Genomic DNA, 461,373 nt, shown 5'->3' with positions numbered 1-461,373 from the left:
TGCCGATGCCGAATGCCGTGCTGAGCTGCGCGAAATCCATGTCGGCGAATGGACCGGGCGGCCGATCGAAGCGATCAGGGCTGACGATGTGGCTGGATATCAGGGGTGGCGTGCAGGGACGTATACGCCGCCGGGTGGAGAAAGCTGGAGCGATTTCGTGGCCCGGACGACAGCCTGTGTCACCCAGGCCCTACAAACCAGCGAGAAGCTTCTGGTCGTCTGCCATGGTGGCGTAATCCGGGCGTTGCTTGAAAGCCTTATCGACCTGCCGCCCAAGCGGATTATTCCCGTGGGACCGGCGAGCCTAACGATCCTCGCGGAGCGCCCGGCCGGATCGGGCAATATGCGGCTCGAACTCTTCAACTATTCGCCGCTCGGACCGGTGCTGGACGCACCCGATTGAACGGGGGATTCTCCATCCCTCCGCAGTAGAAGAAATCCATGCCACCGCCGGGCGCCATTTTGGCGCATGCATCCGCGCGCCTGCGTCGCCCGCGCAAAGCCTCCGCCTTACACTGGCTCTACGATCACGCCATGGAGGCATTTGGTGAAAAAGTTTCTTCTCGCATTGGCGCTGGCCGCCACGGCAACACCGGCGGCGGCGCAGCCGACCGACATTTTGAACGTCTCCTACGACATCGCCCGCGAGCTCTATGCGGCGATCAATGAAGCCTTCATTCCCCATTATGCCGAAGAGACCGGCACGACGCTCACCGTCAACCAGTCCCATGCCGGCTCGTCCACCCAGGCGCGCGCCATTCTCGAAGGGCTGCAGGCCGATCTTGTGACCTTCAACCAGGTCACCGACGTCAACGTGCTGGCTCAAAACGGGTTCGTTTCGGAGAACTGGCAGAGCGAATTTCCAAACAACGCTTCGCCCTACTATTCGCCCCCAGCCTTTCTGGTGCGGGCGGGCAATCCCAAAGGGATCGAGGATTGGGACGATCTGGTGCGTGAGGACGTCCAGGTGATTTTCCCCAATCCCAAGACCTCCGGCAATGGGCGCTATACCTATCTCGCGGCCCGAGCCTATGCCAGTGGCGCGTTCGGGGGCGACGAGGCGGAAGTCACCGAGTTTCTCACCACCTTCTTCGGCAACGTGCCGGTCTTTGAGACCGGCGGGCGCGGGGCGACCACTGCCTTTGTCGAGCGGCGGCTGGGCGATGTGCTGATCACCTTCGAGGCCGAAGCGCTGGCGATCGTCAACCAACTGGGCGCCGATCAGTTCGAGGTCGTGGTGCCCAGCGTGAGCATCCTCGCCGAGTTCCCGGTGGCCGTGGTCGACCGGGTAGCCGAGGCGCGCGGATCGGCGGAGATCGCCCAGGCCTATATCGAATTTCTCTATTCGAGCGAAGGCCAGACCATTCTGGCGCAGAACTTCAACCGCGTTCACGATGAGGCCGTGGCGGCCGAGTATGCCGACACGTTCCCCGAGTTGCGCCTAGTGACGATCGAACAGGAATACGGCGGCTGGGATCGGGCGTCGCAGGAGCATTTCGCAGAGGGCGGACTGCTCGATCAGGTTTTCCTCAACCAGTAAGAGCCGAGCAAACCAACGACCATGATGCGGCATGGGAGAGATCCCATGCTGCCATAAGCATCTGAGGACATTCTTGGCTCTCGCTGCGCGTCTTTATCGCAAATCCATTCTGCCCGGCTTCGGCCTTTCGCTGGGGATCGCGCTTACCTATGCGACGATCATCATCGCGCTGCCCATCGCTGCCATGGTGTTCAAATCGGCGAGCCTTGGGTTCGACGAGTTCGTGCGGATCACCACATCGCAGCGGGCGCTTGCGGCCTATTGGATCACCATTTCCTCGGCGGCGCTGGCAACGGTGGTCAATTCCATCCTGGGGCTGCTGCTCGCCTGGGTAATCGTGCGGTATCGCTTTGCTGGAAGGCGGGCGCTCGATGCGCTGGTCGATCTGCCGTTCGCGCTGCCCACCGCCGTGGCCGGGCTAACGCTGGTGACGCTGTTTTCGCCCGACGGGTGGTATGGCTCGGTGCTCGAACCGATGGGGCTTTACGTCAACTACACCCAGGTGGGCATCGTGGTTGCGATGACCTTCACCTCCATCCCCTTCGTGGTGCGAGCGGTGCAGCCGGTGCTCGAACAACTCGAGCCCGAATTCGAGGAGGCGGCAAGGAGCCTGGGGGCCACCGATTTCCAGGTTTTCACTCGCGTGGTGTGGCCGGCCATTCTGCCCGCGTTCCTCACTGGATGCGTACTCTCTTTCGCCCGCTCGCTCGGCGAGTTCGGGGCCGTGGTGTTCATCGCGGGCAACATTCCGGGAATGACCGAGATCGTCTCCCTGCTGATCGTCATCCGGCTCGACGAATACAACTATCCGGCCGCCGCAGCACTCGCCACCGTGCTGCTAGTGGTCTCCTTTATCACCATGCTCTCGACCAATCTGCTGCAGAGCTGGCAATTGCGTTACGCGGAGAAGAGCCGATGAGTGCCCGGCGCCGGTCCCCCGCCGAAACCGTGCTGATCGGGTTGGCGTTCCTCGTCGCCGCGCTGACGCTGGTTGCGCCGCTGGCGCTGATCTTTGCCTATGCGTTCCGGGAGGGCTGGGGCGCGTATCTGACCAACATCATCGAGCCCAACACGCTGCATGCGGTAGGATTGACGGTTCTGACGGCGTTGATCGTCGTGCCCATCAATATCGTCTTCGGCATTGCCGTGGCGTGGTTGGTGACGCGGCATCGCTTCGTGGGGCGGCAGCTCCTGGTGACCATCATCGAGCTGCCGTTTTCGATCAGTCCGATCGTGGCTGGGGTGGCCTATCTGTTTCTCTATGGCGGACAGGGATTGCTCGGCCCTTCGCTGCAAGCGGCGGGAATACCGATCATGTTCACGGTTTTTGCGATTTTCCTTGTAAGTCTGTTCGTCACCGCGCCTTTCGTGGCGCGGGAGTTGATCCCGCTGATGGCGCAGCAGGGAACCGAGGACGAGGAAGCAGCCCTTTCGCTCGGCGCCAGCGGATTTCAGATGCTGCGATTGGTGACGCTGCCTAATATCGGTTGGGCGCTGCTCTATGGAGCGATCCTCACCAATGCGCGGGTGATGGGAGAGTTCGGCGGCGTTTCGGTCGTATCGGGCGCGATCCGGGGGCAGACTAACACGCTGCCCCTGCAGATCTCCCAACTGTTCAATGATTTCAACGTCACCGGCGCCTTTGCCGCCGCAACGCTATTGGCGCTGCTTGCCGTGGTGACGATCGTGCTCAAATCGCTGCTGGAATGGCGGAACGGCGCACATTAAGCATCTCATCTTGCGCGCGTTTCGGCGTTAGACGCCGCCCTCGTCAGCCGGGAACACGCTCCAGCGTCGGGGCCTAAAGGCGATGCGCGATTTGGCGACCGCGGAGTGATCGACGGGGATTTCGATCTCGACCTTTTCGCTGACACCGCCGACTTCGAGTTCGACCTGGCGCACGCCGGCGGTGCGGCGGCTGGTTGCAACTGTGCCCACGATGGCCGTTTCTCCGCTTTCGACCACTTCGACGTCGTGCGGACGGAAAAAGAGCTGGCCGTCCCCATCGGCAACGCCCTTGGCATCGAGACCGAGCGGGCGGTCTGCGAAATAGAGCTGGCCGCGTTCGATGCTGACCGGCAGGCGCGAGGATTGGCCGATAAAGGAATAGACGGTCGGCGAATTTGGGGTGTCGTAGATCTCGTCGGGCACGCCCACCTGTTCGATCCGGCCCTGGCTCATGACGACGACGCGATCTGCGAGTTCGAGCGCTTCCTCCTGGTCGTGGGTCACGAAAACGGTGGTGTGGCCGGTGGAATCGTGGACCTCGCGCAGCCAGCGGCGCAGTTCCTTGCGCACCTGCGCATCCAAAGCACCGAAAGGTTCGTCGAGCAGCAGCACCTTGGGTTCGATGGCCAGGGCGCGGGCAAGCGCCACGCGCTGACGCTGGCCGCCGGAGAGCTGGTTGGGATAACGCTTTTCGAACCCCTTGAGCTGGACAAAGTCCAAAAGCTCGCGCGAGCGGGCTTCGATCTCCTTTTTGGGGCGCTTGTCCTTGCCGGTGCGCACTTTCAAGCCAAACCCGACATTTTCAAGCACCGTCATGTGCCGAAAGAGCGCGTAGTGCTGGAAGACAAAGCCCACATTGCGCTCCTGCACACTCTTTTTCGACGCGTCGCCCTCGCCGAAATAAATGGCGCCCTCGGTTGGAAAATCGAGTCCCGCGATCAAACGCAGCAACGTCGTCTTGCCCGAGCCGGACGGGCCGAGCAACGCGATCAGTTCGCCCGATTGGATATCGAGCGACACGTCGTGGAGCGCGGGGAACTTGTCGAACTCCTTGCGCACGTTTTTGACTTTGACTTCCATAAATACCTTTTCCGATCCGTCGCGGTCGCCCGTCGGCGTGGTCGCGACCTTATACGCTTGGGCGGGGCCTTGAGAACCGGGGCGACCAGCGCCGGCATGCTAAAAGCTCCCGCCTCCGCGGAATTATATTCGCCGGCCAGGTGCCGGCGCAAACCGGCATCAGGTGCAATCGGGTCGGCACGATCGGAGGGGCAGAAGCACTAATGCATTAGTGTTGAAGTTGTGCGCAGGATGCGCTAAACGGGACGGGCCGACGCGCGAGAGGCGCTGCCGAGGAGGAGTCCATGAGCGAAAACGAAACCAAAAACTCCCGCCGGAGCGATCGCTGGTTCGTGCCCGATGATCTGCGTTCGATGGGGCATCGCTCGCGCATGCTGCAGATGGGTTATGACGAAGCCGATTTTCTCGGTAAGCCGGTCATCGGCATTGTCAACACCTGGTCGGACACCAATCCCTGCCATGCCCATTTCAAGGAGCGCGTCGAGGACGTCAAACGCGGCATATTGCAGGCCGGCGGCTTTCCGGTGGAACTGCCCGGGCTATCACTCTCGGAAAGCCAGCTCAAGCCCACCTCCATGCTCTATCGCAACATGTTGGCGATGGAGACCGAGGAGATGCTGCGCGCCCACCCCATAGACGGCGCCGTGCTGATGGGGGGCTGCGACAAGACCACGCCGGGGCTGGTGCTGGGGGCGGTGAGCGCGGGCTATCCGATGATCTTCCTGCCCGCCGGCCCGATGCTGCGCGGCAATTATCGTGGGCAGCCGTTGGGGTCGGGTTCGGATTCGTGGAAATATTGGGACGAACGGCGGGCCGGCGTGATCGGGGAAGCCGAATGGAAGGAAGTGGAGCAGGGCATCGCCCGCTCCTACGGCCATTGCATGACCTTCGGCACGGCGAGCACCATGACCGCGATCGCTGAGGCGCTGGGGCTGACCCTGCCCGGCGCGAGCTCGATTCCGGCCGCCGACACCAACCACAACCGCATGTCGACGCAAACCGGGCGGCGCATCGTTGAGATGGTCGCCGAGGGGCTGACGCCCGACAGGATCCTAACCCGCGATGCCGTGGACAACGCGGTGATCGTCGCGATGGCGACGGGGTGTTCGACAAATGCGGTGGTTCATCTGCTTGCCATGGCACGGCGGGCCGGGATCGACCTCACGCTCGACGATCTCGACGCCGCCAGCCGGGTGACGCCTGTGCTGGCCAATATCCGCCCGTCGGGCAAGACATACCTCATGGAAGATTTCTATTTCGCCGGCGGATTGCGGGCGCTGATGGGGCAGCTCAGGGACCGGCTCAATCTCGATGCGTTGACCGTTTCGGGGCGTACATTGGGGGAGACGCTGGAAGGCGCGGAGATCCACAACACCGACGTTATCCGGCCGCTCGACAACCCGATCTACCACGAGGGCTCGCTGGCTGTGCTGCGGGGGAATCTGGCGCCCGATGGGTGCGTGATCAAACCTTCGGCATGCGAGGCCCGGTTCCTGGTCCATGAGGGGCCGGCTCTGGTTTTCGATTCCTACCCCGAGATGAAAGCGGCGGTGGATGACGAAGACCTTGATGTCACGGCGGACCACATCCTGGTTCTGCGCAATGCCGGTCCGCAGGGTGGGCCGGGGATGCCTGAATGGGGCATGCTGCCCATTCCGCGCAAGTTGCTGCGCCAAGGGGTGCGCGACATGCTGCGCATTTCGGATTCGCGTATGAGCGGGACGAGCTATGGCGCCTGCATCCTGCATGTGGCGCCCGAATCCCATATCGGCGGCCCGCTGGCACTGGTGAAAACCGGCGACATCATCAGGGTGGACGTGCCCAGCCGGCGCATCGACATGCTGGTTTCCGAAGACGAACTCGCCTCACGCCGACGCGCCTGGGTGGCGCCCAAGCCGCGTTACGAGCGCGGCTATGGCTGGATGTACGTCAATCACGTGACGCAGGCCGACAAGGGCTGCGATTTCGACTTCCTCGAAGCCCGTTTCGGCGCCGCCGTCGCCGAACCTGATATTTTCTAAGCCTTGGGAGGACCTACCAATGACCCAACCCACTTTCCGCCCCGAGACGCGCGACAAGCTTAAGCATGTGAGCACCGCCACGCTTGCGACGCTTTTGTTCAAGCGCGGCCTGCGCAACCAGTACATCCAGGACGTGCATCCACTGGGTCGCAAGGCCGAGAACATGGTCGGGCCGGCCTTTACGCTGCGCTATATCCCGGCACGGGAAGACCTCAATGAATTGACGGTCTTTCGCGACCCCGACCATCCGCAGCGCAAGGCAGTGGAAATGGCGCCCGAAGGCGCGGTGATGGTGTTCGACAGCCGCAAGGATGCCCGCGCCGCTTCGGCGGGCTCGATCCTGGTCACACGGCTGATGATGCGGGGCGTGGTGGGAATCGTCACCGATGGCGGGTTCCGCGACAGCCCCGAGATCGCCGAGATGGATATCCACGCCTACCACAACCGGCCTTCGGCGCCGACCAACCTCACCCTGCACCAGGCGCTCGACATCAATGCGCCGATCGGGTGCGGGGATGTTGCCGTGTGGCCGGGAGACATTATGGTGGGGGATGGCGAAGGGGTGATCGTCATTCCGCGCGCCATCGTGGACGAGGTGGCCGACGAGGCGACCGAGATGACGGTGTTCGAGGATTTCGTGCTCGAAAAGGTGCGTGACGGGGCGACGATCATCGGGCTCTATCCCCCGACGCGGGAAGAGAGCCAGCAGGCCTTTGCCGACTGGCGCAAGCAGAACGGCCGTTGAGCCGAAACGAGAGGGACGAGATGACCGACAAGCCGCATATCCTTAAGGCCGCCAAGCTGTCGGAAAAGACGCTTGGAGAACTCGCGGACCGGTTTATCGTCCATGCCCTTCCCGAGGACGCTGGTGAGGCGTCACGACTGCTCGATCAGGTGGGATCGCAGATCCGCGGGCTGGCGGTGCGCAAGACGATCATCGACAAAGCGATGATCGACCGGCTGCCGGCGCTCGAGATCATCGCCAGCTACAGCGCGGGGACCGAGAACATCGACACCGAATATGCACGGGGCAAGGGGATAACGATCGCCAACACCTCCCATATCCTGGCGCTGGAGGTGGCCAATCTGGCCCTGGCGCAAATCCTGGCACTGACCCGCGAGATGATCAATGCCGACCGTTTCGTGCGGGAAGGCAAGTGGCCTACGGATGTCTTCCCCCTCGCCCGCTCCCTCAAGGGGATGCGGGTGGGGATTGTCGGCTTCGGCCATATCGGCAGCGAGATCGCCAAACGGCTGGAGGTGGTGGGGGCGAAGCCCTCGTACACCGGCCCCAACCGCAAACCCACGGAGTTGCCGTTCTATGAAACGCCGCTGGAACTGGCCCGCGCCAACCAGATGCTGGTGATCACCTGTCCGCTGACCCCGCAGACGCGGGGGATGATCGGCGCCGAAGTGCTCGGTGCGCTGGGCCCCGATGGGTATCTGGTCAATATCGCGCGCGGACCGATCGTGGACGAACAGGCGCTGATCGCGCTTCTGGCGCGGGACGGGCTGGCCGGGGCGGCGCTCGACGTGTTCGAGGATGAGCCCGACGTGCCCCAAGCGCTGATCGATGACCGCAGGGTGGTGCTGTCCCCCCATATCGGTTCGGGAACCGTCGAGACACGGCAGTTCATGGGCGATGCCATGGTGGATGCGCTCGTTGGAAAGCTGGGCGGCGAACCTTTCGCGCGCCCGAATTAGATCGTATCGGGCGGGATGGCGCGGCGGGCGCGGCGACCTTCCCAGAAAGCGCTGTAGACGACGCCGGCAAAGATCAGTGCGCCGCCGGCGAGAACCGTCAGCTCTATACTCTCGGCAAAGAGGAAATAACCCAGAATCGCAACGATTGGCAGGCGGATGAAATCGACCGAGATGACCATTGAGGCATCCGCCAATTTTAACGCGCGGGCGATGGAAAGCTGCGCGATCAACCCGCCAACGCCCTGAAGCGCCATCAGCCCCAATGCGGTCGGGCTAGGCCAGACCCAGACGGGAATGGCGATCAGCAGCGCGAAGGGCACGGTCACTACGAGGTTGAACCAAACGATCCGCAGCGGCTCCTCTCGGCCCGAACTCACCTTCATCAGCAACGCGACACCGGCCAGCCCGATGGCCGAACCGAGCGCGAGCATGACGCCGGGGCCGAATTCGATACCTGGCGGCTGGAGGATGATCAACATACCCACCAGCCCGGCGAAAATCGCAAGAATGCGGTGAAAGCCCACCCCTTCGCGCAGGAACAGCATAGATCCCAACGTCACGAACAGGGGCATGGTGAAAGCCAAGGCGGTGACCAGTGCGATGGGCAGCATGGTGATGGCCATGAAATAGGCGACCAGCGCCAACAGCTTGATAATGGCGCGCAGCGAATGGAGTGGCCAAAGACCGTTAGCGTCGAAACTGCGCTGCGCCGGTTTCAAAATTAAGAACAGAGCGAGGAGCGAAAAGAAGTTACGAAAAAACGCGATCTCGAGCGCATGAACCTCGCCGGAGACGAACCGCACGAACACCGTGTCGAGCGCCGCCATGATGGCGTTAAAGCCCATCAGAACGAAGGCCAGGATGACAGGCGGCATGGGAGGAGCTTTCATTGGGCGGATCGAGCGCCGGCCTGTCACGCCGGCGCCGCCGATGGATCAGGCCGCCGTGGCGTTTTCCCATTTTGGCCTGGGCGCGGCTTCGATCAGCTTGCGGGTATAGGGATCGGCCGGATTCTGGAACAGGGCCTCGGTGCGGTTCTGTTCGACCACCTTGCCCGATTTCATCACCAGGATGCGGTCGGCGAAATTGCGCACGATGGGCAGATCGTGGGTGATGAAAATGTAGGAAAGCCCCAGCCGGTCGCGCAGATCGCCCAGAAGGTCGATGATCTGCATCTGGATCGAAACGTCCAGCGCGGAGACGGCCTCATCGCAAACGAGCAGTTCGGGATCGCAGGCGAGCGCCCGGGCGATGGCGATGCGCTGGCGCTGGCCGCCCGAGAACTGATGCGGATAGCGTTTGGCGTGATCGGCATTGAGCCCGACGAGTCCGAGGAGCTCGGCCACCCTGTCACGCCACTGGGCGCGCGCCAGGATATCCTTGTGGATGCGCCAGGGTTCGGAGACGATCGAGAATACGTCCATGCGCGGGTTCATTGAGCTGTAGGGGTCCTGGAACACCATCTGCACGCGGCGCCGGAAGGCCAGGAGCTGCTGGCGATCCATCTTGAGGACATCGTCGCCATGGAACAGGGCGGCTCCGCTGGTCGCATCGGTCAGGCGCAGCAGGATTCGGGCGATGGTGGACTTGCCCGACCCGGACTCTCCCACGATACCCAGCGTTTCGCCTCGCTTTAACGTGAAGGAGACATCATCGACGGCGTTGAGCACGCGCGGGGTACCGAACAGGCCCGGTGAAAGCTGATAGCTCTTGCACAAATGCTCGACGGCAAGGATCGGCTCGGTCCCCGCTGCGCGCTCGGGGGCTTCGATGTGAGCCGGCAAGGCGCCCATCAATTGGCGGGTATAGGCGTGCTCGGGGTGGTCGAACACTTTCCGCGCGTCGCCTTCTTCTACGATGCGGCCGTTTTTCATGACGACGATGCGATCGGCCATGTTGGCGGCGACCTCGAGGTCGTGGGTGATCATGATGATCCCCAGTCCCTCCTCGCGCTGGAGATCCTTGAGAAGATCAAGAATCTGCGCCTGAACGGAGACGTCGAGCGCCGTTGTCGGCTCGTCGGCGATCAGCAGTTCGGGGCCGAGCGCGATCGCCATGCCGATCATGATGCGCTGGCGCTGGCCGCCCGAGAACTGGTGCGGGTACCAGTCGATCCGCGTTTCAGGCTCGGGGATGCCGACGCGGCGCAGGATGTCGATGCTGCGCTGCCGCGCTTCGGCGCTGCCCGCCTTCTTGTGGGCGGTATAGACCTCGGCCATCTGCCAGCCGATGGTATAAACCGGATTGAGGTGGGAAAGCGGATCCTGGAAGATCATGGCGATCTTGCAGCCATTGATCGACCGGCGGGCACCCTCGGAGAGGTGGGTGATTTCCCTGCCGCTATACCGGATGGTGCCCGAGACGATCTCGCCCGGCGGGGTATCGATCAGCCCCATGATGGCGCTGGCGCTCACCGATTTTCCCGAGCCGCTCTCGCCTAGGATCACCAGCGTTTCTCCGGCTTCGACCGAAAAGCTCACCCCTTCGGTGGCGCGGAACGCACCGGTCGCGGAGTGGAAATCAACAGTGAGGTTGTCGACCGAGAGCAAGGACGTGGCTGAATTGCTCATTTGAACTTCCCCCGTTTTGCCAGTTCGAGCCGCCAGCGCTGATGCGGATCGGCATAGGTCCGCCACCAGCTCGAGAGGATGTTGAGCGAAAGGGTGGTGAGAAGGATAGCCAGACCCGGCCAGAAGGCGACCCACCAGGCGGTGGCAAGATAGCCGCGGCCGGTGGCAACCATCGAGCCCCAGGTGAAGGCGGGCGCCTGAATGCCGAGCCCGAGAAAGCTCAGCGAGGATTCGGCGAGAACGACGGTGGCAAAGTCGATGGCGCCGATGGTGAGGATGGTAGGCACCACCATCGGCGCGATGTGACGGAAGACCAGCCGTAGATGGCTGGCGCCGAGCGCCGTCGCGGCGCTGACGAACATGCGCTCGCGCACTTCGAGCACTTCGGCGCGGGTGGTGCGCAGATAGATCGGCACACGGGTGATGGCGAGCACAAGGACGAGATTGGGGATGGAGGGCCCCAGCGCGAACAGCACGATGAGCGCCAGAAGGAGCGAAGGAAAACTCATCACAATATCGGTGGCGCGTATGATCAGATTGCCCACCCAGCCGCGCGAATAGCCCGCGATGAGGCCGAGCGTGCCGCCGATGAGCAGAGAGCAAAGCACTGCGAACGCCGCGATGCCGAGGGTATTGCGCGCGCCAACTGCCAGACGGGCAAGAAGGCTGCGGCCAAGCGTGTCGGCGCCCAGCACATAGGCAAAGCCCTGTTCGAGCGAAAACGGCGCCATATTGCGCGCCCGGAAATTGGGCGATTCGGCGAGATCGCCGATGAGCATGGGGGCAATGATGGCACAGAGCGCCACAAGGATCAGAAAGATCGTCGCCGTTCCGGCCAGGGGATCGCGGAACAGGAGCTTGGCCGGCAAGGGAATGCGGCTCGTGCGCCCTTTGGCGCTTTGGGTTTCCATGGACAGAACACTCATGCTGCTTGGTGCCGGATGCGCGGATCGAGCGCTGCATAGATGAGGTCGATCACGATGTTGAGGACGAAGATCGCAACCGCCGTCACCAGCACTGTGGACTGGATGAGGGCGAAGTCGCGACGCAGGATGGCGTCGATCATCAGCTTGCCGATGCCAGGCCAGCCGAAAATGGTTTCGATGACCACCGCGCCGTTGACGAGCGTGGCGGTGAGATCGCCAGCGACGGTCACGACCGGCAGCATGGCGTTGCGCAGGGCATGGACGAAAAGGATTTTCCGCCCCGAAACACCCTTGGCGCGCGCCGTCTTGACATAGGGTGAAGTTAGAACGCCGAGCATCGAACCGCGTACCACCTGGGTCAAAAGCCCGAAGGGGCGGAGCATCAGCACTGCGATCGGCATGATCCAGTGGAGCGGCGTGCCGGTGCCCGAGGTGGGCAGCAGGCCCAGGGAGACCGAGAAGACCAGAATTGCGACGATCGCCACCCAGAAATCGGGTGCGCTGGCGCCCGCCAGCGAAACCGTCGTCGCGACGCGATCGAAAAAGCCGTTGGGCCGCGCGGCGGCGAGCGCGCCCACCACCAACGCCAGGGCGATGGCGAGGCTCATGGCGATGGCCGCCAGCTTGAGCGTTTCGGGAAAGGCTTCGAGCGTCACTTCCATGGCCGGCCGGTTGCGGCTCAGCGCGGTGCCGAAATCGAGCTGCACGAGATCGACGAGATAACGCCCGAACTGGACATAGAGCGGATCGTTGAAGCCGTTGAGCTCGTTGAAGGCCTGGCGCTGCGCCTCGGTCGAATCGAGCGGCAAGTAGAGATAGGCGGGATCACCCGTGAGCCGGGAGAGAAAAAACACAAGCACCAGCAGGCCGGCGACTGCGATAAGGCTCTGGATCGACCGTCTGAAGACGTATGCGAACATAAAACTCCTCCTTGGCCGCTCGGCCGCCCCCGCCGCCGATGGCGGGGCGGACGCTTGCAGCGTCCGCCCGCTCCGAAATTATTGTGCGAAGCTGATCTCGGAAAGACGGACCTCGCTGTTGGTCTTGAGATCGGGCTGGTACTCGATGCGCTCCCCGACGCGGACATAGCCGATCATGTGATACATCGGGACATCGGCGATGATCTCGTCATGGACCATGGCGAAGGCCTGGGCGAAGAGATCGCAACGCTCCTGCCCGCTCGAGGTCATGGCGTCGAGGATCAGCGCGTCGAGCTCCTCATTCTCGACAGTCGAATACTGGCCTTCGCTCGTATACATGACCGGCACCGTGAACCCTGCGTCGCCCGTGCTGTTGTCGTGTTGCTGCTGAAAGATGGTCGGGTTGCGGCCTTCGGGAAAGGGCTTGTCGAGATAGCGCACCCAATCGGCGGCTTCGAGTTGCTGCACGGTGATGTTGAGGCCCAGATCAGCCCACATGGCCTGCATGGCCTCTACGGATTCGGCTGCGTTGGGGAAGAACCCATTGCGGGCGATGATCGTCAATTCGGTATCGACAGGCACGCCATCGGCGCGGGCTTCCTCGATCAACTGGCGCGCGCGCTCGGGATCGAACTGCCAGGGCTGGATGGCGTCATTGAAGCCGCAATTGCCCGGGGGCACCATCTGGTTGGCACGGAGCACATCTGGCCCGAACAGTGCTTCGCCCATGCCTTCCCAGTCGATGGCGATGTTGAGCGCCTCGCGAACGCGGACGTCGTCAAGCGGGGGCATCTGCATGTCGAGGCGCATGCGGGTGGTTTCGGAGTTGAGATAGGCGAAATCGGTTTCCGGGTTGGTCGCGTCCTGAACGGCGATAGCCGGGGTAAGATCGGCCTCGCCGGTCTGGACCATGGCAGCACGGATCGCCGATTCCGAACGCCATACGAAAGTCGCTTCGGTGACGGCCGGCGCCTCGCCCCAATAATCCTCGTTGCGGGTGAGCAGGATGTGCTCGTTATCGGCCTCGGCAAGCACATAAGGGCCGGTGCCAACCGGTTCGTTGACTTCCGCATCGAAGGGCATATTGGGCGAGACGATCTGCACTGTGCCCATCAGCGTAGGCATGATGGGGATAGCGATGTCGGAAACGACCTCGACGGTATATTCGTCCACAGCCGACGGGGTCAGCGTAACGTCACCGAACTTGGAGCGGCTGTCGCAGGTGAGGGCCGGGTTCATCAGGCGGTTGATGGAGTTGACCACGGCCTCGGCATTGAGCGGAGCGCCGTCCTGGAAGGTGACGCCCTCACGCAGGGTAAAGCGCCAGGTGAGATCGTCGACCTGCTCCCATTCGGTCGCCAGGTGTGGCTCCACCTCACCGGTTTCGACATTGATGTCGGTCAGCGTCTCGGTGATGTTCATGTTGATGACGCGCCCGATATCGGCGCGAATTGAGCGGCAGGGCTCCAGATTGGCGGGCTGTTCAGGCAGAACGACGGTTACCTCCTGAGCCATCCCCGCACCCGACATCAAGCCCACCACAAGTGTGCCCGCTACGCTTGAAAACAGTTTCGTCCTGATCGTCATGGTTCCTCCTCCTCGATCATGGTCCTTTTGGAGTTCCCTAAGGGGAGGCGCAGCCGGACCCCGCCGCACCTCTACCGAACCTCCCTATGCCATCGGCGTGACCGACAATCGCACTAGAGCACTAATGCATTAGTCAGTCAATGTCTCTATACGGCAGGCCGGATGTCTGAGCTTCTCGGCGCTACTTGGCGCAGGTTCGCATCCGCCGAGCTAGGCCGCTTCGGCGCGCCTGCGGGCCGCCGTTTCAGCCACCATCAGCGCTTCGACTTGCGGGCGGATCAGTGCCTTTTGGTCCTCGTCGAGATTGGAAACAAGCGGCATCAGCGGGCCGCAATCAGCAATACCCGAGAGGGTTATCCCATCGTGCAGCACCGAGGTCCCCCCCAGCCTGGCCCGGGTCTTCTCGAAATCAAGGAATGGGGCACTCAGTTTCCGCGCCAGATCCATCTCGCCGGCGCGATAGAGCGCAAGCAGCTCGTTGGCGGCAGCCGGGGCGATACAGACCGCGCCCGAGGTAAAGGTCGCCAAGCGGCGCGCGCCGATATGGTCATGAATCGGCGTCTCGCCCATGCCGGATGCGATGCGGTCGACGCCAACGGCCGCGATCAGCGCGTCGAGATAGGAATCGTCGCTCGGATCATCACGCTCGACTGCATATTTGACGAAGTCGACCGCCCCCTCATCGACCAGGCGCGCCAGCGCTTCGGGATCGATATAGCGGTCGCGCTTGATGTAGAGCACGATACCGAAGCCGAGGCGGTCAGCAAGCCGGCGGGCCCCTTCGGCGACGCCGCTCGGGTCGGACGGAAAGGCCATGGGCAACAGCAGCACATTGCGCACGCCTGCCTTGCGGATATCGCCGGCCTGATCCATCGCCTTGCCGAAATCGGGACCGACGGAAAAAAGGATGCGCAGGGATGGTGGGCAATGGGCAAACAGCACCGCGAGCGCCTCGCGGAAGCTTTCAGCTCCGAAGTGATAGAGATTGGCGTTGCCGCCATAAAGCACTGATGTAATGCCGCCCTCGGCAATGTGACGCATCAGGTCGCGGTTTGCAGTTTCGGCAACCGCGCCCTCGGAGGTCAGGGCAATAGGTGGAACGGCGACCACCGAACGGGTGTAGTCCGAAGGCGTCAACGGGGGCTGGCTCACTATCTGTCCTCCTGCATTAGTGCGCCAGTCGTAGCGACAAGCATCTAGCCTGTCAATAATATTTACAACATCAGGGCGCGATCGTCTTGTCGAGCATGCGGCGGCGCGCCTGAACAATGTGATATTCCATAGCGATACGCGCCGCTACAGCATCCCGCCCTCGAATAGCGTCCACAATATTTGAATGTTCCTGGGCCACCAGCATGCCCCGTTGCGGTGAGCGCGAACTTGTTAACTTAAGTGACACCGTCATGAAGTCGCTCAACCGCACCTCCGGCCCTTCGAGGCTTTCGACGAAAAACTCGTTGCCGGCCGCTTCAGCAATGGCGATGTGGACCTCGCGATCGGACTGCCAGAGGAATTCGCCCTTTTCGATTTCGGCGAGGAATTTGTTGTGTGCCTCCATGATGCGCGAGAGCTGGGCCGCGCTGCGACGCTCGGCAGCCAGGGCGGCCGCGGCACCTTCGACGACGAGCCGAAATTCCTGATAGCGCTGATAGCGGGCGATCTGCGCCATATCGGCGGCGGCCGAGAGGTCTTCCGGCGGGCTGGAAAGCACATAGCTGCCGCTGCCCTTGCGCGATTCGATCAGCCCATCGCGCTGGAGTCGCGATAGCGCATCACGAACGACGGGCCGGGAAACGCCATAACGTTCACCCAAGAGTTTTTCGGACGGCAGCTTGCTGCCCGTAGGGAAAGCTCCGCTGGCGATGCTCGAGAGAATCCGCCCGTAAACCTGGTCGGCAAAGGTCGAAGGACGCTCGGCTTGCTGCTCGGTTTCGACTTTGATCATCTGTCCCTCACGCGGTTCTTGGGCACTGCGGCTGGCCATGCCGCCGCTTAAGTAGTAATGCATTAGCATCAAGATTCACGTCCGACGGCGTCATGTCCACACTTACTTCGAAAAGCCGCATCGCTCTGGACCGGACCCGCCAGGTCGCGCCCCAGATCGTCGAATATCTCCGCGAGCGAATCCTGGCGCTCGAGTTGATCCCCGGCTCGACCATATCGCGCACCGCGCTGCAGCAGCAGTTCGGGCTGAGCCAAACCCCGGTGCGCGATGCGCTGCTCAAGCTCGAGGAAGAGGGGCTGGTCACCGTCTATCCGCAATATGCAACGCTGGTTTCGCGCATCAATATCGACATGGCCCGGCAGGCCCATTTCATGCGTCGGGCCGTCGAGTCCGACGCGGTCCGCGTTCTTGCCGAAACCGGCAACAAGGCGGCGGTGGCCGATATGACAGCCGCCAATGCCCAAGTGCGTGAGCGCGCCCAGCGAAAGGATCATGCAGCATTTCTGATCGCCGACCGGGAGTTCCACCACACCATTTTCCGGCACGCCGATATCCTCGAACTCTGGCCGATCCTGCGCCGCCACAGCGGGCACCTCGACCGCCTGCGGATGCTCAACCTGCCCAATATCGGCATGGAACGGGTGGTCGACCTGCACGACAAGATCATCCAGGGCATTGCTGCAGAGGATCCGGCGGCCGCTGTCGAAGCAATGCGCGAGCATCTCTCCAAGACCCTCTCGATGCTCGATTGGGTCGGCAGCCAGTACCCCGATTATCTCGAACTCTGAAAGCGCGCGGTACTGGCTGCCCGCTGGAGCCGATTGCGGTTGCAAATGAATCTCCCCTTTCGTACCAAGGGAGGAGATCAAATGGAGGAGGTCGCGCAGCGACAGGCCAAGGGCGTGGAGGATCGCCTCTTGGCCGGACGATCTGCGTTCGACACAGAATTTAGTATGCGTGCACTGTTTGCAGCTTACCCCCGCTACACTGCTGCCCATAACCGCTCTCGGCCGGCAAGCTTTTCGGCACTGATCCTGGGACTCGTCCTGATGGCGGCTCCACATGCAGCACCGGCGCAGCAACTAGAAGGTCCGGTCCATATCGGGATCATCCGGCCTCCGATCGAAGGTGCCGATCCGTTGATGGCGCCGGTGGCCCGGTCCGCAGAACAGGGCGCGATCATGGCCGAAGAGGAATTTGCCTTTAACGCCGATATGTTCGGGTTCGATTTCGCGGTCGTGCAAGCAGAGGCGCAAGGCGCCGATGTCGTCGCGGCCGCCGAGGAGCTTCTCGATTCCAGAAATGTCTACGCATTCGCGGGCGGGTTCGACGGGCAGGAGGCCCGGTTGCTCAGCGAACTTGCCGACGAACGGGGCATTCCCTTCATCAATCTTCTGGCTGCCGACGATGCGCTGCGCAACCAGATGTGCAGCGCTTCGACCTTCCATATGTCGCCCAGCGCCGCGATGTATCTCGATGCGCTGGCCGGCTGGTATGTGCGCGCCGGATTCCGCAACTGGTTCACCGTGGTTGGTGATACCGAGCAAGCCCAAGCGCAGCATGAGCGTTTGCTGTGGGGGCTGAACGAGCGTCATTTCGGAGCGCGCGAGGCAGGTTCGGCGACGATGGCCGCCGGTGGCACGCTGGGGGCCGATACCGTCGCAGCAATCGAAAGCGCTGGCGCCGATCTCGTGGTCCTGCTGGTGTCGCCGCAGGACCAGTTGAGTGCGCTGGCCACGCTGGAAGAGGCCGGGCTGGAGCTGATGGTGACCGGGTTTCCCGATCCGGCGGCGCAAACGCGTGAATTTTTCGTCCAATCGAGCCAGGCCGCGCCCGTGCTCGGGGCGGGTATGAGGGCCACGGCCTGGGAGCCCACGCTCGACGCCTATGGCGCGCGCGAACTCAACGCGCGTTACATGCAGCGTTGGGGTGAACCCATGGAGCAGGCCGCCTGGGCGACCTACCAGGCAGTCAAAGCCTTTTTCGAGGCAGCGACGTTTACCGGCTCGACCGAGCCCGAAAGCGTCTTTGCCCATCTTAGCGCGCCCAATTCGGTGTTCGACGTCTGGAAGGGGATCGGCACCTCATTCCGCCCCTGGGACCACCAGATGCGCCAGCCGCTCTATCTGGTTGACATCGATCCCGAAGCGACCGAGCCGCGCCTTGTGGGGCAGTTGGTGGGCGAGTTACCTGCCATCTACATGCCCGGCACCGATCCTGTGGAGCGGCTGGACCAATTGGGCGACCTGGAAGCGCAAAGCAGCTGCCAGTTTTAAGCTTTTCGGCAAGGAGGAGGACCACAATGCATTCGATAACGCGAAGATTGCGCACCATTGCCCTTATGGGCATCGCCGGTATGGCGTTGCCAGCCATGAGCCTTGCTCAGGAGGAAACCTACAGGGTCTACGTCGCCAATGAGTTCAGCGCGGATATTTCGGTGATCGACTCCGCAAGCCAGGAAGTGGTCGATACCATCGTCATCTCCGACCGGGCCGGTGAAGTGCGCCCGCGCGGCATGGCGGTGAGCCCGGATGGCTCGACCATCTATATTTCGGTAAGCGATTTCTATCCCGAGCGGCAGACGCCAGAAGATTCGATCACCATCGTCGATGTCGAGAGCAACGAGATCGTCAACGAGATCGATGCAGGCGGCAATCCCGAGCGTCTCGCCGTCAGCCCCGACGGCTCGCAGATCTGGGCTTCCCTTGAAGCCTTGGCGTTGGGCGCTGGCTATGATGCGCAGACGGGGGAGCAGCTCGGCGAATTCCGTGTCGGAATCGAGGCCGAGGGTGTCGCCGTCAGCCCCGACGGCCGCTGGGCCTATGTGACGGCGGAAGCCACCCACACGGTGACCATCATCGATATCGAGGCGATGGAAACGGTCAAGCACGTCATGGTGGGCAACCGGCCGCGCGTCGTCGAATTTTCGACCGATGGGGCCAAAGCCTATGTGACGGCGGAAATCGGCGGAACGATCTCGGTGATCGACACCGAGCAACAGGTGGTGACCGATACCATCGATCTGGGGCTTGATTCCCGGCCCGTGGAAATCGCCGTGTCGCCAGATGGCAGCCGACTCTATGTCGCTGGTGGCGGCACGAGTTCGGTCTATGTGATCGATACGGCGACCAATGAGGTGATCGAAACCATCAGCGAGCAGATGGGACGGCGGCCCTGGGGCATCGCCATCACTCCCGATGGCAGCCGCGTGTTCACGGCGAACGGGCTTTCCGACAGCGTCTCGGTGATCGATACCGAGAGCCTGACGGTGATCAACAACATAGCGGTGGGCCGTGGCGCTCACTCGGTTGAAATCGGATTGGTGCCGTCCAATGACTAAGCGCTTTCCTCTTTCCATCAGTGCAATCGCACTTTCGCTTGCCCTCGCGCCTGCCACCGGCTTTGCGCAATATTCGGGCGACCCCTTCTTCGAGAATACCGTTGCGCTGAGTCAGGCCTATGGGCTGGAGTCGATCGGGCTGGGGCTCGATCTCGCCTCCGAGTTCGAGGCCCCCTATGACGATGAACTGGTCGAGACCGTCGAAGGGATAACCGGGGCTTCTCTCGAACGTTTCGAGGGTACGCTGGCGACGACCGATGCCGAGCTGGCGCAAAACCTGCGCGCCGCGCTCGAGGCGGTAGCGAAAGCAGCCGAAGCGGGCGAGGACACTTCGGCTTCTGTCGAGGAGGCACGGGCGCTTCTGATCCAGGCCTATGATGTGGTCATTCCCGAAAATCTGCGCGGCACGCCCGCGTTCACCGGCGGGGTGATGATCCAGCTCCTGCTGGCCGAAGGCGGGGTGGCGGAAGGCTATGAAGAAGCCGCCGAAGGGAACGAACCCTGGGAATATCCCAATGGTTGGGTTGCGCTGCAGCGCGTCAAAGCGCTTTGGAGCGAGATCGAGGCCGATGCTTCCGAGCAACAGGTGGCTGACGCCCAGGAGATGTTCGAAACGCTCGACGGGCTCTACCCGCAAGCCCAGCCGCCGGAATCGGTCGCCGGCTGGAACCCGGAAGAGGCCGAAGCACCGGCCCAGCGCCTGGGCGGCATTGTCGAAACGGTGGTGGATGCAAATCTCTATCCCGGGCGGGATGCCGCGCGGCTCGCCGGGCATATTTCCGCTCTTGCGAGCGAGGCTTGCGCCGCTTACGGCGAAAATGAAGCCGTGGCGCGAGAGACGCTCTATGCTCTCTACGACCTCTATGACGGCGAATTGGCCGGCGTTGCCAGCCTGTTCGTACCTGAGGACGAGGAGACGGCATCGGACATGTTCGGTGCCCTGATCGGTACCGGAGATGACGACGATGACGAGGAAGGCGCCGAGGATACCGAAGTCGAAGGGGACGACGATGACGCCGGCCTCTCGGGTGGCGATGCCTGCAGCGCGTTGCAGACGGCGTTGACCAATATCCAGGGTGCGTTCGGCGCCTGATCGGAGCACATTGAAGTGGCCGTCATAGACATATCAGGCGTCGAATACCGCTATGGCGATCACAAGGCTGTCGACGGCGTTTCCTTGACGGTCGAGAAGGGCGAGTTCTTCGCCCTTCTCGGACCCAATGGCGCGGGCAAGACGACGCTCCTCAACATGCTCATGACCGTAACGCACCCCAGCGCCGGCCATATCACCATAGCGGGGCAGGATGCGGTCACCGAAACCGCGCAGGTGCGCCGCTCCCTGGGGGTTGTTTTTCAAGATCCAGCGCTCGACGACCGGCTGACGGCGGCCGAGAATTTGCAGATCCACACCGTGCTCTATTCCCTGCCCCGCTCCGGCCGCGCCCAGGCGGTTGAGCAGGCCCTGCAATGGGCATCGCTTGAGGCAGCGCGCGGCAAGCCGGTGCGCAGCTTTTCGGGCGGCATGAAGCGGCGGCTGGAACTGGCGCGGGCGCTGATGCACGAGCCGCAAATCCTGCTGCTCGACGAACCCACGATCGGGCTTGACCCGCAGGGGCGACGCCATTTGTGGGAGCGGATCGCGAGCCTGCGCCAGCGCGGCATGACGGTGCTGATGACGACGCACAATTTGGCCGAAGCCGAGCTGTGCGACCGGGTGGGGATCATCGATCAGGGCAAGCTTGTAGCCGTCGGGGTGCCACGGGACCTGATTGAAGCGCATGGTGGCGGACCGGGCGCAACGCTCGAGGATGTGTTCATCGCCCTCACCGGCAAGCAGTTGTTCGACGAAAGCGCGACCGGTCGTGACCTCATGGTCGGGTTTGCCAAGCGCGGGGGCGAGCACACCCGGTAAGCCATGGCCAAGTTTTCTCTCGGAATAGATTTCGATGTGATCGCGGTCATGTGGCGGCGCGAGATGCTCCGCTACATGCGCGACCGCTCGCAGATCTTCGGCGGCATCTCGCGCACCGTCCTCTGGCTCGTGATCCTGGGCTTCGGACTGGGCGCGGCCCTGCGCGAGATCGAGGGCTATTCCTATGCCCAGTATATCCTGCCCGGCGTGATTACGCTCAATATCCTGTTTAGTTCCCTCCAATGCGCCGTTTCGCTGGTGTGGGATCGGGAGGTGGGCTTGCTTCGCAGCGTCATCATCTCCCCCGCCCCGATGCTCTCGGTCATCCTGGGCAAGGTCCTAGGCGGCGCTACCATCGCGGTGATCCAGGGCGCGATCCCGCTGCTGTTCATCCCGTTTCTCGATATGCGCGTGACCCCGCACGGGTTCTTTTATGCCCTGGTGATCATGTTCTTCATGGGCATTTCGATCACCGCCGGGGGCGTTGTCATCGCCTCGCGGCTCAAAACCTTCGAAGGGTTCGGCTCGATCTCGAACGGCATCATTCAGCCGCTCTATTTCCTCTCGGGCTCGATTTTCCCCTTGCGCGGGGTGATCGGCGGGGTGGGCTTTCTCGATATTCCCGCTCATCTGCGCGACGAGTTGCGGCAGCTCGGGATCTTTGCGATTGGGGGTGGCTGGATCGTGCAATTGCCGATCTGGATCCAGGCGCTGGTCTATATCAATCCGGTGAGCTATCAGCTCGATCTCTTGCGCTTCGTGCTGCTCGATTTCGAGCAGTTGCCGCTCTGGGCCGACCTCATGGTCACCCTCGGGCTGGCGCCGGTGATGACGATATGGGCTGCCTGGTCTGTCGAGCGGATGCTTCGCAGGCGCCGCTGAGCGCCGCGCCTGCTAGCCTCGCTCACGCTTCCTCCGGTCCATCCCCCAGGACATCGAGCCATTGCGCCACGTCATCTTCCGGCTCGCCCGCCGGCAGGCTGCCGGTATAGCGGGCGACATCGATGCGCGTTGCGAGCTGGAGCTGGCGCCACACCACCTCGTCATCGATCTCGAGAACCGCGAGCGGCTGGCGCAACTGGTGGTCCCAGGGGCGGAACGAAACATCCACGCCCTTGGCCACGTCGAAGGTGGTTTCTGGCTTCTCCAGATGCGCGATGATCGCCTCGGCCTCTGTCGAACCGGTGGCCATCACCGTATCGATCACGATCTTGATGGCGTGGAACGCAGCCCAGGCGGTCGGGTCGGCTGGCTCGGCGTAGCGGGCGCGGATCTGGAGATTGAAATCTTCGGCGCCCGGCCCGGTATTGGTCGTATCCCAAAGCGCCACCCGATGCCGCGGGTTGAGGATGGGCAGGCGGTTGCGCGATGCGGCGATGAAATCCCGCGTCTGCGTGATGCTGTGGGGGAAGCTCAGCGTCGGTGTGGTTATCCCCGATTCCTCCATTTGTATCATGAGGGGGAACTGGTCCTGATAGTCGGCGAGCACGAAAATGACATCGGCGTCGAGCGCCGCGAGCTCTTCGATTTCAGCGAAATAGACCGGCAAGGCGGGAGGCACCATGACCGTGCCGACGATCATGCATCCGGATTTTTCAGCGGCACGTTCGGCCCTGTCAGCGAGGGCTGCACCGCGATCGCCGGTGTCCGACACCACCGCCCAGCGCCTTAGCCCCTGCTCGGCCGCCAGCAAGCCCAGGGCGTCGAGATACATCGCATCGCTGGCCTCGATGTGAAAGAGATAGGGGCTGGCGGCCTCGCGGCGGAAGGCGTCCGAGGTTTCCCCCACGTTGAAGAAGGGGATCTGCGCCCGTGCGGCGATTTCGGCAAGCACCTGGGCCTGGCCTTCGCCGACCCCGCCGACAAGGGCGCAGATGTTTTCAGTCTCAACCAGACGCTCCCCCGCCCTTACCGCCGCCTCGACAGTGGGCGAGGTCGAAAGCAGCACATCGAGCCTTGCGCCTTGCGCTTCGACGCCCGTGCCGAGCTGAGTGTCGGCCAGGAGCGCTCCCATGCGGCCGGCGGTGCCGATAAAGTCATTGACCGACGCCCTTATAAAGGAGGCCCCGGTTCGAGCCGGAAACACCGTGCCGATGCGGATGGGCGAGGGCACCGTGGTGTTGGCGAGAGCGGGCGCGGCGAGCCCGGCGGTGGCAAGCGCCGTCGCGCCGGCGAGAAAATTTCGGCGAGTGATCGTGGTCATTGCGGCTGCTCCGCGATCGAGAGGGAAGGGCGAGGCAGAGGAAGCGTCGGAACGTTGTACTCGGCCAGAACGGTGTAGATATCGTCCCATCGCCGGGCGATGGCCTGATCGAGAAGATCACGCAACTCCTCGTCACCGAGCCGCAGCGCGATGACGATGGAATGGTACATGGGGGTGAAGGGGATATCGAACTCGGGGACGGGCGTAACCCTGAGAGGAGGGTCCTGCAAGCCCGCATAATATCCAGCAACCGGCCCCCAGGGGACCGCGACATCGATATCGCCTCGGGCGACCGATTCGATAAGAGCGGAAAAACGGGCACCGGCATTCGTGCCCGCGAATTCGGAGCTGACGGTTATCCTGTCGAGCAACCCGCGCCGCGCCAAGGCCAGATGGGCACTCGTGCCCTCCGAGGTCGTGCCCAGCTGCAGTTCGGTCAGGATTTCGTCGTCAAAGGTCGCGATGTCGTAGCCCTCTTCTGCGCGATAAACAAAGGCATAGGGACTGCGATAATAGGCGATGGTAGCAATAACGCCGTCGCCACCATCGGGAACGCCGATCATCATGTCGCAATTGCCCTCGCGCAATTGCTCGCTGACCATACTGGGGGCCAAGGTCCACCATTGATAGGTCAACTCGGCGCCGAGCTCGTCGGCGAGGATTTCGGCGATCCTGTTTTCGTATCCCTCCTCGGCACGGTTGGACTGGGGCATATAATCGGGGTCCGCGCAGACCCGCATCTCCCACGCGCCGGCGAGAGGCGCCGTCACCCACTGGCCGGTGATGAGAAGGGCCGCGAAAGCTGCGGCAGAGACCAGGCGTCCCAGGGGATGATGCGAGCAGCGTTGAGTTGGATCGTTCATGGTCTTTTCCCGGCTTTATTCAGGGCGAGAGGAGGCGACCGGCGCCGCATCCGGGCAGCGGTCGAGGCCGAAGATAAAATCGCCCGGCGAGCGGAGCGCGCCGGGCGGGATCTTCTCGCTTCAGACAGCAGGGCTAAAGAGGCCCTGCCCGACCTTAGTCGTTGAGTCTGAAGACATAGAGCGTGCTGCCTTCGCGCTGATAGCGATTGACAGCGTCCGGATCGGCATCGGCTGCCACCTGCACCACGCCGGGGCGGGCGGAGGCGACGAAGGCGATGCGCTGTTCGCCATCGGGGCCGATGAACGTGACAGGAGAGGCCGAGGACTGGTTACCCGTGCGGAACTCCCAAACCGTCTCGCCATCTTCGGCATTGATGGCGCGGAACACGCCCTTGTCGTCACCGCCGACGAACAGCAGGCCGCCGGCCGTGGCCAGGATCGGGTCCTGGGTGGGCTGGACGTAGTCGATGCTCCAGACGGTTTCGCCAGTGACCGGATCGTTGGCCTGCAGCTGGTTCTTGACGTCGGTTTCGTTGCCTTCGCGATCGAGCCAGAACTTTTCACCGGCCCACTCGAACAGCGTGTAGGATTCGGTGGCCGGATAGCTGTATTCACCCTCGGTAACGCGCATCTGGCGGCAACCGAACTGAACCGACGTATAGAGCAGGCCGGTCTGGGGCGAATAAGCATCGTTTTCCCAGTTGCGGGCAGCAATTGTCGGGCAGATCACCGCTTCGGTGCCCGTGGGGCCGTCCACCTCGTCCTCGCCGTAAAGCTCGGCCTCTTCCTCGTTCATCGCGATCTGCTCTTCGGTGAGCGCACCCGATTCGGTGTACTCAAGCCGATCCTCGGCATCGGTGAACAGGATCGCTTCGATGTTGTACATCGGGCTGCCGGTTTCCGTGTCGACGCCCTTGAAGATGTTCTGGTAAACGAAGGGCCAGGGTTCGTTCAGCAGCTCGCCGGTGGCACGATCCCAGACATAGAAATAGCCGTTACGCGCGGCGCGGATGATGGTCTGGCGTTCCTCGCCATCGATTTCGATATTGGCAAGCACCGGAGCGCTGGGTTCATCAAGGTCCCACTGGTCCTGCGGGGTCAGGTTATAAGCCCAGACCAGTTCGCCCGTGGTGGCATCGCGGGCCAGCATCGAGGCGCAGTAGTTGGACCGGTAGGACTGGACGATCCCATTTTCGTCCATGTCGACCTCGCCCCATTCACGACGATAGTCGGCGTTCCACGGGCCGCAGTTGCCGGTGGCGTAGTAGAACAGGTTCAGCTCGGGATCATAGGTGAAATAACCCCAGGTCGAACCGCCGCCCTGCTGCCAGCTATCCTCGAACCAGGATGCTTCGGCCGGATTTTCGATCTGGTCGAATTCGTAGAAGGGCTGGAAGCGATCGGTGATGCCGACCTCCTCGTTGGGGCCCATCGAGTAGAAGCGCCAGGCCTCCTCGCCGGTTTCGATATCGAAGGCGGTGACATAGCCGCGCACGCCGTATTCACCGCCGGCCATACCGGTGATGTAGAGGTTATCGACGATAAGGCCGTTGCCCACCATGGTTTCGGCATTGTCAATGTCGGTGACCTGGACGTCCCAAATCAATTCGCCGGTTTCCGCGTCGAGCGCATAGACGTGGCCACCAAGCGATTGGAAGAAGATCTTTCCTTCAGCGTAATTGGCTCCGCGGGTCTGAGCGCCGCAGCACGCCACCGGAAGAACCTGCTCGAGATTTTCCGCATCGGCGCGGAACTCCCACTTGATGGCCCCCTGTTCGTTGAGGTCGAGCGCGTAGACGCGGTTGGGTTTGGGCGTGATGACATACATGGTGTCACCAACAACCAGCGGGGGCGCCTGCGCCTCGTCGGCAACGCCGAGCTGGAAGGTCCATTCGACGACGAGATCATCGACATTGTCGAGATTGATCTGATCGAGTTCGCTGAAGTTCTGCCCGGAATAGGTGATGTTGGGCATCACGTTGTTGGCCGGATCGGCGGACAACGTCATAACGTCTTCGTTGGCGACGGCAGAGGCTGCCCCCAAGACGACAATTGATGCCAAGGACACGCAGGTCCTCAGCAATCCCAAAGTTCGGATAGCCATTAAGAGTCCTCCCAGGAATCGGCAGTGGCAAAATCTCTTCACGCGACCATGGTGTCTTGTCGGGCACTTGCGTGAGCACGCGAGGGGAATTCGCCTCCCATACCAATCTTGCAGAAGCCCATCACATATTCAAGTATTAGGTGGCATCAAAAATGTTAGTTGCGGAAGTAGCGCGGAGAGATTACGAGAAAAAAAGAGGAGTTGCCGAAAGCATACCGTGCGCGCATCATTGATGCCGAGGACCACCGCTTTGTTGACCATCAAAGTCAACTTAGCAAACCCGGCTAAAGCTTGAGTACTATCGGAGGAGGATTAAATTGAAAAAGCAGATTGGAATCGGATTGGCCGCGATCCTGGCGGCGGGCCTCATGACTGGCTCCGCCTGGACACAGGAATTGGCCAATGACGAGGAATCGCTGGCCCTGCTCATGGAAGAGGGCGAGACGGTTTACGCAAACAACTGTGCCGCTTGCCACGGCGCGGAGGGAGAAGGGGGCGGCGGACCAGCCCTTGTCGGCAGCAACGTTGTCGAAGGGCGCTCGGCAGTGATCTATCAGATCCTGTTCGGGGCTACCGACCACGGCATGCCGGCTTTTGCTCCAATCCTTTCGGATCAGGAGATCGCGGCGGTCGCGACCTATATCCGCAACTCCTGGGAGAACGACTACGGCATCGTCCTGCCCCGTTCGGTCGAAATGCGCCGCAGCGCGCCGCCGGAAGATCCGGCCGAGGACGCCGAGTAAAGACTCAGGCAATCGATCTACAAATCCGGGGATGTCGCTTGGCGCCGACCTCCCCCTCATGACTGCCAGCCCGCAGGGTACATGCTTGGCCGACATTCCTGTCGGCCTCCTCTTTGGCGCGTCCGAGGGCAATTTCATTCTCCGCTGATGCCGCCAACACCTCCAGCGCTTTGCAACCGGGGCGCGAGGCACGCGTTTGATCTCCGAGGTGGGACCAATCAACCCAAGCGGAGGATAAAATGAATAGGCTTTCTGTACTTGCCCTGAGCGTGGCGCTCGCCCTTTCAGTGCCCTTGATCGCATCGGCGCAGGATGCCGGCGATGCGTCCACTTCAATGGACGCCGGAAATGCGAGCGATGCGGGTGCCGGTGCGAACGATGACGCCGAAGGCGGCGCGTTCACCTATGATGATCTGAACGCCGCCTTGCAAAGCATGGCCGAGGCCGATCTTTCAGCGGTGACGGCTGATACCGAGATCGAAATCGTACCGCTTTCCTCGCTGCAGGAAGAGGCCACCGAAACGGCCGACGAATATACGGTGAGCGTGCCGGGCGATCAGGCCGATATCTCCGAGATGCAGGCAGCGATCGCGGCCAACTCCCACATCTCCGCCGCTCTTGAAGAAGCCGGTCACACTGCCGAGGATGTCGCTGCGCTCTGGGTGCAAGGCGATGGCTCATTGACCATCTTCATTGATGACAGCGACGTCGACGCTGCAGGCACCGATGCGGAAGCCGGTGAGAACGAGCCTGCTACAGAAGGCCAAACCGCTCCCGAAGCTCCGGCCGACGACGTCACCGAGGATACTTCCGCGGATCAATAATTCATCGGCTCGTCACACGCTCGTGCGGCGAGCCGAACTGCCCGTCGATGGAAATCACGTGGCACGCGCGTACCGCAATTTGGCGCGTTCGCGCGCCTTGGCAGCGACGATCTCACGGTTCTTGGGCGGCGCTTTGGTATCGAGTGCCGCCAGCAGCTTGTGCACGGATCTCTCGATCTCCTCCACTGCTTCATAAAATGCAGCTTCATTGGCCTGTGACGGTCGCGTGCACCCCGAGATCTTGCGCACGAACTGGAGCGCGGCGTCATGCATCTCGTTCCTGGTGGCCGGCGGCTCAAAATTGAAAAGCGGCTTGATGTTGCGGCACATGAACTTCTCCTCCATCACGGACAGTCCACTGTCGCACCGGATCGATAGCGATGCAACGCAAGGCGAACAGTCCCGCCGAACGCGAAATCTGCGAGCAAGCGATTTCAGTGTCGGCCCCAAAGAATCCTGGGTCGCCTAAGCCTTTGAAATTTCATACCCCTCCAAAAATTCCTGGGTCGACGTTCCAAACCTTTTTGGGTCGATTTGACCAAGTTTCCAAAGAATCTTGGGTCGACTGGGATGTCATCCTGAAATGGCCAAGGCGTAAGCAACACGATCATATTCCCACAGGATCCGGCGGGGCCGGCATCGGCAATACCGCAAGCAGCCTCGCAGGGATGGACGCTGATCCGCACATTCGGTCAAACTGCTTACCGACTTCAGTTGAATTCAGGGCACCTGCCAGGAGTTTCGGAGACACAGGGTTGGGCCTGGTGGGCACCAGCACGACGACATGATTTTCGGCCACAAAGCCACCGTGAGCCGTCACGAACTCCAAAGGGATTTCCGCGGCGGTGATGCGCCGTCTTTGACCTCGAGCTGACGTCCGTTGAATGGCCACGCACGCTTGATCAACGACGTAGCTGGCGTCATGCGGTGCATCGACCCAGCCGTACTTTTTCAAAGTGGCGCCGCGCTCGAAGTCAAAACTACCATCTTGGCCAATGGCTTTGGCCCAAATCAGGGGGACTCGCCCTGGTGCAGGTTCCTGGTGAAGGCGATCTTGCTGCCGATTGGCAACGAGATATCCAATCCGAGGAGCGTATCCCCAGTCAGCCAAGGTGGACGGCAAATCGTTTGTCTCGCCCGGTAGCACCCAAGGTCCATCATTCGCGGGCAAGGAAATCAGGCCCTCGGACGAAACATGCCCAGCCCCGGTCACGAAATTGGAAGCAGCCGTCTCTTCCACCAAGCTGTCAATATCTTCATGACGTCGACGCAGAACAATCACGCAGGTATCTTGGATAACGTCTGTGAAAATAGCGCTCCTACCATCGATCATATCGACGGCAAGCACTTCAGCCATTTGTCTGATACGATAACGGAAGCGCTTGAACTCCGGCCCACCTATGAACGACGCCGGAATGATGTATGCAAGGATGCCACCAGCAGGCAAGGCTTCCAGGCCTCGCCGGACAAACACCGAATAAAGGTTCAGTCGGCCAGAAGCGATGTCGTCGTATAGCGATGCGCCTGGTGGGGCATCCTTTGCAGCAAGACGCAGGAAAGGCGGGTTGCCAATCTCATGGTCTGTCCCTTCATCAGCTTCGATCGAAAGACTGTCACCAGTGGCAATTAATTCGAGCGAATTTGCCAACTCATGATCAATCCCGTATTCGACAGTCAGGCATCGTCTCAGCAGTGTATTTGCAAGGGTAGCCAAGTCAGGATCGATCTCACGACCCATCAGTTGATGGGTCAGCCTTGCTACAATGTCCGCGTCCGACATCGATTCTGCACGCCAGCGACGAACCATCTCGCGAGCAATCGGAACAATAAAGGCGGCGCCACCTGCCGCGGGATCCCGCACACGGTGCTGCGCAAGGTCGACACCAAAATGCTCGGCTCGGCTCAGCAGGTATCGGACCAGGCCTGGCGGGGTGAAGTAAGCCCCAAGTTTCTTCCTTCGCTCGCTTCCCATGAGCGCGGCATATACGCTGGCGGCCGCATAGTCAGACCATTCCGGTTCCAGTCCTTCGAGCAGTTTTATCACGTCATGAGCGCAGTCACGCTGAACAACTGCAAGGCTTGCTGACAGGGCATTCAGCACCTTGTCACGACGGTGCCAGCTCATGATGCGGGTGATGCGCTCCTCGGGAGTAGCTTGATAAAACAGCATCAGGTTGCACTCACCGGAACAGATACACGCTCAACACTTCTAACCAACGCCGAAACAGCACGTGCCGGCTTGCCTTTAACGATGATCCCAAGCTCCATCGAATGCCGGTCGTAAAGTGTCATGTTGGCGCTACCGATATATGCAAGATCACCATCTGCGATGACGATCTTGGCATGAAACGTCTCATAACCATCGCCTGCGCGGATGAAATAATCCAGCACTCGGATGCCTCGTCTCTGCATTTCCGCAACCAATGGACGCACCGCCCGACCCGTCTTTCCGGACAGGCGGGTGATAAGAGTTTTTTGTGGTGCCGGACTTTCATCAAAAGTTCGCATTGCAAATTCCGCGCCATCGCGGTTCACAAACGGGCTCATGATGGTGATCGAGGAGACGGCAGATCTCGCGATCCTGGCCATTTCGTCGCTGGTCTTTTCCATGCTGGCATGAACCGGCCCCTCAGTCGGCAAGACTTCAGCGAGCCGGCTTGGTGCTGCCGGTAATGTAACAACTGCCACGGATTCAGTCTCAGCCAAGGTGATGTTGCGCATAGCCGCAGCTCCCGAAAGGAAGCTTGAAAGTCCTTTTGGGAGATCGACGTCCGTTCGTCGCCACCCAGCCCCATCTCTGACCAACCACCCCCGTTTCTCGAAATCCCTAGAAACTCTATCGATTGCTGCAGCCCCAAATCCCCAATTGGTTGTTGCTCCAGTGAACGAGGTTGCACCCTCTTCCAATCGGCTTGCCAGAGCTGCACCAGCTTCGCAGTCTTGCCCCAAGGCTAGGATCAGCGAGCGGCCAACGCCACTGCCGAGGAAGGGCGTGCCGGCAATCATGGACGTGCGACCGCCAGGTCAAGATAACCCACCAACCGTCCCGGGGAATTGTCGAACCGCGGCTTACCACGGCCCACTAACACCGATCGCGACAACAGTTCATTGCGGGTTACACAGGCATTTTCGGGAATGAGGACGCAGTCTGGGCAAGCACCACCCCTATGATTGCAGACACTTTCTGAACCGCAGCGAAGACTGGACGGATTGAGCATGTGTTCTAGGACGTGGTTACCGACGTCTGGGTCACCCTGATCGCGCCACATTGAGGAGAGGTTCCCCAAATCCATGGTCGTCCCTCGCCGGTAAACAAGGAAGGCAAGGTCAGGAACAAACAGGTGTTCACCAAAGGACCCTAGGTCCAATCCCGACATAGAAGAACAGGTGTCAATGAGGTGATGGGCCATGGTGTGCAACAGTGTATACACAAATGGATAGGCCTGGCGCGACAAGGCACCCTCTCGGCGATACTCGTCGAGGAACCTCGAGAACCGTGTAGCCCGGTCTTGTTCCAGAGCATCAAAATTCTCGATGAGCTGGCCTCCCAGCTTTACGCCAGGTGCCGCACTCGGCAGTGGAATGCTGTTCCTGTCCAGCCATTCACGCACCAACTCCTCGTCCAATTTGACGTAGAAGCCTTCATTTTTCTGAACTGAGCAAAGGATGGGGTGTTTGGCGCCGTCTGAGATCTCCACCTTGTCAAAGAGCCGAAGGCGTACCGGCATTTCGGCGGCGCCGGCCTTCTCGCGAGTGACGAAAGGCGTCGCCGAGGTCCTCGTATAGGCGAAGCTATACTCGCAAATGCCCACCCCGCGCAGAAGGCGCATTTCTGCAATACCCAAGCCCTTCAATTTCGCAGCCGTGGCCGCCTGCTGTTTCAATCGATCCGATTCTGTCAGTTCATCAGGTCGCAGGAACGGATCCAACTGCACGACGTCTACCGATACCTGCTTGCCGTCCGCCATACGGCCACCATGCAGTTTTTCTTCCTGTAGGGTGAGATGCTCAACCACCATCCGCAAGGGATCGTGTTTGCGGACATAGTTCCGTCTGCCTTTACAGGCCCGTTCGACCCCAGCGGGTGCTTGTGCATAATCCTTAAATACCGAGCCGGCCCACCCCTCTTCCAGTTTAATCAATTGATTTCTCTGAGCTGCCACCATCTCGTCGGTAATGCCTGGCTGGCTTTCAAGCACATTGAGGATATCCTTCAATGACTGATACTCGGCCCATTCCGCACCTCGCCCGGCTTCCCGAAGAACTCGCTCGCGTTCGGAATCTGCTAACGTTGCGACCGGATACCCGTATTGCGATGATACTAGGCGCTCCAAGTCACCCGTGTGGGGATCGTTGAGCAAAGCGAGGTGCTTGTCATTCTCGAAGACGAGTAGTCGATCGCTGTGGACGTAGTATGCCGCGGATGCACGGTATGACACCGGCTCCATGTTGATCTCGGCCCAAGTCGCTTGTCCGGCGTCAACCAAGGGCCCAAGAACCTTAAGGCTTGTCCTATCGCGCTGCAGAATCTGCCGTGGCTGCCGACAATTGACGCATTCAAAATACCAGTCGCCAAGTCGACCAGGAGGCCTCTGGAGAAAGAACCTGTTCTCACCACAGTTGTCACAGGTATTGATGGACTGTATTTCCTGGCGATCCGAGTTCCAGTGACGATATTCTGGCGAAATAGGCTCGACCTCTCCCGACCAATGCGTCAGAACGACGTCGAGTTGTTCCCAATCATCGGCACAGTTGCGTGATCCGTGCGGACAGGCTGATTTGAAACCTTCGCCCTCCCGGTCAAGAGCTTTCGGGTCTCGGCTGCTTCTAAAAAGCTTGCATCGTCCGCACGCGAAAGCCAGCGGGAACGGCCTGTACTCAGCCTGATCAGGAATCTGAAACTCGAATGAACCGAGATTCACTCGGACTTCGTTTTCTACCAGCACGTGTTTGTCGACGGCCAGTTCCGGAGGTACAGCATGTGCCAAGTTGTCACCGCGCTGCGCCCGATCGTACCAGGTAGCGAAGTATTCCTGGATCATCTCACCGATTGTTCGCATGGTGACGACGGAAAGGTCGACGCGCGGATTTCGTTTGGTGGGCAAAGCCATACAGGCACCGCGACCACCCTCGAACGTAAAGAGGCTGTGCGGAGCGTAGGCCGTGGCAATCTGACCGCGCGAACGTTGCATTGCTGGTGCTTTGGCCATGGTCAGTCCTCTCTATCCAGTTCGTTACCTGCAGCCCGCTTCGTGCCGCGGTTTCGAACAAAGGCCATCGCTGCCGCGAGGATCTCCCTCTCGGTATACTGCTCAGGCTCAATTTTCCCAGCGGCATCCACGTCACGCAGGCTCGACATTGGCTTTTTCAATCCGGTCAAGCCATTGCCCCAGAACTTGTCCAACTGCCCGTTGAACCGACCAGATGAAGCTTCATTCGTGATTAGTCGAAGCTGTTGGGAAACCAGATCGGCATAGTAGTTTTGGTTCTGTGCACCACCTTCAGGCGCTTCGATTCCAATCGCCTCCCGGATGAAATTGGCACAGTCCCGTAGCTGAGCGGGGTCTGACAGCACACGTTCCAATTGCTCGACACTGTGAGGAAAGGCTACGTTCTGCTTGCCCTGGACTGGGGCGTTGACGAACTTTGTTTGAAAGTAGACGCCAGCAAGCCAAGTCTGCAAAAGCGACGGCACCGTTCGTTCAATGGCACGATCGGCCCAGCGCTCGATAGCGGGCGGTGAAATCATGCGCTCGAGCAGTCGATGGAAGGACTCATGAACCTCCACGACAAATCGGTCTCGCCTCGTCTGGGGGGTCGGCACCAAGAGCGAAAAGCCGACATGGGTTCGACCAACACGCGAAGATGCCTGAATGTATTCAGCAATGTCAGAGGGCATGCCCGCAAAGGCCATGGAGTTGAACGCCTCAACGTCGACGCCATGCGAGATTGCGCTTGTCGCAACGATGATGCGCAAGGCTTCCGAAATATCGTCGGCCATCGGATCGAACGGCGCTTCAGCCGAGCGAATGACACGTTGGATACCCGCAATGTCCACACCACCTGAAATCAGCTCCGTCAGGAATCCGGTTAGGGTATAGTCATTGCCCATAGCCGCGTGGGCCTCATACGCCTCGGCATTGAGTGCTGACAGTATCTGGTCCCCACCCTTTTTGTTGGTCACGTAGGTCAACTCGATGCGATGTAGGTCGATCAAGGCAGCAAGCCGGTCTATGTTGCCACTGCCTGCGGATTGCACCGCCGACCGCCTGGCTGCCGAATAGGGCGCGTCGGAAATACAATCCCTAATCTCATCGACCGCGCGCTGTTGCCTCACTGGATCGGATGATGCCAAATCTCGCTGCCATCGAGTTATGGTTGCAGCATGAGCGGCAAGGACGGAGATGGTGGTAACCGTATGAAGGCGACCGTTCGTCATGATGCTGGCATATAGCCTTGCCCAAGGCGCGGCCTGCTCTCTGTCTCGAGGGTGTGCAGAGATCTCTTCGATGACGCCTGCTCGATCGGAACCGACACCGTCGCCTGCGAAACTGGCAATACCGCTGTAGAACGTGGAATGAAGCGACGGACCCGGATGTGGGAATTGGCACACTTTGCGCTGATAGAGAGCTCGGGCGTGCTTAGCAGCGTCTGATACGGTCGCCGTCGCCCCAATAACGTGGGGAAGGCGCGCTACGTCGGGCGCGCCTGGGACGCGAGCAGAACGGTTGCCCAGCAGTAGTGCGAGCCGCCGAAGCCAGGCAAACAGGCCGGTCTCGAATATGCCACCAAATGTTCCCAGGCTCTCCTCAAGAAGGTGCATCTCGTCCTGGATGATGAGGCTTGGGAAAGGATCCAGAAATAGTTCCTCGCCCCCATTGTAAGCTGGCGAAACACCGTTGATCCCACCATTCCCAACTTGCTCGAGGTCTTGGCCAGTCGCCCTGACCAAAAGCTTGGCACCGCCTTGTTCAACAGCGCGGGCGAGACCAAACATGCCGGCAATGGAGTCAATCGTATAAGTATTCTGGCCGATCAGAGCCAACTTATCGATGGTGCCCAAGAGAATGGAGGGCGCCCTGCGATAGATGTCCATGTCAGTCAGAAGGAAAGGCAATGGAACTGGTCTACCGGAGGTTCGATGCAGGATATTCCAGTCGCAATGCGAGTTTCGGCAAACGATGCCAAGCCGATTATGCTCTTCCGGAAATAACCGCAGGGCTGTCGGCACGTCGGACCGACAGAAGGGACAGGTGGGCAATTTATTCCATGCCGAATGCGCTGCGGGATAGCCCCTAATGCCCGGCGCAGAACCATCAAGGAGCGCCTCCTCATCGCTCGCCCGCGCTGAATTCCAGGCCGGAACCGCAGCGACTTCATCGCTGACTACACCCGGTCTTTTCTCCGTACGATTTGGGGTATTGCCCCCTCCCACCCAGAAACCAATTTCGAAGGGAGCACCCGCAACTCCCTCGCGAGCGCGCACTAGCTCGGCTTGCGCCAACAGCCGGGCGAGGCGCTGCGCCTGCTGAACGGTGAGCAGGCGGAGTGGATAGTGCAGCATGGCTGTAACGCCGCGATGTTTACCTCGCAGCCGGTCGAGGAAAAGACCGAACACTACGGTGCCAAAGAAGGCCTCAGTCTTCCCGCCACCGGTAGACATGTAAAGCAAGCTGACAGCTTCCTCGTCAAAGTCGGCTCGGAAGACGTCATGGAAGTCCGGCAGCCGTGATGACAGTGTCGGCACATGCGCCAGAATGAATGCGAGCTGGAACAACCGCCATCCCGACGGCCTGTCTCCTTTACGAGAAGGGTTTGCTCGATTGAACGTTTCGTTCAACAACAACCAGGCCTTATACGGGATGGCACTGGGGGACTGAGGATCCTGAGACCAGGCGCGCTGCGACCGCTCAAGAGTTTCAATGCCCAACTCCACGCGCCGGGCTTCATAGTTCCATGCATTCAGATCATTCTGAAACTGTTCGCGCTGCCGGCTCTCGTCTATGGCATCTCCTTCATCGGATCGAAGTGTGAGGTCAGTGGTTTGCCTTACGTGTTCTCGCCAAGCATCCATTTCCGCAACGACGCCGCGTAGTTGCCCTACCGGCAATTTGGGGTCCGACAAACGGACATATTCTGTCGGCACAGTCGGGATGTCCCGAGCGAGCATCCTGGGAAGCACGTAGCGGGGCATCCAGGTTGTGCGCAGTGTACGTGTTCCGTCGCTCACACCAACATCATCCACGCCGCCGTTCACACCTATGGCCGGCATATTCATGAAGCCGTTGAGATGATAGCTGCGCTTCACTCGCTCCAATCTCATGGGGGCAAGGGCATCCTCAGGTAGTCGAACGGTCAGACTGACACCGAAGAGGCCACTTTCAAGTTTGGCGTCCGTCTCCAGAAGGTTCTCGAGAGCAAGCCTGAGAGAATGGCATCCGGGTGCGGTCACGTCTTGAAGGGCTTGGACGAGCAGTTTGGCCTGAATCGGCGGGATCAGGTCGGCGGGCACTGGAGGATTGCGACGGATTCGATCTAAGAAGGCATTCCATGCATCGGGCGACCAAAAGTCTTCGGATTCCGGTCTGCCCCGGCGCCACGCCCAAGCTTGGCCTTCGTCTGTAGCGAGGAAGGACACACAAGCCTCTCGAATTGCCAAACCTATCTGCTGGCTATAGGCATCTGCCATGGCTTCCCATGCGCCGACGTTTACCGGCAGTGGCAGCACCAATGCATCCGTGGCGACGTCGACGCGGCGCCATTTTGCTGGCGTCTCATATTTTCGCGACAGCGCATTGGGAATCCTCAACCTGGTGCTTATTGGAACGGTCGAGGGGGCGTCATCCTGACTTTGCTGGGTTCCATCGTCGTCTGGAACGATAACTGCTCCCTCTGGAACCAGGATACCCATGCTTTTATGGACCTGGGCCGCGATTTCCGCCCTGAGTTCGGCGTAAGCCTTGCCTTTCGGTATTGGCCCCCGCTCGGCCATCAGGCGCTTTATCTGCTTATTTACAGTTGCCTTGGCATCGCCGGACAACTCTGCTCTTGGAATCAGTCGGCCTTCTCGTTCGAATAGGTCTTCCGCACTTGGGAGGACCCGAATGTAAACGGATAGTGTGGGCGTGATTTCTAGATTGCCGCTGCTCTCTCGAACGCGCAGATCGAGACCGTGAGACGCAATCCTTATGTCATTAGACTCGTCGTCACCGCCTTGATCATGGCGCGGCAGTATGAAACCGCTGCTGAGCACACGAGATGGTTTCGAGCCAATGACATATCGCCCGCTTTCACCTGCTCCCGACACGACCCTGCGTGTGCGCTCGAGTATGGCGTCGCAAACTGCTTCCTTGAGGATCTGGCGCTCGTCGGGGTCCATGCCACGAAGCGGAAGAGGTTCAACCATGAGCGCCGTTCCCTTTTGCTATTTCCACGCGTTCGACTTCGTCCACGGACTCGTGGAGGGAGAGCCAGAGTTTTCTAAGTCCCGCATCAGTGGGACTACCGCCTTGCGCGCTTTCAGGGTCGAGGATGAACTGGACGACACGCTGGTTAAACTGGAAACCTTCCTGCACCCGGTAGGACCGCGTTGGCACGATGGCGAGGTCCCAGTAGGTCTTGGCCACTAGGGAGGATATACCGTTCGCCTGCATGAAGAGGTTGAAGCGTGTCGCGTCTCGAGCCGCGCGGGGTTGCCGCGCACCATCATTCGACGGGGCTGCAAGATCGGCGGTCAGCCAACGGTGAACATTGTGCACTTCACTGTCCGGAACGCTGGGATCAATTTCCCGCATGTTCTGAACAATTTGCCGGGCTTTATCCATGCCCGTAGCACCGGGCGTCTGTTCTCTGAGAACAGCGATCTGATTATGATAGAGTGCTAGCTGAGCCAAACTTGTGTGGGATGTGGCGAGTGCCGCACGAATCCTGTTCCGTGTCTCTTCGTCCAATACCAGGACGTGATCGCCAGGTTCGATTTCATGAGCCGGCAACTTTTCGAACAGCCTTGCTTCGCTCGAGGAAAAAACGAGCACGTCGCTTGTCGGTCGATATACGATACGGTGACCGGATGTGTGGAGGATAACCCTCTCACCGGTGTAATCGCCACCCTCACGACTGAGATCGATGTCGCGTGACCCCGCTGCTGGCGCAATTTTGAATTCGGCCTCTCTATGATCGATCTTCTCATCCAAGCCGCCACGCTTTAGGGCCGCGAGTAGTCCCGTCGCTCGCTCAGCCACTGCCGAAAATCCAGGCAGTCGCATGAGGGGCCAAAGTTCACCTGCCAGTAGCCCCGCCCCAGCCGCGTCTCCCAGAAGAACAACGTCGGTCGGCGTGCTTTCGCTGATCAACAATGTCCTCAATGCCATGGGGCTCGGCCCTATGACTATCACCCGGTCGAAATATGTGCGGTCCATCGCCGCCCCGAGATCGAAATGGTCGCCGATCGCGCACTTCCAATGCAGAGCTCTATCTGATCCCATTAATACTTCAGAGATGTTTCGATCGGGCACCGAAATCAGTGTCTTGGCACAATTCCAATCATCGCGGGCGAGTAGATCGACTAACTTTGCCGAAACCGGAGTTTCGTCTTGCCACATGGAAACCAATTGCTGGATACGGGCGATGATGGGTCTGGCTCGACCGCCGTCAACGCCAGTGTCCGCCACGGCAGCCAGGTCTGCGAGCGCCATACCCTCCCGGAACATTGAGCGCACTGCGCTGTCCACGTCATCGTCCGCGTCAAATAGCGTATCAGCGGTTCTCAAAGCTTCTGACAAACCCAAAGGAAGGCTCGCGACGCGACGCACGAACGAGAGTGCCTTGCCAGCAGCCCTCATCTCATCGACATTGCCGAATTCCTTGAGCTTGCTCGACAGGGCCAGCAAATCGTCTCGCAAAACAGCGAGAGACGCGTCTTTGATGTCGGCATGGAAGCGGACCTCTGGCAATTGAGTCGGAAGGCTGGGTGATGGTCCCAAGAACCCCCGAGAAGTGAGACAGATACCCACCTCCTCTGGATTCTGTCGCCGAGGTCTCAGCCGGGCATTGTGGGCTCGTAGCGCTCGAGTTGCAGCCTTCAAAGTGAAAGGATCTTCGCAAACTGCGAGGATGGCGGGACGACGCCCAGATATTGCGTCCAGAGCTTCCAATAGGGTGCCAAGCCGCTTTTCCCAATGCTCGCCTAGCTCCTCGCGTGACTGCCGGGTCAGATCGACAACAACGACGTCTATGCGACGATCCGCCAGGAGATGATGATCGAGGTAACGAGTGATACGCTTCGGTGTGCGCTCCCCCGGCAGACCTAGGATTGCGAATGGAGTGGTTTTGGGATCACCAATCGACGCTCTGGCACCATGCAGGCTGCCGCCCTGATCTCCCAAATGCGTGTGATCCCGCACTCGTCGCAAAACCTGATCGGCATCTGGGGAGTAACCAGCTTGAGATGGCGGAAAAACAGCAGTCGTCTCGAGCAATGTCGGATTACGGACCAACATTTCGATCCGCCGTCGTCCCCGAACTATGCGCTGTGGAGCATTCTCAGGAAGCAGGTCGCGGAGACGAAGCTCAACCATGCTCAGTTCATGGTGGGCAAATTCACCAGTGGTAAACCAGTCAGCTCCATTTTGCTGATCATTCACCGCATGCTTTGCGGCTTCGGCGATATCCAGTGGATGCACCAGCACAGAACGTGAGGCGCGAGTCAGCCCCGTCCGCCAAGGCCAAACTGCCACAGTCGCTGACGACAGTCGCCCCGATGCGCGCGCTTCCCGCATAGCCAATGCAGCAAGAGTAAACCCATTTCCTGGTCTTTCCGGCCACGTCAGAAGAACCCGATCTCTGCTGTCCTCGACTGACTCAAGGAAGGCCTCCACCGCAGGTCGACCGGCAGAGAGCGCACTCCATGCGTCGGGATACGCAGTAGTCGAATAGCGGGTTATGGTAGGTGTAGAGATTCCAGGCCGACTTACTCGCGTATCGACAGGCAACGCTTTCCGGCGCTGGCCATCCAAAAGGGTCCGGATCCGTTCGCCCCTTGACTTTTCGCTTTTCTCTCGGCGCTGATTCCAGCTTTTAGCGGACCAGTCGCGCTCCCTGCTTTTGCTCAACTATACTGCCCCCCCAGCCAGCATTGTTGACATCTTCTGACAGAAAAACACACCTATATCGTAGATCATCCCTATCGGAACTCCCCACGAAACATGCGCCGGACATCCTCGACAGAGCCATCGTTCATTGGTCCGGTGAGGAGCAGCTCAGACGTCAACCTTTCAACTTCTGAATGCACTCCCATAACCTCTCACATGAAAACAAACCGGAAAACCAAAGATCTGTGATTAATCCAATGGCTAATTAGAAAAGTCGCCGATCCGGATTAAAAATCCAGACATCTAGCTATCTATCCTGATGGACTTCTGGATTTTTTCAAGCATTAATTTCCATTGCATCCTGTCACCCTTATCCCAGCACCTCCTCCACCTTCTCCCTGTCGTAAACCACGCCACCCTTCATCTGAAAATCATGGGCTGGAAACACGTCCCTTTCCTTGAGCCAGGCGCCGACGAATTCGCTGCTGTTGCCGCTGCGCACTGCGGCTTCGTTGGCGAAAATGAATCGCGAAGCGAAATCGAGCGCTGACTGATAGCCAACGGTATTGCCGTTCATCTCGATCAGCCCAGCTTCCACACAGGCGCCGAGCACATAGTAGTTGGAAATGCCCAACATCAGGATTGCCGACCCGGTGCTAACGCTGTCGATATCGTATCGGGGAAGCTCGAGCTGTTCCCGGCGAATTTGGTCATAGACCTTGTCGACGTCCTTGAGCCAGATGGCGCTCAGGATGTTTTTGGACCGTCGTGTTTTCAGGACCGCGTCGAGCGGTTCAAAGATCATTGCCTCGATAAGCGGCTGCCAGGGGCGCCGGCCGGCCGGAAACATCAACAGGGCATCTGAAAAGCGGACATAGCCCTTGGGCGGCTTCTTGAGGACCAGGTGGTCCTGAAGCCCGTCCGCGAATTCGGTGACATCCCGCTTGGAGTAGAAGTTGCCTTCACCCGCGATTTCCGCGGCGATTCCGCTGTGCTGTGCGAAATACAAACTCTTGCAGTCGCGCACCCCATCTGGCGGCAATCCCAGGAGAACACCCACAGAGGCTTCGCTCATCATATCGAGGTAGCGGACCAGGAGCGGCTCGATCTCGCCTTTCCAGAAATAGAAGGGGGAGAGGGGATCGTTGCCGTGGCGAAAGGTCGTGATATCGGGATGGTCTGCCAGTCTCTTGATGATCTTCTGGCTCACGGGCGTGTGCTTGATGATCTGCCGCGTGCAGACATAGTCACCCACTGGCAGCTCTCGGGTGGACTTACGTGCAAAATGTTCAGCCGGCCGCCGGCTGGTGAACAGGTTGTTGAGTTCGACATCGACCAGTTCGCGAGCTTGCTGTTCCAAGGCGTGGTGCTTGGGCAATTTGCTGAACGCGCCAAATTCCTTGTAGTAACCGAAGGCGAGATCGCGCTTGCCAGCCTTGGCCCCGGCTTCCTCGCACAAGGCATGAAATCCTTTTGGCCAATCCATGAGTGTGCGGCCGGCACGGGCAAGGTCTGACGGCGATAACTCTGTGGGTATCGAGATGACGTGGGGGATCTCACCTTTGGCAAGCTGGCCGTTTCGTTCGAAGTCCAGGGCCGAGGCGATTACCAGGATCAATTCGAACAGTTGGCTCGGTCCAAGGGCCCTGACTTCGTCGGGCAGTCTGGCTAAGCCACGATCGGTATCCACCGGCATTGGGTTGACCAGATCGGTGACGAAATCGAGCGCTTCGACATCGTTCACTTCGACGAGCGGCTGGGGAAAGTCGCGCAGATCAACGGTGGAGGCCGGAAGCCCGAAACTGTCGGCACCGAGGCAGTGCTCACAGAATTCGACACCCCAGGTTCGGGAAAACCCAAGAGAATTACCGCACACCGGACAGGCTGCGATAAGCATTTCCTTGGTGGCCGGGTCGAACGAGAGGGGCCGCACGCTCCACACGGCACGGATATAGGCAGCATTCTGGAGGGCCCGAGGGGACACCCGCCGTTTGCGGGTTTCGCGCAGCACCGATCGCAGCTTTACGCCAAAGAACTCTATCGACCGGTGATCGGCTGGCAGGTAATAAAGCGGGCGCAGCTTGTCGGGCGTCGTGCCGAGAATATCGGCAAGCTGGATCGCCGTTTCGGGGTCGCGGATGGGCAGGGTTTCCGGACGGTAGGCTCCCATCCCGGCGAGCTTGAGCACATCGGTTGCATGGGGATAGACATTGAGGCCGGCGGCTCTGGCGACAAGTCCAGATATATGTTCATCGGGCGCCGGCGTGACCGGACGGACGAGCCTTGCCATCAGGTGACTTTCGAATTGCGCACACCGAGGCGGAACGGGTTGTAAGTGCAATTGTTGTTGGGGATCGCCCGGGTATCGACGGCAAGAGCAAGGTCTTCGAATTCGACCCGTGCGGCATCGCGCTTGAGCGCGTGATATACCGCCTCCTCCAGAATGCGGGAAACGACGCCGATACAGCCACCTGATGCTGCCCAAAGCATGTGGGGAATGCTATCCTCGAGCAGGTCAGTATCTTCCGGCAGAAGTTCCCATTCCTTGATCAGCGCCGCCGCCTCCAGACAATATTCGATGAAGATGGCCTGATCTTCCTCCACGCTCCAGCGCAGGGGCGAAAAGTCGATCTTGGCCATTTCGCGATTGGTGAGTTGAACATCGATTGCCAGGTGCTCTCGCGCCTCGGGAACGCCGACCAGGACCATTGGAACGAGTCCGCGGATCATCATGGTTTTGAGCGTATCGGTGACTTCGGTGCTGGTGATCTTGTGGGACTTTTCAGTCTTGCCATCGGGGCGTTCGACCTTGCTGGCCGAAAGGTGCTGGATTTCGTCAAGGACCAGCAATTCGGTCTGCCGTCCGAAAACTTCCTGAGTGACGGGATCCTTGTAGGTGCCGGAAAGGTATTCATAGACGCGCCGCAAAAGAACCGGCCCGTCGCCTTTATCGTGATTGGGATCACCCAACTGCCGCAGGATATCGGCCGCGAGGGATCGCGTTGAGGCTTTTGGGGAGAGCGTAACGTGAAGAACGACGTTTTGCTTCCGGGCAATTTCTGCGCGATCCATATCGGCTGGAAACAGGCCACGTTCTATGACTTCATCGACGACGACGTCCTCGATATAGGTTTCGATGGCCATGGATTTTCCGGAGTGGCTCGGCGCGAAAAACTCGACATAGCGCTTGGGGCGGTATGGCGTCAGACGTCCGGCTTCTCGCGCATCATTGAGAATGGCATGGGCGCCCGCAAGGCGGGGGTGATGAATCCGCATATCGGCAAACGCTGCGTAGACTATGCCGTTGGAGGGTTTTTTGTAGCTCATGCCTCATCCCCTTTCGGTGGTGATTTTTTCATTTTCCCCCGGACCCGCGCCAGGATGGCGTCGGTATCGACAGACGGCTTTTCCGCCTTCACCGTTTGGGGTGTTGGTTCACCGGCTTTTTTGGCGGCTGCCTTATCCTCAGCCTTCTTTCGGTTTTGAGCTCTGGTCTTGGCTGCCTTTCTGGCACCAGCCTTGCCACCGAATGGCCGTCCCTTCTTGACCTCCGGAGGATATTTGGCGCGCCGGGCTGCGGTGTCGTGGACGATTTCGTCATTGTCGTCGACAGGCACCATTTTCACCGTTTCGCCCGGGGCGAGTTCGGTCATAGGCTCAATGAATCGAGCCCGGCGCCGCGACTCCAACGCCTTGATGTTGGGCATGATATCGAACAGGAAGTCCCGGTGAGCGACGCGCGCCGCGGCCTTTTCGGCATCGGAATGAAAGGCGAGATTGCGCGCTTTTGCGAATTCCTTGATCTTGTCCGCGGCAAACCAGGAGAGCCCGCCGGCAAAGCGCTTGTGCCAGTTGGGCAGAGCGACGCTGGACCGGGTGGTTGGATCCCACACGTGGATTTTTGAGACGTCGCCGGGATCGTAAGACACGCGCACGGGAACGGTTCTGGATGACGAAACCGATCTGCGCTGGCGCCGCTCCTTGCCGAAATACACCAGCCGGTTCATCAACGCGGTCGTCACCGCGCCATCGTGAAAGCGGTGACCGTCTACGGTAACGCCTTCGGCGCTCAACAGGGCTTGTTTGGCTTTGCCGATGAGTTTGTCGAGCATGCTGACGTCGTCGACAGTGGGGCGTTTGTGGGTGGCAATACCGCGCCGCCATTTGAGCGCCGGTGCCATGTCGATGCCGGAATGGGTCTCCACGTGGTAGAGCGTGACCACCGCATTCCAGAAGGAATCTTCGAGCTGGCCGCGGGTATAGACGGCCTCAGCCCGGGGATCGACATCGAGTTCCTGGCGCTGCTGAGGCGTAAGGGGAATTCCGCCGGGAAGCTTGTGCCAGTTGATGTCGTTGAACGTTTTGAACAGGCGTTCGACATAGGGCTTGAACATGGGATTCCGGACCGGTGCCCAGATGACGTCGATGCCGGCCGCCTCGCACGATGACTGGAAGGACGGGCTGACGAATTCCTTGCCGTTGTCGACGATAATGGTCGAGGGCTTACCCCAGCCGTCGGTGGCGCCTTTGTGGGCACCGTATTTCTGGATCAGCATGTCCTTGCGGCGCACGATATGGCGCAGGCAGGCCGAAACCGAGTGCAGGCTTGGCGGTTCATAGCCAAGAACGGCGCCCACCACCATGCGCGAATAGGTGTCGATCGCCAGTGTCAGCCACGGACGGGCGACGAGGATGGGTTCTCCATCTTCATCGGTCAGCACTGCCCAGGCGTCGAGTTGGGTATGGTCGATCATGACGTATTCGAGCGGCCGCGTGCCTTCGATGGCACGACCGCGTCCTGCAAAACGCCGGTTGGCGTTCTTGACGCCATATCGCTTTGCCCAGGTCCACCAGTTTGCCTCCTTCTTGATCCAGAGGCGCATGGTTTCTTCACAAGGAATCGCCACCGAGCATTTGGAAGAGCCGTCTTCGAAGGTCAGGCTGTATTTCTCCCGGATGGCTTCGGTCTCGACTGTGAACTGGTGGATCGCATCGGACAGTGCTGCCCTGGAATCCCCCCAATAGAGTTCGATGGCACGGTCGGCAGCTTCGACAACGTCCTTGTGCCAGCGCTGTGCGCGGTTGTGGATCTGCCGCTCCTTGAAGAAGGCCGTCAGAGGACGTTCGTCAACGGCGCCACAATTGGCAAGTGCACGCTGCAGGGTCGAGGGTGAAGGCTTCCATGCATATCCCTTCTGTCGCGCAATCGGGTAAGTGTCGGCGATAAAATCACGCAGTGCCACACGGCCAAGACCGATGCCTGGGTTCTTATCGTGACGGATGCAGTAAAAACGCAGGGTGCGGGCGCGGTGCAGGCGTTGCTGTTGACGCAACCGAACCTGTCTTTCCCTGGCTGTGATGTTGGGGTCATCCGGGTCGAGCAGGCTCAAGGGATCAAGCTCTGGCACGCCTGTTGGCAGGCCCATGACGTCGGTTGGTATGCGTCGTGCCTCACCAGCACTGCGCATTTTCTCGAAATCGTCGAGTTCAATATAGAGTTCGAGATCGGTGCCTTCGCGAATGAATTTGAGGCGTCCGTCGATCATTTCCTTGGCGAAGCTGACGAGAACCGACGCGTCTTCCCCCAGCTCGAGCGAATAGAGCTGGCCGACCCGGAGATCGAGATCTGCTACCATGGGTATCGGCCCTCCATTTCGAAATTGGCGAGTTCATCCTCGAGCCGCCGAACCGGCGTGTCCGGATCCAGGCCGAGAGTAAGGTCGATCGAGATGATGCGGCGCACATGCAGGGATGCGGCTTTGCCCCGTCCGGTCGCACCTCCACCCAGGGCCCGAATGACATCATCGAGCCGTCCGGCATAGGGGCGCGGCGGAAGCACGTTGCGGACAAGGTCGATGTCGCCGGGTGTAATGGAGACATCGTGGTCGAACATGATGCCATCCACAGCGGTGGACAGCCGCGGCATTTCAACATCGCGCGAGCGCACGACGGTCGTAAATCGCCAGTTGATGTTCTCGTAGACCTTCTTGGCCAGTTCGAGCTTGAGCTGGTATTGAGAGTCGTTATTGCGCCGATCTTCGTCGTTCTTGACCTCGACGATCAGTGCGACCTTGTGGTTGTCCCCCCAGTTGGGGCGCCAGTCGGCCACAGCCTGAGCAAACGGGATATTGTTTGCGATCATGTCGGCGAAGACGGCGTCCACTTCCAGGTGCAGGTCCGGCCGATAGAGCCAGTTCTTGGGCTCACCCGTTACTTTCATTTCCAGAATGTGAGGCTGTGCTGCGATCGCGTGGACGGGAGATGCGACCTCACATAGATGGAACATTGGCCGTTCGGCTCTGAACGACTCCCACACCAGCCCCCGCATTCCAGCCTTGAGGCAGGTGGTCTGCCCCACCGGGTGAGGTTCGCGTCCGGTCACCAGGTCGTAGATCGGCCCGCCATCGCGGCGATAGTGGATGTAGGCGTAGGTATCGAGCGCTTCGAGTTCGAGCTCGCGCTTGATTACCGCATAGTCCTTGGCCATCCCTTTTTCCGTCCGTCTTCTTATCTTTGGTCAAAACGGTATCGCCCCGCCTTCTCGTTGAAGGCAGAATTACAGGGGCAGTTCTTTGCATTTCCTGAGTTGTAACGGCTAACAGTTGGTGAACCGGCGCCGATCAACTCAATTGCGGTCAGCTATAGATACGATCTTCCATCGGACTGAGCTTCCTCATCCAGATAGTCTTGAAGGGCGGGCACGATATCGAGATGTGCCGGTTCGAACTCGAGGTCCATGGCGCCGGCAAAGCCGGCGAAAGCCATGGCACGCATGCGCTGCTGGCCGCGGTCCTCGTGTTCGTTGTGGGGATCGATGCTTTCCAGGCCGTGGGTCATCGCCAGGGCACGTGGATCGACGACGAAAGCACTTGTCAGATGCCCCGCCCGTCCGATTACGACCGTTTCGATGGGTGGTGCTTCGAATGACGCGATCAGGGTGTCTGTATCGGCTTCGGAAAGCTCATGATGGCGTGCATAGGCTGCCAGCATCTGCGGCGTGATCAGGGAAATCTTCGGACCGAGTTTCCCCTCAAACGCCAGCGCATGCTGATCGAAGCGATAGCCGGGATCCACTGTCCGCAAGCTCTCGAGCGCGGCGTCGACGATATCGTCGATGTCGTCGGTGGTGACGAAAAACTCGATGGGCCTGTCATCAACATCGAAATCGGCGTGATTGAAGGTGTGGGTCTCGAGCGCGCAGATCGCAACGTCCCCCATGAGCAGGAGCTGCGGTGCCAGGCCGGCTTCCCGGACGGTATCCAGCACATCGATAATCGGACGCGTGACACGCCCGATCCGCAGGGCCTTGCTCACGCGAACCTGGGTTTCGAGAGTGGCGGTGAGGCGGGCGAACTCGTCCCTGACCCATTCGCGCTCGGTCATAAAATGGTTGTAGATCGCTTCGGTTTCCGGGCTCTGCCGGCCAAGAGAGGTGGACTTCTTGCGCTTGGTAACGGGATCGGGACCGTAGCGGTAGAGATAGCGGTGACCGCCGATCGTCTTCCACTGCATGCCGCCGACCAGATCGCGCTTTTTCTGCAAGACCGGCTCATAGAGGCGCCAGGTCTCCAGCACCTCCGCGAGGTGCCGCTTCTGAGCGAAGCTGAAGGGCTCAAGGACGATCATAACCGCAATCTCTTCAAAATCTTAGTTTTGGTAGTAATGTCGTTGAGACAGGCATATGGTGCACCGTGATCGGCATGCAAGGGCGGCGCAAAAAAAAAATGTTGCCGGCGCGCCGCCACAGGCAACCGGAAACGGTGCTGGTGTCTTGCTAAAGAGTACGCAAACCTTCTGCGTCAACGCGGAGCATCGGCATGTCAGAATGGTTTTACGCAGCACTGGAGGCCACGGCCGGAGATATCGATCCGCGTGAGCTCGAGTCCTATGTCTGGATGGGCATGAGGATGGATCGCCATACGACACGGCATGGCGAAATCACCGTTTCACCCTGCGGACATACGGGAATTACGGTTCTTGCGTATTGGGGCGACAACCGTCTCAACCGTCACTACAAGCTTTCGATCGTCGATAACGAGCTGGTGGTCACGCTGACAGAGTCGATGACCAATGGGAGCATGGGACGCGGCGAGAACTGCGAACTCCATTTTTCCAGGTCGGACAAACGCGCCATTGCAGCGTTCGAAGCCAAAGTTGACTTCAAGAATTATCTCGCCGGCCTGCGCCCAGCCTTTGCCGAGCATTTCGCCAGGGGTGCGATCGAAGATTGGCGCCGGGCAGAGATCGAACACGCCAGGCTCGACACCGAACTTCGCAAACTGAATAAGGACCTGGTACGTCTCCCCGCTGCTCTCAGGTCGATCAAGCCCCACTTCCACGGCCCATACGCCAAGATGGAGCGTGAGCGTTACGCCAGGATAGAGGAATACTACGACACGTCATTGGAAGAGGCTCGCGTCATCTGCAGATCGGCTGACGATGCACGCCATGCTGCAGATCTTGCCAAGGAAGAGATGCTCACCGCCCTGAGGATGGTCGAGAACGTCGCTCCACATCGTGCCCTGCCGGTCGATCTATCGAATGTCGGCGATGGCCCCGAACTGGGGTATGCACCGGGACTCTAAGGCCGGTGCAATGTGCACAACCCGCTATTGAGGCTATACGCATCGCCACCTTTGGTGCACTTTCTGGAAAATTGCTTATCCAGCTATCCGGAAAGTTGATGTCATGCCGTCTGATACCGCGAAACCCAGCCGCGAGCGAGCGGATGGTCGCAAGTCGCTGCTGGTTTATCTCACCCCTGCATTGATCAAGCGCCTCAAGGTTGCCGCTCTGGAAGACGAGCGGCACGTTTATGAGCTTGTCGAAGAAGCCGCTGATGATTGGCTGAAGCGGCGCGCAGGCAAAAGGTAGCGTAACAGCAATATCCCCCTGATTTATCTGCTCGGTACCTATTTCGCATTCTCTGTTTCTTCCTTCGAGGTGCCGGCGGACAGTTTATCGTAACATTGTCGGGGAAATCCATGCCGGAAGCACCACATGTGCGGGGGACTTAACCTTCTGAATGATCGGCTATCCAGATATCTAGAAATTGGTCCGATTATACCTCATACTCTTAAGTAGAGTGCGCATGAATGAGCCGACGGTCGAAAAACCCTTCTGGTCCATCCTGATTCGGTTCTGATCAAAACAGCTCATGATGTTTGCTCTCGACAAAAGGAAAACGTCTATGAACTGGTTGAGCAGACAACCAGACAGTGATTGGATGGCAAGATGCGCACACGAAATCAAATCGTGGCGTCTGGGGGCAATATGAGTGCTGCTGAAATCGACGACTTGATCCGGAGCAAGATTGAAAACCTCCGGCCCAAACTTCTTGACCTGGGTCGTCGCAATCCACTCATAGCTACCAAACTTTCGACCCGGTCCAATTCCCTCGTTCGAGTTGTCGATGGCATACCCGAAGTCATCCGATTCAACCTCAGTAATGGCGTCCCAATGCGGTTCGCTCCATTACCGCCGCTAGAGGAAGACCCCCGGGACGAGGATACGGACGCGTTTCAGGATGCACTCTCGTCAGCACGTTTGAGCGACGACACCTATCGATCTGCGCTTGACGCGATCGACGTCAATCGAGACGACAGTGAAGAAATTGCGCGTCGAGTTGAACGGGATCTCAAGGATCGGGTGCGGCTTGCCATTGGTTTACCGCAGCGGCAACACAAGTCAGACCTTTCGCTTCAAGACCACGCGACAATCAACGGAATTTCCCCGCACTGGGACCTGCCTGCGGTAGACAGCGAGAATGAGGGTGGACGTCATACCGACGACAGCATCCAGACCCTGATGTTACCCAATGACCTTGAACGCAAGCTCAACGCGTTAACGACTAAGTGCAAGACATGGCAGCAGGAAACCGGCATAAACGTGCTCCATGCCGCTTTTGGTTTCATCGAGTGGAAGGAACCCAACAGCACGACCGCAAACTATTCGCCTCTCATTCTTTTGCCCGTCCAGATCGAAAAGAAAAAGACGCGCGATGGTGCAGAATTTTGGATAAGCGCCGAAGGGGACGACGCGGACGCCAATTTCGTCTTTGCAGAAAAGATGCGTCTGCAGTTCAGTATTGACATTCCATCCTACCACGGTGGCTCCGTCGAAGATTACTTCGCCGAAGTCGCTGAAACGGCTCCAAAAACCATGCCCTGGAAAGTCCGGCGTCAGGTTGCTATTGGCGTCTTCCCCTCGGCACGTATGGCGATGTACCGGGACCTGGATACGACGAATCGGGAATTCGAGAACAACAGCGTAATCGCGACGCTCTTCGGTGGATCTGAAGTCGAGAGCTCAACACCGTTTGCCGATGAGTATGATGTCGACGATCCTACGATCGAAGTCAAAGCGCCCTATCTTGTTACCGATGCCGACTCCTCACAATTCAGCACGATTGTTGATGTAACCGATGGGAAAAATTTAGCCGTCGAAGGCCCTCCAGGAACTGGAAAATCCCAGACTATTGTGAACACGATCGCCAATGCGCTGGGCCAAGGCAAGAAGGTCCTGTTCATTGCTGAAAAGATGGCAGCGTTGGAAGTCGTCAAATCGCGGCTCGAGGCTGTCGGGCTAGGTGAATTCGTGCTTCCGCTTCAAGCTGACCGGTCTTCAAGAGAACAAGTTGTCTCCTCCATACGCCGACGCATTGGAATGGAACCCGTAGCGCCGCCGCGTGACTACCAAAATCGCATTGAGCGCTTTCGACACACGCGCAGCGAACTTGCAGCCTACATTGAGGCAATATCGGCGCCATTCGGCAACACCGGAAGGACAGTTCACGACGTTCTTGGCAAAGGCATTGCGACCAGTCATCGCCTGGATGGCCTGCCACGTGAATTCCGGGACCCTCAGATCGCCGGTCTGGAAGAGCTTTCTCCGGTAGATCTGGAGATGATCATGCAGAAGGCCGAGGCGCTTTCGAAGGCCTCTGAGGCCGCGCTCGACACTGAACCATACTGGGACGGACTTGAGGTTGTACACCTCGACAAGTTCCAAGCGGACGACCTCAAAAGGTTGGCAGAAGACGCGAGTGGAGCTTTCGCCCAAGCGGCCGCGTCGCGGTCGAAACTGCCCGAGATGAAGATTGCGAGCGATAACAAGACCAGTGCTCTGCGGAGGCTCTTCGAGAGACTTGATGCACTACAGGTTCATCTCGGCGATGCTGACCATGGCCTCGTCGTCCGCGTTGCAGAAACGGCCACGACTCCAGCCTTGCTTGAGTTTCTTGAACAATGTGGTGCCTACCAGAAACAATCCGCCGAGATTGCTGCTTTAGTGTCGCCAGAAGGTGTTGATCGCGGCGGCGCGCCGCTTCGCGAACTGGCTGGGCTATGCAGCGAGCATGATTTCGACAGCCTTGATGCGGCGGTGTGGGAAAGTGATCTCAATCGCACGGCTGATGAGATCGCTTCGCTCCAGGATGCATTCTCGAAGTTAAAGCAATTTGTCGACTATTTTCCGCAGGCATCGACCTTTCCGCTCGCCACTTTGGCCAAGGCGGGCGAGATTGTGCGCAGCACGGACCATGATGTTCTTGCAGCCCGCTCGGAAGCCACAGCGGATCCGGCTGCGTCTACTATTATTAGTCGCCTTTGTCAGAGTGGCCGCGAGCTTCAAGACCAACAGGAACGCTTGAACGCTACGATATCAACCACAACCGACTTTGGTGTGAGCCAGCTTCGCGAGTACGCTGACACCATCGAGCGGGCTGGTGTGATGCGTCTATTCTCGAGTTCTTTCCATGCCGCGAAAAAGGCTTTTCTGTCGATTTCGAAGGACACCCGTTTCGACAAGGCTTTGGCCGCACACTCTTTGCAGAGCCTGGGGCGCTGGAAAGAAGCTATGCAACGCTACGGCGATGACCATCAGGCCCGCGCACTGTTCGGCCTGCATTTTCGCGGCATCGAGACCGACTTCTACCTTTTTGAATCCCTTTGTGAGTATTACCAGCGGATCGAAGCGGCATTCCCGGGTCCCGCGCATCGAGATATTCGTGCGCTTCTCAAGTCGGGCGATCTCGACCTGATTGCGGCGATTCCCGACATACAGGCAGAAGACAACGACATCACCTTTGAGGCTCTCCAAGCCGAAATCTTGACAAGGTTGGAAAAACACGAAGCTGCCAAGGACGTGTTCAGAAAAGCGACGGCGCTCGTTGCGTCGTTGCGACAGCCGATTGATCTTCGCCCCGCTGATTTAGACAGCCTGGCCGATCAGCTCGACTCCCTTGAAGAACAGAGGCACGCTCTGGATCATCATGTGACCGGCCGAGAGACATTGGGCGAAAGATTCGCCGGGGCCGCGACCAACCCTGAAGACTTCGTGGCTGAGGTCGCTGCCCTTCGCCTGTTGATCGAGGCGGGGGAGGACGCAGGAGAGATAACGCGGCTCATCAGGGACCACACAATTTCGGATGCAAAACAAAGGTGTAAGGAAGTTCTCGACCATGATGCGATGGCCGAGAACGCTTTGGCGATGCTTGCGGATAAGGCCGGCGACACCATTGCCGAGGAAGTCGGCAAGCTTCCCGCCCGCCAAGCAGCAGACTATCTGGCCAAGGCTGCTCAGGACCAAGAGGGAATGCATATTCATTCTCGCTTTGCGACAGCATGCAAGGAGATTGAAGACCTCGGATTTGCTTGGGTTCTGGATGTTTTTGAGGATAACGATCTTGGCTTCACTCAGTTTGCCGAGATTCTCGAAGCAATAGTTTTCCGCGCCAAGACCCGTCTGGCGTTCGAAAGTCACGGCTCCGTCCTTGCAAGTTTTAGCGGAACGAAGCTGGACACGCTTCGGAAAGATCTGGCCCGACTGGATAACGAGATCATTCAACTGACACGGCAGCACCTTCGGTCCACGATCAGCAGAGCCGCGAAACCTCCTTATGGCAACGGGCGAGGGAAACGGTCCACATTTACCCAGTTGGCTCTGCTCGAAAATGAAATCGCCAAGAAACAGAGATTCTTGCCGGTTAGAGAACTCACTCGCCGCGCGGACCGGGCGTTACTCGAAATGAAGCCGTGTTGGATGATGTCGCCGTTGGCGGTCGCACAATACCTGTCACCGAACATGGAGTTCGATCTCTGTATTATTGACGAAGCGTCACAAATGCCACCCGAGGATGCTGTCGGGGCGCTCTACAGGTCGAAGCAGACCATGGTTGTCGGTGATACCAATCAGCTTCCGCCGACGAGCTTTTTCAAGAAGATGCTCGAAGATGACGAGGCCGATGAAGATGAGGTCGTGGAAGACGAGTCCGTATTGGAAATGGCAAATGCCGTCTTCCGTCCAGCTCGTCGACTGCGCTGGCACTATCGTTCAAAGCACTCTGGCCTCATCCAGTTTTCCAACGAGCACGTCTATGACAACAACCTGATCGTTTTCCCATCACCTAGGGAAGCCCATCCGCAGATGGGCGTGTCTCTGGTGCCGGTTGTTGGCAACTACAAATCAGGTGTGAACTCCGAAGAAGCCCGCACGATGATTGACGCGGCACTTCAGTTCATGCGTTCCACGCCCAATCGTTCGCTCGGCCTGGTCACCCTGAACCAAAAGCAGCGTGATCTCCTGCTCGAGGAATGGGATCGCACCTTGAACCGGGACACCACTGCTGCGCGGTATGTAGACGATTGGCTTGAACGTAATGACGGCCTCGAGCAATTTTTTATCAAGAACCTGGAGAACGTGCAGGGCGACGAGAGAGACGCCATCTTCATCAGCACAGTTTATGGGCCTGAGCGGCCCGGCGGGCCTGTAATGCAGCGTTTCGGGCCGATCAGCGGCCTAGCCGGCAAGCGCCGACTCAACGTGCTCTTCTCCCGTGCGAAAGAACAGATCGTCACATTCTCTTCGATGACTGCATCCGATATACGTGCGGATGAGAGCTCCAACCCGGGCGCGTTCATGCTGAAGCGCTGGTTGGAATACTCTGCCACCGGTGTGATCCATGCCGGCGACTATTCGGACCGAGAACCGGACTCGGACTTTGAGATCTTTGTCATGGAACAGCTGCGAGCCATGGGGTGCATTCCGGTGCCGCAGGTCGGCGTGGCGAAATTTCGCATCGACATTGGCGTGAAACATCCCGATTGGCCGCATGGCTTTATCATGGGCGTCGAATGTGACGGAGCAACCTATCATTCGTCGCGATCGGCCCGGGATCGTGATCGCCTTCGTGAAAAGGTGCTGACCGACTTGGGATGGCATCTTCATCGCATCTGGTCGACGGACTGGTTTCTCGATCCCAGGAAAGAGGCCGAAAGAATGCGGGAGGCCGTGGTCGCACGCCTCGCACAACTCAAGGAAACCGCGCCGAGCGCAGCTCCGATTGCAGCGTTTACTCCAGCTTCGGCGACTCAAGAGGAGGAGCCCCCAGTCGCGGCCATGGCTTCACAGGTTGTCGATGAGCCGGAGGTCATCAGCAACCCAGACCGACCCCAGCCGGCGCAAACGCAGTCCGAAACCAACATCGTGGAGGCTGGAGATACGGTACAGGTTCGCTATCTGGACGGTGACAAATCAGTCCGCGAGGTTCAACTCAGCAGCACGTTGAACGATCCTAGTCGGTCGATTGTGCACATTCGAGAGCCTCTCGGTCGGGCACTGCTGGGCGCCGAGATTGATGAAGAAATTGAAGTTCTCATCGGAAATCATGTTCGGCCAGCCGTGGTGGAACGGATAGTGAAACCAAGCTTCAGTGAAACAGGCGAGGGTTCAGGACCGTCGATCATTGAGGATGCTGGCGAAGTCGGCAAGCCCCGCACCAATTCACGTGTAACCGAGGCAGTTGTTCAAGACGCAATACTTCGGCTGTTGAGCGATGGCGAGGTGCGCACGAACGCCAACATCAAGGATTCGCTTCGTAAATCTCTACCTTTGACGGCTGCAGATCGGGAGCGTGCAGCAGTGAGGATTAATGAAGAGCGTTGGGAGGCGTTGGTCAATAACGCCCTCAGCCCCAGCCGTGGCAATTCCCTGACGAGCCGAAACTTGGTGGAGCCTGTTCAATTGGGGCATCACCGCATCACCAGCGAGGGGCGGGCAACTCTGGGCATTGGGAACCCGACATTAAGCGCCTCTCCAGTGCCCTCCTCTTCCGAAACGCCATCCGCAATGCCTCAAACAACGCTTTTCCCCGATCTAAAAAAGCGTCGGATAGCCGATGGGGAACTTCGCCCGGACGAGTTCTATCAACCGCACTACCTCGACACGCTGCGCGTCTTCGCCATCAACATCGTGGACGACGCTGGGCCTATAACCTTCCGCCATCTGAGCGAGATTATTGCGCGAGCGCATGGGTTCCAGCGCACAGGCTCTCAGATTAAACGCCAGGTATGGGCGGCCATATCCAAAGCACGGACCTATTCGGCCGCACCAAACGGCGAAAAGATTTTCTGGGCGGAGAACGTTCATCCCTCATCGGTCGTCAAATTCCGTGGCATGCAGGTGGCCGGGCATGATCGCGAATGGCAACACATTCCCCATCCGGAGAGGTTGGGGTTGGCACTTGAACTGATCGAACGGCGCGTTGGCGGCGATCTCGCCGCAAAAATGGCTGATCGAGTAGGGTTTTCGCGACTTCGTCAAACTACGCGGGAAGAAATGGAAGTCTTGATCGCCGAGGCGAAGGCTGGAGTCCAGAGATCAGCTTAACCTAATTCGCTTCGTCGCCTGACGCGGATAAAGGAATTGGCGGTCGTGGAGGAATTCGAATCCCCGGCCTCCACCTTCGGAGGGTGGCGCTCTCTCCAGCTGAGCTACACGACCAAAGTGTCCGGGTTTGCTGCGGTTTTCGCGCTTCCCGATGTTGGCAGTCCCTGCTGGGCTCGAACCAGCGACAATCGGCTTAGAAGGCCGATGCTCTTCCAACTGAGCTAAGGGACCCGTCTCTGAATTGCCGTTCAAACCGCCAATCGACCCAAGAATTTTTGGAATCGACCCAACTTTGTTTTGGCGCGACATTCAGAAAAGAGAATGGCGCGCCGGTCAGAATAAAAGCGCGAACTCGTATGTGTTCGAGATCAAGAGATAATTTTCCCTCGCGTTTTCCTGGTTTGGTACTTAGTAGATGCCTCTGGCGGCTGGAAGATTTAGGCGGGTCATAGATATAGTCACCTAAAGGAAAGCTTCGCCCGGATGGTCCCGGAAGAGGTTTGCCCTTCGCACATACCTGCGAACGTTTCTGGACTCGACATGTCTGGTGTGATCCATGATACGTTCCAAGCTGACCCCAGCTTCTGCAGCGCTCGTGATAAAGCCTGCTCGTAAGGAATGAGCACCATATAGGGCGGGGTCGCGATTGGCTCTCTTCAAGTAAGCTTTAAGAACACGCGAAACCAGATACGGATCCACCGTTCGGGGCATCACCCTGTTCTTATAGACTGGTCTAAAAACGGGCCCTCTGATTATGTTCGCCGCATGAAGCCAGTCCTTCAAGGCAGACACAGCCTGTAATGAGCGTCCATTGGGCAGAGCAATATGGGCTCCTATCCCTTGAAAGTCCGTCTTCGACTTCCGTATGTGAATAGTCGCACCCTGTTCGGAAAACGCAATGTCCTCCAGCCGTAGTGCGACCAATTCCGACCGCCGCAAGGCACCTGCGAAACACACGGCCAACATTGCCCTGTCTCGACGCCCCTTTAGCGTGTCAGGAATGTATTGAAGAACATCGCGGAATTCTGCGGCCGCTACTGGAAGCTTCTGGTCAACGAGGCTTCCCCGCAATCGCATGGATCCACGCAGGACCGCTCGTACAATGTAGGTGTCTGTTGGGCTGCGGTGGCCAGCTTTCCTGTGCAAGTGGGCAATGGCACAAGCGTGGACCTTAACCGAAGAACCCCGCTTCCCTTCAGCGATGAGCGAAGCAATGTATTCCGCCACTATTTCGGCCTTGGCCGGAAGCGCCTCGTACCTGTGATCACCGCACCACTCACGAAACTTGCGAATTGCATTTCCGTAGGTGCGATGAGTGTTATCGGCCAAACTCGCCTGCATCAAGAACTGCACCCGAGGGGACAGTTTGTCCATCGATACCAATTTCTCATGTCTGCCAGCCATGTGCCCTGCCTCTTGCCCTTGTAGCGATCCGCTAATCTACCGCGACGCAAGCCGACATGGAATGGGTTGGGTCACCTTAATAACTAGCTCTGCAATAAAGCGCCGAACGGCAGCACTTTTACCACTTTTCTGCTCTTTATCTAAAAGCTACTAAGTTCTATAAGACGACGGATGTTTTTCGCGAATGTCGGCCTGCCCCCCCTGAAAAGTGGTCCTCCCTGAAGTAGGCTATTTGGCCGTGTGAGCTGCTACCCGACTTTGGACCACCCGGATGCGGAATTTCCGGGGGTGATGCATCAGGGCGGGCCGGCTGCCCCTGATGCGTTCATGAGCGATATCGGGGGTTTGTTCCCGATGGCGCTATGCGGGCGGACTTCGTTGTAGTCTCTACGCCATTCCTCCATTTTGACACGGGCGTCGTCAAGGCTCATGAACCAGTGGGCGTTCAGGCACTCGGCTCGGAATTTGCCATTGAACGCCTCGATGAAAGCGTTGTCGGTGGGCTTTCCAGGACGAGAGAAGTCGAGAACCACGTTCTTCTGATAGGCCCAGAGATCAAGGTCGCGGGAGATGAACTCCGAGCCTTGGTCGACCCGGATCGTCTTCGGATACCCTATGTTCCTGCAGACCTTTTCGAGCGTTTCAACCATCCTCACCCCCTGTAGCTGAACCGGGGATCCACCGCTGGGGCGTAGCGTGAGAAGGTGTCCACGATGGTCAGGATACGGATCTTGCGGCCAGTGGCCAACTGATCATGCACAAAGTCCATGGCCCACACCTGATTGGTGCTCGTGGCTGCCATTCGGTCATCACGCAGCTTGGCCCTGACGCGACGCTTGGGAGTCTTGTTGCGCAACTGCAGCCCCATCTCTTTGTAAAGCCTGTAGATTCTCTTCGGGTTCACATCCCAGCCCTCCCGTCGCAATAGGATGTGAACCCGACGATAGCCATAGCGGACCCGGGTCTCGCAAATCTCCTTGATCCGAAGCTGAAGATCAGCCTGCTCGCCGCGCCTGGACTTGTAGTGGTAGAGCGACCTGTCGACCTTCAGCGCATCACAGGCCTTGCGGATCGAGACTTTCCAGGCCGCTCTCACCTCATCGACAAGCGAGCGCTTGCGGGCAGGCGTTAGAACTTTTTTGAAAGCACATCCTGAAGCATGGCCTTGTCCAGGCTCAGGTCGGTGACAATCCGCTTGAGCTTGCCATTCTCCTCCTCGAGTTGACGCAGCCGCTTCATCTCCGATGGCATCAAGCCAGCATACCGCTTGCGCCAATTGTAGAACGTCGCTTCGGAAATGCCGGCCTTGCGACAGACCTCACCGACCGCCGTGCCATCTTCGGCCTGCTTGAGCACGAAGGCGATCTGCGCCTCGGTGAACTTGGACTTCTTCATGGGCATTCCCCATCTCCCGGCCTCGGGATCATAATTGGAAAATTCCAGTTCAGAATGGTCCAAATCCAGGGCAGCAGGTCAGTCCAGGGCAGCAGGTCACTGCCCGGCAATGGCTAGCACCGGCATCCGCAATTGAACTGCTAGGATAATGACCACAAGCGCATGGTCCGTTATTTCCTCTAGGTCACGGACTCATAACTTCGCAACCAGATGCGGATTGAAGCGAGTTGGACTGAAGCGAGGAAGTTTTCGTCGCGCTTGTCGTATCGTGTGGCGACGGCCCTGAAGTGTTTGAGTTTGTTGAAGAACCGTTCGACCACGTTTCGCTGGCGGTAGACCCATGCGCTGAACGGGAAGGTTTTGACGCGGTTGGGCATGGCACGGATGTTGGCCCACGCGCCGCGTTCGGCCATTTCGCTGCGCAGTGCATCTCCGTCGTAGGCGCGGTCGGCGAGCAGGATGTGCCCGGCCTCCACCGTTTCGAACATGTCGGCGGCCGAGCGGCCGTCGTGGGCCTGGCCCTCGGTCAGTTTCAGCCGGATCGGACGGCCCTGTGCATCGACAAGCGCATGGATCTTGGTGGTCAGGCCGCCGCGCGAGCGACCCATGCAACGGGATCGCTCGTCTTTTTTTGGCCGTTGGCGGCGTGCTGGTGCACGCGGATCGACGACGAGTCGATCATCTGCACGTCGCCGTCGTAAGCGGCTGATACCGCTTCGAGAATGCGCGCCCAGTGGCCGGCCCTGCGCCACCGGTTGAAGCGGTTCACGCAGGTCGTATGCGGACCGTAGCGGGCCGGAATGTCGGCCCATGGAGCACCCGTGCGCAGCCGCCAGAAGATGCCGTTCAGAACCTTTCGGTCATCGGCGCGCCGCACCCCGCGCACCTTCGTCGGCAAAAGCGGCTGGATCACCGACCACTCGAAATCCGTCAGATCGAAACGCGCCATGACCACCTCCTGCCGATTGCTGGAAGGGAATCACAGACGCGGCCGATTGGGAATCCCCTTTATGGGTATGTCACCTAGGCCCTTTTTTCGGCTTCCTACTTGCGCATTGCTGGTAGTGGTGGGGCTTGGAAGGGCCGGTCCGCTGCCCGTCCTAGTCTTGCGGCAGGGGCTGACGTTGCCCCCAACTTTTATCCAGCGTGACGTAGACTCCGGGGGTTGTTTTGGCCGTGCTGAGCCTGGTGGAAGACGGGGGCTGGCGTGGAGCTGGCCATTGAGCGCAGCGCCAGGTCCCGTCGTGGGGTGAAGGTGGTGGCGTATTCGGTTGGGGTGAGCCAGCCCAGCCGCGAGTGTGGGCGATTGGCGTTGTAGTCAGCCCGCCATTCTCTCAGGGCGATACGGGCATAGGACAGGCTCGGGAACAGGGTCTCGTTGAGCATCTCGTCCCTGAGCCTGCCATTGAACGATTCAATGAACGCGTTATCCGGCATGTTGTCCGCGGTGCCAGCGTTTGTTCGGTCGCCAAGTCGGTTAGGCTTGGCGCATCCGGGCCACGGGGCACCGGGAGCACGCAAGTGCGGGCAGGCCGTCGTATGCAGATGAACTGAGAGTTCGAGCACGTTATCTGGCCGCCCCTACGACTCGCCCGGATGCGCTGCGAGCGCGGATCCGTATTTGTCGTGTTGCCCGCTGGCTCCCTATTCGTGACCAACGATGGAGGGAACCATGCGTATTGTCGGCATGGATATACACCGCGTAGCCGCCGAGATCGTGTCGTTGCTTGATGGCAAGATCGTCAAGCTCGGCCGCGTTCAGATGCTGCGCAACAAACTCGAGGAGTTCGCCAAGAGAGAGCTCACCCATGACGATCATGTCGTGATCGAGGCAACAGGGAATGCCGCGGCCGTCGTCGAAGTGCTGTCGCCTTACGTCGATCGTATCGTGATCGCCAATCCCAAGCAGGTGCACATGATCGCCCACGCGAAGGTGAAAACCGACACGATCGACGCAACGGTCCTGGCCAAGCTCTATGCTTCGGGCTTCCTGCCGGAGGTCTGGGTCCCGGACCCGGAGACACTTGCTCTGCGAAGACAGGTCACGCGGCGGACACAGCTGGTGCGTCAAAGGTCCCGGCTGAAGAATCTGATCCAGTCGATACTTCATGCGCATCTGATCCCGCCGTGTCCGCACGGCAATCTCGTCGGAATCAGCGGGCGCAAATGGCTCGCCAAGCAAATACTGCCTGCCGACGAAAAGGCCGCCGTTGAGCGTCATCTGGCCCTGATTAACCAGATCACGGAGGCGCTGACCGTCGTCGAGGCGGATATCGCTGCGCATGCCCTTCACGATCCGACAATCCGTCGCCTGATGACGTTGCCTGGTATAGACGTCACTGTCGCCGCAAGCGTTGCCGCTGCAATCGGCGACATCCGGCGGTTCAGCGACCCGCAGAGGCTCGTGGCATATCTTGGCCTCAACCCGAGCGTGAGGCAGTCTGGTGAGGGGCCAGCCTATCATGGCCGCATCACGAAGCAGGGGCGTGGCCATGCGCGGGGGATGCTGGTCGAGGCGGCCTGGGCGGCCGCGCGCTCGCCAGGGCCGCTGCGCGCCTTTTACAAGCGGATCGCAGCGCGTCGCGGGAAGCACATCGCGGCTGTCGCCACCGCGCGCAAGCTCGCTATGATTATCTGGCACATGCTGAGCAAGGATGCCGATTACATCTGGAGCAGACCGGCCTTGCTCGCCCGCAAGTTTAGGGCGGCCGAGCTACGCGCCGGTCTGCCGACGAAGCATGCGCGTCGAGGCACGGCTTACGACTACAACATTCCCGCCAAGCGCGCCGAGGAGGGAGCCAGGGTGGAGAAGGCCGAAGCTGCGTATACCGAGCTCACCTCGCGATGGCGAACCCGGCCGAAGGGGAGAAAGGCGGTGGAAAAGCCGGCTATGTGAGCAGAAGGGGCTATTCAACAACATCCGTCTGCATCGGCTTTCCCGGGGCGATATAATGCCAGTCGATCTTGTGCCGATCGGCGAAGCCCAGAATGGCATTGGAGGTGAACTCGGTGCCGTTGTCGCTGACCACCCTCTTTGGCTTGCCCCGTGTGGCCATGAGCGTCTCTAACTCTCGAGCAACCCGCAGCCCTGAGAGGGATGTATCGGCAATGAGCGCCAGGCACTCGCGCGTGCAGTCATCCACGACGGCCAGAACCCTGAACCGGCGCCCGTCGGTGAGCTGGTCGGAGACAAAATCCAGCGACCAGCGCTCGTTGGGTGCCGTGGGGATGACCATCGGGGCGCGTGTTCCCAGGGCCCGCTTCCGGCAGCCCCTGCGCCGCACTGAGAGCTTCTCTTCCCGATACATCCGGAACAGGCGCTTGTGGTTGACCACATAGCCTTCCCGGCGCAGCAGCACATGCAGGCGCCGATAGCCAAAGCGCCGGCGCTCATGGGCAATCGCCTTCATCCGATCTCTGAGTTTGACATCATCGACGCGGCTGCCCTGATACCGCATGGTCATGCGGCAAAAGCCCAGCACTGTGCACGCCCGCCGCTCGCTCATCTCAAAGGCCTCCCTGAGAAAAGCGACAGCCTTTCGCCTGGCGGCGGGCGCTACCATTTTTTTCCGAGAAGATCCTTGAGTGCGGAGTTGTCCAGCATGGCATCGGCCAGGAGCTTCTTGAGCTTGGAGTTCTCGTCCTCAAGCGACTTCAGCCGTTTTGCCTCGCTCACATCCATGCCGCCGTATTTGGCTTTCCACTTATAGATACTGGCGCTGCTCACGCCGTGCGTACGGCACAAATCGGCGACCGGAACGCCCGCCTCATGCTCCTTGAGGATGCCGATAATCTGTTCTTCGCTGAACCTGTTGCGCTTCATCTCTGGTCCTTTTCGATGGGCCAGAGTCTATTTCAAACTGGATTAGCTCCAAGGGGCAACGTCAGGGCCAGAGGAAACCTTGCGTGCATGACACGGTTGCGCGGCCAGAAAGTCCGCCGCAATGCGGCAACATCTTCCTCAATTCGCGCGCCGTCGCAAAACTGTCGAATAGAGCTGCTGAAACATTTTCTGCGGAAGGGTTCTAACCGCAGTGCGAACAACAATGCCGAACAAGAAATCCCGCTTCCCGATCAGCCCCTGTTGGTGGAATGAAGACAGTGCCAGAATTTCCCGTTTGATATACTTTAGGCCCGACCGCCGCGCGACAAATCCATCTCCAATTCGCGCGTCAACATGGACTTCAGGCATGTTTGCGAATTTGCTCCCCTGCCTTCGCATTCGGAGCCACAGGCCATAGTCCTCGAAGTATGGCTCATCCCGATACGATCCGGCTGCCAAAACCTTGCTCTTTCGGAACATGACGGTCATGTGGTTGAAACAATTCCTGCGTCCCAATTTGGAACAAATTTCTTCGTTCTGCGATGGTAGGCTTCGGACTACACCTAAATCTCCCGGCTTCGAATTAAACTCTTCAATAAAGGAGCCCAAAAGGTCTATGCCATTCTTCTCGATATACTCATATTGTAGACAGAAACGAGATTGGCGCGCAATGTCATCGCTGTCCATCCTCGCGACGATTTCATGTGCACAAGCCTCAAGCCCGTCTCTGAGCGAAGGCCCAAGACCACGATTCTTAATGAACTTTAGCCTAACGAGTGGAAGAGACGCCTCATAGGCATCGATTACCGTTGCAAGTTCGTCGGGGATTTGCCCGTCCTCGACCAAAACGACTTCTGCTGGAGCACAGCCCTGGTCGGCGATCGATTGAAGAGCTTGTCTTAGGTATTCTGGTTTTTCCCCATGATAGACGGACATCAACACGCTGATGGGCAAAGGATTTTTCAGCATTTGTTCCATTCAGTAGCTTGCACTCGATGCGTTGATGCGCCAGAAAGCACGTATAATCGGTTCAACGGGCGTGAGCAATCAGACAGTCGGTTTTGCTATTAGCCGCGCACCTGCTATCGACTACAGAATACGTCGCGCCGTGTAATCCTTACCTCATGGAAAGTTAATGACACACAAGCTAGTTGCCTTGATGCCCATGCGGCATTCATCAGAGCGCATAAAAGGTAAAAATTACCGGTCATTTGGAGATGGCCGGCCACTTTTTCAGCATATGCTCGATGTACTTGTCAGCATTCCTGAAATTGACAAAGTGGCGATTGATACAGACTCCGATCTGATTCAGGACGTGTGCCAGAAACAATATCCCGATGTAATGCTCATTGATCGGCCGGAGCATTTGCGCGATGGCGCAACACCTATGAACAATGTGCTGCTTCATGACATATCGCAGGTCGACAGCGAATTTTACCTCCAGACACATTCAACTAATCCGCTCGTGACCCGCGACACGGTGCTGCGGGGAATTGAGACCTTTTTCAGCAAGTATCCGATTCACGACTCGTTGTTCTCGGTGACTCGTTTACAGACACGGCTTTGGGACCAGTTGGCGCGCCCCGTGAACCACAACCCGGCCATCCTGCTGCGAACGCAGGATTTGCCGCCGATATACGAAGAAAATTCGTGTCTCTATATCTTTGAAAAAAGCACTTTAGTTGAAAGGCAAAACCGCATCGGTTACCGCCCCTACTTGCTTGAGCTCGATCCTTTCGAGGCGCAGGATATTGACGAGGAAATCAATTTTCGGGTCGCGGAAGCGATCTACGCCGCAACGAGGCATCCGAAATGACAGAGAAATACACGCTTCTTGTAACCTGCGGGCATTTGCAGCGACACATCGGATGCTTTCGCGAGGAACTGATGGGTCACGGCGTCGAATGCTGGGTGCCGCAGCTGGCGGGCCAGCAGTTCACTGAAGCGGAAATGATCCAGATGGTGCCTGGAGCGGACATCTTGATCGCGGGCGACGACCCGCTGGGGGCGAATGTGCTTAGTGCGGGACGTGCCGGAAAATTGTCCGGTATCGTCCGGTGGGGAATAGGTACGGATAACGTGGATAAGTCGGCGGCCAGCGCCCTTGGTTTGCCGGTTTACAATACCCCGGGCATGTTCTCGAACGAGGTCGCAGATCTAGCAATGGGCCACGTGCTTAACCTTGCGCGACATATCCACAAAATGGACAGGGATGTGCGCAGGGGTGAATGGACGCGTTATGAGGGCACGTCCCTCTCCGGCAAGACAGTTGGCATCGTCGGACTCGGTGGCATCGGCCAGGAGGTCGCGCGCCGAGCGCGGGCGTTCGGCATGACCGTATTGGGTTCCGATGTTGTCAGTATCGATCCCGCAGTACTCTCACGACTTGAGATTGACCAGCGGCCGTTCGATGCATTGCTGGCAGGCGCTGACATCGTCATTATCGCCTGCAACCTTACCCCCGATAATCGCCATCTTTTCAACGCCGCCGCATTCGCGCGGATGCGCCAAGGCGCAATGCTGGTCAATGTCGCCCGCGGCCCGATCGTCGATGAGGACGCTCTGGCCGACGCTCTGGAAAGTGGGCAGGTGGGCGCAGCGGGCCTGGACGTTTTCGAGGAAGAGCCGCTGCCTATGAGCAGCCGACTCCGGGCATTTGACAACTGCCTCTTCGGTACGCATTCAGGCTCCAGCACAAGCCAAGGCATAGGCCGGACGAATCGCAAAAGTGTCGATATCGCTTTGGCAATGCTGGGAATAGGATCAGGGTCACTTGCTGAGTATCACCGCGTAGCCTGACAATCCGCACTGAAGCTAAGCCGGCAACAGCGCAGTTAATGCCGGAGAGATTGGCACCAAAATGAAGAGCAGTGCATGGTCCCGTTTATCACAATCGGACAGCACGATGCTGGCGTTCTCGAATCTGTCGAGATCGCTTTGTTATCTGGTGCCGGTCCCCATACTGTATGCGGTGCGCACTCCAGCAGATGTATCGGTCTGGCTGGTAATGACAACTCTTCTGGGTATGCAGAACCTGCTCTTTATCGGCGTACCCCATGTACTAGTCCGCATGCTTTCGTATGCGGACACACCACGGGAGAGCGGCACGGGCAACGGTGCTTGTGAACCCTCACTGAAGGAACTGGCTCAGTTCACCCGAGCGGCATTTTCGATCTTCACAGTGCTCCTGCTCGTGCTGCTTTCGACGCTAGGAACCGCCGCCTTATTCCTCCCGATCAGTCATATGGGCAGCCCCGCCGATGGATGGCTTGCCTGGGCAATGATCGTTGCCTTAGCGCCGTTGCGGGTCGTGCTTTTGCGCCAGCTGACCTACCTGAACGGACGTGGCATAGTCGCCGAGGCGCGCAGGATCGATGGGCTTGCCTGGCTGGGTGGCGGCGTCGTAGCCACAGTCGGTATCTTGCTGTTGCCCTCGCTCGCCCTGATGGTTCTCATCATGCATCTGTGCATCGGAGCCGCCATCATTCTCATTGCCGCTCTTTGCAGAGACAATGGTTGGGTGACTCTTTCGCGTGGCGGCGATATAGACAGCTTTAGGCGTACACTAAGTGTAGTTTGGGCCCCCATCTGGCGTACGGGTGTGGGAACGCTGATGAGCACTGGAACACGCCAAAGCATCGGGCTGGTGGTTGCTCAGTATAGCTCGCCTCCAATCGCCGCTGCCTACTTGATGGCTCAACAGGCCATAACAGTGCTTACTATGCTCAGTTCGGCGCCCGTCCTGTCTCGCCTACACACCATGACCTATGCCTTCCGTAACCGTGACTATGCACGCGTTGCGCTTGTTGCGGGGCAGGCTACGAGCAGATCGTTATGGATTGCCGCCGGACTTTCCGCCTTGATCGGGCTGTTGATCCCCTTCACGAGGTCTTTTCCCCAATTCGAGACAGCCTTCGTCGACGTCGAGCTATGGTGTATTCTTGCTGTGACGCTCCTCATCCAGCGCAATGCAGCAGCGCATCTCCAGACTTATTCAATTACCAATGTAATAGTTTGGCATTGGCTGGATGGTCTCACGGGCATTGTAAGCCTGGGCTGCGCACTCATATTCATCCCGGGTTATGGGGGGTGGGGCGCCGCCATGGCTGGACTTGTGGGAATTCTCGTCGTTTATGCTTGGTGCCCGCTCGTTCTAAACCACCGCCAATTCGGGATACCTTTTCCGGCGTTCGAAATAAGGACGGCCCTTGCTCCTGCCGTTGTATTTGCCGTGTCTATGTTAATAGCATACATGTTGTCTCGGGTATTCTGAAGCGCTGTGGAAGACATGGGGCAGCTTCCGAAGAACTAAGTATCGCAGTTCCTTGTCGAGAGGCTACTTTCTTGCGCTAACGTTAACGGGAGCGCGCATGAGGCGGGAATAGTCTATGTGATCTATGTCATGCTCCCCGGCCGTGTCGTCCACGTTAAGAGCAGCGGGATAGTAAAAGCGCTCACGCAAGGCTCGCGACAGCCCGCCCTTGTCCCGATACCCTTGGTAGGTTCCCAGAAACTGGTTGAACCGGAAACGCAAAATACCGGCCATTTCCTTGTGCAAGCGCCGTTGCTTGGTAGCTGAGCGTGCGTCTCCCCAAACGTTGCGGACGAACAGAGACATGAAGTCACCCAAACTGAAATGTGCATTGGGCTCTATTCTGGTCATGGCAATCGCTTCGCGCCGGTAGCGATTGCGCACTGATCGCCAGGATTCTTCATGCACATGAACGATTTCGGCCTGGGAAACATAGGCAATTTCTTCACCATCTGCTTGCGCCTGTTTCGCCCATGCCAGGTCCTCTAAGCCGGTCAGATTCTCGTCATAGGGCCTGTTGCTCCAAGCTTTGCGCCGGATCGCAGCATTGGCATTATTGCAGAAATAGCCGACCTGAGGGATTTCTGACTGAGCGGGAAACCATTTCGCAAAAATCTGATGCTCGGAGAAATGGTTGAGGTGATTGCCTATCTGCCGACCGTATGACAACGAAATATTCTCGTTGGAGAAAGGCCGGCAAAGAGAGGCAAGCCAGTCACGGCGCGTGGGATAGACATGGGCACTGACAAAAACAAGAATTTCGCCTGTGGCAGCACGACAGCCCACGTTTAGCGCCCTACCAAAAGTGAAATCCGCCTTCGGTATCTCGACGATCTTGGCACCGAAATTCTGTGCGATAGCTCGGGTGCTATCTGTCGAGCCAGAATCTACCAGAATGATTTCATGAGGTTTGATCGCCTGCTGGCCAATGCCAACCAGAAGCTTGGCGATGTGCCGTTCCTCGTTGTAGGCGCGAATAATGATAGAACATTTCATAAGATCCGTCCCTATGCTGCAGAGGAAAGTATAAGTCAGATTGTGTCGAAATCGGCGCGCGGCAGACCGTGTAGGTTTCCACCAGCCGTCGCATTGATTAGTGGGATGCCCCTCTCCCGGAGGTGCTCGTATGCGAAATAAATGCAGCGCTGCATACGCTCTGTTTCGGGCAGGTGCCAACGTTTGCCGGCGCCGAAATAGGTGGCGTCGAAATGGTTTGGATCATCTTCGGTCGACGTAATGATATTGCCCTCAATCTTGGCTGACGATGGAATATGATAAGTCAGGTCGACACCAATCAAGTAGATTGGGTTGCACCCCAGGTATGAGGCAAGTTGAATGTTCATATATAGGACAGTTCCACCCCAGAAGACTCGTCGAGCAAAATCGTCCGAATAGAACGGAAATCTAGAACCGGCGAAGGGAGCATACGTTCGCCAGAAATTGCAGTAGATATAGTCTGAACTATCTCCTAAGGTTCCTCGAAGGTCCCATGGCGCGATCTTTATCGCACCGGAATACGCTTTCAGCCTTTCCTTGTTATCCTCAGCGGGCAGTGGATCTTCAACCGTTAGAAACGTTGGATGTGCCCCGATGCTGTCCGACTTGAGAAAGAACGCATTCGCGGCAATTGAGACGAAATCGGTCATTCTGCCGAGATTCTGGCCATTGATGCTGGGCCCGTTGCCTATGACCAATCCAGGCTGACCGTGATAACTATCGCGCAGGGCTAGCAAACGCTCGCGGCTTTCCTTCATCGGGCCCGTGGATGCCAGCGGCCAAGCTGTATCGACCACAAGCTCCCGGGCAGTCCTCCCAACAAATTGCAAAACTTTCCTGGCTGTGATCGGCATGCGCGGCCTTTTCTTTCTTTGGCTGTCTTTGGTAGTTATAGAGTCACGGCCACTACCAGATTCGGAGCCCGACAGCACCTGGTTCGGGCGCTCGACGCAGTGGACCCTTCGAACATGGAAACTCATGCTTCTATCGCTATCGCACATTTCGTCAGAGCAGCTCGGCATCCAGTATGACGCTGTGGTTGTCGGTTCGGGCCCGAGCGGGCTAACCTTTGCCCGCGCCATGCATGAGGCCCGAAGGCGTGTGCTCGTTCTGGAAGCCGGGCCGGCCAAACCAAAGCGCCCCGGCCCGGATGAAGACGTACTTCCCATGCAGGACATTGGGCTGCCACGCAGGCTCTCGCCGACTTACGCCAACCAGGTTGGCGGGGGTTCTTCCCTATGGCATGGCGTTATGGGGCCACTCGATGACGAGGATTTCGAAGTCCGGCCCTGGATCCCGCACTCTGGCTGGCCAATCTCACAGGCCGATCTTTCCAGCTATATCGAGAGCCTCGCCAATCGTTATCAGTACACGACAGACTACTTCCATGTCGAACAGCTGCCCGATCACCTACGAGCGCTGTTGGCTGCATTGGAGTTCGATCAAAACATTCTCCAGAACAAGCTGTTGATCCAGGCCACTAAGCCCGCTCGGTTTGCCGATGACATGGAATATATCAAGCGGTCCGAATATGTGGACCTCGTCTCGGATAGTCCGGTGCTTGAGTTACTGGGCGCCTCCACCTCAGCGGCCGTTTCCAGCCTGCGCATAGGCAAGCTCGGCGGCGGCACGGTTGATCTCAACCTGCGAGAAAACTGCGCAGTCGTGCTCTGTGGAGGCGCTCACCAAAATCCACGCCTGCTGCTCAACTCGCGCTCGCGCCACCCTGCCGGGCTGGGAAACAGCGAAGGCCTCGTTGGGCGATTTCTGGGCGACCACCCCATGGGTAATGCCTTTCAGTTGCGCCTGGCCGCTACTCAAAGGTCGGGAATATATTCCGAGCATCTGTTCAAGCCCGGGCAGAAGATTCGATCGGGGCTGAGACTTAAAGCTGGGATAGCGGCAGAAACCGGCATGCCAAATCATGCTGTATTCCTGCGACCGGCTTTCGCCGCAGGGCTGGATGACAGAACGGAGCGTGTCAAGCTCTCGCTGCTCACGCTCGCAGCCAGAAGAGCCAAGGTGGAGGATTTTCTTACGCTGGCGACAAATCTCAACCTTGCCAGGCAAGTGCTCGCTTACAAATTTGCGATCCCCGTGCGTTACGACATACTTGATGCGTTTCTGGTGTGTGAGCAGACACCCAACCCCGAGAGCAAAGTCATCCTTTCGGAAGACACCGACGCCTTCGGCTATCGAGTGCCGGCGGTCGACTGGCAGGTGAACAGCTTCGACGTCGAATCGGTGGAGCGCTTCTATTCGGTTGTTGCCGGGGCGATTGATCCGAGCTTCGCCCGCCCTATCTGGACTCCGCGCGAAGCACCCTGGGCTGCTCGCTTCTCCTCAGCCGCGCACCACCTAGGCACCTGTAGGATGGCCAATTCCCCTAAGTTCGGTGTGGTGAATGAGAACCTCAGACTGTTCGAGGCCACCAACGTTTACGTCGCCGATGGGTCTGTCTTCCCCACGACCGGCAACACAAACCCTACCGTAGTTGCGAGTGCCTTGGCGCAAAGACTAGCTAAACATCTGACGGAGAAAATATGAGTATACGCTCCGATCGCTCAGTATTTGTCACGGGGGCGTCCGGCTTCATCGGCAAGAGGGTTGCTGTCCTCCTGCAGGACGAAGGTTACAAAATAGTTCTGCTCTCTAGACATGGTGCCATCGCAGCACTGTCAGAGGCTGAAACGGTCTCCAACGTCGAAGACTGTGATACTGCCGAGTATATCATTCATATCGCCCACGACCATTTCAACGGCATTGCCAACAAGCAGCTTTGGACAAAGCTGGAGACTCTTGCCGATCGTGTGGGGACGAAGGGGATCATCGTGTTCAGTTCTGTCGCGGTACATGTTCCCCAATTCAAGGGCGTACTGACTGAAGCGGATCCCTATGCTCGCCATGGCGATGACTACGTAGCAACCAAAATCTGGCTCGAAGAGAAAGCGAAGGCTTGGGCTGCTCGCAACCCAACTAGGTCCGTCTGGATTCTACGGCCGACCATTGTGGTTGGCTTAGGTGGCAACTGGACGATGCATGGTCTTGACGTGGCCGGGAAGAAACACGCTCACCTCCCGTTCGGCGGCAAGAATCCGTGCTGTGCCGTTCACGTGCAAGATGTTGCCGAAGCAACACTAAAGGCTCTGAATAGTTTTTCCGAGTTCACCGGCGCAAGGTCCTCCATTATTTCCGGCCCAGATCATTTTACTTGGCTAGATTTCTACGAACTCCATAGCAAGTTGTACGAGCGGATGTCAGGTGAGAAATCGGCTTTGAGGATTTGCGAGTTGAGAAGCGACGGAAAGTACCATGATTCATTCCTCCACGATGTATTTTACAGAATAGCTTTTGATAGCATTTTTTCATCGGCCATTCGTCCAATACTGGGAGGCATGCGGCAATTGGTGCGGAGGAGGCGAGCGCAGAATCGGAAGGTGGGCGAGACACCGATCGATGACAGTTGGACGCCGCAAGGCATGAGCCGGATTTTTCATTCCAGCCAGTTTACCACCAGGGCGAACTTGTCCGGATGGGGCCCAAGAATTCCGGTCAACGACGCCTCGTTGATGGATGATGACAAGAGCGGCACGGGACGGCGGCAGCGTGAATAAGCTAGCCGTCCTCGCGCTCGTTGGCGAAGGTCCAACGCATCTGCTCCATTGCCTCGTAATATCTGTTTGACAAACCATGCCCCGCTAAGGAACACCGCTCATGCCTCAATTACGGGAGGCAAAGCATGGCATTTGGATACAAAATGGCAAAATCTCGAAGGATCTCGCGGAAGAAAGCCGAAACGCAGGACCTGTCCTACATTACAGGTTTGGGCGCGGGCTTGCGGAGAAACAGCCTCTACCGTGACATTTGGACTTTTTCGCCAGCGGTCGTTCTTGCGGTCGCTCTGCAGTCCTCTTGCTATTTGGCTCTCTATATGCGAGCACCTCAATCTTGGCACGCAGCTTCCCTTACATTGGCGGTATTGGCACTGGTTCCTCTTTTTTCGGCAGCAACGCTGAGTGCGTTCCGGCGAAATGAAGCACCCGTTGTCGCGGCCGCCGTCGCCGTGGCGACGTTTTTCAGCTTCGCAGTCACGTTCCTGTCTGCTCTTCGTATCCATGTTAGTTTTGCCGGACTTGCACTGGCGCTGCCGGTCACGATGCTCATTATAGCCGTGGCCAATGCCCGGTTTCATAAGCGGCTTACAGCACGCGTCGCACTCGCTGCTTTCGATGGAGACACGCTTCCTCTCTCCCTTCTCGCCGTGTCTAGGGTTGCCCGGATTACCGATCCCTCCGCCGACATTACCGAATTCGACACCGTGCTAATTGACCCGACGCATCACCACACCCGCGAATGGTCCAGCATGCTGTCGCGGTGCTACGTGGCAGGCGTTGATGTCATGCCTTGGGCTCAGTTTCTTGAGATTCGCGAAGGGCGCGTGCATGTTTCCGCATTTGAAGTCTCGCATCTGGCCTATTCCCCCAGTCAGATGCTGTATGCACGCAGTAAGAGATTGCTCGATCTAGCGGCCGTATTTCTCACGCTTCCTGTAACGTTGCCATTGGCAGCGTTCACCGCGCTCTACATTTTTTTGCGCGATGGCGCCCCGGTACTGTTCGTGCAGCATCGTCGTGGATTTGCGGGGCGCGTCTTTCGCATGTACAAGTTCCGCACAATGTATAAAGGCACAGGTGGAGGCTCGACGTCGGTCGGCGACACCCGGATAATTCCGGGTTGCACTTTGGTGCGAAAGCTGCGCCTGGACGAGTTGCCACAACTCTATAACGTTCTCCTTGGCGACATGAGCCTTATCGGCCCTAGGCCAGTTGCCGAATATGTCGCGAAATCCACCGTCAGATCCGAGCCCAAATATGCTTTGCGCAATCTGGTTGCACCAGGATTGACTGGATGGGCGCAGGTAACCTCAGGCTATGCAGAGAGTACTGATGAAGAGGTGGAGAAGCTGGCCTATGATCTCTACTATATCAAGCATCTCTCCTTCGACCTCGACCTGCAGGTACTCTTTAAAACCATTAAGACGATTGTTCTGGCTGCCGGGGCGCGGTGATACGCTCGAGCGCCCTTCGCAGATTGGCCACGCACGCGCCGGCACGCAGGCCGGGACGGATCGAGGCTCAACCGGGCCATCTGGTCGGACACGCCCCGGGCGACGCCGCCGGTGACGCAGCGAATGGTGTTGCGCAGGAGGGCCGGCGTCAGCGGCGGCAGGGTGACGGTGAGGTCGGCGGCCACCAGCACCGCCTCGTCGAGCAAACCCTGAGGATCATGGGTGACGAACATCACGCTGTGACCATCCTGCAGCATACCAAGCTCGTCGCGTCCGGCACGGCAGCGCGCGCCGCCAGACTTCTTGAGTTCGGTCACCGGCGCTACCACTGGAGCGCGCGCCATGGACCGCACATATTCGGAGATCACGGACACCCACTCGGCACACGCAACGGTCAGGATGTGCACACTAGGGTGCTTCTTGAGCACGGCCCGCATGCGCCGGTTCGGGGCGATGTCGAGCGCGGTGCGCGCCAGTGCGGTCTCGGCGTCCTCGCGCTGTGTTTCTTTCGCGCACTTCTTGCGAATGGCTTCGGGGAAGCCGTCATCGGGATCGGCACGGTTGGAAAGTTCGATTATGGCAGAGTCTCCCGCCGCGAACGGAAGCACCGTTCGCGCGCTTGGATGAATGAGAGGATGAGTCGGGACGGATAGGCCGGGTCAGGACGCGATCAGTGCCGGGGTGTCGGGGTCATAGCCACCATCGGGGGCGATCGGCATCCAGGCGGACAATCCCCTGCCCTTGCTGCCACAGCAGACCTGGGCCACGGCAATGCCGCTAGGGAAGAGCAGATCGCGCATCACGGTATAGCTCTTGCCGCCAAGCGAGACGGCGAGCAGCCAGGAACCCCCCTGCACATCTGCCGAAGCAAGTAATGCTTGAGGAATTGATTCGCATAGGCAGAGCACCACGTCGCACATTGTCCGTGGGTCGGGGTGGCACATCGGACGCGCGGCGGCGATTAGGAGGATGCATTGACTGCTCGCGAAATCAAAACATCACTCATCCCTTTCCAGCCGCCTATCCTCATGCCCCAAGGCGGGTAGCCCCACTGAAATCCCCGTACGCCGGCACGTCGCTCCCATAATTTCCCGCCGCGCGAAGACGGTTGCCTCGGACGGAACGAATAAGTTAGACACAAATTTCTGCGAACCCCGAATACCGACAGGACAGTCAATGTTAGACCGCATCCTCGCGACTATCGGCTTTTCCATTTTGGCATTTTCCGTGGCCCTCTGCATGGTCGCGTACAACCCGTTCTTAGTTGACCATATCCAAGCGCTAAACGGCGCTGGGCCTCTGTCTGAGGCGGGCATGTTCGAGGCGTGGTAGCGCTTCCTTACGCCCTGGTGTTTGCAGTCGCGGCGCTATGTGCAATCGCCGCAGAATACAGACCGCAGCGCACGCAGGTTCTGACGCTGATCGCCGTTCTGCCGGCCGTACTGCTGGCCGGCTTTCGCCTCGATGTCGGCAACGACTTCGAGAACTACGCCCGCATATTCCAAGGGCAAATCATCTTCACCAAAGTGTCGGAGATCGGTTTTGTCCTGTTCTCTTGGGCAACCAATCAAGTAGACGGATCTGGCCGCCTCGCCTTCGTCGCTTCGTCGCTCATAATTTGTCTCGGCCATCTGCGATTTGCTCGCGCCTACTCTCCCGCGCCGCTTTTCGCGTGGTGCCTGTTCCTCGCCCTTCCGATCACCTATTTGGCGTCGTTGAACCTTGTCAAAGCGCACATGGCTATCGCCATTGCTCTTTTCGCCGTGTGCGAGGCTAAGGACCGACGGTTTTGGTCCGCCGTTCCTCTCTTGCTGGTCGCCAGCTCATTCCACTATTTGGCACTGGCCTTGATCCCAATCGTTCTATTCGAATTGAGCAATGAGCGCTGGAGGCCGTTGCCTTACGCCATCGGGGTGCTTGGCGTACTCGGGGGAGTGCTCCTCGCTGTCTTTCTTCCGTTCTGCTCGAGATACGCGTACTTCGTCACAGGGCACGTTTCCGACAACTCGGGCCTCAAAGCGCTCTTGTTTGCTGCGGCTTCTATATGCGTGGGAATATGGTACGTCCGCAGGAACGGGTGGAAGAACGCCCCGATCTATATGCTTGCGCTTTACCTGGCGCTGGTCGCCGTGTGGGCCGCTACCGATACCAGCAATTTCTTCCTCAGAATCTCGGCCGCCTTCGCTCCATTCAGCATCGTCGTTTTCGCTATTCTGCCAGAACAGAAGAAGCTTAGACGCCCATACATGATCGCGGCTCTCATCGCTCTTGGCGGGCTCATGAGCTTCACCGCTGCGAGGGACTCGGCTCTATCCTATCAGTGGTCGCTTGATATCCCCCGCTATGCGAACGGCACCCCAGCATCGTTGTCTGAAATGTTGAGCGAGACTGCGCGGGGGCCCGCAGCGGCATCGCAGCCAGCACCCGCATCGCCAGCACAGTCAGCGCCAGTAGCGCCTCCCATACATCTCCCGCCCCAGATTTCGAATGCGAACTGGTTGCAGAACTTCGTTGGTTCGCTCTGGATCTGCTCCGCTTAGCCGAGGGGCCTGAACCGGGAGGGGCTAATGGGGCCAATCGTCATCCCGATAGACTTCAGCCCCGGTTTCCTCATCGGTAATGCGGACGACGAAGCGACCCTCACCATCGGCCTGCCCTCTTCCGGCTGCTTCATCCGCGTCCGGGGACTGCTTCTCACGACGGCCCACCGCCTGTGCTTCGGCTACGTCGTGCCCTGGACAATCCGGACCCACTGTCCATCTTCGGATCCAACAATCGCGGCATCGCGGCATCGCGGCATCGCGGCATCGCGGCATCGCGGCATCGCGGCATCGCGGCATCGCGGCATCGCGGCATCGCGGCATCGCGGCATCGCGGCATCGCGGCATCGCGGCATCGCGGCATCGCGGCATCGCGGCATCGCGGCATCGCGGCATCGCGGCATCGCGGCATCGCGGCATCGCGGCATCGCGGCATCGCGGCATCGCGGCATCGCGGCATCGAAGATGCTGGTTGTTCGCGTCTGTGTGTCAAGCTGATGATTTGGGCCGTTTGGCCGGTGTTTTCAGACTTTACGGCGCATGGCGTAGCTGGAATACCACGGCGCCAGTTCTGCGTAACCCGGACGGCCCTGCCCAGTCAGGTAGGAATCGAGCAGCAGATTGACCAAAAGGCTGACGCTCATACCGTTCGAACGTGCGATTGCGGCAACCTCGTCCAGCACAGCTCTCGGAATCCGGCTGGATGTGCAAACGATATCAGAAACTGCGGAACCCCCGTCATCCTGATCGGACAGCATTGCCTCTTCGATCATCCGGCTCAGGCTCGGCAAGTCGTTGCGCCCCTCAGTCACTGTCCGGCCCTTTCCGCATGTGCCCTGTCCACAGCCCGGCCGAGCGCGGCAAAGACCCGGGCGAAGTTTTCCTTCGCTGGATCCTCGCGTCCGATCTCGAGAACGCCGCGCCCAAAGGGATAGACGCGGCGATAGGTGGACAATTGCTGCATGGCCACCGGCAGGAACGGCCCGCACGCCTTGAACGCTGCGGCCAACTGTTTCAGCTCAGCCGTCTTGTCTCGCGTCGCTTCGTTAAAGACAGCGACGGTCGGCACATTGCAGGCGCGCGCGACATGAACGAAGCGGCCCAGTTCCAGCAAATCCTGATGGGCTGGCTTGACCGGGGAGACGAGGATGTCGCTGATGTCGAGGATCGCGGCCATCATCCGCTCGTCCCGCCCTGCTGTATCGATGAGCACCACGTCATAATCCCCGATATGACGGGCCACGGTCTCGATCACCTCGGAAGCCGCGCAGGCGACGACCGTGGGGTTACCGATGTCAATGGACCGGGGCCATTTTCTGAGCGTGCCCTGCTCACCGTCCGCATCGACGATGAGCACCCTCTTTCCTTTCCGCGCGTAGCCGATGGCGGTGTTAAGGGTCAGGGTGGACTTCCCGCATCCTCCCTTGCTGTTGGCGACGGTGAGGACAATAACACCCTGCGTCCGGCAGAACTCGATCGCGCCGATCGCACGCGGTCTGAACGAGTCAGGGACAGCACCGGGAAGGCGAAAACTGTGGAGATTGGGACGCATGACACTCGAGGGGCTTTACTTTACGCTGCGATATAATATCGGTATTGCTTGCGAGAGAGTCAAGCCGCACCGGTTCATCAATGTTCTTCTTTTTTCTCGGCGCCCGTGAAACGCTGGACAGCCCCCAACTCGAGCGGTTCGCCCGCGCGCTGGAATTTATTCAAAGCCGCTATCCCAACATGACGCTGGGCATGCTTTCGACTCTGTTTGCCATCGGCATGGCGCCGACGCACGAGGGTGCGTTGATCTCGATGTCCGATCTTGTGGAGCACCTCCCGGATCAAAAATACTCGACGGTTGCGCGGCAACTCGAACTGCTCGGCGAGGGCAATGGCCGGAAAGCTGGGATGGGCCTTATCGAAAAGCGCCAAGATCCCGACGATCGGCGCACGCGTTATGTGGCGCTCTCGGAGGGCGGCCGGCACTTGCTCTACGAGCTCGATTCCGTTCTCGCCCCGGACCTGTTTGGTGGAAGGGGCAAGAATGTCCCGCAAATCGAGAACGATTGATGCGCTCTCGGAATCAGACCTCCTAAGCGATTCCTCCGTCGTCCTCGCCTGGCGCAGTCGACGCCCTCCTGGCTTCCGCCAACCAATCCCGCGCCAAAGCGACCGCGAAACGATCCCGGTCATGGGCACGGGCCTCGATCTCCTGGGTGAGGGATTCGGGATTGACTGAAGCGCTACGCGAGAGCAGTTCGAGCGTGGCGTCGGTCACGAGGCGGTAAGCGCGGGATCGGGTCTGCGCGGAGCTTTGCCGCGCCTGGCGTTCAAGCTCGTGTTTGCGGGCTGCCAGCTGCTCTTGCTGCGTGCGAATGGCCTGCAGGGCACGGAGGTTTGCAAGGAGTTCGTTCATTGCAGAACCTCCCCGCCACCAGCATGCGCATGCCTTGCGCCATCGTCTGGCGGCACCGGGTAGAGATCGTAGAATCGCGGATGCGGCCGGAACGGACGTGACAACGGCGTGCCAGGGACCGTCATTGCCTCGAGATCCTGTTCGAGGACGTGGTGCCGCCACAGATAATCTTCCTGACCCAGGGCCCTGTCGATCATGTCGAGGATGATTCCGACAGAAAGATCGTTCGGCTCCCCGGTGTAGCTGACGAGTGCCGCCACCAAGCGTTCCAGTCCCCGATTGCCCCAGGCTGCGACTTTTGCCAGCATCTCCCCACGGCTTTCCGGATCCGCCGCCCGAATCGTCTGCACGACCTCCCGGGCGGCGCGGAGCACGTTCCCCTTGCCCATGAGCTCGATCCGGGACCGCTTGCGGGCCATTCCGGAGACACTTGGCAACAGCGGCGCAGGATCGGGCGGAACCGGAATTGGCATTCCATCTGAATCGGTCAAGCCGAGATCGCGCCAGCCCTTGCGGCGGGCCAGGACATGCACGGCCCGGGCAGGGTCGGCTTGCAGCCTTCCCTCGATCAGGATCCGGTCTCCGGCATCGATCAGCACCGTCCCATCGACGACGAACGCCACGCCGACCCCTTCAACCGCCACGCGCTCGTCGATGGCGATGCCGGCACCCATGAACGCGGTCATCGCCACTTCCACGGGGAGCGGTTTCGCACCTTGCCCCTCAGCCTGCCATGACGTCAGAACGGACATATCCTCGAACCGGGCATCGATTCCCGCCCGCAGATCACATGCCTGTCGTTCCAACGCTTCTATTTCCGCCGTTACCTGTTCGTGCTCACGGCGCAGCGCACGCTGGCGGTCGCGCTGCGACAGCCGGGTTCCAGCGCCGGGAGCAGCGCGATCCCGCACGATCCGCCTTGGCAACCGATCCTCCTGCGGCAGGGCATTATCCCGCACGGCATTGGGCGCTGGATCGAACCGCACATCGATGCCGCAATCCTCAGCAATGGCATTGAACAGGTCCGCCACCCGGTGCCGAACGCCCGAGCGGAACCAGACGTCAAGCTGCCGGCACTTGGCGCTGGCGAACCCCGTATTCGAGAGCGTGCGCGTCGAGATCAGCCCGTGGAGGTGATCATTAGGTTCCCCGTCGATGGCCGCTGAGCTTTCCCAATCGATTTGCACGGCAAGTCCGATATCGGTGAAGCCGCGATAAACTCGTTCGACGAACCCCTCGATCCGTTCCGTGGGCAGTTCGCGCGGCCAACTAATATCGAAGAACCGGCCTTCCCTGGCGTCCTTCCTCTTCTCGATTTCTCCGGCGGCTTGCCAAACTGCCTCGCGCCGCCACGGGACGGGATCGACATCATCGGGCAGCAGCAGCCAGTGCCGGACATGATACACCTGCTGGCCGTTCCGGTGCTTGTCTTCCGGGACGCCCTCATGGCACTCGATCCCCATCTGATAGGTGGAACGCCCGATTGCTTTCCAGCCATCGCTGCGGGAAACGCCCCCAAAACTCACACCCGGCAACCCAATCGTTCCCATCGCCACCCGCGCAACGTGTTAGTGAATGAACACATTGCGCAAGCGTGCCGAAAACCCTGGAAAGTATCCAGATCACGAGCGCGTGAGCCGAGGGGATGGATTTGGGGTGACCACACCTTCGAGGCGAAAACTAAAATCCGAGCGATTGCCGACGGCAGACATTAACCGTCGATTCAGCATCCGCTCGACAGCGCGGGAATATCTGATACGAAGCAAGATGCCGGTTCTTGCCAGGAGCCGGCCGTCATGGTTGGCGCCCGCAAAGGCGGGTGCCACGGGGAGTGCAATCCCCGCAGACACCCTGACCATGATCGCTCACTGCTAGTGACAGGAGTTCACATGGCTATCCATCTTCTGGACGTGCGCCTGCGCGCCGTCAATCCCGTCTATTCGATCCTCCCCTACGGCTTTTTCTGGCGCCTGCGCACCATCGTGCGCATCGCGGTGCTGAAACCGTCGGCATAGGGGGCGATCATGAAGTTGCTGACAATCATCGTGGATGCCACCGGCGCGCTCCACATCGAAGCCACGCGTGCTCCCGACCTGCGGCGGCGGGAGATTTCTGCCCAGACGGGAAGCGCAGACCTCATCTTTGCCGCTGTCCCGCCACTAGGGCAGTCGGCCGAACAACTGGTCGCGGAGTTCGGGGTCGAGATCGGAGCACGGATGCCAGTCGATGCCGACACCGTTCGCCGTATTGCGGTCTGGCGTGTGCATGTCAAGCCCAGGCTGCAGCGCGTGACCCGCACCATCTGCAAGCGCCTGCTCCGGAAGCTTCGGCTTCGGCGGGCGGCTCCAATTCCAGACCCGGCGCATTGATGGAGATGGATCAACCGATTCGCGTGACATCAAGCACCGATCGCGCCGCCCATGGCTGAAACCGGGTTGTGGAGGCGTGAGCTGTGCCCCACGGATTCTCGGAGGGCATCGCAACTGGAGGCAAGTTTTTGATTTCTTCTACAAAATTACGTTTGCCTTCGAAAAGAATCCATCTGACCATTTTTTCGTGGCTGGCAAATGAAAATGACCTCCTCCTCATTTGCCAGCCACCCGCGAGGGTAGGTGAGGAAAATTTCCCACGCCGGTCGGCGGCCATCCCTCTGCGCGTAGGCCGTCGGCTGGCGTGGGACATCATGGTTGCGCATGGCGTCGAAACGACAGGGCCCGTCGGCGCCAGGCGCATTGCACGCACCAAAGCCGGCAGATGACAAGTGCACGGTAGCCGGTGCACCCAAACCGCCCCGAACAGATAATGAGGGTGGACGAAAACAGAAGAACGCGGCGGGACGATGCAGCCGAGACCTCGTGCTCGACTTTCCCGAAGTCCCGGGTCTGGCCAGGGCCGAACTGGAGACCCTCGAACGGTATTTGGGCGCCGAGATCGACCGCATCCTCGACACCCGAGGCGGCACCTAACTCCCGTCAGGGTCGCCTCGGGACTGATCCGAACAAGCAAGGCGAGCACTGCAGCAATGGCACAGAGACGGCATAACCCACCCGGCGATACCAGCCCCGCCCGAAAGGCTGCGCTCTATCTTCGTGTCTCGACGACCAGACAGGCCGAAGGCGAGGTCAGTATCCCCTCCCAGCGCGACCAGGCGCTTGCCTATTGCGAGCGCGAGGGACTTTCGGTGGCGGCAGAGTTTATCGAGCCCGGCCGCTCGGCCACCGATGATCGCCGCCCCGCCTTTCTCGAGATGATCGACCGGGCCTGCGATCCCGATCATCCCTTCGACACCATCGTGGTCCATGCCTTTTCGCGTTTCTATCGCGACGGCGCGGAGATGGAATTGCTCATCCGCCGTCTGCGCAAGCATGGCGTTACCGTCGAATCGATCTCCCAACCCACCCGGGACGATGACCCCGCAGCTCAGATGTTGAGGCAAGTCATCGGCATTTTTGATGAATACACCTCCAAGGAGAATGGGCGGCAGGTCACCCGCGCCATGAAGGAAAACGCCCGGCAGGGTTTCTGGAACGGCGCCACACCACCCCTGGGCTACACGATCATCGAAGCGGAACGCCGCGGCCAGAAGATCAAGAAAAAGCTCGATATCGATCCGGTGGAGGCCGAAACGGTCAGGCTGATCTACCGGCTCTATATCGACGGCGACCGCAAGACGGGCACGCCGCCACTCGGGATCAAGGAACTGGCCAATTGGCTCAATGCTCACGGATACACCACGCGCAAGGGTGGTGCGTTCGGCGTCGGCCCCGTCCATCACATCCTGACGAACACCGCCTATGTCGGCCAATGGCGCTACAATGTGCGCAACAAGGCCACGGGCAAGAAAAGCGATCCCGCCGATGTGGTGGATGTTCCCGTGCCGAGCATCATCGACGACAAGACATTCGAGGCGGTGCAGTCCAAACTTGCCGCCAACAATCCCAGGATCAATCCCGCACGCGCCGTGAGCGGTCCCATTCTTCTTACAGGTCTCGCCACCTGCGCCCATTGCGGTTCCGGAATGACCCAGCGCACCGGAACGTCCAGTTCGGGAAGGGTCTATTCCTACTACACCTGCGCCGGTCGGGCTCAGCGTGGCCCGACTGCCTGCAAGGGCAACTCGGTCCGTATGGATGCCCTCGATTCAAAAGTCATTGACGCCCTGCGCGAAAAACTGCTTGCGCCCCACCGCCTTGCGGCCATGCTGACCGCCTTTGCAGAGCGCAGGAGCCAAAGAGCCGCGGCGATCAGCGAGCGGCTCATTGGCCTGCAGCAGGAAGCGGACGCCGCCCGGGACAAGCTTGACCGGCTCTACAAGCTTGTCGAGGATGGCGCCGAACTCGATGATGTGCTGCGCGATCGCATCGCCACGCTTCGGGCCGACCATGAGCGTGCGAAAGCCGCGCTTGAACGTGCCCGGGTTCAGCCGAGTGATGACACCGTGATCGATCCGGAAAAGATCACGGCGTTCTCCGACCTCATGACGGGCATTCTCGATTCGGCAGAAAACCCTGCGCGCAAGGCGTGGCTGCGCTCTCTCATCTCCAAGGTCGAGGTGGACGCCGACCGTATCCGGATCGTCGGCAGTAAGGACGTGCTCAACGCCGCAGTAGCGGCTTCGGCAAATTCGGGTGAAAACGTTCAGAAATGTGTACCGGAATGGCGCGCCCGAAAGGATTCGAACCTCTGACCCCCAGATTCGTAGTCTGGTGCTCTATCCAGCTGAGCTACGGGCGCGCGGTGCCGGTGCGGTTACGCAGTCGGAAGCATCAGCCCCGATCGGCAGGCGCAACGCTTATAGGAGGTTGGCAGCCATTGCAAGGGCAACGGATGCAAGTTTTCGACGAAATTGTCACCTAACGCCGCTCGCCCGCGCCGAGCGGGAGATCTATCGCAAAGACAGTACCCTCTCCGTCGTCGACGAGTTCGATGGAGCCGCCATTGGCCTCCACCAGTTCGCGCGCGATAGCCAGCCCTAATCCGGTGCCGCCGGCCTTGGCGGACCCTTCAAAGGCCACGAAAAGATTTTCCCGGGCGCGCGGCGGCAGGCCGGGCCCGTTGTCGGAAACCAGCAGCCTGATATTTTCTTCGCCCGCCATGGCCGCAAACCCGATCTCGGGCCTTGAAATGGTCGTGCCGGCAGCTTCCAGCGCTTCACGGGCGTTTTTGAACAGGTTGACCAGAACCCGCGCCAGATGGTCCGGGTCCACCGAGATCACAAGATCATCGGGAACCTTATTGTCGAAAATGATGCGCGGGTGGCCGGTCGCGCCCGCCGAGAGCGCCGCCTCAAATCCCAGGGCACGCAGGTCGACAGGCTGAGGCCGGGGCGGATTGGATTGCTGGCGGCCGTAGTCGAGCACGGTCTGGGCGAAGGCGATGGCTTTGTCGAGCGTGTTGACCAGCCGGGGTGCCAGCCTTTGCACCTGCGGGTCGTCGAGATTGGCCACCTGGTCCGACAAGAGCTGGGCCGAGGTGAGCATATTGCGCAGATCGTGATTGATCTTGGAAACCGCCATGCCCAGATCGGCGAGGTGCCGGCGCTGACGCAGCATGGCAAAGAGTTCGGCCTGGGTATCGGAAAGGGCGCGCTCCAAAATGCCCACTTCGTCCCGGCGTGTCTGGTCGGGCACGATCACCAGCGTGCCGTTTTCCGGATTTTCACGGAAGGCCAGCATGGCGGCGGTCAGCCGCTTGATGGGCCCGATCAAGAGGCTTTCGGTCAGAATATAGATGACGAAGGCCGTGACCCCGGCAATGACGATCGAAACCAGGGCAATGTTGGTGGCATAGGTCACAAGATCGGCCCTGAGCGGATTTTCCGGCATGAGCACTTCCACCACGGCATCGCTGGTCCCCGGCGGGTGACCGACGATGCGCAGGGTGCGTTGGCCGCCAAAGGCGAGCGTATCGAGCGCGGCGACGATGGACATCATCGGATTGGTCTCGCGTAGATCGGCGAGATGGGTCTGCTCGGGCATGGTGATGGCATCGAGGACGATCAGATCGGTCTGTCCCTCGCGCCGGTAGACGATGGCGATGGCACCTGCCGACTGCAGCAGCGGATCGGTGATCTCGACCGGCAGATCCATGACGTCGGGAACGGCATCGAAGACCCTTATCGCCACCCCACCGACGCGCAGCCGGTCCTCGAGCCAGCCGATACGGTAATTGGCGAGCGATGGCAGGAAGGTGGCAACCTGCACAAGGACGATGACCAGCGCGATCGCCGTGATCAACTTGACGGAGAGACCGGTCAGAGGGCCCGGCACCTTGGCGATGTCCCGTGTCATGGCTAAAGAGTACAGCCCGATTTTGCCTATGGCAACAAACGCTTAAGCGCAGCGCGCCAACCGGAGCGGGCGTTTCCGCCACGGGTGCGCGCATATTGAGCAGCCGCAAGCGCGATCGCCTGCGAAAATGACGGATGCGGCACGACCAGGCGTTCGATTTTGTCCAACCCCATCTTCCCGGACATGGCGAGCGCGAGAACCGCGATCAGTTCCTCGGCATGCGGCCCGACAATGCCGGCTCCCAAGATGGTTCCGCGCGGCCCCACCAGCACTTTGACGTGGCCATTGGCCTCGGCTTGCGCATGAGCCGCATCGGTCTGGGAAAAGCCGGCCCGCACCACTTCGAATTTGTTGCCATGACGCGTCCGCGCCTCGGGTTCGGTCATCCCGACCCAGGCAATGGCCGGATGGGTGTGAACGATGCGGGGCACCACGGCCCCACGACCGTAACGGCCACCTAGCATGGCATCGACGGCCATGTGGGCGCCGTGACGCGCCGCATGCGTTCCAACCTGCCCCGCCGCATCGCCGGCAACGAAGATGCGCCGATTGCTCGTGCGCCCGAACCGGCCCAGTGCGGGCACGTCGCCGGTCATGCGCACCTTCGCCGCTTCGAGCCCCAGCCCGTCGAAATCGGGCCGACGCCCGGTGGCAAACAGCAAATGGGACCCCACGATGCGATCTTCGTTGGGGCCGGCCTTGACGTCCACGGCAATCTCGCCGGCGACCGAAGAGATCGCCACGACGCCGGTGTGCTCGCGCACTTCCAGCCCTTCGGCGCGCAGACGCCGCAACACCGCCTGGGCCATTTCCGGGTCCTGGTCGCCGAGCGGCTCGAGCATTTCGATCAGCGTCACCGGGCTACCGAGCCGCAGGTGGGACTGGGCCAGCGCCAGACCGGTCGCGCCGCCGCCCACAACGATCAGATGGCTGGGGCGCCGCGTCACCTCGAAAATGGTTTCGGGCGTGAAGTAGGGGACGCCATCCAGCCCCGGAACGGCCGGCACGACCGGGCGCGATCCGGTGGAAACGAGAAAATTGGCAGCCCGGATCGCGCGCCCCTCGACCTCGATCGCCGACGGCCCGGTAAAGCGTGCGCGTCCACGCACCACTTCGATTCCCTGGGCTTCAAGGTGCTCGGCCGAGACATTGGGGTTCGCTTCATCAATGGCGGCGCGGATCCTGGTGTTGACCCGGGCAAAGTTGATGCGCGGCTCGTCGGCGCCAACTCCCAGATCCCGCGCGGTGCGGATCGCGTGCGCCCGTTCGGCGGCAGCAGCCAGGGCCTGGGCAGGCAAGGAGCCCCAATTGTGGGACACTCCCCCCAGCTCGCCGCCTTCAACCAGCACGACGCGGGCCTCTCGCGCAGCGGCCTGTTCAGCGGCGGCGATGCCGGCGGGGCCGGCTCCGATGATGCAAAGATCGATCCTCTCGTCCCGCGCCACGCGCCCGCCCTGACCTGTCTCGAATCCCGACTGCTCTATCGCCCCGCTTTTAGCGCGGCGGAAGGCGGCTGGCCAGCGGTCGTGCGCTCATGCAAATGTGCCCGCCGCGCAATTGACTTGGGCAGACCTTTTCCCTATAAGCCGGCCAACCTTTGCCGATGGCCAGGGACTGCTTGTCTCATGCCTTTTTGTGCAAAACCCAGAATTTAACGCATAGCCAAACAAGAGGATCGCGCGGGCGAGCGCGCGGTAGACCATCAATGAAGCGTACTTTCCAGCCGAGCAATCTTGTGCGCGCCCGCCGTCACGGCTTCCGTGCCCGCATGGCGACCAAGAACGGCCGCAAGATCATCAATCGCCGTCGCGCGCTCGGTCGCAAGCGGCTCTCGGCCTAAGTCGGCGTTTCGAACCGACGTGCCGGAGATTCCGGCATTGCCGATGCGGCGCCTGAAAAAGCGGGCGCAGTTTCTCAAAGCCGCGCGGGGCAAGAAAATTGCCAGGCGCGGCTTTGTGTTGCAGGCGGTCGCCGTTGCCGATCCGGTTCCCGGTGTGGGATACACCGTCACCAAGAAGACCGGCAACGCACCGGAACGCAACAGGATAAAGCGGCGCCTGCGCGAAGCGGTGCGCGCGAGTTCGGACCGGCTTGTGCCCGGTCATGACTATGTGTTGATCGGGCGGCGCGAAAGCCTCACCCAACCGTTCGACGCGCTGACGCGGGAGCTTGGAAAAGCCCTCGAGCGCGTCCATATACCTCAGGCGCAAGCGCCCAGCGGACATCCAAAGCCATGAACGAAAACAATCGCAACATGATCCTGGCCGTCGTCCTGAGCATGATCGTGCTCTTTGGATGGCAGTTCTTCATCGCCGGCCCGCAACTCGAGCAAGCCCAGCGCCAGGCCGAACTGGCCGCCGAGCAGCAGGCAACAGAGCAATCGGCCGATCTGGCGACGCCAGGAACAGACGGCGCGGCCGCGACATCGGCCGACATGGCGGTTTTCGCGACACGGGACGAGGCGCTGGCAGCGACCGACCGCGTGACCATCGAAACAGGATCGCTTTCGGGCTCGATCAGCCTGACCGGCGCGCGCATCGATGATTTGCACCTCACCCGCTACAACGAAACGCCTGATCCCGATAGCCCCACTATCACCCTGCTCTCTCCGGTCGGCTCCCCCCAGCCCTATTACCTCGAACAGGGCTGGATCGCCCCCTCGGGAAGCAATGTCGCCGTGCCGGACGGGCAGACCGAATGGACGCTTGAGAGCGGCGAAACGCTGACCGCCGATACGCCCATAACGCTCGCCTGGGAAAATGGCGAGGGGCTCATCTTCCGCCGCACGATCAGCGTCGATCAGAACTACATGTTCACCGTCGACCAGAGCGTGGAAAACACCGGCGCGGGCGATGTGTCGCTCTTCCCCTATTCGCGCGTGGCGCGGCTCTACACCCCGCAAACGCAGAATTTCTTCATCTTGCACGAAGGCCCGATCGGCGTTCTGGGCGGCAATCTCATCGAGAGGGGCTACAACTCCCTTCGCGACGAGGAAAACCAGACGATGACCTCCACCGGAGGCTGGCTCGGGTTCACCGATAAATATTGGGCGACGGCAATCGTCCCGCCCCAGGACCAGGCGGTCAACGCCCGCTTCTACTACGGCACCAACACCCCCAGCGGAAACGATTATCGCGCCAATTTCATCACCGAGCAGCCGGTCGTGGTGCCTGCCGGCAGCGGCGCCAGCTATCAGAGCCGAGTCTTTGCCGGCGCCAAGGTGGAATCGATCCTCTCGGGCTACGCCCAAGCCTATGGCATCGAACAGTTCGATCTGTTGATCGACTGGGGCTGGCTGCACTTCATCACCTACCCCATGTTCCTGGCCATCCGCTGGCTCTACGAACTTCTGGGCAATTTCGGCCTCGCCATTTTGGCGGTGACCGTCATCGTCAAGGCGATCTTCTTCCCCCTGGCCAACAAGAGCTATGCCTCGATGGCCAATATGCGGCGCGTTCAGCCCAAGATGAAGGAGATCCAGGAGAAGTATAAGGACGACCGTGCTGCCCAGCAGCAGGCGATGATGGAGCTATACAAAACCGAAAAGATCAACCCGGTGGCCGGCTGCTGGCCGATCCTCATTCAGATCCCGGTGTTCTTTGCGCTCTATAAGGTTCTGTTCGTCACCATCGAAATGCGGCACGCACCGTTCTTTGGCTGGATTCAGGATCTTGCGGCGCCCGATCCCACCTCGGTCTTCAACCTTTTCGGCCTGCTGCCTTACGATCCCTCTGTCGTGCCGGTTATCGGCCCGTTCCTGATGCTGGGCATCTGGCCGCTGATCATGGGCGTCACCATGTGGGTGCAGATGCGGTTGAACCCGCCTCCGGCCGATCCCACCCAGGCGATCATCTTCAACTGGATGCCGGTGATCTTCACCTTCATGCTCGCAGGCTTCCCGGCTGGTCTTGTGATCTATTGGGCCTGGAACAACTTCCTCTCGATCGTCCAGCAATGGGTCATCATGAAGCGGCACGGGGTCGAGGTCGACCTTCTGGGCAACATCCGCAATTCGTTCAAGCGCAAGCCCAAGGCCGCCGAATAACGAAAACGAACAAGGGCCGGGAAACCGGCCCTTTCTTTTGGACACCCTGCCAATGACCGACCTGCCCGAAACCGTACGGCTCTTGTTTGCCCGCCCCTGGGTGTTCCTGAAGGGCTGCGTGCGCGTATCCGATCTGCCTGCCGACGACGTCGTGGAGGTCGCCTTTGCCGGGCGCTCCAATGTCGGCAAATCTTCGCTCATCAATGCGCTGGTCGGTCAATCCACTTTGGCCCGCACTTCCAATACGCCGGGCCGCACGCAGGAGCTCAACCTGTTCGCGCCGGAATCGGGCGGCATACGGCTCGTCGACATGCCGGGCTATGGCTTTGCCAAGGCGCCCAAGCCAGCGGTCGAAAAGTGGAACAAGCTCATCCACCAGTTCCTGCGCGGCCGCCCCAATCTGCGGCGCGTCTATGTATTGGTCGATGCCCGCCACGGCCCCAAGGCCAATGACGCCACGGTAATGAACGAATTGGACAAGGCGGCGGTCAGCTACCAGGTCATTCTGACCAAGGCTGACAAGCTCATTGAAAAGGACCTGGGCGGCGTCATCGATGCCACGGCCAAATTCATCGCCAAGCGCCCGGCAGCCCATCCGGAGATCATCGTAACATCGAGCGAGAAGGGCACCGGGATCGACGCTTTGCGCACCGAGATCGCCCGCGTTCGCGAAGGTCTCTAGGCCAGCAAAAAGCTGCGGATCGCCTTGGCCAGAACCGCGCTATCGGAACGCATGCTCATCGATGCGCACGCGGTTTCGAGCGTCTCCTGGTCGACATTGCCGCGCCGCAGATCGATGAGCGCACTGGCATAATCGTCGTCGAACTCGGGATGGGGCTGGAACGTCAGCGCCGCACCATTGTCGTAGAGCAGCCCGGCATTGGGCGCGAAGGCCGAGCGCAGCACGACCCGCGCCGCGGGTGGCGGGGCGATCACCTGATCCTGGTGCGAGCACGCGATAGACAGGGTAGCGGCCCCTGGCGCGAAATGAGGGCGCGAGGGCACGACCTCATAGGTGTGCCGCCCCAGTCCCCAGCCCTTTTCCGATTTACGGACATCGCCGCCCAGTGCATCGGCGATGATCTGATGGCCAAAGCATATCCCCACCATTCTGGTGCGCGCCTGATATGCCCGGCGAATGAAATCGCGCAGCGGATTCATCCAGGCGAAATCGTCGTAAACCCCGGCCGGCGAGCCCGTAATCAACACGCCGTCGAGCCCCGCCGGATCGGGAAGCGGAGCCCCCTCCAGAACGGGAACGAAATCGGTCTTTATGCCCGCGCCATAGCGCGCGAACATCGCATTGAACATGTCGGGATAGGATTTGAACCGGGCACGCAGGGGTTCAGGCACGTAGCCGGTTTCGATGATCGTCAGTTTCATGCTGGAACCAGAAAGGAAGGCGCCCGATCCAACCGCAGGCCGCTGTTCGCGTCAAGCCATCCCCTGGGCTCGGGTTCAAGCCGCGACGAATTTGAGCGCCACGCCGTTGATGCAGTGCCGCTTGCCGGTCGGTTCGGGCCCATCATCGAAGATGTGCCCCAGATGCCCACCGCAATTGGAGCAATGGCATTCGGTACGCACCATCATCAGTGACGTGTCGGTCGATGTGCCCACCGCGCCAGGTAACGCTTCCCAGAAGCTCGGCCAGCCGGTGCGGCTGTCATATTTGACGTCCGAAGAATAAAGCGCCTGATCGCACCCTGCACAGTGATAGGTGCCCGGCTCATAAAATTTGTCGAGCGGGGAGGAGAAGGCATATTCGGTGCCATGCTCGCGCAGCACGTAATATTCCTCCTCGCTGAGCCGCTCGCGCCATTCGGCATCGGTCAACTCGAACGGGAAGTCACCCGGATCGGCCGGCGTTGCCGGTCCAAACCCCAGAACGGCGCCACCAGCCAAAGCGGAGCCGGCAATAAGGAAAGTGCGGCGATCAAGCATCCATCGAACTCCTGTTTCTCCATTATTCCGCATTGGACCGCGCCGGTCCAATCAACCCCACGTTAGCTAGCGTGTTCCGGCAACGCGGATCGGGACTATTCAGAACCGGCGCGATTGAGGTACAGAGGCAATTGCCCCGAGAGAGGAGTTGCCCTGCCCCATGGCCGATGGACTTGAAAACGCCTACGACGCCGAAGTGCTCACCAAGGCGCTGCCCTTCATGCAGCGCTATGAGAACAAGACCGTCGTCATCAAATATGGCGGCCACGCCATGGGCGACGCAGAGCTTGGCAAGGCCTTCGCGCGCGACGTGGCGCTTTTGAAGCAGTCGGGCGTCAACCCCATCGTGGTTCACGGCGGCGGCCCGCAGATCGGGGAAATGCTCAAAAAGCTCGGCATCGAATCGAAGTTCGAGGGCGGGCTGCGCGTCACCGACAAGCGCACCGTCGAGATCGTGGAAATGGTCCTGGCCGGCTCGATCAACAAGGAGATCGTGGCGCTCATCAATGCCGAGGGCGAATGGGCGATCGGACTTTGCGGCAAGGACGGCAACATGGTCTTCGCCGAAAAGGCCAAGAAGACCTATCTCGACCCCGCCTCCAATATCGAGCGCATTCTCGATCTCGGTTTCGTGGGCGAGCCCGTCGAAATCGACCGGACGCTCCTCGATCTCCTCGCCCGTTCGGAGATGATCCCGGTCATCGCCCCGGTCGCACCCGGCCGGGACGGCAATACCTACAACATCAACGCCGACACCTTCGCGGGGGCCATTGCCGGAGCCGTGTTCGCCAAGCGGCTGCTGTTCTTGACGGACGTTCCGGGCGTGCTCGACAAGCAGGGCGAGCTGATCCCCGAACTTTCCGTGCGCGAGGCCCAGCAGCTCATCGCCGACGGCACCATCTCGGGTGGCATGATCCCAAAGGTCGAGACCTGCATCGACGCGCTCGACCGGGGCGTGGAAGGCGTGGTGATCGTCAACGGCAAGACCCCCCACTCGGTGCTGCTCGAACTCTTCACCGAACATGGTGCGGGTACGCTGATGGTGCGGTAAGGAGCCGCTGAAAGTCATTTCCCATTCATCGATTTGCGGCATAATGGGGTTATGAACCAGATGACCCCGCCTGCCCTGGCTTTCGAGCATATCACCGACTGGGTGTTCGATCTCGACAACACGCTCTACCCGCGTGAGTGCAATCTGTTCGCCCAGATCGATACTCTCATCACCCAATATGTGATGAATATCACGCGGCTCGATTTCGAGGCGGCGCGGGAGATGCAGAAGGCCTATTACCGCGATCACGGCACCACGCTCAACGGATTGATGCAGACCTTCGCGATCGATCCCGAGCATTATCTCGCAACGGTCCACGCCATCGACTATTCCCCGGTTCTTGCCCATCCCGAACTGGTCGAGGCAATCTCGGAGCTGCCGGGGCGCAAGTTCATCTTCACCAATGGCAGCACCGCCCATGCCGAATCCGTGCTGGAGCGGCTTGGCGCTATCGGATTGTTCGAGGGCATCTTCGACATCAAGGCTGCCAGATACCAGCCCAAGCCGCTCGAAATCGCCTATGCCGATTTTCTCGCCGCCCATGGGGTGGACCCCAGGCGCGCCATCATGTTCGACGATCTCGAAAAGAACCTGCGCGTCCCCCACGCCATCGGCATGGCAACCGTGCAGGTCGTGGCAGGGGCCGGGTTCGCCCATGAGCAATGCGACGCCTGGGAGCTGGGGCGTGGAGATGCTCATGTCCACGTCCACCACGTCACCGACGACCTGGCCGCATTCCTCAAGCGCTGCCGCTGACGCCTTGACCGGATCGGCTGCCGACGCTTTTTCGCCCGATTGGCGTGATCGAAAAGTCATGCTCGCGCATTACCCTTGGCGCTGGCCGTCTCGCGCGGCAATGCTATAAACGACTTCGTGTCATCGACCGGCCGGGAGGGCCGAACCTTATGGGGACCATCATGCTCAACACCGTCTCGCGTACCACACTCGCCACAGCCGCTTTCGTCGTGATCGGAGCGCATGGCGCCCTGGCGCAGGATGCCACGGCATTCGCCGACAGGCTGGTCGAGACGAGCAAGCTCATGGGCCTCTCGTTCAGTTACGGCTCGGCGACCGCAGAGGGCGATACGGTGGCGATTTCCGGCTTCACCTTCGCAGTGCCGGGCGAAGACGAACCCACCGAGGTCCCTGGCGAAGTGGTCTTCGAAGGCGTGGTCGAAACGCCCGAGGGCGGGTTCACCGCCGAGCGGGCGACCATCGCCGATATCGACTATACCGATGAGGAAAAAGGCGTTTCCCTCAGCTTCGCCAATATCGTCGCCGAAGGCATCGTGCTGCCGGCCGAAGTGAACCTGGATGCCGCGCTCGAGATCGGCTTCGAGCTTTACGACCGATTCTCCGCCGGCCCGCTCACGGTGAGCGGAACGGACGGCACCGAGTTCTTTGCCGTCGACACCATGGAGGTCTGGGTCGAGGAGCCCGACGCCGAGGGTGGCTACCGCAGCGGCTATTCGGTGGACGGCATCCGGGCCGACCTGAGCACGATCGAAGAGCCCGAAGCGCAGCCGGTGATCGAGGCGTTCGGGCTCGAGCAGTTCAATGCTTCCATGGACGGCCTGGGCACCTGGTGGCCCGAGACCGGCACCCTGGAAATCGAGGATCTGTCGTTCATCGTGGATGAATTGGCCACCTTGCGCCTGGCCATGACGCTGGAAGGCTATACGACCGAACTCTACCAAGAGATGATGAAGCTCAACCTCAAGCTCGCCGAAATGGCCGAGGCTGGAGAAGAATTGAGCGAGGAGCAGATGGCTCAGTTCGATGAGGCGATGATGGCCCATATGGCCGATGTCGCACTGGGCGATGGCTCGCTGCGCTATGAGGATGCCTCCCTGTTCAACAAGACCCTGGAATTCGTCGGAGCGCAGCAGGGCGTCGATGGGGAAACCTTCAAGGCCGGCCTGCAATTCATGGTGCCCATGACGCTGGCCGAGGTGGAGGACGAGGATTTCAAGGCGATGGTGACCTCGGCGGTCAACACCTTCATCGCCGATCCGCAGAACTTCACCATTTCGGCCGAACCGGCCGAGCCGATCGCCTTCTCCGAATTCGAGGCGCGCGCCGCCGAAATCGAGGCCGATCCCTTCGTTCTGGTCGATATGCTCAACCTGCGCATTTCGGCAAATGACGAGACCGCACCGGCCGAATAAACTTTCGGGCGCGGCCGCAAGGCCGCGCCTTTCCACTATCGATCCTACTTCTAGGGGTGAACGACCTCGGGGAGATCGTAGGTCTGGCGCACGATATCCCAGGCTTCATCGGCGGTATCGACGAACGAAAACAGCTTGAAATCGTCGGGCGAAATCGTGCCCTCCTCGGCCAGCGCCTCGAGGTTGATGACCCGGTTCCAGAACGCCTTGCCGAACAGCAGCAGCGGGATGCGATCCATGCGGCCGGTCTGAATCAGGGTCAGCGCCTCGAAAAATTCGTCCATGGTGCCGAAGCCGCCGGGAAAGATGGCGACCACTCGGGCGCGCATCAGAAAGTGGATCTTGCGCGTCGCGAAATAGTGGAAGTTGAAGGAAAACTGCGGCGTGACATAGAGATTGGGCGCCTGCTCGTGCGGCAGCACGATGTTGTAGCCGATCGAGGGCGCGCCGACATCGGCGGCTCCGCGGTTGCCTGCCTCCATCACGCCGGGTCCGCCGCCCGTCGCCACGACATATTCGGAAAAACCGGTGGTTTTCGAGGTCAGCGAAGCCAGCCGCGCAAAGCGCCGGGCCTCGTCGTAATAGATCGAATTCTTTTCCAGATTGGCTTTCGCGATATCGGTCTTGGCCGCCCAGGCGGGCTTGCCGGGCTCGGGAATACGCGCGCCGCCGAACAGGACGACGGTTGAATTGACGCCGGCCTCGCGCAGGCGCGTTTCGATCTTCTGATATTCGAGCTGAAACCGGACCCCGCGCAAATCCTCACTGGTCAGGAACTCCTCATCGGCAAAGGCCAACCGATAGGCCGGAGACTGCGTCTGGGGTGTTTGCGGCGAATGGCGGACTGCTTCCATATCCTCTTGGGACGAGCGCAGAGAGGAATGGCGTTTGCGGCCCATGGCAGGCTCCTTGTTTGTCGCGACGCGGCTCATAGCTACAGGCCCGGTGTTAAGCGGGGATGGCGGTTTTTCCAAGGGAAAACGGATTTGTTTGGTTCCGGTTTAAGCATGACGAGCCGCCCGACGGCCATGGACCTCGGTTTGCTGCTGATGGATAGACGGCATGGGGCGATGAACGCTCCGCACAGTTAGTTTTAGTATGAAGCTTCCATCGCCCCATGCGCCCGGGATTTTGGGCTTATGGCGGCGTTCTCGGGCTGGGGGTTGTTGGGAAGCCACCGTTGCCGATGATTTCCCGCTGCCCCTCCGGGTTTCCCCGGTGCGACGTGGGAGTGATTGGATTGGTGGTCCGCTCACACCTTTTATCCACATCCGGCCATCTGTCCGCTTTGGGCCTTCCCCACGGCGACCCGTGAGGAACCCGAACCGATCCCGCCCAAACGTTCGTAGCGCTTGCGTCCATATGCGCGGGGTCGTGAGGGGGAGTATGGGGGAAGTGCAGAGGGCGGGGATAAGTTTTTGGCGCGGGTGTCTGTGGAAGCTCAGCGCCCCCCTCATCCCCGGCCCTTCGAGCCCCCGCCTTCGCGAGGGGCAGGCTCCGCTCTCATGGCCTTCTCACCTCCAATCGTGCCACCGGCACGATTGGCCAAAGGACGGCTCGAAGTCTCCCACCAGGGGAGAAGGGGGCTCTTGGGGGAGCGTTACGGCTGGGACCCAAGCGCTGAGTGTACTGGATCCCGGCTCAAGGCCGGGATGACGGTTGGGGGTGGTGTGATGGTGGGGATAAGCAGTTGGGCTGCCGGAGACCTCAACGGTGGAGCGTGGTGAGAGTCGGAGATGGGGCAGCGTCCTACCCTCACCTCCAACGTGTCACCCCGGGCTTGACCCGGGGCCAGGTATGCGCGCCGGTTCCGGCTCTTGCCATGACGCAAGCTCAGCGCCCCCCTCATCCCCTGCCATTCGAGCGTAGCTCTCATGGCCTTCTCACCTCCAATCGTGCCACCGGCACGATTGGCCAAAGGACGGTTCGAAGTCTCCCACCAGGGGAGAAGGGGGCTCTTGGGGGAGCGTTGGGGATACAAGCACCGGTTGGTGTTTACCCCCATTACCCTTCTCCCCTGGTGGGGCGACACAGGTGGGGGTGAGGCAGGGCATTACTCCGTCTTCGGCCCCACAGCGAGCGGCGCGTGCGGGGATTGAGCGCGCCTCAAGGCGCCCAGAATTCCTGCGCCTCGGCGCCAAGGGTTGCGACGAGCTTGTCGAATGCGGGTTCATCCACATGCCGCCGCAGTGCCCATGCGACATCGGCGATGACTGTATCGGGGGAGAAATTGTGGTGCTGGCGGACCAGTTGCACCTCGCGGGTGAGTGTCGGGCGATCGGTCCAGGGCCGGCGGTCATCAAGGTTCCAGTTGGCAACGAAGATGGCGCGCAGTACGGCTGGCAGCAGGTCGGCGAAACCCAAGGCATCCTGAGGATCGAGCCTGGCCCGGAACACCTGGAACACCCCATCGGTCGCCGTATAGGCCACATTGCGCGAGGGCGTATCGAGCCGATCGCGGGCGTCGGTGAGATAGGCCTCGAACTCCTCGGTGGCGTGCTGGTAGATCATGGGGCGCGTCATCGTCGGGCTCCTCAACTGCGGGCATGGGCCTCGGCGATTGAGGGTTCCGTCCCTCCAATGCTTGGGCTATGGTCCGCGCCGAATTCTCCTTCCCCTAGACTCTAGAAGGCCAACACTCCCCATGTCCATGAGCGAGCTTGCCGCAACCATCGATGCCGCATTCGAGGCGCGCGACACCGTCAATTACCAGACCCAGGGCGAAGTCCGCGACGCCGTCAACACGGCGCTCGGGCTGCTCGATTCGGGTGAGGCGCGGGTGGCCGAAAAAGGTGCGGATGGCGAGTGGGTGGTCAACCAATGGCTCAAAAAGGCCGTGCTTTTAAGCTTCCGCCTCAACGACATGGAAGCCATCCCCGGCGGTCCAGGCGGAGCCAACTGGTGGGACAAGGTGCCCTCCAAGTTCGAGGGCTGGGGCCAAGACCAGTTCCGTCAGGCCGGTTTCCGCGCCGTTCCCGGCGCCATCGTGCGCCGCTCGGCCTTTATCGGCAAGAACGCTATCCTGATGCCGTCCTTCGTCAATCTGGGCGCCTATGTGGATGAGAGCACCATGGTCGACACCTGGGTGACGGTGGGCTCGTGCGCCCAGATCGGCAAGCATGTGCACCTTTCGGGCGGCGTGGGCATCGGTGGCGTGCTCGAGCCGCTGCAGGCCGGCCCGGTGATCATCGAGGATCATTGCTTTATCGGCGCGCGTTCGGAAATCGTCGAAGGCGTTGTGGTCGGCGAAGGCTCGGTCATCTCCATGGGCGTCTTCATCGGCCAGTCCACCAAGATCATCGACCGGACCACCGGCGAGGTGTTCTACGGCAAGGTACCGCCCTATTCGGTGGTGGTGTCCGGTTCCATGCCGGGCAAGCCCTTGCCCGACGGCACGCCCGGCCCCAATCTCTACTGCGCGGTGATCGTCAAGCGGGTCGATGAAAAGACCCGGTCCAAGACCTCGATCAACGACCTGCTGCGCGATTAAGCCCGGACCATGACGCACCCCGCCGTATCGCTTTTGGCCGATCTCATCCGGCGCCCGTCGATCACGCCCGTCGAGGAAGGCGTGCTGGATGTGCTGGAAGCCTTTCTCGCCCCGCTCGGCTTTAACTGCACGCGGCTGAAATTCGAAGGCGACGGCTCCTATCCGGTCGACAATCTTTACGCCACGCGCAAGGGTTCGGCCAATAGCGGGCCGCACCTGCTGTTTGCCGGCCACACCGACGTGGTGCCGCCCGGCGATATCGCGGCCTGGACGCATGATCCGTTCTCGGGCGAGATCGTCGACGGGATGATGTGGGGGCGCGGGGCGACCGACATGAAGAGCGGGGTCGCCGCCTTTTGTGGGGCAATGGCCGAGCTCGTCAATTCGGGCGCGCTCGAAAACGGCACGGTCTCTCTGGCCATCACCAATGACGAGGAAGCCGACGCGGTCAACGGCACCAGGAAGATCCTCGAATGGGCCGATGCCCGGGGCGAAAGGTTCGATTTCTCCATCGTGGGCGAGCCCTCCTCGTTCGAAACCTTCGGGGATTCGATCAAGATCGGCCGGCGGGGATCGGTTTCGGGCCGGATCACCGTCACCGGCAAGCAGGGGCACGTCGCCTATCCGCAGCGCGCCAACAATCCCATGCCGGTGGTGGCGGAAATCGCCCGTGCGCTCTATGTGCCGCTCGACGAGGGCACGGCCCATTTCCAGCCGACCAATCTCGAAGTCACCTCGATCGATGCCGGCAACCCCACCGCCAACGTCATCCCCGAGCAGGCGAGCCTGCGGTTCAACGTGCGGTTCAACGACAACTGGACCGGCGAAACGCTGCTGGCCGAAATCCACAAACGGCTCGGCGCGGTCGATGCGCGCGGCACGACGATCGGCTTCGAACAGATCGGGCCGGTCTCGCGTTGCTTCATCTCGCCGCCCGAGGGCCATGTGGCGCATCTGTGCGATGTGATGGAGGCCCATAACGGCATCCGGCCGCAGCTTTCAACGATCGGGGGCACATCGGACGCCCGCTTCATTTCGCAATATTGCCCGGTGGTCGAGTGCGGGCTGGTGGGCGCCACCATGCATCAGGTCAACGAGCGTGTTCCGGTGGCCGATGTGGAACGGCTGGCCGCCTTCTATGCGCGCTATACCGAGGCCTTCCTGTCGCGGGGGGCGCAATGATCGCCTCGCTTGCCGGATCGCCCGTCGCCCTCTACATGTTGGTCAACGCCCTTTAGGATCGATGTTCGTGTCGCAACCCCAGCCCACCCTTATGGAGGAAACCCGCTCCGCGGTTGTCGGATGCTGGCGCCTGATCATCGGCCGGCGTGACGCGCCGGGCTATTTCTTCACCGACCTGCGCGGGCTGGCTTCGAGCTTTATCGCGCTTTTGGCGTCGCTGGTCGTCACCTTCCTCTTTTCGGCCCTGGTGGCGCCGGCGGGCGCGGGCGGCTCGACCTTTGCAGCGTTGGTCCAGAACGCGCTGCTTTATGCCGGCATCATGAGCGCGTCGTGGGTGGTGCTGCGGCTGACGGGACTGACCGACAGGTTCGTCGCCTTCGTCACCGTCGAGAACTGGGTCAACGCCATCGTTTCGGTGATCCTTGCCGTCGTGGCCCTGGTCACCTTCAGCGCGGAATTGATCCTCATCCTTGCCGTCGTTATCGGCTTTCTGGCCCGGATCAACAATGCGCGGCTGGTGGTGGGCATGAAGGCGGGACAGATCGTCATGCTCATCGTCGTCCAGACCATCGGCATGATGATCGCGTTGCTCGCGGTCGGGGCGATCTACGGCCCGGCGCCCACCCCGGAGCTTTGAGCGTGGCCGCCGCCAGCCGCTCGTCGCTGTTCCAGGAAGCCGCATGGGCCATGGGTGGCACATGGCGGCTGCTGCTGGGACGGCCGGAAGCGCGGGCCTTTTTCGATTTTTCCCAGCGCGGGCTGGCAGGCAGCTTCATTCCGCTGGTGATCGCCACCGTGGTTCTGGTGGGCTTTATCGGCGCGGGCTCGGCCGGGCAGACCGGGATATCGGCAGCGATGCAGATATTCATCCTTGGCGCCATCGCCACGCTGCGGTTTTCGGCCTTGCGGATCGTCCTGCCCCGGCTCGACGCGCTGCACGCCTTCCGCCCCTATATGGTGGCAAGCAATTGGGCCAGCGCCATTCTGTTCGCCACGATGATGGCCGTCACCTTCGGGGGCGTTTTCGTCGCCGCATTGATCCTAGGCCCGGCATCGGGGTCAACGCTGGTGGGAATGGTGCTGGCGCTTTGGGGGGCGGTAGGCTTCGCGCTGCTGGTCATCGAGATCAACATCCTGCGCATCGTGGCCCGGCTGGGCGCCGCCGAAATCGTGCTGGCGCTCGCCGCGCAGCTCTTTGCCATCCTTGCCGGCCTCTATCTCATCGGCCAGATTTTTCAGGGATAGTCGACGCGCATCAGGTAGAGCCCGGCTGCAGGCGCCATGGGGCCGCAACGGGCGCGGTCCCTGGCCTCGAGCGCTTCCTTGAGATCATCGGCGCTCCAGCGTCCCTCGCCCACGAGCTTGAGCGACCCGGTCATCGAGCGCACCTGATGGTGCAGGAAAGAACGGGCCGATGTGGTGATGACGATCGCATCTCCCTCGCGGGTCACATTGAGCCTGTTGAGGGTGCGGAGGGGCGAGTTGGCCTGGCACTGTGCGGAGCGGAAGGTGGTGAAGTCGTGCCGTCCCACCAGAACCTGGGCAGCCCGATCCATGGCCTCTGCGTCCAGGGGCACCGGCACGTGCCAGACCTTGTGCTCCTCGAGCGCGGGCCGCGCCCGGCGGTTGAGGATGCGATACTCATAGTGCCGGGCGGTTGCTGAAAATCGTGCTTCGAAATCCCCGCCTACGTCCTCGCAGGCTAGAATGGCGATCGGATGGGGGCGCAGATGGTAATTGAGGGCTTCGGAGATGCGGAACGGATCCCAGGCGCGGGTGAGGTCGAAATGGGCGACTTGGCCGCGCGCGTGCACGCCGGCGTCGGTGCGCCCGGCGGTCTGGGTGCGAACCGCTTCGCCGGAGAATTTCTCGATTGCCTCTTCGAGCGCTTCCTGGATGGACATCGCATCGGCCTGGCGTTGCCAGCCCACGAAGGGGGTTCCGTCATATTCGATGGTGAGTTTATAGCGGGGCATCTAGCCCACCGTCTTGCCCGTGAGATCGCCCGCGCCGCGCAGGAAGGCCTCGGCGTCCATGGCGCCCTTGCCCTCGCGCTGGACCTGGGCGAGGCGCACGGCGCCGGTGCCGCAGGCGATGGCGAGCCCGGAGAGGACGGTGCCGGGCGCGCCCTGCCCCTGGGCAAGCGTCGAGCGCAGCGCCTTGACGCGCACCGGCTTGCCGCCCAGTTCGATTTCGAACCAGGCGCCGGGGAAGGGGGAAAGGCCGCGGATGTGGTTGTGCACCTCGGCCGCGGGGCGGGAGAAGTCGATCCGGGCTTCGACCTTTTCGATCTTTTTGGCGTAGGTGATGCCGGTTTCGGGCTGGGGGGTGAAATCGAGACCATCGCGTTCGAGGGCGGCTAGGGCGCGGCCCATGAGATCGGCGCCGCGGCGCATCATTTCGTCGTGGAGTTCGCCGGCGGTCATGTCCGGGCCGATGGGAATTTCCTCGACGAGGCCGACGGGGCCGGTGTCCAGCCCCTCCTCCATCTTCATCACCGAAGCGGCGGTGCGGGTGTCACCCGCCATCACCGCCCGCTGGATGGGCGCGGCGCCGCGCCAGCGCGGCAGGAGCGAGCCGTGGAGGTTGAGGCAGCCCTTTTCCGGCGCCTCGAGAATGGCCGGAGGCAGCAGCAGGCCATAGGCGACGACCACCGCCACCTCGGCGCCAAGGGCGGCGAAGGTCGCGACATCGGCGGGATCGCGGAAGTTCTTGGGCGTGAAAACGGGAATGCCGAACTCTTCGGCGGCGAGATGAACCGGCGATCTGCGCTCGGACTGCCCGCGACCGGCTGGCTTGGGTGCGCGCGTGTAGCAGGCGATGACCTCATGGCCGCGCATGACGATTTCGGTCAGCGTGGGCACGGCGAAGTCGGGGGTGCCCATGAAGACCACCTTCATCATCGATCTCCTGATGATCTAGCTGGCGAGCCGCGCCCGCTTCTGGAATTTCTTGTTCACGCGGTCGCGCTTCAGGCGCGAGAGATAATCGATATAGAGCACGCCATCGAGGTGGTCGATCTCGTGCTGCATGCAGACCGCAAGCCGGCCGGTGGCGTGGCGGGTGACTTCCTCGCCCTCGGGTGTCCAGTACTTGACGGTCACTTCGGCGGGCCGCTCGACCTCGTAATAGAGTTCGGGGATCGAAAGGCAGCCCTCTTCGGACACCGCCGTCTCTTCGCTCAATCCGACGATCTCGGGGTTGACCATGGCGATCTTGCCGGAATCGGGGTTTTCCTCGTCGGCCAGATCGATGACCACGACGCGCTTCATATAGCCGATCTGCGGACCGGCCAGTCCGATGCCGGGGGCATCGTACATGGTCTCGAACATGTCCTTGACGGTCTTTTTGAGTTCGTCGTCGAACGCCTCCACGGGCTCGGCCACCTTGCGCAGCAGAGGATCGGGCAGGATGAGGATTTCGCGTACGGCCATCGGATACTCTTTCGGTTGAAGCGCACTGGTTAATCCACGCAAGCAGGCGCGGTCAAGCAAAGCGGATATGGGAGCGAGCGAATCAGATAACAAGAACATTATGGAAACAGTGCTCCTCACGCTGGGCGGCGTGCCCATCACCATCACCGAAACCCTGGCCGGCGGGCTGGGGCTGGCGGTGCTGCTGCTCATCGTGCTTTTGATCAGCCAGTCGCGCGCGGCGCGGCAGCGCGAAGAACAGGCGACCCTGGACGCGGCGCGCACCGCCGAGATGGAGCGGCACATGGCCGACATGATGCGCATCCAGTCGGAAATGACCGGGCGCATGCAGACCATGAGCGAGATTTTCGGCACCCGCACCTCGGATCTGGCGCGGGTCTTGACCGAGCGGATCGACGCCAATTCGCATCGGGTCAATCAATCGATGACCGAAACCCGCACCAAGACCGAGGAAACACTGACCAAGCTCAACGAGCGGCTGGCGGTGATCGACAGGGCACAGACCAACATCACCCAGCTTTCGGGTGAGATCGTCTCGCTGCAATCGATCCTGGCCAACAAGCAGCAGCGCGGCGCTTTTGGGCAGGGGCGGATGGAGGCGATCATCGCCGATGGGCTGGCGATGGGCGCCTATTCGTTCCAGTCGACGCTTTCGAACAATTCGCGTCCCGATGCGCTGATCCACATGCCAAACGGCGCGCCCTCGCTGGTGATCGATGCCAAGTTCCCGCTCGAAGGCTGGCAGCGGATTTCCGAAGCGGACACACCCGAAGCGGTGCGTGCGGCGATGGCCGCGTTCCGCAGCGATTTTGCAACCCATATCAAGGCGATCTCGGAAAAATACCTGATCGCCGGGGAAACCCAGGACACCGCTTTCATGTTCGTGCCCTCGGAATCGATCTTTGCCGACCTGCACGAGCGGTTCGAGGATGTGGTGCAGAGGGCGGCGCGGGCGCGGGTGGTGATCGTTTCACCCTCGCTGCTGATGCTCTCGATCCAGGTGGTCCAGGCGTTGCTGCGCGACGTGCGCATGCGCGAGCAGGCCCACATCATCCAAAAAGAGGTCATCGCGCTGCTCGAGGACGTCAACCGGCTCAACGACCGGGTGACCAAGCTCAAGACCCACTTCACCCAGACCCAGGCCGATGTGGACCAGATCCTGATTTCGACCGGCAAGGTGACCAAGCGCGGCGAGAGGATCGAAGCGCTCGAATTCGAGGACGAGCCCCCCTCACTTCTCGAATGATCGGCAACCCTGAATGGGGTGCTCGCGTTGGCATCAAAACAGCACTGCCAAGGAGTACCGTCATGGCCGAACATCCCCACGAGGGCCGCGTCGTTCCCGTCGATCAGGCCATGGGTGACGATGCCAATCCGCTCGCCGCGCTGATGCCGATGAGCCTCGATGAGATCAACGACTATCTTTACGACGAAAGCCGGCCCGCCGAAGAACGCCTCGATCGGCTGCGCGAAATCCGGGACAATCTGGCCGGGCTTGAAGCCTCCGACGTGGGCAGCGATGTCGACGCCCTGCGCGACGAAGTCGCCGCGGCCATCGCTTCGCTGGAAGGGGCCGAGCTTTCGGCGCCCGACGATGCGGCGACGAGTTTCGACCCGGCAGACCACATCGAGGCGCAATCGCCCGATGATGAGGATGCGATCACCCGTATCACGGGCGAAGAGGATGCCGAAGACGACGAGGACGAGCAGCGCTAAAGCGCCGCTCAGCTAGCCAGCTTCCGCGCCCCATTGGCGGCTGGTGCCGGTTCGATGCGCGTGTGGCGGCCGCGCACGATATCGTGATAGGCGGCAATTGCCTGTGGGCGGCCAAACCAATAGCCCTGCGCAGAATCGCAAATCTCGGTGCGCAGGAAGTCGAGTTCTTCTGCTTGCTCAACGCCTTCGGCCATGATGGGCAGGTTGAGCCCCTTGCCCAATCCCACAACCGCCCTGACGATCGCGGCAGCCTGATCGTTGGTGTGAACTGAACGGATAAAGGATTGATCCACCTTAATTCGGTCAAAGGGGAAGGCGCGCAGATTGGAGAGCGAAGAATAGCCGGTTCCGAAATCATCCATGGCGATCCTGACGCCGAGCGCCTTGATCTTGCGCATGGCCGAGAGTGCGCGGTTCATGTTGCGGATCATCGCCGTTTCGGTGATCTCGATCTCCAGCCGGGAGGGACTGAGGCCGGTTTCCCCGAGCACCTGTTCGACCAATCCCACGAAATTGGGGGAGTGCAACTGCACCGGAGATACGTTGACGGCAATCATGAGTGGGTTGGACCAGCTTGCAGCTTCCTGGCACGCTGAGCGCATTACCCATTCGCCGAGCTGGAGCACGAGGCCGCTCTCTTCGGCAATCGGGATGAATTCGGATGGCGGAATTTCACCCCGTTGGGGATGACTCCAGCGCAGCAAAGCTTCGAACCCGGTGACGTCCCCACTCCCGATATCGACCTGAGGCTGGTAGACGAGCGAGAGCTGGTCGCCTGCCATGGCCTGGCGCAAATCATGCTCGAGCTTGCGGCGGTCTCGCACCTGAGCGCCCATCTCAGCTTCGAACAGGCGGTAGGTGCCACGACCTTCTCCCTTGGCGCAGTACAGCGCGGTATCGGCAAAAGTCATGAGCTGCTCGGCAACGCGCGCATCATTGGGGAAAATGGCAATGCCGACTGAGGCCGAAATCAGGCCACCCTCCCCCGCGACATTGGCCTGCTCAAAAGCGTCGAGCAGCGCGCGCGTGGCAGTGGCGGCCTGGCTGGCGGAATCGAGATCGGGCAGGATCAGCGCGAATTCGTCCCCGCCCAGACGGGCGGCAAACTGATTTCCCACCAGGCTGGCTTCGATGATCGAGGCGACTTTCTGGAGCAAGGCGTCGCCTGCGCCATGGCCGAAAAGATCGTTGACCTCCTTGAACCGGTCGAGATCGAGGCACAGAACCGCGAGTTTGGTGCGGGCCAGCGTCGCGCGGGCTATCTCGGCATCGAGACGATCGTTGAAGCTGGATCGATTAGCCAACCCTGTCATGGCGTCGTGATGGGCCAAGGAAGCGGATATGACTCTCGGCCTGCTTGCGGGCCCGCAAATCGCGCACCGCTATGGCGTGGTGGGGGCGCCCGCCGAAATCGACTTCGCGAAGCACCACCTCGACCGGGATCGTTTCGCCCCCATTGCAGACGAGTTCGGTTTCGGCGAGCTGGTTAGCCTGTTCGAACAGCGCCTCACACCCCTCGGGCGCCAACAGATCGCTGATTGGCCGACCGACAAGGGCGTCGGCTTCCTTGCCCAGCAGGCGCTGCAGGCTTGAATTGACCGCCACGACGGTACGGCCGTCGCAGACCACGAGGCCTTCCACGGCGGCATCGGCCAGCCCTTTCATGCGGCTCTCTTCAAGTTCGGCCCGTTTGCGGTCGCGCAGATCGAGATACATGCCGCCCAGCGCTGCGAGCAAGATGAGGATGGAGACGATGCTCACCGCCAGTGAAAGAACGCCAGGACTGGCCTGTCCGGCGAGAGCGACAGGGTAGCAGTTTTCAAACCCTGCGGCGCCCATGGCGGTGAAATGCATCGAACAGATGGCCAGGGTAAGCAGCCCCGTGCCGGCGAGGCGGGCGCGCCAATTGCGACGGGCGGCACCGACGGCAAACGCAGCCGCGCCAAGCACCATGCCGGCGATGACAGACACCGCCACCAGCCCGGAATTCCAGGCGATCTGTCCGCCCACCTGCAGGGCGGCCATGCCTGTATAGTGCATCGAGGAAATACCCAGGCCGACGATGGCGCCGCCGAGCCAGAGATCGGAAAGCCGCCGGCCCAAGCCGGCCATGCCCAGCCCTGCCCCGCAGACGCCGATGGCAATCAGCAGCGAAGCGGCCGTAGCGCCGATATCATAACTCACCGGGAAGCCCATCTCAAAGGCGAGCATGGCCACGAAATGGGTAGCCCAAATGCCGAAGCCGACGGAAATGGCGGCTACGCACAGCCAGACCGCCCGCATGGCGCCAGATGAGCGACGGGCGTGGGCAAGCATTGCGACGCCGGAAAATGCGGAGAGCGAGCAGATCAATGCGGCAAGCGCCACCAGCCGCAGATCGTGCTGGAAGAAGAACGTCGTCAATATCTCACGCATGGTGAGCCCCGTCATCACTGAACTCCGGCTGTTCTGCGGGCCAATAGGTAAACAATGCTATAGGAACCAACCCAGCCGTCTGCTGGATCGAAAGGCAGGATTAACAATGGATTATACCCCCTTGGCGGTGGGGGCTAGAACCGGGTGCGGGCCTTGAGCGCCTGGCTGAGCGTTCCCTCGTCGAGATAATCGAGCTCGCCCCCCACCGGCACGCCATGGGCCAGACGGGTAATGGTAATGCCGGTATCGGCGAGCCGGTCGGTAATGTAATGGGCCGTGGTTTGGCCCTCGACCGTGGCGTTCACGCCGATGACGATCTCTGAATAGTCAGACGCACGCCTCAGGAGCGCATCGATGCTCAGATCATCGGGGCCGACGCCATCGAGCGGGGAGAGCACGCCGCCCAGGACGTGATAGCGGACCGGACCGATGCCGGCGCGCTCCAGCGCCCAGAGGTCGGCAACGTCTTCGACCACGATCAGCAGGCCAGATTCGGCGCGGCGCGGGTCGGAACAGATCGTGCAGGGCGAAACCGTATCGATATTGCCGCAGCTTTCGCAGACCTTGACCGCCGCCACGGCGCGCTCGAGGGCGGCGGCGAGCGGGATCATCAACTGCTCTTTTTTCTTGATGAGATGCAGCACCGCGCGGCGACCCGAACGCGGCCCCAAACCCGGCAGGCGCGAGAGAAGCTGAATGAGCTGTTCGATTTCCGGCCCGCCGGAAGGGTTGGACATTTCGACGATCCTGATACTGCCATCTTGGCGGACGAGCCGCAGGCGAGGACCCCCGCGCAATCTTTCGCGCGCCCCGCCTAAGGCGTCAAAACGGAAATTTCATGCCCGGCGGGATTGGAAGGCCGGAGGTCATTTCGCTCATCTTTTTTTGCAGAAATTCCTCGCCCTTGCGCCGCGCATCGGCGTGGGCGGCGACGATCAGATCCTCGACGATTTCAGCGTCTTCCGGCTTGAACAGGGACGGATCGATCTTCAATCCCTGAAGGTCGCCCTTGGCGGTCATGGTGACGGTGACCATGCCGGCGCCGGCGCTGCCCTCGACGAGATGGCTGGCGGCCTCGGCTTGCATCTCCTGGGCACGCTGCTGGAATTCCTGGGCCTTCTTCATCATGCCCATCAGGTCTTTCATAGGTCGTCCTCCGGATCGATGGGAGCTTCGAAATGTTCGGGTGCCGCTTCGGTGTCTTCGGCACGGGTCTTGATGTTGACCAGCCTGGCGCCGGGGAAGGTTTCCATCACGGCTTTGACCAGGGGATCTTCCAGCGCCTGGCTGCGCGCATCGTTTTCGGCCGCCTGGCGCGCTTCGCGCATGGTGGGGGCGGAAATCTCGCGCGTGGAAATGGTGACCATCCAGGGCCGGCCGGTCCAGTCCTTGAGCTTGGCCGAAAGGGCGGACACGACGCCAGGATTGGCCGTGGGGGTCAGCGCCACTTCGATACGACCGACCTCGAAGGAGACGGGTTTAAGGTCGGACTCAAGGGCATGCTTGATGGCGATATCGCGCTTTTCGCCTGCCAAAGCCACGAGTTGCGCATAGGTCTGCGGCATCGGGCGGGCCGACGCCTGCGGCGCGTTCTGAGGTATGGGCGCGGCCTGGGCCATGGGCGCTGTCGCGCGTGCCTGAAAGCCGCCGCCATTGGGCGATGGAGCCGAAGGGGCGGGGCCGGAATCGGGCGGCAAGGAATTGAGCTTTTCGATCAACTCGTCGGGGCTGGGCAGATCTGCGGCGTAGGCCAAACGGATCAGCACCATTTCGGCGGCCTGCAAGCCATTGCCCGATTGGGCAATCTCGCCAAGCCCCTTGGACAGGATCTGCCAGGTGCGGGTCAGAACCCGCAGGCCGAGCTTTTGCGCCAGTTCAGCCCCACGGCTGCGCTCGTCCGGCGTTAAAACCGGATCGTCGGCGGCGGAGGGAACGATCTTTATGCGGGTGACCAGATGAGTCAGTTCGGCCAGATCGGTGATGATCGTCGTGGGATCGGCACCAGAATCGTAGAGCGCCCGCGCATCGTCGAGCGCTCCGGCGATATCGCCGGCCATGAGCTTTTCGAAAAGATCGATGATGCGGGCGCGATCGGCCAGCCCCAGCATATCGCGCACCGACTGTGCGGTGATCTCACCGCCGCCATGGGCGATGGCCTGATCGGTCAGCGACAGGCAATCGCGGGCCGAGCCCTCGCCAGCCCGCACGATCATCGCAAGGCCTTCGGCCTCGACGGGAATCGATTCCCTTTCGAGCAGACCGGAAAGATAATCGGTCATCACCTCGGGCGAAATGCGGCGCAAATCGAAGCGCTGGCAGCGCGAGAGGATGGTGACCGGGACCTTGCGGATCTCGGTGGTGGCGAAGATGAACTTGACGTAGGGGGGCGGCTCTTCGAGCGTCTTCAAGAGCCCGTTGAAGGCCGAAGTCGAGAGCATGTGCACTTCGTCGATGATGAACACCTTATAGGGCGCGCTCATCGGCGGAGTGCGGGTCATGGCGTTGATTTCGCGGATGGAGTCGATGCCGGTGTTGGACGCGGCGTCCATTTCCATCACATCCACATGGGTGCCCGCGATGATCTCGGCGCAGTGGATCCCTTCTTTGGAGAGATCGAGCGTGGGGTGCGCGCCGGTCTCGTCGGCATAGTTGAAGGCGCGGGCCAGGATGCGGGCCGTCGTGGTTTTTCCCACCCCGCGCACGCCGGTCAAGATAAAGGCGTGGTGAATGCGCCCGGTCTTGAACGCATTGCCCAGCGTCTGGACCATGGCGTCCTGCCCCACAAGGCTCTCAAAGCTCGTTGGCCGGTATTTGCGGGCCAGAACCTGATAGGGCGTTGCTGGGGTCGTGGGGGTCACCATCGCGTGCCATTGTGAGGGAGAAGTGCCCCGGGGGCGAATTCAAAGTGGAGGCTGACGACGACCCGTGCCGTACTCGTTAGGGCTGCTTCCTTCCGGACCTGACCCGGTTGGCGAGCGGTTCGTCCGCCACCAACCTCCGCCCCCTATGTGCTGCATCGGGGAGGCGTTTGCAAGGGGGCAGGCCAGACTCTATTCAAGGTGCGGAATCGGCCACCGGATAGATGCCCAGGAGCTTGAAGTGATCCGAGAAAAAGCCCAGCTCCTCGAGCGCAAGCTTGACGTTGTGGTCGTCGGGATGCCCTTCGATATCGGCATAGAACTGGGTGGCGGTGAACGAGCCGCCGACCATATAGCTTTCGAGCTTGGTCATGTTGACGCCATTGGTCGCGAACCCGCCCATGGCTTTGTAAAGGGCCGCCGGAACGTTGCGGACGCGGAAGACGAAGGTGGTCTTGACTTTGTTGCCATTGGGCTTGGGCCGGATCGGCTCGCGGGCCATGATCAGGAAGCGCGTGGTGTTGTGGGATTCGTCCTCGATGTTTTCGGCGATGACGTCGAGGCCGTAAGTTTCGGCGGCAAAGCGCGAGGCGATGGCGGCGATCTTGCGATCACCCTTTTCGGCCACCTCACGCGCCGAGCCGGCGGTGTCGACCGCGTTGATGGTGCGCAGATTGTGCCGGGCGATGAATTTGCGGCACTGGCCCAGCGCCACAGAAAGCGACTGCACGGCCTCGATCTCGGCAAGAGTGGTGCCGGGCACGCCCAGAAGGTTCATGCGCACCGGCAGGTAGTGCTCGCCGATGATATAGAGCCCGCTTTCGGGGAGGATATGATGGATATCGGTGATCCGCCCATAGAGCGAGTTTTCCACCGGAACGACGGCATATTCGGCCTCACCGCTCTGCACGGCGCCCAGGGTCTGCTCGAAAGTCACGCAAGGGAGCGGTTCGTCCGCCGGGAACGCCTCGCGGGCCGTGGCGTGGCTAAAAGCTCCTAATTCTCCCTGAAAGGCGATCTTGCGTGACATTGTGACAGTCCCTTTAGAAAAATGTGCGCGCACCTAACGCCGTGCTCCGATGGGTGTCAATTGCGCGAAAGGCGCGTAAGAAAAGGGCTTGCGGGATTGTCGCACCCGGCCTATGCCGGTTGCGCGGACCAAAGCTTCCATTTATGGTCCGCGCGCGGGCTTTAGGGGTGAATCCGGGGCTTTGGCGCGAGACCTTCGCCGGTCTTGCCGCTCGGTTTGCCGATCGGAGCCCGTTATTTTGCGTTCTGCTTGCCGGCGCTCGGGCGGGAATAACGGTACGGAGAGACCGAGGTTATGAATTCATTTGAACTCAACAAGATTTTCGGTGCCATTCTGGGCACCCTGGTCTTTGTGATGGGTGTCGGCTTTATCGCCGACGAGATCTATGCCCCCATCGAGGGGCGCGGCGCCGATTACGCGCTGCCCGAACCCGCCGCCGAAGGCGAGGCCGGCGGGGAAGATGCCCCGGGCGTGCCCTCGATAGCGGCGCGGATGCAGACCGCCTCGGCCGAAGAAGGCGAGAGCCTCATCACCCGCTGCCAATCGTGCCACGATTATTCTCCCGCCAATGAGAACCGCGTTGGCCCCGGCATCTACGGCATCGTGGGCCATCCGATCGCCAGCCATGAAGGCTTCAGCTATTCCGACGCGCTCGCAGCGCTGGGCGAAGCTGGCGAAATCTGGGACTACGAACACCTCGATGCGTTCATCGAAAACCCGCGCGCTCATGTTCCCGGTACGCTGATGACCTTTGCCGGTCTTGCCGATCCGGAAGACCGCGCCAATCTTATCGCGTTCCTGCGGGAAAATTCCGACGATCCGTACCCGCTGCCCGAAGCTCCGGCAGAAGAAGCGCCCGCCGAGGGCGAAACCGCTGCCGAAGGCGAAGCTCCGGCCGAGCAGGATCCGATCTGGGCGGCCATGGCTGCCGTGACGCCGGAAGACGGCGAGGCGCTCATCGTGCGCTGCCAGTCCTGCCACGACTATTCGGAAGCCAATGCCAACCGCGTGGGGCCGGGCCTTTACGGCGTCGTCGGCCAGCAGATCGCGCACCATGAGGGCTATTCCTATTCGGACGCGCTGGCTTCGCTCGGCGCCGAAGGCGAAACCTGGACGCCCGAGAACCTCTCGGCCTTCCTCGAATCCCCGGCTGACTTCGCGCCCGGCACGCGCATGGCCTTCCCCGGCATCGCCGATGTCGAAGACCGCGCCGCGCTGATCGTCTACCTCAATACGCTTTCGGAAAATCCGATGGACCTGAGCGGTGGCGCAGCGGGCGGCGAGGCCGAAGCCGCTCCCGCCGAAGGCGACGCCGCTCCGACCGAAGGCGAAGCTCCGGCTGAGGAAGCCGCTCCGGCAGAAGAAACCGCTCCTGCCGAAGCTGAGGAAGCTCCCGCCGAACAGCCTGCCCTTGAGGAAGTCGAGCAGCTCAATCTCGAGGAAGAGGGAGAGGCGGCCGCTGAAGAGGCTCCTGTCGTCGAGGTCGAGGCTCCGCAGGACGAAACCGTCGAGGATCCCAACACCCAGGTTCCGGGTGCCGATCAGGAGATGGACAATCCTGCCGAGGAGATCGGCACAGGCCGTTCCTGGCGGAATCCCAACATCTTCACGCAATGACACACGCGGCATAAGCCTCTTACCCTTTGCTCGTCGCGTGTCCGAACCGCAAAACCGTTTCCACTTTTGCTGGACACGCTCTAGTAACAGAACCGCGCTCCTTCGAAGGGAGCGCGGTTTTTTGTTGCTATGAGGGAAGAGACTATGGCGCTGCTGCTGCACCTTACAGGGATCGATGAATCGGGATGGGCCAGGGGATTCAATGAGGCCCTACCCGGCTATCGCGTGCTCACCCGCGCCGAACAATACGACCCCGCCGATATCGAATATGTTTTTGCGTGGCGGCCAGCAGCCGATGCCTTCGAGGGCATGAGCAATCTTAAGGCTATTCTCTCGCTCGGCGCGGGGGTCGATGCGCTCATGGCCCATCCCGCACTGCCGGATGTGCCCGTGGTTCGATTCGTCGATGACGAACTGACCCATTGCATGAGCGACTATGTGATCTCCCAGGTCACCATGCACCAGCGCCTCTTCACCCGCTATGCGGCAGACCAGAAGGCCAAGCGCTGGAGGCAGTACTACCCGCCGGCCAGCCATGAGATCACAGTGGGAATCATGGGGCTGGGGGTGCTGGGCACCGATGCCGCCCTCAAGCTCAAGGCGATCGGCTTTTCGGTCACCGGCTGGAGCCGCACGCTCAAGGAGGTCGAGGGCGTCAAGCTCTTCGCCGGCACCGATCAGCTCGACGATTTTCTCGCGGCGACCGATATTCTCGTTTGCCTTCTGCCTCTGACCGAGGAAACGCGCGGCATTCTCAACATGGAAACGTTCAAAAAGCTCCGGCGCGACGGGCTGACGGGCGGGCCCGTGCTGATCAATGCGGCGCGCGGCGGCCATCAGAAGGAAACCGACATCGCTGCCGCGCTCAAGGACGGCATACTGGCGGCGGCAAGCCTCGATGTCTTCGAGGTCGAGCCTCTTCCCGTCACCAGCCCGCTCTGGGAACTCGACAACTGCTTCATCACCCCCCATATCGCGGCGATTTCCAATGAGCGTAGCGGGGTCAACTATTTTTCGCGCATGATCCTCGAGCACCGGGACGGCAAGCCGCTGCGCAATGTGGTGGACCGCGACCGGGGCTATTGAGCCGCCAGATCGAGTTCCCAGACCTGTTCGACCAGTTCGTGTCCGAAAGCGGTGTAAGCGCGTTCGGACACGATCTTGAAGCCTGCCGCCACATAGATGCGGCGAGCTGCAATCAGGCAATCATGGGTCCACAGTGTCATGCGCGTAAAGCCGGAACGCCGCGCAAAGTCCATGGCCTCTTGGACCAGACGCCGCCCTACGCCGCGGCCGCGAAAACGCGGTTCGGCATAAAGCGTTCGCAGTTTGGCCACGCCGGGTTCGCCAGCCGGAACCACGGCGGCCGAACCGGCAATGGAACCGTCGATCTCGGCGATCCACAGCGCCTTGTTTCCGTCCTTGAGCCCGATGAAATCGGCATAGATGCGCGCCAAAAGCGCCTCGAACTCGACGTTCCAGCCATATTCGAGATTGTAAAGCTCGGCCTGCCGGTGGATCAGCCAGCCAATTTCGCCCACACGCGGCGGACGGAGGACGAGTGCAGCCGTACCGGAGGCCGGTTCGAGCAGGCGCGAGATCTCCGCCATTGCGGCGAGCAACCGACCTCTCTCCCCTGATCCGAGCGGCGCGAGAATGGCCGAGGCGGCCTCATCGCTCAGGCGATTGAGATTTTCACACGCCTCCTCGCCACCCCGCGTGAGCGAGAGGATGGACACTCGGCGGTCGCTTTCATCGGTTACCGCGGTAAGAACGCCGGCGGCAGCGAGCCGTTTGATCAATCGGCTCAGATGCCCCCGGTCCATGCCCAATGCGTCGGCCAGAGCACCAGCAGTAGTCTCGCCAAGCCGTCCCACCTCATGGATGACGCGCGCTTCGGCCAGTGGAAACGGGCTTTGCAGCAGCCCCTCATCCAAGAGGCCGATGATGCGTGTGTAGAAGCGATTGAAGGCGCGCAAGCGTGCGACAGGATCACCGACATCGAGCATAGCCAACCTCCGAGGACAATTGACTATGCAATCATATATTTGACTTTGTCAAATAGTTCCGTAGCGGGCTTTCAGCGCGCCATAGAGCGCGCGGATACCTTGATCGGTGCCTCCGAAAGGGCGCCCCGGCCGGGGTTCGGGCGCCCAGGCGAAGATATCGAGGTGCACCCAATCGGTCTTTTTCTTGATGAAGCGGTTGAGAAAGAGCGCCGCGGTGATCGATCCGGCCTGCCCGCCCAAGGAGATATGATTGACGTCGGCAATCTTGGAGGCGAGCAGCCTGTCATAGCCCGGCCAGAGCGGCATGGCCCAGAGCGGATCATCGACGGCGGCGCCGTGTTCGAGCACCGAGCGGGCGAAGGCTTCATCGCGCGCATAGAGCGGCGGCAGGTCGGGACCCAGCGCCACGCGCGCCGCACCGGTCAGCGTTGCCATATCGATGATGAGGTCGGGATTTTCCTCATCTGCCAGCGCCAGGGCATCGGCGAGGATCAGACGGCCCTCGGCGTCGGTGTTGCCGATCTCGACGGTCAATCCCTTGCGCGAAGGCAGGATATCGCCGGGGCGGAAGGCGGAGCCGGAAATGGCGTTTTCGACCACCGGGATCAGAACGCGCAGCCGCACCTTGAGCCCTGCATCGATCACCGCATTGGCCAGACCCAGGATATTGGCGGCCCCGCCCATATCCTTTTTCATCAGCGCCATGGAGTTGCCGGGCTTGATGTTGAGCCCGCCGGTATCGAAGGTGACGCCCTTGCCCACCAGCGTGAGCTTGGGGTGGGCGGGGTCGCCCCATGAAAAATCGACAAGGCGCGGCGCCTGGGCGCTGGCCCGCCCCACGGCGTGGATCATCGGGAAGTTCTCAGCCAGCAAGTCATCTCCACGGATGACGTTCACCTCGGCCCCGTGCTCGCGGGCGAAATCGACGATGGCTCTTTCGAACGCCTCCGGCCCCAGATCGTTGGCAGGGGTGTTGACGAAATCGCGGGCGATGAAGGCCGAGCGCACCAACCGCCCGATTTCGGCGGCGTCCGCGCCTTCCGGCAGCTCAAGTGTGGGTCGCTCCTTGGCTTTCACATAGCGGTCGTAACCATAGGCTCCCAACCTGAAGCCCAAGGCGGCCAGCGTCGGATCGCCGAAGGCGCCTTCCAGACGATAGGAGCCCGCAGGAAGCGCGGCGGCTGCCAGTCCCAGGATCAGTGGCGAGCGATCCGCCGGCGCTCCGAGGCCAAAGAGATAGCCCTCTATCTCGCCCTCGGCGCCGGGGAGTGCGAGCAGCTTTCCGGCCTTGCCGGTAAACTCATTGGCCTTGGCCCAACCCTCATGAGCCTGCGACAGGCCGGCAGCGGCTATTTCACCTTCGGGAACACAGATAACGGGCAAGGGCATGGGGCAACTCCGGCACTTTCGATCACGATCGTTTGTATCGGGTCATCCCCCGAACGGCAATCGGCGGAGCCGCCGCTTAACCGGGTGTTAGGGTTAATGAATTACTTATCGGCACCGAAAGCACGCGCGTTCGCGTTGGGGGCTGGCCGCATGGAAAGGTCGTTCAAATCGATATTGCTGGTGGGTGTTGCAACGCTTGCTTTGGCAGGCTGCGCCACCAATCACACCGGCGCGCTCGATGCGGACTATTCCAACCTTTCGGGACCGCAGGCCCAAGCCAGCGTCGCCGATCTGGCGCAGCGCTATGGGCGCGATCCGCGCAACAAGACGCTGGGCATCCACTATGCCGCCGCGCTGCGCGCCGCCGGGCAGACCGAGCCCGCCGTCACCGTGCTCGAATCCCTGATGGCCGCCCATCCCGGCGATCCGGACGTGGGCCTGGCCTATGCCAAGGCGCTTTCGGCAGCCGGACGGTTCGAGCAGGGGCTGCGCGTCGTCGACAACGCCATCGACCCGGTGACGCCCCATTGGGACGCCCTTTCGGTGCGCGGCGCCATTCTCGACCAGATGGGCCGGCACACCGAAGCGCGGCAGAGCTACAATCAGGCTCTGCTGCTCGCCCCCCAGCAATCCCGGCTCCACGCCAATCTGGGCTTGTCCTATGCGATGACCGGCGAGCTCCAGCCTGCCGAAATGCATCTGCGACAGGCAGCAGCCCTGCCGGGAGCCACCAGCCGCGTGCGGCAGAACCTTGCGCTGGTTCTTGGCCTGCAGGGCCAGTTCGAGGCGGCCCGCGCGCTCTATGCCGCCGAGCTGCCGCCCGAGGCGGTCGAAGCGAACATGGACTATATCCGCTCGCTCCTTACCCAGCAGGACCGTTGGCAGGCCATCCGCAGCGACGGTTAGAGCGACATGGCGGTGATGATCGCCGGCGCCATGATGATGATGAACAGCACCGGCAGGAAAAAGACGATCAGCGGCACCGTCATCTTGGGTGGAAGAGCGGCCGCCTTTTTCTCCGCTTCCATCATGCGCGCCTCGCGGCCTTCCTCGGCCATGACGCGAAGCGCCTGGCCCACGGAGGTGCCGTAGCGCTCGGCCTGGATCAGCGCGGTCATCACCGAACGCACCCCGTCGAGCCCGGTGCGGCGGGCGAGATTGTCATAGGCGCGGGTGCGGTCTTCAAGGAAGGAGAGTTCGGCGGTGGTGAGCGTCAGCTCTTCGGCCAATTCGGGGCTTTGCAGCCCGATCTCCTTGGCGACGCGCCGGATGGCGTGTTCGATCGACATGCCCGATTCCACGCACAGCAGCACCAGATCGAGAGCGTCGGGCCAGGCGCTGCGCACCGATTGCTGACGCTTCTGGATCTTGTTGCGCAAGAGGAGCACCGGCAGATAGGCGCCAACCAGCCCCACGCCGATGGCGTAGACGACGTTGAGGAACAGCGGGCGCCCGCCCGGCGCGATGAACACCAGATAGACCACGCCGATCGCAAAGAGGACAAAGGGAGTGACGAAGCGCAGGAACAGGTGCTTGGTCAACTCGCCCTGCCCGCGCAACCCGGCCTGGGCCAGCCTTTCGACGGTGTTTTCATCCATGAAGGCCTTCTGGAGCGAAAAGCGCTCCACCGTCGATTTCATATAGGCGCGGGCGTCGGCGCCGCGGATATTGTTGCGGGCGCCTTCCCTGCCATCGGACTGATTGCGCAGCCGCGCCATTTCCCGGGCCCGCATCTGCTCGCGTTCGAGCGCGACCTTCTTCATGCGGTCCTTGCGTTCGGCGCGTTCGAAGATATGCGAGCCGAAGGTGAAAACGATCGCAGCCGCCGAGATCGCGGCGAAAACCGCGATCAGGAAATCGGAGCTGGCGATCTGGTCGGCGAGGGTCACGCGGGATGTCCTCTAATAATCGAACTGGATCATGCGGTTCATGACGAAAGCGCCCGTCATCATCATGACCGCGGCAATGCCCAGGCAGATCATGCCGCCGCTGGTGGTCACCAGCGGACTGAGATAGGTGGGGCTGACAACCGAAACCGCCCCGATGACGAAGATCGGCAGCGCGCCGATGATCATGGCCGAAGCTTTTGCTTCCGAACTCATGGCCTTGACCTTGGCCTTCATCTTCTTGCGATTGCGCAACACGGTGGCAAGGTTGGAGAGCGCTTCGGAGAGATTGCCGCCCGATTGCTGCTGCACGGTGATGACGACGATGAAGAAATTGACTTCCGGCAACGGCACGCGTTCGAAAAGGATCTCGACCGCCTCGGCCATGGATTTGCCGATCGATTGCTGGTCGAGCACGCGCATGAATTCCGATTTCACCGGCTCCTTGACCTCCCTGGCCACGAGGCGGATGGAATCGTTGAGCGGCATGCCGGCCTTGACGCCGCGCACGATGGCTTCGACCGCATTGGGAAGCTCGTCGAGATAGGCATTCTGGTACTTCTTGCGCCGCCAGCCCAGATACATATTGGGCAGCACATAAGCGCCGCCCAGCGCCATCACGGCGGCATAGAGCAGCGGAATCTGGAGGATGACCAGCACCGCCAGCAGGCCGATACCGAAGATGATGCAGTTGCGGATCCAGACCTTTGGCGGCGTCTTGACGCCGGCCTGGAACATGCGGTGCTTGAGCGTCTTTTTGGCCCGGCGGGCGTTGAGGGCATCCGATTGCTGCTTGAGCGCGTCCTGCACGGTGCGGCGGCGGGTTTCGCGGATCTTGTCGGCGCTGACCGTCTGACGGCGGACCTGCACATCCCCCTGGAGGGCCTTCATGCGCTTATCGGCACGGCTGGATCCGGCAAGGGAGGGAACGAAGGCAAAGCCGAGCGCCCCGATACAGATGACGACCAGCAAGGCAAGGACGAGCGGGCTCATCAACGCATCATTTCGTGCTGTTCGACATTGGCGCGTTCCAGCGCCTCGACCAGCGCCATCTCCTCATTGAAATAGCGCGCCTTCTCGGTGAAATTGGGCTTGGTGATGCCGGTCGAGCGGTGACGGCCGATCAGTGCGCCGTTGGCGTCCTCGCCCATGATGTCGTAGACGAACACGTCCTGGGTGACGATCACATCCCCCTCCATGCCGAGCACTTCGGTGACATGGGTGATGCGGCGCGAGCCGTCGCGCAAGCGCGCGGCCTGGACGATCACGTCGATCGAAGAGACGATCATCTCACGGATGGTGCGGCTGGGCAGCGAAAAGCCGCCCATGGTGATCATCGACTCAAGACGGCTGAGCGCTTCACGCGGAGAGTTGGCGTGGAGCGTGCCCATGGACCCGTCATGGCCGGTGTTCATGGCCTGCAAGAGGTCGAACGCCTCGGCGCCACGCACTTCGCCCACGATGATGCGTTCGGGGCGCATACGCAGGCAGTTGCGGACCAGCTCGCGCATGGTGATCTCGCCCTCGCCTTCGAGGTTGGGCGGGCGGGTTTCGAGCCGCACCACATGGGGCTGCTGGAGCTGGAGTTCCGCCGAATCCTCGCAGGTGATCACCCGCTCGTCCCGATCGATGAAAGCGGTGAGGCAGTTGAGAAGGGTGGTTTTACCCGAACCCGTGCCGCCCGAGATCAAAACGTTGGCACGCACCCTCCCCAGGATGCGCAGCACCTCGGCGCCTTCGGGGGAGATCGAGCCGAATTTGACGAGTTGGTTGAGGGTCAGCTTGTCTTTTTTGAACTTGCGGATGGTGAGGGCGGGACCGTCGATCGAGAGGGGCGGGGCGATGACGTTGACGCGCGAACCATCGGGCAGGCGCGCGTCGCAGATGGGCGAGGATTCATCGACCCGGCGGCCGACCTGGGAAACGATGCGCTGGCAGACATTCATCAGATGCGCATCGTCGCGGAAGCGCACATTGGTGAGCTTCACCCGGCCGTTGACTTCGATGTAGCAGCGTTGCGACCCATTGATCATGATGTCGGCGATGTCGTCGCGCGCCAGAAGCGGTTCGAGCGGGCCGTAGCCGAGCACGTCGTTGCAGATGTCGTCGAGCAGGTCTTCCTGCTCGGAAATCGACATCACGAAATTCTTGAGCGCGATGATTTCGGCGACGATGTCGCGGATTTCCTCGCGCGCCGAATCCTGATCCATGGCGGCGAGCTGGGAGAGATCGATGGAATCGATCAGCGCCGAAAAGATCGAGGATTTGGTCTGGAAATAGTTCTTGTCGCGGCCGGCAGGCTCGACCGCATCGATCGTTTCCTCGGCCTTGGCCCGCTGGGCGTTGGCGGGCGTCGGGACGGACTGCGGAGGCGCGCGTTCGAACTCGGGCGTGGCAGGCGGAGCGGGGCGGGCGGGAGCCGCCTGAGTATTGCCACCGAAACTGGTACGCTTGCCGAACATATCTGCCCCTTCCCGGTTCTATGCCCGCTTGCGCATGCGGAACAGGTCCGGCAGCTTGAGGCCCGCCGAGCGGCCGCTTGCTTCGACATCGGCACGGCCCGTCACCTGCATGCCGACCGAGCGGAAGATCTCGTTGATCTTATGGCTGGCCGAAACCTCGGCGATCATCTGCCCGTTATTGGCGGCGGTGCCGAAAAGGGCGGGATCGAACCCGATCTGACCGGCGAGCCGGCATTCGATGGATGCGGCGAATTCGGACGCCGGAATCTCCGGCCGCTTGGCGATACCGGTCTTGTTGACGACGACGATGGGATCGCTTTCGGTCGGCCGCATGGCCTTAACCGCATCGGCGATGGATTTGGCATTGCGCAGATTGGCAAGGTCGGGTTCGGCGACGATCACCACCTCGTCCACCGCCGCCAATGTGTGCCTCACCCAACTCGTCCACAGATGCGGAATATCGAGGATCACCACCGGAACGTGCTTCTGGCTCAATTCGATGATCTGCTCGAAGCTGCGCTCGGAAAGATCGTAGGTGCGATCGAGCGTGGCGGGAGCGGCGAGCAGCGAGATATGGTTGGCCGCCTTGCTCATCAGCCGATCGAGCATCACCGCGTCCATTTTGTCCTGCGCGAAGACCGCGTCGGCGACGCCCTGCGGCGGGTCCTGATTGAAATCGAGCCCGGCTGTGCCAAAAGGCAGATCGAGATCGACGACCAGCACGTCCTGCCGGATTGAGCGGGCGATTGCCCAGGCGACGTTGTGCGCGACGGTCGAGGCCCCTGCCCCGCCCTTGGCCGAAATGAAACCGATGGAGCGCCCGATGGGCGCCGCGCCTTCGGATGCAAACAGATCGGCGATGGCGTTGATGATCGTCGCGCTGGTGGCCGGCATCACGAGATATTCGGACACCCCGGCCCTGATGAGGCTGCGATAGAGCATCACGTCATTGACATGGCCGATAACGATCACCCGTGTGGAGGCATCGCAAACTTCGGCGAGCCGTCCCAACGCCGCTTCGATCCGGTCGGCCGGCAACGTCGTTTCGACGATGATGAGGTTGGGCGTTGGATTGGTCCGGTACGTTTCCACCGCGCCATCGAGCCCGCCATTGTGCGTGGTGAGCGCGACCTTGGACATGCGCCGGTCCTGCGTCGTGTCCTCGATGATCTGGGCGGTCTGGGAATGCTCGCAAAACGCCTGGATGGTGATGCGCGGAATCAGCCGCGCGCCGCTCACCGTTTCAGCCGGCAGCTCGGGTGTTTTGCCGCGATCTTCGTTCTCAATAAAGTTCATGATTTTTACCCGGCAAGAGAACTGTCTGGTCGATGCTGATCAATCGAGCACGAAGCCGACCGAACCGCGGAACTGCCCGCCCTGCTCGGCGCCGCCGACCCCATAGAGGCTTTCCATGCGCCCCAGAAAGATCGCCTCGGCATCGGAAGACGGCTGGTGGAAATCGAGCGGAGTGGCCACCGGCGCCGCCGTGGCCTGGGCGATCATCGGGGTGACGAGGATGACCAGCTCGGTTTGCGACGTGCTGTATTCATAGGAGCGGAACAGCGCGCCAAGGATCGGGATGTTGCCCAAACCCGGCAGTTCGTTGATCTGGCGACGCGTACGCTCTTCGAGAAGGCCGGCAATGGCCAAGGTCTGGTAGGCGGACAATTCCACCGAGGTGGAAGCGCTGCGCGTATTGAGCGCCCCGGAAATCGTGTCGGAGATTTCGGAAACCTCGGTGTCGATATCGATCGAGATCAGCCCGTTCGACTGTACCGTCGGGGTGAAATCGAGCTGGATGCCGTATTCCTTGTAGTTGTAGGTCTCCTCGCCGTCATTGACGACGCGGATCGGCAATTCGCCACCGACGTGGAAGTTGGCTTGCTGCCCCGACATCGCCGTCAGCACGGGTTCGGCCAGCATGCGTAGCGCATTCTGGCTCTGAAGCGCCTGCAGCGAAGCGTTCAGCGAGAACCCGCCCTGGCTGAAGGCTCCGGTATAAGCGCCAGCGGTGTCGCCAACGGGGGGCGAGGAATTGAGATCAAGATCGACCGCGCCCACCGAGAGCGAGCCGGACAGGTTGATGCCAAGCGCCTGGGCCGCATCGCGCTTGATTTCGGCCACCACGACCTTGAGCGCGACCTGCTGGCCGCCGGCAACGTTGATGACGCTGGTGACATTGGCTTCACCGCCCACATATTGGGCGGCAATGGCGACGGCCTTTTCCATATCGTCACCCGATTGCACGTCCCCCGAAAGGATCACCGAATTGGCAAAGGACTGAACCTGAACGCGCGCGCCGGGCAAAAGTCGATTAATGGTGGCGGCAAGGCCCGAAGAATCCTGGGCCACCGAGATTTCAATCACCGCGATGCCGGCACCGGACGGATCGAGAAAGAAGATGTTGGTTTCGCCCGCCGCTATGCCCTGGATCACGGCGCGCGTCTTGGTGCGCATGATGGCGTTGGCGACGCTGGGCTGGGAGATGATCACCTCACCGGCTTCCGCCGGCAGGTCTATGATGATCGACTTGTTGACTCCGATCTCGATATATTGCGTGCGTCCGATCTCGCTCTGGGCGATGCGCAGATGCGGCGAGGTTGCCGCCAGCGCCGGAGCAATGAGCGCAAAAACCGCCAGCGCCGCGCCCAACACCACGGCGAGGACATCCAGACGGGCAAAGCGCGACAGTTTCGGACGAAGCGGCATCTATCTGACCTCGATGACGGGCGAAGACGGCGAAACCGGCGTTGCCGGGGCGGAGGGATCTTCAAGAGCGGAAATCGAGCCGCCCGGCAGCACGGGCACGGCCCGCGGCGCGCTCGAGGTCACCGATTGGGCCTGTCCATACCGGATGAGCCGCACGGTCTGGCTCGACCCCTGGGCGGTATCGACTGTTTCCGCGAAATCGATCACCGAGCGCAACACCAGGGCAAGCCGACCCGACGCGCCGGCTTGAAGAATGGTTTCCGATTGGGCTGGGGTGAGTTCGAGAGTGGCAATCTCGGCGGATTCGAAGACCTGCGAGGAAGGATTGTCGGGATCGGCCCCGCCGCCGGTGGTTCCGACTTCGCCCAGGCGCGTGCCGATGGCCAGCACCCGAACATTGGAGAGAATGGTCTCCGAATAGTCGGCACCCGAGCGGATGAGCACGACGTCGACGCGATCGTTAGGGACGATATAGCCGCCCGATGCGGAATCGGGGGTGACCGAAACCGACACGGCGCGCATCCCTTGGCCGATCACCGCCGAAAGGTAGCCCTGATTGGCGTTGACCAGCTTGGCCTCGCGGATCGGCTCGCCAGGGAAGAATTCGAAACGGGCGACGGCTCCGGCGACCTGCTGGGCTGCCTCGGGCACGGCGCTTTGAGTGATGTATTCGGACCGGACGGCGCCCTCGGGCCAATCCTGCCAGCTCACATCATTGGCAGTGAGGCGCTGCCCCAGGCCGATGGCGCGGCTGGCGACCAGAACCCGCTCGCGCGCCTCGAGCTCGACCTGCGCGGTCTCGACGGGTTGTTCGGGCTGCGGGCCGCTGCCGCGCGTGGCCAGAAATGCGGCCAGGCCGCCGGCCACCAGAGCGACAACAATAAGCAGAATACGCGCCGGTTTCATCCGATCCCAAACCCCCACTGGCGACGCCCAAGGCGTATGCACCTGCGTTCGGGCAGGGCCCGCAAACCTGCGATCCCTCAAGCCCCCATCCACCGCTCCAAAGCGCGCATCGACAGCGCGCGCCTGTGGCAGTGGTAGGAAACTATTGCCGGGAAAGGGTCAAAACTTGGTTAATGCTTGCTTGTTTGCAAAGGTTAACCAATGGTTTAGAGCGCGAGGTTGAATTCGCGCTCCACCGGGCCGGTGCGGCTGGTTGGCTGCACTGGTTTCGCGGACAAGCCCGAAATCTCAGGCGGAGGGGAGAGAGGCTTAGAACGTACGCAGTCCATCGAGCAGGGTTTGCTGCAAGGTAGGATTGGCAATCAGTCGCTCGAAGGCGAAGGTCTGCGGATAGACCAGCATGGCGGCAAGCGCCAGGGCGATGCCATAGGGCACGCCGGTCTTGGGGTGATGCAGGCGCACCAGCCAACCGGCCTTGAGCAAGGGACCGGGCAGCGCGTAGCGGCGGCCGACGAGCAGCAGCAGAGTCAAAGCTCCGCCGAACACCGAGGCATACAGCAGGTAGGGCAGAAGGAGCTCGAACCCCATCCAGAGCGAAATCGCCGCTGCCAGCTTGGCATCGCCACCGCCGATCCAGCCCATGGCAAACATCCCGAAGGTGACGGCGAGAACCAGCGCGCCTGCCGCCAGATGCATCCCGATTGCCGCTGGGCTAAGCCCCACCATGAGAGCAATGACCAAAAAGCCGACAGCCACCGCGGCGACGAGCACATTGGAAATGCGCATGGTGAACAGATCCGAGCAGGCGGCAAAAGTCATGAGCAGTGGGAAGAAGGGCCACATAATTGTCGACATGTGGTGAATGCTCTTTTTTGCTTAACTCAGAAACAATAGCCAGTATTCGTAACCAAACCGTTTCGTAGAAAATGCCCAAGTATACGCGGTAGAAATGGAAAAGGGGGCTGCAGCCCCCTTTTCACCGACCAAGGATAACGTGTACCGACTTATGGGGTGGTGCTGGTATTAGGCGTGGTCGGCGCAGCGGTGTCTGCGGTTGCAGCCGTAGTGCTAAGGGCGCTACCAATGTCGGTAAACGCGCTATTTAGTTGAGGGCCGAGCAAACCGATCGCAGCAATAACCGCAACAGCCATCAGCGCCGCGATAAGACCGTATTCAATAGCAGTTGCGCCGGATTCGTCGGCGGCGAATTTCTTCAAAAGATTCATGACTAGCTCCTTGTCCGTGCGTCCTCTTGTGACGACATCGTTCGACGCGTCACACATCGAACATGTTTTTGACGCTAAGCCGCCCCAGTTGAAATTGAGTTAATCGGAGCCGCCAAACTCGCCAGTTCCGCACCAATACTCCACATAACTAACAAATCGTACCGCATTTGATAAATTTCAAACTATTCGAGACAGAAAGACTTTCGAAACCATAACCAAGCCGTCGTCCAGGCATTTGCCAATTCGTAACCATTGCCGGCCATAGTCGGGTAACCATGTTTTAGAAGGCGGGAAGTTGCCATGCCAATCGTGTTGCGCCGCGTGCTGTTGGCTGCGGCCCTGTCGGTAACCGGCCTCGGTCTTCCGGCGGCCTTTGCCCAGGACCAGGAAGCGGTGACGGTGACCGTCAATGCCAATATGGCCCGCATCCTGCGCATCAATGCGCCCGCAGCCACGGTGATCATCGGCAATCCCGCCGTCGCCGACGTCACCATCCAGGATCCCCAGACGCTGATCCTCACCGGCAGAAGCTATGGACGCACCAATATGATCATTCTCGATGCCAACGGCGATCCGATCGCCGACACGGTGGTCGAGGTGGCGCAGCTCAAATCCGACACCGTTACGATCTTTTCGGGCGCCCAGCGCACCTCGGTCGCCTGCGCGCCCAATTGCCAGCCGGTGATCATGCTGGGCGACGACACCAGCTACACGTCCAACGTCATCGCTTCGAGCACGCTGGTCGACGGCGCCGCCGCGAACTAGCGGCAATTGCACAACCCCGGTTAGTTACCCGTTTACGCTCTCAGCGATTGACCCCGCACCGGGTGCAAACCCTAACTTTCGGTTAGGAACGCCCTGCGTATTGTGCCCCGGTTCTCGGGGGCGAGCAGGCATGACCATCACGGAAAAGGAAAAGCCCATCGGACCGCTCACGCGGCTGGCGCGGCGTTTCGCGCGGTCCGATCGCGGTGTCACCGCCATTGAATTCGCGCTGGTGGGACCAGTATTTTTCGCCATCATCGGGGCAACGATCGAGACGGCGCTGGTCTTTTTCGCCGGCTATGCGCTGGACACGGCCGTGATCGACAGCTCCCGCCTGATCCGCACGGGGCAATTGAGCCGCGTTGCTTCGGCGGAAGATTATCGCAGGGAAGTCTGTGGCCGGCTTTATGGCATGTTCGACTGCGATCAGCTGCGGATCGCCGTCACCGAGATCAACGATTTCGCCGATTTTTCGCCGTCCGACCCGATTGAGCAGGCGAGCGGGGCCTGGGTGATGTCGGTCGACCAGCCTCTTCCTGCCTTCGCAGGAAGCAAAAACTACATTATTGAGGCCTATTACAAATGGCCCACCATCATGAACGTTCCCGGACTGAATGCGGGCCAAATGGCGGACGGCAAGCGGCTTTTGGCGACCTCGCATGTCATCCAAACCGAGCCGTTCTAGCCATGAGCCGCAGTCACTTCGATATTCTCTCCCAATTGGTTCGTTTCCTTCGCAACCCTGAGGGCGTCGCCGCCGTCGAGTTCGCGATGATCGCGCCAATGCTGCTCATCCTCTATCTCGGCGCCACCGACATAACCCAAGCCCTTGCAATCGACCGCAAGCTGGGACAATTCGCAACGACCGTCAGCGACCAGATAGCTCGTAGGACTATGGTCACGGAGGAGGACGTGCAGGCGGTTATCGATGCCGGTGAAGCGATCATGCGTCCATTCGATTTCGACCGGACCAAGCTGCGTTTCACCATCGTCAAGGTCGAGGGAAATTCCGCTCGGGTGACGGGTGCCACGGAATACAACTGGACCGTGGAAGAAGAGCCCGGCGAGAGCTACGAGCTTACCGCCGATCTCATGGATCTGGGTGAGGGACATCACGTCATCATCGCCACCGCGGCCTATGATTTCACGCCTCTGTTCGGCCTCGTATTCAACGGCACGATGAATCTCGAACAGCGCTCCGTCCATCTCCTGCGCGAGCAGACCGACGACTTCGGCTTTACATCTGCGACAGGGCCAACCTCACCTTCCGATGAAGCTGGCGAGGACGAGGAATCCGGAGAAGGCGAGGAGGGCCAATCGTCGGACGAAGATGATGGGACTGAGGATGCCGCCGATGATGATGCCGATGCCGGGAACGACGACAATCAAGGCGACGACGATGAACGCAACTGGTGGGACCAATGGCAGGATTGGTGCCGTCGTCAACGGTGGTGCTAGCCACGGTTGCCAACAACCACGCAAGCTGACATGGAGGACGCTGTCCCTCCTCGCGCTACAATCGGAGTTTCCCCATGTCAGAACCCCTCATCCCCGTCTTCGATCTCGGCGGCGTCTTCGTTGACTGGAACCCGATGTATCTGTTCCGCAAGCTCTTCGATACCGAGGAGGAGGCGCAATGGTTCGGCGACACGATCTGCACCAAGGACTGGAACCTCGAATTCGACGCCGGGGATATCTATGCCGAGGGCGTTGCCAAGCTCATCACCCGCTTTCCGCGCTATTGGCGCGAGATCCAGGCCTATGACACGCGCTGGAAGGAAACCATCGGCGGCATCTATCAGGGCACCGTCGATATCCATAACGAGTTGATCGAGGCCGACATCCCCACCTTCGCCATCACCAATTTCTCCTGGGAGAAATGGGTGTCTGTGCTCGATGAATGGCCGTTCCTGGAAAAATTCGACGGCGTGGTGGTCTCGGGGCTGGAAAAGCTGGTCAAGCCCGATCCGCGCATCTTCCGCCTGTTCTGCGATCGCTACGGATTGGCACCGGAATCGTGCGTGTTCATCGACGACAATGAGGCCAATGTGGTCTCGGCGCGTGCCGTGGGGATGGAGACCATCCACTTCTCCACGCCGGAAGCTCTTCGGGCGGAGTTGATCAGCTACGGCCTGCCGCTCAAGAGGTAGTATTTGAACCTGCTCTTTGGCAGGCTGCGAGATTCTTACCTAGACGCTGCACCGGGCTCACCTTCTCCCCTGGTGGGAGAAGGTGGCCGCGAAGCGGTCGGATGAGGGGGGCGCAGCGGTAACGGCATGCAAAAACGCCCCAGGCTTTTACCGCGTCCCGTACATCCGGTCGCCCGCATCCCCCAGACCGGGGACGATATAGCCATGCTCGTTGAGTTTTTCGTCGAGGCTGGCGGTGAAGATCGGCACGTCGGGATGCGCCTTGGTGAACCGCTCGACGCCTTCGGGCGCGGCGAGAAGGCACAGGAAGCGGATGTTGTTGGCACCGCGCGCCTTGAGCTTTTCCACCGCCGCCACCGCCGAATTGGCCGTGGCCAGCATGGGATCGACGACGATCACCAGCCGGTCGGCGGCGTCCGACGGCGCCTTGAAGTAATATTCCACAGCTTCAAGCGTTTCGGGATCGCGGTACAGCCCGATATGAGCCACGCGCGCCGACGGCACCAGGTCGAGCATGCCAGTCAAAAGCCCTTCGCCTGCACGCAGGATCGAGGCGAAAACCAGCTTCTTGCCCTTGAGCGTGGGTGCCCGGGTGGGGCCGACCGGCGTTTCGATGTCGATATATTCGACCTCGAGATCACGCGTCACCTCATAGCACAAAAGATGCGCGATCTCGCGCAGCAGCCGGCGGAAGCTTGCCGTCGAGGTGTCCTTGCAGCGCATGATGGTCAGCTTGTGCTGCACAAGCGGGTGATCGACGATGGTAAGGTTCTGCATGATGTCCGCCCTTTGTTGTTATAACGCGCTCGTCCCGTGCTTGCCGGGCGCAATCCCCAGCCAATGGGCGATGGTTTCGCCAATATCGGACAGAACCGGGCGCAAGCCAATCGATCCCTTGCCCAGCGCGCGCGAGAAAAGCAGAATCGGCACCTGCTCGCGCGTATGATCGGTTCCCCGCCAGGTGGGGTCGTTGCCATGATCGGCGGTGACGACCAGAAGGTCGTCATCGCGCAGCCTGGCGATCAGTTCGGGCAAGCGCCGGTCGAATTTCTCCAGCTCGTTGGCATAGCCGCCCGGATCGCGCCGATGGCCGTACTCGGTGTCGAAATCGACGAAATTGGTGAAGACCATTGCCCCGTCGGCGGCCATATCCATGGCTTCGAGCGTGCGGTCGAACAGCACCATATTGCCCGAGGCCTTGATCTTGTGGGTCACCCCGCGGCCGGCATAGATGTCGGACACCTTGCCGATGGCATAGACCTGGCGGCCAGCAGCTTTCAAGCGGTCGAGAATGGTGTCTTCAGGAGGGTCGATGGCGAAATCGCGCCGGTTGCCGGTGCGCTTGAAGGTCTCCGCCGTCTCGCCCACGAAGGGCCGCGCGATGACGCGGCCGATCTTCATGGGAGCGGTGAACTGGAACACGGTCTGGCACAGCTCATAGAGCCGTTCGAGCCCGAAATGGGTTTCATGCGCCGCGATCTGGAATACAGAATCCACCGAGGTGTAGAAAATCGGCTTGTCGGTCGAAATCGATTCCTCGCCGAAATCCTCGATCACCTGCGTGCCCGAGGCATGGGTATTGGCGAGCGAGCCGTCCAGACCTGCGGCCGCGTAGATCTTGTCCAGCAACTCCTGGGGGAAGGCGGGTTTGTCGTCGGGGAAATAGCCCCAGGCGAACGGCACCGGCACCCCGGCGATCTCCCAATGGCCCGAAGGCGTATCCTTGCCGATCGAGACCTCGCGCCCCACGCCCCAGCGGCCGCCCAGCGGCGTGCTGGTCAACCCCGGCGGCACGGCGCCAGTGGATAGTTCCGCCGCAGCACCAAGCCCCATGCCATCGAGATTGGGCAGGTAAAGCGGGCCCGAGCGCACGCCCTCGATATCGCCGCGCCCATCGGCGCAGGCCTGGGCGATATGGCCGAGCGTGTCGGCGCCGGCATCACCGAAATCGGCGGCATCGGGAGCCCCGCCGATGCCGAAGCTATCGAGCAAGCAGAGAATGGCGCGGGGCATCATTGGCCTCCTTGAGGTGGAATATGGTCATAGATCACCGGCGCGGAAGCGGCCGGCTCGCCGATCAGATAGGCCCGCCGCAACCGCTCTTCAGCCTCGCTGGCGGCGGCATCGTCGCGGGCGTGGATACGGGCGATCGGCGTCCGCGCGTCCACCCTCGCACCCAGCCCGGCCAGGTGATCGAAGCCGACGTGATAGTCGATCTTTTGCTTGGGGTCGATACGTCCTCCGCCGAGTACGACGACGGCCATGCCCACGGCGCGCGTATCGATCTTTTGCACGACCCCTTCGGTCAGTGGATAGACATCCCTGACGATCGGGGTGGGATCAGGCGCGTAAGCGCTCAGATCGTGCCAGGAGCCCAGCGCATTGGCCATGGCGAAGAATTTCTCCGCCGCCCTGCCGCTTTCGAGCGCCATCCTGGCTCGTAGCAAGCCGTCATCGGCATCGAGCGCCATGCCACCCAGCACCAGACCCTGGGCGCAAAGCGCCAGCGTCACCTCTTCGAGCCGCTTGTCCCGGTGTGTGCCGGTAAGAAAATCGATGGCGTTTTTCACTTCCAGCCAATTGCCCGCTGCGGAGGCGAGAGGCTGGCTCATATCGGTGATCAGCGCCCCAGTGGTCATCCCAGCGCCATTGGCCACGGCAACCAGGCTCTCGGCCAGACCCACGGAATCGGCAAGCGTTTTCATGAAGGCGCCCGAGCCGGTCTTGACGTCTAAGATCAGCGCGTCCAACCCGGCGGCGAGCTTTTTGGAGAGGATCGATGCCGTGATGAGCGAAATGTTTTCCACGGTCGCCGTCACGTCGCGGATGGCGTACAGCCGCCTGTCGGCGGGTGCCAGATCGTCGGTCTGGCCGATGATGGCGCAGCCCACTCCTTTGACCACCCGGCGCAGCGTTTCGATATCGGGGTTGGTCATATAGCCGGGAATGGCGTCGAACTTGTCCAGCGTGCCTCCGGTATGGCCCAATCCGCGCCCCGAGATCATCGGCACATAAGCCCCGCATGCGGCAAGAATGGGGGCGAGCATGAGCGATACATTGTCGCCCACCCCGCCGGTCGAATGCTTGTCGATGGCCGGCCCGTCGAGGTCGGACCAGTCGAGCACCCGGCCGGAATCGCGCATGGCGAGGGTCAGCGCCACCCGCTCGTCGAGGGACATGTTCTGGAAATAGACGGCCATGGCGAACGCCGCCGCCTGCGCATCATTGACCGCGCCCGAGGTGATGCCGGCGATAAACCCGGCGATTTCGTCGGCGCCGAGTTGTCCGCCGTCGCGCTTTTTGGCGATGACTTCCTGGGGGAGAAGGGTCATGGATCAGGCGCCGTACGGCACCCAGATGTTCTTGACCTGGGTGGCCTTGCCCAGCAGGTAGTCGCCCTCCATCACCGGATCGGACCAATCCAAGCCCAGCCCGCGCGTCGTCCAGCTCTGCTTGACGTTCCCGGCCGAGAGGCGCTCGATCTCGGCGCTGGCCTCCAGCGAACCGGCGAACCAGATGCCGTCTACGCCGTCATGCTCGGCCAGGGTTTTGGCGAGCGAGGTGGCCGGACCGGTCACGATATTGACGACGCCAGCGGGGACGTCGGAGGTCTCGAGCACCTGGTAGAAATCGGTCATCGCCAGCGGATGCGCCTCTGAGGGGATCAACACCACCGTATTGCCCATGGCAATCGCCGGAGCCAGAAGCGCCATGGCGCCGAGCAGCGGGCTCTCGATCGGAGCGGCGATGCCGAGCACGCCGACGGGTTCGACCATGGCCACCGCCATCATGCGCGCCGGTGGATTGTGCACCGCGCCATCGAATTTGTCGGCCCAGCCGGCGAAGGCGAACAGCCGCTCGACGGAAAGCTCGACCTCGCGCCTGGCCGCATTGGCGGAAGCCCCGGTCATCGACCGGATCCGGTCGGCGAACTCGGCCTTACGGTAGTCGAGATTTTCGCCGAGGTAATAGAGAACCTGACTGCGGTTGTGGGCCGTTGCATTGCCCCAGCCTGCCGCCGCGCGCGCGGCTTCGACGGCGTTGCGGATGTCCTTGCGATTGCCCTCGCCCACTTCGCCCAGATACTTGCCGTCCGAGGCGAGAACCGGACGGGCATAACCAGAATCGGGCCGGGCCTGCTTGCCGCCGATATAGAGCTTGGCGGTCCTGTCGATACCCTCCACCTCGCGGCCCTCGGCAGGAGCCGGCAGCTTTAGCGCTGGGGCGGCTTTGAGCTTTTTCTCCCAAGCGGGCTTGAGATACGCGCCCATCCCCTCGCGACCGCCCTCGCGGCCGAAGCCGGATTCGCGGTAGCCGCCGAAGCCGACCGAGGCGTCGAACTGGTTGGTGGAATTGACCCAGACGACGCCGGCCTTGATTTTCGGCGCGATATCGAGGGCGAGGTTTACGTTTTCCGTCCAAACCGATGCCGCTAGCCCGTATCTAGTGTTGTTGGCCAGCGCCACCGCTTCCTCGGGGGTGCGGAAGCTCATGGCGACCAGCACGGGCCCGAAGATTTCCTCGCTCGCCAGCGTATGAGCCGGCGAAATGCCGGTCACCAGCGTCGGGCGCACATAGCAGCCATCGCCCGGAATTTCGGTGTCGGGCGAATAAAATTCGCCACCCTCTAGTCTCCCGGTTTTGAGCAGGTCGAGCACCCGCTCAACCTGCACCGGAGCCACCAGCGCGCCGATATCAACGGACTTGTCGAGCGGATCGCCGACGCGCAGGGTCTTCATGCGCGCCTTGATCTTGGCGATGAATTTGTCCTCGATCGATTCCTGGATCAGCAGCCGGGAGCCGGCGCAGCACACCTGCCCCTGGTTGAACCAGATGGCATCGACCAGCCCTTCGACGGCGCTGTCGAGATCGGCGTCTTCGAAGACGACGAAGGGCGATTTTCCGCCCAGCTCCAGCGAGAGTCCCTTGCCCGAGCCGGCAGTGGCGCGGCGGATGATCTTGCCCACTTCGGTCGAGCCGGTGAAGGCGATCTTGTCGATATCGGGGTGGTTGACGATGGCCTCGCCCGTCTCCCCTGCGCCGGTCACGATATTGACCACGCCTTTGGGGAGGCCGATACGGGCGCAGATTTCGGCGAACAGCAGCGCAGTCAGCGAGGTAAACTCGGCCGGCTTCAAGACCACGGTGTTACCCGCCGCCAATGCGGGCGCAATCTTCCAGGCCAGCATCAGCAGCGGGAAGTTCCACGGAATTATCTGGCCGCACACGCCATAGGGCACGTGGTCGGGGAAGCTCTTTTCGATATGCTGGGCCCAGCCGGCGTGGTGGTAGAAATGCCGCGCCACGAGCGGGATGTCGATATCGCGCGTCTCGCGGATCGGCTTGCCGTTGTCGAGCGTTTCGAGCACGGCGAAGAGCCGGCTTTCCTTCTGGATCTGCCGCGCGATGGCGTAAAGATATTTGGCGCGCTCATAGCCCGAAAGACCCGACCAGCCGGAGAACGCCGCGCGGGCGGCCTTGACGGCCTTATCCACATCGGCCTCGGAGCCTTCGCTCACATCGGCGAGCCTTTCCCCATTGGCCGGATTGGTCGAAGCGAACGTCTTGCCCGGCTTGGTAAAGCCGCCATCGATAAAGTGCCCGAACTTGCGCCCATGCTTGTCCAGCCATTCCAGCGCCGGGCCGGCGGCCTCGGGGGCCGGGCCATATTCGAGGGTTTCGAAGATTTCAGCGACTTTGCTCATTTCAAAATCCCTCAGGCCATCGCGAAGCGGTAATCGGCGGCGTAATGGCCGGTGACGCCGTGTTCGATCTGGCGCTCGATGTCGGTCAAAAGCGAAGAAGCGCCGAAGCGGAAGAGGTGCGGCTGCAACCAGTGCGCGCCCAATTCCTCCTTCATCAGCGCAAGGTAGGTCAGCGCGTCCTTGGCCTTGGCGATGCCGCCGGCGGGCTTATAGCCGATCTCGATGCCGGTCTCCTCAAAGAACCAGCGGATCATGCGGATCATGGCGAGCGATGTCGGCAGCGTCGCGTTGGTCTTTTCCTTGCCGGTCGAGGTCTTGATGAAATCGGCACCGGCCAGCATGCAGACCAGGGAGGCCTTGGCGATGTTGGTGAGCGTCGCCAACTCGCCGGTGCCGAGGATGGTCTTGATGTGGGCATCGCCACAGGCGGCGCGCATGGCTTTCACCTGGTCGTAGAGCCCCTGCCAGTCGCCTTCCAGCACCATGCCGCGCTCGATGACGATGTCGATTTCCCTGGCCCCGTCCTCGACCGAAGCCTCGATCTCGGCGAGACGGATTTTGAGCGGCGTCAAACCATGCGGGAAGGCTGTCGAGACGGCAGCCACGGGGATATTGGTCCCCTCCAGCGCCTTCACCGCTGTCGCGACGAAATTGTGGTAGACGCAAACCGCCGCAGGCGTGATGCCCAGATGCTTGACGCCCATGGCCTCGACGAGATCGGCGCGGATCGGGTTGCGCGCCTTGGCGCAGAGCCGTTCGACGCGACCGGGCGTGTCGTCGGAATTGAGCGTGGTCAGATCCATCAGCGACACGGCCTTCAAAAGCCAGGCGAGCTGATATTCCTTCTTGACCGTGCGGCGGGCACCGATGGTCGAGGCACGGCGTTCGAGCGCCGAGCGGTTCATCCGCACCCGCCCCACCCAGTCGAGATCGAGCGGGAAGCCGGGATTGCGCTTGTGGCTGATGCCCGGCGCCTGATTGCCGACGACCTTGAGACTCATATCTCCTCCATCAGCGCCGGGATCAGGCGCTTGAGTTTTTCGGCCCCCAGTTTGGCAACTTCCTTGGTTTGGGTGTGCGAGATGGTCTCTCGTGCCATTCCCGCCCCCATATTGGTGATCGAGGAGCAGGCCCAAACCCGCATCCCGAAAAACCGCCCCAGGATCACCTCGGGCACTGTGGACATGCCCACTGCGTTGGCGCCCAGCGTCACAGCCATGCGGATTTCAGCCGGCGTTTCGAAGCTCGGCCCAGAATACCACATATAGACGCCTTCCTTGAGGGCGATTTCGAGGCGGGCGGCCACCGCATGGGTGGCGGCGCGCAGCTCGGGGTCGTAGGCATCGACCATGTTGACGAACCGGGCGTCGGTCGGCTCGCCGATCAGCGGATTGGCGCCGGCGTAATTGATGTGATCGGCAAGCAGCATCAGGTTGCCGGGCACAACGTCATTGTCGAGCGAGCCGGCGGAATTGGTCAGCAGCAGGGTTTTGACGCCGAGTTCGCCCAGGGTCTCGAGTGCCGGACGCATGGCCGCGGCGTCGCCGTGCTCGTAATAGTGCTGCCGGCCGGTGAGGATCGCCAACCGCTTGCCGGCCATGGTGCCCACCAGCAGCTCCTTGCCGTGTCCCGATACGCCGCCCTGGGGAAACCCCTCGAGCTCGGCAAAAGGGATCGTGACCTTGTCGGCGAGCAGATCGCCGATTTCCGACAGGCCCGAGCCCAGGATCAGCGCTGCGTCCACGGTCTCGTTGCCCGCAAGGTTGCGGATGGTTTTAATTGCCTCGGCCATGTGCGTACGCCTGTTTAGCGGCCCAAAAATTCAGGGCCGAAAGAATGGGGCAGCAATTCGCCCAGTGTCGTATGAAGCGGCTCGCCCTCGACACCGAGACAGATGATCGGGGTCTCGGCCGAGGCGAATTCGCGGATACGCTGGCGGCAGCCACCGCAGGGGGTGACGGGGCTTGCACCCGGTCCCGTGACGAAAATCTTCTCGATGCGCTTGCCGCCGCCGGCCAGCATAGCGGCAATGGCCGAGGGCTCGGCGCAATTGCCGACCGGGTAGGCGGCGTTCTCCACATTGCAGCCGGCATAGATCTTGCCATCGTCAGCCAGAATCGCGGCGCCGACCGAGAACCCCGAATAGGGCGCATAGGCCTTGGCGCGGACGGCCTCGGCGGCATCGAACAGCGTCTGGTCGTCGCTCGAAAGCTGCACCATCACCGCTCCTTGACGTAAGGCTGGCCCGAAGCCTTGGGCGCGATGGCGCGGCCCACGAACCCGGCGAGCAGCAATATGGTGAGCACATAGGGCAGCGCCTGCATGGCCTGGGTCGGCACCTCTCCGATCACCGGCAATCGCACCCCCTGCAGCCGGTATTGCAGCGCTTCGAGGAACCCGAACAACAGGCACGCGCCCAAGGCCGGATAGGGCTTCCATTTGGCAAAGATCAGCGCCGCCAATGCGATATAGCCGCGCCCCGAACTCATCTCGCGCGAAAAGCTCGCTGCCTGGGCCGTGGAGAGATAGGCTCCGCCCATGCCCACCAGAACGGCGGTGATGGCGAGCGCCTTGTAGCGCAGCCAGCTCACCGACATGCCGGCGGTATCGAGGGCCTTGGGGTTTTCGCCCACCGCCCGCAGGCGCAGGCCGAACCGGGTGCGCCAGAGCACCCAGGCCGTGACCGGCACGGCGAGAAAGGCGATATAGGTGAGGATCGAATGCCCCGAGAGCAGCCCCGAATAAATCGGGCCGATCACCGGCACACCGGCCAACTCCTGAGCGAACGGCAATTGAATGCCGTAGAAGCGCGCGTCCCCGGACAATGGCGGCGTGTTGCCGCCTCGCCCGAACCAGGCCCCACCCAGAAACACCGTGAGACCGGATGCCAGGAAATTGAGCGCCACGCCGGAAATGATCTGGTTGCCGCGGAAATTGATCGAGGCCAGTCCGTGAATGGCCGAAAACACCAGCGACACGCCAACTCCGGCCAGAAGCCCGAGCCAGGCATTGCCGGTCAAGGCCGCGACAACCGCCGCGCCGAAGGCCGAGCCCAAAAGCTTGCCTTCGAGCCCGATATCGACGATGCCCGAGCGCTCCGAATAGAGCCCTGCAAGGCAGGCGAGGATCAGCGGGGTCGAAACCCGGATCGTGGTAATGAGAACGGAGATCAGGTCTTCCATGCCTTAGGCCTCCTTCTCCTGAGCCACGCGGTCGGGCTCGCGCCGCGATCGGGCCGCCATGAAGGCGAACTCGACCGGGCGGCGCAGCATGTTGCTCATCGCGCCGGTGAAAAGGATCACCAGGGCCTGGATGGTCACGATCATCTCGCGGGTGATGGCGGGCATGGTGAAGGCCAGCTCCTGCCCGCCCTGATAAAGCACGCCGAACAGCAGCGCCGAAAGCCCCACACCGATCGGATGCGCCTTGCCCATGAAGGCCACGGCGATCCCCACGAACCCCGTGCCCGCCACATAGCCCAGCAACAGGCGTCCATGAGCGCCTGCGGTGTCGTTGACCGCCACCATGCCCACCAGCGCACCGGAGATGGCCATGGTCACCATGATCAGCCGGGCGTTGGACATGCCCGCATAGCGCGCCGCCACCCCGTTATGGCCCATGGTGCGCAGCTCGTAGCCGAATTTGGTGTGCCAGATGAGGACATAGACCCCCACCAGCGCCAGGAGGGCGATGAACAGGGAGATGTTGACCGGCGTGTTGTTGAGGAACGGGATCCACTCGGACAGGAACGGCACCCGGGTGACCTCGGCAATGCGCGCGCTCTCGTCGGAATTGACGTTCTCGGGCTTCAATATCCGCGAGATGATGTAGCTCATCATCGAGGTGGCGATGAAGTTCATCATGATCGTGGTGATCACCACATGGGACCCGCGCCGTGCCTGCAGCCATCCCGGAATGAACGCCCAGGTGCCGGCAAAGAGCGCGGCCGCGATCATGATCAGCGGCAGAGCCAAGGCCCAGTGCAGCCCGCCCACGGCGAGCGCTACGAGGATGGCCCCGAGCCCGCCCACATAGGCTTGCCCCTCCCCGCCGATATTGAACAGCCCGCCGTGATAGGCGACCGCCACCGCGAGGCCGGCGAAGATGAAATTGGTGGTGTAATAGAGGGTAAAGCCGAAACCATAGCCATAACCGAAAGCGCCATAGAGCATGATACGCACGGCTTCGATCGGATTTTCACCCACGGCCAGCACCACGATGCCGCCGATGATGAAGGCCAGCGTAACGTTGAGCACCGGCAGGAGAATGACATCGACCCAGCGGGGCAAGGGCATGGTACCGCTCATCGGATTGCCTCCGCCGTACGCGCGTCGCCGGCCTTGACACCGGCCATGAGCAGGCCCAGCTCGCCTTCGTCCGCCGTCGCCGGATCTGCTTGCCCGACGATATGGCCGTCGAAGAGCACAACGATCCGGTCGGACAGCGAGCGGATTTCGTCGAGCTCGACCGAAACGAGCAGGATCGCCTTGCCCGCGTCACGCATCTTGATGATCTGGTTGTGGATGAATTCGATGGCCCCGATATCGACGCCGCGCGTCGGCTGGCCGACGATCAGCACGTCGGGGTCGCGCTCCATTTCGCGAGCCAGAACGATTTTCTGCTGATTGCCGCCGGAGAAATTGGCGGTCTTGAGATCGGTGTTGGCCGGACGGATGTCGAACTTTTCGATATGGCGCTGCGCCTCGGCCTTGGCGGCCTTGACGTCGAGCATCAGTCCGCTGCCGTACTTTTCGTGATAGCCGAGGATGGCGTTTTCCCACTCGAAGAAATTGGTGACCAGCCCCATGCGGATGCGGTCCTCGGGAACGTGGGCGAGCCCATTGCGGCGCAGGATGGCCGCGCTGTCTTCATTGGCCGCGGTCACGTCCTCGCCGTTGAGCCGGATGGTGCCCGACCTGGCGACACGCATGCCGGACAGGGCCTCGAGGAGTTCGGATTGGCCGTTGCCGGCCACACCGGCGACGCCCAGGATCTCGCCTGCCCGAACCTGCAGCGAAACACCCTTCAGCCGTTCCGTGCCGGCATCGTCGGCCACCACCAGATCGTTGACTTCGAGCAGCACGTCGCCCGGATGGGCCGCCTCCTTGTGGACACGCAGCAGCACGCGCCGGCCGACCATCAGTTCGGCGAGCTGTTCGGGCGTCGTGGAACTGGTGGCGAGCGTTTCAACCATCTGCCCCTGCCGCATTACCGAAACCATGTCGGTGATCGCCATGATCTCGCGCAGCTTGTGGGTGATCAGAATGATCGTCTTGCCCTCGTCACGCAGGATCTTCAGCACCTCGAACAGGTGATCGGCCTCGGCGGGCGTCAGAACGCCCGTGGGCTCGTCCAAGATCAGCGTGTCGGCGCCGCGATAGAGCGCCTTCAAGATCTCCACGCGCTGCTGCTGGCCGACCGACAGGTCCTCGATCAGCGCATCGACGGGAACGTTGAGACCGTAATCGTCTGCAAGGCGCTGCAGCTCGCGCCGCGCCTTGTCGACGCTGGGCCTGAGCAGCGCGGAATCCTCGGCCCCAAGGATCACGTTCTCGATGACGGTGAAATTGTCGACCAGCATGAAATGCTGGTGCACCATGCCGATGCCCAGATGCAGCGCATCGGAGGAATTGTGAATGGTCGCGTGCCTGCCGTTGACCAGGATCTCGCCGCTGTCGGCGTGATAGAAGCCGTAAAGGATCGACATCAGCGTCGATTTTCCGGCTCCGTTTTCGCCGACGATGCCGTGTACCGAGCCGCGCTTGACGGCTAGGTCGATATCCTTGTTGGCGTGTACCGGGCCGAACCGCTTGTTGATCTTTTTAAGCTCGATCGCCAGCGGGGCACCAGCGGCCGGATCCGGCCGCTGGAGATTTTCGTTCGGTGTGTCCATTCCCGGACCCTTCCCTTACCGAGGGAGCATCAGACCGGGCAGGATTCGTCGCTGCGGTAGTCGTGAACGACGATATCGCCGGCGATGATCTGCGCGGTGATGTCCTCGACGGTCGAACGCATTTCGTCACTGATCAGTTCGGCATTGTGCTCATCGAATGCGGCGCCCACGCCCTCTTCGGCCAAGCCGAGCACCTGCACGTCGCTGGTCCATTCGTCATTGGCGAAATCCTGCAGCGCATTGTAGACGGCCACATCGACGCGCTTGACCATCGAGGTCAGCACCGAGCCGGGGTGCAGGTGGTTCTGGTTGGAGTCCACGCCGATGCCATAGACACCCGCGTCGGCGGCAGCCTGCAGCACGCCGACACCGGCGCCGCCGGCGGCGTGATAGATCACATCCGCGCCGCGGTCGATCTGGCTGCGCGCCACCTCGGTGCCGCCACCGGGGTTGTTGAAGGCGTCAAAGCCTGTGCCGATGGCGGTTTCGAGCACTTCGATGTCGGGATTGATATGGGCCGCGCCCTGCTTATAGCCGCACCCGAAGGCCAGGAGCAGCGAGAAGTCGAAGGCGGGCACGAAGCCGATGGTGCCCGATTCCGTGGCCATGGCAGCAAGGGCGCCGACCAGGAACGAGCCCTCATGTTCCTTGAAGACGACCGAGCGGACGTTGGGCAGATCGTCCACCACCGTATCGATGATCAGGAACGAGGTGTCGGGGAAGTCCGGGGCGACGGCACGCAGCGCGGTTTCCCAGGAAAAGCCCGGCAGGATGATGGGATTGTTGCCGCGCGCTGCGAACTGGCGGATGGCCTGTTCGCGCTGGGCGTCGCCGGAAATTTCGAGATCCTGATAAGCGCCGCCGGTTTCGTCGGCCCAGCGCTGGGCGCCGTTATAGGCGGATTCGTTGAACGAGGCGTCGAACTTGCCGCCGCCGTCATAGACCAGCGCGGCATCGGCCAACGCGGTGCCGGCCATAAGGGTGGCCAGGGCGATACCGGCGAAGGCGGCCAGGCCGGTCGATTTTGTTTTTGACATGATGATGCTCCCTATTGACGGGCTGAAGAAGGACGCCGGCAGCAGCCGGTCGTTTCCACGCACGATAAGTCCAGATACAATCGCGCAAAACTGGCGGACGCAATAGTCAATTTCGGTTTTTTGACCAGTTGGGCAAAAAATCTTGGGATTGCGGTAAACCGGGGCGTTGGCGCGCGCTCTAGCCTTCGATCGGGGTGACTTCAGCCCCCATGGCTTCCCCGAAGCGTTCGAAGAATCCATCGATGATCTTCTGGGCCGAACTGCCGATCAGCGCCCTGCCCAGCTTCATCATCTGCCCCGAGGCACCACCAGTCGCCTTAAAGCTCAAAAGCGTGTCGCTTCCCAGATCGGCAAGACTAATATCGGCGGAAGCCTGCGCCTTGCCGAGCAGCCCGCCCCTGCCCTGTCCGGTCAGTGTGTAGCGGTGGGCCGGCAAGACATCGGAGAGCAACAGATCCCCCTTGAAGGTGGGGTGCGCAACGCCGAGATTGACCGCCACTTCCAGTTCGAGCGCGCTTTCGCTCACCCAGTCGATGCGCTTGCAGCCCGGAATGCAGGCCGCCAGAATTTCGGTATCGTTGAGCGCAGTCCAGACCGCGTCGCGGCCGGCCGCGACCCTATATCGTCCCCCGAAATCCACGCCAGCCTCGCAATTCGTTCCGAACCATCACTATGCGGCTTTTTGGCACCAGTTGCGAGAAAACAAACGCCTCTGATGCTTGCACAATTGTCTTATCCCTTGGCGGGCGGAATCATGGCACCACATCTGCCGAGGGTTACAACAGGGACGACGACAAATGGCAACCGAAGTGATGGAAAAGCCGCTCGCTTATCTCGACCGTGCGGTCACTGCGATCCGGGAAATGGGGCTATGGCCCGAGGATCAGCCGCAGGAAGCGCCGATTACCGGCCTGCTCTCGGAGATCACTCATCTCGATGACACCAAAGTGGTGCTGATCGGCCGCGTCCTCACCCAGGCGAGCGCCTTCAACGAAGTGGTCCGCACCCAGGTCGCCGCCATGAACGTGGGCGAGCGCTACGAGGACATCACCAAGTCGTTCAACTCGATCCGCGACGATGCCAAGGGCATGGTCGACCAGCTCGAAGACGGCAAGCTCGACATGCTCGAGCGCGCTTCGAACGTGTGGATGAAGGTCTCGCGCGGCGACATCGCTTCGCGCTTCGACAAGATTCGCGACACCTATCTCGATGTGTCCAAGGACACCAAGGACCAGATCGACCGCGAGCACACCATCCTCGAGGCCTATCGCGATTTCCGCGGCGCCCTCAAGCAAGCCGAAGTGATGGCGCTCGAAGTGCTCGAGATCGCCGACAAGCAGCTCGAGCAGCGCAAATTCGAGCTCAATAAAGCCTCCGAGGCGCTCACCGCCTTCACCGAAGGCACCCCGGCCGATCGCGCCCGGCTGGAAATGGCGCGCGACGAAAAGCTGCGCGACCTCCAGAACGAAGAGCGCCGCTACCAGATCGCCAAGGATCTTTCCGACAATCTCACGATTTCGTACTCCACCTCCGAAGTGATCATGGCGCGTCTGATGCAGACCACCAACGCCAAGGAGCGGGTCTATCAGCAGTCGATCTCGTTCTTTTCCACCAACGAAACCGTGCTCACCGCGCTCTCGGCCTCGTTCACGGGCCTGTTCGGTCTCCATGAATCGACCGAAACGCTCAATGCGATGAAGGAAGGCATGAGCCAGAGCCTCGAAACCCTTTCGGAGATCGGCGGCAAGGTGCAGGAAGAGGCGCTCAAGGCCGGCTATGGTCCGACCATCCGCGCCGACGCGGTCAAGAAGCTTGTCGACAGCGTGGTTTCCTTCCAGGAGCACTCCTATACGATCATTGCCGAAATGCGCGACCAGGCCACCAAGAACTCGGCCGAAATCCGCGATGCCGTCGAAGACGGCAAGAAGCGGCTGGCCTCCCTTGCCGCCCAGGGCAACGCGCTCGTTTCGTCACAATAGCGGCGGTTGCAGCGGCCTATGACCAGCGGTGGGGCGATATCGGGGCAGGCCGGCAAGGCGCCGCTCGACGACGTCATGCTCGCCATGGACGTTGTGGACACGTTGCGCCACGAGCAGAATCTCGTGGCGCGCGAACTCGGCGCGTCGGCGCGTGAAGCCCAGCTCATCGAGCGGCTGCGCAAGATCTACCACGATCAGGGCATCGAGGTGCCCGATCGTATCCTGGCCGAAGGGGTCAAGGCGCTCGAGGAAAGCCGGTTCACCTACACCCCGCCCCCCGACACTTTCTCCACCCGTCTGGCCCGGCTCTATGTCAGCCGCGGCCGCTGGGGGCGGCCGGTGCTCATCGCCCTCGCCCTGCTCGCCGTGGTGCTGGGGGGATATTTCCTCGTCTACCGGCCATATCAGGCTGGTGTCGAAGAGGCGGCGCGGATTGAACTCGCCGAGGGTCTGCCGGCCCGCATGGATACGCTCTACCAGAACATCTTCAACGAAACCAAAGTCCAGACCGCGCTCGAAATCGCCGAGCCCTGGGTCGAACGCGGCAAGGCGGCGGCGGCTCGCGGCGACCGCGAGGGGGCACTTGCCGCCATCGAGGAACTCGAAGGCATCCACGCCACTCTTCTTGCCGAATATTCGATCCGCATCGTCAACGAGCCTGGCCGCGACACCGGCATCTGGCGTTTTCCGGAAAACAACACCGAAGCCACCAACTACTATCTCGTTGTCGAGGCGCTCGATGCGGACGGGAACACCGTGACGCTCCCGATCACCAGCGAGGAGACCGGTGAAACCCAGGAGGTTTCGACCTGGGCGATCCGGGTGCCGCAAGTCACCTACGAAAGCGTCCGCGCCGATCGGCAGGATGACGGCATCATCCAGCGCAACGTGCTGGGGATAAAGCAATACGGGTTCCTTGATACCGACTACACCATGCCGGTGCTCGATGGGGCGATTACCCAATGGTGAGGCGGCAATGAGCGTTTCCGGACCCCAGGCCATGCGCGCGCTCGACGATGCGCTGCGCGACATTCGCCGCGAAGAGGACGACATCACCAAGCGCATAGCGCGCGCCAATGAGCGTATCGGCAAATTGCGCGAGACCGAGCTCGGCCAATTGCGGGCGCTTGCCACGGTGCGCCTTTCCCCCCAAGTCCGCGAAGAGCTCGCCGGAACGCTCGGCCAGGCCGAAACAAGGGCCCGCGACATGCTCAAGGAGCATGCCGCCGCCATGGCGGAAATGGAAAAGACCCTTGGCGACACCGAGCAGGCCCTGGCCGAACTGACGGCGCAGCGTCAATCCCTTATCGATACCGTGGCGGCGCGCCAGGCCGAGATCGATGCCTTGGGCGGTGAAGTGGACGCAGCCCTTGCCGCCGACAGCACTTACCAGAAGCTGGTTGCCGAGCGCGAAGAGGCCGAGCGCACCGCAACCGAGGCGGACCGCAAGGCAGATCAGGCCGAGGCCGATCGCGAGGCAAAGGGTGAGCCTTATCGCTCCGACCCGCTGTTTACCTATCTCTGGGACCGGCAGTACGGGACGAGCGCCTATAAGGCGGGCAACATCACGCGCATGCTCGACCAATGGGTGGCTCGCCTTGTCGGTTACACCGATGCACGTGCCAATTACGCCATGCTGACCGCGATCCCCGAACGCCTGCGCGAACATGCCGAGCGTCTGGCCGACGATGTCGGCGCTCTCGACGAACAGATTGCCCAAAAGGAACAGGCGGCGCTCGACGCAGCGGGAGGACGCGAGGCCCGCATGGCCCTCGAAGCGGCCCGTACGCGGGTCGAAGAGATCGATGCGGAGATCCTTTCGCGCGAGGATGCGCGCGAGGAGTTGACCGAAAAACAAAAGGAGATCGCCGAGGGCGGTGACCCGGCCTTCGGCCAGGCTGTCGAAATGCTCGCCGAGGCCATCCGGGACACGGGCATCGAAAAGCTTCTGGCCGAAGCGCGTGCCACGCGCACCGAGGAAGACGACGCCATCGTGGTCCGCCTCGAGGATGCCCGCCGCCGCATCGCCGAGGAGCAGCTCGAGCTCGATGACGAGCGAGCCCGGCTCAAGACCCTGGAATCGCGCCGGCGCGAACTCGAGGATATCGAGTTCGAATTCAAGAAGGCGCGCTACGACGATCCCCGCTCGCGCTTCCGCGAGGATCGGCTGGTGGGCGATCTTCTCACCGACTTTCTGAAGGGCGGCATGACAGCCGCCACCTATTGGGACAGTTGGCGCCGTTCCCAGGATTGGACCGGCACGTCCGGCCCTATCGTGCCAACCTCGCGCCGGCGTTCTTCACGATCCAAGGGCGGCTTTCCCATTCCTCCCGGCGGCTTCTCCCCGCGCCCGCCCTCTGGCGGCAATTGGGGCGGCTTTTCGCGCCCGCGCGGCGGCGGGTTCGGTGGCGGCGGGGGTTTTAAGACCGGCGGTGGCTTTGGAGGCGGCACCGGCTTCAAAACCGGCGGCGGCTTCTGATCTTTCCTTGGGTATGTCCCTGAAAAGGGGGAAACGGCCCGACGCAGGCGGTTGCGTGTCGGTCATCGATGCCGCTGCACGCTGGCGGCAAACCCTCGCCGCCAGCAGCATTGCCTGCGAAATTTACTCCTGGACCGGCGGCACCAATCCATCGGTGTCGCCGAAGGTTACGCCATCGGCTTTGATCGCACCGACGAGATGTCCGGCAGGACGTCCGTCCCGAAGCGGGTTGGTGATGACAGTCACCATATCGCCCGGCTCCCAGTAGGTGGGCGTAACGCCTTGACGCCGCAGCCGCGAGGGATCGTCGGTTTCGAACCCCCAGGTGGTGACGCTGCCGTCCTCACCAGTGACGTCAACGTAAAGCCAGGAATGGGGATTGAGATAATCAAATTCGGTCACCACCCCTGTCAGTTCCATCTCCACCTGATCATCGAACATGGCCGCCGAGTGATGGGCTAGAGCCGAACCAATTCCGAGGCCCCCCAGCGCGGCAACACCGGCAAAGGTCATTTTCGCAAATCTTGTCATCGACGTGTTTCCTTTCGTGCGGAATTACTGCTGCGTCCAGCCAAACCAGAACTCGGGGTCGGTAAGCGGCGGCTTTTCACCCGGAGCGTATTGGCTGACGACCCCGTCTGCCGTGAAATACCAATTGGAGCCTTCAATGCAGTCCCAGGAGGTGATCCAGTGCTGATTGCGTTGCTCGGGGGTCTCCTCGATCTCCTTGTAGAAGGCGACCACCGTGTGCCAGGGCTCCACGAAATCGGGAGAATACATGGTGAGCTCGACCTCTATGCGGGCATTGGGATCGGGGGTGCCGCCGAGCGTATTGGGCTCGATTCCGGAACCCTCCATATCCACGAGCCGCCAGCGCTCGACCGTTTCCATGTCGGTCTGGCGCGGCATGTTGCGTTGCAGGATGCCGTCCTTGAGCCCGGTCGTAAGGACGGTGAGAACGTCACCGTCCCAGAAGCCGGTCGAATAGCCGAGCCATTCCCCATCGGGATTGCGCCATTCCTCGGTGGGCTGCTCGCGATCGAGATAGATATGGCGCAACTGGTTGACCATCTGGCTGTACATCGCGATGCGATCGGGCTGCAGGAAGAATTCGCGATAGCCATATTCGGTAAACCAGCGCGGGAAGTTGGGCTGCAGGCAGAACGAGATCGGGTCGATAGCCGTATCGTCGAGCCATTCCTGGCTGTCGGCCATGAAAATTTCAGCCGCTTCCGGGACCAGCCGGGCGGCCATGCCCTCGCGGATCGAGTTTCTTCCCACAATGGCAACCTCGCCGGTGCTGTTGTCGGTGCCCCAGGACCCCGTCCAGTCGGGCATGGTTTCGGCGGTGTGCTCGGTCGGGCCGCCATTGGCTTCGGCCTCTGCAAGCAGTGCGTTATAGTGCGCCTCCGCGCTCTCGTAGCCGCATGGCCCTCCCGGCAACTCGAACGAGGCCCACACCGACTGGAATTCCGTACTGGCCGAGATGCTCTGATCGGTCCCGAGATCGGGATATTGCTCGCTGAGTGGGGTACAGCCATCTGCGCTGTCGTCCTGCGCATTGGCCACATAGGCGAACCCGGTCGAGCCCAGCAACGCCATTGCGAGAGCCAGTCTTGTCGATAGATGTCGCATCGGATTCTTTCCTCCTCTTAGAACCGAATGACCCATGATGAGGAATGGCTGGCCGCCAATCCTGTAAAATTCGGTCAGTGCCCTGCACATTCCTGCAGGGCACAAGCGTGGCTCAGATGGGGATGTCGTATGCGGCAAACCCGATCCAACGACCCATCGCGATGACCCCGAACCAGAAGGCAAGCGACAGCAGGCCGGCGGCTTTGCCGGCTGTGGGAACGGCCACGGACCCGTCATCCCAGCGCGCTACGGTGCGCGCGGTAATCAGCTCGAACACGAGCATGTTGATCCCCGCGAGCACGAGGAGAAGCATCTTCCAGAGAAAGAAGGTGTTGGTGACGTAGCCGGTGGCGTTGGACATGAACATCAGTCCCCCCGTGACCACGGCAATGGCAAAGCCCAGCCATGTCCAATGCAGGCAGTCGCGCGCCACCTCGGTCACGCGCCTGCTCTTGGACGCCACTCCCAGCAGACGCAAATCGACAATGGCGATGACGCCGAACACCAGGGCAATGCCGATCACGTGGATCGCCTCGATCGTGGGAAACATCCAGCCCGACCAGGCGATTTCCTGGGACATGGGCAGGTTCTGGATCCATTCTGCGGCCGCTTCGATCATGAGAGGTCCCCAGGCTCAGTAGATGAAATTGTCGACATAGGCGATGAAGCGCCCCATGACGATGATGCCGATCCAGGCGGCCAGTCCGGCAATCGTGACAAACCGCACGGGCCTCCGCCAATCGAGATCCTCCCAAAAAGCGGGATCACGCCGAAGCGATGTCTGGAAGGCCGCGGTCAGTCCCAATACGACCACCAGCAGACCCATCTTGGTCCAGAAGAAGACGTTGACCAGCGAACGCACCGGCTCGCCGATGACGAGCAGGCCTCCGGTCACCGCCAGGAAGGCGGTCCCGATCCAGACCCACGGAACATACCGGCGCACCGTCTGCGTCATTGTCTGGCTGGTTCCCGTCAGGCCGAGAATCCGGGCGCTCATCATGAAGACCGAGCCGAACACAAGCGCCAGTGCGACGATGTGGAAAGTCTGCAGCCAGGGAATGATCCACGTGACTTGCGCGATCGTGCGGCTCAGCCCGGTGCCGCTGATCGCTTGGGCAAAGGCGTCCATAGGACCTCCAAGCAAGAGCCCGGCAGCGAGATGGAAGCTGCCGGGCGGACCACGCTATTGTTCGAGGATTGTCCAATCAGCCGGCAGCTCGGCGCCGTCCGAAAGGTGAGCGATGATGGGCAGAAGCACCTGGGTAGCGAGTTCGCCGCTGTTGGTGTCGCTCATCATGAAATGTCCGCCGCCCTGAAAGCCGATATCGGCCATCTGGATGAATTTGGCGTCGACGCCCATCTGTTCGAGCTGGCGCACCGCGCAGCCGAATTGTTCATCGGACTGGTTGCCGTGCTCGGACCGGATGATGACTATGGGAATGTCGGCAAGCGAAACATTGGTGCTCACCGCATCTTCCGGCTGCATCTGGCACCCGTCCACCTCCACCGGCGTGAAATCGTCGGCCAGCGCCGGCTCCCAGTTCGCGGAGGCGATGTTGTCTTCGCTGAGCAGATCGACGCCGCCCTCATAGATCAACACTCCGCCCACGGTTCCCTCTGGTGCGCCGATGGCTGCTGCCAGCGTCGAGGCAACCCCTGCCGAATGCCCGAACAGGATCGCCGGGCCGACTTTCTCGGCCAGTTCGATAATGTTTCGCGTCGCATAGGCGTTGCCGCCATAAGGTCCGCCGGGAGAGCCCGCGAGCCAGTTGATCACCCCCTGGTTTTCGGGATTGGCCTCGACCCACGCCTCGCGGCTCCATTCTCCTTCCACCGGATTGGCGTCAGGCCAATGTTCGGAGGATGCAAGTCCGGCGATCAGCGAATAGGGCGGCTGGCCGACCGAGCCTTCCTCATAGCCGGGATCGGCCGGCGAACGGCCGAGGCCAGGGCGATCGATCCAATATGTCGCGACCCCATTGGCCATCATGTAGCTCGCCCAGCCATCGCGCCCGTCCACCGTGGTCAGCCAGTCGGCCGCCTGACCACCGCCGCCATGAATAAGGATCACCGGCATGGTGACCGTCTGGTCCGCCGGCAGGCCGAACCCGACCCAGCTCTGCCCGATGACGTCGATATTGCCGTCTTCAGCCGTCTCATAGTCGACGCCAACGAAAAACCCGCCGAACTGGCTCAGCGTCAGCGGTCCGGCTTCGCCGAAGGCCAAAGCCGGAGACGCGATTGCCGTCGTCCCCATCATCAAAAGCGCAAGTGCGCCGAACTTTTTCATAACCATCCCCTCCCGGTGGCACACAAGGGCCTCGCCCACTTTCCTTGGCGGCAAGACATGCGGGCAATTCTTGGAGGTATTCCAACGCCAGTCCTGCAAAAAAACCGCACCCCGTGGGTGGTTTTTCGACGGCGTGCGCGGGAGAGGGCCACAGCCGAAAACCCCGCCCAAACGCCAGCGGGGTTTCCATGTTTGCGATAATCAGCGGCCGAGAATGGCGACGAGGACCCGTCTCAATTCGCTGATCGGGTCCGCGGGCAGCGCCGTGCTTCGCCAGGCGATGAAATGGTCCGGCCGCACCAGAATCGCGCCATGGTCCTCGACTTCCCGGCTGCGCGACCAGTCGCCGTAATTGTCTTGGTAATCCTGCTCAGGGCCGATCGCGACGACATCGATCGCCAAGTCCAGCTCGGCACCGACCGTTCGGGCCGCTTCCGACCAGGGATCGCCCCCGATACCGGTCAGAAGGGTGAATTTGCCGTGTCCGGTGACGTCGAGGGTCGAGATATCCCTGCCGTTCTTTTCGATCCAGGCATGGGGCAGCCGGGCACCGGGAAATGCCGATGGCTGATAGACGAGTTCGGGGTCCTCGGTAAAACCGGGCAGCGGGGCGTCGTCGGTGATAACGGCCGCCGATTGGTAGCGCTGGTTCATCTCGACCCCATGCGCATCGAACTCGTAGCGCTTGAACGCTATGGCGTCGCGCAACGCCTTGCGCCGCTCGCGGCCTTCCTCGGTGTTCTCCTTGCGCGACTGCATGTTGGCGAGCATGACGTCGGGGTCGGTGGTGTCGAGAAGGCCCAGAGATTTGAAGATCGGTGCTGTTTCGCTGATCGATTTGTTGGCCCGATCGACGATCTGCTTGCCGATCGGCGAGCGCTCGGCGGTATAGGTATCGAGCAGCGAGGGTGCGGCCGTGCCCCGAACGACCAGGGCGAGTTTCCAGGCCAGGTTGAATGCGTCCTGGATCGATGTGTTCGAGCCCAGGCCATTGGAAGGCGGGTGGCGGTGCACCGCGTCACCCATGCAAAAGACGCGGCCCCTGGAATATTCCCGCGCGCTCATGTGGTTGACCGTCCAGGCGGAGACCGACGTGATCTCCACCGGAACCGTATCGTCCCCGATCAGCGCATGGGCCACGCCGCGCGCATAATCCTCAGTGATTTCGGGCTGTTCGTCATTGATGTCATATCCCCACACGATCAGCCATTCGTTCCAGGGGCGTACCATGCGCACAAGCCCCATCCCGATGCCGCCGACATCTGAACCGGGCTGCAATACCCAGTAGAGGACCGAGGGCCGGTGAGCGACATATCGGGCAAGGTCGGCCTTGAAGACGATATTGATGGAGCCGCCCACACCCATCTTGCCTTCCATGGGCAGGCCGATATCCTCGGCAACCTTGGAGCGCCCGCCATCGGCCCCGATCAGATATTTGGCCCGGATCTGGTAAGTTTCCCCAGTCACCCGGTCGCGCACCGTCGCGGTTACCCCGCTCTCGTCCTGCTCCAGCGCAAGGTATTCGGTCGATAGTCGCGCCTTGGTGCCACGCGCACAGGCCGCGCCGAACAAGATCGGCTCGAGAAAGGTTTGCGGCAGGTCGACCATTTCGGTGGGACTGGCGATCCGGTGCCGCGCATTGGAGAAATAGTCCGAGCCCCAGCCGCGCAGACGCCCCAGTTCCTCACCAGCGAGCGAAGTGCAAAAAACCGTGTTGCCCATTAGCCGATTGGGCGTCGCATAGAGCATCGCATCGCCTTCGAGTCCCAGATCGCGCAGCACCTCCATGGTCCGCTGATTGGTTATATGCGCGCGCGGGGTATCGGCCAGCCAGCGGTATTTGGTGACCAGGATATTGTCGATGCCATAGCTCGAAAGGAGGGCTGCGGCGGCAGAGCCGGCAGGGCCGCTCCCCACGATGAGGATTTCTGTTTCCAGCATTGTTCTTGTACTCTTAGGTTATGCAGCGGGCTTGAGGCCGAACGCATGGTCGAGCCGCATCCATTGGCCCGCTTGGCGTTTGCCGGAGGCTGCCGGGGGAGTGCCCTGCCCTTCGACCAGAGTAACGATCAGCGATTGCTTGACGCCGAACACCGCGTCGCTGTCGAGATAGGGATCGCCCTCGATGAAAAGGTGCGTCACGAGCTTTTCATATCCCTCGTGACCGATCATGAAATGGATATGGGCGGGCCGGTAAGGATGGCGCTTGGTCGCGGCGAGCATATCGCCCACCGGGCCGTCGGCGGGAATGGGATAGTATTTGGGCACTATGGTCCAGAAACTGACCTTGCCGTTCTCGTCTGCGATGAAGCGGGCACGCAGGTTGGGGTCCTCGCCCGGCTTCTGAACGTCGTAATAGCCATCGTCGTCCGACTGCCACACATCGACGACGGCGCCGGGCAGAGGCGTGCCATCGGGACCGTTGACGGTCGCCGTGACATAGAGCGGAGTGCCGCTTTCACCACCCGAGATATCGGCATCGGACGGTTTGATCGGCGGATTCTGGACGTAGAAGGGCCCGAGAACCGTGGTCTCGGTCGCCCCGGCCGGCATCCGATGGTTGATCGCATCGACCAGCATGGAAATGCCCAGCGTGTCCGACAGCAGGATGAACTCCTGCCGCTTGTCGCTGCAGATCTGTCCGACCCGGGTAAGATACTCGATCGCCACCAGCCATTCATCCTGGGTCAGTTCCACCTCCCGGACGAACTGGTGAGCATGCCGCACCAGGGCCTGCATGATCTGCCGCAGCCTGGGGTCGGGCGTATCGGCGAACCGCTCCACGACGGCGTCGGTAATCGAATGCTCGTTGAAATCGCGAGTAGACATCCGTTCTCCTTCCACATTTGCGGGAAAGATTAGGATGTGGCCCAAGGGCAAGCCTGCATGAATTGCTCTCCACCTGCAAAATCCGAGCAGATGCAGCGAATTTATTCAGCGATATCTCGATCGCCGCCATGCCGCGGGGGTCGTATTGAACCTGCGCCTGAACAGCCGCGTCAGGTGCTCCTGATGGGAAAATCCGCAATCGAGCGCGATGGTGGCGATGCGGTCACCGGTCTGCTCGAGCAGCTCGCGCGCCAGATCGAGGCGCATGTCGATGAGATAGGCGTGCGGCGCCTTGCCGAGTTGCTCGCGGAATTGCCGGCTCAGATAGCTGGGGCTCCGGCCTGCCGCGGCGGCCACATCGGCAAGGCTGATCGGCTGCTCGATATGGGCGCGCATATAATCGAGTGCGCGCGTGAGATCGGGCCGGCTTGCCTCGGACCGGGCTTGCTTGAACTTGGCGCCCGAATAGCGCCGCACCAGATGAGCCGCCAGGGCGCGGGCCAGATGGTCGATGTAGATCGGCGTCGCCGCGTCCCTCGCCTCCAGCGCGAAACGCACCGCCTCCATGAGGTTTTCGAGCATGGGATCCTGATCGGCGATATCGGCGGGTATCTCCACGAGCGCCGGGTCCCCCGCGACAAGTTCAGCCGCGATTTCCTCGATGACGGACCGGCGCAGATAGACATGGATGGTGTCGAGAGCGCCATACAACCGCACCGAGAACGGCATCCCACCCGGATGCATGTGCACGCCCCCTCGCTGCACCAGATGCGCCTTGGGACGCCCCGTGTCGTAGCGGTCGAGCGTAACCGGACCGCTGCGATGCAGCACCAGGAGCTGGTCCCTGACCGGCGGGAAATGGCCTTCGAAGGGAAGCTCGGTCTGCGCCGACGCATAGAGCGCGCGCCAATCGTGTCCATCGCTCGATACGCGGCCGCGGTTGCCGCCGCGCGTAACGATCCCGTGCGTTTCCTCCTCAAGAAAAGGCACTTTGGTAAACATCTGCCATTCCCTCCCTCCTATGCAGATTTTCCTGCCGCCACGGGCGAGGCCATCCCCTATCGGGGCAAAAACAGCTCCGACAGGCGCGATTTTCGCAGGACAGGAACCATTTTGTGCAGATCGGCATCACGATCATGCAGGCGGGGCGTTCACAATCGCGATAATCTTTCAGGTTGCTGGCAGGACTCTTTGGGAGGAGTAGCCCCGTGCGGCGAAATCATTGTTTTGCTCACCCGCCCGTTCGAGCGAACGCGCGTTCTAAACGAGCATTATTCCTGCGCTTGGCAGGAAATTCCGCCACACCCCCGCACGGCTGGCAGGCTCCCGCGCCAACGGGAGATACGCATGCGCATACGCACTTTCGGCGCTGACGAAACTCACGGCATGGTCTTTCGGCCCAGCGTCGAAGGGCAGATAACCAGCAACGCGCTCGGCTGGACCACCATGTTCGCCTCTGCACAGCGCGAGTTGCCCTATGAAGGCGCCTTTCCCGCGGTCCGGGACCAACTGCTTGTCTGGCACCATGACGGCCCGGCCGTCATCCAGGGCGAGGGGGGAGACAAGCGCTTCTGCCGCGCCGTTCCCGCTGGCGGAATTCACCTCATCCCCGGCGGAGCCGATTTCAAGATCAATCTGCGCAATCCCCTAAGCACGACTCATATCTATCTGCGCCGTTCGGTCATCGAGGAGGTTGCCGCCGACATCGCGAGAGGCGATCCCGCTCTCGTCGAGATATCGCCGCACCTGTTCGATCGCGAGAACATGCTGGCCAACCTGCTGTACCCACTGGATCGCGCCTTGCGCGAAGGCAATGCGACGACGGCGTTCGGGGTCGACTATCTATCCCTATCGATCGCCGCTCATCTCATCCGGCTCTACTCGAACGCCGCCATAGTGCGGTCGGCGCGCGAGCGCTCGGCACCGGTATCGACCACCGATCGCGCCATCGAGTTCATGCGCGCTCACCTCCATGAACCCATTGGACTCACCGAAATTGCGGCCGCGGTGAACCTGAGCTCCAGTCAACTCTCAAGAGTGTTCAAGTCGTGCCTGGGAAGCCCTCCGCACCGCTTCCTCATCAACATGCGGGTACAGCAGGCCCAGCGTCTGCTCAAATCGAGCGACCTGCCGATAGCCGAGATCGCGCTCGAATGTGGGTTTTCCCATCAGGAGCACCTCACCCACCAATTTCGCCGCGTATGCAGAACCACGCCCGCGGCCTACCGCCGCGATTGTCGCTCTTGAGCAAAATCGGCAAGGGGCAGGCACGATCGGCAGCGGCGGATCTCGGGAAATGTAGGGGTGACACCGCTGCGGCGGGGGTGATGTGTTAACAATGCAGCGGCGTCACCCTTGTCCTGGGCGGTATGCGGTACCGTCAGGATATGGGAACACTAGCAAGCGGCAAAGGACCCTTGGCGGACAGGGAGGTCAGCAAATTGTCAGGTTTGCTTCCTTAAACTCGACCGATGAAACGACGATTCTTGATCTCCGCCGCGCTGGCCGTTGCCTTGATACCCGGCGTCGCCATGGCGCAGGGCCGGTCGGCGGAAAACGCTCCCGATACGCCTCCTGGGCAGGATAACCGGCCCGACACCCCGCCCGGGCTCGAAGACCGGGACGCCCCGCCCGGCATCGATAACCGTCCGGACACGCCCGGGGGACAAGGCAACCGTCCCGGGCCGGCACCGGAAAATCCCACCGCCGGGGAAAACCCGCCAGGACCGGGCTCTTCGAACGAGGATAGTGCGCTCGAAGCTGTGCGGAGCGGCCGGGCCGTGCCGTTCGACCGGGTTCTCTCCCAGGCGCAAAGCGCGACGGGCGGAGAGTTGATCGACACGCAGCTCCTGACGGTGGATGGATTTCTGCTCTACGAATTGCGCATGCTGCGGCCAGATGGAACCGTCGACCGGCTCTATTATTATGCCAGCACGGGAAATCGTGTGACGACGAGATAGATGCGCGCCCTGGTGGTTGAAGACGACGCCCGCATTGCGGCAACCCTTGATGCCGCCCTGTCGTCGGCAGGCTTGGCCGTGACGCGCCGGGCCGACGGCGAAGAGGCGTGGTTTCTGGCCGGCACCGAACCGTTCGACATCATCGTTCTCGATCTGGGCCTGCCGGGGCTCGACGGCATGACGCTGCTCAAGCGCTGGCGCAGCGAAGGCGTGATGACGCCCGTCATCATCCTTACGGCCCGCAGCCACTGGGCCGAACGCGTGGACGGCATCGAAGCGGGGGCCGATGACTATCTGGTCAAGCCCTTCCGCCCCGAGGAACTGCTGGCACGCCTGAGGGCCATCATCAGGCGCTCGTCGGGCCATGCCACCTCGCGGATCGAGATCGAGGACCTGGTGATCGATACACGCATGAAAGAGGTGACCCGGGGCGGCGTGCCGATCCCCATGCCGCCGCAGGAATACAGGCTCCTCACCTATCTCGCCCACAAGGCCGGCAGCGTGGTCTCCCAGCTCGAACTGACCGAGCATCTTTATGCGCAGGATTTCATGCGCGATTCCAATTCCATCGAAAAACTGGTCGGCCGCGTGCGCAAGCGCCTGGGCAATGACGTGATCAAGACCCGGCGGGGTTTCGGCTATTTCGTCGAAGGCCCGGACGCATGAAAGCCATATCCCTGCGCTGGCGTCTGCTGCTCGGCGCGGCGGTATGGATCGGGCTGGCGCTCGTGGCGCTGGGGCTTCTCATGGTGCAATTGTTTCGCACCCATGTCGAAGCCTCAACCGAACTCGACCTCAACGCCAGCCTCAACCGTCTCGTGGCGCAGATCGATCCGGCCGGACTGGCAGCATTTGAACGGCCGCTTTCCGATCCCCGGTATGACCTGCCTTATGGCGGGCTTTACTGGCAGGTCGAGGACGTGCAAAGGGGCGAGGTCATCCGGTCCTCCTCTCTGTTCGATTTCGTGCTCGCCCCCGATGCGGCGGCCGATGCTGCCTTGCAGACCCTGCCCGGCCCCGCCGAAACGGATCTCCTGGCGCTCAGCCGGCAGGTCAGCATCGAGGATCGCCCATTCCGGGTGACCATTGCCGAGGACAGCGCCGAAATCGATCAGGCGATCCGAGGGTTCGCATCCGAGACGGCTATCGCTTTGGCGCTGGGATGGCTGGCCCTCCTTCTGGCCGCCGTTTTGCAGGTGCGATTGGGGCTTGCCCCGCTTCAGCGCATCAGGCGCGGCCTCGAGGACGTGCAGGCGGGACGCACCGAAACGCTTCAGGGCTTTTTTCCTCCGGAGGTCGATCCGCTTGTGGCGCAGGTCAATACCATGCTGGCCGAGCAGCGGGCTTCGCTCGAATTCGCCCGTGCCCGTGCTTCCGATCTCGCCCACGGACTCAGGACGCCGCTCTCGGCATTGCAGGCGACGGCGGACAGGTTGCGAAAACTGGGGGACGCGGAAGAAGCGCAGGCAGTGGAAGAACTATGCGAGGCGATGACCGACCGCATCGAATACCAGCTTCGGCTTACCCGATTGCGGCTGCGATCGGACGCGGGCGCGGCCAGCACATCCTTGGCGAGGCCCATAGAGCAGGCGATCTCGGTGCTGCGCAAGACCAGCCAGGGCGAAGTCTTGCACTGGGAGATAGATTGCCCGGACAATATCGAAGTCCGGCTGGACCGGCACGACCTCATTGAGCTGATCGGCGTGCTGCTCGAAAATGCCGCCCGGCACGCGCGCACGCGGGTGCGGGCCAGCGGCAGGCGCATCTCGGGCCAGGCGGTGCTGTCCGTCGCCGACGATGGGCCGGGCATGACCCCAGCGCAGATGAAAACCGCTCAAAGCCGTGGCGTCCGTCACGACGAGACGGGATCGGGCGCCGGACTGGGGCTGGCGATCGCCGCAGACATCGCCCGCATAAACGGCGGTTCGCTTGAGGTTGCAGCCAGCGACCTTGGCGGGATCGAGGTGGTCGTCACCCTTCCGCTGGCATCATGAGTGATTGGCCCGGCGGCCGGCTGAACCAATTTCCTTGGCACGCATTGGTTGGGAGGGGGTGAGCACGGAGAGATGCCATGCTGCGCCCAACACTGCTGATCGGCCTTTATGCGGCCGCCATGCTGACATTTGCGGCCGCTTACTCAACGGTTCCGCTTTGAGCGACAAGAGACGGCCGCCGCTGTCCTCCCCGGGGCGAGCCGCCTCTTGTCCCTTTCTTTCATGCATCGCGTGCCTGCCGGGCACTAACGCGGATTGGCCGGGGAACCGTCTTTGGCACTGCCCGTTCTGCTGCTGCGGGGGAGTCAGAGGAGATGACTCTCATGACGATCAAGTCAAAACTGTTGAGCGGCATAGCGGCTGCCTCTCTTGCGCTTGCCACCGGGCTTTCGCCTGCCCCCATGCTGGGCGTAACCGCTGCCCAGGCCCAGGGGGTAAGCGTCGATTTCAACCTGTTCTTCAATGAACTTGAGCCACACGGTATCTGGGTCAGACACCCGCAATATCGCTATGTGTGGTGCCCCAGCGGGGTCGATGCCGGCTGGGCGCCCTATACGGTCGGCCGGTGGTTGTACCTGGCCGATTATGGCTGGTATTTCGCCTCGGACGAGCCCTATGCCTGGGCAGTCTATCACTATGGCCGCTGGTATGACGATGACCGGCTCGGCTGGTGTTGGGTGCCCGGCACCACATGGGCTCCGGCCTGGGTTTCCTGGCGCCGCGGCGACGATGTGATCGGCTGGGCTCCCTTGCGCCCCGAACGCGAAGGCTTCGAGGTCAGCGTGGAGATCAGTTCCGGCGAAGTGCCCGAGGATGATTGGTTCTTCGTTCCCGTCAGGTCCTTCATCGAGCCCGATCTGCGCGTCGAGATCGTTTTCGGCGAAGACGAGCCGGAATTTTTCGAACGGACCGAGTTCGTGGGCCCTGTCGTCGTTCAGAACAACGTGGTCGTGAACAACGTCATCGAGGTCAACTACATCGAACAGCAGATCAACCAGGAGATCATCGTCTACGAAACCGCCGAACTCGAAGAACCCACGGCGGCGACCGTTGATACCCAAGCCAACACCGTGCAGATTTTCGCGCCCCAGATCGAAGAGCCAACCGAAGAGGCCGCCCCGGCCGAAGCGGTAGAGCCCGAAGAAGCGGCAGCCGAAATCGAAGCGGGGGCCGGCGCGACGGTCGAAGGCGAAGAACCTCCCGAAGGTGAACAGCCGGCAGAGGGCGAAGAACCTGCCCAGGGTGAAGAACCCGCCGCACCGGCTGAAGGCGAACAGCCTGCCGAAGCCGAGCAGCCCGCCGATGTGGAGGCAGAAGCCGAGGCGGAGGCTGGTGCTGAAGCGGACGTCGTGACCGAGGAACCGGCTGCTGGCGAAGAACCGCTCTGTCCGACCGAAGCGATGGTCGACGGCGTCTGCCCGCCCGAAACCACCGAGGGCGGTGAAGCAGAGCAGCCCGCTCCGGCCGACGCGGCAGCACCTGCCGAAGAACCGGCAGCCCCTGTCGAAGAGCCGGCGCCCGTCGAGGAACCCGCTCCCGCTGAAGAGCCCGCGCCGGTAGAGGAGACCGCTCCGGCAGAAGAGCCGGCAATGCCTGCAGAGGAACCCGCTCCGGCGCCTGAACCCGCGCCCGCACAGGAGCCGGCCCCGGCTCCAGAGCCAGCCCCGGCGGAAGAACCCGCTGCTCCCGAGCAGGCGGCCCCGGAAGAGCAACCGGCTCCCGAGGAAGCTCTCCCCGGTTGTCCGCCGGAATTCGTGGTCGATGGTCAGTGCATGATGGGCGAAGCCCCAGCGGAAGCACCGGCGCAATAATCGCCACCTCGCGCAGCCAGTTCGGCCGGAGAGATGTTCTCCCTGGCCGAACTGGACCGTCCGGGCACCGCCCGGCTATTGGTTTGCCCTGCCCGGCAATTCAAAAGCTTAGATTTCGATCTGCAGCCGTGCCCGCGTGCCGCGTGCCACATTCTCGTAGGCCAGCGTCGCACCGAGGCCGCTGGCCGTCGCGGCGATGACGCGGGAGCCGACACCGGTGCCGTGGATCTTGCCCTCACCCATCCAGCCGATGCCGTCGTCCTCGACGACGATCTCGATCTTGCCCGGCTCGATCTGGCTCGCCTTCACCCGGATTTCTCCCGCCTCGCGATCGCGATAGGCGTATTTGGCCGCGTTGGTCACCAATTCGTTGACGATCACCCCAACCGAGACCGCCTTGTCGGTGGGCAAGCGCAACGGTTCGGCCAAAAGCCGGATATCGGCCGCCGAACCGTCGAGGCTCATGGTCGCCTGGATGTCACTGGCAAGGTTGCCCAGATAGGCATCGATCTCGACGAACCGGACATCGTCGGTGGTATAGAGCCGTTTGTGGATTCCCGCGATCGCCGAGATCCGCCCCTGGGTCTCGGCAAGCGCTTCCTTGGCCGCCGGGTCGGTCACCGCCGACATCTGCAGGCGCACCAGCGCCGCCACCAGCGCCAGGGAGTTGGCGACGCGGTGATTGACCTCGGCCAGTGCCAGTTCGGCCCGCTCCCGGGCCTCGCGCATTTCGCGTTCGGCCCGCTCGCGCGCCTTGCGCAGCCGCGAGGTCTCGATCGCCTGCTCGATGGCGTTGCTCAAAAGCTCGAGAAAATCCTCGCCCACCGTCTTGAGCACATAATCCGCCGCCCCCGACTTGAGCGCGGCCACCGCGATCGCCGCTTCGGTCGATCCCGTGACATAGACGACGGGCGGCGAATTCTCGCGCGCCGCGACCTCTTCGAGCATGGCGAGCCCGGTGCGATCGGCCAGATAATGGTCGAGCACCAGAACGTCGATGTCGCCGTCCTTCAATCGCTCCAGCCCGTCATCGGCGCCGGTCACGTGGATGATGTCGCGCCCCTGCCGGCCCAGCACCTTCTGCACAAGGCGCCCGAGCGCGGGATCGTCATCGATATAAAGAATCTTGGCGGGGGTGTTCGGCATTTGCCCTATGCGGTCTCCGGAACCTGCATCACCGAGAAGAACAATCCCAGTTGGCGGATGGCGTTGGCAAAGCCGTCATAGTCGACAGGCTTGGTGATATAGACATTGGCGCCCAGATCGTAACAGCGCTGGATTTCGCGCTCGTCGTCGGTGGTGGTCAGGACCACCACGGGGGTGCGCTTGGTGTGGATGTTGGCCTTGACCTTTTCCAGGATCGCCACGCCCGTGGTGTCGGGCAGGTTGAGGTCGAGCAGGATGAGCAGGTGCCGATGGGTGCTCACTTCTCCCGATCCGTCCGGCCCGAACAGATATTCGAGCGCATCGGTGCCGTTGACGAAGGGGATGATCTCGTTGTTGACACCGGCGCGCCGGATGTTCTTTTCGATGAGCCGCGCATGGCCCTCATCGTCTTCGATCATCAGGATGGTGACGGGTTTTGCATCGACACTCATGATAAAGCCTTGCTCCTAGCAATAACGCGCAGGTCGGGCGCGATGATCACCGTGAACGTGGTTCCGTGATCGCGATTGGATTGTAATTCGATATCGCCGCCGAGATTGCGGGCCATGATGCGCACATGCGCCAGCCCGATGCCTTCGCCCGGAACGGTTTGATTGCCCGAGCGGCGAAACAGCTCGAACACGCGTTCGTGATCTTCGGGCGCAATGCCACGGCCATTGTCCCGCACATCGATGACAATGCGGCCGTCGCGTTCCTGCCGTCCCTTTACGGCAATGTCTATCGGACGGTCCGGATGCCTGTACTTTATGGCATTATCGAGAAGGTTGCCCAAAATCTGCTCCAATGCCAGCCGATCGGAAAATACCGGTGGCGTGGAGACGTCGATGGTGACCTCCCCGCCCGTCTCGTCGATCTGGTGCCTGACCGCGGCCACCGCGCCTTCCACCAGTTCGGCAAGATCGAGTCGTTCCGATTTGAGTTCGCGTCGTCCCTCGCGCGAAATCTTTAAGATCGCATTGATGAGCCCGTCCATCTTGCGCGTCGAGGAGCGGATGAACCCGATCGCTTCGGGCAGATCCTCTTGCGCGGTCTGGCGCGCCTCGGCGAGCACGGGATCGTCGGGGTTTTCCCCATGGCTTTCCACCAGCGCGTTGATCGGCCCGAGGGCAGCTTCGAGCTCGGAGGTAAAGCCCATGATGTTGACGAGCGGCGCACGCAGGTCGTGGGTGACGATATAGGCGAAGCGCTGCACCTCTTCATTGGCCCGGCGCAGGTCGACCGTCCGCTCGGCGACCCTTTTCTCGAGGTCTCGGTTGAGCATTTCCACTTCGTCGCGGGCCGTGTCCAGTTCGCGGGTATAGCGCAGCACCACCCAGGCCGCACCGCCCACCACGCCCACGATCACCAGCGCACCGATCAGGGCGATGATGCGCAGGGCGTTGGCCGCCCCGCGCTGCTCGATGACGCCGTTGAAGATGCGCATATCGGATGTTTCGATCACCGAATCGAGCACCTGCCGGATGCGGCTCATGATCGCTTCGCCCGCATCCGTCCGCACGATGGCGATGGCTTGCCCGAGCTCTCCCGCGCCGGCCAATTCGATTGTCCTTGCCAGTTCGGTCCGCTTGGTATCGATATCGCTGCTCAGGGCCTGGAGCGGCTCCTCGGTCTGCGGGAACGCCGCGAGCGAGGCGACCAGCCGGTTATAGGCGCCCTCGATGGCGCCCACGGCGGCCTCGTAAGGCTCCAGATAGGACGGATCGAGTGTCAGCAGATAGCCGCGCTGTCCCGATTGCGCGTCCTGGAGCAGGTTGCGCAATTCGACGGCCGCCCCGCGCGCCTCGCGGGCCTGCACGACCTCTTCGAAATAGACCTGGGTACGCTCGACGAGCCATATCGTCGTCCCCACGATGCCGATCAGCGCGAGGACGCCGACAATAATAAGGGCAAGGCTGACCCGGGCGAAGCCCTTCGACGAAATCGGCATATGCGGTGGTTTGGCCCGGTAATCAACGCGTTACACCCTTTTGAAACATATCGGGGCCGAACACAAGCAGGCGATAGGCTTGCGGCGTCCGGCGCGGCGTCCCATATTTTCTTCATAAGGAAAGGAAAGGCCGTGGCCGACAAGACCCCGACCCGCAAATCCGACACGACGCCGGCATCCGAAAACACGCGGAGCGCCGAGATCGCCGATTTCGTCGCCAAGGTCGGCGCCATGGCCGCAACCCGCAAGGCCGGCGCATCGGGAGAACGCGGACGGTTGTTGTTCGCCCTCGACGCCACGATGAGCCGCCAGCCCACCTGGGATCTCGCCTGCCAATTGCAGGCGGAAATGTTCGAAACAGTGGCCCGCACCGGCGGGCTCGACGTCCAGCTCATCTATTTCCGCGGCTTCGGCGAGTGCCGCGCCTCGCGCTGGGTTTCGGACGCCCGCGCCCTGGCGCAACTGATGACGGGCATCGATTGCCGGGGCGGGCATACCCAGATCTCCAAGGTCTTCTCCCACGCCCGCGCCGAACACAACAAAACCAGGATCAATGCCGTCGTCTATGTGGGCGACGCCATGGAAGAGGACGTGGACAAGCTCGCCCAGAAGGCGGGCGAGCTGGGCCTGCTCGGATGCCCGATCTTCCTGTTCCAGGAAGGCCATGACGGGGCGACGCAAACCGCCTTCAAGGAATTCGCCCGGCTCTCCAAGGGCGCTTATGCGCGCTTTGATGCCGGCGCAGCGGCCGAACTGGCGGCGCTTTTGCGCGCCGTCGCCGCTTATGCCAGCGGCGGGCGGGCCGCGCTCAAGCTGCAAGGGAGCGGGACGGCGCGATTGCTGCTCGAACAGCTCTCATGACCTGGCTCGTCCTCGGCGGCGCCCTCGCCGTTATCGTCCTTTATCTCGCCACGCTTTTCGCCCGGGGCGAAATCCGGCGCCTGGTGCGCACCCTGCGCTGGGTGGTGGGTGGCGCGCTGCTGGGCGGCGCCGGCCTTTTGGGCGCACGCGGCCAGATGCTGATCGCGAGCTTTCTGGCGGCGGGCGGCATCGGGCTTTTGCTGCGCGGACGGCTCGGCCCCATCGATTTCGGGTCGGGGCTGTCGAGCCCCAACAACGCCTCTGCGGTATCCTCGCACCATTTCGACATGCGGCTCGACCATGAAACCGGCGAGGTTTCGGGCACCGTGCGCGCCGGCCACTTCGCCGGCCGTCCGCTTGCCCAGCTTTCGGCCGCCGAATGCTGGGCTCTCTATGACGAGGTGAGCGACGACCCGGATTCGCTCGCGCTCTATGAAAGCTGGCTCAATGCCAACCGCGCCGGATGGCGCGATTATTTCGCCACCGAGTTCGGCATGGACCCCGGCGAAGAGGAAGCAGCGCCCGGAAGCGGCCCGGCAACCGAGATCAGCGGCACCGAGGAAGCCTATCAGATCCTGGGGCTGGAGCCGGGCGCGAGCGCCGAAGCGATCAAGGCCGCGCATCGCAAGCTGATGAAATCGGTCCACCCCGACGCCGGCGGCTCGGCCTTTCTGGCCGCCCGCATCAACCAGGCCAAGGATTTGCTGCTCAAGCAAGCGACGGCGACACGAAAATCCTAACCGATCGTGCTCTATAGGGAACCACAGCAGGAGCAGTCACGTTGCTGTGAGTTAGCTATGGGGGAAACATGTTTGGTTTCGTTATCAATCCGCCGGTCTTTTTCGGTTCGCTTATAATCATCGCGCTGTTTCTGGGCGTGGGGCTTTTGGCGCCGAGCCAGGCGAGCGTCTTTTTCGACCAGCTTCAGTCAACGATCCTCGATCAGTTCGGTTGGCTGTATCTTCTCGCGGTCGGCATCATGCTGATCGCCGTTCTGTTGTTCGCCTTTTCCCGCTTTGGCGATCTCAAGCTCGGGCCCGACGATGCAACGCCCGATTTTGCCTACCATTCCTGGATCGCCATGCTCTTTGCCGCCGGCATGGGCATCGGGCTCATGTATTACGGCGTCGGCGAACCGGTCAGCCATTACGCTAGTCCCCCCGAGGCCGAACCCTTCACCATTCAGGCTGTGCGCGAGGCCCTCAGCTCCACCTTCTTCCACTGGGGCATTCATGCGTGGGCTGTCTATGCGGTTGTCGGGCTGGCGCTGGCCTATTTCGGCTATCGCTACAACCTGCCGCTGACCATCCGGTCGGGCCTTTACCCGCTGCTCAAGGAAAAGATCCACGGCCCCATCGGCCATGTGGTCGATGTCTTCGCCATTGTGGGCACCGTCTTCGGCCTTGCCACCTCGCTGGGCTTCGGCGTGGATCAGATCAGCACCGGGCTTCATTATCTGGTGGGCTTTCCCAATTCGATCGAATTCCAGGTTGCCTTGGTCGCCGGCATCATCGCCATCGCCGGGTTGTCGGTGGTGACGGGTGTGGACAAGGGCGTGCGCATCCTTTCCGAGATCAATCTCAGCGTCGCAGTTCTTTTGATGATCTTCGTGCTGCTGGTCGGTCCCACCGGGCAATTGCTGCGCGACCTCGTCACCAATATCGGTCTCTATCTCGACCGCTTCGTGCTGATGACGTTCAACATCTACGCCTATGATCCGCGCCAGTGGATCGAGGATTGGACGCTGTTCTACTGGGCGTGGTGGATTTCCTGGTCGCCGTTCGTGGGCATGTTCATCGCCCGTATTTCCCGTGGCCGCACGGTGCGCGAATTCCTCGTCTCCGTGCTGTTCATCCCGGCCGGGTTCACCTTCATCTGGATGACCATTTTCGGCAACACCGGCATCTTCGTGGACATGAACATGGCGGCCGGCGCGCTCAGCACCGCCATCACCGACGACATATCGGTGGGCCTGTTCCAGTTCTTCGAATATCTGCCCCTGAGCGGGATCACCTCCACGCTGGCGATCATCCTGGTGTCGGTGTTCTTCATCACCTCGGCCGATTCCGGTTCACTGGTCGTCGATACGATAGCAGCGGGCGGGCGCACCGATACCAAGGCCGTCCAACGCCTGTTCTGGTGCGTGGTCTGCGGCGCGACCGCCGCGCTGTTGATGCTCGCGGGCGGTCTTGAGGCGCTGCAATCGGCCACCATCGCCAGCGCCCTGCCGTTTACCGTGGTGATGCTGGTCCTTGTCTGGTCGATGTTCACCGGCATGCGGGCCGACCTTCATGCCCAGCAAGCGCCTGTTGGGACCTTCGCTCCTCACCCTGTGACCAGCGCCACCTGGCAGCGCCGTCTGGCCATGATGCTGCGCGCGCCTACCGCCAGGGAGGTGGATGCCTTTATCGACCAGGAAGTGCCCCCGGCGCTGGAAGCCGTCCGGGCCGAGTTGGAAAAGCGGGGCCAGCAGGCCGAGGTCACTCGAAACGAGGAGACCGGATCGGCTGCCCTCACCCTACCGGCCGAGGGCTATCGCGATTTCGTCTATGGCGTTCACCGTGCCGAGCACAAGCTGCCGGCCTTTTCGGCCCATGACGCGACGCTCCCCGATTACCGCTATGAGGCGCGGACCTATTTCTCCGACGGGTCGATGGGCTACGACATCATGGGGCTGAGCCGAGACCAGATCATCGCCGACGTTCTGGCCCAGTTCGAGCGCTATCTGACGCTCGTGGCCTCGCCGCAATCCCAGCTCCTCTCGGGTGCTCCCGAGCACGAGCCCGAGGTGGTCGAGGTCAATAGTTCTTCATCCTGAGGTGCGGGATACCCGCGTCCATGAACTCGTCACCGTAGGCTGCGAACCCCAGGCGGGCATAAAATCCCACCTTGTCCGCCTGGGATTCGAGATAGCAGCGTGTCTGGCCCTTTTCCCTGGCCACCTCGACCGCGAATTCGATGAGCCGCGCGCCAAGCTTCAGCCCGCGATGGGATCTGGCGATCGCCACCCGGCCGATCTTGGCGTGTTCGGGCTTGAACAGTATCCGCGCGACCGCCACCACCGATCCGTCCATGACGCCCACCAGATGGGTCGCCGTCATGTCGTCGGCATCGTGTTCGAGTTCGGGCGGCACCTGCTGTTCGATCACGAACACTTCGCGCCTGAGCGCAAAGCCCAGATTGCAGAGCGGCGAAAACACCGGAACCGCCAGCAATGTGAAACCGGACCCCGCCATCAGGCAAAAACGCTCGCGCCACGGTCGGCGGCGCCGACCAGTTGCCGGAAACCGGCAAACAATTCGCGCCCCATGCCGAAATGCTGGTCGGCAAGGTCTTCCGTCGCCGCCGGGCGGGCCAGGAACTCTTCGATATCGCCAAGATACTCCAGCGTCCCCGCCTCGGAATCGAGCCGCAGCATATCCCCGTCGCGCAGCTTGGCGATTGGCCCGCCATCGGCGGCTTCGGGGGTCATGTGGATGGCGGCGGGCACTTTGCCCGAAGCCCCCGACATGCGCCCATCGGTGACCAACGCCACCTTGATCCCCCGGTCCTGCAGAATGCCCAGGGTCGGGGTGAGCTTATGGAGCTCGGGCATGCCGATCGCCTTGGGGCCCTGGAAACGGATCACGGCGATGAAATCGGAAGTGAGTTCCCCCGCCTTGAAGGCGTCCTGCAGGCCCTTTTGTGAGTGGAACACCTTGGCCGGCGCTTCGATCAGCCGGTTCTCGGGCTTGACCGCCGAGATCTTGATCACCGACTTGCCCAGAGTGCCCGAAAGCAGCTTGAGCCCGCCCGTCTTTGCGAAGGGCTCGCCGGCCTTGGCCAGAACCTTGGGATTGCCGCTTTCCGCCGGAACCGGCTCGAAGCTCAGCTCGTCATCGATATAGCGCGGCTCTTTGGTATAGGCCTCGAGCCCCTTGCCCCAGACGGTCGTCACGTCCTCGTGCAGATACCCCGCATCGAGCAGTTCGCGGATGAGGAACCCCATCCCGCCGGCGGCATGGAAATGGTTCACATCGGCCAGCCCGTTGGGATAGACGCGCGCCAGAAGCGGCACGACGTCGGAAAGCCTGGACATGTCGTCCCAGGTGATCTTCAAGCCCGCCGCATTGGCCATGGCCACAAGGTGCATGGTGTGATTGGTCGATCCGCCCGTCGCCAGCAGCCCCACCAGCCCGTTGACGATCGACTTCTCGTCGATCACATGCCCGGCCGGGGTATATTCATTGCCCTGCGCGGTGATCGCCAGCGCCCGTTTGGTCGCCGCCCGGGTCAGCGCATCGCGCAGCGGCGTGCCCGGATTGACAAAGCTCGCGCCGGGCAGGTGCAGGCCCATGATCTCCATAAGCATCTGGTTGGAGTTCGCCGTGCCATAGAAGGTGCACGTCCCCGGCCCGTGATAGGATTTGCTTTCCGCTTCGAGCAGCTCGGCCCGCCCCACCTTGCCCTCGGCAAAGAGCTGGCGGATGCGCGCCTTTTCGTCATTGGGCAGCCCCGTGGTCATCGGCCCGGCGGGGATGAACACCGCCGGCAGGTGCCCGAAGGTCAGGGCGGCAATCACCAGCCCCGGAACGATCTTGTCGCAGATCCCCAGAAACACCGCCGCGTCGAACATGTTGTGGCTCAAGCCCACCGCGGCGGCCATGGCGATCACATCGCGGGAAAACAGCGAGAGATCCATGCCGGTCTGGCCCTGGGTCACCCCGTCGCACATGGCCGGCACCCCGCCCGCCACCTGCGCCACCCCGCCTGCATCGCGCGCCGCCTCGCGGATGATCGCGGGATAGGTCTCATAGGGCTGATGCGCCGAGAGCATGTCGTTATAGGCGGTGATGATCCCCAGATTGAGCGCCGTATCGCCGGCGAGCTGGCTCTTGTCGCCCGGCCCGCAGGCGGCAAAGCCGTGCGCGAGGTTGCCGCAGGAAAGCGCTGTGCGATGCACGCCCTGGGCACGGGCACGGTCGAGTCTATCGAGGTAATCGCGGCGCGAAGCTTCCGAACGCGCCGCGATCGCATCGGTCACGTCCTGAATCACTGTCTTGACGGTCATGGTCGCCTCCTTAGCGAGGGTGTTGGAGGTCAGAAACGAAAAGCGTTCTGGCGTTCAGGACACCAGTAGAGGGAAACGGGAATATGACTCTGGGAGAGCACGGCGCGCACCGGCATGGTCTCCACCGGCCCGGTCTCGAGCGCCTTGTCGAGCACCTGCGCCTTTTCCTCTCCCTCGATGTGAAGATAGAGGGCGCGGGTCTGCAAAAGGCGCGCAAGCGTAAAGGTCACGCGCGGTTCGCCCGCGCCGGGCGCGCGGATGGCAACGACCGGCCCCTCGGCATTGAGCGCCTCTTCGAGCGCATCGCCACCGGGAAAGAACGAGGCTGTATGCCCGTCATTGCCCATCCCCAGGATGACGGCATCGAACGGAACCGGCACCTGCGCCACGGCGCTATTGGCTTGGGCAATGCCGGCCGCATCGGGTTCGTCCGTTCCGGCATAAAGCGGCACGAATCTGGCCGCCGCCGCCGCACCGGTCAGAAGGTTCTCCTTGACCAGCCGCGCGTTGGAGCGGTCCGAGCTCTCATCCACCCAGCGCTCGTCGACCAGGGTCACTGTAACGTTCTCCCAGTCGATATCGTCGCGCGCGCCAAGCACCTCGAAGAACCGCTTCGGCGTCGAGCCCCCCGAAACGGCGAGCGAAGCTTCGCCCCGCTCATCGAGCCCGGCGTTCAAATTCTCGGCCACCGCATCGGCCAGGGCCTGGGCGAGCTTGTCCTTGGTCGAAAATACATTGCGCTCGATGGTCATGCTCTCTCTTACTCCTGTACGTGCCGAACGGCTGCGCCCCTGCTCACCCCCATCCCCTCTCCCACCAGGGGAGAAGGAGGGCTCAGAGCCGAGGAGCCCGAGCTACCCCTTCTCCCCTGGTGGGAGAAGGTGCCCCGAAGGGGCGAATGAGGGGGGCGACGCCGAAGGCGTCGTTAATAATCCCCTTCGTGCCAGGTGCGCCCGTCGCGTTCGATCAGCGCCACCGACCCGGTCGGCCCCCATGTTCCCGCAGTATAGGTCTGAGGGGCATCTGACGCATTGTCCCAGGCCTGGCGTATCGGATCGATCCAGCGCCAGGCCGCTTCGAGCTCGTCGCGGCGCATGAACAGGGTCTGGTTGCCGCGGATCACATCGAGCAGCAGCCGCTCATAGGCCTCGGGCGTGCGCTCGTGGAACGTTTCGGCGAACGAGAGGTTCAGCGGCACTTCGCGCAGCCGCATGCCGCCGGGGCCGGGATCCTTGATCATCAGGAAGAGCTTGACCCCTTCATCGGGCTGCAGCCGGATCACCAGCCGGTTGGCCTTTGGCGCGCCCTCGGCATGGTCGAAGATCGAATGGGGAATGGCGCGGAACTGGATGACGATCTCCGACACCCGGTTCGCCAGCCGCTTGCCGGTCCGCAGATAGAACGGCACGCCCGACCAACGCCAGTTTTCCACCTCGGCCTTGATGGCCACGAAGGTTTCGGTGCGCGAGCCGCGCTTTTCGGCCGGCAATTCGTCCTGATAGCCGGCCACCGACCCGCCATTGACCGCCCCGCCGCGATACTGCCCGCGTACAGTGGCGCGCGCGACATTGTCGCCCGTGATGGGCTTTAACGAGCGCAGCACCTTGAGCTTTTCGTCGCGCAGGGCGTTGGCGTCGTCGGACGCCGGCGGCTCCATGGCGACCAGGCACAAAAGCTGCATCAGATGGTTCTGCACCATGTCCCGCAGCGCGCCGGAATCGTCGTAATAGCCGCGCGTTCCCGCCCCCACGTCCTCGGCCACGGTGATCTGCACATGGTCGATATGGGCGGCGTCCCAGATCGGCTCGAACAGGATATTGCCGAACCGCAGCGCCAGAAGGTTCTGGACCGTTTCCTTACCCAGATAATGGTCGATACGGTAAACCTGGTCCTCGGCGAAAACCTCGGAAATCTGGTCGTTGATCTCCATCGAGGATTCGAGATCGTGCCCGAGGGGCTTTTCCACCACCACGCGGGCATCGCGCCGCCAATAGCCCTTGTTGTCGAGATAGTCGCAGATCGGCCCGAACAGCGAGGGCGCGACGGCCAGATAGAAGGCGCGCACGATCTCGGGATCGGTGCGCAGGGTCTTTTCCAGATCGGCCCAGCCCGCCTGGTCGGTCACATCGTTGGCGACATAGGAAAAGCACGAGACGAACCGGGCGAGGGTCTTTTCGTCGCGATACTCCTTGCCGACGAATTCGGTCACCGCCTCGCGGGCGATCTTCTGGAAGTCGGCATCGCTCAATTCGGAGCGCGACACCCCGATGATGCGCGAGCGCTCGTCGAACTGGCCGTCGGCGAAGCGGTGATAAAGCGCCGGGATAAGCTTGCGCTTGGTCAGATCGCCCGTGGCGCCGAAAACGACATAGTCGAATGGTTGAACCGGAATGATGCGTGCGGACAAGGACGGTCCCTCCGTCTTAAATAGCGTTTTCGGCGTCGGCGTTCTGGCGGGCCAGGATCACCGCGCCGTGCAAAGGTTCGGCGCGCGGCAGGCAGACATAGTCGCCATAGCGGATCGAGAGCAGCGGCAGCAGCCTCTGGCCGAACCCGCCCACGATTGCGAGCTTTTCGGCGCCCCGGGCTTTGAAATAATTCACATAGCGATCGATATGGCCGAGCTCGATTTCCATGAGCTCGGCAGCCACCGGATCACCCTTTTCGAAATATTCGATGAACAGGGGCATCAGCGCGCCGTAATCGGCCGGCTGGCGCTTGTCGAAGCTCCAGGCCATCACCGCGTCGAGGCTCCCGCCAAGCTTTTCGATCACCGCTTCGGTGAGCGGCGAACCCTCGACAAGCCTGTCGGTGGCTTCCACCGCATGGCGCACCAGCTCGCGCCCCAGGATCGCGCCCGACATCTGGTCGCCGATATAAAAGCCCCAGCCGCCGACCTGGAAGCGTTTGCCCTTAACCAGCGCCATGCCGGCCGAGCCCGTGCCCACGATGATCACCGCCCCGTCCTCGCCTTCATGGGCGCCGGCGCGGGCGATGTCGATGTCGTCATAGACCGTCACTTTCGCGAAGGGCCAGTCACGCGCCGCAAAGGCCTCGCGCGCCGAGGGCAGGCGCGCCCCGGCCATGCCGAAGCAGGCATGAGTATTGACCGTTTCGGCGAAATCGACCCCGGCCATGGCAAAGACCTGGCGCGTGCCTTCCCGGATCGAGACGTAGGCCGGATCGCCGTTTTCGAGCTGAAGATTGGAGCGTCCGCCACGGGCTTCGGCAAGGGTCGAAAGATTGGCGTCGGCGAGCCGGATACGGCAATTGGTGCCGCCGCCGTCAACGCCGAGAAAATATTTGGGCACGATCGGAAAAGCTCCTGATTGCCGGCGGACCATACTGGGATTGCGCATAGGACGAAAGTATTATGAGGTCAAATCGTAAATCGGTCTCAGGGGGATGGCAGGGTCGTTGCGAAACGGAACACAAGGCACGACGTTCTGATACATTACCGCCAGCGGAGGGCAAAAGACATTGAACGGTCATATCCTGGTTCTGGGTGGCGCCCGGTCGGGCAAGACGGCGCTCGCCGAGCGCATCGCGACCCGCAACAGCACCGCGCCGGCCTATCTCGCCACCGCCGAAGCGCTCGACGACGAGATGATGGAGCGGGTTTCCGCGCACCAGAGGAGCCGGGAGGGGCGCTTCGCCACCATCGAGGAACCGCTCGAACTCCCCCAAGCCATATTCGCCGCCGCCCAAGCCCATGACGTGATCCTCATCGATTGCCTCACGCTCTGGATCACCAACCTCTTGAGCATGGAGCGCGACGTGGCCGACGAAGTCGATACGCTCGTCGAAGTGCTCGAGGGCATAACCAACACCCAGATCATCATCGTTTCCAACGAGGTCGGCCTGGGCATCGTCCCCGACAACGCCCTGGCCCGCACCTTCCGCGACCTGGCCGGCGCCGCCCATCAGGAACTGGCCGGCATCTGCCAAAACGTCTACTTCGTCGTCGCCGGCCTGCCCCTCGTCGTCAAGGGCGAAGCCCCCGAACTTTGACCCCCTCAATCCGGGGGCTCGTCCCCCCGGAATTCAGCAGCCCCTCCACACGCGCCCTCCCGCACCGCCGGCAGCGCTGCGGATTGTCGGGTCAAGCCCGACAATGACGAGAGGAGAGGCTGGAGACCACGAGCGACGAGATTCTTGCTCCAACGCTCCCCAAGAGCCCCCCTCTAGGAGAAGGGCCGGGAATAAAGGGACCCTGAGCCGGCAACAACCGCCTGAACCCTATCCCCACCCTCCCAACCTCGTCATCTTCGGGCTCGACCCGGAGACCCGCAAGACCTTGGCGCCCTCAGAAGGAGTGTGTCCTCGAACCTCTCCCGCACCACCAGCAGCGTTGCGGATTGTCGGGTCAGGCCCGACAATGACGACGAGAGGTGAGTGTCCCACCAAACTGCTTGTGCCGTCCTCCTTCACCCCACCCTCTGTCGCCCCGGGCTCGACCCGGGGCAAGGTATGCGCGCCGTTCTCGGCTCTTTCTCCCGCATCCCCCTTGTCGCCCTTACGACGGGAGGCTGGAGTCCACGAGCGAAGAGACTCTTGGTACAACGCTTCCCCAAGGGCCCCTTCTCCCCTTGAGGGAGACTTCGAACCGTCCTTTGGTCAATCGTGCCGGTGGCACGATTGGAGGTGAGAAGGCCATGAGGGCGGAGCCTGCCCCTCGCGAAGGCGGGGGCTCGAATGGCAGGCCCCAAAGGGCGAGACGGATGAGGGGTGCGCTGAGCATCAACAATCACCGCCGGTGCCCGTTGATATGCCGAGCCCCCCTCATCCGACCGCTTCGCGGCCACCTTCTCCCACCAGGGGAGAAGGGTACGGGGGTAAACACAAGCACAGAGCTCCTGGCTTCTCTCAGGAACATGTCCCAAGAGCCCCCTTCTCCCCTGGTGGGAGACTTCGAACCGTCCTTTGGCCAATCGTGCCGGTGGCACGATTGGAGGTGAGAAGGCCATGAGAGCTACGCTCGAATGGCAGGGGATGAGGGGCGCGCTGAGCTTGCGTCATGGCAAGAGCCGGAACCGGCGCGCATACCTGGCCCCGGGTCAAGCCCGGGGTGACACGTTGGTGTGGTGAGGCCGGGCACCGCCCCGTCTCCAACCCCCACCACGCTCCACCGCCGAGGTCTCCAGCAGCCCAACTGCTTATCCCCACCATCACACTACCCCCCAACCGTCATCCCGGCCTTGAGCCGGGATCCAGTACACTCAGCGCCTGAGCCCCAGCCGCAGCGCTTCCCCAAGAGCCCCCTTCTCCCCTGGTGGGAGACTTCGAACCGTCCTTTGGCCAATCTTGCCGGTGGCACGATTGGAGGTGAGAAGGCCATGAGAGCTACGCTCGAATGGCAGGGGATGAGGGGGGCGCAGCCTATGCGCCACACACCAGCCCCGACAGATGGTCACAATACGACACCCGCCAGCGCCCACACCGCCAGCGCTCCCAGCGCGATCAGCATAGCCCGGTCGAAAAGCCCGATCGCCGTCGCGATGTCCTCGGCCGTGAGATCCCGCCGCCCCTCCCCCATCGTCGGCAGATCGAGCGTTTCCCCCGCATAAGACCGGGGCCCACCGAGCCCGAACCCCAAAGCCCCGGCCATCGCCGCTTCCGGCCATCCGGCGTTGGGCGAGGCGTGCTTGGCGGCATCGCGCCGCACCGCCGCCCACGCCGCGTCGCCATCGGCACCCGGCATCCCCCGGGCCGCCAGCGCAAACAGTACCGCCGTCAGCCGCGCCGGGATCCAGTTGACCAGATCGTCGAGCCTAGCCGCTCCCCAGCCGAAGGCCGCGTAACGCTCGTTGCGGTGCCCGATCATCGAATCCGCCGTGTTGATGGCCTTATAGACCGCCGCCCCGGGCAGCCCGAACAGCGCCAGGTAGAACAGCGGCGCGATCACCCCGTCCGAGGTGTTTTCCGCCAGCGTCTCGATCGCCGCCCGCGACACGCCCGCCTCATCGAGTTCGCTTGTATCGCGTCCCACGATATGGCTCACCGCCCGCCGCGCGCCCTCGATACCCTCCTCGCCGAGCGCCCGCGCCACATCGCTCACCGCATCGCGCAGCCCCTTCTGGGCAATCAGCGAGGACGCCAGCAGGACTTCGACAACCCAGCCGAACGGCAAAAAGCGCAGCAGGGATTGAATACCCAGCGCAACGATCAGCACCGCCAGCACCACCACGGCAATGGCCACCACGCCGCGCATCTTCCGGCCGTCGAAGGAGGCCTCGGGATCGTTGAGCCGCTTGTCCTGGGCCTCGATCAGCCTGCCGATCCAGATGACCGGATGGCCGATCCTGTCGACCAGCCAATGGGGATAGCCCACCAGCCGCTCGACCACCGCCGCCAGCAGCGCGATCACGGCTTCGGCTCCCGCGCCAAGGCCAGCACCGCGTCGAGATCGATATGCGCTTCGAGATGGGCAGCCAGCGCATCGAGCGTCGCATCGGTCCTGGCATCGAAATCAAGCAGCGGATCGGTTTTGATCTCCAGACGCTTGAGAAAATCGCGCCGGAATTGATCGGCAGCGAACAGACCGTGCAGATAAGTGCCCGTCACCCGCCCGTCACCCGAGCGCGCGCCCTCGGGCGCCCCATCCACATAGGCAAAGGGCCGCAAGGTGTCGTCGCCTTCGGTTACCCCCATATGCATGTGGTAGCCAGCGAGCGGCAGGCCCGAAGCCGCGTCCTCCGCCGATTCGAGCCGCAATTGCTTTTGCCCCTCCAGCCGCGTGGAAACATCGAGAAATCCCAGTCCCGCCGTTTCCCCCGCCGAGCCTTCGATGCCCGCCGGATCGGCCACCGTGTGGCCAAGCATCTGATAGCCACCGCAAATCCCGAGCACATGCCCACCGGCGCGAACATGGGCGGCGAGATCGACGTCCCAGCCTTGCGCCCGAAGAAAATCGAGATCGGCGCGCGTCGCCTTCGACCCCGGCAGAATCACCAATTTGGCCTCGCGCGGCAGCGGTTCGCCGGGCTGGACGATCACCAGCCTCACGCCCGGCTCGGCGCGCAGCGGATCGAGATCGTCGAAATTGGCGATCCGGGCCAGCCGCGGCACGGCGATCACCGTTTCCCCCTCGCCCGCATCGGCATGTTCGAGGGCCAGAACGTCCTCGGCGGGCAGGTGCCGCGCCCCATCGAAATGGGGCACCACGCCGAGACACGGTTTGCCGGTCCGCTCCTCGATGATCTTGCGCCCCGCATCGAAAAGGCTCGGATCGCCGTGGAATTTGTTGATCAGCGTCCCGGCGATCAGTTCGGCATCCCCGGCCTCGATCACCGCGAACGTTCCCACGATCGAGGCGATCACCCCGCCGCGATGGATATCGCCCACCAGCACCACCGGCACGCCCGCCGCTTGCGCAAAGCCGAAATTGGCGAGATCGCCACCCCGCAGATTGACCTCCGAAGCGCTCCCCGCGCCTTCGACGATCACCAGATCATTGGTCCGCGCCAGTTCCCCGAAGGCTTCGAGCACCTGGGGCATCAATTCCCCGCGCCGCGCAAAATATTCCCGCGCGCTCATCGATGCCACCCGCCGGCCGCGTACCACCACCTGCGATCCGGTTTCCTTTTCGGGCTTGAGCAGCACCGGGTTCATCGCCGTCACCGGACTTTTGCGCGCCGCCCGTGCTTGGAGCGCCTGCGCCCGCCCGATCTCGCCGCCATCCTCGGTAACGGCGGCATTGTTGGACATGTTCTGCGGCTTGAACGGAGCCACCGACAATCCGCGATTGGCAAACGCCCGGCACAGCCCCGCCACGATCAGCGACTTGCCCACGTCCGAGCCCGTTCCCATCACCATCAGCGCCCGGGCGGTCATGGCCGCGCCCCCTCGATCACATGCGCATACGATCCCATGACATTTCCCACCCGCGCGCCCATCGGCGCCAACGGCTCGCCCAGCGCATCGGTGGCCGCAAACAGCGGCGGCAGGTCGAAAGGCGCGTGGCTGGAATAGTGGAACTCATGCCCCAGCAGTTTTTCGGGCCAGGGCAGCGGAGAGGCATGGCTAAGCCGCCGATACCCCAGCACCCGCTGGGGCCTGTCGATGCGCGTTTCGACCGGCAGCAGTCCGGCCATGGCATGGTTCACCCCTTCGCGGTCGACCAGCGTCTCGCCCAGCACCATGAACCCGCCGCACTCGCCATAGACGAGCGCCCCGCGTCCGGCAGCCGCGCGCAGCCCCGCCTTGAACCGCTCCGCCGCCCCCAGCGTCCCCCCATGCAGCTCCGGATACCCCCCCGGCAGGAACACCGCATCCGCATCGCCCTCCGGCGCCTCATCGGCCAGCGGCGAAAAGAACGAAAGGCTGGCGCCAGCCTCGTGCCAATGCCCGAGCAGATGCGGATAGACGAAAGCGAAAGCGGCGTCATGGGCGATGGCGATCCGCTGCCCCAAAGGGGGCAAACTCGGCACCGCTGGAGCCTCGACAACCGGCTCGGCGATGGCCCCGAGCAGGCGAAAATCAACATGGGTGTTCAATACCGCAGCCATGCGCTCGACATAGCCTTCAATACCATCAACATCGCCGGGCAGAATCAGCCCCAGATGCCGCTCGGGCAGCACAAGGTCTGCCCGCCGCGGAATCGCTCCCAGGCATGGCAATCCGGTCCTGGCCAGCGCCTCGCGCAACATGGTTTCATGCCGGTCCGAGGCTACTTTATTGAGGATCACTCCGGCCACCCGCACGTCCTCGCGCCACCCGGCAAAGCCCGAAACCAGCGCCGCCACCGACTGCGCCTGCTTGTCGCAATCGACCACCAGAACCACCGGCAATCCCAGCGTCGCCGCCAGATCTCCGGTCGATCCCGTGCCATCCACGGCGCTGTCGAACAGCCCCATCACCCCTTCGACAAGCAGCGTGTCGTAGCCCTCGGCGTGCGCCCAGGCCCGGCCACGCAGCGTTGCCGCATCCATGGCCCAGGGGTCGAGATTGATCGCCGCTGACCCCGCCGCGAGGGCCAGAAAGGCCGGATCGATATAATCCGGCCCGGTCTTGGCCGGCGCCACGCGATAGCCGGAATTGGCCAGCGCGCGCGCCAGCCCCAGCGTTATCGCCGTCTTGCCCGAGCCCGAACGCGGCGCGGCAATAATCAGCCCGCGCGGCTCAGCCAAGGGTGTTCTCCTTGAGTTCATCACGATACCAGTCGAACGCCTCCCGGTATCGCGACACCGGGCCGAGTACGACGATGGCGGGCGTGGGAATATCCTGCCGTTCCCCCAGCGCCCCCGCTTGGGCCAGCGTGGCCTCGAGCACCGATTGGTCGGGCGAAGCCGCATTGGAAACGATCGCCACCCTATCGTCCGGATCACGTCCCGCCGCGATCAGCTTTTCGGCGATCGAGCCCAAATGCTTGACCGCCATATACATGACGATCACCGGGGCAGCCGTCGCCACCGCCTGCCAGTCCACGCCCTGGGGCACACCGCCCTTCTCGTCGTGCCCCGTCAAAAAGATCACGGCCTGATTGGTGTCGCGATGGGTGACGGGAATCCCGGCATAAGCCAGCCCACCCACGCCAGCGGTGATACCGGGAACGATCCGGAACGCGATTCCCTCGCGCGCCAGTGTCTCGGCTTCCTCTCCGCCGCGTCCGAACATCATCGGATCGCCGCCCTTCAAACGCAGCACTTTCTTGCCGCCCCGCGCCAGCTCGACCAGCCTCAGGGTGATGTCGGCCTGTTTGGGCGAGGGCTTGCCGCCACGCTTGCCGGCATAGATCCTTTCGGCAGAAGGGTTGGCCATTTCCAGCAAACCGCCCCCGACCAGCGCGTCATAGACGATCACATCCGCCTGCCCCAGCGCGTGATAGCCGAGCAGCGATATCAGTCCCGGCGCACCTGGTCCTGCCCCCACCAGCCAGACCGTGCCCGGCTCGAAAGCGGGAAAATGGGCGGCATCGAGCCGGGCGAAGTGCCCTTGGCCCAAAAACCTGCGCCGCAGCCATCCAAACATCAAATCACATCCGCCATCAGTTCGTACTGGTGTATAGAGCCAGGATATGACGACGAGCAACGACAACACCGACCAGCGCCGCATATTGATCCTCGGAGGCACGGGGGAAGCGCGCGAACTCGCCGCCGCGCTGATCGCGGACGGTCATGCCGTCATCAGTTCTCTGGCGGGACGCACCAAAGCCCCCACCCTGCCGCCCGGCGAAATCCGCATCGGCGGGTTCGGCGGTCCGCAGGGCCTGGCCGCCTATCTCGATGAGCAGGCGATCGATCTTCTCGTCGATGCCACCCATCCCTTCGCCGCCAGTATGTCGGCAAACGCCGCTACCGCCGCGTCGTCCGCCAATGTTCCGTTGGTCCGCCTCGAACGGCCGGCATGGTCCAGGCCCCAAGGCGCGATCTGGTTGGAGGTTCCCGACATGGAGGCGGCCGCCGATGTGCTGCCCGAGGACTCCCGGGTATTGCTGACGGTCGGCCGGCAGGATCTCGATCCCTTCCGCAAACGCGCAGACTGCACGTTTTTTGCCCGAATGATCGAAATTCCGGCCGACCTTCCCCCCGAATGGACGATCATCGCCCATCGTGGTCCGTTCACCCTCGCCCAGGAGAAGGCGGTGCTGACCGCCAACGCCATCACGCATCTGGTGAGCAAGAATTCCGGCGGTCTCCAGGTGGCTGCCAAGCTCGCCGCCGCCGCCCAGCTCAACGTTCCGGTGATCATGATCGCCCGCCCGGCGCTGCCCGAAGCCGAAACCGTTCAGACCGTGGCTCAGGCGCGCGAAGCTATCGGGCAGCTTTTCCGAACCGGCTGATATCGATCGGGGTATCGGCCTTGCCCAGGGCGCAGGTGACGTTGCCGGCTATCCGCTTGGGCTCGATCAGCGTTCCGGCCTTGAGAGCCACTGCCTCGCACACGCCCGCCAGCCCCGTCGCTGCTTCCACGGCTGCCGATGGCGTCTCGAGCCGCTTTCTCTCCCTTTCGATCTCGCGCCGCGTGAAGACACGCAACGGCACGCCGAAATGCTCCGCTGCTTCAATCAGTGCGCCCGTCTTGACATGGCTGTCGATCGTCGCCAGCGCCGCGACCGCGCCGGGGGCGATGTCGGCATCTGCGAGCACCGTTTCGACCAGCCCGATCACATCCGGGGCAACAGCCTTGCTGGTACACCCCAAGCCGACCACGACGGTTTGAGGATGCACCAGCAGCCCCGGTCCTTGCCTTGGGCTCTCGCTCAGCCGCAGGAGCTGGCTGCCTTCGTCCGAAACAGGATATCCGGCGAGTTCCAGCCACCCCGAGCGCCCTTCGACCCGGAGTTTTTCGCCCTTGAGCAGCGCCGCCATCAGCGGCCGCATCGCCTTGGGGTCGGCCACCACATAGCCGGGCGGCGGGTCGTCGAGGGAAAATTCGTAAAGCGTATCGGAAAGGGACGTGACCGCCGCAAAGCCGCGGAACCCATCGGCGATCCAGCGGGCCAATGCATTGGCGCCGCGATGGCTGCCCAGAAGGGGGACGGCCACCTTGCCGTCGGCGGAAACCGCCAGCACCGGCGGCTCGGATACCTTGTCGCCCAGATCCGTCCCCAGCAACCGGATCAGTACGCCAGCGGCGCAAACCCCGACGATCGGCGCGCCCTGCGCGTAAGCGGCAACCACCAGGGGAGCGGCGTCCTCACGGCCCGCGCCGCACAGATGCACCGGCGCACCCAGCAATTGCGCCACATGCCGGGCAATCTCGTCGCCGCGCGGGGAGATGGAAAATACGAGCGGGGTCTTCAACGCCAGAGGCTTAACTTGAGTGAGGCAGTCGGTTTTCGCCTAGCACAGTTTCTCAAGCCCGCCAATCGGCGGATTGGGCATGCTTACGCGATCCGCGCCACTGAATCGCGTGGCACCAGATGCACCGGCAGCTCGATGATCGGCAGGTCGGCCCGCGTCCGTCCTTCGATGATGTCGAGCACCAGGGTCATGGCGTGGCGGCCCATCTCCTCCTTGGGTTGGTGCACCGTGGTCAGTCCCGGCACATAGGTGTCGGCGAGAACGATGTCATCGAACCCCATCACCGACAGATCGCCCGGCACCGAGACCCCATAGCGATGCAGTTGTGAAATGAACCCCATGGCCGCCTCGTCATTGGCGACAAAAATCGCCGTCGGCTTGTCCTTGAGCGAAAGAAAGCTCTGCGCGGCGGCCCGTCCGCCGATGGCATTGAACCCCCCTTCGAAAAACCATGTGTCGTTGATCGCAACTCCGGCTTCTCCCATAGCCCGGCGCAGCCCGTTGGCGCGCGCCCGCCGCACCGGCGTCCGGTGCGGACCATAGGCGTGCCCGATCCTTGTATGCCCCATCTCGATCAGATGCCGGCCCGCGATATAGCCGGCCCGCTCGTTGTCGATCAGGATGTGAGGCACGCGCATAAGCCCGCGCTCCTCGCTCATGGCGACGATCGGCGGCGTTCCGGCATAGAGCTTCTTGAGCAGCGCAAGATCGTGATCGGCGATTTCATGGCCGGAAAGGATGATCACCCCGTCCACCTTGGCGGTGCGCAGATTGGAAAGGATCAGTTCCTGGGTGCCGCCGGGGCTGGGGTTGGTGATGGTGATCGAATAGTTCGACGCCTCGGCCCGGCGCTGAATGCCCCTGAAGATCTCCGAATAATAGATGTTGCCGATATCGTTGGCGACGACCAGTACCGCATTGGCGCGCTGCTTTTTGAAATTGCGGGCGGTTTCGGACTGCACGTAGTGCAGCGCTTCGACGGCTTCAGTCACCTTGCGGCGCGTCTTTTCGGTCACCGTCTCGGGCGCGTTCAAGGCCCGCGACACGGTCGCTGTCGAAACGCCGGCATGACGCGCCACGTCCCCGATCGATGGTCTTTTCACGTCCCCTCCCTACCCCGAGGCGATTGCCTGCAACCGCTCCTGTTTACGCCACTTGCCGCCAAAGCGGAACCGCGCGCCGTCACTTGAAAATTCCCAGGCTTGCGAATGCCACAATCGCCGGGCAATCATCGCGCCATGTCGAGCCGTCTTCTTGCCGCATTGATCATTTTCGCCAGTATTTCCGGGCCTTTGCTGGCTGCGGAATGGTCGCGCTACGTCAATCCGCGATTCGGCATGGCGGTGGATATTCCCGCGGGCTTTCATGCCGAGGGCAGCGCGCCGGTCCAGGGCGACGGCAAGCGCTTCCGCGCCGAAAACGGCCGCGCCACCATCACCGCCTGGGGCGCCCCGGCCATGGGAAATGATTTCATGGCGGAAACCAGCGCCCGCATCCGCGCTGACGAGAACGATGGCTGGGCCATCACCTACCGCTCGGAAACCCCCGATTGGGCCGCCTGGGGCGGCACCCGCGGCGGACACGTCTTTTATGCCAAGGCTCTGCTGGTCTGCGACGGCACCCAAACCGCCAATGTGCGCCTGGACTACCCGGCCATCGACGTTCCCAATTTTGATTCCATCGTCAACCGCTTAGGCCAGAGCCTTGGCCAAGATGGCGCGTGCTTCTGATCGCTGAGGCTGCCGACGGCTAAAACTCAATCCCCGCCTGAGCCTTCACCCCCTGCTCTCGGAAGGGATGCTTGACCAGCGTCATCTCGGTCACGAGGTCGGCGATCTCGATCAGCTCGTCCTTGGCATTGCGGCCGGTCACGATCACGTGCTTGTCGGCCGGCTTGTTCTTGAGCGTCTCGATCACCTCATCGAGCGGCAGATAGTCGTAGCGCAGGCAGATGTTGAGCTCGTCGAGCAGCACCATCTGATAGTCCGGATCAGCGATCAGCTCCTTGGCCCGGTCCCAAGCCTGCCGCGCAGCGGCCAAATCGCGCTGGCGGTCCTGGGTGTCCCAGGTGAACCCGTCACCCATGGCGTTGATCGACACCTGGTCGGGGAAGTGCTCCAAAATATCACGCTCGCCGGTGTGCCACTTGCCCTTGACGAACTGGACGATCCCGACCTTGAACCCATGGGCGATGCCGCGGAACACCATGCCGAACGCCGCCGTCGACTTGCCCTTGCCCTTGCCGGTATGAACGATCAGCAGACCCTTTTCGGCCTGATTGGCAGCCACCAGCTTGTCGCGCGCCACCTTCTTTTTGCGCATCTTTTCGGCATGGTAGGCGTCGCGCTCCGCCTCGGTCATGGTGTCCGTCTTTTTGGGCTGGCGATCGGTCATCTCTCGTCCTCGAGCAGGGCATGGGCGGAATTGGAGCGCGGCGCCCAGAAGCCGCGCTCGCGCGCTTCGGAAAATCTTTCGATCAGTTCTTGGTATCCGAACCGGTTCGCGGTCATAAGGAAATCACGCGTCGCTTCGTCCTCGACAAAGGCGGCGAAGGCCATGTCGAAATGGTGCGATTTGACCGCACCCGTGGTCGCTGCGAACCCGAACATGAAATCGACGGTCGCGACGATCTCGAACGCCCCGCGATAGCCATGCCGCTTCATGCCGTCGATCCATTTGGGATTGACCACCCGCGCCCGCATCACCCGCGCCACCTCTTCCTCGAGCGTGCGCACCTTGGGTGTTTCTGGCCGCGAGGTGTCGAGATGATAGGCTGCGGGCTTTGCGCCGGACAGCGTCTCGACCGCCGCAGAAAGGCCGCCCTCGAACTGGTAGTACTGGTCGGAATCGAGCAGATCGTGCTCTTGATTGTCCTGCACATGCACTACCGCTTCGGCCCCACGCAGCCGGTCGGCGAACAATGCTCTTTCGGCGATCCCCTCGGCATGAGCGCCATAAGCATATTGCCCGCTGGCCATTACCGCCTCGGCGAGATCGGCCTTATCCTCCCATTTCCCGCTCTCGACCAGCTTGCCAACGCCGACGCCATAGCCGCCTGGGGCGGCTCCGAAGATGCGGTGTCCGGCGCGCAGTGCGGCGTCTTGCTCGGACGCCCCATTCTCCATCAGCGCCAGCGCATCGGTGCGCATGCGGGCGGCGATCGGGTTGTCCTCGACCGGCTCGTCCAGCGCTCCGATGGCCCGCACCGCCTTGTCGAACAGGGCGATCTGGGCGGGGAAGGCATCGCGGAACAGCCCTGATATCCGCAAGGTCACATCGACCCTGGGGCGCCCGAGTTTCGCCAGCGGGATGATCTCATAGCCCATGACCGAGAGCGAAGCGCCCTGCCAGACGGGCCGCGCCCCGATCAGCGCCAAGGCCTGGGCGATGTCGTCGCCGCCGGTGCGCATATTGGCCGTGCCCCAGACACTCATGGCGATGGCCTGCGGATAGGCGCCGTGATCCTGGAAGTGGCGCTTGAGCAGATTGTCCGCCGCTTTCTGCCCCAACGCCCATGCCGTCTGGGTGGGAATGGCGCGGTTGTCGACCGAATAGAAATTGCGTCCCGTGGGCAGCGTGTCGATCCGCCCCCGCGTCGGCGCTCCCGATGGACCGGGCGGGACGAATTTCCCGTCCAGCCCGTCGAGCAATGCCTTGATCTCGCCCGGTCCCGAGGCGGCCAGCCTCGGCCGGATCGTCGTCTCCATCGTCTCCAGCACGGCTCTGGCCGCCTCCCAATCGGGTTCGGGCTCGCGCCCCGTCACCAGCTCCGCCGCCAGCGCTTCCAGCCGTTCGACGGTATCTCCACCGGTCCGCCACACCCCGCCATTATCGAGCGCGTCCGGCCTGGGTCCGGCCCATGGGGCGGCCCAGTCCAGATCGAGCGGATCGGCACCGAGTTTGAGATCATCGGCCAGCGCCCGGATCAGCGAGCCATCGCCCCCCTTGCCATCCCCGCGCGGCACGCGGGCAAAGGCGACCAGAAGGTCACGCTCGAAATCGCCTTGCGGCGAGCGCCCGAAGACATGCAGCCCGTCCCGGATCTGGGACTCCTTGAGCTCACAAAGGAAATTGTCGATCTGATTGAGCGCCGCATTCTCGTCCTCGGGCAGTTTCAGATCCGCGTCGAGCCGCGCATCGCGGGAAAAGTCGAGGATCTTGCGTTTGAGACTTTCCAATCGCCGCTGGTCCATCCCCATGGCCGCATAATATTCGTCGAGCAGCGCTTCGAGATCCTTGAGCGGCCCATAGGTTTCGGCCCGCGTCAGTGGCGGCACCAGATGGTCTATGATCGTGGCACCCGTCCGGCGCTTGGCCTGCGTGCCCTCGCCCGGATCGTTGACGATAAAGGGATAGAAATGGGGCACCTGCCCCCAGAGCACCGAGGGGTAGCTTTCGGTATCGAGCGCATTGGCCTTGCCCGGCAGCCATTCGAGATTGCCATGCTTGCCATTGTGGATCAGCGCGTCGATCCCGAATTCATGCCGCAGCCACAGATAGGCGGCGATATAGGCGTGAGGCGGCACGAGATTGGGATCGTGGAAGCTCTCTTCCTGGGAAACATCGTAAGCCCGCCCCGGCTGGAGCAGGATCGCGACGTTGCCGAATACCTTGACCGGCAAATGGAACGCATCCCCGCGCACGAAGGGATCGGCCTCCGGCTCCCCCCATCGCGCCGGCACGTCCTGGGTGATGCAGGGATGGAGGTCAGCAAACAATTGCTTGTACCGCTCGAGCGGCATCACCGCGTCGGATGTGCCATGCTGGGGCCGGGCGTTGGTCGGACCTGTCTGGAGATGTTCGATCAACGCGGTGCCGGAGCCGAAAACACCAACACCCCCGCTCCTGGCGAGCTCAGCGCCCCCCTCACCCCCGCCCCCTCTCCCACCAGGGGAGAGGGGAGCTCTTTTGGTCAGCTCCAAAGCGTCCACAAGCTCAGCTTCCCTTCTCCCCTGGTGGGAGAAGGTGGCCGCGAAGCGGTCGGATGAGGGGGGCGCTGAGACTGCCAAATCAGCCGCCGGTTGCGGTAGACCACCAACGTCATACCCAGCCCCCGCCAGCGCCTGCAAAATTTCGACGGTCGATTGCGGCGCGTCATACCCCACGCCATTGGCCAGCCGCCCGTCACGCAACGGATAATTGGCCAGCACCAGTCCGATCTTGCGCTCCGCCGGAGCCTTTCCCTGCAGCCGCGCATAATTTTTCGCCAGCTCCACCGCCCGCCGCACCCCATCGGGTTCGGGCGTGAACGACGTCAACGGGCATTGCGTCCGCCCGTGCCACACGGCTTCCGCCTTGTGGCCCACGATCAGCGTCCCCACCCGCCCGTCAATCTCGGGCAATACGACCTGCATGGCGAGGTCCTTGCTCGTCAGCCCGCGCGGATCGGCCTCCCACATCACCGGCGGGCGCGAACCCTGGACGAGCTGGATCACCGGCGCGTCGGTCAGCGCGAACGGATTGGCCTCCGGGGTCAGATCGTTCACCCCCAGCGCGAAACCGGTGAGATTGAAGACCGCCGCCGGCTGCAATTGTCCCAGCGCTTCGCGCACGAACCGGGCGCAATCGGATGCCTTGAGCGATGAGATGACCATCGGCACCGGCACCAAACCCTGTGCCTCCAGCCCATCGATCAACGCCTCGAGCGTCGCCGTGCCGGCTCCTTCGAGAACGGCGCGATAGAAGAGGATGGGAACAAGTGCGCCTCGCTCCGATTGGGCTCGTAGCCGGCGCTGCGCACCCCTCACCCCCGTTCCCTCTCCCTCAAGGGGAGAGGAGGGCTCTTGGTGGGGGACTGTCGGAGAGCTTATCTCGATTGCATCAAGGCTTGGGACAATCCCACGCTGGCGATCCCAAAACCCGAACGCGGGGAATGCCTTCGCCATCTCGGGCACCGGCCTCCCCTCCGCCAGCGCCCGAAACACCGCCAGGATCGAATCGGCATTGTCCGGTCCGCCGGCCAGGAACAGCCGATGCAGGCCATGCCAATCGGCCTCGGCAATTGTGGAGCGCCCCAGCAGCACAGGATCGGGATTTCCATCGCCTGGCAGAAACGCCAGCGCGATGCCCTTCCGCCGCGCCAGCATCTCGATCTCGTCGCACCCATAGGGCCAGTAAGCTGCCCCGCCGATCAGCCGGATGACGATCAGGCTGGCGTGGGAAAGCGTATCCTCGCACCAGAGATCGACGGAGAAATTATGCGTCAGCCGCATCAGATTGGCCAGCCGCAGACCCTCCTCGCCGGCCCGGTCCGCCGCCGCCGCCAGCATGGCCAGCTCGCTATCGGCCGAAGAGGCAAAGGCGAACGCCCCCGGCGTTTGGGCGAGGTCGATGGCCTCGCCCTCTTGCTGCAATGCTCCGGCTTGTGCGGCGAGAAGGTGCATGGGCTAGACGACCTGTGCGGGCTGGAGCTGGAACGTCGCGCGGACGATGCCGTGATCGGTGGTGCCGGTTTCCCGATGATCGTCGCGGTTCAGATGGTCATTGAGGATATCGAGCCCCTGGAACGACCAGATGCGCCGCCGCGAATTGTCGTAGAACTCCTGGCTCACCAGAATATGGTCGAGCGAAGTGCGCTCGTTCTGGAAGATGTGGGTGTAATAGACATCGCGCGTCGAGCGATATTGCTGCAGCGTCTGGGCTGTATAGAGCGAGGCGTCCCCGCCGCCCGCCGAGAGCCCCAGCAGGTAGCGCGGCTGGCCGGTCAAGACATTGGCGGTGTTGGACAGTGTCTCGTCGTTGATGTCGCCGAGCACGATCACCGGCATGTCGTTGCCGCGCATTCGCTCGATCAGCATCATGCGCAGCGCCGCAGCCTCCGCCGTGCGGCGGATGGTCGAAATCGCATAGCCGAGCGCTGTGGAATAGGGCGAATGGATTTCGCGCTCATACCAGCTTTCGCGGTAGACCTGGGTCGGGGATTTTGATTTGAGATGACAGACATAGACCGCGATCGGCTGCTGGGTTTCCACCGGCTGGATGGTGAAGTGGAGCACCGGACGCGAGAACCTGTCGATGGAAACATCGATCTGGGGCGTCTGCGGATCGTCGCCCTGGCTTTGCAGCCGGAAATTTTCGGGGAAATCGGCGATCCATTCGGGCTCGCCCACCAGCCATTCGGAACGCACCGCCGCCGCGCAGACGATGCCCTGCCCCTCGTGTCCCTGGGGCACCAGCGCTCTGTGACTGGTCTCCAACCCCGCCGCCATCAGCGCGTCGTCGAGCGCCCCGGCATGCCAGAGTTCTTGAAAGCCGATCACGTCTGCCGCCATCACCTCGAGCGCGATGCCCAGCCAGGAGATCTTTTCGTCATACTGGACCTGGGTCCAGCCCTCGCCCTGATAGATGGGAAGGCCGGGCCTGTTGAGGTTATAGAGATTGCAGGTGGTAAAGCTGATCTGTTCGCGAGCCATGGGCCATGCTCCTACCGGTTGCCGCTTGCGGACGGATTGTACCGATCCGCCCGAAAGCGAGGATAAACCGGAATCGAGGCGGTTAGCGTGACGCCCAATCAGGCGGCCTGCATCACCTTCTGGAGGCTCGCTTCAATCTCTTCGCGCGCCAGCGGGCTTTCCCCGATCACGACGAGGCGGGTGAGCCGTTCTTCATCGGCATTCCATTCTCGGTCGAAATAGGCGTTAACCCTCGGCCCTACCGCCTGGATGGCCAGCCGCGCCTTGGCGCCGGGGATGGCGGCAAAGCCTTTGAGGCGCAGCACGTCATGGGTGGCGATGGTGTCGGCGATCGCCGTCAGCAACTGGTCGCGCCCCGGCCCGGACGGCAGCGTCACCGAAAAGGAATCGAAATCGTCGTGCTCGTGGCCTTCCCCGCCATGATCCATCTCATGATGGCTTTCGCGGCCGGAAAGATCATCTTCGGACCCGATCCCCAGGCCCAGAAGCGCCATGGCATCCACATGCCCGTTGGCCGCCCGCACAATGGAGGTGCCCTTGCGCATATGCTTGCGCAATTGGGCCTCCACGGCATCGAGCACGGCCTCGTCCACAAGGTCGGTCTTATTGAGCACGATCATGTCGGCGGCCACCAGCTGGTCCTCGAACAATTCGCCCAGCGGGGTGTCGTGGTCGAGCATCTCGTCGAGTCGGCGCTGGGCGTCCACTGCCGCTTCATTGGCGGCGAACCGCCCCTCGGCGAGCGCCGCCGCGTCGGCAACAGTCACAACGCCGTCGATCGTCACTTCCGCCTTGATCTCGGGCCAGTTGAAGGCGCGGATCAGCGGCTGGGGCAGGGCGAGCCCCGAGGTTTCGATGACGATATGGTCCGGCCGATCGGGCCGGGCGAGGATCGCCTTCATGGTGGGGATGAAATCGTCGGCCACCGTACAGCAGATGCAGCCATTCGCCAGTTCGATCATGTCCTCTTCGCGGCACGTCTCGTCACCGCACCCCGCAAGGACATCTTTATCCACCCCGATATCGCCGAATTCGTTGATGATGAGCGCGATGCGCTTGCCCTTGGCGTGGCCGAGCAGGTGGCGCACCAGCGTCGTCTTGCCGGCGCCCAGGAACCCCGTGATCACGGTGGTCGGAATCTTAGTCTCTGTCATAGTTTAAGCCTCTTGCGCGTCCACCCGACGCGGGAATTGAGTGATGCACGAGGCTCCCGTTTGAAAGCCGCGTCCGGACGTGCTGGCAGGTCTCCTGGCTCGCCGCTCGGCCGGATCGCCTCCCCTTCCCGGCCATGTCGGCCAGTGGCGTTTCGGAGATGATCCATCGCGACTTACAGTTGCGGGGGCAGCCACGGCATTGGCCCCGTCAAGGGTCGTCCGCACCGTGTTCCCTTTTGCTTCCCCTCCCGACTCTTGCAACGAAAGGGGAACCAACACGGTTTAACCTCTGACACGCCCATTAAGTTCGAGTCAATTGCATCGGGGGGCGGGCTCGCTTATCACGAAACGGCAAACCGGAGAGACGACGACCATGAAGATGCGGCGGTTGGGGAAAACGGGCCTTTGGGTTTCGGAAATCGGGCTGGGCTGCTGGCAATTGGGGGGCGATTTCGGACCGATCGAAGACACCGAGGCCTCGACCATTCTCGCCAACGCCGCCCGGCTGGGCGTCAATTTCTGGGACACCGCCGACGTCTATGGCAATGGGCTCTCCGAACACCGCATCGGCACCTTTTACGGCAAGCCCGAAGATCTGGTGGTCGCCACCAAGGTCGGCCGCTCGTCCGCGCTCTACCCGGACAAGTACACAAAGGGCGGCATCAAGGACAGCCTCGAGGAATCGGCGCGCCGGCTGCTCGTCGATACCATCGACCTTGCCCAGCTCCATTGCGTGCCGCGCGACGTGCTCGAAGCCGGCGAGATCTTTTCCTGGATGGATGAGCTTCAGGCCGAGGGTCTCGTTAAAAACTGGGGCGCCAGCGTCGAAACCATCGAAGAGGCCGAGATCTGCCTTGAGCAGGATGGGCTCTCCACCCTGCAGATCATCTTCAACCTCTTCCGCCAGGACGCCGCCGACGGGCTGCTGGAAAAGGCCAAGCAGCGCGATGTCGGTATCATCGTGCGCCTCCCCCTCGCGTCGGGCCTGCTCTCTGGCAAATACACGCGCGAGACCGAATTCTCCCCCACCGACCACCGCAGCTACAATCGCGACGGGCAGGCCTTTTCGGTCGGGGAAACCTTCGGCGGCATCCCGTTCGAAACCGGGGTCGACCTTGCCGACCAATTGCGCGGCTTCGTGCCCGAAGGTCAGCGCATGAGCCTTTTCGCCCTGCGCTGGATCTTGGATCATGACGCGGTATCCACCATCATCACCGGCGTCTCCAACCCCGAGCAGATCGGCGTCAATGCGGAAGCGAGCGACCTGCCCGAGCTTTCGAGCGAGGTGCACGCCCAGCTCACCGAGTTCTACCGCGGCAAGGTGCGCCCGCACATCAGGGGCGAAGTTTAGAAATGATCCAATGCAGGCGGTCGTTCCAGGCACCGCTCACCTCCCCACCACCATGTTATTCCGGGATTTATTCCCGGAATCCAGCAGCAGCGCTTGCCAACGTCTCGACGGTTGCTCTTTTTCTTAACATTGCGCTTGATTTTCCCCCGCTCAGGCGCACTGGATAGGCCCATGCCAGCCCGCCATCGTGGCGGGCTTTTGCGTGAGCCCCATCGATGCCCGCCACCCTTGCTGCAACCCCTTCGCTCGCTTCCCTTTTCGCTCCCATCCTCCTGCTCATCGCCTCGAACGTCTTTATGACCTTCGCTTGGTACGGGCATCTGAAATTCCCCGCCACAGCGCTTTGGACGGTCGTGCTGGTGAGCTGGGGCATCGCCTTTTTTGAATACTGGCTCGCCGTGCCTGCCAACCGGATCGGCTATGGCGTCTACTCAGCCGCCGAACTCAAGACCATTCAGGAAGTGATCTCGCTTTCGGTCTTCGCGCTCTTTGCCATCTTCTATCTGGGCGAAAAATTCACCCTCAACCACGTCCTGGGCTTCGGCTTTATCGCCCTGGGTGCCTTCTTCATCTTCAAGGGGCCCATCAAGTAAAAGGCCGCCCGGAGGCGGCCTCTCAAGATCAGTGGACAGCGCCCGAACCGCCGGCGACGACGATTTCATAGGGCAATCCGGGCACGGCGATCCCGCCCGCCGGCTCGAACGCTTGCGCGTCGACGCGGTGAATGGTGCTCTCCCTCGGGTCGGTCACCAGGATTTCATCGCCCGCCACCGCGATGCGCGGCCGCGGATCGGCCCAATGGCCGTCCATGGAATAGGGTTCGGTCAGCGTCAGCTTGCCCTCGAATTGCCCCGAAAGCGTATTGAGCCGGTGCAAATCGCCGTCCTCGGTGAAGATATAGGCATATTGCGGCCGCACGTTATCGACAGCGAAGTGAACCCGGCGCGTGGGCAAGTCGATGAGGTTGAAGCTTTCTTCCGCCGGGTCGATCACCACCACCCGGTCGGCACCGAAATTGCCCAGGAAGTACTGAATGCCGACCCCGCCCAGGAGCGTGGAAACCTTGCCCTCGGGCAGATCGTCGGCATAGGGGAGATGGCTCACCTGCGGCCCTTCGGCGCTGTCGGTGACCAGCAGCAGCCCGGTTTCGCAAGCGATGGCGAGCAGATTGCCCGAGCTTGCCTCCCCATGCAAACCGGGACATGCATGGGTTTCCCCGATCGGGTTGTCGTCACCGTCAAGGACATTGATCCCCACGGGCAGATTGGACGGGTCTTCCGGATGCGGCTCGGTGATCAGCACATGGTCGCCATAGGCCGCCGCGACCCCGTGATGGGGCGCGCTCGAAGAGACAACCCGCGGTTCATCGGTCCCGAAACCGGATTCATCGATGATCTTGGCCACTCCTTCATTGTCGAAAAACAGCGCGATCTGTCCGTGATGCTCAACGAAGTGGACCGGATAGTCACCCTCGACCGAACCGTCGATGAGGCTGGGGTCGCTGATCTCGATATCGCCGTGGTCCCCGTGATCGTCGATCACGACCCCGGTCGAGATCGCCTGCACGATATCGTTGTCGCCCTGGACGGCAAAGACGGTCTGCCCGCTCGAGGTCCCATAGAGCCGCGCCGGCCCTTCGAGCGTGAAGGCCTCGATCACTTCGCCGGCCTCGAGATCGACGACGCTGACCGTGTTCTCGGCCTGATCGGCGACGAAGGCGCGATAAAGGGTCACCTCATCGGCCAGAACCGAACCGGGCAGGGCCAGGCCGGCCAACAGCGCGGCGTGCAAGGAGATTGAACGCATTTCGTCTTCCTTTCTAAATGGTATAACATAACAAAATTTTGCAAAGCCAAGGCCAGAGGGGTCCCGGCAGCGCAGTATCTTTGGAGAAGGAGGGCGGGACGGGAGCTCACCGCAAGCTCCCGTCCCTGATGCCCCGGCCAAGCCGATCCGGCAGGCAAACCGGATCAGTCGGCGAGGCAATCTGTAAGGCTGGTCGCCATGGTTTCGATCAGCGTGAAATAGAGATCCGGTCCGTCCGCGATCTCGGCGCCGAGCGGATCGAGCGTTCCGATCCGGGCACCGGTTCCCTCGGCTACCGTTTCGATCACCTGCGGAGAAAATTGCGGTTCGGCGAACAGGCAAGCAGCGCCCGTCTCGGCCACGACACCCTGGATTTCCGTCAGCCGGCCGGCACCGGGCGAGACTTCGGGATTGACCGTAAAGCTGCCGGTCGCTTCGATATCGAAGCGGTTCTCGAAGGCATGATAGGCATCATGGAAGACGAAGAACGGCTTGCCCCGCGCCGGCGCGATCTGTGCATCGATCTCCTGCTGGAGTTGGTCGAGACGAGCTGCCAACTCCTGGCCATTGGCATTATAGGCCTCGGCGTTGTCCGGGTCGGCCGCGATCAACGCATCGGCAATCGCCGCCACCATCAGCCGGGCATTCTGCGGATCGAGCCAGATATGAGCGTCCCCGTGCTCATGGTGATGGTCGTGATCGTGCGCCTCACCTTCGCCATGGGCGTGATCCTCGTCCCCGTGGCTATGGGGTTCGAACAGCCCGCCTTCGCGCAACGGAAGAATGGAAATCCCTTCCACCGCCATCATCTCGACTTGCGTTGCGTCCGAGGCCAGCGTGTCCAGCGGCCCGGCGAGAAAGGTTTCCATGCCCTCCCCGATCCAGAAGACGATCTCGGCGCTTTCGAGCTTGGCGGCGTCTGACGGGCGCATGGAAAACCCGTGCGGGCTGGCTGCGCCCTCGATCAGCAATAGCGGCTCGCCCACGCCCTCCATGACGCCGGAAACCAGCGAGTGCAGCGGCTTGATGGTGGCGACCACCTGAGGCGCGGCCAGAGCCGGCGTGGCTGAAAAAAGCGCCGCGATGGCAGGCGCAAGAGCACAAAGGACTTTATTGGGCATTGTCGGAACGGCTCCGGGCAACTATGTTATGACATTACACTGCGATGTAATGCTATAACGTTGCTATCGCTGTCAATCCGCTAAACGCGCGTCCGAGCCAACTGGTTGCCCGCCTGCTGCCCGGACTCCGCAGCCAACAAGGGCTGAACAAGGCATGAAAAATTTCGTGGCGCCCCAACGCGACGATATCGTCAAGGTCCAGGGCATCGGCGTTGCCCGCGACGGCCGCTGGCTGGTGCGCGGGGTCGATATGGCCATCGCCCGCGGCGAGATCGTGACCCTGATCGGCCCCAATGGCTCGGGCAAGTCAACCACGGTCAAGACCGCGCTGGGCATCCTAAAACCCGACGAAGGCACCGTCTGGCGCGCGCCAAGACTCAAAATCGGCTATGTGCCGCAAAAAATCGCCATGGACCGCTCTCTTCCCATGACGGTCGAGCGGCTGATGGGATTGACCGGTCGGCACGGCAAGTCCGAGATCGCCGAGGCGCTTGCCATCGTCGGCATCCCCCATCTCGCCCGCGCCCAGGTCCATTCCCTTTCGGGCGGGGAATTCCAGCGCGCGCTCATCGCCCGCGCCATCATCGGCAAGCCCGATCTGCTTGTTCTCGACGAGCCCGTCCAGGGCGTCGATTTCTCCGGCGAAGTGGCGCTTTACGACCTCATCGGCACCATCCGTGACCAGACCGGCTGCGGCGTCCTGCTCATCTCCCACGATCTGCATGTGGTGATGGCCCGCACCGATACGGTGATTTGTCTCAACGGACATGTCTGCTGCCAGGGTTCGCCCGAGACCGTGGCCGCCAGCGGCGAATATGCGGCCCTGTTCGGCCCGCGCGCCGCCCAGACGCTGGCCTTCTACCGCCATGAGCACGACCACGCCCACCTTCCCGACGGATCGGTGCGCGATGCCACCGGCCAGCTTCATTTCGATCACCACGCCCATGGGCCCCATTGCGAGCATGAGGGCCATAAGCATGCTTGAGAGCTTTTTCACCCGCGCGCTTCTCGCCGGCGTGGGGCTGGCGGCGGTCACCGGGCCGCTGGGCAGTTTCATCGTCTGGCGGCGCATGGCCTATTTCGGTGACACCATGGCCCATTCGGCCATTCTCGGGGTTGCCCTGGCCCTGTTCTTTTCCTTTTCCCCCATCGCGGGCGTCTTTGCCATCGCCGTGCTAATCGCCCTGCTGCTCGGTTTCCTGCAGCGCCGCGGCACGCTTTCAGCCGACTCCCTTCTCGGGCTTTTGAGCCACTCCACCCTGGCGCTGGGCCTGGTGCTGGTGTCGCTGATGCCGCATGTGCGCATCGATCTGATGGGGCTTTTGTTCGGCGACATTCTCGCCGTCTCGGTCACCGATCTGGCGCTGATCTATGGCGGCGGCATCGCCGTCCTGGCCGTTCTGGGCTGCCTCTGGCGGCCCATGCTCGCCGGCACGGTTTCCGAGGAAATCGCCCAGGCCGAAGGGCTCAACCCCGAGCGCACGCGGCTGATCTTCATGGTGCTGTTGGCCGGGCTGATCGCCATCGCCATGAAGATTCTTGGCGTGCTGCTCATCACCGCCATGCTGATCATCCCCGCCACCGCCGCTCGCCGGCTGGCCCGGACCCCCGAGCAAATGGCGCTTTATGCCGCCCTGGGCGGCGTTGCCGCCGTGCTCGCCGGCCTGTGGGCCTCGCTCCATTTCGATACGCCCTCGGGCCCCTCGATCGTGGTTGCGGCGCTCGGCGTTTTCGCCATAACCTCGATTCTGCCCATCGAAGCGTTTCCGGCTAATGCCGACTCCAATTCCGCTGCCGGATCCAAAGGAGCCGTCTCGCAATGATCGCCCATACCGATCTCACCCGCAATCAATCGCTGGTTCTCGACCGGCTGGAAAAGGCCGAAGCGCCTATGAGCGCCTACGCCCTGCTCGACCAGTTGCGCGATGAAGGCCTGCGCGCCCCGCTCCAAGTCTATCGCGCTCTCGACAAGCTCCTGGACATGGGTCTCGCCCACCGCCTGGAATCGATGAACGCCTTCGTCGCCTGCGCCCAGCCCCATTGCCACGCCTCAGGGCTCATCGCCTTCGCCATTTGCGAAAAATGCGGTCAGGTTTCCGAATTCTCCGACGATGTCGTCCGCGACCGTCTTAATGCCTGGGCCGACCGCGAAGGGTTCGTCATGAAGCGCACCACAATGGAAATCCGCGGCGAATGCCGCGCCTGCGCGGCCTAACTCTGCCTCACGGGGGCGCACCGCGTTTCCATGAACGCGCTTACCCCCGCCCGCCCCCTCTCCTCTCGTCGCCCTCGGGCTTGATCCGGAGACCCGCTTCCTATCGAAGCCGCTGAAGAGGTGGACAGCCCGGCGTCGCCCACAAGATACTCGCGAGCGGTTTGGCGGATCGGGTACAATCCCCCTGTCAATCCGGGACATGTTCCCGGAATCCAGCAGCAGCCTCTCCCCCACCACCGTCCGGTGTATCCTCACCTACTCGAGGAAGTAGGTGATCGTCGTCACCACCCGTACCTTCTTTTCCATCTGCTTTTCCGGCCGTTGATCGGGGATTTCCACCGCCGCCAATATCTCGAACACGCCCTGGTTCGCCGTCTGGATCGTCCCCACCTCGGCACCGGCTTCGGCCGCGAACTGTTCGGCCGCCTCGCGCGCTCTTTGGGTGGCCTCGGCCAGCATGTCCGTCTTTAGATCGTTAAGCGCGGTAAAGATGTAGCTCGGACCTGCATTGTAGCTGTCCGAGGAAAACACCACCCCGGCGCGCAGCAGATCGCCGATATTGCGCGAGGCCGTCGCGATCGCCTCCACATCCTCAGATGTGACGATGAACTCCTCGGTCAGAACGAACCGCGCCTCGTCCGGAGTGCCCGAGGCGTTGTAGCCGGCCAGCCGGTCCTCGACGAGGATATTCTGGACATTCATCGCATCCTCGGGAAAACCCGCGCCGGTCAGGAACTCGCGCACCGCAGCGTCGGAGGCTTCCAGTTGCGCCCGCGCATCCTCGAGCGTGGGGCCGGTCGCCACGAACTTGATCGGCCAATGGGCGATATTGGCCATCACATTGCGCTCGGACAGCCCTTTGACCGTTACCGTCCGGATCGGCTGGCGCGATTCGATCAACGCCTGTCCTCCCAGCCAGCCGGCCAGCGCGATGCCGATGGCGATAAGAAGCGCGGCGACGATACGCGAAAATGTGAGCATGGTTCGGTCCCCAAACAAAAAACGCCCCCCGGCGCGAAGCCGATGGGGCGCTTCAATCGTGGCGGGTTTTGGGCGGCGCCTACGCCACCTTGGCGATATCGGGCACCGCGTCGAGCAGCATCTTGGTGTAGTCGGCCTTGGGCGCTCCGAAGATGTCCTCGACCGGCCCGTTTTCGACCAGTACGCCATTGTGGAGCACGCCCACCGCGTCCGCCATCTGACGCACCACCGCCAGGTTGTGGCTGATCAGCAGATAGGTCAGCCCGAACTCCTCCTGGAGCTGGCTCATCAATTCGAGCACCTGGGCCTGAACCGAAACGTCCAGAGCCGAAGTCGGCTCGTCGCAGATGATGAATTCGGGCTGGCTCGAAAGCGCCCGGGCGATGGCGATGCGCTGGCGCTGCCCGCCCGAGAACTCATGCGGATATTTCCGCATCGCCTCGGGGTCCAGCCGTACGCGGCGCAGAAGGTCTGCCACCCGATCGCCGATCTCGCTTCCATTGCGCGAAATCCCCAGCGCCCGCATCGGCTCGGCGATGATCTCGCCCACCCGCCAACGCGGATTGAGGCTGGCATAGGGGTCCTGGAAGATCATCTGGATTTTCGAACGCCGCTTGGCCAGCGCATCCCTGTCGCGCCAGATGTCGGTACCCTCGAGCTTGACCGAGCCTGCCGTGGGCTCGAGCAGTCCCACCAGCATGCGCGCGCAAGTCGATTTGCCCGATCCCGATTCACCCACCAGGCCATAGGTCTGGCCCTTCTGGATCGAAAAGGACACATCGTTGACCGCCTTGACGATCTTGCGGCTGCCGCCGAACACCCGGCTCAGCATCGAGGGCGAGAGGTCGAATTCCTTGGACAGTCCCTCGACAACCACCAGTGGCGCATCGGTTTTTTCCGAAGCGAAACCGCCCCCTTGCGCGGCGGCGGCTGCAAATCGCGGATTCTGCGCCTTGATCGACGGAATCGCCTCGATCAGCTTTTGGGTATAAGGCTCCTTGGGCCGGTGGATGATGTCGCCCACCGTTCCCGTCTCGACGATCTTGCCCTTGTTCATCACGATCATGCGGTCGGCCGCCTCGGCGATCACCCCCATATCGTGGGTAATCAGCATCACCGCCACGCCGCGCTCGGCACACAGGCGCTTCAAAACCTTGATGATCTGGGCCTGCACCGAAACGTCGAGCGCCGATGTGGGTTCGTCGGCGATCACCAGTTCGGGCTCGGCGGCCAGCGCCAGCGAGATCACCACGCGCTGGCGCATGCCGCCCGAAAACTGGTGCGGATAGGCGTTGATACGTTCTTCCGGATTGGGGATGCCCGCATCGGTCAAAAGCTCGATGGCGCGCTTTCTTGCCTGGTCCTGCGACATCGGCAGGTGACGGCGGATGGTCTCGATCAATTGCTCGCCCACCGTATAGAGCGGGTTGAGCGAGGTCAGCGGATCCTGGAACACCATGCCGATCCGGCGACCGCGAATCTTGCGGTAGCCTTCCTCGTCGAGCCTGTCGATGCGCTCGCCCTTCAATTTGATTTCGGCGGCGCTCACCTCGCCGGGCCGGTCGACCAGCCCCATGATGGCGGTGCCGGTCATCGATTTGCCGGCCCCCGATTCTCCGACCACGCCCAGCACTTCGCCGGGCATGATATCGAAGGAAATCCCGTCGACGGCGGTGAAATCCCCACGCCGCAGGTGGAAGACGACCTTGAGGTCCTTTACGGACAGAAGCGGTTCAGTCATCAGCGCAGCCTCGGGTTGAGCGCATCGCGCAGCCAGTCACCGAGCAGGTTGACCGACAAGGCAAGAAGGACAAGCGTCACGGCGGGGAAGAACAGGATCCACCATTCGCCCGAGAACAGGAATTGCTGGCCGATGCGGATCAGCGTTCCGAGGGAGGGCTGGGTTGGGGGCACGCCCACCCCCAGGAAGGACAATGTCGCCTCTTCGATGATGGCGAGCGCCAGCCCGATGGTGGCGATCACCAGCACCGGCCCCACCACGTTGGGCAGGATGTGACGCACGAGGATAATGATGGGATTGACGCCCATGATGCGGGCCGCAGACACATAGTCCTTCTGCCGCTCGACCATGGTCGCCCCGCGTACCGTGCGGGCGAACTGGGCCCAGTTGGAAAGCCCGATGGCAAGGATCAGCACCACGAGCGCGGTGTTTTCCTGCTGGCTGGGCGGGATCAGCCCGCGCGCCACGCCAAAGATCAAAAGCGCGATCAGGATGGCCGGGAACGAAAGCTGGATATCGGCGATGCGCATGATGATGGCATCGACCAGCCCGCCGCGATAGCCGGCGACGAGCCCCAGCCCGACCCCCAGCACCATGGCGAAAATGGTGGCCGAAAGGCCGACGAACAGCGATACGCGGGAGCCGTGCAGGATGGTCGAGAGCACATCGCGGCCCTGATGGTCGGCGCCCAGAAGAAAGTAATTACCGGCAAAGCTCTCGCTCATGGGCGGGGTGAATCCGTCCATCAGATTGAGCGTGCGCGGATTGAACGGATCGTAGGGGGCGATCCAGGGCGCCAGGATGGCTGCCAGGATCAGCACCACCGCAACGATCGAGGCGACAATGGCCACCGGCGAGGTGCGGTAGGAATAAAAGATATCGGAATCGATGATCTTGGCGAGGCGCCCTCTGGGAGCCTGGGCTGAAATCTCACTCATGGGTCAGTTCCCCCGAGCCGGGCCACCGATCCGCAGGCGCGGGTCGACGACATAATAAAGAATATCCACGATCAGGTTGATCGCGACGAACACGAAGGCGATGAACATCAGGTATGCCGCCATCACCGGCACGTCGACGACGGCCACCGAATTGACGAACAGCGAGCCCACGCCCGGCCACTGGAACACCGTTTCGGTGACGATCGCGAAGGCGATGACCGACCCCAGTTGCAGCCCGGTAATGGTGATCACCGGCACCAGAGTGTTCTTGAGCGCATGGCCGAAATTGATGGCGCGCTTGGAGAGCCCGCGGGCCCGCGCGAACTTGATGTAATCCTGGCGCAGCACCTCCATCATCTCGGCGCGCACTAAGCGCATGATCAGCGTCATCTGAAACAGCGACAGCGTGATGGCCGGCAGGATGATCGAGCGCAGCCCGCTCTCGGTCAAAAAGCCGGTGTGCCACCAGCCCAGATCCACCACCTCGCCGCGCCCGAAACTGGGCAGCCATTGCAGCTCGACGGCAAAGACGTAGATGAGCCCGATACCGATGAGGAAAGTGGGCAGCGACACCCCGATCAGCGAGAATGCCATGACCCCGGCGGCCGCCCAGTTCTTGGGGTTGAGGGCGGTAAACACCCCCAAGACGATCCCCAGCGTCAGGGCGATCGTGGCGGAAACCAGCGCCAATTCGATGGTGGCGGGCAGGCGCGAAAGGATCAGGTCGGCCACCGGCGTCTGCAGACGGTAGGAAATGCCGAACTGGCCCTGGATGGCGTTGCCGAGGAACCGGAAATACTGCTCATAAGCCGGATCGTTAAGCCCCAGCCGCTCGCGGAGCTGCTCCTGGTCGGCGATAGAGGCTTCCTGGCTGACCAGCGAAGCGACCGGATCGCCCACATAGCGGAACATGATGAAGGCGATGAGCGAAACGGCGAGCATCACCAATATGGCTTGTCCGAGCCGTTTGAGTATGAAGGCCAGCATGGTGGTCTCCGTAAAGCGCTTTCGCGGGATCGTGGGCCGGCCCCGGACGGGCGGCCTGATCAGGCGCGATCAAAGTGTATAGGAATTCGCCGCTGGAACAAACGCCAGGCCGGCGCATCAAACGAAACGCCGCGCCACAACGAGAAAGCCGTGGCGCGGCGCGTTCGGGAACCGCCGGTCTATTCGAAGGTGACCGTGGTCATGTTGGGCTGGTTTTCAGGATGGACGGCGAGGGTCATGTCGTCGCGCATCGCATAGGCCAGCACCTGGACGTGGATGGTGAGGAACAGATTGTCTTCCTGCACCTGCTCCCAGATATCGGCGATCACCTGGTTGCGGGCGTCGATGTCGGTCATCGTGCCCAGCGACTGGATCATCTCGTCGACCTCGGGGTTCGAATAGAGCCCGATATTATAGGTGCCATATTCGTCGGTCTTGGTGTGGACCAGGTCGTTGAAGATGTAGGCCGAATCGAAGGTCGGCACGCCCCAGCCCAGAAGATAGAAGTCGGTCTCGTTATTGAGGATCAGCGGCGAGTGCTGGGCGATCGGGCGGGACGCGAGCGTCACGTCGATGCCGATCTGGCCGAGCATGCCCACCACGGCCTGGGAGATCGCCTCGTCATTGACGTAGCGGTCATTGGGCGTGTCCAGCGTCACCGAGAAGCCATCGGGATAGCCGGCCTCGGCCATCAGTTCGCGGGCGCGCTCCAGATCGGGCTCAGGGCAGGCATCGAGCTCTTCGGTCCAGCCGTTGACGAACGGAGGCATGTTGACACAGGTGGGGATCGACTGGCCGCGCATCACGATCTGCTGGATGGCCTGACGGTCGACGGCGAGCTGGATCGCTTCGCGCACCTGCGGGTTGGCGAAGGGGTTTTCCTCAAGGTCCGAGGAAAGCAGCGGCTCGTCGTCCATGGCGTAGCCGAAATAGATGGTGCGGTTTTCCGGGCCAGTCTCGACCTTGATGCCCTGGGTGCCCGCCAGGCGCTCGATGTCCTGCACCGGCACGTCCTGGACGAGATCGACTTCGCCCGACAGCAGCGCGGCAACGCGGGTCGCATCGTCGGCGATCGGGGTATAGATGATCTCGGTCACCGCCGGGGCTTCGCCCCACCAGTTCTCGTTGAGCGTCAGGACCGAACGCACGTCCGGATCGCGCTCGGCGAGCACGTAGGGGCCGGTGCCGTTGGTGTTGCGCACGGCATAATTGTCTTCACCAGCGCCAAAATCCTGGACTTCCTGCAGGTCGTGTTCTTCCGACCAGCCGGCATCCATGATGAAGGTGTTAGTGACGTTGTTGGGATAGAGCGGGGAGGGACCGGCCATCTGAAATTCGACTGTGTAGTCGTCCACGGCGGTGACGCTCTCGACGTCAGCATGGAGCTGACGCATGTTGGAATTCTCGCTCTTGGCGCGCTCGATTGAGAACACCACGTCCTCGGCGGTGAACTCCTGGCCTTCGTGGAAGGTCACCCCTTCGCGCAGCTCGAACACCCATACGGTCTCGTCGCCTTCCTTGACGTACCAGTCGGTCGCCAGGCGAGGCTGGAGGTTGCCTTCCACGTCGCGGTCGAGCAGCGTTTCGTAGATATGGTGGTTGAAGGTGTGGGTCGTGCCCTGGTTCTGGGAGTGCGGGTCGAGCGTGAGCGCGTCCGAATTGCGGGCCCAGCGGAGCGTTTCCGCGCTGGCTGCCCCCACGAGCATGGAGGAGGCCAGAAGGGCCGCCGCGATGCCGGTAAGCTTATTTCGCATATTGAATTCCCCTTGAAAATGAAATCACCACCGGTGGCGTTGCCGGCCACCGGTGGTGAATACCATCAAACAGAACGCGCCCACCCCCGCTGAGCAGGCACGAAATACTGACGCTCGGGTCTAATATGTCGAAACTGCACGGCCGGACGAATGAACACTCTCTGTTGATCTTCTTGTGCAGGGATTATCGTTTTGCATGATGATCCCTCCCTGCGACTTGGGGCCAGCAACGCTAAGCGCGCTGCGCGCCGAGACGGCAACAAAGCGTCTTTTGTTTGATCGCGCAATGGGTAAGTCCGGAACGTTTGCGTCAACTTTATTGACCTTTCTTGACCGCTTGGTCAAAAAATGGCCAAATTCCGGGGCGTTTGAGCGTACTTACCGGTACGATATGCGGAAATTGTTGGCAAAAATTTTTTGTGCCCTCCTGTTGCACAAGCCGTCCGGGCCGCGAAAACGCCCGATCTGAGCGTGAATCAGAGGCTAATCGCCATGGATAGCGCGGCTGTCGGCGGGCGCCTCGTCCCGTTCGGTCTTGCCATAATCGCGCAACACATGCGCCACCCGGAGCCGATAGCCGGCAAAGACCCGTTCCCCTCCCGCCTTCTGGGCCTGCCGGTGCTCCTCGGTGTTGCGCCAGGCCGCCACCGCCGCCTCACTTTCGAAGAACGACAGCGACAGCACCTTGCCCGGCGTCGAAAGGCTCTCGAATCGCTCGACCGAGATGAACCCCTCTATGGTTTCGAGTCGCGGCCGCAGCGTTGCGGCGATATCGAGATACTGGTCCCGGGGTCCGGCCTGAGGCTCCATTTCAAAGATGACGGCGATCATTGGTCGACTCGCCGCAAAAACGTCCGGTCTTCGCGCCGGATGAACCCCTCACGCATGGCGAAGGCGTAGTTCTCCCGCCCCAACGGGTCCTGCGCCAGCCGGGCGCGATAGGCTTCGTATGCGGCAAGGCTCTCGATACCGTAGATGCCATAAGCGAGCGTCGCCGACCCCTCATGGGGCGCGAAATAACCGATCAGCTCCGCACCACAGCGCGGAATGGCCTCGCCCCAATTGCGGGCATAGGCGGCAAACATCTCCGTTTTGGTCGGCTCGATCTCATAGCGGATCACGCAGGTCAGCATAGTTTTGGCTCCTCTGGTTGCGTCTCCTTCTATCATCTTGCATGGCACCCATGCTTCGGCTAGCATCGAACTATGAAGGAAGGTCCCGACATCACCCATGCCGCAGCGCTCATCGGGGAACCGGCCCGCGCCAACATGCTGGTCGCCCTGATGAGCGGCAAGGCGCTGACCGCAACCGAGCTCGCCTCGGAAGCGGGCATCACACTGCAAACCGCCAGCGCCCATCTGGGCAAGCTGCGCGAGGGCGGCATGCTGGTCATGCGCCGCCAAGGCCGGCATCGCTACTTCGCCCTGGCCAGTTCCGATGTGGCGAGCGCGCTCGAAACGCTCATGGGCCTTGCCGCCCGCTCCGGCCATCTGCGCACCCGCACCGGCCCTGCCGACACCGCCCTGCGCACCGCGCGGGTCTGCTACAACCATCTGGCCGGCGATCTGGGCGTGCAGATGTTCGAAAGCCTTCGCGCCCGGCAGGTGCTCGAACTCTCCGCCGATGGTTTGGGCGTCTCGCCACAAGGGGTTTCGTTCCTTGAAGCCTTCGGCATCGATCTTGGCGCGCTCGGTCGCGCGCGCGGCGCGCTTTGCCGCGAATGCCTCGACTGGAGCGAGCGCCGCTCGCATCTGGCCGGCAGCCTTGGCCGCGCGCTGTTTTCCCGCATCGAAACCCTGGGCTGGGCCCGGCGCGACGCCAAAAGCCGCGCCGTGCTGTTTACCCCCGAGGGGCTCGAACATTTCCATTCCACCTTTCCGCCGCGCCGGGATTGACCAGCCCGCCCCTCCTCCTGCCCCTCCAGTGTAAAAAGGAGCTTCCCATGCCCCTCCGCCGCCTCGGCCAAACGTCCATTTCCATCGAACCGCTGGTTCTGGGCGGCAATGTCTTCGGCTGGACGCTGGATGAAGCGCAGAGCTTTGCGGTGCTCGACGCCTATGCCGGGGAGGGTTTCACAATGATCGACACCGCCGATTCCTATTCCAAATGGGTGCCGGGCAATCCGGGCGGCGTCTCGGAAACCATCATCGGCAATTGGCTCAAATCACGCGGCGACCGCCACAAGATGGCCATCGCCACCAAGGTCGGCACACGTCTCGACCGGGACGAAAAGGATCTTTCGGCCGCCTATGTCGAACAGGCCTGCGAAGCCTCGCTGCGCCGGCTCGGCGTCGATCACATCGATCTCTATTTCGCCCATTGGCCCGACCCCGAGGTCACCCATGAAGAAACGCTGCGCGCCTTCGAAAAGCTGATCGAGAGCGGCAAGGTCGGCCATATCGGCTGCTCGAACTACGATGCGCCCCTGCTCTCGGCGGCGCTCGAGGTCTCGGCCAGCGAAAGCCTGCCGCGCTATCAGGTGCTGGAAAACGAATACAATCTCTATTCGCGCGAGAGCTTCGAGAGCGAGGTGCAGGAGCTGGTGCTGGCCGAAAAGATCGGAGTGATCGTCTATTACGGCCTCGCCTCGGGGTTCCTCACCGGCAAATACCGCAGCAAGGCCGATTTCGACAAATCCCAGCGCGGTGGCGCCATGGGCAAATATCTCAACGAGAAGGGCTTTGCCATCCTCGCCGCCATGGACAAGGTGGCCGGGGAGACCGGCGCCAGCCATGCGGAAATCGCACTGGCTTGGCTCGCCGCCCAGCCTGGCGTCACGGCCCCCATCGCCTCGGCGACTTCGGTCGAGCAGGTGGAAAGCCTCGCCCGCGGCGCCCGGCTCGAGCTCACCGCCGACCAGATCCAAGCACTCTCCGCCGCCGGCCGCTAGGGCATCCGGTTTCCGGCGACGCGGCGGTCGTCCGGCACAGCCGCCCACACCTCTGCCTGACATTCCGGGACTTGTTCCCGGAGGCGCGGCACCAGCCACTCCAGCGCCGAGATCACCCCGCCGGCGGCTCCCAAAGCTCGATCGGATTGCCGTCCGGATCATGGATGCGCGCAAAGCGCCCGGTCTCGGGCGTATCCCACTCGGCCCGCGTCTCGATGGCGATGCCGGCCGCGGCAAGCTCGTCCATGAGCGCTGTGAGATCGTCGACGCGGAAATTGATCATCCACTGCTTGTCCGGCGGGAAATAATCGGTGTCCCGCCGGAATGGGGCAAAAACGGTCATTCCCGCCTCCTGCTCCCAAAAGCCCGTGACGCCCAGATGGGTTTCATACCATCTGGCCAGCGCCTCGATGTCGCCGGCGCGAAAGAACACGCCTCCAATTCCCGTCGCCCGCGCCATGGCGCCCTCCTTTCGAACTCCCGCCTGATCGCACCCAACGCGAAACCTCGACGAAAGGTCAAGTGGTATAGTCCTTGCGCCCATTTGCCGCGGCAATTATGACAGGACTGCCGTGGTTGCCTCACCTCTTTCGAAAGGAGCGCGCGTTTCCGTGTCGATGATCTCGCAGAAAGCCCGCTACGCGTTGCGTGCGCTTGTGGCGCTCACTCGCGCCGGCGAGGGCGAAAGCCTTATGATCTCGGAAATCGCCGCCGATCAGGACATCCCGAAAAAATTCCTCGAACAGATCCTGCTCGAACTCAAGCGCAACGGCATCGTCATGTCCAAGCGCGGCAAGTCGGGCGGCTATCTGCTGCTCAAGGCCCCCGGCCAGATCAGCTTCGGGGAGGTGTTGCGCATCATCGACGGCCCCATCGCCCCGCTCCCATGCCTTTCGAAAATTGCTTATCGCCGCTGCATCGATTGCAAGAGCGAGGCCGATTGCGAAATCCGCCACGTCTTCTCCAAGGTCACCGACGCCACGCGCGCCGTCCTCGACCGCACGACCCTCGCCGACGCCGTCGGCGAGATGGACGTGCTGGACCGGGCAGTGAGTGCGTGAAACGCCGTTGAGAGGACAACTCGGGCAGCGCTTAAGCAGGAGCACTGGCACCGCAAGGAGAGCCCCTTCTCCCCTGGTGGGAGAAGGGGCGGGGATGAGGGGGCGCTGAGCCAGCACAATCCCCACCGTCAGCGGCCTACCCCACCACCCTCTCGCCCTTCACCCAAACACCTGCCACCTCCACCCCATCGGACAGGTGCACCATCGACGCCGCTGCGCCGGCGCCCAGATGCCCCATCGCGCCGGCGTCTATCGCCTGCGCCGGATAATGCGATGCCATCCTGAGCACTTCGTCGAGCGACAATCCCAGAGTGCGGTACATATACCGCACCGCCTCGATCATGGTGAGATCGGCCCCCGCCAATGTCCCATCGGCCAGCCGCAAGGCTCCATCGGCCCGTACGATCCGGCGGTCGTTAAGAGTAAATCCGTCCATATCGGTCCCCATGGGCGACATGGCGTCGGTCACAAGGAAGATCCTGCCCGGCCCGGTCTTGGCCCGCAGCGCCACCCCGATGCTTGCCGGATCGACATGGATGCCGTCGGCGATCAGCCCGGCCCAGACGCCCTGGCTGAGCGCCGCCCCCACCAGCCCCGGCTCGCGATTGCCCAACTGGCTCATGGCGTTGAACAGATGCGTCACCATCGAAGCGCCCGCATCAAATGCGGCCACCGCGCCCGCGTGTCCGGTATCGGAATGACCCAGCGAAACCGTCACCCCCCCTGCCGCGAGCCGGGCAATCTGATCGGGCGCAACCGATTCCACGGCCACGGTGGTGAGCAGGGCCGGCATTTTCGCCCGCGTGTCGAGCAGGGCCGCGAGATCGGCCTCCTCCATGGGCCGGATATAATCGGGATTGTGCGCACCCTTGCGCGCCACGGAAAGATGCGGCCCCTCGATATGGAGCCCGGCAAAACCTTTGACGCCCGCCGCATGGGCCGCGATACCCGCATCGAGCGCCTCGCGCGTCACTTCCCGCGTATCGGTCACCAGCGTCGGCAACAGCGCCGTGGTGCCGAACTGGAAATTGGCCGCGCAAAGCCGCTCCAGCCCTTCGACCGTACGGTCCTCATTGAACAGCACCCCACCCGCGCCATTCACCTGCAGGTCGACAAAGCCGGGCACCAGCATGCCCCCGGCCAATTCGATCCGTTCGGCATCGGCGGGAACATCCTCCAGCGGCACGATACCGCTCACGACGCCATCGGCGGCAAGCAGCGCCCGCCCCTCGTGCCAGGTCTCGCCATCGAAGATCGGCGCGCCGGAAATCGATATTGTCGTCATAGGGTGGCCGTCACTTTGCGCAGATGGGGAGGCTCGTCGGGGTTGAAGCCGCGCTTGCGCGCCAAGGCTTCGATGAAGCCATAGAAGGAAACCACCAGCGCGATCGGATCGGTCAGCGGGTGCCCGGTACGGGCCACCGGCAGCGCGGTCCCGGCCCCCGGTTCGGGATCGGTCACGAACACGGTGCCCCCCTGCTGCGCCAGCCGCGAACAGGTTTCGAGGATCGAGGGCCGCGCCTTGTCGGCGACCGAGAGCGCCAGAACCGGAAAACCGCGCTCGACGATCGCGGCCGGCCCGTGCAGTACTTCGGCGGTCGAATAGGCTTCTGCATGGAGCCCCGAGGTTTCCTTGAACTTCAGGGCCGCTTCACTGGCGATCGCCGCGCCCGGCCCGCGCCCGAGCACATAGAGGGAGCTGACGTCCGCCGTCGCCTCCACCAGCGCCGACCAATCGCATGAGAGCGCGTTGTCCAGCGCCTCGGGCAAGGCATCGAGCACCCGGATCAGCCGCTCGTCCCCGCTCCAGCCGGCAACGATCGCCAGCCCCGCCACCGCCGAGGTGACGAAGGTCTTGGTCGCGGCCACCGAATGTTCCGCCCCCGCGCAGATGTCGACGACGTGATTGGCCGCTTCGGCCATGGGCGAGTCCACCGAATTGGTGATGGCGATCGCCGTCGCCCCCGAGCGCCGGGCGCTCGAGAGCATGGCGACGATATCGGGGCTTTTCCCCGATTGGGAAATCCCAATAGCTCCGGCCCGATCCAGCTTGAGATCGACCCCGTAGATCGATGCAACCGAGGGCCCGACCGAAGCCACCGGCACCCCCGTCGCCAGCTCGCACGCATATTTGAAATAGGTCGCTGCGTGGTCGGAAGACCCGCGCGCCACGGTCACGATCACATTGGGATCGGCGGATTTGAGCGCCCGCGCCGCCGCATCGAGCGCGCCGCGTCCGTCGGTCAGGAGCCGTTCGACGGCCTTGGGAATCTCGGCCACTTCGCGCTTCATATGGGTGGTCTGAGTCATGCGGGCCACAAATCCTTTTAGATACGCAGTTCGGCGACAAAGTCGTAGGCGTCGCCGCGATAGATGGAGCGGGTGAATTCGACGATCCGCCCCGAAGCCAGGTAAGAGGTGCGCTCGATCTTGAGGCTGGCCGCCCCTGCCGCTACATCGAGCAGATCGGCGTCCTGGCCTCCGAGATTGACCGCGGCGATGCGCTGGATGGCGCGCACCGGGCGATTGCCGGTCTTTTCCAGATGCGCGTAAAGCGAGGCCCTGATGCCGTCGGGGTCGGGCAGAATCGAGGCGGCGAGCGAAGCGCGCTCGATGGCCAGCGGATTGCCGTCGGCCATGCGCAGCCGGTTGACCCGCGCCACCTTCTCTCCGGCCCCCAGGCCCAGCACCACAGCTTCCTGCGGGGAGGGATCGTAAAGCCCACGGTCGAGCCATTGATTGGTCATCGTCCGGCCCCGCCGCGCCATGTCCTCGGTGAACGAGGTGAGGCTGGAAAGCGGCTGCTCGACGCGTTCGATGCGCGGGGCAACGAAGGTTCCCGAGCCATGGCGCTGGATCAGAATCCCGTCGGCCACCAGGTTCTGCACCGCCTTGCGCACCGTCACCCGAGAAACGTCGGCGGTCGCGGCGATATCGCGCTCCGAAGGCAGCGCGTCGCCGGGATTGATGAGCCCGGATCTGACCGCATCCTCGATCGAACGGCGCAATTTGAGATAGAGCGGCCCGCCGCCCGGCGCTGCGGCGGTCTGCCGGAAAATGTCCTCGATGCTCAGAGTCATTGCCCGCTCCCCGCCCCGCTTCATGACGAAGCGCTCCTGTGATCCACATAATACCAATATCAGGCCATTGGAAAAGCCATGAGAACGGAAAATTCGCAAAAGACGGAAAAAGCGGCAGAAATCGGGGAACCATGGGCCCTCCCCATCTGCGATCATCACAAAATCGTAACACCCCACTGGACAAGTGGTATTTTTTTGGCATTATCGAGTTGTCAGGAGGAATTGCATGAAGCGTAGGGGTGACATGCAGATCGGAACAGCGGCGCGGGACATCCGGCCATGAGCGCGCTTGCGTCCACGGAAGCCGCCGATCCGCGCTATGCCGGGCTCGATGCCTGGGAGGATGAAGCAATCCTCTCGGCCCTGCTCGACGGCCAGAAGCGTGGCCTCGACGCCGTCACCACCGTTATTCCCGACATCGCCAGGGCGGCCGAACTCGCCGTCGCCGCGCTCAGGGCCGGCGGGCGCCTCGTCTATCTCGGCGCCGGCAGCCCCGGCCTCATCGCCCTATCGGACGCACTCGAAATCCCCCAGACCTATGGCATCGCTCGCGATCGTATCGTGATCCTCATGGCCGGCGGCCAGGCGATGACCGAAGAACTGCTCGGCGGGCCCGAAGACGACACCGAAGCGGGTGCAGCCGATATCGCCCAGGCCGGCGTCGGCCCCAATGATTTCGTCATCTGCCTGTCAGCCAGCGGCACCACGCGCTACACGGTCGCCGGCCTTGCCGCCGCCAAGGCCGCCGGCGCCAAAACGGCCGGCATCGCCGGCAACGCCAATACCCCGCTCCTTGACCAGGCCGATGTCGCCATTCTTCTTTCCACCGGCGCGGAAGTGATTTCCGGCTCCACGCGCATGGCGGCGGGCACGGCGCAAAAAGCCACCCTCAACATGCTCTCCACCCTGATCGGGGTGCGCATGGGGCATATCCACGACAATCTCATGGTCAACGTCACCGCCGACAACGCCAAGCTCGTCCTGCGCGCCACCGGCATCGTCGCGCGCGTCGCCGGCGTCGATCCAGATGTCGCCGCAGACGCGCTGCGCGCCGCCAACAATGAAGTCAAACCCGCGATCCTTCTGGCCGCGGGCGCCAAGAATCCGGCCGAGGCGCGGGACCTGCTCTTGCGATCGGGCGGTGTCGTGCGCGCGGCGCTGGCCCTTATGGGCCAGGCCTAGCTCCCGGCAACAAAAGGGAATCCCCCATCCGGTTCGCCCGATGGGATAACAAAGAGAGGAAGCATCATGATTTCGAAATCGAAGCTGCTCAGCGGCAGTGCCGGGGTCGTTCTTGCGCTCGCGGCCACGCCGCTCCTGGCGCAGGAAACCACCCTCGTCATCGAAAGCTGGCGCAATGACGATCTGACCATCTGGCAACAGACCCTGATCCCGGCCTTCGAGGCCGCCCATCCCGAGATCAACGTCGAATTCCAGCCCACCGCGCCCACCGAATACAATGCGGCGCTCAACGCCAAGCTCGAAGCGGGCTCGGCCGGCGACATCATCACCTGCCGCCCCTTCGATGCCTCGCTGGCCCTGTTCCAGGAAGACCATCTGGCCGATCTTACCGACCTCGAAGGCATGGCCAATTTCTCCGACGTCGCCAAATCGGCCTGGTCAACCGACGATGGCAGCCAGACCTTCTGCGTTCCCATGGCCTCGGTGATCCATGGCTTCATCTACAACGCCGACGCCTTCGCCGAACTGGGCCTCGAAGAGCCCACCACCGAGGAAGAATTCTTCGCCGTGCTCGACGCCATCCAGGAGGACGGCACCTATATCCCGCTCGCCATCGGCGCCGTCGATCAGTGGGAAGCGGCCTCCATGGGCTATCACAATATCGGCCCGGCCTATTGGGCGGGCGAAGAAGGCCGCCAGGCGCTGATCGCCGGCGAGGCCAAGTTCACCGATGAGGAGTGGGTCGAGCCGCTCGAAGTCCTCGCCCGCTGGGGCGAATATGCCGGCGAGGGCTACCAGGCCCAGACCTATCCCGACAGCCAGAACCTGTTCACGCTCGGCCGCGCCGCCATCTTCCCGGCCGGCTCGTGGGAGATCGCGCTGTTCGAGGAACAGGCCGATTTCGCCATGGGCGCCTTCCCCCCGCCGGTCCCGGCCGAGGGTGACACCTGCTACATCTCGGACCACACCGATATCGGCATCGGCCTGAACGCCGCCAGCCCCAACGCCGAAGCGGGCCGCACCTTCCTCAACTGGGTGGCTTCGGCCGAATTCGCCGAGCTTTATTCCAACGCGCTCCCCGGCTTCTTCGCGCTTTCCAACGAACCGGTGACGCTGGAAAACGAGCTTGCCAACGAGTTCGTCTCCTGGCGCGAAAATTGTGAATCGACCATCCGGCCGACCTACCAGATCCTCTCGCGCGGCACGCCGAACCTCGAGAACGACAACTGGCTGCACGCCGCCAACGTACTCGCCGGCACCGAAACCCCTGCCGACGCCGCCGCGGCGATCCAGGAAGGTCTCGATAGCTGGTATACGCCGGGTATGTACGAAGAGTAGGCGCGCCTCACCGGCCTGCCGGCCACCCTCTCCCCGAAGGGGCGAGGGTGGGTCCTACCCAGGCGCGCGGGAAAGAACCTGAACTGCCACACCCACAATTCCCTCTCCCCGCCGGGGAGAGGGCCAGGGTGAGGGGACCGTTCAAAAAACTCCGGGCGGCGCCAGCCGCCCGTCCTTACCACGAGGGAAACCAACCGACATGGCGGCAACCATCGAGCACAAGCCCCCGCGCCGCTGGCACATCGCGGTGTTTCTGGCGCCCGCGGTGCTCGTCTACACCGCCATCATGATCGTCCCGCTGTTCTCGACCCTTTTCCAATCGCTCTTCGGCCCGGTCGACGGCGAGCGCGCCTTCGTGGGCCTCAGAAATTTCCAGACCCTGTTCTTCGATCCGCGCTGGGCCGCTTCGTTCTGGAACGCGCTCTACAACAATTTCTGGTTCTTCTTTATCCACATGGTTGTGCAGAACCCCATCGGCGTCCTTCTGGCCGCCATCCTTTCCAATCCCAATCTGCGCCTGAGGGGTTTCTACCGCACCGCCATCTTCATCCCCACCATCCTCTCCTTCGTGATCGTGGGCTTTGCCTGGCAGTTGATCCTCTCCCCGCTCTGGGGCATCGCCCCCAACATGCTCGACGCCATCGGCCTGCGCTTCCTCTTTGCCCCCTGGCTGGGCCAGGAAGGCGCGGCGCTCACCACCCTCGCACTCGTCTCGGTCTGGCAGTTCGTGGGCATCCCCATGATGCTGATCTATGCGGCCCTGCTCTCGATCCCCGACGAGGTGATCGAAGCGGCCGAGATCGATGGCGTCACCGGCGCCAAACAGTTCTTCAAGATCCAGCTTCCGCTGATCCTGCCCACCATTGGCATCATCTCGATTCTCACCTTCGTGGGCAATTTCAACGCCTTTGACCTCATCTACGTGACGCAAGGCGCCCAGGCCGGCCCCAATTTCTCCACCGACATATTGGGGACGCTGCTCTACCGCACCTTCTTCGGCTTCCAGCTCCAGCAGGGCGACGTCAATATGGGCTCGACCATCGCCACCATGATGTTCCTGATCATCCTGGTCGGGGTCTGCATCTATCTCTTCGGCATCCAGACCCGCATGCGGAGGTATCAGTTCTGATGGCTTCCACCGCCCGCTCCTCGCTGCCGCGCGCGATCGCCGCCCACGCCGTGCTGATCGCTTATACGCTGATCGCGCTGTTTCCGGTGTTCGTCATCGTCATCAACGCCTTCAAGGCCCGGCGCGACATCTTCAACGATCCCCTAGCCTTCCCCAACGCCGAAAGCTTCTCGCTGGTGGGATTTGAGACCGTCACCAGCCAGGGCGATTTCCTGCTCTACTTCCAGAACTCGCTGATCGTCACCGTCGTTTCGCTCGCCTGCGTACTGTTGTTCGGCGCCATGGCCGCGTTTGCCCTTTCCGAATACCGCTTCAGGGGCAACCCGCTGATGGGGCTCTACCTGGCGCTAGGCATCATGATCCCCATTCGCCTGGGCACGGTCGCCATCCTGCAGATGATGGTCGCTTCGGGGCTGGTCAACACATTGACCGCGCTGATCCTGGTCTACACCGCCCAGGGGCTGCCGCTCGCCATCTTCATCCTGTCGGAATTCATGCGAACGGTCTCTAACGATCTCAAAAACGCCGGCCGCGTCGACGGACTTTCCGAATACCGCATCTTTTTCACCCTGGTCCTGCCCCTGGTCCGTCCAGCCATGGCGACGGTTGCGGTCTTTACGATGATCCCGATCTGGAACGATCTCTGGTTCCCCCTGATCCTCGCCCCCGCCGAAGCCACCAAGACAGTGACCCTGGGCGCGCAGGTCTTCATCGGCCAGTTCGTCACCAATTGGAACGCGGTGCTGGCCGCGCTGACCCTCGCCATCGTGCCGGTGCTGATCCTCTATCTCATCTTCTCGCGGCAGCTGATCCGCGGCATCACCTCGGGAGCCGTCAAATGACCATCCGCGTCCTCGTCGCGGGCCTCGGCAATATGGGCCGGGCCCACGCCATGGCCTATCACAACCACCCCGGCTACGAGATCGTGGGGCTCGTGACCCGCGGCACCGCGCCAGTGCCCGCGGGCATGGAATCCTATCCCCACTTCACCGATTTCACCGAGGCGCTCGCCGCTACCAGCCCTGACCTGGCTTCGATCAACACCTATTCGGATACCCACGCCGACTACGCCGTCGCGGCGATGGAACAGGGCGCGCATGTGTTCATCGAAAAGCCCCTGGCCACCACCGTCGCCGATGCCGAACGGGTCGTCGAAACGGCCAAGCGCCTCAATAAAAAGCTCGTCGTCGGCTACATTCTCCGCCACCACCCCTCATGGGTGCGGCTGATCGACGAGACGCGCAAGCTCGGCGGCCCCTACGTGTTCCGCATGAATTTGAACCAGCAATCGGCCGGTCGCTTCTGGCAGACCCACAAGACGCTGATGGAGACCACCTCCCCCATCGTCGATTGCGGGGTGCATTATGTCGACGTCATGTGCCAGATCACCGACGCCAAGCCCGTCCAGGTGCGCGGCATGGGCGTGCGCCTATCCGACGATATCGCCCCGAACATGTACAATTACGGCCATCTGCAGGTGCTGTTCGATGACGGGTCGGTGGGCTGGTACGAGGCCGCCTGGGGCCCGATGATCTCGGAAACCGCGTTCTTCGTCAAAGACATCATGACGCCGAAAGGCTCGGTTTCGATCGTCATGGACGAGGGCGCGAAATCGTCGGACCACGAAACCCACACCAAGACCGATCGCATCCGCATCCACCGCGCCGATCTGGGGGAAAAGGGCGAATTCATCCACGAGGACGAGATGCTCTCGATGGAAGGCGAGCCGGGCCACGACGCGCTCTGCGCCACCGAACAGGCTTATGTCCACAGCGCCATCACCGAGGATATCGACCTTTCCCGCCACATGCAGGACGCCGTCCAATCCCTGCGCATCTGCCTTGCCGCCGATGAGTCGGTGCGCACGGGCAAGCCGGTGGATCTGTGATGGCGGTCCATTGGATACGCATGCGCCCCCGGGCGCCCCTCACCCAAAGGGGCGAGGGGCTTCCGTGACCGCCACGCCCTTTCTTTCCTTCGCCCCCCTGGGGAGAAGGTGCCCCGCAGGGGCGGATGAGGGGGCGCCGAAGGCGCCTTGGAATACGAGAGGACACACCAAATGACCGCCCTCGAACTCAAATCGATCAAGAAGACCTTCGGCTCCACCGACGTCCTGCACGGCATCGACCTCTCCGTCGAGGACGGCGAATTCGTGATCTTCGTCGGCCCCTCGGGCTGTGGGAAATCAACGCTCTTGCGCATCATCGCCGGGCTGGAGGACGCGACCTCGGGCACCGTCGAAATCGCCGGCACGGTGGTCAACACCACCCCGCCCGCCAAGCGCGGCATCGCCATGGTGTTCCAATCCTACGCGCTCTATCCGCATTTGACCGTCAAGGGCAACATGTCGCTCGCCATGAAGCAGGAGGGCGCCGCCAAGTCCGAAATCGACGACCGCGTTTCCGTCGCCTCGAACATGCTCGGCCTCGACCCGCTCCTCGAGCGCCGCCCCGCCGAGCTTTCGGGCGGCCAGCGCCAGCGCGTGGCCATCGGCCGCGCCGTTGTGCGCAAGCCCAAACTCTTCTTGTTTGACGAGCCCCTTTCCAATCTCGACGCGGCGCTTCGCGTCAACACGCGCCTGGAGATCGCGCGCCTCCATCGCGAGCTTGCCGCCACCATGGTTTATGTCACCCACGATCAGGTCGAGGCCATGACGCTCGCCGACAAGATCGTCGTGATGAACGCAGGCCGCATTGAGCAGGTGGGCACCCCCATGGAGCTCTACAACCGCCCCGCCAACACCTTCGTCGCCGGCTTCATCGGCTCGCCGCAGATGAACTTCATCGATGCCGTCGCCTTGGGCGAAAAATCCGCCAAAACCCTCGGAATCCGCCCCGAGCACATCGGCGTCTCGCAAACCGCCGGCGATTTGTCCTGCAAGGTGGTCCATATCGAACAGCTCGGCGCCGACACCAATCTCTACCTTTCCAACGACAAGATCGGCCTCCTCACCGCCCGCCTTTTCGGCGAACACCATTTCGCCCCCGGCTCGAACGTCTTCGTCACCTTCGACAAAGCCAAACAGCACCTCTTCGACGCCGACGGCAGGGCCATCCGGTAGAGGCAGCGAGCCCACGTCCGAAGCGTAAGCGGAGGCCCGCAGCTACTACCCTCCGCGGCAGCCCTGCGGATTGTCGATCACGCCCGACAATGACGAGTTAATACGGTAACGGCGACGAAACCAGCTCTCTGGTTGCAGTTTCGCCCACCTCGCCTCCTCGTCCACCGTGTCACCCCGGGGCAAGGTATGCGCGCCGCTCTCGGCCTCTTCCCACGGACCTCCCCTTCATCGTCTTCGGGATTGGCCCGGAGACCCGCAAGACATCCACGCAGTTCAGAAGATGTGCGTTCCGCCTCCGCAGCCGATGTCGCCGCGCCCCTACACCGCCTTCAAAAACGCCCGCGATCGATCGAGGCACAACCTTGCCGCCTCTTCGTCATAATCCTCCAGCGCCGGATCGAGGAAATAGTGCCCCACCCCAGGGTAGCGGTACAGCTCCACCTCCGCCTCCCCGGCCTTTTCCACCCAGTCCGCGAAATAATCCTCATCATCGAACGGATCGGGCTCTGCCACATGCGCCGAAACCGGCAATCCAGAGCGCGGCGCCGCCTCCCAGGGCGCGACGCCTGCAAAAAACAGCACCCCTTTGCTTCAGGACGCCGCGCGCAATATCGGCTCGCCAGCGTCGTGCCGAACGAGACCCCGGCCAGCACCGCATCCTCGGGCACGCCCTTCATCGCCGCCTCGGCACGCGCAGCAATTGCCTCCTCCCCGATTTCGCGGTGCAGCGCAAACCCCGCATCGTAATCGTCCGAAGCCTGCCCGCCATAGAGGTCGGGCAGCGTCACACTGTGCCCATCCGCCTCGAACACGGCGGCGATTTCCCCCTCGATCGGCCGCAGGCCGAGCACCGAATGAAACAGGACGATATGAACCATTGCCGAAACGCTCCCTTCTCAGGTCTCCCTCTCAAGGCATGGGACGCCCATCGCGTTCCAAGGATCAGCCGCCTTTGGTGATCGCCTCGAGCTCGGCCCGATGCTCCTGCATGCGCAGGAACACCGCATAATCGCGGTCATAGAGCGCCTTGACCGAGGGGTCGGGCGCGCGCGCATCCGTCCCGTTCCGCATTGCCCGCGCCGCTTGCGCGGGGCCGGGATAAATCCTTGCCGCGCTCGCCGCCGCCATGGCCGCGCCCAGCAGCATGGCGTCACCGCCGGAAAGCCGGCGAACCGCGCAACCGGTTACATCGGCATAAAGCCTGATCAGCAGCCGATTGCGCGTATGCCCGCCTGCCACATGCAGCGTATCGATGGCATGGCCATTGGCGTTGAGCGTTTCGAGAATGTGCCGCACCCCCAGCGCCAGCCCCACCATGGTGCGCCAATACAGCCGCGCCAGCCCGTCGAGCGAGCCATCCAGCGTCAGTCCCGAAATCACCCCCAGCGCGTGAGGATCGGCGAGCGGTGAGCGGTTGCCATGGAAATCGGGCAGCACATGCAGCCGGGGCGCAAGCACGGGCTCGTCCTGGCGCAGCCGCTCGATGCGCGCGATCATCTCCTCATGCGCCTCTGGCCCCTTGAGCCCGTAAAGCCCCAGCACATAGTCGAGCGCCGCCCCCGAGGCCGACTGCCCGCCCTCGGAAAACCACAAGCCCGGCAGCACAGCCCCGTAATACGGACCCCAGATGCCCCGCATCGGGCGCGGTTCCCCGGCCAACGCCACCACCGCGCTGGAGGTTCCGGCAATCAGGCCCAGATGCTTGTCGGTCTCGGTCTCCCCGCCCAACAATCCCAGTGCACCGGCATGCGCATCGACCATGCCGCCGGCCACCGCCGTACCGCTCGAAAGCCCCAGCGCCTTGGCGGCATGAGGGGTGAGCGTGCCCAGCCGCGTTCCCACCGGCGCCGCCTGTTGCGGCAGCTTCGCGCGCTCCAGCAGGTCATCGAGCCCCACCGCACAGAGAAAGTCGCCCCGCCAGCCCTGCTCCTCATGGGCGAGAAAGCACCACTTCCCCGTCAGCGTCGATTGGCTGCGCGCGCCCGACCCGCACGCTTTCCAGGTCAGGAAATCGGCGAGGTCGAACATCATTCCCGCCCGCGCCCATATCTCGGGCCGGTTACGCTTGAGCCAGAGGAGCTTGGGGATTTCCATCTCCGGCGACAGCGCCCCGCCCGAAAAGCCGAGCACTGAATGCGCGGTCGCATTGATCTCGCCGGCCTCGGCAATGGCGCGATGATCGAACCAGGCGATGGTGTCCCACCCCTCGCCCCCCACCGGCAGCGGCCGCCCCTCGCCGTCGCGCACCACCAGCGAACAGGTGGCGGCAAAGCCGATCGCCGCGATTTCTGCCGGGTCGCACCCTGCCTGCGCCACCGCCTCGCGCACCGCCGCGCAGACGGCGCGCCAGATGTCCTCGGAATCGTGCTCGCCCCGCCCAGCCCCCTCTCGGCGCATGGCGATCGGTGCCTGGGCACGGGCCAGCAGCCCGCCGGCCGCCGTCACCACGCCGGCACGGGCGCTGGTCGTGCCGACATCGACGGCAACCAGAAGGGCTGACATGGCTTCCCCCGAGATTTCTGCAGCGCGCGCTCAGGCGCGCTTTTGGCATTCCCGGAGCGAGCTTAAAAGATCGGGCAGCATCTGCATATCGCCCAAGATCGCATCGGGCTTGAGCCCCGCCAATTGCGCCTCCAGCCGGGCCGGTCCCACATGCCCGCCCCCGGTAAAGGCGATCACCGCCATCCCCGCCGCCTTGGCGGCCATCACCCCGGCCGGGCTGTCCTCGATCACCACGCAGTCGCGCGGCGCAACGCCCATACGCTCGGCAACATGGAGAAAGAGATCGGGCGCCGGCTTGCCGCGCGGCACGGCGGTCGCCGAATAGATGTGGGGCGCGAAGCGATCGTGCAGCCCAGTGAGCTTCAGACTCACCTCGATCCGCTCATAAACGCTCGACGATGCCACGCAGGACGCTGCATCAAGCCGGTCGAGCATATCGAAAACGCCGGCCATCGGCTTCAGCGCGTCCCGGTAGCGCGCATAAAGCCGGTGCCGCATCTCGTCGAGCGCGGTTTCGTCCATTTCAACGCCATAGTCGGCCCAAAGCGCCGCCGAAACGGTCTTGAGCGTCCGCCCGAGAAAATCGCGATAGGCCGCGTCGCGCCCGATCCGCACGCCCCGCGCCGCCACGGTTTCGATCAGAACGTCGATGGCTATGGGCTCGGAATCCACCAGCACCCCGTCGCAATCGAAGATTACGAGTTCGGGTTCGGAAGCCTCCATCACAACCGGTTCTCGATATAGCGGGTCAGCGTCTCGCGCGCGCTGACCTCCCAGATCGTCCTGAGCGCATGGGAGAACGCCGCCACATAATCGGCATTGTCGGCCACGCTGCCGAAGATGTCCTTCATGGCGAGAAACGCCCTCGGATCGTCCTTGGCGGCAATCGCCGCGGTCTGCAGCCTGTCCCAGCTCGGATCGTTGGGCGCAATCGGCGCCCCGGAATCGCTTATCCCATAGCAGTAGCGGCACCAGAAGGCCGAAACCAGCGCCAGCCCGGTGACCGACGCTCCCGCCGCCAGCCGGTCCTCCACCGAGGGCAATATGAACTTGGGCTGCCGGTTCGAACCGTCGAGACAGAGCCGCTGAATGGTGTCGCCGATCTTGGGGTTGGCGAAGCGCTCGGCGATCAACCGGCGATATTGGTCAAGGTCCGTATCGGGCACCGGCGGCACCACGGGGATGATCTCCTCGACCGTGAGTTTTTCCAGATAGGCGGCGACCAGCGGATGCTCCATCGCCTCATGGACGAAATGGATATCCATGAGCGCCGAAGGATAGGCGATCGCCGCGTGCCCGCCATTGAGAATCCTGATCTTCATCAGCTCCCAGGGCGAAACGTCGTCCACGAACGTCACCCCGACCTTTTCCAGCGCCGGCCGCCCGGCGGGGAAATTGTCCTCGAGCACCCATTGCTTGAACGTCTCGCAAAACACCGGCCAGCCATCGGCTATGCCATACTCGGAAGCCACGAACTCCCGCTCGCGGTCGGACGTAGCCGGGGTGATGCGGTCCACCATGCCATTGGGGAACGCCACCTCTTGCCGCACCCAGCCGGCCAGTGCGGGATCGATCAGATCGGCCAACCCCGCCACCGCGTTCATGGTCACCACCCCGTTGTGGGGAATGTTGTCGCAGCTCATCACTGTAAAGGGCACCACGCCCTTTTCCCGCCGCGCCTTGAGCCCGGCCAGGATCAGCCCGAACACGGTCCTGGGCGTCTCGAAATTGGCGGCATCGGCGACGATCTCGGGATGGGTGGGATTAAAATGCCCCTTGGCATCGAGATAATACCCGCCCTCGGTGATGGTGAGCGACACGATCCTGATCGCCGGATCGGCAAGTTTGGCAATGATCGCCGCGCCCTCGCCGGGATCGAGGAAATCGATCATCGGCGCGGTGATCCTGGCGCTCGTCCCCCCCGCCTCCTGCTCGACCACGGTAGAGAGAAAATCCTGCCCCGCCAGAATCTGCCGCATCTGCCCATCGCTCTCGCGCACCCCCGCCCCCACGATGGCCCAATCCTGGTCGCGCCCGAGATTGAACAGATCGTCGAGATAGATCGCCTGATGCGCGCGATGAAAATTGCCCACCCCGAAATGGACGATCCCGGGGGCAAGGTCCTCATGGCGATAGCGCGGCACCGCAACCTGCGCGGATAGGGCATGCAGAGCGGAAGCCGAAAGCTTGATACTCATCTAGGATATCCCGGAAACTGGGTCGCTGTATCTGGCAGCATCTGCCGCGATCTGCCCTTCTCCCCTGGTGGGAGAAGGTGCCCCGAAGGGGCGGATGAAGGGGGCGCAGCGTTTCCACAGCCGCCAGTGCCCGTACCGATCCCCAACACCGCCATCACACCGCCCGCCCCTCGGCATCGAACCGATAAATCCGCCCCTCGGCCGGACTCAGCCCCACGGTCTCCCCATGCCGGAACGGCACATCGCCCGAAGCGCGCGCCGTGAGCGTCCCCACACCCTCGACATTGACATGCAAAAACGTGTCCGACCCCAGATGCTCGGAAACGCCGACCACCCCGCGCCACGTTCCGCCCTCGGCCGAAACGTTCAAATGCTCGGGCCGCACCCCGATCGTCGCCGCGCCATGTTTTTCCGCTTCGGCCCCCTCGATGAAGTTCATCTTCGGGCTCCCGATGAACCCGGCGACGAATTTATTGGCGGGCTTGGCGTAAAGCTCCAGGGGCGAGCCGTATTGCTCGATGCGCCCGGCATTGAGCACCACGATCTTGTCGGCCATGGTCATGGCCTCGACCTGATCGTGGGTCACATAGATCATCGTGGTCTTGAGTTTATTGTGCAGCTCGGAAATCTCGAGCCGCATGGCCACCCGCAACGCCGCGTCGAGGTTGGAAAGCGGCTCGTCGAACAGGAACGCCTTGGGCTGGCGCACGATGGCCCGCCCGATCGCCACGCGCTGGCGCTGCCCGCCCGATAGCTGGCGAGGCTTGCGGTCGAGATAGTCGGTAAGGTTCAGGATCGAAGCGGCATTGCCCACCGCCTTGTCGATCGCTTCCTTGCTCGCTCCCTCCATCTTCAAGGGGAAAGCGATGTTGCCGCGCACGCTCATATGCGGGTAGAGCGCATAGGACTGGAACACCATGGACAGCTTGCGCTGGGCCGGCGCGGCGCGGGTGACGTCGCTCCCATCGATCTCGATTGTGCCCTCGCTCACATCCTCGAGCCCGGCGATCAAGCGCAGCAGCGTCGACTTTCCGCAACCCGAAGGCCCCACGAAGACGACGAACTGCCCGTCCTCGATATCGAGGGAAATGTCAGGGATGACGGTTACCCCGCCAAAGCTCTTTTTCACATGTTCGAGCCTGATCGAACCCATGACGTTTCTCCCCTTTTTCTATTTCACCGCGCCGAACGTCAGGCCGCGGACCAATTGCTTCTGACTGAACCAGCCCATGATGAGGATCGGTGCGATCGCCAGCGTCGAGGCGGCGGAAAGCTTGGCCCAGAACAGCCCCTCGGGCGAGGAATAGGACGCGATGAACGTGGTCAGCGGAGCCGCGTTGGTGGTCGTCAGATTCAGCGTCCAGAACGCCTCGTTCCAGGCGAGGATGATGTTCAACAGGAGCGTCGAGGCGATGCCCGGCACCGCCATGGGGGTGAGCACGTGGATCACCTCCTGGCGCAGATTGGCCCCGTCCATGCGCGCCGCTTCCAGGATATCGACCGGGATTTCCTTGAAATAGGTGAACAGCATCCACACGATGATGGGCAAATTGATCATGGTCAGAACCACGATCAGCCCGATATGGCTGTCGAGCAGGCGCAGATCGCGGAAGATCAGATAGATCGGCACTAGAACGCCCACCGCTGGCAGCATCTTGGTGGAGAGCATCCACATCAGCACGTCCTTGGTGCGCCTCGTGGGCGAAAAGGCCATCGCCCAGGCGGCAGGAATGGCGATCAACAGCCCCAAAAGTGTCGAGCCCACCGCCGAGATCACCGAATTGGTGAAATGGCGGAAATAGTTCGAGCGCGATTGCACGGTCTCGTAATTTTCCAGCGTCCAGTCGAAGAACAGGAAGCTGGGCGGAATGGAGATCGCCTCGCCCTCGGTCTTGAAGCTGGTCAGGATCGTCCAGAGGATCGGAAAGAAGATCACCAGCCCGATCGCCCAGGCGATTATCGAGACGACGATCTTGCGGCGGATCGAAACAGCGCGCGCCATCTACGCCTCCAGGTTCCGGCCGACGATCCGCAGAAGGAAGATCGCGACGATATTGGCAAGGATCACCGCCACGATGCCGCCGGCCGAGGCCAGTCCCACATCGAATTGCAACAGCGATTGCATGTAGATGAGGAAGGTGAGGTTGGTGGTGGCCGTCCCCGGTCCGCCATTGGTGGTCACCAGGATTTCCGCGAAGATCGATAATAGGAAGATGGTCTCGATCAGCATCACTACGGTGATGGCGCGCGCCAGGTGCGGCAGGATGATGTAAAAGAACATCGCAAACGGCTTGGCCCCATCCATTTCGGCGGCCTCGCGCTGTTCCTCGTCGAGCGATTGCAGCGCGGTCAGAATGATCAGCGTGGCAAAGGGCAGCCATTGCCAGGCGACGATGATGATGACGCTCAGGAGCGGCACCTGCGCGAACCAATCCACCGGCTGCAATCCGAAGGCCCGCGCCAGAAAGGCGAAGAACCCGTTGACCGGGTGCATGAGCATGTTTTTCCAGACCAGGGCCGAAACCGTGGGCATCACGAAAAACGGCGCGATTACCAGGAGCCGCACGATTCCCTGCCCGAAGATCGGCTGATCGAGCAGCAGCGCCAGCAATGTGCCGCCGACAAGCGTGATGGCCAGCACCCCGCCCACCAGGATCAGCGTGTTGGTCAGCGCGGCCAGGAAATTGGGGTTAGAGAAGAAATAGCGGTAATTGTCGAAGCCGGTGAAATACTCCATCCCCGGCATCAGAAGATTATAGCGCTGGAACGAGAACCACAGCGTCATGGCCAGGGGCACGATCATCCAGGCCAATAGCAGCAGCACAGCCGGCGCCATCATGAACCGCGCCGCGGTCTGGGTCTGTAGCGTTGCCATTGCGTCTCCCCTCAGGATCGTTTCAGCGATCTTTCGCATCCGCCGCCACTCATACCCGTGAGGGCGCTTCAACTTCTCCACCTCGTCGTCCCGGACTTGATCCGGGACCCAGTAACCTGCAGCGCCGGATGGAGAGCACACACGCTCCCCACCACCCCTCGTCATCCTCGGGCTTGACCCGAGGATCCATGCCAGGAACGCGGAGACAGAGAGGAAGCACCTCAAGCCGGCGCGAGGACCCCGCCCGCGCCGGCCCGGGAGGAGCCTTACTGGTTGTAATACCCCGAGCGTTCCATCTCCATGCGGGTCACCTGCTGGGCCTGCTGCAGAGCCTGGTCCACCGGCGTCTGCCCGGCAAGAGCCGCCGAAAAGAGCTGGCCCACAGCCGTGCCGATGCCCTGGAATTCGGGGATAGCCACGAACTGGCCGCCGGCATAGGGCACTTCCTGCACCGAGGAGTTGGTGGTGTTGGCCGCTTCGATGGCGCCCAGCGTCATTTCGGCGAAGGGAGCCGCTTCGGTGTATTGCGGGTTTTCGTAGAGTAAGGTGCGGGTTCCCGGCGGCACGTTGGCCCAGCCTTCTTCCTCGGCCACCATCTCGAGATAGCTCGCCGAGGTGGCCCAGGCGATAAACTCTTTGGCTGCCTCGACATTCTGGCTCGAGGACGGCACCGCCAGCGACCAGACCCACAGCCAATTGCCGTGATTGTCGAACTCGCCATTGGTGGGGAACAGCGCATAACCGACGTTGTCGGCCACCTGGCTTTCCTCGGGATTGGAGACGAATGAGGCCGCGACCGTCGCGTCCATCCACATGCCGCACCGGCCCTGCTGGAACAGCGCGAGGTTTTCATTGAACCCGTTCGAGGACGCGCCCGGAGGGCCTGCCTCGGTCATCAGGCTCACATAATAGTTGAGCGCCTCACCCCATTCGGGGCTGTCGAACTGGGGCTCCCAGTTCTCGTCGAACCAGCGCGCGCCCATGGAATTGGCAAGGGCGGTGATGAACGCCATGTTCTCGCCCCAGCCGGCCTTGCCGCGCAGGCAGATGCCATAGACTTCGTTTTCCGGGTCGTGGATGGCCCGCGCCGCTTCGCCGATGAATTCCCAGGTAGGCTCCTGCGGCATTTCCAGCCCCGCCTCTTCAAAGAGATCGGTGCGGTACATGATCATGGCGCTTTCCGCATAGAACGGGGACGCATACTGCACCCCATCCACCGAAAGCGCCTCGCGCACGGCCGGAATCAGATCGTCGGCATTGTAGTCCGCACCCAGATCGTCGAGCGGGGCCAGCCAGCCCTGCGCCGCCCAGATCGGGGTTTCATAGGCGCCGATGGTCATGACGTCATATTGCCCGCCGCCGGTGGCGATGTCGGTGGTGACGCGCTGGCGCAGGACGTTCTCCTCGAGCGTCACCCATTCGAGCGCGATGCCGGTTTGTTCGGTAAACCGGTCCGACAAACCCTGCATGCGGATCATGTCGCCATTGTTGACGGTGGCGATGGTCAGGGACTGGGCCTGCGCGCCGGCCGCAAGGGCTAGCAGCGAGCACGACCCGATGATGATCGAGCGCAATCTCATATGGTAATCCTCCCATATGCTCGTTTGAGCATTTGCTATACGCATGGGCAATAACTCACTTCCTGCGACAAAAAGTCAAGCCCTTTTGCTCACCGCCTGGGAAATTGCTCAGCAAATAATGCGATCTGGCACGACCATTGCGGCGGACGCCGTATAGACCCGCCGATCATCGGCAAATTCGCCGATCTCAACCCGTATATTGGGTTTATGCCAACAGCCTTGCGGCGGTATCCTCGTCGGTGATCAACCCGTTGACCAGCCCCCGTCCCAAGGCCGCCCGCATCGCCTCGACCTTGTTTTCACCCCGCGCCGCGGCGATCACGAGGGTGGTTTCGCGCGACGGAAGTGGCGCCGAGGCGACGCGGTCATTGGTCATTCCGGCGATAAATTCCCCTTTGGAATCAAAGACCCAGCCGATCATCTCGCCCACCGCTCCAGCCTTTTGCAGCGCCTTGAGCTCGGCCTTGGTCACGAATCCATCCTCATAGAGCGGAGCGTTTGGACCAAGATCGCCGACGCCGACGAACCACACGCGGGCCTGGGCCGCGAGCGCCAGGTTCTTTTCGATTCCCACCTGGCTGTGCAGCAGGTCCTTGTCGCGTTCCGAGACCGCGATCACCGGCAAAGGCATTGGAAAACTTGGCGCTTTTACCTTGTCGGCAATCGAAAAGATGACGTTGTAATAGGCCGCCGACCCGTCCGGCGCGATGTTGCCAGTGAGCGAAACGATCTTGTGCTGCGGGCAATCCATGGCCGGCAGCATCTCGACCGCCGCCTTGAGCGTTCGCCCGGTTCCGATCCCCATGACCACAGGGGCGGGAGAGGCCAGAATCTTTTCTATCTCCAACGCCGTAGCGTCCGCTACGCCGAGGGTAGCGTCCGGATGGCCGGGATCGGAGGGAACGATTTCGACAAATCGCAAGCCGAACAGCTCCCTGAGCCGGGCGCCTAGTTCGAGGCAATTGGCCATCGGATGGTCGAGCCGCACTTTGATGAGCTTCTCGGAAATGGCAAGGGAAACAAGGCGTTGCGCGCTCTGGCGCGAGACCCCGAGCTTGGTCGCGATCTCGTCCTGGGTGTTGCCGGCAACGTAATAGAGCCAACCGGCCCGTGCGGCATCGTCGAGCTTGTTACGCGTTGTTTCGGAGCGCGGCGGCAAATCTTATCCCCCTGTTGGAGCATAGAGATATACTCCAATCGGGCGTGATGAAAAGAATGGCGACCCTAGTGCCGCCGACCCAGCACTGCGGAAAAGGCAATTGCAAGGTCGCCTCGAAGCGAGAATTTTCTGGCGTAATCGGCATCGTCACAGCCGATGAGCCCCGGCCGCATCATGGCCCGGACCCCGCCATTGGGGAATGGTCCGACAAGCGACATGTCGCCCTTGAGAAGGTTGATGAGCTCGGGCAATCGCGAAAGTCCGCTGTCGCGCATGAAGCGGGCGAAATCGCCCGATGGAAAGCTGAAATTAATGCGGGTGAACACCTTGCCATGACGTCCCCGCGTCGGGATTTGTACCAAGACTCGCCGAAAGATGAGGCACAGCGCCAGGATCGGCAGCCACAGGGCAAGCAGCGCCAGCAGAGCAAAGCCGATATCGATGCCGCGTTTAATCGCCAATCGCAGCCAAGGATCGTGCGCCGCCGCGCCATTGCCTCCGCCAGGATTTCGCCAAGCGGTCTTTGCCGCGCACGCGGCTTGAACCGCGATATGTCATCAAACATCGTCCCCGCTCCGCCCCCTTGGCGAGATCCTCTGCTGGAGCAAATATGGCACAAGTGGTGGACTTGGCTAACCCGATGCGCAGTGAAACAGTTTCGAGGCGCGCCCTCTGATGAACCCGAAATCGGCAGTTAAAATTTTAGTTAAAAATATCAATAACTTATACGTACTTGTCCTGACAAGTGCATAAACCGTTATACCGTTTTCAACAGGAACGGCTTTGCCATTCGTCACGCCACAACCCATTGAAAACGCCCTACAAATTTGAAATCCGCTAACGCTTTGTTCGTGTAATTGTCCACAGAACTGCCGCACCGACGACGAAACGCGCCCAGATTGGCTCATGGATGACGGCGATGACACAGGAACGACCCACGATAACCATCACCTACTGCACCCAGTGCAACTGGCTGCTGCGTTCGGCCTGGATGGCCCAGGAACTACTCTCGACTTTTGGAACCGAACTCGATGCCGTCATACTGGTGCCGGGCACTGGGGGCATTTTCGAAATCCGCGCCGGAGAAACCCTGATCTGGGAGCGCAAGCGCGACGGCGGGTTTCCCGATGTCAAAACGCTCAAACAGGCGGTACGCGACCTTATCGATCCCCAGCGGGATCTGGGGCATATCGACAGATAAAACCGCACTATTGCGCCATGTGGCCGGCAGCGGAAACCCCATGCCACGGGAGAACCGATTTCCCCAAAACGTTTCTCTGTTCAGCGCTTTACCCAAGGTCTGTCCTACCCGATATTATAGCCGCAATGCAGCGCGTGCCCGATGCGGCGCGACAACAAGGAGAAGCGTAGCGATGGCCATCCTCATCGGAGACACCGCCCCGGATTTTACCGCCCAGACCACTGAAGGCGAAATCCGCTTCCACGACTATATCGACGGCCATTGGGCCGTGCTTTTTTCACACCCCAAGAATTTCACCCCAGTCTGCACGACCGAACTCGGCTACACTGCCAAGCTCAAGCCCGAATTTGAAAAGCGCGGCGTCAAGGTGCTGGGCCTTTCGGTCGACAAGATCGAAGACCACGACGGCTGGGCAAAGGACATCGAGGAAACCCAGGGCGCGGCCCTCAATTTCCCGCTGATCGCCGACGATGGCACCATCGCCCGCCAGTATGACATGATTCACCCCAACGCCAACGACACACTGACCGTACGCTCGGTGTTCGTCATCGGGCCGGACAAGAAGGTCAAGCTCAAGCTCGAATATCCTGCCTCCACCGGCCGGAATTTCGACGAGATCCTGCGCGTGATCGATAGCCTGCAACTGACCGCCAAGCACCAAGTGGCAACGCCGGTCAACTGGAAGAATGGCGAGGACGTCATCATCGTACCGGCCGTTTCCAACGAGCAGGCCAAGGAGAAATTCCCCGAAGGGTGGGACGAGGTGCGCCCCTATTTGCGCATCGTCAAGCAGCCCAGCGCCTGACGGCTCCAGAAAAAAGGGCCCGATCGGGCCCTTTTCATGCTCCGGTCTGGGCGAGGCGCAATTGCTCTTGCCGCTGGATCGCCCGCAGCCGGCTCTCGGCAAGCCGGATCTGGCGCCGCAGTGAATCCTCGTCGCGCTCGAGCGAGCGGATTTCAGATGCGATGCGCGCGGCCTCGGCTTCGGTGAGCCCGCCCTGTCCGAGGCGCCTTACGAGGCTGCTGATCTCGCTGTCGATGGAATTGAGTTCGGCTTCGAGCTCATAGATATCCTGGCCGGCCGCATGCACGCGAGCAAAGGCGAGCCCCATATTGCCCTCGCACACGCCATAGTAGCGCTCCCCGTCCCGGCCTTCCTCCGCCGCGACGTCCAGCCGACAATAGGTCTGCAGCCCCTCGGCACGGCCAGCCTGGTAAAGGGCCTGATCCAGCCCGATCCCATATTCGGCGCACGCATCGACGTGATTGGAGACATAGCCAGCGGGCCGGCCTTGGGCGCCGTCGGTCATCCCGATCGCCCGCCAGTTGCCCGCTTGGCACTGTTCTTCGCTCAGCGTGGCGCAGGAACCTAGCACGCCTCCGATCGCCAGTCCAAGCACGGCAAGCAGCCAACGAGACATATGTGCCTCCACCTCAAATATGAAGGCCCGAAGGATAAGGCGGGCCTTCATCGTCTGGCAAGGCTATTGCGCCGGCATGGGGCAGGAAACGCCAGTGCCCTGCAGCCCGCAATAGCCGTTTGGATTTTTGGCCAGATATTGCTGGTGATAGGTCTCAGCGAAATAGAACGGTCCGGCTGGCGCGATCTCGGTGGTGATTTCGCCCCTGCCCGCAGCCTTTAGACCTTGGGCATAGCGATCCCGGCTGGCCCGGACCGCCTCGGCCTGGGCATCGGTAGTCGTATAGATCGCCGAGCGATATTGCGTTCCGATATCATTGCCCTGCCGCATGCCCTGGGTGGGATCGTGCTCCTCCCAGAATGTCTTGAGCAGGGTGTCGATGGAGATCTTGTCGGGTTCGTAAATCACCATCACCGCCTCGGTATGACCGGTATGGCCCGAGCAGACTTCCTCATAGCTCGGATTGGGGGTGAGCCCGCCCTGATATCCCACCGCGGTGACATAGACGCCTGGAAGCTGCCAGAATAGGCGCTCTGCGCCCCAGAAACAGCCAAGACCGAAATAGATCGTCTCGCTGCCGGCAGGATAAGGGCCCTTGAGCGGACGGCCCGATACGAAATGGTCGGCAGCCACATCCATTTCCGTACTCCGCCCGGGCAAGGCTTCGCCGGAAGCGGGAACGGTGGTGGGCTTGGAAAACAGCGAAAAGATCATGCGCGAACTCCATGACGCTTGAGCGCCCGGCCGATGGCGCAACTGCATGAAAGCTTAGAACTGGTCGATACTGACCATGCGACGGCGCGACCGCGACCGCCCGAGAACGGCCAGAACCAAGCCGATGCCGCCGATTACGACCCAGCCGGGCCACCCTAACAATGTGGTGATCGTAGGCTCCCACAGCAAGGGATGCACATTTTGTTGAATCGCGGACTGAAACGTTTCGAGCGTGCCAGGCAGCAGGTTCGAGATGGTGGTGGCGAGTGGGGTGGCGATAAAGGCATTCGCCGCGAGCATGGCTGTGCCATCGGCCACCAGCAGCACCAGCGCCAAGGCCAGAAACGCAGCCGCCAGAATTCTCATCACCACACGCATCACTTATATCCTCGGCTCAACCGGCCCATCTTTCTAGCATGCCCCGCCCGGCGGCGCACAACGGGTTTTACGAGTCTTGCTTAATTGCCAAGGCGCAACGCGTCGACGATGAAAACGATCCGGCAAACCAGAGATTTTTGCAGCTTTTTGCACTTGGCCCCTTGGCAGCGCGGGCAAAGACGGATAATCGGGCACGCACACGGAGAGATGGCCGAGTGGTCGAAGGCGCACGCCTGGAAAGTGTGTAGGCGGGGAACCGTCTCGAGGGTTCGAATCCCTCTCTCTCCGCCATTCCTAAGCCATGGAAGTTGCCAGGGTAGAATCCGAACCAAAGCGGATTCTGTCACAGCATGCCCGTCGCAGCGACGTGAGTGCTTATTCCTTGTTTGGTGCTACACCATCCCTTGTTCACCGGCGAGGTCCGGTCTGGTTTCGCAAGGCGGGGCCGATGGACCTGATCGATCGCCTGCGCAGTTCGGATATCCGCAGGTCGTTGCGTACATGGAACAAGCGGACGGCCCGGAAAGGGCATGGAAGCTGATCTTGGTAGTCGAGCAAGCATTTGCGGACACGGGACCGGCATTCGCGGCGTGCGATCCTGGATCGCGACTTCGACGGCAACCAACGCGCCTGGGCGGGCAGAACGCGTAAAACCCAGCAGCACGCAGATCGGTTTGGGCGGCGAACTCCCAACCAACTGACTGAAAGCATTTTGTGCAGGTCGTGCATCACGATCATGCAGGCGAGATGCGAGACGCCGCCGTAGGCTTCAAATGCTGGAAGGTCTCTTGGGGAGGAGTAGCCTCGTGCGGTGAAGTCGTTCTGTTGCTCGGCCACGCCCCTAAACGCACATCCAAGTGCGCAGTTCGTGCGCTTGAACAATAATTTTGGAAGACCTTGGAGGAGGACATAATGACAAATTCAGTCTGGGTCAGAGGGGCCTCGATTTTGGTGCTTGCTGCAGCCCTGGGGGCAGGTTCCGCGATTGCTGGCCCGGGCGAGGAGTGGGAGCCGGTAACCGACGAAATGATTCTTAATCCCGATCCTGCGAACTGGCTCAACTTCCGACGTACCGTCAACAGTTGGGGCTACAGCCCGCTGGATCAGATCACGGCCGATAACGTGGACCAGCTTCAACTCGTCTGGACTCGAGGCCTTGCCTCCGGCATCGGCGAAGGCACGCCGCTGGTCTATGACGGCTGGATGTTCTTTCCCCAGACCAACGACATCATCGAGGCCTATGACGCCGCCACCGGCGCGTTGGCCTGGCGTTACGAGCGCGAGCTGCCTGCCGACCTCAGCGAATACATGCCGTTCACCCAGATCAATCGCAACGTAGCGATCTACGGCGATATCATCATCGATACGACCGGCGATAACTATCTGCTGGCGCTGGACGCGCAGACCGGGCAGATCGCCTGGGAAACTCAGATCAACGACTATCAGGTGACCCCCGCGCAGCACACGACCGGTCCGATCATCGTCAATGGCAAGATCATCTCGACCTCCGGCTGCGAGCCTTTTGCAGGACCGGAAGCCTGCGCAGTGGTGGCCCATGACGCGGAATCGGGTGAGCTGCTGTGGCGCACGCTCAACATTCCGCGCATCGGCGAAGAAGGTGACGACACCTGGGGTGACGTGCCCTATGAAGGCCGCTGGCACGTCGGCGCGTGGATGGCCCCCAGCTACGACCCTGAACTCAACCTCATCATCTACGGCACCTCGGTGACCGCTCCCGCGCCCAAGTTCATGCTGGGCGGCACGGAAAACCAACACCTCTACCACAACTCGACTATCGCACTCGATGCCGATACCGGCGAGCGCGTCTGGTACTACCAGCACCTGATCGACAATTGGGATCTCGACCATCCGTTCGAGCGCCTGCTGGTCGATACGGTCGTAGCACCGAACTCCGATGAGGTGGCCTGGATCAACCCCAACATCGAGGAGGGCCGTGAGTACCGCGTCGTGACGGGTGTGCCGGGCAAGACCGGCATCGTCTATACGCTTGATCGGGAGACCGGTGAGTTCCTGTGGGCGACGCCGACCGTGTACCAGAACGTGGTCGAATCCATCGACGGTGAGACCGGTGCGGTGACGACCAACGCCGCGGTGGTGCCCGATGGCCCGGAGCAGACCGTGGCAGTCTGCCCGAGCCAGAACGGCGGCAAGAACTTCTTCACTGGCGCCTACAGCCCAGTAAATAACGCGATGTACTACTCACTGTTCAACACCTGCATGGACGTAACTACGCTGGGAACCGTTCCAGGTGTCGGTGGCGGCGGGGTTTACCAGATTGCGATGACCGACCAGCGCGTGTCTCCAGGTTCGGAGTTCGTGGGCACCATGCGCGGTATCGACGTTTCGACCGGCGAGACCCTATGGGTCAACGAAACTCCGGCGGCAACCCTGTCGGTGCTGACCACGGGTAGCGAACTGCTGTTTGCGGGCGACGTGGCGGGCTTTTTCCGTGCCTATGACCAGAACACCGGCGAGGCCGTTTGGGAGGTCAATCTCGGCGCCCAGGTGTCGGGCTACCCGGTTACGTTCGAGGTCGACGGTCGGCAGTATGTCGCCGTCTCAACCGGCCCATCATTGGCAGGAGGCTCGGCCCTGCGATTGGCGCCCGAATTTCAGCCTTCGACGGACAGCAATTTGTTCGTCTTCGCCCTGCCTAACACCTGAGCCAATCTTTTCGCCGCCCGGACTGCTCCGGGCGGCCGGGTCCCGGACTTCCCATGACCAGAGCCCACTCCATGTTCCTTCGCCTTTCCGGCGCTGCGCTCGCGCTGGGGCTGACCTGTATCTTTGCGGCACAGGCCTTGGGGCAGGCACCACAGGCTTCGGATACACCCTTCGTTCCCGACGACTATCTCGACACGACGCGCAGACCGGTCGGGGACAGTATCCGCTTCTGCGCGTCGTCGGCCTCAGCGCTGCAACCGTTCGACCGCGCGGTGGCCGAGGAGATCGGCAAGCTGCTTCTGCTCGAAACCGAGTGGCTGGAAATCCGCTATCCCTTCCCCGCTCCGCCTTATGATTTCCAGATCGCGCTGAGCGAGGAATCGCTATTTACCGCGCTCAACAACCGGTGCGACGTGTTCACGGGCTTCGCCATGAACCACCTGACCTTTCCCACTTGGCTAACGGTAAGCGAACCCTATCTGGTCACTCGCTATGTGCTTGCGACCAGGGAAGGCAGAGCCGAGACACTGGAGGCTGCCGAGGCCGGCGCGCGCATCGGAACGCGGGTGGGAACCGGCGCCGATGCGATCTTCGCTGCTTATGTCGGGACCGTTGAGGAGGGGCGTTGGCGACGTATTCCCTATCCCGATCACCGCTCACTGCTCCGCAGTCTCAACGGAGGAACAATCGAGGCTGCGTTCGTTTGGGAGCCGGCGCTGACCCTGGCGGCCGCTGGAGGCGATGGCCCGGTCACCTGGTCGCTGATGACAGGCGGGCCGCGCGTGCCTTCGGTCAGCTTCGGCATAGTGATGCTGACACGGAACACCTTCCTGCGCGAGCTGATCGACCAGGCCATCGCCGAAATGACGGCTTCGGGAAAACTCGCCGAGATCACGGAACAGCACGGGTTCTGACCCAAGATCAATGCGCCAGGCAGCCTCCAAGCAAGTAGCTGCACCCGGGGACGTCGGTGGCTGAGTCCGGTCATGTAGGACTGACCGTGGCCTGTGCGACTCCAATTCATACCGCCGGCTTGACTCGTAAACGGTTAACCGTTTACCGTCGTCCAAAATGGAGGAGCAGGGCGCGTGAGTTTGAGCCCGACAGTCATCATACGAGAGTCCCTGGGTCCGCGTGTCGCCGCTGGTCTGCGCGAGGCGATCGTCATGGGAGACTTGCCGGCGGGCGAGCGGCTGATCGAGGCCGATCTGGCCGAGCGCTACGGCGTCAGCCGCGGTCCGGTCCGCGATGCGTTCAGGATTCTTCAGGCCGAAGGGCTGGTTGAAAGCAGACGCCAGGGCGTCGTGGTCACCGGCATCGGGCCGGACGACATCAACGAGCTCTATTCGCTACGCGGAACGCTGGAAGCCCTGGCCGTGCGCCTCGTGATGAAGGGCGGCGACAGGAACTCGCTTGCCCGGCTCGAGGAAACCGTCGAGGCCATGGAGCGTGCGGCAGAGGCCAAGGACCCCGAAGCGTTCGGGTTGGCCGACATCGATTTTCACAACGAGATTTGCGCCCTTTCCGGTCACCGCAGGCTGACCGATGTGTGGCAGCAATACAAAGAGATCATGATGACGCTGCTGCGTCTCACCGTTTTCCTTCATCAAAATCTCGATGCCAACGCGGTCAAGCACCGCGAACTCTTCGACTTGATCAAGGCTGGCGATCCTGTCGCGGCGGAGGCCGAATTGGCCAACCACCTCGAAGGGTCGCGCCAGCGGATGGTCACGGTCTGGGAAACGGCGCTCGATAGACGAAGGACCAATAGCTGAAAACCCAACTTTCAGAACAAGACTAACAACCCACGATCTTTCGGGAGAGAGAACCTATGAAAACCCTCAACATCTTTGGTGCCGTTTCTGGCGCCGCCCTGATCGCGATGGCTCTGTCGACGACGGCCTTCGCCCAGGATTTCCCAGCTGGGGACATCACCTTCGTCGTCCAGGCGGCCGCAGGCGGCGCATCGGACCGCTCCTCGCGGGCGCTGGTGTCCGAGATGGAAAAGGAACTCGGCGTCAGCTTCATCGTCGAGAACCGGCCCGGCGCCTCGGGCACCGTGGCTTTCGCCCATGTGGCCGAGCAGGAACCCGATGGCTACACTATCGGCTTTGCGCCGGTGGAATTCGCGATCCTCGAGAACATCGGCTATGATTTCGACCGCGCCGACTACACCTATCTGGGTCAGATCATGAACAGCCCGGTGGTGCTCGCTGTTCCCGCCGAGAGCCCCTACAATACGCTCGAAGAGTTCATCGCCGGCGCTCAGGAAGGCGGGCTTTCGGTCTCCAATTCGGGTTCGGCCTCCTCGTTCGCCGCGGCGACCGTTACCCTCGCCAACATGACCGGCGCCCAGCTCAGCCCGGTGCCGTTCGATGGCGGCGCTCCGGCCGTGGCGGCAGCGCTCGGCGGGCACGTTGATGCGGTGGCGGCCGGCGCCGGTGAAACGGTTACCGCCTATACCGACGGCACGCTGAAGGTTCTGGCGATCTTCGACACCGAACGGCACCCGGCAATGCCCGATGTTCCGACCGCCCAAGAACAGGGCTTCGATCTGACGTTCGGCGCCTGGGGCGGTGTCTATGGCCCGGCCGGCATTCCCGAAGACGTGGTCGCCGTGCTCCAGGATGCGGTTGAAACCGCTGCCCAGTCCGACGCATTCCGCGAGGCGGTCAGCCCGGCCGGCATTCTCCCCGTTTTCCGGCCCGGCGCTGAGTTCGAAGAATTCATCGCCAGCGAAGCGGCTCGCTATGCAGAGGTTCTGAACTAAACAAATGACCGATCGGAGCAAGCTCCGGGAAACGTCCGGCGGCGCGCAAGTGCCGCCGGACGATGCCATCTCGGATTACGAATTCGCAGCGGCACCATCGCGCCGCATGGAAATCGCCATCGGCGCCATAGCGCTCGCGCTTTCGGTCCTGGCCATCTATCTCTCGCGCAGCATCGATCTGCGCATGGGCGGTGGCGGAATCGATGCCAAATGGTGGCCGACGGTGCTCTCTTCGAGCGCGGCGGTTCTTTCGGCCATCATTCTTGGCACCGCGCTTTTCATGCCTGTTGCGCAGCGCGAAGATCTTGAGGGGTCTCAAAAGGACGGCTGGGTGCGCATGCTCGTCGCGCTCGGGCTGAGCTCGCTCTATGTCTTTGCCTGGTGGCAGATTGGTTTTCTGGTGCCAACGCCGATCTATCTCTTCGCCCTCCTCTGGGTATTCGGCAATCGCAACCCGATCGCCCTTGTTCTCTATCCGGTTCTGACCACCGCCTTCATCTACGGTCTGTTCCACTACCTGCTGCGGATTCCGCTATGACCGCCTTCGTTGACGGCCTGATGGCCGTACTGGAGCCCACGGTGCTCTTGTGCATGGGCGCCGGCATGCTGGTGGGAATGCTCGTGGGCATGTTTCCCGGCCTCACCGCGACGATGGCCGTCGCCCTTGCCAGCACCTTCACGCTCACCCTCGACCCCGTCGCCGGCCTCGCCGTGCTGCTGACCATCTATGTCGCGGCCAATTTCGGCGATCGCATTCCCTCGATCCTGATCAACACTCCCGGCACGCCGGCTTCGATCGCGACCACTTTCGATGGCTACCCCATGGCCAGGGACGGTCGGGCCGGTCTGGCGCTGATCGTTTCCGCGCTGGTCTCCGCAGTCGGTATCGTCGCCAGCATGGTGATGTTTTCCTTTGCCGCCGTGCCTCTGGCTCAGCTTGCTCTGCGGTTCGGCCCGAGCGAGATGTTCGCGGTCGTGATCCTGGCCATGACCATCATGATTTCGATCGCATCGAAATCGCTGGCCAAAGGCCTTCTGGCCGGCGCCATCGGCCTGTTCATCGCCACCATCGGCCGTGATCCGATCACGGGCGATGCGCGCTTCACATTCGGCATTCGCGATCTCAACGGCGGCATCGACTTCATCGCGGTGATCATCGGCCTGTTCGGCATCGCCGAGCTGCTCGACCAATTGCTCACCCATCGCAAGCACGACGTCAAGCCGATCTCAGCGCTTGGACGCTGGTGGCCCACCAGGGACGAATATAAGCAGATCGCAAAGCCCACCGGCATCGGCGGGCTTGTGGGTCTGATCGTCGGCGTCATTCCCGGTGCGGGCGGCGACATTGCCGGGCTCCTGGGCTGGGACCGCGCGCGTTCGGTTTCCAGGAACAAGGAGCAGTTCGGCAAGGGCTCGGTGGAAGGTGTTGCGGCAGCCGACACCGCCTCGAGCGCCACGCTGGGCGGCTCGCTCACCACCACTATGGCGCTGGGTATTCCCGGCGACTCGGTAATGGCGGTGATGATCGGCTCGATGATCGTCTGGGGCATCCAGCCCGGTCCGAGCCTGTTCGTCAACGAACCGAGCCTGGTGATCACCATCGCGACCATCATGGTGTTCGCCACCATCCTGACGCTCGCCATCAACCTTGTGCGCATGCCGGCCATGGTCAAGCTTCTCGACCTGCCACTGCCCTATATCTGGACGACGGTTCTGGTGTTCTGTCTGGTCGGCACCTATGCCACCACCAACAACATCTTCACCGTCGTCCTGATGCTGATCTTCGGCGTCATCGGGCTGATCCTCAAACGCTCGAGCATTCCGGCCGGTCCGATCGTTCTGGGCCTGATCCTGGGTCCGCTTGCCGAATCCAATCTGCGCCGCTCGCTGCTGATCGATGGGCCGACAGGGCTGATCGACAAGCCGATTTCGGCGACGCTGCTCGTTCTGGCCGCCATCGCCGTTATTGGCGGGCTTGCCGCACCCATCCTCAAGCGCCGCCGCGAGCGGCGCCTTTCCACAAGCATTTCCGAGTAAGGACCTGTCTTTTAAATGACTACCTCCAAACCCATCATCCTGACGGCGATACCGGTTGCCTTTGCCGAGGATGGCTCGCTTTCGATCGAGGGCAATACGGCGATCCTTAAAAAATGCGCCGCCTCGGGTGTCGATGGCGCCTTTGTTCTGGGCACGACCGGCGAATTTCCCTCGCTCAGCGATGACGAACGCCGGACGTTGACCCGGCTCAGCCTCGATATGCTGGCCAACAAGCGCGTGGTGGTCCATGTCGGCGCGCCGAGCCTGCATCAGGTGGAAAGGCTGATCGCGCAGACCCGAGAGGAAGGCGCCAAGGAAATCGCGGTCATTACGCCCTATTTCCTGCCGTCCACCGATGCTGCGCTGCTCGATTTCTACACCAGGGTTTCGGCTCATTCGGACGGGCTCGGTGTCTTCGTCTATATTTTCAAGGACCGGACGGGCATCACGGTTTCGCCTGAGCTGATGGCTGAAATCGCCAAGCTGCCCAACATCATCGGTGTCAAGATCAGCGGCGAAAGCCTCGAGACGGTCGGCAAGTTCCGCGCCGTGCTGCCCGATGACTTCCTGGTCTTCACCGGATCGGACCGCGAGATCGGCCGGCTCACCGATGTTGGCGCCCAGGGCGTGATTTCCGGCATCGCCTCGGTCTATCCCGAGCCCTTCGTTGCCATGGCCGATGCCATCGCCAGCGGCAACACAGCCGAACGCGAGAAGTTGCAGGGCGATATCAACGCAGTCGTCGACGGACTGCTCGGCGACATCGAACGGCTCAAGGCCGGCCTGCGCCGGCAGGGGATTGCCGCGGGCCGCGCCCGCATGGCGATTGGCGCGCCCGATGCCAAGGCCGATGCCGAACTCGATGCACTTCACGCCAAATATGGAACGGTGTGCTAAATGACCCTCAAGCAACGTCTGGCCAGCGGCGATGTTCTCCACGGCACATGGTGCGGCCTCGATCACCCTTCTCTCGTCCAGATCCTGGGACAGGCCGGGTTCGATTTCATCGCGCTCGACATGCAGCACAGCTTCAACACTTTCGGGTCGCTGAATGTGATGATCGATGCGCTCGACAAGACCGGGGCGGCCAGCATGGTCCGCGTGCCGTGGAATACGCCCGACTACATCATGCGGGCGCTCGATCTGGGTGCCGAAGCCGTCATCGTGCCGATGGTCAACACCGCCCAGGAGGCCAAGAGCGCGGCCGATGCCTGCCGCTACGCACCGGCAGGCACCCGGAGCTGGGGACCGATCTGGAGCGTGCCGCGCGGCAGGCTTGTCGAGCACGATGAAGGTGATGGGCGCTCGGTCTGCGTGGTGATGATCGAAACCGCCGACGGCCTGGCCAATCTCGATGACATCCTCGCCGTCGAAGGCGTCGATGCCATCTATATCGGCCCCAACGATCTCTCGCTCAGCCTTGGTCTGAGCCGGGTGCACTACACGGCGTCCGACAAGCTGCGTGCGACGATCATCGATATCGTCAAGCGCTGTAATCGGGCCGGAAAGATCGTGGGCATCGACTGCACCGGCGCCGAGCAGGCTCACTACTGGCGCGATCAAGGGTGCAATTTCACCATTTCGGCCAGCGATGCCGGACTGCTTTTCAAGGCAGCGTCGGATGCGGCACGAGCGTTGCGGGGCGAGGCGGTTGCCGATATCCCGAAAGCCGATATCGCTTCGATCTAACGCCAGATGTCCCTTCCTCCCCGTATCGTCTTTGCCGGAGCGGCAACCGTCGACCTGATCTTCAAGGTCGAAGCGCTTCCGCCCGGGCCTGGCAAGGTGCTGCCCACCGCCCTGGCTCAGGTCGCCCATGGCATGGCGACCAGCGCCGCAACCGCGGCCGCGAGGCTTGGCGGGCGATGCGCGCTGATCACGCGGATCGGCGACGACATGATGGGGGACCGCTTTCTCGCGGAGGTCGAGGCCGAAGGGGTCGATTGCCGCCAGGTGCGGCGCTTTGAAGGCGTGGCGACGCCGCTGAGCGCGGTGATCGTAGACCAGCGGGGCGAACGGTTGATCGTCCCCTATTACGATCCGGCACTGGGGGCCGATCCCGATTGGATCGATGCCGAAGCCATTGCCGCTGCCGATGCCGTGCAGGTCGATATCCGCTGGCCGGAAGGCGCGGCGCGGGTGCTCGATATCGCCAAGGCGGCGGGCAAGATTGCCCTGCTCGACGCCGATGTGGGACCGTCGCAAACCATCGTGGAGCTGGCGCGGCGCGCCACCCATGTGGTGTTTTCCGAGCCCGCGGCGCTCGCGGTTTCCGGATGTGAGACGATTGTTGAGGCCGTCAGGGCGCTGACGCAGAGCTTCGATGCCTTCATTGCCGTTACCGGTGGCGAACAGGGCTGTTTCTGGGCCGAGGGCGGCAGGGTGTTCCAGCGGCGTGCGCCAGAGGTCGAAGCCGTCGATACGCTGGCGGCGGGGGACGTCTTCCACGGCGCCTTCACGCTGGCTTTGGCCGAGGGGCAATCGATTGCGGATGCGGCCTCTTTTGCCAATACGGCAGCCGCCATAAGCTGCACGGTTTTCGGCGGAAGGCTGGGCGCGCCCGGCCGTGCTGCCGTCGAAGAGTTGATGGCGCGGACGACCACGCCGGTGATTGCAGCATAGAGTTTGAATTTCGCGCCTTCGCGGCGCCAGCATGGAGTGCGGATCTTGGATCATTTCATAGGCATCGACGTGGGGACGGGAAGCGCGCGTGCCGGTGTGTTCGACCGGCAGGGTAAGCTTTTGGGATCGTCCGCCTGCCCCATCGAAACGTTTCGCCCCGCACCCGATTTCGCCCAGCAGCGGTCCGCCGAAATTTGGCAGGCGGTGGCCAGATCGGTTCGCGAGGCTGTAAAGGCTGCAGGCGTCAGCCCGGAATCGGTCGGAGGATTGGGGTTTGACGCCACCTGCTCGCTGGTGGTTGCCGGAGAGGGCGATGGTCCGGTTTCGGTGAGCCCGGACGGCGCTGCCGACCAGGATGTGATCCTCTGGATGGATCACCGGGCGATCGGCGATGCCGAAGCGATCACCGCGACCGGCGCGGGTGTACTCGACCATATCGGGGGCGTGATGTCCCCCGAAATGGAGCTGCCCAAGCTGGTCTGGCTCAAGCGCGAGCTGCCGCAAAGCTGGCAGGCGGCAAAAAAGCTCTGGGACCTTCCCGACTGGCTGGTCTACCGCGCCACCGGCGCGACGATGCGTTCGCTCTGCTCGCCGGTCTGCAAGTGGACCTATCTGGGTCATCGTGGCCTGCATGGGGAGGGTTGGGACAAGGGGTTCCTGTCTTCGATCGGGCTCGAGGATCTCGTCGATGACGGGTTTGACGCTATCGGCACCGCCTTTGCGGCAGCCGGCGTCCGCGCGGGCGGGCTGACCGAGCAGGCTGCGGGCGAATTGGGGCTGGTTCCGGGCATTGCCGTTTCGACCGGCCTGATCGATGCCTATTCCGGCGCGCTGGGTACGCTCGGCGTTGCCGATAGCGAGGGCAATGGCGAGATCGAAGGGCGGCTCGCGGTGATCGCCGGCACCTCCACCTGCCACATCTCCCTGACGCGGGAGCCCAAATTCGTCCCCGGTGTCTGGGGCCCCTATTATTCGGTGCTGCTCGACGGCTTGTGGGCCAATGAGGGCGGCCAATCCGCGGCCGGGGCATTGCTCGACGCAGTGATCGCCCGCCATTCGGCCGCGGCCCAGTTGATCGAAAAGGCCGAGGGCAGACGACTGGCAGAAGCGCTCGATGCGCATCTGGAAACCATGAGCGAGGAAAGTGCCTTCCTCACCCGCAATCGGCATGTGCAGCCTGATTTCCACGGCAACCGCTCTCCGCTGGCCGAACCCTGGCGCAAGGGAGCGATAGTCGGCCTCACGCTCGAGAGCGGCATCGACGATCTGGCGCTCGACTATCTGGCGACCCAGCAGGCCCTTGCCTATGGCACGCGCCACATCATCGAGGCGCTGAGCGCCAACGGGGTGGTGATCGACACGCTGGTGGTGAGCGGCGGGCTGGCCCGCAACCGGCTCTATCTGCGCGAGCATGCCGACGCCACCGGCTGCAAGGTGGTGGTGCCCGACCAGACCGAGCCCGTGCTTTTGGGTTCGGCGATGATCGCGGCCGCTGCGGCGGGCGCCTATTCCGACATCACGGCGGCGATGGGCACCATGAGCGGAGCGGCAAAGACCATCGAACCGCGCAGCGGAGAAATCGCCGCCTATCATGACGCCAAATACGCGGTGTTCCGAAGGATGCAGGACGATTACGCCGCCTATCGCGACATCATGAGCGCGGCCGAAACCGAATAACCCAAGGAGATCAGGGATCATGACCAAGATCCAACTCGTCGCCAGCGGCGATCTGCGCGAAAGCGCCAACACCAATTGCTGGCCCGCCCAGAAGGCCATGGAAGAGCGCATTTTCGAGGCGGTCAAAGCACTGGGCTTCGAAATCGAGCGCGCCCATCCCATCAAGCCCGAAGGCCATGGCTTCATCTCGTCCCAGCGCGAGGGCATGGATATTTTCGCCAGGATGGATCCCAACGCGCCGGTGATCGTGGCAGAGGCGGTGTGGCAGTATTCCCACCACGTTCTGGCAGGCCTCGTCAGCCACAAGGGCCCGATCCTCACCGTCGCCAACTGGGCCGGCCAGTGGCCGGGCCTGGTGGGGCTCCTGAACCTCAACGGCTCGCTCACCAAGGCCGGTGTCGAGTACTCCTCGCTCTGGAGCGAGAATTTCGACGACGAATTCTTCCTGTCCGGTTTGAAGACCTGGCTCGAAACCGGCAAAATCGAGCATGAAATCACCCATGTCCGCCCCTTCGATCCCGCTTCGGTGGGCGAAAAGGAGCGCGAACTGGCCGCATCGATCGCCGCCGATATCCGCCACAACAAGGTGATCCTTGGCGTTTTCGACGAGGGGTGCATGGGCATGTACAATGCCATCATCCCCGACGAGCTCCTGATGCCCATGGGCTTTTACAAGGAGCGGCTGTCCCAATCGGCACTCTACTACGCCACCACCCAGGTGCCCGAGGAGGAGGGCCGCGCCGTCTATCAGTGGATGGTCGACAAGGGCATGACCTTCCACCTTGGCACCGACCACAAGACAGAGCTGACGGAAGCTCAGGTGATCGAGCAGTGCCGCATGTATATCGCAGCGGTTCGCATGGGGGATAACTTTGGCTGCGAGGCCATCGGCATCCAGTATCAGCAGGGCCTCAAGGACCTACTGCCGGCATCCGATCTTGTCGAAGGCATTCTCAACAATGACGACCGGCCCGACGTCACACGCGCCGATGGCAGCGTGATCCGGCAGGGCGAGGCTATCGTCCATTTCAACGAAGTGGACGAATGCGCCGCCGTCGATGGCGTTCTCACCAACCGCGTGCACCGCGCGCTTGGCCAGCCGGTGGAAAACACGCTTCACGATCTGCGCTGGGGCGATATCGACCGGTCCGGCTCGCGCGACGATTTCGTCTGGGTGTTCGAAATTTCCGGCGCCGCACCTCCGGCCCACCACGGCGGCTGGGACAAATCGGAAAGCTTCCGCCAGCCCCCGATGTTCTTCCCGGCCGGCGGTGGCACGCTGCGCGGAGTGGCCAAGGCGGGCGAGCTGGTCTGGAGCCGCATCTATGTGATGGACAATGCGCTGCACATGGATATCGGCCGTGGCCAGGCGGTGGATCTTCCCGAGGAGGAAACCCGCCGCCGCTCGGAATCGACCGACCGGGTGTGGCCGATCATGCATGCGGTGCTCACCGGCGTCGACCGCGACGCGATGATGGCGCGGCACAAGGCCAACCACATCCAGGTGGCCTATGCCAGTTCGGCCGCCGAAGCCGACCAGGCGCTGGCCGCCAAGGCGGCGCTGGCTGCCCAACTGGGCATCAAGGTCAATCTCTGCGGGGTCTGACCTCGCAAAATTGCGGAAAGCCGGGCGGCAGCGGGGTCACCGCTGCCGCCCTTTTCTTATAGGGTCGACAGCAACCGGTCAGCTTAGGGGTGACAAACTGACTGCTGGCTGGGTCATAATTCCAACCAATGCGAGAAATTGCGCTTGCCGAGGCGACCGTTCTCTATTTGGATGTTGTTAACGCCGTGGCAACCTCGGCGAGCCGCACCATATAGCTTACGCCCACGGGAATGATCTCGTCATTGAAATCGTAGGTGTCGGTATGAAGGCCACTGGTCTCGCCGTTGCCGATGAAAACATAAGCCCCCGGACGGCGTTCAAGCATGAAGGCAAAATCCTCTCCACCCATCATGGGGGTCATGGCCGTATCGACCTTGTCAGCGCCCACGATTTCCGACGCGATTTCGCCGGCAAGGCGGATGTGGTCCGGATGGTTGACGGTGACCGGATATCCGCGCCGGAAATCGAGCTTCGCGGAAGCCCCAAATGCCTTGGCGATGTTCTCGACCACGGCGCCCATTCTCTCTTCCACAAGGTCGCGGCCAGCCGGATCGAGAGTGCGGACGGTGCCCGAAAGTCGAGCTTCGGAAGCGATCACGTTGTAAGCGCTTCCTGCTTCCATCCGCGTTATCGACAATACGGCTGAAGACAGCGGATCGATATTGCGGGCGACGATCGCCTGCAGCGCGGTGATCATATGTCCCGCCACCAATACTGGATCGACCGCCAGATGCGGCCAAGCTGCGTGACCGCCTTCTCCCACGATCGCGATCTCGAACTCATCGGCAGAGGCCATGATCGCGCCGGGACATGTTGCGAATGCTCCCTCGGGCAGGCCAGGCAGATTATGCATACCGTAGACGGCCTCGATGCCGAAGCGCTCGAACAGCCCGTCTTCGGCCATGGCGAGTCCGCCGGCTCCTCCTTCCTCGGCGGGCTGGAAGATCACCGCCACTGTACCATCAAAATTGCGCGTCTGAGCCAGATGCTTGGCTGCGCCGAGCAACATGGCGCTGTGCCCGTCATGACCGCAGGCATGCATCAGTCCCTTATTGGTGCTGGCATGCTCGAGCCCGGTCGCTTCGGTAATCGGCAATGCGTCCATGTCGGCCCGTAGCCCGATGGTCCGCCCGCCCGGGCGGCCGTGGATGACGCCGACTACTCCTGTGCGACCGATGCCTGTCGCCACTTCATCGACGCCGAAGCTTTCGAGCAGCTCGGCAATTTTTCCAGCGGTGCGATGAACCTCATAGAGCAGTTCGGGATGCGCATGGAAATCGCGACGCCAGGCGGTGATCTCCTCATGTATATCGGCAATCGAATTGATGATCGGCAATTTGGCAGTCCTTAGAGAATGTCGTCGCGGATACAGGCTTTAAGATGTCCCGGCGCGACCTCGCGCAGTTCGGGACGGATCTGCGCGCATTGGGGCAGTGCGTAGCGGCAGCGGGTTCTGAGCACACAGCCCGAAGGTGGGTTGATGGGGCTGGGAATATCGCCGTCGAGCACTATGCGATCGCCGCGCCGGTCGGGATCGGGAACCGGAGCGGCCGAGAGCAGCGCTTCGGTATAGGGGTGCTTGGGTGCAGCATAGAGCGATCGGCTGGGCGCGATCTCCATGATCCGGCCCAGATACATGACGATCACTCGATCGCAGAAATGCTCAACGACCGCCAGATCGTGGGCGATGAACAAGATTGTGAGCCCCAATTGCTCCTTGAGGTCCTGCAACAGGTTGAGCACCTGGGCCTGTACAGAAACGTCGAGCGCCGAGACTGGCTCGTCGGCAACGATAAAGCCGGGAGAAACCGCGAGCGCCCGGGCGATGCCAATACGCTGCCGCTGGCCGCCGGAAAATTCGTGCGGATATCGCTGCGCCGCGTCGGCCGGAAGCCCGACAAGGTCGAGCAAGCGCTGGACTTCGGCCTCGCGTTCGGTTCGCATACCAATCCCGTGTATTTCCATGCCCTCGGCAATGAGCTCACCAACCTTTCGGCGTGGGTTGAGACTGGCGAAGGGGTCCTGGAATACCATCTGAATCTTGCGCCGGAAGGCCAGCATATCCTTAGCCGGCAGGCGGGAAATGTCGGTGCCCTCGTAGACGATCTCGCCTTCGCTGGGATCGGTGAGGCGCATGATGGTGCGGCCGATCGTGGTCTTGCCCGAACCGGATTCGCCCACCAGCCCCACCACTTCGCCGCGCCCGATGGCAAAGCTCACATCGTCGACGGCATGAACCACGCGCTTTTCGCGCGAAAACGGCTTACCTTTAACCGGGAAACGCTTTGAGAGCCCGCGTACATCGAGAAGTGTGGTCGTGTTCATTTGCTCACCTCCTGCCAACGGATGCAGCGGGCGCCGTGGTCGGAGCCGACATCGAACAAGGGAGGTGGTGCCGCGCGACAGGCCTCAATGGCCAGCGGACAGCGCGGAGCGAACCGGCATCCCGCGGGCAGAGCCAGCGGATTGGGAGGCGTGCCCCCGATGGTGTCGAGCTTGCGCGAGCGTTCGCCGCCTTCCCGGCTTCGCCCCGGCATCGGAATCGATTTGAGCAGGCCCACCGTGTAGGGATGGCGGGGCGCCGAAAAGATCGTCCGTACCGGACCTTCCTCGACGACTTGGCCGGCATACATCACGGCGACGCGGTCGGCGATCTCGGCCACAACGCCCAGATTGTGGGTGATAAAGAGCACCGACATGCCGATCTCGCTCTGCAGCCGGCGGATCAGGTCCAGGATCTGGGCCTGGATGGTCACGTCGAGCGCCGTTGTCGGCTCATCGGCGATCAGCAGCGCCGGACGGCAAGAGAGCGCGATGGCGATCATCACGCGCTGGCGCATGCCGCCCGAGAGTTGGTGCGGATAGTCGTCGACGCGACTTTCGGGCGCCGGGATGCCCACCAGCCGCAGCATCTCGATGGCCTTGATGCGTGCTTCGGTCTTGGACACATCTTGATGGAGCCGAATTGCTTCGATGATCTGGTCGCCGATCGACCACACGGGATCGAGACTGGTCATCGGCTCCTGGAAGATCATCGCGATATCGTTGCCGCGCACCTTACGCATGGTCTTTTCATCGAGCGCACGAATATCGATGGGCACCGAACCAGGCCGGTTGAGACGGATGGTGCCCTCGTCGATCGAGCCGCCACCGCGCGCAACCAGGCGCATGATCGAGAGCGATGTGACGCTCTTGCCCGAGCCCGATTCCCCCACCACGCCAAGCGTGCGGCCCGGCGCTATGGAAAAGGATACGTCGTCGACGCTTTTGACGGTGCCGCGCGGTGTCTTGAACGACGTCTTGAGGCCCGAAACCTCGAGCAGCGGAGCAGTGGAAACGAGATCGGCCATCGCCTTAGCTCCTTCTGACGCGCGGATCGACATAGCCATAGAGGATGTCGACCAGCAGGTTGACCCCGATATAAATGATGGCGCTGAGCATGATGAAGGCCTGAACCACGGCATAGTCCTGGCGCAGGATGCCGTCGATCACCAGCGTGCCGATTCCCGGCCAGGCGAAGATGCGCTCCACCAAAACGCTGCCGCCAAGCAATTGTGCGAGGATGAGACCGCCAGCGGTCAGCGTGGGAAGAAAAGCGTTTGGCAGAATATGCCGGAAATGGGTGGTGACCGGTGCCACGCCCTTGGCGTGAAGGACGGTAACGAATGGCTCATTGACCACATCGAGCATGTTGGCGCGCAGCAGCCGCACCAGATAGCCGAACGGCCCGAGCGCTAGGGCCAGCGATGGCAGCGCCAGATGGTGGAAAGCGGCCCCAAAGCCTGAAAAATTGCCGGCGAGCAGGTAGTCGATCGTAAAGAGCCCGGTGCGGATGTGTTCGGGCGCTGGCCCGCGCCCGACCGGTCCGGGAAACCAGCCGAACTGCTCGAAGAACACCATGAGGAACAACAGCGCTAGCCAAAAGGGCGGCACACCGGCACTGATGAACGAGACCAGCCGCAGCAGGCGATCAAGCCAGACCGAGCGGAGGTAGTTGATCGCCACCGTGATCACCACAGCGCCAATGAACGCAAAGAGAAAAGCATAAAGTGCCAACTCTGCGCTGGCGGGTAGCCGCTGGAGGATCTGCGACAACACGGGCTGTCCGGCGCTGTAGGAGAACCCCCAATCGCCGGAAAAGAACGAAACGATATAGTCGAAATACTGAACCGGCAGCGGCTTATCGAGGCCAAGAGAGGCGGTGACCTGGGCAATTACCTCCTCTGTTGCGAAAGGGCCGGCGATAAGCCGTGCGGGATTGGTGGGTACGGCGCGCAACACAACGAACGCCAGAACCGAGGCTCCGAAAATGGTGACGATGGCCGATCCGATGCGGGCAAGCAGGAAGTTGATCATCTCTTGCTCCTATACCGCCAGGCTCGCGCCGGATTTGGGATCGTAGATGTCGCGCAAGCGATCGGCAATGAGGTTGGCCGAAACGGCCAGGGCAAAGATGCCCAGCCCGGGGAACAGGCCCAGCCACCACTGCCCGGTCAGGGCAAAAGCCAATCCCTCGGTGATCATCGTTCCCCATTCGGGCGTCGGTGGTTGAATACCCAGGCCGACAAAACCGAGCGCGGCGAGGGTCAGGATGGAAAAGGAGAAAACCGAAGACGCCTGGATGAATATAGTCGAAGTGGTCTGAGGCAGGATATGAAGACGGATCAGCCTGAAGTTCGATGCTCCCAAAGCCTGGGCGGATTCGACGTACATCAGGGTGCGCAGCCGCAGCACCTCAGAGCGCAACAGGCGGAAATACCAGGGGATGGCGGCAAGGATGACGCCGATCGACGCCGAAACGATCCCCGGCCCCAGCCCGATCGCCACGGCCATGGCGAGGATCAACGGCGGAAAGGCGAGGATCGCGTCCATGACGCGGGAGACGAGAACGTCGAACCAGCCGCCGATCAGACCGGCCAGGAGGCCGAGCGTACCGCCGATCAGCGTTCCGGCAATGGTGACGCCTATTGCGACACCGATCGAGACCTGAGCGCCCTGGATGAAGCGGGCAAAGACATCGCGCCCCACATCATCGGTCCCCATGGGGTGCTCGAGGCTGGGGGGAAGAAGCGAATTGAGAATGTCGACGCGGAGCGGATCGACCGGCCAGAACAGGCGCCCAAAAAGCGCCAGGAACATGACAATGCCGAACAGCAAGACCCCGAACAGCAGTTCCCGATCATTGGCCAATTGAGCAAGAAGGCGTCGCACCAAACCTAGCCTCTTATTGTTCTGGATTGGTGAGCGACGCGGGGTGAGGGCCGCGTCGCTCCGGATCGGTTACGCAAAGGCGTGCGGATAGTGCTCTCTCGCGTAGGCTTCAGTGATGTAGCCGTCTTCCAGGTCGCGCTTGACCATCTCGACGGGGCGCTCGGCCGGATTGCCGTATCCGCCGCCGCCACCGGTCCGCATCTGCAGGATCGAGTCCTTGGGCATGTGGAAGTGGGTCGCCTTGGCGATGGAATGGACTTCCCCATCGGGCATTTCAGCGTAGCAATTGTTGGGCCGCGCTTCCCTGCCGCCAGCCAGGCCCCAGGGCGCGTTGAGCGAGCGTTCGAACACGGTGGTAATCAGCGTGTCCTCGGTCATGCGGATATCGAGGTTGAGCCCAGGCCCGCCGCGCCACTTGCCTGGACCAACCGAGTCCTCGGCCAGGGAAAGCTGTTCAATGATCCAGGGGTTGCGGTGCTCCCAGACCTCGGCAGGCGTGAAGCGGGTCGCCGATTCAGCGATATGGAGCATAGTGCCGCCATCGCCGCCGTCCCATGCACCTTGGCCGGTGGGCAACGGGGTGCCATCGGCCCAGGGCTCGCGTGTTTCCTCGCGCTGCCCCCAGGCAACCAGCGAGCAGATGCAGCCGCCTGACTGGGCCGGCACGGCTTTGGGCAAGGCGTTGGACACCGCGTTGTAGATCACCTCGATCGACTGCAGGCCCGGCCAGCCATAGATGAAGGAAGGGGCGGGCGGCAACGGATCGAACATCGAACCGGGACGGGTGATGACCGTCAGCGGCCGAAAGTGTCCTTCATGGGGCGCTTCGCCATAGCCGGCGAGCATGGTAATCGCCACCCGGCTTGCCGAGATGGTGGTGGGCAGCGGCGAGTTGGTGGGGCCGACCTGTTCATCGGGAACCCCCGAGAAGTCGAGGGTGACGTCCGAGCCCTTGACCTCGAGCACGATCTCAAAGGGAATGCGGTCCTTGGTGACGCCGTTGTTGTCCATTTCCCCCTTGCCGACATAGCGGCCATCGGGGATTTTCTCGAAATAGGACCGAACGATACGCTCGCCATGGTCGAACATGTCATCGACCGCCGAGCGATAGGTGTCGAGACCGAAGCGCTCAACAACTTCGAGGAGCGATTTTACACCCACCCGGCAGCCGGTGACTTGGGCGTCGAGATCGCCGCGGACCATTTGAGGCACGCGCGTGTTGGCCATAATCATGCGGAAGACGTCTTCGTTGAGAACGTTCTCCTTGTAGATCTTGACGCCCGGAAAGATCACACCTTCCTGGAACACGTCTGTGGTGTCGGTGCAGTAGGGGTCCTTGGCGCCGATATCGAGCCAATGGCCCTTGATCGCCGTATAGCCGATCAGTTCTTCGTCGCGAAAGAACACGGGCATGATGATGACCATGTCCTGGGGGTGTGATCCGGTGCCGAACGGCCAGTTATAGATCAGCGCATCGCCGGGCCTTAGCATTTCCGGCCCTCCATTGGCCTTGACCGCCTCGTTGATGCAGAAGGATAGCGTCCCCATGAACATGGGCAGCGACGGCGCCTGGGATAAGAGCCGGATGTCCTTGTCGTAGATCGCCACGGCGAAATCGAGCACCTCGTAAATGATGGGTGAGAACGAGGTGCGGATCAGCGCCCGCTTCATCTGGTTGGCTGCGGAATTGAGGGCATGGCGGATCACTTCGGTGGTGATCGGATCAGCCTTGGCCTCGGTCGTGCGGCCGAACTTGCCTGCGTTATGGATAACGGGTTCGTGTCTTTTGGCCATCTTAGTGTGTCCGCTCCAGAATGATCTCGCCGGCTTTCCCGTTGGAGATAGTCCATTGGACGTCGACATAGGTCGTCGTCGTGTCTTCAGTGATGATCGCAGGTCCGCGAACTTTGCCCGAGATTTTTCCGCGCGGAATGATCCGGAAGGGCACCCGCGCCTTGCTCTCGAAGGAATAGACGTCCATTACGCGGTTGTCCTCGCCGTCGGAGCGCTTGGGGGTGTAGCTCAACTCGCGCCGCGGGAGCAGCACGGTGGTGCTGGCGCGGACCGAGACCAGCTCGACGTCCTGGTTCATGGTGGCCCCAAAGGTGCGGGCGTATTCGGACACGAACCGCTCGAGGATAACGTCCTCGGTCTCGGTCACTCTGCCGTCCTGGACCTTGACTTCGATCGAAAGCGTGTGCTCCTGGCCCTTATAGCGCAGGTCGAGACGGCCCGACTGCACGGCATCGTCCGCGTGAGCAGCGCTGCGTTCGGTGAGCGTCGTAAAGAGCTCGGCGAGCACCGAATTGACCTCGCTAAGGGCGCCGGGCACGAAATCGATCACCCGAGTTCGCGCCGCCGATTGCACCATGTCGGCGCCCAGAAGGCCCCAGGCCGAGAAATTGCCGGCCAATGGCGGGATCACGACGTGGTTCATTTCGAGTTCGTCGGCCAGAAGCGTCCCCATCAGCGGACCGGCCCCACCGAAAGGCAACAGCGTGATGGTGCGCGGATCGAGCCCCTGGTCGAGGGAGATCTCACGCATGGCATTGGCCATGGCGGCCGAGGAGATACGCATGACCCCGGCTGCGGTTGCCTCAACGTCTTGATCGATATGGGTACCCACGGCTTGAAGAGCTGCGCGTGCCTTTTCGATATCGAGATGGATGCCCGATGCCAGATCCCCAGGCCCAAGCATGCCTAGCCATGCGGCAGCATCGGTCATTGCGGGCTCTGTGCCGCCTTTGCCGTAGCAGGCAGGCCCCGGCACGGCGCCGGCTGAACGCGGGCCGACCCGCATCAATCCCCCCGGATCGATATGGGCGATCGAACCGCCCCCCGAACCGATCGAGCGCACATCGACCCAAGGGCTCTGGATCGGCATATTGTCGATAACGCCTTCAAAAAGCACCTGCGGCTTGCCGTCGATCACCAGAGCGGTGTCAAAGCTCGTGCCGCCCACATCGGCAGTGACCAGCGCCTTGATGCCTAGCATCTTTGCCAATTCGCTCGCGCCCTGTGCACCACCGACCGGACCGGACATGATGGTTTCGAACGGGCGATCCTCCGCCTCTGCGAAGGTCATCGAGCCCGAGCCCGAGCGGGTGATGAGCGAGGTGCCTTTAAAGCCCAGGTCCCGCAAGCGGCCATCGAGGCGCCGCAGATAGTTCGACATGCGGCCGCGCACAAAGGCGTCTATGCAGGTGGTCGAGGTGCGTTCATATTCGCGGTATTCGCCCGAAATCTTGTGCGAAAGCGAAATGCCGCCCTTGAATCCTTCGCTGCGCAGAATGCGCTCTACGGCCAATTCGTGCTCAGGATTGGCATAGGCATTGATGAGGCTGACGGCGATTGCATCGACCTGTTCGCCGATCAGCTTCTGGGCGGCTGCCTTGACCGTTCCTTCGTCGAGCGGCCGGTACTCAGTTCCATTACCCAGCATGCGGCCGTGGACCTCGAGACGCAGGCGTCGCGGCACGAGCGGTTCGGTCTGCTTCCAGAACAGATTGTACATCTCAGCCCGGTCGCCGCGACGGATTTCGAGAACGTCGCGGAAACCGGTGGTGGTGATCAGGCCGACCTTGGCGCCCCGCCGCTCGAGCAGGGCGTTAAGGCCGACCGTTGTTCCATGGAGAAAGAACTCGGCTTCCTCGATGATGTCGTTGGGCACGTGCTGGGTGATCGCATCGACCACCCCATGTTCGGGCGCGGAGGGCACTGTTGGGACCTTTCCCTCCACCGTCTTACCCGTCCGCTCGTCGAAATAGACGAGATCGGTGAATGTGCCGCCAATATCGACACCAATACGCGTTGCCATTTTGAATATTTTCTCCTGGAAAGGTCTATTTCGCCCAGTAGCGATAGTCGGGGAGCGGAGAGAAGGTGAACTCGGTCACCGCATCGGAAAGCACCATCACCGGCTGATCCTCAAAGAACAGGATCTTGGGATATTCGGCGCGCCAGATTTCGGTCACCTGATCCATGATCTGCTGACGCTCGGCCTGGTCGGAAGAGGCGCGAAGCTGCTCAATGAGGCTGTCGACCTCTTCATTGCAATATTCGGTAAGGTTATTGGAGTTGTCGCAGTCGACGTCATAACCCCAATAATAACCGACCTCGAATACGCCCGGTCCGTCGAGGCGCATCAGCGACTGCACCTGATGGGACTGAGAAAGGTCCTGGAATTCGGCCGCCGGCGCGACGCGGATGTTAAGATTAATGCCCAGTTCGGCCCAGGTGCTCTGGAGGATGGTAGCGAGTTGCTGCTGGGTGGCATCACCTTCCTGGATCATCACTTCGACATTTACCGGGGTGGCGATGCCGCTTTGGGCGATCAACTCGCGTGCACGTTCGAGATCGAACGATACGGGTTGACTCAACTCGGCACTGAACCCCGGAAGGCTTGGTGGGATCGGGCCGTAGTAAAGCGTGCCATATCCATAAGCCACGCGATCTACAATATCCTGGTAGGGCACCGCATGGGCGACGGCTTCGCGGAAAAGTGGATTGTCCCAAGGCGCCTTGGTGTTGGGCAGCATCATTTGCTGTACGAAGGGGTTGCTATAGGCGATGACCCGCGTGCCGGGATTATTGCTCATGGTGGTCACGGCCTGCTTGGCAAGCCCGAAGGTGATATCGGCTTGACCGGTTCGCGCCTGAAGCAGCAGTGTCGGGGCGGCGGTGATCCAATTGACGTTGATTGCGTCCGATGCCGGGGCGTTGCCCGCGAAGGCCGGATTGGCGACCATGCGGGCGCTCTGGTTGGCGGTGTAGGACTCGAGCAGGAAGGGACCGGATTCGGTCACGTTGGCCGCCATGAACTCATTGGGCTGGCCCGGCACGACCCCGCCATTGGCCTCGACGACCGACGGGTCGACGATAGAAGCAGCATGGGTTGCCAAATCGCCCAGCATGTTGCCGTTAGGCTTGTTGAGGGTGATGACCACCGTCGATGGATCGACAGCCTCAATAGATTCAAAAATCACCGGATCGATATGGCCGTCGGTAAGGAAAAACCGGCCGCACCCGGCCATATCCAGCACGCGCTGGAAGGAATAGCGCACGGCTTCGGCATCCACCGGATTGCCACTTTCGAATGTAAAGCCATCCTTGAGATGGAAGGTATAGACCAAGCCATCTTCGCTCACTTCCCAGGACTCGGCGAGATAGGGTTCGATGGTTGAATAGTCGACGACCCGGGTGCCCTCGGGACCTTCGGCCGTCCCGTGCTGAACCAGCCGCACGTAGAAATTTTGCAGAAAGCTGATTTCCTGCAGTCCGCAGGCCCAGGCTGGATCGAGCGTGCTCGGCGCTACAGCGCTGTTGACGACGAGATCCGAGCTTTGCGCCAAGACAGGAGCGGAAAACCCGCTGATGCCAACCAAAAGCGCCGCCGCGAGCGGCAACCTCCCTTTGTTTCCGATACGCATTCGATAATCCCTCTCGAATTGCGGGCGTCAAAAATAGGTGCACGCGAACGTGTGCCCAGGGCGCTCTCAACGCCCCTCGAAGAGCGCGCCTAAAGGAAACTATTTTCCGATAGTACACGTAGCGCACCCCCTGTCAATTAGCCCATGACCAAAAAAACAGCCTCTTCCGCAGAAGCCTGCAATTTGACCACATGCTAAGATCTCTTGATTACAAGGGGAATTCTGATGTGGGTAGCTGGCGACTTACGCTCCCCACCTATTGCAAAGCTGATCCACATTACTCTATATATTTCCTATAGGAAATCTTCCGACTGGACCCGCCGGAGCTTCTCGTGACCTCGACCCTTGCGTATTCAGATCTCGTCGCTCTCTTGCGGGCCATTTTTCTGCGGCATGGCACGCGCAAGGACGTCGCGGCGCTTCTGGCTGAGAACTGCGCGATGTGCGAGCGTGACGGCGCCCATAGCCATGGCATCTTCCGCATGAAGGGTTATGTCGATTCCCTCAGTTCAGGCTGGGTGAACGGGAAAGCCAACCCCGTGCTCGAGGATGTCGCTCCCGCCTTCTGCCGCGTGGACGCCGACAATGGTTTTGCCCAGGCCGCCCTGGCGCTGGGGCGCGACATGGCCATCGAGAAGGCACAGGCGAACGGGGTTGCGATTCTCGCCATCCGCAATTCCCACCATCTGAGCGCCCTTTGGCCCGACGTGGAACCTTTCGCGCAAGACGGGCTCCTGGCGCTCAGCGCCGTCAACAGCTTTGCCTGTACCGTTCCCTTCGATGGCAAGAGCGCTCTGTTCGGGACCAACCCCATTGCCCTTGCCACGCCGGTCGCAGGAGCGGACGAGCCGCTGGTCTTCGATCTTGCCACCTCGGCCATGGCCAATGGCGACGTCCAGATTTCAGCCCGGACCGGCAAGAGCCTGCCGCCCAATTCGGGCGTGGACGCCCAGGGGCAGCCGACCACCGATCCGCGGGCGGTGCTCGATGGCGGGGCGCTCCTGACCTTCGGCGGGCACAAGGGCTCTTCGATTTCGATGATGGTCGAATTGCTGAGCGCGGCGCTCACGGGCGGCCATTTTTCCTTCGAGTTCGACTGGTCGGGGCATAAGGGTGCGCAGACACCCCATACCGGGCAGTTCATCCTGCTGATCGATCCGGCCCGCGGTGGTGCCGAACGGTTCGGGCTGCGGGTCGAGACGCTCATCGAGCGGATGAAGGCGGCAGGGGTTTCGAGACTGCCGGGGGACCGGCGGCTCGAATGTCGGCGAAAGGCCGCCCGGCACGGCATTCCCATTTCGCAAGACAACCTTGCAGCGCTTGAGGCATTGGCCGTAGCGTAGAAAACGCAATCGAGGACGGGTCGCCTGATGAACAATCCCCTTGTCAAACCGAGCGAAAGCCGGCCGCAGCGGAAGCCTAACTCACCGATCGGCGATACCCTTCGCCAGATGCGTCAAGCGCGCGGGCTGACCCTCAACGAGCTGGCGCGCCGGTGCGATTTGGCGCCTTCAACGCTCTCGAAAATCGAGAACGGCCAGATGTCGCCGACCTACGATACGATCCTCAGTCTGGGCGAGGGGCTGGAGGTGGATGTGGCCGATTTGTTCTCCGAGCGTCAAACGGCGTCGGTGAGCGGCCGACGCACCGTGACCCGCGCTGGAGGCGGGGTGATGCACCAGACCGAGCAGTATGACTACGAGATGTTGTGCACCGATCTGGCCAATAAGCAGTTCGTTCCGCTCAAGGCGACGGTCAAGGCCAACACGATCGCCAGATTTCCAGAGATGCTGTCCCATCCTGGCGAGGAATTCGTCTATGTCCTCTCCGGTGAGGTGGAACTGCACACCCAGTTCTACGCTCCAACGCGGCTTGTTGCCGGCGACAGCGCCTATTTCGACAGCACCATGGGCCATGCCCTCCTCAAGGCGTCGGACGAAGATGCCGAAGTGCTCTGGATCTGCTCACGCGTGGTCGAGCCGTTGCGTAGCTAGCAAGATCGAAGGGCAATTGAGTCAGGGGATGGTGCTGGAGGGGATCGGACATGAAATTCTCTATCTCTTGGAAACAGCCCAAGCGGGCAGTGCTATCCCTAGCTGACCGGCAGGCAAAGGCAAGACGAGTCAGCCGAGCAGGATGGCGGGTTGGGGAAGCCCGGCCAAGACGCTTTCGAGCCGGTGCCGGAGAGGCGACGGGGCGGCGGGCGCGGGCGGAACGTCGCCGGCGAAGGTGTGCTTGAAGCCAGATGCGGTGGCGATGCAGACGGTGCCTTCGAGCTTTGGCGTCTGGGGACGGCGCAACCAGGCAATGCCCGCACAGGCGGAAAACTCCGCATCGATGCCGTCATAGGCAAACAGCGCCGCGCGGGCCTCGGCCAATTCCGCATCGGTTACGGCTTCTGCGCTGCCGCCGCTCTCGCGCACGGCCTCAAGCACCCGCGTGCCGTCCTGCGGATATCCCGCCAGGCGATCGGCTATGGCGGCGGCGGCGGTTTCGACGGGGCTGTCCCAGGGGGACACTTCATTGGCGCCACTGGCAAAGGCGGCGGCGATGGGGGCGCAGCCGGCGGCCTGGACGGCGACAAGCGGGGGAAGATCGCGCCCTGCCTCTCGTAGGCCGTTGGCCGTGCCGATCAGGACCGGGCCGGCGCTCACCGGGGCGACGAGACGGGCCACGCTCCGGGTCTGTGCGGCGATTTCGCGGCCCAGAGAGCGGCAGCCCCATTCGGCCCAGGGTGAAGCGAAGGTGGAATAGAGGCGAAAAAAGCCCAGGGTTTGGCCAAGCTCATCGGCCAGGGCGTAGGATTGGCTGGGGCCTTCCCCGAAGCGCGCCACGAGCGCGCCACGGGCAAGGACCGGCAAAATGCGCTCCTGCGGGGTGGCGGCGGGGACGATGGCGACCATGGGCAGGGCGGCGCGGGCGCAGAGCGCAGCGGCGGAGACGGCGGCATTGCCGCTCGAGGGGACCACGACGCCGGGGCAGTGAGGCTCGCGGGCCAGCAACTCGCCCAGCGTCGCGGCCATGATGCGGTCCTTGAACGAACCGCTGAGATGACCGCCTTCATATTTGATGGCGACACCTTCCAGGCCGGGGATGCGGGAAGTCAGGAGGGGTGACCAGGCATTGGCGGGGTGATCCCAATATCGGGGAGGCAGGGGATCGGCGATTTCGATGATGGTGCCGCCTTCTCCATATCCGAAACGGGCATTGTCCTGCGAAACGCTTGTGGTCCTCACAATCTTCCCCCTGTTTGCCTCTATCGGTTGGGTGAGTATCGGCGCAAAATGGGTCGAGTGGACAGATTTTTTTCCGCACCCCTGTCGGAATGGGCGATGGCCACGCGTCTTATCGAAAGGTCACATGGAGGGGCCTTGCGATGAACAGATTGCATTACGGATGGGTGATTGTTGCGGCCGGAGCGCTGATCACTTGCGTGGCGATGGGGGCGCTGTTTGCCCTGCCGGTCTATCTGGCGCCCATTGCCGAGGAGACGGGATGGACACGGGCCGGGATTTCCATGGCGATGACCGTTGGGTTCGTCGTCATGGGTGTGGCTGGTTTCGGATGGGGCACGCTGACCGACAGGATAGGGGCGCGGCCTGTGGTGCTGATCGCGGCGGTGATCCTCGGGATCGGGCTCCTGATCGCCAGCCAATCGAGAGACCTTCTGGTGTTCCAGCTCGCCTATGGCGGGCTGGTGGGGCTGGCGGGCGGCGCGTTCTTTGCGCCGATCATGGCGACGACGGTGGGCTGGTTCGACAAGCATCGCAGCCTTGCCGTATCGCTGGTGTCCATCGGCGCGGGTGTGGCGCCGATGGTGATCACCCCGTTTGCGAGCCTTCTGATCGAGATCTATGGCTGGCGCAGCGCGATGACGATGACGGCGATTGCCGCCACCGTGCTGCTGGTGCCGGCGAGCTTTCTGATCCGCAAGGCGCCGCAGGAGATTGCCGAGGCGCAGCCGCAAACGGGCGTGGATGTGGCGCCGCAGGAGCCGCAGCCGAGCCGGGCGAGCGCGGCGCTCAGGACGCCGCAATTCGTGGTGCTGGCCGCAACGTTCTTCCTCTGCTGCGCGGCCCATTCGGGGCCGATCTTCCACACGGTGAGCTATGCCATGCTGTGCGGGGTGCCGGCGCTGGCGGCGGCCTCGATCTATAGCGTCGAAGGCGTTGCCGGGCTGTTCGGGCGGCTGTTCTTCGGGATCGCGGCGGACCGGCTGGGGGTCAAAAAGGTGCTGATCGCCGGGCTGGCGCTGCAGGCGATCGGGATCTACACCTATATCTATGTGACCCAGCTCACCGATTTCTACATGCTGGCCGTGGTGTTGGGCATGGCCTATGGCGGGGTGATGCCGCTCTATGCCGTTCTGGCCCGCGACTATTTCGGGCCGCATGTGATGGGCACCGTCCTGGGGGCGGCGACCATGACCTCCTCGATCGGCATGGCGTTCGGGCCGGTGGGCGGGGGATGGCTCTACGACACGTTCGGAAGCTATCACTGGCTCTATATCGCCTCGGCCGCCGTTGGCGTGGCCGCCGCGGCGATGGCGCTGGCCTTTCCGCCGGCCAAGCGGGCCGATGGAGAGCAGCCGGGCGCGGCGCAGCAGCCAGCCTGATTTCTCAAGACAGCCGCTTTCGCCCTCCGGCCTTTGGCCGGAGGGTTTTGCTTAAGGTGGGCAGGCATGGGGCGATGATCGCCTCGCATTATGTTTTTATAATATGAAGCCACCATCGCCCCATGCATCCGAGGATTTTTGGATCTCGGAGATGCGCAACCCGGGGAGCTTACCCTTTTTTCCCCTTTCCCAGCGCCCTCGCCGTCAACACGCCCTTTCTGGTGGGCTTCGGCGATTTTTGATGGCCAGTTGACTTGCCACCAGCGACTTACGGATGACCTTCGGTGTCAGACCTGGTCCACGCAGTCCGTCCCGAATGGCGGCGACCCGCCATTCCCTCGAACCGGCCAACGGACAGAGAGAGGCGCCTGGAGACCTGAGTGATCCTAGGCCCGGACCCCCGCTTCCCCCTTCCCCACTCTTGCCCTCACCAGGAAGTTCGTATGCATCCCTTGCCCCGGTGCGGCCGTGAGGGAAAGTTACGGCAGGTGATTGGGGGCGGGGATAAGTTTTTTCGAGAGGGTGACGCGATGCTCCCAAAGCGCTTCGCGGTTTGATCCCGGGGGCGTATGATCCGCTCCGGCCGGCCAACGCACCGGACCGGCTGCCTTCCGCGCAAAGGTGCGGAAATGGAGGAGAGGATGGGCCAAGCCACCGTCCCGGACCCCATACACCCCCTGCCCCCGACCCGGGAGGCCGCGGCGGCCCGGCGCACGCTGCAACGGATCGGGACCGTTGCCGTTTTGGGCATCGGGCTGGGGCTTTTGATGCAGGTGCTTATCGTCATCGCCCGAAACCTGTCCGGCGGGCCGTGGCCGGGACTGGCGATAGCAGTGGAAACGGCGCAAACGGTGAGCTGGGTGGCGCTGGTGTGCTCGGGCGTGGCCATCGCCATTGCCGTGGGCCGGGCGCGGCGGGTTCTGGCCGGGCTGGTTGCCGCGCTTTGCGCTCCCTTGGCGCTGGCGGCGGCCAAGGCGCTGCAGAAACTTGTGGCCGAACTGATCGACGCGCCGCAGACGGCAAACCTCATCCCCATCGAAACCGTGTCGCTGATCCGGGGGATCGAATACGGGCTGCTCGCCTGGCTGCTGGCGCTGCTGGTGCATCGCGAGGTGACGCGGATGCCGCCTTATCTTTGGACCGGCACAGGGGTGGGGCTGGTGTTCGGCGGCGCGGTGACGGCGCTTTTGACGCAGGCGCATGTTACAGAGGCCGGGGCGCTGTCACTGGTGTTTTTGAGCGGGACGTTGGTGGCCGAAGTGGGCACGCCGATCGGGTGCGCGCTGGTGATTTATGTGGGACAGGCCGTGGCGGGGGCGGCGAAGGTGTTTGGGGGTGGGGGGAAGGGTGGTGAAGGGTGGAATGGATCGGAGCATGGGCAGTGAAGAACCGTTGGACAGTACCCTAGCGGGCGATCAGCCACCTCTTGATAGCAACATCAACAGGGGAACCGTTAGACTCGTCGATATGACCCAAAAGCACGCGTCGTTCATCCTGTCCCAACAACTGCATTGACATTAAGACAGCCGAGCGTTGGGTGGGCGGTAAGTGAATAAACGTTCCCCGTTGCGCTCTAACCCAGGCCAGATCGCGAGACACTAATGCGGCGCGAGCTTGAGTTCGTACATTTCCACTAAATACGTCATCACGAATGCTGTGATCACGAATAAATTCAGCGTGCCCGGCGCAGGTCCAATCGAGCCACATCTTGACTGCTTTGCGCTGATAGTGGGGCGAGCTTCTAATCGTAGCAATTAGCCCCTTCACAGCATCGGGGCCATGTTGGTCTGCTGCAGCTTCAATGGCGCGGCACAATTCATGGATCGCCGGTATAAATGGATGGATATTCTCTATAGCAACTTCGACGAAGGCACACGACCGCAATAATCTGCACCTTCTAACAAATGCCTTGATAAGGTTTAAATCAACAAATCCATCCTCAGCATATTTTTTTCTTATTATTTGACCAATTTCTTCCAAGACCTCCTCATCCGGCACATCGTTCTCGCCTAGCTCCTCCTCACCGTAGGGATCTATCAGATTCAACCTATTCATGGCCGCCTCTGATTCCGCATCCATATGATCTTGCATCACCACGCTGACGAAATTCTCTATATCGAGCAGCTTGGTTTTGCTCGAATTCAGATGCAGTCTATGATGATCATACAAGTATTCTGAAATAGTTTCGATAGCGCTTAAGAGATGCTGCGGACTATCAGCGAATATACGGATATCATCGACGTATCGCGTATGATCAAGGCCGCTGCGCGAAATTAGTTGATCAACGTCAATTAATATTCCTTCGGCGAGGATGGCACTGGCATCATTTCCTACTGGAATTCCTTTAGATGCTTGCGAGTTGATAGCATGAATGACCGTTTCTAGGTCTTTTGCAATTCCTGTGAGTTCGGCGCTCGCCGCCTCGATTGATCCTCGAACACGATGCGAATATATTTGATTGTAGAAGTCGGCAATGTCGATCGAAGCGCCATAATCGTACCGTTCCGCAAGCTCATACGAACGTCGCCTAAAGCTCTCGTAGCCAGCACCTCCCGAAAAGAAAGCGCCATCGTCGGGCAAATAACGGTGCGAACACGCGGTTTCATTAGTTGCTCTCGCCGCTTCTAGCGCCGGCGCCACAGCGTGAACTAATGAAATGTAAATTAAAGATGTGATCGGTTCGAGTTGGTGCACCACGCGATAGCTGACCATCCTTTTGCCACCGGCATGGAAAGGGCTGCTGATAAAGGTAGTTTCCCAATATTAGAAGCGGTGAGACGGCCTCTAAAATTGTCCCAATCTTGCCAAACTGCATCCCATTCGTCGAAACGTGGAAAAAAATCTGAGTCATCGAATCTTTCGAGGTGTCTCTTTGCGAAGTTGAGTTGCCCATCTGTAAGGCGCAAGACATCCTCCTTAATGCGCGGCTTCCCAGTTTTCCGCCGCTTTCGCGTCCACCTGCAGCGGCACTGACAACCTCAATGCCGGTTCCGCCGCGCCTTCCATCACGCGCTTGATGACCGGGATGGCCACTTCGGCCTTGTCGGCCGGGGCTTCGAAGACCAGTTCGTCGTGGACCTGGAGGAGCATGTCGGCCTGGACGTTTTCAGCCGCGAGAACCTTTTCCATGCGGATCATGGCGCGGCGGATGATGTCGGCTGCCGAGCCCTGGATGGGGGCGTTGATGGAGGCGCGTTCGATGAAGGCGCGTTCGGAGGGGTTTTTGGTATTTACGTTTTCGAACGGGATCTTGCGGCCGAAAATGGTCGAGACGTACCCCTGCGCCTTAACGATGCGGCGCTGTTCGTTCATGTAATCCTGAATGCCGGGGAAGCGGGCGAAATAGGTCTTGATGTATTCGCCGGCCTCCGATCGGGCGATGCCGAGCTGGTTGGCGAGACCGAAGGCGGAAATGCCGTAGATGATGCCGAAATTGATGGCCTTGGCGCGGCGGCGGATCATGGGGTCCATGCCTTCGATGGGCACATTGAACATTTCGGACGCCGTCATGGCGTGAATGTCCAAGCCCTCTTCGAACGCGTCCTTTAGAGCATCGATATCGGCGATGTGGGCGAGGACGCGCAGCTCGATCTGGGAATAGTCGGCGGAAATCAAAAGATTGCCCGGCGCGGGGATGAAGGCCATGCGGATCTTGCGGCCATCCTCGGTGCGAATGGGGATGTTTTGCAGGTTGGGGTCGGTCGAGGACAGGCGCCCGGTGGCGACCGAAGCCTGGCTGTATGAGGTGTGCACGCGCCCGGTGCGCGCGTTCATATAGCCGGGGAGCGCGTCGGTGTAGGTGGATTTGAGCTTGGTGACGCCGCGCCAATCGAGAATGGTCTGGGCGAGCGGGATGCCTTGGGCGGCGAGATCGTCGAGCACCGAGGCGCCGGTGGCCCAGGCGCCGGTCTTGGTTTTGGTGCCGCCTTCGAGCCCCATGCGGCCAAAAAGGATATCGCCCAGCTGCTTGGGGGAGCCGAGGTTGAAACGCTCGCCGGCCAGCTCGTGCGCCTGCTCTTCGAGCGCGCCGGCACGCTGGGCGAAATCGCCCGAAAGGCGCGAGAGGATCTGGCGATCGACCGATATGCCGCGCCCCTCCATGCGGGCGAGAACCGGGGTCAGCGGACGGTCGAGGGTTTCATAAACGGTGGTGACGCCCTGGGCGACGAGGCGGGGCTTGAGGATATGCCAGAGCCGAAGGGTGATGTCGGCATCCTCGGCGGCATATTTGGCGGCGGCTTCGATGTCGATCCTGTCGAAGGTGAGCTGGTTCTTGCCCGTGCCGGCAAGGTCGGTGAACTTGATGCAGGTGTGGGAGAGATATTTTTCCGCCAGCGCATCCATGCCGTTGTTGCGGGCGCCATCGAGCGCGTAGCTCATCAGCAGCGTATCGTCGATGGGCGCCATGGTGATGCCGTATCGCGCAAAGATGCCCAGATCGTATTTGACGTTCTGGCCGATCTTCAAAATCGATGCGTCTTCGAGGACGGGCTTGAGCATCTCCAGCGCCAGTCGGAAATCCATCTGGCCCTCGGCGCGGCCGCCGCCCAGCAGATCGTCGGCGCCGGTGACGTGGGCCAGCGGCAGGTAGCAGGCGCGGCCCGGTTCGGTGGCAAGGCAGATGCCGACGAGATCGGCGGCCTGGTTGTCGAGGCTGGTGGTTTCGGTATCGACGGCCACATGGCCGGCTTCGTAGATGCGGGCGATCCAGCCGGCCAACTGGTCGGCATCGCGCACGATTTCGTAATCCTCGTGCTTGCAGGGGATGGCGCGGATGGCTTCGAGCACCTTTTCGGCGTGCGCCTCGGGACCCTGGGCCGGGGGCTCGCTGGATGAGGGATCAACGGCGCCGGGAATGGAGGCGCCTCTGGCGGCGAGCTCGGGATCGGCTTCGAAATCGTCGGGATCGATTTCGAGCAGGTTGGAGAGCCGCCGGGTGATGGAGGTGAACTCCATGGCCTTTAAAAACGGGATCAGCGTTTTGGGTTCGAGCGGCTGGCGGATGAGATCGTCGAGCGGGGTTTCGACGGGCGTGTTGCAATCGAGTTCGACGAGCTTGCGCGAGATGCGGGCCAGTTCGGCGTTCTCGATGATCGATTCGCGGCGCTTTTGCTGCTTGATCTCGCCGGCGCGGGCGAGAAGGGTTTCGAGGTCGCCATATTCGTTGATGAGCAGCGCGGCGGTCTTGATGCCGATGCCGGGGATGCCGGGGACGTTATCGACCGGATCGCCGCACAGCGCCTGGACGTCGACCACCTTGTCGGGGGTGACGCCGAATTTCTTCATCACCTCGTCTGGCCCCATCCAACGCAGCGGCGGCTGGCCGGGGCGGGCGATGGTATCGAGCATCTGCACGTGATCGTCATCGATCAGTTGCATAAGATCCTTGTCGGAGGAAACGATGGTGACCTTGCCGCCGCGATCGCGCATCTGGCAGGCATAGGTGGCGATGATGTCGTCGGCCTCATAGCCTTCCTGCTCGATGGAGGGCAGGCAGAAGGCGCGGGTGGCGGCGCGGGTCAGGGGAAATTGCGGGACCAGATCCTCTGGCGCTTCGGGGCGGTGGGCCTTGTACTGATCGTAAAGATCGTTGCGGAAGCTTTTGGCCGAATGGTCGAAGATCACCGCGAAATGGGTGGGTTCGTTCTCGCCCTTCAAATCCTCGAAGAGCTTATTGATCATATTGCAAAAGCCGGAGACCGCGCCCACCGGCAGGCCATCGGACTTGCGCGTCAGGGGCGGCAGCGCGTGATAGGCGCGGAAGATGAAGGACGAGCCGTCGACGAGGACGAGATGCATGGCGGGCTTCCTCTGGGCGCCGGAGCGCGCGCGATTCTAGTTTGGCCGGACTTTGGCGCGATTGCGCGCGGGGGGCAAGCTTTGGACAAAACCTTGCCCAAGGGTGTAGATAACGCGCAACCGCGCCAACGGAAACACGCCTTGCCCATACCCATCTATTACATCAACCTCGCCAGCCGCACCGACAGGCGCGACTTCATGGATGAGCAATTCGCGCGGCTGGGGCTTACCGCAACGCGGATAGAGGCGGTGACGCCCGCCGATATTCCGGCGGAGGACCTGGCGCGCTATTGCGACGAGACGAAGCCCTTCTATAGACGGCCCAATCAACTGGCGTGCTCGCTCAGCCACGAGAAGGCCTGGCGGGCCATGCTGGACGCTGGGCAGCCGCGGGCTGTTGTCCTCGAGGATGATGGGCTGCTTTCCGCCTCGCTGCCGGACTTTCTGGCAAACCTCGATGATGTCGAATTCGACCTTTTGCGCTTCGAGCGCTCCAGCCGGAAGATCCGCCTGCTGCCTGCGGTGCGGACGGTGGGACCGGCGATTGCGTTGCGCCCTTTCCGGTCGACCCTCTCGGGGCGGTCCGGCTATGTGACCGGAGAAAGGGCGGCACGCTTGATGCTGGACGATTCCCGCGCGCATGCGCTTGGGGGAGACCGAGCCCTCTATGACGGAATGCGTTATAAAGGGTTGGTCCGCTATCACAGCGATCCCGCCTTATGCATCCAGTATGGCAATATCGATGCAGACAAGCGGGCGCGAGGGGTCGGCCTGAGCAACCTCAACAGCGAGCGGAGCCGGCATGTTTTCGCCCGGCGGCATCCGGTGCGGAACTTTTTCATCCGCACCCTGCCCCGATTGGGACGCGGCGTGCGCAATGCATTCGATCATCTGGCGCATCTGCCCAAGGGGATTACAAAGGAGAGGATCTCCTTCCGGCCCGACTAGCGGCTGACAAAGCCCGAGGAACTGGGAACGATGGCGCGCAAATCGACCCCCATGTCGTTCTGGAAGCGGGTGACCGCTGCTTGGCTCAGCGCGCCCATCATTTCCATATTTCCGGTCATCAACGCATCGGAATAGACGGCCTGCTGGAGCAGGAAATTCATCATCAGGACTTCCGAAATCTCCTGCTTTTGGGCGTCCGCGAGGCCGGCCCACTGGCCGTCGGCGGCAAGAGAAGCCCGCACCTGTTCGGCGATGGGAGCAACAGGGAAAGTCTCTTCATGAGCGCGGTTGGCGATGATCCAGTTGAGCGCCCAATAGCCGGCGATGGCATCGGCGGCATCGCCGGGCCGCAGACCGTCGGTGGCGACGAGTTCGGCCCAGCTTTCGACGGGGGAGCGCTTGGCAAATTGCTTGCGCACGGCATCGGCGCCCAACGTGCCCGACGTTTCTTCTACAAAAGCGATGAACTGCTCCTGGGCGCGGGCGCTCACATCAGGGGTCGCGGTATAGACCGTGAGATTCGGATCGACCGGTGCGGCGGGGGCCGAGGCGGCGTCATCGAGCGAGGACTGAATCGTGGCGTTCAGCATCGTCGAATGAAGCGTATTCATGGTGATGTCGGTGGCAAACCCCTGGAAGGGGTAATCCTGGGCGTGAGCCGGAAGCACCATGGCGGCAAAGACCAGAAAAGCCGAAACCGTCTTGTGCATTTTACCCCTCGCAACGCTGTCATCGGGACGTTAGCGTGCACATAAGATTATGTCGGTGCTGCGACCGATTGACCGGAGGCGTATCCATGGTTCGCTCGAAACTGTTTTCCCTGGTGCTCGGCGCCTCGCTGGCTGGATCAACCGCCTATGCGCAGGATGCCACTGCGTGGATGGGGGCCACCGAAGCGCTGGGGGAAATCAGTGCGCTCGAGAGCGCGGCCGCTGCGTTCGAAGCCGGTCCGGTGGCGATTACCGATGCGCTCGAACGCGAGCCCGGTGGGCGTAGCGCGTGCCAGCGCTATACGACAGCGATGATCGCAGCGGGATTTGAAGCGCGGCTCGCCGATCAGCTCCGGCTGGTGCTGGGCGGCGGGGATGCAGATGCGGAGATCATCGAGGCGCTGAGCCAGCCCGAGCGGCAGGACGGATCGGTGTGGTTTCCACTTGCCGAGCAGGCCGGGTTTTTCGCCGGCTGCGTTGCGGCGGCGATCGCGCAGGCATCCGATGGCGAACGCGCGATCGCAGCGCTGACCGAAAGGCTGGAAATCGAGCTGCCCCTCCCCAACGACGGCGTGGACATATGGCTGGCCCAACAAATCCGCAGCCTGGGCGATGGAATGTCGGGGCCGGTCGCCCAGTGGTTCGATGCAGGGTTCACCCAGGCGGCGCGGCTCTGATCAGGCCATGTCCGGGGTGCGGATGCCCATGAGCAGCGCCCAATAGGTGCCATAGGTATTGTAGGTCGTGGAGCGGCCGCGCTCGATGGCGATGCCGAACTGCACGTAATCGGGATTGACCATGGTGCGGTGGTGGGAGGGCGATTTGAGCCAGCCATCGATGGCGGTGGCAAGCGTCGGCGGGCCGCCGGCGAGGTTTTCGCCCGCAGCGCCCAGGAAGCCGGCCCGGCGCAGGCGGGTGTGGAGCGTCTGTTCGGGGGCCGCGGTGTGGGCGACATTGGCATTGTCGGCCATCAGCCGCGCCTGTTCCTCGGCCACGTCCTGAAGGACAGCGTTGTGGGACAAGAGCGGCAGGCCGCGCTCGGCGCGCATGGCGTTGAGCTGGGCGGTGGCATCGGCGATCGAAACGCTCGATACAGGCTCGGCGCGTTCGGTGGTCATGATGACCGAGCCCGAACAGGCGGCCAGCGCCGTCGCTGAGGCTCCAAGGGCGGAAAGGGTGAGGAATCGGCGGCGGGAGATCTCGAACATGGGCGCGACTTTAACCAAAGGACGGCTCTTGGGAAGCGGTTAAAGTGGCGCCGTTGTGACGCGGGAGACGGAATCGACTTGCCAATGGGCCCCCGTTTCCTTATACAGCCGGCTTCTCTGGTCGGCCTTTACGGGTCGCGCAGAGTTTTTTCATGCCGCGCCCGAAAGTGGTTTTCCCATTTTTGGCGCGCTTCAACCGAGCCGCCCGGCCAAAAGGCATGCCGAGGCGGTTCATGAAAGCGGGAAGCTCCCTGGGAGCGTTTCCAGCAAAAAGTGGATACCACTTTTGCGGTTCGGAAGCGCGACAAACCCATAAGAGCCACTGCAAAGAAGACCAACAAGGAAGACCGCAAAATGCCCAAGATGAAGACCAAGTCTGGCGCCAAGAAGCGCTTCAAGGTCACCGGAACCGGCAAGGTTCTGGCCGGCCCCGCCGGCAAGCGCCACCGCCTGATCAGCCACAACGCCAAGTACATCCGCAGCAATCGCGGCACCTCCACGCTTTCCGAGCCGGATGCCAAGATTGTCAAGAAGTACATGCCGTACGACCGCTAAGCAGCCAGACTTAAGGATTAACAGATGTCCCGCGTAAAAAGAGGCGTTACCGCCCACGCTCGTCACAAGAAGGTTTTGAAGGCTGCGAAGGGCTATTACGGCCGCCGCGCCACGACCTACCGCTCCGCCGTGCAGGCCGTCGAAAAGGCCGGCCAGTACGCCTACCGCGACCGCAAGCAGAAGAAGCGCAATTTCCGCGCCCTGTGGATCCAGCGCATCAACGCCGCCGTGCGCAGCCATGGGCTGACCTATGGTCGATTTATCGACGGCCTCAGCAAGGCTGAGGTTGCTGTCGACCGCAAGGTCCTGGCCGATCTGGCCGTGCACGAACCGGCTGCTTTCGAAGCGCTGGTCGTCAAGGCCAAGGACGCCCTCGCCTATCTGGGCGAAATCGAAGCGACCACCGCAGAGCGCATTTCCGCCTAATCGGCGCTTTCGCGTTCCTTGTTGGCCGCGCTTCCGAACCGAAAAAGTGGCAGCCACTTTTTCTGAAAGCGCCCCAGCAGCCTTTCTGAGGCCGAAAAATCAAAAGCCTTGCGCCATTCCTTTTGGGGTGGCGCGGGGCTTTTTCGTTTGCTACCGCTTCGCCCGCCACCTTGATGCCAAGAGAAATAGATGTCCGACCTTAACGCCCTTTCGACCTCGATCCGCGCGGCGATTGCCGAAGCGGGTGATGAAACAGCGCTCGAAGCGGTTCGTATTGCCGCCTTGGGCAAGAAGGGCTCGATTTCCGCCCTGCTGGCCACGCTGGGGCAGATGAGCCCCGACGAGCGCAAGGAGAAGGGCCCGGCGATCAACGGGCTCAAGACCGAGATCGCCGCGGCGATCGAGGAACGCCGGGTGGCGCTCGCCGCCGAGGCGCTGGAAAAACGCCTGGCGAGCGAGAAGGTTGACGTCACCCTGCCGCTGCGCCCCGCCCCCACCGCGACCGGCCGCGTTCATCCGGTGAGCCAGGTGATCGACGAGATCACGGCGATCTTTTCGGACATGGGGTTCGCGATCGCCGAGGGGCCGGATATCGAAACCGACTATTACAATTTCACCGCGCTCAATTTCCCCGAGGGCCATCCGGCTCGCGAGATGCATGACACCTTCTTTTTCCAGCCCGACGCGGATGGGAACCGCAAGCTTTTGCGCACGCACACTTCGCCCGTGCAGGTGCGGGTGATGAAGCAGACCAATGAGAAGGTGCCGGCCAAATGGATGAGCGCGGCGCAGGAACCGCCGATCCGTGTTGTGATCCCCGGACGCACTTATCGCAATGACAGCGATCAGACCCATACGCCGATGTTCCATCAGGTCGAGGGGCTGGTGATCGACAAGGGTTCCCATATCGGGCAGTTGCGCTGGGTGCTGGAAGAGTTCCTCAAGGCCTTCTTCGAGGTCGAAAGCGTCAAGACCCGGTTCCGGCCGAGCTTTTTCCCCTTCACCGAGCCCTCCATGGAAGTGGACGTGCAATGCGACCGCTCGGGCAATGAAGTGAAGATCGGCGAGGGCAATGACTGGCTGGAGATTTTGGGCTGCGGCATGGTACATCCCAATGTGATCACCAATGCCGGGCTCGACCCGGACGTTTATCAGGGCTTTGCCTGGGGCATGGGGATCGATCGGCTGGCCATGCTCAAATACGGCATGCCGGATCTGCGCGCGTTCTTTGATGCCGACAAGCGCTGGCTGGATCATTACGGGTTCCGGCCGTTCGATTTGCCGACGCTGTTCGGGGGCCTGTCGAACTGACCATGGCAAACACAAGCGTGACAGTTGGGGCAGTCTCAGCGCCCCCCTCATCCGTCTCGCCCTGCGGGCGATCCACCTTCTCCCACCAGGGGAGAAGGGTAGACGTGAGCGAGACGGGCACGTGAGCATGGCAGAACTGCCCGCCCGCTACGCCGATGCGCACAGCTTCGCCTTCGGGGACAGCCCTGAACTGGCGGACGAATTGCTCGCGCTGGTTCTGGCGGGCACCAAGACCGCGACCTGCGGGGCGCTGCGCGACCATGAGGTGGATGGCGAGCCGCTACCCGAAGTGGGGCGGCGCGATGTAGTGCTGGACGGGGCGGGCCGACCGGCCTGTGTGATCGAGACCACCGAGGTCGAGATCGTGCCGTTCGACGCGGTCACCAAGGAATTTGCCGAGGCGGAGGGCGAAGGCCCGTATGAAGCCTGGCGTGAAGGACACATCGCCTTTTTCTCCCGCAATGGCGGGTGGCGCGGCGACATGAAATTAGTTTGCGAGCGCTTCAAGCTGATTGAAGTGCTGGATAGGGACCCAAGATGAAATTCACGCTGTCCTGGCTCAAGGAGCATCTGGAAACCACCGCCTCGACCGATCAGATCGTCGAGAAGCTGACGATGATCGGGCTCGAGGTCGAAGAGGTGACCGATACCGGCGCCGCGCTCAAGGGGTTCGTTGTCGCGCATGTGGTTTCCGCCACCCAGCACCCCAATGCCGACAAGCTCAGGGTCTGCAAGGTCGATGCCGGCACGGGCGAACTGATCGACGTGGTGTGCGGGGCGCCAAATGCGCGGACCGGGCTCAAATCGGTGTTTGCCGCGCCGGGCACCTATATTCCGGGCAAGGACATCACCATCGGCAAAGGCAATATCCGCGGGCAGGTGTCGAACGGCATGCTGTGTTCGGCGGCCGAGCTCGAGCTTTCCGAAGACCATGACGGGATCATCGAATTGCCCGAGGATGCCCCGATCGGGGTGCCCTACCCCGACTATGCGGGCATCGACGAGGTGGTGATCGATATCGGGCTCACCCCCAATCGCGGCGACTGTGCCGGGGTGCGCGGCATTGCCCGGGACCTGGCGGCAGCGGGGCTGGGGACGCTCAAGGATGAGGCGATCGAAACCGTGCCGGCGACGGCGGGGGCTTCGCCCATCGATGTGTTCGTGGATGGCGCGGTGTGCAAGATGTTTGCCGGGCGGTTGGTCAGGAACGTCAAGAATGGCCCCTCCCCCCAATGGCTGGCTGACCGGTTGCGGGCCGTGGGATTGCGCCCGATCAATGCGCTGGTCGACATCACCAATCTGGTTTCGCTCGACCGCGCGCGGCCGCTGCACGTTTTCGACGCCGACAAGCTCAAGGGCAATGTGGGCGCGCGCATGGGGCGGGCGGGCGAGAGCCTTCTGGCGCTCGATGGCAAGACCTATCAGGTCGATGAAACCATCTGCGTCATCGCCGATGACGAAAAGGTGCTCGGCCTTGGCGGCATCATGGGCGGGGAAGAGACGGGTTCGACCGAACAAACCACCAATGTGTTCATCGAATGCGCCTGGTTCGAGCCGGGCGCGATCGCGGCGGCGGGGCGCAAGACGGGGATCAATTCCGATGCTCGCTACCGCTTCGAGCGCACTGTCGATCCGACAAGCGTTCTGCCGGGGATCGAATTGGCGACGAAGCTGGTGATGGAGCTTTGCGGCGGCGAGCCGGCGGAAGTTGTCGTGGCCGGGCATGTGGAAGCGCCGGGGACGGTCATCGAATTCCCGCTGAGCGAAATCGAGCGGCTGACCGGCTTGCAGGTCGCGCCCGATGAGGTGAAGGCTATCCTTGGCCGGTTGGGCTTTGGCGTGGCTGGATCGGGCGAAGTGGTCAGCGTTACGGTGCCGTCCTGGCGGCCGGATGTGTCGATGAAGGCCGACCTGGTCGAAGAAGTGATGCGCATGGTGGGCGTGGACAACGTGCCCGTCGAGCCCTTGCCGCGGCTTACGGGGGTGGCGCCCAAGATGCTCACCCCGATCCAGAACCGCCGCCGCATCGCGCGGCGGGCGCTGGCGGCGCGGGGCATGGACGAGGCGGTGACCTGGTCGTTCATTTCCGCTTCGCTTGCCGAAAAGTTCGGCGGCGGCAGCCCTGAGCTCAAGCTTGCCAATGCGATCGCGTCCGACATGACCGATATGCGGCCATCGCTGCTGCCGGGGCTGTTGGCGGGCGCGGCGCGCAATGGAAATCGCGGATTTGCCGATGTCGCGCTGTTCGAGGTGGGGCAGGTCTTCTTGTCCGATGCGCCCGAGGGCCAGCACACCTATGCCAGCGGCATCCGCACCGGGACTGCCGGGATTGCGGGCGGCGGACGGCATTGGCAGGGCAAGGCCGAAAAGGTGTCTGTCTATGACGCCAAGGCCGATCTGGCCGCCGCGCTCGATGCGCTGGGGGTCGATATCGACAAGGTGCAGGTGGTGGCCGAACCGGCGGACTGGAGCCATCCGGGGCGCGGCGGACGCGTGCAGCTCGGGCCCAAGGTGATCCTGGGCTGGTTCGGGGAACTCCATCCGGCCATGGCCGCCGAATTCGACCTCGATGGGCCGGTGGCGGCGTTCGAGATCGATCTCGATGCGCTGCCCGAGCCGCGCCAGAAGGCGACCAAGGCCAAGCCGGCGCTGGAGCTTTCGCCCTATCAGCCGGTCAAGCGCGACTTTGCCTTCGTGCTGGACAGCCAGGTGGAAGCGGCCGGATTGTTGCGGGCGGCCAGGGGCGCGGACAAGGCGCTGATTTCCGACGTTTCGATCTTCGACGTCTTTGCCGGCGCCCATGTGGGCGAGGGCAAGAAATCGGTGGCGATCGAAGTGACGCTGCAGCCCAAAGACAAGACGCTGACCGACGAGGAGATCGAGGCGGTGTCGGGCAAGATCGTCGCGGCGGTGGAAAAGGCGACCGGAGGAAGCCTCAGGGCCTGATCCGACCTTCAAGTGTTTTTTTAAAAGGCGGGCTCGATGGCCCGCCTTTTTTAATTTACCGCAGCCAGCCGGTGGGGCGGGGATGGAGGTCGATGAGCGCGTCCTCGACGGCCTGGTCGATGGCGCCGATTTCGCCTTGCGACAGCGAGAGGTTTTTGAGGACGCCCAGATTGTCCTTGAGCTGATCGAGATTGCGCACGCCGATCAGGGCCGAGGTCATCTCGGGACGGCGCAGAACCCAGGAGAGCGCCAGTTGCACCAGCGACTGGCCGCGCTTTTCGGCGATGGGGCGCAGGCGCTCGACGGCTTCCAGCACGTGGGGCTGGAGGTGGCTTTCACGCATCGAGCCCTTTTCGTTTTCCGCGCGGGTGTGGGCCCGTGAGCCCGAGCTGTATTTGCCCGAGAGCACGCCCTGGGTGAGGGGCGAAAAGGCGATGATGCCGATGCCGAGCTCGCCGCAGGCCTCGATGGTCGCGTCGGTTTCGATCCAGCGGTTGAGGATGGAATAGGATGGCTGATGGATGGTGAGCGGCACGCCCATGTCCTTCAAGATCGCGTGGGCGCGGCGGGTTTCCTCCTCGGGGTAGGACGAGATGCCCACATAGAGCGCCTTGCCCTGTTTGACGGCCTGGGCCAGCGCTCCCATTGTTTCTTCGAGCGGGGTCTCGGGATCGTAGCGGTGGGAATAGAAGATATCGACATAATCGAGCCCCATGCGCTTGAGCGACTGATCGAGGCTGGCGATCAGGTATTTCTTGGAGCCGAACTCGCCATAGGGGCCGGGCCACATATTGTAGCCGGCCTTGGTGGAAACGATGATCTCGTCGCGATAGGGGCGGAAATCGCGGGCCAGGACCTGGCCGAACAGCTCTTCGGACGAGCCCGGCGGCGGACCGTAATTATTGGCGAGGTCGAAATGGGTAATGCCATTGTCAAAGGCGTAGCCCAAAATTTCGAAGGCGGAATCATAGTCGCGGGTGCCGCCGAAATTCTGCCACAGGCCGAGGGAAACGAGCGGGAGCTTCAGTCCCGATTTTCCGCTGCGGCGGTATTGCATGGCATCGTAGCGCGCATCGGAAGCACGGTAGGTCATGGCTCTTTTTTCCTCGATGGCCGAACGGTCGGCGGAACCTATCGCCTCGCGGGCCGGACTGGCAAGGGCGCGGCGGGAGTGATAGAGGACGCGCCATGACCGAACATGCCTTTACCGTCGTTGCCCTTTATAAATTCGTCGACCAGCCGGACTTTGCCGACCTCAAGGCGCCGCTGGCCGAATTCTGCTGCGCGCGCGCGATCAGGGGCACACTGCTGCTGGCGCCCGAGGGGATCAACGGGACGGTGGCGGGCAGCGCCCAAGCCATGCGGGAACTGGTCGGCTGGCTGGAAGACGGAAACATCTTTGGCGGGCGGTTCCGGGGAGCGGAGATCAAATATTCCTACGCGGATGCCCAGCCCTTTCACCGCATGAAGGTGCGGCTCAAATCCGAGATCGTGACGCTTCGGGCCCCCGAGGCCAATCCGGGCAGGCAGGTGGGCACCTATGTGGCGCCCGAGGACTGGAACGATCTGATCGCGCAAGAGGATGTGATCGTCATCGATACGCGCAACGATTACGAGGTGGCGCTGGGGACGTTCGCCAATGCGCAGGACCCCGGGACCGTAACGTTCACCGAGTTCAAGGACTATGTGGCCTCCCAGCTCGACCCGGCAAAGCACAAGAAGGTGGCAATGTTCTGCACCGGAGGCATCCGGTGCGAGAAGGCGTCATCCTATATGCTCTCGCAGGGGTTCGAGGAGGTGTTTCATTTAAAAGGCGGCATCCTCAACTACCTCGAGAACGTGCCCGAGGATCAGAGCCTCTGGCAGGGAGAGTGTTTCGTTTTCGACGAGCGGGTGGCGGTGGGGCATGGGCTCAGAATCGGGGACGCGCAATTGTGCCGGGCTTGCCGGCAGCCGCTGACGCCCAGTGATCGTGAGCGGCCCGAATTCATCGAGGGCGTGCAGTGCCACCATTGCGCCGGCGAGGAGAATGCCGCAAAGCGCGCCGCGGCGGCGGAACGGCAAAGGCAGATGGAACTGGCGGCGGCGAGGGGCGAAGCGCATCTGGGGGAAGATGCCAAGGCGATAGCCGAAAGGCGGCGGCTGGCGAGCAAAGCCAAACGTGAGGCCGACAGGGCAAAGAACACGGCCGGATAGGCCTCAATGCTCCTGTTCGACCCTGGGAGCCAGGACAGGATCGGAGGTGAGGACGGCGGCGGCCTCGTCCTCGGCGCCCAGCATGTCGGCGACGCGTTCGAGCGCTGAAATCAGCATGAGCTGTTCCCATTCGGCGAGTTTCGAGAACGCCGCATGAAACTGCGCATGGGCGCCGTCGGGCGCGATGTCGAGCACCTTGCGGCCCTTATCGGTGAGGCTCAGCCAGACCTGGCGGCGATCGGCCTCGCCCTTGCGGCGGACGATCATGCCCAGGGCTTCGAGCTTATGGATCAGCGCCGTGGTGGTTGCCTGGGTGATGCCCATGCGGGCTGCCACCGCCCCGGCGGTGTGCTCGGCGCCATCGTCAAGGAGCTGCAGGAAGACGAGCTGGGACGGGGTCAAACCCGTCTCGCGCATCAGCGCCTTGGAATTGAGTTCGGTCTTGCGCAGGATCTTGCGCAGCGCCGATAGCGCGGTTTTTGTCGGGGCTTGCACGGCGCGGTCTGACTCCAGCGATAGGTCGCTTATCCTCTTACCTTCGCTTGCTCCCACTCCCAAGCCTCCTTCAGGCGCGCAGCGACTAAATCATTTTGATTATACTAATTAATTTTAGAATCGGCAATATGGTGCGCGAGCCAATCCACATGTCGCAAAAATATCTTTTACAGCGTTGAAGCGCCCATTATCCGGGCGATTGCGCCGGATACACCGTGGTTCGGAACCTCTGCAGCGGTTGACAATTAGTTTGATAAATCTAACTATCTGTCGCGAACGCAACGGAGGCAATCACCAATGGAACTCGCCGCAGCGAGCAACACCGATGTGACCGCCGGGCCGCGCGCCGCCGTCACGATTCGCAGCCCCAGGCGCGAAGACGGCGCAGCCGTATGGCAATTGGTGGCCGATACGGCGTCGCTCGACGACAATTCGATGTATTGCAATCTGCTCCAATGCAGCCATTTCGCCTCGACTTGCGCGGTCGCGGAGATGGATGGCGAAATCGTGGGCTGGATTTCGGGCTATATCCCGCCCGAGCACCCCGACACCTATTTCGTCTGGCAGGTGTGCGTGGCTGAAAAGGCACGCGGACGGGGCTTGGCCAAGCGGCTGATCAACGCCGTGCTGGCAAGGCGCGTCTGCGCCGATGTGCGCCGCATCCAATCAACGATCACCAGCGACAACAAGCCCTCATGGGCGCTGTTCAGTTCGGTGGCCGAGACGCTGGAGGCCGATCTGGCGCGCCAGGCCCATTTCAAGCGCGACACCCATTTCGCCGGCAAGCACGACACCGAATTTCTGGTGACCATCGGACCGTTCGAGCGCGAGGCGCTGCCGGTCCGGTCCGCCGCCTGACATCCCCATGCGCCTTCCGCTGATTCCCAATTCTGCCGTCCCACAAAGGAGACAGGGCACGATGACTGCTACCCATGAAACCTTCGATCGCGTCGAGAGCCAGGTGCGATCCTATTCGCGCAGCTTCCCCAAACTCTTCAACAAGGCCAAAGGCGCGACTATCTTTGGCCATGACGGGCGCGAATATATCGATTTTCTCGCCGGCTGCTCCTCGCTCAATTACGGGCATAACGACCCCGACATGCAGGCCGCGCTGGTGGACTATGTGACCGCCGACGGCATCACTCACGGGCTCGACATGTTCACCCAGGCCAAGGAGCAGTTCCTTGCCGCCTATGAGGAGATCGTCCTCAAGCCGCGGGGCATGGACTATAAGCTCATGTTCACCGGCCCCACCGGGGCCAATGCGGTGGAAGCTGCGCTCAAGCTCGCCCGCAAAGTGACCGGCCGCACCAATGTCATCGCCTTTACCAATGGTTTTCACGGCATGACGCTGGGCGCGCTGGCCGCGACGGGCAATGCCGGCAAGCGCAATGGCGGGGGCGTCGATCTCAATGGCGTTTATCGCGCTCCGTTCGAGGGCTATTTCGGCCCCGATGTCGATACCGCCGACATGCTCGAGCAGATGCTGGACGACCCCTCTGGCGGCATCGATGCGCCAGCGGCGATCCTTGTCGAGCCGGTGCAGGGCGAAGGCGGTCTCAACGCCGCGTCGGGCGAATGGCTCAAGAAGATCGAGCAGATCGCGCGCAAGCATGGCGCGTTGCTGATCCTTGACGACATCCAGGCCGGGTGCGGTCGGACGGGGACGTTCTTCTCGTTCGAGGAATTCGGGCTGTCCCCCGATATCATCACCCAGGCCAAATCGCTCTCGGGCATGGGCCTGCCCTTCGCCTTGACGCTGATCAAGCCCGAGCACGACATCTGGAAGCCGGCCGAGCACAACGGCACCTTCCGGGGCAACAATCATGCCTTCATCACCGCCCGGGTGGCACTCGAAAAGTTCTGGCATACCGAGGCTTTCGCCAATTCGGTCAAGGCCAAGGGCGAGCACCTCAAAACCCGGCTGGGTGCGATCGCCGCCCGCTACGGGCTGAACCTACGCGGCCGTGGCATGATGATGGGCATCAACACCGAGGCTGGGGAAACCGCTTCGGCCATCTGTGCCCGGTGCTTTGAAAAAGGCCTGATCATCGAGACCTCTGGCGGCCATGACGAGGTGGTCAAGGTGCTCTGCCCGCTGACCATCGACATCGCGCTGCTCGACAAGGGACTCGACATCATCGAGGACGCTTTCGAGGCCGTCCTTGCCAAGGATGACGCTCGCGCTGCCGCCGAATAAAAACAAAGGAGACGACAATGATTGTTCGCGATCTCGAAGAGGCCCGCAGGGGCGACCGGCTGGTCAAGGCCGACGGTTGGGATTCCACGCGCCTGCTGCTGGCGGGCGACGACATGGGCTTTTCCTTCCACATCACCCGCATCGCGACCGGGACCAGCCACGAGTTCCACTACAAGCATCATTTCGAAAGCGTCTATTGCATTTCGGGCGATGGGGAGATCGAGGAACTCGATACCGGCAAGGTCCACCAGATCAAGCCCGGCGTCATGTACGCGCTCGACAAGAACGACCGCCACCGGCTGACGGCGCGCGAGGAACTGGTCCTTGCCTGCTGCTTCAACCCGCCGGTGACCGGCACCGAAGTGCACCGCGAGGACGGCTCCTACGCGCCGGCTGAAGAGTTCAAGCAGAGCGCCTGAGCCGGAAAATCAAACCGAACCAAGGAGTAGAGGAAGCAATGACACTCTCTGCAGTTCACGACCGATCTGACATCTATCCCACCCGCCAGGCGCAGGAAGCCTGGCTCGAACGCAAGGACCCGGTGTTCTGGGGGCAATGGAGCCCGCAGGCGCCGTTGACCCGCGCCCAGACCGAGGAATTCGACAAGAACGGCTTTCTGATCCTCAAGAACGTCTTTTCCCCCGCCGAGGTGGCAAAGCTTCAGGAGGAATCGCGGCGCCTGCGCTCGGGCGAAGCGCAGCTCGCATCCGACAATGTGGTGACCGAGCCCGGTTCGGACGCGGTGCGCACCATTTTCCGGCTCGAGGACGAAAGCGCGCTCTTTAACCGCATGGCGCGAGACGAGCGGATCGCCGGGAAGGTAAAATTCCTGCTCGATGACGATCTCTACCTTCACCAGAGCCGATTGAACTACAAGCCCGGTTTTACCGGCAAGGAATTTTACTGGCACTCGGATTTCGAGACCTGGCACGCCGAGGACGGCATGCCGCGCATGCGCGCGATTTCCGCATCGGTGCTTCTGACCGACAATGACGCGCTCAACGGCCCGCTGATGCTGATGCCCGGATCGCACAAGCATTATGTGTCCTGCGCCGGGGAGACGCCGGAGGACAACCACAAATCCTCGCTCAAAAAGCAGGAGATCGGGGTTCCGAGCCCGGAAGCGCTGACCGAATTGGCCCAGAAATTCGGCATCGAATATGCCTCGGGCAAGGCCGGAACGGTGATCCTTTTCGAATGCAACACCATGCATGGCTCGAACGGGAACATCACGCCCTTCCCGCGCTCGAACGCGTTCTTCGTCTATAACGCCTGGTCGAACAAGGTCGAAGAGCCCTTTGCTGCCCCGAAGCCCCGCCCGGCCTTTCTGTCGAGCCGCGATCCGCAAGGGCCGATCGAGATCGTTTCCGGCCCCATCCAATAAAACACTTCTCCGGGCCCATCGGCCCGGAACCGACCCCGACACAATCGGAGGCATCAATTGACGACACAACATCCTCACACTGTCGAAAAGATCGGCGGCACGTCCATGTCGCGCAGCCACGAACTGCTCGACACCGTGCTCATCGGCAACCGGACGGGCGACGCGCTCTATAACCGCGTCTTCGTCGTTTCCGCTTATGGCGGAATGACCGACGCGCTGCTCGAGCACAAGAAATCGGGGGAGCCTGGCGTCTATGCCCTGTTTGCCAGCGCCGAGAACGGCTGGCAGTGGGGTGATGCCCTGTCGGCGGTGGCTGCGAAAATGGTCGAAAAGAACGCCGAGATCTTTGCCGATCCGGCGCGGCGGGAGGAAGCCGACAGCTTCATCCGCGAGCGGATCGAGGGCGTGCGGTCCTGTCTCATCGATCTGTCGCGGCTGTGTTCGTTCGGACATTTCCAGCTCGAAGCGCATCTTTTGACGGTGCGCGAAATGCTCTCGGCGCTGGGCGAGGCGCAATCGGCGTTCAACACGGCGCTGCTGCTCAACCAGCACGGGGTCAATGCGCGGTTCGTGGACCTGACCGGCTGGCGGCAGGACGGTGCCTTGCCGCTCGACGACCATATCGCGCGCCAGTTCGAGGGGATCGACCTTGGCCGCGAACTGCCCATCGTCACCGGCTATGCCCAATGTGCCGAACAGCTCATGAAGACCTATGACCGGGGGTATTCGGAGGTGACCCTGTCGCGGGTGGCAGTGGTGACCGGCGCGGCCGAGGCGATCATCCACAAGGAATTTCACCTCTCCTCGGCCGACCCCAAGCTCGTGGGCGCCGATAAGGTGCAGGTGATCGGGGAGACCAATTACGATGTCGCCGACCAGCTCTCCAATATGGGGATGGAGGCGATCCATCCGAGGGCGGCGAAATCGCTGCGCCAGGCGGGCATTCCGCTGCGGGTGACCAATGCGTTCGAGCCCGACCATCCGGGGACGGTGATCATGAGCGACCTTGCGCCCAAGATGCCGGGGGCAGAGATCGTGACCGGTCTCAAGGGCGTGTTCGCGCTCGAATTTTACGACCAGGACATGGTGGGGGTTAAGGGGTATGACGCCAAAATCCTCGAGGCACTGACCCGGCACAAGGTGTGGATCATCTCGAAAACCTCGAACGCCAACACCATCACCCACTATCTCAAGGGCTCGATGAAGGCGATCAAGCGGGTGGAGACCGACCTTACCGAGGCCTTTCCCACGGCGACGATGACGCTGCGCAAGCTGGCCATGGTTTCGGCGATCGGGCGTGATCTGTCGGGCTGCCGCATCCTGCCGCGCGCGATCGCCGCGCTCGACGAGGCGGGAATCGAGCCGGTGGGGATCACCGACATGGTGCGCAAGGTGGACCTGCAGGTGATGGTCGAGGAAGACGATTTCGACGCCGCGGTGATCGCCTTGCATAAAGGGCTAGTGGAAGCGCCCGAGGCGCGGGCCGAAGTCAGGCGCGCGGCTTAGAGCATTTCCGCTTTTCTCCGAATCGCTTCAATGCTCTAAGTCCTTGTTTTGTCGCGTGTCCGAACCGCAAAACCGTTTCCATCCCCGGCCAAGCCGGGGACATGCTTTTACTGGACACGCTCTAAAAGGGCGGCTCGGAACGGAAGACGATCGGCTCGCCGCCGCGCGGGTGGCGGAAGCCTAGTTCGGCGGCGTGGAGTTGCAGCCGGTCGGCTGCGGCCAGCGCTTGGCCGGTGGCGTAGAATTGGTCGCCAAGGATCGGGTGGCCGATTTCTTTCATATGCACGCGGAGCTGGTGCGTACGGCCGGTGATGGGGGTGAGCGCGACTCGTGTCACCCCGTTTTCGCGGCCGATCACCCGCCAGCGGCTCTGGGCCGGACGGCCGCGTTCATAATTGACCTCCTGGCGGGGCTTGTTTTCCCAGTCGGTGGCGAGCGGCAGGTCGACAAGCCCTTCGTCCTCTTCCACATGTCCCCAGACGCGGGCGATATAGAGCTTGGTGGTCTGGCGATATTCGAACTGCTTGCCGATATGGCCATGGGCCGCCTTGTGCTTGGCCATGACAATGATGCCCGAGGTGTCCTTGTCGAGCCGATGGATGGTTCCGGCGCCGGGGAAGCGTTCCAGGGCCCGGGATTGCAGGCTGTCGAAAAGCGCGGGATCCTTGCCCGGAACGCTCAGCAAACCCGAGGGCTTGTTGAACACCACGATGTCCTCATCCTCATGGATGACGTCGAGCCAGGGCTCGCGCGGCGGGTCGTAGTCGAAGGTCTTGGGCATGGGTTCGAGCATGGGCGGTGCTGTACCAGCATTCGGGCGGCCAGGAAAGTTTGCGCTCTGCCATGCTCTGGCCCCTATTTTGCCACAAGCGCTCCCATTATTGTGAGGGGTGTGCTAGGCGCACGTCAGGGTCAACGTCTCTTTTTCGGGTCTCATGCTTGCAAAACGGCTGATCGCGCTGTTTGCCGCACTCATTATCGGGTGTTCGGTTTCCCCTGCCCAGGCCCAGAGCCATACCCGCGAGCAGATCGAAGTTCTCGCCCAGTATTATGCGCAATATTACGGCGTGCCGCTGGAGCTGGTGCGGCGGGTGATCAACCGCGAAAGCACGTTCAACCCTTCGGCCCGCAACGGCCCCTATTACGGGCTGATGCAGATCCTGCCGGCCACCGCCCGCACCATGGGGTTCAGAGGCGAGCCGTCCGACCTGCTCAATGCGGAAACCAACCTGATCTACGCCGTCAAATATCTGCGCGGCGCCTGGATGCTGGCCAATGGCAGCCATGACAGGGCGGTGCAGCTTTATGCCAAGGGCTATTATTACGAGGCCAAGGCGGCCGGGCTGCTCGAGGAAACCGGATTGCGTCCCGGACCGGCAACGCCAGCCACTCCTGCCCCGCCGCAATTTGCAGCGCCCGTTGTCGCCGCGGTAACGCCCGCTCCGGCAGAGGCGGCGCCGGCTGCAGATCCGATCCAGGTGGCAGCGATCGAGGAAGAAGCGACCATCGCGCCACTCGGCTTCCTGCCGCCAGCCCGTCCGATGGGGCTTGAAGCACCGGAGGACGTCTCGTCCGAGGCCAACGAGGCGCTGGTCGCGATTGCCGCTGCCGAAGCGCCGCCGGCCCTGCCCGCCCGTCCGGACGTTGCCGCCGAGCCCGAAGATGCCGCGCCGCAAATGGCCGAGGCACAGGAGCCGTCCGAGACCGAGGAACCGGTGGCTGTCGCCGCGGCCTCGCCCGAGGAGGAGATCGTCGATGAGCTCCGTCCGTCCGTGGATCTGGTGGCCAGCACTTTCGCACTGCTCGATTCGACCGCTTCCGCCCGGCGCTGACCGTGCCCTGGCTGCGACAATGCAGCCACAATCGAACCACAAAGGCGTCCGCCAGGGTTTTCATTAGGGACCGGTGTGCTAGGCTTTGGTTCAAATTGGAGCTTTTGGGCTCCGGCCCGACGGAATGGATAGTGTGGATTGCGTACCAGCCGTGAAAGCCATCAAACGCCATAGCCTTGTTGCTCTGTTTGTTGCCGGCACCACGCTGGCTGGCCCCGCGCAGGGGTTCGAGCTGTTCGGCATCCAGTTCTTCGGCTCGGAGGCTGAGGATGCTGCCGAGGCGGTGATCGCCGATCCGCGCACCTATACGCTGACCTTCGAAACCGGCGCCGAGGGCGAAGTCGACGGGGCATTGCGGGGAGCTTCGAACCTTTGGGGCGACCGCGAGGAGCCAGCTTCGGGCGTTGCGGGGCTTTTGGCCAAGGCACGGGGCGATTATGCGCGCATGACCGGCGCGCTCTACAATCTTGGCTATTATGGCGGGGCGATCTCGATCCTGGTGGGCGGGCGCGAAGCCTCGTCCATTCCGCCCGATGCAACGCTGCCCGAACCCGTCGATATCGTCGTCACTATCAATCCGGGACCGCAATTTACCTTCGGTACCCTGCGGATCGCCAATCGCGCGCCCGGCCCGGTGCCGCCCCATGACGAGGTCGAGCCGCCCGAAGAGATCGGGTTCGTGACCGGAGGGGTGGCCCGGGCTACGATCGTGGCCCAGGCCGAGCAGCGGCTGGTCGAGGCTTGGCGCCAGCTCGGCTATCCCAAGGCGGCGATCGCGTCGCGCGATGTCATTGCCGATCATCCCAGCCGCACGCTGGAGGTTTCGATCACCGTCGATCCGGGCGCTTATGCCGCCGTCGGGCCGATCGGTGTGCAGGGGACCGAACGCATGGACCCCCAATTCATCGTGCGCCAGACCGGATTGGTGCCGGGCGCGGAAACCGACCCGGACGATCTCGATCTCGCCCGCGAACGGTTGACCCGGCTGGGCGTGTTCCGCTCGCTGCGGATCGAGGCGGCCGAAGCGGTGCCCGCCAACGGATTGCTGCCCTATCAGATCATCGTCCAGGAGCAGGCGCTGCGCCGCTTCGGCATTGGCGCCAGCTATGGCACGCTCGACGGGCTGGGTGTCGAGGGCTATTGGCTGCACCGCAATCTTTTCGGCCAGGCCGAGCGCTTGCGGCTCGACGCGCGGGTGGCCGGGATAAGCTGGCCGATCGAAACCGAAGAGTTCGATTACGCATTCGGCGGCACCTTCACCAAGCCGGGAATCTTTACGCCCGACACCGACCTTGTCGCTTCGATCAGCGCCGATCGCTCGGTGCTGCCGCTTTATACGGAAAATTCGGTGCAGGGCCGGGTGGGGATCGAACAGCTCTTTACCGATACGATATCGGGGGGCGTGGGCGTCCAGTTCCAGCATTCCTATTTCGAGGATGACGAAACATTCGGCGATCGTACGTTCACCACCGCCGGGCTTTACGGACGCGGCGTGTTCGACAGCCGCGATTCCGACCTCGATCCCACCGAGGGCTTCTATATCGAGGGGACCATCGATCCGCTCTATGAGTTCGAATACGAAAACACCCTGGTGCGCGCAACGCTGGAGGGACGCACCTATTTCGGGTTCGGGGAGGACGACAACATCGTGCTCGCCGCCCGTGTGCGCGCCGGAGCCCTGGCCGGCCCGTCGCTCTCGGAAATCCCGCCCGACCTGTTGTTCTTTGCCGGCGGCGGGGGTTCGGTGCGCGGCTATGCCTATCGCTCGATCGGGGTCGATGACGGCGCGGGCAATGTCACGGGCGGGCGCTACCTGCTCGAAGGTTCGCTCGAGGCGCGGATGCGGTTCAACGACCAGTTCGGGGGCGTGGCTTTCCTCGATGGCGGCTATGTGGCCGCCGATACCTTCCCCGACCTCGAGGAACTCAAGCTCGGCGCCGGTGTGGGCATCCGCTATTACACAGCGCTAGGCCCGCTGCGGCTCGATCTGGCGCTTCCGCTGAACAAGGGCGAGGATGACCCCGATTACGCGCTCTATGTGGGGATAGGACAATCGTTTTGAGGCGCATAGCTGCCATTGCCATCACGCTTTTCGCACTTGCCGTGCCCCAGCTTGCCCTTGGGCAGGAGCCGGCCGAGGGCGAGAGCCTGATGGACGTTCTGGCGCGCGCCACTCAGCTCAACGAATCCGAGCAGCGCTCGTTTCTGGTCCAGTTCGTCGAGGACCGCATTTCCACCCCGGACCGGCAGATCCGCCTCAACGGCATCAATGGGGCGCTTTCATCCAATGCCTCGATCGACCAGATCACCATTTCGGACACCGAAGGCATCTGGCTGATCATCGAAAACGCGGCGCTGACCTGGGATCAAGGGGCGCTGGTGTTCGGACGGCTGGAAATCCAGTCGCTTTCGGCCGACTCCATTGCCTATATCCGCAATCCCGTTTCCACCGAAGAGCCGGCGGCACCCTCGCCGGAAGCCGGGGGCTTTTCGGTTCCGGAATTTCCCGTGGCGGTCATCCTCGAGAGCCTTTCCATTCCCTCGGTGCGGTTCGGGGAACAGGTGTTCGGGCTGGGGTCGGAAATATCATTGGCCGGCGCCATGACGCTGGAAGGCGGCGCGATCGACGCCCAGCTCGATATCGAACGCCGCGATGGGCCGGGCGGATCGCTCGATCTGGACCTGCAATATGCCAATCAGAGCCAGGAAATCGATCTCGGGCTGAACCTTATAGAGCCGGAAAACGGCATCATCGCCAATTTGCTCAACATCCAAGGGCGTCCCGAAATCGCATTGGGATTGACCGGGGCCGGGCAGATCGAGAACCTCGATGTCGAACTGACGTTCGATGCGGACGGAAATCGCATTCTTTCGGGCACGGGAACGCTCGACCAGGGCACCGAAGGGCTGATGATGGCAGCCGACCTGCAAGGCCCGCTCGCCGACATCCTGCCCGCCGTCTATAGCGACTTTTTCGGGACCAATACGGCGCTCTCGCTCAACGCCCTGTTGCGGGACGCGGGCGGGTTCGAAATTTCCGACCTGTCGCTCACCGGCGGCTCGCTTTCGCTGTTCGCCAATGCGGCGACCACCGAGGACGGGTTCTTGAACCGGCTCGATATCAGCGGCCAGATCGACAATGCCGATGAGGCAAAGGTCGTGCTTCCGGTGCCCGGCGCCTCGACGCGACTCGAGAGCGCGCATTTCAATGTCGACTACGGCACCGACGGCTCTGAGGATTGGGCAGGGCAATTGGAAATCCTCGGCTTCGAAACCCCCGATTTTGGTGCCGACAGTCTGGTGCTCAACGCTTCGGGGGTGGCTGCCGATCTCGAAGATCCCGCCAACCGCCGCGTCACCTTCAATGGCGACGGCATGCTCGACGGCGTCGTTTCCTCGTCCGAAGAGATTTCCCAGGCGCTGGGATCCTCGATGAGCCTCGGCATTGCCGGGCTGTGGGAAGCGGGCCAGCCGATTACGCTGGCGCAACTGATCCTTGCCGCCGAGGCGCTGGACCTGGAGATGGCCGGACAGATCGCCGATGCGGTCTTTACGGGCGATATCAACCTCTCTACCCAATCGATCGCGCCGTTCTCCGGCCTTGCCGGGCGCGAGCTTTCCGGCGCGGTGATGCTGGTGGCCAATGGCACGCTCTCCCCGCTGATCGGGGGGTTCGATCTGACGCTGGATGGCACCGGCACCGATCTGGCCGTCGACGACCCCGTGGCCGATAACCTTCTCGCCGGCACCGTCGATCTGTCCGGGCGCATCGCGCGGTCTGAGGCGGGACTGGAAGCGCGCGATTTCCGCATCGCCAACGATCAGGTCGAACTGGTGGCCGACGGCACCTATGCCACAGGCGAGGCCGATTTCGCGTTCGATGTCGCGCTGGCCGATCTGGCGCTGATCGATCCCGAGGCCAGCGGACGGCTGGTGGTGACCGGCACGGCGCAAGGCAGCGAGGGGACGATCGCGCTGGTTGCCGATGCCGATATCGCCGAGGGCATGCTGGCGGGCCGCACGCTGCGCAATGCCAATATCGGGTTTGACGGCATATCGAATGAAGACGGGCTTGTGGGAACGCTTGCCGGATCCGCCTCGCTCGATGGGTTCAACATCACGCTGTCGAGCGGGATCGACAGTTCGGCCGAAAGGCTGCTGCTCTCCGATATTGCCTTCGAGGCGCCCGGCACCACGCTAAGCGGCGATCTCACGCGCTATGCCGATGGACTGCTCGAAGGCCGGCTGACGCTGGATGCCCCCAATATCGAAACCGCCGCAGCCCTGGCGCTTGTCGAGGCGAGCGGATCGGCCGATGCCGATATCGTCCTCACGCGGGCGGCCGAAACGCAAGAGGCTGAAATCACCGCCGCGCTCGAGGGGGTCGTGTTCGGCGACATTTCGGTGGGCGATGCCGATGCCCGCGCGGTGGTGGCCGATCTGTTCGGAGTGCCGGTGATCGACGGGTCGGTTACGGGCAGTCAAATCGTTGCTGCGGGCACGACGGTGGAAACGCTCGACCTTACGGCCTCTTCCAGCGACGCGATCACGCGATTTTCCGGCAGCGCGGCGCTCAATGGGGGCACCGGGGTCAATCTTGTCGGCTTGCTGGAGCCGATCGAAGACGGCTATCGGGTGGCGCTCGACAGCTTCCGGCTGGCGCAGGGAGAGCTTTCCGCTTCCCTTGCCCAGCCTGCCGAATTGACCGTGGCCGGGGAGGCAGTCTCGTTTTCGGGGATCGAGCTGGCCGTGGGATCGGGACGGATTTCGGCCACCGGCAGCGCGGGACAAACGCTCGATATCGATCTCGTCATCAATGCCCTTCCGCTCAATATCGCCAACACGGTCGTGCCCGATCTGGGACTGGCGGGCACCGTTTCGGGCAATGCGCAGATCTCGGGCGAAGCCACCGACCCCAATGCCAGCTTTACGATTGACGCAAGCGGTATCAACGCCACGGCGATCGCCGACTATGGCATCGCGCCGCTGTCGCTTTCGGCGCGGGGCCGGTTTGCCGATGGAACGGTAACCCTGGCCCAGGTGCGAGCAGCGGGCTCGGGCGGGCTCAACGCGACCGCGCAGGGAACGATCCCGCTGTCGGGGTCCGGGCTCGATATCGCCATCGACGGCTCGGCGCCGCTTTCGCTGGCCAATCGGTTCGTCGCCGACCGGGGCGCGCAGGTTTCGGGTAACGCGACGTTCAACGCGCGGGTGACCGGGCGGCTCGACAATCCGCAATTTGGTGGCACGGTTTCCGTGGCCAATGGCGAATATATCGATCCGGGCCTGGCGCTGCGGCTGGTGGGGATCACCGGCAGCGCGACGCTTTCGGCGGAGAGGGCGACGATCAATTCGCTCACCGCCGATCTGGCGACCGGCGGGTCGGTTTCGGCATCCGGCTATGTGGGGCTCGATGCGGGGCTCACCTCGGACATCGGCATCACCTTCAACGAGGCACGCTATGCCGATGGCTATCTGGTGGTGGCGACGCTCAACGGCGCCATCCGGCTTTCCGGACCGATCGCCAATGGCGGCACGCTGGGGGGCAATATCGACATCGAGCGTGCCGACATTACAGTTCCCGACGGGTTCGGCGGCGCGGTGGGCGTCATAGACGTCGATCATGTGCGGCCCCCCTCCCCCGTCGCGGCGACGCTGGCGCGGGCGCGGATCGATCAGCGCGCCTCGAGCGCGGGAACGCCAACGAGGCCGCTCGCCCTCAACCTCACCATTTCGGCGCCCAACCAGGTGTTTATCCGCGGACGCGGGCTCGATGCGGAAGTGGGCGGCGCGGTGCAGCTTGGCGGCACCATTGCCGACATCCAGCCGGTTGGCGGGCTGGAGCTGATCCGGGGCCGGCTCTCCATTTTGGGCCAGCGCATCGATTTCGACGAAGGTTCGGTGACCCTGATCGGGGACATGGACCCCTTCATCAATCTCGTCGCCCGCACCGAGGGCAACGACATCACGGTGATCGTCACCGTCTCGGGCCGGGCGTCGGCCCCTGAAGTGACCTTCACCTCCGATCCCATGCTGCCCCAGGACGAAGTGCTCTCGCGCCTGATCTTCGATCGCAGCGTGGGCGATCTGTCGCCTCTCCAACTCGCCCAACTCGCCGCAGCCGCCGCTGAACTGGCGGGCGGGGGCAGCGGATCGGGGTCGCTGCTCGGTTCGCTGCGCGAGGCGGCGGGGCTCGACGATCTCGACATCGTCACCGATGAAGAGGGCAATGCGGCGGTGCGCGCCGGGGCCTATATCGACGATAACATCTATCTCGGCGTTGAAACCGGCACCGAAGAGAGCCGGGTGACCATCGATCTGGAAGTCACCGAACAGCTACGCGCCCGCGCATCCACCAGCACCGACGGCAATTCGGGGCTGGGCGTCTTTTACGAGCAGGATTACTGAGCGCTACCCGCTCCGTGCCCATTGGAACTTTCGGGCTTTGCCGAACCTTATCCTAGCACTCGGTCAAGACGCCGCGTGGCGGCGGAAGGATAGGTTCATGTTCAAGGGCTTACTGCTCTGGATGATCGGCATTCCGCTGCCGCTCGTCATTTTATTGCTGATTTTCGTGCTCTGACCGCCCCAGCGCGTCGGACCGCTGTTTCCATCCACAAGAGACGCCCCTTGCCCGGGGCAGATACGGAGAATTCGAAATGAACGCCATCATCTATCTCGTCGGTCTGGTCGTTATCGTCATGGCCATCCTTTCGTTCATCGGGCTGGCTTGAGCCAGACGGGGGGACAAAACCATGACAACAGTAACTCCCGTCGAGCCCGCCGCCGCTCAGGAAACTTCCTCCTATGTCGACTGGCCTGCCATTCTCGCCGGTGGCGTCGTCGCCGCCGCCATCTCACTGGTGCTTCTCGCCTTCGGCTCGGCCGTGGGACTTTCGCTCACCGATCCGTTCGGACGTGAGGGCGTCTCTCTGTTCTGGATCGCGGTGGCCATGGCCCTCTGGGTGGTCTGGGTGCAGGTGTCTTCGCTGATGATCGGCGGCTATCTCACCGGGCGGATGCGAAAGCGCAATTATGACGCCACCGAAGAGGAATCCGATATCCGCGACGGTTTCCATGGCCTCCTGGTCTGGGCAACTGCCGTTGTCATCACCGCCATTCTGGCACTGGGCGGCCTGGGAACCCTGGTCAACAGCGTGGGTGCGGCGGCAGGCGGGATCGCCCAGGGCGCAGGCGCCGCCGCCGGGGGCGCGATTACCGAAGCTGCCGAGGACGCACCGTTCCAGTCGAGCATCGATCGGCTGCTGCGGACACCCACGACCGAGGGCGACGCTGCCGCAACGCGGGATGAAGTGGGCCGAATCCTGGTCGAGGGTGTGACCGGCGAAGGCATTTCCGAGGACGACAGGGCCTATCTCGCCCAGCTCGTTGCCGCGCGCACCGATATGAGCCAGGAAGAAGCGCAGGCACGGGTGGACGAAGTCATCGCCCAGGCGCAAGCCATTCAGGACGATATCGTTGCCGCCGCCGAACAGGCCCGCCGTGTGGCCATTCTGGGCGCGTTCCTCACCGCGGCATCTCTAGCGGTCGGCGCGGCAGGCGCCTGGTTTGCCGCCGTGGCCGGAGGCAACCATCGTGACACCCATACGGTAACCGCGTTCTTTGCCCGCCGCCGTCCGCCAGTCGTTTAAGTAAGCGACGAAAAAGCCCCGCCCGAGCGGGGCTTTTTTTGCAATGTTGTGGATGCGCCCTAGACGGCTTTACGCGCAAGCCCGTCGCTGAAATCGGCGGCGGTTCCTTCTTCGAGGGCTTCATCCTCCTCCCATTGAAGGCTGTCTTCGCGCTCAAAGGCATCAAGGGTAAAGCTCGCGATGATGCCGTCGAGCGTTGTGACCTGTCCCTCGGTCTGCTCGATCGCCGCATTGGTTTCTTCCACCAGGGCGGCGTTATGCTGGGTCATCTCATCGAGCTGGCGCACGGCGGACGAGACCTCGGAGATGGCCGAGGCCTGTTCCTGGCTCGCCGAGGAGATCGTCTGCATGATCGCCGCGTTTTCAATCACCGCATCGCGGATTTCGCGCAGGGTTTCAGCGGCCTGGGAGACGAGCCTGGCGCCGCCGCCAACCTCGCTGGCGCTCTGTTCGATCAGCGCCTTGACCTCCGAGGAGGCCTCGGCCGCGCTTTGGGCGAGGCGGCGGACTTCGACGGCGACGACGGCAAAGCCCTTGCCCGCTTCCCCGGCCCGCGCCGCTTCCACCGAAGCGTTGAGGGCCAGAAGATTGGTCTGGAAGGCGATGTCATCGATCATCTTGATGATGTCGGAAACCTTGGCCGACGAGGTGGTGATCCGCTCCATGGCGGCATTGGCCTTTTCCATCACCGCGCCGCCCCTATCGGCGAGACCGGCAGCGGCGCGGGTCTTGGCCAGCGCATCCTCGGCCTTCCTGGCGTTGTCGGAAACGGTTGCGGCGAGCTGTTCCATGGCCGCCGAGGTTTCCTCGACCGTCGCGGCCTGGCGCGTAGTGCGCTCGGAAAGGTCATTGGCGCCCGATAGGATCTCGCCGGTCGCCTGTTTCAGCGCTTGAGAGGTTTGCTTGAGCCGGCTCACCACATCGGTGAAGGTATCGGCCATCGCGTTGGTATCGGCCTTGAGTTGCGCGAAAGCACCCTCATAGTCCCCATCGACCCGCAGGGAGAGATCGGCGGCGGCCATGGCGGAAAGCACCTGGCCGGTTTCGGTGAGGCCACGATCCACGGTTTCCATGACCAGATCGACGCTGCGGGCAAAGCTTGCCAGTTCGAGATCATCATATCGCGTTTCGATGCGGCGGGAGAAATCGCCGGCGACGGCGGCCGATACCACGTCCCGGATGCGCGCCTGGAGATCGGCGCGCAAGCGGTGTTCCTCGGCCTCGCGTTCGGCCGCCCGCGCCTTTTCCGCATCCATGGCGCGCATGGCGCGACTGTTGTCGCGGAAGACGGTGAGGGCCTCGATCATCTGCCCGACTTCATGACGCTGCCGGTTATCGAGCTCGAGGTCGAGATCGCCATCGGCAAGCTGGCGCATGCGATCCGCGATCGCCTTGATGGTTCCCGAAAGGCCCCGGCCGATAAAAACCGCGAGGGTGGTCCCGAGGATGAGGACGGCAATCCCGGCAATCAGAACGACATTGAGCGTGGTTCGGGCGAGCGCCTCGCCGGTGGGGCCCAGCGCATCCTGGCGCGCCTGGACCGAGGCGAGCATGGCGCCAAAGGCCTGCTGCATCTGGGGGCCGAGCACATCGAGCTCATCGCTCATCACAGCATTGCGGGCCAAAATCGCTTCGGCGGCGGTGTCGGCATGCGCCATATAGACGTCCAGTGCTTCCATCATGCGATTGGCGGTCGCCTTTTGCGAATTCGAGATCACCGCATCATGGAGGGCCTGCAGATTCTCCCTGGCGAAGCTGGCGTTCTGAGCGGCAAGCTCCAGCCGGGCCGGATCGGCGGTCAAGAGGAACTGCTCGACCTCGAACTGGGTGAGTATGGTGGCCTGCACGCCGAAGCCCGCAGCGCCCGTGGCGTTGAAATTGCCACTCACCGCGCGCAGCGCTGCGGTGGCATCCTCGCGCAGGCCGTCACCAACGGCGCGCAGTTCCACCACAGTCGCGTCAATCTGCGCTTGCACCTCCGTCATGCGGGCAAAGGCCGCCTCATAGGCCTGGGCGGAGACGGCAAAATCCTCGATGGCAGCTTCGGTCTCGGGGTCAGCGGTAAACAGCGCCATGGTTTGCGCGTCCTGCGCCTGCAGGCTGGCGATGGCCTGGGCCAGCGACTGGGCTTTTTCCGCCGACGTCTCCAGCCGATAATCGAGATCGGCCAGCCGGGCGGCCGAGAGCTGCTCGACGAAGCCGGAAATCGCAACGGTCTGGCGCGCGGCCACGCGATACTCGGAAAAGGTCTGCGAAACGGCGCTGACGCCGAAATACGCAAATGCGACAATGGCTGCCAGCAGCGCGATCATTGCTCCGAACGAAGCATAGATGCGCTGGGCGACGCTTAGTTTGGACAGCATGAATGCCCCCTCGTCCACCAAGACTTGGAGCAGTAAGCGGCTGGAAAGTTAAGGAACACTCAATTGTCGCAGCGCTCGCGCCGAAATACTGACTATTTCGGCGACAAGCGCGAGTGTTGCTTAAAAACGGGGCAACCTAACCGGCCCAACTGGTGAAAATTGCCGGAGTGCATGCAGTTGGGTCAGGTCAGCTGGCGCGGGCCAAAAGCGGTGCGACTTCGAACTCGTCCGTCTCTGCCGGGCTGAGCTGGAAAGATTCGACGATCGCATCGAGATCGCGGGCCTGTGCATCGGTCTGAGCCACGGCCGCGTTGGTTTTTTCAACAAGGGCCGCGTTCTGCTGGGTGATGACATCGAGCTCGCGCACGGCAGCGGAAACCGATTGGATGGCGCCGGCCTGGTCGCGGCTTGCCGCCGACATCTCGGTCATGGTGCTGGCGTTCTCGGTCACCATGGCCATGATGGCGGCAAGGCGTCGAGCCGCTTCGGCCACGAGCTTGGACCCGTCTTCGACTTCCCGGCCCGATTGGGCAATCAACTGCTTGATCTCGTCGCCTGCCTGGGAGGCCGATTGCGCGAGGCGGCGCACCTCGACCGCGACCACGGCAAAGCCCTTGCCCGCTTCGCCGGCTCGCGCCGCCTCGACCGAGGCGTTGAGGGCGAGAAGATTGGTCTGGAAGGCGATGTCGTCGATGAGCTTAACGATCGAAGCAATCTCTTCGGCCGATTTGGTGATCCGGCCCATGGCGTCCGTGGCCTGCAGCATCACGGCCTCGCCTTCGCCCGCCATGGCGGCGGCCGATTCGGCAGAGCCGGCCATGTCCTCGGCTCGGCGGGCGTTGGCGCTCACTGTTGCCGCCAGTTGCTCCATGGAGGCCGCTGTCTCTTCGATGGTGGCGGCCTGGCGGGCAGTGCGCGCCGAAAGATCATGGGCCCCGGAAAGAATCTCCTGGGTCGCTGCCTTCAGCGTTCCCGCGCTCGCCTGCATCTGCGCGACCACCGACGCGAAGCGCTCGGCAAGAGCGTTGGTGTCGGTCTTAAGTCGATCGAAGGCGCCACGGTAGTGCCCGGTCATGCGGGCCGAAAGATCGTCTGCCGCCAGCGCATTGAGCACGGCGCCGGTTTCCCCGATTCCCCGATCGACGGTTTCAACAAGAGCGTTGACGGAGCCAGCAAGGGCGTCGAGTTCGGCACGGCCGAAATCATGCTCGATGCGAGCCGAGAAATCGCCATCGGAAGCGGCAGCGACGACGCGCTGGATATCGCTCTGCAGCGTCTGGCGCAGGGCGTTGGCTTCGGCCTCGCTGCGGCGGGCGGCCTCCGTCTCGCTGTCCATGGCGCGCATGGCGCGGCCGTTGTCGCGGAAAACGACAAGCGCCTGGGTCATCTGCCGGAACTCGGTTGCCTGGCTAACGAGCGCGATCTCGCTCTCGAGATCGCCGCCGGCAATCCCCTCCATCGCTTCGGCCGTGCGGCGCACCGAATGGGAAATCCAGCGGGCCATGGCGATGGCAAGGCCAGCCGAAAGAACGAGAATTGCGCCGCCCAGAAGAATGGCCAGCCATTGCGTGCTTTCAGCCTGCCGCTGCGCCGCCGTTCCAGCCTCCGCCTGCAGCGCGGCGGCATCAGCCACCACGGCGGAATAGGCAGTGGCCAGCGCTTCGTCGATCCGATCATGCTCAACCTGATCGGCAGCACGCAGCGAGAAGGCGTCCCGGACGATATCGAGCTGGTCGAGATAGCTTTGGGTTGCCGTGATCGTTTCATCGACGCGGGCTATATCGTCGGTGCGGTAAAAGACCGAACGCAGATCGGCAAGGGTGGTGAGGGCCGCCTGGGAGGCCTGGGTGGCATCGGCAAGGCTCATCTCGGCCTGGTCGTCCTCAAGTCCAGTGGCGGCAAGCCGCGCGGTCAGGACATGCTGAATGGCCAGCCCGGAAATGGCGGCGGCGCGCGCGTTGAGATTGGCCGATTGCGAGGTCTGGGCGATCAATTCGCCCAGCGTTGCGGTTGCGGCCGCACCCAGGCGTTCCATTTCAGCCCGGGCGGCTTGCGCAGTCGCGTCGCGGTCCAGAATTGCCGCCGTCTGCTCGGCATATTGGGCAAAGAGCTCGCCATCTTCACCAGCAAGGTTCTGGCCGGTCTGGAGGACATCGAGAGCCTGCTCGACCGCCACCGCATCTTCCGGCGCGCGGGTGCGGTCATATTGAGCGAAGGCCAGGCGCGCGGTTTCGAGATGATCGAGCACTTCGGTTGCCGTCGTGACTCTTCCAGCCGCTTCGCTGAAGCCTTGCAGGCTGGAGCGCGTCGATTGCATGCCGGTCACCGCAAGAAGCAGCAGACACAACATAAGTCCGATGATTGCGCCGAAAGCGGCATAGACCCGATTGGCAACGGAACTGCGCATACCCAGCATCAACAAGCCCCTTCTGGCGGCATGACATCAAACTGGGGCTGTGCTCTAGAGGGCGCGGGTTAACGGTAGACAAATTTGAACGTCATTGCATTGTCATAAACAAGCGGGCTTGGCGGCAAAGCAAGGCGTCCGGCGATTTTGCGAAGAATTTGCGAAAAATCAGCCGAAATTTGTGACAAAGCCAGCGTGCGGATTCGGCAAAACCTTACCCGCAACACCAGCCTTTATTCCCGGAAGCGGTTTGGTCTGGCTGCCGTCATGGGCATGTCATTGGCGGCGGTTATGCGACCCTGGCCTTTGCCGACTGGGAGCCTGCCATGAACCATCCACACCGACTGATAGTGCCCGCGACGCTCGCGGCGATCCTCTCGCTCTTGCCCGCCATCGCCCATGCCGATGTCATTGCCGAGACGACCGAAGCGATCAAGGAACGGTTCCTGGAAACGCTCGAACCCCAAGAGATCACCCAGGCCGAGCCTGGCGATTTCGAAGCGCTGCTGACCGGTGAGGAACGCGCGCTTTTCGCCCAGGGCTATATCAGCTTCGAAGTGGACGAGCCCGTCACCGTCTATATCTTCCGCGACGCGCGGCTCGATGAAGTGGGCGAGCCCTTCTGGCTCTACGAAGAAGGGTTCGAAAAGACCGAATTTTCCGCCGAGGCCTATCAGCAGGATTTCGACGTCTGGACCCGCGACTATCCCGCCGGCGAGATCGGGCTGGGCGTCCACGCCCTGCGCGTGGTGCGCGAGCACTATTTCATCGGCGTCACTCCCCAGGGCGAGATCGGGGAAGCCGAAGTCGCTAACATCGAGCCCGACTACCTCGAGGCAGGCGTGCTCGAACAGGGCGCCCTCACCTATGTGGACCGCACGGTGACGCTGGATGCGATCTCACCCGAACTCGAGGGCATGACGCTGGTGCGCACGCCGTCCGATCGACGCCCGGCCGCCGCCATCTACGGCGCCTTCCACGAAACCGATTATCCGGCGAGCGCGACGCCCGACCAGATTTTCCTCACCATCACCGAGGACCCGCGCGATTCCATCGCCGTCAACTGGCGCACCGACACCAGCGTCACCGAACAGGCCGTGGCTCTGTGGGAAGCCGACGATTACAATTCCCCGAACCGTTCCGAGCCGCGCATCATTGCCGCCGAAACCGTGCTGGTCGAAAGCCCGCGCGTGGTCAACCAGCGGGAAGTCCATCGCCACAGTGCGCTTGTCGAGGATCTCGAGCCCGGCACCCACTATGTCTACGCCGTGGGGTCCGAGGAGGCCGGCTGGTCTTCGGTCGCCGAGTTCGAAACCGCCCGCAATGGCGAACACCCGATGAGCTTCATCTATATCGGCGATGTCCAAGAAGGGTTCCTGCGGTTCGAAAGCGTCATGGACGCCGCCCTGCGCGAGCGCCCCGATGCCGATCTTCTGGTGTTCGGCGGCGATCTGGTGAGCCGTGGCAATGATGCCGATCAGTGGGACGAATTCTTCGCCGCCCTGGGCGATGCCGGCCGCTCGATCCCGCTGGCGACCATTCCGGGCAATCACGAATACCTGCCCGATAACGACCCCTACACCTATCGCAACCTGTTCCGCCTGCCCGACAACGGCCCCGAGGGCATGCCGTCGGGGCTGGCCTATTCATTCGAATTCGGCGGCAACACCTTCGTGATGCTCGATTCCAACGAGTGGAATGGCGAACAGGCCGAATGGCTGCCCGAAGTGCTCGGCGATGCCGATGACGATTTCACCTTCGTCTTCACCCACCACGCCGCCTATACCTCGCGCCCGGGCCGCTATTATGCCGGCGTCACCGAGAACTGGATGCCCATCTGGGAAGAAAGCGGCGTCGTCTCCATGGTCTTCCAAGGTCACGATCACGCCTATACGCGCACCTACCCCATGCTCGATGGGGAAATCTCCGATGCCGACGATGGCGGCATCTACTACGTGCTCTCGAGCGCGGGGGACAAATTCTACGAGATCGAGGACCACGACTATATCGAGTTGGCCGTCGAGGAAACGCAGATGTTCCAGGTGATCGACGTCATGCGCGACGACCGCGTCATCTACCGCGCCTTCGACGTGGATGGCGACGAGCACGACCGCGTGGAAATCGAAAAGTAGGCCGCCGATATACGTAAGGGCCGCCCGCGAGAGCGAGCGGCCTTTCGCTTAGGCCGAAAGCTGCGCGGCTTTCGCCGGCTCGTTATCGGCCACCGGCACCGGCAGCCGCACCGGCAGGCGGAGCGCTGCCACCAGGCTCCGATATTCCTGGCGCGCATTGACGTGCGACATGGATGGTGTCGCCCCCAGCAGCTCGGCTTCGAGCGGATCGAACACCGTCATCCCCAATTTGAACAGCGAGCGGAAAATCACCCGCTCGGCGATCCCGTCCGCCACCCGGCAGCCCAGCCGCTCGGCGATCCGTTCCACGGTCTGCTGCACCTCGCTGGCATTGCGCGAACCGAGATTGGAGATGCGGTTGCGCACCAGCACCCAATCGGTCATCTGCCCGGTGCGCTCAAGCCGGTCGGCGCGCGCTGCTTGCACATTGCGCGAATAAGGGCTGGTCTGGATCGGCTCGCCGGTCTTTTCGTCGAACCGCGCCAGCACGTCCAGATCGATCATGGAATCGTTGAGCGGGGTCACCAGCGTATCGGCCATGCCGTGAGCGGCGCGGGCCAGGTTGCAGTCGAAACGGGCGTATCGATGACGATGAAATCCACCTCCTCGCGCAGTCCCGCCAGCGAGCGGTCGAAGATCTCGCGCTCGGCGACCTGGTTCTCGCTGATCGAATCCCCCCAGGCGGTGGGGATATAGAGATGCTTGGGCAGCGGAATGTCGCGCTTGGCTGTATCCACCGTGGCTCGTCGGTTGCGCATATAGCGGGTCAGCGTCTGCTGGCGGCTGTCGACGTCCACCGTCCCCACCCCATAGCCCTGATGCAGCAGATAGACCGCCAGATGCAGCGCCGTGGTCGATTTGCCCGACCCTCCCTTTTCATTGCCCACCGCAATGATGTGCGCGCCAGAGTGCGACATGTCCGCTTCCCCAAATCAGCTTGTAGATACGGACTCTAACAGGCGCCAACATGGTTAACAGGCTCTTAATCGGCCTTGCTGACGCCGCTGCCGTGCCCCGGTTTTCAACAACGCCAACGCCTTGCCTCCGGGGCAGCCCACGGCCATAACGGTCCGAACGTTTTTCCCGGACCTAAAGCCACGAAAATGCACGCTTGGCGCCCGCTCCTTGCCTCCGACCTTCCCACCGTCTCCGCCATCGCCGAAAAGGTCCACCCCGATTTCCCCGAGGACGATGCCGTCTTTGCCGACCGGCAAGCGATCGCCCCCGCCACCTGCTTTCTCTTCGAAGACGATGATACCCCTGCCGGCTACCTTCTCGCCCATCCCTGGCGCCTGGGGCAGGTTCCCGCCCTCAACACCGTGCTGGGAGAAATCCCCGCCCAACCCGATACGCTCTATATTCATGACCTCGCCCTTCTCCCCGCTGCCCGTGGTACGGGGGCGGGGGCGGCGATCGTTGAACGCCTCGCCGGCGCCGCACGACCCCTCGGCGCCATGAGCCTTGTCGCGGTCAATCGCTCCACGCCCTTCTGGACCCGTATGGGGTTTTTCCGCTATGACGATGAGGCGCTCGTGGCCAAGCTCGCGAGCTACGATTCCGACGCGCAATACATGGTTCGCACGAGCGTGTTGGCGAACTCCGTATAGACCCGTCGATCACGCGCACAAACGCTGATCTGGACCCCGATATGGCCATTGTGGACGACCCCGTCGAAACCATCCCGGTAACCCGCTCGCTCCGGCGTTCGCGCGGCCGCTGGCGGATTTTCGCCTTTCTGGCGCTCGCCGCCGCCGTGTTTTTCGCCCTCGCGCGCTACCTGCCGGCGCTCTCGGTTCCCGGCCAAGCCATTGCGCGCATCAGTATTTCCGGCCCCATCACCACAGATCCCGAGCGCTCGGCCATGCTCTCTCGCCTGGCCGAGGACGATACGATTTCCGCGGTCATCGTTTCCATCAACAGCCCCGGCGGCACCACTGCGGGCGGCGAGGAACTCTACGAGTCCCTGCGCGAAATTGCCGAGCAAAAACCGCTGGTTAGCACCATAGGCGAGCTCGGCGCGTCGGCCGCCTATATGGGCGCCATCGCCTCGGACCATATTCTCGCCCGCAATCTCTCGATCGTCGGATCGGTCGGGGTTTACTACCAGCATGTGGACGCAGGAAATCTCTTTGATACCATAGGGATAGACCTCGACAAGGTCGCCTCGGGCGCCCTCAAGTCGGAGCCCGATTTCGACGAACCCATTACCCCCGAAATCCGCGCCTCCCTCGAAGACCTGGTCGATTCTTCCTTCCAGTATTTTATCGACCTCGTCGCCGAGCGCCGCTCGATGAATAGCCAGCAAATTCAAGCCATTGCCGATGGGCGCATTCTTTCGGGCGCCATGGCGCTCGAAGCTGGCCTGATCGATGAAACGGGCGGAGAACGCGAGGCAATTCAATGGCTTGCCGCCAATCACGAGATCGATCCCGCCCTTCCGCTCATCGATGTCTGGCCACCCCCATCGGGCCCCAACTGGCTCGATCTTATCGTCGCCCGCGCACTTGGTGATATAGGAAAGGGCTTGCCGCTTGACGGGCTTGTCGCGCTTTGGCACCCTCATGGCCCATAAAAACCTCAAGGCGAAAAGCCATTTAGCCAGATTTGCCCCGGGGGGCGTGCGACGAGAATGATCAAGTCCGAACTCATCGAAAAGCTCGCGGCCGAAAATCCGCACCTCTTCCATCGCGATATCGAAAACATCGTCAACGCCATTCTCGACGAGATCGGCGATGCCCTGGCCCGGGGGGATCGGGTGGAATTGCGCGGTTTCGGGGCCTTTTCGGTCAAGAACCGTCCGGCCCGCGTGGGCCGCAACCCCCGAACCGGCGAGCAGGTCGACGTTGGCGAAAAATACGTCCCCCAGTTCAAGGCCGGCAAGGAAATCCGCGAGCGGCTGAACGGGGCCTGATCCCGGTTCGGCCAGCCGCAACAGGAACGTGATGTCCCATGCGTAAACGCATCGTCGGCTGGCTCGTGCTCGTCCCCCTGTGCCTTTTGGTGCTGATCTTCGCGCTGGCCAACCGGCACATGGTTGCCGTCAATTTCAATCCGCTGGTCGCCGTCGACGAGACAGCGCCGGGGTTCGGCATGCCGCTGTTTCTGGTGATCTATGCCGTTCTTTTCGCTGGCATTTCCCTGGGCGGGCTCGCCGTCTGGTTCACCCAGGCCGGCCATCGTCGCGAGGAAAGGCGCCTGCGCCGCGAGAACGAAAAGCTCAAAACCGATCTCGACCACGCCCGCCGCGCGCCGGCCCGCGCCGACGATCCAGCGCTCCTCGCCGCTGACGAACTGGCCTGAAATGAGCGCACCGATCATCAAGATCTGCGGGGTCAGCACCCCCGATATCCTCGACCACGTCATTGCCCAGGGCGCGGACATGGTGGGGTTCGTTCATTTCGCCAAGAGCCCACGACACCTGCCGTTTAACGAGATCGCAAATCTTGTTTCCCGTGCCGGAGACCGGATCGAAACGGCGATCCTGCTTGTCGATCCCGACAATGACACGGTCGCCGCCGCAGCCGATACCGGTGTCCACTGGCTCCAGCTCCACGGCAGCGAAAACAAGATGCGCACCGCCGATATCCGCGAGCGTTCCGGGCTCAAGATCATCAAGGCCCTGCCGGTGGGAGACGAAAAGGACATCCGTTTCGCCCCCACCTTCCGCACGGTTTCCGATCGCCTGATCCTCGACGCCAAGCCGCCCAAGGACACTACCCGCCCCGGTGGGCTGGGCAAGACGTTCGACTGGACGCTGCTTGAAGGCCTTGACCGTTCACTGCCCTTCATGCTTTCGGGAGGCCTTACGATCGACAACGTGTCGCAAGCGGTCAGAACGGTCCGCCCCTTCGGTCTCGACGTCTCTTCAGGGGTCGAGCGCGAAAAGGGCGTAAAGGATGCCGATCTGATCACCGCCTTCATGTCCCGCGCGCGGGAAGCGGCAGCAGACGGGAACTGAAATGAGCCAGAACAGCGCCAACTCCCTGCGTCAGGGGCCCGATGAGAACGGCAAGTTCGGCATCTATGGCGGGCGCTTCGTCGCCGAAACCCTGATGCCGCTGATCCTCGATCTGGAAAAGGCCTATCGCGCCGCCCAGACCGACCCCGAATTCCTCGCCGAAATGGACGATCTGCGCACTCATTTCGCCGGCCGACCCTCCCCGCTCTATTTTGCCGAGCGTATGACCGAGGAACTTGGCGGCGCCAAGGTCTATTTCAAGCGCGAAGACCTCAACCACACAGGCTCCCACAAGCTCAACAACTGCCTGGGCCAGATTCTCTTGGCCAAGCGCATGGGCAAGACCCGCATCATCGCCGAAACCGGCGCCGGCCAGCATGGGGTGGCGACCGCCACGGTCTGCGCCCGGTTCGGGCTGCCCTGTACCATCTTCATGGGCGCCACCGATGTCGAGCGCCAGATGCCCAACGTCTTGCGCATGAAAATGCTTGGCGCCGAAGTGCGGCCGGTCACTGCCGGCGCGGGGACGCTCAAGGACGCCATGAACGAGGCGTTGCGCGATTGGGTCACCAATGTGGAAACCACTTATTACCTGATCGGCACCGCCGCGGGGCCGCACCCCTACCCCGAAATGGTGCGCGACTTCCAGAAGGTGATCGGCGAGGAAATCCGCGCTCAGATTCTGGAGGCCGAAGGTCGCCTGCCCGATGCGCTGGTCGCCTGTATCGGCGGCGGATCGAACGCCATCGGCACGTTCCATGATTTCCTCGATGAGCCCAACGTCAAGATTTTCGGCGCCGAAGCCGGCGGGCACGGGCTCGATGTCGAAAACGGCCATGCCGCCTCGATGACCGGCGGCCGCCCTGGCGTATTGCACGGCAACCGCACCTATCTGCTTCAGGATGCCGATGGGCAGATCCTCGAGGGTCATTCGATTTCCGCCGGTCTCGACTACCCCGGCGTCGGACCCGAGCACGCCTTCCTGCGCGACAGCGGCCGGGTGAATTATGTGCCGGTCACCGACAAGGAAGCGCTTGACGCCTTCATGGCCTGCACAAAGTTCGAGGGCATCATCCCGGCGCTCGAAAGCGCGCACGGGCTGGCTCATGTCATGAAACTGGCCCCCACCATGAGCAAGGACGATATCGTCATCCTGTGCCTCTCCGGCCGTGGCGACAAGGACGTGGAATCGGTGGGGCGCCAACTGGGCATGGCACTTTAACGCTCTGATAACCGTATCGCCCGGAAGCCCCGCATATTTCGCATGGCTGGAATACCCAGCCAGCGCTTGTTGTTTGCCCCATCTGGCATCATTTAGATCGCAAGCGATTAAATTCGATGCAGGAGATTTAACATGGCACGCAATGGAGCATTTGACGCGATCACGGGGTTCTTCGGCGACATCGGCCGCGCCCGCCGCGCTTCCAACCTTTATTCCGATCTGTCGAACCTGTCCGACGACGCCCTGCGCGCCCGCGGCCTGAGCCGCGCCGAGCTGGCCCGTCACGCCTTCGACACCGCTTTCGGCGGCAAGTAAGCCTTAAGCTCTTTTCGACCGACGAAAAAGGCGCCCGCTCCGGCTGGCGCCTTTTTCGTGGCCGGTGTTGACTTGGACCCCGATCCTGTCCTTTATCGCCCGCAAATCAACGGCATTCCTTTTCTCGGAGACCCCATGGGCGGCTCGCGCATCGACAAGCGGTTTGAAAAGACACGGGCCGAAAACCGCCCCGCCTTCGTCTCCTTCGTGATGGCTGGCGATCCGGATCCCCAGACCGCCGATGCGATCCTTGCCGGTCTGCCCGAAGCGGGTGCCGATATCATCGAGCTGGGCATGCCCTTTTCCGATCCCATGGCCGATGGCGTCGCCATCCAGCTCGCCGGCCAGCGGGCTCTGGCGGCGGGCATGACGCTGGAAAAGACCCTCGCCGCCGTTGCCCGCTTCCGCGAACACGATGACGAAACGCCCATCGTCCTGATGGGATATTACAACCCGATCTATATCTATGGCGTCGAGGCTTTCGTTGCCGCCGCCGTCAAGGCGGGCGTGGACGGATTGATCGTCGTCGATCTGCCCGCCGAGGAGGACGACGAGCTGTGCCTGCCCGCGCTCAAGGCCGGGATCAATTTCATCCGCCTCACAACCCCCACCACCGACGATCACCGGCTCGGGCGCGTTCTCACCAACAGCACGGGCTTTGTCTATTATGTCTCGATGACCGGCATCACCGGGGCCGAGATCAAGAACCGGGCGGCGGTGGGCGAAGCTGTCAAGCGCATCAAAGCCCATACCGACCTGCCGGTCGCCGTGGGGTTCGGCATCAAGACCGCCGAGGACGCGGCGCTGATCGGCAAGGACGCCGACGGCGTGGTGGTGGGATCGGCGCTGGTCAGCGCCATCGAAAAATCCCTCAAGAACGGCACGGCGGAACCGGGCACGGCCCAAGCTGTTCACAATCTGGTTCGCTCACTCTCTCAAGGTGCGCGATCGGCCAGAATCTGATAGTATTGCCACAATTGCTTCCTACATCACAGGCAACGCCAAGACGCGTCAACTGACGCGCAACCCACAAGAACACCAGGCTTAAGAAGCGCACACATGAACTGGATCGACAACGTCGTTCGCCCCAAGATCCGCTCCTTCCTCAATCGCCGCGAGGTCGAGGACAATCTGTGGGTGAAATGCCCCGAGACCGGGGAAATGGTTTTCCATCGCGACCTCGAGGCCAATCAATGGGTGGTGCCCAATTCGGGCTATCACATGAAGATCAAGGCATCGGACCGCCTCGCCAGTTTCTTCGACGATGGCCACTATACCAAGCTGTCCCTGCCCTCGGTTCCGCTCGATCCGCTCAAATTCCGCGACACCAAGCGCTATACCGACAGGCTCAAGGAATACCGCACCAAGACCGGCAATGACGACTCGGTGATCATCGCCCAGGGCGATCTCTACGGCTCGAAAGTGACAGTGGGCGTCCAGGATTTCGATTTCATGGGCGGCTCGCTCGGCATGGCGGCCGGCTCGGCCATCATCACCGGCCTTGAAGCCGCGCTCAACGACCGGACAGCGTTCGTGATGTTCGTCGCTTCGGGCGGCGCGCGCATGCAGGAGGGCATCCTTTCGCTCATGCAGATGCCGCGCACCACTGTTGCCGTGCAGCGCCTGCGCGAAGCGGGGCTGCCCTATATCGTGGTGCTGACCAACCCCACCACCGGCGGGGTGACCGCTTCCTACGCTATGCTGGGCGACGTGCATCTGGCCGAGCCCGGCGCGGTGATCGGCTTTGCCGGTGCCCGCGTCATCGAGCAGACCATTCGCGAAAAGCTGCCCAAGGGCTTCCAGCGTTCCGAATATCTCTACGATCACGGCATGGTCGATATGGTCGTCCACCGTCACAATCTGCGCCCGACCATCGGCTCGCTCATTGGGCTTTTGACCAAGGCGCCGGTTAACGAAGCCATCCCTGCCGCGCGGCAGGCGGCTGCCGCTACAGCCGCGGCTACCGTCACCATGCGCGACGTCGCCGTTGCGGCGGAGGGAGATGGCGATGACGATCTTCTCGCCAATACTCCCGTCGCCGGCCACGCCGAATAGAACTCCTTAACCTGAGCATAGAGCAGCCGTGTCCCGCACCGATGCGATCCTGAAGCGGCTGCTCACGCTCCACCCCAAGCTCATCGATCTCGAGCTGGGGCGCACCGAGCGCATGCTGGAGGCCATCGGCCGGCCGCAGGATCGCCTCCCCCCAGTGATCCATGTCGCCGGCACCAATGGCAAGGGATCGACCCTCGCCCATATGCGTGCCATGCTCGAAGCGCAGGGCAAGCGGGTCCATGTCTATACCTCCCCCCATCTGGTGGCGTTCCGCGAGCGGATAAGGCTGGCGGGCGAACTCGTCTCCTCCCGCGCGCTCAACGCGGCGCTTGAGGAATGCGAAAAGGCCAATCGCGGCCAGCCGATCACCTTTTTCGAGATCACCACCGCTGCCGCTTTCCTGCTGTTTTCCCGCGTCCCCGCCGATTATCTGCTGCTCGAAGTGGGGCTTGGCGGCCGGTTCGACTCCACCAACGTGATCGAAAAGCCACTGGGAACGGTCATTACCCCCATTTCCGTGGATCACACCCAGTTTCTGGGCGAAAGCCTTGCCGAAATCGCCTCGGCCAAGGCGGGAATCATCAAGCGCGAGGCGCCGCTGGTTGTGGCACGCCAGCCGGACGAGGCCCTCGAGGTGATCGAGCGCGAGGCGACCGGTAAAGGCGTGATGCCCTTCGTCGCCGGCACCGACTTCGACGGCTTCGCCCAGCGCGGCAAGCTCGTCTATCAGGATGAAGAAGGGCTGCTCGATTTGCCGCTTCCGGCGCTCGCCGGCGCGCATCAGGTCGATAATGCCGCCCTCGCGATAGCGGCGATGCGTCATTTCGGGCTGGTCGAGGACGAAAAGGCGATCGCGGCGGGCTTGAGAAACGTCGTATGGCCGGCCCGGCTCATGCCGCTGCGCGGCGCGCTTTCCAGTTACATCAATGAAGGCCAGGAACTCTGGCTCGATGGTGGGCACAACGCCGCCGGCGCACAGGTGCTCGCCCAGGCGCTCAAGGAGATGCAGCGCACCCGCCCTGCCCCACTGGTCCTGATCTGCGGCATGATGGCTTCAAAGGATGCCGCCAATTTCTTCGCGCCTTTCGAAGGCATGGCCGAGCACGTCTTTACCGTTCCCATTCCCGGTGAGGCCGGGGCACTACCGGCACGAGCCCTAGCGGGCTTTCCCAAGGCCAGGGGTTTTGAGACGACCATCTGCCGGTCGGTGCCCGCGGCGCTGCAGCGTGCCGCCCACTTCCCCGGCGCGCGCATCGTGATCTGCGGTTCGCTCTATCTCGCCGGCGCGGTGCTCAAACAAAACAAAACGCCCCCGAGCTGAACCCGGGGGCGTTTTGTCTCGCGTGTCGTCAAACGAAAGGGACGCGAGAACAGTTAGGCGGCGTGGCCTTCGAGCCATTTGACGAGGCCGGCCTTGGGGGTACCCGCGCCGATCTTCATGTCCGCGGCCTGGCCGTCCTTGAACAAGATCATGGTCGGGATGGAGCGGACGCCGAACTGGGCGGCGGTGCCGGGGTTCTCATCGACATTGAGCTTGACGATCTTCACCTTGCCGGCCATCTCGCCCGAGATTTCCTCGAGGATCGGGGCGATCGCCCGGCAAGGGCCGCACCACTCCGCCCAGAAATCGACGAGCACGGGCTCTTTGGAACCCAGCACTTCGGTGGCGAAAGTGGCGTCTGTAACATGTCCGGTCATGATCGTACCTTCTTGGCAAAATCGGGCGGATCGCGAACGAACCGCCCTCTCGTGAAATTATCAATTCACCAATAGCTAGGCAGAGTCGAGGGCCAGTTCAAGCCTGTCCGGTCGGCGTTCCGTCTCACAGCCTCGTGACGTCGCTCGCCGCGATATCGAGCAGGTCGGCCGGAATCCGCATCAGCGTCGAGATTTGCGTCCAAAGAATCGCGGCATCGACAACCGCGTGGGGAAACAGCGTTTGCGTCGCGAAGCGGTAGAGCCCGAGCTGGCGCATATAGCCCGGCGGCATGGTTTCCGGACCGGATGGGACCACGGCATCGGATTTGTAGTCGACGACCAGCACATGGGCCGGCGTATGGACCAGCCGATCGATGCGGCCTTCCAGCCGTGCTGGCGCGCCCTTGTGCCTGACGGTGAGCGAAAACGGAACTTCGGCGCGGCTTTCGCTGCCGAAGATCGCCGCAAGATGGGGATCGCTCAGAATTGCCAACGCACGTTCGACCACCGGCGCGACGAGGTCGGCGTCATCGGGCAGGAGCGTTTGCGCGGCGCTATGGGCAACGGCAGAACGGCGGTTTTGAGGCACGTTGCTCAAATGCTGGAGGAGCGCATGGAGCGCAATGCCGCGCTGGCGGGCAGCTCGGGCATCGAGCAGCGCTTCGGCAGCAGTTTCGAGCCCTCGCGGCATCCATTCATGTTCGCTGCGGGAGGGGCTAAGCACCGGCATGACCGGGCGTCGGCGCGGTGGAGACAAAATCAGAGGCCGAGTTGAGGTACGCTCCTCAACCGTGCTTTCAACGCTCGGTGCCGAGGTTGGTACTCCAGCCGGATAGCGCAAAACCTCGCCACGGGCGTCGGTAACCGTCTCGCTTTCCTCGGCAAGAGCGGCGGTGATGGCGCCGTGCCAGGTCTCTTCGATCCGGGTGCGCATGTCGCGCGTTCCAGCGATATGCAGCCCTTCCTCGGCCCGTGTCATGGCGACGTAGAGATTGCGCCAATATTCGGCGAGGCCTCGCGCTTCGACCTCGTCACGCAGCGGCAGGGAGGCCTGGCAATGATTGTCCTTGTTCGCACAATAGAGCAGGAACGGGACATCGTCCTGCTCGCCGAAATAGACGCTATCGGACGCCGCGCGCGGCTTGCTGGCCGCATCGGCAAGGATCACAACCGGCGCCTCGAGGCCCTTGGCGCCGTGCACCGTCATCACCCGCACGCCTGCGGCCTTGGCGACGAGATCGCGCTTGATCACAATATCGGACGCGCGCATGGCGGCAATAAAGCCGGTGAGCGAGGGCTGCTCGGATGTTTCGTGCTCAAGCGCCAGGTCGAGGAATTCGGCGATCACCTCGTCCACTTCCTCGCCCAGCCGGGCGTGGAACTGCTTGAGCCCGCCCTGGGCATAGAGCACATGGGCGAAAAACTCGTAAGGACGATCGAAATCGAGCCGCTGACGCAGGCCAACCAATCGCTCATGAGCCGCTCGCGCGATCGGCAGCGGACTTTCGGCCAACCGGTCGAAGAGCGTCTGGCCTTTGCGCCCATGGGCAAGCGTGAACAGCTCGTCCTCGCCGACCCCGAAAAGCGGCGAGCGCAGCACCGCAGCGAGTGTCAGGTCGTCGGCGGGGGTGAGCAGCGCGTCGGCGAGGCCCAAAAGGTCGTCGATGGCGATATGGGCCGAAACCGGCAACCGATCGGCGCCGGGGCTGGCGATGTTGCGCTGTTTCAGCGCTCTTACGATTTCGGGAAAGATCCCGTTGCGCTTCTGGACAAGGATCAGGATGTCTTCGGGCCGGATGGGCCGTGCTCCGGGGCCGACGGGCACGCGAGTCTCGATCCAATTGGCGATGGTATCGACGATGCGGGTGGCGAGCTGGCGCGGCGCGGCGGCGAGGCTTTCAAGCGGTTCTGTCGGCCATTCCTCGGGGATTGCCGGAGCGTCGGGGCTTTCGATGACCGGCCAGATTTCTATGTGTCCGCCGCCTCGCTTGCGCGCCGCCTCGTGCCCGATCTCGCCGGTTTTAGCCAGAAGCGCGGTGGCGATGTCGGAGCGGTTGAAGACCCTGTCGACGCCGTAAAGGATTCCGGAAAGCGTGCGGAAACTGGTGCGCAGCGTTTCCCCGTGCCAGTCGCGATCGGCGGCCTGAGCCAGATGCTGCAACTCGCGTCCCTTTTCGACGAACAGGCGGGGTTCGGCGCCCTGGAAGGAATAGATCGATTGCTTGGGATCGCCCACCGCGAAAATGGTCTTGGGCCGCTGGGCGGCCCCATCGCCGCTGAAATAATCGTCGACCAGGGCGCCGATCACCGCCCATTGTTCGGGATTGGTGTCCTGACTTTCATCGACCAGAATATGGTCGATACCCGCATCGAGCTTGTAGCGCACCCAGGCGCCGAGCCCTCTGTCGCCCAGCAGTGCCGCGGTTCTTGCGACGAGGTCGTCGAAATCCATGAGCGAGCGGGCGCGTTTTTGCGCCTCGTAGCGGGCGATAATGGCGGCCAGAACCCGCGTCAGCGCGGCGCTGTTGTCGGCAATCGCGATGGCTTTACGGTGGTCGTAAAGCACCTCGAGGCGGTCGGCCTCGCGGGCCAGGCGCTCGGCAAGCCCGGGATTTTGCCGCTTGATGCTGGCTTTGGGGAAGTTGGCGCGAACCTTGCCCTTATCGGTAAGATAGGCGGCAAACAGCGTATCGAGATCGGGATTGTCCAGATCGATTTGGCTCAGCTTGTCCTCGAACCGCGATTTGGTTCCATCCGGGGGGCAGATCCTGAAGATCTCCGGCCAATCGGAAGGCGGCACCAGGCTTTGCGCCAGAACCTGATTGCGCAGACTGTCTGAATTCGCACCGAGCGACAAATTCAGCCGCGTTCGCATTGCGGCTATGGCACGCTCGGGATTGGCGAGGATGGGTCCCAGCTTGCGGGCGTTGGAAAGGCATTGCCCGATCGCCGTCTCGATCTGCATGTCGCTCAGCGCGTCAAACAGCGCCCGCACCGCATCGCCCTCGGGGCCGGAAGCGATCAGCCCTTCCGCCAATACCGTCTCGCGGGCTTCGCGGAGCAGGCGGGTGGCGGCCTCTTCCTCGATCACTGTGAAATTGACCGGCACGCCGGCCTCGCGCGGGAAACGTTGCAGCACCGCCTCGCAAAAGGCGTGGATGGTGTTGATCTTGAGCCCGCCCGGCGTATCGAGCGCATGAGCGAAAAGAGCGCGCGCCCGGCGCCTTTCAGTGCCCGAGGGGCGGCGCCCGACGAGTTCGCCGAGTTCGGTTTCCAGATCCGTGTCGTCCTGGCGGGCCCAGCGCGCAAGGATTGCCGTCGCCCGATGCCGCATCTCGGCGGCCGCCGCCTTGGTATAGGTGAGGCACAGGATAGCCTCGGGCTGGGCGCCATCGAGCAGGAGGCGCAGCACGCGGCGCGACAGCACATAGGTCTTGCCCGAGCCTGCATTGGCCGAAACCCAGGCATTGGCGTGCGGCTCGGCCACTCGCGCCTGTTTGAGCGTGGTGTCGTGCGGGACCGAGAGCTGTTCCTTGATTTCGGCTGTCATTCGGTCTCGTCTTCGCTTTCGAGCACCGTCCACTCGTCAAGGCGCATCAGATGGTCGTAATCGCCCTTGTAGCGCTGGTTGGGCTTGGGCAGCACGCGCGCCACCATGGGCAGCCGGTCATCGAGCAGCAATGCCTGCACATGACGCTGGAACAGGCCGAACGCGGTATCGACCGCCTCTCCAAGGCTCATACCGTCCGGTGCCGCGTATAGCGTTTCCTGGAGCGCCTTTGGGCCATGGGAGAGCTTGAGATAGGCCATGGCTTCGGTCGGCAGGTCCAGGCGATCGCCAAACGCCCCATGCCGCGCCATCCAGGCTTCGAGCGGGAGCTGGGGCGCAAAGAACTGCTTCATGTCCTTGGGCTGCGGCGCCTGGCCGGTCTTGAAATCGATGATCTCCAAGCTGCCCGACACGGTCCTGTCGATCCGGTCGGCGCGTCCGGACAGAATGAAGGGCGGCTCGGCGATCGGGATGGGGACTTCACCCCTGATCTCGGCCACCCGCTCGGCAATATGGGTCCGCTTGCGCTCATAGGCGAGGAATTGGTGGGCGATCACCTCGAACCGAGCCAGCCAGATATCGCGCCGCGCCGGAATGGCATCGAGCCGGCCATAGCGCTCGCGCGCCAGAGTCATGAGGGTATCCAGCGCTTGGGCATCATGGGGATCGTGCCCGCCGATGATGAAATCCCCCAGGATGTCATGGATCAGCGTCCCACGTTCCGCATGATCGGGATCCGCCCCGAGCGCTTCGATCCGGCGCAAGCCCAGAACGTGCCGGGCATAGAGGTCATAGGGCGAACGCAACAGCGTCTCGACTTCGGTGATCGAGAGTTTGCGCGGGCGGGCGGCAGCGGGCGGGCATGGGGCAGGGCGCGCTGCAGGTTGCGGCGGCGCACCGGTGGCGTCGAGCCGGCGGGCGTTCTCGACCCACACAGCACCGCGTGCTGCCAGACCCTTGGCTATATCCTCGCCCACAAACGCCTCCAGCCGCTGGATCAGGCGCGAAGGGGTGGCCGGGGAGGTGCCGGAACGCTCGGGCAGGGTGAAGACCACTTCGCGGCTCCCTGCGGCCATCAGGAAATCATGCGCGGCAAGGCCATGGAGCTTTTCGGGCGGTTCGAGGCCGACAGCCAGCCGCATGCCGCGGCTCATCCACGGTCCTGGATCGGCGATCTCGGGCCAAACCGATTCGATCATCCCGGCAAGGATCACCCGGTCGGCCTGCATCAACCGCGCTTCGAGGCGACCGAAAATCATCACATCTTCGGCGTCGGGCTGCCGAGGGCGGACGGCCTGGCCCGCCAGCAGTCCCTCCAGTGCAAAGGGCAACCCCTCGCCGCTGAACCGCGGTCCCCGGTTTCCCTGCCGTGCCGCGAGCTCAAACCAGCGCGCCAATTCGTCTTCGCCTTCGATCGGCGGCGATGTCTCGCCCGGTGGCACGCTTCTCAGCAGAGCAGTTGCCGCCTGCAGAGCTTCGGCGGCCTGGGCGGCAAAGATGCCGTCCTTTTCCAGCAGGCCGGCGATCGGCGCAAGAGCGGCTTGGAGCGCATCGATCAAGACAAGCACCGCATCGGCCTTGTCCGCGTCCAACCGTAGCGCCGGGCGGCCAGCGCCGCCGAGGTTTTCGGAAACCGCGAGGCGCAATCCGTCAAAGCCGGGCAGGGGGCGCTGGCTGCGGAACACGGCCAGATCCAGCCACTGGCTCGCCAGGGCCACTTTTGCGCGTCCGAGCCCGAGCGTAACGTTGCGATTGCGCAGCAGCGCCATGACATCGACGGCCGCGAGCCCGCCCGCTGCCGCCGATACGGCCTGCCGCACCAGACGCCCGGCTCGCGACAGCAGCAGCGGTGTGCCGGCGGCATCGTCCAACGGCACCGAAAACCGGGCCAGCTCGGCGCAGATGCGGCGGGCCAGCGTCTGGTCGGGTGAAATGATGGCAACGGTTCTGCCGGTTTCGAGCGCGTCATGGACGCAAAGGGCAATGGCGCGGGCTTCTTCCTCCGGCGTGCGGGCGCGGACAAGCGCCACGCCTTCCATTGCCTCTCCAATGGCCGGCCCCAGCCGCTCGGCCACGCTCTGCCATTGAGCCGTAGCTTCGGGCAAACCAAGGGCGGCGTTGAGGATTTCCGTGCGCGGGGCGGGGCTTGGGGCAAGTTCGATCACAGTAGAGGGCGGCGTGCCCAAACGCTTGAGCAGGCGGGACAGCCCATATTGCGGATGGCCGTGGGGATTGCGGCTCGGATCGTTGAGCGCCGCGAGTGTTTCGGGCGCCATGTCCGTATCGAGTCCGGCCAGGACCACGGCCCCGTTGGGGAGGCCGGCAATCGATGCGATGAGATCGGCCGTTGCGGGGATGGAGCCGGTCGAGCCGGCAACGATTACAGGGCGGTCCCCGTGGATCGCCACGAGCGATTGCGCCTTGCGCTCGAGCAGGACATTGGTGCGCCCGGCTGCCTCCATTTCCCCTTCGGCCAAAAGGATCGACGGCCAGGCTTCGAGTACGAAGCTGACAAAATCGAGGTGGTCCTGCCATTGGGCCGGCAATTGATCGCTTTCGATGGCAACCAGCGAGCGCGGATCGATCCGGGCGATGGAAAAGTCGTCGATCAGCGTGCCCAGCGAATCGGCCAGGGCAAAGATTTCCGCGCTGTTGGGGGCACCCGAAAACCCGCCCAACCCCGGCGCCGAGAACGGGCCGTCGCTCCGCGTTGCCAGCCAGCGTTCGACCAGTTCGGCCAACAGCAATCGGCGCTTGAACCGGTTGATTGGCGGAGGCAAGTCGAGCGGCTCATAAGGGGGAAGGAATGGCTCCTGAGCCGGATCCTCACCACCGAGCGGCCGGATGTCGGGCAGAAGCATCGGATGGTCGTAAAGCGCCTGCGCCAGAATGCGCGACAATGCCGTCGCCGCGCGCCGGGTCGGCAAATAGATCGTCATGTCCGACAGCCAGAACGCCCCGTGGCGCGGCCAGTCGGGCGCTATGCGGCCGTCGATCAACGCCCTAGCGAGCGTATCGAGGAATGGCGCATGTGGCGCGATGGTAAAGACATTGCCGTGGCGCGCCATCAAACCACCGCGCCGATGTCCTGCTCGGTGCGTGCCAGAGCCTGCGGATCGCCAACATGGAACCACGGCGCCTCGATCATCACGCCCTTAAGCCGTCCGGCTTCCCGCGCCGTTTCGAAATGGCGGTAGAGGCTGAAGGGGGCGTCCGGTCCGGTGCCCGCCAAGGCGCGGGAGATGAGCGCGGCGCCGGCATAAACCACTGGACGACCTTCCGAGTTGGAAAGCACTCCATCCGCGTTCAATAAATAGTCGGCGGCCTTGCGGAACCCAGAGGCGCGGTCAGGTGCGACGCACAAGAGAACGATGTCGGCGTCGCCCCGGCTGAACCTCTCGACCATTCGCTGCAATGGCCGGTCGCTGCCCGGCAGCCAGAACGTATCGGTGTTGAGCACCAGAACCGGGTCCGACGCCAGCAGCGGCAGCGCCTTTCGCAAGCCGCCGCCGGTATCGAGCAGCCTGTCGGACTCATCGCTCAGCGCGAAACCGATGTCGGGCAGGCCCTTGGCAAGCCGCTCGAAATGGGCGGCGATCAACTCGGCCTTGTGGTGCATGTTGATAGCGAAGGCCTTGCAACCCTCGGCGAGCGCCGCATCGATGGCATAATCGATCAATGGCTTACCGGCCAATTCGATCAATGCCTTGGGCCTTTCGAACGTCAGCGGCCGCATGCGCGTGCCGAGCCCGGCGGCGAGCAGCATCACCTCGGGCATTGGCGTGGCGGGCGCGGCGAAAGAATCGGTCATGCGCTATTGTGGGCTTTGATGCTGCCAGGGCGCAAGCGCGGCAACGAGATCCCCGGCCTCGCGGCCCAAGGCTTCCAGCGTTATGAGCCGTCCGTCCGTGTCGGGTGCCATGGCAATCCCGATCCGCAGTCCAGAGCGCGAAAACAGCGACGGCGCGCGTTGCGGCCATTCAACGAGCAGGATTGCTGTTTCATCATCGAGCAAGCCCAGCTCATCGAGCTCGGCTTCTTCGGAGATCCGGTAGAGATCGGCATGCAATATGCCGGGATAGGGCTGGACGATGGCAAAGGAGGGGGAAGGGACCTCCAGATCCCGATCGCCGAGCCGGGCCCGGATGATGGCCCTCGCCAATGCCGATTTGCCGGCGCCGAGATCGCCTTCGAGCGTCACGACGTCCCCTGGGAGCAGGTGATGGGCAATCGTCGTCCCGATCGCCTCGGTCGCCTTTTCGTCCGGGGCAAAAACGATCGGCACGGCCTATTCGCCCGCGTTGAGCGCCAGCGCCGCGTTGGCCGGCAGGATGACGGTGACGCGCGTGCCCCGCGGCGCCCGGCCTTCGATCAGCACGGTTCCGCCGTGGAGATTGACGAATGTCTTGACGATGGCCAGCCCCAAGCCGGCCCCGCGCTGGCGGCCCTCGACCGATTGGCCTTCGAAGCGCTGGAACATCGCGCTGCGCATGTCCTCGGGAATACCGACGCCATCGTCCTCGACGGCAAAGGCAATGCGTTCGGGACCCCGCGCCGCAACCTTGAGGCGCACCTGCGATCCCGGATCGGAAAAGCGAGCGGCATTGGAAAGCAGATTATAGAGCACCTGCACGATCCGCGTTCCGTCGGCAACGAAAATGGGCAGGTCGTTTTCGATCTCGACGGAAAGGTTCACCGGCTCCTCGCCGCCGGTAAAGGTGGCGTCGAGGCCGGCCCGGGCCTTCTCGATCAGCGTTGGGATGTCGAGGACTTCGGGATTGAGCTGTGCGATGCCGGCGTCGACGGTGGCAAGATCGAGAATGTTGTCGATCAGAAGGCCCAGATTGGCGCTCGAAGCACGGATATAGTCGGTATAGGCGCGCTGTTTTTCAGAGAGCGGGCCGACCTGGCCCGAGGCCAGAAGATCGGCGAAACCGATGATGTTGGTGAGTGGGGAGCGTAGCTCATAGGAAACGTTTTGCACGAACGTGTCCTTGAGCCTGTCGGCGGCGATCAGCGCCTCGTTGCGCTCCTTGAGCACCCGTTCGTAATTGGCGCTTTCCGAGACATCCATGAAGGTCATCATGGTCTGCCCGTCCGGCAGGCGCACGACCGCATAGTCGAACAGCCGTCCATCTGCCCGGTTGATACGGCCTTTGGTGTCGGTGCGCGTGGGGTTGAGATCGACGATTCGCTGCTTGAGATCACTCCAGATGCGGTGGCCGTCCTCGGGGAAGGCCTGCCCGCATGCCGCCGCGATATCGTCGATATGGGGATGGTTGCCCAGCGCGTTCATAGGCAGCTTCCAGAGCATGGAAAGCCGGGGATTGTGAAGCTTGAGCCGCCCATTGGTGCCGAACACGGCAACGCCCTCCGAGAGCGCGTTCAACGTCTCGCGCTGGACGTGCATCAGGGCGTTGTGGCGGGTTTCGAGCGCCAGGCGCTCGGTCATGTCCTCAAAGACATAGATCACCCCGCCCGTCCCGGTCGCTGGCGCGGCGATGACATTGGCGCAGCGGCCATCGGGAAGGTACCAGGGCGTCTCGCGCGGCGTGGTCAACGCGTAGCTCATCAGATGTTTGCTGCGCCAGTCGCGATAATCGGCTTCGGCCGGCAGCATCCCCTGGGTGCGCAGACGATCGAGGATCGCCTTTTCATCGGGCGCCGTATTGAGCCAGCCTGTGTCCAGCCCCCAGAACCGGGCATAGGCCGTATTGTAATGGGTGAGCTGCCGCCGCTTGTCGAACACGGCGATCGGGGTGGCGAGCGCGTCGATGACGGTGGTGAGGTGCCCCAGGTCCGGCTCGCTCTTTTCATTCTCCGCCGGTTTGGGGCGCGAGACCGGCAGGTAGCAATAGCCCGCGCTGCCGCCCGAAAGCGGGAAGAGCACGAGTTCCAATCCGCCGGCCAAATCGTGCTGCTCGGTAAGCGCGATCGTGTCGGCTGCGTCTTCGAGTGCTTTGAGATGCCGCTCGCGGGTGGGTGCGTCGAAGATGTCGGGGGCGGTGCCACGCTCCCCCTTGAGCCCGAGCGTGCGGGTGAAGTGGAGATAGGCCGCGTTGGTATAGATCAGCAACCCGTCGCGGTCGCGCAGCCATGCCGGAATGGTGAGATTGGCGAGAATGGCTTGCGCCTCGGCAGGGGAGGGCAGCCGCGTCAACGCGGAGCCTCGGAGCGGCGGCTCGACGGTGAGACCCGACGGTCGCAGCCGCACCACGGCGGCGCCACCCACCAGGCGTCCGGTGGCGCGTATGATGCGGCCGTCGCGGGCGGTGACCGAGGTCTCGAACATCCGGCCTTCGATACGCAGATCGGTCAGACGCGCCGCAAGTTCGCGCGCCGCTTCGTCTTCCAGCCATGAACGGAATTCGAGCACCGCATGGGCGCGCGTTTCGCCCGGCAGCAGCGTCGAAATCGGTCCGATCACCGCCGGTTCGATCCCGGTGTCGCGCCAGATGACGGTCACCTCGGGCATGGCGGCAAGAAGGCTCTCGAACTCGTCGAGCGCCGCCCGCATGGCGCCGAGCTTTTCACCGGTCTCGCTGCGCGCCGCGTCGGCCTCGCGCCGCCATTTGAGCGCCAGGAGCGCGCCCACAAGGCCGAACCCGGCTGCGCCTAGCATCATGGCATAAGGGGCTGCTCCAGAGAGCGCGCTGGCCGCCAAGGGCGCCGACAGAGCCGGGGAGGCAGCCAACATGGCGCTGGTCGCAGCGCAAACGGACACGAATCCCGTAAGTTTCCGGAATCGAGCCGGCTGCATGCCTGATGCCCCTCTTTGAAGAATAAACCTTGACCGCCCATGGAGGGCCGAGAAGGCCTCCGAATCAGTTAACCATACAAGCGCGGCGAATCGCGAAAAAGAGTCAAACTGCCGGGCCGTGGAAAACTTGGGGCTTGCACGGGTTTTTGCGCTTGAAGTGGTCCTGATTTGTTCACGTGTAAAACGCAAAAAAGGGGCGCTCAAACGCCCCTTTTGTTAACCTTTGTGGCAGCTCAGCCGATCAATAGCGGTAATGATCGGCCTTGAACGGACCCTGTGGGGTCACCCCGATATAATCGGCCTGTTCCTGGCTGAGCTTGGTGAGCTTGGCCCCCAGCTTGTCCAGGTGCAGGCTGGCAACCTTTTCGTCGAGATGCTTGGGCAGCACGTAGACCTTGTTTTCGTACTGCTCACCCTTGGTCCAAAGCTCGATCTGGGCCAGAGTCTGGTTGGAGAACGAGGCGCTCATGACGAAGGAGGGGTGGCCCGTGGCGTTGCCTAGATTGACCAGCCGGCCCTCGGAAAGCAGGATCATCCGCTTATTGTCTGGGAATTCGACAATATCGACCTGCGGCTTGACGTTGGTCCATTTGAGGTTCCGCAGCGCGGCAACCTGAATTTCATTGTCGAAATGGCCGATATTGCAGACAATGGCCATGTTCTTGACCCGGCGCATATGGTCGATGGTCAGAACATCCTTGTTGCCCGTGGCGGTGACGATGATGTCGGCACGCTCGACCGCATCCTCCAGCGTCACCACTTCATAGCCGTCCATGGCAGCCTGCAGCGCGCAGATCGGATCGATTTCGGTGACCAGCACGCGGGCGCCGGCGCCACGCAGGGATTCTGCCGAACCCTTGCCCACATCGCCATAGCCGCAAACGATGGCCACCTTGCCGGCCATCATCACATCGGTGCCGCGCCGGATGGCGTCGACAAGGCTCTCGCGGCAGCCATATTTGTTGTCGAATTTGGACTTGGTGACGCTGTCGTTGACGTTGATGGCCGGGAAGGGTAGCTCGCCCCGCTCCTGAAGCTGGTAAAGGCGCATCACGCCGGTTGTGGTTTCTTCCGAAACGCCTTTGATCGCCGCGCGGCACTTGGAATAAAAGCCCGGCTCACGCTCAAGGCGCCGCTTGATGGTGGCAAAGAGCGCTTCTTCTTCCTCGTTCTTGGGGTTGGCGAGAACGGAAGGATCGGTCTCGGCCTTGGCGCCGATCAAGACGAGCATGGTGGCATCGCCGCCATCGTCGAGGATCATGTTGGCGACTTCGCCATTGCCCCAATCAAGGATGCGGTCGGCGAAATCCCAGTATTCTTCAAGCGTCTCACCCTTGTGGGCGAAAACCGGAATGCCCGCTTCGGCGATGGCCGCGGCGGCATGGTCCTGGGTGGAAAAGATGTTGCACGACGCCCAGCGCACTTCGGCGCCCAGCGCCACCAGTGTTTCGATCAGGACGGCGGTCTGGATGGTCATGTGCAGGGAACCGGCGATGCGCGCGCCCTTCAGAGGCTGCGCGGCGGCGTTCTCGGCCCGGATGGCCATCAGGCCCGGCATTTCGATCTCAGCCATCTCGATTTCCTTGCGTCCATAGGGGGCAAGCGAAATGTCCTTGACGGCATATTGGGGGGAAGCGGTGCTCATGCGCCCGGTCTCCGCGTGTTGGTTGAACCCGTGTGCCCGCGTTATACGCGACGGGAAGCCGGTCCGGCAACCGGGATATAAAGAAAGTTTTATATCCGGCTGATGCGCACTCTGGACCGCCGTTGGCGGAAGGGCGCCGAAAGGAGCGTCACCACCATCCAGAGGAGGGCAAATCCGCCAAGGAAGCCAATCAATACATAGGCCAGGCCTTCGAGCGTCAGCGGCAGGGCAGGGCGGAAATCCTCGAGCGCCGCAGCGCCGACATCGGTATCGAAATAGCGCGCCACTTCCACGACCCGGGTCGCGGGAAGCGCCGCGCGCAATTGCGCCAATTGCTCCGAAAGCCGTTCGTAGCGCTCGACGACGCCGCGCATCGACATGCCGCGTTCGGCAAGGAATTGGTCGGTGCTGGCGTCGTAGCGCTCGAGCCCTTCTTCGCGGGTGAGGCCAAAGGCCGCCGCATCCGCGTCGAACTGGGCAACGACCGTTGCGAGTTCATCGACCGCGCCGGCCAGCCGCTGGGAATATTGCTGCGTGTATTCGGGCGCCTGGGAAAGCGTGGTCCCGCCAATGATCGCGCCGGCAAGACAGGCGATTCGCTTGAGCATCAGTGGTCTTCCTCTCGGCCCCCAATGCCGGCACGGCGCTACGAAATGGGGTCGCCAGCGTCCCGGTCCTCGTCGAACCCGTTATTGACCAGTTCGGTGATCGCTTCGATGGCTTCGCGCGCCTGATTGCCGGTGGCCTGGACCAGAATGGTCGAGCCCGGACCTGCCGCAAGCATCATCAATCCCATGATCGACGTGCCGCCCACGGTGACGCCATCGCGCGTCACGCTGACTTGAGCGTCGAAATGATCGGCGGTCCGCACGAAGCGTGCCGAAGCGCGCGCATGCAATCCGCGCTTGTTGCAAATCGTGAGCCGCTGGCACACGGCGCGGCCCGGTTCGGTGACTGTTGCGCTCATTTTCCGAGAACGTCGTTGGCGACGTTAATGTATTTACGCCCGGCCTCGGCTGCAAGGCGTACTGCCTCGCGCATTTCCATATCCGGGCGCATGCGGGCGAGCTTAACCAGCATGGGCAGGTTGAGCCCGGCGATCACCTCGATGTCGCGGTCCTGCATCACCGAAATGGCGAGGTTGGAGGGCGTGCCTCCAAACATATCGGTGAGGATCACCACGCCATCGCCCTGATCGACAGCTTCCACGGCAGCGATGATGTCGTTGCGCCGGCCTTCCATGTCGTCCTCGGGACCGATGGAAACGGCGGCAATGGCCTCTTGCGGTCCCACCACATGTTCGAGCGCGGCGCAAAATTCTTCGGCAAGCCTGCCATGGGTCACAAGGACCAAACCCATCATGTCCGGAAACCCTTTTTCGATGGCGTGCCGCATCCGGGCGAAGTCTTTCCCGGCTGGGCCCGGCTTTCAAGTCCTTTTCGGCCGGTTTCCAGCGAAACCGTACCAGCAGGAGAAGACCTAACCCACATTGGAACCCAAGGCCCGAAGTGCGGCGTGAACCAGAAAGCGCTGATGCAGCCCATCGATGCGGCCGCGCCTCGGCACGGGGCAGCGTGCAACCCAGATACCATGAATCTTGGTTGTGAGCGCCGATTCCTCGAGCAGGCGCTCTTCCTCTTCGACAAGATCGACCACCAGATGCACATGGGCTTGCCTGGCATAAGGCAGGGTGATGATCCCGCGCCCCCGCAACTCGATCATCCCTTCGATGGTGGGCGGCGGCTCCATGACCAATCCATCCTCGTCGGTCGACAGCAGAACCCGATCGTCGGAAATCAGCAGAGCCGTGTCGCCGCGCAACCGCGCCTGTTCCAAAAGATCGAGGGCCAGCAGCGACTTGCCGGCGCCCGAAACACCGGTCAGGAGAACGCCGTGGTGGCCGATGAGGATGCCCGTGCCGTGGGTATTGTGCTTTTCGGCCGTCAAGTTTTCGCTCGCGGTAGCGTCAAGGTGAACACCGCACCAGTTGCATCGGTTCTGTTGCCTGCGTCAAGCGTACCCTGGTGAGCCTCGGCGATCTGCCGGGAAATGGATAAGCCCAACCCCGAATGGTCACCGAAACTCTCGCCCTCCGGCCGATCGGTATAAAAACGCTGAAACACCTTCTCGATATTGCCGCCAAGGCCCGGCCCCTCGTCCTCGACCCTGGCGATCACATGTTCGGCGTCGGCGGTGACTTTGACTGTCACGGTGCCGCCGGCGGGTGAAAATGAAACCGCATTGTCGATGAGATTGGTGAAGACTTGCGCCAGCCGCGTGTCGTGCCCCTTGACCAGTGGCGCATAGCGGCCCTTGCCGGCGATCAGCGTAACGGCCACATCGCGGTTTGCAGCCAGATCGGCTTGGATCGAGACGATCGCTCCCGCCAGTTCGGCGAGATCGACGGTTTCGGTGTTCTCGCGCGCCAGTTCGGCGTCGATCCGGCTGGCATTGGAGATGTCGGAAATCAGGCGGTCGAGCCGGCGCACATCGTGCTGGATGATATCGACCAGCCGCTTGCGGTCTTCCGCGTTCTTGGCCAGAGGCAGGGTTTCCACAGCGCTCCTGAGCGAGGTCAGCGGATTTTTGAGCTCGTGAGCCACGTCGGCGGCAAAACGCTCGATGGCCTCGATGCGATTATAGAGCGCATTGGTCATGGCCCGCAGAGAGCCGGAAAGGTGCCCGATCTCGTCGGAGCGGTCGGTATAGTCGGGAATTTCGGCGCGCGCCTTCATTGACGTCTGGACCCGCTCGGCTGCCGCCGAGAGCCGGCGCATCGGCCCGGCAATCGTCCCTGCCATCAGGGCAGAGAGCGTGCCGGTGACCAGTGCTGCGACCAGGGCCAGCCGCAGGATCTGCCAGCGCTCCTGCGTCACGATCGCATCGATCTCGCCCGGGCTGGTCGAAAGCAGCAGGGCTCCCACCACCGAACGCTGGCGCTGCACCGGCACGGCGACCGAAACGACAAGCTGGCCGCGGCTGTCGACCCGCACGATATCGGCGGGCGAGCCTTCGAGCGCCGAAGCCACTTCGGGATAGCGCAGGCCTTCATTGGCTGGATAATCCTGGTAGAGCGGGTAGTCGCCGCCTCTGAGCAGGCGCGAGAACCAGTTCCAGATTGTAAAAAAGAACGGCCGCGAATCCGGTGTCGGCTCGGCCTGAGGCGAGCGCAGGATGTCTCCGCTCGCATAGATGTTGTTGCTGTCCAAAATCATCAGACCGCCCCGATCGTAGATACGCGCCCGCGTTCGGGTGGGGGTGACGAGGTTGCGCAGCAGCGGGGCGACGCGTTCGGGGTTGATGGGAAATTCGAGCGTCGGATCGAACAGCGCGTAGGGCGACCCGTATTCGCCCGTATAGAGTTCGAGCAGCCGATCGGGATTGACGGTGATCGAATCCGAATTGGCGGTGGCCGAGGCCGCGATCGCCGCCGAGATGATCTCACCCTGCACGCGAAGCGCGGAAACGCGCACGTCGATCAGGCCCGATTGAAAGGTGTTGAGATAGAGGATGCCCGCAACCAGGGCGGCAAGCGCCACGAGGTTGAGGATCACGATCCGCCGGGCGAGTGAGGAGAAGAAGGTGAAGTTGATCACCCGCCCCACACCGCGGAAAAAGGCAAAGACCGGGCGCAGCAGGGGCCGGCGCGCCGCCTGGCGCTCCCGTGCGGCCTGTTCCTTGGCTTCTGCCTTGGAAGAAGGCGTATGACCTGTAATCGTCTCGCCTGCGTCCACGTGCGGTTTACTGCTCCTTGAAGCGGTAGCCGACGCCATAGAGCGTTTCGATCATGTCGAAGCTGTCATCCACGCTCTTGAACTTCTTTCTCAAGCGCTTGATGTGGCTGTCGATGGTGCGGTCGTCGACATAGACCTGGTCGTCATAGGCGGCGTCCATGAGCGCATTGCGGCTCTTGACCACGCCCGGGCGCTGGGCCAGTGCCAGAAGAATGAGGAATTCGGTGACCGTGAGTGTCACCCGCTGGCCTTTCCAGGTGCAGGTGTGGCGCTCCTGATCCATGACCAGCGCGCCGCGCTCGAGAGAGGTCTTGGGCGCGCCGTCCTCGCCATTGACCACGGCGGCTCCGGCTTCCTTGGGCGCCGCGGCGCGGCGCAGAACCGCTTTCACCCGCTCAACCAGAAGGCGCTGGGAGAAGGGCTTGGTGATGAAATCGTCGGCACCCATCTTGAGCCCGAAAAGCTCGTCGATCTCCTCGTCCTTGGAGGTGAGGAAGATCACCGGGACGTCGGACTTCTGGCGCAGCCGGCGCAGCAGCTCCATGCCGTCCATGCGCGGCATCTTGATGTCGAGGATCGCAAGGTCCGGCCGCTCGGAGGTGAGCCCATCGAGCCCGGAGGCGCCATCGGTATAGGTGGCCACCTGGTAACCCTCGGCTTCGAGTGTCATCGAAACCGAGGTCAGGATGTTGCGGTCGTCATCGACAAGAGCGATCTTGGGCATCGATTTCCCTTTATCTGTTGCGGCTTCCGACAGGTATGACGGCCGGAATCCGATTTCAACGTCGCTTGAAAGAACGCGTCTGCCGCTTGTGCCGTTCACAATACGCGCAAATTATGGCAAGGCCAATCGCCGCACTGCCCGCCGGGCGGCCCTTACACCGCTCTAGACGAACGTCTTACGACCCATTGCCAGATGGAAGCCGCGCTTCCCTCGGTTCTATGGTGGCGCCCAATATATCATAGCATTTATGAGCGTCCCAATGTCCGCCACCACGTGTCAAAGCCTTGCCAAAGCCGTTGCCGACAAGGCCGCCTCGATCCGGTTCAACGATGCGGCCCCCGTGCTTGTCGAAACCGCCATCGCGCGCGGCGAGGGCAAGCTGAGCGCCGATGGCGCCTTTGTCGCCGACACGGGCAAGTTCACAGGCCGCTCGCCCGCCGACAAATTCATCGTGCGCGACGAATTGACCGAAAATCTCGTCTGGTGGGACAATACGGCAGCCCTCGATCCGGAAAAGTTCGAGGTCCTGCTGGCCGATTTCGCCGCTGCGCTCGAGGGTGCCGAGCTCTTCGACCAGCAGCTTTTGGCCGGGGCAGACGTCAAGCACCAGCTCAATGTCGAGGTCCTGACACCCTCGGCCTGGCATGCCCTGTTCATCCGCAATCTTCTGATCCGGCCGGCCCGCGCCGGACTCGATGGCTTTGCTCCCGATGTGACGATCCTGCACAACCCCGCCTTCAAGGCCGATCCGGCCCGCCACGGCACGCGCAGCGAGACGGTGATCGCGCTCGATCTTTCCCGCAACATCGTTCTGATCGGCGGCACCGCCTATGCGGGTGAGATCAAGAAGTCGGTGTTCTCGCTCTTCAATTTCCACGCCCCCTCCAAGGGCGTGCTGCCCATGCACTGCTCGGCCAATACCGGCAAGCAAGGCGACACCGCGCTGTTCTTCGGGCTTTCGGGAACGGGCAAAACCACGCTTTCGACCGATCCGGAACGGATTCTGATCGGTGACGACGAGCACGGCTGGTCCGATGACGGGGTCTTCAACCTCGAGGGCGGGTGCTACGCCAAGACCATCAATCTTTCGCCCCGGGCCGAGCCGGAAATCCATGGCGCGACCAAGAAATTCGGAACCGTGCTCGAAAACGTGGTGCTCGACGAACTCACTCGCGAGCCCGATTTCAACGACGGCTCGAAAACCGAAAATACCCGTGCCGCTTACCCGCTCTATGTACTCGACAATGTCTCGCGCACCGGCACCGGGCCTACGCCCACCAATGTGGTGCTGCTGACCGCCGATGCCTTCGGCGTCCTGCCTCCCATCGCCCGACTTTCGCCCGAACAGGCGATCTACCACTTCCTTTCGGGCTACACCGCCAAGGTGGCCGGCACCGAGCGCGGCGTCACCGAACCGCAGGCGACTTTTTCGGCCTGCTTCGGCGCGCCGTTCATGAGCCTGCACCCCACCGTTTACGGCCGCATGCTCAAAAAGCGCCTGCGCGAGAGCCTGGCCGAATGCTGGCTGATCAACACCGGCTGGACAGGCGGCGCCTATGGCGTGGGCAAGCGCATTTCGATCAAGGATACACGCCGTCTGCTCAACGCGGCGCTATCGGGCGAGTTGATCAACGTTCCGGCCCGCGTCGATCCTGTTTTCGGCTTCGCCGTACCGCTCGCTGTCGAGGGTGTGGACGCCGCCCTGCTCAATCCGCGCGAAACCTGGGCGGACAAGGATGCCTATGACCGCCAGTCCGAAAAGCTCGTCGGCCTGTTCGAAGCCAATTTCGCCAAATTCGCCGCCGCCGATGCCCAGATTGCGGAGGCTGGCCCGCGGCTGGCGGTTGCCGCCGAATAAGGTTCCAAAAGCTCACAGTGGAGGGAGCCCGCGCCGGATACGTTCGGTGCGGGTTTTCTTTTGGCCGATGGCTCGGTCAATAGAAGATGTGATTGCCGATGGCGGCGACTTCCGCATAAGCCGACGCCCAGGAGGGCGAAACGCTTGTGGTGTGGAAGTGCATTGCCGTGGTCAGTCCATCCTCGTGGCGTTGGCCGTCAAGGAACTGACGATAGGCCACTTGGGCGATGACGTTGGACTTCACCCAGCTTTCGCGGTCGATGATGTTGCCCCGGCCGCCCTCGTCTGACCGTCCGTCGCAGGCAAAGGAAAACTGGCAACGGTTGGCCAGATGCGCGTTCTGGAACACTACGTCGCAGACGGTATCGGGATAGGCCCGGCTTTCGACACGGTTGAGGATGACCGATGCCACTGCCCATTGGCCGCTTTCGGGTTCGCCGCGCGCTTCGTGATAGACAGCCTGGGCCAGGCAATGAACCTCGCCGGCGGCCAGTTCCTTGCGCTGCTCGGTGGTCATGAAATCGTCGGCGACGTAGTCGCTCAGAAGATCGGCGGTCAGGACAAGTTCGTCCTGGGCCTGGGCGGGAAGAATACTGGCAAGGCTGAAAATGGCCCCGATGAAGATGCTGCCAATGGCGTGCGTGCCCCGCGCCATGCCGTCCCCTTGTCGCGTTCGGCGCCTCATAGTGGCGCCGTTACCTCGTTGGCCCGACCCTATAGCCACGTTCGCGCGTTAACGCGACGTTAAGCTTAATCGATGGTTAACGTAACGGCTTTTGCGCCCGTTGAGAAGACCCCTAGCCGGGATGTCTCAACGGGGGGTGCTTGAAAAAGCTGGGATTTTAGACAAATCCGTCATCATCGGCGGGGAGAGAGGCGCGGCCGCGTTAGAGCACGACGATGCCCGAATGCTTGGCCTTGTCTTCGGGCTCCACATGGATGGTGATCAGCGCCTCGGTGCTGATCGTTTTGAGCGCCGCTTCGATGCGGTCGCAAATTGCATGCGCGTCCTCGACGCTCATCGCGCCCGGCACGACGAGATGGAAGTCGATAAATGTCGCCTTACCGGCCTGGCGGGCACGCAGATCGTGAGCTTCGATCGCGCCTTCGGCGTTGGCCTGGATGGCTGCGCGGATTTCGTCGAGCTGCTCCTTGGGCACGGCAACATCCATCAGACCGCCCACGCTGCGCGCCAGAAGGCGCGTTCCCGACCAGAGGATGTTGAGGCCCACCAGCGCAGCGATCAGGGGATCGAGCAGGGGCTGATCCGTCGCGAGCACTAATAATAACCCAACGACCACGCCGACCGAGGAAACGACGTCGGTCCACAGATGGTGTCCATCTGCTTCAAGCGCCGGCGATTGCAGCCGCCGGCCCTGGCGGATCAGCACCAGGCACCAAACCCCGTTGATCGCCGAGGCCACGACCGAAATGACGATGCCCTCCAAGGGGGCCGAAAGCGGCTGCGGCGCGGCAAAACCCTGCCAGGCCTGATGGAAGATCAACAGCGCGGCGACGACGATGAACACCCCCTCGATCACCGCCGAGAAATATTCGGCCTTGTGATAGCCATAGGGCATGGCCGCATCGGCGGGACGGGCGGCAAGACGAACTGCGATGAGGGCGGCGATGGCGGTGGCAAGGTTGACCACCGATTCCAGCGCGTCGGAAAGCAGCGCGACGGACCCGGTGATCCGGGCAGCCCAGAACTTGAGCGCGAGAACGCCTATCGTCACCGCGATACTGCCGAGCGCGAGTTTGATCGTCTGGGACATGTTGGCTCCGGGGAAGCGATATCTTCGCCTAGCTAAAGCCGGACAATTTGTCTATCCCTTTGATTTTATGTGCAAATGCTTCTGCAACCCATTTGCAGTACGCGGTGCCGAAACCAGATGATCGTGAGCGTGGGCAAGGCTCTCGAGCACCGCGACACAGAGCGCTGCAATGTCTTCACTCGGGGGGACCAGGTCCGGCACCATCACCGTGCGCATGCCCGCCGCATGGGCTGCCCGGACCCCGGCCACCGAATCTTCGAACGCAACGCAATGGACCGGATCGACCGCAAGGCGTTTCGCGGCTGTCAGATAGGGCTCGGGGTGCGGCTTGGGATTGGCCACGTCGTCACGGGTGACGATCGTATCGAAATAGTCGATCACGCCCGCCGACTTGAGATGGGAGAGCGCATGGTGCGAACGCGATGAGGTCGCGACCGCCAGCGGGACGTCGAGTTCCCTTAGGGCCGAGACCAGCTCGACAGCGCCGGTCTTGACCGGCACGGCATCTCCCATGCGCACATACATCGACGCGCGGCACTTTTCGTCGAACAATTCGTAGGGAAACTCCGCCCCGAAGGCTTCCGCCAGCAGCCCGGCAGTCGTTTCATGGGAGGACCCCACCATGCGCCCATGCACATGGTCGGTCATGGCAAAGCCCAATTCGGTGCAGACCTCATAGACGATGGCCTTGAACACCGCTTCGGTATCGAGCAGCGTTCCGTCCATGTCGAAGATGACGGCGTCGAAAGGGTGGGCGAGAGGGGACATTTGCAGCTTTCGAGAGGAGGAGAAAGCGCTTCCCCTTAGCACGGCATCCCGATTGGGGAAAGGCGGCAAGACGCCGCCCTTTTTCACGCTTTTCGGGGCTAGCGATCGTCGTCCTCGCCGGGGCCGGCGTCAATGTCGGGCATGTCCTTGCCTTCGATCTGTTTCCCCTGCGGACGCCGCTTGCGCGCGGGAGCAGGGGGCGTTTGCTCGCTCGGAAGCGTTTCGGCCTCCGCGTTCTCGCTGTCGTCCCGGATCATGTGCAGCGGCGGTGCCTTTCCGTCCTTGCCGACGCCGAAATAAAGCGTCTGATGCGGGAAGGGAATTTCGATGTCGCGTTCGTCGAACAGGCGCTTGACGATGGCGCTGTAGGCACGTTTGACGGCCCATTGCTTGCCCGGCAGGGTCTTGATCCTCGCCCGCAGAACGACCTCGCTCGGCCCGAAAGCATTAATGCCCATCCATTCGAAATCGGCGATGATGACGTTCTTGTGCTCTGGATCGGCCCGCAGTTCCTCGAAGGCGTCGAGCATCGCCTGGCGGGCGTCCTCCACATTCTCCCGATATCCCACTCCCATGTCGATCAGCGCATAAGAGAAGCCGCGCATGAAATTGGTGACGGTATCGACCGAGGAGAAGGGGATGATGTGGTAGGACCCCTCGACATCGCGCAGTGAGACCGAACGGATCGTGAGACGCTCGACCGAACCGGAAATCCCGCCCACGGCAACGACATCCCCCACATCGATGGCGCCTTCGAGCTGGATGAAGATGCCGGTGATGATGTCCTGGACCAGCTTTTGCGCACCGAAACCGATGGCAAGACCGATCACACCCGCCGAGGCGAGCAGGGGCGCGATATTGATGCCCACTTCCGAGAGCACGAACATCAGCGTTATGACGATGATGGCAATGGTCAGAGCATTGCGCATCAGCGCGAAAAGCGTCCGCTTGCGGGCCGTTGCCCGCGGCGCGAGTTCAGGATTGACCTGGCTGTCCACCCAGGCGTTGAGCGCAATCCAGGCGATGATGGCGAGCGCAAGGATCATCAGGATGGTGATTGTAGACCCTGCGACCCGCGCCCCGAACTCGCTTTCGACGAATTCGACGAAGTTGAAAAAGCCCAACCCGTGCAGGCAGACGATGACCACGACCGCAATGACGATGAAGCGCACGACCTTGAGCACCACCGGCACGATACCATTGAGCTGCCGTTGCAGTTCGGGCGAGCGGCGGCGGATCGGTTCGGGAAGGGTGATGCCGTTGGCAGTGACGCGCTTGATGATGTTGAGGATGATAAAACCCACCAGCACCGCAATGCCGATCTGGGCGTTGGACCACAGATAAGCCTGGAACTGGGGGCTCGAGCGGGTGAGCGCCACTATCGCGAGGACGGCGATATAGAGCAATGCGAGGACGTGCCAATACTGGATGGGCAAGCTCAGGCCCCGACGCGCCTCGTTGTTGGAAACAAAGGTCATGAGCTTTCGGCGCACCGGTTCGCGCGCCACAAGGACACCGATGGCGGCGGTCAGGAGCGTTATGAGGACCATGACGACCGATATCGCCCGCCCCGCCGCGAACGAAATGGTGGCGGTGACCAGGGGCAGCAGCATCATCTGGCCGAAAACGAAAAGGCTGACCAAAAGCCGTGACCACCCCATGATGGAGCGCGCGCTTGCATCGCTGACGTGAACCAGCCGCTGCTCGGCTTCGTTGGGCGAAAGTACGGTGCGCAGAACCGCCAGCACGATTTCGACCATCAGGAAAGCGTTGAGATAGAGCGAGTGCTCCAGGCTGATCTGGCCGGGAATGCCCAGGATGCTCACCGCCACCGTGTAGCCCAGCGCATAAGGTATGAGGGCCGCAACGATATCGAGTACCAGTTCCAGAACCAGCGCCACAGGCTTGGCGACCCACCCTCCACGCCGGAACAAGTGCCGGAGACGGGCCCGCGGACCGGCGCCCAGCCTGCGGAGCAGGATCAACCCTCCATAGGTGATGACCACCAGGATTGCGATATGACCCAATATGGCGCCCACTCCCTCGAGTTCGCCGATATTGAGGCCGGCAAAGATGCTCGGCACATTGGTCAATTGCCGCCAGAGCTGGCTGAGCGACCGGGCGACGCTTTCCACTGTTTCCCGCGTGAAATCAGCGATCTGGCTACCGAACGAGCGCAATTCTTCGGCCGGACTCTGCTCTTCCGTCGCCGCTGTGGCTTCGGCGCCTTGAGTGGCAAGGTTGGCCTCGAGTTCGGCAATGAGCGCGTCCCGGGCCGCATCATCGCGCAGAACTTCGATCAGTTGGGCAAGAGCCTGTTGTGGATCGGACGCGCTCTCTTCGGTTGCGACCGCATCGGCACCCTGGGCTTGCGCCAGCGCCGGTGCTGCCAAGCAAAGCCATAGGGAAAGAAGGATGAAGGCAAAAAGGGGCAGCGGGCGTAGGAAAATCGGCAAGGTCATTGGCCTGTCGGATCCAAGAAGAATGAAATCGGGCAATGGGCGGGAGGCTACAAGCCTTTGATGCAATGATGAACCCCCCACGGCGAATGGAGTGGATGCCTCTTGACGACGGGCTACGGAAAGCACCAAGATGCCATAATAACGCAGTCTATTCCATAATTAAGGAATTTTACCGTGATCGGTAATTCTTTCGCGCCCGCAGATCGACCGCTACTGCTCGCGGACATCCGTCCCATCGGCTTCGGTCTGGGTTTGCCCGAGCGATGTGATGTTCTCATCGCGCCCGGAGGCACCGTCGCTGCTGTGGGTCCTGGACTGGCCGCCGACGGCGCCGAGCGGATAGAGGGAAGGGGCGCTTTCCTTTCCCCCGGCTGGACCGATCTGCACGCCCATATCTGGTATGGCGGCACCGACATCTCGATCCCTCCCGATGAGGCTGGCGCGGCGCGCGGGGTGACGACCATCGTTGACGCGGGCTCGGCCGGCGAAGCCAATTTCCACGGGTTTCGCGAGTATATCGCCGAGCCGGCGCGCGAGAATGTTTACGCCTTTCTGAACCTCGGCTCGATCGGGCTGGTTGCGTGTAACCGGGTCTCCGAACTCATGGACATGCGCTCGATCGACATCGACAGGATCAAGGCAACGGTTGAAGCCAATCGCGACGTGATCCGGGGTTTGAAGGTCCGCGCCAGCGCGGTGATCACCGGCGGCTGGGACATGGCGCCAGTCAAGCTCGCAAAGAAGCTCGGGCGCATCCTCGACCTGCCGCTCATGGTGCATGTGGGCGAGCCGCCCCCACTCTATGACGACGTGCTGGCGGTCTTGACCGAGGGCGACATCGTCACCCATTGCTTCAACGGCAAGGTCGGCGGCTCGATCCTCGAGGACGAGGACCTCTATCGCCTCGCGGAGGACGCCGCTTCGCGCGGCGTGGTGCTCGATGTCGGCCATGGCGGGGCCTCGTTTTCGTTCGACGTGGCCAAGGCCGCGCTGGCGCGGGGACTGAAACCGAAAACCATCTCCACCGACCTGCACAACCGCTCCATGGACCAGTCGGTCTGGGACATGGCGACGACGCTCTCGAAACTCCTCTCGCTCGGCATGGATTTCGAAGACGTGGTGCACGCCGCGACCATTGCCCCGCGACAGGTGATCAGGCTCGACACCGAAGACCTGCTCGCGATCGGCAAGCCCGCCGAATTCACCCTGTTCGAGATCGAGGACAGCACGGTGACGGTCCGGGACGCCCACGGCGCCACCTCATTGCTCGAAAAGACTTTCGAGCCGCGTTACGCGATCCTTGGTGCCCATGCCGTCCATGCCCATCGCTATCACCCGATGGAGGGCGATGTGCCCCGCGCCTGCGCCCATTGCGGCTGGCCGCTGCCATGACGCCCTATGAGCGCCTCGCCGAACTGGGGCTGGAACTGCCGCCCGTCCCTGCACCCGTTGCCAATTTCACCAATTGGGTGCGCGAGGGCGATCTGGTCTTCATTTCCGGCCAGGGACCGATCGAACCGGACGGTACCCGCCATACAGGCAAGCTGGGCGCCGGGGTGGATATCGAGGCCGGTTACGCCCATGCCCGGCTGACTGGGCTCAACCTCATCGCCGTCATGCACGAGGCGCTGGGCGATCTTTCGCGGGTCAAGCGGGTCGTGAAGCTCCTGGGCATGGTCAACGCGACTCCCGATTTCGTCGAGCACCCGAAAGTCGTCAATGGCTGCTCGGACCTGATGGTCGCGGTGTTCGGCAAAAAGGGAATCCATGCCCGCTCGGCCGTGGGCTTTTCCTCGCTGCCTTTCGGGATCACCGTGGAGATCGAAGCCGTGATCGCTGTGGAGGATTGATATGGATATCCACGAACGCTTCGGCCTGCGCCGCGTCATCAACTGCTCGGGCACCATGACCGGGCTCGGCGCCTCCATCGTCGTGCCCCAAGCGCGCGAGGCGGTCGCCGCGGTGCTTGGCCAGTGGACCGAAATCGCCGATCTCCAGCGTGCTGCCAGCCGCACCATCGCAGGGCTGACGGGTGCGGAAGCGGGTTGCGTTACGGCCTCCTGCTCGGCGGCGATTACGCTTACGATCGCGGGGCTGATGACCGGCCGCGACATGGGATTGATCGAGCGCCTCCCCGATACGGCGGGGCTGAAAAACCAAGTCGTCATCCAAACCGGACATCTGGTCGATTACGGCGCGCCGATCGACCAGGCGATCAGGCTTTCCGGTGCCAAGGTGGTTCCGGTCGGACAGGCGACCGAAACCCGCCCGCACCAGCTCGCCGCCGCAATCACTGAAAATACCGCCGCAGCGCTCTATGTTGTCTCGCACCACTGCGTCGAATACGGCCAGCTTCCGTTGGAAATCTTCTGCGAGATCGCCCACGAAAAAGGCGTGCCGGTAATTGTCGATGCCGCCTCCGAATACGATCTCAAGGGCTTTCTCGCCAAGGGCGCCGATCTCGTCCTCTATTCGGGGCACAAATTCCTCGGCGGGCCGACTTCGGGCATTATTGCCGGTAAAGCGGATCTGGTGGCCGCCGCGTACCTCCAAAATTATGGCATCGGCCGCGGTTTCAAGGTCGGCAAGGAGGGCATCGCCGGGGTGATTGCCGCGCTCGAGGCCTGGGATACCCGTGACCACGCCGGTATCCGGGCCCGCGAGCGGGCTGCGCTCGACCTGTGGAAAGCAACGCTGGACGACCGCCCGGGCATCCTCGCCCGTTTGACGCCCGACCCCACCGGCAATCCCCTCGACAGGCTGCGCATCGATTTCGATCCCAGGATGGCGAAAATCACCGCCTGGGATTTCGCCGCGGCGATGGCGGCGGGCGAACCGGCCATCATCGTCCGCGACCATGAAGCCGAGCACAATTATCTGTTCCTCGACCCCTGCAATCTGCATGCGGGCGAGGAAGAGGTGGTTGCGGGCCGGCTGACGGCGGTGCTCGATGCGGCGCTGGCTGCCGATGGGCGCATGGTCACCCCATTCGCCGATACGGTCCGCGCCCGTGCCCAAGCGTTCGGCCGGTGGCCGCAATGAGTCTCGCCGCGCCCCGCCGCCGCGTGCCGGCGCTCGAGCGGGCGAGCCAGATCCTCGATCACCTGGTCGCGATCGGAAAGCCGGCCACGGCCTATGAGATCGGCCAGGCGATCGGCGCGCCGCTCTCGACGGTCTACGGCACCATCGACGATCTGGTGGCTCAAGGCTTTGTCGATCGCTCGGGGAATGGCAGCGTCTGGCTGGGCCCCAAACTCTACCACTACGGCCTAGCTTATGCCCGCCGTCTGGACCTGCTCTCCGTCGCCACCGAGGAAATGAACGCCCTCTCGCGCGCCTCGGGCGAGACCGTGCAGGTCTGCGGACGCGACGGCGATGCCATGGTCGTCCTCGCCATGGCCGAAGGCCCCGACCATTTCGGCGTCGCCTCGCGCGTCGGCACCCGCACCCCGCTCAACTGGTCGGCCTCGGGGCGCCTGCTGGTCGGACATCTGCCCGAGCCCAAGCGCCGCGCCGTGTTCGAGCACGCCACCCGCCCCTCGCCCACCGGCAAGGCGGAAACCGACATAAACGACCTCGTCACATCGGCCCGTACGGCGCTTGAAAACCGTCTTTCGATTCAGGCCGGAGAGTCGGACTATTCGGTCGCCTGCATCGCTTCTCCCATTTGCGATGCCGAAGGCGCCTGCCGCGCGACGATCTCGATCGTTGTGCCGGACCATAAGGTTGACCAGCCCGATCCCGATCTCAAGGCACTCGTGCGCAAAAGCGCCCGCCGCATTGAGGGGCGGTTGGGGTGGCAGGCTAATCGAGCTTCAACCGCCTGATCAGCCCCTGCGCATCGAACGGCGCGCGGACCTTGGCGTCATTGTCGAAATAGACGAACACGTCCCGGCTCTCGGCCTTCGGTCCGCGTCCTGCGATACGCTTTGCGTCCCGAGGCTCGGCGCCTCTTGCCCAGGCCGCAACGCGTCTTGCCCATATATCAAGCGCTTCGTCCTCATAGCCGCTCGTATAAAGCTCCTCAGATCCGTGCAGGCGGCAATAGACGAAGTCGGCGGTCATATCCATGACCAGCGGCCAGTCGACGGTGTCTGCCACCACAAGCGCCGCATTGTGCGCCCTGAGCAGATCGACGAAGTCCGGCGTGCAGAAGGTTTCGCTGCGGATTTCGAAGGCGTGGCGAAGGGGAATGTCGATTTCGGCTTCGGCATAGGCGCGGCCTTCGAGCCGCTGGTCGTGCTTGCGAGCCAGCTTTGCCGCCTCCTGGGTCGTGCGCGGCAGCAGGTCCAGAAACCGTAAAAAGCGGTCAGGATCGAACTTCATGCGGGCCGGAAATTGCCAGAGGATCGGTCCCAGCTTGGGGCCGAGCCGCAACGGGCCAGAGGCGAGAAAGTTGGCGAGCGGGGTCTCCACCTCCTTGAGCCTGAGCATATGGGTGATGTAGCGCGAGCCCTTGATGGCGAAGACGAAATCCTCCGGCGTCTCCTCGCGCCAGCGGGCGAAGGCTTCGGGGCGCTGCAGGCCATAGAAGGTGCCGTTGATCTCGATCGAGGGAAAGCACTCGGCGGCATAGGAAAGCTCGCGCTTATGAGGCAGGCCTTCGGGGTAGAACTTTCCCCGCCAGCCCTTGTAGGTCCAGCCCGAAATGCCGATACGGATATTTCCCTTTGCCATTGGGTGACAACGGACGGCAAATCCGGGCTGTTCCCAACCGGCCACCGTGCTAGTCTGAACGCCGATAAACAGGAGTGCGACAATGGCGGGCGGAAAAATCCATATCGGGGTGGGCGGCTGGACGTTCGAGCCCTGGCGCGGCACCTATTATCCGGAGAAATTGGCGCAAAGGCGCGAGCTCGAATATATGGGCACGACCATGACCGGGGTGGAGGTCAACGGCACTTTCTATGGCAGCCAGAAGCCCGAGAGCTTCCGCAAATGGCACGATGAAGTGCCGGAAGATTTCATGTTCACGTTGAAGGGCACGCGTTACGCGACCAACAAGCGCGTGCTCGGCGAAGCGGGCGAATCGGTCAATCGTTTTACATCGAGCGGCATCACCGAGCTCAAGGACAAGCTCGGGCCGATCAATTGGCAGCTCGCCTCGACCAAAAAATTTGATCCCGATGATTTCGCTGCATTTCTGAAGCTCCTGCCCGCAACCCAGGACGGCCGCAAGCTGCGCCATGCCGTGGAGGCGCGGCACGAAAGCTTTGCCAATGGCGATGCGGTGGCGCTGGCGCGCGAAAACGGCGTGGCGCTGATCACCGGGGCCGATGCCGAGTATCAGGTGATCGCCGACCCCACCGCCGATTTCGTTTATCTGCGCTTGCAGGGGACCAGCGAGGAGCACGAGAAGGGCTATTCGGAAAAGGATCTCGACCTCTGGGCCGAGCGGATCGTCACTTACGCCCAGGGCGGGGTGCCCGACGATCTGCCCAGCCGCGGGCCTAGCCCCAAGCAAACCCCGCGCGAAGTGTTCGCCTTCGTGATCTCGGGATTCAAGGAGCGCAATCCCAAGGCCGCGATGGCGCTGATCGAGCGAGTGAAAAAACTCGGCGGCTAGGCGACCTTGGTCATCGCCTGGTTCTGGGCATAGATTCGGCCGAAGCGATTGGCGAGGAAGGCATCGAGCGCGATTTCTTCCTGCGCCACGAACCCCTTTTGCGGCAATTGCCCGGCGGCCAGCATGTCAAGCACAGCGGAGATGCCCGAGGCAGTGGTGATCTGGATGGCCGAGCGCTCACGTGTTCCCACATAGCCTGACAGAATGGTGCGCGCGAAGCGCTCATAGGCAGGCTTGCCGACGCGCGTGCCGGTCACTTCGACCAGGATCACCACCATGTCCTGCTTGGTGGTCGAGAGCGCATGGCGGAAGATGTCCAGCGCCAGATCGCGGCGATCCTTTAAATTCAGATCGTTGAGCAAAAGCTTCATGATCCGCGCATGGCCGGGATAGCGGATGGTGCGGTAGTTGAGGTTTTTGACTTTCCCGTTGAGCACTTGCGGAGTGGAGCCCAGCCCGCCCGACGTGTTGAACGCCTCATAACGCACCCCATCGAGCTCGAACTCCTCGATGTCCTCCAGCGGAGCGATTTCCGTAAGCTCGCCATCGACGATGGCTTCACAAGGTTCGCAATATTCGTTGATCACCCCTTCGGGCGACCAGGTCAGCGCGTAATTGAGGACGTTGGTGGGAAATTGCGGCAGGGCGCCGACCTTCATCTTGACGTCTTCGAGCGTATCGAAGCGTTTGGCGAGACTCATCGCGGCGATGGCGATGAACCCCGGAGCGAGCCCGCACTGCGGGATGAAGGCGGTATCGGCCTTTGATGCTATTTCCTTGACGCGCCTCGTGGATTTTACATCCTCGGTGAGATCGAGATAGTGAACGCCAGCGGCGGCGGCGGCTTCCGCGATGCGGGTGGTGAGCGAATAGGGCGCTGCCGAGAGCACCGCGAATTTGCCTTTGAGAATGGCTTCCAGGGCGCCGGGTTCGGCCACTTCGCAGCGCGCAGACTTGACCTCGGGACCGGTATCGAGCGCGGCCAGCGCATCGGCGGAACGGTCGACCACGGTAACGGCGTAATCACCGCTCTGGCTGAGCATGTCCGCTATGGTGGCGCCGATCCGGCCCGCCCCTATGACGACGATCTCCTTCATACCATCCTCCTTTTCAAGCGGGGATAAATCCCGCGATCCTCCAAAACAGGATGCCATGCTGTTCCGTTGATTTGCAGTCGGCACTGAGGCATAATCGCGAGACGAAAGGCGCAAACCAACGAAAATTTACACCACAATGACGAAAGTTAACGCCGATCGCATGCTTTTGGCGCTGCTGCGCGAAAACGCCCGCATGCCGGTCGCCGAACTGGCCCGCCGGCTGGGGGTTTCCCGCTCCACTGCGCAAAGTCGGCTCGAAAAACTCGAACGCAACGGAACCATTGCAGGTTACGCGCTCAAATTGTCGGGCGGATATCTTTCGAGCCAGATCAGCGCGCATCTGATGGCGACGGTCTCGCCCAAAAAGGTGGGGCAGGTGGTCAAGGCGCTCGAATCCATGGTGGAGGTGCGCACCGTGCATTCGGTTTCGGGGAGCTTCGACATGATCGTGGTGGTCGAGGCCCCGTCTGTCGCTGAACTCGACGCGGTGATCGACAGGATCGGTGCGCTCGAAGGGGTCGAGCGCACCATGAGTTCGATCATTCTTTCAACGCGCGTCGATCGCTAGTTTCCGTTGAATTCGGCCACGGTGTCGGCGGCGATCTGCTGCAGGAAGGCAGCGGTTTCAGGGTCCAGCCGGTCGTAATAATCGTATTCGAGGCCGACCGGCGATACCCCGTACAGCGTTGCAAGGGCAGTTGCCGCGGCAAGGTAGGAGCCGGCCAGATTGGGATGGCTATGGTCGAACTCCACATGCAGTTCGAGATCAGGCCTCTCCTCATAGGCGTTGGCAAAGGCCAAGCCGACCGGGATGACCGTGGCGCCGATCTCGGCGGCGACTTCGGTATAAAGGCTTTCCAGATTGTGGGTCATTCCCGGGGAGTGGTTCTCGTGACCTTCGCCATAGGCGTGGGTCATGTAGAGAACCGTTTCGGCGCCGTGCTCGGCGATCAGCTCATTGGCGGCCAGAACCGCATCGCGGAAGCGGGTGCGGCGGTTATCGGAATTGCCGGCGGCGCTATGCCCGGCCAAGATCACCGCGTCGAACGGCTCGTCATAGCCGATGGCGCCGGGGGTCAGGTAATGCTCGTAAGGGTGATGGTCGAGCGAGCCGCCCGAAATGGTGATCGAGCGGAAGGGCAGCAGGTCGTCATCGCTGCGGCCTTCGGCTTCCGCCAGCATGCGGTTGAGATGATTGTGGATGCTGTCGTTGTAGTAGAAATAGCTGTTGCCCACGAACAGGATCTGTCGCGGCGTATCGGGCATCTCCTCCTGAGCGAGGGCAGAAGTCGAGACGATGAGGAGCATGGCTCCGGCAAGCGAGCAGGCGCGTCTAATCATTGATTTTCCTCCAAATTCCTCTTCCCCGGCGCAAGGCGCGAGGGGTGGAGTTTGCTAGCGCGCACCGTTCGAGCCTGACAAGCCCGCAAGACGCACTTCGAGGCAATTGAATGCATTGGAAGGCCGGCGATGGGTAGGATTGGTGACATTTGCCGCCAATCCTGTTTCCCATCCTACCCAATCAGAGAGAGGCAGGGATTACTTTCTGATTTCATAGAGCCGGAATCGTCCGCCATCTTCGGGAGCGAAGGCCATGACGAAGTGGTTTTCGCCGATTTTCTGAATTTCGGCGACCGCATCGAATTCGCGCTGTTCGGGCGTGATTTCCCCGGCCATCATTGTCGAATAAAGGCGCGGGGCTTCATAGCCGTAGTAAAGCGCTCCGACGAAAAACACCGTCATATCATCAGCTTGCGCCAACATGCCCCGATGGCGCTGGCTGCCGGACGCCTTGTCGAAGATGAGCGCCTGCCCTTCGGGATAGATGCGGGCGGGAAAATAGGGATAGACGAAAGCGCCCAGTTCGGTGGCTTGCAGCGAGCGCATGCGCCAATCGCCTTCGAGTTCGGCGATGTGGAAGGCGATGGGCTCGGCATCGATCAGGGTCTGAAATTGTGGAAGGGCACCCAGGATTTCGGGATCCTCGGAGGTCCCGGCCAATTGGTCGAGACGAGCCGCCAGCCCTTCGCGCCAGCCTTGGGCGAGGGTTTGGTCCTCGGGATGGAGCTGGGCGAAGAGGGACTTGGCGTAACCCCTCGAATCCTGGGCGAGAGCGGGGGAAACGAGGGCGAGAGAGATGGCGATCAGGGCTGTTATGACGGCACGCATGGTGGCTCCATAGTGTCCATATACGGGTCGAGATCAGCCAATGTGCCCCTGATCGACGGCTCTATTCAGGCATTGCCAACACGGTCGTGCATTTTTCGCCCCGTCTGGGCATCGAAACAATGCAAAGCGGTGTGCGGAACGTGGATTTTGAGCGCATCGCCGGTCTCGCCGCGATGGATGCCGGCGCTGCGCAGCACCAGTTCCTTGTCGAGCCCCTGGGCGTGAACATAGAGCAGGCTTTCCGAACCTACGAGCTCGATGGCATCGAGGGTGGCGTCGATCGAAAGGTGGGGCTCGGCGGGCGCTTCGAGGGCGATATCTTCGGGGCGGATGCCGATGGTGCCGCAGCCGGCAGCCACGCGGTCGGGAAGCGTGCCGGCCACGGCGCGCAGCGCGTCGGTGGGAACCAGGTTCATGCCGGGCGAACCCATGAAGGCGGCAACGAAGACCGAAGCAGGGTCGGAATAGACCTCGAGCGGCTTGCCGATCTGTTCGATCACCCCGCCGTTCATCACCACCAGCTTGTCGGCCAACGTCATGGCTTCGAGCTGATCGTGGGTGACATAGACCGAGGTGGTGCCAAGCGTGCGCTGCAGGCGGCGGATTTCAACCCGCATCTGGCCGCGCAGTTTGGCATCGAGATTGGAGAGTGGCTCGTCGAACAGGAACGCCTTGGGCTGGCGTACGATGGCCCGGCCCATCGCGACGCGCTGACGCTGGCCGCCGGAAAGCTGGCGCGGCTTGCGCTCGAGGAACTGTTCGATTTCCAGGATCCGGGCGGCCTCGGCGACGCGGCGATCGATCTCCTCCTTGGGGGTTTTGCGGTTCTTGAGCCCGTATTCGAGATTCTGGCGCACGCTCATATGGGGGTAGAGCGCATAGTTCTGGAACACCATGGCGATGTCGCGCTCGGCCGGTTCGAGCTTGTTGACCACGGTTTCCCCGATGCGCACGTCGCCCGAGGTGATCGATTCCAGCCCGGCAATCATGCGCAACAGCGTGGATTTCCCACAGCCGGAAGGACCGACGAGGACGACGAGTTCGCCGTCTTCGATGGACAGATCAATGCCTTTGATGGCCTCGACATTGCCCTGATAGATCTTGCGGACATTGGAGATTTCGATGGCGGACATTGGTTATTTCTCCGTTTCGACAAGGCCTTTGACGAACAGGCGCTGCATGAGAATGACGATGAGGACGGGGGGCAGCATGGCGAGCACCACGGCCGTCATGATGAGGTTCCATTGCGGATCGACCTCCTGGGCGCCGGCCATCTGGCGTACGCCCATCATGAGGGTGAAGTGTTCCTCGCGCGTGGTGACCAGAAGCGGCCAGAGATACTGCACCCAGCCATAGATGAAGAGGATGATGCACAGCGCCGCGATATTTGTGCGCGAGAGCGGCAAAAGGATATCGCGGAAGAATTTGATCGGGCCGGCGCCATCGACGCGGGCCGCCTCCATCATCTCGTCCGGGATGGTCATGAAGAACTGCCGGAAGAGGAAGGTGGCGGTGGCCGAGGCGATCAGCGGGACGGTGAGGCCGGCATAGGTGTTGAGCATGCCCAGATTGGCCACGACCTCATAGGTGGGGATGATGCGCACCTCGACCGGCAGCATCAGGGTGATGAAGATCAGCCAGAAGGCCAGGAGCCGGAAGGGGAATTTGAAATAGACGATGGCGTAGGCGGAGATGATCGAGATGGCGATCTTGCCCACCATGATGATGAGCGCCATCACCGTGGAATTCCACACCATCAGCCAGAAGGGCGGGCTGCCCGGCGGATCGAAGGTCCAGACCGCAATGAGGTTGGCGATGAGTTCGCCACCCGGCAGAAGCGGGGCGCCGCTGTTGAGCGTCACATCGGTATGGGTCATGGCGATGACCGCCACATAGACGGGGAAGGCGACGATGATGACGCCCACGACCAGGACCAGATGGGTGAGGACGGTGAGAAGGGGACGGTTTTCGACCATGGCGGCGCCTCTAATACTGCACCCGCCGTTCCACATAGCGGAACTGCACGAAGGTAAGGAGGATGACGAACAGCATCAGGACCACCGACTGGGCCGATGACGAGCCGATATTGAGGCCGATGAACCCGTCCGAATAAACCTTGTACACAAGGATGTTGGTGGCCTGATTGGGACCGCCCTCGGTGGTTGCGGCGATGATGCCGAAGGTGTCGAACATCACGTAATTGACATTGATGATGAACAAAAAGAACGTGGTGGGCGAAAGCAGCGGGAAGACGATGGTCCAGAACCGCTTGAAGGGGCCCGCGCCATCGATGGCCGCCGCTTCGGTGAGCGAGTGCGGGATCGACTGCATGCCGGCTAGAAAGAACAGGAAATTGTAGGAAATCTGCTTCCAGCTCGCCGCGATGATGATGAGGATCATCGCGTGGTCGCCATTGAGGTTGGCGTTCCAGACGACGCCGAAATAGCGCAGCATATAGGGCAGGATGCCGGTGGAGCTATTGAACAGGAACCACCACAGAATGCCAGCGACCACCGGGGCGACGGCATAGGGCCAGACCAGCAGGGTGGTATAGGCTTGGGACGAGCGGATCAGCCGGGAGACGGCGGCCGCGAGCAGCAGCGCCAGTCCCATGGAAATGGCGGTCACCGCGACGGCAAAGATCACGGTGCGGCCGACCGAATTGAGATAGAGCGGATCCTGGAACAGGCGAATGTAGTGGGTGAGGCCCACGAACTGGGTCGAGAGCCCGAAGGGGTCGGTGCGCTCGAAGGAGGATTTGACCGCCTGGGATGCCGGCCAGATGAAGAACACCAGGGTGATGATCAATTGGGGCGCCACGAACAGATAGGGCAGCGCCTTTTGGGGAAAGATTGTGCGTTTGGTTTCCATCGTCCGCCCGTCGCAAAATGTCGAAGGGCCGGCGCGCTGGGGCCGGCCCTTCCTTTTTGTTGTGACGCCGCTTAGCTGTTGGCGGCTTCGAACTCACGCAGGATCTGGTTGCCGCGTTCGACAGCCGAATCCAGGGCTTCCTGGGCAGTCTTGGTGCCGTTCAGAACAGCCTGGAGTTCTTCATCGAGAACGGTGCGGATCTGGGGCATGTTGCCGAAGCGAACGCCCTTGGAGTTCTCGGTGGGCTCGTTGAGGTTGATCTGGTTGATGGCGGTATCGGCGCCGGGGTTCTCGTCGTAGTAGCCCTGCTCCTGGCTCAGCTCGTAAGCGGCAGTGGTGACCGGGAGGTAGCCGGTGGCTTGGTGCCAAGCGGCCTGGACTTCAGGCGAGGAGAGGTAGGTCAGGAACTCGGCAACGCCTTCGTATTCAGCGTCTTCGTGACCCGAAAGGGTCCAGAGCGTCGCGCCACCGATGATCGAGTTCTGCGGGGCGCCTTCGACGTCGGCAAAGACCGGCAGCATGCCGAAGCCCACTTCAAAGCCATCGGCATTGGCCAGAACGCCGGCGCGCGAGGCCGAGGAGTTCATGTACATGGCGCATTCGCCCGAATAGAATTTGGGGGCGTTGTCGGCGCCGCCGGCAGTGCCGCCATACGAATAGATGCCGGCTTCCTGCCACTCGGCCAGCTTTTCCCAGAGGCGAACGGCCAACTCGTGGTTGAAGGTCAATTCGCTATCAAGACCGCCGAAGCCGTTTTCCAGCGTGCCATAGGGCACGTTGTGCAGGGCCGAAAGGTTTTCGGTGCCGAGCCAGGTGGCGGTATAGGCCATCACGAAGCCGCATTCGGCAGCGCCGGCATCAAGGATCTGTTGCGAAAAGGATTCGATTTCTTCCCAGGTGGCGGGAGCAACTTCAGGATCGAGACCGGCGGCTTCGAACGCGTCCTTGTTGTAGTAAAGGATCGGGGTCGAGGAATTGAACGGCATCGAAAGCATATTGCCGTCGGTGTCGGTGTAATAGCCGGTGACGACCGGCAGGTAGGCGGACGGGTCGAAGTTCGAGCCGTGGTCAGCCATGAGCTGATAGACCGGGTAGACGGCGCCCTGGGCGGCCATCATGGTGCCGGTGCCCACTTCGTAGACCTGAACGAGGTGGGGCTGTTCGCCGGCGCGGAAGGCAGCGATGGTGTTGACCAGCGATTCCTCGTATTCGCCGCGATAGGAGGGGACCACGACATATTCGTCCTGGCTGGCATTGAAGTCCTCGGTGATGGCGACCAGACGCTCGCCGAGCTCGCCGCCCATCGAATGCCACCAGGAGATTTCGGTCTGGGCGAAGGCCGTGCCAGCGCCAGCGAAAAGTGCGAGACCAGCCGTGCCGCTGGCCAGGAGTGTCTTGAGCATGTTGCTGTCCAAACCCTGATTGAAGTTTTCGGCGGCGCGAAGCCCGCCCCTGCCGTTGCGGCACGAGACGTAGGGCTTGGTCTTGACTCCTGCGTGACAGAGAGATGACAGATTGATGACTGTGGAAACCCCCGTCTTGTGGGCGATCAGGGGCGTTCGAAGCGGGCGAACACTTCCGTGTGCGACGAAAAGGCGAACTGGTCCAAAGGCCTAACAGGGCCGATGACATAACCCGCTGCGACCAGTGTTGCCGCGTCACGGGCGAAACTTTGCGGATCGCAGCTCACATAGGCGATGGTTTTGACCTTCGATTTCGCCAGTTCGGCGATCTGGGCCTGGGCGCCGGCGCGGGGCGGATCGAGGACGACGGCGTCGAAATGGTTGAGCTCGAACGGGCCGAGCGGTTCGCGGAAGAGGTCGCGTTTTTCGGCCGCGATGGGCTTGAGCCCCTTGGCCTTGCGCTTTGCCGCATCGAGCGCGGCGACGGCGGGGCTATCGGAATCGGCGGCAAGGACGGCGGCACGTTCGGCCAGGCGCAGGGCGAAGGGGCCGACGCCGCAGAACAGGTCCGCCACCTGCCTTGCGCCGGCCACGGCCTTGACGACCAGTTCGGCAAGAGCGGCTTCCGCCGCTTCGGTGGCCTGAAGAAAGCTGCCGACCGGAAGCGGGACCTGGGCGCGGCCCATGGTGACCGTGGGCTGGCGGTGGATGATCAGCGGCTCGCCATTGAGCGAAAGCCGGGCGAGATCGAAGGCGCGGGCGAGATCGGTGAGCTTAGGATTCGCCTTTGTGCCCTTGGCGCGGACCGCCACGTCGAGGCCCATATCCGAGGCGGTGAAGGCCACATCGCAGGGCCCGACGGCAGAAGCGAAATCGCGGGCGATGCGCGGGGCCTGGGCAAGGGCGGGGACGAGGATCGGGCAGCGGTCGAGATCGTGGATTTGGTGGCTGCGCAGCGCCATGAACCCGGCAGCAGAGCGCGTGGCATGAAAGGTGGCGCGGCGACGGCCGGCGCCATAGGCGATGATGGGGTCGTTGACGTCGGCGGCAACACCGGCGCGCGAAAGGGCATCGACGACCAGCGAGCGCTTGAATTGGCTATAGGTTTCAGCGCTCAGATGCTGGAGCTGGCAGCCGCCGCAGGCGGGAAAATGCGGGCACGGCGCAGCGCTTCGGTTGGGGCTGGGTGCGAGAATATCGAGGAGCGTGCCGCGATTGCCTTCGATGGTGACCGCGACGGTTTCCCCGGGCAGGGTTGCGGGCACGAAGATCGGCTTGCCTTCGACCAACGCCACACCCTCGCCGCGATGGCCGAGCCGGTCGATGACGAGGGTGTGAGTTGCGCTCATTTTGGGGCGGCGAGTCGGGCCGTGACCGCATCGATTTCCGGAATCGAGGGCTGGGCCCCATGGGCGAGGCAGGCAAGACCCGCTGCGACTCCGGCCCGCTCCATGGCGGAAGCCAGATCGAGGCCTTCGGCCAGCCCGGCGGCGAGATAGCCCACGAAGGTGTCGCCGGCCCCCACCGTATCGAGCGGGGTGATCTTGAGCGCCGGAGCGGAGACGATCTGCCCGTTGGCGGCGGCGAGGGCGCCGCGCGACCCGAGGGTCGCGACCACGGTGACACCGATCCTTTCGGCCAGCCAGGCGACCGCTTCGTCCTCGTCGAGTTCGGGAACGTCGAGCATCGCGAGCACGCCGGTCAGTTCGGTTTCGTTGACGACCAAAACGTCGATATGGTCGAGAAAGCCGAGATCGAAATCGGTGAAGGGCGCGAGGTTGAGGACGACTTTGGCGCCCTGTTCCCGCGCCAGCTTGGCGGCGGCGATCGAGGCCTCTATAGGGGTTTCGAGCTGGAGCAGCAGCCAGTCACCGGCCGCGATGCCGGCCTGTTCGAGCGCTGCGGCGGTCAGGCGCGAATTGGCGCCGGGGAGAATGGTGATCATGTTCTCCCCCTCCTTGTCGACGATGATCAGCGCGGTGCCGGTATGGCGATCCATGCGGCGCACGCCGGACAGATCGACCCCGGATTCGCGCAACAGGGTGAGCGCCTGGGCGGCGAAATCGTCCGAGCCCACGCAGCCCACCATCCTGACCTCGGCGCCGGCACGGCTGGCCGCGAGCGCCTGATTGGCCCCCTTGCCGCCCGGGGAGAGTTCGAGCGCGGTGCCGAGCACGGTTTCGCCCGGCCGCATCAGGGTGGGGGCGTGGCCGATCAGGTCGATATTGATGGAGCCGAACACGACGATCACAGCGCTATTTGTCCTTTGCCGGATTTGAGTTGGCCCCTTGTGCCAAGGGAGCGCGGCCAACTCAATGGGAAAGTCAGATCGCGGCGGAAATGCGCAGGCCGATGCGGGTTTCGTCATAGGTGGGGGCAAGCCCCTCGACGCGGCGATAGCGGGCGAGCGCTTCGAGGTGCAGGCCGCCCGCCGGCATCCAGCGGGCGATGAGTTCGGCTCCGTGCTCGGTTTCGATCAGCAGATCGAGGGCGGGGCTATGGATCTGCTTGGCAAATCCGGCCGCTTCGAGCGCCCATTGCGGGGCGGGGGTCAAGAGGATGGAGCCGCGGGCCTTGAGGCGCCAATCGGCGAGGCCGTCGGCGGGGTCCTCGGTGTCGGTGGCCGCTTCCAGCGTCGTGGCGAGGGTGAGGATTTCGTTGACCGCAAGCTCGGAGGCGAATTCGGCATAGGGGGTCAGAAGCGAATCGATCGAAGTGTCTTCGGGGATGAGGAGATCGATGCCGGCGCGCAGCGTTGCCGAGCTTTGGGCGCCGTCGGAGAGATCGAAACCGGTCGCGAGGCGGGCGATCGAGAGCGGGAACCGGACGAAGGCGGCCTGCTCGTCCGACGAGACGAGGACAGCCGAATACTGCGCGCGGGCGGCAAGCGCGGCGGTGGGGCTCAGGGGGTAGGCCAGATCGAGGCCGGCGGTCAGCGTATCGGTGACCGCCTCCGTGCGGGCAGGGGGCAGGAGGTTGGCCTCAAAGCGCGCGTTGCCGGGGCGCTGGGCGGCATAGGCGAAATCGGCGCCCGCGATCGCATCGCCCAGCGCGGTTTCGGCGCGCAGGCGGGCGAGGGCGGCGAGGTTGGGCTGGACGATGCCGAGCGGGCCGGCGAGGGTGGCAAGGCTCTGGCCCTCCTCGCCATAGGAGATAAGCAGACTGCCGCGCAGGGCGGTGTCGGCGCCGAGGCGGGTTTCGGCCTCGAGCGTGGCGGAGGCGGCCCAGTCGTTTTCGCGCCAGAGTTCACCATAGCGCGTGTCTTCGAAGATGATGGTGCCGCGCAGGGCGAAATCGCCCTCGCCCGTGGTGATGCCAAGGCTATGGGTGTGGGTGATGTAGAAATCCGCGCCGCCATCCGCGGTTCCCTCGACATTGGAGGTCCAGCCGGCCTCCGCGCTCGAGGCGAGGGAAGGGGCCGGTTGCGCGGTGGCCGGTGCGCTGAGGCCGAGGCCAATTGCGAGGACTGCTGCCCTTAGGATGTTCACCTACCGTCCCCCACAAGCAATGTTCACGCGCCCGGTGCTTTGATCGGGCTCGATGATGGGGGCGGCATGGTGAAGGTTTTCGCGCCGGCCGGACCCGTACTCCTACGTAACGGGTGGTGTTGCATGGATCAGAGCATCGATATCGGGATGGCGCTGCGCAGCTTTCGGATCAAGACGCGCATCAATCAGGACGCGATCGCCAGGACGCTCGGGGTGAGCCAGAGCCAGGTCTCGCGCTGGGAGAGCGGGCGGGACCAGCCGCGTGCCGCCAATCTCGATGCCATAAAGGCGTTGATCTGGGGACGTGCCGATCCGGTGCTGGCGGGGCTGATCCATTATGTGCGTGGGGCGCAGGCGCCGCTCGTGCTGTTCGACGCCGGGCTCGAGATCGTCGCCGCGAGCCCGTTCCTGCGCGAAAGGGGCGGGCCGCTCAGGCTCTTCGGCTGGCTGTTCGATGGAGAGATCAATCCCGCGCTTGCCGGGATGGCCAGGCGGTTTGCCGCTTTGGCGAAGAATGAGCCGGTGATCGCGCTCGAGATCCCGTTTTCCCATGAAGCGCGGCCCTGGGCGTGCCATGGGCGGCTGACCGTCAACCGGATCGGGCCGGATCTCTATGCCATAGGCGAGATGAGCTTTACCCGCGATGAACGCCAGAGGGTGACGCGGATCGGGCTCAGACCGGCAGCCCGGCCCGGCGCGGGGCCGAGCCGGGTCTAGGCGGGGCTTACCAGCCGAAGCGGGAGAACGAACGGTAGGAGTAGTTCGAGCCCCACTGGTTGCCGACCATGTTGCCGGTGCCAACGACGTTGCCCGAACCGGGAACGATGGTGGCGTCGCGGCCGGCGATCACGCCGCCATGGGGAGCGGTGCTGTGGCCCGAGCCGGTGACATTGGTGGACGCGTTGGACGCGCGGCTCGAACCGAGCAGGCCCGAAAGCAGGTTGGAGCCGTTGAGGATGCCGCCATTGAGCACCGAGACGTGACCGGTCTTAACGCTCAGAAGATTGCCCAGGCCCAAAAGACCGCCATTGCCCGAGCCGAGCAACTGGGCCTGAGCGGGAGCGGCGGCGATGGCGAGGGTGGTAGCGACAGTCAATGCAGCGAGAAGTTTCATGTTTGCCTCCTGTTGGGAAGGGATAAGCCCTTCGACGCAAACGAGAAAATTGCCGACCTCCGCGTTCAGCAATACTTAACCATATTATTATGCGTTTCATGCGGCTTATGCGCCGTTTGCCACCATTTTAACCAGCGCGATTAGCCAAACACCCCCGTTCAGACCCGGTTCAGCGCCGGTGCGGCAAGCAGGGCGCAAGGCTAGGCCAGGATGAAAGGACCCTTCCATGCGTGTCAGATCCCCAGTGTTTTCGATTGCAGCCTTCTCTGTTTTGCTGATGGGTGGCGCGGCGATGGCCGACGACATGACGATAACCGGCGACATTTCCTATCGCGAACGCATCGCCCTGCCCGACAATGCGGTGGCGACAGTGTCATTGGTCGACGTGTCGCTGGCCGATGCGCCGGCCCAGACGCTCGCCCAGGACGTGATCGATCCGGCCGGACAGGTGCCGATCGGCTTTATCCTCAATTTCGATTCCGACGATATCGTCGCCGGGCACAGCTATGCCATTACGGCCCGCATCGAAGTGGGGGGCGAATTGTGGTTCATCAACGACACGCGTGTGAGCGTCGATCCGGAAAATCACGACGCCCCGGTTTCCGTGCCGCTGGTCAATGCCCGTGGGGTGAGCGACACGCCCGCCGATGAGACGGCCACCGGGGAGACCGAGCAGCTGCCCGGCACCAGTTGGACCCTCGTGGCGCTGGCCGGGGAACCCATCGCCGAGGACGTGGAATCCACGCTGATCTTTGGCGAGGATGATGGCTCGGTGGGCGGCAATGGCGGCTGCAACAGCTATGGCGGCTCGATCGCCTACCAGGAGGACGGCACGATCGAGATCACCGAAGTGTTTTCCACCATGATGGCCTGCCAAGACCCCAAGATGAGCACCGAGCGGGAGCTGTTTGACGCGCTGGGAGCGGCGACGAGCTATGCCATCGAGGGCGAAACGCTGACGCTGATCGACGAGGGCGGGACCGCGCTTGCCGAATTTGCCGCCGAGGCTTCAGAATAAGCCATCTTCGCGTGTTGCCGGGTCCATCAAGGCATGGACCCGGTCCGCCCCGAGCCGGGCGAGCTTTAAGAGCATGGCCTTGCGGCGCGCGCCGGGCAGCGGATCGTGCTGGGCATGGCGCAGGATATCGCCCCAATGGCCGTCGGCGACCATCAGCCCTTCGCTGTCGGGGAAGATTTCCGCTTCCAGCTCGGGAGGCTTGCAGAAGAAGAACCGGTCGCAGAAATCCTTATAGTTGGGCCATTTGGCATCGACCTTGTAGTCGATGAGGCTCGACTTGATCTCGACGATCCAGATCTCGCCCTTGCCGCCCAGGGCGATGACATCGGCGCGCCGTCCATTGGTGAGCGGCACTTCGGCAAAGCAGGTCATATCGTGCACCGAACGCAGGAAGCGCATCACCCCACGCTGCACGCGCAGCGCGGTGGGCGACTGGCGGCCATCGACGAGAACAGGTTGCAGGGCGGAATCGGCGTCACTCATGTTCTCATTTTATTCCCATCGAGGCGCGGTGAACAGCCCCAAGCGTGTTTCAGGATTGAAACGGACATTGCAAAGCGCGCCGTAGCGCGGGTGCCGGTGCAGGGCGCATAGTCGCGATTGCCGGGGCCGATATGCCCCGTCTCTTTCAACCATCAACAGCTTTGCGCGGCGCGTTCGGCGCTGCCGGAGGTTTGCCATGCCCGGTTTTCTGCCAAGGGCGCTGGCCGATTGGCTGGCGTTTCACACGCTTTATGCGGCGCTCAGGCGCCTTGATCCTCACCTTAAAGCCGATCTGGGGCTGAGCGATGCCGATCTGCGGCGGTTGAGCCGCAAGGCGATGCATCACAAGGGGCCGATTTCGATCTATCGGCTGGTCGAGGAGGATTTTGAGGAGGAAGCCGAGGCGGTTTCCGACCCCAGGCGCGAGGATGCCTATGGGTGCGGGGAGGCCGTGAGGGCCTGAACGCCTTCGGCGAAAAGGGGCCGTTCGATTCCGGGAATGGCCCCAGGACAGGGGGATTGTGGGAGCCAAAGAGGGTCGATGCTTGCGCTGGAGGTTACCGAATTCCGGCGCTAAAGTGCCATTTCTCCTCGCACCAGTCCGCCATGACGTTCCAGGAAGGTGACGATATCCTCGACACCTTTTCCGCGTTTGAGGTCGGTAAAGACGTGCGGTTGGCCTTCGCGCATGCGGCCGGCATCGGCGTCCATGACGGAGAGGTCGACTTCGACATAGGGGGCGAGATCGGCCTTGTTGATGACCAGTAAGTCCGAGCGCGTGATGCCCGGCCCGCCCTTGCGCGGGATTTCCTCGCCCTGGCAGACCGAGATGACATAGAGGGTGATGTCGGCAAGATCGGGCGAGAAGGTCGCCGCCAGATTGTCGCCGCCACTTTCAATGAAGACGATGTCGAGATCGGGGATGCGGGCATTGAGCTCGGCAATGGCGCGCAGATTGATCGAAGCGTCTTCGCGGATCGCCGTGTGCGGGCAGCCGCCGGTTTCCACCCCGACGATGCGCTCCTCGGGCAGCGCCTGCAGGCGGGCCAGCATCAGCGCGTCTTCCTTGGTGTAGATGTCGTTGGTGACCACCCCCACCGAATAGTGCTCACGCAACGCTTTGCAGAGCTTTTCGGTCAGGGTGGTCTTGCCCGAACCGACGGGACCGCCGATGCCGACGCGCAGGGGGCCGTGTTGTGAACTCATGAGCGGAATATCCTTACGCCGAGGTCTTCATGTCTGAGGCTTGCAATATCGGTGCCATAGGAGAGCCCGGAAACGTCATTGAGCGTTGCCACGCCCGCATCAGCGGCCAGAGCGAGGATGGCGGGCTCGAGCGCCGCCTGCACCGCAAGCCCGGCGCTCTGGCCCAGGGGGATGAGGCGGATGCCTACGGAAATCTGCTGGGTGATGGCGGCATTGGCAAAGCCGGTGATCGTCGCCTCAAGCGGAACCGCATGCAGTCCGGCCATGGCGCCGAAGGCGATGGGAAGGGCGAGCGGGCCGGCAAGGATTTCGGCAAGCCATAGCGGATGGTCCGCCGGCCAGGCGGCGGCGGCATCGAGAAAGGAGCGGGCCTGCTCGCGGGTTTCCTTGTCGCGATCGGCCGATACCTGCAGGGCGAGGCAGAATTGATTGGCGGCGGCGAGCGTTTGCGCCTCCCCATTGCCCACGGCGCGGGCAGCGATGGCGAGGAAATAGGCATCGGTGCGCAAGGCGCCGCTGTGAAGGTTCCCGGCGATCCAGCCCGAAAGCTGCTCGGCCGATTTGACCCGGTTCTCGGCAATGGCGGTTTCGAGCCCCTGGCTATAGGCAAAGCCGCCAATGGGAAAGGCCGGCGACAGCCAGGAAAAAAGGCGCACCAGCCCGCCCGGGTCAGCCATGATGGTGCCCATGCCCGTGCTCATGACCCGAATAGGCGCCGCGCAAAGGCGAAAAGGGCGCGCTGATTTCGGTGACCGTGGCGCCGAGGCCTTCGAGCATCTCCCTGATCACATGGTCGCGCCCGATCAAGAGGCGCTGGGGAACACCGGATCTGCTTTCGATCTGGCAGGGCAGGTGCCGATTGCCGATGTGCCAGCACAGCTCGGCCATGTGCGCGACCGAGCGGCCGGTGATGGCATAGAGCGCTTCGTTTGCCGCGACGATCTCGGCCAGGCGCCCATCTTCGAGCCGCAGCGCGTCGCCGGTTTCGAGCGCCACGGTCTGGGCAAGATCGACAAGGACGTCGAGCCCATTGTCGAGCGTGATCAGCTTGCGCCGCAGGGCGCGTTGGTCATGGGCAAGGACGGCACGTCCGGCGATGTTGCCTTGCCACTGCCCCTTGGGTTCGATCGCCATTGCGCGCATGAAATCGGTCTCCGCTTGCCTTCATCGCACCGGACGAAGCAAGAAGCGCGCCAGCGATCAGGGGATTTCCTCGATGCTGTGGCAGGTGACGGGTTCGGCCTCCGACTCGCCCTCTGCGGTCATGGCATCGGAAAAGAACGCCTCGTTGCCGCGCGTCCACCACTCGTACTGGCCCGAAACATAGCGGGCACCCGAGCCCGAGATGACGTTGACGAAGATGAGATTTTCCCCCTCGACCGGCACCATGGCAAGGAAGATGGGATGGGCGTTGATATATTCGACCACCATGGGCTCTTCGATGCCGTCGCACTGATAGGTGGTGACGTCGCGCTGGGCGTTGCCTTCGAGCTCAAGCACCAATTGCATCGAGGTTTCGACGGCAAGGGCGGGCAGCGCGGCAAGGCTGAGGGCTGCGGCAACAACAAGGGATTTCACGGGGCGGCCTCCTCGACAACCAGTTGATTCCTTATCGAATCGTAACACCGGCGAGGTGGCAGGACCATGACCGCGCACCAATCGCGCGATCACATCAGGGCGAAAACGAAGCCGTAGACGATTGCGCCCCCCACCGTGGCGATGGAGATGTCCCGGCGCCAGAGATAGAGCGCCACCACGGCGGCCGAGCCGATCAGCAGCGGAGCGACGGACTGAAGGTCTGGCGAGAGCATGGGCAGGATGGCGCCCACAAAAAGCGCGACGATGGCCGCCGGGCCGGTGGCCGAGAGGAACCGGCTGAGCGGAGCTTCGGGATCTCCCGTGCCGCGCATGAAGCGGGTGGGCAGATAGCGCAGCATCCATGTGCCCAGGCCAACCAGCAGGGTGATGGCGAGAAATTCTGCGTTCATGCCGAAGCCCCCCGGACGAGGAAAAGGCTCGAGAGCGCGCCCGCGACCATGCCGCCCAATATGCCCACCGTGGGCGAGACGAGAAGGATGAGCGGCAGCGTTACGCAGACGGTGACGATCACCACAGGGATGTGCTTGCGCGTCAAAAGCGAGAGCACCATGGATAAAAACAGCGCCGGCATCAGGAACCCCATGGCCGCATCGACTGCCGGATAGGCGCTGAGCGCTCCGCCGGCCAGGGCGCCAATCGCCGTGCCGATCACCCAAGCGAGATAGGGTCCAGTGGCGATGCCGAACATGAAGCGTGGGGAGAAATAATCGGCCGAGCGGTTGAGCGCCACGATGGCCGAGCCGAAGGCTCCATCGGAGAGAAAAAAGCTCCAGGCCCAGGCGTGGCGCTTGCTGGCCTTATCCCGCGCCGCTTCGATGATGGCCGGACCGTAAAAGACGTGGCGCACATTGGTGGCGATGATCGAGAGCGCGGTGACGATGATCGGGGCGCCCGAGCCCACCAGGGCGAGGACGAGGAACTGGCTCGCCCCGGCATAAACCACCGCCGAGAGCAGCGTCGCCTCGAGCGCCGTGAACCCCGCCTTGACCGCCGCCACCCCGAAGGCGATGCCGACCGGAACATAGCCGATGGCAATGGGCATCGAGGCGCGGGCACCGGAGGAAAAATTGGGATGGGCGGGCATGGCAAAGGAGGCGACGATTGAGCGGGGGCGCGAGCTTAGGATGGATCGGAAAGGATGGCCAGTGGGCTGGGCCGCCGAAAGTGCTGATCCCAGCCGAAAGGGCGTTCCGCCTGCAAGTAGCCTATGGCAGTAAGAGCGCAGCAAAAGCCGAAGGCATGCTCGATCACGCTTAAATTGCTTGCCCGCCGTGCCTCGCTGCTCTATCGGTTCGCCTGCCCCTGATCTTCGCCGATCGAGGGTTTTGGCCCGGTCGGAGTTTCCACCTCCTGGCCGGGTCATCGATTTCCTAACATGGTGTCGAGACAATGGCCCATACGCCCCGCCGACCGACCAGCGCCAAGGAACGGGCCGAGGCCGCGTTCAAAGCCGCAACGACCAGGCCGGAAGAGCCCAAGGCCAGATCCAATCCGATTCCCGTGGGCAAGGAGCTTGTCTCGATCCGTATCGATCGTGATGTCCTCGCGCATTTCCAGGATGACGGCCCCGGCTGGCAAGAGCGGATCAATGAGGCGCTGCGCAAAGCGGCCGGCCTCAGTTAAGGCGAGGGAGCCTGCCAAATGAAGAAGTCCAAGCTTCCCGATCACGCCGACCGGCGCAAGACGTCCGACGACGCCAAACGCGCGCTGCTCGAAAAGATCAAGGCCACGCAAAAAGCCGGCAAGCCGGCTGCCAGGGACGAAAAGCCGTCGAGCTAGCCTAGAATAGAAAATACCGCTGCGCCATGGGCAGTATGTCGGCCGGCTGGCAGGTTAAAAGCTCGCCGTCGGCGCGCACTTCGTAGGTTTCGGGATGCACGGTGACCTCGGGGGTCAGGCTGTTGTGGATCATCGCGGATTTGCCGATGCCGCCGCGGGTGTTGGCGACCGCGAGCATGGGCTTGTCGACGCCCAGGCGTTGCTGGAGGCCGTCGTCGAGGGCTGCCTGGGAAACGAAGGTGATCGAGCTGTGGGCGACGGCCTTGCCGAAGGCGCCGAACATGGGACGGTAGTGCATGGGCTGGGGCGTGGGGATCGAGGCGTTGGGATCGCCCATGGGGGCGGTGGCGATGGTGCCGCCAAGCAGCACCAGCTCGGGTTTGACGCCGAAAAAGGCCGGGCTCCAGAGAACCAGATCGGCGCGTTTTCCCACTTCGACCGAACCGATATGGCCTGAGATACCGTGGGCGATGGCGGGGTTGATGGTGTATTTGGCGATGTAGCGCTTGACGCGGAAATTGTCGTTTTCGCCGGTTTCCTCGGCCAGTCGCCCGCGCTGGCGCTTCATCTTGTCGGCGGTCTGCCAGGTGCGGATGATCACTTCCCCCACCCGGCCCATGGCCTGGCTGTCGGACGAGATAATCGAGAAAGCGCCGATATCGTGAAGGATGTCCTCGGCGGCGATGGTTTCGCGGCGGATGCGGCTTTCGGCGAAGGCGACGTCCTCGGGGATCGAGGGGTCAAGATGGTGGCAGACCATCAGCATGTCGAGGTGTTCGGAAAGCGTGTTGATCGTATAGGGGCGCGTGGGGTTGGTGGATGAGGGGATGACGTTTTCGAGCCCGCACACCTTGATGATGTCGGGCGCATGGCCGCCGCCGGCGCCTTCGGTGTGGAAGGCATGGATGGTGCGGCCCGCAAACGCGGCGATGGTATCTTCCACAAAGCCGGATTCGTTGAGCGTATCGGTATGGATCATCACCTGGATATCCATCTCGTCGGCAACCGAGAGGCAGGTGTCGATGGCGGCAGGGGTGGTGCCCCAATCCTCGTGCAGTTTCAGCGCCGCGGCGCCGGCCTTGACCATTTCGACAAGTGCCTCGGGAAGCGAGGCGTTGCCCTTGCCGGCGAGCGCGATGTTCATGGGGAAGGCGTCGAAGGATTGGATCATGCGCCCGATATGCCAGGGGCCGGGGGTGCAGGTGGTGGCCAGCGTGCCGTGGGCGGGGCCGGTGCCTCCACCCAGCATGGTGGTGAGGCCGGAGGTGAGCGCTTCCTCGATCTGCTGAGGACAGATGAAATGGATATGAGCATCGAACCCGCCGGCGGTGAGGATCTTGCCTTCCCCGGCTATCGCTTCGGTGCTCGGGCCGATGATGATATCGACGCCGGCTTGGGTGTCGGGATTGCCCGCCTTGCCGATGGCGGCGATCACGCCGTCCTTTAGGCCCACATCGGCCTTGTAGATGCCGCTGTGATCTATGATCAGCGCATTGGTGATCACGGTATCGACGGCGCCGGCGGCGCGGGTGGTTTGCGATTGTCCCATGCCGTCTCGGATCACCTTGCCGCCGCCGAATTTGACCTCTTCGCCATAGGTGGTGAGGTCCCGTTCCACCTCCACGAAAAGCTCGGTATCGGCCAGCCGCACCTTGTCCCCGGTGGTGGGGCCGTACATGTCGGCGTAAAGGGCGCGGGAAATCCTGGTGGCCATCACTGTGCTCCTTGGTGGGGCGGAATGCCGGCGCGGAACCGGGCGACACTCCAGTTTGAATGCGTCCCAATGCTCCGAAACTGCATGCAACCGGATCGGACCTTGCCCGTTTTTACGGTCCGAGGGGCGGTAAACGTACACTCAAACGGAGAATGGAAATGAACAAGCTCTCTGCTCTTGCTCTTGGTACGGCCTTGACCCTGTCGATGCCGCTGGCAGCTCTTGCTCAGGATGCCGGAGTTGATGCCGGCGCGGGCGTCGATGCCGGGGTGGAAACCGACGCCGGCGCTGGTGTGGATGCTGGCGCTGGCGTGGACGCCGGTGCTGGCGCTGATGCAGGTGCCGACGCGGCCGCTGGTGCTGAAGCGGGTGCTGCAGGCGATGCGGCGGCCGGGGCCGGTGCCGATGCTGCCGGCGGAATGTCGACCGACATGACCTATGGCGATCTCGATGCCGCGCTCCAGGGCGCAGGCACGGCCGACCTTTCCATGGTCACGGCCGATACTGAAATCCAGATCGTCGATATCTCGACCCTCGGTGAGGAAGGTGAATTCACCGCCCAATCCTATGCCGAGAGCCGCGCCGATTATGAAGCCGATATCGATACGCTGCAGACCAATGTCGAAGGCAATGCCGATGTGGTCGCCGCCATCGAAGCGGCAGGCTATACCACCGAGGATGTGGTCGGCGTCTGGATGGAAGGGGATACGTCGCTGGTCGTGTTCGTGGAATCCCAGCAATCGCCGGAGGCCGAGGCTGCCGAAGACACGGGCACTGAAGAAGCCGACGACATGAACACCGATGCGGGGCTCGAGGCTCCGACCCAGGGTGAAACTACCACCCAATAAGCGATCGCCAAGGCTATTGCGGCGGCGGAGTGCGACGGCACCCCGCCGTTTTTCATGGCCGGCCAAGGATCGGGCGGCCGGCATCATCGCTCGAGCGGACCCATCACCATCTGGCGGAAGCCGTGGATCTGGCGCTTGCCACCGATGGCAACCAGACGGACTTGCCGCATCTGTCCGGGCTCAAAGCGCACGGCGGTGCCTGCGGCAATATCGAGGCGCATGCCATAGGCCTTGTCGCGCTCAAAGCTCAGCCCGGCATTGGTTTCAAAGAAATGATAGTGACTACCCACCTGGATGGGGCGATCGCCGGTGTTGGCGACGTCGAGGGTCACCGTCTCGCGCCCGGTATTGAGCTCGATATCGCCCGGTTGGGTGACGATCTGGCCGGGGATCATGGGCGGCTCCTTTAACCTGCGATAGTCAGCCACAACCCGCCAAGGGCGGTGAGCCCGCCCGCGATCCGGGTTGCGGCAAGGCCCCGCCGGGTGGCGAGCAGCCTGCCGGCAACAACGCCCAGCGCCACGCCCGCGGCATGGAGCAGCGCGGTGGCGGCGAGAAAGCCCGCCGCATAGCCAAAGGCTCCGGCCTCACCCATTTCGCCGCCATGGGCGTGGCCGTGGAACAGGGCGAAGAAGGCGACGACCGCCGCGACGCCGGCGGTGGGGAGCGGCAGGGCGAGGGCGACCATGATGCCGATGAAGATGACCGAGGCCAGGATCACCGGTTCGACGAAAGGCAGCGGCAGCCCGAGGATTGCGGCGGCGAAGCCGATGGCCATGGTGGCGACGAAGGCGGCGGGGACGGCCCAGAGCGCCCTGCCGCCAACAGAGGCTGCCCACAGCCCCACGGCGACCATGGCCAGGATGTGATCGAGCCCGAACAGCGGGTGGGTGAAGCCGGCCATGAACGAGCCGTGTTCGACGGGATCGAGATGGGCGAAGGCGGGCGCGGTGCCGATAAGGACAACCAGCAAAGCGGCGAGAAGGCGTCTGATCATGGCTTTGAACCTTTTAGCGAATGGGATTGTGGACGGTGACCAGCTTGGTGCCGTCGGGAAAGGTCGCTTCGACCTGAATGTCGGCAATCATTTCGGCGATACCCTCCATCACCTGATCGCGGGTGATGACATGGGCGCCCGCTTCCATGAGTTCGGGTACCGGGCGGCCGTCGCGGGCGCCTTCGACGACGAAATCGGTGATGAGCGCGATGGCCTCGGGATGATTGAGCTTGACGCCGCGCTCGAGCCGGCGGCGCGCCACCATGGCGGCCATGGATATGAGCAGCTTGTCTTTTTCGCGGGGAGTCAGATTCACGGGTTGTCCTCGAAACTACAGCGACCACAGCCTGGGGACGGCTCCGGCGCCGGCCAGCGCGGCAATGGCGGGCATTACGATCTTGCGCAGATGATAGCCCGAGCGGTCCAAGGCGCGCAGCACGATCTTGTCGCCAATGCGCGAAACCCCGGCCCCCGGATGATCGGCGGCAAGCTGCTTGAGCTTTTCGATGCGGCGCTCGGCATCGGGGGCGATATAGAGCAGCGTCGCATAAGCGCGCGCGCCGCCGAGCAGCGCCATATTGTCCCGCGCTAGGGTATCGTCGGCATCGAGGCGGGCCGCTTCGGCGTGCACGAGCTTTCCGGCGCGGCGCACCTGCCAGCGGTCGGAAATCGATGCGGCAAGCGCATCCTCTCCATGGGCCTCCCGGCCCAGGATGACCGCTTCCAGCCCCAGGAACGTGGCATCCTCGGCCAGATCGACCTCAAGGGTGCGCCTGAGGGCGGAGCCGTCGAACACGATGGTTTCCTGCGGCAGCCAGTCGAGGCGGGCACCGGGCTGCACCGAAAGGGTGGTCCGAACATCCGCCGCGCCGCCACTCGAGCGGTAGATGCGCTCGCAAGCCTGGGTGGTGACGACAAGATGGGTGTTCGGCAGAGCTTGCGCCGACCACGTCATGCGGTCTCCGCCGGTCAACCCGCCCGAGGTGTTGATGAGCACCGCTTCGAGCCAGTTGCCATGGGTTTTGGGCACCCTGATCTTGCCGCAGCCGCGCTGATAGAGCGTATCGAGCACCGAGAGGCCAGCGCGCCCCTTGGCCACGATGCGTCCTTCGCCTTCGGCGCGCTGCAGGGCGGCCGGGCCGCCAGGGGATTGAACCGAAACCAGCATGATCGGACTAAACCATCAGATGCCGTTTGACGTCCGGATCGTCCAGGTCTTCGGCCGGTCCCGAATGCATGATCTCGCCGCGATCCATGACGTAGATATGGTCGCTCAGCTCGCGGCAGAAATCGAGATATTGTTCCACCAGCAGGATGGTCATGCCCAGCTCGTCGCGGAGAAATTGCAGAGCGCGCCCGATATCCTTGATGATCGAGGGCTGGATGCCCTCGGTGGGCTCATCGAGGACCAGAAGGCTGGGCCGGGTGACCAGGGCGCGGCCGATGGCCAATTGCTGCTGCTGGCCGCCCGAGAGATCGCCGCCGCGGCGCCCGAGCATGGATTTGAGGACCGGGAAGAGTTCGAACACGGTTTCGGGGATCGAGCGGTCTTTCGGTTTGAGCGGCGCATAGCCGGTGAGGAGATTTTCCCTGACCGTCAGGAGCGGGAAGATCTCGCGCCCCTGGGGAACGTAGCCGATGCCCATACGGGCGCGGGCATAGGGCGGGGTTTTCTTGAGGTCCCGATCTTCGAGCGTGATGGTGCCGCCCGAAATCGGATGCGTGCCGGTGATGGCGCGCAACAGCGATGATTTGCCCACCCCATTGCGCCCCATGACCGAGGTGATGGCATTTGGCCTGGCGGTGATCGAAACCGAGCGCAGCGCCTGGGCGGCGCCGTAGTGAAGGTTGAGGTCTGTGACGGTCAAAGTGGTCATGGCTAGCGCCCCAGATAGCGTTCGATGACCAGGGGATCGCGCGAGACGTGTTCGAGCGACCCCTGGGCGAGCACCGAGCCTTCGGCCAGGCACGTGACGCGGCAATCAAGGTCGCGCACGAAGCTCATGTCGTGTTCGACGACGACCACGGAATGATGCTTTGCGATCTCCTTGAGGAGTTTCGAGGTTTCCTCGGTCTCGGCGTCGGTCATGCCGGCCACCGGTTCGTCGACCAGAAGCAGCTTGGGATCCTGGGCGAGCAGCATGCCGATTTCGAGCCATTGCTTTTGCCCATGCGAGAGATTGGCGGCCAGCGCGTCCCGACGGTGAGTGAGGCGGACGGTGTCGAGGATTTCGCTGATGCGGGCCGTGTCGGTCCCGTCGCGATTGTAGAACCAGGCGGCAAAGACGCCGCGCGGTTTTTTCAGCGCCAGTTCGATATTGTCCCAGACCGTGTGGCTTTCGAAAACCGTGGGCTTTTGGAATTTGCGCCCGATGCCGAGATTGGCGATCTCGGTTTCGTCCTTTCTTGTGAGATCGATGGCGCCTTCGAAATAAACCTCGCCCTCATCGGGGCGTGTCTTGCCGGTGATGATGTCCATCATCGTGGTCTTGCCCGCGCCATTGGGGCCGATGATGGCCTGCAGTTCGTCGGGCTGGACGACGAGCGAGAGGGAATTGAGGGCTTTGAAACCGTCAAAGGAGACGGTGACGCCATCGAGATAGAGCAGCGAATTGCTGGCGATAACCGGATCCATGGCGCTACTCCGCCGGCGAGGGTTTGGCGCCCTGCGGGGCTTCGGGATAGGCGGGCGGGGAAGGGCGCGGCGCGGGCGGTTCGTCGGGCTCGGGATCGATCCCCGCTTCCGCCTTCGCGGATGCCCGGCGCTGCCTGAGCGCCGTCCAGGCGGAGGTGAAAACGCCGACGATGCCCTTGGGCATGAACAGGGTGACGAAGACGAACATGCCACCCAGGATGAACAGCCACAGATCGGCGAACGAGCCGGTGAAATACGATTTGGCAGCGTTGACCAGCAGCGCGCCGATGATGGGCCCCACCAGCGTGCCGCGTCCGCCCACGGCGGTCCAGATCACCACTTCGATGGAGTTGGCGGGGGCGAATTCCCCCGGATTGATGATGCCCACCTGGGGCACGTAGAGCGCGCCGGCCAGCCCGGCCATGACGGCGGATACGGTGAAGGCGAAGAGTTTGACGTTTTCCACCCGGTAGCCGATGAACCGGGTGCGGCTTTCCGCGTCGCGAACCGCGACCATCACCTTGCCGAGCTTGGAGTTGACGATCAGCGAGCACAGGATGAAGCACAGCGCAAGCAGGATCGCCGAGGCGGCGAACAGCGAGGCCCGCGCCGAAGCGATGGGCGTACCGAGGATGTCGCGGAAATCGGTCAACCCGTTATTGCCACCGAACCCCATGTCGTTGCGGAAGAAGGCGAGCATCAGCGCGTAGGTGAGCGCCTGGGTGATGATCGAGAGATAGACGCCGGTAACCCGGCTTCTGAAGGCGAACCAGCCGAAGACGAAGGCGAGAAGGCCGGGCACGAACGCCATCATCACGAGCGCGAAGGGGAAGACATCGAAGCCCTGCCAGTACCAGGGGAGTTCCTGCCAGCCCAGGAACACCATGAAATCGGGAAGCACCGGATTGCCATAGACCCCGCGCGTGCCAATCTGGCGCATGAGGTACATGCCCATGGCATAACCGCCCAAAGCGAAGAAGGCGCCATGGCCGAGCGAAAGAATGCCGCAATACCCCCAGACCAGATCGAGCGCGAGCGCAAGGGTGGCGTAGGTGAGGTACTGGCCGAGCAGCGGCACGAGGTAGTTCGGCACCCGGAGGGGATGGCCGATGGGAAGAAGGAGGTTCGAGAGCGGCACGGCGATGGCGGTGAGAAGCAGGATCGCAACGACCCAGATGGCCTTAGTGCCGAGCTTGGCGAACAGGCGGGAGGTGATCATGGGGCGGCCTCCACATGGGCTGGCGTTCCGCTGAAGCTCAGCGCCCCCCTCATCCCCGGCCCTTCTCCCACCAGGGGAGAAGGGGGCTCGTGGGGAACCACTCTGCCAGCCACACCTTCAGCACCCCTTCTCCCCTGGTGGGAGAAGGCGGCCGCGAAGCGGTCGGATGAGGGGGGCGCTGAGGTGGCGAGGGACATCATGCTTCCACCGCCCTTCCCTTGAGTGCGAAGAGGCCGCGTGGTTTGCGTTGGATGAAGAGGATGATCAGCGCCAGTATCAAGATCTTGGCGAGCACCGCCCCGGCATAGGGTTCGAGGAATTTGTTGACGACCCCGATGGAGAGGGCGCCGACCAGGGTGCCCCAGAGATTGCCCACCCCGCCGAACACCACGACCATGAAAGAGTCGATGATATAGTTCTGGCCAAGGTTGGGGGAAACGTTGTCGATCTGGCTCAGCGCCACTCCCGCAAGCCCGGCGACGCCCGAGCCCAGCCCGAAGGTCATGGCGTCGACCCAGGGCGTGCGGATCCCCATGGATGAGGCCATGCGGCGGTTTTGGGTGACGGCGCGCATCTCTAGGCCCAGCGGCGTTCGGTTGAGCACCAAAAGGAGCAGGGCGAAGACGAGAAAGGCGAAGACCAGGATCCAGAGGCGGTTCCAGGTGATGGCGAGCCCGCCCAATTCGAACGCGCCCGACATCCAGGAGGGGTTGCCGACTTCGCGGTTGGTGGCCCCGAAAATGGTGCGTACGCCCTGCTGGATGATGAGCGAGAGGCCCCAGGTGGCCAGCAGGGTTTCCAGCGGCCGGCCATAGAGCCAGCGGATGATGCCGCGCTCGATGGCGATGCCGATCAGGCCGGTGACGAGGAACGCGAGCGGGATGGCGATGGCGAGGGAATAGTCGAAGAGCGCTGGATTGGTCGTCCGGATGATCTCCTGGACGATGAAGGTGACATAGGCCCCGATCATCACCATTTCGCCATGGGCCATGTTGATGACGCCCATGACCCCGAAGGTGATGGCCAGCCCGATGGCGGCGAGCAGCAGGACCGAGCCGAGCGAGATGCCGTACCAGACGTTCTGCCCCACACTCCAGAGCGCAAGGGTCTGGTTGATCTGCGCGATGCCGGTTTCGAGCTGGGCGAGCTGGATTTCGCTGGCGCCGCCCCGAGCGCCGTTGAGGATCGAGAGCGCGGTGCGGTCGCCGCGGGCGGCGATGGTTGCGACGGCCTCTTCGAATTGAGCGTCCTCGAGCTCGGTTTCCAGCAGCGATGCGGCGCGGGCCTCTTCCATCAGCGTGCGAACGCCGGCGTTCTCTTCGGCGGCGATGGCGGTTTCGAGCAGCTCGAGATTGGCCTCCTCCGGGGAGGACAGCATCTGGCTGGCGGCAGCGCGGCGGGTGGCGGGGTTTTCGCTCATCAGCGTCATAGTGCCGATGGCGGCGGCGATGTCGCGGCGCAGGGAATTGTTGATGCGGATGACGTCGAGCTCGCCGGTGACTTCGGTATCGGCCTCCGTTCCGGTCAGGGCATCATGGTATTGATTGCGACCGGTTTGGATGTAGATGCCGCCATTTTCGGCCTCATAGAGCTGCCCATCGCCCAGGGCGCGCAGGATGGGCAGCGCCTCGTCCTCGCCCGAAGACACCAGCGCGGCGACGGCGTCGCGCAGATCGCCCAGACTCGCGTCATACATGGTGGGAACGGTTTCGGCGACGGACTGGGCCTTGGCGCCGGTGGCGCCGAGGCTGACAAGCGCGGCGACAAGGAGTGCCGCGCCCAGGTTCCTGAGCCGATCGAGACACCGCATGTTCAACACCCCTTAGATAGATTCAAGGTTCCGGGGGCGGAGTGCCGCCCCCGGAGACGCTCGGGAAGAGCGCTTATTCGGCCGCGGCCGAACCGCCGCAGGACTGGGTTTCGGTGTTGTAGTTGCCGCAATTGACCGGGTCGGTCCAATCGGCTTCGAGCACCGCGGATTCGGGGAGGAAATCGGACCAGGCGTCGCCTTCGACCAATTCTTCGGTTTCCCAGACGACGAAGAACTGGCCATCATCCTGGATTTCCCCGATCAGCACCGGCTTGGTGATGTGATGGTTGGGGAGCATGGTGGCGACCCCGCCGGTAAGGTTGGGAACCTCGATGCCGACGATGGCGTCGATCACGGCGTCTGCATCGGTGGTGCCGGCCGCTTCGACCGCTTCCACCCACATGTTGAAGCCGATGTAATGGGCTTCCATGGGATCGTTGGTGACACGGGTATCGTCGCCGATGAACTCATGCCAGGCGGCGATGAAGTCCTCGTTCTCGGGCGTCTCGACGCTCATGAAATAGTTCCAGGCGGCAAGGTGGCCCACCAGCGGGGCGGTATCGAAGCCCGAAAGCTCTTCTTCGCCCACCGAGAAGGCGACGACCGGGATGTCGGCGGCATCGACGCCCTGATTGGCCAGCTCGCGATAGAACGGCACGTTGGCATCGCCATTGATGGTCGAGACCACGGCGGTCTTCTTGCCCTCCGAACCGAAGGCGACGATGTCGGAAACGATCGTCTGCCAGTCCGAATGCCCGAACGGGGTATAGTTGATCAGGATGTCTTCTTCGGCCACCCCGGCATCCATGAGATATTGCTCGAGGATCAGATTGGTGGTCTGGGGATAGACATAGTCGGTGCCGGCCAGGACCCAGCGTTCGACGCCTTCCTCGTTCATCAGATAGTCGACGGCGGGGATGGCCTGCTGGTTGGGCGAGGCACCGGTATAGAACACGTTGCGCTGGGATTCTTCGCCCTCGTACTGCACGGGGTAGAAGAGAAGCGAATTGAGTTCTTCGAAAACCGGCAGCACCGATTTGCGGCAAACCGAGGTCCAGCAGCCGAAGACGGCATCGACTTCGTCGACTTCGATCAACCGCCGCGCGAGTTCGGCGGCGAGCGGCCAATCGGAAGCGATATCGACGACAACGGGCTCGATCTGGCGGCCCAGGACGCCCCCGGCCTCGTTCTGCTGCTCGATGAGCATCAGCATGGCGTCCTTGAGCGTGGTTTCCGAAATCGCCATCGTGCCGGACAGCGAATGGAGGATGCCGACCTTGATCGGGCCTTCATCCTGAGCCAATGCCGGAGTGGAAATGATCGATGCGCTCACGGCCCCCGCCATGAGTACGCCCCCTATGCGCCTTGTCCAGTCTGTCATTTTTGTCCTCCGACAGTTGCTGTTTGCACCGCCGGTAAGAATCGCAAGAAGCATGCCAAGCCCTGCCCGAGAGCGGGGACGGCGTGGTTAAGGTTCTGGAAAGATGTGGTCTTTCGGCGCGCGGATGCGCAGGGCAACGAAAATGGGCGTTGGCCGGCCGACATCTGCGCCGTGCAATTATGCTGCAGATGATTATTTGCTGGGCATCGGCTCAGGCGCTGGCGATTGCTTGTGCACAATTTTCAGGCAGATGTTCCATGACAAAAGCGTCACCCTGAAGTAAAATTGGCGGGTCGGATGTCCTCCGGCAGAGGTTGTTTGCACCACAATCTCAGTGGCCCCGTACGTTCGCGAGGCGTACGGGGCACCTCGTCTTTCCCATTGCGCCATCGCATTTGCCCGGTCACCGTCTTTGCGAAACGTGATTCGGCGGCAAAGGACAGCCATGACCGCTCTTGCCGAGTTTGCCATGCTCTCCCATGGATGGAGGCGCCTGTTGCTGCTGGTTGCGGCCGGCGCCATTGCCGCGCTTTCCGCCGCGCCGGTGTTTTTCCTCGTCGCTCTGTTCATCGCCATGCCGGTGCTGGTCTGGACGCTGGACGGCGCCGAGCGGAGGCGTTCGGTGTGGGGCGTGCTGTTCGGTCCCGCCTTCAGGATCGGGGTGGCGTTCGGGTTCGGCTATTTCGCCACCTCGCTGCACTGGATCGGAGCAGCATTCTTTGTCGATGGCGGCTGGCTGCTCGTGGCGATGCCGTTCGCGGTGGTCGGACTCGCGCTGCTCTTGTCCCTGTTTTGGGGATTGGGCACAGCTTTAGCGCATTTTTTCTGGTCGGCGGGCGCCGGACGCATCTTTACGCTGGCGGTGGGACTGACCCTGGCGGAACTGGCGCGCGGCTATCTCTTTACAGGTTTCCCGTTCAACCTTCTCGGCTATGCGCTGACCGCCAACGCCGAAATGATGCAGGCGGCTTCCCTTGTGGGCGTTTATGGCCTGACCTTTGTGGCGGTTCTCATTTCGGCGACCCCGGCCCTGGTCTGGCCCGCCGCCGAGCGCTCAATGGTAACGCGCATCCTCCCGCTTCTTGCCGCCTTCGGGCTGATCGCGCTGCAGATCGGCTGGGGCAATTATCGCCTCGCCCAGACCAGCACCGAGCCCTTCGAGGATATCAATCTGCGCATCGTGCAGCCGGTGATTTCCCAAGATATCAAATGGCAGACCTTTGCCCGTGAGGAAACCATCACGCGGCTGCTCGATCTTTCGACAATGCGCACGGGCCCGCAGGATCAGGGGCTCGACGATGTGACGCATCTGATCTGGCCCGAAGCGGCCATCCCGTTCTTTTTGTCCGAAGAGCCGCAATATCTCGCGCAGATCGCCCGAGCCCTGCCCGACGATATCTGGCTTTTGACCGGCGCCCCGCGCGAACCCTACGGCACCGATGGCCAGATCGTGCCCGGCGCCAAGCCCTATAATTCGGTGCTTGCCTTCAACGGCGTGGGGGAGGTGGTCACGTCCTACGACAAGACCCATCTGGTTCCCTTCGGGGAATATCTGCCGTTCGACGAAACCTTGCGCCAGTTCGGCATGAGCCAGTTCGTCGCCGGTTCGGAAGGCTGGGCGGCGGGCGCCGAGCGCCGGCTGGTCGAATTGCCGGGCTCGCCCGCCATCCTGCCGCTCATCTGCTACGAGATCGTCTTCCCCGGCGCGCTGGGCGAGCCGGTGGCCGATGCCGGGTTCATCCTGGTTCTGACCAACGATGCCTGGTTCGACGGCTCGATCGGGCCGGCCCAACACTTCCACCACGCCCGGGTGCGGGCGGTGGAAGAGGGCAAATCCATGGTGCGCGCCGCCAATTCGGGCATTTCGGCCATCGTCGATCCGCTGGGGCGGATCGATACGATGATGGCCGAGCAGATGGTGGGAGCGATCAAGGGCGTGCCCGATCAGCCGCTGGAGGGGACGGTCTATGCGCAGTGGCGGCATTGGCCGCTGGTGGGGATGCTCGTTTTGGGAGCGGCTGCGGCGCTGCCGGGATGGGTGAGACGGCGGCGGCGGTTGGCCGATTGAGGGAGGAAGGGCCAATTGTCTGGCTCCACTCTCCGGTCGTCATTGTCGGGCTTGACCCGACAATCCGCAACGCCGCAAGGGGGTGCGGGAGAGGTTGGTGGGTGCACTTCTGCTGAGGCACGTGGAGGCGTTGCGGGTCCCCGGGTCAAGCCCGAGGACGACGAGGCGGGAAGAAGAGGGCAGGGAAAGACTGGGGCGAGCGCAATATAAAGCTTTCTTTATATCGCTCTTGCTTTCCGTCCCCGGACCTGCGAAAAGCGGGACTGAAAGTGTCAGGAATAGTGTCCTGACACGCGCACTTCCGCGTGCGCCCTCGCCAGTTGAAATGAGGTTTAACGTGGCCAGTTCAAGCTATCTCTTCACCTCGGAATCGGTTTCCGAGGGTCATCCCGACAAGATCTGCGATCAGGTGTCCGACGCCGTCGTCGATGCGTTCTTTGCCGAGGATCCCTATTCCCGCGTCGCCGTGGAAACGCTGGCGACCACCAACCGCATCGTCCTCGCCGGCGAAGTGCGCGGACCGGCTTCCATCGACGCCGGTCGCATGGAAGAGCTGGCGCGCGGCGTGGTCAAGCGCATCGGCTACGAGCAGGAGGGTTTCCACTGGAAGACTCTCGATTTTTCCTGCCATGTGCATGAGCAATCGGCTCACATCGCCCAGGGCGTGGACGCTTCGGGCAACAAGGACGAGGGGGCCGGCGACCAGGGCATCATGTTCGGCTTTGCCGTCAACGAGACGCCTGAATTGATGCCGGCGCCGCTGCTCTATGCCCATAAAATCTTGAAGACCATGGCCGAGGCGCGCCATTCAGGCGAAGTGTCCGAATTCGGTCCCGATGCCAAGAGCCAAGTGACGCTGAAATACGAGAACGGCAAGCCGGTGGGCGTCTCCGCCGTCGTCGTCTCAACCCAGCACAATGAAGACGTGTCTCAGGACAAGATCCGCGAACTGGTGCGCCCGTTCGTGGTGAACGTGCTGCCCGAGGGCTGGATGCCGCCCGAGGACGAATTCTACGTCAATCCCACCGGGGCTTTCGTTATCGGCGGGCCGGACGGGGACGCGGGGCTGACCGGCCGCAAGATCATCGTGGATACCTATGGCGGCGCGGCCCCCCATGGCGGCGGCGCGTTTTCGGGCAAGGATCCCACCAAGGTCGACCGCTCGGCGGCCTATGCGGCGCGCTATCTTGCCAAGAACGTGGTGGCGGCGGGGCTGGCGGAAAAATGCGTCATCCAGCTTTCCTATGCCATCGGCGTCTCCAAGCCGCTTTCGATCTTTGTCGATACCTATGGCACCGGCACCGTGGACGAGGACAAGCTCGGCCTGGTGCTTCAGAAGGTCATGGACCTCTCCCCGCGCGGCATCCGCACCCATCTGGGGCTCAACAAACCCATCTATGAACGCACGGCAGCTTACGGCCATTTCGGGCGCGCGCCCGAGGAGGATGGCGGGTTCTCCTGGGAGCGCACCGACCTCGCCGAGGCGATCAGGGCGGAACTGACCTGATCCTTTCGGTCTTGCCATCGTGAGCCATCCGACGCTAAAGCGCAGCGGGGTGAGCCGCTGCGCTTGGCTTTTTTCAAGAGTGACATGACCATCAAACTCATTCCGCAGGATCCCAAGGGACCGCGCGCCTTTTTCGGCCGCCGCGCCGGCAAGAAGCTGCACAAGGGCCAGCAGGCGCTGTTCGAAACCCTGCTGCCGGAGTTGACCGTGGACATTTCGCGGCCGGTCGATCCCCTCGCGCTGTTTCCGCGGGCCGAGCGTATCCATCTCGAGATCGGCTATGGCGGCGGAGAGCATCTGGCGCGGATCGCGCGGGAAAACCCCGATGATGGGTTCATCGGCTGCGAGGTGTTCACCGGCGGCATCGGCAAGCTGCTCGAGGCGATCGATATCGAGGGGATCGGAAATATCGCGCTGTTCCCCGACGACGTTATCAAGCTGCTCGCCGTGATGCCCGACGCCTGCCTCGATTGCCTCTATGTGCTCTATCCAGACCCCTGGCCCAAGCCGCGCCACCACAAGCGCCGGCTGATCCAGTTCCCGGTGCTGGCCGAATTTGCCCGTGTGCTCAAGCCCGGCGGCACCTTCCGGTTTGCCACCGATATCGAGGATTATGCCAATTGGACGCTGGCCCATATCCTCAAATCGGAAGGCTTCGTCTGGTCGGCCGCAGTGCCGGGCGCTTGGCATCAGCCCTACCCCGGCTGGCAGGCGACGCGATATGAACAAAAGGCCCGCCGGCAGGGGCGGGAAAAGAGCTTTTATTTCGAGTTCTTGCGTTCCTGAGCCGTGAGCGCTATATAGTTCTCAACAATCTCAGATCGAATGAGAGAGTGGGTGCCGACCGGCCCCGCTCTTTTTTATTACCCGCATCAGGGAAACAATGACGACTAACACCAAACGCTACGTCCGCGAATCCGCGCTTGAACAGCGCATCGCCGCGATCGTCGAACCGGTGGCCGAATCTCTCGGGTATGACCTGGTTCGTGTCCGCCTGACCCAGGACAACGGCATAACGCTGCAGATCATGGCCGAAGACGAGAGCGGGCGCTTTACCATCGAGGATTGCGAAAAGCTTCACAACGACCTCAATCCGGTCCTCGATCTCGAAGATCCCATCGATCGCGAATACCACCTGGAGATCTCCTCTCCCGGCGTCGACCGGCCGCTGGTGAGGGCCCGCGATTTCCAGGCCTGGGCCGGCCATGAAGCCAGGATCGAGCTTGCCGATATGGTCGATGGGCGCAAGCGCTTTCGCGGCGAGATCGTGGGGGCTGATGACGATACGTTTTCGATCCGGCTGCCCGATGCGCCGGCCGGCACCGATCCGGTGCACACCCTGCCGCTGAACCTTCTGGCCGATGCCAAGCTGGTCATGACCGACAAGCTGCTCGACGAGGCCAAGAAGCGCCAGGACGAAGACCCCGATTACGACGAGTCCGACCAGGACATCGAAACCATCATTACCGACGAAACCGACGGCGAAGCCGCCGACGAGCGAAATCAGGAGAATTGATCGAAATGGCCGTTTCAGCGAACAGGTTGGAACTTTTGCAGATCGCCGATGCGGTGGCGCGCGAAAAGTCGATCGACCGCATGATCGTGATCGAAGCCATGGAAGAGGCCATCCAGCGCGCTGCCAAGGCCCGCTACGGCGCCGAGACCGAGGTCAAGGCCGAGATCAATCCGCGCACCGGCGAACTCCGCCTCTGGCGCCTGCTCGAAGTCGTCGAGCGCGTCGAGGAATATGGCCGGCAGATTTCCTTGAAGGAAGCCCAGGGCAAGAATTCGGCCGCCAAGCTCGGCGACTATGTGACCGAACCGCTCCCCCCGATCGAATTCGGGCGTATCGCGGCGCAGTCGGCCAAGCAGGTGATCGTCCAGAAAGTGCGCGATGCCGAGCGCGACCGGATGTACGAGGAATATTCCGATCGCGTGGGCGAGATCATCAACGGCTCGGTCAAGCGCGTCGAATACGGCAATGTGATCGTCGATCTGGGCCGTGGCGAAGCCATCATCCGCCGTGACGAATTGATCCCGCGCGAGCAGTTCCGCTATGGTGACCGCGTGCGCGCCTATATCTACGATGTGCGCCGCGAGCAGCGGGGTCCGCAGATTTTCCTCTCGCGCACCCATCCCCAGTTCATGGCCAAGCTCTTTGCCCAGGAAGTGCCGGAAATCTACGATGGCATCATCACCATCCGCTCGATCGCCCGCGATCCGGGCTCGCGCGCCAAGATCGCGGTGACCTCGTCCGATTCCTCGATCGATCCGGTCGGCGCGTGCGTGGGTATGCGCGGCAGCCGCGTTCAGGCGGTCGTGGGAGAATTGCAGGGCGAAAAGATTGATATTATCCCCTGGACGAACAATATAGCGGATCTGGTCGTCTCCGCGCTCCAGCCCGCCGATGTCGCCAAGGTGGTGCTCGACGAGCAGGCCGAGCGCATCGAGGTGGTGGTGCCCGACGAGCAGCTCTCGCTCGCCATCGGCCGCCGCGGACAGAATGTGCGCCTGGCGTCCCAGCTCATCGGCTGGGACATCGACATCCTGACCGAACAGGAAGAATCCGAACGCCGCCAGAAGGAATTCACCGAGCGTACGGCCCTGTTCATGGAAGCGCTCGATGTGGACGAGATGGTCGCCCAGCTTCTGGCGTCCGAAGGCTTCTCCTCGATCGAGGAACTTGCCTATGTCGATCTGGCCGAAATCGCCTCGATCGGCGGGTTCGACGAGGAAACCGCGGGCGAAATCCAGAACCGCGCTACCGAATTCCTCGATGCCCAGGAGCGCGAGCTGGACGAGGAGCGGCAAAAGCTCGGTGTCGAAGACGCGCTCTACGACATTCCGGGGCTCTCGGCCGCCATGCTGGTGGCGCTCGGCAAGGACGACATCAAGACGGTCGAGGATTTCGCCGGCTGTGTCGCCGACGATCTGATCGGCTGGTCCGAGCGCAAGGATGGCGAGACCAAGCGCTATGACGGCACGCTTTCGGCCTTCCCGCTTTCGCGCGAGGAAGCCGAGGACATGATCATGGCGGCGCGTTTGAAGGCCGGCTGGATCTCCGAAGAGGACCTGCCGCAGGCCGAAGCTGCACAAGAAAGCGAGGAGGCTTACGCCGAGGGCGGAGCCGCCGAGTAAAAAGGCAATCGGCGTTTTCGGCAGGGCGGGGCCCGCCGCTGCCGGAAACGCGGGGAAAGGATAGGACGCCGCAATTGGGCCGCGAAAAGGATGTAACAAGACTGTGCGCTTTGACGCGGGAGGAAAAGCCCGCCGCAGCGCTCATCCGTTTCGCGGTTTCCCCTGACGGGGTGCTGGCGCCCGATGTCGATTCCAAGGCCCCCGGACGCGGGGTCTGGATCACCCTTTCCTCCGACGCTGTTGCCGAGGCGGTGCGCAAAAAGGTTTTCGCGCGCAGCCTCAAGGAAAACGTCACGGTGCCGCCCGACCTTGCACAGCAGGTGCGGACGCGGTTAGAACAGCGCCTCGCGGGCGCGCTGGGCCTGGCGCGCAAGGCCGGTGCACTGGCAACGGGCGCAGCCAAGGTCGCGGGCCTTTTGGAGGCGGGGCGCGCAGCGGCGCTGATAACGGCAAGCGATGCCGCCCCGGACGGGCGCCGCAAGATGCTGCAATCGGCGCGGCGCGGGGGAAACGCCGAGACGTTGGCCCATATCGAATCTCTTTCGTCGGCCCAATTGGGTTTGGCATTGGGGCTCGAAAATGTGATACACGCTGCGCTGACTCCCGGCGCGGCAGCAAATTCGGCGATTGAGCGGGCAAACCGGCTCGCTCTCTACATCGCCACAGACAGAGAAGAAGACGGCACCATATGACCGACAAGGACAAGACCAGCGACAATTCGGGTTCGGGCAAGAAGACCCTGACCCTCAAGGGCGCGCCCAATCTCGGCGCTCGTCCCGGCATGTCGCGGTCCTCACGCACGGTGGTTGTTGAAAAGCGCACGCGGCGCCTGGGCGGCCCGGGTTCGGGCGCGCCTCAGCAGTCGGGCGGTGGCGCACCTTCAGGTGGCGGCGGCCGTCCGCAATCGGGACAGCGGCCTGGCGGACGCCCGCAATCGGGCAGCCCGCGCCAGAACCCGACCAATTCGGCAAGCCTGACCCAAAGCGAGAACCAGGCCCGCGAACGCGCCCTGCGTGAAGCCGCCGCGCGCGCCGAGGAAGACCGCATCAAGGCCGAACAGGAGGCCCAGCGCCTCGCCGAGATCGACGCCCGCCGCAAGGCCGAGCGCGAGGAAGCAGAACGCCGCGCCGCCGAAGCGGAGGCCGCCAAGGCCGAGGCTGCGGCCAATGACGAGCTCGCCGAGATCGTGCCGGTCAAGGCCGGCCAGGCCCGGCCCAAGCCGCAGGCCAAGCCGAGCCCGCGCGCCGCACAGCCCGATATGCCCCCGCCGCCGCCTCCGGGCGAAGGCGAGGACGATCGCGTGCGCCGTCGCGCCGCCCCCGCGCCCAAGGCGCTGGTTGACCGCGACGAACTCGAACGCGCCAAGCGCAACGCCGCTCCGCGTCCGGGTGCGACCCCGGCCCGCCGGGGCAATGACGGCAGCTCGCGCGGCCGGCTCAACGTCAATTCGGCGCTCGACGACAATGACCAGCGCGGGCCCTCGCTCGCGGCCATGCGCCGGCGCCAGAACAAGAAGATGGGCCGCAACACCAAGGTGGCCCAGCCCAAGCTTTCGCGCGAAGTGACGATTCCGGAAGCCATCACGGTGGGCGAGCTTGCCAACCGCATGGCCGAACGTGCCGTCGACGTGATCAAGCTGCTCATGGCCCAGGGCCAAATGGCCAAGATCAACGACGTGATCGATGCCGATACCGCTGAACTGATCGCCACCGAGCTGGGCCATACCGTCAAGCGCGTCGCCGAAAGCGATGTGGAAGAGGGTCTGTTCGACGACGTCACGAACGACGAAGCCGGCGATCTGGTCGGGCGGCCGCCGGTCGTGACCATCATGGGGCACGTCGACCACGGCAAGACCTCGCTGCTCGATGCGATCCGTGAGGCCAATGTGGTCTCCACCGAAGCGGGTGGCATCACCCAGCACATCGGCGCCTATCAGGTGGAAAAGGACGGACAGAAGATCACCTTCCTCGACACCCCCGGCCACGAGGCGTTTACCGCCATGCGCGCCCGCGGCGCCCAGGCGACCGACATCGCCATTCTGGTGGTAGCCGCCGATGACGGCGTGATGCCCCAGACGATCGAATCGATCAAGCACGCCAAGGCGGCAGGCGTTCCGATCATCGTTGCGGTCAACAAGATCGACAAGCCCGGCGCCGACCCCAACCGCGTGCGCACCGAACTGCTCCAGCACGAGGTATTCGTGGAATCGATGGGCGGTGAAGTGCTCGACGTCGAGGTGTCCGCGCTCAAAAAGACCAATCTCGACGGGTTGCTCGAAGCGATTTTGCTGCAGTCCGAAGTGCTCGAACTCAAGGCACCCGAAAAGGGCCGCGCCGAAGGCCTGGTGATCGAAAGCAAGCTCGACAAGGGCCGTGGCGCGGTGGCGACCATGCTCGTCCAGCGCGGCACGCTTTCGGTTGGCGATATCGTTGTGGCCGGCACCGAATGGGCCAAGGTCCGCGCGCTGATCGACGACAAGGGTGCCCAGGTGAAGTCGGCCAGCCCCTCGACTCCGGTCGAAGTGCTGGGCTTTTCGGGCGTCCCCGATGCCGGCGACCGCTTTGCGGTGGTCGAGAACGAGGCGCGGGCCCGCGAGGTCACCGAATACCGCCAGCGCGTCATCCGCGAAAAGACGGCAGGCGGCGGCGCCACCAGCCTCGAGCAGATGATGAACCAGCTCAAGGCCTCGGGCATCGCCAAGTTCCCGCTGCTCATCAAGGGCGACGTGCAGGGCTCGGTCGAAGCGATCGTCACTGCGCTGAACAAGCTCTCGACCGACGAGGTCTCTGCCCAGATCCTTTATTCGGGCGTGGGCGGGATCACCGAATCCGACGTGACGCTGGCCACGGCCTCCAACGCCGTGATCATCGGCTTTAACGTGCGTGCCAACAAGCAGGCCGCCGAACTGGCCAATCGCGAAGGCATCGAGATCCGCTACTACAACATCATCTACGACCTTATCGACGACGTTAAGGGCGTGATGAGCGGCATGCTCGCTCCGGAAGTGCGCGAGACCTTCATCGGCAATGCCGAGATCCTGGAAGTGTTCAACATCTCCAAGGTGGGCAAGGTCGCGGGCTGCCGGGTCACCGACGGCATGGTGGAACGCGGCGCCGGCGTGCGCCTGATCCGCGACAACGTCGTGATCCACGAAGGCAGGCTTTCGACGCTCAAGCGCTTCAAGGACGAGGTCAAGGAAGTGCAGGCCGGCCAGGAATGCGGCATGGCCTTCGAGAAGTACGAGGACATGCGCGTGGGCGATGTCATCGAATGCTACCGCGTCGAGAAGGTGCAGCGCTCGCTGTAAACCCTGCGGCCGGAGATAGACTGCAAAAGGCGCGGTGCTTGGCACCGCGCCTTTTTCATGGCCGGAGGGGCTTGGCGTTGCAGATCACACGGCCCCGCATCATTAATCGATGACGATGGCGGAACCCTCCGCCTTCAATCGGGCAAGGCCGTCCTTCATCTCCTGCAACCGTTCAGCCGAGTGCCCTTGCCAGTTCGTCGCTTCGGCAATAACGCGCAGCGGATCGCGGGAGCGATAGGACAGCGTCGGGTTGCCGGGGAACTTCTTGTCCGTGAGATTAGGGTCGTCCTCGATCGGCCCGGTTGGCTCCACGACATAAATCCGCCCCGGTCCATTGCCCACCGCCAACTCGGCACCCCAAATCGCTGCATCCAACGTGGCCGCGAAATAAACCCAGGACAGAGATTTGCCTTCGAGAAAGTTGGACACATGGCCGACGGCGATCAGGTCTCCCGTTTTCAGATCGGCCTTGGTGCCGTGGAAGAATGATTGTGAGTACATGCTGGCAGTCGCTGGCATAGGCTCGCCGCTCCTTTGATAAAGTTCCTGACGCACAAAGCCCCGCTTTCTAGGGCCAGACCAGGGTCTTGAAGCAAGGCCCTTGCGAACCACATATCAGGTATGGTCGAGGCGCGTTTCGCCTCCGTTGCACGTCGTGACGGCCGATCTGCGGCCACGAGGCCTATGTGCCACCTCCCTCCCGCCTCACTTCCTCTCTAGCGCCGCCCGCACCGCGTTGATGTGGGTGCGCGAGACCGGGAGTTCTGTGCCATCGACAAGCGCCACCACCGGGCGGCCGTCGAGGCGCTTGAGGGCGGCGATGGCATCGAGGGCGACCCAGTGGCTGCGGTGGATCTGGATGCCTTCGGTGCCACGGGTCTCGGCAATGGCGTCCGCCAGGCGCATCAGGATCATGGCTTTGCCGCGATCGGTGAACACTTCCACATAATGATCGGCCATCGACATGTGGCTGAGCTTGCCCCGGACCGGTTTGGGCAGCCGGTCGAGGATCGGTGGAGCCTCGACGGCAGGGGGAGCCGCAACCACATTACGCTTTTTCATCTGCGGCGCGATCACCCCTTCGAGCACCACCATCAGCGCCAGCGAGATCAAAAGGCAATAGACAAAGAGTTCCCCCAGACTCAGCCCGGTGACGCTGAGATCGGGGAAGAACATCATGCTGATCAGCACGACGCAGGCGGTGACCGGGATCGAGGCGCCGACGCCCTGTACGAGGATAAGCGCGATCACCGGCTTGCCGGGCGGCAGCAGCCACTCCCGCGCCAGAATGGCGCCGACAAGGCCCGCCCCATAAGTTCCCAATGCGATCAGCAGCCAATAGAACAGGCGTGGTGCCGGGGCGAGATGCGCAAAGGTCGAGAACGGGCCGGTGATGCCCGCGATGATTCCCACCCCGATCATGGTGGCGAGCGCCATGGGGTCGCGATAGGCGGCCTGCAATTGGCGAAGCGTCAATCGCAACGGCGTGTCGCTCACGTAGCCGGCCTCCTTCCTCACGTAGTCTCGCTTGCCCGACAAGCGCCCAAGCGGCACCGGTCAGGCCCTCACTACATGCAGGAGCCTCACCATGGATGCAACCGCCCTTACCACTGCTTCCTTCGTCATCCAGATTCACGCCGGCGCGGCCGTGCTCTCTTTCCTGCTCGGCACGCTCGTGCTGCTGCTCAAAAAGGGCACGCGGCTGCACAAGGCGATGGGGCGCGCATGGGTGGTGCTGATGGTGACCGTGGCGCTTTCCTCCTTTCTCATCACCGAAGTGAGGATGTTCGGCCCCTATAGTTTCATCCATGCGCTGTCGGTCTTCACCCTCGTGGGGCTGGTGCAGGCCGTCCGGGCAATCAGGCGTGGCGATGTGAAAGCGCACCGCGCCACCATGACCGGGCTTTATGGCGGCGCGCTGATCCTGGCGGGCGCCTTCACGCTGGTGCCGGGCCGGCGCATGCATCAAGTGCTGTTCGCCGATGGCGGGTGGACGGCGTTGTGGCTGGCGCTCGGGTTTGCCGCGGCGATCGGCACCGTGCTGGTGGTCCGCCGCTGGATCGAAGGGCGAGAGGTGCTAGCGCGGTAGCTCGCCGGCAAACAGCGCGGCATTGTCCTTCATCAGCTTGGCGATCCTGTCGGCAAGCCTGCGAACCGGTGGGCTGTGGCGCTCCTCATGATGGAGCACCAGCCATTGCTCGCCGGCGAGTTCGGGAATGGGCCCGCGAATGCGCGAAAGGCGCGGATCGGCATCGCCGACGAAACAGGGGAGAACGGTGAGCCCCGCACCGCCGGCGACCAGTTCGCGCACCGAATGGGCGTCATTGCCGCTGGCAACGATGCGGTCGCCGTGATGGGCCATGAGCCAGCGGGCCGAAGCGGTATTGGCGGCCGGGCCGGTGACGCCGACAAACAGTCCGTCCTTGACCCCGGCGGCCAGCCGCGGCGCGCAATAGAGCGCGTAGGCGACCGGCGTCAGCCGCCGGCCAGCAAGGTTCGGCTCGACCGGACGCTCGGAGCGGACCCCGATATCGGCGGCGCGGCGGCCGATGTCGATCTTTTCGTAGGCGGTGACGAATTCGACGCGGAAGCCGTCGCCGGGCGACCAGAGCGCGTCCATGTGCCGGGCGAGGAAATCGGTGGTCCAGGTGCCGGCCGAAACGCGTACCACGCGCGCACCGATCGCCCCCTCACGCCAATGGGTGAGCGCCCGCATGGCCGCTTCCACGTCCTCGGCGCGCTCGAGCAACGCTTCGCCGGCGCGGGTGAGAGTGAAGCCGGTTTGCGTACGGACGAACAGGGGCTCGCCGATCTGCCGCTCCAGCGCCGTCACGCGCCGGCCCAGCGTTGCCGCACTCAATCCCGTGGTCCCGCGCGCCGCCGACAGCCCGCCCAGCCGCGCAACAACAAGGAACAGCCGCAGATCGTCCCAGGAGAAATCCATGTTTCAGATTTGAAACGGATCGAGGCCGCACCGCAACAGGAATCTATGCGGCGCCTGAGAGCTGGGACTTTCGGCGTTGCAGATCAGGCGTTGCCGATGATGATCCCGGCGGCAAAGACCAGCGAGCCGCCCAGCACCACTTGCGTCACCGCGCGCCAGAACGGGGTATCCATGAATCGCTTCTGGATCCAGGCGATGGCCCAGAGTTCGATCACCACCACGGCGATGGCGATGGAGGTGGCCGTCCAGAAATGCGGGATGAGATAGGGCAGGGCATGGCCCAGCCCACCCAGCGCGGTCATGATGCCGGAGGCAAAGCCGCGCTTGACCGGTGAGCCGCGACCGGTGAGCCGGCCGTCATCGCTGGCCGCTTCCGTAAAGCCCATGGAAATGCCAGCGCCCACCGACGCGGCGAGCCCGACAAGGAAAGTCGACCAGGTGTCGCCCGTGGCAAAGGCGGCGGCAAAGATCGGGGCCAGGGTCGAAACCGATCCGTCCATCAGGCCCGCCAGGCCCGGCTGGACATAGGTCAAAAGGAAATTGCGGTGGGCGGTGTCCTTTTCCGTGTTCCGGGCGTCGAGCGTCAGATGCGCATTTTCGAGCTGTTCGGCGGCGTGCTCATGGCCGCGTTCGGCGCGTTCGAGATCGCCCAGGAGTTTTCGCGTGGCTGCGTCCTGGGTGCGTTTTGCGGCTTCGGCGTAAAAGAGGGCGGCATCCTGCTCCATCTCGCGGGCCTGGGCGCGAACTGTATCGAGATCGAGTTCGGCCATCAGCCAGACCGGCTTGCGGGTTATAAACCCGCGCACATGCTCGCGCCGGATCGGGATGATGGTGGCACCGAAGCGCTCGGCGTAACGGTCGATGAGCCGGCGGCGGTGGCTGTCCTCCTCGGCCGCCATGCCTTCAAAGATGGCCGCCGAAGCCGGGTAGTTCTCGCGCAGCCGCTCGGCATAGGCGGCATAGATGCGGCCATCCTCCTCCTCGGCGGAAATGGCAAGGGCGAGGATTTCCTTTTCGGAAAGGCTGGAGAAATCACGCTTGGAAGACAGGAAACGGGACAACATGGAACAGCTCATCAACAGTTTAGAATTATTCTAAACTGTAAGGACCCATTTCGTCCAGCAGCCAATCGCGGAACTTTCGCGTCCGCGCCGGCAATTGACGTCCCGCTGCCATCGCGAACCAATAGCCGTTGTCCGGCACAACGCTTTGTCGGAAGGGCCGCACAAGCTGTCCATTGTCCAGCGCGTAATCGGCCATGATGCCCACGGCAAGAAGCACGCCTTGCCCCGAGGTCGCTGCATCGAAAGAGAGGGCCGGATCGGTATAGACCGGCCCGGACAATGAGAGATCGGGCACCCTGGCGGCGGCGAGCCATTGCGGCCAGGACAGCATGGTCATCTGGTCGCGGATCACGGGAACCTTCGACAAATCGGAAGGTTGGTGCAGGCGCGCCGCGAGCGCCGGAGCGCAGACCGGAAAGACTTCTGCCCGGGCCAGGGCCAGAGCCTCGACGCCCGGCCAGTTTCCCTTGCCGAAGCGAATGCCGCAATCGATGTCGGGCCGGGCGAGATCGACGAGCTGGTCGGTGGGCAACAGGCGCACTTCGATTTCGGGATGACGCGCGTTGAACCGGGCGAGCCGCCAGACCAGCCAGCGCGATGCCGAGACATGGCCCAGGGTAACGGTGAGCACGTGACCTTCATCGGCGATCAGCCGGGCGCTCGCCTGTTCCAGCGCATCAAAGCCCGTCTGCAGCGCGGGCAGGATGGCCATAAGTTCGCCGGTGGGCACCAGCCCGTGTGCGGTGCGCTCGAACAACAGCGTGCCGGTACGCTCCTCTGCGCGCCTTATATGCTGGCTGACGGCTCCTGGGGTGACGCCCAGCGCTTCGGCGGCTGCGGCCAGCCGGCCCAGACGCGCGACAGCCTCGATGGCCCGCAAGGCATTGAGGGGAATGGGAAAGGATCTCGTCACTTTAGTTTTTCTACATCATGCTTGAGAGCTTCTTCATTGAAGAGCTCGGGAGAGACCGGGATTATTGCAGCATGGAACTGCAAAGGAGAAGACAAAATGTTTAAGTGGATCCTTCGTCTGCTGACCATGCCGGTCTATCCCCGCACCCGTTGCGGGCAATTGCCCGACTACCTGACGCTGCGCGAAATTGCCGACCTGCCAACCTACCATCCACGGCGCGACGATTGACCTTTACTCGCAGATCTGGGCGGTGCAGGTCTGGCCGTGACAGCCGAGGTCGAAGTGGAAATGATCCTCGTGATCGGCGTTGGCCTCGGGGCCCAGAACCGTGGTGAACCGCCCGCAAGCTGCTGAATGGGCAAAGCCGAGGAATTTGCTGCCGGCGCCTACCGAGCGCGAATCCCAATCTTCGAGCACCGAAAGGCTGGTGCCGTCGGCGAACGATATCGCGGTGATGTCGACGGCATTACCCAGACCATGCTCGGACACGAACCCCGTTTCGGCGCCATTGCGCAGCCGGCACTGATAGCCCGGCCCGCTCGACAAGCTCTCGATGTGCGTATCGAGAGCCGCCCCCGCATAGGCGTCCACCTCCTCGGCCCAATCGGCAAGCGTTGTCGCCATGGTGCAATTGGTGACCGGCGTGCCCGAAAGCGGGATTTCCCGTCCATTGATGACCAGCGCGGCAACGGCGATGGGGCTCTGCAACCCGCACGCGCCTTCCGCGAGCGGCGGCACCATTTCCCCGATCACCCGGCCGGTGAGCAATGCCGGGCACGCCGCCTGGTAGATGCGTTCGGGCTCTTGTTCGGGCTCTTGTTCGGGCTCCTCATCGGGGACTTCCAAGTCTTCCGGGCTTTCCTGCGCCGTTTCGTCGCCGCTTGACCGGCTCTCCTGCCCGGCCTTAGCCAGTCCATCCGGGCGCGGCTGGGGCAGGGGTGGTTCGTCCTGAGCCAATACCGGCGCGACAGCGACCAGGGCAAGGAGAAGCGCGGGCGGGCAAAGCTTGAACATGGGCAACGACCTTAAGGAAAAAGCAGGCAGGCTTTCGACAACGCGCCGAACGCGCCCGCCGTTGCCTTTGATGGTTAACCGCGCACAAACCATCTTCCCGAAGCGCCGGATTTGCTGCTATCAGCGGCCCCATGAAAACACCGCAGAAGACCCCGCTCTCCCGCATCCGCAATTTTTCGATCGTGGCCCATATCGACCACGGCAAGTCGACGCTCGCCGACAGGCTGATCCAGTCGACAGGCGCGCTCGAAGACCGCGAGATGAAGGAACAGATCCTCGATTCGATGGATATCGAGCGCGAGCGCGGGATTACCATCAAGGCCCAGACGGTGCGGCTCGAATATACGCACTCCGATGGCGAGCACTATGTGCTCAACCTGATCGATACGCCGGGGCACGTGGACTTCGCCTATGAGGTCAACCGTTCGCTGGCGGCGTGCGAGGGCTCGCTCCTGGTGGTCGATGCGGCCCAGGGCGTCGAGGCCCAGACGCTGGCCAATGTGTATCACGCGATCGAAGTCAATCATGAGATCGTTCCGGTATTGAACAAGATCGATCTGCCCGCCGCCGAGCCCGAGCGCGTCAAGCAGCAGATCGAGGACGTGATCGGCATCGACGCTTCCGATGCGGTGGAGATTTCCGCCAAGACCGGGCTGGGGATCGACAAGGTGCTTGCCGCCATCGTCGAGCGCCTGCCTGCACCCAAGGGCGACGAGAACGCGCCGCTCAAGGCCATGCTGGTCGATTCCTGGTACGATCTCTACCTTGGCGTCGTGGTGCTGATCCGTGTGATCGACGGGCGCATCCGCAAGGGCCAGAAGATCCGCATGATGCAGGCCGGCGCCTCTTACGAACTCGACAGGGTGGGCGTGTTCACGCCCAAGCTCGTGGAAGTTGGGGAACTGGGCCCGGGGGAGATCGGGTTCTTTACCGCCTCGATCAAGGAAGTGGCCGACACCAATGTCGGCGACACCATCACCGACGACAGAAAGCCCACGGCCGAGCCGCTCCCCGGCTTCCGCCCGGCCCAGCCCGTGGTGTTCTGCGGCCTTTTCCCCGTCGATGCTTCCGATTTCGATGATCTGCGCACCGCCATGGGCAAGCTGCGCTTGAACGATGCAAGCTTTTCCTTCGAGATGGAAACCTCGGCCGCCCTGGGCTTCGGCTTCCGCTGCGGTTTCCTGGGGCTTTTGCACCTCGAGATCATCCAGGAGCGCTTGAGCCGCGAATTCAATCTCGATCTCATCACCACGGCACCCTCGGTGGTCTATGAGGTGCAGTTGACCGATGGCAGCGAGATCATGCTGCACAATCCCGCCGACCTGCCCGATCCGGTCAAGATCGAGGAAATCCGCGAACCCTGGATCAAGGCCACTATCCTCACGCCCGACGATTATCTCGGCGCGATCCTCAAGCTCTGCCAGGAGCGGCGCGGCATCCAGACCAACCTCTCCTATGTCGGCAACCGCGCCATGGTCGAATACGACCTGCCCCTGAACGAGGTGGTGTTCGATTTCTACGATCGGTTGAAATCGATCTCCAAGGGATATGCGAGCTTTGACTACAATCTGGACGATTACCGCGCCGGCGATCTGGTCAAGATGAGCATCCTCGTCAACGCCGAACCCGTCGATGCGCTCTCGATGCTGGTTCACCGCAGCCAGGCCGAGCATCGCGGGCGGCAGATGTGCGAAAAGCTCAAGGAGCTGATCCCGCCGCACCTGTTCGTCATTCCCATCCAGGCCGCCATTGGCGGGCGCATCATCGCCCGCGAGACGGTCAGGGCCATGCGCAAGGACGTGACCGCCAAATGCTATGGCGGCGACGCCACCCGCAAGCGCAAGCTGCTCGAAAAGCAGAAGGAGGGCAAAAAGAAGATGCGCCAGTTCGGCAAGGTCGAAATCCCCCAGGAGGCCTTCATCAAGGCCCTCAAGATGGACGATTGAGAGCCGGCGGGCAAAGAGCCCGCCTTTTGCTTTCCTCGCCCCAGCCAAATCCCCTGTTGCGCGGCCGGTCGGCATACAGTAGGTTCGCGCCGAACCGATGGGCTTGTTCAGGCCCCGGGCACCCGTAGCTCAGCTGGATAGAGCGCTGCCCTCCGAAGGCAGAGGTCACACGTTCGAATCGTGTCGGGTGCGCCATTCCGGTACACATTTCTGAACGTTTTCACCCGAATTTGCCGAAGCAGCCACTGCGGCGTTGAGCACGTCCTTGCTGCCGACGATCCGGATACGGTCGGCGTCCACCTCGACCTTCGAGATAAGAGATCGCAGCCACGCCTTGCGCGCAGGGTTTTCTGCCGAATCGAGAATGCCCGTCATGAGGTCGGAGAACGCCGTGATTTTGGCCGGATCGATCACGGTGTCATCGCCCGCCTGAACCCGGGCACGTTCAAGCGCTGCTTTCGCACGCTCATGGTCGGCCCGAAGCATGGCAATGCGGTCGCGCAGCACATCATCGAGCTCGGCGCCATCCTCGACGAGTTTGTAGAGCCGGTCGAGCTTGTCCCGGGCGGCGTTCGCCTCCTGCTGCAGGCCAATGAGGCGCTCGCTGATTGCCGCGGCTCTTTGGGTCCGGCGCTCCGCAAAGGCGGTCAGCATGGCCGCAAGGCGGTCGGGCGCAAGCAGTTTTTCGCGCAGGGCGTCAATGACTTTCGAATCGAGGGCATCCATACGGACCGAGTTGCCCTTGCAGGCAGTCGGGCCACGCTGAGCCCGGCCGGCGCAGCTGTAGTAGGAATAGATCCTTCCCGAACTGGACGTTCCGGTGCGCTGGGTCATTCCCGAACCGCAATGGGCGCAGGTGGCAAGACCGGTGAGCAGGATCGGACCGCTCACGGCGCGTGCGGGATTGATCCTGGGATTGTTGGCGGCAAGTTTGGACTGCACCGCCTCGAAAATCTTGTCGTCGATGATGCGCGGCACGGGAACATCCACGACATCGGCGGGATCGCTTTTCTTGCCTGTGGTCTTGTTGCGCACATTGTAGCGCCATTGGCCGACATAGGCGGTGTTGGTCAGGATGTGATGGACGGGGCCGACGCCGAACGCGCCACCCTTGCGCGTGGTGTAACCGTGAGCATTGAGCCACTTGACCAGTTCCTTGATCCCGAGTGGCGGCGTGCCCGTCTTGCGGTCGCCGTCGATATAGAGCCGGTAGATCAGCCTGACCGTTTCGGCCTCCACAGGATCGATGCCGAGCTTCTTCTTGATCTTCTGGCCGCGGCGTTCCGCTTCGATGATCGTGTAGCCCAAGGGTGGTGTGGCGCCGTTCCAGAAACCCTGCCGGGCGTTTTCCTTCATGGCGCGGGTGACCTGCCGCCCATTCTCCCTGGAGGTGTATTCATCAAAAATGCCGATGACTTGCCTCAACATCTGAGCTGCGGGGTCATCGTCCCGGGTGGGTTGGGAGATCGATTCGACGGTAACGCCATGCTTGCGCAGACGGCGAATGAGCAGTTCCATCTCTGCGCCGTCGCGATAGAAACGCGAAAAGGCATGGACCACGATGGTGTCGAAGGGATGATCGGGACCGCAGGCCCGGTCGATCATTTCGAGGAAAGCGGGGCGACGATCGTCGGTGGCCGAGCGGCCGGGCTCGATAAACTCTGCCGCCACCGCAAGTCCCTCGCGCTCGCAATAGGCAAGCGCCTGATCGCGCTGGGAGGGGATACTGACCTCGCCTTCGGCCTGTCTGGTCGTCGAGACACGAAGATAGAGCGCCGCCTTTCGGACCGGGACGGTGTCTGCGGAATGGCTTTGAGATCTCTGTGCCATGGCTGAATGCTCGCCTTGCTCGTTTGGATCGACCCCGAGGCGACGCCGACAGGGGTCAGCTGCCGCCTCGGGTGTCGAGGATGCGGTCGATCTCGGCGCCCAGATACCGCTCGAGGGTATCCAGTTCGGCCCGGGATGGACCTAGGGCTTCGGGAAAGTCGAGTACGACGTCTCGATTGCCGTTTCCCGCTGCGCTCTTCTGGTTGCGTCCACCCTCGTTATGGTATTGGGGCGGTTTGGGTGCACCGGCTACCGTGCGTTTCTCATCTGTCGGCTTGGGTGCGTGCAATACGCCTGGCGCCGACGGGCTCTGTCGTTTTGACGCCATGCGACCATGATGTCCCACGCCAGCCGACGGCCTACGCGCAGAGGGATGGCCGCCGACCGGCGTGGGAAATTTTCCTCACCTACCCTCGCGGGTGGCTGAAAGACGAGGACGAGGTCGCCTTCATCCGCCAGCCACGCAACAAGGGTCAGATGGATTCTTTTCGAAGGCAAACGTAATTTTGTAGAATAAATCAAAAACTTGACTCAGGGGAAGACGCCTGCCGAGAATCGGGGGGCGCAGCTCATGCCTCTACGACCGGTTTCAGCCATAACGGCGCAATCGGTGCTTCATTGCGGCGAGCGGGACCGTCGCTCCCTCAATGCGCCGGGTCCGGAATTGAAGTCGTCCGCTGAAGTCGAAGCTTCCGGAGCAGGCGCTTGCAGATTGTGCAAGTCACGCGCTGCAGCCTGGGCCTCACATGCACATGCCAAACGGCAATACGACGAGCGGCATCGACTGGCCACTGTGCTCCGATAACAGCGCTGAACTCCGCAACCAGTTGCTCGGCCGATTGCCGCAGCGGCGGGACAGCGACAAAGACGAGGTCTGCGCTTGCCCCACCCTAAATCGCAGTATCCAGCTCACGTGGTCGTGATCTGGATACTTTCCAAGGTCTCCGGCACCCTTGCGCAATGTGTTCATTCACTAACACGTTGCGAGGGTGGCGATGGGAACGGTTGGGTTGCCGGGTGTGAGTTTTGGGGGCGTTTCCCGCAGCGATGGCTGGAAAGCAATCGGGCGTTCCACCTATCAGATGGGGATCGAGTGCCATGAGGGCGTCCCGGAAGACAAGCACCGGAACGGCCAGCAGGTGTATCATGTCCGGCACTGGCTGCTGCTGCCCGATGATGTCGATCCCGTCCCGTGGCGGCGCGAGGCAGTTTGGCAAGCCGCCGGAGAAATCGAGAAGAGGAAGGACGCCAGGGAAGGCCGGTTCTTCGATATTAGTTGGCCGCGCGAACTGCCCACGGAACGGATCGAGGGGTTCGTCGAACGAGTTTATCGCGGCTTCACCGATATCGGACTTGCCGTGCAAATCGATTGGGAAAGCTCAGCGGCCATCGACGGGGAACCTAATGATCACCTCCACGGGCTGATCTCGACGCGCACGCTCTCGAATACGGGGTTCGCCAGCGCCAAGTGCCGGCAGCTTGACGTCTGGTTCCGCTCGGGCGTTCGGCACCGGGTGGCGGACCTGTTCAATGCCATTGCTGAGGATTGCGGCATCGATGTGCGGTTCGATCCAGCGCCCAATGCCGTGCGGGATAATGCCCTGCCGCAGGAGGATCGGTTGCCAAGGCGGATCGTGCGGGATCGCGCTGCTCCCGGCGCTGGAACCCGGCTGTCGCAGCGCGACCGCCAGCGTGCGCTGCGCCGTGAGCACGAACAGGTAACGGCGGAAATAGAAGCGTTGGAACGACAGGCATGTGATCTGCGGGCGGGAATCGATGCCCGGTTCGAGGATATGTCCGTTCTGACGTCATGGCAGGCTGAGGGGCAAGGTGCGAAACCGCTCCCCGTGGAAGTGGCGATGACCGCGTTCATGGGTGCCGGCATCGCCATCGACGAGCGCGTGGCGGTTGAAGGGGTCGGCGTGGCGTTCGTCGTCGATGGGACGGTGCTGATCGATGCCGGAGACCGGATCCTGATCGAGGGAAGGCTGCAAGCCGACCCTGCCCGGGCCGTGCATGTCCTGGCCCGCCGCAAGGGCTGGCGCGATCTCGGCTTGACCGATTCAGATGGAATGCCAATTCCGGTTCCGCCCGATCCTGCGCCGCTGTTGCCAAGTGTCTCCGGAATGGCCCGCAAGCGGTCCCGGATCGAGCTCATGGGCAAGGGGAACGTGCTCCGCGCCGCCCGGGAGGTCGTGCAGACGATTCGGGCGGCGGATCCGGAAAGCCGTGGGGAGATGCTGGCAAAAGTCGCAGCCTGGGGCAATCGGGGACTGGAACGCTTGGTGGCGGCACTCGTCAGCTACACCGGGGAGCCGAACGATCTTTCTGTCGGAATCATCCTCGACATGATCGACAGGGCCCTGGGTCAGGAAGATTATCTGTGGCGGCACCACGTCCTCGAACAGGATCTCGAGGCAATGACGGTCCCTGGCACGCCGTTGTCACGTCCGTTCCGGCCGCATCCGCGATTCTACGATCTCTACCCGGTGCCGCCAGACGATGGCGCAAGGCATGCGCATGCTGGTGGCGGGGAGGTTCTGCAATGAACGAACTCCTTGCAAACCTCCGTGCCCTGCAGGCCATTCGCACGCAGCAAGAGCAGCTGGCAGCCCGCAAACACGAGCTTGAACGCCAGGCGCGGCAAAGCTCCGCGCAGACCCGATCCCGCGCTTACCGCCTCGTGACCGACGCCACGCTCGAACTGCTCTCGCGTAGCGCTTCAGTCAATCCCGAATCCCTCACCCAGGAGATCGAGGCCCGTGCCCATGACCGGGATCGTTTCGCGGTCGCTTTGGCGCGGGATTGGTTGGCGGAAGCCAGGAGGGCGTCGACTGCGCCAGGCGAGGACGACGGAGGAATCGCTTAGGAGGTCTGATTCCGAGAGCGCATCAATCGTTCTCGATTTGCGGGACATTCTTGCCCCTTCCACCAAACAGGTCCGGGGCGAGAACGGAATCGAGCTCGTAGAGCAAGTGCCGGCCGCCCTCCGAGAGCGCCACATAACGCGTGCGCCGATCGTCGGGATCTTGGCGCTTTTCGATAAGGCCCATCCCAGCTTTCCGGCCATTGCCCTCGCCGAGCAGTTCGAGTTGCCGCGCAACCGTCGAGTATTTTTGATCCGGGAGGTGCTCCACAAGATCGGACATCGAGATCAACGCACCCTCGTGCGTCGGCGCCATGCCGATGGCAAACAGAGTCGAAAGCATGCCCAGCGTCATGTTGGGATAGCGGCTTTGAATAAATTCCAGCGCGCGGGCGAACCGCTCGAGTTGGGGGCTGTCCAGCGTTTCACGGGCGCCGAGAAAAAAGAAGAACATTGATGAACCGGTGCGGCTTGACTCTCTCGCAAGCAATACCGATATTATATCGCAGCGTAAAGTAAAGCCCCTCGAGTGTCATGCGTCCCAATCTCCACAGTTTTCGCCCACCCGGTGCTGTTCCTGTCGCGTTCAGGCCGCGTGCGATCGGCGCGATCGAGTTCTGCCGGACGCAGGGTGTTATTGTCCTCACCGTCGCCAACAGCAAAGGAGGATGCGGGAAGTCCACCCTGACCCTTAACACCGCCATCGGCTACGCGAGGCAGAGAAGGAAGGTGCTCATCGTCGATGCGGACGGGGAGCAGGGCACGCTCAGGAAATGGCCCCGGCCCATTGACATTGGCAACCCGACAGTCATCGCCTGCTCGGCTTCCGATGTGATCGACACCGTGGCCCGTCATATCGGTGATTATGACGTGGTGCTCATCGACACGGCCGGTCGGGACGAGCGGATGATGGCTACGATCCTCGACATCAGCGACATCCTCGTCTCTCCGGTCAAGCCCGCCCATCAGGACCTGCTGGAACTGGGACGCTTCATCCGTGTCGCGCGGGCCCGCGATGTGCCGACCATCGCTGTCTTTAACGAAGCCACGCGAGGGAAGACGGCTGAGCTGAAACAGTTGGCCGCAGCGTTCAAGGCATACGGGCCGTTCCTGCCGGTGGCCATGCAGCAATTGTCCAGCTATCGCCGCGTCTATCCCTTTGGGCGCGGGGTTCTCGAGATCGGGCGCGAGGATCCAGCGAAGGAAAACTTCGCCCGGGTCTTTGCCGCGCTCGGTCGGGCTGTGGACAGAGCACATGCGGAAAGGGTGGGGCAATGACTGGAGATCGCAGCGACATGCCGAGTCTGAGCCAGATGATCGAAGAGGCAGTGCTGTCCGGTCAGGATGACGGGGGTTCGGCCGCTCCTGATATCGTTTGCACGTCCAGCCGAATCCCAAGGCCGGTGCTAGACGAGGTCGCCGCAATCGCACGTTCGAACGGGATGAGCGTCAGCCTGCTGATCAACCTGCTGCTCGACACCTATCTGCGTGGCGAGGGCCGTCCGGGATACGCAGAACTGGCGCCGTGGTATTCCGGCTACGCCATGCGCCGCAAAGGCTGAAAACACCGGCCAAACGACCCAAATCACCGGCTTGACACCCAGGCGTGAATAGCCAGCATCTTCGATGCCGCGATGCCGCGATGCCGCGATGCCGCGATGCCGCGATGCCGCGATGCCGCGATGCCGCGATGCCGCGATGCCGCGATGCCGCGATGCCGCGATGCCGCGATGCCGCGATGCCGCGATGCCGCGATGCCGCGATGCAACTGTCGGATCCGTTCACGAACAATGACTTGGGACTGTTCGGGAACGCACAGTAGTCTCCACACGGGGGGCGGACCGCGTGCGGCGAACACTTGAATAGATTGCGTTAACCATGCCGTTTGAATGTCCCGCCGACTTGGTGGCGGGTGCTTGACATCTGGAAAGGGATCCCGATTTTGAACAGCGTCGGGCCCAAAAGCTCGATCGTGGTCAGGTCGGTTGCTTTTACCAGGGGCGGCCGACGGGGGTGTTACCAGCACCCGCCGCCAGCCTGACCATGAAGCTCACTGCCTACACAGCGAGGTCAACATGGCTAAGTCTACTTCTACCGCCACGGGAGTGGCGGACAAGTCCTATTCCCCTTCTTTCCAGCATGAAGCGCCGTCGCTTGTCGACGGCCGTGTCCAGCACGAGTTGGTGCCCGTTTCCGCTCAGGTGCGCATTCTCTCGCTCATTGATGCCACGGGCAGCGCGACAATTGGCGACATCATTGCCGATCTCCCCGATCATCCCGATCCCGTCGGTGCCGTCATCGTCATGGAGCGCCTCAATATCGTGGTGCTTGAGATCAAGGGCGTTCTCGACGCCAACTCCATCGTCCGCCGCGCCCACGATCCGGATCCTGAGATCGATCCCGATCCGTCCGGTAGCGGTTGTGGTGAGAAGGTTCCATCGGGAGAAGCCGATAAGGGCAACGAGCTGCCGTCCGGCATCAAGGCCCTCGTCGTCAATCCGTTCTCGCCGGTGGTCGTCGTGGGGTCTGGCTCTGAGCGGCGCGCCTTTGTTCGCGCTGACACGTTGCGGCGCCCCGGTATCTATGTCCTGATGAATGGCACCTCGGCCTATGTCGGCATGGGCACCGATCTCGGGGCTCGGATTGCCGGCGGGCAGCAGCCGATCGACGGCGTCGAGACGATCATCGCAATCACCGACGCCAACGACACCCTGACGCCCGAGGATGCGCGGGCAATCGAACGTATCCTGTGGTCGCGGGTTCATGCCTCGGGCGAGCGCGCGCTGGTCAACGGCGTTCCCGATGGCCACGGTGTCGACCCTGAGCGTTACGATCATCTCCAAGTGTTTGTGGGGGAGGCGTGCCTGGCATTACGCCACCAGGGTGTGCTGTTCACTGGGGGAAGCATCCGTGCCCTCATGGCCGGTCCGCGTGGCGAGCCGGGCCGCATCGGTGCCCTGCGCCCCTTCAACGACATCCCGGAAGGAGAGATCGTGGAGATGGCGTTCGGCGATGGCCTGGTCGCACTTGCTGCCAAGCAGGCCGAGAACCGCTGGCTGTTGCTGCGCGGATCCGATGTGCGCATCGGGACCGCGGCGTCGGCCAATGCCAGCGTCCGGTATCTGCGCTCGGCCTGGCTGCATTCAGGACTGCTCGCCGTCTCGCCTGACGGCAAGAGCTATACCGTCATGCGTGATCTGATCTTCCCCAGTGGCAGCGCTGCGGCGCAGTTCTGCTGCGGCAGCAAGGGCAGAGGATTGTCGGCCTGGATGCCAATCGACCCCGACGGTGGCTATGACCCTGACACGCCGGCGCTGATCGCGTCCTGACCCGGACCTATCCGTCCCAACTCATCCTCTCATTCATCTAAGCGCGCGAACGGTGCTTCCCGTTCGCGGCGGGAGAGTTTTGCCATGATCGAACTTCCCAACCGTGCTGATCCCGATGACGGCTTCCCGGAAGCCATTCACAAGAATGACGCGGGAAAAACCCGGCGCGAGGACGCCGAAACCACCCTGGCGCGAACCGCGCTCGATATCGCCCTGACCCGGCGCATGCGGACCGTGCTCAAGAAGCACCCAGGCGTATTCATCCTGGCCGTTGCCGGCGCTGACTGGGTGTCCATGGTGTCCGAATATGTGCGGTCCATGGAGCGCGCTCCGATGGTGGTCCCGGTGACCGAACTCAAGAAGTCCGGCGGGGTGCGTTACCGTGCCGGACGCGACGAGCTTGGTATGCTCCAGGATGGCCACAGCGTGATGTTCGTCACCCACGATCCTCAGGGGCTGCTCGACGAGTCGGTGCTGGCCGCCGCCGATCTCACTGTCACCCTGCCGCCGCTGACGCCTTCCCTGCTGCGCAAGACCATCCGGCGCGTGACCGGCGGTGTCGCCCGGGGTGTGTCCAATCAGATGGCCCGGCTGAGCCTCGATATTGTTCTTGCCTCGATCCGTCCCGGCCTGCGCGCCGGCGCGTGCGTGGCCAATCTGCAAAGGGCGCTCGAACGTAAAAATACAGCACCGTCCGCCAATGTCCCGCGTCTCGATCAGCTCCCGCTGACCGGACCGGTGCGCACCTGGTCGGATCAGCTGCTGCGCGACCTTAGCGCAGTCGAGGCAGGGAGCCTCCAGCCCGAGCAGGTGCCCTATATTGCCCTCGAGGGCCCTCCGGGGACCGGCAAGACCCTGATTGCCAACAGTCTTGCCGCGACCGCTGGCTGGACGTTTGTGCCCACCAGTATCGGAAGCTGGTTCGCCACGGGGGACGGGGCTCTGGGTGGCGTCGCGCGCAACCTGAAGTCCTTTGTCGACCAGGTCCTGTCGTCCGAACCGGCCATCGGCTTCCTCGATGAACTCGACGCGCTCCCCGACCGCGAAACCATGGACAGCCGGGGGAGGGATTGGTGGACACCGGTCATCACCCTGTTCCTCACCGAAATCGATAGGCTGAGAAAGTCCGGCCGAAAAGTCCTGTTGATCGGAGCGACCAATTATTATGAGCGGCTGGACTCGGCCCTGATCCGTCCGGGCCGTTTGCAGCAGCGAGTCTCCGTGTTCCCGCCAGCGACCGAGGAGGAGGTTCTCGCCGTCCTGCGCTACTGGCTCGGTAACGAGCTTGCCGATACCGATATCGGCAAGCTCGGCCGCCTCGGGCTCGGGGCAACGCCGGCCGCTATCGAGGGATGGGTCAAGCAGGCGCGCGCAGTCGCCCGATCGGAAAACCGCGCTCTGGCCGTTTCCGATCTCGTCACGCAGATGGCCCCCAAGGACAACCGCTCCCCCGCCGACATCCGCGCGATCGCCATCCACGAGATCGGTCATGCCCTGGTGGCGCACCGGCTAGGTCAGACGGTGGATATGGTGACCATCGTCCCCTCAGGATCGGCTGGTGGCTTCACACGCACCGGCCTGCCCACCATCGTGCCCACGCGCGCGGTTCTCGAGGACATCGTGACTGTGGCCTTGGGCGGTCGTGCCGCCGACATGGTTGTGGGTGCGGGCGCCAATGCCGGTGCGGAATCCGATCTCGCCCATGCCACCGAACTGCTGCTCAACGCCTATGAGAGCCAGGGTCTTGGCGATACGCTGGTCTCACGCCGCATTGCCCAGCGCGGTATCCGCTCCGATAGCCTTCTCGCTGCAGTGGACAACGACCTCAAGCGCCTGCTGGACCGCGCCGTCGCCATCATTGCCCAGGAGCGTGACGCCGTGCTCACGCTGGCCGGTCGCCTCGTCGACGACAGGATTATGTCCGGTGCCGAACTGACTGCCGTATTGGGAGCCCGGGCGAAGGCCCGGTCCGCCCCGGCGTCACGCGCCTGTAATCGTGCAGGCATAGGAGGTTTCAATGCCATGGTAAGCGATCCGATTCAAAAGCAGGGAACGGAGGGATATAACCCCGATTAAGCAGGACGTGCTCTAGCAGGTCGGTCGCGACATTATCCTGTCCATGGTCCGTAGGTCGCGGCCTCACGCTGACGAGCGAGGCCACGACTGTTGCGCCGTCTCCTGGCATCATCTATCGGGAGCTCTCGGGCGAGATCTTGCCGTTCAACATGGTCTGGTCCACCCTAAACTATAACCGCGCATGCCGACGGCTGCTGAGTCTGGCGCGCACCCTGGGCCTCACGCCAAGGGCATCTCACCAGTCAGCCTGACATCGGCGACGGACCGAGCAAGCCGAGGTCCACCTTGCTATTCGACGGACTTCTCGACAAACCCAAGCGTGTTGGCGTTTTCGACCAGCGTTCGCACCTTGGCGCGGTCGAGACCGGAGGGAACCTCGGCCTCGATTTCGAGCCTGAGCTTCACATCGCTTCCGGGCAGTGTCGTGAGCTGCTCGACAATGGCCTCGACGATCTGGTGCATGTCTCTCGCCGGCCTCTCGGCGGAAATCATCACCGTACCGGTAAATCGCGTCGGCTTCCGTTCGGCGGGAGTTGGCTCGGATTTGCCGCCAGTGGGCTGCTCGCCCGTAGCCGGCGTTCCGTCCCCCGGCTCCGCGGCAGTGCCTGCCGGCCCCGGCTGGACGGGTGTCGGGCGATGCGCCTCCGCGACGTCCGGCTTTACGATGACGCTGTCGCTATCGATGACAACAACGGCGTTGCCCGCGCGCTCGATTGCCAGACCCAGATAGGTGTCCGTCTTCTCATCCCATCGTTCGGCATATGCGAAGGGGCCAGGAATCATGGCGCTCACGGCCGCTTGCACGGCTTTGACCAGGACGTCCTGATTCTTCACGCGCGGGAGGTAGATGTAGCGGTTGAGGTACTCCCGCAGGTCTTTCAGAGAGAGATGCGGCTTGCCATTCCAGATGTATTTCTGAAGATCACGATCAAGCCGCGCCGGTCCCAACTCGGTCAGCAGACCCTCCTCGGCCACTAGCTTCTTGCTCGCCCGCGCCAGCAGACCGTCCTGCGCTGGAATCTTGCCGGAAGCCCACTCTACATCAGCTTGGGCACTTTCCTGGACTGGATAGTGCAGGTAGCACCACGCCTCCTTGAGGCGGGTTTTCATCGTCTCGTTGGATTCGGCCAGCTTGGCCTTTGCGAGCGCGCTATCGCTCTGGGTGAGGTTGAGCCGTTCGGTGTCACGAACAATCTCGCCCCAAGCCAGGGAGGCGCGCACGGCATCCTTCAGGTTGTCGAGCTGGCGAGCATCCGCGGCGATGAACACCAGCATGTTGCGATAGACGCGCGGCGTGCTGCCGCGCTGCATCAGGATGTCCTTCGCCTCGATCAGGGCGTCAGAGCCGTCACGGCCATTGTGCGGGTGCGCGACGCCGAGCACAACGGCTCGCACTCCGCCAGCTTCGTCAGGCACTTCGGCCGAGGCGGCAGGAGCTACCTGCACGGCATCGAAATGCCCGCGATCTGCAAGGCCATTCACAAATCGTCCGAGCTCGGTGTCGATCGTGACGTCGACAAGAGCAGCCTCTACCTGGGCTGCTTTGTCTGCCGCGATGCGGTTGAGGCTCGCCGACATCGAGTACCAGTACCGGCCAAGATCGGCGTGCATAAACTTGGCCTGGTTGGTGAGCCGCCGGAGGGCGTCGCCGAAGATCGCGGGGCGCTCGCCAGGCTGCACCACGCCCAGATTGATCTGTTTGTCGTCAAGGCCGGTGTTCTGCTGCTGGGCGGTGGGCGCCGTTCCCATAAAGATCGCGCGGGCAACTCGCCGCGTCGCCGAGTACCGATTCAAGTTCGGCGCCGACTGGTCGATCTTGTAGGGCGTGGATGCCGTGCCATCGACATCGCCTGCGATGATCGATTGCCAACTCACGTCCAGATAATGGAGCAGTTCAGGTTCCACGCGCGGCGAGCTCACCGCCACGCTGCCGGGCATGATCATCACCGACGGATCGCCGCTCATCCACAGCTCGTGGATGGCCTGCGCCATCAGGCGCAGTACGCCGCGCGTGCGCTGGAATTTCTCAAGCGAGCCCCAGCTCGTGTAGAGCTGATCGAACAGTTCGGGATGGATCGGATAGGCCTTCTCCAGCTTGCGCCGGTAGTCCTCATCCGAGCAGCCTTGCGGGAAGTCGTTGGCATTTTCGCGATAGAGCTTGGCGAACTGCTTCAGCGTGTTGTCGCGATGGTGGAACTTGTCGCCGGGAATTTCCTTGAACAGCCGCCGCCGAACGATTTCATAGCTTTCCTCCTGGCTCGCGGGGCGCCACGAGGATTCTACCCGGCTGAAGGTCTGCTTGAGGCGCGCGAGCGCTTCCTGACCGCCTTCGCCGCCAACCTCGATCTGCGACGCTGGCAAAGATGCGACCAGTAGGGTCTGGGGGCTGGCCTTCACGGCCTCTGTGAGCGACTGGACAAAAGAGAGGTTCGCGTCGAACGAACCGGAGGGCAGCCCTTCGACCTTGTAGATTTGCCGGAGATAGGCGACCCATTCGTCGATCAGAATAAGGCAGGGCGCATACTTCTTGAAGATCGCCTCGAGCAGGTGCGAACCGGGCGCGATGCCATTGGCATCGTTCTCTGCGACCATGTCGAAGGCTTCTGCGCCCCCAAGCTGCCACGCCAGCTCGCCCCAGGTCGTGCGGATCTTGCGGCCGCCTTCAGCGTTCAGCACGTCCTGAGGCCCCCGGGACGTACCAACCAGCACCGCGCGGTTGATGCCTGCGGGAACGCTCAACCCGTTCTCATCCAGTAGCCGGTCCAGTCCCGACAGGTCCTGAACCGGCGTGCCGCCCGCCATATGGTAGAGGGCCAGCATCGAGTGCGTCTTGCCGCCGCCGAAGTTAGTTTGCAGCTCGACGACCGGATCTCCACCGCTACCTGAAAGCCGCTTGGCCGCGCCGACCAGAAGCGTACTCAGGCCCTCCGTCAGATAGGTCCGGCTGAAAAACTGCTTGGGATCGCGATATTCGGCCGGGGCGCTGCCAGCGTGGACCTTGGCGAGGTCGGCCGCAAACTCAGCCTGCTGAAACTCTCCGGTGGCCACGTCGGGATGGGGCTCAACGATCTCGCGCCATGGGAGCAGACCGGCCACGGTCTCTACGGAGATTTCGAGGCGCTGGGTCTTGCGGCGCTCCTCGTTGCGCTGAAGCTCGGTGAACTTCGTGCGCAGGATGGTATCCCGCATCTTGGAAAGCTGTGCGGCGACTTCGCCAGCGCTGATCGCTTCCATCAGTCGGCGCATGGAATCGAGCGCTCGCTCGGCATCGTCGTAAGTAAAGTTTTCGTTATGCGATAGCTTGTTGCGGACTTCGAGAAGCTCGGACACGTATGACCGTTCAGGATGGCCAAGGACAGTGGCGAAGGCGTCCTTCCAGAAGGCCATCATGGCCTTCAGCAATCCTTGCTGATCCCAGCCGACTTGGCCCGCAGAATTCGGCTTCAAGCCCTGGACACGCTGGACCACCTCCACTTGCCAGTGACCCGTGATCGAGCTTTCCAGCCGCTTTTCGACGAAGGGAATGAGCGCCGCTGGCAGCAGCTCCATTCCCTCAAATACATATTGGCGTGTACTCTTGGCCACGTCCGTACCCCCTTAAATGTCCAGCCGGATCTGGCGATCGCCGCTCGTGTCGTGGATTGCCGCCGTCTGCCGCGTCAGTTCCGCCCAGTCTGCGATCAAAGCGTTGTAGGCGGTGGCCTCCTTCGCATCCTTCCGCTTGTTCGCGCAGATGTCGTAAAGGCAGTAGGCGAGATCCTTCACCGCCTCGGCGTGCGTGTTGATCTTCTTCAAAAGCACGGCTGTATCGTGAGATATGCCATCTTTCTCATGCTGTCGGACCAGATGCTGGAGGCATTCCCACACCGTCAAATGGCGGTCTTCCTCAGGCTCCCAATCGTCATCGAGTTCATCGCGGGAGAAGATGCGGACCTTACCGGCGGCGCTTTCGACGATGCCAGCGTGCTTGACGCTGTCGACAGAAATGCCGCGCGCACGGGCGAGATTGTCGGCGACACCGTAGTCCCCCTTGCCGTTTCCGTTCTGCTCGAACCAAGTGATGGCGAAGCGCGTGTCGGCGTCGAACTCGCCCTGAATGCCTCCAAGATACTCGTCGAGTTCACGATTGATGAGTTGCAGCGCGGTCTTCACGCTCATCGGACTGTCGTCGGATTCCAGCACGGCCTTGTAGCGCGAGAAAACGCCCATGCCGGGGCCGATCGCCGACTGCGGCATGTCGGCCGGGGCGATGTTCGCGGCCTGGAGCTCGGCGATGGCTGGGGGCAATTCGCGCTTGAGAGCACGGATGAATTCTGCGCGAGTGATGACCTCGGCCGTTGCCTCCTTCTTGCGACATACGAGCACGACCGAGTTGGCCAAGGCATTGGTGCCCGAGGCAATCATGCGGTTCGCCATTTCGGTACGAATTGGCCATGTGCCGACGACCGCATACCCAGCTTCGACCACCGCTTGCAGGAAGGTCGCCCAGCCCGTCGAACTGATGCCTTCCTGATCGATCTCGCTCTGCTTGAAAGCATAGTAGATCGCTGTGGGAAACTCAGCAGAGGACTGCTCAGACATTCCTTGAATGGCTTTCCCCATACCTTCCAAGAAGAAGGCTTCGGCCCGTTCTTTCGTACCGTGCCGATATGGTGTCGCTACCAGTTCTTCGGATTTTGGTGTGGCCAGTACGCCGAATAGCTCCGGATAGGTGTTTCGCAGGGATCTCCGCATCCACGCATAGAAGTAGTCTGAGAGATCGGCGTATCCGATGTTGTCGTAGTATGGCGGATCGGTAGAGATCACAGTTCCCGCCGGATAATTGGCGGACTGAGCGTCCTGTTGCACGATGCGCCCGGGGGCAGCCAATTGCAGCTGGTCGAGTGTCTTGAAGCCCCATTCAACGCAGTTCCCCCAGTTTCCTGTGGAATGTGAGAACGGATTAGCTTCGGTAAAGTCCCATGTCATTGGAAGCGCTTGGCGGCCAAATGCATTCCGAATAATTTCCCGTCCGTGGTGCCAAGATGTAATGGTTGAGTGATAGTCTGTCATTTTAGAGATGCCGAAAGCGAAGAAGACGCTGACGGCTTCTGCATAGGCAAGACCATCCGACCCGCCCTCTGCCAGAGGCTCGCCATTACCTTTCCTTCCGGCTGCCACCGCATCCGCTCTGATTTGATCCCGCGCTTCGGAGATCAGGTCGCAGAACGTATTCAACGCTACTAACTGGCGAGACGTGAAGAGGTCGCCGAACGTATTCAAACCATAGTTCGGTGTCTTGAAGTCCCGAGGATTCTCTGGAAGCTCTGTCTCAGGTTTCCAATCGGGGACCGCTGATAGTGCGATTTCCTTGTGATGTGGCGATGGCGCCAAGTAGGCTCGACCGCCCTTTCTCTCAGCGACGATCGCGATGAGTTCTTGGCCCATTTTGCCGGTCTTTCCAGCATTCCGAATGTGGTCGTAAGGAATTGCAGCATCTGACATGATACAGCGAAACGCCTGACGCTTTCCTGCTGTGGTGCCCAGCGCCGCTGCCTCAAGTTCTGATTTCGTCCCGCCTCTACGCACCCTGTAGGTGATGGTCTTTGTGCCCCGGTCCGCGATGGGCTCGATCCATGTTTCTTTTCCCTTCTTCGAGCTCAGCATGAAGCTGGAGATCAGTGGAACCTGCACATTCGCAAAGGCCGGGTCCGGGCTCGGCACCGTCCGCGCCCAGATCCAGGCGATCACGGTCCCCTTGCCGCCGCCATAGTCCTTGGACAGGTCCACCTGGGGGTAGAGATGCCCGATGCGCTCCCACGCCTTCTCGCGAATCCATGCGCCGTAATATTTCACGTCCTCGGCCAGCCCTTCGGAGTTACGGTAGAACGACCGCTCCTTGATGCCGGGATGGATGGGGGACATGTCCTTGAACTTCGGCGGGATCTCGATCATCGCCTTGCCGATCATCACAGCCACCGGGTTCAGGTCGGACCCATAGGCGGGCAGGCCCAGCCGCTGCGCCTCCAGCGGGATCGACCCGCCGCCCGAAAACGGGTCATAGACCGGGGGCAGCTCGCCGCCGCAGCTGCGCCGGATCTCGGCCCGCGCGCGCTCCAGCACCTCCTCATTGGTCGAGTTCTCCCACTTCACCAGTTCCTCAATGATGGTGAAGAGACGCTTCCGTTCGATCTCGACCGCCACATCCTCCAGTGTCGGCTCGGGCGCATTCGCCGCCGTCCCCTGCGCTGAGGCCTTGCTCTTCTCCCAGGCGGCTAGGCGCTCCGGTAGCTCCGCCTCCGCCTGAGCACGGAGTTTTGAGTCGGCGAGCAGTTCATCGACACGAGAAGAAGGGTCATCGACGAGCTGGGCGAAAAGTACAGCCCGGCACGCCGCCAGCGGTCGTCGCGCCCACCACAGATGCAGCGTGGACGGATGCCCATGCCGGATCGACTTCTCACGAGCCGACGCCGCGTTGATCGCTTCGAGCGGGATGGCGACTTCGATGAGTTTCTTTCTGTATGTCATTGTGGCCCTACGTGATGTCGTTCTTGAGGTGTCCGGGAAAGTATCCGACGACAACACGGCCGGTCTCAGCGTCCCAGAAATAGTATAGGCGGAAGCCCAGCCGCCCATCGCGGCTGTTGCTGCCTTTCAGATGCCAATCAAGCTCGCGCGTAGAGTCCTGATAGCGAATGAAATATGCTCCTCCAAAGTTCTTTGCCTTGTTTTCTTGGGCAAAGCATCGAGTATTTTCCAAACCAAGCTCCCCGAGCCTTTGCTCAAAAGCATTCTTGTGCTCGATACCGCCGATGCGGCGCATGGGGACATAGAGATTCCGCATCATCAGGAGCGCGTTGTAGACAAGTGCGACATCCTTGAAATCTGAACCCCTCGCAGCCTTGATCGCCTTGGGATGCAGCTCCACTTGGCCACTCAAGTGAGCTTGGGCCCAGGTCTCGATCTCGTCCAAGCTGTCCGGAAAAATCGGCTCTGCGCTCTTCGGGTGCTCTGAAAGCACCGCATCAAGGCGTGCCTGGAGCGCCATATAGCTCGCCTTAATCTGCCGCAATTCCGACAGAGCCTGTTGCCGCTCGGCGTCGGCGTTAAGCGCCAGCTCAAGACTGGCTTCGGCCTCTTGCTTCGCTGCGCGCAACTCCTCGTCTGCAAGCCGCAAAAGCTCGGCGTCGCCTTGCCCTTCGGCGGAGGCGCTTTCGCGAGCCCGTTGCGCCGCAATGCGCTTGACGTGCTGAAACGACGGTTGCTCCCGTTCGAGAACGTCGCGCGGGCGAGTGATCCGAAGGGCCTGCTCAACGAGGAAATCCGCAAAGGTTGAGCCGACAATATCTCCCCAGTCGGCGATGCGTGCGGCAGTCGCGACTGGATGGTCGGTCGGGAGATGCGCGTCTGGGCTAAAGCCGGGATTGTAGGTTCGAACTGCCTGGCGATAGACCGAGAACTCTCGCCCCACGCGGTTCGTCAAAGAGAATGCCGCTTCGGATGTAATGACAACCGCATGCACAAATCCGACCGTCCTTCGGATGAAGGGGGGGACCGGAATTGCCGTCTCGTCGGCGTTTTCGCTTCCCTCTGGTGTAGCGAAGACGACGACGGGATGATGGCGATGCGGCGCTTCCAGAAAGGCTACAAGCTCATCGACATCCTGTTCTGACTCCACGAGCCACGGATCAGCCGATGTCGGGCGGCCATCAAGATAGGCGTCCTGCGTAAATGCAACGCCACGAACGAAATTGGGTATCGAGCGAGGAATCGGCTCGGCGCTTCCCCGCTGTGCGCCGATGAGACGAACTCCGAAAACTGCTTCCGTGGCGCTCCGCTCCGCGATACCTACCTCGGTAGTCCAGATGCGCGACGTATCTTTGAGTCGCTCGCGCAGTCTGAACGCCCAATACCGAGGCTCTTCCAGCTTGATCGCCTCGGCCTGTTCAGAATTGTCCTGATCAATCTCAAAGGAATCCCCATCCCAAGCGCCGGCGGGAATATTTCTCAGGTTTCTGCCGGGATCGAATCCCCACCTCAAAACTCGCTTTTGCAGCTCACGGAAAATGTCGGGACCACGAACAACAAGCCCGACCTGCGACGCGATTTGCACGAAGATGCGCTGCTCAGCGTCATGCACGGAAATGTTCTCAGCAGTCTGCCTCATGTGATCCCCCCTTTATGCCGGCTCTCGCGCCCGCTCCAGCAGGCGTCGGAGGTCGAACTGGATCGCGGTTTCGAGGAACGACGGCTCCCGCTCGACGAGCGGGCCGCGCACATAGCGCGGCGCATGAGCGAAGCCGCCATTGACGGAGACGATCGCCAGGATGAACTTCTCCGGCTCGTGCAGCGAAGTGATGATCTCTTGCCGCGTGATCATCACGGTGTCAGCGCCGTCGATGCGTCCTTTGACCTCGATGAAGCGCAGGTGCCCCGATTTCGGATCGTGCGACGCGATATCGTAGCCAATCTTTTGTGCGGAGACGTCGACAGGAACATGCCCGAGCGCGCGTTCTGCGGTCATGACCGCTTCCATCGCGGCGAGTTCGATCGCGCGCCGCGCCGCCGGGTCTTCGGCGAAGCGGTTGGGTACGGTTGGTGATTGACGAGCGACAAGAAGACCTCGCGGAATGACCACCATCCCGCCACGCACGCGGGGTGGCTGCGAAGTGATGAACCGCTCCCGCTCCAGTTGGTCCATTCGGCGCTTCTGGCGCTCGGCCAGTTCCTCGGCGCGTCGCTGGGCATTTTGCCAGCTCAGCCGTGCCTTCTTGCCGGCCTTCTCTTCCTCTTTCAGCTCGAAGGCCCGGGAATCCCAGTAATTGATTTCCTTCTTGAGCCGGGCGCGAACCTCCTGTTCGACCTTGTCGATCTCCGGAAGGCGGCGGGCCTTGATCTCCGCGACATGCCCCTGTGCCAGCTCCACGGTGGCGAAGCGGATGGCTGTCTTCTCAAGCTCACTCGTCAGCCAATCCTCATCCAGCAGGTCGCTGACGGCCTCGATCTCTTCGGTAGTTGCGGGGCGAAGGTTGAGATGCGGCGCGATACCAGCGTTGACCGCTTCACCCGCCTTGTCGATCGCGGTGAACTGGAGGCGTTGCGAGATCACATTCGGTTTGCCGCCGCTCGTCATCCGTCCATCCTGCACGGTGTGTTCCAGAAGGAAGATCGCCGAGAGGCTATCGCCCGGGTCAGTATCATCGACCAGGATCGCGCCCTGTCGCATGATCTGCTCATACTGCTCGCGGATCAGGCTAATCACCGCTTCTAGCAGCGGGTGCCCAGGACAGATGAAGGCCGCTACCGGCTGCTGGTTGATCAGGCCCTTTTCGAAGCAGATCCGCTCATACTGCTTTTGAATCGGCGCGCCGGTGCCGATCTGCCGATCGCGTTCGCGGATGCGCCCCGGCACATGAGTCACTTCCCAACGTCCCTCCTCGCGGCGCTTGAGGCGGCCGCCGAGATGCTGGAATGCCTCAACGAAGAAGCTCTGGATGTGATGCGGCTGAAGGCGCAGTGCTTCGGCCCGTTCCATCTCAAGCCGCAGTTCCTCGACCTTGGCTTCGGACATGGTATCGTTAGTCAGAGCCCGGCGTCGAAGCAGCTCAAGCAGGTGAGTCTGGTCGACCGCGCCATCGACCTGTTGCAGAAGGCGAGCCTTCACCTCGTCCTGCTCGCCATACTGAATCGCCTGGAACAGAAGGTCCTTGAGTGCGGTGCCCTCGAACAATTCGCCAAGCACGTCATAGACGCGCCCACCCAGGGCCTCTCGCGCAGCCTCCAGCTTCTCGAGGAGGCGGGCATAGACTTCGCCCTCGCGCGTGTCGGCCGCGACTAGGTTCCAGAGGTGGCAAACCTCCGTCTGGCCGATGCGATGGATGCGGCCGAAGCGTTGTTCGATCTTGTTGGGATTCCAAGGCAGGTCGTAATTGACCATCAGATGCCCGCGTTGGAGGTTGACGCCTTCGCCGGCGGCATCGTTCGCGATCAGCACGAGCAGGTCCTTGTCCTGCATGAAGCGTTCGACCACCTTGCGGCGTTCCTCGCGTGATACGCCGCCGTGGATCACATCGACCGCTTCGGGGTTGCCAAGACGCGCGCGCACCTTTTCGAGCAGGTAGTTCAGGGTATCCTTCGGTTCGGTGAAGATGATCAGCTTTCGGCGGTTCTTGGCCGAGTCGATCATCAAATCATCGTCGAGGATGCGGTTGAGCTGGCTCCATTTCGTGTCCACGCCGGAACGCAGCACGCCAAGCGCCATGGCTTCGAGGCTTTTCAGCGTCTCGACCTCAAGAACGAGCTGCTCCACAGTCTCGGCGGTCGTCGCACCGGTGGAGATCAGGTCCTCGAGCTCGTCGATTTCCTCTTGCCCATATTCCTCGATGTTGCGCAGGATGTCTGCATTGACCGCCCGCTCGTCGAAGCTAGCCCGGCGACCCTTCGTAGCAAGGCGCACCTCGCTGAGCTCGCTTTCCAGACGCTCGCGGCGGCGCTTCAGCGACTGGTAGATTGCGGCCGGCGAAGACGCCAGGCGGCGCTGGAGGATCTGCAAGGCGAAGCCAACATTGTTCCGCTTCTTGCCGTCGCCCTCGGCAAAACGCTGTACGCGGTTCATCTCGGTCCGCACGTACTCGGTGACCGCCGTATAAAGCGCGGCCTCACCCTCGGAGAGCTCATACTTGACAGTGTAGGCCCGACGCTCGGGAAACAGCGGCCGGCCATCGAATTTGAGCAGTTCCTCCTTGGTCAGCCGCCGCATCATGTCTTCTGTATCGGCATAATGGACGCCATCGCGGAACCGGCCCTCGAAACGGTCACCGTCAAGCAGGGCCATGAAGAGCTGGAAGTCCTCTTCCTTGCCGTTGTGCGGTGTCGCCGACATCAGCAGCAGGTGGCGGCAGGCCTGGCCGAGCTTCTGGCCGATCTGGTATCTCTTGGTGTATTTGACTTCACCGCCGAAATAGGTGGCCGACATGCGGTGCGCTTCGTCGCAGATGATCAGGTCCCATTCCTGTGCGCTCATGAGCTTGTCCTGGAGATTTTCATTGCGTGCCAGGACGTCGAGACGCACGATCAGCCGGTTGCGGTCGGAGAACGGATTGCCGGATCGCGACGTCTCGATCATGTCGCGCGTCAGGATGTCGAATTCCAGATTGAACTTCTGGCCAAGCTCGTCCTGCCACTGCTCGACAAGGCTGCCTGGCGCTACGACGAGGCACCGTTCGAGATCGCTGCGCGCGATCAGTTCCTTGATGAGAAGGCCAGCCATGATCGTCTTGCCTGCGCCGGGATCGTCGGCGAGGAGGAAGCGCAGCGGCTGACGGGGCAACATCTCGCCATAGACGGCCGAAATCTGATGCGGCAGCGGATCGACCAGGCTGGTATGGATCGCGAGATAGGGGTCGAAATAATGTGCAAGCTTGATCCGGTTGGCTTCCGTGACCAGCCGCAGCAATGCGCCGTCGGCATCGAAGGACCAGGGGCGGCCCGTTTTCTCGACTTCGAGCCGGTGTTCGTCGTCACGATAAAGAATGGATTCGGCAACGGTTCCACTGTGATCGCGGAAGACGACGCTAATGGCTTGGTCGCCGATCCAGTCAACGGAAACAACCTGAACCGGCTGCGCGGACGCAATGCCGCGGACGGACGCGCCGTTCTTGATGTTTTCGAGTCTCGCCCCCATTAGCCGACTTGCCTCCCAAAAGCGGTCATAGCTGATATTCCGCCTGTTCCAGCGCTGCCTCGGTTTCCTTCCGGTTCACCGTAACGATGTGCTGTGTACGAGCACTTTGTTTTGCGGCATCGCCAAGCAGGCCAAGTCGTTTGAGCACATAGAACAGCATGGCGTAGCGGACGGAGAGGGTGCCGTTGCCATGTTCAAGCCCATAATCCTTGACGACAACTTTCTTTTGGCTCTCCGTCAAGTCGGGATGTGGGCCGATGACGACATCAAAGAAATTGTTCCAGAGCCAGTCCTCATCCCCGGAAGCTCCAGGCCTGTCCTTTCGCCCTACATCAAGGATGCGCGGCAGCAGAAAGTCCTTGAACTTGTGCTCAAGATGGCAATAGGCCCGCGCGTGCCAGCGGAAGCCGTCGTAGCCAAAGGCGTGCGGTGTGATCCTGCGCCATATCGGATCAGGCCGCGACCGGTTCATCGACTGATAATAGATGTCCAGCGAAGCACCTTCGCGGGTGGCATCGAGGACATTCCTTAGAACCTCGATATCGATGTCGCGCTTGGGCGTAAGTGCTACATCGGTGTTTGGCAGCACCGCTATCAGCGAATCATGGGCCGGGACGGTCCCTTCTGCGACAGAGCGGAGCTGGGCAAGGTACACATAAGGGTCAGGATCGAGGAAGCGTAGAACAAACCTCTCGGCCGCGACATAGCGCTTGCCGCGTGTGTCGTACACCATATTGCCCGGCGCCCGCTCTTGGTAGAGGGTCAGATCCTTCGACGCTTGCGGAACAGAGACGCCAAAAAAATCAACGATATCGGCGCGGTTGATCGCTCCCTCCCAGAACAGGCGGAACTCGATAAACTCAAGTCGTTGCTCGACGCCCCAGCGCACTGATAGCCTCATAAGGTTAGAAACTATACATACCTTGACAAGGTGTGTGTATAGTTTTTATAAGCATTGGGGCGACGTTAGTCAATGGGGGGTAGTTGCAATGCGATGCCGATATGTCACCGGGCATCCGAGGGTGGTGGTCAGCCTGAGCTTTAGCGCGGCGGTGAACACCGCATCGGCATTGCCCCAACTGTCGACCCAGAACGCGCCCCGAGATGGAGATCGGCCATGACCAATGCGCATCGATCCACCCTGATCGTTAACGGCCGCCTGGCCTCGCGGGAGAGCCGTCTGGCGGCGGGTCGCGACGGTCGCCACGGCCTCCAGATCATGTCCTTCGAGCAGGCCGCCGTCCGGCTGGCGGGCGGCTTCGCCCGCCCTATCGATGATGAGAACCTGCGCGCGGCCATCCAGGCGGCCTTGCGCGCCACGCCGATGGGTGAACTGGAGAGCATCAAGGCTCTTCCCGGCATGATCGACGCGGCAGCCGACACGCTCCACAAAGCCTGGCGCGCGGGCATCGATCTTGCCGCACGCGCGGCGGATCATTCGCGTCTCGACGCTATCGCGCGCCTGGAAGCAGCGGTTCTCGACCAGCTTTCGCCCGGCATGATGCGGCCTCTCGACATCGTCACCGCCGCGACTGCCCGCGTTGCTCATGCGCCGGCGGTCCTCGGCCCCATGGAAATCGTCGGCCTTACTGAACTCTCGCCCTGCTGGCGGCCGCTGCTTCAGGCCCTCACAGACCATATCCCGGTGGAGTGGACGGCCGGCCCGAGGAGCGTTCCGGCATGGCTGGACGGCACGAGCGTTAGCATCACGCGCGCACCGGCGCAAACGCCAGGGATCAGCGCCGTCAGCGCGGCGACCGCCTATCACGAGGCCATCGAGGCGATGCGCTGGGCGCGCAGTCTGCTCGCAACTGGCGTCTCGCCCTCGGAGATCGCCATCGCGACCGCATCGCCCGCCGACTATGACGATCATTTCCTGGCCCTGCGCGCCGACGCGAACATCGACCTGCACTTCGTCCACGGCGTCCGTACCGTCACCACCCGCGAGGGTCAGACGGCCGCGGCGCTGGCCGACATCGTGGTCCGCGGCCTGTCGCAATCCCGGCTGCGGCGCCTCGCGGCGCTCTGCCGGGATAGCGGGCCATTCGAGACCCTGCCCGAAGGCTGGCTGCGGGTCCTGCCGACCGATGCGCCGCTCTCGACGCCGAGTGCCTGGAACCGCCTGCTGGTCCGCTTGACGCCGGAAGACTGGCCCGACGGCGCCGACCACGTTGCGGCGCTGCGCACGGCGGTTGAGACTCTGGCCAAAGGACCTGACGCCGCCAGCGAGATCGGAGAAGCCTTCCTCAAGGGCCGCGCGCTGGCGATCTGGCGCAAGGCTCTGCTCGCAGGCCCCGCCGCCTCGATCGACGCCACGCTGGAAACCCTGAAGCAGGACGACGGGCTGGAAGCGTGCGTCTGCGTCGCCTGGATGCCCGCCAGCGCGCTCGCCGCGTCGCCTCGCCGCTTCGTGCGACTCCTCGGCCTCAATTCCTCGCGCTGGCCGCGCGAGATCGCCGAGGACCGCCTGATCCCGGACCATATCATCCCGACCCCGGTGCTCGATCCGCTGCCGGTCAATCTCGCTGACCGCCGCGATTTCGAGACGATCCTCGCCACGACGGCCGATACCGTCGTTCTCTCGCGCGCCCGGCGCGACAGCGACGGGCGTCTGCTGGGCCGCAGCCCCCTGCTCGCCGGACGTGGCGACGAAACCTATCTGCGCCGCAATGCGACGCCAGCGCACGCCTTCAGCGAAACCGACCGCCTAATGGCCCGGCCCGAGGACTTCGCCGCCGATCCGCAAGCGGTCGGTGCGCAGAGCTGCTGGCGCGACTGGCGGCAGGCGGATATCACCCCCCATGACGGGCTCGTGCGGGCGGATCATCCGCTCGTTCTCGCCATCCTCGGCCGGACCCAGTCGGCCAGCTCGCTGCGCCGCCTGCTGCGCAATCCACTCAGCTTCGTGTGGGTCTATGCCTTCGGATGGCGCGAACCGCAGAGCAGCGCCGAACCGCTCGTGCTCGATGCGCTCGGGATCGGCGATCTCGTCCACATGGTTCTCGATCGCGCCTTGCGCGCCCTCGAAGCTGGAGGCGGTCTTGCCTCCGCCGACGCGGGAACCATTGACACGGCGGTGGCGCAGGCAGCTCAGGCCGTCGCCGCCGATTGGGAGAGCGAGCGTCCGGTTCCGCCGGCCGTCATCTGGGGGCGCACCCTCGACGACGCTCGCGTGATGGCGGGCCGCGCCCTGTCCTATGGCGATGATGTCCTGCCGGGCGCACGCTCCTACGGTGAGGTTCCCTTCGGCGGCTCGGAACCGAAATCTGACGCGGAAACGCCTTGGGATACGACCACGCCGGTCACGATCCCTGACACGGGCTTCAACATCGCCGGCTATATCGACCGACTCGACATCTCAGGCGACGGGAAGCGCGCGCTGGTACGCGACTACAAGACCGGCCGCCCCCCGCGCGGTGAGATCCGGCTGAACGGCGGACGCGAGCTTCAGCGCTGCCTCTATGCCTTCGCGGTGAAGGCGCTCCTCGGCGACGACGTCGCCATCAGTGCCTCGCTGCTCTATCCGCGCGAGCCCGTCGATCTTCAGCTTGACGATCCTGAGGCCGTGCTGGCGGAGATCACAGGCTATCTGCGCGCGGCAAGGGCAAGTCTCGCCGGCGGCGCCGCCCTGCCTGGCCCGGATACCGGCGGTGACTATGACGATCTGGCCTTCGCCCTGCCGGCCAACGCCAGCGCCACTTATTGCAAACGCAAGATGCCGGCCGTGACAGAGCGGCTTGGCGAACTCGCTCAGGTCTGGGAGGCGGAATGATGAGCAGCGTGTCCAAGGTGCTGAAGGACGACGGCGCGCGCCGGGATGCGATTAGCCTCCATGATCGCTCGATCCTGGTCGAAGCCGGTGCGGGTTCGGGTAAGACCGCCGTTATGGTCGGCCGCATCGCTGCCCTGCTGGCCGAAGGTGTCGCGCCGCGTTCCATCGCCGCCGTGACCTTCACCGAACTTGCCGCGAGCGAGTTGCTGTCGCGTGTCCGCGAGTTCGTTACCGACCTTTCGGCCGGCACCATCGCCACCGAATTGCGCGTGGCGCTGTCCGATGGGCTGACCCAGGCTCATCGCGACAATCTTGCCGCCGCCAGCGCCGCGATCGACGAGATCACCTGCTCGACCATCCACGGCTTCTGCCAGCGCCTCATCAAGCCCTATCCGGCGGAGGCCGACATTGATCCCGGCGCCGGCGTCATGGATCGCAACCAGGCCGATCTCACCTTCCTCGAGATTGTCGATGGCTGGCTGCGCGAACGCCTGTCCGGTGGCCAGGGCGTCATCCTGGCCGAGATGGTGCTGCACAGCCCCACCGAAACCGTGGCGCTCATCCATAAGATCGCCGAGAATCTGCGCCGCCGCCCCACGCTCGCGGCCCCGCCCGCCTCCCCGCTTGACGGCCACCTGACGGCGTTCCGACAGGCCGCCACGGATTTCGCTGGCTTCATGGATAGTGTGGTGGCGGCCGAGCCGGAAACGGTGATGATCGTCGAGCGGCTGGCCGAAATGGCGACTGCCTTGGCGAACGGTCCCGATCCCGCGACGCCTGCGGGTCTCGTCCGCCTCCTGACCGCGCGGCCCCACCCGGAGCTTTGCAAGAAGGATGGCGCTTTTTACACCTACCGCAAGAAGGGGAAGTGGGCTGCCGCGGCCAAGCAGGCGGGTCTCTCCAAGGCTGACGGCGACCGGCTGAACGCCACCGCCGAGACCCACTATACCACCTGCTGCGACGCCTGGGTTGGGTTGACGCAGGCCGCCTCCAGCCATGCCTTGGCGGCGCTGATCGACGAAGCGCGCCCGATCCTGCAACGCTATCGCGAGCACAAGCGCGCCAGTGCCCAGCTCGATTTCGACGATCTGATTTTCGCCGCGCGCGACTTGCTGCGCGACCATGATGCCGTGCGCCGTGCTCTGGGACAGCGTTTCGCCCATGTCCTCGTCGACGAGTTCCAGGACACCGATCCCCTGCAAACCGAAATCTTCTGGCGGTTGTGCGGCGAGCCGGTCGATGGCGATGCCGACTGGACCCGGTTCCAAATCCGGCCAGGTGCGCTTTTCCTGGTCGGCGACCCCAAGCAGGCGATCTATCGCTTCCGGGGCGCCGATGTCAGCGCCTATGTGCAGGCGCGCGACGCCTTCCGCGCCCAGGCCCCCGGCAGCCTCCTGTCGATCTCTACCAACTTCCGCTCTTGTGCCTCGATCCTCACCTTCGTCAACGAGCGTTTCGAGGCCGTCCTCTCGTCCGATGGGCAGCCGGGCTTCACCGCTCTCGACCCGTTCCATGACGATCGCGACGGCCTGTGCGTGGCGGCCCTCGATATCGCCGTGGCTGACGAAAGCGGCAAGGCCAGCGCAGAACAGCAGCGCGATGCCGAGGCCGATGCCATCGCCGAGCTGTGCGCCCGGCTGATCGAAAGCCACCCCATCATTGACCGTCGCAGCGGCATGGAGCGTCCCTGCCAACCGGGCGACATTGCCTTGCTGGCGCCGACCGGTGCAGAGCTGTGGCGCTACGAGGAGGCATTGGAGCGTCGCGGTATCCCCGTGGCAACGCAGGCCGGCAAGGGGCTGTTCCGCCGCCAGGAGATCCAGGATCTGATCGCGTTGACCCGTGTTCTGGCTGATCGCCGTGACACGCTGGCGCTCGGCGCGCTGCTGCGCGGGCCTCTGGTCGGCCTTACTGAAGAAGAATTGCTGGATATCATCTGGGCGCTTCCACGTTCGGAGGAAGAGCCGGATCGGATTCCGCGCCTGGATCTCAGCATCGATCCGGCCGTCATCGCCCACCCGCTCGCGCGCGAGATCATTGAGCGGCTGCAATCGCTCTCCCGGCGCAGCAACAGCACGACGCCGCATGCACTGCTCTCGCAGGCCGTGGACGTGATGCGCGTCCGTCCGCTCCTCCTTGAACGTCATCGCGGCCAGGCCGAGCGCGCACTCGCCAATGTCGATCTCTATCTCAGCCTGTCGACTGGTTACGAAGTGCGCGGCCTGCGCGCCTTTGCCGAGGCGATGGCAGCTGCGTGGTCTGAAGAGGCCCGTGCTGTCGAGGGACGGCCCGACGCGCAGGAAGAAGCGGTGGCGCTCTTCACCATGCACGCTGCCAAGGGGCTGGAATGGCCGATCGTCATTCCGGTCAACACCATGACCAGCGTCATGGCGCCCGACAGCGCCGTCATCGACCGCCAGCGCGAGACCTTCTATTGCCCGGTCCTCGGCGTCGCGCCCGAAGGCTACGAAACCGCGCGTCAGGCGGAAAAGGAGGAGCTGGACCGCGAACGCATCCGGCTCTGGTATGTCGCGGCCACCCGCGCTCGCGAACTCCTCGTCCTTCCCCGGCTCGACGTCACGCCGTCGAAATCGGCCTGGATCGGTCTCGTCGATCTGTCGCTCGCCGGCCTGCCAGGCCTGGACGTCTCTCACCTGCCTGCCGGCATCACGGCCGGAGGTGCAGGCGCGGGCAACATGCAGACGCGCGCCAGCTTCGCCGCCGAAGCCGAAGCCATCGCGGCCGCGCAGACGCGGTTGACCTGGCTTGTGCCCAGTCGCGATGAAAGCACCGCCGGGACCGTGTTGCGAGAAGAAGAAGCCGCGCTCTGGACGGGGGCGGCCGACGAGCAGCCTCCCGAACTGGAAGCCGCGGTTCTCGTGCAGGGCGGCCGCGAACGCGGGCTGATCCTCCATAAGCTCATGGAAGAGGTACTGACCGGCGAAACCCCAGAGACGGAGGCTGCCCTAATCGAACGAGCAGCCGACCTTATCCGTACTCTCGGTCAGTCTCCGGTCGCCGACCCGGCGACGGGACTGTCGGCTGATGAACTAGCTGAATGTGTCGTGCGGACGCTGGCCCTGCCCGACATCGCGGCCCTGCGACCGGGTCTGCTGGCGGAATTTCCCGTTTATTCTGCGCAGGCAGCCGACGGCGTGGAAACCGCAAAGGCCGGGATCGCCGACGCCCTGATCCTTACGACCGAGGGCCGCCCCGCCGTCGTTGTTGACTGGAAGAGCGATGTGACGCCGGCGCCGGGGACACTCGATCACTATCGCGCGCAGGTGCGAGCCTATCTCGACATGACCGGCGCCGAGCGCGGACTGATCGTGCTGATGACCTCCGGTTCCGTCATTCCCGTCCTGCCGACGAAGCCGACCGAGAGCGAGGCAGCCTGAGCCCATGTCATCTCTTGCCTGGATCGATTTCGATGAAGCTGAGCGGCAGCGTGCGCAACGCATCATGGCGCTCTTTCAGGAGCGCGAGACCCGCGACGAGCTGGGGCTGGGGGCGATCCGCGATTCCATCGCCGATCACCTCTTTCCGGGTACGAGCACGATCCAGACGCGCCTGCGATACATGCTGTTCATCCCCTGGCTCTATCGGGCGCTGGAGAAACGCGAAGTCCCCGAGGCGCAGCTCCGCGCCGAGGCGCGCGACACCGAAATCCGGCTTGCCGACGCCTTGAAAGCCGGCGGCGAGTCCAACGGCATTATCGGCCGCGATGCGGGACCGCGGCTCCAGCGGCTGCCGAGTTCCGTCTATTGGGCCGGGCTCGGCGCGTGGGGCATCCGGGTCTTTCCCGGCTCGCTCGACAGCTTGTTCGTCACCTTACGGGGCCGTGGCCGTTCGCGCGGCGCATCCGGCGGCGAAGACGCCCTGGCCGGCGCGCAGGCGCCCGCCGTCTGGAATCCGGCCTTGCCGCAGATGCCCGGCGACCTGCTCGAACGCGCCATCTTCCGCCTGACCACGGACGAGGCGCAATTCCTGATCGATCGCCTGGTCGCCAGCCAGCCCACCGCGCTACTCACGATGCTCGCGCGCGAAGGAATCGACGCGGACTGCGACTATATCTGGACGCATCCCCATCTGTCGGCGTTTCCACCTGCCGCGCGCCGCCTAGTCCAGCATGGGGAAATCTTCTCCCATGTGATGCACGGCGCAGCGTTGCTCTACAACCTCGCGCTCAGTGAACTGCGCCAGCGCGACGACTGGATCGACAACTATCGCGGTCGGCTTGACGCCTGGAGCGACGAACTCGATGCTAGCGCCGTCCGCGCGTGGTCGCTCGATGATTTCTGGAGCGTCGTGGAGCACCCGGCGCACGCCGTCCGACCGGCCGCCAAGCGCTTCGTGACCGAGTGGCGTGAGCTGGTTCTTGCCGGGACGGAGCAGGTGCTATCAGCACCCACGGCGCGGCATCTCGTCGAGGAGCGAGAACGCCGGCTCAAGACCAGCCAGTCCCGCTACGCCAATCACGCTGTCCGCGACCGCTGGACCGGCGCATCGGGCGCCGACCGCCTCAGCTTCCGCTGGGCGCAAGCCAAATCCCACCTGCGGGACCTCGCCCATGCTGAATAGGCGCAGCCTCGATCCCGAACAGCGAACGCTCTACGGTGCCAATCTTCAGCCACCGGCGGGCTACGTCTTCGACGCGGCGGTCGCTACGACCTTCTCGCTCGACTTCGAGACCACGCTCGCCGTGCCGGTCAGTCTGGCGCTCTTCGCCGCCGAGAACCGCGACGACATTCTCTCTCACCCTCTGGCGCTGCTGGAAGGGGCCGAGCGCATCGCCGGCCGCCTCGTCGTCTTTACCGACGCCGGCCATATCCAGGCGAGCGCCCGGCCGCATTCTCGCCTTTGCTCTTTGCTCGAACGCATCATCGTCGAGGTCGCCACCCCTCAAGGCGGGGCCTTCCATCCCAAGATGTGGGCGCTACGCTTCACGCCGCTTCGGCCCGAAGACCCGGCGCGCCTGCGCCTGCTCATCCTCTCCCGAAACCTGACGCGCGACCGCTCCTGGGATATTGCCGCCACCCTCGACGGCGTGATCACCAAGCAGCCCAAAGCCGTAAACCGCCCGGTCGCCGACTTCCTTCGCCAGCTCCCGAACCTCGCGACCGCCGGTGCTCCCGATGGAACGAAGACTCTCGTCAATGCACTGGCCGAAGACATGCGGCGCGCCGAATGGAGTCTGCCCGAGCCGTTCCAGAGTGTCTCCTTCGCGGTCAACGGCCTCGGCGGCAAGCCATGGCGCCCGGAACCCTGCGCTCGGCTGGGCGTGGTGTCACCGTTCTGCGACGATCAGACCCTGTCGATGCTCGCTGGCCTAGCCAGCGCCGAAAAGCCCATTTTCATCGGGCGATCCGACGAACTCGCTCAGGTGCCCGGCGTCACGTTGGATGGCTTTGCCCGCGTGGCCGTGCTCGACGAGATGGCTGCCACGGAAGATGGCGAAGAGGAGGACGCGACGGCCCTGCAAGGGCTCCACGCCAAGGCGTTCATCGCCGAGCGCGGCTGGGACACCGCGATCACCGTCGGCTCAGGAAACGCCACCCGGCCGGCGCTGCTGACCGGCAGCAATGTCGAGATCTTCACGACCCTGACTGGCAAGCGGTCGCGGGTCGGAAGCGTCGAGGAAATCCTTGGCGACAAAGGATTCGGCCGGCTGACGCGGCCGTTCGTCCGCGACGAGACGAGCGCCGCCGATGCCGCACAACGAGCCGCCGAGGCGCGTTTGGACCAGGCCCGGCGCGAGATTCGCCGCAGCGGCCTCAAGCTCTGTTGCGAGCGTGGCGAGCCCGCCGCCGATGGCTCGCCAGTCTGGCGGGTCTGGCTGGTCCCGTCCGAACCGCTTCCGCTTGCCGGGGTCGGCGTCTTGCGTGTTTGGCCCATCACGCGGGGCGAAGGGCATGCACGCGATGTGCTCGAGCCGCTTCGGCAGGGACAACCCGCCGACCTTGGCGCAATGCCCTTGGTCGACCTCACGCGCTTCCTCGCTTGTCACCTGACGGACGAGACGGAAGACGTCTCGATCCTGTTCAGCACCGGGCTCATGATGGAGGGACTGCCGGCCGAGCGTCACGCAGCCATCCTGCGCTGGGTGATCGACAGCAAGGACGCCTTCTTCCGCTATCTCCGTCTGCTCCTCTCCGAATTAGGCGATCCCTTCGCAGCCGCCCTTGCAGCGCAGGACGGTGCGGGTCAGGGAGCCTGGCGCGTGGCAAGCGATGACGCGCCGATCCTCGAGGAGATGGTTCGGGCCTTCTGCCGGGGCGGCGACCAGCTCCGCGCCATCGAACGGCTGATCGCGCGCCTAGAAGCCGGCGACGGCGTCGATACCGATCCGATTCCGGCTGAGTTCCGCGCGCTCTGGAACACCTTCCGAATTGCGCTCGCCACCCAGGATGCCGCTCATGCCGAATAAACGGTTCCGCGCCGATGCGGCGCTCGCTCCTCTCAAGGCATTTCAGCGGCGCACCGTCGATTATGTCTTCGATCGGCTCTATGGCCAGGACGATCCAGTCCGCCAGTTCCTGGTCGCCGACGAAGTCGGCCTCGGTAAAACGATGGTGGCGCGCGGGGTCATCGCCCGCATGATCGAGCACCTGTGGGACACCACCAAACGGATCGACATCCTCTACATCTGCTCGAACCAGGCGATCGCCGCCCAGAACCTCAACCGCTTGAACGTCCTTGGGCGGCGCGAGCTGGCCTTGCCAACCCGCATGACCCTCGTTCCCCTGCAACTGCGCGACCAGGTGGGCCTCGACGCCAACAAGGTGAACTTCATCAGCCTGACGCCGGGCACGACCTTCGATCTGCGCTCCGCGACGGGCGTGACCCAGGAACGCGCTCTGCTGTGCCATCTCCTGCGCGATCTCGTGACGCGCCCGCGGGGCCTGCACAACCTGTTGCAGGTCACAGCCGGCATCGACGGCTGGAACAGCGCCGTGGACAATCTCACCCTCGAAGGCGTCGACAAGCGCATCATCGAGCGCTTCCGCCGCGACGTGCAGGCGGATCGCGACCTCTTCGAGGAACTCGAACGGGTTTGCGAACTCTTCCCGCGCCGCCGGGACGCCTATCCCCCGGAGATGACACAGCCCCGCAACAGCCTGGTCGCCCGACTCCGCGCCAAACTGTCCCATGCCTGCGTGGACGCGCTGCAACCCGACCTCATCATCATGGACGAGTTCCAGCGGTTTCGGGATCTGCTGCACGGCGACAGCGACGCGGCAATCCTCGCGCGCGAACTGTTCGACTATTCAGGAGGCGACGGGCACGCCGCCCGCACCCTGCTTCTCTCCGCCACGCCCTATCGGATGCTCACGCTCGCCGGCGACGAGCCAGACGAAGGCGATCACTATCAGGACTTCCTGGAGACACTGAGTTTCCTCTACGGCCGGGAAAAGGGGCCGGAGGTGACGGCCACGCTGGCGCGAGAAATGCGCGCCTTCCGTGGTCTCCTGCATGCCCTGCCGCAGTCACACGCCTCAGCGGTCGAGACCCGCCAGATCATCGAACGGCGCCTGCGCCGGGTGATCGCGCGAACCGAACGGGTCGCGTCCACGGTCGAGCGCGACTCCATGATGAGCGAGCCCGCCGTCACAGTCTCGGTCGCGCCCGCCGACCTCGCGCAGGCATCGGCCGTTTCCCAGGTGGCGCGCACGCTCGATGCCCCCGAGATCATCGAATACTGGAAATCCTCGCCCTACCTGCTCAACTTCATGCGCCACTACAGCCTGAAACGGCTGCTGGAAGACCAGGCCAACGCTCCTTCGGCCGCGCTCCGCACCGCAATCCAGGCGGCTCGACCGGCCATGCTCGATCACGACGCCATCGACGCCTACGCGCCGCTGGACCCTGCCAATGGCCGCATGCGCGCGATCATGGACGACATCTTCGGCCTGCACCTCGAACGAAATCTCTGGCTGCCTGCCGCTATGCCCTACTACGGCGACCCGAGATCCGGGGCGCCGCTGACCAAGGCGCTGATATTTTCGTCCTGGTCCATGGTGCCCGACGCGGTCGCAGCCCTCCTGTCCTACGAAGCCGAACGGCGAATGGGCGTTGGCGAATCCGGCCGACGCTATTTCGAGCAGCATCGCCTGCGCCCCTTGCAGTTTCGGCAGGATCACGGTCGGCTCGCGGGTCTGCGCGCGCTGCTGCTGATCTATCCTTCGCCATCTCTGGCCGAACTGGCCGATCCGCTGGCAGTGTTCAGCGAAACCGAGACCGCCTTGTCGCTGGAGGGAATGCGCGCCGCTGTGGGCGACCGCCTCAAGCCCGCCCTCGGTGCTATGAAGGAAGGCGCGGCGTCGCATCAGGACGCTCACAGCGCCGAGTGGGCCGCCCCAGCCGTGATCGATGACCTGCTGGGCGCGCGATCCCGCGCCTGGCTGGAAGCGCCCCACGGCATGCGCGCCCTGGCGAGCGAAGACGCCTTCCACGATCATATCGCCGAACTGGCGGCAGCGGTGAAGACGCACGACATCGGCGCTTTGTCCGACGATCTTTCGGACCTGCTGGTTGACGTCGCGCTCGGCAGTCCGGCCGTCTGCGCGCTTCGCGCCCTCAAGCGGATCGCGCCCGAGCTGGCGTGGGATGATCCACGCTTGCTCAGCGCCGCCGCTGAAGTCGCCTGGTCGTTCCGGGCGCTGTTCAATCAGCATGACGCGGTCGCCTTGCTGCGACGGGATACCGACGATCACTACTGGCGCCGCGTGCTGGCCTATTGCGCCCAGCACAACCTACAGGCCGTCCTGGACGAATACGCACATTACCTCGTCGATGCCGAAGGTCTCGGCGCCCGCCCAGCAGACGACCGCGCAATCGGTGTCGCTCGCGCCATGGCCCGGGCCCTCGCTATCCGCCCGTCGCAGATCGACGTCGATGACGTGCAGGTCGATGGCGAGTCCCTCGCCATCAGCAAGTTCCAGATGCGCGGACGCTTCGCGATGCGGCTCGCCGACTACAAGGACGAAGACGGCGCCGTCGCGCGGCTCGGAGGCGTGCGTGACGCCTTCAACTCACCATTCCGGCCGTTCGTTCTCGCCACCACGTCGGTCGGCCAGGAAGGGCTGGACTTCCATCCCTATTGCTATCGCGTCTATCATTGGAACTTGCCGGGCAACCCGGTGGACCTTGAGCAGCGCGAAGGCCGCGTCCACCGCTTCAAGGGCCATGCCGTGCGCCTCAATCTGGCCGAGCGCCAGGTCGCGATCGTCAGGGGCCGTGGGCAGGCTCCTGACGATCCGTGGAAGCTCATGTTCGAGCACGCGCGATCCGAGGCGCCGGTCGATACCGATCTCATCCCCTATTGGATCTACGAAGGTTATGTGCGGGTTGAACGGCGCGTGCCGATGCTGCCGTTCAGTCGGGAAGTCACGCGCCTCGCCTGGCTCAAACGCAGTCTCACGGTCTATCGTCTAGCCTTTGGTCAACCCCGACAGGACGATTTGCTCGAGTACCTCCAAACCCTGACCGGCGACGGCATGGACTCTCAGCTGCTTGCCGAACTGCAAATTCGGCTCGAACCGGGAATTCTCGATGATCCAGAACTATAGTCCTGTCGCGATTGCTTGTCGTCAGGCTTGGGGCGCAACTCGCCGACATAGAGTAACAATCGGCGTCGAACTTCCGGACGCGGCAAACGGCACCGGGGATGGGCCGATATCGCCGTCAGGCCACGATGGAGCGCGGCGGTCGTTGCCGTCCCCGCTGCATGGATCTGGTCCAGCATCCAAAGAACCCCGTGGCATTCGACCGCTTCCGCGGCTGCGAGCTGGCGCAGCGGGCCATCGCCGGTGAGCAACAGCCACGCGCGCTTTCGCGCAAGCGTCAGTGCGAGGCTAACCAGTCGCCGTCTCGCGAGGATGGACGGCGAGCTCATCGCCCATAAGGAACATCAAGGTGTCGATGGCTTTGGGCTTCAGATAGCCCAGTGAGCGGACGGCCTCCTCGGCGAAGTGGGGAGCCGGCGGCACCACCATAACGGGCATCCTTGCGGGTGCTACAGGCTCCACCTTCGATAATGGCTTCTTCCTGAACCCACCGAACACCATAGGACTACTCCTCGTCGAAAAACGATCGCTGCTGGTCTTGGACACTCTTGAAGCTGTCCAAGATAGGGTGGATCTCGCGATCTGACATGGGAGGCGAGATCTTCATCCCGTTGAACTCGAGGACTCTCAAAACGATGTGTTTCTTCGGTCCCTTGGGCCCTTGAACGTAGGCCCACTGCACCTTCATGCTGTCCGCGATCCGAGTCGCGAGTTCCCGCCGGGAGACCATCTCCCAGAACCGCTCATCCTGGATGGTAAAGTATCGGGAATGCCCGCCTTGATCGGTGCCCTTCCAACTCCTTGACTTGTCTAGTCGGCGCCAATTGGGGGAGTCACCCGTGATGTTTTCGATTGCCACAATCCAGTCGTCGCCGTCGGCGCTCTCCGGGAGTTTGCTGATCCGTTGGAAGTCGGAGCGCTTTATCGGGAAGGTGGGGGACCGGCTGAATCCGATGCCTTTTAGGTCCGGCACCTCCCGGCAGGCATCATAGAACTTCCGTTTCGCGAGCAAAGCCTCGGTCAAAGCGGGTGCGAATGGCAGCCGGTCGATATCCTCGTTATCCTCCTGCAGGAACCACTTCACCGCTGCGACGGTGACGGTTGACGCTGCTGTGCACAGGGCCTCCTTGTCCTCGCCGTAGGACTGCAGTTGCTCCATGGACGATCGGATAGAACTCACCACGTCTTTGCCGAGTTCGGTCGCACTCTTGGAGATGAGCTCCTGGAATAGGCCGGAGCCGAAATCGCCCAACGGGCCAGACAGAATGGCGACTAGCGCGACCGCACTCACCGATTTTACGTTGATGCCGAGCCGTGAGAGGAAGGTACCTTCCTCCGGCGGTATGACGACGATCTCGTATACGAAGGCGCCGCCGAAGAGTTCTTGATTTATGACCTCGGCAATCTGGCTCGCATTCTCCGCGGTCTCGACGAACGTCCGCAGAGGTATGACATGCCTGGGCAAGTCAAAATGGATAGGCAACAGCTGCCCGTATTCGATATCCTGGATGCTCCCCCGCCAAGCGCACGATTTATTGTGCGCTTACAGGAGCGTACTGAAAAATACCTCAATGGAAAACTGGGTATGTTTAGGGCTAGTTCCTAGCGCAGCGCCCACACCGCTCGACGAATGACCGGCTGGCTGAACCGCCGGCCTGACCGTCTAGGGCGAGTGTCCGCTTTGAGCTTCTCGAAGCGGATGGGGGAACGGCCGGAATGAGGGCGCAAAGCGGACACGTGAATCCTGAAGTTGTAATTATCTTTTAATTTCAATATAGTAGGAGTTCGCTGATTTGTTCTGACCGGCGCGCCATTTTCATGACTTGGCTGACATTATCCAATTGGTGCTTGTTTCAAGCAGACGAGCGGCTGTGCGGCGAATCGCAGTATCAGTCATGAGGAACAGCTTCCATTCCAGCGGCCGGTGCGACGCTTTCTGGAACGAGCGAATTGAGGATTTTGGCCAACTCGACGGCGCCGTGCGCGACCTGAGCGGCGCCGGCCCCTGCGAGAAGATCGGCACGGCCGGGCCTGGGATCGTTTTCATCCACGAAGCCGATGGCCCGCATGCCGGCCGAGCCCGCCGATGCGATCCCATGCGGGCTGTCGTCGACCATGATGCAGTGTGAAGGCGGCACCGCGAAGGCCTTGGCGCAATGGAGCAACAGGTCCGGCGCCGGCTTGGGTCGTGGCACGGCCTGGGCGCTGAATATGTGAGGCGCAAAAAGAGGCCACAGCGAGGTCCGGCCGAGGCTCGCCTCCAAGCGGGCAAAGGTGCTGTTGGACGCGACACACTTGGGGACGGACAGCCCGGCGACCAATTCGACCATGCCTGCCATCGGTTTGAGCGACACGGCGAATTCGGAATAGAGACTTGCATGCCAGCGCGAAAACACGGCATCGACCTCGTCGAGCCCGTAGGTTTCGGCGCAAATGCGGCGGATGTCGCTTTCGGCATTGCCGGTAAAAATCCTGTGCGATTCCCCAGGCGTTATGGCAATGCCGGCGCCCTGCAGCGCCACGGCCAGCGTGCGGCTGGCGATGGGTTCACTGTCGATCAGGACGCCATCGCAGTCGAAGATGATGAGTTCGGGAGTGGTCATATAGTTTTCTTGAAAGCTTGCGCCGCTTCCTGGACGCATTGAAATCAAAGGCGATTGACGCCCGGCATGCCGTCGAGCACGGCAAATTGCTGGAACACGGCGGCGGTGGCCGCCGGATCCTTGCGATCGCTGATCCCCACGAGGTCGACCTGGGTTCGGTCGCGTTCGACGGTCATGATCGAATAGCCGTGGGTCGAGCTGTTGCCGAATTTGAGGTGCGGGTTCTCAGCGATTATGGAGTCGACCGCCTGCTGGTCGGGAGGATTGGAGGTGATCGAGCCTGTCACGAATTCGCTCGCGATTATCGGCCCCTCGGCGGTTCCCGCCGCTTCATGGAGGTCGGCCGCATAGAATGCATGCAGGTCGCCCCCGATGACGACCGGATTGCGGATCGCTTCGCGTTTGATCGTGCTTAGCAGCCGCTCGCGTCCGTCCCGGTAGCCGTCCCACGCATCCATGGCATAGCGCGTGTCCGGCCCCGGTTCGAGGTCGCGTTCGGCGATCAGCGTCGGCTGCCCGATAACCGACCAGCGCGCTTGCGACGCTGCCATTGTCGTATCGAACCATCTCTCCTGCGCGGTGCCCAGCATCGTCGTCTCGAAACCGGTGCGCTCCTCGCCCGGGCCGGGCGCGCGGTACTGACGCGTGTCGAGCAGGGTGAGGTCGAGCAGGCTCCCGAACCCGAAATGGCCATAGACGCGGTACTCGTCGAAATTGGCGGCGGCGATGGGGGGCACCGGCATGTGTTCGTACCACGCCTGGTAAGCGGCGGCTCGGCGGCGCAAGAAGGCGGGGGCGTAAGGATCGGTTGGCGAGACCGAGCCGCCATAGTCGTTGACAACCTCATGGTCGTCCCAGAGCACCAGCCAGGGAAACGCGGCGTGAGCACGCTGGAGGTCAGGGTCGGATTTATAGAGCGCATGCCGGTCGCGATATTCATACAGCAGGGTCGGGGTGCCGCTTTGATGGCTCCGAACGTGCTGTCCGCCATAGCTGACTTCGTAAATGTAGTCGCCAAGATGGACCACGAGGTCGAGTTCACGCTGGGCCATGTCGCGATACGCCGTGTACCAGCCCTGCTCGAATTGCTGGCAGGAGGCGAAGGCGAAGCTGAAGCGGCCGTTTTCGGCGTCTGAGGCCGGCGCGGTGCGGGTGCGTCCGACCGGACTTACCGCATCGCCGCACCGGAAGCGATAGAAGTACCAGCGGTCGGGCTCCAGTCCCGTTGCCTCGACGTGCACCGAATGGGCGAATTCGGGGACCGCACGGTCGATGCCCGAAAGAACGGGCCGGGCGAACGCCTCGTCATAGGCGATTTCCCAGGCGACGTCGAGCGGCGGATGCTGAGGTTTTTCGATCGGCGCGAATGGGTTGGTGAACGGATCGGGCTCGGTGTCGGGAAAGATCAGCCGCGTCCAGAGCACCACGCTGTTGGGCCGCGGACAGCCCGAAGCAACCCCCAGAGCAAAGGGATCTGCCGTAAAGGTTGCGGCCCGGACGGTGCCGAGGACCGGCCAGACGGCAGCCGCCGCAAGACCGGTCTGGAGGAAACGTCGGCGATCAGTTCGCAGGGACATGGGACAGTGCCTCGCGAGCCATAAGAGCGATATCGGGATTGTCGGTCGTGACCTGCCGGAGTCCGCGGCCGAGCCAGGTCTCCAGGTCTCCCTGCTGGTTGGGAACCCAGACCCCCAGCCGCTCGAGCGGCACGTTCGCGGTGATCAGGTCCCAATAGTCGGCAAGAAGCTTCTTTTCCACCGCCACCACGTCGGCCACGGCAAGCCGGGTCAGAAGACCTCCCAGCACACCCTCCTTTTCCGCCGCCGGTCCATGGTAGGACGAAAGGGTTCGGATATGCGGTGCGATGTCCCGTGCTTTTTGAAGGACCGGGACCGAAAAACTCGTGAGAAAGCTGTGCTGGGCGAGGCCGAACCTATCGATGAGCGCGGCCGCTTTGGCCTCAAGGTCAGGATAGGGCACACCTTGGGCGTCGGTCTTGAGCTCGACATGGAGTTCGAAACCGCTGCCGGCAAAAATGGCCAGCACGTCCGCAAATGTGGGAATGGTGTCGCCATGTTCGCTGCCCTTGAGGTGCACATGGGCATGTTCGCCCCCGGCAAGCGTCCCGACGGGGCCGGTTCTGTCGGTCGTGCGCTCGAGCGTTGCGTCATGGATCACGACGATTTCCCCGGCGCCGTCGAGATGCAGATCGAATTCGACGCCCTCGACGGGCATCCCGAGAAGGTTCCTGAACCCGGAAATCGAATTTTCGGGCCAGAGATTGCGGGCGCCGCGATGCCCGATGATAAACGTCATGTGTGATCCTTGAGGGCTGAGTTCTATTTGCCGGAATCGACCATGCCGCTGGTGAGCCAGCGCTGCAGGAAGATGACGACGAGGGCGGGAGGAAGCATCACGAAGAAGGCCGCGGCCATGGATAGATTCCAGGCCGGCGGCTCGTCGGGTCCGGGCACCAGATGGCTCAGCCCCAGCACGACCGTGCGCATTTCGGGATCGGTGGTGAACAGCAACGGCCAGAGATACTGGTTCCAGTTGCCGATGAACAGGATAACGGCCAGAGCCGCGATATTGCTGGTCGAGAGCGGTAGCACGATATCCTTGAAGAACTTGATCGGCCCCGCGTTGTCGAGCTTGGCGGCTTCGCATAATTCGTCCGGAATGGTCAGAAAGAACTGCCGGAACAGGAACGTCGCCGAGGCCGAGGCGATCAGCGGCAGGATCAGCCCGGGATAGGTGTTGATGAAGTTCCAGTTGAGCGCCATCTCGATGCGATAGCCGGTCATCGTTTCGACGAGCCAGGAAATGCCGGTAATGCGAAAGAGCTCACGCAGCGGTCCGCCCACGTCGGCGATGGCTTCATAGGTGGGAATAATGCGCGCTTCGATCGGCAGCATCAGCGAAATGAAGATCAGCCAGAACATCGTCATCCGGAAGGGAAACCGGAAGTACGAAATGACGAAGGCCGCGATCAGCGAAACAGCGATCTTGCCGGTCACGATGCCGACCGTGACGATGATGGAGTTGATGTAGAGCCGGGAGAAATCCACCCGGTTCCAGGCCGTGACCATATTCTCCCAGAAATGGCCGCCCGGAAGCAGCGGAAAGGGCATTTGCTGCAGGCGGACATAGTCGAGCGAACCGGCAACGAACGACATATAGAGCGGCACGCAAACGATCGCCGCCCCGATGATGAGGACGAGATAACAGAAGGCGGTGAGCCAGGGGCTGCGTTCGACCATGGCTTACACCCCGTAATTGACGCGGCGCTCGACGGCGCGGAACTGGAGGATGGTGAAGACCACTGCGATCGCCATCAGCACCACAGATTGCGCCGCCGACGAGCCCAGGTCGAGCTGGACGAACCCGTCCTGATAAACCTTATAGACAAGGGTGCTGGTTGAAGCGGCCGGGCCGCCCTGAGTCATGGTGTCGATCAGCGCGAAGGTGTCGAATAGCCCATAGATCAGGTTCATGATCATGAGGAAAAAGAAGGTGGGCATGATGAGCGGAAGCGTAACGGTGAAAAACCGCCGCACCGGCCGCGCGCCATCGAGCGCCGCGGCTTCCATGAGTGACCGCGGCACGGCCAGCATGGCGGCCACCAGGAAGATGTAGTCGTAGCAGAGGTGGTTCCAGACGGCGGCAACCACCACGAGAATCTGCGCATCGAGGGGCCGCAGGGCCGGGTTCCAGGGCAACCCCAGCTCGTGCAGGAAATTGGCGAAGGGGCCGACATTTGCATTGAAGACGAAGGCAAAGATGGTGCCTGAAGCGACCGGCGCGATGGCGTAGGGCAACAGGATAATGCCCTTGAAGATCGCCTTGCCGCGTACCACCCGGTCTGTGGCAAAGGCGAGCAATGCCGCACAGCTGAGCGTTATGACGCTCTGGACGAAGGTGAAAACCAGTGAAAGGCTGGCGCTGAACCGGTATTCGGGACTGGCGAACAAGCGCATGAAATTGTCCAGGCCCACAAACATCGTGGTGAGCCCGAACGGGTCAGTCTGCACGAAGGCCAGCGAGAGTGCCTTATAGGCAGGGATATAGAAGAAGAACAAAAGGATCAGCAGTTGCGGCGCCAGGAGGACGATGGCGATTCCCGGCCTGGCGAAGTGAGCGGCCTTGAGCCCCTCGGAGGACTGCGCGCCGAAACGAGCACGCAGGCCAGTAAACAGCGACGCGGGAAGGCGCCAAGGCGCGCCTTCCCGGATCGTCGAGCTGTCGCTACTGACCAGCATGAAGCTGCTCGTATTGGCGCAGGATCACGTTGCCGCGGGCGACCGAGGAATCCAGCGCTTCCTGAACCGTCTTCTGCCCGGTCCAGATCGCCTGCATTTCCTCGACCAGGATGGCGGTGGTCTGGTTGTGATTGCCGAAGCGGAAGCCGCGGGAATTTTCGTTGGGCTCGCCGCGCGAGAGTTGCAGAATGGCGATCTCGCGGGTGGGATGCTCCTCGAAATATCCCTCGGCAGCCATCTGCTCATAGGCAGCCGTGGTTACCGGCACATAGCCGGTCTGTTCGCTCCACCAGGCCTGGTTGTCGGGGCTGGCGACGAAATCAAGGAACGCGGCCGCGGCCGCATATTCCCCGTCGTCCTGGCCCGCGACAACCCAGATCGCGCCGCCGCCGATGGTGCTGTTCCTGGGCTCGACGCCTTCCTCATGGGGCATGAAGGTGGCGTTCCAGTCGAACTGGGCGCCGGCCTCGACCGAGGCGTGGCTGGCGGTCGAGGACATCACGGTCGCGCAATTGCCCGAAACAAACATCTGGGTCGAGCTCATGCCCTCGCCCGCGAGATGCAGGATGCCGTCTTCGACCCAGCGGGCGAGACGATCGACCTGGCCGACCATGCCGGTTGTGTTGTAGACGAATTCTGTATCGAGCCCATCAAAGCCGTTCGCGCTGGTGCCGAACGGCATGTCGTTGATGGCGGAATAATTTTCCAGGAGGCTCCACTGGAAGTCGCTGGGCAGCACCATGGGGCATTCGGTGATCCCCTGTTCCTTGAGGGCGTAAAGCTGCTCGTCCAGTTCCTGCCAGGTGTCCGCCGGCCCGTCGAACCCGGCGGCGGTGAACTGATCCTGATTGAACCAGAAGATCGGCGTTGAGGAATTGAAGGGCAAGGCGGCGGGCTCGCCGTCGACAACGTAGAAGCCGGCCACCGGTGCGATGAAGTCGCCCCAATCGGTGTCGTAGCCCTGTTCAGCCATCACCTGGTTGACCGGAACGATGGCGCCCGAATTGAGCATGGTCATGAAACCGCGCTCGGCGGCCATGAGAAGGGTGGGCTGCTGGCCCACGCGGTAGGCGGCGACCATGGCCGCCATGGTCTCCTCGTAATTGCCCTTATGGATGCCCACGACTTCGTATTGGTCCTGCGAGGCGTTGAAATTGGCGATCATTTCCTGAGTCAGATCACCCAGCCGGCCGCTGAGGGCGTACCACCATTCAATATGAACACGCTCCTGGGAGAACGCCGGGGTAGCGGCGAGCGCCAGAACGCTGCAAAGGGCCGTACCCGCAAGGGTCTTGTTGAAAACAGTCATGGGTTTTTGATCCTCGATGGGCAAAAAGCTGTAAGCCTGTGCCGGGAGGATGGCTTGCCAATCCCTCTCCGAACGGCGACACTGAACACCTAGATCACATTTGTTACATGCGAGTGACATTTGTTACGGGAGTGACCGACGCATGGACCAGAACGACCTCATGGCGCGGGCTGCGTGGCTCTATCACATGGAGGGACTTACCCAGGCGCAGATCGCGGACCGGCTCAATCTCACCCGCCGCCGCGTCAATGAAATGCTGGCCACTGCGCTCCGCGATCGGGTGGTGACGATCTCCTTCAATGGAATTCTCGCCGAATGCGCCGCGCTCGAGAGCCGGCTTTGCGAGCGCTTTGGTCTCGAGGGCGCCATCGTCGTCCCTACGCCGGACGATACCCGTCAGCTCCACACCATCCTGGGCCGTGCGGCAGCGAATTGGTTCGACAGGTTCATCGTCACGCACGATATCGGATCACTTGGCGTCGGTTGGGGAACGACCCTGCGCGAGACCGTGCACTTCATGACCCCGGTGAATCGGCCACATATGGAGGTCCATTCCATGATGGGCGGGCTGACGCACGGCTCGGAGATCAATACCTTCGAGATTGTTCGTGGTTTTGCTCAGGTGTTCTCCGGGCGCTGCCAATATCTTGTTGCCCCCATCTATGCGGAATCGGCAGAATCCCGGGAGGCAATCATCTCCCAGACGGTGTTTCGGCGCACATTCGATACGATCTGCAATGTCGACCTGGCCTATCTCAGCGTTGGCGACGTTTCCGATCGCTCCCTGCAGGTGCGCTACGGCCTGCCCGAAGGGGTAACCGCCACCGATCTCCTCGCCCATGGCGCTGTGGGCGATATCGCGGGCCGATATCTCGATGAGCGCGGTATCCCCATAGACCACCCCATCAACGCCCAGGTGCTCTCGCCCGAACTTGCCGATTTCGCACGCATCCGGCACCGCGTGGTCGCGGGTGGCGGCAGCCATAAGATCGATATCGTGCGGGCAGTGCTGAAGCAGGGGCTGGCAACCGTGCTGCTCACCGATTCGGCCAATGCTCAAAGCCTGCTGCAGTGAGGGGTTAGTCAGCACTCACGCTGATCGTCGGCCCCAATCGGCGCGCAGCCCATCCTCCCCGGTATCGATCAGGAACCAAAACCGGCAGGTCCCGTTGCGAAAGGGAGATGCCAGGCTGGAGGGTACAAATGGGGAAACGGAAAATCCGGATCGGCATCGTGGGGGTGGGCAATTGCGCCTCTTCGCTCGTCCAGGGGCTCACCTACTATCGCGATGCCTCGGGCAATGAGCCCGTGCCCGGATTAATGCATGTTAATCTCGGCGGCTACGATATCGGGGACATCGAGCTTTCCACGGCTTTCGACGTTGGCGCCGGCAAGGTCGGGCGCGATGTCGCCGAGGCGATATATGCGGCACCCAACAACACCGAACGCTTCGCAGATGTCGAACCCACGGGGATTACCGTCGAGCGCGGCCCCACGCTGGACGGCATCGGCAAATACCTCACCGATACGGTCGAGGAATCGGACGCGCCGGTTGCCGATGTCGCCGAAATCCTCCGGCGCACGCAGACCGATGTCCTGATCTCCTACCTTCCCGTCGGCTCGGAAGAGGCGACCAAATGGTATGCCGAGCAAGCGCTCGAAGCGGGCTGCGCCTTCATCAATTGCATTCCGGTGTTCATCGCCTCGCGCGACGAATGGGAGCGCAAATTCGCGGCCAAGGGGCTGCCGATCATCGGCGACGACATCAAGAGCCAGGTCGGGGCGACCATCGTTCACCGCATGCTCGCCAATCTTTTCGTCGAGCGCGGCGTGCGGCTCGACCGCACCTATCAGCTCAATTTCGGCGGCAACACCGATTTCCTCAACATGCTCGAGCGCGAGCGGCTGGTCTCCAAGAAAATCTCCAAGACCCAGGCCGTCACCAGCCAGCTCGACGTGCCGCTCCCCGCCAATGACGTGCATGTGGGGCCCAGCGATCACGTGCCCTGGCTCAATGACCGCAAATGGGCCTATATCCGCCTCGAGGGCACGACCTTCGGCGGGGTGCCGCTCAATGCCGAGGTCAAGCTCGAGGTCTGGGACTCGCCCAATTCGGCCGGCGTGGTCATCGATGCCATCCGCTGCGCCAAGCTGGCGCTCGATCGCGGCATTGGCGGAGCGCTGGTCGGCCCGTCGAGCTATTTCATGAAATCGCCGCCCCAGCAATTCACCGACGCCGAAGCGCGCCGGCGGACCGAAAGCTTTATCGCTGGCGACGAGGAACGGTTGGCCGGGGCCGCCGAGTGACCACCACTTTCTTTCTGCTCCGCCATGCGGCCCATGACACTGTCGGCAGCGTTCTGGCCGGGCGCTCGGCGGGCGTGCATCTGGGCGAAGCCGGCCGCGCCCAGGCGAAGCGTCTGGGGCAGCGCATGGCACGAGAACGGTTCGACGCAATCCTCGCCAGCCCGCGCGAGCGTACCCGGCAAACCGCCGACGCGGTGGCCGAGGCTTGCGGCGGCATGGCGGTGCAAACCACCGATGCGCTCGACGAAGTCGATTTCGGCACCTGGTCGGGCAAGGCTTTGGAGACCCTTGATGCCGATCCGCTCTGGCGGAAATGGAATACGGCCCGCAGCCTCACGCGCGCGCCGGGGGGAGAAACCATGCTCGACGTGCAGCGGCGGGTGCTCGGTCTTATCGAGGAGCTTGACGCTCGGCACACCGGCGGCGCTGTCGTACTCATCAGCCATGGCGACGTCATCAAGGCGGTGGTCACCCATGTGCTTGGCCTGCCGATCGATGCCTGGCCGCGCTTTGACATCGACCCGGCGTCCCTCACCACCATCGTTGTCGGCGACTGGGGGGCAAAGCTGCTGACGCTCAATGAAACCGTTTCCCAAACCCAAACCGAGAAACCCGGCCAAGGGAGCTAGCGCATGATCGAAGCGGCAATGATCTGGAACGAGCCCAACAACAAGTCCCACTGGGACCCCGAAATCGATCCCGAATGGGAAAAATTCGGCCATATGGCCAATCTGGCCGCCGATGCCATCGCCGCGGCCAACCCGGATGTGACGAAGGTGCTCGGCGGGATGTCGCCCATCGACCCGGGCTTTCTCAACAAGATGAAGGGTTATGGCGTTCTCGACCGCGTCGATGCGGTCGCGGTGCATGGATTTCCCCTCGATTGGAATCTCTGGCAGATCGATGAATGGCCGGCCAAGATCGACGAGATCCGGGCCGTCACCGACCTGCCGATCTGGGTGAGCGAAGTGGGGGTTTCCACCTTCGGGGCCGAGGAGGTGCAGCTTTGGGGGTTGAAGCGCACCGCCGAACTCATCAAGGGCAGGTCCAGGCGCATCCAGTGGTACAGCCTTTATGATCTTCCCAGCGCCTGGGGCGCAACCACCCGTCACCGGGAAGCTGAAGGCTCGTCCTATTACCGGCATTTCTACATGGGCCTGCTGCGCGAGGATGGCAGCCCCAAGCCGGCGCTGGAGGAATTCGCCAAGCATACTCCCGAGATGGGGCTGGTCCAGTGGTTCCATTTCGAGGATCACCGGCTCGACGATGCGGTGGCCTGGATGAAGCGCCTGGGCGTCACCTATCTGCGCACCGGCCTATCCTGGGCCGACAGCTTCCGGCCCAATGCGCTCGATTGGTTCGACAGGCAGATGCAGGCGCTCGAGGATTTCGACGTGACCGTCACCTTCTGTTTTACGCCCGAACACCGCGGCATCGAACCCCACCACACGAGCGCCCCGCAGGTGCCAGAGGAATTCGCCGAATTCTGCAAACAGATGATCGAGCGCTACGCGCCGCGGCAGAGCCTGAACGAGACGCTGGTCATGTCCGGTCAGTCGGGCTCGCGCATGCGGTAGCCCACGCCGGGTTCGGTCGTGATGTATTGCGGGGCGTCGGGCGAGGGCTCGAGTTTCTGGCGCAACTGCCGGACATAGACGCGCAGATATTGCACGTCGGTGGTGCCGTCCCAGATTTCGTTCAGCAAATGGCGGTGGGTGATGACCTTGCCGGCATGCTGCACCAGGATGCGCAGGATATCGTATTCCTTGGGCGAAAGCCGGACGTCCTCCTCGCCCATCCTTACCAGCCTCTTGACCAGATCGATCGTGAGATCGCCCGCCTTGTAGATCGGGTGCTCGCCCTGCTGCTGCAATTTGTGCCGCAGGGCGACGCGCATGCGCGCCACGAGTTCCTTGATGCCGAAGGGCTTTGTCACGTAATCGTCGGCGCCCAGATCGAGCGCCTCGACGATTCCCCCCTCGTCGGTGCGGCTCGAGAGGATCAGGATGGGTTGGGTGATCGAAGCCGCACGCCAGCGCGCGAGAAGATCGAGCCCGGAGATATCGGGCAGACCGAGATCGAGGATGACGATATCGGGTGCCTCGGAAGCGAGCTTTTCCATGCCGTCACGGCCGTTGGGCGCCTCGATGACCGAATAGCCCTCCGCGCCCAGGCCGACCCTGAGCAGTTTGCGGATGGGCGGCTCGTCGTCGATGACGAGAACCTTGCCGGCCGAGCCCGTCATTGCTCCGTCTCCCGGGCGATGGGCAGCCGGATGGTAAAGATCGCGCCGGATCGGTCGGTCCTGTTGGCCGCGTTGATCGTACCGCCCATGGCTTCGACGAACCCCTTGCAGATGGAAAGACCGAGCCCCGTTCCCGCTTGTACGCTGTCCGATTTCCGCACGCGATAGAAGCTGTCGAAAATGCGGTCGAGATCGCCTTCCGGGATGCCGGGGCCTTCGTCGCGAATGGTGATGACCGCCCAGGCGCCCTCGGTCGCCGCGCCTATGGTAATGGTGCTGCCGACTGGGGCGTATTTGGCCGCATTGTCGAAAAGGTTGAACAGCACCTGCTCGAACAGCACCGGATCGAGCGTTAAGGCAGCCATGTTCGCCGGAATATCGGCTTGCACCTTGTGCCGCGCCAGGATTTTTGCTGCCCGGCGCAAGGCGGCATCGACGATCTCGTCGAGATAGTGAGCGGACATGGCAGGCTCGGCCGCCCCCGATTCGATGCGCGTCATGTCGAGGAGATTGGCGATGAAGCGGTTGAGCCTTTCGGATTCCTCAACCACGGTAGCCAACAGCTCCTCCCGGTCGGCGCCAGAAACGGCCGGCCCATAATCGCGCAGCGTCTCGGCGGCGCCCAATATGGCCGAAAGCGGCGTCTTGAGATCGTGGGAGATCGAGGTGAGCAGGGCCGAGCGCAATTTGTCGGCCTCGGCGGCGAGCCTGGCGCTATCGACATCGGCGACGAGTTGGATGCGCTCGATGGCCAGTGCGGCCTGATCGGCGAGCGCATCGAAGAGCCGCTGCTGCTCGGGGGTGAGGAGCGGGCCATCCTTGTCGCTGTCCAGTCCCACCACGCCGATGGCCGCCCGCCCGGTCCGCAAGGGGAGATAGAGCCGTTTGGCGCCCGGAAGCGTATCGGCGCCTCGCCCGGCCGGGCGGTTGTGCTCCCAGGCCCAATGGGCGGCGGCGATATCGGCCTCGACCAGCGTATCGTCGGGCGGATAGCCGGCGCGCACCGAAACGGTGCGGCCCTCGGGCAAAAGGATCACCACGCGAAGCTTGAGCATCGCCGCCATCTGATGCGCGGTGGCCCAGAGCACGTCATCGAGCGTTCCGGCGGCAGCGAGCTTGCGGGCGAAGATATAAAGGTCTTCGGTGGTGCGCGCCCGCTGGCGCGCCGCGGCGGCCTGGCGGTGGACGCGTGCGGTGAGGTTGGAGGTGATGACGGCGGCGCCGAAGAAAAACGCCAGCGCGACCACCCCCTCGGCATCGCTGATCGTGAAGGTATGGCGCGGGTCGAGGAACAGGAAGTTGAAGGCCAGCGCTCCGGCCACCGAAGCAAACAGCGCCGGCCCCAGCCCGGAGGTTGCCGCCGACGCCAGAACCGCCATCAAGAAGGCGAGCGCGATATTGCGCACGTCGAGGGCGCGCGAGAGCAGCATGCCAAAGCCCGAGGCCAATCCGACATAAACGATGCTCAAGAGATAAGGCTGAATACGGAAGCGGGACGGTTCGGCCGGCGCGACCAGCCGGCCATTGCTGCCGGCCGGCTCGCGCCCCGAGACCACATGGACGCTGATATCGCCCGCATGGCGGATAAGATCGGAGGGCACCGAGCCCCCCATGAGCTCGCGCCACCGAGGTCGTGTCGAGCGGCCGACAACGATATGGGTGACGTTGGTCTGGTAGGCCTGGCGCAGGATTTCGCGGGCGATGTCCCGCCCCGGCAGGGTCATGGGCACGCCGCCGAGCTGCTGGGCCAGCCGCAGATTGGCCGCTATGCGATCCTTGTCCTTTTCCGGCAGATGCAGGGAATCGGCGGTTTCGACGTGGAGAACGGACCAGGGCGCGCGCAGCCGGTCGGCCTGCCGTTTGCCATAGCGGATCAGCGCGGCCGCCGATGCGTTCTGGTCGATGCACACCAGAACCCGCTCGCCCGCCGCCCAGGGGCCGCTTATGGCGTTGGCCTGCATATGGCTGACCAATTGCTGATCCACCCGCTGCGCGGTGCGCCTCAGCGCCAGTTCGCGCAGCGCCGTCAGGTTACCGGGCGAAAAATAACTGCCAATCGCCCGCCGCGCCGTCTCGGGCAGGTAGACCTTGCCCTCGTGTAATCGCTTGATGAGGTCTTCGGGGGTGATGTCGATGATCTCGACGTCGTCGGCCCTGTCGATGACCATGTCCGGCACCGTTTCACGCACCCGCACGCCGGTGATCTGGGCCACCACGTCGTTGAGGCTTTCGATGTGCTGGACGTTGAGCGTGGTATAGACGTCGATCCCCTGTTCGAGGATGTCGAGAACGTCGAGGTGACGCTTGGGATGTCGGCTTCCCGGCGCGTTGGTGTGCGCGAGCTCGTCAACGAGCACGAGCTGGGGACGCCGGGCGAGCACCGCGTCGAGGTCCATCTCCTCGAGCTGCTGTCCGCGATAGTCGATCCGGCGCCGCGGAATGGTCTCCAGCCCCTCGATCAGGGCCTGGGTCTCTTCGCGTCCGTGACTCTCGACGACGCCGATCACCACGTCGATGCCCTCATCCTTGCGCGCCCGGCCCGAGATCAGCATCTCGTAGGTCTTGCCCACCCCCGGCGCCGCGCCGAGGAAGATCTTCAGCCGCCCGCGCGTTTCACGCTGCGCCTGATCGAGCAGCGCCTCGGGGGAGGGCCGGGAATCGGCGTTCAAATCCTCTGGCGTCATTGCCGCTCCATGGGGTCACGGCGGCCGTCCGGACCGCCGCGCAGGTCAAAGCGCGTCGAGCGCCAGGTTGAGCTCTAACACGTTGACGATGCGATCTTGGCTCAAGATACCGCCCGCTGCAAAGGCCGCGATATCGATCAACCGTTCGATCCCTGCCGGATCGATATCGCGCGCCGCGGCGATACGGGCCACCTGATAGCGCGCGCCCGCTTCCGAGATATGGGGGTCGAGCCCCGAACCGGACGCAGCGGCGAGATCGGCCGGCAACGGCCGGTCGGTGGCCGCGCCATGCTCGGTCACCGTTTGCGCCGCGCGGTCGGCGAGGTCCGCGCTGGCCGGCGATTTGTTGCTGCCGCCGGCGCCCGCGCCGTTGTAGTCGACCGCCGATGGGCGCGGCCAGAAATAGCCCGGCTCGGTGAAGCCCTGCGCCACCTGCCGGCTGCCGATCACCGTGCCGTCCTCGGCAACGATCAGCGAACCGTTGGCGGCGTCCGGCGCCACCCCCTGGGCCAGCGCCCAGACCGCGCTCGTATAGACGCCGACGCAGACCACCATGGTTGCGGCCGCGACGCGCAGACTTGCCAAAAAGGCGTGCATTGTCGTTCTCCCACTCAATCGATGAAGATCAGATGTTCGGCGATCGGCCCCAGGGTCGCCGCCGGAAGGAAGGTGAGGGCGCCCAAAACCACCACCACGGCCCCAAGCAGGGTGGCGAAGGTTCCGCCCTCCACGCTCAGCGTGCCGCTCGATTCGGTGCTGCGGCGCTTGGCGGCGAGCGAGCCCACGATGGCCAGCGGCAGGATGATGGGAATGAAGCGGGCGAAAAGCATCACGATTGCCGTCGCGACGTTCCAGGGCACGGTATTGTCCGCGAGCCCCTCGAAACCCGAACCGTTATTGGCGGCCGCCGAGGTGAACTCGTAAAGAATCTCGCTGAACCCGTGCGGGCCGGTATTGTTGAGGCTCCCAATCCCCCAGGGCGTCGTCGCAAAGACCGCCGTGCCGATAAGGATCAGCGCGCTTTGCGAGACGAGGGCGAAAAGCGCGAGCTTGACCTCCCGCGCCTCGATCCGCCAGCCCAGATATTCGGGCGTGCGCCCGATCATCATGCCGGCGATGAAGACGCCCAGAACGATATAGAGGAACATGTTGATCATGCCCACGCCGACCCCGCCATAGGTCTCGTTGAGCCACATGCCGATCATGGGGATGAGCCCCGAAAGCGGGTTGAGGCTATCGTGCATCGCCCCCACCGAACCGTTCGAGGTCGAGGTGGTGAGCACCGACCAGAGCGGACCGCCCGCCGGCCCGAAACGCATCTCCTTGCCTTCGAGATTGCCGACCGATGCATCGACCGGCAGGCCGGCAAAGGCCTGGGTGGGCGCGGCTTCGAACACCAGCGCGCCGGCGGCCAGCACCACCATAAACCCCATCATCACCGAAAACAGCAGCGCCGCATGGCGCAAGCGGCCGATGATCCGCCCGAACATCCATACGCAGGCCATGGGGATGAGGATGATCGCGATCATCTGCAACCCATTGGTCCAGAAGGTGGGGTTTTCCAGCGGATGCGTGCTGTTGGGTCCGAACCAGCCACCGCCATTGGAGCCGAGCTGCTTGATGGCGACGAAAGCGGCGACCGGGCCGCGCGCGATGGTCTGCTGCACGCCTTCGAGCGTGGTCGCGGTAACGGCGCCCTCGAACGTCATGGGCACTCCGCCCAGGGCGAGAAGGACCGCCAGCACGAAGGCGGCGGGAAACAGGACCAGGAAGGCGGCCCGCTGCAGGTCGACGAAGAAATTGCCCAGCCCCCTTCCGGCCAGCCCGCGCGCCAGCGCGGCAAGCGCCGCTATGCCCGTGGCGGCCGAGACGAATTGCAGCCACATCAGGCCCGCAAGCTGGCTGAGATAGCTCAGCGACACTTCGCCCGAATAGTGCTGGAGATTGGTGTTGGTGGTGAACGAGGCCGCCGTGTTGAAGATGAGGCTCGCTTCGAGCCCGCCCTTGCCGTCGGGATTGAGCGGCAGGGCCTGCTGGAAGGCGAGGATGGCGAAGGTCACCAAAAACATCACCGCGTTGAACGCCAGCAGCGAAAGCGCATAGCGCTTCCAGTCCTGCGAGCGTTCGGCCGCTTGGCCGCCCAGCCCCTGGAAGAGGCGCGTGATTTGGCCGGACCGCCCCCCATCGGCAGGGTCCATGGCCCAGGCCATGTAGCGCCCGAGCGGGAAGGACAGCAGGGCCGTTCCACCGATGATGAGGACGGCAAACAGGAGAGAATGGAAAGACATGGTTGGAAAACTCCGGCTTGTTCCGCTCAGGCGAGGCCGAGGACGGAAACGAGCATGTCGATGAGCTTTATGCCGGCGAACGGCACGACGAGACCGCCCAGCCCGAAGATGAGCAGATTGCGCCGCAGCAGGGCTCCGGCCCCCACGGCCCGGTAGGCGACCCCGCGAAGCGAGAGCGGGATCAGCGCCACGATGATCAGCGCGTTGAAGATGATGGCCGAAAGGATGGCGCTTTGCGGGGAGGAAAGGCCCATGATGTTGAGCGCATCCAGTTGCGGATAGAGCCCCACGAACATCGCCGGCAGAACCGCGAAATATTTGGCCACGTCGTTGGAGATCGAGAAGGTGGTGAGCGCCCCGCGCGTCATCAGCAATTGCTTGCCGATTTCCACGATCTCGATGAGCTTTGTGGGGTCGGAATCGAGATCGATCATGTTGCCCGCCTCGCGGGCCGCCACGGTGCCGGTGTTCATCGCCACGCCGACATCGGCCTGGGCCAGTGCCGGCGCGTCATTGGTGCCGTCCCCGCACATGGCGACGAGCTTGCCCTTGGCCTGTTCCTCGCGGATCAGGGTGAGCTTGTTTTCAGGAGTGGCCTCGGCAAGGAAATCGTCGACCCCGGCTTCGGCGGCGATCGCGGCGGCGGTCATTGGGTTGTCGCCGGTGATCATCACCGTGCGGATGCCCATGCGCCGCAATTCCGCGAAGCGTTCGCGGATGCCCCCCTTGACGATATCCTTGAGCGCGATGACGCCCAGTGGCTTGCCGTTGCGGATCACGGCGAGCGGGGTGCCCCCGGCCTTGGCGATCTCGCCAGCTATGGCCTGAACCTCGCGGATCGCCGCTGTCTGGGCATGCGACTGTCCGAGGCTATCGAGATATCTCACGATCGCATCGACGGCTCCCTTGCGGATCGAGGCGCCTTCGAAGTCGATCCCGCTCATCCGCGTCTGGGCGGTGAAGGGCACGAAGCTGGCGTGAAGGCTGGCCATGTCGCGGCCTCTTATGCCGTAGCGCTCCTTGGCAAGGACCACGACCGAGCGTCCTTCGGGGGTTTCATCGGCCAGGGAGGAAAGCTGTGCCGCATCGGCCAGATCCGCCTCGGTCACCCCGGCCACCGGACGGAACTCGGTGGCCTGGCGATTGCCCAGGGTGATGGTGCCGGTCTTGTCCAGGAGCAGCGTATCGACGTCTCCCGCCGCCTCCACCGCCCGGCCCGACATGGCGAGCACGTTGAAGCGCACGAGCCGGTCCATGCCCGCAATGCCGATGGCCGACACCAGCGCGCCGATGGTGGTGGGGATGAGCGTCACGAACAGCGCCACCAGCACGATCACCGGAATCGATCCGCCCGCATAGGCGGCAAAGGCCGGGATCGTGGCGGTCGCGAGCACGAAGATCAGCGTCAGGCCGGCCAGCAGCACGTTGAGGGCGATTTCATTGGGCGTCTTCTGCCGCTCGGCGCCTTCGACGAGCGAAATCATCCTGTCGATGAAGGTCGAGCCGGCGGCGGCGGTAATGCGCACCTTGATCCAGTCCGACAGAACCTGCGTGCCGCCGGTCACCGCCGACCGGTCGCCGCCCGATTCCCTGAGCACGGGCGCGGATTCGCCGGTGATCGCCGCCTCGTTGACCGAGGCGATGCCCTCGATCACCTCGCCGTCCGAAGGGATGATGTCACCCGCTTCGACCAGCACGATGTCGCCCTGCTTGAGACTGGCGCCCGGGATACGGGTGTAGTCCGCGGCGTCGGGAGCGCTAAGAAGCTTGGCTTCGGTCTCGCTGCGCGTCTGGCGCAGTGAGTCGGCCTGTGCCTTGCCGCGCCCCTCGGCCACAGCCTCGGCAAAATTGGCGAAAAGGACCGTGAACCACAGCCAGACGATGATCTGGGCCGAAAAGCCCGGATCGCCGCCACCTCCGAGAATGTCCTTGAGGAACAGCACGGTGGTCAGCAGCGAAACCACAGCGACCACGAACATCACCGGATTGCGCGCCAGGGTTCGCGGATCGAGTTTTCTGATTGCATCCCCCAGGGCAGGGACAAGGATACGGGCATCAAAGATGCTCGCCGCTTTGGCTTGGCTCATTTGAGCCTCCGAAATTTTCGATGAAAAACGAGGGCTAGAACCGCTCGGGCCGAAGCAGCACGTAAACGAGGTACCCCGCGACCCCCAGGGTCACGATGGCGCCGAGCCAGTAATCGATGAGCATGCTGGAATCTCGCCTGTTGGTCTCAGGAGTGCCGCGGCGCGGCAAGGTCCTTGGTTCGGCGAGAGATATGGCTCCCTCGGCCATAAAGGTTCGAGAGAGGCGGGACGGCAAAGAAATAGGAATTTCATAAAGGGGCCGGGGCAGGCGAATTGGCCCGCCCCGGCGGTCAGCCTATTCGGGCATCGGCTCGAACCGGCGGCCGCTGATCTGGGAAATGACCGTATAGGCCATCACGCCCAGCGCGTAGTAGGACGAGGCCGAAGCCTCCTCGCGCGGCATGACGATCATCTGGTTTTCCCGGCAGGCGTGCAGGAATTCGCAGAAATTGGGCATGACCTGTTCGAGGTGGCCCAGCGCATCCTGGGGCGTCTCCAGCGTATCGGTGCGGTAGGTGACGAACAGGAAGTCGGCGTCCAATTCGGGCAGCGCCTCGGCGCTCATGCGCTCGAACTCCCCTTCGGGGATCGCCTCGACGCGCTCGGGGAAGACAAAACCGGCATCCCGCAGCACGCGTCCCAGGCCGCCATAGGTGTGCCAGGAAAGCACCTCCCCGTCGACGCCTTGGATCACGTTGACCGAAATGGATTGGGTATCGATCAGGCGCCGGATCTGTTCGATCTGGCTGTCGTAGCGCCCCTCGAGTATGGCGAGGGTATCGGTCGTTCCCGTAATCTCGGCAAGCGCCTCGTACATGCCGAAATCTCCCCGCACCGCATCGTCGAGAACGATGGTGGGGGCGATGGCTTCGAGCTGTTCGACCGGTGCGGTCTGCCAGGGCGTGGTGATGATGAGGTCAGGTTCGCTGGCCGCGACCGCTTCGATGTCGACCGGCAGGTTGCCAAGGAACGCGATGTCGGAATTGTCGAAATCAACCCCGGTCAGAACCTTGGACGAGCGGATGAAACCTTCCCCAGCTTCGGTCGTGCGGCCGTGGCTGGCGACGGGATGGACGCCGAGCTCGATCAGCGGAACGGTGAGCGAGAGATCGTGCAGGGAGGCGATGCGCTGGGGGTCGGCGGGTATCTCGACGGTGCGGCCGGCATCGTCGACAAATTCACGGGTCTCCTGCGCAAATCCAGGAGCTGCCATTGCGCACGCGGCGAGCACGCCGGCGGCCAGAAGTGTTTTCAAGGATCTCACGATTATCCCTCCGAAATTACTGCCCGAGCGCGACATAGTCGCGGCCGGCCACGTGGGAAGCGACGATCTGGGTCAGCGCCGTCAGTGAATCATAGGTCGCCGAGGAGGCGATTTCGCGCGGGACATAGACGATCTGTCCGTTGCGGCAGGCATGCATCACCTCGCACCAGCCGGGCAGGACCTCGTCGAGCGCGGCGCGGGCCATCGCCGGGGTTTCGCCCCGCTCGACGGCATAGGTGACGAAGATGAAGTCGGCATCGAAATCGGGATAGGATTCGCCCGAAAAGATCTGCCGCTCATTGCCTTCGATGGCATCGATGGCGGCGGGGAAGGCAAAGCCCGCATCGCGCAGAACCTTGCCCAGCGAGCCATAGGTGTTCCACACATGCAACTCGCCGGCATTGGCCTGGATCACGCTGACGGTGATGTCCTGGGGGGTGACCAGCGCATCGATCATATCGAGCTGGGCCCCGTAGCGGGCTTCGAGCTTTTCAAGTTCGTCGGTGGTCCCGGTGACCTCGGCGACCGTCCGATAGACCTCGAAATCGTCCATGGTCGAAATGGGGAAGACATAGGTGGGGGCAATGGAACGCAATTGCCCCACATCGGCCGTCTGCCAGTCGGTCGTCAGGATCAGGTCGGGTTCGAGTGCTGCCACGGCCTCCACGTCGGCGGGGAGGTTCCCGACGAATTCGATGGCCGAATTGTCGAAATCATAGCCGGTGATCAGCTTGCCCGAACGGATGTTGGGCTGGGCGTTCTCGGGCGTACGGCCGTGGCTGCCGACAGGCACGATCCCCAGTTCGAGCAGCGCCACCGTAAGAGAGGTGTCGTGCAGGGAAACCACGCGTTGCGGGTCGGCGGGCACGGTAATCTCGGTGCCGGTGCCGTCGGTCAGGACCTGCGAGTCCTGCGCAAGCGCCGGCCCGGCAACAAGGGCCGTCGCAAGCGCGGCAAGGAAGGGTTTGAACGTCATCGGAAAGGCCTCACATTTGGTTTGAGGAGAGGGGAGCCGGTGGGTGAGGGCCGCCGGCCAGGTCACGATGCCACCGACATCTGGTCGAGACACCATCGGATCTGATCGCCGCCGCCGCCCTTGGCCACCACGCCGCAATTGCCCTGCACGTGGAAGGTCCTGGCGCGCAGGCGGATCGAGAGACGGTTTGCGCCCAATTCTGCCGAAAGAACGAATTCGTCCCCATCCTGCGGGGTGTCGGGCAGCCCGCCATGGGACAGTCGAACCGATGCCGGCGCATCATTGTCCGCCGCCCATTGCAGCGCGGCGAGTTCGGCCACCTGCAGCGGCTCTGGTTCGTCCGTGCGCCCCTTATAGGCAGGCAGGAAGATCTGGCCGCGCGACAGCGCTTCGAGGAAGGCGGGCGCCTGCCCCGCCGTCATGCGGCCATAGCGTTGGCGCTGCGGCATGACGACCAGCGAAGCGGCAAAACGGCAGCCCCCGATATGGGTGGCCTGGACGATGTTGAACTTTTCCCTGTCGGCGGTCGCAGCCAGCGCCTTGTAGGTCGAAAAGCCATAGCGCGCGCAGCAGGCGTCCCGCCGCGAATCCGTGCACACGATAATGGTGGTGCGCGGGTCGAACGTGCCGGCAAACACCTCGCCCGCCGCATAGGCATCGATCGCCGCGATCAGATCGGCCTCGCTGGAAAAATCTGCCGATACCGATTCGGGCAGGGCGGTGAGCTGGGGAAGGCTTTCGCTCTCCCCGACCCTGTCGACGAGCGCCACATGCAGGCCGCTTTTCGCCGCCTCGTGGATAGAGGTGGCGAGGGCGGGGCTCATATCGACCGATTCCCAGCGCGGCGTCCGCCATTTGCCGCGCGGCCAGGCGAGCATGAGCACGCGCTGGGGCGCATCGCCCGTGCCCTGATGCGGCTCGCCCCTCTCAAGGCAAAGATCGCGGCAAAAGACGTGCCCCGCCATTTACTGCCCCGCTTGCTCGAAGAGGGTGAAGGGACGGGCCGCCGCCCGAAACAGCGATGGAAGGCGGAATGGGATCATGATTTCACTCACAAATGCGATTTGGCGGCCGCTCTTTGCAGGAGATAGATAAAGACCGGAACGCCGATGATGGAGGTGATGAGGCCGGCGGGCAGTTGAATGGGGGCGAAGGCGGCGCGGCCGACAAGGTCGGCGACCGAGACCAGCACCGCGCCGCAAAGCGCGGTGAGGATCGCGTGGACCCCCACTCCGCTGCGTGCGATGCGCCGCGCCGCATGGGGGGCGATCAGCCCCACAAAGCCGAGCGGGCCGACAAGGGCCGTCGCGGCGGCGGCAAATCCCACCCCGACCGCGATCAGCCCGTAGCGCGCCCATTTGACCGGCGCGCCAAGGCCGATGGCGGTTCCCTCGCCCATGCGCATCACCGACATCACCCGGCTCAGCGCCAGGATCACCGGCGCGAGCGCCAGGCACCAGAGGGTGAGGACGTGAACGTCGCTCCAGGTCGCCGCATTGACCGACCCCGCGAGCCAGGAAAGCGCCGAGATCGCCCTGTCGATGTCGCCATAGGTGAGCATGGCCGAGGTGATCGAGGAGATGAACGCCGAGACCCCGATGCCGAGCAGGATGAAGCGGATCGTGCTGTTGCCGCGCTTTTGATAGCTGAGCGCCTGCACCAGCGCCGCAACCCCCAGCGCGCCGCCAAAGGCGATGACCGGGCGCAGGCCATGCTCGATCTGCGGGAAAACCACGATCGCCGCAACCACGGCCAGCGCCGCGCCCTGGCTGATGCCGATGAGCGAGGGATCGGCCAGCCCGTTGCGGGTGACGTTCTGCATCGCAGCACCCGAAAGCGCCATCATCGCGCCCACCAGCGCCGCGACCAGGGCGCGCGGCAGGCGGAACTGCCAGATGACGTTATCGATGGCCGCTGACACGGTGGTGCCCGAAAGGGTCGCCATCAGCGTCGGCAGATCGATCTCGTAGCTGCCCAGGGTGAGGCTGAGCGAAAGGATGGCCAGTTGCAGAGCCACAAGAAGCCCGATGGCGATGATCCCGCGTGCCGGCAGGCGCAGCGCGATGCGTTCGGTGCGCGAGCGCAGCACCCAATGGCGTTCGGAGCGAGCGAGCGTATTCATCTTGCGCGCATCCGCACCAGTTGGATGAACACCGGCGCGCCCACCATCGCCGTGATGATCCCGGTCGAGATCTCGCGCGGCGGAATGACGATGCGGGCGATGATGTCGACCCCCAACAGATAGGCGGCCCCGATCACCGCCGAATAGGGCACGATCCAGCGATAGTCGGACCCCACCAGCAATCGTGCCACATGCGGAATGACGAGGCCCACGAACCCCATCGGTCCGGCCAGGGCGACCGAACAGGCGGTGAGCACCACGGTGACCACCAGCAATTGGATCTTGAGCGGCCCGGTGCGCACCCCCAGCCCCTTGGCGACGTCGTCCCCCATGGCCAGCGCCGTCACCTGGCGGCCGAGCGCCAGGGCCATAATCAGGGCAATGGCGATCCACGGGCCTGTGACATAGAGCATGGCGATGTCGCGGCCGGCCAGAGAGCCGGAAAGCCACACGCGCAGATTGTCGAAGCTGTCTTCGTTGAGCAGATGGGCGATCGAGATGATGGCGCCCAGAAACGCCGAAATGGCCGCGCCCGAAAGCGTCAGGGTCAGCGGCGTCGCCCCGCCCGGCGCCCAGTGGGCGATGCAATAGACGATCAAGGCCGTCGCCAGCGCCCCCAGCGCCGCGATCCAGGGCAGCCAGACGAGGGCCGCCGGGCCGAAGAGGAACGAGGCCATCACCACGGCAAAGGATGCGCCTGCCATCAGCCCCAAAAGTCCCGGATCGGCCAGCGGATTGCGCGTCACCCCCTGCATCAGCGCTCCCGCCACCGAAAGCGCGGCGCCCACGGTCAGCGCGATCAGCGCGCGGGGCAGGCGCAGGTCCCAGATGATCATATGGTCAAAGACCGTCCGGTCGCGATCGGCGAGCGCCTCGAACACCGTGGCGAGCGGCAGCGCCTTGGCGCCGACGGCGATATGGACGGCTAACAGCAGCGCCGTGAGGGCGAGCAATACCGGTATGCCCGAGGCATTGGCCACCAGCCGGCGGGAGCCGATCGCGGGTGCCGCCGCGCTCATGCGACCCGGACCGACGCCTTGCGGCGTGCATGCGCGCCCAGCGGCACGCAGACCAGATGCCCGGTCTCGGCATCGCGCACCACATGGGCATCGAGATCGAACACGTCCTTGAGCCGCTGGGCGGTAAAGATCGCATCGGGCGCCCCCGCGCAGACGATCTTGCCCTCCTTCATCATCACCAGATGATCGGCATAGGCGGCCGCAAGGCTCAATTCATGCAGCACCACCACCAGCGTGCGCCCGCCGGTATGCGCCAGATCGGCCAGAAGCTCCATGAGATCGACCTGAACCTTCAAATCAAGGAAGGTCGTGGGCTCGTCGAGCAGCAGAAGGTCCGTCTGCTGGGCAAGGGCCATGGCGATCCAGCAACGCTGGCGCTGGCCGCCCGAAAGCGAATCCACCGGACGGTCGGCGAATTCGCTAACCGATGCCGTGGCCATGGCCGAGGTCACGATCTCTTCGTCATCCCGCGTCCATTGCCGCATCAGTCCCTGATGGGGAAAGCGTCCCTGGGCCACAAGCTCGCGCACCGTCAGCCCCTCGGGCGCGATCGGTCCCTGCGGCAGCAGCCCCAGCGTGCGCGCCACGTCCCGGCTTTTGGCGGTATGTATGGATTTTCCGTCCAGCAGCACCGATCCGCTGGTCGGGGTGAGAATACGTCCCATGGTCTTGAGCAGGGTGGATTTGCCCGATCCGTTCGGCCCCACCAGCACGGTCATTTTCCCCGGCGCGACGGCGAGGGAAACGTCGGACAGCACCGGCGTGCCATCATAGCCGGAGGTGATGGCCTGGGCCGTCAGCCGCGCCGTGCGGTTTTCGAGACGATCACTCATGGCCGCGATGTCGTCCTCATCCCAAGATCGGCTGCCGGCTTCCACACCAGGGGGAAACACTAGCTTGCCGGCGCCTGTTTACGGCTCCGGTCATAATCGCTGAAGTTGAGCGATGCAATCATATTTGTGGCGGCGCGCCACGGTTGGTGTCAGCGGAATTTGAGATTGTCGCGGCTGAGCTCGCCGATCGAACTCACGCCCATCAGCTTCATGGCGCGTTCGATTTCGATGCGCATGTTGTTAAGGGCACGCTCGACGCCGGCCTGTCCGGCCGCAGCGAGGGGGAAGAGATAATAGCGCCCCAGGCCCACGGCCTTGGCGCCCAAGGACAGCGCCTTGAGCACATGGGTGCCGCGCTGCACCCCGCCATCCATCATCACGTCCAGCCGGTCTCCCACCGCGTCGACCACCTCGCCGAGTTGCTCGAACGCGGTGCGCGAGCCGTCGAGCTGCCGCCCGCCATGGTTGGACAGCACGATCCCCGTGCAGCCGATATCGGCGGCCTTGCGCGCATCGGCAACCGACATCACCCCCTTGAGACAGAACTGGCCGCCCCATTCGCCGACCATCTGCTCCACATCGGCCCATGTGAGATTGGGGTCGAGCATCTCGGTGAAATATTTCGAGATCGACATGGTGCCCCCGCCCATATCCACATGGCTGTCGAGCTGGGGGAGGGAGAATTTCTCGTGGGTCAGATAGTTGAGCCCCCAGGCCGGGCGCATGGCGAACTGGGTGAGGCCGGTGAGATTGAGCCGGAAGGGAATGGAAAAGCCGGTCCGCTTGTCGCGCTCGCGATTGCCCCCGGTTATCGAATCCACCGTCAGCAGCATGGCGTCGACCCCCGCCGCCTTGGCCCGCGCCATCATCTCGCGATTAAGGCCGCGATCCTTGTGGAAATAGAATTGATAGACCTGCGGTCCCGGCGCGATCTTGCGCGCTTCCTCGAGGCTGACCGTACCCAGCGAGGAAACCCCGAACATGGTGCCGTATTTGTGCGCCGCCGCGGCAACGGCGCGCTCGCCCTGGTGATGGAACAGGCGCTGGAGCGCGGTGGGAGAGCAGTAGACAGGCATGGCGAGCTTTTGCCCCAGCACGGTCACCGACATGTCCACCTCTCCCACCCCGCGCAGGATGTTGGGAACCAGATCGACCGCTTCGAAAGCCTCGGTGTTGCGCCGGTAGGTCACCTCGTCATCGGCGGCGCCATCGATATAGTTGAAGATCGGGCCGGGCAGGCGCTGTTGCGCCATGCGGCGGAAATCCCGGAAATTGTGACAATCCTTGAGCCGCATGATCCCTCCCTTCGACCCCCGCGTGACGTGGTTCCTTGGTGCGACGTTCCTCCGGGCACGTCAACTCCAGTCTCTCGATCCTGTCCTATCGCGCGGTTCGAGCCTTGCGTTGTGTCGTTCTCGTGAGGCAGGGCCTAATACTTTCGTATCACAACAGTCTGGTCTTGCGCGTGACACATGCAACGAGATCGATGCCGTCTGCGTAGGCAGCGGCCTTCAGTGACCACCGATTAGGCATTGTCAGTACTTTTTCCCTAATACGATGCCAAGCCACCGTAAACGCAGGCCGATTATTGCGCGATCATGGTCGCTCAATGGTCCTTTTCCACCTTTACATCCGCAAGGCGTGTTCTTTTGGCCGGCTTTTCCGCTCTCTCGAGCCCGATGCAGAAAACACATTATGCGAAAATTGCATTAGAAATGATTTTTTCGCGGTTGTTATTCTTGCCCTGCCCAAAGGATCGGGATGCGGGATTAACCGGTTTCCCGAAAGGTGTATTCAGGAGGTACAGGGTGCAAATTCTCAATAAGGCACTACCCATAGCGATGCTGACGGCGGCTCTGATGTCGGGCGGCCTGGCGGTCGCCCAGGACGATCCCACCGCAATCGCCGAAGCGATACTGTCCGACGACAATTTCGAAACTGCCGTCGAGCACCTGCGCGACAACTACGACCGTCAGATCGAGGAGTTCGTCGAACTGGTCGAAATTCCCTCAGGCCCCTTCATGGAAGAGGAAATTTCAGCCCGTTACGCCGAAATGCTCGAGGAAGCGGGGCTGGAAAACGTCCATGTGGACGAGGAAGGCAACGCCATCGGTGAATGGCGCGGCACCGACAGCGATGGCCAGTTCCTGGTCGTTTCCGCCCACCTCGATACCGTATTCCCCGAGGGCACGGACGTGACCGTCAACTGGCAGGGAACCGAAGCTCACGCGCCGGGCGTCGGCGACGACAAGATGAGCACGGCCGTGATCCTCGCCTATATCCGCGCGATGAAGGATGTCGGCATCCAGACCGAGGACGACATCCTGTTCGTGGGAACCGTGGGCGAAGAGGGGCCCGGCGACCTGCGCGGGGTGCGTTACCTCTTTAACGAAGGTGACTATGCCGACAAGATCAAGGGCTTCTTCTCGATCGAAGGGGGCACCGCCGGTCGGGTGACGGCGGGCGGCACCGGTTCGCTGCGGTATCGGGTCACCTATGAAGGCCCGGGCGGTCACAGCTTCGGCGCCTTCGGCACCGTCAATCCCGCTTACGCCCTGGCCAACTTCATGACCGCCCTGTCGGAAATCGAGGTGCCCGAAGATCCCAAGACCACCCACAGCGTGGGCATCATCGATGGCGGCACCTCGGTCAATTCGATTCCGTTCTCGATGTCGGCGGATGTGGATATGCGTTCGGTCGATCCGGACGAGCTGGCCGCGCTGCATGACCAGTTCCTGGTCATCGTCGAGGAAGCCGCTGCGGCCGAAAACGAGCGGGGCAACACCGAAAACGGGGAGATCACCGTCAATCTCGAAGTGATCGGTGATCGTCCGGCCGGCCAGACCGACCGGAACAGCTCCCTGTTCCTCAACACGGTCGCGACCTACGAGGCCGCCGGCTTTGAAGTGGATGAACCGGGCACCTCTTCAACCGACTCCAACATGCCCATGAGCCTGGGCATTCCCGCGCTCACCATCGGCGCCAACAGCGGCGTTGGCGGTCGGGCACACTCCCTGGACGAATGGCTCGATACCGATGTCGAGCTCACCATTCCCGCCATGCGCGCCACATTGGCCGTCATCCTTGCCAATGCCGGTTATGTGACGGAATAATAGCATTCGCGGGTAAACCGGAGGGCGGCGCTGCCGCCCTCCTCCTATCAACCAAGACGGGAGACTGGGACAATGGTCAACAGACGCCAATTCGGCCTCGGCCTGGCAACACTACCTCTCTTGGGGGCCGCATGGCCGGCAAAGGCTGCTCCGACGCGGATACGCATGGGGCAGCTCTATGATTACGACAACGACATGGCCTATTCGGAGATGGCCCAGGAGCTGGCCGGCACCGAGGTGGAGCTGCAGGGCTTCATGGCGCCCCATCTCAAGGTCGATTCCGAATTCTTCATCCTGTCCAATCAGCCGGTCGAGACCTGTCCGTTCTGCGAAAGCGAGGACGAGTGGATCGATACCATCATTTTCGTGGTGATGCGCCAGCGCCAGGAGGCCATCGATCCGGGCCTTTTGATCTGGACGCGCGGCATCCTCGATATCGGCACCGCGACCGATGAAGCGACCGGATTTGTGAGCCGGGTCCGTCTGCTCAACGCAGATTTCCATCTGGCCTGATGCGATGGAGTGGCAAGGATAATGAAGGTCCTTGCCGCGATCGGGATCGTATCCATCGCCCTTGTGGCGAGCGCATGGTTCATCTGGGGGCCGCGTGAAGACGGCCAGCCCCTGGCCGTGGGTGGCACCCTGCCTGAAATCGAGCTCGACGCGATAGCGGACATGCCCGGATCGGGGGTGACGTTGCGCGGGCCGGCGGGAAAGCCGCTCGTTATCAACGCCTTTGCCAGTTGGTGCATTCCCTGCCGGGACGAGCATCCGCTGCTGATCGAGATCGCCGAGCGCTACGATGTGATGCTGATCGGGATCAATGTCGGCGACCTTCCGGAAAATGCCGCCGCCTTTCTCGCGGAGATGGGAAATCCCTACGATATGGTCGGCGCCGATCCAAACCGCAAGACGTTTTACGACCTCGGCCTTGTGGGCATGCCCCAGACCCTGGTCGCCGACGCCCAAGGCAAGGTGCTGCTGAACGGCCCCGGACCCATCGACCGCAGCTTCGTGGACGAGGTGCTGCCTGCCCTGTTGGGCGACCGAATATGACAGAGACGAGAAGAGGGGTCTCGGAGTGATAGAACTGGAAAATGTATCGGCGCGGTTCAAGGACGCGGCCGGCACGGTGATCGATGCGGTAAAAGACGTCTCGCTGACTCTGGCTCCCGGCGCGGTTCACGCCATCATCGGCCCGTCCGGCTCGGGCAAGACCACGCTCCTGCACATCATCGCCGGCATCCTGGTGCCCACCGCCGGCACCGTCCAAGCCCAGGGCATAACCGTATCGAAGCTCGGCGAGAGCGCGCGCGATGCCTGGCGCCGCAAAAATTGCGGCATGATCTTCCAGGACTTCCGCCTGATCGACGAACTCGGCCCCCTGGGCAACGTGCTGGTGCCGAGCTGGTTCGGCCGCAACGGCGGCACCGACATCCGCAGGAGCGCCCGGGACCTCCTCGCCCATTTCGACGTGCCGGCCCGCTCGGGTCCCGTCGCCATGCTTTCGCGCGGGCAGCAGCAGCGCGTCGCCATGGCGCGCGCCCTCGTCCTCTCGCCGCAGATCATTCTCGCCGACGAGCCGACGGCAAGCGTCGACAAGGTCAATGCCGAACGCATCATCGATGAATTGGCGCGTCTGGCGGGGGAGGGCCGGACGGTGATCGTCGTCAGTCATGACGAGCGGGTCGCGGCTCGCGCCGATCATGTCATCGAGATACTCAACGGAACGCTCAATACCGCCAATGGGGCGCAAACAGAACACGCTCAAGCCCGAGGAGTGCACTGATGAATCCGTGGCCGATCATCTTCGCCTCCCTCTGGCGCTTCCGCTATACCGTCCTCGCTTTCGTCTTCCTGATCCTCGCCGGCACCGCGCTCTCGGTGGCGATCACGATGCAGGAACGGGCGCTCAAGACCGGCAGCGCCAGCGCCGCCGAAAAATTCGACGTGGTCGTCGGCCCGGTGGGCAGCCGCACCGACGCGCTTTTGACCTCGGTCTACCTTCAGCCCGGCTCCTCCCGTCTTCTGACCCCCGAGCGCACCGCCGAACTGCTCAATGACGAGCGGGCCCAGTTCGTCTCGCCCCTGGCGTTCGGTGACAGCTTCAGGGGACACCCGATCATCGGCACCGCCGCCGAATTGCCCGAGCATCTTTCGGGAGGCGCATTCGCCGAAGGGCGCGGGTTCACCGAGCGTTTCGAGGCGGTTGCCGGCATCGACGTCGAACTGGCCATCGGCGATATTTTCACTCCCAGCCACGGCGTACACGCCATGGCCGATGAGATGACCGCCGAGGGCCATGACGTCGAATATCAAATCGTCGGCCGCATGGCGCGCACCGGCTCGCCCTGGGACCGCGCGCTGATCGTGCCGGTCGAAGACGTCTGGGGCGTCCATGGGCTGGAAACCGGCGCCGAAACCATCGGCGGTCCCTACACCGCCGAAAACGTCGCCGGCATCCCCGCCGCCGTGCTCAAGGCGGTGAGCGTTGCCGATGCCTACCGCTTCCGCCAGGAATACAATACCGACGAGACTATGGCGTTCTTTCCCGCCGAGGTGCTCATCCAGCTCTATCAGACGCTGGGCGATGTGCGGCAGGTAATGACGCTCATGGCGCTGGTTACACAGGGTCTGGTGATGCTCTCGGTGGTGGCGAGCGTCCTCATCCTCTTCCGGTTGTTCATGCCGCAATTCGTGACGCTCCGCGCCATCGGCGCACCGCGCCTTTATATCTTCTTCGTCGCCTGGGGTTTCGTCGCCATTCTCTTTAGCGCGGGCATCTTGCTGGGCCTGGGAGCGGGCTATCTTCTCGCTTTCGTCCTCAGCCGCATCGTCGAGGCCCAGATCGGGATCGCGCTCACGCCCGTTCTGAGCCAAACCGAGTTGATGCTCGCCCTGACGCTTTGGGGGCTTGGACTGGTGATCGCCCTGCTGCCGGCCCTGCGCCTGCAAAGCCAGCCGCTGGCCACCGCGCTCAAGGCCTATTGAAGGGGAGGGGAAGATATGGACATCGGCTGGCTGCAGGATTTTCTCACCCTCGCGGAAACGCGCAATTTCACCAAGGCCGGCGAACGCCGCAACTCCTCGCAAGCCGCCTTCAGCCGCCGCATCCAGGCGCTCGAAACCTGGCTGGGAATGCCACTAGTCGATCGCACCACCTTTCCCGTCGAGCTGACAGCGGAGGGCTACAGGTTCTGCGAGCATGCGCGTGACGTGCTGGCCCAGCTTTTCGATGCCCGCATCTCGCTGGCCCAGGGTGCAATGGCCCGCCACGGCCATGTCTCGATCGCCCTGCCGCACGCCTTGGGCAGCGGGCGATTCTCGTCCTGGTGGCTCAAATGGTCCCAGGGCATGGCGCTCAGTTGCACAATCCTGCCGGGCAATGTCGGGGATGCGGTCAATGCCCTGATCTCGGGCGCCGCCGATATCCTCATCTACTACCACAATCCCCAGCAGCCCCTCCATCTCGACCATCTGCGCTATTCCCAGATCGTCGTGGGCTCGGAAACATTGCGGCCCTATGGCGCGCGGCACCTGGTGAAGTCGGGCAAGCTCAGCTTGCCGCCGGCCTCGAGCGACGAGCCGGTGCCGGTTCTCAGCTATGGGGCGGAAAGCTATCTCGCCCGCGTGGTCGATACCATTCTCGACCATCAGCCCACTCAATTGCGCCGCGTCAGTGTCGCCTCGTGCAACATGGCCGAGATCCTGCGCGAGCTGGCCATCGCTGGCCAGGGCATCGCATGGCTGCCGGAATCGGTCCTTGCCGGCTGCACCGACAAGCTCGAGCCAGTGGGCGACGAGCGCTGGACCATGTCCCTCTCGATCATCGCCTATCGCGACCGGCACCATGAATCCGCCGCGCTGGACAGGCTCTGGCAGCAGATCAAGGATCTCCACCCCCAATCCCGGCCCAAGGTTCCCCCTCAAGGCAAACGGCCCGCGCGGGGCAGGGTGCATGGCACCCCATCGCCGCGCCGCAAGACCCAGTTCCGGGGAAAGACCATGGAAACGCGGTGACGGGGAGGCTCAATAACCCCGCGGCGGGGCGGGATCGTCATTGAGCAGCAGCACCATATTGACCTGATCGAGCCAGCGCCCGTGCTTGAAACCGGCTTGCGGCAGGCGTCCGGCCATCTCGAATCCCAGTCTTTCGTGAAAGGCGATCGAGCTTTGGTTCTTGGCATCGATCACCGCCACCATCAGGTGAAAGCCCTTGGCCTTGGCATCGGCGATCAGCGCTTCCATCAATGCCTTGCCCACCCCGCGCCCCTGTGCCTCGTCGCGCAGATAAACGGAGTGCTCGACCGTCTTGCGGTAGCCCGAGCGCGAGCGGTATGTGCCATAGCTCGCATGCCCGAGGATTTTTCCGTCCTCTTCGGCAACCAGCACGGCAAAGCCATTGGCCGTCCGATCATTGAGCCAGGCCTGGCGATCGGCCAATGTTTCCTCGGCCTCCGTCCAGATTGCATCGAGCCGACGAATGGCATCGTTGTGGATGTCGAGAATCTGGGGAAGATCGCCTTCAGTGGCGGGACGCACATTCATGGCTTGAAAAGTTCCGACGAGATTGCACCTGACCGGCGATTTCGGTGCGCCGGCCCCCGACAGTCAAGGTCCAAATCGCTAGACCAGTCCGAGCACCGTTTGCCGCAGCAGCGCCAGGTCCGTTTCACGCGAAAGCCGATGGTCGCCGTCCGGGATCAGCGTGAAGGTCACCGGATCGGAAACCAAATGGCTCACGAGCTTGAGCGCATGGGCTGGCGGCACATCGGTATCCTTGCCACCCTGGAGGATCGCCACGGGGCAATGGGTGCGGATCGGGGCGCCGAACAGCAGATGGTTCTCCCCATCCTCGATCAACTGGCGAGTCAGCACATAAGGCTCGTCCGAATAGTCGGAGGGCTGTTCCACGCGTCCTTTTTCCCACAGATCAAGCAGTTCGGCATCGGTGAAGGTTTCCCGCATCAGGTCTCGCGTCATGTCGGCCGCCGGCGCGATCAGCACCATGGCCTTGATCCGCGCGTCTCCGCGCTCCCGCAAGGCGCGGTTGAGCAGCAGCGCCAGCCAGCCGCCCATGGACGACCCCACGACGATCTGCTCGCCCTGTGTCGAACCGAACACCGCAAGCGCTTCCTCGAGCCAGCGGCTGATCGTACCATTAAGAAAGTCGCCTCCCGAGCTGCCATGCCCCGAATAGTCGAAACGGGTGACGGCAAGTCCCTGCTCTGCGCCCAGGGCATCGAGAGCCTGGGCTTTCGATCCCATCATATCCGAGCGGAACCCGCCGAGCCAGAAGAGGCCCGGCGCGCGTCCATCGCGCCGCAACGTTGCGATATCGCGGGCCTCGGGGCCCGAACCGACCGAGAGGGTTTGGAGCGTTCCGGTCATTGCAATTGCGTTTTGGTCAACCATATTGGGGGTGTAGCTCCTGGGCCGGAATGCCGCAAGCCATGCGCACGCTGTGTTCTGTTTGTCACCGGCCGGACCAACCGCACTGGTGCCCCGGTTTGTCTGTTGACTTTGGCCCCGATTGCCAAGATTTTGGGCATGCTCGCGCCCTTGTTTTTCCAGGGTGTGCGAAAGCTATGGGAAACCACTGAAAGGAAATATTGCCATTCGTCGTCCGATGAGACCCGTGCAGCCCCAGAAGGATGGGCCGCGCTCCAACAATGAAATCAACGTTCCCGAAATCCAGCTGATCAATGCCGAGGGGCAGAATATCGGTGTCGTTCGCACCAGCGAAGCCATCGCCATGGCCATCGATGCCGGTATGGATTTGGTCGAGATCGCTCCCAATTCCACGCCGCCCGTCTGCAAGATCCTGGATCTGGGCAAGTTCAAATACGCCGCCCAGAAGAAGGCCGCAGAGGCCCGCAAGAAGCAGAAGGTGATCGAGGTCAAGGAGATCAAGCTCCGGCCCAATATCGACACCCACGACTATGACGTGAAAATGCGTGCGCTCGAAAAGTTCATCGGTGAAGGCGACAAGGTCAAGGTGACCATGCGCTTCCGTGGCCGCGAGATGGCGCACCAGGAAATCGGGCTGGAACTGCTCAACAAGGTTCGCGATCAGTTCGAGGAGATCACCAAGGTCGAATCCACCCCCCGCGCCGAAGGGCGCCAGATGGTGATGGTTCTCGCCCCGCGCTGAGCTCCTCGTCCATTACCGCAAGCTTCAAAGGTGGTCGAAAGGCCACCTTTTGTCGTTTCTGCCCCGGAATACCGATTGACCTATAATCTCACCACTTGCCCATCGGTGCGGGTGAGGATGGCGCGGGCGCCGGGGGTGGTGGCGAGGATGGAGGGTGCGCGGTGTTCGCCGGCGACGAACAGGGCGGTGGCCAGTGCATCTGCATCGGTGGCGCGGGGGGCGGTGACGGTGACTTCGGCCAGGCGATGGGCGCTCAGCCCGGTCTGGGGATCAAAGAGGTGGTGATGGGTGCCGGAAGGGTCGAACACCGTGCCATGGCCGCCCGAGGTCGCCGATGCCTCCTCGACGAGCTCGATGGTGCGGGCGGTTTCGCCCTCGGAATCGCGCAGGCCCACCCGCCAGGGGCGGCCCTCGGGGTGGGTGCCGAGCACGCGGGTTTCACCCAGGCCGACAACCACATGATCGAAGCCCTCATTGCGCAGAAGGTCGGCCACCACATCGGTGATGTAACCCTGGGCGATGCCGTTGAGGGTCAGCGCCATGCCGGGGGTGGCGAGGCGGACGGCGTTGCCGGAAAGATCGATGCCGCGATAGTCGACGAGGTTGTGCGCGACCTCTAGGGCCGCCGGTGGCGGACCGGAGCGGGAGGGGCGGGCGAAATGGGTTTGATAGAGCGTCCAGAGCGGCTGCACGGTCGGATCGAATGCCCCGCCGCTCGCCTGGGCAATGGCGCGGGAGCGTTCGAGCACCGCGAGCATGTCGCGCGAGGCGCCGGAAAGCATGCCGTCGCGGTTGAGTCGGGAGAGCTCGCTTTGGGGACGGTAGAGGCTGAAGACATTTTCGAGCCGCGCCACCTCGGACGCCATCCGGGCGAGGGTGCGTCGGGCGTGACCGGGATTGGCGTGCCAGAGGCGCATGGACGCCTGGGCGCCCAGCGCCTGGCCGTGCCATTCATGAAACGTGGGCTGGGGGCCGAACAGGCGAAAGCCGGCGACACCGATGGGGAGGGCGGCCGAGGCGGCGAGGATCTTGAGAATTTGCCGCCTTGAAGGACCGGGTTGCCGAGGGAGGGACGACGCGCGCATTGCCATGGCTCCCTTACACGGTGGCGCCGTTGCGCGTCAGAACCAGGCTCTGGCGCGGCCGGGGATTGGCGGCGCGCTTGCGTCCCTTGCGGGCCCACACGAGCGGCGGGCAGCGGTGATCGTCGTAATATTCCACCTGGCAATCGAGGCACTGGAAGCATTCGGCCATGACGATCCTGCCGCTGGGTTCAATGGCCTTGACCGGGCAGGAGCGCTCGCACAGATGGCAGCCGCCGGTGCCGCATTCGGGGCGGCGCTTCAAGAACGTGAACAGATGCAACCGGTCGCCCAGGGCGAGAACGCCGCCCAGCGGGCAGAGGAAGCGGCAGAAGAAGCGCTCGGTGAACAGGCCCATGACCAGCAGCACCAAAGCATAGGTGACGTAGGGCCAGGGGCGGGTGAAGGCGGAGGTGATCGCCGTCTTGAAGGGTTCGACCTCTTCGACGCTGGCCAGGGCCTCGGGCACGGCGAAGGCGGTGCCCACGATCAGCGCGGCGAGCCCGTATTTGGGCAGCCACATCCAGCGCTGGGTGGCCTGGGACGGGTTCCAGACCGGCAGGCGCAGGAGGCGGGCGATGCGCGAGGTCAATTCCTGCAGGGCGCCGAACGGGCAGAGCCAGCCGCAGAAGACGCCACGGCCGATGAGGAACAGGGACAGCACAACATAGATCGAGATGACCACGATCAGCGGTTCGGCGAGGTAGAAACCCAGATCGGCGCCTTCGAACGGGGCCTTGAGGTAGTTGACCACATGGACGATTGAGAGCTGGCCGCCGGCGATCCAGCCCAGCCAGACCAGGGTGAAGACCAGGAAACCCGTGCGCACCCAAAGATGCAGCCGGCGGTTGCGCGAAAGGGGCGCCTGGAAAACGAAGATCAGCGTGAGGGCCACCAGCGCGACGGCGAGGATGGCGAGGTCGACGCCCGAAGCCAGCCAGGCCTCGGCCCAGGGAGGCAGGGGCTCGACGGGGGGCATGAGCACCGTCTCGTCGGGCAATTGATAGGTGACCGGGAATTGGACCGTATGCTCGACCCCGGCCGCGTCGGTGGCGTGCACCATGAGGACCACGTCAAAGGGGGCCAGGGGATCGAAGCCGGACTCGAGCGGGATGGTGAACACACCCGCATGGCGCACGATGGGGCCGCCCGAACGCTGGACGGAAGTGCCCACATGGTCGAAATCGTCCTCGACGAAATCCATCTCGAAATCGCCCTGCACCAGCCGGATGCGCTCGAAGCGGTGGCCATATTCGTCCGATTTGTACTGGCTGCCGATGAAATCATAGTAGCCGCCCGACATCACGGCCACCATCACCACATCCTCGGGGGCCGGTTCGACCACCGACGAATAGGTGCTGGCGGTGATGATGTTGCGGCCGATCAGGGGAGGGGTGGCGAGCCCCACCACAAGCTCGGTGTAGCGGGCATCGGCATCGCCGCGGTCGAGAGGCACCTCCATTTGGGCGGGGGTGACGCCTTGTTCGGCCAGCGCCGCGCTTACCTCGCCGAAGGTCACGAGACGATTGGAGACCGCGCCGATCTCGACGAGCTGTTCCCAATCGAGGAAGGAAAAGCCCAGCCGGTCGATCATCGGCTCGGTGATCGGCGGGCGCGGGTCGTTGGCGCGCAGCACGACCCGGCCGGCATCCATGATGCCGGCGCGCATGTTGCGGGCCGAAATGGTGGTGCCTTGCACGAAATCGGGGGTGAGCGGCGCCTCTACGGTCCCGTCGACCGGATGGCCGATGTGAGCTTCAAGAAATTCCTCGAGGCGGTCGACGCGCTGGGGAAAGCCCTGAAGGTAGGGGTCGTGGTGCCGGATGACGCGGGCGCCGGTGAGGTTGCCGGCCAGATCCATGCCGACAATGGCGTCAAAGGGCGTGGGCGAATAGCTGCGGGCCCGCACCACATCGAGGGTGGAAAACAGATACCCCACAAGCTCCTCGCCGCTGTAGACGCGCATATGGGGCGGGCCTGCTTCGGCAAGCTCGAAGCGGTCGGCCTCGGGAAAGAGAGTCTGGCGGATCTCGCTGGTGGCACGGGCTTCGAGCGGCCGACTGGCCTGCGCCCAGGCGCTGCCCGTCAGCACCAGGACAAGAAGCACGAGAATCGGGCCGAAACAGAACCACCGGCGCGCAAGGTGCGCGGCACCGCCGTTCAGCCCCTTGATCGACCCGACGCGGCTGCCAGCCGGAAGCGCCATTCCCGCCGCACGCAATACCATAGACTTCCTCCCACCCGACCGGCTGCTTGTCGCGCCTGATCGAGTCCTAGAATCCTATGGCTAGCATTGCCGTCACCGACCGGCAAGGCAACGTATGCGTGAACGCGTTGGCCCGGTCAGCCTGCGGCCGGGGAATCGATCACCCAGGCGACCCCGAAACGATCCATGGTCATGCCGAAGCCTTGCGACCACGATTGCGGCTCGAAGGCCATGAGCACATCGCCGCCTTCGGACAAGGCATTGAAGATGGCGCGCGCCTGGTCGACCGAATCGGCCGAGACGGTGACGCTATAGCCCTTGCGGCCGGAAAAATCCCGCATGTCCTGGCCCATCAGCGCCTGATCGCCGATGTCGATCCAGGCATGGACGATGCGGTCGAGGCGGTCTTCGGGCACGCCTTCGGCCATTTCGGGCATGTCGCGGTTGCTGATCATGGCGCGGATCTCGCCGCCGAGGATCTTGGCGTAGGTGGTGAAGGCCTCGCGGCAATCGCCGTCGAAATCGATATTGGCAACGACTTTCATTTCCAGTTCCTCCTTATGCTCAACACCAAGCTTAACACAGGCATTCGCACATGAATGTGACTTGCGTTGCGCAAGTAAAAAGGGCCCGCGCCGTAGCGCGAGCCCCATAAGGTCGGTGCGTCTAAAAACGCTTACTTCTTGTCCTGGCCCTTGAGGGCTGCGCCAAGAATGTCGCCCAGCGAAGCGCCGGCGTCCGAGGAACCGTACTGAGCGACGGCTTCCTTTTCCTCGGCGATTTCCAGGGCCTTGATCGAAAGACCGATGCGGCGGGTCTTCTTGTCGAACTGGGTGATGCGCGCATCGACCTTTTCGCCGACGGCGAAACGCTCGGGGCGCTGGTCTTCGCGGTCACGGGAGAGATCCGAACGGCGGATGAAGGCCGTCAGGTCCGTGTCGGCGATGCGAACCTCGATGCCACCATCGGTGATGGCGGTGACCTCAGAGGTGACGATCGCACCCTTGCGCAGTCCGTCAGAGCCGGTTGCCGCAGCTTCGAAGCTGTCGGTGCCGAGCTGCTTGATACCGAGGGAAATGCGTTCCTTTTCGATATCGACGTCGAGAACCTTGGCCTTGACGATATCGCCACGGTTGTAGTCCTCAAGCGCTTCTTCGCCCGGACGGTTCCAGTCGAGATCGGAGAGATGAACCATGCCGTCCACATCGCCGTCCAGACCAATGAACAGGCCGAATTCGGTCTTGTTCTTGACTTCGCCTTCGATTTCCGAGCCCACCGGGAACTTGTCGGCAAAGCTTTCCCACGGATTGGCGAGGGTCTGCTTGAGACCAAGCGAGATGCGGCGCTTTTCGGGATCGACCTCGAGGACGACCACTTCGACTTCCTGGGAAGTCGAGACGATCTTGCCCGGATGGACGTTCTTTTTGGTCCAGCTCATTTCCGAGACGTGGATCAGGCCTTCGATGCCCGGCTCGAGCTCGACGAACGCACCGTAGTCGGTGATGTTGGTCACGCGGCCAGTGAACTTGGCATTGACCGGGTATTTGGCGGCGATGCCTTCCCAGGGGTCGGCCTGGAGCTGCTTCATGCCCAGCGAAATGCGGTGGCTTTCCTGGTTGACGCGGATGATCTGGACCTTGATGGTCTCACCGATCGAGAGAACCTCGTTGGGGTGGTTCACGCGACGCCATGCGATGTCGGTGACGTGCAGCAGGCCATCGATACCGCCCAGGTCAACGAACGCACCGTAATCGGTGATGTTCTTGACCACGCCCTCGACCACCTGGCCCTCTTCGAGCTGCTGGACGATTTCGCTACGCTGCTCGGCGCGCGACTCTTCGAGAATGGCGCGGCGCGAGACGACGATGTTGCCGCGGCGCTTGTCCATCTTCAAAATCTGGAAGGGCTGGGGCACGTTCATCAGCGGCGCGATGTCGCGGATGGGGCGGATATCGACCTGGGAGCGCGGCAGGAAGGCCACGGCGCCGTCGAGATCGACGGTGAAACCGCCCTTGACCTGGTTGAAGATCTGGCCTTCGACCTTCTCGTTCTTTTCGTAGAGGGCTTCGAGGCGGACCCAGCTCTCTTCACGGCGGGCCTTCTCACGCGAGAGGACGGCCTCGCCCATCGCGTTTTCCACGCGGTCGACATAGACTTCGACTTCGGACCCGACGTCGATTGTGCCGTCACGGCCGGCGGCGCCGAATTCCTTGAGCGGCACGCGGCCTTCGGTCTTCAGGCCCACGTCGATGATGGCGAGGTCCTTTTCGATGGCGACGACCTTGCCTTTGACAACGGTGCCCTCGACGGGATCGATGTCCTGGAAGCTCTCAAGCAGGAGCTGTTCGAAATCTTCAGCGGATGCTGTTTGGTTAGCCATTAAATCTCCATTCCGGCGGAGCCGGAATCTGGGGGTTAGGGGTTGACGATGTTTGGTTGGGCAGGGGATCCGAAATTTCTCGACGACGGCGCGCGCAGCAAAAGCTGCTCCCCTCATCCGACCACCTTCTCCCCAAAGGGGCGAAGGAAATCCGGGGCTTGCCAAGGTCTCTGCTCCCTCGCCCCTCTAGAGAGAGGGCCGGGTGAGGGGAGGCCAAGAACACATTCTTGTCGATGAACTTCAGCGTCCAGCAAAAAGCGTGACCGGCCCAACCCCTGCAAACTTGGATTTCACGACCTCGAATTTCAAGGCGTGGATTTGCGGGCGATGGCCGCCGTAACTTCCGCGATGGCTGCCGTAATGGCGGCTTCTATAGCCAAATTGGTGGTATCGAGCAAGACCGCATCGGCGGCGGGGCGGAAACCGCCATGGGGGGCGGCGGCGTCGCGGGCATCGCGGGCCTCGATATCGGCCAGGAGCTTGTCGCGATCGACGGCCTGCCCACGCGCTTCGAGCTGGCGGGCGCGGCGATCGGCGCGGACCCTGGCATCGGCGACGATAAACAGCTTGGCATCGGCCTCGGGCGCGATGACCGTGCCGATATCGCGGCCATCGAGCACGGCGCCGCTTGGTTGAGTGGCAAAATCGCGCTGGGCGGCAAACAGCGCCTGCCGCACGCCGGGAAACACCGCGATCCTGGAGGCGAGAATGCCCACCTCGGCCCCCAAAAGGAATTCGGGATCGACACCGGTGAGATCGAGCAGTTGGGCGGCGCGGGTAGCGCGGGCCTCGATGTCGGGGGCGTCGATATGGGCCTTAACCTCGAGCCCTACGGCACGATAGAGCAGGCCGGTATCGAGGTGGGGGAGGTTGAAATGCCGGCCCAGGGCGGCCGCGATGGTGCCCTTGCCCGAGGCTGCCGGCCCATCGACGGCGATGATCATGCGGCATCCTCCGCAGCCGAGAAGCCGGCTCCCAGGCGGGTAAAATCGGCCTCGAAACTGGGAAAGCTCGTGGCGATCATCCTGTCGTCATCGACGGTGACCGGCTTGTCGGAAGCCAGGCCCATGACCAGGAAGCTCATGGCGATGCGGTGGTCGAGATGGGTCGCGACAGTGCCGCCGCCGGGAACGGCGCCCTTGCCCTGGACAATGAGGAAATCATGGCCTTCCTCGCAGACAACGCCATTGGCTTCCAGCCCGCGGGCGACGGCGGCGAGGCGGTCGGATTCCTTCACGCGCAACTCCTCGATGCCAACCATCTCGGTGGGCCCCTCGGCGAAGGCGGCGGCAACGGCAAGCACGGGGTATTCGTCGATCATCGAGGGGGCGCGTTCGGGGGGAACGGTGACGCCCTTCAAACGCGACGCCTTGACCCGCAGGTCGGCGATATCCTCGCCGCCCGAAGTACGGCGGTTTTCGATGGCGATATCGCCGCCCATTTCGATGAGCGTTTCGATCAGTCCGGTGCGGGTAGGGTTCATCAGGACGTTTTCGATGACCACTTCCGAGCCGGGGACGATCAGCGCCGCGACCAGCGGGAAGCCGGCCGAGGACGGGTCGCCGGGAACGATCAGCTCCTGGGCCTTCAATTCGGGCAGGCCCTCGACCCGGATGGTGCGCACGCCTTCAGCGTCGGTTTCGATCGAGATATCGGCACCGAACCCTTCGAGCATCTTTTCGGTATGGTCGCGGGTCATGATCGGTTCGACGACGGTCGTGGTGCCGGGGATCACGAGGCCAGCCAGCAGAACACAGGATTTGACCTGAGCCGAGGCCATGGGCACGCGATAATTGACCGGAACCGGTTCGGCGGCGCCACGCAGCGCGATGGGAAGCTTGTTGTCGTGATGTTCGACCACTTCGACGCCGATCGCGCGCAGCGGATCGAGCACGCGTTTCATGGGGCGGGCCGAGAGCGAGGCATCGCCGGTAAAACGGGTGACGAAGGGATAGGCGCCAACCAGGCCCATGGTGAGGCGCACGCCGGTGCCGGCATTGCCGAAATCGAGATCGGTCTGCGGCGCAAGAAAGCCACCCACGCCTAGCCCATCGATCTGCCATGTCTCGCCGGTCTTTTCGACCTTGGCGCCCAGGGCCTGCATGGCCCTTCCGGTGGCCAGGACGTCCTCGCCTTCGAGCAGGCCCGTGACCGTGGTGCGGCCCAGCGCCATGGCGCCGAACATCATGGCCCGATGGGAAATCGACTTATCCCCAGGCACCCTTATGGTTCCCGAAAGGGCGCCGCGATGGTGGCTGGCGCGCGGGCGGGGCGGAAGAGCATGGGACATGGCTTGGAGACCCGAGTAAACTGAAGTGCGGAACGGGCCGGGCTTAGCATGATCGAAACCGGCTGCCAACGCCGCCCGCGCGTGCGCGCATTTTGCGTTTGACATGGCCAAAAATTTCACGCTAACCGGTCGATCCGAATGGAGCCGCCCTTTTCATGACAGGGCCTTGCGCCAGATATGACGTGGCGTCCGCCCAAGCGGGCGCACCAGACTTAACCCTACAGCATCTGACAAAATGGGGAATTGCCTTGGCCAGTGACGAACGCGGTACCAAGCGGACATGCCCGGTGACGGGCAAGAAATTCTATGACCTCAACAAGGATCCCGTGGTCTCGCCTTATACCGGCAAGTCCTATCCCTTGAGCTTTTTTGAAGCGGCCCAGGAAAAGGCCGCCGTCAAGTTCGGCGCCAAATCGCGCAAGGACGAAGACGAGGACGAGGACGAAATCGAACAAGCCGATGTGGACGTGGCCGCCGAAGAGGCGGGCGCCGAAGTCATCTCGCTCGACGATGCCGAAGACAGCGACGAGGACAATGGCGACGACGATCTCGCCGATGTCGAGGATGTCGAGGTCGACGAAGAGCTGGGCGGGGACGACGACGACACGTTCCTGGAAACCGACGACGAAGACGACGAGATCGATTTCGACGTCGAGGTGGACGAGGACGAGCGGTAGTTTTTCTGCCTCACGGGCCGCACCGCGAAAGCCATGACGGGCTAAACCGCCCTATGGCTTTCGCTGGCCCTCCGGCGGGGCGCGCGAAACGTCGCGCGGGGTCCTCGCCTGCGTCCGGTCTGCCTCACGGGCCGCGCCTGCGGCTCGTTCTTACGGGCATTTTCCGGAGGACTCGGGCGGTTTTTCGGGGCTCATGAAAAATTTGCGACGCTGGATGATTTTTGCTCTTGCGTCGTAAAACACTTCTCACTAGGTTCCGCCCGTTCGCACGGGGACGCCGCGTGAACCACCCAGGGCCGCCAAGCGCGGCGCCGATCTGATGGGGCCATAGCTCAGCTGGGAGAGCGCCTGCATGGCATGCAGGAGGTCAGCGGTTCGATCCCGCTTGGCTCCACCATTCGCTTTCCAATGATTGTGTTCCTGGCAGACGTTCGCGATGCGAATGGTTTGCTTTGCCTCACGGGCCGCTCCGCGCGTCCCAAAGTGGTCCACTCGATATCTGATGCTTGCACCGGGTGCCGCAGCGGGTAGGCTGGCGATCTCTAAGGAGTTGCCAATGCCGCCCGTCATTCCCGATCCGGAAAAGATCCGTCCGTTCGTCGATTTCAAGGCATTCTACGACTGGCTGGCCCAGCATGGGGCCGAGTGGGACGAGGTGTGGGTGCAGTTCTACAAGAAGGCGTCGGGCCTGCCCACGCTTTCCTACGAGGATGCGGTGCGGGCGGGGCTGTGCTGGGGGTGGATCGACGGGATCAAGAAAAAGCATGACGAGGTATCGTTCGTCTTGCGCTTTACCCCGCGGCGCAAAAAATCGATCTGGAGCCGGATCAACACGCGGCATGCCGAAAATCTGATCGAAGAGGGGCTGATGCGCGAGCCCGGCCTCATCCAGATCCAAGCGGCAAAAGCCGATGGGCGCTGGGAGGCCGCCTATGCCTCGGGGGCCGAGTTCACCATGCCCGAGGATTTCGTGCGCGCGGTCGAGGCCGACCCGGCGGCGCTCGAAACCTACAAGACGCTCAACAGGGCCAATCTCTTTGCGCTGGCGTTTCGCATCAACAACGCCAAGAAGGCCGAGACGCGGGTGCGCAATATCGAGAAATTCGTCGCCATGCTGGCCAGGGGCGAGACGCTACACCCCAATGGGAAGGGCAAATAGCTATTGCACCAGCGCGGCGTTGCGGCAATCGAAGCCGTGCAGCGCCACATCGACCTCGCCGATGCCGATGCCCAGAACGTCGAGGATGGCGACCAGCACGTGATCGAGCACGCCGATCACCGGCGCGATGAGGGCCGAGACGGTACCAAGGAGCCCCGAGAGCAGCCCGCCGAGGAGATTGATGCCGATGATTTCGAGATCGAGCTCGAGATCGGAAAGAAGCGAGGTGGTGAGCTCCGATAACGGCGTCGTGGTGCGGGCGGTGTAAACCTTGCCCGCTACGGCATCGGCGGCGGTGAAATGGAGGGGAACGGGGCTGGTCTGGGACATGGAGACGTCCGCATAAGCCGTGACGCGCACCAGGCCGCCCAGGAGCGAGAGAATTGTGGTCTTTTCGATGGCCAATGGCCGGCGCGTATCGAGAAAAGACGACTGGGCGGTGTGGCCCACCGCGAGGCGCAGGACGCCGGGGCGCGCGGCGACGGTGGCGCGGCCCAGATCGGGGCGGCCGGGCGGGCAGGTGAGGCTGGCCAGATGGGCTTCGGCCGGGGCCAGTTCGACATAGACCGGAAGCCCGACCGAGAGCAGCCCCAGATCGGCATCGTTCTCGAGCAGGGAAATATCGAGCCGCAGGCGGGTTTGCGCCGTGCGCAGATAGGCGCCCTCGCCCGAAAGGGTGAACCAGCCGCCGTGTGGCGGCTCCCCGATCACCAGATCGACATCGATGCCGGTGAGGCCGGCGACGTTGAGGCCGAGATCGAGGCTGACATGGCGCTCGCCATCCGCCACCAAAGCGGCGGCGGTCAAAAGGCCCAGCGCATCGACACTGGCCTTAACGGCCGCGGACGTGCCGAGGGCGAGATTGGCCAGGCCGTCGGCGACGATGAGGCGGGCCATATCGACCGTAATGGAATCATCGATCAGGCTGGCCAGTTCGAGCAGCACGGCGTTGTTGCCGGCGGCCGAGGCGAGGGCGACCCCGATATCGCCCAGGCTCACTTGCGTGTCGAGCAGGTCCGAATAAGTGCCTGCCGTCAGCCCCAGTTCGAGGGCCAGGGCATCGAGGAAATCGAGCAGCCCCACATCGAGGCCGATGATCTGGTCGTAGTTCATGAGCGAGAGGGAGATTTCCCCGCCCAGGAGTCCTCCCAGAATGGCGTTGAGCAGACCATCATTGAGGCTGGCGAGGCGCGAGCCGATGGACCAGGCGGCCATAGGGGTGGCACTGGCTGTGGCCGAGACGCCCAGGCTAGGCGATTGAAAGCCGAAGATCGAAGCGAAATGGACGCGGCCAGGGTGGCGCAGGGTGACGCGGGCGGCGTTGGCCGGGCCGGTATCGGGGGCAAACCGGTCGGCGGGGCCCAGGTTCGGATCGGGGCTGTAATGGTCGGTCTGGACGAGAACGGTTGGCGGCAGGGGATCGTACCCCGCGTCGAGCAGCGCCCGCTCGACGCGCTCGGCGGCGTCGGCGGGATCGCCGGCGGCGTGGATGGCGGCAAGATCGGCAGCCGATTGCAGGCGGCGCTTTTCGAGATGGAGGGAAGCCTCATCGACCGCCAGGGCGGCAACGCCGATGAGGATCGGGGCCACGGCGGCGAAAAGGGTGGCGACATTGGCGCGGATGTCGATGGCGAGACGGTGGAGGAGCACCAGCATCGTCAAACCCCGCCATTGCGGATGGTGGAGGAAAAGGCGATGCGGCTGTCGGGCAGGGGAAGCGGGGGATAGAGGTTCCAGATGGGGAGCGCGGAAGCGTCATCGGAGAGGCTGACCAGGAACTGGTCCGGGTCGAGGGGGCTGGGGGCGGCGGCGAGGGTGAGCCGGTCGGGATCGAGAAGGACATAGGCGCCGCCATTGTTGGCGACAAAAGCCTCGGCCAGAGCGGTGCGTTCGGTGCCGGTCAGCCCGGCCACCGCAGCGCGGGCGGCATCGGCGGCCAGTTGTTGCACAGCATGGGCGGCGCCGAAATAGATGCCATAGGCCAGGGCGCCGAAGACCAGCAGCAGGAACACCGGCGCGATGAGGGCGAATTCGACCGCCGATGCCCCACGGAGATCACTCACAAATCTCCAGCGCCGTTTCCGCGGCATTTGTCCGCCCCCTCACGCCAATTCGGTCCCGATCATCGGATGCGGCGATGTGCGGCGGAGTTTATGGGAGCGTGGGTAGAAATCCGCAGGGCATGTAAAAGAGTTTCAACCTAAGCGGAAAGTTTTGGCAATTTTCTCTAAGGCGCTGCCACCCCATCCTTTGACCGTCACGGACAAGGAGTTGAACCGATGGACAGGCAAAGGACGGCATTGGTGTTGGGCGCCACGGGCGGCGTGGGCGGAGCGATCGCCAAGGCGCTGGTGGCCAAGGGATGGACGGTGCGCGGCATGGTTCGCGACCCTGCCGCAGCGCAAGCGAAAGGGCTGGCGGGAATCGGCTGGGTCAAGGGCGACGCCACTGTGCGCGGCGATGTGGTCGCGGCGGCCGAGGGTGTCTCGGTCATCGTTCATGCGGTGAACCCGCCGGGCTATCGCGATTGGGACAAGGTGGTGCTGCCGATGATCGACAACACCATCGCCGCTGCCAGGGCGGCGGGCGGGGCGCGCGTGGTGTTGCCGGGGACCGTCTACAATTTCGATCC

405 protein-coding genes, 6 tRNA genes, 1 other RNA gene, 4 pseudogenes and 1 riboswitch (2 of these 417 only partly in view) are annotated in these 461,373 nt (G+C 62.6%); of the genes and pseudogenes, 175 read left to right on the top strand and 241 right to left on the bottom strand.

What is annotated here, in order from left to right; all coding sequences use genetic code 11:
- The 4 genes from NO932_RS02655 to cysW form a co-directional block, all read left to right on the top strand.
- Window positions 1-403, top strand: partial view of a histidine phosphatase family protein gene (locus NO932_RS02655; RefSeq protein WP_309209479.1) — the 3' portion only. 203 nt of this gene lie to the left of the window's left edge; 403 of the gene's 606 nt are visible here — the last part of the coding sequence; its start codon lies off the left edge, out of view; its stop codon occupies window positions 401-403.
- A gap of 144 nt (window positions 404-547) precedes the next feature.
- Window positions 548-1,540, top strand: a complete 993-nt coding sequence (locus NO932_RS02650) for a sulfate ABC transporter substrate-binding protein (RefSeq protein WP_309209478.1) — start codon at window positions 548-550, stop codon at window positions 1,538-1,540.
- Window positions 1,541-1,613: 73 nt separating this feature from the next.
- Window positions 1,614-2,459, top strand: coding sequence for a sulfate ABC transporter permease subunit CysT (gene cysT, locus NO932_RS02645; protein WP_309209477.1), 846 nt, complete (start codon window positions 1,614-1,616; stop codon window positions 2,457-2,459).
- The gene (gene cysW / locus NO932_RS02640) at window positions 2,456-3,268 is read left to right on the top strand and encodes a sulfate ABC transporter permease subunit CysW (RefSeq protein ID WP_309209475.1); all 813 of its coding nucleotides are present in this window, start codon (window positions 2,456-2,458) and stop codon (window positions 3,266-3,268) included. The genes cysT and cysW overlap by 4 nt, the downstream gene beginning before the upstream one ends.
- A 27-nt stretch (window positions 3,269-3,295) precedes the next feature.
- On the opposite strand, the gene NO932_RS02635 is transcribed toward cysW, so the two are convergent.
- Window positions 3,296-4,348, bottom strand: coding sequence for a sulfate/molybdate ABC transporter ATP-binding protein (locus NO932_RS02635; RefSeq protein WP_309209474.1), 1,053 nt, complete (start codon window positions 4,346-4,348; stop codon window positions 3,296-3,298).
- A gap of 284 nt (window positions 4,349-4,632) precedes the next feature.
- Here NO932_RS02635 and araD point away from each other — a divergent pair, with 284 nt between their 5' ends.
- Genes araD through NO932_RS02620 form a run of 3 tightly spaced genes read left to right on the top strand, consistent with a single transcriptional unit; the run spans window position 4,633 to window position 8,073 of the window.
- Window positions 4,633-6,369 carry an L-arabinonate dehydratase gene (gene araD, locus NO932_RS02630; RefSeq protein ID WP_309209473.1) on the top strand — a complete coding sequence of 579 codons (1,737 nt, stop codon included), beginning with the start codon at window positions 4,633-4,635 and terminating at the stop codon, window positions 6,367-6,369.
- Window positions 6,370-6,388: 19 nt separating this feature from the next.
- Complete coding sequence (locus NO932_RS02625) at window positions 6,389-7,114, top strand: ribonuclease activity regulator RraA (protein ID WP_309209472.1); 726 nt, start codon at window positions 6,389-6,391, stop codon at window positions 7,112-7,114.
- 20 nt (window positions 7,115-7,134) lie between these two features.
- Window positions 7,135-8,073, top strand: a complete 939-nt coding sequence (locus tag NO932_RS02620; protein ID WP_309209471.1) for a 2-hydroxyacid dehydrogenase — start codon at window positions 7,135-7,137, stop codon at window positions 8,071-8,073.
- On the opposite strand, the gene NO932_RS02615 is transcribed toward NO932_RS02620, so the two are convergent.
- The 7 genes from NO932_RS02615 to NO932_RS02585 all read right to left on the bottom strand — a co-directional run bounded on the left by NO932_RS02615 (window position 8,070) and on the right by NO932_RS02585 (window position 16,021).
- Window positions 8,070-8,963: a DMT family transporter gene (locus NO932_RS02615; RefSeq protein WP_309209470.1), complete on the bottom strand. Its 894-nt coding sequence runs from the start codon at window positions 8,961-8,963 to the stop codon at window positions 8,070-8,072. The two genes, NO932_RS02620 and NO932_RS02615, sit on opposite strands and share 4 nt — an antisense overlap.
- Before the next feature lie 45 nt (window positions 8,964-9,008).
- Complete coding sequence (locus tag NO932_RS02610) at window positions 9,009-10,643, bottom strand: ABC transporter ATP-binding protein (protein ID WP_309209469.1); 1,635 nt, start codon at window positions 10,641-10,643, stop codon at window positions 9,009-9,011.
- Window positions 10,640-11,554, bottom strand: a complete 915-nt coding sequence (locus NO932_RS02605) for an ABC transporter permease (RefSeq protein WP_375142869.1) — start codon at window positions 11,552-11,554, stop codon at window positions 10,640-10,642. The genes NO932_RS02610 and NO932_RS02605 overlap by 4 nt, the downstream gene beginning before the upstream one ends.
- An 11-nt stretch (window positions 11,555-11,565) precedes the next feature.
- Window positions 11,566-12,489 (bottom strand): ABC transporter permease, encoded by a 924-nt coding sequence (locus NO932_RS02600; RefSeq protein ID WP_309162801.1) that lies wholly within the window; start codon window positions 12,487-12,489, stop codon window positions 11,566-11,568.
- Window positions 12,490-12,567: 78 nt separating this feature from the next.
- Entirely contained in the window at window positions 12,568-14,076 is a 1,509-nt protein-coding gene (locus NO932_RS02595) for an ABC transporter substrate-binding protein (RefSeq protein WP_375142817.1), read from the bottom strand.
- Window positions 14,077-14,286: 210 nt separating this feature from the next.
- Window positions 14,287-15,228, bottom strand: coding sequence for a dihydrodipicolinate synthase family protein (locus NO932_RS02590; RefSeq protein WP_309209465.1), 942 nt, complete (start codon window positions 15,226-15,228; stop codon window positions 14,287-14,289).
- Between the two features lie 70 nt (window positions 15,229-15,298).
- Window positions 15,299-16,021, bottom strand: coding sequence for a FadR/GntR family transcriptional regulator (locus tag NO932_RS02585; protein WP_309162804.1), 723 nt, complete (start codon window positions 16,019-16,021; stop codon window positions 15,299-15,301).
- A gap of 92 nt (window positions 16,022-16,113) precedes the next feature.
- On the opposite strand from NO932_RS02585, the gene NO932_RS02580 reads away from it, so the two are divergent.
- The 6 genes from NO932_RS02580 (at window position 16,114) to NO932_RS02555 (ending at window position 22,155) form a co-directional block, all read left to right on the top strand.
- Window positions 16,114-16,809, top strand: a complete 696-nt coding sequence (locus tag NO932_RS02580; RefSeq protein ID WP_309162805.1) for a GntR family transcriptional regulator — start codon at window positions 16,114-16,116, stop codon at window positions 16,807-16,809.
- Window positions 16,810-16,974: 165 nt separating this feature from the next.
- A complete protein-coding gene (locus NO932_RS02575; protein ID WP_309209463.1) occupies window positions 16,975-18,297 on the top strand; it encodes an ABC transporter substrate-binding protein in 1,323 nt (440 codons plus the stop codon).
- A 26-nt stretch (window positions 18,298-18,323) separates the two neighbouring features.
- The gene (locus NO932_RS02570; RefSeq protein ID WP_309209461.1) at window positions 18,324-19,361 is read left to right on the top strand and encodes a beta-propeller fold lactonase family protein; all 1,038 of its coding nucleotides are present in this window, start codon (window positions 18,324-18,326) and stop codon (window positions 19,359-19,361) included.
- Entirely contained in the window at window positions 19,354-20,454 is a 1,101-nt protein-coding gene (locus NO932_RS02565) for a hypothetical protein (RefSeq protein WP_309209459.1), read from the top strand. The genes NO932_RS02570 and NO932_RS02565 overlap by 8 nt, the downstream gene beginning before the upstream one ends.
- Before the next feature lie 15 nt (window positions 20,455-20,469).
- Window positions 20,470-21,273 carry an ABC transporter ATP-binding protein gene (locus tag NO932_RS02560; RefSeq protein ID WP_309209457.1) on the top strand — a complete coding sequence of 268 codons (804 nt, stop codon included), beginning with the start codon at window positions 20,470-20,472 and terminating at the stop codon, window positions 21,271-21,273.
- A 3-nt stretch (window positions 21,274-21,276) separates the two neighbouring features.
- Window positions 21,277-22,155 carry an ABC transporter permease gene (locus NO932_RS02555; protein WP_309209455.1) on the top strand — a complete coding sequence of 293 codons (879 nt, stop codon included), beginning with the start codon at window positions 21,277-21,279 and terminating at the stop codon, window positions 22,153-22,155.
- Between the two features lie 22 nt (window positions 22,156-22,177).
- Here NO932_RS02555 and NO932_RS02550 read toward each other — a convergent pair whose 3' ends face one another.
- The 3 genes from NO932_RS02550 to NO932_RS02540 form a co-directional block, all read right to left on the bottom strand.
- Window positions 22,178-23,476: an ABC transporter substrate-binding protein gene (locus NO932_RS02550; protein ID WP_309209454.1), complete on the bottom strand. Its 1,299-nt coding sequence runs from the start codon at window positions 23,474-23,476 to the stop codon at window positions 22,178-22,180.
- Entirely contained in the window at window positions 23,473-24,339 is an 867-nt protein-coding gene (locus NO932_RS02545; protein ID WP_309209452.1) for a quinoprotein dehydrogenase-associated putative ABC transporter substrate-binding protein, read from the bottom strand. Before NO932_RS02545 ends, NO932_RS02550 begins: the two co-directional genes overlap by 4 nt.
- A 154-nt stretch (window positions 24,340-24,493) precedes the next feature.
- Entirely contained in the window at window positions 24,494-26,347 is a 1,854-nt protein-coding gene (locus tag NO932_RS02540; RefSeq protein ID WP_309209450.1) for a PQQ-binding-like beta-propeller repeat protein, read from the bottom strand.
- A 413-nt stretch (window positions 26,348-26,760) separates the two neighbouring features.
- Here NO932_RS02540 and NO932_RS02535 point away from each other — a divergent pair, with 413 nt between their 5' ends.
- Window positions 26,761-27,186 carry a cytochrome c gene (locus NO932_RS02535; RefSeq protein WP_309209448.1) on the top strand — a complete coding sequence of 142 codons (426 nt, stop codon included), beginning with the start codon at window positions 26,761-26,763 and terminating at the stop codon, window positions 27,184-27,186.
- A 239-nt stretch (window positions 27,187-27,425) separates the two neighbouring features.
- On the top strand, window positions 27,426-28,010 hold the full coding sequence (locus NO932_RS02530; protein ID WP_309209446.1) for a hypothetical protein: 585 nt from the start codon (window positions 27,426-27,428) through the stop codon (window positions 28,008-28,010).
- A gap of 54 nt (window positions 28,011-28,064) precedes the next feature.
- On the opposite strand, the gene NO932_RS02525 is transcribed toward NO932_RS02530, so the two are convergent.
- The 11 genes from NO932_RS02525 to NO932_RS02475 form a co-directional block, all read right to left on the bottom strand.
- The gene (locus NO932_RS02525; protein WP_309209444.1) at window positions 28,065-28,340 is read right to left on the bottom strand and encodes a DUF2277 domain-containing protein; all 276 of its coding nucleotides are present in this window, start codon (window positions 28,338-28,340) and stop codon (window positions 28,065-28,067) included.
- Between the two features lie 277 nt (window positions 28,341-28,617).
- On the bottom strand, window positions 28,618-30,180 hold the full coding sequence (locus NO932_RS02520) for an Eco57I restriction-modification methylase domain-containing protein (RefSeq protein ID WP_309209442.1): 1,563 nt from the start codon (window positions 30,178-30,180) through the stop codon (window positions 28,618-28,620).
- Window positions 30,180-30,731: a phospholipase D-like domain-containing protein gene (locus NO932_RS02515; protein ID WP_309209440.1), complete on the bottom strand. Its 552-nt coding sequence runs from the start codon at window positions 30,729-30,731 to the stop codon at window positions 30,180-30,182. Before NO932_RS02515 ends, NO932_RS02520 begins: the two co-directional genes overlap by 1 nt.
- Window positions 30,732-31,012: 281 nt before the next feature.
- A complete protein-coding gene (locus NO932_RS02510) occupies window positions 31,013-33,220 on the bottom strand; it encodes a hypothetical protein (protein WP_309209438.1) in 2,208 nt (735 codons plus the stop codon).
- Window positions 33,221-33,222: 2 nt separating this feature from the next.
- Window positions 33,223-37,416 carry a DEAD/DEAH box helicase family protein gene (locus NO932_RS02505; RefSeq protein ID WP_309209436.1) on the bottom strand — a complete coding sequence of 1,398 codons (4,194 nt, stop codon included), beginning with the start codon at window positions 37,414-37,416 and terminating at the stop codon, window positions 33,223-33,225.
- Window positions 37,409-39,691: a hypothetical protein gene (locus NO932_RS02500; protein ID WP_309209434.1), complete on the bottom strand. Its 2,283-nt coding sequence runs from the start codon at window positions 39,689-39,691 to the stop codon at window positions 37,409-37,411. The genes NO932_RS02505 and NO932_RS02500 overlap by 8 nt, the downstream gene beginning before the upstream one ends.
- 778 nt (window positions 39,692-40,469) lie before the next feature.
- Window positions 40,470-42,389, bottom strand: coding sequence for a hypothetical protein (locus NO932_RS02495; protein ID WP_309209432.1), 1,920 nt, complete (start codon window positions 42,387-42,389; stop codon window positions 40,470-40,472).
- On the bottom strand, window positions 42,389-43,426 hold the full coding sequence (locus tag NO932_RS02490; protein WP_309209431.1) for an ATP-binding protein: 1,038 nt from the start codon (window positions 43,424-43,426) through the stop codon (window positions 42,389-42,391). The genes NO932_RS02495 and NO932_RS02490 overlap by 1 nt, the downstream gene beginning before the upstream one ends.
- Complete coding sequence (locus tag NO932_RS02485) at window positions 43,423-45,735, bottom strand: transposase family protein (RefSeq protein ID WP_309209430.1); 2,313 nt, start codon at window positions 45,733-45,735, stop codon at window positions 43,423-43,425. Before NO932_RS02485 ends, NO932_RS02490 begins: the two co-directional genes overlap by 4 nt.
- The gene (locus NO932_RS02480) at window positions 45,729-46,586 is read right to left on the bottom strand and encodes a hypothetical protein (protein ID WP_309209429.1); all 858 of its coding nucleotides are present in this window, start codon (window positions 46,584-46,586) and stop codon (window positions 45,729-45,731) included. Before NO932_RS02480 ends, NO932_RS02485 begins: the two co-directional genes overlap by 7 nt.
- Before the next feature lie 152 nt (window positions 46,587-46,738).
- Entirely contained in the window at window positions 46,739-47,725 is a 987-nt protein-coding gene (locus NO932_RS02475) for a hypothetical protein (protein WP_309209428.1), read from the bottom strand.
- Between the two features lie 191 nt (window positions 47,726-47,916).
- Between NO932_RS02475 and NO932_RS02470 the strand changes: the two genes are divergently transcribed.
- The 3 genes from NO932_RS02470 (at window position 47,917) to NO932_RS02460 (ending at window position 55,765) form a co-directional block, all read left to right on the top strand.
- Window positions 47,917-48,684, top strand: coding sequence for a hypothetical protein (locus tag NO932_RS02470; protein ID WP_309209427.1), 768 nt, complete (start codon window positions 47,917-47,919; stop codon window positions 48,682-48,684).
- A 103-nt stretch (window positions 48,685-48,787) separates the two neighbouring features.
- Window positions 48,788-48,973, top strand: coding sequence for a hypothetical protein (locus tag NO932_RS02465; protein WP_309209426.1), 186 nt, complete (start codon window positions 48,788-48,790; stop codon window positions 48,971-48,973).
- Between the two features lie 399 nt (window positions 48,974-49,372).
- Window positions 49,373-55,765 (top strand): DUF3320 domain-containing protein, encoded by a 6,393-nt coding sequence (locus NO932_RS02460; protein WP_309209425.1) that lies wholly within the window; start codon window positions 49,373-49,375, stop codon window positions 55,763-55,765.
- A gap of 37 nt (window positions 55,766-55,802) precedes the next feature.
- On the opposite strand, the gene NO932_RS02455 is transcribed toward NO932_RS02460, so the two are convergent.
- The 6 genes and pseudogenes from NO932_RS02455 to NO932_RS02435 form a co-directional block, all read right to left on the bottom strand.
- Window positions 55,803-55,879: transfer RNA gene (locus NO932_RS02455), tRNA-Arg, on the bottom strand.
- 41 nt (window positions 55,880-55,920) lie between these two features.
- Window positions 55,921-55,996: transfer RNA gene (locus NO932_RS02450), tRNA-Arg, on the bottom strand.
- Window positions 55,997-56,227: 231 nt separating this feature from the next.
- Window positions 56,228-56,731 (bottom strand): site-specific integrase, encoded by a 504-nt coding sequence (locus NO932_RS19350; RefSeq protein ID WP_375142868.1) that lies wholly within the window; start codon window positions 56,729-56,731, stop codon window positions 56,228-56,230.
- A gap of 734 nt (window positions 56,732-57,465) precedes the next feature.
- Window positions 57,466-58,564: pseudogene (locus NO932_RS02445) on the bottom strand (IS3 family transposase).
- 179 nt (window positions 58,565-58,743) lie between these two features.
- Window positions 58,744-59,513: pseudogene (locus NO932_RS02440) on the bottom strand (IS5 family transposase).
- A 188-nt stretch (window positions 59,514-59,701) separates the two neighbouring features.
- A pseudogene (locus NO932_RS02435) lies at window positions 59,702-59,992 on the bottom strand (transposase); the annotation flags it as partial.
- A gap of 244 nt (window positions 59,993-60,236) precedes the next feature.
- On the opposite strand from NO932_RS02435, the gene NO932_RS02430 reads away from it, so the two are divergent.
- The gene (locus tag NO932_RS02430) at window positions 60,237-61,460 is read left to right on the top strand and encodes an IS110 family transposase (RefSeq protein ID WP_309209424.1); all 1,224 of its coding nucleotides are present in this window, start codon (window positions 60,237-60,239) and stop codon (window positions 61,458-61,460) included.
- A gap of 13 nt (window positions 61,461-61,473) precedes the next feature.
- Here the strand turns inward: NO932_RS02430 and NO932_RS02425 are convergent.
- Both NO932_RS02425 and NO932_RS02420 read right to left on the bottom strand, forming a co-directional pair.
- A pseudogene (locus NO932_RS02425) lies at window positions 61,474-62,387 on the bottom strand (IS3 family transposase); the annotation flags it as partial.
- Between the two features lie 138 nt (window positions 62,388-62,525).
- Window positions 62,526-63,365 carry a glycosyltransferase gene (locus NO932_RS02420; RefSeq protein ID WP_309209423.1) on the bottom strand — a complete coding sequence of 280 codons (840 nt, stop codon included), beginning with the start codon at window positions 63,363-63,365 and terminating at the stop codon, window positions 62,526-62,528.
- 157 nt (window positions 63,366-63,522) lie between these two features.
- Between NO932_RS02420 and NO932_RS02415 the strand changes: the two genes are divergently transcribed.
- From NO932_RS02415 to NO932_RS02405, 3 genes are all read left to right on the top strand, one after another.
- Window positions 63,523-64,203: an acylneuraminate cytidylyltransferase family protein gene (locus NO932_RS02415; RefSeq protein WP_309209422.1), complete on the top strand. Its 681-nt coding sequence runs from the start codon at window positions 63,523-63,525 to the stop codon at window positions 64,201-64,203.
- On the top strand, window positions 64,200-65,186 hold the full coding sequence (locus tag NO932_RS02410) for an NAD(P)-dependent oxidoreductase (protein ID WP_309209421.1): 987 nt from the start codon (window positions 64,200-64,202) through the stop codon (window positions 65,184-65,186). The genes NO932_RS02415 and NO932_RS02410 overlap by 4 nt, the downstream gene beginning before the upstream one ends.
- Window positions 65,187-65,247: 61 nt before the next feature.
- A complete protein-coding gene (locus tag NO932_RS02405; protein ID WP_309209420.1) occupies window positions 65,248-66,660 on the top strand; it encodes a hypothetical protein in 1,413 nt (470 codons plus the stop codon).
- 63 nt (window positions 66,661-66,723) lie between these two features.
- On the opposite strand, the gene NO932_RS02400 is transcribed toward NO932_RS02405, so the two are convergent.
- Together NO932_RS02400 and NO932_RS02395 are read right to left on the bottom strand one after the other, a co-directional pair.
- Window positions 66,724-67,695, bottom strand: a complete 972-nt coding sequence (locus NO932_RS02400) for a glycosyltransferase family 2 protein (protein ID WP_309209419.1) — start codon at window positions 67,693-67,695, stop codon at window positions 66,724-66,726.
- Between the two features lie 35 nt (window positions 67,696-67,730).
- Window positions 67,731-68,549 carry a 6-hydroxymethylpterin diphosphokinase MptE-like protein gene (locus NO932_RS02395; protein ID WP_309209418.1) on the bottom strand — a complete coding sequence of 273 codons (819 nt, stop codon included), beginning with the start codon at window positions 68,547-68,549 and terminating at the stop codon, window positions 67,731-67,733.
- A 124-nt stretch (window positions 68,550-68,673) separates the two neighbouring features.
- Here NO932_RS02395 and NO932_RS02390 point away from each other — a divergent pair, with 124 nt between their 5' ends.
- The 3 genes from NO932_RS02390 (at window position 68,674) to NO932_RS02380 (ending at window position 72,763) form a co-directional block, all read left to right on the top strand.
- The gene (locus NO932_RS02390) at window positions 68,674-70,242 is read left to right on the top strand and encodes a GMC oxidoreductase (RefSeq protein WP_309209417.1); all 1,569 of its coding nucleotides are present in this window, start codon (window positions 68,674-68,676) and stop codon (window positions 70,240-70,242) included.
- Window positions 70,239-71,309, top strand: a complete 1,071-nt coding sequence (locus NO932_RS02385) for an NAD(P)-dependent oxidoreductase (RefSeq protein ID WP_309209416.1) — start codon at window positions 70,239-70,241, stop codon at window positions 71,307-71,309. The genes NO932_RS02390 and NO932_RS02385 overlap by 4 nt, the downstream gene beginning before the upstream one ends.
- Before the next feature lie 125 nt (window positions 71,310-71,434).
- Window positions 71,435-72,763 (top strand): sugar transferase, encoded by a 1,329-nt coding sequence (locus tag NO932_RS02380; RefSeq protein ID WP_309209415.1) that lies wholly within the window; start codon window positions 71,435-71,437, stop codon window positions 72,761-72,763.
- On the opposite strand, the gene NO932_RS02375 is transcribed toward NO932_RS02380, so the two are convergent.
- A complete protein-coding gene (locus tag NO932_RS02375; protein ID WP_309209414.1) occupies window positions 72,676-73,371 on the bottom strand; it encodes a hypothetical protein in 696 nt (231 codons plus the stop codon). The genes NO932_RS02380 and NO932_RS02375 overlap by 88 nt on opposite strands.
- 51 nt (window positions 73,372-73,422) lie before the next feature.
- The gene (locus NO932_RS02370) at window positions 73,423-73,620 is read right to left on the bottom strand and encodes a hypothetical protein (RefSeq protein WP_309209413.1); all 198 of its coding nucleotides are present in this window, start codon (window positions 73,618-73,620) and stop codon (window positions 73,423-73,425) included.
- A 468-nt stretch (window positions 73,621-74,088) separates the two neighbouring features.
- Here NO932_RS02370 and NO932_RS02365 point away from each other — a divergent pair, with 468 nt between their 5' ends.
- Window positions 74,089-75,303 (top strand): EpsG family protein, encoded by a 1,215-nt coding sequence (locus tag NO932_RS02365; RefSeq protein WP_309209412.1) that lies wholly within the window; start codon window positions 74,089-74,091, stop codon window positions 75,301-75,303.
- A 27-nt stretch (window positions 75,304-75,330) separates the two neighbouring features.
- Window positions 75,331-75,801 carry a hypothetical protein gene (locus NO932_RS02360; protein ID WP_309209411.1) on the top strand — a complete coding sequence of 157 codons (471 nt, stop codon included), beginning with the start codon at window positions 75,331-75,333 and terminating at the stop codon, window positions 75,799-75,801.
- A 26-nt stretch (window positions 75,802-75,827) separates the two neighbouring features.
- On the opposite strand, the gene NO932_RS02355 is transcribed toward NO932_RS02360, so the two are convergent.
- Complete coding sequence (locus tag NO932_RS02355) at window positions 75,828-76,115, bottom strand: hypothetical protein (protein ID WP_309209410.1); 288 nt, start codon at window positions 76,113-76,115, stop codon at window positions 75,828-75,830.
- On the bottom strand, window positions 76,112-76,855 hold the full coding sequence (locus NO932_RS02350) for a ParA family protein (RefSeq protein ID WP_309209409.1): 744 nt from the start codon (window positions 76,853-76,855) through the stop codon (window positions 76,112-76,114). The genes NO932_RS02355 and NO932_RS02350 overlap by 4 nt, the downstream gene beginning before the upstream one ends.
- Window positions 76,856-76,935: 80 nt before the next feature.
- Between NO932_RS02350 and NO932_RS02345 the strand changes: the two genes are divergently transcribed.
- The gene (locus NO932_RS02345) at window positions 76,936-77,364 is read left to right on the top strand and encodes a MarR family winged helix-turn-helix transcriptional regulator (protein WP_309209151.1); all 429 of its coding nucleotides are present in this window, start codon (window positions 76,936-76,938) and stop codon (window positions 77,362-77,364) included.
- A 22-nt stretch (window positions 77,365-77,386) separates the two neighbouring features.
- On the opposite strand, the gene NO932_RS02340 is transcribed toward NO932_RS02345, so the two are convergent.
- Window positions 77,387-77,710: a hypothetical protein gene (locus tag NO932_RS02340; RefSeq protein ID WP_309209152.1), complete on the bottom strand. Its 324-nt coding sequence runs from the start codon at window positions 77,708-77,710 to the stop codon at window positions 77,387-77,389.
- Entirely contained in the window at window positions 77,707-79,236 is a 1,530-nt protein-coding gene (locus NO932_RS02335; RefSeq protein WP_309209153.1) for a MobA/MobL family protein, read from the bottom strand. The genes NO932_RS02340 and NO932_RS02335 overlap by 4 nt, the downstream gene beginning before the upstream one ends.
- A gap of 363 nt (window positions 79,237-79,599) precedes the next feature.
- Between NO932_RS02335 and NO932_RS02330 the strand changes: the two genes are divergently transcribed.
- From NO932_RS02330 to NO932_RS02320, 3 genes are all read left to right on the top strand, one after another.
- Window positions 79,600-79,725, top strand: coding sequence for a hypothetical protein (locus NO932_RS02330; RefSeq protein WP_309209408.1), 126 nt, complete (start codon window positions 79,600-79,602; stop codon window positions 79,723-79,725).
- Window positions 79,726-79,734: 9 nt separating this feature from the next.
- Window positions 79,735-80,079 (top strand): hypothetical protein, encoded by a 345-nt coding sequence (locus NO932_RS02325; protein ID WP_309209407.1) that lies wholly within the window; start codon window positions 79,735-79,737, stop codon window positions 80,077-80,079.
- A gap of 653 nt (window positions 80,080-80,732) precedes the next feature.
- The gene (locus NO932_RS02320) at window positions 80,733-82,397 is read left to right on the top strand and encodes a recombinase family protein (RefSeq protein ID WP_309209406.1); all 1,665 of its coding nucleotides are present in this window, start codon (window positions 80,733-80,735) and stop codon (window positions 82,395-82,397) included.
- Here the strand turns inward: NO932_RS02320 and NO932_RS02315 are convergent.
- From NO932_RS02315 to NO932_RS02305, 3 genes are all read right to left on the bottom strand, one after another.
- A tRNA-Arg gene (locus tag NO932_RS02315) sits at window positions 82,368-82,444 on the bottom strand. The genes NO932_RS02320 and NO932_RS02315 overlap by 30 nt on opposite strands.
- A 119-nt stretch (window positions 82,445-82,563) precedes the next feature.
- Complete coding sequence (locus NO932_RS02310; protein ID WP_309209405.1) at window positions 82,564-84,000, bottom strand: HAMP domain-containing sensor histidine kinase; 1,437 nt, start codon at window positions 83,998-84,000, stop codon at window positions 82,564-82,566.
- A 26-nt stretch (window positions 84,001-84,026) separates the two neighbouring features.
- Window positions 84,027-85,445, bottom strand: a complete 1,419-nt coding sequence (locus NO932_RS02305; RefSeq protein ID WP_309209403.1) for an NAD(P)/FAD-dependent oxidoreductase — start codon at window positions 85,443-85,445, stop codon at window positions 84,027-84,029.
- A 260-nt stretch (window positions 85,446-85,705) separates the two neighbouring features.
- On the opposite strand from NO932_RS02305, the gene rpmH reads away from it, so the two are divergent.
- From rpmH to yihA, 4 genes are all read left to right on the top strand, one after another.
- The gene (gene rpmH / locus NO932_RS02300) at window positions 85,706-85,840 is read left to right on the top strand and encodes a 50S ribosomal protein L34 (protein ID WP_309162820.1); all 135 of its coding nucleotides are present in this window, start codon (window positions 85,706-85,708) and stop codon (window positions 85,838-85,840) included.
- Window positions 85,841-85,883: 43 nt separating this feature from the next.
- Window positions 85,884-86,237: a ribonuclease P protein component gene (rnpA, locus tag NO932_RS02295; RefSeq protein WP_309163656.1), complete on the top strand. Its 354-nt coding sequence runs from the start codon at window positions 85,884-85,886 to the stop codon at window positions 86,235-86,237.
- On the top strand, window positions 86,234-88,045 hold the full coding sequence (gene yidC, locus NO932_RS02290; RefSeq protein ID WP_309209402.1) for a membrane protein insertase YidC: 1,812 nt from the start codon (window positions 86,234-86,236) through the stop codon (window positions 88,043-88,045). Before rnpA ends, yidC begins: the two co-directional genes overlap by 4 nt.
- Window positions 88,046-88,106: 61 nt before the next feature.
- Window positions 88,107-88,727 carry a ribosome biogenesis GTP-binding protein YihA/YsxC gene (gene yihA / locus NO932_RS02285; protein WP_309210973.1) on the top strand — a complete coding sequence of 207 codons (621 nt, stop codon included), beginning with the start codon at window positions 88,107-88,109 and terminating at the stop codon, window positions 88,725-88,727.
- On the opposite strand, the gene NO932_RS02280 is transcribed toward yihA, so the two are convergent.
- Entirely contained in the window at window positions 88,724-89,428 is a 705-nt protein-coding gene (locus NO932_RS02280) for a type 1 glutamine amidotransferase (protein ID WP_309209401.1), read from the bottom strand. The two genes, yihA and NO932_RS02280, sit on opposite strands and share 4 nt — an antisense overlap.
- Window positions 89,429-89,503: 75 nt before the next feature.
- Window positions 89,504-89,986: a peptide-methionine (R)-S-oxide reductase MsrB gene (gene msrB, locus NO932_RS02275; protein ID WP_309209400.1), complete on the bottom strand. Its 483-nt coding sequence runs from the start codon at window positions 89,984-89,986 to the stop codon at window positions 89,504-89,506.
- Between the two features lie 160 nt (window positions 89,987-90,146).
- Between msrB and argB the strand changes: the two genes are divergently transcribed.
- From argB to NO932_RS02260, 3 genes are all read left to right on the top strand, one after another.
- Window positions 90,147-91,037, top strand: coding sequence for an acetylglutamate kinase (gene argB / locus NO932_RS02270; protein WP_309209399.1), 891 nt, complete (start codon window positions 90,147-90,149; stop codon window positions 91,035-91,037).
- Window positions 91,038-91,088: 51 nt separating this feature from the next.
- Window positions 91,089-91,793: a pyrimidine 5'-nucleotidase gene (locus NO932_RS02265; RefSeq protein ID WP_309209398.1), complete on the top strand. Its 705-nt coding sequence runs from the start codon at window positions 91,089-91,091 to the stop codon at window positions 91,791-91,793.
- 161 nt (window positions 91,794-91,954) lie between these two features.
- Entirely contained in the window at window positions 91,955-93,205 is a 1,251-nt protein-coding gene (locus NO932_RS02260) for a hypothetical protein (protein ID WP_309209397.1), read from the top strand.
- Window positions 93,206-93,255: 50 nt separating this feature from the next.
- Here the strand turns inward: NO932_RS02260 and NO932_RS02255 are convergent, their stop codons facing one another.
- Window positions 93,256-94,104, bottom strand: a complete 849-nt coding sequence (locus NO932_RS02255) for an LOG family protein (protein WP_375142816.1) — start codon at window positions 94,102-94,104, stop codon at window positions 93,256-93,258.
- 1,207 nt (window positions 94,105-95,311) lie between these two features.
- A complete protein-coding gene (locus NO932_RS02250; RefSeq protein WP_309209396.1) occupies window positions 95,312-95,728 on the bottom strand; it encodes a DUF2267 domain-containing protein in 417 nt (138 codons plus the stop codon).
- Window positions 95,729-95,849: 121 nt separating this feature from the next.
- Here NO932_RS02250 and dapD point away from each other — a divergent pair, with 121 nt between their 5' ends.
- The 4 genes from dapD to NO932_RS02230 all read left to right on the top strand — a co-directional run bounded on the left by dapD (window position 95,850) and on the right by NO932_RS02230 (window position 99,122).
- A complete protein-coding gene (gene dapD / locus NO932_RS02245) occupies window positions 95,850-96,695 on the top strand; it encodes a 2,3,4,5-tetrahydropyridine-2,6-dicarboxylate N-succinyltransferase (RefSeq protein WP_309162835.1) in 846 nt (281 codons plus the stop codon).
- A 9-nt stretch (window positions 96,696-96,704) separates the two neighbouring features.
- Window positions 96,705-97,877: a succinyl-diaminopimelate desuccinylase gene (dapE, locus tag NO932_RS02240; protein ID WP_309209395.1), complete on the top strand. Its 1,173-nt coding sequence runs from the start codon at window positions 96,705-96,707 to the stop codon at window positions 97,875-97,877.
- Between the two features lie 67 nt (window positions 97,878-97,944).
- Window positions 97,945-98,514: a hypothetical protein gene (locus NO932_RS02235; protein WP_309162840.1), complete on the top strand. Its 570-nt coding sequence runs from the start codon at window positions 97,945-97,947 to the stop codon at window positions 98,512-98,514.
- A gap of 2 nt (window positions 98,515-98,516) precedes the next feature.
- Window positions 98,517-99,122, top strand: coding sequence for a hypothetical protein (locus NO932_RS02230; protein WP_309209394.1), 606 nt, complete (start codon window positions 98,517-98,519; stop codon window positions 99,120-99,122).
- On the opposite strand, the gene truA is transcribed toward NO932_RS02230, so the two are convergent.
- Genes truA through def form a run of 3 tightly spaced genes read right to left on the bottom strand, consistent with a single transcriptional unit; the run spans window position 99,113 to window position 101,311 of the window.
- Window positions 99,113-99,853 (bottom strand): tRNA pseudouridine(38-40) synthase TruA, encoded by a 741-nt coding sequence (truA, locus tag NO932_RS02225; RefSeq protein WP_309209393.1) that lies wholly within the window; start codon window positions 99,851-99,853, stop codon window positions 99,113-99,115. The genes NO932_RS02230 and truA overlap by 10 nt on opposite strands.
- On the bottom strand, window positions 99,854-100,777 hold the full coding sequence (fmt, locus tag NO932_RS02220) for a methionyl-tRNA formyltransferase (RefSeq protein WP_309210971.1): 924 nt from the start codon (window positions 100,775-100,777) through the stop codon (window positions 99,854-99,856).
- 18 nt (window positions 100,778-100,795) lie between these two features.
- Window positions 100,796-101,311: a peptide deformylase gene (gene def / locus NO932_RS02215; RefSeq protein ID WP_309209392.1), complete on the bottom strand. Its 516-nt coding sequence runs from the start codon at window positions 101,309-101,311 to the stop codon at window positions 100,796-100,798.
- A gap of 100 nt (window positions 101,312-101,411) precedes the next feature.
- On the opposite strand from def, the gene NO932_RS02210 reads away from it, so the two are divergent.
- Window positions 101,412-102,557, top strand: coding sequence for a DNA recombination protein RmuC (locus NO932_RS02210; protein WP_309209391.1), 1,146 nt, complete (start codon window positions 101,412-101,414; stop codon window positions 102,555-102,557).
- A 62-nt stretch (window positions 102,558-102,619) separates the two neighbouring features.
- Window positions 102,620-103,027 carry a hypothetical protein gene (locus tag NO932_RS02205; protein WP_309209390.1) on the top strand — a complete coding sequence of 136 codons (408 nt, stop codon included), beginning with the start codon at window positions 102,620-102,622 and terminating at the stop codon, window positions 103,025-103,027.
- Between the two features lie 8 nt (window positions 103,028-103,035).
- Here NO932_RS02205 and NO932_RS02200 read toward each other — a convergent pair whose 3' ends face one another.
- The 7 genes from NO932_RS02200 to NO932_RS02170 form a co-directional block, all read right to left on the bottom strand.
- Window positions 103,036-104,340, bottom strand: a complete 1,305-nt coding sequence (locus NO932_RS02200; RefSeq protein ID WP_309209389.1) for an EAL domain-containing protein — start codon at window positions 104,338-104,340, stop codon at window positions 103,036-103,038.
- The gene (locus NO932_RS02195; RefSeq protein WP_309209388.1) at window positions 104,324-105,457 is read right to left on the bottom strand and encodes an MHYT domain-containing protein; all 1,134 of its coding nucleotides are present in this window, start codon (window positions 105,455-105,457) and stop codon (window positions 104,324-104,326) included. The genes NO932_RS02200 and NO932_RS02195 overlap by 17 nt, the downstream gene beginning before the upstream one ends.
- Before the next feature lie 119 nt (window positions 105,458-105,576).
- On the bottom strand, window positions 105,577-106,179 hold the full coding sequence (gene recR, locus NO932_RS02190) for a recombination mediator RecR (protein ID WP_309209387.1): 603 nt from the start codon (window positions 106,177-106,179) through the stop codon (window positions 105,577-105,579).
- A gap of 85 nt (window positions 106,180-106,264) precedes the next feature.
- Entirely contained in the window at window positions 106,265-106,588 is a 324-nt protein-coding gene (locus NO932_RS02185; RefSeq protein ID WP_309162851.1) for a YbaB/EbfC family nucleoid-associated protein, read from the bottom strand.
- Window positions 106,585-108,303 carry a DNA polymerase III subunit gamma/tau gene (locus NO932_RS02180; protein ID WP_309209386.1) on the bottom strand — a complete coding sequence of 573 codons (1,719 nt, stop codon included), beginning with the start codon at window positions 108,301-108,303 and terminating at the stop codon, window positions 106,585-106,587. Before NO932_RS02180 ends, NO932_RS02185 begins: the two co-directional genes overlap by 4 nt.
- A 43-nt stretch (window positions 108,304-108,346) precedes the next feature.
- Window positions 108,347-108,441: signal recognition particle sRNA small type (gene ffs / locus NO932_RS02175), an RNA gene on the bottom strand.
- A gap of 55 nt (window positions 108,442-108,496) precedes the next feature.
- Window positions 108,497-109,330, bottom strand: coding sequence for a prephenate dehydratase (locus NO932_RS02170; protein WP_309162855.1), 834 nt, complete (start codon window positions 109,328-109,330; stop codon window positions 108,497-108,499).
- A gap of 294 nt (window positions 109,331-109,624) precedes the next feature.
- On the opposite strand from NO932_RS02170, the gene NO932_RS02165 reads away from it, so the two are divergent.
- Together NO932_RS02165 and NO932_RS02160 are read left to right on the top strand one after the other, a co-directional pair.
- Complete coding sequence (locus NO932_RS02165) at window positions 109,625-110,947, top strand: cytochrome c family protein (RefSeq protein WP_309209385.1); 1,323 nt, start codon at window positions 109,625-109,627, stop codon at window positions 110,945-110,947.
- 144 nt (window positions 110,948-111,091) lie between these two features.
- Complete coding sequence (locus tag NO932_RS02160; RefSeq protein ID WP_309209384.1) at window positions 111,092-112,033, top strand: glyoxylate/hydroxypyruvate reductase A; 942 nt, start codon at window positions 111,092-111,094, stop codon at window positions 112,031-112,033.
- Here NO932_RS02160 and NO932_RS02155 read toward each other — a convergent pair.
- Both NO932_RS02155 and NO932_RS02150 read right to left on the bottom strand, forming a co-directional pair.
- Entirely contained in the window at window positions 112,027-112,956 is a 930-nt protein-coding gene (locus NO932_RS02155; protein ID WP_309209383.1) for a helix-turn-helix domain-containing GNAT family N-acetyltransferase, read from the bottom strand. The two genes, NO932_RS02160 and NO932_RS02155, sit on opposite strands and share 7 nt — an antisense overlap.
- Before the next feature lie 48 nt (window positions 112,957-113,004).
- Window positions 113,005-114,345, bottom strand: coding sequence for a leucyl aminopeptidase family protein (locus tag NO932_RS02150; protein WP_309209382.1), 1,341 nt, complete (start codon window positions 114,343-114,345; stop codon window positions 113,005-113,007).
- A 150-nt stretch (window positions 114,346-114,495) separates the two neighbouring features.
- On the opposite strand from NO932_RS02150, the gene NO932_RS02145 reads away from it, so the two are divergent.
- Window positions 114,496-115,251: a tetratricopeptide repeat protein gene (locus NO932_RS02145; protein ID WP_309209381.1), complete on the top strand. Its 756-nt coding sequence runs from the start codon at window positions 114,496-114,498 to the stop codon at window positions 115,249-115,251.
- Here NO932_RS02145 and NO932_RS02140 read toward each other — a convergent pair.
- The 8 genes from NO932_RS02140 to NO932_RS02105 form a co-directional block, all read right to left on the bottom strand.
- Window positions 115,248-116,234 (bottom strand): type II secretion system F family protein, encoded by a 987-nt coding sequence (locus tag NO932_RS02140; RefSeq protein ID WP_309209380.1) that lies wholly within the window; start codon window positions 116,232-116,234, stop codon window positions 115,248-115,250. The genes NO932_RS02145 and NO932_RS02140 overlap by 4 nt on opposite strands.
- A gap of 12 nt (window positions 116,235-116,246) precedes the next feature.
- Entirely contained in the window at window positions 116,247-117,224 is a 978-nt protein-coding gene (locus NO932_RS02135) for a type II secretion system F family protein (RefSeq protein WP_309209379.1), read from the bottom strand.
- On the bottom strand, window positions 117,224-118,693 hold the full coding sequence (locus NO932_RS02130) for a CpaF family protein (RefSeq protein ID WP_309209378.1): 1,470 nt from the start codon (window positions 118,691-118,693) through the stop codon (window positions 117,224-117,226). The genes NO932_RS02135 and NO932_RS02130 overlap by 1 nt, the downstream gene beginning before the upstream one ends.
- A gap of 18 nt (window positions 118,694-118,711) precedes the next feature.
- Entirely contained in the window at window positions 118,712-119,989 is a 1,278-nt protein-coding gene (locus NO932_RS02125; protein ID WP_309209377.1) for an AAA family ATPase, read from the bottom strand.
- 39 nt (window positions 119,990-120,028) lie between these two features.
- A complete protein-coding gene (locus NO932_RS02120; protein ID WP_309209376.1) occupies window positions 120,029-121,402 on the bottom strand; it encodes a type II and III secretion system protein family protein in 1,374 nt (457 codons plus the stop codon).
- Window positions 121,403-122,308 carry a Flp pilus assembly protein CpaB gene (cpaB, locus tag NO932_RS02115; RefSeq protein WP_309209375.1) on the bottom strand — a complete coding sequence of 302 codons (906 nt, stop codon included), beginning with the start codon at window positions 122,306-122,308 and terminating at the stop codon, window positions 121,403-121,405. It abuts the gene before it with no gap.
- Window positions 122,309-122,617: 309 nt separating this feature from the next.
- Entirely contained in the window at window positions 122,618-123,163 is a 546-nt protein-coding gene (locus NO932_RS02110; RefSeq protein WP_309209374.1) for a prepilin peptidase, read from the bottom strand.
- A gap of 149 nt (window positions 123,164-123,312) precedes the next feature.
- On the bottom strand, window positions 123,313-123,534 hold the full coding sequence (locus NO932_RS02105) for a Flp family type IVb pilin (RefSeq protein WP_309209373.1): 222 nt from the start codon (window positions 123,532-123,534) through the stop codon (window positions 123,313-123,315).
- A 300-nt stretch (window positions 123,535-123,834) separates the two neighbouring features.
- Between NO932_RS02105 and NO932_RS02100 the strand changes: the two genes are divergently transcribed.
- The 4 genes from NO932_RS02100 to NO932_RS02085 all read left to right on the top strand — a co-directional run bounded on the left by NO932_RS02100 (window position 123,835) and on the right by NO932_RS02085 (window position 126,449).
- The gene (locus NO932_RS02100) at window positions 123,835-124,299 is read left to right on the top strand and encodes a pilus assembly protein N-terminal domain-containing protein (RefSeq protein WP_309209372.1); all 465 of its coding nucleotides are present in this window, start codon (window positions 123,835-123,837) and stop codon (window positions 124,297-124,299) included.
- A gap of 130 nt (window positions 124,300-124,429) precedes the next feature.
- Window positions 124,430-124,984 carry a pilus assembly protein gene (locus tag NO932_RS02095; RefSeq protein ID WP_309209371.1) on the top strand — a complete coding sequence of 185 codons (555 nt, stop codon included), beginning with the start codon at window positions 124,430-124,432 and terminating at the stop codon, window positions 124,982-124,984.
- A gap of 2 nt (window positions 124,985-124,986) precedes the next feature.
- Complete coding sequence (locus NO932_RS02090; RefSeq protein ID WP_309209370.1) at window positions 124,987-125,757, top strand: pilus assembly protein; 771 nt, start codon at window positions 124,987-124,989, stop codon at window positions 125,755-125,757.
- A 74-nt stretch (window positions 125,758-125,831) separates the two neighbouring features.
- Window positions 125,832-126,449, top strand: coding sequence for an HAD family phosphatase (locus NO932_RS02085; RefSeq protein ID WP_309209369.1), 618 nt, complete (start codon window positions 125,832-125,834; stop codon window positions 126,447-126,449).
- Window positions 126,450-126,596: 147 nt separating this feature from the next.
- Here NO932_RS02085 and upp read toward each other — a convergent pair whose 3' ends face one another.
- From upp to NO932_RS02025, 12 genes are all read right to left on the bottom strand, one after another.
- The gene (gene upp / locus NO932_RS02080; protein ID WP_309209368.1) at window positions 126,597-127,226 is read right to left on the bottom strand and encodes a uracil phosphoribosyltransferase; all 630 of its coding nucleotides are present in this window, start codon (window positions 127,224-127,226) and stop codon (window positions 126,597-126,599) included.
- Between the two features lie 18 nt (window positions 127,227-127,244).
- Window positions 127,245-128,462, bottom strand: coding sequence for a phosphopentomutase (locus tag NO932_RS02075; RefSeq protein ID WP_309210970.1), 1,218 nt, complete (start codon window positions 128,460-128,462; stop codon window positions 127,245-127,247).
- Complete coding sequence (deoA, locus tag NO932_RS02070) at window positions 128,462-129,781, bottom strand: thymidine phosphorylase (protein ID WP_309209367.1); 1,320 nt, start codon at window positions 129,779-129,781, stop codon at window positions 128,462-128,464. Before deoA ends, NO932_RS02075 begins: the two co-directional genes overlap by 1 nt.
- A 3-nt stretch (window positions 129,782-129,784) precedes the next feature.
- Entirely contained in the window at window positions 129,785-132,154 is a 2,370-nt protein-coding gene (locus NO932_RS02065) for an aldehyde dehydrogenase family protein (RefSeq protein WP_309209366.1), read from the bottom strand.
- Between the two features lie 11 nt (window positions 132,155-132,165).
- Window positions 132,166-133,155, bottom strand: a complete 990-nt coding sequence (deoC, locus tag NO932_RS02060; RefSeq protein WP_309209365.1) for a deoxyribose-phosphate aldolase — start codon at window positions 133,153-133,155, stop codon at window positions 132,166-132,168.
- Window positions 133,152-133,946, bottom strand: coding sequence for a purine-nucleoside phosphorylase (locus tag NO932_RS02055; protein WP_309209363.1), 795 nt, complete (start codon window positions 133,944-133,946; stop codon window positions 133,152-133,154). Before NO932_RS02055 ends, deoC begins: the two co-directional genes overlap by 4 nt.
- 14 nt (window positions 133,947-133,960) lie before the next feature.
- Window positions 133,961-134,374, bottom strand: a complete 414-nt coding sequence (locus tag NO932_RS02050; RefSeq protein ID WP_309209362.1) for a cytidine deaminase — start codon at window positions 134,372-134,374, stop codon at window positions 133,961-133,963.
- Window positions 134,374-135,336, bottom strand: coding sequence for an ABC transporter permease (locus NO932_RS02045; RefSeq protein ID WP_309209361.1), 963 nt, complete (start codon window positions 135,334-135,336; stop codon window positions 134,374-134,376). The genes NO932_RS02050 and NO932_RS02045 overlap by 1 nt, the downstream gene beginning before the upstream one ends.
- Window positions 135,337-135,339: 3 nt before the next feature.
- Entirely contained in the window at window positions 135,340-136,461 is a 1,122-nt protein-coding gene (locus NO932_RS02040) for an ABC transporter permease (protein ID WP_309209360.1), read from the bottom strand.
- The gene (locus tag NO932_RS02035) at window positions 136,458-138,047 is read right to left on the bottom strand and encodes an ABC transporter ATP-binding protein (RefSeq protein ID WP_309209359.1); all 1,590 of its coding nucleotides are present in this window, start codon (window positions 138,045-138,047) and stop codon (window positions 136,458-136,460) included. The genes NO932_RS02040 and NO932_RS02035 overlap by 4 nt, the downstream gene beginning before the upstream one ends.
- Before the next feature lie 29 nt (window positions 138,048-138,076).
- Window positions 138,077-139,084 (bottom strand): BMP family ABC transporter substrate-binding protein, encoded by a 1,008-nt coding sequence (locus NO932_RS02030; RefSeq protein ID WP_309162887.1) that lies wholly within the window; start codon window positions 139,082-139,084, stop codon window positions 138,077-138,079.
- A gap of 178 nt (window positions 139,085-139,262) precedes the next feature.
- Entirely contained in the window at window positions 139,263-139,724 is a 462-nt protein-coding gene (locus NO932_RS02025; RefSeq protein WP_309209357.1) for a carbon monoxide dehydrogenase subunit G, read from the bottom strand.
- A gap of 157 nt (window positions 139,725-139,881) precedes the next feature.
- Between NO932_RS02025 and NO932_RS02020 the strand changes: the two genes are divergently transcribed.
- The 3 genes from NO932_RS02020 to NO932_RS02010 are packed head-to-tail and all read left to right on the top strand — an operon-like array spanning window position 139,882 to window position 143,542.
- The gene (locus tag NO932_RS02020; RefSeq protein ID WP_309209356.1) at window positions 139,882-141,063 is read left to right on the top strand and encodes a cell surface protein; all 1,182 of its coding nucleotides are present in this window, start codon (window positions 139,882-139,884) and stop codon (window positions 141,061-141,063) included.
- Between the two features lie 18 nt (window positions 141,064-141,081).
- Window positions 141,082-142,032, top strand: a complete 951-nt coding sequence (locus NO932_RS02015; protein WP_309209355.1) for a DUF6384 family protein — start codon at window positions 141,082-141,084, stop codon at window positions 142,030-142,032.
- A gap of 7 nt (window positions 142,033-142,039) precedes the next feature.
- Window positions 142,040-143,542 carry a hypothetical protein gene (locus tag NO932_RS02010; RefSeq protein ID WP_309209354.1) on the top strand — a complete coding sequence of 501 codons (1,503 nt, stop codon included), beginning with the start codon at window positions 142,040-142,042 and terminating at the stop codon, window positions 143,540-143,542.
- A 123-nt stretch (window positions 143,543-143,665) separates the two neighbouring features.
- Here NO932_RS02010 and NO932_RS02005 read toward each other — a convergent pair whose 3' ends face one another.
- From NO932_RS02005 to NO932_RS01970, 8 genes are all read right to left on the bottom strand, one after another.
- Entirely contained in the window at window positions 143,666-144,073 is a 408-nt protein-coding gene (locus NO932_RS02005) for a DUF6152 family protein (RefSeq protein ID WP_309209353.1), read from the bottom strand.
- 24 nt (window positions 144,074-144,097) lie between these two features.
- Complete coding sequence (locus NO932_RS02000; protein WP_309209352.1) at window positions 144,098-145,177, bottom strand: hypothetical protein; 1,080 nt, start codon at window positions 145,175-145,177, stop codon at window positions 144,098-144,100.
- Window positions 145,178-145,289: 112 nt separating this feature from the next.
- Window positions 145,290-145,796, bottom strand: coding sequence for a DUF6644 family protein (locus NO932_RS01995; RefSeq protein ID WP_309162896.1), 507 nt, complete (start codon window positions 145,794-145,796; stop codon window positions 145,290-145,292).
- Window positions 145,797-145,811: 15 nt separating this feature from the next.
- Window positions 145,812-146,306 (bottom strand): hypothetical protein, encoded by a 495-nt coding sequence (locus NO932_RS01990; protein ID WP_309209351.1) that lies wholly within the window; start codon window positions 146,304-146,306, stop codon window positions 145,812-145,814.
- 54 nt (window positions 146,307-146,360) lie between these two features.
- Window positions 146,361-147,467, bottom strand: a complete 1,107-nt coding sequence (locus NO932_RS01985; protein ID WP_309209350.1) for a hypothetical protein — start codon at window positions 147,465-147,467, stop codon at window positions 146,361-146,363.
- Between the two features lie 201 nt (window positions 147,468-147,668).
- Window positions 147,669-149,408, bottom strand: coding sequence for an FAD-dependent monooxygenase (locus NO932_RS01980; RefSeq protein WP_309209349.1), 1,740 nt, complete (start codon window positions 149,406-149,408; stop codon window positions 147,669-147,671).
- An 18-nt stretch (window positions 149,409-149,426) separates the two neighbouring features.
- Complete coding sequence (locus tag NO932_RS01975; RefSeq protein WP_309209348.1) at window positions 149,427-150,296, bottom strand: intradiol ring-cleavage dioxygenase; 870 nt, start codon at window positions 150,294-150,296, stop codon at window positions 149,427-149,429.
- A 105-nt stretch (window positions 150,297-150,401) separates the two neighbouring features.
- On the bottom strand, window positions 150,402-151,298 hold the full coding sequence (locus tag NO932_RS01970) for an AraC family transcriptional regulator (protein ID WP_309209347.1): 897 nt from the start codon (window positions 151,296-151,298) through the stop codon (window positions 150,402-150,404).
- Between the two features lie 345 nt (window positions 151,299-151,643).
- Here NO932_RS01970 and NO932_RS01965 point away from each other — a divergent pair, with 345 nt between their 5' ends.
- The 5 genes from NO932_RS01965 (at window position 151,644) to NO932_RS01945 (ending at window position 157,061) form a co-directional block, all read left to right on the top strand.
- Window positions 151,644-152,543, top strand: coding sequence for an AraC family transcriptional regulator (locus NO932_RS01965; protein WP_309162902.1), 900 nt, complete (start codon window positions 151,644-151,646; stop codon window positions 152,541-152,543).
- 224 nt (window positions 152,544-152,767) lie between these two features.
- A complete protein-coding gene (locus NO932_RS01960; RefSeq protein WP_309209346.1) occupies window positions 152,768-153,256 on the top strand; it encodes a hypothetical protein in 489 nt (162 codons plus the stop codon).
- Window positions 153,257-153,922 carry a response regulator transcription factor gene (locus NO932_RS01955; protein WP_309209345.1) on the top strand — a complete coding sequence of 222 codons (666 nt, stop codon included), beginning with the start codon at window positions 153,257-153,259 and terminating at the stop codon, window positions 153,920-153,922.
- A complete protein-coding gene (locus NO932_RS01950; RefSeq protein ID WP_309209344.1) occupies window positions 153,919-155,250 on the top strand; it encodes a HAMP domain-containing sensor histidine kinase in 1,332 nt (443 codons plus the stop codon). Before NO932_RS01955 ends, NO932_RS01950 begins: the two co-directional genes overlap by 4 nt.
- A gap of 323 nt (window positions 155,251-155,573) precedes the next feature.
- Window positions 155,574-157,061 carry a DUF6600 domain-containing protein gene (locus tag NO932_RS01945; protein ID WP_309209343.1) on the top strand — a complete coding sequence of 496 codons (1,488 nt, stop codon included), beginning with the start codon at window positions 155,574-155,576 and terminating at the stop codon, window positions 157,059-157,061.
- 108 nt (window positions 157,062-157,169) lie between these two features.
- Here NO932_RS01945 and NO932_RS01940 read toward each other — a convergent pair whose 3' ends face one another.
- Genes NO932_RS01940 through NO932_RS01930 form a run of 3 tightly spaced genes read right to left on the bottom strand, consistent with a single transcriptional unit; the run spans window position 157,170 to window position 160,155 of the window.
- A complete protein-coding gene (locus NO932_RS01940; protein ID WP_309209342.1) occupies window positions 157,170-158,207 on the bottom strand; it encodes a histidine kinase dimerization/phosphoacceptor domain -containing protein in 1,038 nt (345 codons plus the stop codon).
- Between the two features lie 5 nt (window positions 158,208-158,212).
- A complete protein-coding gene (locus tag NO932_RS01935; protein ID WP_309162909.1) occupies window positions 158,213-158,659 on the bottom strand; it encodes a response regulator in 447 nt (148 codons plus the stop codon).
- A complete protein-coding gene (locus tag NO932_RS01930; RefSeq protein ID WP_309209341.1) occupies window positions 158,656-160,155 on the bottom strand; it encodes a CHASE3 domain-containing protein in 1,500 nt (499 codons plus the stop codon). Before NO932_RS01930 ends, NO932_RS01935 begins: the two co-directional genes overlap by 4 nt.
- A gap of 132 nt (window positions 160,156-160,287) precedes the next feature.
- Between NO932_RS01930 and NO932_RS01925 the strand changes: the two genes are divergently transcribed.
- The 3 genes from NO932_RS01925 (at window position 160,288) to NO932_RS01915 (ending at window position 163,834) form a co-directional block, all read left to right on the top strand.
- Window positions 160,288-161,016, top strand: coding sequence for a VWA domain-containing protein (locus NO932_RS01925; protein WP_309209339.1), 729 nt, complete (start codon window positions 160,288-160,290; stop codon window positions 161,014-161,016).
- Window positions 161,013-161,756 (top strand): DnaJ domain-containing protein, encoded by a 744-nt coding sequence (locus tag NO932_RS01920; RefSeq protein WP_309209338.1) that lies wholly within the window; start codon window positions 161,013-161,015, stop codon window positions 161,754-161,756. Before NO932_RS01925 ends, NO932_RS01920 begins: the two co-directional genes overlap by 4 nt.
- Before the next feature lie 68 nt (window positions 161,757-161,824).
- Window positions 161,825-163,834 (top strand): BCCT family transporter, encoded by a 2,010-nt coding sequence (locus NO932_RS01915; RefSeq protein ID WP_309209337.1) that lies wholly within the window; start codon window positions 161,825-161,827, stop codon window positions 163,832-163,834.
- Here the strand turns inward: NO932_RS01915 and NO932_RS01910 are convergent.
- The 5 genes from NO932_RS01910 to NO932_RS01890 all read right to left on the bottom strand — a co-directional run bounded on the left by NO932_RS01910 (window position 163,815) and on the right by NO932_RS01890 (window position 169,377).
- Entirely contained in the window at window positions 163,815-164,252 is a 438-nt protein-coding gene (locus NO932_RS01910) for a GNAT family N-acetyltransferase (protein ID WP_309209335.1), read from the bottom strand. The two genes, NO932_RS01915 and NO932_RS01910, sit on opposite strands and share 20 nt — an antisense overlap.
- Window positions 164,252-166,066, bottom strand: coding sequence for a phosphogluconate dehydratase (gene edd / locus NO932_RS01905; RefSeq protein ID WP_309209334.1), 1,815 nt, complete (start codon window positions 166,064-166,066; stop codon window positions 164,252-164,254). Before edd ends, NO932_RS01910 begins: the two co-directional genes overlap by 1 nt.
- Before the next feature lie 29 nt (window positions 166,067-166,095).
- Window positions 166,096-166,818, bottom strand: a complete 723-nt coding sequence (gene pgl / locus NO932_RS01900; RefSeq protein WP_309209333.1) for a 6-phosphogluconolactonase — start codon at window positions 166,816-166,818, stop codon at window positions 166,096-166,098.
- 173 nt (window positions 166,819-166,991) lie between these two features.
- Window positions 166,992-168,473 carry a glucose-6-phosphate dehydrogenase gene (gene zwf, locus NO932_RS01895; protein WP_309209332.1) on the bottom strand — a complete coding sequence of 494 codons (1,482 nt, stop codon included), beginning with the start codon at window positions 168,471-168,473 and terminating at the stop codon, window positions 166,992-166,994.
- A gap of 16 nt (window positions 168,474-168,489) precedes the next feature.
- Window positions 168,490-169,377, bottom strand: coding sequence for a BadF/BadG/BcrA/BcrD ATPase family protein (locus NO932_RS01890; protein WP_309209331.1), 888 nt, complete (start codon window positions 169,375-169,377; stop codon window positions 168,490-168,492).
- 169 nt (window positions 169,378-169,546) lie between these two features.
- Between NO932_RS01890 and cobU the strand changes: the two genes are divergently transcribed.
- Window positions 169,547-170,077 (top strand): bifunctional adenosylcobinamide kinase/adenosylcobinamide-phosphate guanylyltransferase, encoded by a 531-nt coding sequence (cobU, locus tag NO932_RS01885; RefSeq protein WP_309162924.1) that lies wholly within the window; start codon window positions 169,547-169,549, stop codon window positions 170,075-170,077.
- 1,399 nt (window positions 170,078-171,476) lie between these two features.
- On the opposite strand, the gene cbiB is transcribed toward cobU, so the two are convergent.
- Genes cbiB through cobA form a run of 4 tightly spaced genes read right to left on the bottom strand, consistent with a single transcriptional unit; the run spans window position 171,477 to window position 176,035 of the window.
- A complete protein-coding gene (gene cbiB / locus NO932_RS01880) occupies window positions 171,477-172,433 on the bottom strand; it encodes an adenosylcobinamide-phosphate synthase CbiB (protein ID WP_309209330.1) in 957 nt (318 codons plus the stop codon).
- Entirely contained in the window at window positions 172,430-173,899 is a 1,470-nt protein-coding gene (locus tag NO932_RS01875) for a cobyric acid synthase (protein WP_309209329.1), read from the bottom strand. The genes cbiB and NO932_RS01875 overlap by 4 nt, the downstream gene beginning before the upstream one ends.
- A complete protein-coding gene (locus tag NO932_RS01870; protein WP_375142811.1) occupies window positions 173,896-175,215 on the bottom strand; it encodes a cobyrinate a,c-diamide synthase in 1,320 nt (439 codons plus the stop codon). The genes NO932_RS01875 and NO932_RS01870 overlap by 4 nt, the downstream gene beginning before the upstream one ends.
- Window positions 175,187-176,035: a uroporphyrinogen-III C-methyltransferase gene (gene cobA, locus NO932_RS01865; RefSeq protein ID WP_309209327.1), complete on the bottom strand. Its 849-nt coding sequence runs from the start codon at window positions 176,033-176,035 to the stop codon at window positions 175,187-175,189. The genes NO932_RS01870 and cobA overlap by 29 nt, the downstream gene beginning before the upstream one ends.
- 46 nt (window positions 176,036-176,081) lie before the next feature.
- On the opposite strand from cobA, the gene NO932_RS01860 reads away from it, so the two are divergent.
- Window positions 176,082-176,846 (top strand): cobalt-precorrin-6A reductase, encoded by a 765-nt coding sequence (locus NO932_RS01860; RefSeq protein ID WP_309209326.1) that lies wholly within the window; start codon window positions 176,082-176,084, stop codon window positions 176,844-176,846.
- Here the strand turns inward: NO932_RS01860 and NO932_RS01855 are convergent.
- Window positions 176,818-177,810, bottom strand: a complete 993-nt coding sequence (locus NO932_RS01855) for a cobalamin biosynthesis protein (protein ID WP_309209325.1) — start codon at window positions 177,808-177,810, stop codon at window positions 176,818-176,820. The genes NO932_RS01860 and NO932_RS01855 overlap by 29 nt on opposite strands.
- Before the next feature lie 83 nt (window positions 177,811-177,893).
- On the bottom strand, window positions 177,894-178,913 hold the full coding sequence (locus NO932_RS01850) for a LacI family DNA-binding transcriptional regulator (protein ID WP_309162931.1): 1,020 nt from the start codon (window positions 178,911-178,913) through the stop codon (window positions 177,894-177,896).
- A gap of 105 nt (window positions 178,914-179,018) precedes the next feature.
- Here NO932_RS01850 and NO932_RS01845 point away from each other — a divergent pair, with 105 nt between their 5' ends.
- Entirely contained in the window at window positions 179,019-179,540 is a 522-nt protein-coding gene (locus tag NO932_RS01845; RefSeq protein ID WP_309209324.1) for a hypothetical protein, read from the top strand.
- A gap of 19 nt (window positions 179,541-179,559) precedes the next feature.
- Here NO932_RS01845 and cobO read toward each other — a convergent pair whose 3' ends face one another.
- The 4 genes from cobO to cobW form a co-directional block, all read right to left on the bottom strand.
- Window positions 179,560-180,204, bottom strand: coding sequence for a cob(I)yrinic acid a,c-diamide adenosyltransferase (gene cobO / locus NO932_RS01840; protein WP_309209323.1), 645 nt, complete (start codon window positions 180,202-180,204; stop codon window positions 179,560-179,562).
- Complete coding sequence (gene cobN / locus NO932_RS01835) at window positions 180,201-184,193, bottom strand: cobaltochelatase subunit CobN (protein WP_309209322.1); 3,993 nt, start codon at window positions 184,191-184,193, stop codon at window positions 180,201-180,203. Before cobN ends, cobO begins: the two co-directional genes overlap by 4 nt.
- A gap of 3 nt (window positions 184,194-184,196) precedes the next feature.
- Window positions 184,197-185,222, bottom strand: coding sequence for an endonuclease/exonuclease/phosphatase family protein (locus NO932_RS01830; protein WP_309209321.1), 1,026 nt, complete (start codon window positions 185,220-185,222; stop codon window positions 184,197-184,199).
- A 98-nt stretch (window positions 185,223-185,320) separates the two neighbouring features.
- The gene (gene cobW, locus NO932_RS01825) at window positions 185,321-186,376 is read right to left on the bottom strand and encodes a cobalamin biosynthesis protein CobW (protein ID WP_309209320.1); all 1,056 of its coding nucleotides are present in this window, start codon (window positions 186,374-186,376) and stop codon (window positions 185,321-185,323) included.
- Window positions 186,377-186,442: 66 nt separating this feature from the next.
- Window positions 186,443-186,668: riboswitch (cobalamin riboswitch) on the bottom strand.
- Between the two features lie 81 nt (window positions 186,669-186,749).
- Between cobW and NO932_RS01820 the strand changes: the two genes are divergently transcribed.
- Together NO932_RS01820 and NO932_RS01815 are read left to right on the top strand one after the other, a co-directional pair.
- A complete protein-coding gene (locus tag NO932_RS01820; protein ID WP_309209318.1) occupies window positions 186,750-187,727 on the top strand; it encodes an aldo/keto reductase in 978 nt (325 codons plus the stop codon).
- Window positions 187,728-187,942: 215 nt separating this feature from the next.
- Window positions 187,943-188,320 (top strand): DMT family protein, encoded by a 378-nt coding sequence (locus NO932_RS01815; protein ID WP_309209317.1) that lies wholly within the window; start codon window positions 187,943-187,945, stop codon window positions 188,318-188,320.
- Window positions 188,321-188,348: 28 nt separating this feature from the next.
- On the opposite strand, the gene aztD is transcribed toward NO932_RS01815, so the two are convergent.
- Window positions 188,349-189,533, bottom strand: coding sequence for a zinc metallochaperone AztD (aztD, locus tag NO932_RS01810; protein ID WP_309209316.1), 1,185 nt, complete (start codon window positions 189,531-189,533; stop codon window positions 188,349-188,351).
- Window positions 189,534-189,697: 164 nt separating this feature from the next.
- The gene (gene znuA / locus NO932_RS01805) at window positions 189,698-190,654 is read right to left on the bottom strand and encodes a zinc ABC transporter substrate-binding protein ZnuA (protein ID WP_309209315.1); all 957 of its coding nucleotides are present in this window, start codon (window positions 190,652-190,654) and stop codon (window positions 189,698-189,700) included.
- A 154-nt stretch (window positions 190,655-190,808) separates the two neighbouring features.
- Here znuA and NO932_RS01800 point away from each other — a divergent pair, with 154 nt between their 5' ends.
- Genes NO932_RS01800 through NO932_RS01790 form a run of 3 tightly spaced genes read left to right on the top strand, consistent with a single transcriptional unit; the run spans window position 190,809 to window position 192,869 of the window.
- Window positions 190,809-191,639: a metal ABC transporter ATP-binding protein gene (locus NO932_RS01800; RefSeq protein WP_309209314.1), complete on the top strand. Its 831-nt coding sequence runs from the start codon at window positions 190,809-190,811 to the stop codon at window positions 191,637-191,639.
- Complete coding sequence (locus tag NO932_RS01795; protein ID WP_309209313.1) at window positions 191,632-192,477, top strand: metal ABC transporter permease; 846 nt, start codon at window positions 191,632-191,634, stop codon at window positions 192,475-192,477. Before NO932_RS01800 ends, NO932_RS01795 begins: the two co-directional genes overlap by 8 nt.
- Complete coding sequence (locus NO932_RS01790) at window positions 192,474-192,869, top strand: Fur family transcriptional regulator (RefSeq protein ID WP_309209312.1); 396 nt, start codon at window positions 192,474-192,476, stop codon at window positions 192,867-192,869. Before NO932_RS01795 ends, NO932_RS01790 begins: the two co-directional genes overlap by 4 nt.
- Before the next feature lie 255 nt (window positions 192,870-193,124).
- Here the strand turns inward: NO932_RS01790 and NO932_RS01785 are convergent, their stop codons facing one another.
- From NO932_RS01785 to NO932_RS01755, 7 genes are all read right to left on the bottom strand, one after another.
- Entirely contained in the window at window positions 193,125-193,850 is a 726-nt protein-coding gene (locus tag NO932_RS01785; RefSeq protein ID WP_309209311.1) for an SIMPL domain-containing protein, read from the bottom strand.
- 79 nt (window positions 193,851-193,929) lie between these two features.
- A complete protein-coding gene (locus NO932_RS01780; RefSeq protein WP_309209310.1) occupies window positions 193,930-195,591 on the bottom strand; it encodes an ABC transporter ATP-binding protein in 1,662 nt (553 codons plus the stop codon).
- Window positions 195,591-196,529 carry an ABC transporter permease gene (locus NO932_RS01775; protein WP_309209309.1) on the bottom strand — a complete coding sequence of 313 codons (939 nt, stop codon included), beginning with the start codon at window positions 196,527-196,529 and terminating at the stop codon, window positions 195,591-195,593. The genes NO932_RS01780 and NO932_RS01775 overlap by 1 nt, the downstream gene beginning before the upstream one ends.
- A gap of 3 nt (window positions 196,530-196,532) precedes the next feature.
- Window positions 196,533-197,516: an ABC transporter permease gene (locus NO932_RS01770; protein WP_309162951.1), complete on the bottom strand. Its 984-nt coding sequence runs from the start codon at window positions 197,514-197,516 to the stop codon at window positions 196,533-196,535.
- Between the two features lie 179 nt (window positions 197,517-197,695).
- A complete protein-coding gene (locus NO932_RS01765) occupies window positions 197,696-199,270 on the bottom strand; it encodes an ABC transporter substrate-binding protein (RefSeq protein WP_309162952.1) in 1,575 nt (524 codons plus the stop codon).
- A 483-nt stretch (window positions 199,271-199,753) separates the two neighbouring features.
- Window positions 199,754-200,101 carry an antibiotic biosynthesis monooxygenase gene (locus NO932_RS01760; protein ID WP_309209308.1) on the bottom strand — a complete coding sequence of 116 codons (348 nt, stop codon included), beginning with the start codon at window positions 200,099-200,101 and terminating at the stop codon, window positions 199,754-199,756.
- Window positions 200,098-200,403 carry an NIPSNAP family protein gene (locus NO932_RS01755; RefSeq protein WP_309209307.1) on the bottom strand — a complete coding sequence of 102 codons (306 nt, stop codon included), beginning with the start codon at window positions 200,401-200,403 and terminating at the stop codon, window positions 200,098-200,100. The genes NO932_RS01760 and NO932_RS01755 overlap by 4 nt, the downstream gene beginning before the upstream one ends.
- Window positions 200,404-200,475: 72 nt before the next feature.
- Here NO932_RS01755 and NO932_RS01750 point away from each other — a divergent pair, with 72 nt between their 5' ends.
- Window positions 200,476-201,165, top strand: a complete 690-nt coding sequence (locus NO932_RS01750) for a winged helix-turn-helix domain-containing protein (protein WP_309209306.1) — start codon at window positions 200,476-200,478, stop codon at window positions 201,163-201,165.
- 47 nt (window positions 201,166-201,212) lie between these two features.
- Complete coding sequence (locus NO932_RS01745; protein ID WP_309209305.1) at window positions 201,213-202,160, top strand: aldo/keto reductase; 948 nt, start codon at window positions 201,213-201,215, stop codon at window positions 202,158-202,160.
- 112 nt (window positions 202,161-202,272) lie between these two features.
- On the opposite strand, the gene NO932_RS01740 is transcribed toward NO932_RS01745, so the two are convergent.
- Window positions 202,273-202,620 (bottom strand): VOC family protein, encoded by a 348-nt coding sequence (locus NO932_RS01740; RefSeq protein ID WP_309209304.1) that lies wholly within the window; start codon window positions 202,618-202,620, stop codon window positions 202,273-202,275.
- A 157-nt stretch (window positions 202,621-202,777) separates the two neighbouring features.
- Here NO932_RS01740 and NO932_RS01735 point away from each other — a divergent pair, with 157 nt between their 5' ends.
- Window positions 202,778-203,221: an Rrf2 family transcriptional regulator gene (locus tag NO932_RS01735; RefSeq protein WP_309211103.1), complete on the top strand. Its 444-nt coding sequence runs from the start codon at window positions 202,778-202,780 to the stop codon at window positions 203,219-203,221.
- A 136-nt stretch (window positions 203,222-203,357) separates the two neighbouring features.
- Here the strand turns inward: NO932_RS01735 and nagA are convergent, their stop codons facing one another.
- The 3 genes from nagA to NO932_RS01720 are packed head-to-tail and all read right to left on the bottom strand — an operon-like array spanning window position 203,358 to window position 206,301.
- Window positions 203,358-204,506, bottom strand: a complete 1,149-nt coding sequence (gene nagA / locus NO932_RS01730; RefSeq protein ID WP_309209303.1) for an N-acetylglucosamine-6-phosphate deacetylase — start codon at window positions 204,504-204,506, stop codon at window positions 203,358-203,360.
- Entirely contained in the window at window positions 204,503-205,531 is a 1,029-nt protein-coding gene (locus NO932_RS01725) for an SIS domain-containing protein (RefSeq protein ID WP_309209302.1), read from the bottom strand. The genes nagA and NO932_RS01725 overlap by 4 nt, the downstream gene beginning before the upstream one ends.
- 17 nt (window positions 205,532-205,548) lie before the next feature.
- Window positions 205,549-206,301 carry a GntR family transcriptional regulator gene (locus NO932_RS01720; RefSeq protein ID WP_309209301.1) on the bottom strand — a complete coding sequence of 251 codons (753 nt, stop codon included), beginning with the start codon at window positions 206,299-206,301 and terminating at the stop codon, window positions 205,549-205,551.
- A 279-nt stretch (window positions 206,302-206,580) separates the two neighbouring features.
- Here NO932_RS01720 and NO932_RS01715 point away from each other — a divergent pair, with 279 nt between their 5' ends.
- The 6 genes from NO932_RS01715 to NO932_RS01690 all read left to right on the top strand — a co-directional run bounded on the left by NO932_RS01715 (window position 206,581) and on the right by NO932_RS01690 (window position 213,011).
- Entirely contained in the window at window positions 206,581-207,483 is a 903-nt protein-coding gene (locus NO932_RS01715) for an N-acetylmuramic acid 6-phosphate etherase (RefSeq protein ID WP_309209300.1), read from the top strand.
- A gap of 66 nt (window positions 207,484-207,549) precedes the next feature.
- The gene (locus NO932_RS01710) at window positions 207,550-208,821 is read left to right on the top strand and encodes an ABC transporter substrate-binding protein (RefSeq protein ID WP_309209299.1); all 1,272 of its coding nucleotides are present in this window, start codon (window positions 207,550-207,552) and stop codon (window positions 208,819-208,821) included.
- Between the two features lie 199 nt (window positions 208,822-209,020).
- The gene (locus NO932_RS01705; RefSeq protein WP_309209298.1) at window positions 209,021-209,950 is read left to right on the top strand and encodes a sugar ABC transporter permease; all 930 of its coding nucleotides are present in this window, start codon (window positions 209,021-209,023) and stop codon (window positions 209,948-209,950) included.
- The gene (locus tag NO932_RS01700) at window positions 209,950-210,792 is read left to right on the top strand and encodes a carbohydrate ABC transporter permease (RefSeq protein ID WP_309209297.1); all 843 of its coding nucleotides are present in this window, start codon (window positions 209,950-209,952) and stop codon (window positions 210,790-210,792) included. The genes NO932_RS01705 and NO932_RS01700 overlap by 1 nt, the downstream gene beginning before the upstream one ends.
- Window positions 210,789-211,838: a Gfo/Idh/MocA family oxidoreductase gene (locus NO932_RS01695; protein ID WP_309209296.1), complete on the top strand. Its 1,050-nt coding sequence runs from the start codon at window positions 210,789-210,791 to the stop codon at window positions 211,836-211,838. Before NO932_RS01700 ends, NO932_RS01695 begins: the two co-directional genes overlap by 4 nt.
- Before the next feature lie 171 nt (window positions 211,839-212,009).
- On the top strand, window positions 212,010-213,011 hold the full coding sequence (locus NO932_RS01690; RefSeq protein WP_309209294.1) for a sn-glycerol-3-phosphate ABC transporter ATP-binding protein UgpC: 1,002 nt from the start codon (window positions 212,010-212,012) through the stop codon (window positions 213,009-213,011).
- A 318-nt stretch (window positions 213,012-213,329) separates the two neighbouring features.
- On the opposite strand, the gene NO932_RS01685 is transcribed toward NO932_RS01690, so the two are convergent.
- The 10 genes from NO932_RS01685 to NO932_RS01640 all read right to left on the bottom strand — a co-directional run bounded on the left by NO932_RS01685 (window position 213,330) and on the right by NO932_RS01640 (window position 223,786).
- A complete protein-coding gene (locus tag NO932_RS01685; protein WP_309209293.1) occupies window positions 213,330-213,593 on the bottom strand; it encodes a dienelactone hydrolase family protein in 264 nt (87 codons plus the stop codon).
- A gap of 360 nt (window positions 213,594-213,953) precedes the next feature.
- On the bottom strand, window positions 213,954-215,513 hold the full coding sequence (locus NO932_RS01680; RefSeq protein WP_309209292.1) for an FGGY-family carbohydrate kinase: 1,560 nt from the start codon (window positions 215,511-215,513) through the stop codon (window positions 213,954-213,956).
- A 30-nt stretch (window positions 215,514-215,543) separates the two neighbouring features.
- Window positions 215,544-216,236 carry an HAD family phosphatase gene (locus NO932_RS01675; RefSeq protein WP_309209291.1) on the bottom strand — a complete coding sequence of 231 codons (693 nt, stop codon included), beginning with the start codon at window positions 216,234-216,236 and terminating at the stop codon, window positions 215,544-215,546.
- Entirely contained in the window at window positions 216,236-217,711 is a 1,476-nt protein-coding gene (locus NO932_RS01670) for a mannitol dehydrogenase family protein (protein WP_309209290.1), read from the bottom strand. The genes NO932_RS01675 and NO932_RS01670 overlap by 1 nt, the downstream gene beginning before the upstream one ends.
- A gap of 154 nt (window positions 217,712-217,865) precedes the next feature.
- A complete protein-coding gene (locus NO932_RS01665; protein ID WP_309209289.1) occupies window positions 217,866-218,864 on the bottom strand; it encodes an ABC transporter ATP-binding protein in 999 nt (332 codons plus the stop codon).
- Window positions 218,865-218,882: 18 nt separating this feature from the next.
- A complete protein-coding gene (locus NO932_RS01660; RefSeq protein ID WP_309209288.1) occupies window positions 218,883-219,713 on the bottom strand; it encodes a carbohydrate ABC transporter permease in 831 nt (276 codons plus the stop codon).
- Complete coding sequence (locus NO932_RS01655) at window positions 219,714-220,586, bottom strand: sugar ABC transporter permease (RefSeq protein WP_309209287.1); 873 nt, start codon at window positions 220,584-220,586, stop codon at window positions 219,714-219,716.
- 266 nt (window positions 220,587-220,852) lie between these two features.
- Complete coding sequence (locus NO932_RS01650) at window positions 220,853-222,166, bottom strand: sugar ABC transporter substrate-binding protein (RefSeq protein WP_309209286.1); 1,314 nt, start codon at window positions 222,164-222,166, stop codon at window positions 220,853-220,855.
- 205 nt (window positions 222,167-222,371) lie between these two features.
- The gene (locus NO932_RS01645) at window positions 222,372-223,325 is read right to left on the bottom strand and encodes a sugar-binding transcriptional regulator (RefSeq protein WP_309209285.1); all 954 of its coding nucleotides are present in this window, start codon (window positions 223,323-223,325) and stop codon (window positions 222,372-222,374) included.
- Window positions 223,326-223,390: 65 nt separating this feature from the next.
- Window positions 223,391-223,786 (bottom strand): sugar transferase, encoded by a 396-nt coding sequence (locus NO932_RS01640; protein ID WP_309209284.1) that lies wholly within the window; start codon window positions 223,784-223,786, stop codon window positions 223,391-223,393.
- Between the two features lie 458 nt (window positions 223,787-224,244).
- Between NO932_RS01640 and NO932_RS01635 the strand changes: the two genes are divergently transcribed.
- Window positions 224,245-224,526, top strand: a complete 282-nt coding sequence (locus NO932_RS01635; RefSeq protein ID WP_309209283.1) for a SelT/SelW/SelH family protein — start codon at window positions 224,245-224,247, stop codon at window positions 224,524-224,526.
- Between the two features lie 172 nt (window positions 224,527-224,698).
- The gene (locus tag NO932_RS01630) at window positions 224,699-225,331 is read left to right on the top strand and encodes a peroxiredoxin (RefSeq protein WP_309162981.1); all 633 of its coding nucleotides are present in this window, start codon (window positions 224,699-224,701) and stop codon (window positions 225,329-225,331) included.
- Window positions 225,332-225,365: 34 nt separating this feature from the next.
- Here the strand turns inward: NO932_RS01630 and NO932_RS01625 are convergent, their stop codons facing one another.
- From NO932_RS01625 to NO932_RS01615, 3 genes are all read right to left on the bottom strand, one after another.
- Complete coding sequence (locus NO932_RS01625) at window positions 225,366-225,947, bottom strand: DUF2799 domain-containing protein (protein ID WP_309209282.1); 582 nt, start codon at window positions 225,945-225,947, stop codon at window positions 225,366-225,368.
- 63 nt (window positions 225,948-226,010) lie between these two features.
- Entirely contained in the window at window positions 226,011-226,661 is a 651-nt protein-coding gene (gene msrA / locus NO932_RS01620) for a peptide-methionine (S)-S-oxide reductase MsrA (protein ID WP_309209281.1), read from the bottom strand.
- Window positions 226,662-226,715: 54 nt separating this feature from the next.
- Window positions 226,716-227,039 (bottom strand): hypothetical protein, encoded by a 324-nt coding sequence (locus NO932_RS01615; RefSeq protein WP_309209280.1) that lies wholly within the window; start codon window positions 227,037-227,039, stop codon window positions 226,716-226,718.
- 201 nt (window positions 227,040-227,240) lie between these two features.
- Here NO932_RS01615 and NO932_RS01610 point away from each other — a divergent pair.
- The 12 genes from NO932_RS01610 (at window position 227,241) to NO932_RS01555 (ending at window position 240,436) form a co-directional block, all read left to right on the top strand.
- Window positions 227,241-227,330, top strand: a tRNA-Ser gene (locus NO932_RS01610).
- A gap of 621 nt (window positions 227,331-227,951) precedes the next feature.
- The gene (locus NO932_RS01605) at window positions 227,952-229,724 is read left to right on the top strand and encodes a PQQ-binding-like beta-propeller repeat protein (protein WP_309163122.1); all 1,773 of its coding nucleotides are present in this window, start codon (window positions 227,952-227,954) and stop codon (window positions 229,722-229,724) included.
- 53 nt (window positions 229,725-229,777) lie between these two features.
- Window positions 229,778-230,638: a transporter substrate-binding domain-containing protein gene (locus tag NO932_RS01600; RefSeq protein WP_309209279.1), complete on the top strand. Its 861-nt coding sequence runs from the start codon at window positions 229,778-229,780 to the stop codon at window positions 230,636-230,638.
- 174 nt (window positions 230,639-230,812) lie between these two features.
- On the top strand, window positions 230,813-231,499 hold the full coding sequence (locus tag NO932_RS01595; protein ID WP_309163124.1) for a GntR family transcriptional regulator: 687 nt from the start codon (window positions 230,813-230,815) through the stop codon (window positions 231,497-231,499).
- Between the two features lie 56 nt (window positions 231,500-231,555).
- Complete coding sequence (locus tag NO932_RS01590) at window positions 231,556-232,494, top strand: tripartite tricarboxylate transporter substrate binding protein (RefSeq protein ID WP_309209278.1); 939 nt, start codon at window positions 231,556-231,558, stop codon at window positions 232,492-232,494.
- Window positions 232,495-232,498: 4 nt separating this feature from the next.
- Window positions 232,499-233,032 (top strand): tripartite tricarboxylate transporter TctB family protein, encoded by a 534-nt coding sequence (locus NO932_RS01585; RefSeq protein WP_309209277.1) that lies wholly within the window; start codon window positions 232,499-232,501, stop codon window positions 233,030-233,032.
- A complete protein-coding gene (locus NO932_RS01580; RefSeq protein ID WP_309163127.1) occupies window positions 233,029-234,531 on the top strand; it encodes a tripartite tricarboxylate transporter permease in 1,503 nt (500 codons plus the stop codon). Before NO932_RS01585 ends, NO932_RS01580 begins: the two co-directional genes overlap by 4 nt.
- Window positions 234,532-234,546: 15 nt before the next feature.
- Window positions 234,547-235,428, top strand: coding sequence for a dihydrodipicolinate synthase family protein (locus NO932_RS01575; protein ID WP_309209276.1), 882 nt, complete (start codon window positions 234,547-234,549; stop codon window positions 235,426-235,428).
- On the top strand, window positions 235,429-236,220 hold the full coding sequence (locus NO932_RS01570) for an aldolase/citrate lyase family protein (RefSeq protein ID WP_309209275.1): 792 nt from the start codon (window positions 235,429-235,431) through the stop codon (window positions 236,218-236,220). It abuts the gene before it with no gap.
- A gap of 6 nt (window positions 236,221-236,226) precedes the next feature.
- Window positions 236,227-237,153, top strand: coding sequence for a PfkB family carbohydrate kinase (locus tag NO932_RS01565; protein WP_309209274.1), 927 nt, complete (start codon window positions 236,227-236,229; stop codon window positions 237,151-237,153).
- A gap of 45 nt (window positions 237,154-237,198) precedes the next feature.
- Window positions 237,199-238,830: an FGGY-family carbohydrate kinase gene (locus NO932_RS01560; protein ID WP_309209273.1), complete on the top strand. Its 1,632-nt coding sequence runs from the start codon at window positions 237,199-237,201 to the stop codon at window positions 238,828-238,830.
- A 19-nt stretch (window positions 238,831-238,849) separates the two neighbouring features.
- Window positions 238,850-240,436, top strand: a complete 1,587-nt coding sequence (locus NO932_RS01555) for a fucose isomerase (protein WP_309209272.1) — start codon at window positions 238,850-238,852, stop codon at window positions 240,434-240,436.
- A gap of 163 nt (window positions 240,437-240,599) precedes the next feature.
- Here NO932_RS01555 and NO932_RS01550 read toward each other — a convergent pair whose 3' ends face one another.
- From NO932_RS01550 to NO932_RS01515, 8 genes are all read right to left on the bottom strand, one after another.
- Window positions 240,600-241,772, bottom strand: a complete 1,173-nt coding sequence (locus tag NO932_RS01550) for a M20 aminoacylase family protein (RefSeq protein WP_309209271.1) — start codon at window positions 241,770-241,772, stop codon at window positions 240,600-240,602.
- A gap of 11 nt (window positions 241,773-241,783) precedes the next feature.
- A complete protein-coding gene (locus NO932_RS01545; protein WP_309209270.1) occupies window positions 241,784-242,761 on the bottom strand; it encodes an ABC transporter ATP-binding protein in 978 nt (325 codons plus the stop codon).
- Window positions 242,758-243,786, bottom strand: coding sequence for an ABC transporter ATP-binding protein (locus tag NO932_RS01540; RefSeq protein WP_309209269.1), 1,029 nt, complete (start codon window positions 243,784-243,786; stop codon window positions 242,758-242,760). The genes NO932_RS01545 and NO932_RS01540 overlap by 4 nt, the downstream gene beginning before the upstream one ends.
- A 4-nt stretch (window positions 243,787-243,790) precedes the next feature.
- The gene (locus NO932_RS01535) at window positions 243,791-244,792 is read right to left on the bottom strand and encodes an ABC transporter permease (RefSeq protein ID WP_309209268.1); all 1,002 of its coding nucleotides are present in this window, start codon (window positions 244,790-244,792) and stop codon (window positions 243,791-243,793) included.
- Between the two features lie 9 nt (window positions 244,793-244,801).
- Window positions 244,802-245,647 carry an ABC transporter permease gene (locus NO932_RS01530; protein ID WP_309209267.1) on the bottom strand — a complete coding sequence of 282 codons (846 nt, stop codon included), beginning with the start codon at window positions 245,645-245,647 and terminating at the stop codon, window positions 244,802-244,804.
- Between the two features lie 69 nt (window positions 245,648-245,716).
- On the bottom strand, window positions 245,717-247,441 hold the full coding sequence (locus NO932_RS01525) for a hydantoinase B/oxoprolinase family protein (RefSeq protein WP_309209266.1): 1,725 nt from the start codon (window positions 247,439-247,441) through the stop codon (window positions 245,717-245,719).
- 1 nt (window position 247,442) lies between these two features.
- Window positions 247,443-249,464: a hydantoinase/oxoprolinase family protein gene (locus NO932_RS01520; protein WP_309209265.1), complete on the bottom strand. Its 2,022-nt coding sequence runs from the start codon at window positions 249,462-249,464 to the stop codon at window positions 247,443-247,445.
- A 25-nt stretch (window positions 249,465-249,489) separates the two neighbouring features.
- Complete coding sequence (locus NO932_RS01515) at window positions 249,490-251,076, bottom strand: ABC transporter substrate-binding protein (RefSeq protein ID WP_309209264.1); 1,587 nt, start codon at window positions 251,074-251,076, stop codon at window positions 249,490-249,492.
- Window positions 251,077-251,408: 332 nt separating this feature from the next.
- Here NO932_RS01515 and NO932_RS01510 point away from each other — a divergent pair, with 332 nt between their 5' ends.
- Both NO932_RS01510 and NO932_RS01505 read left to right on the top strand, forming a co-directional pair.
- Complete coding sequence (locus NO932_RS01510) at window positions 251,409-252,419, top strand: Ldh family oxidoreductase (RefSeq protein WP_309209263.1); 1,011 nt, start codon at window positions 251,409-251,411, stop codon at window positions 252,417-252,419.
- Between the two features lie 27 nt (window positions 252,420-252,446).
- A complete protein-coding gene (locus tag NO932_RS01505) occupies window positions 252,447-253,070 on the top strand; it encodes an XRE family transcriptional regulator (protein ID WP_309209262.1) in 624 nt (207 codons plus the stop codon).
- 129 nt (window positions 253,071-253,199) lie between these two features.
- Here the strand turns inward: NO932_RS01505 and NO932_RS01500 are convergent, their stop codons facing one another.
- Window positions 253,200-254,312: a pyridoxal-phosphate dependent enzyme gene (locus NO932_RS01500; RefSeq protein WP_309209261.1), complete on the bottom strand. Its 1,113-nt coding sequence runs from the start codon at window positions 254,310-254,312 to the stop codon at window positions 253,200-253,202.
- Window positions 254,313-254,452: 140 nt separating this feature from the next.
- Here NO932_RS01500 and NO932_RS01495 point away from each other — a divergent pair, with 140 nt between their 5' ends.
- Window positions 254,453-255,691: an MFS transporter gene (locus NO932_RS01495; RefSeq protein WP_309209260.1), complete on the top strand. Its 1,239-nt coding sequence runs from the start codon at window positions 254,453-254,455 to the stop codon at window positions 255,689-255,691.
- Between the two features lie 641 nt (window positions 255,692-256,332).
- Window positions 256,333-257,076: a hypothetical protein gene (locus tag NO932_RS01490; protein WP_309209259.1), complete on the top strand. Its 744-nt coding sequence runs from the start codon at window positions 256,333-256,335 to the stop codon at window positions 257,074-257,076.
- Between the two features lie 19 nt (window positions 257,077-257,095).
- Here NO932_RS01490 and NO932_RS01485 read toward each other — a convergent pair whose 3' ends face one another.
- Together NO932_RS01485 and polA are read right to left on the bottom strand one after the other, a co-directional pair.
- The gene (locus NO932_RS01485; RefSeq protein ID WP_309209258.1) at window positions 257,096-258,403 is read right to left on the bottom strand and encodes an RNA-directed DNA polymerase; all 1,308 of its coding nucleotides are present in this window, start codon (window positions 258,401-258,403) and stop codon (window positions 257,096-257,098) included.
- A 204-nt stretch (window positions 258,404-258,607) separates the two neighbouring features.
- Window positions 258,608-261,490, bottom strand: a complete 2,883-nt coding sequence (polA, locus tag NO932_RS01480) for a DNA polymerase I (RefSeq protein WP_309209257.1) — start codon at window positions 261,488-261,490, stop codon at window positions 258,608-258,610.
- 141 nt (window positions 261,491-261,631) lie between these two features.
- Between polA and NO932_RS01475 the strand changes: the two genes are divergently transcribed.
- Window positions 261,632-262,438: a glycosyltransferase family 25 protein gene (locus NO932_RS01475; protein WP_309209256.1), complete on the top strand. Its 807-nt coding sequence runs from the start codon at window positions 261,632-261,634 to the stop codon at window positions 262,436-262,438.
- On the opposite strand, the gene NO932_RS01470 is transcribed toward NO932_RS01475, so the two are convergent.
- Entirely contained in the window at window positions 262,435-263,148 is a 714-nt protein-coding gene (locus tag NO932_RS01470; protein WP_309209255.1) for a DUF6683 family protein, read from the bottom strand. The genes NO932_RS01475 and NO932_RS01470 overlap by 4 nt on opposite strands.
- Before the next feature lie 86 nt (window positions 263,149-263,234).
- Between NO932_RS01470 and NO932_RS01465 the strand changes: the two genes are divergently transcribed.
- On the top strand, window positions 263,235-263,825 hold the full coding sequence (locus NO932_RS01465) for a hypothetical protein (RefSeq protein WP_309209253.1): 591 nt from the start codon (window positions 263,235-263,237) through the stop codon (window positions 263,823-263,825).
- Here NO932_RS01465 and NO932_RS01460 read toward each other — a convergent pair whose 3' ends face one another.
- Complete coding sequence (locus NO932_RS01460; protein ID WP_309209252.1) at window positions 263,826-264,356, bottom strand: CAP domain-containing protein; 531 nt, start codon at window positions 264,354-264,356, stop codon at window positions 263,826-263,828.
- A 354-nt stretch (window positions 264,357-264,710) separates the two neighbouring features.
- Here NO932_RS01460 and rpmI point away from each other — a divergent pair, with 354 nt between their 5' ends.
- The 5 genes from rpmI to pheT all read left to right on the top strand — a co-directional run bounded on the left by rpmI (window position 264,711) and on the right by pheT (window position 269,594).
- Window positions 264,711-264,911: a 50S ribosomal protein L35 gene (gene rpmI, locus NO932_RS01455; protein ID WP_309163674.1), complete on the top strand. Its 201-nt coding sequence runs from the start codon at window positions 264,711-264,713 to the stop codon at window positions 264,909-264,911.
- Window positions 264,912-264,935: 24 nt separating this feature from the next.
- A complete protein-coding gene (gene rplT, locus NO932_RS01450) occupies window positions 264,936-265,337 on the top strand; it encodes a 50S ribosomal protein L20 (RefSeq protein WP_309163150.1) in 402 nt (133 codons plus the stop codon).
- Window positions 265,338-265,526: 189 nt separating this feature from the next.
- Entirely contained in the window at window positions 265,527-266,648 is a 1,122-nt protein-coding gene (gene pheS, locus NO932_RS01445; RefSeq protein ID WP_309209250.1) for a phenylalanine--tRNA ligase subunit alpha, read from the top strand.
- Window positions 266,649-266,775: 127 nt separating this feature from the next.
- A complete protein-coding gene (locus NO932_RS01440) occupies window positions 266,776-267,189 on the top strand; it encodes an ASCH domain-containing protein (protein WP_309209249.1) in 414 nt (137 codons plus the stop codon).
- Window positions 267,186-269,594: a phenylalanine--tRNA ligase subunit beta gene (gene pheT, locus NO932_RS01435; RefSeq protein WP_309209248.1), complete on the top strand. Its 2,409-nt coding sequence runs from the start codon at window positions 267,186-267,188 to the stop codon at window positions 269,592-269,594. The genes NO932_RS01440 and pheT overlap by 4 nt, the downstream gene beginning before the upstream one ends.
- A 55-nt stretch (window positions 269,595-269,649) precedes the next feature.
- Here the strand turns inward: pheT and NO932_RS01430 are convergent, their stop codons facing one another.
- Window positions 269,650-270,687 (bottom strand): aldo/keto reductase, encoded by a 1,038-nt coding sequence (locus NO932_RS01430; protein ID WP_309209247.1) that lies wholly within the window; start codon window positions 270,685-270,687, stop codon window positions 269,650-269,652.
- A gap of 95 nt (window positions 270,688-270,782) precedes the next feature.
- Between NO932_RS01430 and NO932_RS01425 the strand changes: the two genes are divergently transcribed.
- Window positions 270,783-271,790: a rhodanese-related sulfurtransferase gene (locus tag NO932_RS01425; protein ID WP_309209246.1), complete on the top strand. Its 1,008-nt coding sequence runs from the start codon at window positions 270,783-270,785 to the stop codon at window positions 271,788-271,790.
- 3 nt (window positions 271,791-271,793) lie between these two features.
- Here NO932_RS01425 and NO932_RS01420 read toward each other — a convergent pair whose 3' ends face one another.
- The gene (locus NO932_RS01420) at window positions 271,794-272,285 is read right to left on the bottom strand and encodes a MarR family winged helix-turn-helix transcriptional regulator (RefSeq protein ID WP_309209245.1); all 492 of its coding nucleotides are present in this window, start codon (window positions 272,283-272,285) and stop codon (window positions 271,794-271,796) included.
- A 297-nt stretch (window positions 272,286-272,582) separates the two neighbouring features.
- On the opposite strand from NO932_RS01420, the gene ectA reads away from it, so the two are divergent.
- The 5 genes from ectA to NO932_RS01395 all read left to right on the top strand — a co-directional run bounded on the left by ectA (window position 272,583) and on the right by NO932_RS01395 (window position 277,375).
- Window positions 272,583-273,143: a diaminobutyrate acetyltransferase gene (gene ectA, locus NO932_RS01415; protein ID WP_309209244.1), complete on the top strand. Its 561-nt coding sequence runs from the start codon at window positions 272,583-272,585 to the stop codon at window positions 273,141-273,143.
- A 61-nt stretch (window positions 273,144-273,204) separates the two neighbouring features.
- Window positions 273,205-274,485, top strand: a complete 1,281-nt coding sequence (gene ectB / locus NO932_RS01410) for a diaminobutyrate--2-oxoglutarate transaminase (RefSeq protein ID WP_309209243.1) — start codon at window positions 273,205-273,207, stop codon at window positions 274,483-274,485.
- A gap of 17 nt (window positions 274,486-274,502) precedes the next feature.
- On the top strand, window positions 274,503-274,904 hold the full coding sequence (locus tag NO932_RS01405) for an ectoine synthase (protein WP_309209241.1): 402 nt from the start codon (window positions 274,503-274,505) through the stop codon (window positions 274,902-274,904).
- 38 nt (window positions 274,905-274,942) lie between these two features.
- Complete coding sequence (thpD, locus tag NO932_RS01400) at window positions 274,943-275,869, top strand: ectoine hydroxylase (protein ID WP_309163162.1); 927 nt, start codon at window positions 274,943-274,945, stop codon at window positions 275,867-275,869.
- Window positions 275,870-275,926: 57 nt separating this feature from the next.
- Entirely contained in the window at window positions 275,927-277,375 is a 1,449-nt protein-coding gene (locus NO932_RS01395) for an aspartate kinase (RefSeq protein ID WP_309209240.1), read from the top strand.
- Between the two features lie 121 nt (window positions 277,376-277,496).
- On the opposite strand, the gene NO932_RS01390 is transcribed toward NO932_RS01395, so the two are convergent.
- Window positions 277,497-278,168: an RluA family pseudouridine synthase gene (locus tag NO932_RS01390; protein WP_309209239.1), complete on the bottom strand. Its 672-nt coding sequence runs from the start codon at window positions 278,166-278,168 to the stop codon at window positions 277,497-277,499.
- Between the two features lie 142 nt (window positions 278,169-278,310).
- Here NO932_RS01390 and NO932_RS19345 point away from each other — a divergent pair, with 142 nt between their 5' ends.
- The 4 genes from NO932_RS19345 (at window position 278,311) to NO932_RS01370 (ending at window position 286,859) form a co-directional block, all read left to right on the top strand.
- On the top strand, window positions 278,311-279,207 hold the full coding sequence (locus NO932_RS19345; protein ID WP_375142810.1) for a transglycosylase SLT domain-containing protein: 897 nt from the start codon (window positions 278,311-278,313) through the stop codon (window positions 279,205-279,207).
- A gap of 160 nt (window positions 279,208-279,367) precedes the next feature.
- Entirely contained in the window at window positions 279,368-281,269 is a 1,902-nt protein-coding gene (locus tag NO932_RS01380) for an autotransporter assembly complex family protein (protein ID WP_375142902.1), read from the top strand.
- Window positions 281,266-285,615: a translocation/assembly module TamB domain-containing protein gene (locus NO932_RS01375; RefSeq protein WP_309209237.1), complete on the top strand. Its 4,350-nt coding sequence runs from the start codon at window positions 281,266-281,268 to the stop codon at window positions 285,613-285,615. Before NO932_RS01380 ends, NO932_RS01375 begins: the two co-directional genes overlap by 4 nt.
- A 347-nt stretch (window positions 285,616-285,962) precedes the next feature.
- Window positions 285,963-286,859, top strand: coding sequence for a hypothetical protein (locus tag NO932_RS01370; protein ID WP_309209236.1), 897 nt, complete (start codon window positions 285,963-285,965; stop codon window positions 286,857-286,859).
- A 59-nt stretch (window positions 286,860-286,918) separates the two neighbouring features.
- Here NO932_RS01370 and NO932_RS01365 read toward each other — a convergent pair whose 3' ends face one another.
- Both NO932_RS01365 and NO932_RS01360 read right to left on the bottom strand, forming a co-directional pair.
- A complete protein-coding gene (locus NO932_RS01365; RefSeq protein ID WP_309209235.1) occupies window positions 286,919-289,222 on the bottom strand; it encodes a methyl-accepting chemotaxis protein in 2,304 nt (767 codons plus the stop codon).
- A gap of 187 nt (window positions 289,223-289,409) precedes the next feature.
- A complete protein-coding gene (locus tag NO932_RS01360) occupies window positions 289,410-291,629 on the bottom strand; it encodes a methyl-accepting chemotaxis protein (RefSeq protein ID WP_309209233.1) in 2,220 nt (739 codons plus the stop codon).
- A gap of 326 nt (window positions 291,630-291,955) precedes the next feature.
- On the opposite strand from NO932_RS01360, the gene NO932_RS01355 reads away from it, so the two are divergent.
- Window positions 291,956-293,761 (top strand): metallophosphoesterase family protein, encoded by a 1,806-nt coding sequence (locus tag NO932_RS01355; RefSeq protein ID WP_309209232.1) that lies wholly within the window; start codon window positions 291,956-291,958, stop codon window positions 293,759-293,761.
- Between the two features lie 48 nt (window positions 293,762-293,809).
- On the opposite strand, the gene NO932_RS01350 is transcribed toward NO932_RS01355, so the two are convergent.
- On the bottom strand, window positions 293,810-294,301 hold the full coding sequence (locus NO932_RS01350) for a division plane positioning ATPase MipZ (protein WP_309209231.1): 492 nt from the start codon (window positions 294,299-294,301) through the stop codon (window positions 293,810-293,812).
- Entirely contained in the window at window positions 294,283-294,678 is a 396-nt protein-coding gene (locus NO932_RS01345; protein WP_309209230.1) for a division plane positioning ATPase MipZ, read from the bottom strand. Before NO932_RS01345 ends, NO932_RS01350 begins: the two co-directional genes overlap by 19 nt.
- Window positions 294,679-294,864: 186 nt before the next feature.
- Between NO932_RS01345 and NO932_RS01340 the strand changes: the two genes are divergently transcribed.
- The 10 genes from NO932_RS01340 (at window position 294,865) to NO932_RS01295 (ending at window position 302,632) form a co-directional block, all read left to right on the top strand.
- Complete coding sequence (locus tag NO932_RS01340) at window positions 294,865-295,368, top strand: GNAT family N-acetyltransferase (RefSeq protein WP_309209229.1); 504 nt, start codon at window positions 294,865-294,867, stop codon at window positions 295,366-295,368.
- A gap of 41 nt (window positions 295,369-295,409) precedes the next feature.
- Window positions 295,410-296,333 (top strand): signal peptide peptidase SppA, encoded by a 924-nt coding sequence (gene sppA, locus NO932_RS01335; RefSeq protein ID WP_309209228.1) that lies wholly within the window; start codon window positions 295,410-295,412, stop codon window positions 296,331-296,333.
- Between the two features lie 57 nt (window positions 296,334-296,390).
- Window positions 296,391-296,672 carry an integration host factor subunit beta gene (locus NO932_RS01330; RefSeq protein WP_309163190.1) on the top strand — a complete coding sequence of 94 codons (282 nt, stop codon included), beginning with the start codon at window positions 296,391-296,393 and terminating at the stop codon, window positions 296,670-296,672.
- A 38-nt stretch (window positions 296,673-296,710) separates the two neighbouring features.
- Window positions 296,711-297,061: a lipopolysaccharide assembly protein LapA domain-containing protein gene (locus tag NO932_RS01325; RefSeq protein WP_309163191.1), complete on the top strand. Its 351-nt coding sequence runs from the start codon at window positions 296,711-296,713 to the stop codon at window positions 297,059-297,061.
- A gap of 1 nt (window position 297,062) precedes the next feature.
- On the top strand, window positions 297,063-297,719 hold the full coding sequence (locus tag NO932_RS01320) for a phosphoribosylanthranilate isomerase (protein WP_309209226.1): 657 nt from the start codon (window positions 297,063-297,065) through the stop codon (window positions 297,717-297,719).
- Window position 297,720: 1 nt separating this feature from the next.
- Window positions 297,721-298,941: a tryptophan synthase subunit beta gene (gene trpB, locus NO932_RS01315; RefSeq protein WP_309209225.1), complete on the top strand. Its 1,221-nt coding sequence runs from the start codon at window positions 297,721-297,723 to the stop codon at window positions 298,939-298,941.
- A gap of 132 nt (window positions 298,942-299,073) precedes the next feature.
- Entirely contained in the window at window positions 299,074-299,256 is a 183-nt protein-coding gene (locus NO932_RS01310; RefSeq protein ID WP_309163196.1) for a hypothetical protein, read from the top strand.
- A 135-nt stretch (window positions 299,257-299,391) separates the two neighbouring features.
- The gene (gene trpA / locus NO932_RS01305) at window positions 299,392-300,219 is read left to right on the top strand and encodes a tryptophan synthase subunit alpha (protein ID WP_309211102.1); all 828 of its coding nucleotides are present in this window, start codon (window positions 299,392-299,394) and stop codon (window positions 300,217-300,219) included.
- Between the two features lie 96 nt (window positions 300,220-300,315).
- The gene (gene accD / locus NO932_RS01300; protein ID WP_309209224.1) at window positions 300,316-301,311 is read left to right on the top strand and encodes an acetyl-CoA carboxylase, carboxyltransferase subunit beta; all 996 of its coding nucleotides are present in this window, start codon (window positions 300,316-300,318) and stop codon (window positions 301,309-301,311) included.
- A 28-nt stretch (window positions 301,312-301,339) separates the two neighbouring features.
- A complete protein-coding gene (locus NO932_RS01295) occupies window positions 301,340-302,632 on the top strand; it encodes a folylpolyglutamate synthase/dihydrofolate synthase family protein (RefSeq protein WP_309209223.1) in 1,293 nt (430 codons plus the stop codon).
- Between the two features lie 53 nt (window positions 302,633-302,685).
- On the opposite strand, the gene trxA is transcribed toward NO932_RS01295, so the two are convergent.
- The 13 genes from trxA to NO932_RS01230 all read right to left on the bottom strand — a co-directional run bounded on the left by trxA (window position 302,686) and on the right by NO932_RS01230 (window position 319,422).
- Window positions 302,686-303,009, bottom strand: a complete 324-nt coding sequence (gene trxA, locus NO932_RS01290) for a thioredoxin (protein WP_375142808.1) — start codon at window positions 303,007-303,009, stop codon at window positions 302,686-302,688.
- Between the two features lie 124 nt (window positions 303,010-303,133).
- Window positions 303,134-306,559 (bottom strand): double-strand break repair helicase AddA, encoded by a 3,426-nt coding sequence (addA, locus tag NO932_RS01285; protein WP_309209222.1) that lies wholly within the window; start codon window positions 306,557-306,559, stop codon window positions 303,134-303,136.
- The gene (addB, locus tag NO932_RS01280) at window positions 306,556-309,627 is read right to left on the bottom strand and encodes a double-strand break repair protein AddB (RefSeq protein ID WP_309209221.1); all 3,072 of its coding nucleotides are present in this window, start codon (window positions 309,625-309,627) and stop codon (window positions 306,556-306,558) included. Before addB ends, addA begins: the two co-directional genes overlap by 4 nt.
- Window positions 309,627-310,370 carry a nucleotidyltransferase family protein gene (locus NO932_RS01275; RefSeq protein ID WP_309209220.1) on the bottom strand — a complete coding sequence of 248 codons (744 nt, stop codon included), beginning with the start codon at window positions 310,368-310,370 and terminating at the stop codon, window positions 309,627-309,629. Before NO932_RS01275 ends, addB begins: the two co-directional genes overlap by 1 nt.
- 3 nt (window positions 310,371-310,373) lie before the next feature.
- Window positions 310,374-310,844, bottom strand: a complete 471-nt coding sequence (gene tsaE, locus NO932_RS01270) for a tRNA (adenosine(37)-N6)-threonylcarbamoyltransferase complex ATPase subunit type 1 TsaE (protein WP_309209219.1) — start codon at window positions 310,842-310,844, stop codon at window positions 310,374-310,376.
- A gap of 3 nt (window positions 310,845-310,847) precedes the next feature.
- The gene (locus tag NO932_RS01265) at window positions 310,848-313,184 is read right to left on the bottom strand and encodes a HAMP domain-containing sensor histidine kinase (RefSeq protein WP_309209218.1); all 2,337 of its coding nucleotides are present in this window, start codon (window positions 313,182-313,184) and stop codon (window positions 310,848-310,850) included.
- A gap of 376 nt (window positions 313,185-313,560) precedes the next feature.
- The gene (ahcY, locus tag NO932_RS01260; RefSeq protein ID WP_309209217.1) at window positions 313,561-314,964 is read right to left on the bottom strand and encodes an adenosylhomocysteinase; all 1,404 of its coding nucleotides are present in this window, start codon (window positions 314,962-314,964) and stop codon (window positions 313,561-313,563) included.
- An 89-nt stretch (window positions 314,965-315,053) separates the two neighbouring features.
- A complete protein-coding gene (locus NO932_RS01255) occupies window positions 315,054-315,572 on the bottom strand; it encodes a DUF2937 family protein (protein ID WP_309209216.1) in 519 nt (172 codons plus the stop codon).
- 38 nt (window positions 315,573-315,610) lie between these two features.
- Window positions 315,611-315,931 (bottom strand): HPr family phosphocarrier protein, encoded by a 321-nt coding sequence (locus NO932_RS01250; RefSeq protein ID WP_309209214.1) that lies wholly within the window; start codon window positions 315,929-315,931, stop codon window positions 315,611-315,613.
- Window positions 315,928-316,326 (bottom strand): PTS sugar transporter subunit IIA, encoded by a 399-nt coding sequence (locus NO932_RS01245; protein WP_309163209.1) that lies wholly within the window; start codon window positions 316,324-316,326, stop codon window positions 315,928-315,930. Before NO932_RS01245 ends, NO932_RS01250 begins: the two co-directional genes overlap by 4 nt.
- Before the next feature lie 117 nt (window positions 316,327-316,443).
- The gene (locus NO932_RS01240) at window positions 316,444-316,911 is read right to left on the bottom strand and encodes a hypothetical protein (protein ID WP_309163210.1); all 468 of its coding nucleotides are present in this window, start codon (window positions 316,909-316,911) and stop codon (window positions 316,444-316,446) included.
- The gene (locus NO932_RS01235) at window positions 316,908-318,698 is read right to left on the bottom strand and encodes a sensor histidine kinase (protein ID WP_309163212.1); all 1,791 of its coding nucleotides are present in this window, start codon (window positions 318,696-318,698) and stop codon (window positions 316,908-316,910) included. The genes NO932_RS01240 and NO932_RS01235 overlap by 4 nt, the downstream gene beginning before the upstream one ends.
- A gap of 7 nt (window positions 318,699-318,705) precedes the next feature.
- The gene (locus tag NO932_RS01230) at window positions 318,706-319,422 is read right to left on the bottom strand and encodes a response regulator transcription factor (RefSeq protein ID WP_309163213.1); all 717 of its coding nucleotides are present in this window, start codon (window positions 319,420-319,422) and stop codon (window positions 318,706-318,708) included.
- A gap of 259 nt (window positions 319,423-319,681) precedes the next feature.
- On the opposite strand from NO932_RS01230, the gene NO932_RS01225 reads away from it, so the two are divergent.
- Window positions 319,682-321,280, top strand: coding sequence for a phosphoenolpyruvate carboxykinase (locus NO932_RS01225; protein WP_309163214.1), 1,599 nt, complete (start codon window positions 319,682-319,684; stop codon window positions 321,278-321,280).
- A 76-nt stretch (window positions 321,281-321,356) separates the two neighbouring features.
- Here the strand turns inward: NO932_RS01225 and NO932_RS01220 are convergent, their stop codons facing one another.
- From NO932_RS01220 to NO932_RS01205, 4 genes are all read right to left on the bottom strand, one after another.
- A complete protein-coding gene (locus tag NO932_RS01220; protein ID WP_309209213.1) occupies window positions 321,357-321,935 on the bottom strand; it encodes a cell wall hydrolase in 579 nt (192 codons plus the stop codon).
- Window positions 321,936-322,167: 232 nt separating this feature from the next.
- Entirely contained in the window at window positions 322,168-323,055 is an 888-nt protein-coding gene (locus NO932_RS01215) for a cation diffusion facilitator family transporter (protein ID WP_309209212.1), read from the bottom strand.
- Window positions 323,056-323,106: 51 nt separating this feature from the next.
- Entirely contained in the window at window positions 323,107-323,823 is a 717-nt protein-coding gene (locus NO932_RS01210) for an HAD family phosphatase (protein ID WP_309209211.1), read from the bottom strand.
- A gap of 98 nt (window positions 323,824-323,921) precedes the next feature.
- Window positions 323,922-326,285 carry a mechanosensitive ion channel domain-containing protein gene (locus NO932_RS01205; RefSeq protein ID WP_309209209.1) on the bottom strand — a complete coding sequence of 788 codons (2,364 nt, stop codon included), beginning with the start codon at window positions 326,283-326,285 and terminating at the stop codon, window positions 323,922-323,924.
- 177 nt (window positions 326,286-326,462) lie between these two features.
- Between NO932_RS01205 and NO932_RS01200 the strand changes: the two genes are divergently transcribed.
- From NO932_RS01200 to NO932_RS01185, 4 genes are read left to right on the top strand one after another with little or no spacing between them, the layout of a single operon-like run.
- A complete protein-coding gene (locus tag NO932_RS01200) occupies window positions 326,463-327,677 on the top strand; it encodes an amidohydrolase/deacetylase family metallohydrolase (RefSeq protein WP_375142901.1) in 1,215 nt (404 codons plus the stop codon).
- Complete coding sequence (locus NO932_RS01195) at window positions 327,674-328,135, top strand: RidA family protein (RefSeq protein WP_309209207.1); 462 nt, start codon at window positions 327,674-327,676, stop codon at window positions 328,133-328,135. Before NO932_RS01200 ends, NO932_RS01195 begins: the two co-directional genes overlap by 4 nt.
- Complete coding sequence (locus NO932_RS01190; RefSeq protein ID WP_309211100.1) at window positions 328,131-329,327, top strand: aminotransferase class V-fold PLP-dependent enzyme; 1,197 nt, start codon at window positions 328,131-328,133, stop codon at window positions 329,325-329,327. Before NO932_RS01195 ends, NO932_RS01190 begins: the two co-directional genes overlap by 5 nt.
- Entirely contained in the window at window positions 329,324-330,112 is a 789-nt protein-coding gene (locus NO932_RS01185) for an IclR family transcriptional regulator (protein ID WP_309209205.1), read from the top strand. The genes NO932_RS01190 and NO932_RS01185 overlap by 4 nt, the downstream gene beginning before the upstream one ends.
- On the opposite strand, the gene NO932_RS01180 is transcribed toward NO932_RS01185, so the two are convergent.
- A complete protein-coding gene (locus tag NO932_RS01180) occupies window positions 330,090-330,962 on the bottom strand; it encodes a DUF72 domain-containing protein (RefSeq protein ID WP_309209203.1) in 873 nt (290 codons plus the stop codon). The two genes, NO932_RS01185 and NO932_RS01180, sit on opposite strands and share 23 nt — an antisense overlap.
- An 82-nt stretch (window positions 330,963-331,044) precedes the next feature.
- Between NO932_RS01180 and NO932_RS01175 the strand changes: the two genes are divergently transcribed.
- Window positions 331,045-331,851: a DUF72 domain-containing protein gene (locus NO932_RS01175; RefSeq protein ID WP_309209202.1), complete on the top strand. Its 807-nt coding sequence runs from the start codon at window positions 331,045-331,047 to the stop codon at window positions 331,849-331,851.
- On the opposite strand, the gene NO932_RS01170 is transcribed toward NO932_RS01175, so the two are convergent.
- The gene (locus NO932_RS01170) at window positions 331,848-332,948 is read right to left on the bottom strand and encodes a saccharopine dehydrogenase C-terminal domain-containing protein (protein ID WP_309209201.1); all 1,101 of its coding nucleotides are present in this window, start codon (window positions 332,946-332,948) and stop codon (window positions 331,848-331,850) included. The two genes, NO932_RS01175 and NO932_RS01170, sit on opposite strands and share 4 nt — an antisense overlap.
- 136 nt (window positions 332,949-333,084) lie before the next feature.
- Here NO932_RS01170 and NO932_RS01165 point away from each other — a divergent pair, with 136 nt between their 5' ends.
- On the top strand, window positions 333,085-333,516 hold the full coding sequence (locus NO932_RS01165; protein ID WP_309163227.1) for an Lrp/AsnC family transcriptional regulator: 432 nt from the start codon (window positions 333,085-333,087) through the stop codon (window positions 333,514-333,516).
- On the opposite strand, the gene NO932_RS01160 is transcribed toward NO932_RS01165, so the two are convergent.
- The 9 genes from NO932_RS01160 to NO932_RS01120 all read right to left on the bottom strand — a co-directional run bounded on the left by NO932_RS01160 (window position 333,513) and on the right by NO932_RS01120 (window position 342,879).
- Window positions 333,513-334,289 carry a hypothetical protein gene (locus tag NO932_RS01160; protein ID WP_309209200.1) on the bottom strand — a complete coding sequence of 259 codons (777 nt, stop codon included), beginning with the start codon at window positions 334,287-334,289 and terminating at the stop codon, window positions 333,513-333,515. The two genes, NO932_RS01165 and NO932_RS01160, sit on opposite strands and share 4 nt — an antisense overlap.
- 198 nt (window positions 334,290-334,487) lie before the next feature.
- Entirely contained in the window at window positions 334,488-335,117 is a 630-nt protein-coding gene (locus tag NO932_RS01155; RefSeq protein ID WP_309209199.1) for a DUF4893 domain-containing protein, read from the bottom strand.
- Window positions 335,118-335,182: 65 nt separating this feature from the next.
- Complete coding sequence (locus NO932_RS01150) at window positions 335,183-336,250, bottom strand: sn-glycerol-3-phosphate import ATP-binding protein UgpC (RefSeq protein ID WP_309209198.1); 1,068 nt, start codon at window positions 336,248-336,250, stop codon at window positions 335,183-335,185.
- A 3-nt stretch (window positions 336,251-336,253) separates the two neighbouring features.
- Complete coding sequence (gene ugpE, locus NO932_RS01145) at window positions 336,254-337,093, bottom strand: sn-glycerol-3-phosphate ABC transporter permease UgpE (protein WP_309209197.1); 840 nt, start codon at window positions 337,091-337,093, stop codon at window positions 336,254-336,256.
- A 10-nt stretch (window positions 337,094-337,103) separates the two neighbouring features.
- Window positions 337,104-337,988, bottom strand: coding sequence for a sn-glycerol-3-phosphate ABC transporter permease UgpA (gene ugpA / locus NO932_RS01140; RefSeq protein WP_309163233.1), 885 nt, complete (start codon window positions 337,986-337,988; stop codon window positions 337,104-337,106).
- Between the two features lie 71 nt (window positions 337,989-338,059).
- A complete protein-coding gene (gene ugpB, locus NO932_RS01135) occupies window positions 338,060-339,391 on the bottom strand; it encodes a sn-glycerol-3-phosphate ABC transporter substrate-binding protein UgpB (protein WP_309209196.1) in 1,332 nt (443 codons plus the stop codon).
- Between the two features lie 146 nt (window positions 339,392-339,537).
- The gene (locus tag NO932_RS01130; RefSeq protein ID WP_309209195.1) at window positions 339,538-340,740 is read right to left on the bottom strand and encodes a TRAM domain-containing protein; all 1,203 of its coding nucleotides are present in this window, start codon (window positions 340,738-340,740) and stop codon (window positions 339,538-339,540) included.
- A complete protein-coding gene (locus NO932_RS01125; protein ID WP_309209193.1) occupies window positions 340,737-341,642 on the bottom strand; it encodes a ribokinase in 906 nt (301 codons plus the stop codon). The genes NO932_RS01130 and NO932_RS01125 overlap by 4 nt, the downstream gene beginning before the upstream one ends.
- A 73-nt stretch (window positions 341,643-341,715) precedes the next feature.
- Window positions 341,716-342,879, bottom strand: coding sequence for a hypothetical protein (locus NO932_RS01120; RefSeq protein WP_309209191.1), 1,164 nt, complete (start codon window positions 342,877-342,879; stop codon window positions 341,716-341,718).
- 123 nt (window positions 342,880-343,002) lie between these two features.
- Between NO932_RS01120 and NO932_RS01115 the strand changes: the two genes are divergently transcribed.
- A complete protein-coding gene (locus NO932_RS01115; protein ID WP_309209190.1) occupies window positions 343,003-343,596 on the top strand; it encodes a helix-turn-helix transcriptional regulator in 594 nt (197 codons plus the stop codon).
- Window positions 343,597-343,603: 7 nt separating this feature from the next.
- On the opposite strand, the gene NO932_RS01110 is transcribed toward NO932_RS01115, so the two are convergent.
- A complete protein-coding gene (locus NO932_RS01110) occupies window positions 343,604-343,993 on the bottom strand; it encodes a hypothetical protein (protein ID WP_309209189.1) in 390 nt (129 codons plus the stop codon).
- 226 nt (window positions 343,994-344,219) lie between these two features.
- Between NO932_RS01110 and NO932_RS01105 the strand changes: the two genes are divergently transcribed.
- Complete coding sequence (locus NO932_RS01105) at window positions 344,220-345,011, top strand: YbaY family lipoprotein (protein WP_309209188.1); 792 nt, start codon at window positions 344,220-344,222, stop codon at window positions 345,009-345,011.
- Here the strand turns inward: NO932_RS01105 and NO932_RS01100 are convergent.
- On the bottom strand, window positions 345,003-345,494 hold the full coding sequence (locus NO932_RS01100) for an MmcB family DNA repair protein (RefSeq protein WP_309209187.1): 492 nt from the start codon (window positions 345,492-345,494) through the stop codon (window positions 345,003-345,005). The genes NO932_RS01105 and NO932_RS01100 overlap by 9 nt on opposite strands.
- Before the next feature lie 196 nt (window positions 345,495-345,690).
- Between NO932_RS01100 and NO932_RS01095 the strand changes: the two genes are divergently transcribed.
- Complete coding sequence (locus NO932_RS01095) at window positions 345,691-345,957, top strand: DUF1127 domain-containing protein (RefSeq protein WP_309209186.1); 267 nt, start codon at window positions 345,691-345,693, stop codon at window positions 345,955-345,957.
- A 110-nt stretch (window positions 345,958-346,067) separates the two neighbouring features.
- On the opposite strand, the gene ureG is transcribed toward NO932_RS01095, so the two are convergent.
- The 6 genes from ureG to NO932_RS01065 all read right to left on the bottom strand — a co-directional run bounded on the left by ureG (window position 346,068) and on the right by NO932_RS01065 (window position 349,341).
- Window positions 346,068-346,700: an urease accessory protein UreG gene (gene ureG / locus NO932_RS01090; RefSeq protein ID WP_309209185.1), complete on the bottom strand. Its 633-nt coding sequence runs from the start codon at window positions 346,698-346,700 to the stop codon at window positions 346,068-346,070.
- Window positions 346,697-347,377, bottom strand: a complete 681-nt coding sequence (locus NO932_RS01085; protein ID WP_309209184.1) for an urease accessory UreF family protein — start codon at window positions 347,375-347,377, stop codon at window positions 346,697-346,699. The genes ureG and NO932_RS01085 overlap by 4 nt, the downstream gene beginning before the upstream one ends.
- A complete protein-coding gene (locus NO932_RS01080; protein ID WP_309209183.1) occupies window positions 347,370-347,843 on the bottom strand; it encodes an urease accessory protein UreE in 474 nt (157 codons plus the stop codon). The genes NO932_RS01085 and NO932_RS01080 overlap by 8 nt, the downstream gene beginning before the upstream one ends.
- Window positions 347,844-347,900: 57 nt before the next feature.
- On the bottom strand, window positions 347,901-348,278 hold the full coding sequence (locus NO932_RS01075; RefSeq protein ID WP_309209182.1) for an MliC family protein: 378 nt from the start codon (window positions 348,276-348,278) through the stop codon (window positions 347,901-347,903).
- An 89-nt stretch (window positions 348,279-348,367) separates the two neighbouring features.
- Window positions 348,368-348,688 (bottom strand): AzlD domain-containing protein, encoded by a 321-nt coding sequence (locus tag NO932_RS01070; protein WP_309209181.1) that lies wholly within the window; start codon window positions 348,686-348,688, stop codon window positions 348,368-348,370.
- Window positions 348,685-349,341 (bottom strand): AzlC family ABC transporter permease, encoded by a 657-nt coding sequence (locus NO932_RS01065; protein WP_309209180.1) that lies wholly within the window; start codon window positions 349,339-349,341, stop codon window positions 348,685-348,687. The genes NO932_RS01070 and NO932_RS01065 overlap by 4 nt, the downstream gene beginning before the upstream one ends.
- A 347-nt stretch (window positions 349,342-349,688) precedes the next feature.
- Here NO932_RS01065 and NO932_RS01060 point away from each other — a divergent pair, with 347 nt between their 5' ends.
- Together NO932_RS01060 and NO932_RS01055 are read left to right on the top strand one after the other, a co-directional pair.
- Window positions 349,689-349,922, top strand: coding sequence for a BrnA antitoxin family protein (locus tag NO932_RS01060; RefSeq protein WP_309163252.1), 234 nt, complete (start codon window positions 349,689-349,691; stop codon window positions 349,920-349,922).
- An 18-nt stretch (window positions 349,923-349,940) separates the two neighbouring features.
- A complete protein-coding gene (locus NO932_RS01055) occupies window positions 349,941-350,078 on the top strand; it encodes a DUF6481 family protein (protein ID WP_309163254.1) in 138 nt (45 codons plus the stop codon).
- 1 nt (window position 350,079) lies between these two features.
- Here the strand turns inward: NO932_RS01055 and ureC are convergent, their stop codons facing one another.
- On the bottom strand, window positions 350,080-351,792 hold the full coding sequence (gene ureC, locus NO932_RS01050) for an urease subunit alpha (protein WP_309209179.1): 1,713 nt from the start codon (window positions 351,790-351,792) through the stop codon (window positions 350,080-350,082).
- Window positions 351,793-351,950: 158 nt separating this feature from the next.
- Between ureC and NO932_RS01045 the strand changes: the two genes are divergently transcribed.
- Complete coding sequence (locus NO932_RS01045) at window positions 351,951-352,640, top strand: hypothetical protein (protein ID WP_309209178.1); 690 nt, start codon at window positions 351,951-351,953, stop codon at window positions 352,638-352,640.
- An 83-nt stretch (window positions 352,641-352,723) separates the two neighbouring features.
- On the opposite strand, the gene NO932_RS01040 is transcribed toward NO932_RS01045, so the two are convergent.
- The 9 genes from NO932_RS01040 to urtA form a co-directional block, all read right to left on the bottom strand.
- On the bottom strand, window positions 352,724-353,035 hold the full coding sequence (locus NO932_RS01040) for an urease subunit beta (RefSeq protein ID WP_309209177.1): 312 nt from the start codon (window positions 353,033-353,035) through the stop codon (window positions 352,724-352,726).
- An 11-nt stretch (window positions 353,036-353,046) separates the two neighbouring features.
- The gene (locus tag NO932_RS01035; RefSeq protein ID WP_309209176.1) at window positions 353,047-353,637 is read right to left on the bottom strand and encodes a HupE/UreJ family protein; all 591 of its coding nucleotides are present in this window, start codon (window positions 353,635-353,637) and stop codon (window positions 353,047-353,049) included.
- Between the two features lie 13 nt (window positions 353,638-353,650).
- A complete protein-coding gene (locus tag NO932_RS01030) occupies window positions 353,651-353,953 on the bottom strand; it encodes an urease subunit gamma (RefSeq protein WP_309163260.1) in 303 nt (100 codons plus the stop codon).
- 15 nt (window positions 353,954-353,968) lie between these two features.
- Entirely contained in the window at window positions 353,969-354,805 is an 837-nt protein-coding gene (locus NO932_RS01025) for an urease accessory protein UreD (RefSeq protein WP_309209175.1), read from the bottom strand.
- Window positions 354,806-354,812: 7 nt separating this feature from the next.
- Window positions 354,813-355,514 (bottom strand): urea ABC transporter ATP-binding subunit UrtE, encoded by a 702-nt coding sequence (gene urtE, locus NO932_RS01020; RefSeq protein WP_309209174.1) that lies wholly within the window; start codon window positions 355,512-355,514, stop codon window positions 354,813-354,815.
- A gap of 2 nt (window positions 355,515-355,516) precedes the next feature.
- On the bottom strand, window positions 355,517-356,272 hold the full coding sequence (gene urtD, locus NO932_RS01015) for an urea ABC transporter ATP-binding protein UrtD (protein ID WP_309209173.1): 756 nt from the start codon (window positions 356,270-356,272) through the stop codon (window positions 355,517-355,519).
- A gap of 4 nt (window positions 356,273-356,276) precedes the next feature.
- The gene (gene urtC / locus NO932_RS01010; protein ID WP_309209172.1) at window positions 356,277-357,491 is read right to left on the bottom strand and encodes an urea ABC transporter permease subunit UrtC; all 1,215 of its coding nucleotides are present in this window, start codon (window positions 357,489-357,491) and stop codon (window positions 356,277-356,279) included.
- Window positions 357,492-357,687: 196 nt separating this feature from the next.
- On the bottom strand, window positions 357,688-359,301 hold the full coding sequence (gene urtB / locus NO932_RS01005; RefSeq protein ID WP_309209171.1) for an urea ABC transporter permease subunit UrtB: 1,614 nt from the start codon (window positions 359,299-359,301) through the stop codon (window positions 357,688-357,690).
- A gap of 73 nt (window positions 359,302-359,374) precedes the next feature.
- Complete coding sequence (gene urtA / locus NO932_RS01000) at window positions 359,375-360,646, bottom strand: urea ABC transporter substrate-binding protein (protein WP_375142900.1); 1,272 nt, start codon at window positions 360,644-360,646, stop codon at window positions 359,375-359,377.
- A 481-nt stretch (window positions 360,647-361,127) separates the two neighbouring features.
- Between urtA and lnt the strand changes: the two genes are divergently transcribed.
- The 7 genes from lnt (at window position 361,128) to infB (ending at window position 370,702) form a co-directional block, all read left to right on the top strand.
- Window positions 361,128-362,750 (top strand): apolipoprotein N-acyltransferase, encoded by a 1,623-nt coding sequence (gene lnt, locus NO932_RS00995; RefSeq protein WP_309209169.1) that lies wholly within the window; start codon window positions 361,128-361,130, stop codon window positions 362,748-362,750.
- A 337-nt stretch (window positions 362,751-363,087) separates the two neighbouring features.
- The gene (gene metK / locus NO932_RS00990; RefSeq protein WP_375142806.1) at window positions 363,088-364,257 is read left to right on the top strand and encodes a methionine adenosyltransferase; all 1,170 of its coding nucleotides are present in this window, start codon (window positions 363,088-363,090) and stop codon (window positions 364,255-364,257) included.
- A gap of 84 nt (window positions 364,258-364,341) precedes the next feature.
- Window positions 364,342-365,043, top strand: coding sequence for a tRNA (guanosine(46)-N7)-methyltransferase TrmB (trmB, locus tag NO932_RS00985; protein ID WP_309209167.1), 702 nt, complete (start codon window positions 364,342-364,344; stop codon window positions 365,041-365,043).
- Between the two features lie 97 nt (window positions 365,044-365,140).
- Entirely contained in the window at window positions 365,141-365,773 is a 633-nt protein-coding gene (rimP, locus tag NO932_RS00980) for a ribosome maturation factor RimP (protein ID WP_309209166.1), read from the top strand.
- Window positions 365,774-365,778: 5 nt separating this feature from the next.
- Window positions 365,779-367,395, top strand: a complete 1,617-nt coding sequence (gene nusA / locus NO932_RS00975) for a transcription termination factor NusA (protein ID WP_309209165.1) — start codon at window positions 365,779-365,781, stop codon at window positions 367,393-367,395.
- Window positions 367,396-367,469: 74 nt separating this feature from the next.
- Window positions 367,470-368,087 carry an RNA-binding protein gene (locus tag NO932_RS00970; protein WP_309209164.1) on the top strand — a complete coding sequence of 206 codons (618 nt, stop codon included), beginning with the start codon at window positions 367,470-367,472 and terminating at the stop codon, window positions 368,085-368,087.
- Window positions 368,084-370,702 carry a translation initiation factor IF-2 gene (gene infB / locus NO932_RS00965; RefSeq protein ID WP_309209163.1) on the top strand — a complete coding sequence of 873 codons (2,619 nt, stop codon included), beginning with the start codon at window positions 368,084-368,086 and terminating at the stop codon, window positions 370,700-370,702. Before NO932_RS00970 ends, infB begins: the two co-directional genes overlap by 4 nt.
- 102 nt (window positions 370,703-370,804) lie before the next feature.
- On the opposite strand, the gene arr is transcribed toward infB, so the two are convergent.
- A complete protein-coding gene (gene arr / locus NO932_RS00960) occupies window positions 370,805-371,221 on the bottom strand; it encodes an NAD(+)--rifampin ADP-ribosyltransferase (protein ID WP_309209162.1) in 417 nt (138 codons plus the stop codon).
- Between the two features lie 186 nt (window positions 371,222-371,407).
- Complete coding sequence (locus NO932_RS00955; RefSeq protein ID WP_309209161.1) at window positions 371,408-372,199, bottom strand: LytTR family DNA-binding domain-containing protein; 792 nt, start codon at window positions 372,197-372,199, stop codon at window positions 371,408-371,410.
- A 91-nt stretch (window positions 372,200-372,290) separates the two neighbouring features.
- Between NO932_RS00955 and NO932_RS00950 the strand changes: the two genes are divergently transcribed.
- A complete protein-coding gene (locus NO932_RS00950; RefSeq protein WP_309209160.1) occupies window positions 372,291-372,791 on the top strand; it encodes a DUF2306 domain-containing protein in 501 nt (166 codons plus the stop codon).
- Here the strand turns inward: NO932_RS00950 and NO932_RS00945 are convergent.
- The 3 genes from NO932_RS00945 to NO932_RS00935 form a co-directional block, all read right to left on the bottom strand.
- Entirely contained in the window at window positions 372,780-373,646 is an 867-nt protein-coding gene (locus tag NO932_RS00945) for a LysR family transcriptional regulator (protein WP_309209159.1), read from the bottom strand. The two genes, NO932_RS00950 and NO932_RS00945, sit on opposite strands and share 12 nt — an antisense overlap.
- Before the next feature lie 83 nt (window positions 373,647-373,729).
- Window positions 373,730-374,710 (bottom strand): iron exporter MbfA, encoded by a 981-nt coding sequence (gene mbfA, locus NO932_RS00940; RefSeq protein WP_309209158.1) that lies wholly within the window; start codon window positions 374,708-374,710, stop codon window positions 373,730-373,732.
- Between the two features lie 25 nt (window positions 374,711-374,735).
- Window positions 374,736-375,623, bottom strand: coding sequence for a LysR substrate-binding domain-containing protein (locus NO932_RS00935; RefSeq protein WP_309209157.1), 888 nt, complete (start codon window positions 375,621-375,623; stop codon window positions 374,736-374,738).
- A 96-nt stretch (window positions 375,624-375,719) separates the two neighbouring features.
- Between NO932_RS00935 and NO932_RS00930 the strand changes: the two genes are divergently transcribed.
- Complete coding sequence (locus NO932_RS00930) at window positions 375,720-375,851, top strand: hypothetical protein (RefSeq protein WP_309163284.1); 132 nt, start codon at window positions 375,720-375,722, stop codon at window positions 375,849-375,851.
- Window positions 375,852-375,854: 3 nt separating this feature from the next.
- Here NO932_RS00930 and NO932_RS00925 read toward each other — a convergent pair whose 3' ends face one another.
- Window positions 375,855-376,637, bottom strand: coding sequence for an extensin family protein (locus NO932_RS00925; RefSeq protein ID WP_309209156.1), 783 nt, complete (start codon window positions 376,635-376,637; stop codon window positions 375,855-375,857).
- Window positions 376,638-376,768: 131 nt separating this feature from the next.
- Between NO932_RS00925 and lepA the strand changes: the two genes are divergently transcribed.
- Entirely contained in the window at window positions 376,769-378,583 is a 1,815-nt protein-coding gene (gene lepA / locus NO932_RS00920) for a translation elongation factor 4 (protein ID WP_309163286.1), read from the top strand.
- Window positions 378,584-378,701: 118 nt separating this feature from the next.
- Window positions 378,702-378,778 (top strand) — tRNA-Arg (locus tag NO932_RS00915).
- Here NO932_RS00915 and NO932_RS00910 read toward each other — a convergent pair.
- Window positions 378,749-380,413 (bottom strand): recombinase family protein, encoded by a 1,665-nt coding sequence (locus NO932_RS00910; RefSeq protein ID WP_309209155.1) that lies wholly within the window; start codon window positions 380,411-380,413, stop codon window positions 378,749-378,751. The two genes, NO932_RS00915 and NO932_RS00910, sit on opposite strands and share 30 nt — an antisense overlap.
- 55 nt (window positions 380,414-380,468) lie before the next feature.
- Window positions 380,469-380,741 carry a hypothetical protein gene (locus NO932_RS00905; RefSeq protein ID WP_309209154.1) on the bottom strand — a complete coding sequence of 91 codons (273 nt, stop codon included), beginning with the start codon at window positions 380,739-380,741 and terminating at the stop codon, window positions 380,469-380,471.
- A 691-nt stretch (window positions 380,742-381,432) separates the two neighbouring features.
- On the opposite strand from NO932_RS00905, the gene NO932_RS00900 reads away from it, so the two are divergent.
- Both NO932_RS00900 and NO932_RS00895 read left to right on the top strand, forming a co-directional pair.
- Window positions 381,433-382,962, top strand: a complete 1,530-nt coding sequence (locus tag NO932_RS00900) for a MobA/MobL family protein (RefSeq protein WP_309209153.1) — start codon at window positions 381,433-381,435, stop codon at window positions 382,960-382,962.
- Window positions 382,959-383,282, top strand: coding sequence for a hypothetical protein (locus NO932_RS00895; protein ID WP_309209152.1), 324 nt, complete (start codon window positions 382,959-382,961; stop codon window positions 383,280-383,282). The genes NO932_RS00900 and NO932_RS00895 overlap by 4 nt, the downstream gene beginning before the upstream one ends.
- Before the next feature lie 22 nt (window positions 383,283-383,304).
- On the opposite strand, the gene NO932_RS00890 is transcribed toward NO932_RS00895, so the two are convergent.
- The gene (locus tag NO932_RS00890) at window positions 383,305-383,733 is read right to left on the bottom strand and encodes a MarR family winged helix-turn-helix transcriptional regulator (protein WP_309209151.1); all 429 of its coding nucleotides are present in this window, start codon (window positions 383,731-383,733) and stop codon (window positions 383,305-383,307) included.
- 80 nt (window positions 383,734-383,813) lie between these two features.
- On the opposite strand from NO932_RS00890, the gene NO932_RS00885 reads away from it, so the two are divergent.
- Window positions 383,814-384,557, top strand: coding sequence for a ParA family protein (locus tag NO932_RS00885; protein ID WP_309209150.1), 744 nt, complete (start codon window positions 383,814-383,816; stop codon window positions 384,555-384,557).
- Entirely contained in the window at window positions 384,554-384,841 is a 288-nt protein-coding gene (locus NO932_RS00880; RefSeq protein ID WP_309209149.1) for a hypothetical protein, read from the top strand. Before NO932_RS00885 ends, NO932_RS00880 begins: the two co-directional genes overlap by 4 nt.
- 23 nt (window positions 384,842-384,864) lie before the next feature.
- Here NO932_RS00880 and NO932_RS00875 read toward each other — a convergent pair whose 3' ends face one another.
- Window positions 384,865-385,047: a hypothetical protein gene (locus NO932_RS00875; RefSeq protein ID WP_309209148.1), complete on the bottom strand. Its 183-nt coding sequence runs from the start codon at window positions 385,045-385,047 to the stop codon at window positions 384,865-384,867.
- Window positions 385,048-385,354: 307 nt separating this feature from the next.
- On the opposite strand from NO932_RS00875, the gene NO932_RS00870 reads away from it, so the two are divergent.
- Both NO932_RS00870 and NO932_RS00865 read left to right on the top strand, forming a co-directional pair.
- Complete coding sequence (locus NO932_RS00870) at window positions 385,355-386,608, top strand: DUF4357 domain-containing protein (RefSeq protein WP_309209147.1); 1,254 nt, start codon at window positions 385,355-385,357, stop codon at window positions 386,606-386,608.
- Window positions 386,609-386,692: 84 nt separating this feature from the next.
- Entirely contained in the window at window positions 386,693-388,684 is a 1,992-nt protein-coding gene (locus NO932_RS00865) for an AAA family ATPase (protein ID WP_309209146.1), read from the top strand.
- A 288-nt stretch (window positions 388,685-388,972) separates the two neighbouring features.
- On the opposite strand, the gene NO932_RS00860 is transcribed toward NO932_RS00865, so the two are convergent.
- From NO932_RS00860 to NO932_RS00840, 5 genes are read right to left on the bottom strand one after another with little or no spacing between them, the layout of a single operon-like run.
- Window positions 388,973-392,269 carry a DUF499 domain-containing protein gene (locus NO932_RS00860; protein ID WP_309209145.1) on the bottom strand — a complete coding sequence of 1,099 codons (3,297 nt, stop codon included), beginning with the start codon at window positions 392,267-392,269 and terminating at the stop codon, window positions 388,973-388,975.
- A gap of 12 nt (window positions 392,270-392,281) precedes the next feature.
- A complete protein-coding gene (locus NO932_RS00855; protein WP_309209144.1) occupies window positions 392,282-395,191 on the bottom strand; it encodes a DUF1156 domain-containing protein in 2,910 nt (969 codons plus the stop codon).
- Between the two features lie 7 nt (window positions 395,192-395,198).
- A complete protein-coding gene (locus NO932_RS00850) occupies window positions 395,199-396,830 on the bottom strand; it encodes a hypothetical protein (protein ID WP_309209143.1) in 1,632 nt (543 codons plus the stop codon).
- Between the two features lie 12 nt (window positions 396,831-396,842).
- Window positions 396,843-400,346 carry a helicase-related protein gene (locus NO932_RS00845; protein ID WP_309209142.1) on the bottom strand — a complete coding sequence of 1,168 codons (3,504 nt, stop codon included), beginning with the start codon at window positions 400,344-400,346 and terminating at the stop codon, window positions 396,843-396,845.
- Between the two features lie 25 nt (window positions 400,347-400,371).
- Window positions 400,372-401,235 (bottom strand): WYL domain-containing protein, encoded by an 864-nt coding sequence (locus tag NO932_RS00840; RefSeq protein WP_309209141.1) that lies wholly within the window; start codon window positions 401,233-401,235, stop codon window positions 400,372-400,374.
- 228 nt (window positions 401,236-401,463) lie between these two features.
- On the opposite strand from NO932_RS00840, the gene NO932_RS00835 reads away from it, so the two are divergent.
- Genes NO932_RS00835 through NO932_RS00815 form a run of 5 tightly spaced genes read left to right on the top strand, consistent with a single transcriptional unit; the run spans window position 401,464 to window position 413,687 of the window.
- Complete coding sequence (locus tag NO932_RS00835; protein ID WP_309209140.1) at window positions 401,464-404,118, top strand: PD-(D/E)XK nuclease family protein; 2,655 nt, start codon at window positions 401,464-401,466, stop codon at window positions 404,116-404,118.
- Complete coding sequence (locus NO932_RS00830) at window positions 404,118-407,516, top strand: UvrD-helicase domain-containing protein (protein WP_309211099.1); 3,399 nt, start codon at window positions 404,118-404,120, stop codon at window positions 407,514-407,516. Before NO932_RS00835 ends, NO932_RS00830 begins: the two co-directional genes overlap by 1 nt.
- Window positions 407,517-407,520: 4 nt before the next feature.
- Complete coding sequence (locus tag NO932_RS00825; protein WP_309209139.1) at window positions 407,521-408,699, top strand: DUF6361 family protein; 1,179 nt, start codon at window positions 407,521-407,523, stop codon at window positions 408,697-408,699.
- Complete coding sequence (locus NO932_RS00820) at window positions 408,689-410,545, top strand: phospholipase D family protein (RefSeq protein ID WP_309209138.1); 1,857 nt, start codon at window positions 408,689-408,691, stop codon at window positions 410,543-410,545. Before NO932_RS00825 ends, NO932_RS00820 begins: the two co-directional genes overlap by 11 nt.
- Window positions 410,535-413,687, top strand: a complete 3,153-nt coding sequence (locus tag NO932_RS00815) for a helicase-related protein (protein WP_309209137.1) — start codon at window positions 410,535-410,537, stop codon at window positions 413,685-413,687. Before NO932_RS00820 ends, NO932_RS00815 begins: the two co-directional genes overlap by 11 nt.
- A gap of 285 nt (window positions 413,688-413,972) precedes the next feature.
- Here the strand turns inward: NO932_RS00815 and NO932_RS00810 are convergent, their stop codons facing one another.
- From NO932_RS00810 to NO932_RS00775, 8 genes are all read right to left on the bottom strand, one after another.
- Window positions 413,973-414,113 carry a hypothetical protein gene (locus NO932_RS00810; RefSeq protein ID WP_309209136.1) on the bottom strand — a complete coding sequence of 47 codons (141 nt, stop codon included), beginning with the start codon at window positions 414,111-414,113 and terminating at the stop codon, window positions 413,973-413,975.
- Window positions 414,114-414,189: 76 nt separating this feature from the next.
- A complete protein-coding gene (locus tag NO932_RS00805; protein ID WP_309209135.1) occupies window positions 414,190-415,167 on the bottom strand; it encodes a hypothetical protein in 978 nt (325 codons plus the stop codon).
- Between the two features lie 406 nt (window positions 415,168-415,573).
- The gene (locus NO932_RS00800) at window positions 415,574-416,287 is read right to left on the bottom strand and encodes an HAD family hydrolase (RefSeq protein WP_309209134.1); all 714 of its coding nucleotides are present in this window, start codon (window positions 416,285-416,287) and stop codon (window positions 415,574-415,576) included.
- Between the two features lie 44 nt (window positions 416,288-416,331).
- Window positions 416,332-417,864 (bottom strand): alkaline phosphatase D family protein, encoded by a 1,533-nt coding sequence (locus NO932_RS00795; protein WP_309209133.1) that lies wholly within the window; start codon window positions 417,862-417,864, stop codon window positions 416,332-416,334.
- Window positions 417,848-418,603, bottom strand: a complete 756-nt coding sequence (locus tag NO932_RS00790) for a glycerophosphodiester phosphodiesterase family protein (RefSeq protein WP_309209132.1) — start codon at window positions 418,601-418,603, stop codon at window positions 417,848-417,850. Before NO932_RS00790 ends, NO932_RS00795 begins: the two co-directional genes overlap by 17 nt.
- A gap of 23 nt (window positions 418,604-418,626) precedes the next feature.
- A complete protein-coding gene (locus tag NO932_RS00785) occupies window positions 418,627-419,547 on the bottom strand; it encodes an ABC transporter permease subunit (RefSeq protein WP_309209131.1) in 921 nt (306 codons plus the stop codon).
- A 3-nt stretch (window positions 419,548-419,550) separates the two neighbouring features.
- Entirely contained in the window at window positions 419,551-420,546 is a 996-nt protein-coding gene (locus tag NO932_RS00780; protein ID WP_309209130.1) for an ABC transporter permease subunit, read from the bottom strand.
- A complete protein-coding gene (locus NO932_RS00775; RefSeq protein ID WP_309209129.1) occupies window positions 420,533-421,855 on the bottom strand; it encodes an extracellular solute-binding protein in 1,323 nt (440 codons plus the stop codon). Before NO932_RS00775 ends, NO932_RS00780 begins: the two co-directional genes overlap by 14 nt.
- Before the next feature lie 142 nt (window positions 421,856-421,997).
- Between NO932_RS00775 and NO932_RS00770 the strand changes: the two genes are divergently transcribed.
- From NO932_RS00770 to NO932_RS00755, 4 genes are all read left to right on the top strand, one after another.
- Window positions 421,998-422,930 (top strand): sugar-binding transcriptional regulator, encoded by a 933-nt coding sequence (locus tag NO932_RS00770; RefSeq protein WP_309209127.1) that lies wholly within the window; start codon window positions 421,998-422,000, stop codon window positions 422,928-422,930.
- Between the two features lie 128 nt (window positions 422,931-423,058).
- Entirely contained in the window at window positions 423,059-424,162 is a 1,104-nt protein-coding gene (locus tag NO932_RS00765; protein WP_309209126.1) for an inositol-3-phosphate synthase, read from the top strand.
- A complete protein-coding gene (locus tag NO932_RS00760) occupies window positions 424,159-424,791 on the top strand; it encodes a histidine phosphatase family protein (RefSeq protein ID WP_309209125.1) in 633 nt (210 codons plus the stop codon). Before NO932_RS00765 ends, NO932_RS00760 begins: the two co-directional genes overlap by 4 nt.
- A 3-nt stretch (window positions 424,792-424,794) precedes the next feature.
- Entirely contained in the window at window positions 424,795-425,739 is a 945-nt protein-coding gene (locus NO932_RS00755) for a beta-xylosidase (RefSeq protein WP_309209124.1), read from the top strand.
- On the opposite strand, the gene NO932_RS00750 is transcribed toward NO932_RS00755, so the two are convergent.
- The 13 genes from NO932_RS00750 to NO932_RS00690 form a co-directional block, all read right to left on the bottom strand.
- Entirely contained in the window at window positions 425,715-426,407 is a 693-nt protein-coding gene (locus NO932_RS00750; protein WP_309209123.1) for a response regulator transcription factor, read from the bottom strand. The two genes, NO932_RS00755 and NO932_RS00750, sit on opposite strands and share 25 nt — an antisense overlap.
- Window positions 426,404-429,091, bottom strand: a complete 2,688-nt coding sequence (locus tag NO932_RS00745; protein WP_309209122.1) for a sensor histidine kinase KdpD — start codon at window positions 429,089-429,091, stop codon at window positions 426,404-426,406. The genes NO932_RS00750 and NO932_RS00745 overlap by 4 nt, the downstream gene beginning before the upstream one ends.
- 45 nt (window positions 429,092-429,136) lie before the next feature.
- Complete coding sequence (locus NO932_RS00740) at window positions 429,137-429,688, bottom strand: potassium-transporting ATPase subunit C (protein WP_309209121.1); 552 nt, start codon at window positions 429,686-429,688, stop codon at window positions 429,137-429,139.
- A 14-nt stretch (window positions 429,689-429,702) separates the two neighbouring features.
- On the bottom strand, window positions 429,703-431,379 hold the full coding sequence (gene kdpA, locus NO932_RS00735; protein ID WP_309209120.1) for a potassium-transporting ATPase subunit KdpA: 1,677 nt from the start codon (window positions 431,377-431,379) through the stop codon (window positions 429,703-429,705).
- A 26-nt stretch (window positions 431,380-431,405) separates the two neighbouring features.
- Window positions 431,406-433,466: a potassium-transporting ATPase subunit KdpB gene (kdpB, locus tag NO932_RS00730; RefSeq protein ID WP_309209119.1), complete on the bottom strand. Its 2,061-nt coding sequence runs from the start codon at window positions 433,464-433,466 to the stop codon at window positions 431,406-431,408.
- Window positions 433,467-433,500: 34 nt separating this feature from the next.
- Window positions 433,501-433,590 carry a K(+)-transporting ATPase subunit F gene (gene kdpF, locus NO932_RS00725; protein WP_309163308.1) on the bottom strand — a complete coding sequence of 30 codons (90 nt, stop codon included), beginning with the start codon at window positions 433,588-433,590 and terminating at the stop codon, window positions 433,501-433,503.
- A 171-nt stretch (window positions 433,591-433,761) separates the two neighbouring features.
- On the bottom strand, window positions 433,762-434,730 hold the full coding sequence (locus NO932_RS00720) for an ABC transporter substrate-binding protein (RefSeq protein ID WP_309209118.1): 969 nt from the start codon (window positions 434,728-434,730) through the stop codon (window positions 433,762-433,764).
- A 16-nt stretch (window positions 434,731-434,746) separates the two neighbouring features.
- Complete coding sequence (locus NO932_RS00715; protein WP_309209117.1) at window positions 434,747-435,706, bottom strand: ABC transporter substrate-binding protein; 960 nt, start codon at window positions 435,704-435,706, stop codon at window positions 434,747-434,749.
- A gap of 62 nt (window positions 435,707-435,768) precedes the next feature.
- Window positions 435,769-436,671: a sucrase ferredoxin gene (locus NO932_RS00710; protein WP_309209116.1), complete on the bottom strand. Its 903-nt coding sequence runs from the start codon at window positions 436,669-436,671 to the stop codon at window positions 435,769-435,771.
- Window positions 436,672-436,757: 86 nt separating this feature from the next.
- Window positions 436,758-437,828: an iron ABC transporter permease gene (locus tag NO932_RS00705; RefSeq protein WP_309209115.1), complete on the bottom strand. Its 1,071-nt coding sequence runs from the start codon at window positions 437,826-437,828 to the stop codon at window positions 436,758-436,760.
- Window positions 437,825-438,847 (bottom strand): iron ABC transporter permease, encoded by a 1,023-nt coding sequence (locus NO932_RS00700; protein ID WP_309209114.1) that lies wholly within the window; start codon window positions 438,845-438,847, stop codon window positions 437,825-437,827. The genes NO932_RS00705 and NO932_RS00700 overlap by 4 nt, the downstream gene beginning before the upstream one ends.
- Complete coding sequence (locus NO932_RS00695; RefSeq protein WP_309163316.1) at window positions 438,844-439,680, bottom strand: ABC transporter ATP-binding protein; 837 nt, start codon at window positions 439,678-439,680, stop codon at window positions 438,844-438,846. The genes NO932_RS00700 and NO932_RS00695 overlap by 4 nt, the downstream gene beginning before the upstream one ends.
- 149 nt (window positions 439,681-439,829) lie before the next feature.
- Complete coding sequence (locus NO932_RS00690; protein ID WP_309209113.1) at window positions 439,830-440,975, bottom strand: alpha-hydroxy acid oxidase; 1,146 nt, start codon at window positions 440,973-440,975, stop codon at window positions 439,830-439,832.
- Window positions 440,976-441,488: 513 nt separating this feature from the next.
- Between NO932_RS00690 and NO932_RS00685 the strand changes: the two genes are divergently transcribed.
- The 6 genes from NO932_RS00685 to NO932_RS00660 all read left to right on the top strand — a co-directional run bounded on the left by NO932_RS00685 (window position 441,489) and on the right by NO932_RS00660 (window position 446,813).
- Window positions 441,489-442,793 (top strand): M20/M25/M40 family metallo-hydrolase, encoded by a 1,305-nt coding sequence (locus NO932_RS00685; RefSeq protein ID WP_309209112.1) that lies wholly within the window; start codon window positions 441,489-441,491, stop codon window positions 442,791-442,793.
- A 165-nt stretch (window positions 442,794-442,958) separates the two neighbouring features.
- Window positions 442,959-443,306: a hypothetical protein gene (locus NO932_RS00680; RefSeq protein WP_309209111.1), complete on the top strand. Its 348-nt coding sequence runs from the start codon at window positions 442,959-442,961 to the stop codon at window positions 443,304-443,306.
- A 21-nt stretch (window positions 443,307-443,327) separates the two neighbouring features.
- Window positions 443,328-443,849, top strand: coding sequence for a redoxin family protein (locus NO932_RS00675; protein WP_309209110.1), 522 nt, complete (start codon window positions 443,328-443,330; stop codon window positions 443,847-443,849).
- A gap of 25 nt (window positions 443,850-443,874) precedes the next feature.
- Window positions 443,875-444,582, top strand: coding sequence for an ABC transporter ATP-binding protein (locus NO932_RS00670; RefSeq protein WP_309209109.1), 708 nt, complete (start codon window positions 443,875-443,877; stop codon window positions 444,580-444,582).
- Window positions 444,582-445,784 carry an ABC transporter permease gene (locus tag NO932_RS00665; protein WP_309209108.1) on the top strand — a complete coding sequence of 401 codons (1,203 nt, stop codon included), beginning with the start codon at window positions 444,582-444,584 and terminating at the stop codon, window positions 445,782-445,784. The genes NO932_RS00670 and NO932_RS00665 overlap by 1 nt, the downstream gene beginning before the upstream one ends.
- 15 nt (window positions 445,785-445,799) lie before the next feature.
- Complete coding sequence (locus tag NO932_RS00660) at window positions 445,800-446,813, top strand: LysR family transcriptional regulator (RefSeq protein WP_309209107.1); 1,014 nt, start codon at window positions 445,800-445,802, stop codon at window positions 446,811-446,813.
- Window positions 446,814-446,822: 9 nt separating this feature from the next.
- Here NO932_RS00660 and NO932_RS00655 read toward each other — a convergent pair whose 3' ends face one another.
- Window positions 446,823-447,341: an N-acetyltransferase family protein gene (locus tag NO932_RS00655; RefSeq protein ID WP_309209106.1), complete on the bottom strand. Its 519-nt coding sequence runs from the start codon at window positions 447,339-447,341 to the stop codon at window positions 446,823-446,825.
- 78 nt (window positions 447,342-447,419) lie between these two features.
- Window positions 447,420-448,184, bottom strand: coding sequence for an alpha/beta hydrolase (locus NO932_RS00650; protein ID WP_309209105.1), 765 nt, complete (start codon window positions 448,182-448,184; stop codon window positions 447,420-447,422).
- Between the two features lie 226 nt (window positions 448,185-448,410).
- Between NO932_RS00650 and infC the strand changes: the two genes are divergently transcribed.
- Complete coding sequence (gene infC / locus NO932_RS00645) at window positions 448,411-448,947, top strand: translation initiation factor IF-3 (RefSeq protein ID WP_309211098.1); 537 nt, start codon at window positions 448,411-448,413, stop codon at window positions 448,945-448,947.
- Between the two features lie 80 nt (window positions 448,948-449,027).
- On the opposite strand, the gene NO932_RS00640 is transcribed toward infC, so the two are convergent.
- From NO932_RS00640 to aroA, 6 genes are all read right to left on the bottom strand, one after another.
- Window positions 449,028-450,032: an FAD:protein FMN transferase gene (locus NO932_RS00640; RefSeq protein ID WP_309209104.1), complete on the bottom strand. Its 1,005-nt coding sequence runs from the start codon at window positions 450,030-450,032 to the stop codon at window positions 449,028-449,030.
- A 13-nt stretch (window positions 450,033-450,045) separates the two neighbouring features.
- Window positions 450,046-452,256 carry a 4Fe-4S binding protein gene (locus NO932_RS00635; RefSeq protein ID WP_309209103.1) on the bottom strand — a complete coding sequence of 737 codons (2,211 nt, stop codon included), beginning with the start codon at window positions 452,254-452,256 and terminating at the stop codon, window positions 450,046-450,048.
- A 116-nt stretch (window positions 452,257-452,372) separates the two neighbouring features.
- Window positions 452,373-452,780, bottom strand: coding sequence for a VOC family protein (locus NO932_RS00630; RefSeq protein ID WP_309209101.1), 408 nt, complete (start codon window positions 452,778-452,780; stop codon window positions 452,373-452,375).
- A 131-nt stretch (window positions 452,781-452,911) separates the two neighbouring features.
- Window positions 452,912-454,615, bottom strand: coding sequence for a 30S ribosomal protein S1 (gene rpsA, locus NO932_RS00625; RefSeq protein ID WP_309163331.1), 1,704 nt, complete (start codon window positions 454,613-454,615; stop codon window positions 452,912-452,914).
- A gap of 305 nt (window positions 454,616-454,920) precedes the next feature.
- Entirely contained in the window at window positions 454,921-455,559 is a 639-nt protein-coding gene (cmk, locus tag NO932_RS00620; RefSeq protein WP_309163332.1) for a (d)CMP kinase, read from the bottom strand.
- Window positions 455,556-456,905: a 3-phosphoshikimate 1-carboxyvinyltransferase gene (gene aroA, locus NO932_RS00615; protein WP_309209100.1), complete on the bottom strand. Its 1,350-nt coding sequence runs from the start codon at window positions 456,903-456,905 to the stop codon at window positions 455,556-455,558. Before aroA ends, cmk begins: the two co-directional genes overlap by 4 nt.
- Window positions 456,906-457,153: 248 nt before the next feature.
- Between aroA and NO932_RS00610 the strand changes: the two genes are divergently transcribed.
- The 3 genes from NO932_RS00610 to NO932_RS00600 all read left to right on the top strand — a co-directional run bounded on the left by NO932_RS00610 (window position 457,154) and on the right by NO932_RS00600 (window position 458,741).
- Window positions 457,154-457,582 (top strand): TIGR02300 family protein, encoded by a 429-nt coding sequence (locus NO932_RS00610; RefSeq protein WP_309163334.1) that lies wholly within the window; start codon window positions 457,154-457,156, stop codon window positions 457,580-457,582.
- Between the two features lie 321 nt (window positions 457,583-457,903).
- Window positions 457,904-457,979 (top strand) — tRNA-Ala (locus NO932_RS00605).
- A 159-nt stretch (window positions 457,980-458,138) separates the two neighbouring features.
- Window positions 458,139-458,741: a YdeI/OmpD-associated family protein gene (locus tag NO932_RS00600; protein ID WP_309209099.1), complete on the top strand. Its 603-nt coding sequence runs from the start codon at window positions 458,139-458,141 to the stop codon at window positions 458,739-458,741.
- Here the strand turns inward: NO932_RS00600 and NO932_RS00595 are convergent, their stop codons facing one another.
- Window positions 458,742-460,397 carry a TadG family pilus assembly protein gene (locus NO932_RS00595; RefSeq protein ID WP_309209098.1) on the bottom strand — a complete coding sequence of 552 codons (1,656 nt, stop codon included), beginning with the start codon at window positions 460,395-460,397 and terminating at the stop codon, window positions 458,742-458,744.
- Between the two features lie 2 nt (window positions 460,398-460,399).
- On the bottom strand, window positions 460,400-460,804 hold the full coding sequence (locus tag NO932_RS00590) for a pilus assembly protein (RefSeq protein WP_309209097.1): 405 nt from the start codon (window positions 460,802-460,804) through the stop codon (window positions 460,400-460,402).
- 216 nt (window positions 460,805-461,020) lie between these two features.
- Here NO932_RS00590 and NO932_RS00585 point away from each other — a divergent pair, with 216 nt between their 5' ends.
- Window positions 461,021-461,373, top strand: partial view of an NAD(P)H-binding protein gene (locus NO932_RS00585; protein WP_309209096.1) — the 5' portion only. It continues 640 nt past the right edge of the window; the window shows 353 of its 993 coding nt (coding positions 1-353); the start codon lies at window positions 461,021-461,023; its stop codon lies off the right edge, out of view.

The organism is Pelagibacterium sp. 26DY04 (genome assembly GCF_031202305.1).
Lineage (GTDB): Bacteria > Pseudomonadota > Alphaproteobacteria > Rhizobiales > Devosiaceae > Pelagibacterium.
The sequence above is the reverse complement of the archived record's forward strand: the minus strand, read 5'-3'. Positions and strand labels throughout refer to the sequence as shown.

Coding starts and splice junctions, on each gene's coding strand:
- cysW (WP_309209475.1), top strand. CDS start 2,456: ATGAGTGCCCGGCGCCGGTCCCCCGCCGAAACCGTGCTGATCGGGTTG.
- NO932_RS02635 (WP_309209474.1), bottom strand. CDS start 4,348: ATGGAAGTCAAAGTCAAAAACGTGCGCAAGGAGTTCGACAAGTTCCCC.
- araD (WP_309209473.1), top strand. CDS start 4,633: ATGAGCGAAAACGAAACCAAAAACTCCCGCCGGAGCGATCGCTGGTTC.
- NO932_RS02625 (WP_309209472.1), top strand. CDS start 6,389: ATGACCCAACCCACTTTCCGCCCCGAGACGCGCGACAAGCTTAAGCAT.
- NO932_RS02620 (WP_309209471.1), top strand. CDS start 7,135: ATGACCGACAAGCCGCATATCCTTAAGGCCGCCAAGCTGTCGGAAAAG.
- NO932_RS02615 (WP_309209470.1), bottom strand. CDS start 8,963: ATGAAAGCTCCTCCCATGCCGCCTGTCATCCTGGCCTTCGTTCTGATG.
- NO932_RS02610 (WP_309209469.1), bottom strand. CDS start 10,643: ATGAGCAATTCAGCCACGTCCTTGCTCTCGGTCGACAACCTCACTGTT.
- NO932_RS02605 (WP_375142869.1), bottom strand. CDS start 11,554: ATGGAAACCCAAAGCGCCAAAGGGCGCACGAGCCGCATTCCCTTGCCG.
- NO932_RS02600 (WP_309162801.1), bottom strand. CDS start 12,489: ATGTTCGCATACGTCTTCAGACGGTCGATCCAGAGCCTTATCGCAGTC.
- NO932_RS02595 (WP_375142817.1), bottom strand. CDS start 14,076: ATGACGATCAGGACGAAACTGTTTTCAAGCGTAGCGGGCACACTTGTG.
- NO932_RS02585 (WP_309162804.1), bottom strand. CDS start 16,021: ATGATCAAAGTCGAAACCGAGCAGCAAGCCGAGCGTCCTTCGACCTTT.
- NO932_RS02580 (WP_309162805.1), top strand. CDS start 16,114: ATGTCCACACTTACTTCGAAAAGCCGCATCGCTCTGGACCGGACCCGC.
- NO932_RS02575 (WP_309209463.1), top strand. CDS start 16,975: ATGCGTGCACTGTTTGCAGCTTACCCCCGCTACACTGCTGCCCATAAC.
- NO932_RS02570 (WP_309209461.1), top strand. CDS start 18,324: ATGCATTCGATAACGCGAAGATTGCGCACCATTGCCCTTATGGGCATC.
- NO932_RS02565 (WP_309209459.1), top strand. CDS start 19,354: ATGACTAAGCGCTTTCCTCTTTCCATCAGTGCAATCGCACTTTCGCTT.
- NO932_RS02555 (WP_309209455.1), top strand. CDS start 21,277: ATGGCCAAGTTTTCTCTCGGAATAGATTTCGATGTGATCGCGGTCATG.
- NO932_RS02550 (WP_309209454.1), bottom strand. CDS start 23,476: ATGACCACGATCACTCGCCGAAATTTTCTCGCCGGCGCGACGGCGCTT.
- NO932_RS02545 (WP_309209452.1), bottom strand. CDS start 24,339: ATGAACGATCCAACTCAACGCTGCTCGCATCATCCCCTGGGACGCCTG.
- NO932_RS02540 (WP_309209450.1), bottom strand. CDS start 26,347: ATGACGTTGTCCGCCGATCCGGCCAACAACGTGATGCCCAACATCACC.
- NO932_RS02530 (WP_309209446.1), top strand. CDS start 27,426: ATGAATAGGCTTTCTGTACTTGCCCTGAGCGTGGCGCTCGCCCTTTCA.
- NO932_RS02525 (WP_309209444.1), bottom strand. CDS start 28,340: ATGTGCCGCAACATCAAGCCGCTTTTCAATTTTGAGCCGCCGGCCACC.
- NO932_RS02520 (WP_309209442.1), bottom strand. CDS start 30,180: ATGCTGTTTTATCAAGCTACTCCCGAGGAGCGCATCACCCGCATCATG.
- NO932_RS02515 (WP_309209440.1), bottom strand. CDS start 30,731: ATGCGCAACATCACCTTGGCTGAGACTGAATCCGTGGCAGTTGTTACA.
- NO932_RS02510 (WP_309209438.1), bottom strand. CDS start 33,220: ATGGCCAAAGCACCAGCAATGCAACGTTCGCGCGGTCAGATTGCCACG.
- NO932_RS02505 (WP_309209436.1), bottom strand. CDS start 37,416: ATGGTTGAACCTCTTCCGCTTCGTGGCATGGACCCCGACGAGCGCCAG.
- NO932_RS02495 (WP_309209432.1), bottom strand. CDS start 42,389: ATGGCAAGGCTCGTCCGTCCGGTCACGCCGGCGCCCGATGAACATATA.
- NO932_RS02490 (WP_309209431.1), bottom strand. CDS start 43,426: ATGAGCTACAAAAAACCCTCCAACGGCATAGTCTACGCAGCGTTTGCC.
- NO932_RS02485 (WP_309209430.1), bottom strand. CDS start 45,735: ATGGTAGCAGATCTCGATCTCCGGGTCGGCCAGCTCTATTCGCTCGAG.
- NO932_RS02480 (WP_309209429.1), bottom strand. CDS start 46,586: ATGGCCAAGGACTATGCGGTAATCAAGCGCGAGCTCGAACTCGAAGCG.
- NO932_RS02475 (WP_309209428.1), bottom strand. CDS start 47,725: ATGATCGTCCTTGAGCCCTTCAGCTTCGCTCAGAAGCGGCACCTCGCG.
- NO932_RS02470 (WP_309209427.1), top strand. CDS start 47,917: ATGTCAGAATGGTTTTACGCAGCACTGGAGGCCACGGCCGGAGATATC.
- NO932_RS02465 (WP_309209426.1), top strand. CDS start 48,788: ATGCCGTCTGATACCGCGAAACCCAGCCGCGAGCGAGCGGATGGTCGC.
- NO932_RS02460 (WP_309209425.1), top strand. CDS start 49,373: ATGAGTGCTGCTGAAATCGACGACTTGATCCGGAGCAAGATTGAAAAC.
- NO932_RS19350 (WP_375142868.1), bottom strand. CDS start 56,731: ATGTTGGCCGTGTGTTTCGCAGGTGCCTTGCGGCGGTCGGAATTGGTC.
- NO932_RS02430 (WP_309209424.1), top strand. CDS start 60,237: ATGCGTATTGTCGGCATGGATATACACCGCGTAGCCGCCGAGATCGTG.
- NO932_RS02420 (WP_309209423.1), bottom strand. CDS start 63,365: ATGGAACAAATGCTGAAAAATCCTTTGCCCATCAGCGTGTTGATGTCC.
- NO932_RS02415 (WP_309209422.1), top strand. CDS start 63,523: ATGACACACAAGCTAGTTGCCTTGATGCCCATGCGGCATTCATCAGAG.
- NO932_RS02410 (WP_309209421.1), top strand. CDS start 64,200: ATGACAGAGAAATACACGCTTCTTGTAACCTGCGGGCATTTGCAGCGA.
- NO932_RS02405 (WP_309209420.1), top strand. CDS start 65,248: ATGAAGAGCAGTGCATGGTCCCGTTTATCACAATCGGACAGCACGATG.
- NO932_RS02400 (WP_309209419.1), bottom strand. CDS start 67,695: ATGAAATGTTCTATCATTATTCGCGCCTACAACGAGGAACGGCACATC.
- NO932_RS02395 (WP_309209418.1), bottom strand. CDS start 68,549: ATGCCGATCACAGCCAGGAAAGTTTTGCAATTTGTTGGGAGGACTGCC.
- NO932_RS02390 (WP_309209417.1), top strand. CDS start 68,674: ATGCTTCTATCGCTATCGCACATTTCGTCAGAGCAGCTCGGCATCCAG.
- NO932_RS02385 (WP_309209416.1), top strand. CDS start 70,239: ATGAGTATACGCTCCGATCGCTCAGTATTTGTCACGGGGGCGTCCGGC.
- NO932_RS02380 (WP_309209415.1), top strand. CDS start 71,435: ATGGCATTTGGATACAAAATGGCAAAATCTCGAAGGATCTCGCGGAAG.
- NO932_RS02360 (WP_309209411.1), top strand. CDS start 75,331: ATGGGGCCAATCGTCATCCCGATAGACTTCAGCCCCGGTTTCCTCATC.
- NO932_RS02350 (WP_309209409.1), bottom strand. CDS start 76,855: ATGCGTCCCAATCTCCACAGTTTTCGCCTTCCCGGTGCTGTCCCTGAC.
- NO932_RS02345 (WP_309209151.1), top strand. CDS start 76,936: ATGTTCTTCTTTTTTCTCGGCGCCCGTGAAACGCTGGACAGCCCCCAA.
- NO932_RS02340 (WP_309209152.1), bottom strand. CDS start 77,710: ATGAACGAACTCCTTGCAAACCTCCGTGCCCTGCAGGCCATTCGCACG.
- NO932_RS02330 (WP_309209408.1), top strand. CDS start 79,600: ATGGCTATCCATCTTCTGGACGTGCGCCTGCGCGCCGTCAATCCCGTC.
- NO932_RS02325 (WP_309209407.1), top strand. CDS start 79,735: ATGAAGTTGCTGACAATCATCGTGGATGCCACCGGCGCGCTCCACATC.
- NO932_RS02320 (WP_309209406.1), top strand. CDS start 80,733: ATGGCACAGAGACGGCATAACCCACCCGGCGATACCAGCCCCGCCCGA.
- NO932_RS02310 (WP_309209405.1), bottom strand. CDS start 84,000: ATGACACGGGACATCGCCAAGGTGCCGGGCCCTCTGACCGGTCTCTCC.
- rpmH (WP_309162820.1), top strand. CDS start 85,706: ATGAAGCGTACTTTCCAGCCGAGCAATCTTGTGCGCGCCCGCCGTCAC.
- rnpA (WP_309163656.1), top strand. CDS start 85,884: ATGCGGCGCCTGAAAAAGCGGGCGCAGTTTCTCAAAGCCGCGCGGGGC.
- yidC (WP_309209402.1), top strand. CDS start 86,234: ATGAACGAAAACAATCGCAACATGATCCTGGCCGTCGTCCTGAGCATG.
- NO932_RS02280 (WP_309209401.1), bottom strand. CDS start 89,428: ATGAAACTGACGATCATCGAAACCGGCTACGTGCCTGAACCCCTGCGT.
- msrB (WP_309209400.1), bottom strand. CDS start 89,986: ATGCTTGATCGCCGCACTTTCCTTATTGCCGGCTCCGCTTTGGCTGGT.
- argB (WP_309209399.1), top strand. CDS start 90,147: ATGGCCGATGGACTTGAAAACGCCTACGACGCCGAAGTGCTCACCAAG.
- NO932_RS02265 (WP_309209398.1), top strand. CDS start 91,089: ATGAACCAGATGACCCCGCCTGCCCTGGCTTTCGAGCATATCACCGAC.
- NO932_RS02260 (WP_309209397.1), top strand. CDS start 91,955: ATGCTCAACACCGTCTCGCGTACCACACTCGCCACAGCCGCTTTCGTC.
- NO932_RS02255 (WP_375142816.1), bottom strand. CDS start 94,104: ATGGGCCGCAAACGCCATTCCTCTCTGCGCTCGTCCCAAGAGGATATG.
- NO932_RS02250 (WP_309209396.1), bottom strand. CDS start 95,728: ATGACGCGCCCCATGATCTACCAGCACGCCACCGAGGAGTTCGAGGCC.
- dapD (WP_309162835.1), top strand. CDS start 95,850: ATGTCCATGAGCGAGCTTGCCGCAACCATCGATGCCGCATTCGAGGCG.
- dapE (WP_309209395.1), top strand. CDS start 96,705: ATGACGCACCCCGCCGTATCGCTTTTGGCCGATCTCATCCGGCGCCCG.
- truA (WP_309209393.1), bottom strand. CDS start 99,853: ATGCCCCGCTATAAACTCACCATCGAATATGACGGAACCCCCTTCGTG.
- fmt (WP_309210971.1), bottom strand. CDS start 100,777: ATGAAGGTGGTCTTCATGGGCACCCCCGACTTCGCCGTGCCCACGCTG.
- def (WP_309209392.1), bottom strand. CDS start 101,311: ATGGCCGTACGCGAAATCCTCATCCTGCCCGATCCTCTGCTGCGCAAG.
- NO932_RS02210 (WP_309209391.1), top strand. CDS start 101,412: ATGGAAACAGTGCTCCTCACGCTGGGCGGCGTGCCCATCACCATCACC.
- NO932_RS02205 (WP_309209390.1), top strand. CDS start 102,620: ATGGCCGAACATCCCCACGAGGGCCGCGTCGTTCCCGTCGATCAGGCC.
- NO932_RS02200 (WP_309209389.1), bottom strand. CDS start 104,340: ATGACAGGGTTGGCTAATCGATCCAGCTTCAACGATCGTCTCGATGCC.
- NO932_RS02195 (WP_309209388.1), bottom strand. CDS start 105,457: ATGACGGGGCTCACCATGCGTGAGATATTGACGACGTTCTTCTTCCAG.
- recR (WP_309209387.1), bottom strand. CDS start 106,179: ATGTCCAACCCTTCCGGCGGGCCGGAAATCGAACAGCTCATTCAGCTT.
- NO932_RS02185 (WP_309162851.1), bottom strand. CDS start 106,588: ATGAAAGACCTGATGGGCATGATGAAGAAGGCCCAGGAATTCCAGCAG.
- NO932_RS02180 (WP_309209386.1), bottom strand. CDS start 108,303: ATGGTGACCCCCACGACCCCAGCAACGCCCTATCAGGTTCTGGCCCGC.
- NO932_RS02170 (WP_309162855.1), bottom strand. CDS start 109,330: ATGTCACGCAAGATCGCCTTTCAGGGAGAATTAGGAGCTTTTAGCCAC.
- NO932_RS02165 (WP_309209385.1), top strand. CDS start 109,625: ATGAATTCATTTGAACTCAACAAGATTTTCGGTGCCATTCTGGGCACC.
- NO932_RS02160 (WP_309209384.1), top strand. CDS start 111,092: ATGGCGCTGCTGCTGCACCTTACAGGGATCGATGAATCGGGATGGGCC.
- NO932_RS02155 (WP_309209383.1), bottom strand. CDS start 112,956: ATGCTCGATGTCGGTGATCCTGTCGCACGCTTGCGCGCCTTCAATCGC.
- NO932_RS02150 (WP_309209382.1), bottom strand. CDS start 114,345: ATGCCCTTGCCCGTTATCTGTGTTCCCGAAGGTGAAATAGCCGCTGCC.
- NO932_RS02145 (WP_309209381.1), top strand. CDS start 114,496: ATGGAAAGGTCGTTCAAATCGATATTGCTGGTGGGTGTTGCAACGCTT.
- NO932_RS02135 (WP_309209379.1), bottom strand. CDS start 117,224: ATGAGCCCGCTCGTCCTTGCCTTGCTGGTCGTCATCTGTATCGGGGCG.
- NO932_RS02130 (WP_309209378.1), bottom strand. CDS start 118,693: ATGTTCGGCAAGCGTACCAGTTTCGGTGGCAATACTCAGGCGGCTCCC.
- NO932_RS02125 (WP_309209377.1), bottom strand. CDS start 119,989: ATGAACTTTATTGAGAACGAAGATCGCGGCAAAACACCCGAGCTGCCG.
- NO932_RS02120 (WP_309209376.1), bottom strand. CDS start 121,402: ATGCCGCTTCGTCCGAAACTGTCGCGCTTTGCCCGTCTGGATGTCCTC.
- cpaB (WP_309209375.1), bottom strand. CDS start 122,308: ATGAAACCGGCGCGTATTCTGCTTATTGTTGTCGCTCTGGTGGCCGGC.
- NO932_RS02110 (WP_309209374.1), bottom strand. CDS start 123,163: ATGTCGACAATTATGTGGCCCTTCTTCCCACTGCTCATGACTTTTGCC.
- NO932_RS02105 (WP_309209373.1), bottom strand. CDS start 123,534: ATGAATCTTTTGAAGAAATTCGCCGCCGACGAATCCGGCGCAACTGCT.
- NO932_RS02100 (WP_309209372.1), top strand. CDS start 123,835: ATGCCAATCGTGTTGCGCCGCGTGCTGTTGGCTGCGGCCCTGTCGGTA.
- NO932_RS02095 (WP_309209371.1), top strand. CDS start 124,430: ATGACCATCACGGAAAAGGAAAAGCCCATCGGACCGCTCACGCGGCTG.
- NO932_RS02090 (WP_309209370.1), top strand. CDS start 124,987: ATGAGCCGCAGTCACTTCGATATTCTCTCCCAATTGGTTCGTTTCCTT.
- NO932_RS02085 (WP_309209369.1), top strand. CDS start 125,832: ATGTCAGAACCCCTCATCCCCGTCTTCGATCTCGGCGGCGTCTTCGTT.
- upp (WP_309209368.1), bottom strand. CDS start 127,226: ATGCAGAACCTTACCATCGTCGATCACCCGCTTGTGCAGCACAAGCTG.
- NO932_RS02075 (WP_309210970.1), bottom strand. CDS start 128,462: ATGCCCCGCGCCATTCTCTGCTTGCTCGATAGCTTCGGCATCGGCGGG.
- deoA (WP_309209367.1), bottom strand. CDS start 129,781: ATGACCCTTCTCCCCCAGGAAGTCATCGCCAAAAAGCGCGACGGCGGA.
- NO932_RS02065 (WP_309209366.1), bottom strand. CDS start 132,154: ATGAGCAAAGTCGCTGAAATCTTCGAAACCCTCGAATATGGCCCGGCC.
- deoC (WP_309209365.1), bottom strand. CDS start 133,155: ATGAGTCTCAAGGTCGTCGGCAATCAGGCGCCGGGCATCAGCCACAAG.
- NO932_RS02055 (WP_309209363.1), bottom strand. CDS start 133,946: ATGGCCGAGGCAATTAAAACCATCCGCAACCTTGCGGGCAACGAGACC.
- NO932_RS02050 (WP_309209362.1), bottom strand. CDS start 134,374: ATGGTGCAGCTTTCGAGCGACGACCAGACGCTGTTCGATGCCGCCGAG.
- NO932_RS02045 (WP_309209361.1), bottom strand. CDS start 135,336: ATGGAAGACCTGATCTCCGTTCTCATTACCACGATCCGGGTTTCGACC.
- NO932_RS02040 (WP_309209360.1), bottom strand. CDS start 136,461: ATGAGCGGTACCATGCCCTTGCCCCGCTGGGTCGATGTCATTCTCCTG.
- NO932_RS02035 (WP_309209359.1), bottom strand. CDS start 138,047: ATGGACACACCGAACGAAAATCTCCAGCGGCCGGATCCGGCCGCTGGT.
- NO932_RS02030 (WP_309162887.1), bottom strand. CDS start 139,084: ATGTCAAAAACAAAATCGACCGGCCTGGCCGCCTTCGCCGGTATCGCC.
- NO932_RS02020 (WP_309209356.1), top strand. CDS start 139,882: ATGGCAACCGAAGTGATGGAAAAGCCGCTCGCTTATCTCGACCGTGCG.
- NO932_RS02015 (WP_309209355.1), top strand. CDS start 141,082: ATGACCAGCGGTGGGGCGATATCGGGGCAGGCCGGCAAGGCGCCGCTC.
- NO932_RS02010 (WP_309209354.1), top strand. CDS start 142,040: ATGAGCGTTTCCGGACCCCAGGCCATGCGCGCGCTCGACGATGCGCTG.
- NO932_RS02005 (WP_309209353.1), bottom strand. CDS start 144,073: ATGACAAGATTTGCGAAAATGACCTTTGCCGGTGTTGCCGCGCTGGGG.
- NO932_RS02000 (WP_309209352.1), bottom strand. CDS start 145,177: ATGCGACATCTATCGACAAGACTGGCTCTCGCAATGGCGTTGCTGGGC.
- NO932_RS01995 (WP_309162896.1), bottom strand. CDS start 145,796: ATGATCGAAGCGGCCGCAGAATGGATCCAGAACCTGCCCATGTCCCAG.
- NO932_RS01990 (WP_309209351.1), bottom strand. CDS start 146,306: ATGGACGCCTTTGCCCAAGCGATCAGCGGCACCGGGCTGAGCCGCACG.
- NO932_RS01985 (WP_309209350.1), bottom strand. CDS start 147,467: ATGAAAAAGTTCGGCGCACTTGCGCTTTTGATGATGGGGACGACGGCA.
- NO932_RS01980 (WP_309209349.1), bottom strand. CDS start 149,408: ATGCTGGAAACAGAAATCCTCATCGTGGGGAGCGGCCCTGCCGGCTCT.
- NO932_RS01975 (WP_309209348.1), bottom strand. CDS start 150,296: ATGTCTACTCGCGATTTCAACGAGCATTCGATTACCGACGCCGTCGTG.
- NO932_RS01970 (WP_309209347.1), bottom strand. CDS start 151,298: ATGTTTACCAAAGTGCCTTTTCTTGAGGAGGAAACGCACGGGATCGTT.
- NO932_RS01965 (WP_309162902.1), top strand. CDS start 151,644: ATGCGCATACGCACTTTCGGCGCTGACGAAACTCACGGCATGGTCTTT.
- NO932_RS01960 (WP_309209346.1), top strand. CDS start 152,768: ATGAAACGACGATTCTTGATCTCCGCCGCGCTGGCCGTTGCCTTGATA.
- NO932_RS01955 (WP_309209345.1), top strand. CDS start 153,257: ATGCGCGCCCTGGTGGTTGAAGACGACGCCCGCATTGCGGCAACCCTT.
- NO932_RS01950 (WP_309209344.1), top strand. CDS start 153,919: ATGAAAGCCATATCCCTGCGCTGGCGTCTGCTGCTCGGCGCGGCGGTA.
- NO932_RS01945 (WP_309209343.1), top strand. CDS start 155,574: ATGACGATCAAGTCAAAACTGTTGAGCGGCATAGCGGCTGCCTCTCTT.
- NO932_RS01940 (WP_309209342.1), bottom strand. CDS start 158,207: ATGCCGAACACCCCCGCCAAGATTCTTTATATCGATGACGATCCCGCG.
- NO932_RS01935 (WP_309162909.1), bottom strand. CDS start 158,659: ATGAGTGTCGATGCAAAACCCGTCACCATCCTGATGATCGAAGACGAT.
- NO932_RS01930 (WP_309209341.1), bottom strand. CDS start 160,155: ATGCCGATTTCGTCGAAGGGCTTCGCCCGGGTCAGCCTTGCCCTTATT.
- NO932_RS01920 (WP_309209338.1), top strand. CDS start 161,013: ATGACCTGGCTCGTCCTCGGCGGCGCCCTCGCCGTTATCGTCCTTTAT.
- NO932_RS01915 (WP_309209337.1), top strand. CDS start 161,825: ATGTTTGGTTTCGTTATCAATCCGCCGGTCTTTTTCGGTTCGCTTATA.
- NO932_RS01910 (WP_309209335.1), bottom strand. CDS start 164,252: ATGGCGGGGTCCGGTTTCACATTGCTGGCGGTTCCGGTGTTTTCGCCG.
- edd (WP_309209334.1), bottom strand. CDS start 166,066: ATGACCGTCAAGACAGTGATTCAGGACGTGACCGATGCGATCGCGGCG.
- pgl (WP_309209333.1), bottom strand. CDS start 166,818: ATGACCATCGAGCGCAATGTATTTTCGACCAAGGACAAGCTCGCCCAG.
- NO932_RS01875 (WP_309209329.1), bottom strand. CDS start 173,899: ATGACCGCCCGGGCGCTGATGGTGATGGGAACGGGCTCGGACGTGGGC.
- NO932_RS01870 (WP_375142811.1), bottom strand. CDS start 175,215: ATGAACTCAAGGAGAACACCCTTGGCTGAGCCGCGCGGGCTGATTATT.
- cobA (WP_309209327.1), bottom strand. CDS start 176,035: ATGTTTGGATGGCTGCGGCGCAGGTTTTTGGGCCAAGGGCACTTCGCC.
- NO932_RS01860 (WP_309209326.1), top strand. CDS start 176,082: ATGACGACGAGCAACGACAACACCGACCAGCGCCGCATATTGATCCTC.
- NO932_RS01845 (WP_309209324.1), top strand. CDS start 179,019: ATGCCACAATCGCCGGGCAATCATCGCGCCATGTCGAGCCGTCTTCTT.
- cobO (WP_309209323.1), bottom strand. CDS start 180,204: ATGACCGATCGCCAGCCCAAAAAGACGGACACCATGACCGAGGCGGAG.
- cobN (WP_309209322.1), bottom strand. CDS start 184,193: ATGCACCTTCTCGCCGCACAAGCCGGAGCATTGCAGCAAGAGGGCGAG.
- NO932_RS01830 (WP_309209321.1), bottom strand. CDS start 185,222: ATGGCTCGCGAACAGATCAGCTTTACCACCTGCAATCTCTATAACCTC.
- cobW (WP_309209320.1), bottom strand. CDS start 186,376: ATGACAGAGACTAAGATTCCGACCACCGTGATCACGGGGTTCCTGGGC.
- NO932_RS01820 (WP_309209318.1), top strand. CDS start 186,750: ATGAAGATGCGGCGGTTGGGGAAAACGGGCCTTTGGGTTTCGGAAATC.
- NO932_RS01815 (WP_309209317.1), top strand. CDS start 187,943: ATGCCCGCCACCCTTGCTGCAACCCCTTCGCTCGCTTCCCTTTTCGCT.
- aztD (WP_309209316.1), bottom strand. CDS start 189,533: ATGCGTTCAATCTCCTTGCACGCCGCGCTGTTGGCCGGCCTGGCCCTG.
- znuA (WP_309209315.1), bottom strand. CDS start 190,654: ATGCCCAATAAAGTCCTTTGTGCTCTTGCGCCTGCCATCGCGGCGCTT.
- NO932_RS01800 (WP_309209314.1), top strand. CDS start 190,809: ATGAAAAATTTCGTGGCGCCCCAACGCGACGATATCGTCAAGGTCCAG.
- NO932_RS01795 (WP_309209313.1), top strand. CDS start 191,632: ATGCTTGAGAGCTTTTTCACCCGCGCGCTTCTCGCCGGCGTGGGGCTG.
- NO932_RS01790 (WP_309209312.1), top strand. CDS start 192,474: ATGATCGCCCATACCGATCTCACCCGCAATCAATCGCTGGTTCTCGAC.
- NO932_RS01785 (WP_309209311.1), bottom strand. CDS start 193,850: ATGCTCACATTTTCGCGTATCGTCGCCGCGCTTCTTATCGCCATCGGC.
- NO932_RS01780 (WP_309209310.1), bottom strand. CDS start 195,591: ATGACTGAACCGCTTCTGTCCGTAAAGGACCTCAAGGTCGTCTTCCAC.
- NO932_RS01775 (WP_309209309.1), bottom strand. CDS start 196,529: ATGAGTGAGATTTCAGCCCAGGCTCCCAGAGGGCGCCTCGCCAAGATC.
- NO932_RS01770 (WP_309162951.1), bottom strand. CDS start 197,516: ATGCTGGCCTTCATACTCAAACGGCTCGGACAAGCCATATTGGTGATG.
- NO932_RS01765 (WP_309162952.1), bottom strand. CDS start 199,270: ATGCGAAATAAGCTTACCGGCATCGCGGCGGCCCTTCTGGCCTCCTCC.
- NO932_RS01760 (WP_309209308.1), bottom strand. CDS start 200,101: ATGATCGCCGTCATCTTTGAAATGGAGCCTCAGGCCGGACCCCGGGAC.
- NO932_RS01755 (WP_309209307.1), bottom strand. CDS start 200,403: ATGCTGACCTGCGTGATCCGCTATGAGATCGAGCCGACCAAAACGGAG.
- NO932_RS01750 (WP_309209306.1), top strand. CDS start 200,476: ATGAAGGAAGGTCCCGACATCACCCATGCCGCAGCGCTCATCGGGGAA.
- NO932_RS01745 (WP_309209305.1), top strand. CDS start 201,213: ATGCCCCTCCGCCGCCTCGGCCAAACGTCCATTTCCATCGAACCGCTG.
- NO932_RS01740 (WP_309209304.1), bottom strand. CDS start 202,620: ATGGCGCGGGCGACGGGAATTGGAGGCGTGTTCTTTCGCGCCGGCGAC.
- NO932_RS01735 (WP_309211103.1), top strand. CDS start 202,778: ATGATCTCGCAGAAAGCCCGCTACGCGTTGCGTGCGCTTGTGGCGCTC.
- nagA (WP_309209303.1), bottom strand. CDS start 204,506: ATGACGACAATATCGATTTCCGGCGCGCCGATCTTCGATGGCGAGACC.
- NO932_RS01725 (WP_309209302.1), bottom strand. CDS start 205,531: ATGACTCAGACCACCCATATGAAGCGCGAAGTGGCCGAGATTCCCAAG.
- NO932_RS01720 (WP_309209301.1), bottom strand. CDS start 206,301: ATGACTCTGAGCATCGAGGACATTTTCCGGCAGACCGCCGCAGCGCCG.
- NO932_RS01715 (WP_309209300.1), top strand. CDS start 206,581: ATGAGCGCGCTTGCGTCCACGGAAGCCGCCGATCCGCGCTATGCCGGG.
- NO932_RS01710 (WP_309209299.1), top strand. CDS start 207,550: ATGATTTCGAAATCGAAGCTGCTCAGCGGCAGTGCCGGGGTCGTTCTT.
- NO932_RS01705 (WP_309209298.1), top strand. CDS start 209,021: ATGGCGGCAACCATCGAGCACAAGCCCCCGCGCCGCTGGCACATCGCG.
- NO932_RS01700 (WP_309209297.1), top strand. CDS start 209,950: ATGGCTTCCACCGCCCGCTCCTCGCTGCCGCGCGCGATCGCCGCCCAC.
- NO932_RS01695 (WP_309209296.1), top strand. CDS start 210,789: ATGACCATCCGCGTCCTCGTCGCGGGCCTCGGCAATATGGGCCGGGCC.
- NO932_RS01690 (WP_309209294.1), top strand. CDS start 212,010: ATGACCGCCCTCGAACTCAAATCGATCAAGAAGACCTTCGGCTCCACC.
- NO932_RS01680 (WP_309209292.1), bottom strand. CDS start 215,513: ATGTCAGCCCTTCTGGTTGCCGTCGATGTCGGCACGACCAGCGCCCGT.
- NO932_RS01675 (WP_309209291.1), bottom strand. CDS start 216,236: ATGGAGGCTTCCGAACCCGAACTCGTAATCTTCGATTGCGACGGGGTG.
- NO932_RS01670 (WP_309209290.1), bottom strand. CDS start 217,711: ATGAGTATCAAGCTTTCGGCTTCCGCTCTGCATGCCCTATCCGCGCAG.
- NO932_RS01665 (WP_309209289.1), bottom strand. CDS start 218,864: ATGGGTTCGATCAGGCTCGAACATGTGAAAAAGAGCTTTGGCGGGGTA.
- NO932_RS01660 (WP_309209288.1), bottom strand. CDS start 219,713: ATGGCGCGCGCTGTTTCGATCCGCCGCAAGATCGTCGTCTCGATAATC.
- NO932_RS01655 (WP_309209287.1), bottom strand. CDS start 220,586: ATGGCAACGCTACAGACCCAGACCGCGGCGCGGTTCATGATGGCGCCG.
- NO932_RS01650 (WP_309209286.1), bottom strand. CDS start 222,166: ATGAGATTGCGCTCGATCATCATCGGGTCGTGCTCGCTGCTAGCCCTT.
- NO932_RS01635 (WP_309209283.1), top strand. CDS start 224,245: ATGACACAGGAACGACCCACGATAACCATCACCTACTGCACCCAGTGC.
- NO932_RS01630 (WP_309162981.1), top strand. CDS start 224,699: ATGGCCATCCTCATCGGAGACACCGCCCCGGATTTTACCGCCCAGACC.
- NO932_RS01625 (WP_309209282.1), bottom strand. CDS start 225,947: ATGTCTCGTTGGCTGCTTGCCGTGCTTGGACTGGCGATCGGAGGCGTG.
- msrA (WP_309209281.1), bottom strand. CDS start 226,661: ATGATCTTTTCGCTGTTTTCCAAGCCCACCACCGTTCCCGCTTCCGGC.
- NO932_RS01615 (WP_309209280.1), bottom strand. CDS start 227,039: ATGCGTGTGGTGATGAGAATTCTGGCGGCTGCGTTTCTGGCCTTGGCG.
- NO932_RS01605 (WP_309163122.1), top strand. CDS start 227,952: ATGACAAATTCAGTCTGGGTCAGAGGGGCCTCGATTTTGGTGCTTGCT.
- NO932_RS01600 (WP_309209279.1), top strand. CDS start 229,778: ATGACCAGAGCCCACTCCATGTTCCTTCGCCTTTCCGGCGCTGCGCTC.
- NO932_RS01590 (WP_309209278.1), top strand. CDS start 231,556: ATGAAAACCCTCAACATCTTTGGTGCCGTTTCTGGCGCCGCCCTGATC.
- NO932_RS01585 (WP_309209277.1), top strand. CDS start 232,499: ATGACCGATCGGAGCAAGCTCCGGGAAACGTCCGGCGGCGCGCAAGTG.
- NO932_RS01580 (WP_309163127.1), top strand. CDS start 233,029: ATGACCGCCTTCGTTGACGGCCTGATGGCCGTACTGGAGCCCACGGTG.
- NO932_RS01575 (WP_309209276.1), top strand. CDS start 234,547: ATGACTACCTCCAAACCCATCATCCTGACGGCGATACCGGTTGCCTTT.
- NO932_RS01570 (WP_309209275.1), top strand. CDS start 235,429: ATGACCCTCAAGCAACGTCTGGCCAGCGGCGATGTTCTCCACGGCACA.
- NO932_RS01565 (WP_309209274.1), top strand. CDS start 236,227: ATGTCCCTTCCTCCCCGTATCGTCTTTGCCGGAGCGGCAACCGTCGAC.
- NO932_RS01555 (WP_309209272.1), top strand. CDS start 238,850: ATGACCAAGATCCAACTCGTCGCCAGCGGCGATCTGCGCGAAAGCGCC.
- NO932_RS01545 (WP_309209270.1), bottom strand. CDS start 242,761: ATGAACACGACCACACTTCTCGATGTACGCGGGCTCTCAAAGCGTTTC.
- NO932_RS01540 (WP_309209269.1), bottom strand. CDS start 243,786: ATGGCCGATCTCGTTTCCACTGCTCCGCTGCTCGAGGTTTCGGGCCTC.
- NO932_RS01535 (WP_309209268.1), bottom strand. CDS start 244,792: ATGATCAACTTCCTGCTTGCCCGCATCGGATCGGCCATCGTCACCATT.
- NO932_RS01525 (WP_309209266.1), bottom strand. CDS start 247,441: ATGGCCAAAAGACACGAACCCGTTATCCATAACGCAGGCAAGTTCGGC.
- NO932_RS01520 (WP_309209265.1), bottom strand. CDS start 249,464: ATGGCAACGCGTATTGGTGTCGATATTGGCGGCACATTCACCGATCTC.
- NO932_RS01515 (WP_309209264.1), bottom strand. CDS start 251,076: ATGCGTATCGGAAACAAAGGGAGGTTGCCGCTCGCGGCGGCGCTTTTG.
- NO932_RS01505 (WP_309209262.1), top strand. CDS start 252,447: ATGAACAATCCCCTTGTCAAACCGAGCGAAAGCCGGCCGCAGCGGAAG.
- NO932_RS01495 (WP_309209260.1), top strand. CDS start 254,453: ATGAACAGATTGCATTACGGATGGGTGATTGTTGCGGCCGGAGCGCTG.
- NO932_RS01490 (WP_309209259.1), top strand. CDS start 256,333: ATGGGCCAAGCCACCGTCCCGGACCCCATACACCCCCTGCCCCCGACC.
- NO932_RS01485 (WP_309209258.1), bottom strand. CDS start 258,403: ATGGTCAGCTATCGCGTGGTGCACCAACTCGAACCGATCACATCTTTA.
- polA (WP_309209257.1), bottom strand. CDS start 261,490: ATGCATCTCGTCCTCGTCGACGGCTCGTCCTTCATCTTCCGCGCCTAT.
- NO932_RS01470 (WP_309209255.1), bottom strand. CDS start 263,148: ATGCACAAGACGGTTTCGGCTTTTCTGGTCTTTGCCGCCATGGTGCTT.
- NO932_RS01465 (WP_309209253.1), top strand. CDS start 263,235: ATGGTTCGCTCGAAACTGTTTTCCCTGGTGCTCGGCGCCTCGCTGGCT.
- NO932_RS01460 (WP_309209252.1), bottom strand. CDS start 264,356: ATGTTCGAGATCTCCCGCCGCCGATTCCTCACCCTTTCCGCCCTTGGA.
- rpmI (WP_309163674.1), top strand. CDS start 264,711: ATGCCCAAGATGAAGACCAAGTCTGGCGCCAAGAAGCGCTTCAAGGTC.
- rplT (WP_309163150.1), top strand. CDS start 264,936: ATGTCCCGCGTAAAAAGAGGCGTTACCGCCCACGCTCGTCACAAGAAG.
- pheS (WP_309209250.1), top strand. CDS start 265,527: ATGTCCGACCTTAACGCCCTTTCGACCTCGATCCGCGCGGCGATTGCC.
- NO932_RS01440 (WP_309209249.1), top strand. CDS start 266,776: ATGGCAGAACTGCCCGCCCGCTACGCCGATGCGCACAGCTTCGCCTTC.
- pheT (WP_309209248.1), top strand. CDS start 267,186: ATGAAATTCACGCTGTCCTGGCTCAAGGAGCATCTGGAAACCACCGCC.
- NO932_RS01430 (WP_309209247.1), bottom strand. CDS start 270,687: ATGACCTACCGTGCTTCCGATGCGCGCTACGATGCCATGCAATACCGC.
- NO932_RS01425 (WP_309209246.1), top strand. CDS start 270,783: ATGACCGAACATGCCTTTACCGTCGTTGCCCTTTATAAATTCGTCGAC.
- ectA (WP_309209244.1), top strand. CDS start 272,583: ATGGAACTCGCCGCAGCGAGCAACACCGATGTGACCGCCGGGCCGCGC.
- ectB (WP_309209243.1), top strand. CDS start 273,205: ATGACTGCTACCCATGAAACCTTCGATCGCGTCGAGAGCCAGGTGCGA.
- NO932_RS01405 (WP_309209241.1), top strand. CDS start 274,503: ATGATTGTTCGCGATCTCGAAGAGGCCCGCAGGGGCGACCGGCTGGTC.
- thpD (WP_309163162.1), top strand. CDS start 274,943: ATGACACTCTCTGCAGTTCACGACCGATCTGACATCTATCCCACCCGC.
- NO932_RS01390 (WP_309209239.1), bottom strand. CDS start 278,168: ATGCTCGAACCCATGCCCAAGACCTTCGACTACGACCCGCCGCGCGAG.
- NO932_RS19345 (WP_375142810.1), top strand. CDS start 278,311: ATGCTTGCAAAACGGCTGATCGCGCTGTTTGCCGCACTCATTATCGGG.
- NO932_RS01370 (WP_309209236.1), top strand. CDS start 285,963: ATGACAACAGTAACTCCCGTCGAGCCCGCCGCCGCTCAGGAAACTTCC.
- NO932_RS01365 (WP_309209235.1), bottom strand. CDS start 289,222: ATGCTGTCCAAACTAAGCGTCGCCCAGCGCATCTATGCTTCGTTCGGA.
- NO932_RS01360 (WP_309209233.1), bottom strand. CDS start 291,629: ATGCGCAGTTCCGTTGCCAATCGGGTCTATGCCGCTTTCGGCGCAATC.
- NO932_RS01355 (WP_309209232.1), top strand. CDS start 291,956: ATGAACCATCCACACCGACTGATAGTGCCCGCGACGCTCGCGGCGATC.
- NO932_RS01350 (WP_309209231.1), bottom strand. CDS start 294,301: ATGGCCGATACGCTGGTGACCCCGCTCAACGATTCCATGATCGATCTG.
- NO932_RS01345 (WP_309209230.1), bottom strand. CDS start 294,678: ATGTCGCACTCTGGCGCGCACATCATTGCGGTGGGCAATGAAAAGGGA.
- NO932_RS01340 (WP_309209229.1), top strand. CDS start 294,865: ATGCACGCTTGGCGCCCGCTCCTTGCCTCCGACCTTCCCACCGTCTCC.
- sppA (WP_309209228.1), top strand. CDS start 295,410: ATGGCCATTGTGGACGACCCCGTCGAAACCATCCCGGTAACCCGCTCG.
- NO932_RS01330 (WP_309163190.1), top strand. CDS start 296,391: ATGATCAAGTCCGAACTCATCGAAAAGCTCGCGGCCGAAAATCCGCAC.
- NO932_RS01325 (WP_309163191.1), top strand. CDS start 296,711: ATGCGTAAACGCATCGTCGGCTGGCTCGTGCTCGTCCCCCTGTGCCTT.
- NO932_RS01320 (WP_309209226.1), top strand. CDS start 297,063: ATGAGCGCACCGATCATCAAGATCTGCGGGGTCAGCACCCCCGATATC.
- trpB (WP_309209225.1), top strand. CDS start 297,721: ATGAGCCAGAACAGCGCCAACTCCCTGCGTCAGGGGCCCGATGAGAAC.
- NO932_RS01310 (WP_309163196.1), top strand. CDS start 299,074: ATGGCACGCAATGGAGCATTTGACGCGATCACGGGGTTCTTCGGCGAC.
- trpA (WP_309211102.1), top strand. CDS start 299,392: ATGGGCGGCTCGCGCATCGACAAGCGGTTTGAAAAGACACGGGCCGAA.
- accD (WP_309209224.1), top strand. CDS start 300,316: ATGAACTGGATCGACAACGTCGTTCGCCCCAAGATCCGCTCCTTCCTC.
- trxA (WP_375142808.1), bottom strand. CDS start 303,009: ATGACCGGACATGTTACAGACGCCACTTTCGCCACCGAAGTGCTGGGT.
- addA (WP_309209222.1), bottom strand. CDS start 306,559: ATGACAGCCGAAATCAAGGAACAGCTCTCGGTCCCGCACGACACCACG.
- addB (WP_309209221.1), bottom strand. CDS start 309,627: ATGGCGCGCCACGGCAATGTCTTTACCATCGCGCCACATGCGCCATTC.
- NO932_RS01275 (WP_309209220.1), bottom strand. CDS start 310,370: ATGACCGATTCTTTCGCCGCGCCCGCCACGCCAATGCCCGAGGTGATG.
- NO932_RS01265 (WP_309209218.1), bottom strand. CDS start 313,184: ATGATGCTAGGCGCAGCCGGGTTCGGCCTTGTGGGCGCGCTCCTGGCG.
- ahcY (WP_309209217.1), bottom strand. CDS start 314,964: ATGAGCACCGCTTCCCCCCAATATGCCGTCAAGGACATTTCGCTTGCC.
- NO932_RS01255 (WP_309209216.1), bottom strand. CDS start 315,572: ATGCTCAAGCGAATCGCCTGTCTTGCCGGCGCGATCATTGGCGGGACC.
- NO932_RS01250 (WP_309209214.1), bottom strand. CDS start 315,931: ATGAGCGCAACAGTCACCGAACCGGGCCGCGCCGTGTGCCAGCGGCTC.
- NO932_RS01245 (WP_309163209.1), bottom strand. CDS start 316,326: ATGATGGGTTTGGTCCTTGTGACCCATGGCAGGCTTGCCGAAGAATTT.
- NO932_RS01230 (WP_309163213.1), bottom strand. CDS start 319,422: ATGCCCAAGATCGCTCTTGTCGATGACGACCGCAACATCCTGACCTCG.
- NO932_RS01225 (WP_309163214.1), top strand. CDS start 319,682: ATGTCCGCCACCACGTGTCAAAGCCTTGCCAAAGCCGTTGCCGACAAG.
- NO932_RS01220 (WP_309209213.1), bottom strand. CDS start 321,935: ATGGCGCGGGGCACGCACGCCATTGGCAGCATCTTCATCGGGGCCATT.
- NO932_RS01215 (WP_309209212.1), bottom strand. CDS start 323,055: ATGTCCCAGACGATCAAACTCGCGCTCGGCAGTATCGCGGTGACGATA.
- NO932_RS01210 (WP_309209211.1), bottom strand. CDS start 323,823: ATGTCCCCTCTCGCCCACCCTTTCGACGCCGTCATCTTCGACATGGAC.
- NO932_RS01205 (WP_309209209.1), bottom strand. CDS start 326,285: ATGACCTTGCCGATTTTCCTACGCCCGCTGCCCCTTTTTGCCTTCATC.
- NO932_RS01195 (WP_309209207.1), top strand. CDS start 327,674: ATGACGCCCTATGAGCGCCTCGCCGAACTGGGGCTGGAACTGCCGCCC.
- NO932_RS01185 (WP_309209205.1), top strand. CDS start 329,324: ATGAGTCTCGCCGCGCCCCGCCGCCGCGTGCCGGCGCTCGAGCGGGCG.
- NO932_RS01180 (WP_309209203.1), bottom strand. CDS start 330,962: ATGGCAAAGGGAAATATCCGTATCGGCATTTCGGGCTGGACCTACAAG.
- NO932_RS01175 (WP_309209202.1), top strand. CDS start 331,045: ATGGCGGGCGGAAAAATCCATATCGGGGTGGGCGGCTGGACGTTCGAG.
- NO932_RS01170 (WP_309209201.1), bottom strand. CDS start 332,948: ATGAAGGAGATCGTCGTCATAGGGGCGGGCCGGATCGGCGCCACCATA.
- NO932_RS01165 (WP_309163227.1), top strand. CDS start 333,085: ATGACGAAAGTTAACGCCGATCGCATGCTTTTGGCGCTGCTGCGCGAA.
- NO932_RS01160 (WP_309209200.1), bottom strand. CDS start 334,289: ATGATTAGACGCGCCTGCTCGCTTGCCGGAGCCATGCTCCTCATCGTC.
- NO932_RS01155 (WP_309209199.1), bottom strand. CDS start 335,117: ATGCGTGCCGTCATAACAGCCCTGATCGCCATCTCTCTCGCCCTCGTT.
- NO932_RS01150 (WP_309209198.1), bottom strand. CDS start 336,250: ATGTCCGCCATCGAAATCTCCAATGTCCGCAAGATCTATCAGGGCAAT.
- ugpE (WP_309209197.1), bottom strand. CDS start 337,093: ATGGTCGAAAACCGTCCCCTTCTCACCGTCCTCACCCATCTGGTCCTG.
- ugpA (WP_309163233.1), bottom strand. CDS start 337,988: ATGGAAACCAAACGCACAATCTTTCCCCAAAAGGCGCTGCCCTATCTG.
- ugpB (WP_309209196.1), bottom strand. CDS start 339,391: ATGCTCAAGACACTCCTGGCCAGCGGCACGGCTGGTCTCGCACTTTTC.
- NO932_RS01130 (WP_309209195.1), bottom strand. CDS start 340,740: ATGAGCGCAACTCACACCCTCGTCATCGACCGGCTCGGCCATCGCGGC.
- NO932_RS01115 (WP_309209190.1), top strand. CDS start 343,003: ATGGATCAGAGCATCGATATCGGGATGGCGCTGCGCAGCTTTCGGATC.
- NO932_RS01110 (WP_309209189.1), bottom strand. CDS start 343,993: ATGAAACTTCTCGCTGCATTGACTGTCGCTACCACCCTCGCCATCGCC.
- NO932_RS01105 (WP_309209188.1), top strand. CDS start 344,220: ATGCGTGTCAGATCCCCAGTGTTTTCGATTGCAGCCTTCTCTGTTTTG.
- NO932_RS01100 (WP_309209187.1), bottom strand. CDS start 345,494: ATGAGTGACGCCGATTCCGCCCTGCAACCTGTTCTCGTCGATGGCCGC.
- NO932_RS01095 (WP_309209186.1), top strand. CDS start 345,691: ATGCCCGGTTTTCTGCCAAGGGCGCTGGCCGATTGGCTGGCGTTTCAC.
- ureG (WP_309209185.1), bottom strand. CDS start 346,700: ATGAGTTCACAACACGGCCCCCTGCGCGTCGGCATCGGCGGTCCCGTC.
- NO932_RS01085 (WP_309209184.1), bottom strand. CDS start 347,377: ATGGCTGACCCGGGCGGGCTGGTGCGCCTTTTTTCCTGGCTGTCGCCG.
- NO932_RS01080 (WP_309209183.1), bottom strand. CDS start 347,843: ATGCGCGCAATGGCGATCGAACCCAAGGGGCAGTGGCAAGGCAACATC.
- NO932_RS01070 (WP_309209181.1), bottom strand. CDS start 348,688: ATGAACGCAGAATTTCTCGCCATCACCCTGCTGGTTGGCCTGGGCACA.
- NO932_RS01065 (WP_309209180.1), bottom strand. CDS start 349,341: ATGCCCATTGCCATCGGCTATGTTCCGGTCGGCATCGCCTTCGGGGTG.
- NO932_RS01060 (WP_309163252.1), top strand. CDS start 349,689: ATGGCCCATACGCCCCGCCGACCGACCAGCGCCAAGGAACGGGCCGAG.
- NO932_RS01055 (WP_309163254.1), top strand. CDS start 349,941: ATGAAGAAGTCCAAGCTTCCCGATCACGCCGACCGGCGCAAGACGTCC.
- ureC (WP_309209179.1), bottom strand. CDS start 351,792: ATGGCCACCAGGATTTCCCGCGCCCTTTACGCCGACATGTACGGCCCC.
- NO932_RS01045 (WP_309209178.1), top strand. CDS start 351,951: ATGAACAAGCTCTCTGCTCTTGCTCTTGGTACGGCCTTGACCCTGTCG.
- NO932_RS01040 (WP_309209177.1), bottom strand. CDS start 353,035: ATGATCCCCGGCCAGATCGTCACCCAACCGGGCGATATCGAGCTCAAT.
- NO932_RS01035 (WP_309209176.1), bottom strand. CDS start 353,637: ATGATCAGACGCCTTCTCGCCGCTTTGCTGGTTGTCCTTATCGGCACC.
- NO932_RS01025 (WP_309209175.1), bottom strand. CDS start 354,805: ATGCTGGTTTCGGTTCAATCCCCTGGCGGCCCGGCCGCCCTGCAGCGC.
- urtE (WP_309209174.1), bottom strand. CDS start 355,514: ATGACCACTTTGACCGTCACAGACCTCAACCTTCACTACGGCGCCGCC.
- urtD (WP_309209173.1), bottom strand. CDS start 356,272: ATGGATCCGGTTATCGCCAGCAATTCGCTGCTCTATCTCGATGGCGTC.
- urtC (WP_309209172.1), bottom strand. CDS start 357,491: ATGATCACCTCCCGCCTGTTCGCCAAGCTCGGCACTAAGGCCATCTGG.
- urtB (WP_309209171.1), bottom strand. CDS start 359,301: ATGCGGTGTCTCGATCGGCTCAGGAACCTGGGCGCGGCACTCCTTGTC.
- urtA (WP_375142900.1), bottom strand. CDS start 360,646: ATGGCGGGGGCCGTGAGCGCATCGATCATTTCCACTCCGGCATTGGCT.
- lnt (WP_309209169.1), top strand. CDS start 361,128: ATGACCGCTCTTGCCGAGTTTGCCATGCTCTCCCATGGATGGAGGCGC.
- trmB (WP_309209167.1), top strand. CDS start 364,342: ATGACCATCAAACTCATTCCGCAGGATCCCAAGGGACCGCGCGCCTTT.
- rimP (WP_309209166.1), top strand. CDS start 365,141: ATGACGACTAACACCAAACGCTACGTCCGCGAATCCGCGCTTGAACAG.
- nusA (WP_309209165.1), top strand. CDS start 365,779: ATGGCCGTTTCAGCGAACAGGTTGGAACTTTTGCAGATCGCCGATGCG.
- infB (WP_309209163.1), top strand. CDS start 368,084: ATGACCGACAAGGACAAGACCAGCGACAATTCGGGTTCGGGCAAGAAG.
- arr (WP_309209162.1), bottom strand. CDS start 371,221: ATGCCAGCGACTGCCAGCATGTACTCACAATCATTCTTCCACGGCACC.
- NO932_RS00950 (WP_309209160.1), top strand. CDS start 372,291: ATGGATGCAACCGCCCTTACCACTGCTTCCTTCGTCATCCAGATTCAC.
- NO932_RS00945 (WP_309209159.1), bottom strand. CDS start 373,646: ATGGATTTCTCCTGGGACGATCTGCGGCTGTTCCTTGTTGTTGCGCGG.
- mbfA (WP_309209158.1), bottom strand. CDS start 374,710: ATGTTGTCCCGTTTCCTGTCTTCCAAGCGTGATTTCTCCAGCCTTTCC.
- NO932_RS00930 (WP_309163284.1), top strand. CDS start 375,720: ATGTTTAAGTGGATCCTTCGTCTGCTGACCATGCCGGTCTATCCCCGC.
- NO932_RS00925 (WP_309209156.1), bottom strand. CDS start 376,637: ATGTTCAAGCTTTGCCCGCCCGCGCTTCTCCTTGCCCTGGTCGCTGTC.
- lepA (WP_309163286.1), top strand. CDS start 376,769: ATGAAAACACCGCAGAAGACCCCGCTCTCCCGCATCCGCAATTTTTCG.
- NO932_RS00910 (WP_309209155.1), bottom strand. CDS start 380,413: ATGGCACAGAGATCTCAAAGCCATTCCGCAGACACCGTCCCGGTCCGA.
- NO932_RS00905 (WP_309209154.1), bottom strand. CDS start 380,741: ATGGCGTCAAAACGACAGAGCCCGTCGGCGCCAGGCGTATTGCACGCA.
- NO932_RS00895 (WP_309209152.1), top strand. CDS start 382,959: ATGAACGAACTCCTTGCAAACCTCCGTGCCCTGCAGGCCATTCGCACG.
- NO932_RS00890 (WP_309209151.1), bottom strand. CDS start 383,733: ATGTTCTTCTTTTTTCTCGGCGCCCGTGAAACGCTGGACAGCCCCCAA.
- NO932_RS00885 (WP_309209150.1), top strand. CDS start 383,814: ATGCGTCCCAATCTCCACAGTTTTCGCCCACCCGGTGCTGTTCCTGTC.
- NO932_RS00880 (WP_309209149.1), top strand. CDS start 384,554: ATGACTGGAGATCGCAGCGACATGCCGAGTCTGAGCCAGATGATCGAA.
- NO932_RS00870 (WP_309209147.1), top strand. CDS start 385,355: ATGGCTAAGTCTACTTCTACCGCCACGGGAGTGGCGGACAAGTCCTAT.
- NO932_RS00865 (WP_309209146.1), top strand. CDS start 386,693: ATGATCGAACTTCCCAACCGTGCTGATCCCGATGACGGCTTCCCGGAA.
- NO932_RS00855 (WP_309209144.1), bottom strand. CDS start 395,191: ATGACATACAGAAAGAAACTCATCGAAGTCGCCATCCCGCTCGAAGCG.
- NO932_RS00850 (WP_309209143.1), bottom strand. CDS start 396,830: ATGAGGCAGACTGCTGAGAACATTTCCGTGCATGACGCTGAGCAGCGC.
- NO932_RS00845 (WP_309209142.1), bottom strand. CDS start 400,346: ATGGGGGCGAGACTCGAAAACATCAAGAACGGCGCGTCCGTCCGCGGC.
- NO932_RS00835 (WP_309209140.1), top strand. CDS start 401,464: ATGACCAATGCGCATCGATCCACCCTGATCGTTAACGGCCGCCTGGCC.
- NO932_RS00830 (WP_309211099.1), top strand. CDS start 404,118: ATGAGCAGCGTGTCCAAGGTGCTGAAGGACGACGGCGCGCGCCGGGAT.
- NO932_RS00825 (WP_309209139.1), top strand. CDS start 407,521: ATGTCATCTCTTGCCTGGATCGATTTCGATGAAGCTGAGCGGCAGCGT.
- NO932_RS00820 (WP_309209138.1), top strand. CDS start 408,689: ATGCTGAATAGGCGCAGCCTCGATCCCGAACAGCGAACGCTCTACGGT.
- NO932_RS00815 (WP_309209137.1), top strand. CDS start 410,535: ATGCCGAATAAACGGTTCCGCGCCGATGCGGCGCTCGCTCCTCTCAAG.
- NO932_RS00810 (WP_309209136.1), bottom strand. CDS start 414,113: ATGGTGGTGCCGCCGGCTCCCCACTTCGCCGAGGAGGCCGTCCGCTCA.
- NO932_RS00800 (WP_309209134.1), bottom strand. CDS start 416,287: ATGACCACTCCCGAACTCATCATCTTCGACTGCGATGGCGTCCTGATC.
- NO932_RS00795 (WP_309209133.1), bottom strand. CDS start 417,864: ATGTCCCTGCGAACTGATCGCCGACGTTTCCTCCAGACCGGTCTTGCG.
- NO932_RS00790 (WP_309209132.1), bottom strand. CDS start 418,603: ATGACGTTTATCATCGGGCATCGCGGCGCCCGCAATCTCTGGCCCGAA.
- NO932_RS00785 (WP_309209131.1), bottom strand. CDS start 419,547: ATGGTCGAACGCAGCCCCTGGCTCACCGCCTTCTGTTATCTCGTCCTC.
- NO932_RS00780 (WP_309209130.1), bottom strand. CDS start 420,546: ATGCTGGTCAGTAGCGACAGCTCGACGATCCGGGAAGGCGCGCCTTGG.
- NO932_RS00775 (WP_309209129.1), bottom strand. CDS start 421,855: ATGACTGTTTTCAACAAGACCCTTGCGGGTACGGCCCTTTGCAGCGTT.
- NO932_RS00770 (WP_309209127.1), top strand. CDS start 421,998: ATGGACCAGAACGACCTCATGGCGCGGGCTGCGTGGCTCTATCACATG.
- NO932_RS00765 (WP_309209126.1), top strand. CDS start 423,059: ATGGGGAAACGGAAAATCCGGATCGGCATCGTGGGGGTGGGCAATTGC.
- NO932_RS00755 (WP_309209124.1), top strand. CDS start 424,795: ATGATCGAAGCGGCAATGATCTGGAACGAGCCCAACAACAAGTCCCAC.
- NO932_RS00750 (WP_309209123.1), bottom strand. CDS start 426,407: ATGACGGGCTCGGCCGGCAAGGTTCTCGTCATCGACGACGAGCCGCCC.
- NO932_RS00745 (WP_309209122.1), bottom strand. CDS start 429,091: ATGACGCCAGAGGATTTGAACGCCGATTCCCGGCCCTCCCCCGAGGCG.
- NO932_RS00740 (WP_309209121.1), bottom strand. CDS start 429,688: ATGCACGCCTTTTTGGCAAGTCTGCGCGTCGCGGCCGCAACCATGGTG.
- kdpA (WP_309209120.1), bottom strand. CDS start 431,379: ATGTCTTTCCATTCTCTCCTGTTTGCCGTCCTCATCATCGGTGGAACG.
- kdpB (WP_309209119.1), bottom strand. CDS start 433,466: ATGAGCCAAGCCAAAGCGGCGAGCATCTTTGATGCCCGTATCCTTGTC.
- kdpF (WP_309163308.1), bottom strand. CDS start 433,590: ATGCTCATCGATTACTGGCTCGGCGCCATCGTGACCCTGGGGGTCGCG.
- NO932_RS00715 (WP_309209117.1), bottom strand. CDS start 435,706: ATGACGTTCAAACCCTTCCTTGCCGCGCTTGCGACGGCCCTTGTTGCC.
- NO932_RS00710 (WP_309209116.1), bottom strand. CDS start 436,671: ATGGCGGGGCACGTCTTTTGCCGCGATCTTTGCCTTGAGAGGGGCGAG.
- NO932_RS00705 (WP_309209115.1), bottom strand. CDS start 437,828: ATGAATACGCTCGCTCGCTCCGAACGCCATTGGGTGCTGCGCTCGCGC.
- NO932_RS00700 (WP_309209114.1), bottom strand. CDS start 438,847: ATGAGCGCGGCGGCACCCGCGATCGGCTCCCGCCGGCTGGTGGCCAAT.
- NO932_RS00695 (WP_309163316.1), bottom strand. CDS start 439,680: ATGAGTGATCGTCTCGAAAACCGCACGGCGCGGCTGACGGCCCAGGCC.
- NO932_RS00690 (WP_309209113.1), bottom strand. CDS start 440,975: ATGCGGCTCAAGGATTGTCACAATTTCCGGGATTTCCGCCGCATGGCG.
- NO932_RS00680 (WP_309209111.1), top strand. CDS start 442,959: ATGGGGCAGCTCTATGATTACGACAACGACATGGCCTATTCGGAGATG.
- NO932_RS00675 (WP_309209110.1), top strand. CDS start 443,328: ATGAAGGTCCTTGCCGCGATCGGGATCGTATCCATCGCCCTTGTGGCG.
- NO932_RS00665 (WP_309209108.1), top strand. CDS start 444,582: ATGAATCCGTGGCCGATCATCTTCGCCTCCCTCTGGCGCTTCCGCTAT.
- NO932_RS00660 (WP_309209107.1), top strand. CDS start 445,800: ATGGACATCGGCTGGCTGCAGGATTTTCTCACCCTCGCGGAAACGCGC.
- NO932_RS00655 (WP_309209106.1), bottom strand. CDS start 447,341: ATGAATGTGCGTCCCGCCACTGAAGGCGATCTTCCCCAGATTCTCGAC.
- NO932_RS00650 (WP_309209105.1), bottom strand. CDS start 448,184: ATGACCGGAACGCTCCAAACCCTCTCGGTCGGTTCGGGCCCCGAGGCC.
- NO932_RS00640 (WP_309209104.1), bottom strand. CDS start 450,032: ATGCGCGCGTCGTCCCTCCCTCGGCAACCCGGTCCTTCAAGGCGGCAA.
- NO932_RS00635 (WP_309209103.1), bottom strand. CDS start 452,256: ATGGTATTGCGTGCGGCGGGAATGGCGCTTCCGGCTGGCAGCCGCGTC.
- NO932_RS00630 (WP_309209101.1), bottom strand. CDS start 452,780: ATGAAAGTCGTTGCCAATATCGATTTCGACGGCGATTGCCGCGAGGCC.
- rpsA (WP_309163331.1), bottom strand. CDS start 454,615: ATGGCTAACCAAACAGCATCCGCTGAAGATTTCGAACAGCTCCTGCTT.
- cmk (WP_309163332.1), bottom strand. CDS start 455,559: ATGATCATCGCCGTCGATGGGCCGGCAGCCTCGGGCAAGGGCACCATC.
- aroA (WP_309209100.1), bottom strand. CDS start 456,905: ATGTCCCATGCTCTTCCGCCCCGCCCGCGCGCCAGCCACCATCGCGGC.
- NO932_RS00600 (WP_309209099.1), top strand. CDS start 458,139: ATGCCGCCCGTCATTCCCGATCCGGAAAAGATCCGTCCGTTCGTCGAT.
- NO932_RS00595 (WP_309209098.1), bottom strand. CDS start 460,397: ATGCTGGTGCTCCTCCACCGTCTCGCCATCGACATCCGCGCCAATGTC.